General features: G+C 37.2%; 465 protein-coding genes, 16 tRNA genes, 3 rRNA genes, 1 other RNA gene, 5 pseudogenes, 2 riboswitches and 2 other annotated features (2 of these 494 only partly in view). Of the genes and pseudogenes, 353 read left to right on the plus strand and 137 right to left on the minus strand.

What is annotated here, in order from left to right; all coding sequences use genetic code 11:
• From fosB to LG329_RS13775, 16 genes are all read left to right on the plus strand, one after another.
• Positions 1–18: the end of a metallothiol transferase FosB gene (fosB, locus tag LG329_RS13700; RefSeq protein ID WP_404451380.1), read on the plus strand. It extends 405 nt beyond the left edge of the window; the window shows 18 of its 423 coding nt (coding positions 406–423); its start codon lies beyond the left edge, outside the window; its stop codon occupies positions 16–18.
• A gap of 27 nt (positions 19–45) precedes the next feature.
• On the plus strand, positions 46–465 hold the full coding sequence (locus LG329_RS13705; protein ID WP_404451382.1) for an NUDIX hydrolase: 420 nt from the start codon (positions 46–48) through the stop codon (positions 463–465).
• A 15-nt stretch (positions 466–480) separates the two neighbouring features.
• Positions 481–1044, plus strand: coding sequence for an AAA family ATPase (locus tag LG329_RS13710; protein ID WP_404451383.1), 564 nt, complete (start codon positions 481–483; stop codon positions 1042–1044).
• Positions 1004–1456: an NUDIX hydrolase gene (locus tag LG329_RS13715; protein WP_404451384.1), complete on the plus strand. Its 453-nt coding sequence runs from the start codon at positions 1004–1006 to the stop codon at positions 1454–1456. The genes LG329_RS13710 and LG329_RS13715 overlap by 41 nt, the downstream gene beginning before the upstream one ends.
• Complete coding sequence (locus LG329_RS13720) at positions 1453–1869, plus strand: GNAT family N-acetyltransferase (protein ID WP_404451385.1); 417 nt, start codon at positions 1453–1455, stop codon at positions 1867–1869. Before LG329_RS13715 ends, LG329_RS13720 begins: the two co-directional genes overlap by 4 nt.
• A gap of 12 nt (positions 1870–1881) precedes the next feature.
• Positions 1882–2373 (plus strand): tetratricopeptide repeat protein, encoded by a 492-nt coding sequence (locus LG329_RS13725; RefSeq protein ID WP_404451386.1) that lies wholly within the window; start codon positions 1882–1884, stop codon positions 2371–2373.
• A gap of 208 nt (positions 2374–2581) precedes the next feature.
• Positions 2582–3070 (plus strand): NUDIX hydrolase, encoded by a 489-nt coding sequence (locus tag LG329_RS13730; RefSeq protein ID WP_404451387.1) that lies wholly within the window; start codon positions 2582–2584, stop codon positions 3068–3070.
• A 4-nt stretch (positions 3071–3074) separates the two neighbouring features.
• Positions 3075–3929, plus strand: coding sequence for an alpha/beta fold hydrolase (locus LG329_RS13735; RefSeq protein WP_404451388.1), 855 nt, complete (start codon positions 3075–3077; stop codon positions 3927–3929).
• Complete coding sequence (locus LG329_RS13740; protein WP_404451389.1) at positions 3926–4771, plus strand: DUF2785 domain-containing protein; 846 nt, start codon at positions 3926–3928, stop codon at positions 4769–4771. The genes LG329_RS13735 and LG329_RS13740 overlap by 4 nt, the downstream gene beginning before the upstream one ends.
• A 270-nt stretch (positions 4772–5041) precedes the next feature.
• Positions 5042–5608, plus strand: coding sequence for a GNAT family N-acetyltransferase (locus LG329_RS13745; protein ID WP_404451390.1), 567 nt, complete (start codon positions 5042–5044; stop codon positions 5606–5608).
• 17 nt (positions 5609–5625) lie between these two features.
• Positions 5626–5856, plus strand: a complete 231-nt coding sequence (locus LG329_RS13750; protein ID WP_404451392.1) for an excisionase family DNA-binding protein — start codon at positions 5626–5628, stop codon at positions 5854–5856.
• A gap of 11 nt (positions 5857–5867) precedes the next feature.
• A complete protein-coding gene (locus tag LG329_RS13755; protein WP_404451393.1) occupies positions 5868–6758 on the plus strand; it encodes an RluA family pseudouridine synthase in 891 nt (296 codons plus the stop codon).
• Positions 6759–7049: 291 nt separating this feature from the next.
• Positions 7050–8981 (plus strand): ATP-dependent DNA helicase, encoded by a 1932-nt coding sequence (locus LG329_RS13760; RefSeq protein ID WP_404451394.1) that lies wholly within the window; start codon positions 7050–7052, stop codon positions 8979–8981.
• Positions 8982–9160: 179 nt separating this feature from the next.
• Positions 9161–10111, plus strand: coding sequence for an AAA family ATPase (locus LG329_RS13765; protein WP_404451395.1), 951 nt, complete (start codon positions 9161–9163; stop codon positions 10109–10111).
• On the plus strand, positions 10111–11328 hold the full coding sequence (locus LG329_RS13770) for a DUF58 domain-containing protein (protein WP_404451396.1): 1218 nt from the start codon (positions 10111–10113) through the stop codon (positions 11326–11328). Before LG329_RS13765 ends, LG329_RS13770 begins: the two co-directional genes overlap by 1 nt.
• Entirely contained in the window at positions 11315–12523 is a 1209-nt protein-coding gene (locus LG329_RS13775; protein WP_404451397.1) for a hypothetical protein, read from the plus strand. The genes LG329_RS13770 and LG329_RS13775 overlap by 14 nt, the downstream gene beginning before the upstream one ends.
• 372 nt (positions 12524–12895) lie before the next feature.
• Here LG329_RS13775 and LG329_RS13780 read toward each other — a convergent pair whose 3' ends face one another.
• The 3 genes from LG329_RS13780 to LG329_RS13790 all read right to left on the minus strand — a co-directional run bounded on the left by LG329_RS13780 (position 12896) and on the right by LG329_RS13790 (position 14916).
• A complete protein-coding gene (locus tag LG329_RS13780; protein WP_404451398.1) occupies positions 12896–13882 on the minus strand; it encodes a P1 family peptidase in 987 nt (328 codons plus the stop codon).
• A 356-nt stretch (positions 13883–14238) separates the two neighbouring features.
• Positions 14239–14562 carry a hypothetical protein gene (locus LG329_RS13785; protein WP_404451399.1) on the minus strand — a complete coding sequence of 108 codons (324 nt, stop codon included), beginning with the start codon at positions 14560–14562 and terminating at the stop codon, positions 14239–14241.
• Positions 14563–14583: 21 nt separating this feature from the next.
• Positions 14584–14916, minus strand: coding sequence for a hypothetical protein (locus LG329_RS13790; protein WP_404451400.1), 333 nt, complete (start codon positions 14914–14916; stop codon positions 14584–14586).
• 335 nt (positions 14917–15251) lie between these two features.
• Positions 15252–15403, plus strand: a riboswitch (FMN riboswitch).
• 274 nt (positions 15404–15677) lie between these two features.
• On the opposite strand from LG329_RS13790, the gene ribE (LG329_RS13795) reads away from it, so the two are divergent.
• The 5 genes and pseudogenes from ribE (LG329_RS13795) to LG329_RS13815 all read left to right on the plus strand — a co-directional run bounded on the left by ribE (LG329_RS13795) (position 15678) and on the right by LG329_RS13815 (position 19727).
• Entirely contained in the window at positions 15678–16325 is a 648-nt protein-coding gene (gene ribE, locus LG329_RS13795) for a riboflavin synthase (protein ID WP_404451401.1), read from the plus strand.
• A 12-nt stretch (positions 16326–16337) separates the two neighbouring features.
• Positions 16338–16934: pseudogene (gene ribB, locus LG329_RS13800) on the plus strand (3,4-dihydroxy-2-butanone-4-phosphate synthase); the annotation flags it as partial.
• 76 nt (positions 16935–17010) lie between these two features.
• Positions 17011–17475, plus strand: coding sequence for a 6,7-dimethyl-8-ribityllumazine synthase (gene ribE, locus LG329_RS13805; RefSeq protein ID WP_404451402.1), 465 nt, complete (start codon positions 17011–17013; stop codon positions 17473–17475).
• 79 nt (positions 17476–17554) lie between these two features.
• On the plus strand, positions 17555–17737 hold the full coding sequence (locus LG329_RS13810; protein WP_404451403.1) for a hypothetical protein: 183 nt from the start codon (positions 17555–17557) through the stop codon (positions 17735–17737).
• 109 nt (positions 17738–17846) lie between these two features.
• Positions 17847–19727 carry an ABC-F family ATP-binding cassette domain-containing protein gene (locus LG329_RS13815; RefSeq protein ID WP_404451404.1) on the plus strand — a complete coding sequence of 627 codons (1881 nt, stop codon included), beginning with the start codon at positions 17847–17849 and terminating at the stop codon, positions 19725–19727.
• A 99-nt stretch (positions 19728–19826) separates the two neighbouring features.
• On the opposite strand, the gene LG329_RS13820 is transcribed toward LG329_RS13815, so the two are convergent.
• The gene (locus LG329_RS13820) at positions 19827–21548 is read right to left on the minus strand and encodes a DNA-binding protein (protein WP_404451405.1); all 1722 of its coding nucleotides are present in this window, start codon (positions 21546–21548) and stop codon (positions 19827–19829) included.
• A 148-nt stretch (positions 21549–21696) separates the two neighbouring features.
• Between LG329_RS13820 and LG329_RS13825 the strand changes: the two genes are divergently transcribed.
• From LG329_RS13825 to LG329_RS13840, 4 genes are all read left to right on the plus strand, one after another.
• Complete coding sequence (locus tag LG329_RS13825) at positions 21697–22737, plus strand: C45 family autoproteolytic acyltransferase/hydolase (protein WP_404451406.1); 1041 nt, start codon at positions 21697–21699, stop codon at positions 22735–22737.
• Positions 22738–22752: 15 nt separating this feature from the next.
• Entirely contained in the window at positions 22753–23670 is a 918-nt protein-coding gene (locus LG329_RS13830; protein WP_404451407.1) for a DMT family transporter, read from the plus strand.
• Between the two features lie 106 nt (positions 23671–23776).
• On the plus strand, positions 23777–24442 hold the full coding sequence (locus LG329_RS13835; RefSeq protein WP_404456680.1) for a TerC family protein: 666 nt from the start codon (positions 23777–23779) through the stop codon (positions 24440–24442).
• Positions 24443–24606: 164 nt separating this feature from the next.
• Positions 24607–25278 (plus strand): hypothetical protein, encoded by a 672-nt coding sequence (locus LG329_RS13840; protein ID WP_404451408.1) that lies wholly within the window; start codon positions 24607–24609, stop codon positions 25276–25278.
• A gap of 561 nt (positions 25279–25839) precedes the next feature.
• Here LG329_RS13840 and LG329_RS13845 read toward each other — a convergent pair.
• The 5 genes from LG329_RS13845 to kynU form a co-directional block, all read right to left on the minus strand.
• Positions 25840–27174 (minus strand): CoA-disulfide reductase, encoded by a 1335-nt coding sequence (locus LG329_RS13845; protein WP_404451409.1) that lies wholly within the window; start codon positions 27172–27174, stop codon positions 25840–25842.
• Positions 27175–27274: 100 nt separating this feature from the next.
• Positions 27275–28618 (minus strand): sodium-dependent transporter, encoded by a 1344-nt coding sequence (locus tag LG329_RS13850; protein WP_404451410.1) that lies wholly within the window; start codon positions 28616–28618, stop codon positions 27275–27277.
• 74 nt (positions 28619–28692) lie between these two features.
• Entirely contained in the window at positions 28693–29472 is a 780-nt protein-coding gene (kynA, locus tag LG329_RS13855; protein WP_404456683.1) for a tryptophan 2,3-dioxygenase, read from the minus strand.
• A 104-nt stretch (positions 29473–29576) separates the two neighbouring features.
• Positions 29577–30218 (minus strand): arylformamidase, encoded by a 642-nt coding sequence (kynB, locus tag LG329_RS13860; protein ID WP_404456686.1) that lies wholly within the window; start codon positions 30216–30218, stop codon positions 29577–29579.
• A complete protein-coding gene (gene kynU, locus LG329_RS13865; RefSeq protein WP_404451411.1) occupies positions 30215–31486 on the minus strand; it encodes a kynureninase in 1272 nt (423 codons plus the stop codon). Before kynU ends, kynB begins: the two co-directional genes overlap by 4 nt.
• Before the next feature lie 225 nt (positions 31487–31711).
• Between kynU and LG329_RS13870 the strand changes: the two genes are divergently transcribed.
• The 7 genes from LG329_RS13870 (at position 31712) to LG329_RS13900 (ending at position 40290) form a co-directional block, all read left to right on the plus strand.
• Positions 31712–33292, plus strand: coding sequence for a Na+/H+ antiporter NhaC family protein (locus LG329_RS13870; RefSeq protein ID WP_404451412.1), 1581 nt, complete (start codon positions 31712–31714; stop codon positions 33290–33292).
• Positions 33293–33415: 123 nt separating this feature from the next.
• Positions 33416–34588, plus strand: a complete 1173-nt coding sequence (locus LG329_RS13875; protein WP_404451413.1) for an LL-diaminopimelate aminotransferase — start codon at positions 33416–33418, stop codon at positions 34586–34588.
• A gap of 96 nt (positions 34589–34684) precedes the next feature.
• Positions 34685–36346 (plus strand): thiamine pyrophosphate-binding protein, encoded by a 1662-nt coding sequence (locus LG329_RS13880; RefSeq protein ID WP_404451414.1) that lies wholly within the window; start codon positions 34685–34687, stop codon positions 36344–36346.
• A gap of 43 nt (positions 36347–36389) precedes the next feature.
• On the plus strand, positions 36390–37889 hold the full coding sequence (locus tag LG329_RS13885) for an aldehyde dehydrogenase family protein (RefSeq protein WP_404451415.1): 1500 nt from the start codon (positions 36390–36392) through the stop codon (positions 37887–37889).
• Between the two features lie 46 nt (positions 37890–37935).
• Positions 37936–39105 carry a saccharopine dehydrogenase family protein gene (locus tag LG329_RS13890; RefSeq protein ID WP_404451416.1) on the plus strand — a complete coding sequence of 390 codons (1170 nt, stop codon included), beginning with the start codon at positions 37936–37938 and terminating at the stop codon, positions 39103–39105.
• A gap of 87 nt (positions 39106–39192) precedes the next feature.
• Positions 39193–39957 (plus strand): IclR family transcriptional regulator, encoded by a 765-nt coding sequence (locus tag LG329_RS13895; RefSeq protein WP_404451417.1) that lies wholly within the window; start codon positions 39193–39195, stop codon positions 39955–39957.
• Positions 39958–39978: 21 nt separating this feature from the next.
• Positions 39979–40290, plus strand: coding sequence for a DUF3870 domain-containing protein (locus LG329_RS13900; RefSeq protein WP_404451418.1), 312 nt, complete (start codon positions 39979–39981; stop codon positions 40288–40290).
• 82 nt (positions 40291–40372) lie between these two features.
• On the opposite strand, the gene LG329_RS13905 is transcribed toward LG329_RS13900, so the two are convergent.
• The 4 genes from LG329_RS13905 to mreBH form a co-directional block, all read right to left on the minus strand.
• The gene (locus LG329_RS13905; RefSeq protein ID WP_404451419.1) at positions 40373–41818 is read right to left on the minus strand and encodes an NAD-dependent succinate-semialdehyde dehydrogenase; all 1446 of its coding nucleotides are present in this window, start codon (positions 41816–41818) and stop codon (positions 40373–40375) included.
• A 52-nt stretch (positions 41819–41870) separates the two neighbouring features.
• Positions 41871–43055: an acyl-CoA dehydrogenase family protein gene (locus tag LG329_RS13910; RefSeq protein ID WP_404451420.1), complete on the minus strand. Its 1185-nt coding sequence runs from the start codon at positions 43053–43055 to the stop codon at positions 41871–41873.
• 18 nt (positions 43056–43073) lie between these two features.
• Complete coding sequence (locus tag LG329_RS13915) at positions 43074–44219, minus strand: CaiB/BaiF CoA transferase family protein (RefSeq protein ID WP_404451421.1); 1146 nt, start codon at positions 44217–44219, stop codon at positions 43074–43076.
• Between the two features lie 803 nt (positions 44220–45022).
• Positions 45023–46030, minus strand: a complete 1008-nt coding sequence (mreBH, locus tag LG329_RS13920) for a rod-share determining protein MreBH (RefSeq protein WP_404451422.1) — start codon at positions 46028–46030, stop codon at positions 45023–45025.
• A gap of 474 nt (positions 46031–46504) precedes the next feature.
• Between mreBH and LG329_RS13925 the strand changes: the two genes are divergently transcribed.
• The 4 genes from LG329_RS13925 to LG329_RS13940 all read left to right on the plus strand — a co-directional run bounded on the left by LG329_RS13925 (position 46505) and on the right by LG329_RS13940 (position 50293).
• Positions 46505–47422 carry a CAP domain-containing protein gene (locus LG329_RS13925; RefSeq protein WP_404451423.1) on the plus strand — a complete coding sequence of 306 codons (918 nt, stop codon included), beginning with the start codon at positions 46505–46507 and terminating at the stop codon, positions 47420–47422.
• Between the two features lie 247 nt (positions 47423–47669).
• On the plus strand, positions 47670–48389 hold the full coding sequence (locus LG329_RS13930; protein WP_404451425.1) for a lysophospholipid acyltransferase family protein: 720 nt from the start codon (positions 47670–47672) through the stop codon (positions 48387–48389).
• 227 nt (positions 48390–48616) lie between these two features.
• Positions 48617–49612 carry a glutaminase gene (locus LG329_RS13935; protein ID WP_404451427.1) on the plus strand — a complete coding sequence of 332 codons (996 nt, stop codon included), beginning with the start codon at positions 48617–48619 and terminating at the stop codon, positions 49610–49612.
• 12 nt (positions 49613–49624) lie between these two features.
• Positions 49625–50293: an SOS response-associated peptidase gene (locus LG329_RS13940; protein WP_404451428.1), complete on the plus strand. Its 669-nt coding sequence runs from the start codon at positions 49625–49627 to the stop codon at positions 50291–50293.
• A 354-nt stretch (positions 50294–50647) separates the two neighbouring features.
• Here the strand turns inward: LG329_RS13940 and LG329_RS13945 are convergent, their stop codons facing one another.
• Entirely contained in the window at positions 50648–52006 is a 1359-nt protein-coding gene (locus LG329_RS13945) for an alanine/glycine:cation symporter family protein (RefSeq protein ID WP_404451429.1), read from the minus strand.
• Positions 52007–52259: 253 nt separating this feature from the next.
• On the opposite strand from LG329_RS13945, the gene LG329_RS13950 reads away from it, so the two are divergent.
• Both LG329_RS13950 and LG329_RS13955 read left to right on the plus strand, forming a co-directional pair.
• The gene (locus LG329_RS13950; protein ID WP_404451430.1) at positions 52260–52571 is read left to right on the plus strand and encodes a YtxH domain-containing protein; all 312 of its coding nucleotides are present in this window, start codon (positions 52260–52262) and stop codon (positions 52569–52571) included.
• Between the two features lie 27 nt (positions 52572–52598).
• The gene (locus tag LG329_RS13955) at positions 52599–53429 is read left to right on the plus strand and encodes a YihY/virulence factor BrkB family protein (RefSeq protein WP_404451431.1); all 831 of its coding nucleotides are present in this window, start codon (positions 52599–52601) and stop codon (positions 53427–53429) included.
• Positions 53430–53474: 45 nt separating this feature from the next.
• On the opposite strand, the gene LG329_RS13960 is transcribed toward LG329_RS13955, so the two are convergent.
• Complete coding sequence (locus tag LG329_RS13960; RefSeq protein ID WP_404451432.1) at positions 53475–55397, minus strand: heavy metal translocating P-type ATPase; 1923 nt, start codon at positions 55395–55397, stop codon at positions 53475–53477.
• A 240-nt stretch (positions 55398–55637) separates the two neighbouring features.
• Here LG329_RS13960 and LG329_RS13965 point away from each other — a divergent pair, with 240 nt between their 5' ends.
• Entirely contained in the window at positions 55638–56510 is an 873-nt protein-coding gene (locus tag LG329_RS13965) for a transporter substrate-binding domain-containing protein (RefSeq protein WP_404451433.1), read from the plus strand.
• A 1-nt stretch (position 56511) separates the two neighbouring features.
• On the plus strand, positions 56512–57204 hold the full coding sequence (locus tag LG329_RS13970; protein WP_404451434.1) for an amino acid ABC transporter permease: 693 nt from the start codon (positions 56512–56514) through the stop codon (positions 57202–57204).
• A gap of 181 nt (positions 57205–57385) precedes the next feature.
• Here LG329_RS13970 and LG329_RS13975 read toward each other — a convergent pair whose 3' ends face one another.
• Complete coding sequence (locus tag LG329_RS13975; protein WP_404451435.1) at positions 57386–58543, minus strand: MFS transporter; 1158 nt, start codon at positions 58541–58543, stop codon at positions 57386–57388.
• 171 nt (positions 58544–58714) lie between these two features.
• Between LG329_RS13975 and LG329_RS13980 the strand changes: the two genes are divergently transcribed.
• From LG329_RS13980 to pdaA, 4 genes are all read left to right on the plus strand, one after another.
• The gene (locus LG329_RS13980; RefSeq protein ID WP_404451436.1) at positions 58715–59107 is read left to right on the plus strand and encodes an OsmC family protein; all 393 of its coding nucleotides are present in this window, start codon (positions 58715–58717) and stop codon (positions 59105–59107) included.
• A 65-nt stretch (positions 59108–59172) separates the two neighbouring features.
• Positions 59173–59976, plus strand: a complete 804-nt coding sequence (locus tag LG329_RS13985; RefSeq protein WP_404451437.1) for a YfkD family protein — start codon at positions 59173–59175, stop codon at positions 59974–59976.
• A 186-nt stretch (positions 59977–60162) separates the two neighbouring features.
• A complete protein-coding gene (locus tag LG329_RS13990; protein WP_404451438.1) occupies positions 60163–61479 on the plus strand; it encodes a Na+/H+ antiporter family protein in 1317 nt (438 codons plus the stop codon).
• A 57-nt stretch (positions 61480–61536) separates the two neighbouring features.
• Positions 61537–62331, plus strand: a complete 795-nt coding sequence (pdaA, locus tag LG329_RS13995) for a delta-lactam-biosynthetic de-N-acetylase (RefSeq protein ID WP_404451439.1) — start codon at positions 61537–61539, stop codon at positions 62329–62331.
• 486 nt (positions 62332–62817) lie between these two features.
• On the opposite strand, the gene LG329_RS14000 is transcribed toward pdaA, so the two are convergent.
• Positions 62818–65817 carry an EAL domain-containing protein gene (locus LG329_RS14000; RefSeq protein WP_404451440.1) on the minus strand — a complete coding sequence of 1000 codons (3000 nt, stop codon included), beginning with the start codon at positions 65815–65817 and terminating at the stop codon, positions 62818–62820.
• Positions 65818–66026: 209 nt separating this feature from the next.
• Here LG329_RS14000 and mbcS point away from each other — a divergent pair, with 209 nt between their 5' ends.
• Positions 66027–67604 (plus strand): acyl-CoA synthetase MbcS, encoded by a 1578-nt coding sequence (gene mbcS / locus LG329_RS14005; protein WP_404451441.1) that lies wholly within the window; start codon positions 66027–66029, stop codon positions 67602–67604.
• A gap of 46 nt (positions 67605–67650) precedes the next feature.
• Here mbcS and LG329_RS14010 read toward each other — a convergent pair whose 3' ends face one another.
• Positions 67651–67884: a PepSY domain-containing protein gene (locus LG329_RS14010; RefSeq protein WP_404451442.1), complete on the minus strand. Its 234-nt coding sequence runs from the start codon at positions 67882–67884 to the stop codon at positions 67651–67653.
• Positions 67885–68068: 184 nt separating this feature from the next.
• On the opposite strand from LG329_RS14010, the gene LG329_RS14015 reads away from it, so the two are divergent.
• The 6 genes from LG329_RS14015 to LG329_RS14040 all read left to right on the plus strand — a co-directional run bounded on the left by LG329_RS14015 (position 68069) and on the right by LG329_RS14040 (position 73761).
• Positions 68069–68233, plus strand: a complete 165-nt coding sequence (locus tag LG329_RS14015) for a hypothetical protein (RefSeq protein ID WP_404451443.1) — start codon at positions 68069–68071, stop codon at positions 68231–68233.
• A 185-nt stretch (positions 68234–68418) separates the two neighbouring features.
• Entirely contained in the window at positions 68419–70554 is a 2136-nt protein-coding gene (locus LG329_RS14020; protein ID WP_404451444.1) for an AAA family ATPase, read from the plus strand.
• Positions 70555–70806: 252 nt separating this feature from the next.
• The gene (locus LG329_RS14025) at positions 70807–71679 is read left to right on the plus strand and encodes a ComEC/Rec2 family competence protein (protein ID WP_404451445.1); all 873 of its coding nucleotides are present in this window, start codon (positions 70807–70809) and stop codon (positions 71677–71679) included.
• Between the two features lie 144 nt (positions 71680–71823).
• Positions 71824–72201, plus strand: coding sequence for a GntR family transcriptional regulator (locus LG329_RS14030; RefSeq protein ID WP_404451446.1), 378 nt, complete (start codon positions 71824–71826; stop codon positions 72199–72201).
• Positions 72191–73048: an ABC transporter ATP-binding protein gene (locus tag LG329_RS14035; RefSeq protein ID WP_404456689.1), complete on the plus strand. Its 858-nt coding sequence runs from the start codon at positions 72191–72193 to the stop codon at positions 73046–73048. The genes LG329_RS14030 and LG329_RS14035 overlap by 11 nt, the downstream gene beginning before the upstream one ends.
• 2 nt (positions 73049–73050) lie before the next feature.
• Complete coding sequence (locus LG329_RS14040) at positions 73051–73761, plus strand: hypothetical protein (RefSeq protein ID WP_404451447.1); 711 nt, start codon at positions 73051–73053, stop codon at positions 73759–73761.
• Between the two features lie 29 nt (positions 73762–73790).
• Here the strand turns inward: LG329_RS14040 and LG329_RS14045 are convergent, their stop codons facing one another.
• The 6 genes from LG329_RS14045 to LG329_RS14070 form a co-directional block, all read right to left on the minus strand.
• Positions 73791–74567 (minus strand): ABC transporter permease, encoded by a 777-nt coding sequence (locus LG329_RS14045; RefSeq protein ID WP_404451449.1) that lies wholly within the window; start codon positions 74565–74567, stop codon positions 73791–73793.
• Complete coding sequence (locus LG329_RS14050) at positions 74567–75475, minus strand: ATP-binding cassette domain-containing protein (RefSeq protein ID WP_404451450.1); 909 nt, start codon at positions 75473–75475, stop codon at positions 74567–74569. The genes LG329_RS14045 and LG329_RS14050 overlap by 1 nt, the downstream gene beginning before the upstream one ends.
• Positions 75476–75679 carry a PLD nuclease N-terminal domain-containing protein gene (locus tag LG329_RS14055; protein ID WP_404451451.1) on the minus strand — a complete coding sequence of 68 codons (204 nt, stop codon included), beginning with the start codon at positions 75677–75679 and terminating at the stop codon, positions 75476–75478.
• Between the two features lie 306 nt (positions 75680–75985).
• Positions 75986–76123: a YfhE family protein gene (locus LG329_RS14060; protein WP_404451452.1), complete on the minus strand. Its 138-nt coding sequence runs from the start codon at positions 76121–76123 to the stop codon at positions 75986–75988.
• 57 nt (positions 76124–76180) lie between these two features.
• Positions 76181–76738: a GNAT family N-acetyltransferase gene (locus LG329_RS14065; protein ID WP_404451453.1), complete on the minus strand. Its 558-nt coding sequence runs from the start codon at positions 76736–76738 to the stop codon at positions 76181–76183.
• Positions 76739–76951: 213 nt separating this feature from the next.
• The gene (locus LG329_RS14070; RefSeq protein WP_404451454.1) at positions 76952–77875 is read right to left on the minus strand and encodes a TIGR01777 family oxidoreductase; all 924 of its coding nucleotides are present in this window, start codon (positions 77873–77875) and stop codon (positions 76952–76954) included.
• An 821-nt stretch (positions 77876–78696) separates the two neighbouring features.
• On the opposite strand from LG329_RS14070, the gene recX reads away from it, so the two are divergent.
• Entirely contained in the window at positions 78697–79512 is an 816-nt protein-coding gene (gene recX / locus LG329_RS14075) for a recombination regulator RecX (RefSeq protein ID WP_404451455.1), read from the plus strand.
• 85 nt (positions 79513–79597) lie between these two features.
• Here the strand turns inward: recX and LG329_RS14080 are convergent, their stop codons facing one another.
• Positions 79598–80257, minus strand: a complete 660-nt coding sequence (locus LG329_RS14080) for an SDR family NAD(P)-dependent oxidoreductase (RefSeq protein ID WP_404451456.1) — start codon at positions 80255–80257, stop codon at positions 79598–79600.
• A 102-nt stretch (positions 80258–80359) separates the two neighbouring features.
• Here LG329_RS14080 and LG329_RS14085 point away from each other — a divergent pair, with 102 nt between their 5' ends.
• The gene (locus LG329_RS14085; RefSeq protein WP_404451457.1) at positions 80360–80695 is read left to right on the plus strand and encodes a YfhH family protein; all 336 of its coding nucleotides are present in this window, start codon (positions 80360–80362) and stop codon (positions 80693–80695) included.
• Between the two features lie 33 nt (positions 80696–80728).
• Here LG329_RS14085 and LG329_RS14090 read toward each other — a convergent pair whose 3' ends face one another.
• The gene (locus LG329_RS14090) at positions 80729–81715 is read right to left on the minus strand and encodes a metal-dependent hydrolase (protein ID WP_404451458.1); all 987 of its coding nucleotides are present in this window, start codon (positions 81713–81715) and stop codon (positions 80729–80731) included.
• 81 nt (positions 81716–81796) lie between these two features.
• Here LG329_RS14090 and mutY point away from each other — a divergent pair, with 81 nt between their 5' ends.
• The 4 genes from mutY to LG329_RS14110 all read left to right on the plus strand — a co-directional run bounded on the left by mutY (position 81797) and on the right by LG329_RS14110 (position 85858).
• Complete coding sequence (gene mutY / locus LG329_RS14095; RefSeq protein WP_404451459.1) at positions 81797–82867, plus strand: A/G-specific adenine glycosylase; 1071 nt, start codon at positions 81797–81799, stop codon at positions 82865–82867.
• Positions 82868–83034: 167 nt separating this feature from the next.
• Positions 83035–83214 (plus strand): gamma-type small acid-soluble spore protein, encoded by a 180-nt coding sequence (locus LG329_RS14100; protein WP_404451460.1) that lies wholly within the window; start codon positions 83035–83037, stop codon positions 83212–83214.
• Positions 83215–83386: 172 nt separating this feature from the next.
• Entirely contained in the window at positions 83387–83914 is a 528-nt protein-coding gene (locus LG329_RS14105) for a DUF402 domain-containing protein (protein WP_404451461.1), read from the plus strand.
• A 177-nt stretch (positions 83915–84091) separates the two neighbouring features.
• Positions 84092–85858: an ABC transporter ATP-binding protein gene (locus LG329_RS14110; RefSeq protein WP_404451462.1), complete on the plus strand. Its 1767-nt coding sequence runs from the start codon at positions 84092–84094 to the stop codon at positions 85856–85858.
• 296 nt (positions 85859–86154) lie between these two features.
• On the opposite strand, the gene LG329_RS14115 is transcribed toward LG329_RS14110, so the two are convergent.
• The 5 genes from LG329_RS14115 to LG329_RS14135 form a co-directional block, all read right to left on the minus strand.
• A complete protein-coding gene (locus LG329_RS14115) occupies positions 86155–87450 on the minus strand; it encodes a glutamate-1-semialdehyde 2,1-aminomutase (RefSeq protein WP_404451463.1) in 1296 nt (431 codons plus the stop codon).
• A 33-nt stretch (positions 87451–87483) separates the two neighbouring features.
• Positions 87484–89400 carry an FtsX-like permease family protein gene (locus LG329_RS14120; RefSeq protein WP_404451464.1) on the minus strand — a complete coding sequence of 639 codons (1917 nt, stop codon included), beginning with the start codon at positions 89398–89400 and terminating at the stop codon, positions 87484–87486.
• Positions 89375–90151, minus strand: coding sequence for an ABC transporter ATP-binding protein (locus LG329_RS14125; RefSeq protein ID WP_404451465.1), 777 nt, complete (start codon positions 90149–90151; stop codon positions 89375–89377). Before LG329_RS14125 ends, LG329_RS14120 begins: the two co-directional genes overlap by 26 nt.
• 656 nt (positions 90152–90807) lie before the next feature.
• Positions 90808–91812, minus strand: a complete 1005-nt coding sequence (locus LG329_RS14130; protein WP_404451466.1) for a sensor histidine kinase — start codon at positions 91810–91812, stop codon at positions 90808–90810.
• Entirely contained in the window at positions 91809–92510 is a 702-nt protein-coding gene (locus tag LG329_RS14135) for a response regulator transcription factor (RefSeq protein WP_404451467.1), read from the minus strand. Before LG329_RS14135 ends, LG329_RS14130 begins: the two co-directional genes overlap by 4 nt.
• A 111-nt stretch (positions 92511–92621) precedes the next feature.
• On the opposite strand from LG329_RS14135, the gene LG329_RS14140 reads away from it, so the two are divergent.
• From LG329_RS14140 to perR, 6 genes are all read left to right on the plus strand, one after another.
• Positions 92622–93032: an ion channel gene (locus LG329_RS14140; RefSeq protein ID WP_404451468.1), complete on the plus strand. Its 411-nt coding sequence runs from the start codon at positions 92622–92624 to the stop codon at positions 93030–93032.
• A gap of 60 nt (positions 93033–93092) precedes the next feature.
• Positions 93093–93560 carry a thioredoxin-dependent thiol peroxidase gene (bcp, locus tag LG329_RS14145; RefSeq protein WP_404451469.1) on the plus strand — a complete coding sequence of 156 codons (468 nt, stop codon included), beginning with the start codon at positions 93093–93095 and terminating at the stop codon, positions 93558–93560.
• 70 nt (positions 93561–93630) lie between these two features.
• Positions 93631–94740, plus strand: coding sequence for an aminopeptidase (locus LG329_RS14150; RefSeq protein ID WP_404451470.1), 1110 nt, complete (start codon positions 93631–93633; stop codon positions 94738–94740).
• 22 nt (positions 94741–94762) lie between these two features.
• The gene (locus LG329_RS14155; RefSeq protein WP_404451471.1) at positions 94763–95713 is read left to right on the plus strand and encodes a D-2-hydroxyacid dehydrogenase; all 951 of its coding nucleotides are present in this window, start codon (positions 94763–94765) and stop codon (positions 95711–95713) included.
• Positions 95714–95715: 2 nt separating this feature from the next.
• Complete coding sequence (locus LG329_RS14160; RefSeq protein ID WP_404451472.1) at positions 95716–96273, plus strand: cob(I)yrinic acid a,c-diamide adenosyltransferase; 558 nt, start codon at positions 95716–95718, stop codon at positions 96271–96273.
• Positions 96274–96474: 201 nt separating this feature from the next.
• Positions 96475–96924: a peroxide-responsive transcriptional repressor PerR gene (gene perR, locus LG329_RS14165; RefSeq protein WP_404451473.1), complete on the plus strand. Its 450-nt coding sequence runs from the start codon at positions 96475–96477 to the stop codon at positions 96922–96924.
• Positions 96925–97457: 533 nt separating this feature from the next.
• Here perR and LG329_RS14170 read toward each other — a convergent pair.
• The 5 genes from LG329_RS14170 to LG329_RS14190 form a co-directional block, all read right to left on the minus strand.
• Entirely contained in the window at positions 97458–97724 is a 267-nt protein-coding gene (locus LG329_RS14170; RefSeq protein ID WP_404451474.1) for a hypothetical protein, read from the minus strand.
• 27 nt (positions 97725–97751) lie between these two features.
• Positions 97752–97886 carry a hypothetical protein gene (locus tag LG329_RS14175; protein ID WP_404451475.1) on the minus strand — a complete coding sequence of 45 codons (135 nt, stop codon included), beginning with the start codon at positions 97884–97886 and terminating at the stop codon, positions 97752–97754.
• A 100-nt stretch (positions 97887–97986) separates the two neighbouring features.
• Positions 97987–99744 carry an aminodeoxychorismate synthase component I gene (gene pabB / locus LG329_RS14180; RefSeq protein ID WP_404451476.1) on the minus strand — a complete coding sequence of 586 codons (1758 nt, stop codon included), beginning with the start codon at positions 99742–99744 and terminating at the stop codon, positions 97987–97989.
• Positions 99741–100325 carry an anthranilate synthase component II gene (locus tag LG329_RS14185; protein WP_404451477.1) on the minus strand — a complete coding sequence of 195 codons (585 nt, stop codon included), beginning with the start codon at positions 100323–100325 and terminating at the stop codon, positions 99741–99743. The genes pabB and LG329_RS14185 overlap by 4 nt, the downstream gene beginning before the upstream one ends.
• 98 nt (positions 100326–100423) lie before the next feature.
• On the minus strand, positions 100424–100816 hold the full coding sequence (locus LG329_RS14190) for a YgzB family protein (RefSeq protein WP_404451478.1): 393 nt from the start codon (positions 100814–100816) through the stop codon (positions 100424–100426).
• A 310-nt stretch (positions 100817–101126) separates the two neighbouring features.
• On the opposite strand from LG329_RS14190, the gene LG329_RS14195 reads away from it, so the two are divergent.
• The 21 genes from LG329_RS14195 (at position 101127) to LG329_RS14295 (ending at position 111960) form a co-directional block, all read left to right on the plus strand.
• On the plus strand, positions 101127–102002 hold the full coding sequence (locus LG329_RS14195) for a nucleotidyltransferase-like protein (RefSeq protein ID WP_404451479.1): 876 nt from the start codon (positions 101127–101129) through the stop codon (positions 102000–102002).
• 410 nt (positions 102003–102412) lie between these two features.
• Positions 102413–103978: ribosomal RNA gene (locus LG329_RS14200) — 16S ribosomal RNA — on the plus strand.
• A 227-nt stretch (positions 103979–104205) separates the two neighbouring features.
• Positions 104206–107126, plus strand: a 23S ribosomal RNA gene (locus LG329_RS14205).
• A gap of 119 nt (positions 107127–107245) precedes the next feature.
• Positions 107246–107361, plus strand: a 5S ribosomal RNA gene (gene rrf, locus LG329_RS14210).
• Together the 16S, 23S and 5S rRNA genes with 14 tRNA genes alongside form the textbook arrangement of a ribosomal RNA operon.
• A gap of 110 nt (positions 107362–107471) precedes the next feature.
• Positions 107472–107546 (plus strand) — tRNA-Asn (locus LG329_RS14215).
• Between the two features lies 1 nt (position 107547).
• A tRNA-Ser gene (locus tag LG329_RS14220) sits at positions 107548–107639 on the plus strand.
• A gap of 17 nt (positions 107640–107656) precedes the next feature.
• Positions 107657–107731: transfer RNA gene (locus LG329_RS14225), tRNA-Glu, on the plus strand.
• Positions 107732–107738: 7 nt separating this feature from the next.
• Positions 107739–107814 (plus strand) — tRNA-Val (locus LG329_RS14230).
• Between the two features lie 23 nt (positions 107815–107837).
• A tRNA-Met gene (locus LG329_RS14235) sits at positions 107838–107914 on the plus strand.
• Positions 107915–107944: 30 nt separating this feature from the next.
• A tRNA-Asp gene (locus tag LG329_RS14240) sits at positions 107945–108021 on the plus strand.
• Between the two features lie 35 nt (positions 108022–108056).
• Positions 108057–108132: transfer RNA gene (locus LG329_RS14245), tRNA-Phe, on the plus strand.
• Between the two features lie 29 nt (positions 108133–108161).
• Positions 108162–108246, plus strand: a tRNA-Tyr gene (locus LG329_RS14250).
• An 18-nt stretch (positions 108247–108264) separates the two neighbouring features.
• Positions 108265–108338 (plus strand) — tRNA-Trp (locus LG329_RS14255).
• An 11-nt stretch (positions 108339–108349) separates the two neighbouring features.
• Positions 108350–108422: transfer RNA gene (locus tag LG329_RS14260), tRNA-His, on the plus strand.
• Positions 108423–108449: 27 nt separating this feature from the next.
• Positions 108450–108524: transfer RNA gene (locus tag LG329_RS14265), tRNA-Gln, on the plus strand.
• Between the two features lie 4 nt (positions 108525–108528).
• Positions 108529–108603 (plus strand) — tRNA-Gly (locus LG329_RS14270).
• A gap of 13 nt (positions 108604–108616) precedes the next feature.
• Positions 108617–108690, plus strand: a tRNA-Cys gene (locus tag LG329_RS14275).
• A gap of 20 nt (positions 108691–108710) precedes the next feature.
• Positions 108711–108793: transfer RNA gene (locus LG329_RS14280), tRNA-Leu, on the plus strand.
• Between the two features lie 401 nt (positions 108794–109194).
• Entirely contained in the window at positions 109195–109833 is a 639-nt protein-coding gene (locus LG329_RS14285) for a YitT family protein (RefSeq protein WP_404451480.1), read from the plus strand.
• A gap of 225 nt (positions 109834–110058) precedes the next feature.
• The gene (locus LG329_RS14290) at positions 110059–111519 is read left to right on the plus strand and encodes a SulP family inorganic anion transporter (RefSeq protein WP_404451481.1); all 1461 of its coding nucleotides are present in this window, start codon (positions 110059–110061) and stop codon (positions 111517–111519) included.
• A 24-nt stretch (positions 111520–111543) separates the two neighbouring features.
• The gene (locus LG329_RS14295) at positions 111544–111960 is read left to right on the plus strand and encodes a universal stress protein (RefSeq protein WP_404451482.1); all 417 of its coding nucleotides are present in this window, start codon (positions 111544–111546) and stop codon (positions 111958–111960) included.
• A 35-nt stretch (positions 111961–111995) separates the two neighbouring features.
• On the opposite strand, the gene LG329_RS14300 is transcribed toward LG329_RS14295, so the two are convergent.
• Positions 111996–113111, minus strand: coding sequence for an NAD(P)/FAD-dependent oxidoreductase (locus LG329_RS14300; protein ID WP_404451483.1), 1116 nt, complete (start codon positions 113109–113111; stop codon positions 111996–111998).
• 88 nt (positions 113112–113199) lie between these two features.
• Between LG329_RS14300 and LG329_RS14305 the strand changes: the two genes are divergently transcribed.
• Positions 113200–113712 carry a hypothetical protein gene (locus tag LG329_RS14305; protein ID WP_404451484.1) on the plus strand — a complete coding sequence of 171 codons (513 nt, stop codon included), beginning with the start codon at positions 113200–113202 and terminating at the stop codon, positions 113710–113712.
• Positions 113713–113857: 145 nt separating this feature from the next.
• A complete protein-coding gene (locus LG329_RS14310) occupies positions 113858–114784 on the plus strand; it encodes a manganese-dependent inorganic pyrophosphatase (RefSeq protein ID WP_404451485.1) in 927 nt (308 codons plus the stop codon).
• Positions 114785–114935: 151 nt separating this feature from the next.
• Here LG329_RS14310 and LG329_RS14315 read toward each other — a convergent pair whose 3' ends face one another.
• The gene (locus LG329_RS14315) at positions 114936–115562 is read right to left on the minus strand and encodes a metal-dependent hydrolase (RefSeq protein WP_404451486.1); all 627 of its coding nucleotides are present in this window, start codon (positions 115560–115562) and stop codon (positions 114936–114938) included.
• A 217-nt stretch (positions 115563–115779) separates the two neighbouring features.
• Between LG329_RS14315 and LG329_RS14320 the strand changes: the two genes are divergently transcribed.
• Together LG329_RS14320 and clpP are read left to right on the plus strand one after the other, a co-directional pair.
• Positions 115780–116598 carry an RNA polymerase sigma factor gene (locus LG329_RS14320; protein WP_404451487.1) on the plus strand — a complete coding sequence of 273 codons (819 nt, stop codon included), beginning with the start codon at positions 115780–115782 and terminating at the stop codon, positions 116596–116598.
• 14 nt (positions 116599–116612) lie between these two features.
• The gene (gene clpP, locus LG329_RS14325; RefSeq protein WP_404451489.1) at positions 116613–117188 is read left to right on the plus strand and encodes an ATP-dependent Clp endopeptidase proteolytic subunit ClpP; all 576 of its coding nucleotides are present in this window, start codon (positions 116613–116615) and stop codon (positions 117186–117188) included.
• 125 nt (positions 117189–117313) lie between these two features.
• On the opposite strand, the gene LG329_RS14330 is transcribed toward clpP, so the two are convergent.
• Positions 117314–117841: a hypothetical protein gene (locus LG329_RS14330; protein WP_404451490.1), complete on the minus strand. Its 528-nt coding sequence runs from the start codon at positions 117839–117841 to the stop codon at positions 117314–117316.
• Positions 117842–118076: 235 nt separating this feature from the next.
• Here LG329_RS14330 and LG329_RS14335 point away from each other — a divergent pair, with 235 nt between their 5' ends.
• The 4 genes from LG329_RS14335 (at position 118077) to LG329_RS14350 (ending at position 121426) form a co-directional block, all read left to right on the plus strand.
• On the plus strand, positions 118077–118139 hold the full coding sequence (locus LG329_RS14335) for a hypothetical protein (protein WP_404456691.1): 63 nt from the start codon (positions 118077–118079) through the stop codon (positions 118137–118139).
• Between the two features lie 83 nt (positions 118140–118222).
• Positions 118223–118837 (plus strand): TetR/AcrR family transcriptional regulator, encoded by a 615-nt coding sequence (locus tag LG329_RS14340; protein ID WP_404451491.1) that lies wholly within the window; start codon positions 118223–118225, stop codon positions 118835–118837.
• A 64-nt stretch (positions 118838–118901) separates the two neighbouring features.
• Entirely contained in the window at positions 118902–119816 is a 915-nt protein-coding gene (locus LG329_RS14345) for an ATP-binding cassette domain-containing protein (protein WP_404451493.1), read from the plus strand.
• The gene (locus LG329_RS14350; RefSeq protein WP_404451494.1) at positions 119816–121426 is read left to right on the plus strand and encodes an ABC transporter permease; all 1611 of its coding nucleotides are present in this window, start codon (positions 119816–119818) and stop codon (positions 121424–121426) included. Before LG329_RS14345 ends, LG329_RS14350 begins: the two co-directional genes overlap by 1 nt.
• 356 nt (positions 121427–121782) lie before the next feature.
• On the opposite strand, the gene LG329_RS14355 is transcribed toward LG329_RS14350, so the two are convergent.
• Positions 121783–121983, minus strand: coding sequence for a cold-shock protein (locus LG329_RS14355; RefSeq protein WP_089533783.1), 201 nt, complete (start codon positions 121981–121983; stop codon positions 121783–121785).
• A 275-nt stretch (positions 121984–122258) separates the two neighbouring features.
• Here LG329_RS14355 and LG329_RS14360 point away from each other — a divergent pair, with 275 nt between their 5' ends.
• The 11 genes from LG329_RS14360 (at position 122259) to LG329_RS14410 (ending at position 129193) form a co-directional block, all read left to right on the plus strand.
• Positions 122259–122675 (plus strand): HIT family protein, encoded by a 417-nt coding sequence (locus LG329_RS14360; protein WP_404451495.1) that lies wholly within the window; start codon positions 122259–122261, stop codon positions 122673–122675.
• Between the two features lie 105 nt (positions 122676–122780).
• Positions 122781–123155 carry a rhodanese-like domain-containing protein gene (locus LG329_RS14365; RefSeq protein ID WP_404451496.1) on the plus strand — a complete coding sequence of 125 codons (375 nt, stop codon included), beginning with the start codon at positions 122781–122783 and terminating at the stop codon, positions 123153–123155.
• Positions 123156–123599 carry an SgcJ/EcaC family oxidoreductase gene (locus tag LG329_RS14370; protein ID WP_404451497.1) on the plus strand — a complete coding sequence of 148 codons (444 nt, stop codon included), beginning with the start codon at positions 123156–123158 and terminating at the stop codon, positions 123597–123599. It begins immediately after the preceding gene.
• Between the two features lie 57 nt (positions 123600–123656).
• Positions 123657–123767: riboswitch (TPP riboswitch) on the plus strand.
• Positions 123768–123968: 201 nt separating this feature from the next.
• On the plus strand, positions 123969–124970 hold the full coding sequence (locus LG329_RS14375) for an ABC transporter substrate-binding protein (protein WP_404451498.1): 1002 nt from the start codon (positions 123969–123971) through the stop codon (positions 124968–124970).
• Positions 124971–124972: 2 nt separating this feature from the next.
• Positions 124973–125263 carry an MTH1187 family thiamine-binding protein gene (locus tag LG329_RS14380; RefSeq protein WP_404451499.1) on the plus strand — a complete coding sequence of 97 codons (291 nt, stop codon included), beginning with the start codon at positions 124973–124975 and terminating at the stop codon, positions 125261–125263.
• Positions 125263–126021, plus strand: coding sequence for an ABC transporter permease (locus LG329_RS14385; protein WP_404451501.1), 759 nt, complete (start codon positions 125263–125265; stop codon positions 126019–126021). The genes LG329_RS14380 and LG329_RS14385 overlap by 1 nt, the downstream gene beginning before the upstream one ends.
• A 1-nt stretch (position 126022) precedes the next feature.
• Positions 126023–126757 carry an ABC transporter ATP-binding protein gene (locus LG329_RS14390; protein WP_404451502.1) on the plus strand — a complete coding sequence of 245 codons (735 nt, stop codon included), beginning with the start codon at positions 126023–126025 and terminating at the stop codon, positions 126755–126757.
• Between the two features lie 429 nt (positions 126758–127186).
• A complete protein-coding gene (locus tag LG329_RS14395; RefSeq protein WP_404451503.1) occupies positions 127187–127705 on the plus strand; it encodes a DUF6141 family protein in 519 nt (172 codons plus the stop codon).
• 30 nt (positions 127706–127735) lie between these two features.
• Positions 127736–128032 (plus strand): hypothetical protein, encoded by a 297-nt coding sequence (locus tag LG329_RS14400; RefSeq protein ID WP_404451504.1) that lies wholly within the window; start codon positions 127736–127738, stop codon positions 128030–128032.
• A 15-nt stretch (positions 128033–128047) separates the two neighbouring features.
• Positions 128048–128362: a hypothetical protein gene (locus LG329_RS14405; RefSeq protein WP_404451505.1), complete on the plus strand. Its 315-nt coding sequence runs from the start codon at positions 128048–128050 to the stop codon at positions 128360–128362.
• A 279-nt stretch (positions 128363–128641) separates the two neighbouring features.
• Positions 128642–129193, plus strand: a complete 552-nt coding sequence (locus LG329_RS14410) for an SLOG family protein (RefSeq protein WP_404451507.1) — start codon at positions 128642–128644, stop codon at positions 129191–129193.
• 6 nt (positions 129194–129199) lie between these two features.
• On the opposite strand, the gene LG329_RS14415 is transcribed toward LG329_RS14410, so the two are convergent.
• From LG329_RS14415 to LG329_RS14430, 4 genes are all read right to left on the minus strand, one after another.
• Positions 129200–129391 carry a type II toxin-antitoxin system death-on-curing family toxin gene (locus LG329_RS14415; protein WP_404451508.1) on the minus strand — a complete coding sequence of 64 codons (192 nt, stop codon included), beginning with the start codon at positions 129389–129391 and terminating at the stop codon, positions 129200–129202.
• Positions 129392–129405: 14 nt separating this feature from the next.
• Positions 129406–129609: a hypothetical protein gene (locus tag LG329_RS14420; RefSeq protein ID WP_404451509.1), complete on the minus strand. Its 204-nt coding sequence runs from the start codon at positions 129607–129609 to the stop codon at positions 129406–129408.
• On the minus strand, positions 129606–129857 hold the full coding sequence (locus tag LG329_RS14425) for an AbrB/MazE/SpoVT family DNA-binding domain-containing protein (RefSeq protein WP_404451510.1): 252 nt from the start codon (positions 129855–129857) through the stop codon (positions 129606–129608). Before LG329_RS14425 ends, LG329_RS14420 begins: the two co-directional genes overlap by 4 nt.
• Before the next feature lie 448 nt (positions 129858–130305).
• The gene (locus LG329_RS14430; RefSeq protein WP_404451512.1) at positions 130306–131121 is read right to left on the minus strand and encodes a glycoside hydrolase domain-containing protein; all 816 of its coding nucleotides are present in this window, start codon (positions 131119–131121) and stop codon (positions 130306–130308) included.
• Between the two features lie 194 nt (positions 131122–131315).
• On the opposite strand from LG329_RS14430, the gene LG329_RS14435 reads away from it, so the two are divergent.
• The 8 genes and pseudogenes from LG329_RS14435 (at position 131316) to LG329_RS14470 (ending at position 136470) form a co-directional block, all read left to right on the plus strand.
• A complete protein-coding gene (locus LG329_RS14435; RefSeq protein WP_404451513.1) occupies positions 131316–132107 on the plus strand; it encodes an ABC transporter ATP-binding protein in 792 nt (263 codons plus the stop codon).
• On the plus strand, positions 132104–133867 hold the full coding sequence (locus LG329_RS14440; RefSeq protein WP_404451514.1) for a hypothetical protein: 1764 nt from the start codon (positions 132104–132106) through the stop codon (positions 133865–133867). The genes LG329_RS14435 and LG329_RS14440 overlap by 4 nt, the downstream gene beginning before the upstream one ends.
• Positions 133868–133888: 21 nt before the next feature.
• Positions 133889–134059, plus strand: coding sequence for a hypothetical protein (locus LG329_RS14445; RefSeq protein WP_404451515.1), 171 nt, complete (start codon positions 133889–133891; stop codon positions 134057–134059).
• 51 nt (positions 134060–134110) lie between these two features.
• The gene (locus LG329_RS14450; protein WP_404451516.1) at positions 134111–134248 is read left to right on the plus strand and encodes an alpha/beta fold hydrolase; all 138 of its coding nucleotides are present in this window, start codon (positions 134111–134113) and stop codon (positions 134246–134248) included.
• A 60-nt stretch (positions 134249–134308) separates the two neighbouring features.
• A pseudogene (locus LG329_RS14455) lies at positions 134309–134842 on the plus strand (alpha/beta fold hydrolase); the annotation flags it as partial.
• Positions 134843–134871: 29 nt separating this feature from the next.
• Entirely contained in the window at positions 134872–135486 is a 615-nt protein-coding gene (locus LG329_RS14460; RefSeq protein ID WP_404451517.1) for a hypothetical protein, read from the plus strand.
• Between the two features lie 32 nt (positions 135487–135518).
• The gene (locus LG329_RS14465) at positions 135519–135866 is read left to right on the plus strand and encodes a DUF4260 domain-containing protein (protein ID WP_404451518.1); all 348 of its coding nucleotides are present in this window, start codon (positions 135519–135521) and stop codon (positions 135864–135866) included.
• Between the two features lie 10 nt (positions 135867–135876).
• Positions 135877–136470 (plus strand): diphthine--ammonia ligase, encoded by a 594-nt coding sequence (locus LG329_RS14470; RefSeq protein ID WP_404451519.1) that lies wholly within the window; start codon positions 135877–135879, stop codon positions 136468–136470.
• A gap of 47 nt (positions 136471–136517) precedes the next feature.
• Here the strand turns inward: LG329_RS14470 and LG329_RS14475 are convergent, their stop codons facing one another.
• The 3 genes from LG329_RS14475 to LG329_RS14485 form a co-directional block, all read right to left on the minus strand.
• Positions 136518–137252 (minus strand): DUF2935 domain-containing protein, encoded by a 735-nt coding sequence (locus LG329_RS14475; RefSeq protein WP_404451520.1) that lies wholly within the window; start codon positions 137250–137252, stop codon positions 136518–136520.
• Between the two features lie 216 nt (positions 137253–137468).
• Positions 137469–137906 carry a DUF6376 family protein gene (locus LG329_RS14480; protein ID WP_404451521.1) on the minus strand — a complete coding sequence of 146 codons (438 nt, stop codon included), beginning with the start codon at positions 137904–137906 and terminating at the stop codon, positions 137469–137471.
• Positions 137907–137974: 68 nt separating this feature from the next.
• A complete protein-coding gene (locus tag LG329_RS14485; RefSeq protein WP_404451522.1) occupies positions 137975–138814 on the minus strand; it encodes an aminoglycoside phosphotransferase family protein in 840 nt (279 codons plus the stop codon).
• A 182-nt stretch (positions 138815–138996) separates the two neighbouring features.
• Here LG329_RS14485 and LG329_RS14490 point away from each other — a divergent pair, with 182 nt between their 5' ends.
• From LG329_RS14490 to LG329_RS14515, 6 genes are all read left to right on the plus strand, one after another.
• Positions 138997–139401 carry a VOC family protein gene (locus LG329_RS14490; RefSeq protein WP_404451523.1) on the plus strand — a complete coding sequence of 135 codons (405 nt, stop codon included), beginning with the start codon at positions 138997–138999 and terminating at the stop codon, positions 139399–139401.
• 1 nt (position 139402) lies between these two features.
• A complete protein-coding gene (locus tag LG329_RS14495) occupies positions 139403–139861 on the plus strand; it encodes a GNAT family N-acetyltransferase (protein ID WP_404451524.1) in 459 nt (152 codons plus the stop codon).
• Between the two features lie 18 nt (positions 139862–139879).
• Positions 139880–140428, plus strand: a complete 549-nt coding sequence (locus LG329_RS14500) for a GNAT family N-acetyltransferase (RefSeq protein ID WP_404451525.1) — start codon at positions 139880–139882, stop codon at positions 140426–140428.
• Positions 140429–140990: 562 nt separating this feature from the next.
• Positions 140991–141230 (plus strand): hypothetical protein, encoded by a 240-nt coding sequence (locus LG329_RS14505; protein ID WP_404451526.1) that lies wholly within the window; start codon positions 140991–140993, stop codon positions 141228–141230.
• Positions 141231–141260: 30 nt separating this feature from the next.
• On the plus strand, positions 141261–141731 hold the full coding sequence (locus tag LG329_RS14510) for a GNAT family N-acetyltransferase (RefSeq protein WP_404451527.1): 471 nt from the start codon (positions 141261–141263) through the stop codon (positions 141729–141731).
• A 63-nt stretch (positions 141732–141794) separates the two neighbouring features.
• The gene (locus tag LG329_RS14515; protein ID WP_404451528.1) at positions 141795–142607 is read left to right on the plus strand and encodes a helix-turn-helix transcriptional regulator; all 813 of its coding nucleotides are present in this window, start codon (positions 141795–141797) and stop codon (positions 142605–142607) included.
• Here LG329_RS14515 and LG329_RS14520 read toward each other — a convergent pair.
• Positions 142542–143777: an MFS transporter gene (locus LG329_RS14520; protein WP_404451530.1), complete on the minus strand. Its 1236-nt coding sequence runs from the start codon at positions 143775–143777 to the stop codon at positions 142542–142544. The two genes, LG329_RS14515 and LG329_RS14520, sit on opposite strands and share 66 nt — an antisense overlap.
• Before the next feature lie 153 nt (positions 143778–143930).
• Here LG329_RS14520 and LG329_RS14525 point away from each other — a divergent pair, with 153 nt between their 5' ends.
• The 17 genes from LG329_RS14525 to LG329_RS14605 all read left to right on the plus strand — a co-directional run bounded on the left by LG329_RS14525 (position 143931) and on the right by LG329_RS14605 (position 158223).
• Positions 143931–145700 carry a LytS/YhcK type 5TM receptor domain-containing protein gene (locus LG329_RS14525; RefSeq protein WP_404451531.1) on the plus strand — a complete coding sequence of 590 codons (1770 nt, stop codon included), beginning with the start codon at positions 143931–143933 and terminating at the stop codon, positions 145698–145700.
• Positions 145690–146433 carry a LytR/AlgR family response regulator transcription factor gene (locus LG329_RS14530; protein ID WP_404451532.1) on the plus strand — a complete coding sequence of 248 codons (744 nt, stop codon included), beginning with the start codon at positions 145690–145692 and terminating at the stop codon, positions 146431–146433. The genes LG329_RS14525 and LG329_RS14530 overlap by 11 nt, the downstream gene beginning before the upstream one ends.
• Positions 146434–146572: 139 nt before the next feature.
• Positions 146573–148012 carry a carbon starvation protein A gene (locus LG329_RS14535; RefSeq protein ID WP_404451533.1) on the plus strand — a complete coding sequence of 480 codons (1440 nt, stop codon included), beginning with the start codon at positions 146573–146575 and terminating at the stop codon, positions 148010–148012.
• 507 nt (positions 148013–148519) lie between these two features.
• Positions 148520–149002 (plus strand): GNAT family N-acetyltransferase, encoded by a 483-nt coding sequence (locus LG329_RS14540; protein ID WP_404451534.1) that lies wholly within the window; start codon positions 148520–148522, stop codon positions 149000–149002.
• An 11-nt stretch (positions 149003–149013) separates the two neighbouring features.
• A complete protein-coding gene (locus LG329_RS14545) occupies positions 149014–149448 on the plus strand; it encodes an NUDIX domain-containing protein (RefSeq protein WP_404451535.1) in 435 nt (144 codons plus the stop codon).
• Positions 149445–149984: a DUF1697 domain-containing protein gene (locus LG329_RS14550; RefSeq protein WP_404451536.1), complete on the plus strand. Its 540-nt coding sequence runs from the start codon at positions 149445–149447 to the stop codon at positions 149982–149984. Before LG329_RS14545 ends, LG329_RS14550 begins: the two co-directional genes overlap by 4 nt.
• 3 nt (positions 149985–149987) lie before the next feature.
• Positions 149988–150449, plus strand: coding sequence for a hypothetical protein (locus tag LG329_RS14555; RefSeq protein WP_404451537.1), 462 nt, complete (start codon positions 149988–149990; stop codon positions 150447–150449).
• Positions 150450–150477: 28 nt separating this feature from the next.
• Positions 150478–150987 carry a DinB family protein gene (locus tag LG329_RS14560; RefSeq protein ID WP_404451538.1) on the plus strand — a complete coding sequence of 170 codons (510 nt, stop codon included), beginning with the start codon at positions 150478–150480 and terminating at the stop codon, positions 150985–150987.
• A 123-nt stretch (positions 150988–151110) separates the two neighbouring features.
• Positions 151111–151257, plus strand: coding sequence for a hypothetical protein (locus tag LG329_RS14565; RefSeq protein ID WP_404451539.1), 147 nt, complete (start codon positions 151111–151113; stop codon positions 151255–151257).
• Positions 151258–151536: 279 nt separating this feature from the next.
• Positions 151537–151971, plus strand: a complete 435-nt coding sequence (locus LG329_RS14570) for a DUF4064 domain-containing protein (protein ID WP_404451540.1) — start codon at positions 151537–151539, stop codon at positions 151969–151971.
• A 393-nt stretch (positions 151972–152364) separates the two neighbouring features.
• Complete coding sequence (gene putP, locus LG329_RS14575; RefSeq protein ID WP_404451541.1) at positions 152365–153834, plus strand: sodium/proline symporter PutP; 1470 nt, start codon at positions 152365–152367, stop codon at positions 153832–153834.
• Positions 153835–153965: 131 nt separating this feature from the next.
• Positions 153966–155093, plus strand: coding sequence for a DNA polymerase III subunit beta (gene dnaN, locus LG329_RS14580; protein ID WP_404451542.1), 1128 nt, complete (start codon positions 153966–153968; stop codon positions 155091–155093).
• Between the two features lie 19 nt (positions 155094–155112).
• Entirely contained in the window at positions 155113–155643 is a 531-nt protein-coding gene (locus LG329_RS14585) for a GNAT family N-acetyltransferase (protein ID WP_404451543.1), read from the plus strand.
• A gap of 768 nt (positions 155644–156411) precedes the next feature.
• Complete coding sequence (locus LG329_RS14590; RefSeq protein WP_404451544.1) at positions 156412–157158, plus strand: hypothetical protein; 747 nt, start codon at positions 156412–156414, stop codon at positions 157156–157158.
• Between the two features lie 139 nt (positions 157159–157297).
• Positions 157298–157552, plus strand: coding sequence for a DUF4190 domain-containing protein (locus LG329_RS14595; RefSeq protein WP_404451545.1), 255 nt, complete (start codon positions 157298–157300; stop codon positions 157550–157552).
• Between the two features lie 18 nt (positions 157553–157570).
• A complete protein-coding gene (locus tag LG329_RS14600) occupies positions 157571–157987 on the plus strand; it encodes a VOC family protein (RefSeq protein WP_404451546.1) in 417 nt (138 codons plus the stop codon).
• 23 nt (positions 157988–158010) lie between these two features.
• On the plus strand, positions 158011–158223 hold the full coding sequence (locus LG329_RS14605) for a hypothetical protein (RefSeq protein WP_404451547.1): 213 nt from the start codon (positions 158011–158013) through the stop codon (positions 158221–158223).
• A 27-nt stretch (positions 158224–158250) separates the two neighbouring features.
• On the opposite strand, the gene LG329_RS14610 is transcribed toward LG329_RS14605, so the two are convergent.
• Complete coding sequence (locus LG329_RS14610; RefSeq protein WP_404451548.1) at positions 158251–158706, minus strand: GNAT family N-acetyltransferase; 456 nt, start codon at positions 158704–158706, stop codon at positions 158251–158253.
• Positions 158707–158708: 2 nt separating this feature from the next.
• Positions 158709–159500: a methyltransferase domain-containing protein gene (locus LG329_RS14615; RefSeq protein WP_404451549.1), complete on the minus strand. Its 792-nt coding sequence runs from the start codon at positions 159498–159500 to the stop codon at positions 158709–158711.
• A gap of 154 nt (positions 159501–159654) precedes the next feature.
• Between LG329_RS14615 and LG329_RS14620 the strand changes: the two genes are divergently transcribed.
• The 17 genes from LG329_RS14620 to LG329_RS14700 all read left to right on the plus strand — a co-directional run bounded on the left by LG329_RS14620 (position 159655) and on the right by LG329_RS14700 (position 178611).
• Positions 159655–160398, plus strand: coding sequence for a class I SAM-dependent methyltransferase (locus LG329_RS14620; RefSeq protein WP_404451551.1), 744 nt, complete (start codon positions 159655–159657; stop codon positions 160396–160398).
• Between the two features lie 68 nt (positions 160399–160466).
• Positions 160467–160721: a binding site (T-box leader), on the plus strand.
• Positions 160722–160785: 64 nt separating this feature from the next.
• Entirely contained in the window at positions 160786–162006 is a 1221-nt protein-coding gene (locus LG329_RS14625; protein WP_404456694.1) for an MFS transporter, read from the plus strand.
• A 101-nt stretch (positions 162007–162107) separates the two neighbouring features.
• Entirely contained in the window at positions 162108–162668 is a 561-nt protein-coding gene (locus LG329_RS14630; protein ID WP_404451552.1) for a DUF6241 domain-containing protein, read from the plus strand.
• Between the two features lie 247 nt (positions 162669–162915).
• On the plus strand, positions 162916–163929 hold the full coding sequence (locus tag LG329_RS14635) for an NADP-dependent oxidoreductase (RefSeq protein ID WP_404451553.1): 1014 nt from the start codon (positions 162916–162918) through the stop codon (positions 163927–163929).
• A 183-nt stretch (positions 163930–164112) separates the two neighbouring features.
• A complete protein-coding gene (locus LG329_RS14640; protein WP_404451554.1) occupies positions 164113–165732 on the plus strand; it encodes an ATP-binding protein in 1620 nt (539 codons plus the stop codon).
• Complete coding sequence (locus LG329_RS14645) at positions 165729–166406, plus strand: response regulator (RefSeq protein WP_404451556.1); 678 nt, start codon at positions 165729–165731, stop codon at positions 166404–166406. The genes LG329_RS14640 and LG329_RS14645 overlap by 4 nt, the downstream gene beginning before the upstream one ends.
• Before the next feature lie 352 nt (positions 166407–166758).
• The gene (locus LG329_RS14650) at positions 166759–167739 is read left to right on the plus strand and encodes a tripartite tricarboxylate transporter substrate binding protein (RefSeq protein ID WP_404451557.1); all 981 of its coding nucleotides are present in this window, start codon (positions 166759–166761) and stop codon (positions 167737–167739) included.
• Between the two features lie 219 nt (positions 167740–167958).
• On the plus strand, positions 167959–168411 hold the full coding sequence (locus LG329_RS14655; protein ID WP_404451559.1) for a tripartite tricarboxylate transporter TctB family protein: 453 nt from the start codon (positions 167959–167961) through the stop codon (positions 168409–168411).
• Positions 168412–168426: 15 nt separating this feature from the next.
• On the plus strand, positions 168427–169917 hold the full coding sequence (locus LG329_RS14660) for a tripartite tricarboxylate transporter permease (protein WP_404451560.1): 1491 nt from the start codon (positions 168427–168429) through the stop codon (positions 169915–169917).
• Positions 169918–169947: 30 nt separating this feature from the next.
• Positions 169948–171330 (plus strand): SLC13 family permease, encoded by a 1383-nt coding sequence (locus LG329_RS14665; RefSeq protein WP_404451561.1) that lies wholly within the window; start codon positions 169948–169950, stop codon positions 171328–171330.
• Positions 171331–171374: 44 nt separating this feature from the next.
• Positions 171375–172811 carry a bifunctional 2-methylcitrate dehydratase/aconitate hydratase gene (locus LG329_RS14670; protein WP_404451562.1) on the plus strand — a complete coding sequence of 479 codons (1437 nt, stop codon included), beginning with the start codon at positions 171375–171377 and terminating at the stop codon, positions 172809–172811.
• Between the two features lie 45 nt (positions 172812–172856).
• Positions 172857–173780 carry a methylisocitrate lyase gene (prpB, locus tag LG329_RS14675; RefSeq protein ID WP_404451563.1) on the plus strand — a complete coding sequence of 308 codons (924 nt, stop codon included), beginning with the start codon at positions 172857–172859 and terminating at the stop codon, positions 173778–173780.
• Positions 173781–173938: 158 nt separating this feature from the next.
• Entirely contained in the window at positions 173939–175357 is a 1419-nt protein-coding gene (locus LG329_RS14680) for a DHA2 family efflux MFS transporter permease subunit (protein ID WP_404451564.1), read from the plus strand.
• A gap of 174 nt (positions 175358–175531) precedes the next feature.
• Positions 175532–176194 carry a DUF3889 domain-containing protein gene (locus LG329_RS14685; RefSeq protein ID WP_404451565.1) on the plus strand — a complete coding sequence of 221 codons (663 nt, stop codon included), beginning with the start codon at positions 175532–175534 and terminating at the stop codon, positions 176192–176194.
• 281 nt (positions 176195–176475) lie between these two features.
• Positions 176476–176922, plus strand: a complete 447-nt coding sequence (locus LG329_RS14690; RefSeq protein ID WP_404451566.1) for an RDD family protein — start codon at positions 176476–176478, stop codon at positions 176920–176922.
• A gap of 127 nt (positions 176923–177049) precedes the next feature.
• Entirely contained in the window at positions 177050–177988 is a 939-nt protein-coding gene (locus LG329_RS14695) for a DUF4349 domain-containing protein (RefSeq protein ID WP_404451567.1), read from the plus strand.
• 59 nt (positions 177989–178047) lie between these two features.
• Positions 178048–178611 (plus strand): GNAT family N-acetyltransferase, encoded by a 564-nt coding sequence (locus tag LG329_RS14700; protein WP_404451568.1) that lies wholly within the window; start codon positions 178048–178050, stop codon positions 178609–178611.
• 75 nt (positions 178612–178686) lie between these two features.
• Here the strand turns inward: LG329_RS14700 and LG329_RS14705 are convergent, their stop codons facing one another.
• Positions 178687–179655: a S8 family peptidase gene (locus LG329_RS14705; RefSeq protein WP_404451569.1), complete on the minus strand. Its 969-nt coding sequence runs from the start codon at positions 179653–179655 to the stop codon at positions 178687–178689.
• Between the two features lie 178 nt (positions 179656–179833).
• Here LG329_RS14705 and LG329_RS14710 point away from each other — a divergent pair, with 178 nt between their 5' ends.
• From LG329_RS14710 to ssrS, 6 genes are all read left to right on the plus strand, one after another.
• Positions 179834–180445, plus strand: coding sequence for a 3'-5' exonuclease (locus LG329_RS14710; protein WP_404451570.1), 612 nt, complete (start codon positions 179834–179836; stop codon positions 180443–180445).
• 126 nt (positions 180446–180571) lie between these two features.
• Positions 180572–181228: a TIGR02206 family membrane protein gene (locus tag LG329_RS14715; protein ID WP_404456697.1), complete on the plus strand. Its 657-nt coding sequence runs from the start codon at positions 180572–180574 to the stop codon at positions 181226–181228.
• Positions 181229–181521: 293 nt separating this feature from the next.
• Positions 181522–182364, plus strand: a complete 843-nt coding sequence (gene proC / locus LG329_RS14720) for a pyrroline-5-carboxylate reductase (RefSeq protein WP_404451571.1) — start codon at positions 181522–181524, stop codon at positions 182362–182364.
• Between the two features lie 138 nt (positions 182365–182502).
• Positions 182503–184113 carry an acyl-CoA synthetase gene (locus tag LG329_RS14725; protein WP_404451572.1) on the plus strand — a complete coding sequence of 537 codons (1611 nt, stop codon included), beginning with the start codon at positions 182503–182505 and terminating at the stop codon, positions 184111–184113.
• Between the two features lie 44 nt (positions 184114–184157).
• The gene (locus LG329_RS14730; RefSeq protein WP_404456700.1) at positions 184158–184307 is read left to right on the plus strand and encodes a small, acid-soluble spore protein L; all 150 of its coding nucleotides are present in this window, start codon (positions 184158–184160) and stop codon (positions 184305–184307) included.
• Positions 184308–184364: 57 nt separating this feature from the next.
• Positions 184365–184549: non-coding RNA, 6S RNA (gene ssrS / locus LG329_RS14735), on the plus strand.
• Positions 184550–184644: 95 nt separating this feature from the next.
• On the opposite strand, the gene LG329_RS14740 is transcribed toward ssrS, so the two are convergent.
• Positions 184645–184959 carry a DUF2628 domain-containing protein gene (locus LG329_RS14740; protein ID WP_404451573.1) on the minus strand — a complete coding sequence of 105 codons (315 nt, stop codon included), beginning with the start codon at positions 184957–184959 and terminating at the stop codon, positions 184645–184647.
• A 212-nt stretch (positions 184960–185171) separates the two neighbouring features.
• Here LG329_RS14740 and LG329_RS14745 point away from each other — a divergent pair, with 212 nt between their 5' ends.
• A complete protein-coding gene (locus LG329_RS14745; protein ID WP_404451574.1) occupies positions 185172–185543 on the plus strand; it encodes a VOC family protein in 372 nt (123 codons plus the stop codon).
• A gap of 188 nt (positions 185544–185731) precedes the next feature.
• On the opposite strand, the gene LG329_RS14750 is transcribed toward LG329_RS14745, so the two are convergent.
• Together LG329_RS14750 and LG329_RS14755 are read right to left on the minus strand one after the other, a co-directional pair.
• Positions 185732–186346 carry a PH domain-containing protein gene (locus tag LG329_RS14750; protein WP_404451575.1) on the minus strand — a complete coding sequence of 205 codons (615 nt, stop codon included), beginning with the start codon at positions 186344–186346 and terminating at the stop codon, positions 185732–185734.
• A gap of 103 nt (positions 186347–186449) precedes the next feature.
• Positions 186450–187013 (minus strand): nucleotidyltransferase family protein, encoded by a 564-nt coding sequence (locus LG329_RS14755; protein WP_404451577.1) that lies wholly within the window; start codon positions 187011–187013, stop codon positions 186450–186452.
• A gap of 158 nt (positions 187014–187171) precedes the next feature.
• On the opposite strand from LG329_RS14755, the gene LG329_RS14760 reads away from it, so the two are divergent.
• Positions 187172–188605: an MDR family MFS transporter gene (locus LG329_RS14760; RefSeq protein WP_404451578.1), complete on the plus strand. Its 1434-nt coding sequence runs from the start codon at positions 187172–187174 to the stop codon at positions 188603–188605.
• A 38-nt stretch (positions 188606–188643) separates the two neighbouring features.
• On the opposite strand, the gene LG329_RS14765 is transcribed toward LG329_RS14760, so the two are convergent.
• Positions 188644–189597, minus strand: coding sequence for a multidrug resistance efflux transporter family protein (locus tag LG329_RS14765; protein WP_404451579.1), 954 nt, complete (start codon positions 189595–189597; stop codon positions 188644–188646).
• Positions 189598–189729: 132 nt separating this feature from the next.
• On the opposite strand from LG329_RS14765, the gene LG329_RS14770 reads away from it, so the two are divergent.
• Positions 189730–189882 (plus strand): small acid-soluble spore protein P, encoded by a 153-nt coding sequence (locus LG329_RS14770; protein ID WP_404451580.1) that lies wholly within the window; start codon positions 189730–189732, stop codon positions 189880–189882.
• Positions 189883–190123: 241 nt separating this feature from the next.
• On the plus strand, positions 190124–190630 hold the full coding sequence (locus LG329_RS14775; RefSeq protein WP_404451581.1) for a DNA-deoxyinosine glycosylase: 507 nt from the start codon (positions 190124–190126) through the stop codon (positions 190628–190630).
• Here LG329_RS14775 and LG329_RS14780 read toward each other — a convergent pair.
• The 3 genes and pseudogenes from LG329_RS14780 to LG329_RS14790 all read right to left on the minus strand — a co-directional run bounded on the left by LG329_RS14780 (position 190618) and on the right by LG329_RS14790 (position 195756).
• Positions 190618–192687, minus strand: a complete 2070-nt coding sequence (locus tag LG329_RS14780) for an alkaline phosphatase D family protein (protein ID WP_404451582.1) — start codon at positions 192685–192687, stop codon at positions 190618–190620. The genes LG329_RS14775 and LG329_RS14780 overlap by 13 nt on opposite strands.
• 273 nt (positions 192688–192960) lie before the next feature.
• A pseudogene (locus tag LG329_RS14785) lies at positions 192961–193895 on the minus strand (NADP-dependent oxidoreductase).
• A 760-nt stretch (positions 193896–194655) separates the two neighbouring features.
• The gene (locus tag LG329_RS14790; protein ID WP_404451583.1) at positions 194656–195756 is read right to left on the minus strand and encodes an SDR family oxidoreductase; all 1101 of its coding nucleotides are present in this window, start codon (positions 195754–195756) and stop codon (positions 194656–194658) included.
• Between the two features lie 100 nt (positions 195757–195856).
• Here LG329_RS14790 and LG329_RS14795 point away from each other — a divergent pair, with 100 nt between their 5' ends.
• The 9 genes from LG329_RS14795 (at position 195857) to LG329_RS14835 (ending at position 204890) form a co-directional block, all read left to right on the plus strand.
• Positions 195857–196948: a sensor histidine kinase gene (locus LG329_RS14795; RefSeq protein ID WP_404451584.1), complete on the plus strand. Its 1092-nt coding sequence runs from the start codon at positions 195857–195859 to the stop codon at positions 196946–196948.
• 94 nt (positions 196949–197042) lie between these two features.
• Positions 197043–197693 (plus strand): SIMPL domain-containing protein, encoded by a 651-nt coding sequence (locus LG329_RS14800; protein WP_404451586.1) that lies wholly within the window; start codon positions 197043–197045, stop codon positions 197691–197693.
• A gap of 94 nt (positions 197694–197787) precedes the next feature.
• Positions 197788–198420 (plus strand): response regulator, encoded by a 633-nt coding sequence (locus LG329_RS14805; RefSeq protein WP_404451588.1) that lies wholly within the window; start codon positions 197788–197790, stop codon positions 198418–198420.
• A 231-nt stretch (positions 198421–198651) separates the two neighbouring features.
• Entirely contained in the window at positions 198652–199608 is a 957-nt protein-coding gene (locus tag LG329_RS14810; RefSeq protein WP_404451589.1) for a PstS family phosphate ABC transporter substrate-binding protein, read from the plus strand.
• A 299-nt stretch (positions 199609–199907) separates the two neighbouring features.
• Entirely contained in the window at positions 199908–200840 is a 933-nt protein-coding gene (locus LG329_RS14815; protein WP_404451590.1) for an ATP-binding cassette domain-containing protein, read from the plus strand.
• Positions 200841–200852: 12 nt separating this feature from the next.
• Positions 200853–202121 (plus strand): ABC transporter permease, encoded by a 1269-nt coding sequence (locus tag LG329_RS14820; protein ID WP_404451591.1) that lies wholly within the window; start codon positions 200853–200855, stop codon positions 202119–202121.
• Entirely contained in the window at positions 202118–203230 is a 1113-nt protein-coding gene (locus LG329_RS14825; RefSeq protein WP_404451592.1) for an ABC transporter permease, read from the plus strand. Before LG329_RS14820 ends, LG329_RS14825 begins: the two co-directional genes overlap by 4 nt.
• An 85-nt stretch (positions 203231–203315) precedes the next feature.
• Entirely contained in the window at positions 203316–203804 is a 489-nt protein-coding gene (locus LG329_RS14830) for a DinB family protein (protein ID WP_404451593.1), read from the plus strand.
• Positions 203805–203933: 129 nt separating this feature from the next.
• On the plus strand, positions 203934–204890 hold the full coding sequence (locus LG329_RS14835) for an alpha/beta hydrolase (RefSeq protein WP_404451595.1): 957 nt from the start codon (positions 203934–203936) through the stop codon (positions 204888–204890).
• Positions 204891–205075: 185 nt separating this feature from the next.
• On the opposite strand, the gene LG329_RS14840 is transcribed toward LG329_RS14835, so the two are convergent.
• The 3 genes from LG329_RS14840 to dat all read right to left on the minus strand — a co-directional run bounded on the left by LG329_RS14840 (position 205076) and on the right by dat (position 208649).
• A complete protein-coding gene (locus LG329_RS14840) occupies positions 205076–207076 on the minus strand; it encodes a S9 family peptidase (protein ID WP_404451596.1) in 2001 nt (666 codons plus the stop codon).
• 92 nt (positions 207077–207168) lie between these two features.
• Positions 207169–207672 (minus strand): DNA topology modulation protein, encoded by a 504-nt coding sequence (locus LG329_RS14845; protein ID WP_404451597.1) that lies wholly within the window; start codon positions 207670–207672, stop codon positions 207169–207171.
• Positions 207673–207773: 101 nt separating this feature from the next.
• Positions 207774–208649, minus strand: coding sequence for a D-amino-acid transaminase (gene dat / locus LG329_RS14850; protein WP_404451598.1), 876 nt, complete (start codon positions 208647–208649; stop codon positions 207774–207776).
• Between the two features lie 174 nt (positions 208650–208823).
• On the opposite strand from dat, the gene LG329_RS14855 reads away from it, so the two are divergent.
• The 12 genes from LG329_RS14855 (at position 208824) to LG329_RS14910 (ending at position 223305) form a co-directional block, all read left to right on the plus strand.
• Positions 208824–208897 (plus strand) — tRNA-Gly (locus LG329_RS14855).
• A gap of 135 nt (positions 208898–209032) precedes the next feature.
• The gene (locus LG329_RS14860) at positions 209033–210745 is read left to right on the plus strand and encodes an ABC-ATPase domain-containing protein (protein ID WP_404451599.1); all 1713 of its coding nucleotides are present in this window, start codon (positions 209033–209035) and stop codon (positions 210743–210745) included.
• A gap of 21 nt (positions 210746–210766) precedes the next feature.
• Positions 210767–211912, plus strand: coding sequence for a tRNA epoxyqueuosine(34) reductase QueG (gene queG / locus LG329_RS14865; protein WP_404451600.1), 1146 nt, complete (start codon positions 210767–210769; stop codon positions 211910–211912).
• A gap of 13 nt (positions 211913–211925) precedes the next feature.
• Positions 211926–212381: a methylated-DNA--[protein]-cysteine S-methyltransferase gene (locus LG329_RS14870; RefSeq protein WP_404451601.1), complete on the plus strand. Its 456-nt coding sequence runs from the start codon at positions 211926–211928 to the stop codon at positions 212379–212381.
• 132 nt (positions 212382–212513) lie between these two features.
• Complete coding sequence (locus LG329_RS14875) at positions 212514–212801, plus strand: DUF5316 family protein (RefSeq protein ID WP_404451602.1); 288 nt, start codon at positions 212514–212516, stop codon at positions 212799–212801.
• A 41-nt stretch (positions 212802–212842) separates the two neighbouring features.
• Positions 212843–213688, plus strand: coding sequence for an amidase domain-containing protein (locus LG329_RS14880; protein ID WP_404451603.1), 846 nt, complete (start codon positions 212843–212845; stop codon positions 213686–213688).
• A 42-nt stretch (positions 213689–213730) separates the two neighbouring features.
• Positions 213731–214204, plus strand: coding sequence for a tRNA (uridine(34)/cytosine(34)/5-carboxymethylaminomethyluridine(34)-2'-O)-methyltransferase TrmL (trmL, locus tag LG329_RS14885; protein ID WP_404451604.1), 474 nt, complete (start codon positions 213731–213733; stop codon positions 214202–214204).
• Between the two features lie 969 nt (positions 214205–215173).
• Complete coding sequence (locus LG329_RS14890; RefSeq protein ID WP_404451605.1) at positions 215174–218038, plus strand: 2-oxoglutarate dehydrogenase E1 component; 2865 nt, start codon at positions 215174–215176, stop codon at positions 218036–218038.
• Positions 218025–219293 carry a 2-oxoglutarate dehydrogenase complex dihydrolipoyllysine-residue succinyltransferase gene (gene odhB / locus LG329_RS14895; RefSeq protein ID WP_404451606.1) on the plus strand — a complete coding sequence of 423 codons (1269 nt, stop codon included), beginning with the start codon at positions 218025–218027 and terminating at the stop codon, positions 219291–219293. The genes LG329_RS14890 and odhB overlap by 14 nt, the downstream gene beginning before the upstream one ends.
• A gap of 399 nt (positions 219294–219692) precedes the next feature.
• Positions 219693–220982: an NCS2 family permease gene (locus LG329_RS14900; protein WP_404451607.1), complete on the plus strand. Its 1290-nt coding sequence runs from the start codon at positions 219693–219695 to the stop codon at positions 220980–220982.
• Between the two features lie 464 nt (positions 220983–221446).
• Positions 221447–222637, plus strand: coding sequence for a NupC/NupG family nucleoside CNT transporter (locus LG329_RS14905; protein WP_404451608.1), 1191 nt, complete (start codon positions 221447–221449; stop codon positions 222635–222637).
• A gap of 179 nt (positions 222638–222816) precedes the next feature.
• Positions 222817–223305: a hypothetical protein gene (locus LG329_RS14910; RefSeq protein WP_404451609.1), complete on the plus strand. Its 489-nt coding sequence runs from the start codon at positions 222817–222819 to the stop codon at positions 223303–223305.
• Positions 223306–223639: 334 nt separating this feature from the next.
• Here LG329_RS14910 and LG329_RS14915 read toward each other — a convergent pair whose 3' ends face one another.
• On the minus strand, positions 223640–224989 hold the full coding sequence (locus LG329_RS14915; RefSeq protein WP_404451610.1) for an MATE family efflux transporter: 1350 nt from the start codon (positions 224987–224989) through the stop codon (positions 223640–223642).
• A gap of 112 nt (positions 224990–225101) precedes the next feature.
• Here LG329_RS14915 and LG329_RS14920 point away from each other — a divergent pair, with 112 nt between their 5' ends.
• Complete coding sequence (locus LG329_RS14920) at positions 225102–226172, plus strand: undecaprenyldiphospho-muramoylpentapeptide beta-N-acetylglucosaminyltransferase (RefSeq protein WP_404451611.1); 1071 nt, start codon at positions 225102–225104, stop codon at positions 226170–226172.
• A gap of 150 nt (positions 226173–226322) precedes the next feature.
• Here LG329_RS14920 and LG329_RS14925 read toward each other — a convergent pair whose 3' ends face one another.
• Together LG329_RS14925 and LG329_RS14930 are read right to left on the minus strand one after the other, a co-directional pair.
• Entirely contained in the window at positions 226323–229469 is a 3147-nt protein-coding gene (locus tag LG329_RS14925) for an MMPL family transporter (protein WP_404451612.1), read from the minus strand.
• Between the two features lie 14 nt (positions 229470–229483).
• Positions 229484–229915, minus strand: coding sequence for a MarR family winged helix-turn-helix transcriptional regulator (locus LG329_RS14930; protein ID WP_404451613.1), 432 nt, complete (start codon positions 229913–229915; stop codon positions 229484–229486).
• 166 nt (positions 229916–230081) lie between these two features.
• Between LG329_RS14930 and LG329_RS14935 the strand changes: the two genes are divergently transcribed.
• Complete coding sequence (locus tag LG329_RS14935; protein ID WP_404451614.1) at positions 230082–230501, plus strand: Gmad2 immunoglobulin-like domain-containing protein; 420 nt, start codon at positions 230082–230084, stop codon at positions 230499–230501.
• Between the two features lie 18 nt (positions 230502–230519).
• Positions 230520–231344 carry an aldo/keto reductase gene (locus LG329_RS14940; protein WP_404451615.1) on the plus strand — a complete coding sequence of 275 codons (825 nt, stop codon included), beginning with the start codon at positions 230520–230522 and terminating at the stop codon, positions 231342–231344.
• A 35-nt stretch (positions 231345–231379) separates the two neighbouring features.
• On the opposite strand, the gene LG329_RS14945 is transcribed toward LG329_RS14940, so the two are convergent.
• The 4 genes from LG329_RS14945 to LG329_RS14960 form a co-directional block, all read right to left on the minus strand.
• Entirely contained in the window at positions 231380–232522 is a 1143-nt protein-coding gene (locus LG329_RS14945) for a Ger(x)C family spore germination protein (protein WP_404456703.1), read from the minus strand.
• Positions 232523–232524: 2 nt separating this feature from the next.
• Positions 232525–233634 (minus strand): GerAB/ArcD/ProY family transporter, encoded by a 1110-nt coding sequence (locus tag LG329_RS14950; protein WP_404451616.1) that lies wholly within the window; start codon positions 233632–233634, stop codon positions 232525–232527.
• 12 nt (positions 233635–233646) lie between these two features.
• Positions 233647–235149: a spore germination protein gene (locus LG329_RS14955; RefSeq protein ID WP_404451617.1), complete on the minus strand. Its 1503-nt coding sequence runs from the start codon at positions 235147–235149 to the stop codon at positions 233647–233649.
• A 112-nt stretch (positions 235150–235261) separates the two neighbouring features.
• The gene (locus LG329_RS14960; protein ID WP_404451618.1) at positions 235262–236320 is read right to left on the minus strand and encodes a hypothetical protein; all 1059 of its coding nucleotides are present in this window, start codon (positions 236318–236320) and stop codon (positions 235262–235264) included.
• A gap of 218 nt (positions 236321–236538) precedes the next feature.
• On the opposite strand from LG329_RS14960, the gene LG329_RS14965 reads away from it, so the two are divergent.
• Complete coding sequence (locus LG329_RS14965; protein ID WP_404451619.1) at positions 236539–236775, plus strand: hypothetical protein; 237 nt, start codon at positions 236539–236541, stop codon at positions 236773–236775.
• Positions 236776–236877: 102 nt separating this feature from the next.
• Here the strand turns inward: LG329_RS14965 and LG329_RS14970 are convergent, their stop codons facing one another.
• Complete coding sequence (locus LG329_RS14970; protein ID WP_404451620.1) at positions 236878–237843, minus strand: methyl-accepting chemotaxis protein; 966 nt, start codon at positions 237841–237843, stop codon at positions 236878–236880.
• Between the two features lie 457 nt (positions 237844–238300).
• Between LG329_RS14970 and LG329_RS14975 the strand changes: the two genes are divergently transcribed.
• The 6 genes from LG329_RS14975 to LG329_RS15000 all read left to right on the plus strand — a co-directional run bounded on the left by LG329_RS14975 (position 238301) and on the right by LG329_RS15000 (position 246037).
• Positions 238301–240049: an ABC transporter ATP-binding protein gene (locus LG329_RS14975; RefSeq protein ID WP_404451621.1), complete on the plus strand. Its 1749-nt coding sequence runs from the start codon at positions 238301–238303 to the stop codon at positions 240047–240049.
• On the plus strand, positions 240049–242079 hold the full coding sequence (locus LG329_RS14980) for an ABC transporter ATP-binding protein (RefSeq protein ID WP_404451622.1): 2031 nt from the start codon (positions 240049–240051) through the stop codon (positions 242077–242079). Before LG329_RS14975 ends, LG329_RS14980 begins: the two co-directional genes overlap by 1 nt.
• A gap of 158 nt (positions 242080–242237) precedes the next feature.
• On the plus strand, positions 242238–243062 hold the full coding sequence (locus LG329_RS14985) for a serine protease (protein ID WP_404451623.1): 825 nt from the start codon (positions 242238–242240) through the stop codon (positions 243060–243062).
• Positions 243063–243130: 68 nt separating this feature from the next.
• The gene (locus tag LG329_RS14990; protein ID WP_404451624.1) at positions 243131–243850 is read left to right on the plus strand and encodes a hypothetical protein; all 720 of its coding nucleotides are present in this window, start codon (positions 243131–243133) and stop codon (positions 243848–243850) included.
• Positions 243851–244166: 316 nt separating this feature from the next.
• Complete coding sequence (sigI, locus tag LG329_RS14995; protein ID WP_404451625.1) at positions 244167–244898, plus strand: RNA polymerase sigma factor SigI; 732 nt, start codon at positions 244167–244169, stop codon at positions 244896–244898.
• Positions 244895–246037, plus strand: coding sequence for an anti-sigma factor domain-containing protein (locus LG329_RS15000; protein ID WP_404451626.1), 1143 nt, complete (start codon positions 244895–244897; stop codon positions 246035–246037). Before sigI ends, LG329_RS15000 begins: the two co-directional genes overlap by 4 nt.
• A 47-nt stretch (positions 246038–246084) precedes the next feature.
• Here LG329_RS15000 and LG329_RS15005 read toward each other — a convergent pair whose 3' ends face one another.
• Entirely contained in the window at positions 246085–246321 is a 237-nt protein-coding gene (locus LG329_RS15005) for a YhdB family protein (protein ID WP_404451627.1), read from the minus strand.
• A gap of 171 nt (positions 246322–246492) precedes the next feature.
• Here LG329_RS15005 and LG329_RS15010 point away from each other — a divergent pair, with 171 nt between their 5' ends.
• The 14 genes from LG329_RS15010 (at position 246493) to LG329_RS15075 (ending at position 258748) form a co-directional block, all read left to right on the plus strand.
• On the plus strand, positions 246493–247161 hold the full coding sequence (locus tag LG329_RS15010; RefSeq protein ID WP_404451628.1) for a YhcN/YlaJ family sporulation lipoprotein: 669 nt from the start codon (positions 246493–246495) through the stop codon (positions 247159–247161).
• A gap of 175 nt (positions 247162–247336) precedes the next feature.
• Positions 247337–247975 carry a class I SAM-dependent DNA methyltransferase gene (locus tag LG329_RS15015; protein WP_404451629.1) on the plus strand — a complete coding sequence of 213 codons (639 nt, stop codon included), beginning with the start codon at positions 247337–247339 and terminating at the stop codon, positions 247973–247975.
• A 15-nt stretch (positions 247976–247990) separates the two neighbouring features.
• Positions 247991–248458: an S-ribosylhomocysteine lyase gene (locus LG329_RS15020; protein WP_404451630.1), complete on the plus strand. Its 468-nt coding sequence runs from the start codon at positions 247991–247993 to the stop codon at positions 248456–248458.
• A gap of 12 nt (positions 248459–248470) precedes the next feature.
• Positions 248471–249391: a PLP-dependent cysteine synthase family protein gene (locus tag LG329_RS15025; RefSeq protein WP_404451631.1), complete on the plus strand. Its 921-nt coding sequence runs from the start codon at positions 248471–248473 to the stop codon at positions 249389–249391.
• Positions 249392–249428: 37 nt separating this feature from the next.
• Positions 249429–250565, plus strand: a complete 1137-nt coding sequence (locus LG329_RS15030) for a bifunctional cystathionine gamma-lyase/homocysteine desulfhydrase (RefSeq protein WP_404451632.1) — start codon at positions 249429–249431, stop codon at positions 250563–250565.
• 571 nt (positions 250566–251136) lie between these two features.
• Positions 251137–252504 (plus strand): dipeptidase, encoded by a 1368-nt coding sequence (locus LG329_RS15035; RefSeq protein ID WP_404451633.1) that lies wholly within the window; start codon positions 251137–251139, stop codon positions 252502–252504.
• Between the two features lie 109 nt (positions 252505–252613).
• Positions 252614–253372: a (S)-benzoin forming benzil reductase gene (locus LG329_RS15040; RefSeq protein WP_404451634.1), complete on the plus strand. Its 759-nt coding sequence runs from the start codon at positions 252614–252616 to the stop codon at positions 253370–253372.
• A gap of 89 nt (positions 253373–253461) precedes the next feature.
• Complete coding sequence (locus LG329_RS15045) at positions 253462–253581, plus strand: YjcZ family sporulation protein (RefSeq protein WP_404451635.1); 120 nt, start codon at positions 253462–253464, stop codon at positions 253579–253581.
• A gap of 271 nt (positions 253582–253852) precedes the next feature.
• Positions 253853–255154 (plus strand): transposase, encoded by a 1302-nt coding sequence (locus LG329_RS15050; RefSeq protein WP_404451027.1) that lies wholly within the window; start codon positions 253853–253855, stop codon positions 255152–255154.
• 326 nt (positions 255155–255480) lie between these two features.
• Entirely contained in the window at positions 255481–256239 is a 759-nt protein-coding gene (map, locus tag LG329_RS15055; RefSeq protein WP_404451636.1) for a type I methionyl aminopeptidase, read from the plus strand.
• A 28-nt stretch (positions 256240–256267) separates the two neighbouring features.
• Entirely contained in the window at positions 256268–257053 is a 786-nt protein-coding gene (locus LG329_RS15060; protein ID WP_404451637.1) for a cobalamin-binding protein, read from the plus strand.
• Positions 257054–257200: 147 nt separating this feature from the next.
• Positions 257201–257881, plus strand: coding sequence for an AzlC family ABC transporter permease (locus LG329_RS15065; protein WP_404456706.1), 681 nt, complete (start codon positions 257201–257203; stop codon positions 257879–257881).
• The gene (locus LG329_RS15070; protein ID WP_404451638.1) at positions 257878–258171 is read left to right on the plus strand and encodes an AzlD domain-containing protein; all 294 of its coding nucleotides are present in this window, start codon (positions 257878–257880) and stop codon (positions 258169–258171) included. Before LG329_RS15065 ends, LG329_RS15070 begins: the two co-directional genes overlap by 4 nt.
• A gap of 34 nt (positions 258172–258205) precedes the next feature.
• Positions 258206–258748, plus strand: a complete 543-nt coding sequence (locus tag LG329_RS15075; RefSeq protein WP_404451639.1) for a GNAT family N-acetyltransferase — start codon at positions 258206–258208, stop codon at positions 258746–258748.
• A gap of 177 nt (positions 258749–258925) precedes the next feature.
• Here LG329_RS15075 and LG329_RS15080 read toward each other — a convergent pair whose 3' ends face one another.
• Positions 258926–259789 carry a cation diffusion facilitator family transporter gene (locus LG329_RS15080; RefSeq protein WP_404451640.1) on the minus strand — a complete coding sequence of 288 codons (864 nt, stop codon included), beginning with the start codon at positions 259787–259789 and terminating at the stop codon, positions 258926–258928.
• A 239-nt stretch (positions 259790–260028) separates the two neighbouring features.
• Between LG329_RS15080 and LG329_RS15085 the strand changes: the two genes are divergently transcribed.
• Positions 260029–260262: an IDEAL domain-containing protein gene (locus tag LG329_RS15085; RefSeq protein ID WP_404451641.1), complete on the plus strand. Its 234-nt coding sequence runs from the start codon at positions 260029–260031 to the stop codon at positions 260260–260262.
• A gap of 201 nt (positions 260263–260463) precedes the next feature.
• Entirely contained in the window at positions 260464–261735 is a 1272-nt protein-coding gene (locus tag LG329_RS15090) for an MFS transporter (protein WP_404451642.1), read from the plus strand.
• A 54-nt stretch (positions 261736–261789) separates the two neighbouring features.
• Here the strand turns inward: LG329_RS15090 and LG329_RS15095 are convergent, their stop codons facing one another.
• Complete coding sequence (locus LG329_RS15095) at positions 261790–262704, minus strand: zinc dependent phospholipase C family protein (RefSeq protein WP_404451643.1); 915 nt, start codon at positions 262702–262704, stop codon at positions 261790–261792.
• Between the two features lie 323 nt (positions 262705–263027).
• On the opposite strand from LG329_RS15095, the gene fumC reads away from it, so the two are divergent.
• Positions 263028–264413 carry a class II fumarate hydratase gene (gene fumC, locus LG329_RS15100; protein ID WP_404451644.1) on the plus strand — a complete coding sequence of 462 codons (1386 nt, stop codon included), beginning with the start codon at positions 263028–263030 and terminating at the stop codon, positions 264411–264413.
• A gap of 149 nt (positions 264414–264562) precedes the next feature.
• Entirely contained in the window at positions 264563–264766 is a 204-nt protein-coding gene (locus LG329_RS15105) for a small, acid-soluble spore protein, alpha/beta type (protein WP_404451645.1), read from the plus strand.
• A gap of 95 nt (positions 264767–264861) precedes the next feature.
• Here the strand turns inward: LG329_RS15105 and LG329_RS15110 are convergent, their stop codons facing one another.
• Positions 264862–265959 (minus strand): ABC transporter ATP-binding protein, encoded by a 1098-nt coding sequence (locus LG329_RS15110; protein ID WP_404451646.1) that lies wholly within the window; start codon positions 265957–265959, stop codon positions 264862–264864.
• A 105-nt stretch (positions 265960–266064) separates the two neighbouring features.
• A complete protein-coding gene (locus LG329_RS15115; protein WP_404451647.1) occupies positions 266065–266961 on the minus strand; it encodes a PucR family transcriptional regulator in 897 nt (298 codons plus the stop codon).
• 155 nt (positions 266962–267116) lie between these two features.
• Between LG329_RS15115 and LG329_RS15120 the strand changes: the two genes are divergently transcribed.
• The gene (locus tag LG329_RS15120; RefSeq protein WP_404451648.1) at positions 267117–267485 is read left to right on the plus strand and encodes a YlbF family regulator; all 369 of its coding nucleotides are present in this window, start codon (positions 267117–267119) and stop codon (positions 267483–267485) included.
• Positions 267486–267640: 155 nt separating this feature from the next.
• The gene (locus LG329_RS15125; RefSeq protein ID WP_404451649.1) at positions 267641–268411 is read left to right on the plus strand and encodes an enoyl-CoA hydratase-related protein; all 771 of its coding nucleotides are present in this window, start codon (positions 267641–267643) and stop codon (positions 268409–268411) included.
• Between the two features lie 717 nt (positions 268412–269128).
• On the opposite strand, the gene LG329_RS15130 is transcribed toward LG329_RS15125, so the two are convergent.
• Positions 269129–269314: a YhzD family protein gene (locus tag LG329_RS15130; RefSeq protein ID WP_404451650.1), complete on the minus strand. Its 186-nt coding sequence runs from the start codon at positions 269312–269314 to the stop codon at positions 269129–269131.
• Between the two features lie 242 nt (positions 269315–269556).
• Between LG329_RS15130 and LG329_RS15135 the strand changes: the two genes are divergently transcribed.
• From LG329_RS15135 to LG329_RS15175, 9 genes are all read left to right on the plus strand, one after another.
• The gene (locus LG329_RS15135) at positions 269557–269766 is read left to right on the plus strand and encodes a helix-turn-helix transcriptional regulator (protein WP_404451651.1); all 210 of its coding nucleotides are present in this window, start codon (positions 269557–269559) and stop codon (positions 269764–269766) included.
• Complete coding sequence (locus LG329_RS15140; RefSeq protein WP_404451652.1) at positions 269759–270082, plus strand: DUF3796 domain-containing protein; 324 nt, start codon at positions 269759–269761, stop codon at positions 270080–270082. The genes LG329_RS15135 and LG329_RS15140 overlap by 8 nt, the downstream gene beginning before the upstream one ends.
• A 49-nt stretch (positions 270083–270131) precedes the next feature.
• On the plus strand, positions 270132–271031 hold the full coding sequence (locus LG329_RS15145) for an ABC transporter ATP-binding protein (protein ID WP_404451653.1): 900 nt from the start codon (positions 270132–270134) through the stop codon (positions 271029–271031).
• Entirely contained in the window at positions 271024–272274 is a 1251-nt protein-coding gene (locus tag LG329_RS15150) for an ABC transporter permease (RefSeq protein WP_404451654.1), read from the plus strand. Before LG329_RS15145 ends, LG329_RS15150 begins: the two co-directional genes overlap by 8 nt.
• Before the next feature lie 130 nt (positions 272275–272404).
• Complete coding sequence (locus LG329_RS15155; protein ID WP_404451655.1) at positions 272405–273640, plus strand: exonuclease SbcCD subunit D; 1236 nt, start codon at positions 272405–272407, stop codon at positions 273638–273640.
• A gap of 1 nt (position 273641) precedes the next feature.
• On the plus strand, positions 273642–276602 hold the full coding sequence (locus tag LG329_RS15160; RefSeq protein WP_404451656.1) for an AAA family ATPase: 2961 nt from the start codon (positions 273642–273644) through the stop codon (positions 276600–276602).
• 135 nt (positions 276603–276737) lie between these two features.
• Positions 276738–277292 carry a GbsR/MarR family transcriptional regulator gene (locus LG329_RS15165; RefSeq protein WP_404451657.1) on the plus strand — a complete coding sequence of 185 codons (555 nt, stop codon included), beginning with the start codon at positions 276738–276740 and terminating at the stop codon, positions 277290–277292.
• Between the two features lie 36 nt (positions 277293–277328).
• Positions 277329–278276, plus strand: a complete 948-nt coding sequence (gene yhaM / locus LG329_RS15170) for a 3'-5' exoribonuclease YhaM (RefSeq protein WP_404451658.1) — start codon at positions 277329–277331, stop codon at positions 278274–278276.
• Positions 278277–278345: 69 nt separating this feature from the next.
• On the plus strand, positions 278346–278537 hold the full coding sequence (locus LG329_RS15175) for a sporulation YhaL family protein (RefSeq protein ID WP_404451659.1): 192 nt from the start codon (positions 278346–278348) through the stop codon (positions 278535–278537).
• A 128-nt stretch (positions 278538–278665) separates the two neighbouring features.
• On the opposite strand, the gene LG329_RS15180 is transcribed toward LG329_RS15175, so the two are convergent.
• Positions 278666–279571, minus strand: a complete 906-nt coding sequence (locus LG329_RS15180; protein WP_404451660.1) for a peptidylprolyl isomerase — start codon at positions 279569–279571, stop codon at positions 278666–278668.
• A 502-nt stretch (positions 279572–280073) separates the two neighbouring features.
• Positions 280074–280619: a DUF3267 domain-containing protein gene (locus LG329_RS15185; RefSeq protein ID WP_404451661.1), complete on the minus strand. Its 546-nt coding sequence runs from the start codon at positions 280617–280619 to the stop codon at positions 280074–280076.
• A gap of 245 nt (positions 280620–280864) precedes the next feature.
• Between LG329_RS15185 and LG329_RS15190 the strand changes: the two genes are divergently transcribed.
• Complete coding sequence (locus tag LG329_RS15190) at positions 280865–281230, plus strand: DUF1878 family protein (RefSeq protein WP_404451662.1); 366 nt, start codon at positions 280865–280867, stop codon at positions 281228–281230.
• 55 nt (positions 281231–281285) lie between these two features.
• Here the strand turns inward: LG329_RS15190 and LG329_RS15195 are convergent, their stop codons facing one another.
• A complete protein-coding gene (locus tag LG329_RS15195) occupies positions 281286–281759 on the minus strand; it encodes a GbsR/MarR family transcriptional regulator (RefSeq protein WP_404451663.1) in 474 nt (157 codons plus the stop codon).
• Positions 281760–282094: 335 nt separating this feature from the next.
• Here LG329_RS15195 and LG329_RS15200 point away from each other — a divergent pair, with 335 nt between their 5' ends.
• The 5 genes from LG329_RS15200 (at position 282095) to LG329_RS15220 (ending at position 287173) form a co-directional block, all read left to right on the plus strand.
• On the plus strand, positions 282095–283294 hold the full coding sequence (locus LG329_RS15200) for a glycine betaine/L-proline ABC transporter ATP-binding protein (RefSeq protein WP_404456709.1): 1200 nt from the start codon (positions 282095–282097) through the stop codon (positions 283292–283294).
• Positions 283287–284138 (plus strand): ABC transporter permease, encoded by an 852-nt coding sequence (locus LG329_RS15205; RefSeq protein WP_404451664.1) that lies wholly within the window; start codon positions 283287–283289, stop codon positions 284136–284138. The genes LG329_RS15200 and LG329_RS15205 overlap by 8 nt, the downstream gene beginning before the upstream one ends.
• A gap of 77 nt (positions 284139–284215) precedes the next feature.
• Positions 284216–285145 carry a glycine betaine ABC transporter substrate-binding protein gene (locus LG329_RS15210; protein WP_404451665.1) on the plus strand — a complete coding sequence of 310 codons (930 nt, stop codon included), beginning with the start codon at positions 284216–284218 and terminating at the stop codon, positions 285143–285145.
• 126 nt (positions 285146–285271) lie between these two features.
• Positions 285272–286177, plus strand: coding sequence for a glycine betaine ABC transporter substrate-binding protein (locus tag LG329_RS15215; protein ID WP_404451666.1), 906 nt, complete (start codon positions 285272–285274; stop codon positions 286175–286177).
• Positions 286178–286246: 69 nt separating this feature from the next.
• Positions 286247–287173: a glycine betaine ABC transporter substrate-binding protein gene (locus LG329_RS15220; protein ID WP_404451667.1), complete on the plus strand. Its 927-nt coding sequence runs from the start codon at positions 286247–286249 to the stop codon at positions 287171–287173.
• A 359-nt stretch (positions 287174–287532) separates the two neighbouring features.
• Here the strand turns inward: LG329_RS15220 and LG329_RS15225 are convergent, their stop codons facing one another.
• From LG329_RS15225 to LG329_RS15235, 3 genes are all read right to left on the minus strand, one after another.
• Positions 287533–287892, minus strand: coding sequence for a YtxH domain-containing protein (locus LG329_RS15225; RefSeq protein ID WP_404451668.1), 360 nt, complete (start codon positions 287890–287892; stop codon positions 287533–287535).
• Positions 287893–288039: 147 nt separating this feature from the next.
• Positions 288040–288558: a tryptophan transporter gene (locus tag LG329_RS15230; RefSeq protein ID WP_404451669.1), complete on the minus strand. Its 519-nt coding sequence runs from the start codon at positions 288556–288558 to the stop codon at positions 288040–288042.
• A 469-nt stretch (positions 288559–289027) separates the two neighbouring features.
• The gene (locus LG329_RS15235; protein WP_404451670.1) at positions 289028–289453 is read right to left on the minus strand and encodes an HIT family protein; all 426 of its coding nucleotides are present in this window, start codon (positions 289451–289453) and stop codon (positions 289028–289030) included.
• A 583-nt stretch (positions 289454–290036) separates the two neighbouring features.
• Between LG329_RS15235 and LG329_RS15240 the strand changes: the two genes are divergently transcribed.
• Both LG329_RS15240 and LG329_RS15245 read left to right on the plus strand, forming a co-directional pair.
• Positions 290037–290780, plus strand: coding sequence for an ABC transporter ATP-binding protein (locus LG329_RS15240; RefSeq protein WP_404451671.1), 744 nt, complete (start codon positions 290037–290039; stop codon positions 290778–290780).
• A complete protein-coding gene (locus LG329_RS15245; protein WP_404451672.1) occupies positions 290773–291984 on the plus strand; it encodes an ABC transporter permease in 1212 nt (403 codons plus the stop codon). The genes LG329_RS15240 and LG329_RS15245 overlap by 8 nt, the downstream gene beginning before the upstream one ends.
• A 130-nt stretch (positions 291985–292114) precedes the next feature.
• Here LG329_RS15245 and LG329_RS15250 read toward each other — a convergent pair whose 3' ends face one another.
• A complete protein-coding gene (locus tag LG329_RS15250) occupies positions 292115–293284 on the minus strand; it encodes a M20 family metallopeptidase (RefSeq protein ID WP_404451673.1) in 1170 nt (389 codons plus the stop codon).
• A gap of 90 nt (positions 293285–293374) precedes the next feature.
• Positions 293375–293806: a ferritin-like domain-containing protein gene (locus tag LG329_RS15255; protein WP_404451674.1), complete on the minus strand. Its 432-nt coding sequence runs from the start codon at positions 293804–293806 to the stop codon at positions 293375–293377.
• Between the two features lie 312 nt (positions 293807–294118).
• Here LG329_RS15255 and LG329_RS15260 point away from each other — a divergent pair, with 312 nt between their 5' ends.
• The 7 genes from LG329_RS15260 to LG329_RS15290 all read left to right on the plus strand — a co-directional run bounded on the left by LG329_RS15260 (position 294119) and on the right by LG329_RS15290 (position 299893).
• The gene (locus LG329_RS15260; protein ID WP_404451675.1) at positions 294119–294778 is read left to right on the plus strand and encodes a phosphatase PAP2 family protein; all 660 of its coding nucleotides are present in this window, start codon (positions 294119–294121) and stop codon (positions 294776–294778) included.
• A 376-nt stretch (positions 294779–295154) separates the two neighbouring features.
• A complete protein-coding gene (locus tag LG329_RS15265) occupies positions 295155–296417 on the plus strand; it encodes an MFS transporter (protein ID WP_404451676.1) in 1263 nt (420 codons plus the stop codon).
• Positions 296410–297189 carry a cell wall-active antibiotics response protein LiaF gene (gene liaF / locus LG329_RS15270; RefSeq protein ID WP_404451677.1) on the plus strand — a complete coding sequence of 260 codons (780 nt, stop codon included), beginning with the start codon at positions 296410–296412 and terminating at the stop codon, positions 297187–297189. Before LG329_RS15265 ends, liaF begins: the two co-directional genes overlap by 8 nt.
• 15 nt (positions 297190–297204) lie before the next feature.
• Complete coding sequence (locus LG329_RS15275) at positions 297205–298242, plus strand: histidine kinase (RefSeq protein WP_404451678.1); 1038 nt, start codon at positions 297205–297207, stop codon at positions 298240–298242.
• Positions 298243–298257: 15 nt separating this feature from the next.
• Positions 298258–298896: a response regulator gene (locus LG329_RS15280; protein WP_404451679.1), complete on the plus strand. Its 639-nt coding sequence runs from the start codon at positions 298258–298260 to the stop codon at positions 298894–298896.
• Between the two features lie 82 nt (positions 298897–298978).
• The gene (locus tag LG329_RS15285; protein ID WP_404451680.1) at positions 298979–299407 is read left to right on the plus strand and encodes a disulfide oxidoreductase; all 429 of its coding nucleotides are present in this window, start codon (positions 298979–298981) and stop codon (positions 299405–299407) included.
• A gap of 3 nt (positions 299408–299410) precedes the next feature.
• The gene (locus tag LG329_RS15290; protein WP_404451681.1) at positions 299411–299893 is read left to right on the plus strand and encodes a thioredoxin family protein; all 483 of its coding nucleotides are present in this window, start codon (positions 299411–299413) and stop codon (positions 299891–299893) included.
• Positions 299894–299943: 50 nt separating this feature from the next.
• Here the strand turns inward: LG329_RS15290 and LG329_RS15295 are convergent, their stop codons facing one another.
• On the minus strand, positions 299944–300444 hold the full coding sequence (locus LG329_RS15295) for an antibiotic biosynthesis monooxygenase family protein (RefSeq protein ID WP_404451682.1): 501 nt from the start codon (positions 300442–300444) through the stop codon (positions 299944–299946).
• Between the two features lie 175 nt (positions 300445–300619).
• On the opposite strand from LG329_RS15295, the gene LG329_RS15300 reads away from it, so the two are divergent.
• From LG329_RS15300 to hemY, 4 genes are all read left to right on the plus strand, one after another.
• Entirely contained in the window at positions 300620–302782 is a 2163-nt protein-coding gene (locus LG329_RS15300; protein ID WP_404451683.1) for a transglycosylase domain-containing protein, read from the plus strand.
• Positions 302783–302881: 99 nt separating this feature from the next.
• Positions 302882–303916 (plus strand): uroporphyrinogen decarboxylase, encoded by a 1035-nt coding sequence (gene hemE / locus LG329_RS15305; RefSeq protein WP_404451684.1) that lies wholly within the window; start codon positions 302882–302884, stop codon positions 303914–303916.
• Positions 303917–303941: 25 nt separating this feature from the next.
• On the plus strand, positions 303942–304880 hold the full coding sequence (gene hemH, locus LG329_RS15310; protein WP_404451685.1) for a ferrochelatase: 939 nt from the start codon (positions 303942–303944) through the stop codon (positions 304878–304880).
• A complete protein-coding gene (gene hemY, locus LG329_RS15315) occupies positions 304880–306286 on the plus strand; it encodes a protoporphyrinogen oxidase (RefSeq protein ID WP_404451686.1) in 1407 nt (468 codons plus the stop codon). The genes hemH and hemY overlap by 1 nt, the downstream gene beginning before the upstream one ends.
• Before the next feature lie 263 nt (positions 306287–306549).
• Here the strand turns inward: hemY and pepF (LG329_RS15320) are convergent, their stop codons facing one another.
• The 3 genes from pepF (LG329_RS15320) to yhfH form a co-directional block, all read right to left on the minus strand.
• Entirely contained in the window at positions 306550–308352 is a 1803-nt protein-coding gene (pepF, locus tag LG329_RS15320; RefSeq protein ID WP_404456712.1) for an oligoendopeptidase F, read from the minus strand.
• Between the two features lie 130 nt (positions 308353–308482).
• A complete protein-coding gene (locus LG329_RS15325; RefSeq protein WP_404451687.1) occupies positions 308483–308665 on the minus strand; it encodes a hypothetical protein in 183 nt (60 codons plus the stop codon).
• 260 nt (positions 308666–308925) lie between these two features.
• Complete coding sequence (yhfH, locus tag LG329_RS15330; protein ID WP_404451688.1) at positions 308926–309054, minus strand: protein YhfH; 129 nt, start codon at positions 309052–309054, stop codon at positions 308926–308928.
• A gap of 95 nt (positions 309055–309149) precedes the next feature.
• Between yhfH and LG329_RS15335 the strand changes: the two genes are divergently transcribed.
• The 5 genes from LG329_RS15335 (at position 309150) to LG329_RS15355 (ending at position 313601) form a co-directional block, all read left to right on the plus strand.
• Positions 309150–309890: an MBL fold metallo-hydrolase gene (locus LG329_RS15335; protein WP_404451689.1), complete on the plus strand. Its 741-nt coding sequence runs from the start codon at positions 309150–309152 to the stop codon at positions 309888–309890.
• Positions 309891–309959: 69 nt separating this feature from the next.
• Positions 309960–310955, plus strand: coding sequence for a lipoate--protein ligase (locus LG329_RS15340; protein ID WP_404451690.1), 996 nt, complete (start codon positions 309960–309962; stop codon positions 310953–310955).
• Positions 310956–311159: 204 nt separating this feature from the next.
• Complete coding sequence (locus LG329_RS15345) at positions 311160–312698, plus strand: fatty acid--CoA ligase family protein (protein ID WP_404451691.1); 1539 nt, start codon at positions 311160–311162, stop codon at positions 312696–312698.
• 130 nt (positions 312699–312828) lie between these two features.
• Complete coding sequence (locus LG329_RS15350; protein WP_404451692.1) at positions 312829–312972, plus strand: hypothetical protein; 144 nt, start codon at positions 312829–312831, stop codon at positions 312970–312972.
• A gap of 107 nt (positions 312973–313079) precedes the next feature.
• Positions 313080–313601: a competence protein ComK gene (locus LG329_RS15355; protein ID WP_404451693.1), complete on the plus strand. Its 522-nt coding sequence runs from the start codon at positions 313080–313082 to the stop codon at positions 313599–313601.
• Here LG329_RS15355 and LG329_RS15360 read toward each other — a convergent pair.
• Complete coding sequence (locus tag LG329_RS15360; protein WP_404451694.1) at positions 313549–313938, minus strand: hypothetical protein; 390 nt, start codon at positions 313936–313938, stop codon at positions 313549–313551. The genes LG329_RS15355 and LG329_RS15360 overlap by 53 nt on opposite strands.
• A gap of 222 nt (positions 313939–314160) precedes the next feature.
• On the opposite strand from LG329_RS15360, the gene LG329_RS15365 reads away from it, so the two are divergent.
• The 5 genes from LG329_RS15365 to LG329_RS15385 all read left to right on the plus strand — a co-directional run bounded on the left by LG329_RS15365 (position 314161) and on the right by LG329_RS15385 (position 324531).
• On the plus strand, positions 314161–314823 hold the full coding sequence (locus tag LG329_RS15365; RefSeq protein ID WP_404451695.1) for a TVP38/TMEM64 family protein: 663 nt from the start codon (positions 314161–314163) through the stop codon (positions 314821–314823).
• Positions 314824–314919: 96 nt separating this feature from the next.
• The gene (lepB, locus tag LG329_RS15370; RefSeq protein ID WP_404451696.1) at positions 314920–315471 is read left to right on the plus strand and encodes a signal peptidase I; all 552 of its coding nucleotides are present in this window, start codon (positions 314920–314922) and stop codon (positions 315469–315471) included.
• Positions 315472–315571: 100 nt separating this feature from the next.
• Positions 315572–319063 (plus strand): helicase-exonuclease AddAB subunit AddB, encoded by a 3492-nt coding sequence (addB, locus tag LG329_RS15375; RefSeq protein ID WP_404451697.1) that lies wholly within the window; start codon positions 315572–315574, stop codon positions 319061–319063.
• Positions 319064–319065: 2 nt separating this feature from the next.
• Positions 319066–322788, plus strand: coding sequence for a helicase-exonuclease AddAB subunit AddA (addA, locus tag LG329_RS15380; RefSeq protein ID WP_404451698.1), 3723 nt, complete (start codon positions 319066–319068; stop codon positions 322786–322788).
• A gap of 732 nt (positions 322789–323520) precedes the next feature.
• On the plus strand, positions 323521–324531 hold the full coding sequence (locus tag LG329_RS15385) for a C45 family autoproteolytic acyltransferase/hydolase (RefSeq protein WP_404451699.1): 1011 nt from the start codon (positions 323521–323523) through the stop codon (positions 324529–324531).
• A gap of 103 nt (positions 324532–324634) precedes the next feature.
• Here the strand turns inward: LG329_RS15385 and LG329_RS15390 are convergent, their stop codons facing one another.
• From LG329_RS15390 to LG329_RS15400, 3 genes are all read right to left on the minus strand, one after another.
• Positions 324635–326101: a M1 family metallopeptidase gene (locus LG329_RS15390; protein ID WP_404451700.1), complete on the minus strand. Its 1467-nt coding sequence runs from the start codon at positions 326099–326101 to the stop codon at positions 324635–324637.
• Positions 326102–326189: 88 nt separating this feature from the next.
• The gene (locus LG329_RS15395; RefSeq protein WP_404451701.1) at positions 326190–327440 is read right to left on the minus strand and encodes an MFS transporter; all 1251 of its coding nucleotides are present in this window, start codon (positions 327438–327440) and stop codon (positions 326190–326192) included.
• 12 nt (positions 327441–327452) lie between these two features.
• Positions 327453–328037 carry a TetR/AcrR family transcriptional regulator gene (locus tag LG329_RS15400; RefSeq protein WP_404451702.1) on the minus strand — a complete coding sequence of 195 codons (585 nt, stop codon included), beginning with the start codon at positions 328035–328037 and terminating at the stop codon, positions 327453–327455.
• Between the two features lie 149 nt (positions 328038–328186).
• Between LG329_RS15400 and LG329_RS15405 the strand changes: the two genes are divergently transcribed.
• On the plus strand, positions 328187–328363 hold the full coding sequence (locus LG329_RS15405) for a YjzC family protein (RefSeq protein ID WP_404451703.1): 177 nt from the start codon (positions 328187–328189) through the stop codon (positions 328361–328363).
• A 37-nt stretch (positions 328364–328400) separates the two neighbouring features.
• Here LG329_RS15405 and LG329_RS15410 read toward each other — a convergent pair whose 3' ends face one another.
• Together LG329_RS15410 and LG329_RS15415 are read right to left on the minus strand one after the other, a co-directional pair.
• Positions 328401–329573 (minus strand): MFS transporter, encoded by a 1173-nt coding sequence (locus tag LG329_RS15410; RefSeq protein ID WP_404451704.1) that lies wholly within the window; start codon positions 329571–329573, stop codon positions 328401–328403.
• Positions 329574–329739: 166 nt separating this feature from the next.
• Entirely contained in the window at positions 329740–330330 is a 591-nt protein-coding gene (locus tag LG329_RS15415) for a VanZ family protein (protein ID WP_404451705.1), read from the minus strand.
• 203 nt (positions 330331–330533) lie between these two features.
• Here LG329_RS15415 and LG329_RS15420 point away from each other — a divergent pair, with 203 nt between their 5' ends.
• Positions 330534–331724 carry a DUF418 domain-containing protein gene (locus LG329_RS15420; RefSeq protein WP_404451706.1) on the plus strand — a complete coding sequence of 397 codons (1191 nt, stop codon included), beginning with the start codon at positions 330534–330536 and terminating at the stop codon, positions 331722–331724.
• Complete coding sequence (locus LG329_RS15425) at positions 331721–331966, plus strand: DUF2157 domain-containing protein (protein WP_404451707.1); 246 nt, start codon at positions 331721–331723, stop codon at positions 331964–331966. Before LG329_RS15420 ends, LG329_RS15425 begins: the two co-directional genes overlap by 4 nt.
• A 24-nt stretch (positions 331967–331990) precedes the next feature.
• Here the strand turns inward: LG329_RS15425 and LG329_RS15430 are convergent, their stop codons facing one another.
• Complete coding sequence (locus tag LG329_RS15430; RefSeq protein WP_404451708.1) at positions 331991–333187, minus strand: ornithine--oxo-acid transaminase; 1197 nt, start codon at positions 333185–333187, stop codon at positions 331991–331993.
• A 159-nt stretch (positions 333188–333346) separates the two neighbouring features.
• Between LG329_RS15430 and LG329_RS15435 the strand changes: the two genes are divergently transcribed.
• Positions 333347–333703 (plus strand): YisL family protein, encoded by a 357-nt coding sequence (locus tag LG329_RS15435; protein ID WP_404451709.1) that lies wholly within the window; start codon positions 333347–333349, stop codon positions 333701–333703.
• Positions 333704–333970: 267 nt separating this feature from the next.
• Here LG329_RS15435 and LG329_RS15440 read toward each other — a convergent pair whose 3' ends face one another.
• Entirely contained in the window at positions 333971–334933 is a 963-nt protein-coding gene (locus LG329_RS15440; RefSeq protein ID WP_404451710.1) for an ABC transporter substrate-binding protein, read from the minus strand.
• Between the two features lie 226 nt (positions 334934–335159).
• On the opposite strand from LG329_RS15440, the gene LG329_RS15445 reads away from it, so the two are divergent.
• From LG329_RS15445 to LG329_RS15465, 5 genes are all read left to right on the plus strand, one after another.
• Positions 335160–336173: a FecCD family ABC transporter permease gene (locus tag LG329_RS15445; RefSeq protein ID WP_404451711.1), complete on the plus strand. Its 1014-nt coding sequence runs from the start codon at positions 335160–335162 to the stop codon at positions 336171–336173.
• Positions 336173–337195, plus strand: coding sequence for a FecCD family ABC transporter permease (locus LG329_RS15450; protein WP_404451712.1), 1023 nt, complete (start codon positions 336173–336175; stop codon positions 337193–337195). Before LG329_RS15445 ends, LG329_RS15450 begins: the two co-directional genes overlap by 1 nt.
• Before the next feature lie 16 nt (positions 337196–337211).
• Positions 337212–338219, plus strand: coding sequence for an NAD(P)/FAD-dependent oxidoreductase (locus LG329_RS15455; RefSeq protein WP_404451713.1), 1008 nt, complete (start codon positions 337212–337214; stop codon positions 338217–338219).
• Between the two features lie 98 nt (positions 338220–338317).
• Positions 338318–339808 (plus strand): alpha-amylase family glycosyl hydrolase, encoded by a 1491-nt coding sequence (locus LG329_RS15460; protein ID WP_404451714.1) that lies wholly within the window; start codon positions 338318–338320, stop codon positions 339806–339808.
• Between the two features lie 223 nt (positions 339809–340031).
• Positions 340032–340223, plus strand: coding sequence for a PspC domain-containing protein (locus LG329_RS15465; RefSeq protein ID WP_404451715.1), 192 nt, complete (start codon positions 340032–340034; stop codon positions 340221–340223).
• A gap of 463 nt (positions 340224–340686) precedes the next feature.
• On the opposite strand, the gene LG329_RS15470 is transcribed toward LG329_RS15465, so the two are convergent.
• Positions 340687–342876 carry a beta-propeller domain-containing protein gene (locus LG329_RS15470; protein ID WP_404451716.1) on the minus strand — a complete coding sequence of 730 codons (2190 nt, stop codon included), beginning with the start codon at positions 342874–342876 and terminating at the stop codon, positions 340687–340689.
• A gap of 168 nt (positions 342877–343044) precedes the next feature.
• Positions 343045–343905 carry a DegV family protein gene (locus tag LG329_RS15475; RefSeq protein ID WP_404451717.1) on the minus strand — a complete coding sequence of 287 codons (861 nt, stop codon included), beginning with the start codon at positions 343903–343905 and terminating at the stop codon, positions 343045–343047.
• A gap of 144 nt (positions 343906–344049) precedes the next feature.
• Here LG329_RS15475 and LG329_RS15480 point away from each other — a divergent pair, with 144 nt between their 5' ends.
• Together LG329_RS15480 and LG329_RS15485 are read left to right on the plus strand one after the other, a co-directional pair.
• Positions 344050–344895, plus strand: coding sequence for a YitT family protein (locus tag LG329_RS15480; protein WP_404451718.1), 846 nt, complete (start codon positions 344050–344052; stop codon positions 344893–344895).
• A gap of 150 nt (positions 344896–345045) precedes the next feature.
• On the plus strand, positions 345046–345396 hold the full coding sequence (locus LG329_RS15485; protein ID WP_404451719.1) for a hypothetical protein: 351 nt from the start codon (positions 345046–345048) through the stop codon (positions 345394–345396).
• Between the two features lie 301 nt (positions 345397–345697).
• On the opposite strand, the gene LG329_RS15490 is transcribed toward LG329_RS15485, so the two are convergent.
• From LG329_RS15490 to LG329_RS15505, 4 genes are all read right to left on the minus strand, one after another.
• Positions 345698–345961, minus strand: a complete 264-nt coding sequence (locus LG329_RS15490) for a NifU N-terminal domain-containing protein (protein ID WP_404451720.1) — start codon at positions 345959–345961, stop codon at positions 345698–345700.
• A 164-nt stretch (positions 345962–346125) separates the two neighbouring features.
• Entirely contained in the window at positions 346126–346320 is a 195-nt protein-coding gene (locus LG329_RS15495) for a DUF3813 family protein (protein ID WP_404451721.1), read from the minus strand.
• Positions 346321–346470, minus strand: coding sequence for a hypothetical protein (locus LG329_RS15500; RefSeq protein WP_168927239.1), 150 nt, complete (start codon positions 346468–346470; stop codon positions 346321–346323).
• 101 nt (positions 346471–346571) lie between these two features.
• Positions 346572–347405 carry a Cof-type HAD-IIB family hydrolase gene (locus LG329_RS15505; RefSeq protein WP_404451723.1) on the minus strand — a complete coding sequence of 278 codons (834 nt, stop codon included), beginning with the start codon at positions 347403–347405 and terminating at the stop codon, positions 346572–346574.
• 133 nt (positions 347406–347538) lie between these two features.
• Between LG329_RS15505 and yjfP the strand changes: the two genes are divergently transcribed.
• The 6 genes from yjfP to LG329_RS15535 all read left to right on the plus strand — a co-directional run bounded on the left by yjfP (position 347539) and on the right by LG329_RS15535 (position 350740).
• Positions 347539–348300 (plus strand): esterase, encoded by a 762-nt coding sequence (yjfP, locus tag LG329_RS15510; RefSeq protein WP_404451724.1) that lies wholly within the window; start codon positions 347539–347541, stop codon positions 348298–348300.
• A gap of 108 nt (positions 348301–348408) precedes the next feature.
• Complete coding sequence (locus LG329_RS15515; RefSeq protein WP_404451725.1) at positions 348409–348720, plus strand: metal-sulfur cluster assembly factor; 312 nt, start codon at positions 348409–348411, stop codon at positions 348718–348720.
• A gap of 386 nt (positions 348721–349106) precedes the next feature.
• On the plus strand, positions 349107–349604 hold the full coding sequence (mobB, locus tag LG329_RS15520; protein WP_404451726.1) for a molybdopterin-guanine dinucleotide biosynthesis protein B: 498 nt from the start codon (positions 349107–349109) through the stop codon (positions 349602–349604).
• Positions 349605–349614: 10 nt separating this feature from the next.
• A complete protein-coding gene (locus LG329_RS15525; RefSeq protein ID WP_404451727.1) occupies positions 349615–350088 on the plus strand; it encodes a molybdenum cofactor biosynthesis protein MoaE in 474 nt (157 codons plus the stop codon).
• On the plus strand, positions 350081–350314 hold the full coding sequence (gene moaD, locus LG329_RS15530) for a molybdopterin converting factor subunit 1 (protein ID WP_404451728.1): 234 nt from the start codon (positions 350081–350083) through the stop codon (positions 350312–350314). Before LG329_RS15525 ends, moaD begins: the two co-directional genes overlap by 8 nt.
• A gap of 114 nt (positions 350315–350428) precedes the next feature.
• Positions 350429–350740: a hypothetical protein gene (locus LG329_RS15535; RefSeq protein ID WP_404451729.1), complete on the plus strand. Its 312-nt coding sequence runs from the start codon at positions 350429–350431 to the stop codon at positions 350738–350740.
• Positions 350741–350813: 73 nt separating this feature from the next.
• Here the strand turns inward: LG329_RS15535 and LG329_RS15540 are convergent, their stop codons facing one another.
• A complete protein-coding gene (locus LG329_RS15540; protein ID WP_404451730.1) occupies positions 350814–350993 on the minus strand; it encodes a DUF2929 family protein in 180 nt (59 codons plus the stop codon).
• Positions 350994–351138: 145 nt separating this feature from the next.
• On the opposite strand from LG329_RS15540, the gene LG329_RS15545 reads away from it, so the two are divergent.
• The 6 genes from LG329_RS15545 to LG329_RS15570 all read left to right on the plus strand — a co-directional run bounded on the left by LG329_RS15545 (position 351139) and on the right by LG329_RS15570 (position 356414).
• Positions 351139–351747 (plus strand): hypothetical protein, encoded by a 609-nt coding sequence (locus LG329_RS15545; protein WP_404451731.1) that lies wholly within the window; start codon positions 351139–351141, stop codon positions 351745–351747.
• A gap of 98 nt (positions 351748–351845) precedes the next feature.
• Entirely contained in the window at positions 351846–352811 is a 966-nt protein-coding gene (locus LG329_RS15550; protein WP_404456715.1) for a BMP family ABC transporter substrate-binding protein, read from the plus strand.
• Positions 352812–352937: 126 nt separating this feature from the next.
• Positions 352938–353876, plus strand: a complete 939-nt coding sequence (locus LG329_RS15555) for a beta-ketoacyl-ACP synthase III (RefSeq protein WP_404451732.1) — start codon at positions 352938–352940, stop codon at positions 353874–353876.
• Positions 353877–353910: 34 nt separating this feature from the next.
• A complete protein-coding gene (gene fabF / locus LG329_RS15560; protein WP_404451733.1) occupies positions 353911–355146 on the plus strand; it encodes a beta-ketoacyl-ACP synthase II in 1236 nt (411 codons plus the stop codon).
• Between the two features lie 216 nt (positions 355147–355362).
• A complete protein-coding gene (locus tag LG329_RS15565; protein WP_404451735.1) occupies positions 355363–355563 on the plus strand; it encodes a hypothetical protein in 201 nt (66 codons plus the stop codon).
• Positions 355564–355652: 89 nt separating this feature from the next.
• The gene (locus LG329_RS15570) at positions 355653–356414 is read left to right on the plus strand and encodes a YjbA family protein (RefSeq protein WP_404451736.1); all 762 of its coding nucleotides are present in this window, start codon (positions 355653–355655) and stop codon (positions 356412–356414) included.
• A gap of 562 nt (positions 356415–356976) precedes the next feature.
• On the opposite strand, the gene trpS is transcribed toward LG329_RS15570, so the two are convergent.
• The gene (trpS, locus tag LG329_RS15575) at positions 356977–357966 is read right to left on the minus strand and encodes a tryptophan--tRNA ligase (RefSeq protein ID WP_404451737.1); all 990 of its coding nucleotides are present in this window, start codon (positions 357964–357966) and stop codon (positions 356977–356979) included.
• A 73-nt stretch (positions 357967–358039) separates the two neighbouring features.
• Positions 358040–358218 (minus strand) — a binding site (T-box leader).
• Positions 358219–358646: 428 nt separating this feature from the next.
• On the opposite strand from trpS, the gene LG329_RS15580 reads away from it, so the two are divergent.
• The 10 genes from LG329_RS15580 to pepF (LG329_RS15625) all read left to right on the plus strand — a co-directional run bounded on the left by LG329_RS15580 (position 358647) and on the right by pepF (LG329_RS15625) (position 371769).
• Entirely contained in the window at positions 358647–361028 is a 2382-nt protein-coding gene (locus tag LG329_RS15580; RefSeq protein WP_404451738.1) for a 7TM diverse intracellular signaling domain-containing protein, read from the plus strand.
• Complete coding sequence (locus LG329_RS15585; protein WP_404451739.1) at positions 361025–361726, plus strand: response regulator; 702 nt, start codon at positions 361025–361027, stop codon at positions 361724–361726. The genes LG329_RS15580 and LG329_RS15585 overlap by 4 nt, the downstream gene beginning before the upstream one ends.
• 100 nt (positions 361727–361826) lie before the next feature.
• Positions 361827–362012, plus strand: coding sequence for an anti-repressor SinI family protein (locus LG329_RS15590; RefSeq protein WP_404451740.1), 186 nt, complete (start codon positions 361827–361829; stop codon positions 362010–362012).
• Between the two features lie 817 nt (positions 362013–362829).
• Positions 362830–364023 (plus strand): 3D domain-containing protein, encoded by a 1194-nt coding sequence (locus LG329_RS15595; RefSeq protein ID WP_404451741.1) that lies wholly within the window; start codon positions 362830–362832, stop codon positions 364021–364023.
• 400 nt (positions 364024–364423) lie between these two features.
• Positions 364424–365641, plus strand: coding sequence for a putative glycoside hydrolase (locus LG329_RS15600; protein WP_404451743.1), 1218 nt, complete (start codon positions 364424–364426; stop codon positions 365639–365641).
• Between the two features lie 188 nt (positions 365642–365829).
• On the plus strand, positions 365830–366423 hold the full coding sequence (locus tag LG329_RS15605) for a GNAT family N-acetyltransferase (protein ID WP_404451744.1): 594 nt from the start codon (positions 365830–365832) through the stop codon (positions 366421–366423).
• A gap of 281 nt (positions 366424–366704) precedes the next feature.
• Complete coding sequence (gene spxA / locus LG329_RS15610) at positions 366705–367100, plus strand: transcriptional regulator SpxA (protein WP_404451745.1); 396 nt, start codon at positions 366705–366707, stop codon at positions 367098–367100.
• Positions 367101–367418: 318 nt separating this feature from the next.
• Positions 367419–368111: an adaptor protein MecA gene (gene mecA, locus LG329_RS15615; RefSeq protein ID WP_404451746.1), complete on the plus strand. Its 693-nt coding sequence runs from the start codon at positions 367419–367421 to the stop codon at positions 368109–368111.
• A 91-nt stretch (positions 368112–368202) separates the two neighbouring features.
• On the plus strand, positions 368203–369375 hold the full coding sequence (locus LG329_RS15620) for a competence protein CoiA (protein WP_404451747.1): 1173 nt from the start codon (positions 368203–368205) through the stop codon (positions 369373–369375).
• A gap of 579 nt (positions 369376–369954) precedes the next feature.
• On the plus strand, positions 369955–371769 hold the full coding sequence (pepF, locus tag LG329_RS15625; RefSeq protein WP_404451748.1) for an oligoendopeptidase F: 1815 nt from the start codon (positions 369955–369957) through the stop codon (positions 371767–371769).
• Between the two features lie 640 nt (positions 371770–372409).
• On the opposite strand, the gene LG329_RS15630 is transcribed toward pepF (LG329_RS15625), so the two are convergent.
• The 3 genes from LG329_RS15630 to LG329_RS15640 form a co-directional block, all read right to left on the minus strand.
• Positions 372410–373306 carry a ClpXP adapter SpxH family protein gene (locus LG329_RS15630; protein ID WP_404451749.1) on the minus strand — a complete coding sequence of 299 codons (897 nt, stop codon included), beginning with the start codon at positions 373304–373306 and terminating at the stop codon, positions 372410–372412.
• Positions 373307–373417: 111 nt separating this feature from the next.
• A complete protein-coding gene (locus LG329_RS15635; protein WP_404451750.1) occupies positions 373418–373798 on the minus strand; it encodes a globin in 381 nt (126 codons plus the stop codon).
• Between the two features lie 67 nt (positions 373799–373865).
• Positions 373866–374441 carry a CYTH domain-containing protein gene (locus LG329_RS15640; RefSeq protein WP_404451751.1) on the minus strand — a complete coding sequence of 192 codons (576 nt, stop codon included), beginning with the start codon at positions 374439–374441 and terminating at the stop codon, positions 373866–373868.
• A gap of 144 nt (positions 374442–374585) precedes the next feature.
• On the opposite strand from LG329_RS15640, the gene LG329_RS15645 reads away from it, so the two are divergent.
• From LG329_RS15645 to LG329_RS15655, 3 genes are all read left to right on the plus strand, one after another.
• On the plus strand, positions 374586–375194 hold the full coding sequence (locus LG329_RS15645; protein WP_404451752.1) for a GTP pyrophosphokinase family protein: 609 nt from the start codon (positions 374586–374588) through the stop codon (positions 375192–375194).
• Between the two features lie 72 nt (positions 375195–375266).
• Complete coding sequence (locus LG329_RS15650; RefSeq protein ID WP_404451753.1) at positions 375267–376076, plus strand: NAD kinase; 810 nt, start codon at positions 375267–375269, stop codon at positions 376074–376076.
• A gap of 15 nt (positions 376077–376091) precedes the next feature.
• Positions 376092–376973 (plus strand): RluA family pseudouridine synthase, encoded by an 882-nt coding sequence (locus LG329_RS15655; protein WP_404451754.1) that lies wholly within the window; start codon positions 376092–376094, stop codon positions 376971–376973.
• On the opposite strand, the gene prpE is transcribed toward LG329_RS15655, so the two are convergent.
• On the minus strand, positions 376960–377697 hold the full coding sequence (gene prpE, locus LG329_RS15660; RefSeq protein ID WP_404451755.1) for a bis(5'-nucleosyl)-tetraphosphatase PrpE: 738 nt from the start codon (positions 377695–377697) through the stop codon (positions 376960–376962). The genes LG329_RS15655 and prpE overlap by 14 nt on opposite strands.
• A gap of 543 nt (positions 377698–378240) precedes the next feature.
• Between prpE and LG329_RS15665 the strand changes: the two genes are divergently transcribed.
• The 3 genes from LG329_RS15665 to LG329_RS15675 all read left to right on the plus strand — a co-directional run bounded on the left by LG329_RS15665 (position 378241) and on the right by LG329_RS15675 (position 381716).
• Positions 378241–379422: an FtsW/RodA/SpoVE family cell cycle protein gene (locus tag LG329_RS15665; protein ID WP_404451756.1), complete on the plus strand. Its 1182-nt coding sequence runs from the start codon at positions 378241–378243 to the stop codon at positions 379420–379422.
• A gap of 109 nt (positions 379423–379531) precedes the next feature.
• On the plus strand, positions 379532–380890 hold the full coding sequence (gene mgtE / locus LG329_RS15670; RefSeq protein WP_404451757.1) for a magnesium transporter: 1359 nt from the start codon (positions 379532–379534) through the stop codon (positions 380888–380890).
• A 322-nt stretch (positions 380891–381212) separates the two neighbouring features.
• On the plus strand, positions 381213–381716 hold the full coding sequence (locus tag LG329_RS15675) for a CotO family spore coat protein (protein WP_404451758.1): 504 nt from the start codon (positions 381213–381215) through the stop codon (positions 381714–381716).
• 268 nt (positions 381717–381984) lie between these two features.
• Here the strand turns inward: LG329_RS15675 and LG329_RS15680 are convergent, their stop codons facing one another.
• Positions 381985–382446 (minus strand): CotY/CotZ family spore coat protein, encoded by a 462-nt coding sequence (locus tag LG329_RS15680; RefSeq protein ID WP_404451759.1) that lies wholly within the window; start codon positions 382444–382446, stop codon positions 381985–381987.
• A gap of 220 nt (positions 382447–382666) precedes the next feature.
• On the opposite strand from LG329_RS15680, the gene LG329_RS15685 reads away from it, so the two are divergent.
• From LG329_RS15685 to LG329_RS15695, 3 genes are all read left to right on the plus strand, one after another.
• Positions 382667–382930: a hypothetical protein gene (locus LG329_RS15685; RefSeq protein WP_404451760.1), complete on the plus strand. Its 264-nt coding sequence runs from the start codon at positions 382667–382669 to the stop codon at positions 382928–382930.
• A 221-nt stretch (positions 382931–383151) separates the two neighbouring features.
• On the plus strand, positions 383152–383427 hold the full coding sequence (locus tag LG329_RS15690) for a hypothetical protein (protein ID WP_404451761.1): 276 nt from the start codon (positions 383152–383154) through the stop codon (positions 383425–383427).
• Between the two features lie 115 nt (positions 383428–383542).
• Positions 383543–384448 (plus strand): MBL fold metallo-hydrolase, encoded by a 906-nt coding sequence (locus LG329_RS15695; RefSeq protein ID WP_404451762.1) that lies wholly within the window; start codon positions 383543–383545, stop codon positions 384446–384448.
• Positions 384449–384513: 65 nt separating this feature from the next.
• Here LG329_RS15695 and LG329_RS15700 read toward each other — a convergent pair whose 3' ends face one another.
• The 4 genes from LG329_RS15700 to LG329_RS15715 form a co-directional block, all read right to left on the minus strand.
• On the minus strand, positions 384514–385146 hold the full coding sequence (locus LG329_RS15700) for an NAD(P)-dependent oxidoreductase (protein ID WP_404451763.1): 633 nt from the start codon (positions 385144–385146) through the stop codon (positions 384514–384516).
• Between the two features lie 243 nt (positions 385147–385389).
• Positions 385390–385803, minus strand: coding sequence for a hypothetical protein (locus LG329_RS15705; RefSeq protein ID WP_404451764.1), 414 nt, complete (start codon positions 385801–385803; stop codon positions 385390–385392).
• A 183-nt stretch (positions 385804–385986) separates the two neighbouring features.
• Positions 385987–386214, minus strand: a complete 228-nt coding sequence (gene tlp / locus LG329_RS15710) for a small acid-soluble spore protein Tlp (RefSeq protein WP_404456718.1) — start codon at positions 386212–386214, stop codon at positions 385987–385989.
• A gap of 778 nt (positions 386215–386992) precedes the next feature.
• Positions 386993–387880 carry an Rpn family recombination-promoting nuclease/putative transposase gene (locus LG329_RS15715; RefSeq protein ID WP_404451765.1) on the minus strand — a complete coding sequence of 296 codons (888 nt, stop codon included), beginning with the start codon at positions 387878–387880 and terminating at the stop codon, positions 386993–386995.
• Between the two features lie 229 nt (positions 387881–388109).
• Here LG329_RS15715 and LG329_RS15720 point away from each other — a divergent pair, with 229 nt between their 5' ends.
• The 7 genes from LG329_RS15720 to LG329_RS15750 all read left to right on the plus strand — a co-directional run bounded on the left by LG329_RS15720 (position 388110) and on the right by LG329_RS15750 (position 396066).
• Entirely contained in the window at positions 388110–388490 is a 381-nt protein-coding gene (locus tag LG329_RS15720) for a hypothetical protein (RefSeq protein ID WP_404451766.1), read from the plus strand.
• 259 nt (positions 388491–388749) lie between these two features.
• Positions 388750–389016, plus strand: coding sequence for a CD3324 family protein (locus LG329_RS15725; RefSeq protein WP_404451767.1), 267 nt, complete (start codon positions 388750–388752; stop codon positions 389014–389016).
• 135 nt (positions 389017–389151) lie between these two features.
• Positions 389152–389694, plus strand: a complete 543-nt coding sequence (locus tag LG329_RS15730; protein ID WP_404451769.1) for a GNAT family N-acetyltransferase — start codon at positions 389152–389154, stop codon at positions 389692–389694.
• Positions 389695–390205: 511 nt separating this feature from the next.
• Positions 390206–390760 carry a glycerol-3-phosphate acyltransferase gene (locus LG329_RS15735; protein WP_404451770.1) on the plus strand — a complete coding sequence of 185 codons (555 nt, stop codon included), beginning with the start codon at positions 390206–390208 and terminating at the stop codon, positions 390758–390760.
• A 1-nt stretch (position 390761) separates the two neighbouring features.
• Positions 390762–392372, plus strand: coding sequence for an aminotransferase class V-fold PLP-dependent enzyme (locus tag LG329_RS15740; protein ID WP_404451771.1), 1611 nt, complete (start codon positions 390762–390764; stop codon positions 392370–392372).
• Entirely contained in the window at positions 392369–394201 is a 1833-nt protein-coding gene (locus LG329_RS15745; protein WP_404451772.1) for an LTA synthase family protein, read from the plus strand. Before LG329_RS15740 ends, LG329_RS15745 begins: the two co-directional genes overlap by 4 nt.
• Positions 394202–394473: 272 nt before the next feature.
• A complete protein-coding gene (locus LG329_RS15750) occupies positions 394474–396066 on the plus strand; it encodes a long-chain-fatty-acid--CoA ligase (protein ID WP_404451773.1) in 1593 nt (530 codons plus the stop codon).
• 239 nt (positions 396067–396305) lie between these two features.
• Here LG329_RS15750 and LG329_RS15755 read toward each other — a convergent pair whose 3' ends face one another.
• The 3 genes from LG329_RS15755 to LG329_RS15765 all read right to left on the minus strand — a co-directional run bounded on the left by LG329_RS15755 (position 396306) and on the right by LG329_RS15765 (position 398227).
• Positions 396306–396755 carry a YndM family protein gene (locus LG329_RS15755; RefSeq protein WP_404451774.1) on the minus strand — a complete coding sequence of 150 codons (450 nt, stop codon included), beginning with the start codon at positions 396753–396755 and terminating at the stop codon, positions 396306–396308.
• A 156-nt stretch (positions 396756–396911) separates the two neighbouring features.
• Complete coding sequence (locus LG329_RS15760; protein WP_404451775.1) at positions 396912–397610, minus strand: YetF domain-containing protein; 699 nt, start codon at positions 397608–397610, stop codon at positions 396912–396914.
• Between the two features lie 74 nt (positions 397611–397684).
• Positions 397685–398227, minus strand: a complete 543-nt coding sequence (locus LG329_RS15765; protein WP_404451776.1) for a CBO0543 family protein — start codon at positions 398225–398227, stop codon at positions 397685–397687.
• Between the two features lie 135 nt (positions 398228–398362).
• On the opposite strand from LG329_RS15765, the gene LG329_RS15770 reads away from it, so the two are divergent.
• The gene (locus LG329_RS15770; protein WP_404451777.1) at positions 398363–398653 is read left to right on the plus strand and encodes a hypothetical protein; all 291 of its coding nucleotides are present in this window, start codon (positions 398363–398365) and stop codon (positions 398651–398653) included.
• 399 nt (positions 398654–399052) lie between these two features.
• Here LG329_RS15770 and LG329_RS15775 read toward each other — a convergent pair whose 3' ends face one another.
• Complete coding sequence (locus LG329_RS15775) at positions 399053–400168, minus strand: IS110 family transposase (RefSeq protein WP_404450976.1); 1116 nt, start codon at positions 400166–400168, stop codon at positions 399053–399055.
• Between the two features lie 96 nt (positions 400169–400264).
• Here LG329_RS15775 and LG329_RS15780 point away from each other — a divergent pair, with 96 nt between their 5' ends.
• The 8 genes from LG329_RS15780 (at position 400265) to LG329_RS15815 (ending at position 407339) form a co-directional block, all read left to right on the plus strand.
• Positions 400265–400801 (plus strand): hypothetical protein, encoded by a 537-nt coding sequence (locus LG329_RS15780; RefSeq protein ID WP_404451778.1) that lies wholly within the window; start codon positions 400265–400267, stop codon positions 400799–400801.
• 19 nt (positions 400802–400820) lie between these two features.
• On the plus strand, positions 400821–401285 hold the full coding sequence (locus tag LG329_RS15785; protein ID WP_404456721.1) for a hypothetical protein: 465 nt from the start codon (positions 400821–400823) through the stop codon (positions 401283–401285).
• Between the two features lie 142 nt (positions 401286–401427).
• Positions 401428–403056 carry an aryl-sulfate sulfotransferase gene (locus LG329_RS15790; protein WP_404451779.1) on the plus strand — a complete coding sequence of 543 codons (1629 nt, stop codon included), beginning with the start codon at positions 401428–401430 and terminating at the stop codon, positions 403054–403056.
• Between the two features lie 783 nt (positions 403057–403839).
• Positions 403840–404703, plus strand: coding sequence for an alpha/beta hydrolase (locus LG329_RS15795; protein WP_404451780.1), 864 nt, complete (start codon positions 403840–403842; stop codon positions 404701–404703).
• Positions 404704–404825: 122 nt separating this feature from the next.
• A complete protein-coding gene (locus tag LG329_RS15800; protein ID WP_404451781.1) occupies positions 404826–405176 on the plus strand; it encodes a hypothetical protein in 351 nt (116 codons plus the stop codon).
• A gap of 19 nt (positions 405177–405195) precedes the next feature.
• Positions 405196–405507: a hypothetical protein gene (locus tag LG329_RS15805; RefSeq protein WP_404451782.1), complete on the plus strand. Its 312-nt coding sequence runs from the start codon at positions 405196–405198 to the stop codon at positions 405505–405507.
• Positions 405508–405880: 373 nt separating this feature from the next.
• On the plus strand, positions 405881–406354 hold the full coding sequence (locus tag LG329_RS15810; RefSeq protein ID WP_404451783.1) for a DinB family protein: 474 nt from the start codon (positions 405881–405883) through the stop codon (positions 406352–406354).
• 73 nt (positions 406355–406427) lie between these two features.
• Positions 406428–407339: an endonuclease I family protein gene (locus LG329_RS15815; protein WP_404451784.1), complete on the plus strand. Its 912-nt coding sequence runs from the start codon at positions 406428–406430 to the stop codon at positions 407337–407339.
• Between the two features lie 7 nt (positions 407340–407346).
• On the opposite strand, the gene LG329_RS15820 is transcribed toward LG329_RS15815, so the two are convergent.
• Complete coding sequence (locus tag LG329_RS15820) at positions 407347–408051, minus strand: DUF421 domain-containing protein (protein ID WP_404451785.1); 705 nt, start codon at positions 408049–408051, stop codon at positions 407347–407349.
• Positions 408052–408210: 159 nt separating this feature from the next.
• Between LG329_RS15820 and LG329_RS15825 the strand changes: the two genes are divergently transcribed.
• From LG329_RS15825 to LG329_RS15835, 3 genes are all read left to right on the plus strand, one after another.
• Positions 408211–408666: a MarR family winged helix-turn-helix transcriptional regulator gene (locus tag LG329_RS15825; protein WP_404451786.1), complete on the plus strand. Its 456-nt coding sequence runs from the start codon at positions 408211–408213 to the stop codon at positions 408664–408666.
• Positions 408667–408729: 63 nt separating this feature from the next.
• On the plus strand, positions 408730–409707 hold the full coding sequence (locus tag LG329_RS15830) for a ring-cleaving dioxygenase (protein ID WP_404451787.1): 978 nt from the start codon (positions 408730–408732) through the stop codon (positions 409705–409707).
• A 107-nt stretch (positions 409708–409814) separates the two neighbouring features.
• Positions 409815–410393, plus strand: coding sequence for an NADPH-dependent FMN reductase (locus LG329_RS15835; RefSeq protein WP_404451788.1), 579 nt, complete (start codon positions 409815–409817; stop codon positions 410391–410393).
• Between the two features lie 70 nt (positions 410394–410463).
• Here LG329_RS15835 and LG329_RS15840 read toward each other — a convergent pair whose 3' ends face one another.
• From LG329_RS15840 to LG329_RS15870, 7 genes are all read right to left on the minus strand, one after another.
• Positions 410464–411150 (minus strand): DUF421 domain-containing protein, encoded by a 687-nt coding sequence (locus LG329_RS15840; RefSeq protein WP_404451789.1) that lies wholly within the window; start codon positions 411148–411150, stop codon positions 410464–410466.
• Positions 411151–411263: 113 nt separating this feature from the next.
• A complete protein-coding gene (locus tag LG329_RS15845) occupies positions 411264–411686 on the minus strand; it encodes a GNAT family N-acetyltransferase (RefSeq protein WP_404451790.1) in 423 nt (140 codons plus the stop codon).
• A complete protein-coding gene (locus LG329_RS15850) occupies positions 411687–412202 on the minus strand; it encodes a YjcG family protein (protein ID WP_404451791.1) in 516 nt (171 codons plus the stop codon). It abuts the gene before it with no gap.
• 152 nt (positions 412203–412354) lie between these two features.
• Entirely contained in the window at positions 412355–413077 is a 723-nt protein-coding gene (locus LG329_RS15855) for an alpha/beta hydrolase (protein ID WP_404451792.1), read from the minus strand.
• Positions 413078–413373: 296 nt separating this feature from the next.
• The gene (locus LG329_RS15860; RefSeq protein WP_404451793.1) at positions 413374–415188 is read right to left on the minus strand and encodes an ABC transporter ATP-binding protein; all 1815 of its coding nucleotides are present in this window, start codon (positions 415186–415188) and stop codon (positions 413374–413376) included.
• A complete protein-coding gene (locus LG329_RS15865) occupies positions 415178–416908 on the minus strand; it encodes an ABC transporter ATP-binding protein (protein WP_404451794.1) in 1731 nt (576 codons plus the stop codon). The genes LG329_RS15860 and LG329_RS15865 overlap by 11 nt, the downstream gene beginning before the upstream one ends.
• Before the next feature lie 758 nt (positions 416909–417666).
• A complete protein-coding gene (locus LG329_RS15870) occupies positions 417667–417819 on the minus strand; it encodes a hypothetical protein (protein ID WP_404451795.1) in 153 nt (50 codons plus the stop codon).
• A 196-nt stretch (positions 417820–418015) separates the two neighbouring features.
• Between LG329_RS15870 and LG329_RS15875 the strand changes: the two genes are divergently transcribed.
• The gene (locus LG329_RS15875) at positions 418016–418420 is read left to right on the plus strand and encodes a hypothetical protein (protein WP_404451796.1); all 405 of its coding nucleotides are present in this window, start codon (positions 418016–418018) and stop codon (positions 418418–418420) included.
• A gap of 595 nt (positions 418421–419015) precedes the next feature.
• Here the strand turns inward: LG329_RS15875 and LG329_RS15880 are convergent.
• Positions 419016–419450, minus strand: coding sequence for a CBO0543 family protein (locus LG329_RS15880; RefSeq protein WP_404456724.1), 435 nt, complete (start codon positions 419448–419450; stop codon positions 419016–419018).
• Between the two features lie 365 nt (positions 419451–419815).
• Between LG329_RS15880 and LG329_RS15885 the strand changes: the two genes are divergently transcribed.
• From LG329_RS15885 to LG329_RS15915, 7 genes are all read left to right on the plus strand, one after another.
• On the plus strand, positions 419816–420319 hold the full coding sequence (locus LG329_RS15885) for a DinB family protein (protein ID WP_404451797.1): 504 nt from the start codon (positions 419816–419818) through the stop codon (positions 420317–420319).
• A 109-nt stretch (positions 420320–420428) separates the two neighbouring features.
• Entirely contained in the window at positions 420429–420968 is a 540-nt protein-coding gene (locus LG329_RS15890) for a 2'-5' RNA ligase family protein (RefSeq protein WP_404451799.1), read from the plus strand.
• A 262-nt stretch (positions 420969–421230) separates the two neighbouring features.
• Positions 421231–421674 (plus strand): hypothetical protein, encoded by a 444-nt coding sequence (locus tag LG329_RS15895; protein ID WP_404451801.1) that lies wholly within the window; start codon positions 421231–421233, stop codon positions 421672–421674.
• Between the two features lie 173 nt (positions 421675–421847).
• Complete coding sequence (locus LG329_RS15900; RefSeq protein ID WP_404451802.1) at positions 421848–422489, plus strand: hypothetical protein; 642 nt, start codon at positions 421848–421850, stop codon at positions 422487–422489.
• A gap of 29 nt (positions 422490–422518) precedes the next feature.
• Positions 422519–422833 (plus strand): hypothetical protein, encoded by a 315-nt coding sequence (locus tag LG329_RS15905; RefSeq protein WP_404451803.1) that lies wholly within the window; start codon positions 422519–422521, stop codon positions 422831–422833.
• A gap of 19 nt (positions 422834–422852) precedes the next feature.
• A complete protein-coding gene (locus tag LG329_RS15910; protein WP_404451804.1) occupies positions 422853–423047 on the plus strand; it encodes a DUF5412 family protein in 195 nt (64 codons plus the stop codon).
• 27 nt (positions 423048–423074) lie between these two features.
• On the plus strand, positions 423075–423650 hold the full coding sequence (locus LG329_RS15915) for a hypothetical protein (RefSeq protein ID WP_404451805.1): 576 nt from the start codon (positions 423075–423077) through the stop codon (positions 423648–423650).
• Positions 423651–423800: 150 nt separating this feature from the next.
• Here the strand turns inward: LG329_RS15915 and LG329_RS15920 are convergent, their stop codons facing one another.
• From LG329_RS15920 to LG329_RS15930, 3 genes are all read right to left on the minus strand, one after another.
• The gene (locus LG329_RS15920) at positions 423801–424496 is read right to left on the minus strand and encodes an ABC transporter permease (RefSeq protein WP_404451806.1); all 696 of its coding nucleotides are present in this window, start codon (positions 424494–424496) and stop codon (positions 423801–423803) included.
• On the minus strand, positions 424496–425344 hold the full coding sequence (locus tag LG329_RS15925; RefSeq protein ID WP_404451807.1) for an ABC transporter ATP-binding protein: 849 nt from the start codon (positions 425342–425344) through the stop codon (positions 424496–424498). The genes LG329_RS15920 and LG329_RS15925 overlap by 1 nt, the downstream gene beginning before the upstream one ends.
• Positions 425345–425445: 101 nt before the next feature.
• Entirely contained in the window at positions 425446–426396 is a 951-nt protein-coding gene (locus tag LG329_RS15930) for a LytTR family transcriptional regulator DNA-binding domain-containing protein (RefSeq protein WP_404451808.1), read from the minus strand.
• A 185-nt stretch (positions 426397–426581) separates the two neighbouring features.
• Here LG329_RS15930 and LG329_RS15935 point away from each other — a divergent pair, with 185 nt between their 5' ends.
• Together LG329_RS15935 and LG329_RS15940 are read left to right on the plus strand one after the other, a co-directional pair.
• The gene (locus LG329_RS15935) at positions 426582–426815 is read left to right on the plus strand and encodes a helix-turn-helix domain-containing protein (protein WP_404451809.1); all 234 of its coding nucleotides are present in this window, start codon (positions 426582–426584) and stop codon (positions 426813–426815) included.
• Positions 426812–427300 (plus strand): DUF4825 domain-containing protein, encoded by a 489-nt coding sequence (locus LG329_RS15940; RefSeq protein WP_404451810.1) that lies wholly within the window; start codon positions 426812–426814, stop codon positions 427298–427300. The genes LG329_RS15935 and LG329_RS15940 overlap by 4 nt, the downstream gene beginning before the upstream one ends.
• A gap of 157 nt (positions 427301–427457) precedes the next feature.
• Here LG329_RS15940 and LG329_RS15945 read toward each other — a convergent pair.
• A tRNA-Val gene (locus tag LG329_RS15945) sits at positions 427458–427530 on the minus strand.
• Between the two features lie 214 nt (positions 427531–427744).
• On the opposite strand from LG329_RS15945, the gene LG329_RS15950 reads away from it, so the two are divergent.
• The 5 genes and pseudogenes from LG329_RS15950 to LG329_RS15970 form a co-directional block, all read left to right on the plus strand.
• Positions 427745–428935 (plus strand): DUF4317 domain-containing protein, encoded by a 1191-nt coding sequence (locus tag LG329_RS15950; protein ID WP_404451811.1) that lies wholly within the window; start codon positions 427745–427747, stop codon positions 428933–428935.
• A gap of 601 nt (positions 428936–429536) precedes the next feature.
• Complete coding sequence (locus tag LG329_RS15955) at positions 429537–429983, plus strand: DUF4181 domain-containing protein (protein WP_404451812.1); 447 nt, start codon at positions 429537–429539, stop codon at positions 429981–429983.
• 65 nt (positions 429984–430048) lie between these two features.
• A complete protein-coding gene (locus LG329_RS15960) occupies positions 430049–430237 on the plus strand; it encodes a hypothetical protein (RefSeq protein ID WP_404451813.1) in 189 nt (62 codons plus the stop codon).
• A gap of 18 nt (positions 430238–430255) precedes the next feature.
• Positions 430256–430612: a cupin gene (locus LG329_RS15965; protein ID WP_404451814.1), complete on the plus strand. Its 357-nt coding sequence runs from the start codon at positions 430256–430258 to the stop codon at positions 430610–430612.
• 16 nt (positions 430613–430628) lie between these two features.
• Positions 430629–430763 (plus strand): annotated as a pseudogene (locus LG329_RS15970) (universal stress protein); the annotation flags it as partial.
• Between the two features lie 106 nt (positions 430764–430869).
• Here LG329_RS15970 and LG329_RS15975 read toward each other — a convergent pair.
• On the minus strand, positions 430870–431652 hold the full coding sequence (locus LG329_RS15975) for an alpha/beta fold hydrolase (RefSeq protein ID WP_404451815.1): 783 nt from the start codon (positions 431650–431652) through the stop codon (positions 430870–430872).
• Positions 431653–431848: 196 nt separating this feature from the next.
• Here LG329_RS15975 and LG329_RS15980 point away from each other — a divergent pair, with 196 nt between their 5' ends.
• The 8 genes from LG329_RS15980 (at position 431849) to LG329_RS16015 (ending at position 437875) form a co-directional block, all read left to right on the plus strand.
• Positions 431849–432229 (plus strand): DUF4440 domain-containing protein, encoded by a 381-nt coding sequence (locus tag LG329_RS15980; protein ID WP_404451816.1) that lies wholly within the window; start codon positions 431849–431851, stop codon positions 432227–432229.
• A gap of 83 nt (positions 432230–432312) precedes the next feature.
• Complete coding sequence (locus LG329_RS15985; RefSeq protein WP_404451817.1) at positions 432313–433779, plus strand: YdiU family protein; 1467 nt, start codon at positions 432313–432315, stop codon at positions 433777–433779.
• Between the two features lie 188 nt (positions 433780–433967).
• Complete coding sequence (locus LG329_RS15990) at positions 433968–434183, plus strand: hypothetical protein (RefSeq protein ID WP_404451818.1); 216 nt, start codon at positions 433968–433970, stop codon at positions 434181–434183.
• Between the two features lie 2 nt (positions 434184–434185).
• On the plus strand, positions 434186–434503 hold the full coding sequence (locus LG329_RS15995; protein WP_404451819.1) for a YolD-like family protein: 318 nt from the start codon (positions 434186–434188) through the stop codon (positions 434501–434503).
• A gap of 177 nt (positions 434504–434680) precedes the next feature.
• Positions 434681–435289 carry a class I SAM-dependent methyltransferase gene (locus LG329_RS16000; protein ID WP_404451820.1) on the plus strand — a complete coding sequence of 203 codons (609 nt, stop codon included), beginning with the start codon at positions 434681–434683 and terminating at the stop codon, positions 435287–435289.
• Between the two features lie 816 nt (positions 435290–436105).
• On the plus strand, positions 436106–436483 hold the full coding sequence (locus tag LG329_RS16005; protein WP_404451821.1) for a hotdog domain-containing protein: 378 nt from the start codon (positions 436106–436108) through the stop codon (positions 436481–436483).
• 58 nt (positions 436484–436541) lie between these two features.
• Positions 436542–437525, plus strand: a complete 984-nt coding sequence (locus LG329_RS16010) for an MBL fold metallo-hydrolase (protein WP_404451822.1) — start codon at positions 436542–436544, stop codon at positions 437523–437525.
• Between the two features lie 146 nt (positions 437526–437671).
• Positions 437672–437875, plus strand: coding sequence for a hypothetical protein (locus tag LG329_RS16015; RefSeq protein WP_404451823.1), 204 nt, complete (start codon positions 437672–437674; stop codon positions 437873–437875).
• A gap of 48 nt (positions 437876–437923) precedes the next feature.
• Here the strand turns inward: LG329_RS16015 and LG329_RS16020 are convergent, their stop codons facing one another.
• Complete coding sequence (locus tag LG329_RS16020) at positions 437924–438925, minus strand: DUF3231 family protein (RefSeq protein WP_404451824.1); 1002 nt, start codon at positions 438923–438925, stop codon at positions 437924–437926.
• 308 nt (positions 438926–439233) lie between these two features.
• On the opposite strand from LG329_RS16020, the gene LG329_RS16025 reads away from it, so the two are divergent.
• Both LG329_RS16025 and LG329_RS16030 read left to right on the plus strand, forming a co-directional pair.
• Entirely contained in the window at positions 439234–439488 is a 255-nt protein-coding gene (locus LG329_RS16025) for a hypothetical protein (RefSeq protein ID WP_404451825.1), read from the plus strand.
• 404 nt (positions 439489–439892) lie between these two features.
• Positions 439893–441080, plus strand: a complete 1188-nt coding sequence (locus tag LG329_RS16030) for an MFS transporter (protein WP_404451826.1) — start codon at positions 439893–439895, stop codon at positions 441078–441080.
• Between the two features lie 180 nt (positions 441081–441260).
• Here LG329_RS16030 and LG329_RS16035 read toward each other — a convergent pair whose 3' ends face one another.
• Positions 441261–441656, minus strand: a complete 396-nt coding sequence (locus LG329_RS16035; protein ID WP_404451827.1) for a hypothetical protein — start codon at positions 441654–441656, stop codon at positions 441261–441263.
• Positions 441646–442152 carry a helix-turn-helix domain-containing protein gene (locus LG329_RS16040; protein ID WP_404451828.1) on the minus strand — a complete coding sequence of 169 codons (507 nt, stop codon included), beginning with the start codon at positions 442150–442152 and terminating at the stop codon, positions 441646–441648. Before LG329_RS16040 ends, LG329_RS16035 begins: the two co-directional genes overlap by 11 nt.
• Before the next feature lie 203 nt (positions 442153–442355).
• Between LG329_RS16040 and LG329_RS16045 the strand changes: the two genes are divergently transcribed.
• The 4 genes from LG329_RS16045 (at position 442356) to dmpG (ending at position 445547) form a co-directional block, all read left to right on the plus strand.
• Entirely contained in the window at positions 442356–442718 is a 363-nt protein-coding gene (locus LG329_RS16045) for a DUF6508 domain-containing protein (RefSeq protein ID WP_404451829.1), read from the plus strand.
• Between the two features lie 246 nt (positions 442719–442964).
• Positions 442965–443645 carry a GntR family transcriptional regulator gene (locus LG329_RS16050; RefSeq protein WP_404451830.1) on the plus strand — a complete coding sequence of 227 codons (681 nt, stop codon included), beginning with the start codon at positions 442965–442967 and terminating at the stop codon, positions 443643–443645.
• The gene (locus LG329_RS16055; protein WP_404451831.1) at positions 443626–444528 is read left to right on the plus strand and encodes an acetaldehyde dehydrogenase (acetylating); all 903 of its coding nucleotides are present in this window, start codon (positions 443626–443628) and stop codon (positions 444526–444528) included. Before LG329_RS16050 ends, LG329_RS16055 begins: the two co-directional genes overlap by 20 nt.
• Positions 444525–445547 (plus strand): 4-hydroxy-2-oxovalerate aldolase, encoded by a 1023-nt coding sequence (dmpG, locus tag LG329_RS16060; protein WP_404451832.1) that lies wholly within the window; start codon positions 444525–444527, stop codon positions 445545–445547. Before LG329_RS16055 ends, dmpG begins: the two co-directional genes overlap by 4 nt.
• Positions 445548–445956: 409 nt before the next feature.
• On the opposite strand, the gene LG329_RS16065 is transcribed toward dmpG, so the two are convergent.
• Both LG329_RS16065 and LG329_RS16070 read right to left on the minus strand, forming a co-directional pair.
• Positions 445957–447090: a DUF4179 domain-containing protein gene (locus LG329_RS16065; protein WP_404451833.1), complete on the minus strand. Its 1134-nt coding sequence runs from the start codon at positions 447088–447090 to the stop codon at positions 445957–445959.
• An 11-nt stretch (positions 447091–447101) separates the two neighbouring features.
• Positions 447102–447611, minus strand: coding sequence for an RNA polymerase sigma factor (locus LG329_RS16070; RefSeq protein WP_404451834.1), 510 nt, complete (start codon positions 447609–447611; stop codon positions 447102–447104).
• 218 nt (positions 447612–447829) lie between these two features.
• Here LG329_RS16070 and LG329_RS16075 point away from each other — a divergent pair, with 218 nt between their 5' ends.
• From LG329_RS16075 to LG329_RS16090, 4 genes are all read left to right on the plus strand, one after another.
• Positions 447830–447967: a hypothetical protein gene (locus LG329_RS16075; protein ID WP_404451835.1), complete on the plus strand. Its 138-nt coding sequence runs from the start codon at positions 447830–447832 to the stop codon at positions 447965–447967.
• A 78-nt stretch (positions 447968–448045) separates the two neighbouring features.
• Positions 448046–448741 (plus strand): helix-turn-helix domain-containing protein, encoded by a 696-nt coding sequence (locus LG329_RS16080; RefSeq protein ID WP_404451836.1) that lies wholly within the window; start codon positions 448046–448048, stop codon positions 448739–448741.
• Positions 448725–448973, plus strand: a complete 249-nt coding sequence (locus tag LG329_RS16085; protein ID WP_404451837.1) for a hypothetical protein — start codon at positions 448725–448727, stop codon at positions 448971–448973. The genes LG329_RS16080 and LG329_RS16085 overlap by 17 nt, the downstream gene beginning before the upstream one ends.
• Positions 448966–449316 (plus strand): hypothetical protein, encoded by a 351-nt coding sequence (locus LG329_RS16090; protein ID WP_404451838.1) that lies wholly within the window; start codon positions 448966–448968, stop codon positions 449314–449316. The genes LG329_RS16085 and LG329_RS16090 overlap by 8 nt, the downstream gene beginning before the upstream one ends.
• Positions 449317–449419: 103 nt before the next feature.
• Here the strand turns inward: LG329_RS16090 and LG329_RS16095 are convergent, their stop codons facing one another.
• Positions 449420–450214: an IclR family transcriptional regulator gene (locus LG329_RS16095; protein WP_404451839.1), complete on the minus strand. Its 795-nt coding sequence runs from the start codon at positions 450212–450214 to the stop codon at positions 449420–449422.
• A 288-nt stretch (positions 450215–450502) separates the two neighbouring features.
• Between LG329_RS16095 and LG329_RS16100 the strand changes: the two genes are divergently transcribed.
• From LG329_RS16100 to LG329_RS16135, 8 genes and pseudogenes are all read left to right on the plus strand, one after another.
• The gene (locus tag LG329_RS16100) at positions 450503–451957 is read left to right on the plus strand and encodes an aldehyde dehydrogenase (RefSeq protein ID WP_404451840.1); all 1455 of its coding nucleotides are present in this window, start codon (positions 450503–450505) and stop codon (positions 451955–451957) included.
• Between the two features lie 10 nt (positions 451958–451967).
• Positions 451968–452768, plus strand: a complete 801-nt coding sequence (locus tag LG329_RS16105; RefSeq protein ID WP_404451841.1) for a 2-keto-4-pentenoate hydratase — start codon at positions 451968–451970, stop codon at positions 452766–452768.
• 21 nt (positions 452769–452789) lie between these two features.
• Complete coding sequence (locus LG329_RS16110; RefSeq protein ID WP_404451842.1) at positions 452790–453578, plus strand: 2-keto-4-pentenoate hydratase; 789 nt, start codon at positions 452790–452792, stop codon at positions 453576–453578.
• Between the two features lie 43 nt (positions 453579–453621).
• Entirely contained in the window at positions 453622–453813 is a 192-nt protein-coding gene (locus tag LG329_RS16115) for a 4-oxalocrotonate tautomerase (RefSeq protein WP_404451843.1), read from the plus strand.
• A 520-nt stretch (positions 453814–454333) separates the two neighbouring features.
• A pseudogene (locus LG329_RS16120) lies at positions 454334–455716 on the plus strand (serine hydrolase domain-containing protein).
• 216 nt (positions 455717–455932) lie between these two features.
• Positions 455933–456331 (plus strand): VOC family protein, encoded by a 399-nt coding sequence (locus tag LG329_RS16125; protein WP_404451844.1) that lies wholly within the window; start codon positions 455933–455935, stop codon positions 456329–456331.
• 173 nt (positions 456332–456504) lie between these two features.
• The gene (gene map, locus LG329_RS16130) at positions 456505–457245 is read left to right on the plus strand and encodes a type I methionyl aminopeptidase (RefSeq protein ID WP_404451845.1); all 741 of its coding nucleotides are present in this window, start codon (positions 456505–456507) and stop codon (positions 457243–457245) included.
• A gap of 300 nt (positions 457246–457545) precedes the next feature.
• Positions 457546–459123, plus strand: coding sequence for an FAD-dependent oxidoreductase (locus LG329_RS16135; RefSeq protein WP_404451846.1), 1578 nt, complete (start codon positions 457546–457548; stop codon positions 459121–459123).
• Between the two features lie 80 nt (positions 459124–459203).
• Here LG329_RS16135 and LG329_RS16140 read toward each other — a convergent pair whose 3' ends face one another.
• Complete coding sequence (locus tag LG329_RS16140; protein ID WP_404451848.1) at positions 459204–460043, minus strand: DUF2935 domain-containing protein; 840 nt, start codon at positions 460041–460043, stop codon at positions 459204–459206.
• A 282-nt stretch (positions 460044–460325) separates the two neighbouring features.
• Between LG329_RS16140 and LG329_RS16145 the strand changes: the two genes are divergently transcribed.
• Positions 460326–461373: the 5' portion of a catalase gene (locus LG329_RS16145; protein ID WP_404451849.1), read on the plus strand. Its footprint extends 602 nt past the window's final position; the window shows 1048 of its 1650 coding nt (coding positions 1–1048); its start codon is at positions 460326–460328; its stop codon lies off the right edge, out of view.

The following is a 461373-nucleotide window of genomic DNA, read 5'->3' on the forward strand; positions in this document are numbered from 1 at the left end:
ATGACGTTTTATCGTTAATTTTTTGTTGGGGAGATGAGAGGATTAATGAGTGTCCCAAAGCATATCGTTTCCGCTGCGACAATCGTGCTGAATGAGCAGGGGGAGTTACTTTTAATAAAAGGCCCCCGCAGAGGTTGGGAAATGCCCGGCGGACAGGTAGAGGAAGGCGAGGCTCTAACTGATGCTGCGATTAGAGAGACAAAAGAAGAAACTGGAATTGATATTGAAATAATTAAGTTTTGTGGGATATACCAAAGTGTTACCAGAAGTATTTGTAATACATTGTTCTTGGGTAAACCAATTGGAGGCAACCTAACCACTAGCAGTGAGAGTCTAGAAGTTGACTACTTTCCACTTGAAGAAGCTTTAGAAATGGTGACATGGAACAATTTCCGTGAAAGAATCACAAATTGCTTAGAGGAAGAGAAGCATCCATTTTTAGTAGAGTTTAAGAGTAAAGTTTAATAAAGTGGTGGTCATATGAAACCTGAAAAGATACATATTATTGGATCGGTCGGAAGCGGGAAAACAACCTTTTCGAGAAGGTTATCGAAAAGGTTGACCATAGCTTATTATGAATTGGACAATGTGGTTTGGAAAAGACGAGAAAATGTGGATGTTCACGATGTAAAACGGTCACCGCAAGAAAGAGATGAATACTTTTCTGGAATTTTGAACTCAAATGAGTGGATAGTAGAGGGTGTTCACAGCGGTGACTGGGTAATGCAAAGTATTCAAAAGGCTGATGTTATCGTTTTATTAGATACTAGTTATTTTGTTAGGATACATAGAATTATTCGCAGATTCTTTTTACAAAAACTCGGACGTGAAAAAGCAAACTATGTACCTTCCTTTAAAATCTTTTGGCGAATGTTCAAATGGAATCATCTTTTTGAAAAAGATAAATCAGAGATATTGAAAAAGATATACGCATATAACGAGAACTTGGTTATTTTATCTAATCACAAGGATTTGGAGAAATATTTAGAAGAGGGGCATGTTCATGGGCTACATAATGGACTTAAGGAAACAAATAGGCTCTAGACCAATTATCATAGCGGGTTCTAGTGTTCTATTATTAGATGAAAATAATAGATTATTATTGCAACTAAGAAAGGATAATAATTGTTGGGGACTAGCTGGTGGTTCCATGGAGCCGGGTGAAACATTAGAAGATGTTGCGAAAAGAGAACTGCAGGAGGAAACCGGACTTGTAGCGAATGATTTAACCTTTTTTAAGATATTTTCCGGTGAGGATTTTTATTATAAATATCCCCACGGTGATGAGGCTTATAATGTAATATCGGCTTATATATGTCGGAATTATCACGGTGAATTATCGGTAGACAAGAATGAAGTCCAGGAATTGCACTATTTTTCTTTAGACGAACTCCCTTCTAACATTAGCCCACCCGATTATAAGGTAATAAAAGCATTTATGGAGGAACTACTATGAATTTTATATTAAATAATGGAAAAGAAGTTAACGTTCGCGAATATATGGCTGGGGATTTTCAAGCAATTCTAGAGTTGAATTCTAAAGAAGGGTGGAATACATTGGTTGAGCGGGCAGAAGACATGAAAGAGGCTTTTGATAATTCAAATGTTACGTATATCGTTGAGATGGATAATAAGCTGGTGGGGTATTTGAGAGGAATGACAGACAGGCAAATTACCCTATTTATTTGTGAAGTAATCGTAGGAGAAAAACTTCGTGGATTAGGAATGGGGAAAAAGCTGCTGCAATACGTGCATAACCTTTATCCTACAACACGAATGGAATTACTGGGGTTAAGTACCTCTAAATCCTTTTATGAAAAGCTGGATTTTCGTAGTTTTTATGGCTTTCGCAAAACCATACAGGAATAAGGTGGTGGTAATATGAACAGTCAATTAGAATATGCATTAAAGCTGAGAGATGATGGTGAAGAGGAACAATCTAGACAATTGTTCATTGAACTAGTTAGAAAGGATCATAACAATGCCGAACTGAATTTCCATTGTGCTCAAACGCATGATGGCATGGGTTTAGAAGAGGAAGCTGTTGAATATTATGAAAGGGCTATTAGCATTGGCCTGCCTGAAGAACTTTTAAAAGATGCTTACGTTTGTTTAGGAAGCACTTTTAAAGTTATAGGGGAATATCAGAAATCACTTGATATTTTATCAAAAGGGGAAGAGGAATTTCCTTATTATGAACCAGTTCAAGTATTTAAGGCATTAACGCTTCATAGTATGAATGATCACTCTAAAGCATTAAAAACCGTTTTACATTCACTTCTAAAAACAACGAATGATAAAGGGATTCAAAATTATAGCAGAGCCTTACATTATTATGCGGAATTTTTGGATGAAGGGGTAAAAACTGATTGAGAAAGATGGGGGATCGGTAACTTAACGGTCGAAAACTTTTAGAGAATTTTATGATTAAGTAGTGGATACCATGAATCAATGGTCAGGGTCAGCAAATTCAAGGTTGACTCATATGTATCCTGAGGACTTTGACTTTATACGAAAGCATGTTAGGTATGATATGAGCTGATTATAGTTTTTTGAAAAAGAAAAAGGAGCTAGGACAATAATGGTTTCTCAGAAAAAATATCATCGAGCACTTGGTGTATATGGCATTTATGAAAAGAATAATCAACTATTAGTGATTAACAAAAATGGCGGGCCATATATAAATCGATTCGATCTTCCTGGAGGCAGTTTGGAAGATGGTGAAAGTCTGACGGATGCGATGCAAAGAGAATTTATAGAAGAAACGGGTGTAGAAATAGAAGTGGTCAGTAATATTGGAACGATTGACTTCATCCTACCTTGGGACTGGAAAGGGTTTACCCATGTGCATCACATCGCAATTTTTTATTCGGTGAAAAAGATTGGCGGGGAAATTTCTAAGCCAGATCAGTTTGAAGGGCAAGATTCAGATGGAGCACTTTGGGTATCAAAGAATGACATATCAGATGAAAACGCATCTCCCCTGGTTTTGAAAGCATTTGATTGGTTGGAAACCGGGCAATTAGGAATAAATCTAGTTAACTACAAGGATTGGCTGATCAAGGAGTGATGGTATGGGTACTTGGAAACAAGAACTACTGGTTACCAAACGCGGAACATTTGAGATATTCACAAAAGGCACAGGGACACCGCTATGTGTAACGCACCTTTATTCAGAGTTCAACGAAACGGGTGACTATTTTGCTGATTCCTTTACTGATGGTCACACAGTTTATTTGATTAATCTCAGGGAAGCAGGAAACTCTGAAAAGGCACACGAATCCTATCAACTTAGTATGCTGGAAACGATTTTTGATTTAGAGGCGATTCGTGAAGCGCTTGGATTAAGAAAGTGGAATTTTGCAGGTCATTCTACTGGTGGAATGCTGGGAATAATGTATGGAATTTATTTCTCAGACAGCATAGATGCACTAATAATAGTTGGCGCTGCCGCTAGAGAATATGCTACTTTTTCATCGAATTGTATTTATAATCCTGATCATCCACAATTCACTAGAATGCAAGAGATGATAGAAATACTTAAACTTTCCGATTTGGATGCAGTTAAAAGAAAAAATATTTCAGTTGAGCGGACAAAGCTTTCGCTCTATCAACCTAATCGTTATGATGAAATGTTTGATAAGGAAATACATAAGAAGATGTCAGCTACCCGAATGAATTTCTTCAACCGGGAGCTATCGTTATTTGATGTAACAAGAAAATTAGAATTAATAACAGCTCGGACATTAATCATCTGCGGTAAACATGATGTGCAATGTCCATTGGAGTATTCTATAGAAATGAATGAATTAATCCCTAATTCCAATCTGTTAATTTTTCATGAAAGTAATCATTATCCATTTTTAGAAGAAAAGGACTTATTCAGTATTGAAATTGATAAGTTTTTCAGGGAGGTACGAAACAAGTGAATACAACTGAATTAAAAGAAACATTAATGACCTATAGTGGTAATGATTTTCAAATGGATGAGTCCAATAATATATCAGAACTTACCACCGCAATGCTTAGAGAAATAGGGAATGTGGATCCAAAATTAAGGGATGAATTGATTTATAGTTCTTTTTGCCAGATGATACTACAAGACTTTTATTCGATCGAAGAACTTAAAGCAATCCTTGGAACTTGTTTGGACGATAAGCATTTATTATATAGAGTCGGTAAGGCTGGCGATGATTCTGTTTTTACAAGATCTTTTTCGACCTTGATCATTGCGGTGATTTTGCATGTTAATCTACAGAAAAACTTTTTAACAATTGACGATATAGATGAGGTCTATGAATCTTTATTGAAATATCTTGATCAGGAACAGGATGTTAGGGGCCTTGTACCTGAAAAAGGCTGGGCTCATAGCATTGCGCATGTAGCCGATGCTCTGGATGAGTTAGTCAAACAACCAAATCTCTTAAATGAGAAACTAGAAAGTGTTTTCACCGCCATTTTAAATAAAATGGCTTTCAACAAAGACCATTATCACTATGATGAAGATGAACGAATGGTCATTCCGGTAGTCGCTATGCTGGAAAGAGGTCTTAGTGAATCAATGGTTTGTGAAAAAATTGCTGCAACTGGAAATGATATAAAGCAAAACTTTTCAACAGGTGGTCAGTCGTATTTTATTTATCGAGCGAATGTGAAGCAATACTTAAGCAGTTTATATTTTCATTTAGAAGCAAAAGAACAGAACGTTGAGGTTCGGACTTCTATTAAACAAGCGATTAAAGAGATAAACCAGCCCTACTACCAAATGTAACAGTTCTCATATATACAATCGAAAGCATTCCTGGAAAAGGGGGCTTTTTTTGTATGTGAATTTAAGGTAAGTCCATATCCCTGATAAAAGTCATAGAATCCCGATAAAATACGAAATATCCTAATAAAAACCAAAAATTCCTGATAAAAGCCACAAAATCCTGATAAATGCTCAAAAGTCACTGATAAAACAAAAATCCGCCATTTGTTATTGCTTTTTCCACTATAATCGTATATATTCTTTAGAACTCTAAAAAAGGATATGACGCTTATGAATCCAATTTTACTAGACTTTCCTCATCAATTTGAAACGGAACGACTGCTTTTAAGAATGCCTATGCCTGGCGATGGAAAGGCTATTTATGATGCAATTGATGCCTCTATTAATGAGCTTAGACCATGGTTGGCTTTTGCGTATAATGGTCAAACTGAGGAAGAGACAGAGATTAATACCCGTGAATCACACATTAGCTTCCTAAAAAGAGAGAAATTGAGAATGCTAGTTTTCCTTAAAGAGACCAATCAGTTTGTTGGGTCATCAGGTCTGCACGATATCGATTGGGATGTTCGTAAATTTGAAATTGGATATTGGGCTGACACTAGATTTAGTGGGCATGGGTATATGACTGAAGCTGTTGCTGGCTTAACGGAATTCACCTTTAACGAACTCCAGGCAAATCGCGTTCAAATACAATGTGATACGCGTAACAGTAAAAGTTGTGCTATTCCTGAAAGATTGGGATTTGAATTGGAGGGTATCATTAGAAATGAAGATCTTTCTATCGATGGGAAAGGGCTCCGGGATACGTGTATGTATGCTAAAATAAGGACAGAGTAAAAAGGTGGAATACTATTATGTACTTAACGATAGAAGAAACTGCTGAACATTTGTCCATACCTGAATCTCAAATAAGAACACTTATCCAACAAAAACGAATACGTGCGATTCATGATGGTGAACAATTTTTGATTAATCAGGCCCAATTCTCTACTCATTTCGAACAAATTGAAAAGTATAAACAAATGATTCAAGACTATTTAAATGAACATATACCAGAAGACATTGATGTTAAGGACGAGGATTAGGAGAGTTTTTTATGAAAACAAATAAAGATTCAACGCATGAAACCTTTACAGTAAAAGAGCCAATGAGTTTATTGCCATTTCTATTAAAGGTAATGGAAAATCGCAGTCGAAATTCAGTTAAATCTATTCTTGCGCGAGGTCAGGTTTCCGTTGATGATGATGCAACAACTAAACACAATTATCCACTGAAACAAGGCCAAACCGTTACGATTCTTAAAAATAAGGTAGCGGCTAAGGTGAACAAAATGACTGGATTTTCCATCATACACGAGGATAAAGAAATCATTGTAATTAATAAGGATGCAGGATTACTTTCGATAGCGAATGCTAGAGAAAAGGACTTCACAGCTTACAGTCAATTGATGGACTATGTCAAAATTGAACATCCGAAAAACCGTGTTTTTATTGTTCACCGCTTGGACCGTGATACATCAGGTGTGATGGTTTTTGCGAAAACTGAAACCGTTAAACGAAAGCTCCAAGATAATTGGAAGGCGATTGTAAAAGAGCGTACTTATATGGCGCTTGTAGAAGAAACTGTTAAGAAACCAAAAGGAACAATCACTTCCTGGTTAAAAGAAAGCAGTACACTTGTTATGTATTCAAGCCCGAAAGAAGGGGATGGATTACGTGCTGTAACACACTATCAAACGATTCAATCGAATACCACTTTTTCATTGTTGAAAGTAAACCTTGAAACTGGGAGAAAAAACCAAATCCGCGTGCATATGAAGGATATCGGACATCCAATTGTTGGTGATAAAAAATATGGATCTAAAACGAATGCAATTGGTCGACTTGGGCTTCATGCAAGTGTTTTGGCTTTTGAGCATCCTAAAACAGGTAAGCTTTTGCAATTTGAAGCGGATGTACCAGATACTTTCATGCGGAAATCCAAGTAAAAAATGTACGTTATATGACGTGCATTTTTTTATTTTAGTAAAGAAGCTAGCGTGGCGAGGGTAGGATGTGATTTTCAATCGACCGATATATTTGTAGATCGGCAGTTATAGCTTTGAATTGGCGGATAAAGCACTTCAAGAAAGTTGTTGTATGCGATAGCCATTTTTTCCATACATTCCCGCATCCCCCAAAAACAATTCCTTTCATAGTGCTTGCACTTTTCATTTTAGAATTCCTTAAACTATGCTAGTATAATAGCTTACCCGAATGATGTTGAAGAGGAGTTTACGATGACTAGAAATAATTCACTTCCATTTACTGTAGCAAAGACAGAGAACTTTTTTGACCGATTAGGCGATTATGTTGGAGACGTCTTTTATGATATTTTGCCTGAAAAAGGTTACGAGCTACGTGATGAACAAATATATATGGCCTTTCAGTTAGAACAGGCCTTTAAAAATAAACGTACGATATTTGCCGAAGCTGGGGTTGGAACAGGGAAGACCTTTGTTTATTTATTGTACGCTATTTGCTATGCGCGTTATAAAGGAAAGCCAGCAATTATAACTTGTGCGGATGAGACGTTAATTGAGCAACTCGTTAAAAAAGGCGGAGATATCGAGAAGTTGGAGGAAGCATTAGCCCTCAACATCAACGTAAGATTAGCGAAATCACGGGAGCAGTATGTTTGTGTTAAGAAATTGGATCAACTTGCTAATCAAACAGATGATAAGAGCATTTTGCAGGTTCATGACCAAATTCCTGATTTTGTTTTTGATACGAGTGCTTCGATGAAATCCTTTGAACGTTATGGGGACCGAAAAGAATATCCATGGGTAACAAATGATACATGGGAAAAAATAGCCTGGGATCCATTGCAGCAATGTTCAACATGTGATTGGCGTCACCGCAGTGGGCAAACATTGAACAGGGACTACTATCGTCATGCATCAGATATTATTATTTGCTCCCACGATTTTTATATGGAACACGTTTGGACGAAGGAGTCACGAAAACGCGAGGGGCAATTACCATTGTTACCAGAGGCAAGCAGTGTTGTTTTCGATGAAGGACATTTACTAGAATTTGCTGCACAGAAGGGCTTAACCTACCGCTTTAACTATGAGGCGTTGAATAAGGTATTAACTGGATATATGGGGCAGGATGTGCGAGAGGAATCACTCTTCCTTATTGAAGATATTCTAATGTTGCATGAAGACTGGTTCAAAGTGCTTGAGGGTAATGCAGCTAAAGTTGAAGGTTCTAATCGCCTGGAAATTTCCCTGACGGAAAACATAAAGGAAATTGCTGAACGCTTATACAATCAGGTACAGCAATTGCTTGAACAGTTAGTGTTTGATGCGGAGCTTTTTACAATTGAAGAGTACCATATAAAAATAATCGAGGAATATCTAGAGTTTTTCTCTTATGGTTTGTCCATTCTACTGAAGGATGATGAAGGAATCTTTTGGCTTGAGGAAGATGACACGGCAAGTACACTGGTTATCATGCCAAGACTGGTAGAGGACGTGTTGGAAAAAGAGGTATTTTCTCAAGGACTTCCATTCGTCTTTTCATCAGCAACATTGTCACGAGGCAGGGACTTTTCATACCTAGCTGGTAGTCTAGGAATAGATTCATATGATTCTTGTTCAGTTGCTTCCCCATTTGACTATGAAAATCAAATGAAAATATATGGTCATATTGAATCAAGCTCACATGAAAAATGGCCTTACATTAGTAAGCAACTGCTAGACAATCAGGGGAAGGCTTTGGTACTGTTTTCATCGACTGAAGAAATGAATTCATTCCGAGAATGGGTGATGGATCAATCATGGCCATTTACAATGCTGTACGAAGGTGATCAGGAAATAAGTAAGACAGTAAAGGATTTCCAAACTGATCAGTCAGCAGTACTCTGCTCATACAATTTATGGGAGGGATTGGATGTACCTGGAGAAGCGCTAACTAAAGTGATTATTTCCGCGCTACCCTTTCCACCTAAAGATCCAGTATTCCAAGCAAAACGGAAGCACGCAGAAGAGCCTGAACAGGAAGTTGACATGCCATATATGGTCCTTAGGCTGAGGCAAGGAATCGGCCGCCTAATCCGCACAAATGAAGATTATGGAACGATTCATATTTGGATGACAGCGGAAGAAAGAAAGATGTATCAACAGACCATTGAGGGAGTATTGCCGGTTACAATGGAGCTGATATGAAAGCTAGTTCTATATAAATCGAAGTAATGAGTTTTATAAGCGTAAATATGCAAAGCCGGTCAATGTAACAATCATTGATCGGCTTTTTGTATTTTTTAAAGTATTAGAAAATTGGTAGTAATAAAAGTCTAATAGTATTATACTTTTAAGAGATAGAGATAAACTAGGGGGACTTATTCATGTCGTTAATAGAGAAAATAGATCAAGCAAAACAAGCGATCAATCAGGTTATCGTTGGTCAAGATGACGTGGTTGAATTGCTTTTTGTTGCTTTATTGGGGAAAGGGCACGTGATGCTAGAGAGTGTGCCAGGTTCGGGAAAAACAAAGTTAGCAAAAAGCTTTGCTAAAATAATCAATGGCAATTTTAGCAGAGTCCAATTTACGCCAGACGTATTGCCGTCAGATGTTACAGGCATTCAATTTCTTAACCCGAAAACCAATGAATTTGAGTTGCGTGTTGGGCCGATAAAGACAAATATCCTTTTGACTGATGAAATAAATCGTGCCACCCCACGTACGCAATCGAGTTTACTCGAGGTGATGGAAGAACAACAAACAACCATTGATGGGATTACTGTTTCCATACCTTCTCCATTTTTAGTTATTGCAACACAAAATCCAATAGAGTCTAATCATGGTACATTTCCACTACCAGAAGCACAGCTTGATCGGTTTTTGATGAAAGTAACCATGGATTACCCAACGCTAGAACAGGAAAAAGAGATATTAAATCTAAATCGGACTCAAGATCCAATTCATCAAATCAACTCAATTTTAACAACAGATGAAATTGTTGAATTGCAAAAAGAAGTGACGCAGGTTGATGTGTCTGACGTCGTTCAGGATTATTTATTGGCAGTGGTCAGGGAAACGCGTAACCATGCCGATATTGAACTGGGTGTTAGTTCGAGAGCAGCACTCGCTTTAATGCGTGCTGGACAGGCAAAAGCTTTCCTGAGAGGGAGGAACTATGTAACTCCTCAGGATATAAAGGAATTGGTTACCTATGTATTTGAACACCGAATTGTTTTAACAATGGAAGGGTCAATCAGAAAAACAAAAAGAGAAGTTGTTCGTGAAGTTGTCCAGGCGATTGATGTGCCAGTGGAACTGGAGACACGTGGATAATGTACTGGATTAGAGACACATATAAAACTGGTCGAGAACATGATTTACTGTTATTCCTTCTAATTATTTTTTCCATCATTGCTATCACAGCAAATCGACCTCTAATCTTACTTTTCGTGGGTTTTATTGGCGTATATATGTTTCTTATTCATCTTTATGATAAAGGAATCGGAAAAAAGCTGGTGTTGGAAAATAATAGACGTTCCATTCGTATGTTTGAAGGGGAAGAAATGGATTTGGAAATTGTGATGAAGAATCAATCTTTTCTTCCGTTATTCAATGGTTATTTAAGTTTTACCACGGATGAAAAAGTAAATAGTGAACGGTTTGTACGTTTTAACAGAAAACAAAAGAACCATTATCATGTGCCATTACTTTTAATGGGTAAAAGAGAGGCGCTTATTCCAATTTCATTAAAGGCAGTGGAACGTGGTGTGGTTCGGTTAAAGGACATTCAGTTTTACGTTCCGCATATTATGAATTTTGAACAGGTAATTCTGAGTTATAAAAAATTTTATCAAACTGAAATTTTGGTATATCCAAAACTAATCCCAGTAAGTGGAATTGAAGAGTTTCCGTACAATAATTTTGGAAATCAAGTAACACAATTTTCACCTTTTGAAGATTTATTAAGTCCAGTCGGTACAAGGGATTATGAGCCTACAGATCCATTTCATAGAATTCACTGGAAGGCCTCTGCGAAGAACCAAACATTGCAAACAAAGGTTTATGAAAGAAATCGCAATATCTCATGGACAATCATTGTTAACATTGCCGAATCCAGTCCGCTTGGTAATGTGTATTTAAGCCCGCAAGTGGAAAAGTACTTATCGCAAGCAGCATATATGTGTCAGGCTATTACGAAACAAGGCTACCCAATTGAATTATATGTCAATGCAACAAGAATAGGTAGTAGGCCTTTTTATTTGGAAAGCGAAAGCGGACGGGAACACTTGAAAAAAGCGTTGGAATTATTAACCAGAATTGAAAAGGATTGTAATGTAATGCCTGTTACAAGCCTCCTTCACCGGGTTGATAACATGATTGATGATTCCAATATTGTAGTAATTATTGGTGAGCTATCCGATGATAGTCTGCACTACACAAATAAATGGAGTAGACGTGGCAACAATGTGTTTCAGGTAATAGATTCCATAAATGGTGCGCGTTTGACAGAAGTTAAAAGTGAAAGGTTAGTTAATTATGACGCCAAATAGCACAATTATTAAATACTATCAGCTTATCTGTGAAGGGTTATTTTTTTATTTCTTATTAGTACCAATAATGGTTTTATATGAGTATCCGGTATCAGTCTTGGGTTATTTGTTTACGGTTAGCTTTACATTGCTGTTTCTTTCCATCGGGATGCGCTTTATTCCGAACTACAGTATTTATCTGCTAAGTTTTTTTATACTTGTTCCATTCGCAATCTATATCATTCAGTTCCCGCCTATTTCAAGTGTGGTACTGATTGCGTTTATGGTATGGCGCTTTATTGTACATGAGAATGAACCTGATTTATGTAACCAAATGCAACTGATTTTTTATATGAGTCTTGTGTTAATGGTGGATGTTATTTTCTTTTATGATACAGACCTAATTTGGATTGCACTAATAATGCTTGTGGTAATGGTAGGTGGCTATCAGTTAAGTCATATCATTGTAGAAGGATCAATAGGGGTTAAACAATCGCTTCCTTTTATAATCGTTTTTTTTGTAAGCATATTTACTGGCATTGTTTTGTTATTTTCTATTGTTAAAGTAGCAGGTAGTTTTATGCCTTATGTACTAAATGGGGTACTAAAAGCAGTTGGTACTGGTCTCTGGTGGGGTCTGGATTTAATCGGTTTTACAGGACTAAATATAGAAGCACTGCAGAATGCTATTGAAGGAATTGCTGTTCAAGGTAATACCAAAATAAATATGGGAGTGGATGGAAATCGCCTTCTCACTAAAGAACAAATGAATCAAGCCTATGAGCAACCGGATATAGTAAATTGGTGGACGATTGGAATCAGTATAGTCATTTTATTGATTATTGTTCTCTTTCTGTCACGTAAAAAGTTGCGGAATCAGGGAAAAGATAATGCATTGGAACGCATTTCATCTGAATCGATACAAGGGAAATCCTCCAAAAGGCAGAAATCAAAAGGATTTTTTGGTAAGTTTGCTGAGAAACCTACCAATGAAATACGCCTTAAAGTGTTTAAATTTGAGCGATTGACAGCCCAAAAGGGATTGGGCAGGAAACAGTCAGAGACCATCGAGGAATGGTTTATGCGTATTGGCATTGATGCTACCTATCTAGGTATGTATCAAAAAATAAGGTATGGTGATAGCGATTTAACCGAGGATGAAATTAACCTATTTAATCAACAATTAAAGGAAATTAAAACAACCTTGAATATATAACAAAGACACACTCCTAGTTATTATGGAGTGTGTCTTTGCCCATATAACACTTGAATAAAGGAATACCTAAAAATTACTTTCGCGGACATCAGGTACCTTATTTATAGAAAACAGGCAATATTAAGGTGTTAAACGGACACCAGGTGCCCTATTTGGAAGGAATGTCCCTATTTTATATTTGATATATGTTAAATAAGGTATTGTATGTCCGCATACCTCCTCAAAATCACTGTTTTAATAGAAATAGCGAACTGTATGGGCGCCAGTTCCAGCTAACGAATACAATAATACGGAAATAGTCTAGTTTGAACTGTGCTATTTTTTAAAATAGCACAAAGTACCGCATTTTGCGATAGGAAACGGAACCCGTTATTAAAAAGGGGCTTTATTTACGACTCTGCCTAATCGTCCAGTTGTTGTCTCAGCATGTTGTAGTGAATTTATCACAGATTCTTCCGTCGTTTCTATTACAGCTTGGAAAAGTTGATTCATTATAGGGTGGTCATCCCGTATAAATTCCATGGAAGCTAAGTGTTCCTTAGATTTATGCTCATAGGGGTTGGCAGTTGAAAAAGCTATTGCAATGTCACCACTGCCATTATCAATGTGACTACCGGTACGACCGAGCCCAGCTGCAGACCTTTTGGCCAGTCTTTTTAACTGACGATCATAAAGGGGAGCATCTGTCGCGATTATCATCATTATGGAACCATCAGGTGTCTCGACTTTTGTATTTTTCAAATCAGCAAATAACGCATCATCCGGTTTTCCGAAATTACTTAGTACTAAGCATCCGACTGTGAACTTTCCCTGATCAGTTATGACATCTCGTGATGCAGTTCCAATTCCACCTTTTTGACCGAAACACATCATACCTTTTCCAGCACCAACTGCACCTTGCTCGATAGGATTTCTGCTTGCTTTTTCAATTGCTTGAATCGCGTGTTCCGGTTTAATAGCTGGTATACGCATAGAATTTAAAAAACTATCATTACATTCACCTACAACGAGATTAATAGAGCTAGTAGAATCACCAATTTCTTTATTTTCTTCCAACATATAGTTTAAAGTCCCTTGCATTACAGCACCGACACTAAATGTGTTTGTAAGCATAATAGGAGATTCTAATAGTCCAAGCTCATCCATTTGAATTAGACCGTTTGTTTTACCATAACCATTTATTACGGAGTTTGCTGCACGAGTTTTTTTCATAAAAAGATTTCCTTCATGAGGTAGGATTGCAGAAACACCTGTGCATATGGTGTCTGTATCATTTATCTTTTCATATAATGTGACATGGCCTACTTTGACCCCTGGAACATCAGTGATGCAGTTTGATTTACCTTTTGATAAAGACATGGGTGACCCAACTCCTTTTTTAGCAGATAAGCAAGTATAAACTTTCCTAACTGCATAAGTGCAACTAAGGCTTTCGCCATTAAGGCTTGGCGATAAGCCAAGTTTTCTAATCTATTAGATATAATTTTACATGAAAAAAGACCATATTCAACTATGGCCTTTTGAAAGAATTATTTGTGGTGAAGTGCATGTGCTTGTTGTGGAACGGGGAGTGGAACACAAGAACCCTTTTTCTCTTCATGCATACAATTTAAAAAGGAGGATTCCGGCACTTTTTGATTAGTTGTGAAAGTAGTAGCAGAGAACAAACGCCTATTTATTCTCTGCAATCCAAAAGCGATTAACGAATTAACTTTCTAACGATTAAGCTCATTCATCATTTCCCTTAGAGCTTCTAAATCTAAAGGTGGTGGATTTCCTCCTGCATCATCCTGAAACTGGAGAAAAATAAACGCGATAACAACTACAATCGTAATATCATTGTGAACGTGTACAACAGGGTTTCCGATATTTTCAAAATTGCTTGTATCGGTGTCTACCTGAGCTTGATTCTGATCTTGGTCCTGATACTGTTTCTGTTTTTGGCGCTGTTTTTGAAGTTGCGCCAGAATATCTTCTAGTTGGACTTCTAAGTTCCGCATATTAGCTCCAGCGTTTTGTCTCTTGTAATAAGATCCCACTAAAAACTACTCCTTTACTTATTATTTTTGACCTTCTTGTAAATCCCTAAGCATGTTTACCATCTCTGATAATGATTCTGAATCAACAGCACTGCCATTTGCTTGTAACAATAGAATTACTACTACAACGACAATTGTAATATCATTGTGAACGTGTATTTCCGGATTTCCGATATTTTCAAAGTTACTTGTATCGATGTCTACCTGAGCTTGATTCTGATCTTGATCCTGATACTGTTTCTGTTTTTGTTGCTGTTTTTGAAGCTGCACCAGAATATCTTCCAGTTGGACTTCTATATTTCGCATATCAGGTGAATTAGATGAATTGTTTTGGTTTTTGTAATATCTTCCCATACTAAACTACTCCTTTCTTCGCTTGATACTTGTAATGTATGTAATGAATCTCTTCTTGTTAGGGTGTTTGTCTCTTTAAGCATCAAAAATAGATAATGTAACTATTAAATAATGCAGGTAACATAGCTTTTTATTTATTAAAGTGCTTTTAAATAGGTAGTTTTTGGACAATCATTAGAAGGAATTTATATACTGAAAAGCAGGATAATAGACTTTTGTAGCATCAATCAGCCTGATAGGTCATCCAGCTTTATTTTTTAAAATCAGTTTTCTAATACCTCACTTTTGCTTTCCACTAATACATACTGCTATAATAAAATTAATTAAATACAAATAAATTCCTTCGGGGTCGGGTGAAATTCCCAATCGGCGGTGATGAAGTATTGTCTTCTTAGTCCGTGACCCGTGCGGTTATTCGAATAACCAAGCGGTGGATCTGGTGTAACTCCAGAGCCGACAGTTAAAGTCTGGATGGGAGAAGGGATTTTTAGGTAGCAGTTCATTCGTGATACATTACACGCGTGATTCTTTGTGTTATGAATAAAAATGCTTATTAATGATACCTATAAATTCTACCATTACGCCCTTGAAGCTTATTTCAGGGGCTTTTTGTTTGTACTTAAAGGGATGTAAAATATTTCTGTCCGCTGTTAAAGGCTAGGCGAAAGTTTTTTCTACTATAAGGAAAGGATAACGTTAAAGATAGATGAGGATTAGATAGGATATAAAAATTATTTTTGAATCAAGAGAGGTGTTCTAACATGTTTACTGGAATTATTGAAGAACTTGGCCAGGTGAAAAAAATGCAACAACAATCAGCAAATTCAGTGCAGCTAACTATTCGCGCAAATACCATTATCTCAGATGTCAAAATTGGAGACAGTATTGCTGTGAATGGTATTTGTTTAACAGTTACAACATTTAGTGAAAATGAATTTAACTTAGATGTTATGCCAGAAACAATCAAAGCAACGTCATTAAATAGACTGAAACCAGGATCACAAGTCAATTTAGAACGGGCTATGCATGCGAATGGGAGATTCGGAGGACATTTTGTTTCAGGTCATATCGATGGTATTGGAAAAATAACCAGGAAAGAAAAGCAGGAGAATGCCATTTATTATGATATTGAAGTGCCAATAGAGCTCCGATCCTATTTATTAATAAAAGGATCAATTGCTGTTGATGGGATAAGTTTGACTGTATTTGATGTGAATGATCATACATTTACTATCTCTTTAATTCCACACACTGTTTCCGAAACAGTTTTAGGAGAGAAATCAGTAGGATCCATCGTTAATATTGAATGCGATATGTTAGCTAAATATGTAGAGCAAATGATAAAGCAAACGGACACTACTAATACTGGAATTAATCAAGCATTCTTATCAAATAACGGATACTTATAAGGAGATGCAGCTATGTTTCATACAATCGAAGAAGCAATAGAAGATTTACAGCAAGGGAAAATTGTTATTGTTGTTGATGATGAAAATCGTGAGAATGAAGGAGACTTTGTGGCACTGTCAGATAGGGCTACACCAGAAGTAATTAATTTTATGATTACACATGGAAAAGGTCTTGTTTGTACATCAATCACAGAAGAAATGTCAAACAAACTGAATTTATCGATGATGACAAATGAAAGCTCTGATCCATTAGGCACAGCCTTTACAGTAAGTGTAGATCATATGGAATCTACAACTGGAATTAGTGCTGCTGAACGATCAAAAACCATTCAGGCATTAGCAAAACCAGAAAGTCATGCAAAAGACTTTAAACGGCCTGGACACGTTTTTCCATTAGTAGCTAAGGATGGTGGTGTGTTATTGAGACAGGGCCATACTGAGGCATCAATTGATTTGGCTAAACTTAGCGGTGCGAATCCGTCAGGTGTGATTTGTGAAATTATCAAAGAAGATGGGACAATGGCTCGTGTTCCAGATTTAGTGAAAATGGCTGAGCGTTATGAGTTGAAACTAGTATCAATTGAAGACTTGGTAGCCTATCGTAAAAAAGCAATATATGTAAACAAAGTATAGTAAAATATGTCATTTAGTAAAGATGCATAACTAATAATAGGAGATGATTAATATGGGTCAAACATTCAAGGGGAATTTAGTTGCTACAGATTTAACGATAGGAATTGTTGTTGGTAGGTTTAACGAATTTATTACTAGTAAATTATTAGAGGGTGCAATTGATACATTAGAAAGACATGGAGTCGATGAGGGAAACATTGATGTAGCGTGGGTACCAGGTGCATTTGAACTTCCATTAGTTGCAAATAAAATGGCAATGAATGAAAAATATGATGCCGTTATTACACTAGGGACAGTAATTCGTGGTGCAACACCGCACTTTGATTATGTATGCGCGGAAGCGGCAAAAGGTGCGGCACAGGCATCTATCCAATCAGGAAAGCCTGTTATATTTGGTGTTTTAACAACAGAGACAATTGAACAAGCAATTGAACGTTCTGGAACTAAAGCTGGGAATAAAGGGTCAGAGGCAGCAGTTTCCGCAATCGAAACAGCAAACCTTATTAAAGATTTATAAATTAATCGATAGAAATTTTTATTAAAATAAGATACACTAATCCATAGAGATGTTCCATCATGTGGAGGGAAAGATATCAATGAAATTAGTGTTATATCAAATTCTTGGATTAGGATTTATTTGGATAGGAATGGCATTCTTCTTTAATACTATGCAACCAACAAGTAAAATTATTTTTTACTGTTTTACTTCATGGCTATTATTTTTAATTGTGATTTACATTAAACAACGTATTAAAGGCGTTAAAGATAAAGAACTTTAAAAGGCACGCGGGCGATCTATTGCTCGCGTGTTTGTTGTTTGCTTTCCACATACATATTATTCCCTTATACTAATAAATAGAGTGAAGTTCGAAATGAGGAATGTTTGAAATGCTTACAGTTGAAAATATCGTAAAATCATATGGGGAAAAAGTTTTATTTAATGAGGTTTCGTGTACCATTAAAGAAAATGATCGTATTGGACTTATTGGCGTTAATGGTACGGGGAAATCAACCTTTTTAAAAGTAATCGCTGGGATCGAACCACCTGAGAGTGGTCTTGTTAAACATGCAAAAGATTATCATATTGAATATCTGGCTCAGGATCCTGTACTAGATCCTGAGCTAACCGTAATTGAGCAAATTTATTATGGCGAATCAGTGATTATGAAAACAATGCGAGGCTATGAGCACGCACTTCTTGAACTATCGGAAAATCCAGACAGTAATGCCGTGCAGAGCCGTATGCTAAAGATGCAACAAAAAATGGATGAAAACAAAGCATGGGAAGCAAACACAACCGCAAAAACTGTTTTGACAAAGCTTGGGATTACTGATTTCAATAAAAAAGTAACCGATTTGTCTGGTGGCCAAAAGAAACGGGTCGCAATTGCTAAAGCATTAATTCAGCCTGCAGATTTAATCATATTGGATGAACCAACGAACCATTTGGATCACGCTACAATTGAATGGTTGGAAAAATTCTTAGCATCCTACCGTGGTGCAATGATTCTCGTTACACATGATCGTTATTTTTTAAATCGTGTAACGAATCATATTTATGAATTGAATAAAGGAAATCTTTATAAGTACACTGGGAACTATGAATTATTTCTTGAGAAAAAAGCAGAACGTGAAGAATTAGAAGAAAGTAGTCAACAAAAGCACGAAAATATTTTACGTCGTGAAATTGCGTGGTTAAAGCGTGGTGCAAAAGCGAGATCAACGAAGCAAAAGGCCCGAATTGATCGGGTGGAAGATATGAAGGAAAAGCGTTTTGATACAAATAAAAATCAGGTGGCTTTTCAAGCCGGCTCAAAACGATTGGGTAAAAAGGTCCTTGAATTGACGGATATTGAAAAAGTCTTTGGTGATAAGCAATTGTTTACTGACTTTGATTATTTAGTTGTACCTGGTGAACGGTTGGGAATTGTCGGTCCAAATGGTTCTGGAAAGACAACTTTATTAAACATCATGGCGAACCGGGTGGAGCCTGACAAGGGAACAATCAATGTTGGTGAAACAGTTAAAATTGGTTATTATACGCAGGAAAATGAAGAAATTGATGAGAGCCTAAGAGTCATTGAATATATAAAAGAAGTAGCTGAAGTCATTCATACAAAAGATGGTGAAGTAATAACTGCGGAACAAATGCTTGAGCGATTCTTGTTTCCGCGTTCAGAGCAGTGGAATTACATTCGAAAGCTTTCAGGTGGAGAAAAACGTCGATTATATTTATTGAAGATCTTGATGCTGGAGCCAAATGTATTATTTTTAGATGAACCTACGAATGATTTGGATACAGAAACGTTAAGCATTCTTGAAGATTATCTGGCTAATTTTCCAGGGGTAGTCATTACCATTTCACATGATCGCTACTTCCTGGATAGAGTGGTTGATCAGTTATTAGTACTATCTGAGACCCCCCGGGTTACGCGTTTTTATGGGAATTACAGTGAATATCTGGACGAGCAAATTACTGAAAAAGAAGCAACACAAACAAAAGAAAAGCCTTCAACTCCGGTTAAAAAAACAAAGAAGAAGCTTTCCTATAATGATCAAAAAGAATGGAATGGGATTGAGGATCAAATTACCGAGTTGGAAACTAAGATTGATGGCCTGAAAGAAGCAATTGCTGGAGCTGGAAGTGATCTTGAAAAAGTGCAGGATTTATTTAAGGAACAAGAAGAAGTGGAAAATCAATTAGAACAAAAAATGGAGCGTTGGGAAGAGCTTTCTATCCTAGTTGAAGAAATGGAAGCAGGGAAATGATTTAAATATATCCGCCAATCCACTCTCTCCGAAGTCAGGTTATAACAAACAAGAAGGATTGAACCCAAAATGGGGACAATCCTTCTTGTTTTTTTTACCTTATTCTGTTAATCCTTCAATAGATATAGACTCCACGATTCCAGTGCCATTATCGCGAATGTTTGCCTCTAACTGCACTTGATCACCAGCTTGCAGGAATAGTGCAAGGGGAGCCTTTCCAGCTGTTATGGTATAAATGGTTTTATCACCTTTTAATAAAAACTGGACAACCTGTGAATTCTTTTGCGTTGTGACGAGTACACGATTTATTTCACCAGAACGTTTCTGTAAAGGAGTATCACCTGTAGAAGAAACATTGCTTGGATCCTGCAGTAATTGCAGGCGGTATGCTTCTAGAGTTTCCCGTGCTGTATCGCCAAATACAACGAAGTCAGCGTCTGATGCTTTGATATAAGCATACTTTTTAAGGAGACCATTTGGATCCAGCACATTCACAACCCATGTAGGGTTCCCATCTATATTATACAAAACAGGCATGGAACCTTCCCATTCTTTCTCAGGAAATTCTTTATTCACAATTTCTTTAGCCCCAGTACTATCCATAATACCGGTATTTTTTTTGCCATTATAGAACGTAAGGTCACCAGTACGAGCATTAATTAATGTGTAACCAAGCGCGGAATCAATGTTCTCTTTTGGTGATGACATATCGGTAAAATAATACATTTCACCATCTTCATTAAAGATTGGTGTTACACTATTTTCTGTTCCGGATTCATTTGGGATCTTCACATCTTTTTTACCGAAAATAGAGTTTAGCCAACCATGAACATACTTACCAAAATATTCATTTACATCAGTAGCCATTTCAGAACTTACGGATCCATCCACAAACTCTGGTGCTTCACTTGACGCATAAAGTTTAACGTCACCTGTTTCCGGGTCAACAATCGCAACTTTTAGATTCTGTAAATCCGGCTTATTTGTAAGTCCAATTGGTTTGTACAGTGTTTGAACATACCATGGCTTACCATCCTCGTCTACTTCTAATTGTGCTTCACCACTTTGGATATAAGTTGGGTATGCCCCGTAAATAACGCGGTCAATATTTGAATTAAAATAACTGGAGTTTGTATATTTCATTTTACTATCGACGAATTCAGGTTGTGCGTTTACGTTGGTCGCAGAAATAGTAAAATAACCTGCTGTTTCTTTACCACGGAACCATTTCCAAAAACTAGTAAACTCAACAGGGCCAACAAACACGACGTCATCGCCAACCTTTTGTACTTGTAACTTACCTAAATCGTAAAATTGAGGATTAGGAACAACGCTCATCGATTTTTGGGTCTTATTTCGTGCGAATTCAGGAGATACTGTAATCGGTGTATCATCCTTGCTTAATGGTTTTGCCTCTTCTACTTTTTCTATGTTAATAGATTCATAGGAATTATCCAATGTGAAAATTCCTAATACGAAAATAGTAGGTAGTGCCAAGACTGCCACAATAACTAATAGACCCAATGTGGCCTCAAATGGACCGCTTCGTTTATTCTTTCCGGGTGTTTGGGTCATTCCATATAATAAAAAGATCCCAATAATTGCTACCACAAGGTTTGCAATAACCATGTAAGGGATGGTAATAGGTAGTAGAATAAAGTAGTTTACAATACTTGCAATGATGAATAAAGAAACAAAAATAATTGTTGCAGGTTTAATGGATATCTTTTTTATTTTTTTCTGGCTTCTAACAATGAGAGCAATTGCCAAAGCTGCATACAAAACTAATGATAATAATGCTGCTGATAAAATACCTGTCATGCTTGTCACTCCTAATTTGATTGATTTCTAAGTGTTTATACGTACAGAAATAAAAATAGTTTCAAAAAGGTAACATAAACAATTTCGTTTCTTTCTTATTAGACTTCCATTAAACTGGTAATAGCAAAAAGTAAACGGGGTAATTGTAATGAAAAAAATATTTAGCGATATCATGCAATTTCGTGGAAATCACTATGATTTTGGATATAAACAAGGTATGGAATTAAAAGATTCGCTCACAATTAAAAACAGAAAGAAACAATGGAAAACACGTAAAGCTCGATTTGTTATTAATGAAGCATCTGTAAGAGAAGCTCTATCACCATATGCACCAGCTATTTGGGATGAACTTGTTGGTCTCAGGGATGCTTTAGAATGGCCAATTGATGATGTGTTGAAAGAGTTCGGAGGATATCGTTTAGAATATGGGCGATCTGGATGTTCTATTTTTACAGGCACCGATTATATGATTCGTAATTACGATTATCATCCAAGGACATATGAAGGACGGTATATGATCTATCAGCCAACAGATGGCGGGTATGCTGTGATTGGCCCATCTCAACGTATTACAGGTCGTATGGACGGTATGAATGAAAAAGGATTAGTAATGGGCTACAATTTTATGCATCGCAAAAAGCCAGGTGACGGCTTTATTTGTAATATGATTGGCCGCATTATTTTGGAACGTTGTGCAAATGTTAATGAAGCAGTATCCATGTTAAAAAATATTCCACATCGTCATTCATTCAGTTATGTTTTATTGGATGAAAATGGAGATACTTTTGTCGTAGAGGCAACACCGCGTGGAGTAGATGTGCGTCAATCAAACGTTTGTACAAATCATTTTGAAGTGCTAAAACATGAAAATCGATATCACCTTGATGACTCCTATAAAAGGATGAATGCCATAAACGCACACAAAGATCAAGTGTCGAATGGATATCAGGCATTTCGTATGATGAATGATTTGCACAAAGGTGTATTCTCAAATGATTATCGAAATTGGTCTGGAACCATTCATACTTCCGGTTATTTTCCAAAAGAAAGAAAAGCATGGTTTGCGCTTGGTGGAAATCGGGAGCCTGTTGTATTTGATTTTAATAAATGGTTAAAAGGTGAAAAGATTTCTACCACCCGTATATTAGGGGAAGTTGATACTGATTTGCCATTTGCTCATATGGATTGAGGTTGAGGTGGTAAGATGAAGAATTATTTAAATACAAAATGGTCCGTTATCACGATAGCGATTTTCTGTTCCCTCCTATGGGGAAGTGCTTTTCCGGTATTAAAAGTAAGTTATTCCGAGTTGCAAATGGCTCCCGAGGATACAATTGCAAAAATTGTTTTTGCGGGTATACGTTTTTTATTAGCGGGAGTTATTTTGCTGTTTGGCCTGTTAGTGGTCAATCGAAAAGCGTTATTGGTCACGAGGAGACAGGTTCCATTTCTCGTTATCTTTGGAATTATTCAAACAGCAGTACAATACTACTTTTTCTACAATGGTCTTGCAAATGTTTCTGGCATGAAGGGGGCTATATTGGTATCTAGTGGTACATTTTTTACAGTGATTCTTGCCCACTTTTTTTACCGGAATGATCGTTTGAATGCACCCAAAACGGTCGGATTGATAGCAGGGTTTGCAGGGATTATCGTGGCAAATTGGGGCCAGTCCTTTCAATTAGGCTTTCGATTGGAAGGAGAAGGTTTTATGATTTTCGCTGCATTAACAGGTGCGGTGGGTACCATTATGGCCAAGGAAATGGCAACTGGAATTCATCCTTTCGCATTAACAGGATGGCAGCTTACAATTGGCTCGGTGCTAATGTTGGTATTTGGATTACCACAAATGAAAGAAGGAGCTATGACTTTCACCCCACTTGGGTGGGGCTTACTCCTATATGCTGCGTTATTGTCAGCTGTTGCGTTTGCACTTTGGTATTCTTTATTAAAATATAACAAGGCAGGAGAAATCAGTATATATAAGTTTGTAACACCAGTGGCAGGAACTATTCTCTCTGCATTTTTTATCCCGAACGAAAATTTGAATGGACTAATAGTCGGTGCGCTTGTATTAGTTGCAGTTGGTATAATTGCAATTAACTTAAGACATAATTCATAACCTTGTTTATCTTTCTACTAGAATATAAATAGTTACTTTACAATAAAATTAGAAATAGTATAATTAAATCGGTTCAAGTAGAAAGGTGGCAACAATCTTGTTAGGAATTGATTTTACACAAGAATCTTTACTAGCACTTTTACAAATTATTGCAATAGATATTGTACTATCTGGTGATAATGCTATCGTTATTGCTATGGCAACTAAAGGGTTGCCTAAGAAACAACAAAACAAAGCAATTATTATTGGTACTGGTGGGGCGGTTATATTACGGATTTTATTTGCAGCTATAATCGTTTACCTATTACAAATTCCATTGGTTCACTTGATTGGCGGACTACTATTGTTATGGATTGCATACCATGTACTGGTTGATGATGAACCAGATGCGAATATTAAATCGTCGGGTACGCTGTCAAAAGCAGTAGGTACCATTGTCATGGCGGATGCTGTTATGAGTCTTGATAATGTAGTTGCTATAGCGGGGGCTGCTCATGGTCACGTCGGCATGATCGCAATTGGTGTGTTAATCAGTATTCCAATCATGATTTTTGGATCCAAACTGATTGTTCGTGTGATGGACAAGTACACATGGATTGCTTATTTAGGCGCGGGGATATTAGCATGGACTGCTGGTCAGATGATAACAGGCGATGAAGTTATAATTGATTGGTTAAACCTTAATAATGGACCAGTAATGTATGCAATTGTCGCAGGTATTACAGCAGCTGTATTATTAATTGGTTATTTAAGAAATAATAAAACTGCATAAGAAAATAACAAAATGAGAAATTAGAATGTATTGGTTCTCAGTATTGTTACATAAATTAAAGGTTTTTCCTAATATATGTTTAACTAGTAGGGTATAATGGGAAAATGACAGATGATATAATTTTAAATTAAAGTTAGTATGATTTAACTTTAGGAGGCTATTAAATGAATCTTTTTCAAGTAAGGAAAGGACAATTTGTTTATTACAACAACGAATTGCATAAAGTTTATTCCGTCAAAGCAATGTTTAAAAAGTCTGTTCACTTGTATCGATTAAAAGATATGCAACAGGTATTATCTAAAGCTAGTGATATTCAATTATATAGACCTAAGCATTTAGATTCGTTTATTTTTTATGGGAAGAGGTATACCATCGATCAAAGTAAACGTCCAGAAGCTGGGGACTATATATTAATTGTAAAGCCTGCACCAGATTTTCTTGATCATTATTCATTAAATGAAATTGAAAAGGTTGATAATGTTGAAGATGGCAATGTTGTTACCACAAGAGACAACGGGGTAAAGCATAGCGAATATGTTCTTTTAGTTCCAGGTAAATCAGACGGTAGTCATGACATAGCATATTTAGATAAAAATCTAGTTTCAACTACACAAGAGGCAGATGATGAGGCATTAGGAAATATGCCAGCTTCTGAGACAGAAATGAAACCAGTCGTTGGTGATATATACATGGATATTCAAGGTAAAACCAAGGCAATGATTGTTGCAATGACAGAAAGTGAAGTATTGTTTGGTCATGGTTTAAAGGTTCATGTAACTGAACTTATAGACGAAGATAAGTTTACGTTGGTTTATCGTTTAGAAGAAGATCTATAGTAAGAAAAAAGTGCTCCTGAAATCTAATTCAGAAGCACTTTTTATAAAGCTCTTTTCGTACGCATTGTTGCTTTTAATTTTTATAATTGATATATATTGCGAAGTAACCTTAGGTTTATTTCCAAAGACATGTGCTATTGCTGCCGTCCAGGATCGCTCCGGGCGGATGCTTTCCGCGGGCACGGCCTCAGCCTCCTCGAGAAAACCACTCTGCGGGGTCTTCGGACTCGTGCTGTTCCCGCAGGAGTCACCGCCCTCCACTCACCTGGACTGTAAAGCTTAAGAATTCTTTGTCATTTCTTCTAATGAATTCTGTTATTAGCAAATATTATACCAGCAGCCCGTATACACGTAGACTCCTGCGGGAGGAAAGGCATCGGTGAGACTACGCAGTGCGTTAGCACAAGGAGGCTCACCAGCCGCCCGCGGAAAGCGAAGTGTATACGGGCTGCGGCTGCCTAAGTAACTTGTTTTAATATTAGTACTACAGATCTAACATAGGAAGTTACGTCGTAGTTTATATCTACTCTCTTAAGAAGCAATCTTTGGGAAAACAGTCTTTTATAATGACATTGCTTTATAACCGATAATATTAATTGGATCTTTTGGTGAAGAATATGGAGGAGAATAGGCGAGTTCTAACTCTGCTAATTCGGTAACACTCAGTCGCCCTTTAATAGCTATCGCTAATACTGCAAGTCGTTTATCTACACCATCTTCACCGATTACCTGGGCACCCAGAACTTCACCATTATTTTTATCAAATAAGACTTTGATGGAAACCTTTTCTGCGCCAGGATAATACCCCGCATGGGATAACGCTTCATGTGTTACTCCTTGATAATCGATACCAAGTTGATCTAGTGAGGCTGCATTATGACCAGTTACAGCTACACTCAAATCAAACACTTTAAATATTGCAGATCCAAGCGTTCCTTCATATGGAATCTTTTTTCCTTGGAGAAAGCTTGCAATAATAAATGCTTGTCGATGGGCTGGCCAAGCAAGCGCCACGTGTCGTGGGGTCTTGGTTAAATAATCAGGTGTCTCAACAGCATCTCCTAATGCGAAGATACTAGTATCATTCGTTTGCATATACTCATTTACAGCAATTGCACCTGTCTCACCAACTTGGAGATTTGCTTCACTTGCAAGTTTCGTATTTGGTTTAATTCCAACAGCCAAAATAGTCATGTCTGCCTGCACACTGTCACCACTGGATAGTTGTAATGTTTTTCCTGCATCCGTAAATGATTCAATCCCGTTGTTTAGAATCAGGTTTACACCCTTTTCCTTAAGATGTTCCTGAATCGTACCAGACATATCGGGATCAACAAGTTTCATTACCTGCTTAGACCGGTCAATCAAGGTACAATCTATCCCGAGCTCACGTAGATTTTCCACCATTTCAAGGCCAATAAAACCAGCTCCGACGATTGCACATGTTTTCGGTTTGTTTTGTGTAATAAATGAATGAATGGCATCCATATCAGGTATGGTATGTAGCGTGAATGTGACCTCTTCATTTAATCCATGTAAGTCTGGAACCAGTGCATGGGCACCCGGGGCGAGGATTAAGGTATCATAAGATTCCTGGTGATCGTGATTATTTGCTCGGTATGTAACTTCCTTTTTGTCTCTATTAATTTGCACGACCTCAGAATTAATTTTTAGGTTAACGTTGTATTTTTCAGCAAAGTCATTTGAATCACGGAGTAAATCGTCCCTTTCCTTGACAATACCACCGATGTAATAGGGCATTCCACAATTGGAGAAAGCAATATGCTCGCCTTTATCAAAAAGAATAATTTCAGATTCTGGGTCCATTCTTCTAATTTGAGCGGAAACTGTTGCTCCACCGCCAACTCCTCCAACAATTACAATTTTATTTTCCATACGACACGCTCCTTTTCACTTTCTCTTATAGTGTACCCGTTCGCACCTGAAAATAAGCAAATAAAAAGTGCTGAAAATCAGCACTTTTTATTGTAGAAAATTATATAATTCCTAGTGATCCAAGAAAAACAATAATGATTGTAATTGGCACAACCCAACGCATAAGTTGGAACCATAGTTGATACCATCCGCTTGATAGATGGCTACTATAAGAAAACTCTTGCATCATTAACTCTTTATTCATTTTGAATCCTATAAAGAGTGAAATTAATAAACACCCACCTGGTAACAATATATTACTTACTAGAAAATCACTTGCGTCAAAAACAGTTAAACCAAATAGATTAAAGTTTGCGAGCGTGCTTGATGATAATGCAGCAGGAATACCTGCAATGAAAATGATTGACCCCGCTATAGCTGCTACTTTCTTTCGTGATCGATCATTGTTCGCTGTAAAAGCAGAAGTTATAATTTCCAGCATACTAAATGATGAAGTAAGTACTGCGAATATAAAAAGCAACAAGAATAAGCTTAGGAATACTTCACCAAAAGGCATTTGCGCAAAGGCTTCAGGCAATACCATAAATAAGAGACCTGGTCCTTCTGTTGGTGCTAGTCCAAATGAGAAAACTACTGGAAATATAGCCAGTCCCGCCAACAATGAAACAATAATATTCATGATGGAAACGGAACCTGCGGCCATAGGTAAACTTACGTCTTTTCCTAAATAGGAACTATAAGTGACCATGACAGAAATCCCGACTGCAAGTGAGAAAAACGATTGTCCTAAAGCATATAAGACACTTTCTCCAGTGATTTTAGAAAAGTCCGGTTGTAGGAAAAACTGTAGACCTTCCATAGCACCTTCAAAAGTTAATGCCCTGAATACCAATACAATAAAAAAGACAAATAATAATGGCATTAATAGTTTACTTGCTTTTTCAATTCCATCCTTTATTCCAAACGAAACGACAATTATATTAATCAACATAAATACTGCGAGACCAATAATGGTTATTAATGGGTTCCCTGTAATTGAGGCAAATAGTTCCTCGTAATTTGCATTGTCTTTTATAATTAAACCTGGAATAGATAAAGCGGAATAGATAAGTACCCATCCACCAACAACACTATAATAGGACATAAGCAAGAAAGCTCCAATTACTCCCCAGCGACCAATGATGGACCAGCCACTTTTTGGTGCGAGTTCTTTATACGCACTTATTGCTTCCTTTTGTGCCCCACGCCCGATAACAAATTCCGCAATTAATAAGGGTAGGCCGATTAGGATGGTGAAGCCAATGAAAAGTAAAAAAAAGGCGCCGCCACCATTCATTCCTGTCATATATGGAAATTTCCATATGGCCCCGAGGCCAATTGCTGCTCCAGCAGATGCTAGAATAAATCCTAACTTTGATGACCACTGATCTTGTTTTTTACTCATTTCATGACCTCCTTTTTATATGTTACCTTGCTCTGAATCCAAGCGACCTGCAGATATACTTGTATTCGATTTTGTTAAATTTTTGTACGGATGTCCCATAGCTCCGGGAAGAAGTAGTGATCCAATACCTTTTTTAGATAGCCAACCCCAGATGAACCTCCAGTACCAACTTTGTGTCCTATAATCCGTTCAACTGTTTTCATATGACGGAAACGCCATTGTTGGAACCAGTCCTCGACATCAACGAGTTTTTCTGCAAGCTGGTATAGTTCCCAATTATCTTCAACATTTTTATAAACGTCAAGCCAAGCCTTTTCAACAGAATCATCTTTCGTATATGTTTCTGAAAAGTCACGATCTAATACTTCCTTGTTGATGTCAAATCCATGCCGTGCAAGTGCTTGAATGGCTACATCATACAGGCCTGGCGCATGGTATGCTTCTTTTAAAATTGCGTGTAGTTCAGGATTCTTTTTATAGATATCCAAAATAAAATGGGTTTTGTAGCCGAGTACAAATTCGACCAGACGATATTGATACGACTGGAAACCCGAAGCATTTCCAAGCTTATCACGAAATTCCATGTATTCTGCAGGTGTTAAGGTTGATAAAACATCCCATGCTTGGATGATTTGTGTTTGAATTTTTGATACACGAGAAAGCATTTTAGAAGATGCTTTAAGGTCGTCCTGTTTGATTGCTTCAATTGCCGCTTTTGTTTCATGAATTATTAACTTTAGCCATAGCTCACTTACCTGATGAATGATAATAAACAACATTTCATCATGGTGGTTGGATAAGCGTTTTTGGCTCGATAATAATGTATCTAATTGCAAATAATCACCATAAGTCATTTTTTCGATAAAATCAGTGTGAATGTCTTTTTCGTTTTTAAATGTGTCATTTTTGTGCGAGTCTGACAAAATAATATCCTCCTTATTTGGTTGGATTTAATACTTTATTCAGTCGTATCTACTCTTCTTACGACTGCGCGTACCGGACTGCCATCTGAACCTTCAATGGCTAGTGGTAAAGCAATTAATTCATAGTTTCCTTGTTCAATTTTATCCAGCACCAGGTTTTCTAAAATATTTATCCCATTGTCATAAAGTGCATGATGGGTAGGTAGTTCCTTGCTATCAAGTGCATCAACTGATGGCATATTAACACCAAGCAATTTGACGCCTTTCTCAGATAAGAAATCCGCTATTCTAGGATCCAGGGTTGGGATCTTTTCCGGAAAACGTTTAGGGTTACTTGGTAGGGAAGTCTTTAATAATATACGTTTAACTCCTTGAATTGAAAAGGCAGAAAGTGTCTCTACAGTAACTTCCTGTACATGACTAACATCCAGAACCATTGCATCACCAATATAAAGATTCACATCAAGCTGCTCGATCGTTTTACCTTCATCATCAAAATGAAAAGGTGCATCCACATGTGTGCCAGTGTGTACACTAGTTGCCATCTGACCAATATTTACCGAACCAGAATCTTGTTTCGCAACCGTTAGGGAGTAGGAAAAGGGTTCATCCTCTGGCCAGTGTGCCATATCATTTGTCAAGGGCTGTGAAATGTCTATCCAATCGTGTGCCATTATGCTATCACCCCTCGTTTGTTTTCAAATTTTTTATACCGCTCTTCTTTCATGATTTTTTTTAAAATCCTAACAGTTTCCCAAACTTCTTCAAATGTATTGTACAAAGCTACTGGGGCAAGCCGTATTCCATTTGGTGTTCGGAAATCTGGAATCACTTTATCGGCTTTTAATGCTTTACAAATACGAGCAGCCTCTTCGTGTTCCAGAAAAATATGGCCACCACGTGTCTCCTCATCTTTCGGATTTGCAATCGTAAAGTGATAATCATTCAATTCTGATTCGATCAGCTCCATCATACATTTTGTTAAATGTAATGACTTCTTTCGAACACGGTCAATGCCTGCTTCTTGAAAAACTTTCAATGAACCAAGTAGCGGTGCTGCACTTAACACGTGTGGAGTTCCAATTTGATATGCACCAGCATCTTCAGCAGGGGTAAGTGTGTGCGACATATCAAACTGCTTTTCTTTTGACGAACTAAACCATCCTGCTAAGCCTGGTTCATTACCGAAATGCTTCTTATTCACATATAAGCCTGCAACACATCCTGGTCCACCATTAAGGTGTTTGTAATTACACCAAAAGGCAAAGTCAACCTCCCAGTCCGATAGGTGGTGAGGAATGGATCCAATAGAATGGCATAAATCGAAACCAATCACGATGCCTCGTTTGTGTGCTTCTTTTGTTAATGTTTTCATATCCAGTATTTGTCCACTGCGATATAGGACCCCCGGAAGCATGATTAATGCCACATCGTCCGTCATAGCCTTGATAATATCATCTGTTTCAAGTGTGTTCCCATCTTTACTTTGCACTTGAACAAGATGTTCACTTGGGTCGTAGCCTTTTAATTTTAACTGACTCTTTAAGGCATAAATATCGGACGGAAAATTTAGTGCGTCCGCTAAAATTTTTGTTTTGTTGCCATGTGGTTTATAAAAAGTTGAAACTAGCTGGTGAAGATTTGTTGTTGTCGAACCTGTTACAACAACCTCTTCCGTTTTTGCACCTATTAGTGGGGCGCTCATTTTACCTAGTTTTTCAGAGAGATAGAACCATGGCTCTACACCTTCAGTCCAACCATCAATAGCATGCTTTTTCCATGAATCTAGTAACATACCTGACGAATTTTCTGCTTGTTTTGATGGTAATCCTAACGAGTTTCCATCGAAATAAATCGTACCATTTGGAATGAAAAATTCATCTCGGAATGATTTTAAATCATCTCGTTCATCTAAAAACTGTGCATACGTTTTTTCTGTATTCAAATCAAAGCACCTCATTTTCATAATAGTGAAGAGTAATAATAGTTATTTAAACTATATATTTTCACACATGAAGTGTCAAAAGGCGAAGTGGACATAATGATTTTTTCGTATAAAAGAGGAATTTCTAAATATGTATAGAATACTAAGAATAATCAAACATAGAGGGAGGGTAGCTGGAGTAGAGTTGAAGATTGAGGTTCATAAATAGAACTGAGGAGGACTACCATGGAGGATACGATTTGGTCATTAGTACCACCGTTATTAGCAATTATCATGGTGCTGCTTACAAAACGGGTATTGTTATCACTTGGTGTTGGAATAATTGCTGCAGCGCTCTTCATCGAAAGCTTTAATGTAATCGGGTCATTTGGATTAGTTTGGGAGGCGTTTAAAGGTGTATTTGTTTCTGATGGGGCATTGAATCAGTGGAACGTTTTTATCCTATTGTTTGTCCTTATGCTTGGTATATTAACAGCTTTCGTAAGTATGATGGGAGGCACAAGGGCGTTTGGTGAATGGATGATTACAAGGGTGAAAACACGGGCTGGAGCACAAATTATGACGGCAATACTTGGAATCCTTGTTTTTGTAGATGATTATTTTAACAGTTTGACTGTCGGACAAGTGGCTAGGCCTGTCACAGATAAGCATCGAGTATCACGTGCAAAACTTTCTTATATTGTAGACTCTACTTCAGCACCTGTATGTGTCATTGCGCCTGTCTCTAGTTGGGGGGCCTATATTATCGGCATAATTGGTACTGTATTTGCGACAAATAGTATTACAGAATACAGTGCATTTGGTGCATTTTTACAGATCATTCCGATGAATTTTTATGTCTGGGCAGCTTTGGGTGTAGTTTTTGTAGTTGCAATCAGGCAGTCAGATTTTGGACCAATGAAAAAGCATGAAGATTTAGCACTTGAAACAGGTCAGGTGATGAGTACGGAAAGTAAAGAAAAAATTGATTCCTCATCAAATCTGCCGACAAGTAAGATAGGAAAGATCAGTGATCTGGTCGCTCCAATTGTTGTCCTATTTTTCGCGACGCTAGGGTTTATTTATTGGACTGGGCTGAAGGCCGTTGAAGGAGAAGCAACATTTATTAATATTTTTGGGAGCGCAGATGTACCAAAATCACTTATGTTTGGTGGATTAACGGGGCTGTTGGTAACGTTTGTTTTGTTTATTCGTCATTTAAAAAGCGGTGATTTATCAGGTAAACATTTTGGTTTGGGATTATTGGAAGGTACGAAGTCAATGATACCTGGATTCTCTATTCTAATTTTTGCTTGGGCAATTGTCACTTTAATTGGAGGACTTGGCACTGGAACGTATTTAGCTGGAGTTGTGGAATCTTCTAATCTAAGTATCATGTTGTTACCATTAATTGTATTTATAATGGCAGGGTTCATTGCATTTGCAACAGGAACATCATGGGGATCGTTTGGAATATTATTACCGATTGCAGGCGAAATTGCAGCTTCTACAGATGTGACGCTAATTCTTCCAATGCTTGCAGCAGTTCTAGCTGGAGCCGTATTTGGGGATCATTGTTCACCGATTTCCGATACAACCATCCTGTCATCAACAGGTTCAAATTGTGATCATATGGATCATGTAACAACACAAATACCGTATGCACTTTTAGCAGCAGGTCTTGCAGGACTTGGGTATTTGGTATTAGGAATAGTAGGTAATGTTTGGGTAGGACTTGCGGTAGTTTTACTTGGATTAGTTGTTTTATTTTTCACGTTAAAAAAACCTGAAAAAATTTCTGAAGTTGAGGAAAGCATTGCTAAATAAGTATAAACACAGGTGATTTAAAATCTGTAATTTTTAAATAATTGCAAATCTTGAATCCCTGATTTATACTTACGTTATAAGCATGAAATGCCGTTTCATTTATTGAAATGAGGGGGAGAAATGATGACGTTTGTTTCTGACAAGATAAACACATTACCACCTTACCTGTTTTCGGAATTTCAAAAAAAGAAGAAAGAATTGGAGAAAAAAGGCGTAGATGTTATAGATCTTGGCATTGGTGCACCTGATCTACCTACCCCGGATTTTGTGATTGACAGATTAACGAAAGAGGCAAGAAATCCGTTAAATCATCGCTATTCAACCTATAGCGGAACGCAGGAATTTAAGCAGGCAGTCGCAGACTTTTATATGACCCACTACGGGGTGGAACTTGATCCAAACACAGAGGTTTTGGCATTAATTGGTTCTAAAGAAGGTATTGCAAATTTAGTGCAAGCGGTGATTAACCCGGGCGATACGGTATTAATACCAAATCCAGGATACCCAGTATACCGTACAGCAGTTCATTTAGCTGGTGGAAATAGCATCGATCTTCCACTAGATGCATCGAATGGTTACCAACCATTGCTTGATCAGGTTTCAAAAGAGGATTCTGAATCTGCGAAGCTTATGTTCTTAAATTATCCAAGTAATCCGACAGCAGCTACCGTTGACCTTAATGTATTTTTGAAAGCGGTTTCATATGCGGAAAGTAATAACATAATTGTTGCGAATGATGCGGCATATGATTTGGTAACGTTTAAAGACTACAAAGCACCAAGTATCTTACAGGTCCCAGATGCAAGGGAGTATGCAGTTGAATTCGGTTCATTATCGAAAAGTTTTAATATGACAGGTTGGCGCATAGGATATCTTGTTGGAAACAAAACGGTTATTAAAGCATTATCAACGTTGAAAAGTAATATTGATACATGTCAATTTCTCCCCATTCAATTGGCGGCAGCAACAGCGTTAAAAAGTGATTTAAAATCAGTTGAAACAAATAATCTTGTATACCTGGAACGAATGGAAAAACTACATGAAGCATTAAACCAAATAGGTCTACAAGCTGAAAAACCTAAAGGCACTATTTTTATATGGGCAAAAGTTCCAAAAGGATATACATCCGCATCGTTTGCAGGTCAAATGTTAGATAAAGCAGGTGTTATTGTTACGCCTGGTTCTGCATTTGGCTCGGTTGGTGAAGGCTATATCCGTATTGCTCTATCTGTTACAAGTGATCGATTAAACGAGGTAATTAAGCGATTCAAAAGCATGTCTTACACTTTAGGATAGTTATATTTTCATCGGAATAAAGTATAAAAAAGTCTAAGGCTTTCGCCAATTGTACTTGGTGTTAAGTCAAGATTTTCTAAGGTTGAGGTGAATGAAATGGCTTTGCAAAAGAAAGTGAAAATGACGGCAGCACAGGCGATTGTAGAATGTATGAAATTAGAAGAAATTAAGCATGCATTTTGTGTGCCCGGTGAAAGCTATTTGCCGCTACTCGATGCTTTGCATGATGCGGAATCGATTGAAGTTGTTTCTACAAGACATGAAGGTGGAGCCTCCTTTATAGCAGAAGGATATGCAAAGGCAACGCTTAAGCCAGGTGTTGTTATGGCTACTAGGGGTGTGGGTGCAGCTAATCTATCAATTGGAGTGCATACTGCTTATCAGGATTCGACTCCAATGGTTGTGTTTTTGGGCCAGGTACATAGTAAGTTTAGAGGTAGGGAAGGATTTCAGGAAGTAGATTTAGATCAATATTTCAAGCACATCGCAAAATGGTCTGTTGAAGTAAATGATCCAGAGCGTATGCCGGAACTTGTTCAACGAGCTTTTCGTATTGCTCAAACAGGCAGACCTGGCCCTGTGATTGTTTCATTACCAGAAAATGTGCTTCCAGCTCAAGCAGAAATGTCATTTGGCCCACCAACCATTAAACCAAAGCCTGCACCCTCTATTGAAGAAGTGAAGCGGATAGAGAACATGTTAAGCAAGGCAACAAACCCATTAATCATTGCCGGTGGTGGAGTGAAATCCTCGCAAGCGGAAGAGAGCTTGCTAGCATTTGCTGGAAAGTCTTCAATACCAGTACTTGCTGCCTTTAGACGACATGATGTTTTTCCAAATAATCATGCATTGTATTGCGGGCATTTAGGGTTAGGAACGAATAAAGAGGTCTTGCAAACCGTAAAGGATGCGGATGTCATTCTAGCTATTGGAACAAGGTTGTCAGAAGTTACAACACAAGATTATAAGATTATCACTTCAGATAAAAAATTGATTCATATCGATATAGACTATGAAACACTTGGAAAAGTTTATTCCCCAGATATCGGGATTGTAGCTGATAGTGGGGAAGCGTTGGAAAAATTAACGGAATTAACGTTTGCAGAATCATGGACAGCGTGGGCAAATGAAAGAAATGCTGCGTATCAACAGGTGAGTCAATTAAATGTAACTAGTGCAGATGTGATTAATAAACAAATCATAGCTTTATTGGAAAAAAAGTTACCAAAAGATGCGGTCTTAACAAATGACGCAGGTAACTTTGCGGGCTGGCTTCATTCTTTTTATCCATTCACAAAAGCCCGAACCTATGTAGGACCTACATCAGGTGCAATGGGCTACGGAATGCCAGCAGCATTAGGTGCAAAACTGGCATCACCTGACAAAACCGTTGTTTCCCTCTCAGGTGATGGTGGATTTATGATGACAGCCCAGGAACTCGAGACTGCTGTTAGATATCAGGTACCAGTAATAAGTCTTGTATTTAATAATAATATGTATGGAACCATTCGAATGCATCAGGAAATACATTATCCGGAAAAAGTAATAGCTACTAATTTAGGTGAAGTTTCATTTAGTAAACTAGCAAACAGTGTTGGTGCTGATGGCTACACCGTACAGACACTCATTGAATTTGAAAGTGCGCTAGATCAAGCGCTTCATAATGAAGGTCCATCTGTAATAGAAATAATAACAGATGGAGAAAATATCTCGGTCTCTTCAACGATCCAACAGCTGAGAGATCGATCAAAAAAGTAATCTATTAACCTATATAGATAATAATTTTTAGGAGGTATTCATCATGGTAGAAACACTATTACAAGTAAAAAAGCTAGCGAATTATATCGGTGGAGATTGGATTGAGGCAAAAGGGGAAACCACCCCAGTTATTAATCCGGCAACAGGTGAAACTGTAGTAGAGGTTCCACTTTCAGATGCATCAAGTGTAGACGATGCAGTAAAAGCTGCACAAAAAGCGCAAAAGGAATGGGCACTAGTTCCAGCTCCTATGCGTGCAGAAGTTCTTTATCGTGTCGGGAGCATCATGAGAGAACGCAAAGAGCGTCTTTCTCAATTATTAACAATGGAAAACGGAAAAGTAATCGAGGAGGCTCGCGGAGAAGTCCAAGAGGGAATCGATATGGCATTTTATATGGCGGGTGAAGGTCGTAGAATGTTTGGGCAAACTACACCGGCCGAGTTAAAGGATAAGTTTGCAATGAGTGTCCGGGCACCAATCGGTGTAGTTGGTTTGATTACGCCATGGAACTTCCCCATTGCAATTGCAACGTGGAAGTCATTCCCGGCAATTGTGGCAGGCAACGGGGTTGTGTGGAAACCAGCAACTGAAACCCCAATTATGGCTTTTGAGTTGGCGAAAATATTTGAAGAAGCGGGATTACCTAAAGGTGTAGTTAACGTAGTATTTGGTTCCGGTTCAAGTGTAGGAAACGGAATGGTTAACCACGATGGAATCCGAGTTATTTCCTTTACAGGGTCTAATGATACAGGGCGTAAAATTGCCGCACAATGCGGACAACAGTTGAAAAAAGTTTCCCTTGAAATGGGCGGGAAAAATGCAGTTATTGTAATGGATGATGCTGATTTAACTTTAGCTGTTGAAGGTATTCTATGGAGTGCTTTTGGCACAAGTGGTCAGCGTTGTACAGCATGCAGTCGTGTAATTGTCCATGAGAAGGTCAAGGTTGAACTGGAAAAACGGTTACTCGCTGAAATGAAAAAGTTAACAATAGGAAATGGATTGGATGAATCCATTAAAGTTGGTCCAATTATCAATCAAGCCGGTATAGATAAAATACAAAGTTATATGGACATTGGTAAAGATGAAGGTGCTAAATTACTTGCTGGTGGCTATGTAATGGATAATGGTGAGCATCAGAATGGTAATTATTTTGCACCAACATTATTTTCAGATGTAAAACCAGAAATGCGAATTGCATTAGAAGAAATTTTTGGTCCAGTAGTTTCGCTAATACCAGTTAAAAGTTTTGAAGAAGCGGTTGAGGTTAACAACAGTGTGGAATATGGATTATCGAGCTCAATTTTCACAAATGATGTAAATCAAGTGTTCAAAGCACAGCGCGATCTAGATACTGGAATTGTCTATGTAAATGCCGGAACTTCTGGTGCGGAGATCCATTTACCATTCGGTGGAACAAAAGGAACAGGAAATGGTCACCGTGATTCTGGTGTTCAAGCATTAGATGTATTTACTGAATGGAAAGCGGTTTACGTTGATTACAGCGGAAAATTGCAGCGCGCTCAAATCGACGTGGAATAGATAGATAGAATAATAATTTTCAAAATTTACTCGGGGAGTGATTTGGATGAAGATAGGTGTATTGGGTTCTGGTTTAATGGGAAAGGAAGCAGCTCGAGATCTAGCATTAAACGAAGAAGTTACAGCTGTTGGATTAGCAGATATTGATATTAATCGGGCACAACAAGTTTGTGATCAGCTAAATTCTCCAAAATTAACTGCTTACAAAGTGAATGCAGGTGATATAGGAGACCTTGCAAACTACATGAGCCAGTTTGATGTAATTATAAATGCATTGTTTTATTCATTCAATGAAATTGTTGCCAAAACTGCTATCCAAGTTGGTGTCAGCTCGGTTGACCTGGGTGGACATATCGGTCATATGACCGATAAGGTTCTCGCACTCCAGGAAAAAGCGAAGGCGGCTGGTGTTACATTAATTCCTGATTTAGGTGTTGCACCAGGAATGATCAATATTTTATCAGGCTATGGTGCAGGGAAACTCGACAAATTAAAATCTATCCAGATATTTGTTGGTGGAATTCCTGTACGGCCAGAGCCTCCATTTGAGTATAATCATGTATTTTCAATGGAAGGTGTGTTTGATCATTATACAGATCGGTCGCTGATTGTCCGGAATGGAATTAAGCAAGAAGTTAAATCACTAACCGAGGTAGAAACGGTTCACTTTGAAAAATTTGGGCCGCTCGAGGCATTCCATACATCTGGTGGCACTTCAACCTTATCACTATCATATCCAGACATCGATACACTAGAATACAAAACTATTCGTTACCCTGGTCACGCTGAGAAATTTAAACTCTTAGTTGATCTTAATCTTACCCGAATGGATTATGAGGTAGAAGTGAACGGGCAAAAAATCAACCCGCGAGAAGTTTTATTAAAAGTGCTTGATCCAATCGTTGATTTAAAAGATAAGGATGACGCTGTTCTGTTACGTGTAAAGGTTTCAGGTGAAAAAGACGGTGTACCCACAACGTTTGACTATGAAATGACAACTTTTAAAGATAGAGAAAACAATGTAACCGCGATGGCAAGAGCAACCGCAAACACGATTTCAGTAGTAGCGCAGATGATAGGAAATGGCACAATTACAAAGCCAGGTGTGTATCCACCAGAACAAGTCGTTCCAGGTGATGAATACATCAAACAAATGGCAAAACGCGGTGTCATGATCCATGAATCAAATAATTCAAAAGCACATGTGAATATATAAGAATGACGGTTGATTTCTGAGAAAACAGCCCTCTACCAGTAATGGGTAGGGGGTAATTTTCTTAAGACGCACGAAGGAGTAGTTATAATGAATCAAAGCGTAATCAAGGCATTAAAATTGCTTGATTTATTTAACGAGGACATACAGGAATTATCGCTGAGAGAAATTGCATGGAGGGCTAACCTACCAAAACCAACTGTTTATAGACTATTGGCATCATTAGTCGAAACAGGTTTTTTGCAAAAAATAAAAGAAACTGATCAAGATAGTAGCTACAGGCTTGGCTTGAAATTACTAGAGCTCGGACATTTGGTTTCAAATCAATTGGAGATTAGAGAAATTGCTCTACCATATATGGGAGATTTAGCTCAAGATATTAATGAGGTCATTCACATTGTAATTGCAAACCAAAACGAAGCTACATATATAGAAAAGGTTGATAGTACACGGGCGATTCGCCTTTATACAAGAATAGGAAAAAGCTCACCGCTTTATATAGGTTCTGGCCCTAAGCTATTACTAGCGTTTATGGGGAAAGAAAAGCAGGAGATAGTTCTTGGTGAAGCGAAATTATATGCAATCGATGATCATCGTGTTATTGATAAAAAGAAACTGCAAGAGGAATTAGAGACCATCCGCGCAGAGGGGTATGCCTACAGTATTGGTGAGCAAGACCTAGAAACTACAGGTATTTCCTATCCATTATATAATTATAGGGGACAAGTCATTGCTGCATTAACAGTAAGTGGATTATCTAGCCATTTCGAAGGGGAGAATTTACAAGTAATTAAAATGAAAACGCGGAAAACTGCGAAAAAAATATCTGAAAAGCTTGGACATAGCATTAGTTAATAAAGGAAGGAGTATGAAATAATGCATACAGTATTTATTGCGGGACATGCCAAACTTCCCTCAGGGATGGCAGCAAAGAGTATATATGATACCTTAACCATAACAGCCGAAGTGGATAAGAAATATGGTGTAATTGTAACTGCAAGCTGCACCTTGGCAACCCTTCATGGACGTGAGTATGTTCAGCAATTATTGCGTGGGCATAGCTTACAGGATGGAATTGAAAAGCCAGTCGAAGAAATACGGTTACATTATTTAGGGAAAGCAGGCAACGCACTGATATCAGCGTTAAAGGATTTATATAAGCAATATGAACAATATACACAAACATGAAAATGTCCTACCAAGCTATTTGGCAGGACATTTATATTGACTAGGGCCATAACACTCCGTACTCGACCCATAGGGCACCTTACTAATCTATTGATATCGAAACATATTTCATTTCCAAAAATTCCTGCATACCATGGTGTCCACCTTCTTTACCCACACCAGATTGCTTAATCCCACCAAACGGTGCTTCAGGAAGTGCTGGAAACACATCATTAACACCAACAATTCCATAATCAAGTCGTTCCGAAACACGAATCGCACGACTTGTTTTCTCCGTGAAAATATAAGCGGCCAATCCATAATCGGTATTGTTAGCCTTCTGAAGTACCAAGTCTTCATCCGTGAATGTCTGGATAGGGATAACAGGGCCAAATGTTTCTTCATTCATAATGATCATGTCATCCGTAACATCAGAGAGAATTGTAGGATGATAGAAATAACCTTCTAAATCACCATTCCATTTACATCCACCTGTTTCAATATTTGCACCTTTTTCAACAGCATCATCCAAATGTGATTGCACTTTTTTGGCTGCACTTTCATTAATCAATGGCCCAAGGTCTGTGTTATCTGTTAAACCATTACCAATTTTTAATTCGTTAACTTTATCTGCTAATGTATTTGTGAATTTTTCTTTTATTGATTCATGTACATATAAGCGGTTTGCGCAAATACAGGTTTGACCATTATTTCGGAATTTACTTCCTAGTGAAAGAGTTGCAGCTTTTTCAATATCTGCATCATCAAAAACTATTATTGGTGCATGCCCACCAAGCTCCAATGATAGCTTTTTCACATGATCAGCGCTTTCTCGCATTAAATGCTTGCCAACTTTAGTCGATCCGGTAAAAGTAATCAAACGAACTTGTTTGTCGGATAGCATCGTATCACCTATTGCCTGCGCATCACCTGTAACAAGATTCACGACTCCTTCTGGCAAACCTGCTTTTTCAAGTATCTTTACAATTTCAATTGCTGAAATCGGAGTTTCTGGTGAAGGCTTAAGTACGACTGTACATCCTGCAGCAAGTGCTGGACCTATTTTTCTTGTAATCATGGATGCTGGGAAATTCCATGGAGTAATAGCCCCAACAACACCAATAGGCTGAGGAATGACCATTAATCGCTTAGATTTGACCGAGGAAGGTATCAATTCGCCATATCCACGGCTTGCTTCTTCGGCATACCAAAGGAGAAAATTAGCTGCACCCTTAACTTCACCAATAGCTTCTTTAAGGGGTTTTCCTTGTTCGGTTGTCAAAATTTCCCCTAAGCGATCTGCTTCCTCAAGCATGATCTGTGATGCTTTGTATAAAATTCGTGATCGTTTACGACCGGTTGTTTGTCCCCATGTTTCAAATGCTTCAGAAGCAGCTTGAATTGCTTTTTCTGTTTCTGCTTTTCCTCCATAGGAGACTTCACTTATTGCCTCAAGTGTAGCTGGATTATAAATCGTTTCTGTTTCTTTTGAATCAGCACCTTGCCAATTACCATTTATAAAAATGCTATCGATATTTTTTTCAATCATTATTTTTCCTCCTATCTATTTGTACGCCGCTGACCAGTCGCCTCCGCTTTTCTTACTCCCATGCGGGTAACATTTTGTTTAGTTGTTTATCTTTTCGATATCCAAGTACATATTCTGCCTGCATAACCGTATGAATCTCACGTGTTCCTTCATAGATAACAGGTGCTTTGGAATTGCGTAAATAACGCTCGACAGGGTATTCATCGGAATAACCATAGGCACCGTGAACTTGCACGGCATCATCAGCTGCTTTGTTAGCAAAATCACAGGCTTGCCATTTTGCAAGTGAAGTCTCACGGGTGTTTCGTTTCCCTTGGTTTTTTAGTTCCCCAGCACGGTACACAAGTAAACGGCTCATTTGCAATCCGGCTTCCATTTTTGCAATCATTTGTTGTACCAGCTGATGGCGACCAATTTCTTTACCGAAAGTTTCACGTTCATGACAATAGTTAACACTAGCTTCGAGGCATGCCATGATTTGCCCACAGGCTCCAGCAGCCACTGTGAAACGTCCGTTATCTAGAGAAGCCATTGCAATTTTAAAGCCTTCTCCTTCTTGACCAAGAAGGTTTTCTTTTGGAACTTTTACATGATCGAAAAAAAGTTCACCTGTGTTACCAGCGCGAATACCGTGCTTACCTTTTGTTGCCTTTGAGGAAAAGCCTTCCCACGTACGCTCCACAATAAATGCGGAAATACCGTTATGTTTTTTGCTTTTATCCGTATAGGCAAAGACCAAGAAGTGATCGGCAGTATCACAAAGGGAAATCCATGTTTTTTGCCCATTCAAAATATAGAAATCTTCTTCTTTTGTTGCGGTTGTATTTAAAGCGGCTACATCTGAGCCAGCTCCAGGTTCGGTTAAGCCAAATGCACCGACTTTTTCACCTTTAGCCTGTGGTACGAGATATTTTTGTTTCTGATCTTCATTACCCCATTGGAGTAATGACATACTATTTAATCCAGTGTGTACGGAAACAGCAGTACGAAATGCGGTATCACCCCTTTCTAGTTCTTCACAAACAATTGCAAGTGAGTTATAGTCCATACCGCTCCCACCGTATTCTTCGGGGATACAAACGCCCATTAAACCAAGGTCAGAAAGTTTGTTCATCACTGCAGGATCAGCTTTTCCAGTACGGTCCCATTCGGAGATATACGGCATGATTTCCTTATCTACAAAGTTTCGAACCGTATTTCGTAGCATTTGTTGTTCTTCTGTGAATTCAAAATTCATATGATCATCTCCAATTTATTATTTTGTATAGCGAGCAAGTATTTCTTTTGTATGTTCACCAGCATCAGGTGGATGGTGCTTATATTGTACTGGTGTTCGTGATAGCTTTAGTGGGCTTCCAATCATTTTTACTTTTCCTGCGGTAGGATGCTCGCAATCAATGAACATTTCTCTAGCCTGTAGCTGTGGATCATTTGTAACTTCTTCAATATTTTGTATGGGTCCACATGGAATACCATTCTTCTGGCATTTTGTTTGCCAGGAGGCTGTAGGTTGCTTTTGGAAAACTTCTTGCAGCAACGGGATTAACACTTCTCGATTTTCCACCCGATCCGAATTTGTTCTAAATCGTTTATCCTCTGCAACTTCCGGTTGTTCCAAAATCGTACATAAAGCCTTAAATTGCTTATCATTACCAACCGCAATAACCATTTGCCCATCACTTGTTTGAAAGGTTTGATAGGGCACAATGTTAGCATGATGATTTCCAAGTGCTGTTGGAATTTTGCCTGACATCAAATAATTACTACCGATATTAACAAGGGAACTAACGGCAGAATCGTAAAGCGAGAGGTCAAGCTTCTGACCTTTGCCGGAAACTGTACGCTCGAGAAGTGCTCCTTGGATTCCAATACAAGCATAAAGCCCTGTTAAAATATCTGTTATAGCAACTCCAAGCTTCTGTGGACCTGATTGCATATCTCCAGTGATGCTCATTAACCCACTCATCGCCTGGATAATGAAGTCATAACCGGGCATTGCCTGATATGGACCTGTTTCACCAAACCCTGTAATCGAACAGTAGACGATTCCTGGATTTATTTTAGCTAGAGTTTGGTAATCGAGTCCAAACCTATCCATAGTTCCCGATTTAAAGTTATGGAGAATGACATCGCTTTCATTAACCAGTTTTTTAATGGTCTCTATACCGTCACGTGATTTTAGATCCACTGTTATACTTTTTTTGTTTCGATTCGCACATAAATAATAGGCGCTTACATCATTCTGAAAGGGAGGTCCCCATTTACGGGTATCATCACTGCCCCCAGGAGCTTCCACTTTAATAATTTCAGCACCAAGATCACCTAAAATCATGGTGCAGTAAGGGCCAGCAAGCACGCGCGACAAATCTAAAACCTTGATATGCTCCAATGCACCAGCCAAAACAACCACTCCTCTCCTTAAAATACATTAAAAAAAGCCAATTCAAACTGACTACAGTCGTGCTGTAAGTCAATTTGAACTGGCTCATGACTGTTGGAACATGCCTGGAATTGGCATGTAAACAGATTAGACAGTGTCTAGCTGCGGCTCTTTGAGATTCGCGATAGAAGTAATGAACACTTTACAGTTCCTCAATTATATCGCGAACCCCAGACCAGTCGCCTCCGCTTTTTCGTTTAGATAATAACGCTGATCATGTGAATGAAACGTTTGCGCATTTTTTACATGATTCTTTCTAACTTCTATTCTATTATATTCAGAATTATATGTAAATGTTTTCTTTTAGAAAACTTGGTTTATCGCCAAGCCTTAGTTGCACTTATGCAGTAAGAAAGGATTTATACTTTCTTAACTGCTAAAAAAAGCTGAATCTGTTTAGATTCAGCTTTGAGTAAATATTGTTCATTGCTAGGCGCTTCTGGAAAGGGGGAGTTCTGAATATCGGCCATTACAAAGATATATCCGCCATTATTTTGATATATCGGCCGTTTTGAAAATATAACCGCCGATATTTTTATATAACCGCCATTATGAAAATATAACTGCCAATTTCTTGATATATCGACCGATTTAATCCCAATGCGTTTCCCGCCAACAGTCGCCTCCGCTTTTCGTTCTGTCTAGCTGCGGCTCCTACAAGCTGCCGTCATAAGCAATGAACACTCCGAGCACAAAAACCATGTGCTCTACGGTCTCTTGACTATGCTTGTCGTCGCTGGGCGAGCTTAACGTAGCTTTTCTGTTTACTTAGCGGCTTTTTGTAGTTTTGCGATCATTTTTAATGCTCGGCCTGTTCCGATTGCGACTGATTCAAGTGGATTAGGAGCTATGTGAACAGGTACGATGATTTCTTTTGCTAGCCAATCTTTCATACCATTTAATAATGATCCACCACCAGTTAATACAATACCACGATCGACGATGTCACCACTAAGCTCTGGTGGACAGTTTTCTAGCGTTGCACGAATGGTTTCTAGAATTTGTTCTAGAGATTCCTTTAATGCATTATAGATTTCTGTTGAGGAGACAGTGATTGTTTTTGGTAAACCAGTAACCATATCCCGACCACGAACTTCCATTTTATCCTCTTTGTGATCTGGGTATGCGTAGCCAATTTCAATTTTAATGTTTTCTGCAGTTCGTTCACCAATTAAAATATTGTAATTCTTACGGATATATTGAATAATTTCTTCGTCCATTTTGTCTCCGCCGATACGTACGGAATTACAGGAAACAACACCACCAAATGAAATGATTCCAACTTCTGATGTTCCGCCTCCTATATCAACAATAACGTTCGCAATCGGTTCGTCGACAGGTAAGTCAGCACCAATTGCTGCTGCAACAGGTTCTTCTATTAAATGTACATGTTTTGCGCCATAGCTTGTTACAGCGTTATGGATTGCTCTTCTTTCCACAGATGTACTTCCAGAAGGTGTACACACAACAACTGTTGGTTTACGCATGGAAAGCCCCATTTTTTTGCTTACCTTTTTCAAAAATTCCTTTAACATTTGTGCGGTAACATCATAATCAGCTATTACCCCATCTTTTAGCGGACGAATAGGAACGATATTTTGTGGTGTCTTACCAACCATTTCTTTCGCTTCACTTCCAACCGCAACAACATTTTTCGTGTTAATATCAATAGCCACTACAGATGGCTCATTTAAAACAATACCCTTTGTTTTTGAATAAATAAGTATATTAGCAGTACCAAGGTCAATACCAATTTCTGCGTTAGATAACATTTTAGCTCCTCCAATGATGACAGTTTTCAATTATAGCATTTCTATACTATAACATTATTTTTGGGGGTAGTTAAGTACTTTACAGATATTGGATTCAACCATATTCAATGGATGAAAAAACCCCAAGAGCCCTTATATAATAAGGGTTCTTGGTTATTGATATGCATGATTATACAGGGTTTTGCGCTTGATTACGGTATTTATCATTTCTGTTACAAAAGACGCATGATTGTAATATTTTTCAGAAAACGGAAAGGTGTCAACCGTGATTTTTTAGTAGATTATTCCACTAGACTGAACATCTTCCAGTAAATGCTAGTTTATGTGGAGCCGGGAACCTTTATTTTAAAGGCTTTATACAATTCTAGTAAATAATCATTCTATCATGGAAGGCCTTTCCAATAATATTACAGAAAAACCATGCTATGATAATTTTGCAAGACAAAACGCGACTCAAAGGAGATGTTCGACACGATGTTTAAGAAATTAGGTATAGTAACTACAATGTCTACAGCATTACTACTTGGTGGTGCTTTTACAAATACTGTTGATGCAGCAGAAACTACTGATCAAAAACAAAATCAGACTCAACTGCAACAACAAGCATATAAAGTCTTCTATTCTATTAATGCGAAGAATGCTTCAAATTTAAATTTAGATGAAATCAAAGAGAAGGCTCTTTCAAATTTAGATGGTAATTTAAATGGATTAGTGCAAAACATCCTTTCAAACTACCAAGTGAATTTGAAAAATGATAAACAAGCAGAACCAGAAAAGAACAATGAAGAAAAAGAACAAGCTAAAGAGCAACCAACAAAGAAACAAGAAGCTCCTAAACAAGAAGAACCGAAGCAAGAAGCTTCAAAACAGGAAGCTCCTAAACAAGAAGAACCAAAACAAGAAGCTCCCGAACAAGCGGAGTCAAAACAAGAAGCGCCAGCTAAAGCTGAAGCACCTGCTCCACAACAGCCAGCTAAAAAGCAGGAGCAACAAGCACCAGCTCAATCAAGTCAGTTAAATGCATACGAGCAACAAGTAGTGGAATTAACGAATAATGAGCGTGTGGAACGTGGTTTGGAACCATTAAAAGTTGATGTTGAGTTAAGCAAAATGGCACGCGATAAATCACGTGATATGTCAGTAAACAACTACTTCTCTCATACAAGCCCAACACACGGTTCACCATTTGACATGATGGAAAGCTATGGCATCGATTACCAAAGTGCTGGTGAAAACATCGCAAGAGGACAACGTACACCAGAAGAAGTGGTAAATGGTTGGATGAATAGTGAAGGCCATCGCAAAAATATTTTGAGCCCTAAATTTACTCATATTGGTGTAGGTTATGTTGCAGATGGTAACTACTGGACACAAGAGTTTATCGGAAAATAATAGAATGTAAGACATGGAGATTAGCATTTGCTAGTCTCCTTTTTTTATATTAGCAAAGAAAGTATAAACGAAAGTCTGTCTAGCGCAAGCGCCCTAGCCCGCCTGAGGTTTTAAGTCAAATCTCTTTGTGATAAAAAACATCACTAAAAGATTCGTCTTAAACTTGTCGGGGCTGACTAAGGCGCTTGTGCTTTTCTTATATTAAAAATGTGATAAACATCGTATAATGGAAGAGGGAGGAATTTATATGATCCGAAGTCTATGGATATATTTTTGTGCAATTATATATGTTTTACGAAGTGGGCTGAAATTACATAAGGGCCGAAACCTATTTAAACAAGATACTAAACATGCTCAACAGGAACTATTTGAAACACCTAAATGGGTTTCACAAAAAGTAATAAAAAAGACAGGAACAGAAGTATATGTAAAAGGGCAAGAAAAGTTGCCAGAAGAAGCGGTATTGTTTGTAGCAAATCATCAAGGATTATTTGATATTCTAGCTTTAATTGGTTATGTAGGAAAGCCACTAGGGTTCATTGCAAAAAAAGAGGTAGAAAAGATTCCAATTGTAAGTTCATGGATGGGTCTCATGCGTGGTGTGTTTATTGACCGATCGGATAAAAGACAGTCAGTTCGGGCCATTAGTCAGGGCATTGAAAACTTAAAGAATGGGCATTCACTTGTTATTTTTCCAGAAGGTACAAGAAGTCGTGGAAGTAATCTAAATACATTTAAATCCGGAAGTCTGCGGTTGGCAACAAAGGCCAATGTTCCGATAGTACCAATTGCGATAAACGGGACCTATCAAATGTTAGAGGAAGACAATGGTAGGGTGAAAGGGTCAACCATATACATGGCAATTCAGGATCCAATTTATCCGAATGACTATAAAGAAAAGAAACATGGTGAGCTTGCCGAAATCATTCAGTCAAGTATAGAAAAATCACTTAAACAATTGACTTGATAAATAATGAATTAGTTTCTTAAAGTATAGTTGCAGCAAACACCCTCATTAATCTAAGGATTGATGGGGAGTTTTTTTTCTCAAAATATAATTCAAATCGTATTAGTTTTCTTTTTTTGTTGACACTCCTATTATAAAGAGTATTAATTCATTTATCGTGTGTATTTTGTTTAAATGTAAGTTTTATGGGGGAATCCATCATAATATAAATAGAAGAGGTGATACGTATGGTACAAGGTGCTGCTAACTGGAATACGGAATTAAGTCAAGAATGGTTACAAAATTATGTGGATGATTGGGTTTCCTTTTACCGAAAACATACTAGTGATGGGAAGGTTGCCTCATATATTCCGATTCTGGCTGAAGCCAATCAGGATCATTTAGGTATAACCATTCTGGGGAAAAATGGCATGACAATTCGTTCAGGAGACGTAGATATACCATTTACCTTACAAAGTATCTCAAAAATTATCAGTTTTATTGTTGGGTGTGTGGAGCGTGGTATCGCATATATGCTTGACCGTGTGGATGTCGAACCTGCTGGAGAAGCTTTTAATTCAATTATGCACCTGGAGATGCACCAACTAAAAAAACCGTTTAACCCATTAATAAATGCTGGAGCGATAACGGTTACGTCGATTCTTGAGGGGAAAACCCCGGATGAAAAAATTGCACCAATCCTAGACCTACTAGAAAAAATGATTGGTTATCGACCAAAAGTTAATAAAGAGGTGTACCTATCAGAAAAGAAGTCGTCTACTCGAAATAAAGCAATTGGTTACTATCTGCTTGAAACGGGCTTTCTTGAGTCTGATCTAGATGTAACATTGGATACTTATTTTCAACAATGCTCGATTGAGATTACAGTAGATGATCTTGCAAGAATTGGCTTGATTATTGCCAATGATGGAATCAATACGGATACGTGGGAAGAAATCATTCCAAGACAAGAAGCGAGAATTGCGAAGGCCCTTATGCTGACATGTGGGATGTACGATGCCTCAGGGAAATTTGCAACGTATGTTGGCATCCCGGCAAAAAGTGGTGTTTCTGGGGGAATTATTGCAGCTGCTCCAGCACGTGTACGCGATGAGGACTTGCCGTTTTTAGACGGTTGTGGAATTGGAGTTTATGGTCCTGCACTTGATGATAAGGGAAACAGTATCGCGGGAATCCGCTTGTTAAGGCATATTGCGAAACAGTGGGATTTGAGTATTTTTTAAAGGAGTGATTATATGTGTGGAAGGTATACATTACTACGTGAAGAAGTGGAAATCCTAAAGGAATTTGGGATTCAACACTCGATTGATTCCTTTCAGCCCAGTTATAATATTGCACCAGGTCAAAACATACTCGCAGTCATTCATAATGGGAAAGATAAGCGTGCAGGTTACTTAAAGTGGGGGCTTGTTCCTTCTTGGTCAAGTGATGAAAAGATTGGCTATAAAATGATTAATGCCAGAAGTGAAACCGTTCACCAAAAACCAAGTTTCAAGAAGTTGTTAAAGCGCAAAAGATGTTTAATAATTGCAGATAGTTTTTATGAATGGAAAAAGACCGACGAAGCAAAACAGCCTAAGCGAATCCAATTAGCTGATCGTAAACTGTTTGCGTTTGCGGGGTTATGGGATAAATGGGAAGATGACGATAGGAATCTTTTTACATGTACAATTTTAACAAAAGAGGCAAATGGTTTTATGCAGGATATTCATCATCGAATGCCAATCATTCTTCCAAAAGATAAAGAAGATGAATGGATATCACCAAATGAGATGGATGCAGGTTCGGCATATAACTTTTTACAGTCCATACAGGTAGATGATCTAAAAGCACATAATGTCTCAAGTCATGTAAATACTGCTAAAAATAATGGTCCATCATGTATTGAACCATTAGTAAATTAAAAGGAGCAAAACCCAATTTTGCAAATGGGTTTTGCTCCTTTTTTGTCTAATCCAGCTGCGGCTCCTAGAAGCTGTCGTCATAAGCAATGAACATTCCGAACGCTGCCCTACAGGATGTAGGGTAGTTCGATGTTGCCACAGGACGTGGCGATTTTAATCGAACTTCATTAATTTGCGTTCTGCAGTTCCTTGCTTATGCGTCCGCTTCTGAACAGTCGCCTCCGCCTTTTGTCTAGCTGCGGCTCCTAGCGACTAGCAAATAATTAGTCCTGATGAATGTACGTAAAGTTCAACGTACTTTCACATTCCTATTTATTTGTATGTCGCTAACCAGTCGCCTCCGCCTTTTGTTCTCTAAGCTGCTTTTGAGCGTTTTCGTTCTGCTTCTTCTTCTTTTGCTACTTTTATAAATTTCTTTGTTTCGTAAACTACTACACCTGAGAGACCTAGTAATCCGATTAAGTTCGGAATCGCCATTAGGGCATTCATGATATCCGCAATACCCCAAACGATACCTAACTTCTCAACCGCACCATAGAATACGACTAAAACAAACACTATACGGTAAATTGGAACTGCTTTGTCATTAAATAAGTAACTGAAACATTTCTCTCCATAGTACGACCAACCAACTAACGTTGAAAAGGCAAATAATACGATACCAATAGTGACAATATACCCACCAGTATCACCTAGGAAAAATGCAAATGATGCCGCTGTAAGATCTCCACCATTTAAAGTAGAACCAGCATACATGTCTGCCATGACAATCGTTATTCCAGTAATAGAACAAACGATAATTGTATCAATAAACACCTGTGTCATGGAAACAAGTGCTTGACGACCAGGATAGTCTGTCTTTGCCGCAGCTGCAGCAATAGGTGCTGATCCGAGCCCGGCTTCGTTTGAGAAAACACCACGGGCAACACCATATCGGATTACAGTACCTAAGATACCACCACCAATTGCACTACCGGTAAATGCATCATTAAAGATCAAGGCAATCGCGCTTGGTACAATATCCAGGTTCATAACAATAATAACTAAACCACCTAATACATAAAATAAAGCCATTACAGGAACAAAAAATGCTGTTACACGACCAATACTTTTTATTCCACCTAAGATAACTAAACCAGTTAATATTGTAAGTAATAGACCGGTAACCCAAGTTGGAACACTGAATGAGCGCTCTAATGCATCAGAAACTGAATTTGATTGAACCATATTTCCGATACCAAAAGCAGCTACAGATCCAAAAACAGCAAAGGTAACCCCAAGCCATTTTGCCTTTAAACCGCGCTCCAAGTAATACATTGGTCCACCAGACATTTCGCCGCGACTATTAACTACGCGGTATTTAACAGCTAGAAGTGCCTCTGCATATTTGGTCGCCATTCCAAATAATGCACTGATCCACATCCAAAAAACAGCCCCAGGACCACCGAGTACAACCGCTGTCGCAACCCCAACAATGTTTCCTGTTCCAATTGTGGCGGCCATCGCAGTAGTAAGTGCCTCATAGTGACTAATATCTCCCTTGGAGGCCTTATCCTGTCTTTTCGGACTAAACGCGAGTCTTAAAGCATAAGGAAGTGTACGAAACTGTAAGAAAGCTAATCTAAATGTTAGGTAAAGACCTGTACCAACAATTAAAATTAATGTTGGCGGCCCCCATACAAAACTACTAATATTGCTAATGATTTCATTCATGTAATTCCCCCTTTATCATTTTTGTATTATATTGCCTATAATAAATATTCCGAAAATTCTACAGAAAAGTCAAGACAAATTTATAACTTTTTTGTTTTTAATGTAAATTTATTTGTTTATTTCCCGGTTTTAAGGGAAAAAGTAAGGTAGAAATAAAATGGGTATGATAAAGTAGTAGGGGATTGCTAGACCTATATTGAATAGAGTCTATAAGACAAACACCTAGCATATAATTTTAAAGGAGAGATAAATGATGCAAAATAACAAATTAGTATTTGGAATAATAATCGGCGCATTAATTGGTGGATTATCTACTCTTTTTGACCAGGAAACACGCTCCAGAACGAAAGTACAATATTTAAGTGCTAAGAGGAAAACAAATTATTATATGAAGCATCCTTCAGAGGCGGTGCAGAATGCTCGTGTTGCTTGTAATCAATTCAATGAGACATTCAATACAAGCGCTGATAATGCAATTAACGCACTGGAGCAGGTAGAACAAACAATTGATAAAGTAACGAATAGGAAAGATGTTAGTCCACAAAAAATTGAATCAATCAAATAATTATGGATTTGCAAAGGGGGGCGGATAATGAAGAAGGCTGTAAAGTTTTCAAAACAACTTTTTGAGAAAGCTATGGAGGTCGATGTATTTGGCATGGCTGCCCAGCTTGCCTATTTTTTTCTGCTATCTTTATTTCCCTTTCTATTATTCCTAGTAACACTAATCGGGTATCTTCGTTTAGAAGAACAGAAGGTGATTTCTTTTATCGGTGCTTATGCACCAGGAGAGATTGTAACGCTAATTGAATCAAATATTAGTCAGCTTGTAAATGAACAAAATGGTGGTTTATTATCTATTGGTATTATTGGTACCATTTGGTCCGCCTCAGCCGGTATTAATGCCATTATGAAGGCTTTTAATGTGGCGTATGAAGTGGAAGAAGATCGTTCATTTATAGTGGCACGTCTCATTGCAATTGTGTTAACTATAGCAATGGTAGTTGTTATATGTATGGCGTTTTTACTTCCTATTTTCGGCAAAATGATAGGTGAATATCTATTTTCGTTTTTTGGATGGTCAAATAATTTCTTGCAAGTATGGAATACCTTACGATGGGTTGTTTCATCTGTCGTATTTTTCATCGTACTCCTTGCACTCTATAAATTAGCTCCTAATCTTAGAGTTATTTTTAAGGATGCAATTTGGGGGGCAATTTTTGCGACAATCGGGTGGCAACTAGTATCCCTGGCATTTTCCTACTATGTTAGTTCTATTGGTAATTATTCTGCTACATATGGAAGTCTAGGTACGGTAATCACATTAATGATCTGGTTTTACATATCAGGGATCATAATTGTTATTGGTGGTGTCATTAACGCTACTATTAAACAAAGGCGTGTTGGCAGGCTTGAAACATAAAAAAATGATTCATGGCGCTTACTTAATAAGCACCATGGATCATTTTTAATTTAGTAATCGTAAACCATTTAAAATAACTAGGATTGTACTTCCTTCATGTCCGATAACGCCGAGAGGTAAATCAAGTACTTGGAAAAAATTCGATACGATCAATAACCCAATAATAATCAAGGAAAATATAATGTTTTGTTTTACAACCTTATTCATTTGTTTAGATAACTCGAATGCATTCGCAATTTTAGGCAAATCATTCTTCATCAGAACAACATCAGCGGTTTCTAATGCAACATCGGTACCTTCTCCCATTGCAATTCCTACATTTGCTGTTGCTAGCGCAGGGGCGTCATTGATTCCATCTCCAACCATTGCAACGTGTTCGTACTTCTTACGTAAATTTTTCACATGGGTTACTTTTTCTTCGGGTAAGCATTCTGCAATATAATCATCTATACCGGCTTCTTCTGCAATAGCCTTGGCTGTTATATCATTATCCCCAGTAAGCATGACAGTAAATATATTGCGCTTCTTAAGTTGTTTAATAGCGCGTTGTGCGTCTTTTCGAATTGTATCCTTTAAAGCTAACAAGGCAACAATCTCATTATTTTTCTTTGCAAATACGATGGATTTACCCTCGGTAGCAAGTTTATTTGCTACGCCACTATGAAATTCATTAGCTTCTCTTTCCCCTACAAAACTTGTTTTTCCAATCAACCATTCATCATTATCAACTGTAGCAATTATTCCATTGCCGGTTATTGTTTTATGCTGTCTTACATCAAATGAAAATTTATCTATTTGAAGCTTTTGCTTACTATGATTTGATATTGCCTGTGCCAAAGGATGCAGCGATTCATTTTCAATTGCGCCGATTATTTCTAAGATATGTTTCTCATCTAATTTAGCATTAAAATAGGAGTCCGTTACTACAGGTTTACCATTTGTTAATGTTCCAGTTTTATCAAAAGCAATTGCGTTAATATGGCTTAAATTTTCAATATTTACGCCACCTTTAAAAAGTACACCGTTTTTAGCGCCTTTAGAAATTGCAGATAAAGTGGCCGGCATGATTGATGCGACAAGTGCACAAGGGGATGCAACTACAAGTAAAATCATTGCCCGATAAATACTTTCAGTTAATGTCCATCCAAATATAAGATGGGGGAGAAACATCATTGTTCCAACTGAGAGAAGGACCACCTTTACATATGTTCCTTCAAATTTTTCGATAAAAAGCTGCGATGGTGACTTTTCTTCCTGAGCTGATTGGACAAGATTAATTATTTTTTGAAATAATGTTTGATCAGTTGATTTTGTAATTTGAACATGAATTGAACCATCAACAGCAACTGTTCCTGCAAAAACTTCATGGCTGTTTTGTTTAGTTACAGGAATAGATTCCCCAGTTATCGCACTCTCGTTAATCGAAGTTTCACCTTTAGTAATGATGCCATCTGCCGGTATTCGTTCACCAGCCTTAACTAAAATTGTATCTCCAATTTTTAAATTCGAAGCAGCTACAACTTCCTCAATCCCGTTGGTTATAAGAAGGGCTGTTTCAGGTTGCAAATCCATTAGGGATGAAATTTCTTTCTTACTTTTATTCATCGTGTAGGTTTCAAGTGCTCCGGATAATGCAAAAATAAAAATGAGGATTGCACCTTCCGTCCAATATCCAATGGCAGCTGAGCCTATAGCAGCAAAAACCATCAGCATTTCAACATTCAGTTCTCTATTCGCAATCGTTTCTTCAATACCTTCTTTTGCCTTAGCATAACCACCTATTCCAAATGCAAAAAGATGTAGGATCACCCATGCAGGTTGATCTATATAATCAGCAATAAGCCAAGTAGTCAAAATAATTATCCCACTTAACAGTGCTGCTATTAATTCTATATGTTCATAAACTCTCCGAAGCTTGGGTGATTGAAATACATTATTCCTAGTTAATACTTCCGATTTGGCAGACATTTTGTATACCCCTCCTATAAATGATAATGATAGTTATTATTAATTAGAATTATTATAATTAAATACTTGTTATTATATTATCATTAGAAAAAATAATGTCAATAAAAACTTTTCAGGGTTAATTAATACAGTTATGAAAAGTAGTGTATACAGATTTTATTTTCTTTGTATAAACTAAATAAAACTGTTACAATCATTATGAATTTATGAGTATAACAATAGAAGGGATGCGTTTGTATAATGAAACATATTAGAGTATTAATCATATTAATTGCTATACTTCTTGCTTTAGTTGCATGTAGTGATTCATCGGAAAATGGATCGACCGCTAGTGATGATAAAGCAGAAGACGGTAAATGGGCAGAAATACAAGATGCCGGTGAGCTCGTTGTAGGTACTTCTGGGACGCTTTTTGCTGCGTCGTATTACCCTGAAGGATCAGACAGGATAACAGGCTATGATGCGGAAGTAATTCGTGAAATTGCAAAGCGATTAGACTTAGATGTGAAATTTAAAACGATGGGAATCGATGCTTTACTGCCTGCAGTTAATAGTAATCGAATTGATGTTGCAATTAACGACATTGAAATAACTGATGACCGCATGAAGCAATTTTCGTTTACAGATCCTTATAAATATTCATTTACTTCTCTAATAGTTCGATCAGAAGATTTATCTGGAATAAATACATTAGAGGATTTAAAAGGAAAGAAAGCTGGCGGTGGAGCTACAACAGTGTTTAGCGATATTGCACGCCACTTTGGAGCGGAAGTTGTAACATATAGTAATGTTTCGAATGATGTGTATCTTCAAGATGTTGATAATGGTCGTACAGATACTGTAATTAACGATTACTATTTACAAAAATTAGCCCTTAAAGCAATTACCAAATATGATATTAAAATCCATCCAGACCTTAAGTTTCATCCCACTGAACAGGGGATTGTGGTGCGTAAAGATGCATCAAAACTAGTAGATGAAATGAATAAAGCCTTACAGGAAATGCGTGAAGATGGTACATTAACTAAACTCGCAAAGAAATTCTATGGTGGGGAAGATGTATCGAAAAAGCCTGAAGGAGAAATTCGGGAAATTGAAGGCTTAGATATATAAGATGTTTCATGTTGAATTTAACGATGTGCAATTGGAAAAAGTTTTTGACGCGGAGTTAGCATGGAGGAATTTGCCTTTCTTATTAGAAGGTATTCCTTTGACATTGATGATTTCCATAATTGGAATGGCATTAGGTCTTGTAATCGGATTATTTTTAGCGTTGGCGAGGGGTTCGAAAGCAAAAATATGGCGTTATCCTGCACGTATGTATATTTCCTTCATGCGGGGAACACCGATTTTGGTATTTTTATTTATATTATACTTCGGGTTACCATACATGGGTGTTGAGCTATCGGCAGTACTTGCCGCAACAACAGGATTTGGCTTGAATAGTGCAGCATACATTGCAGAAATTAATCGGTCGGCATTAAATAGTATTGATCGAGGACAATGGGAATCAGCAAAGGCGTTAAATATTGGCTATTGGAAAACGATGCGCAAAATCATCTTACCACAGGCTACGCGTATAGCGATTCCACCTTTAACAAATGTATTCATGGATATTGTGAAAGCAACTTCCCTTGCGGCAGTAATTACTGTTCCTGAAATTTTTCAAAAGGCGCAAATCGTTGCAGGGCGATCATTTGACTCGATGACAATGTATATTACAATTGCGCTTATCTATTGGCCAATTTGTATGGTGATATCTTTTGTTCAGGACCGGATGGAAAACAAATTTAGTAAGTTCATATAAGAAAAGCGCAAGCGCCTTGGTCAGCCCCGACAAGTTTAAGACGAATCTCTTAGTGATGATTTTTATCACAAAGAGATTCGACTTAAAACCTCGAGGGGTTAGGCGCTGGAGCTAGACAGATTAACGCCAAAGTTTTATACTTTCTTTCCATATAAAAAAGACACTCATCGCGAGTGTCTTTTTACGTTACAACAAGATTCTTTTTGTATATTGTAGCGGCCAAGATGACAAGAAGCATACCTACAATCACATAGAAAAAGGATACACCTGATGTTATCTGAATAAATAAACCACCTAAATACGGCCCAGTAATGCTGCCAATACTAAAGGCTACACCAGTCATAATATTTCCAGTTGGAAGTAATGACCGGGGAAGAACGTCCGCTAAATAGGAAATGCTAAGTGAAAATAGTGAACCAACGAAAATTCCTGCAAGGGTAAATAGGATAAATAAAGCGAGTGCAGATGTTTCAAAAAAGGTTGCTAAAAAGAAACAAACACTGCCAGCGGATAATACCGTGATTAGAATACTTCGTCGACCGAACCGATCACTAAGAATCCCAAGTGGTAACTGAGATATAACGCTTCCTGCAGCAAAACAAGGTATGATTAAAGATAGAGTTTCTACATCATGTCCAATCCGCAATCCGTAAATAGGGAAGATTCCATGTAGGGTTGCCTCCAAAAATCCATAGCCAAACGCAGGAAGTAAGGCTACCCATCCAATTTTGCCTGTTTGTATAAATCGTTTAAAAGAGCTTGTCCCCTGCCCCGTATATACATCCTCTTCTGGCCATTTGTTTCGAACAAATGCAAGCATAGACCAAACAATCATACTAAATAGTGCAGAAAGGAGAAAAGGTAGTGCTTCATTAATTGATAATAGTCGTGTCATCAATGGACCTAGTGTGAATCCTATTCCGAAGAATAATCCATAAAAGGCAATATCACGGCCCCTTGATTCTTTACTGCTAGTAGTTGTGATCCAGGTTTGAGTCCCGAAATGAAGCATGTTATCGCCAATGCCAATTAGCATTCTAAGGATAAACCAAAACCAAAGAGCATCCCATAATGGAAAAAGTGCTAGAGATACAATTACAAGCAACCCTCCAAATACGATGATTGGCTTAAATCCAAATCTTCGCATTGGTTTTTCCATGAATGGCGAGGCGATTAATACCCCTATGTATAACCCAGTAGCGTGAAGTCCATTTACCGAAGACGAGACACCATTTTGTTCTAGGATTATTGCTAGAAGTGGTAAGATCATCCCTTGTGAAAACCCAGAAATAGCAACAAGAGAAATCAAAATCCAGAATCTGGATCGCGCTGAAGCCAAAATGAATCCCCCCAATCAATCAGAAAAACGTTTCCCTACTCAATCTAAATGTATTTCATCGAATGGTCAATCAAGATGTTTGCTCGAAATTTAAATAAAAGGTTATAATAAACCAAATTAAGGATAAACAGAACTAAAGTAACAAATAATTTCTTATGGGAGTGATTACAAGTGAAGTTTTATTTGAAAGAAAACGGAATGCGTATCGACTTAGACTACGGGGAATTATCGATTTCAGGAAATGAAGAATATGGTTACCGACCATTTCAATTAATGGTTGCTTCTATTGTTGGGTGCAGCGGATCTGTTTTTCGTAAAATTTTAGAAAAACAGCGTACGGAAATTGAGGACATGACAATCACAGCAGAAGTTGAACGAAACCCACGAGTAGCAAACCGTATAGAACGCATAAGCCTTCATTACAGTATAAAAGGATATCAACTGAATAAAGAAAAGCTATACAAAAACCTGGAACTATCAAGGAAAAATTGTTCAATGATACGGTCAGTTGAATCCAGCATTAAAATTGAAGAAACTCTTGATGCAATCGAACTTAATCGTTAATAAGATAAAAGGTATAATATTCGTGTGTCAGAAAAAACTAAGGAGAAATGAAAGGAATGTGACACATGAATAGAAAAGCCATAATTTGGACTGTGATTACAACAATTATTAGTGTGATGTTAATTTTTCCAACATCTAGCTCCGGTAAAGACAAAACACCTTCTCCAAATGACTTTGCTGTACCAAATCACGTGCTTACAATTACGAAAGAAAATACCTATAGCAATTCTTCAGAGGATCAGGAGATTGTTGAACCGAGTAAAGATACCAAAGCATTTATAGAAGAATTAGATATACCAGTTGAAAATCCTGATTTAATTAAAATGCTTAATGAAACAAGTGTAGATCCTACACCATTCTCTATTGGGTATCGGGGCATGATTTATCTTGGAAGATGGGCAATTAATTATAAATCCAAGGATACAACTGTTAATTGGGAATATCAAAAAGTGAATACAAATGAACAGAATAATCTTGGTGGGACCAATCCTCAAAAAATGCATTATGTACAGAAAGAGCAAAAAGGGGTAACAGGGGCATTGGTAAATAAAATAGCAAGTCCAGATGACGTTAAGAAAATGATCTTACTCGATGCTACTAAGGAAACGAACCTACCGCTTTCCTATCAAACCGTCATAGGGAAAGATACACAAAAGGATAATGATTACACCGTCCCAGTTAATAAATTTGGAACACTAACAGCTTATGTACCAGCAGTTATTGATAAAGGGCAAGTTACCTTTGGGGATGTCTATATCCAGCTTAAAGGAAGTAAAAAGTCGATAGAAATAAAAAATGTAACAAAACAGGGTATTGGAGCGTGGATTCCAATTCAGGATCATTTAGCATTTTCTTTTACACTAAACTAATTAAAAAGCCCTTGAAAGTGAGGGCTTTTTTTATTGGATAAAATCAAATACAGTGAAAATATAATCTGCGAACCACAAAAAACAATCCAATTCTGTCTGAAAAAATGGTTGATTTTTATACTTTAATGCTTTATCATGGTGAAGTATTAAAGAGAAAGATTTAATAGAGAGTGGGGGAATCACACCATGGAATGGGTAGTAGTAGTTTCCGTTTTAGTAATGACATTATTAAGCTTGTTACGTGTGAACGTAATTTTAGCAATTATTATAGCTGCACTTACTGCTGGTTTGATGGCAGGATTATCGTTAGTTGAATCAGTAGATATGCTCGTTGGGGGAATGGGAGGACAAGCGGAGACAGCTCTTAGCTATATCCTACTCGGTGCATTTGCGGTGGCAATTAGTTATACAGGTATTACTACAATATTAGTTAATTACTTAATAAAAAAGTTGACAGGAAAAAAAACAATGATGTTGTTAGCAATCGCTGGAGTGGCATGCATGTCACAGAATGTAATTCCAGTTCATATTGCATTTATTCCAATTTTAATTCCTCCGTTGTTAAAGCTGTTTGATGATATGAAGCTAGATCGTCGCGGAGTAGCTTCAGCGTTAACTTTTGGGCTAGTGACCCCATATATCATGATTCCTGCGGGATTTGGTTTGATTTTTCAGGGAATTATAGAAGATAGCATGGAATCTAATGGGGTAAGCATCACAATGGGTCAGGTAACTCTTTCTATGTTAATTCCTGGTCTTGGTATGATTGTTGGATTACTTTTTGCGGTTTTCATTACGTATCGAAAGAATCGTTTTTCTACAACCGATGTAGATGACAATGAAATGGAAGAAGTTTCTATGTCCGCACCAAAAGATGTGAAGTTTAATATAAAGCACTTATATACAGTGCTTGCTATTGTTGCAGCATTGGCGGTGCAATTAATTACAGGAAGTTTAATCATTGGTGCATTAACAGGTTTAGCCCTAATGTTTGTATTTATAGTTGTTCCATTCCGTAATGGTGATAAAGTCATGACAGATGGAATTGCTATGATGGGGACAATTGCATTCGTTATGTTAGTTGCTTCAGGTTACGGAAATATTTTAAAAGAAACAGGAGCTGTAAAAGCCCTTGTAGAGGTATCATCAGGTATCTTTGGCGAAAATAACCAAGCGCTTGTCGCTTTTATATTATTACTTGTGGGATTAGTCGTTACGATGGGGATTGGCTCATCATTTGGAACAATCCCAATCATTGCAGCGCTTTTCGTTCCAATTTGTGTTTCAGTCGGATTTTCACCAATTGCTACAGCAACTTTAATAGGAACTGCAGGTGCTCTCGGTGATGCTGGATCACCAGCATCTGATAGTACACTAGGTCCAACTTCCGGCTTAAATGCTGATGGTCGTCACCACCATATTTGGGATACTTGTGTTCCAACGTTTATGCATTACAATATTCCGTTATTTATTTTTGGGTGGGCAGGTGCAATGATATTTTAACAATGCATAAATCATGTTAGTAAAGGAAAAGTTAAGATAAAAAATAGGTGGGTAATAATGAAAAAAATAACCATTTTTATCTTGCTTCTCACAATGCCATTTCTTGTTGTGTTCTATAGTATTCCCGAAAATATTGCTGCAAGTGGCTATGGATGGGGATACAAGAAAAGTACAAATCATGAAATTCCAGAGATTGGTAAGTATAAGCGAATATTAGATAAGTTCGGTGCTTACTATGTTGATGATTCGGGTGAAAAGGTCGTCTATCTTACTTTTGATAATGGATATGAGCAAGGTTATACTGGAAAAATATTAGATACACTGAAAAAGGAAAACGTTCCAGCAACTTTTTTTGTTACTGGACATTATGTAGAGAGTAAGCCTGATCTCGTTAAGCGTATGGTAGATGAGGGACATATTGTTGGGAACCATTCTTATCACCATCCTGACTTTTCCATTGTTTCAAAGAAAACCATGAAAAAAGAATTAGAAACACTCGAGGATGCTGTTGCCGAGATCACAGATCAAAAGCAAATGAAATACCTGCGTCCGCCACGTGGAATATTTAATGAGCAGACGTTAAAATGGGCCAGTGAACTTGGATACATTCATATCTTTTGGTCGTTAGCTTTTTCCGATTGGAATACGGATAAGCAAAAAGGTGAAAATCATGCATATGAGCAAGTTATGAATCAACTTCACCCGGGTGCTGTTATCCTGTTACACACCGTTTCATCTGATAATGCAGAAGCCTTGCCACGTATTATTAATGATTTGAAGAAAAAAGGGTACACGTTTAAAAGTCTAGACGATTTAGTTCTAAAAGATATACTTCCGAAGTTAATTTATTAAGGCTGTATTCCCAAAGATTGTTGCTTTTTAAGAGAATAGATATAAACTGCGTCATAGCGTATCGCTCCGGAAATACACTACGCGCACCTTAGGGCTCGCGCTGAGCCTCCTCGCGAGCAGAAACCGCTCACTGCGGGGTCTCATCGTCTTCGCTGTTTCCGCAGGAGTCTTCGTGTATTTCCTCCGCTAACATGGTGTCTGGAAGCAGTGCTATATAGCTCCTTTCACTATTTTGGCAGTTGATTTTCGCTGCGGACAGTTGACTCCTGCGGGAACAGCACGAGTCTGAAGACCCCGCAGCGGTGGTCTTCCGCGAGGAGGCTGAAGCCGTGCCCGCGGAAAGCAACGGTCCTCAGCGGAAATCAACATAGCACTTACACTTACGTCGCAATATATATCAACTATGAAGATAAAAAGCAACAATGCGTATGAAAAGAGCCTTTATTAATGAAGAACACCAGCGCAAAACCTGGTGTTCTTCATTTCTTACATATGATTACGATATAAATAAGAATATGGATTTCCTTTAATAAACGGGGTATCAGGGATTTCTTGTTTTAATTTCACTAGTACTGACATTTGGTTGATCACTTTTGCTAGCCGAGTCTCGTCATGTTCATTAATTTCAAACTTAATTCCATAATAAAACGCCTCACCCTTAGCTTCGTTTTTCCAAACTAGATTAGCATTTAAATTAAACTTTTCTCCCATAAGCGTTACTCTGAATATAAATTTTATCGCAGCATTTACTGGAAGTTTTAATGTAGATAAAATCTTTAAACCACCTAACCCAATATCTTCTATAAGCACTTGGGCGGAACCTAGGTTTACTTTACGTTTATTTACCTCCATAATCGACATTTCGCCAATAACATGTGCTGGAAATTCCATTCTAAAATAATTTCTTCTTTCATCCTCAGGTTTCTGGATTACCTTGGTTTTCAGCGGTTTTAAATATCCAGTTTGTAGTATTTGTTCAAAACGATCAATAGGAACGGGCTTTGAATATAAATATCCTTGTATCTCATCACATTCTTTTTGTTTTAGAAAATCGAATTGAGCATACTCTTCGACACCTTCAGCAACAACCTTCATTTCTAATCCTTTAGCTAAGTGTAAAATGGAAGAGATAATGGTTGCGTCTTTTGTATTTTCATCTTCAATGTTGCGTATAAATAGTTGATCAATCTTTATTGTATTTGCATGAAATTCACGCAAATAACTTAATGATGCGTAACCTGTGCCAAAGTCATCAATTGCAATGCTAGCCCCTAAGTCACGTAAACCTGAAAGCGTATTTATTACCATCTTTTCATTTTTCAGCATCGAGCTTTCGGTAATTTCAAATTCCAGGTATTTTGCTGGGATTTGGTTTATATCTAATTGCTCTTTAACATATTCTACAAGACCACTACGTAAAAAACGAATTGGGGATATGTTGATGGAAATGGGCCTTATAGTTAAACCTTTTTCTTTCCATGTCCGCAATGATTCACACACATTTTTAATAACCCAATCACCTATCTGTATGATAAGATGGTTTTCTTCTGCTAATGGGATAAACTCTCCTGGTGAAACAAGACCCCATTCTTCATGATTCCATCTTACTAATGCCTCAGCGCCCTGAATGACCCCATTACTAGGTTTCACACGTGGTTGATAGTAAACTTCAAATTCTTCATTTTCGATAGCTTTTCGCATATCTTTTTCAAGAATATACTTTTTGTAAGAAGTAATGTCTCTGGAAAATGAATAGAGCTGGAAGTTGTTTTTACCCATTTGCTTTGCATGATACAAAGCAGCATGTGCATTTTCAATTAAGGTTAATTTACTGTCACCATCCTCAGGAAAAAAGCTTATACCAATACTAGTTGTAATATGAAGGTCATAGCCATCAACGATTAATGTTTTCTCGATTGCATGTATGAGTTTTTCGGAAAGCTTGAACACAGCTTCTTTATTAGGATAATCAGTAATCAATATAACAAAGTCATTGCTACTAATTCGCGTAAGGTAACTATTTTCATGAAGGGTAGCTTTCATCCTTTCTGATGTTTCTCGTAAGACCTTATCTCCGATGTGATAACCCAATGAATCGTTTATAATCTTGAATCGATCCAAATCTAAATAAAGAAGGGCAAACGGTGCATGCTGCTTTTCTGTGCAATATTGATCTAGTTTTTCATATAGACTTCGCTGGTTTGGTAATCCAGTCAAAGTATCATGGGTAGCAAAGTAGGCAAGCTGTTCATGCATTTCCATTTCAGTTGTAATGTCGATGATCATTCCAAAAAGTTGAACAAGATTTCCAGCCTCATCTAAGCTTGGAACTGTCTGATCAAAAACCCATTTCGTTGTTCCGTCACCACAAATGATGCGGTAACGTTGTAATACTGTTTTTCCTTCAGCTAAATCAATTTGTCGATTCATTACAGTTTCCAGGTCATCTGGATGAATAATCCTTTTCCAAATATCTTCTGGTTTATATAATTGCTCTAAAGGGTAGTTAAGAATGGTTTCTACACCTTTAGATACATAACTAAGGCGGTCCGTGGATACATCTTTTAGCCAAACACCTACACTTAAATTATCGATCATATACTTGAAATGCTTCTGGCTATCAAACATGCGCATTTCTAATTCTTTTTGTTCTGTATAGTCTTTAATGACACCAACAAGCTTATGCGGTTTATTGCCTCGCCATGTAGCTTCAGCTTGAATACTTAGGTAACGTATTTCTCCAGTTCTTCCATGATAGATGCGAAGATCATTCACATATCCTACGCCTTTTTGTATCGCTCGCTCTACTATTTTATATGACCGTTCATAGTCATCGGGATGGACCAATTCAAAAGGTGTCTCCATTGATGGTGTTGAATGTAATGGATCCATTCCAAATAAATCAAAAAATGTATCAGAACAATGTAGTTGGTCCTTTGTAATTTCATATTCCCAACTACCTATTTTTGCAATTTGTTGAGCATGTAGTAAATGTTTTTCACTTATTTCTAACTCTTGTTCCATTCGTATTCTATCTGTTTCGTCCTGTACGATAATGTATACACCGTCGACAACAACTTGAGTTTGTTTGATTGGAATAAAAATTACATTTACGAACATTTCTTCTTGAGTATTATTAATGACAGATATGTATTCCCGTGATGTCTTTCCCTTTAATGCATTGGTAAACGCAGTTGTTAATTTTTTTTGCCATTTATCTTCTACATATTTCATTAAACTAATATTTTCATCAGGGGGATATCCTAAAAATTCGTTAATGCTATTTCGATTGTGTGAAATGATTTCGCCATCTCGTGAAAGTGCAATAATCAGGTCTGGGTGATTATTTGTGAATTGCGTATAATAGTTTATTAATTCACTTGGATTTAAATGCGTTTCACTTGTTGTTAGGTCCTCATATTGATTGTGATGTTTCTTAAAAAGCTGACTTATGATGTTCTTTTTCTTCGTTGAATTAGCTACCATACAATCACGTCCCCAAGAGTAATTTAAAATAACAGAAAAATCAATAAACAATATAACTTATTATAATCTATTATCGGTTAATGTGAAAGAGTTTTTGATAGTACTGTCGAAAAATGTCAGTTATGAATGATTTACTTCAACTATTTATTTAAAATTTTCATAACCTTTGCTATACTAAATATATATTCTTGCATTGGAGATGAAAATAAATGAACAGAGAAGACTTACTAGCACCTAAAGATTATAACATCGTAATGGAAATGGAGCGTTATGCTACCGATCCGACTAGGAAGGCATTGATATGGCAAGATGAGGCTGGAAATAAGAAAGAAATTACGTATAGTCAGTTAATGAAAAATGTAAATAAAATTGGTAACGCTTTCTTAAATAATGGTTTAAAACAGGGCGATAAAGTACTGGTAATGATTCCTCGATTAATCGAAGCGTATGCGGTTTATCTTGCAGCATTAAAAACTGGTATAATCATTATTCCAAGCTCCGAAATATTAAAGACAAAAGATTTGCAGTATAGAATAACGCATGGTGAGGTCAGTGGGGTTGTAAGCTATTTCCCATTTGTAGATCAGTATAAACAAATAAAAGAGTATGATAACTTAAATCGTTTTGTAGTAGGAGAACCGGCAGAAGATTGGCTCCATTTGGATGCATTAATGGACGAATCATCTGATCAGTTAGATATAGCAAAAACAACAAGTGATAACATTGCATTTTTACCATATACGTCTGGTACTACTGGAAATCCAAAAGGCGTAGTTCATACACATGGATGGGGCTTTGCTCATCTAAAAACTGCATCTGAAAATTGGCTATGCATCAATGAAGGGGACAAAGTATGGGCAACGGCTGGACCGGGATGGCAAAAGTGGATTTGGAGTCCATTCTTATCTGTACTAGGTTCAGGAGCAACTGGCTTTGTGTATAATGGTAAATTCGATCCGAAAACCTACTTACAATTACTTAGTGATAATGATATCAATGTTCTATGCTGTACGCCGACCGAATATCGCATAATGGCAAAAGTTGACAACCTGGACGACTATCAATTACCAGCATTACACAGTGCTGTTTCAGCAGGGGAGCCATTGAACAGAGAGGTAATTGATACGTTTACTAACTATTTCGATGTAACGGTTCGTGATGGTTATGGTCAAACGGAAAATACGTTGTTACTTGGTGTGATGAAGGATATGGAAGTGAAACCTGGTTCAATGGGTAAGCCAACACCAGGGAATGAAGTGGACATTATTGATGAAGACGGTAATCCTGTCGCGACAAATGAGATTGGGGATATTGCTGTAAAACTAGACTGTCCTGCTTTATTTAAAGAGTATTATAAAGATAGTGAGCGAACAAAAATATCTCAGCGCGGAAATTACTATGTAACAGGCGACCAAGCATCTAAGGATAAGGATGGTTACTTCTGGTTCGAGGGCCGTAGTGATGACATAATCATTAGTTCTGGTTATACAATTGGGCCATTTGAAGTAGAGGATGCTTTGGTAAAACATCCATATGTACAAGAATGTGCAGTAGTCGCAAGTCCTGATGAAATCCGCGGCAATATTGTTAAAGCCTTCATCGTCTTGAAAGAAAGTGTGGACAAAGACAATCCAGATTTGATAAAAGAACTTCAAAATCATGTAAAAGAATTAACTGCTCCATATAAGTATCCACGTAAGATTGAATTTATCGATGATCTACCTAAGACAACATCAGGTAAAATTCGTCGTATCGAATTGCGCCAAAAAGAAAAACAAACAATATAACAGAAAAAACACTTGGATCGGTAGATAATCCAAGTGTTTTTCTTATTTAATCCGGTATTACACTTATTATTCCACCTGAATTAACATCAACTTCTACTTCGTATTCCATTCCTTGAGACGTAATAATATCAACTTCATAAATCCAAGCTCCATTTTTCGTATCTAATTCCACCTTCACAATTTGTCCCGGAACCTGTTCAGAAGCAATTTGTATCGCTTCTTCTATTGTTATTCTCCGGTTCCAATTTTGCCAGTGCTGGTGTGGGCGATTGTAATACATCAAAACCTCTCCTTTATGATAAATTTCCTGATTATTGTATTCATGGGTCAAAATGAAGTGTCTTGTTGAGTATTAAATCACTGAAATTTTTTGATTTAATTTCTTGAAAATGGACAAAATAATTTTGACAAAAAGGTTTTCTTCTATGCGAAGACTGAACCTAAATAAATGGGAGGGTCGATTAATGTCAGAGCAAAATAAGAATCGCAACAAAGATAAGAACAGACAGAACAACAAGAACAAACATGATAAGCTAGGAAATGACGTTGAGTTTGCGAGTGAAAACGAAAGTGAATTTCTTAATTTAGAGAACAAAAAGAACAAGAGAAAACGAGGTAAGAACAATTAACCACCATTAAACTGATGAAGAGGTTGTTCCAAAATAACATTTTGGGACAGCCTTTTTTTATGTTTATCAGGAAATTTGATCAAAACTCTTGAAAGTCAAAATTGGTCAGAGTATAATGAAGTCAAAGGTCAAATATAGTCAAAGTCAAATTTACCTTTTTAATATTCTATTAGGAGGAATTGCAAATGAAATGTCAACAATGTGGAGTTCGTCCGGCTGATATTAATGTAACCATGCAATTAAATAATGAGAAAATGCATTTGCATGTATGCAATGAATGCTTCCAAGAGATACAAGGAAAATTAATAAATTCAAATGGTTTCTTTTCTGGACCAGGATTTAACAAAAATCAACAAGACTCATTCCAAGAGAAGTTTGCTCAAGGAAATGGAGCATCAAATGTAGGAACTAAAACACAACAAAACCAAGGCAATGGTCTATTAGATAATTTAGGAAAGAACCTGTCACATGCAGCTCGTGCAGGATTAATTGATCCAGTTATTGGACGAGATAATGAAGTAAAACGAGTAATTGAAACATTAAATAGACGTAATAAAAATAATCCAGTTCTAATTGGTGAACCTGGAGTAGGTAAAACTGCAATTGCAGAAGGTTTAGCATTGAAGATAGTCGAAGGAAATGTTCCGACTAAGTTAATGAATAAAGAAATATATTTATTGGATGTTGCGTCTCTAGTAGCAAACACTAGTATGCGCGGGCAATTTGAGGAACGTATGAAACAACTCGTTCAAGAGTTGCAAACGAGAAAAAATGTCATCCTATTTGTAGATGAAATTCATTTATTAGTTGGAGCGGGTACTGCAGAAAGCTCACAAATGGATGCGGGAAATATTTTAAAACCTGCATTAGCACGTGGTGAGTTGCAATTAATTGGTGCAACAACTTTAAAAGAATACCGCAAAATTGAAAAAGATGCTGCATTAGAACGACGCTTCCAACCTATTATTGTGAAAGAACCTTCTGCAGAAGAAGCGATCCAGATACTAAATGGTATTAAGGATCGTTATGAGAAATTTCATGAAGTGAACTATTCTGATGAGGCTATACGCTCATTTGTAACATTGTCACAGCGTTATATTCAGGATCGGTTTTTACCTGATAAAGCAATTGATTTAATGGATGAAGTAGGTTCACGCTTAAACTTAGCAAACACAGAGAAAGATTCAGATGCACTGCAACAACGCTTGGATGAAATTGTTCAGGAAAAAGAAAAGGCTGCAGATGCGGAAAACTATGAACAAGCTGCAAATTTAAGATACCAGGAGATTCAATTACAAAAGCAGCTGGATAAGGCTAAAAATGAATCCCAGGTTACCGATGTTGGAGTAGAGGATATTCTGTTAATTGTAGAAGAAAAAACAGGGATTCCTGTGACTAAACTACAAAAAGACGAGCAAGAAAAAATGAAAAATATTGCTAATAACTTAAGCGAAAATGTTATCGGTCAAGAACAGGCGGTTGAGAAAGTTGCAAAAGCAATTCGACGCAGCCGTGCCGGGTTAAAATCAAAAACCCGTCCAATTGGTTCATTCCTATTCGTTGGACCAACAGGTGTTGGCAAAACGGAATTAACGAAAGCACTAGCAAATGAACTATTTGGTTCCCGTGATTCACTAATTCGACTAGATATGAGTGAATATATGGAGAAACATGCCGTGTCTAAAATAATCGGGTCACCTCCAGGCTATGTAGGTCATGAAGAAGCAGGGCAGTTAACAGAAAAAGTACGTCGCAATCCGTATTCCATCCTTCTGTTGGATGAAATTGAAAAGGCACATCCAGACGTGCAGAATATGTTCCTGCAAATCATGGAAGACGGTCATCTGACTGATTCACATGGTCGTACGGTTAGTTTTAAAGAAACCGTTATTATCATGACAAGTAATGCCGGAACTGGAGATAAGCAGATACAGGTTGGTTTTAACAAGGCTGAGCACGAAGCGGTGTCTACGTTGGATAATTTAAGTGCATACTTTAAACCGGAATTCTTGAATCGATTTGATTCCATCATCTCATTCAATGAGCTATCTGAAGATAACTTATTAAAAATTGTTGACTTGATGCTTGTTGACCTTGAACAAAATTTAGAAGAAAGTCAATTATCAATTGAAATTACTGATTCTGCAAAACGCGAACTGGTAAGGCTAGGTTATGATAAACGGTTTGGTGCACGTCCATTACGTCGTGTAATCCAAGATAAAATTGAAGATCAATTAACCGATTTAATACTGGAAGAAGAAACAGTAGAAAACGTTCATGTTGATATGGTAGAGGATCAAATAGTCGTTAAAACAGTATAATTCTTTGATAAGCTGTTGGCCAAATGTGGCTAACAGCTTTTTTAATTACTGGTAACAAGCCAACATTTTCTAATACTGGTACTCATAATTGAAAGATATCGGTGAAAACTAAGAAGAAAAGCGCAAGCGAATCCTGTAATGAAACCTTTTTATTTAAAAGACAGTCACGACCGTTAATCAAAGCTGTTTCATCAAAAAATAAATGCTCATACAGGAAAACGATAAAGTAATTACTTACGAAGGATGTTGTTCATGGGAAAATATAGATGGTATATCGTTATACTTCTTTTTTTCATATTTGTCACTGCGCCAGTTAATACCATTCATGGGGAACAACAGCCGACTATGCAAGTTCATTTTATTGATGTTGGTCAAGGTGACAGCATTTTAATACAGACACCCGAAGATAAGACAATATTGATTGATGGTGGAACACCTGAGTCTGGTAAAAAAATAGTGGAATACCTTGAAAATCAACAAATTGATAAAATTAATTTACTAATTGTTACCCATCCTGATATTGATCATATCGGAGGGCTCCCAAAGGTAATGAAGTCTACCAAGGTTGAACAAATTCTTGACTCTGGCAAGCTTTACACGACGAAAACATACCGTAAATATATCGGGCAAGTAGCAAAGCAAGGAATACCGGTTGAAATTGCTGAAAAAAATCAGTTAATAAATCTTGATCCTTCATTAAAAATACGTGTATTAAATACGTATGAGCCCTTTCGAAATAATAATGAGTCATCAATTGTATTGAAAGTAACATATAAAGAAATGGACTTTCTATTTTTGGGAGATATTGAAAAGGAACAGGAAAAAGAATTAATGAAAATAGAGGGCCTTCAATCGGAATTTATCAAAGTGGCACATCACGGTAGTCGCACGAGTAGTTCCTTAGACTTTTTGAAAAAGGTAAATCCAAAGGTAGCCATACTGACATATAGTAAACAAAATGATTATGGTCATCCAGTTGGGAGAGTCATTCAGAACCTCTATAGAGTGAATGCTTTGATCTTTTCCACAGCAGTTTTCGGAAACATCACAGTGACTACAAATGGGCATGATTATTATATTTGGACTGAAAAGGGACCAACAAGTGGTATAAGTGAGGAAGGATAATAGTTGCGAAGAGCTTGGTCAGTGTGCCCGAGCTCTTTTTTTTCAGCCCAACTTAATTAATTTTCAAAAAATTGTTGACAATCAATCCGTGTGGTTATATAGTTAGTTACACAAGTAACTAACCAATTAACCGAGGGGTTGAACATGAAAAATACACTTGATGAAAATAAACCTATATTTTTACAGATAAAAGAACAACTTGAGGACTCGATAATTAATGGTAACGTCAATGCAATGGAGCGTGTACCATCTACGAATGAGTTCGCCAGTTTTTATCAAATCAACCCTGCGACAGCAGCCAAAGGGATTAATGAACTGGTGAATGAAAATATTTTATTCAAACGAAGAGGTGTGGGGATGTTTGTAACCGAAAACGCAAGGGAGATTTTAATTGAGAAACGGCAGGAAACGTTTTATGAAAATTATATTTTACCGATTAAAAATGAAGCAAAAAAACTACGGATTAATAATGATGATTTAATTTCAATGATTAACAAGGAGGCAGATAGTGATGGAAATTAATGTGAAAAATCTTACTAAAAAATATAAAGAAAAACATGCACTTGATAGCATTTCGTTTTCTCTCCTTGAGCCGAAGATTTACGGTTTGCTTGGACGCAATGGCGCTGGTAAAACAACATTCATGGAAATTTTAGCTGGACACATTCTGTCTACTAGTGGAGAAATTACTATTGATAATGAAAATCCATTTGATAATCAGCATATTACAGAGTCGGTCTGTTTAATTAAAGAAGGAAATAACTTTAAAAAGGATTTATCGATTAAAAATGTACTCCGCATCTATTCTTTGTTTTACCCAACGTGGGATCAGGAATTAGCAGATGAGCTTGTTGAGGTATACGAACTAGATAAGAAAGCGAAAGTTAGGACGTTATCAAAAGGAATGGAATCAGCACTAGGCATTATAGTAGGACTGTCTTGTAAGGCGCCGATTACGATTTTTGATGAACCATATATCGGACTTGACGCAGCTGCACGACGGAAGTTTTATGAAATCCTTCTTGAAGAATATGAAAATGAGAAGCGAACTATTATTTTCTCGACACATTTAATTGATGAGGTAAGTCTGTTATTTGAAGAAGTTCTAATCATTCAAGACGGGAAATTGGTATTACGTGAAGATGCAGATACATTGAGAACAAATACATGTGCAATTACGGGTACGGTGCAACAGGTTGAAGAATTTAGTGCTGGTAAAACGGTGATCAATAAGAAACAGCTTGCAGGTATGATGACTGCATATGTATATTGCAATAAGGAAGAGGCTGTGAATGCAGGATTAAAGGCTGAAGGAATTCCGATACAAGAATTAATGATTCATTTAACAGAAGGTAATAAGGGGGCGTAATAATGAACAGACAAATCAAAGGCTTACTTTACTTTTTTACTGCAGATAGCAGAAGATCATTTTTAATCTTTTGGGGAATATTGCTTGGATCATTGGTTGGAACATTGCTTCTTACAACCGGGGCATACATTTTTTTAAACGGTGTTGAAGTAAATATGCGTTTTGCCCTATCATTTGCTATCTACATTTATTGTGCCATATTTGCATTTGTTACTGTAAAGGAAAGTATTCCATTCTCCATCAAAATGGGGGCAACCAGAAAGAACTTTTTTATTAGTTTAGGGATATTCTTTATTGGTTTATCGGTTTTAAAATCTATATTAGCCAACACCATTCATTCGATAGTTTTAACCATAACAAATCAATTATTATTATTTGAATTTGATTTTATACACCTTGCTCAATTAATTAATGATACGTGGTTAACTAGAGTAATAATCGATGCAACATGTATGTTTTTCATATTATCTGCTATGTTCGGAATCGGCTTGTTGTTTTATAAATACGGTTTGGCTGGTGGAGGAGGATTTATAGCACTTGTAATTGTCTTTTTACTTGTAGGTGTTGCTGCAGATTTTATTACGGAATTCTTCGTAAACATTGTGGAATCGTTTGATTTAATTTTCTTTTATCAATTAGCAGCTGTTGGTCTACTATTATATGGATTAACATGGTTATTGGTACGGAAAGTAACAATTGTAAAAAGTAGATAGTAAATGGATGGGGCTTAACCCCATCCATTTTAATTTGCCAATTCCTTGGACTTAAATGTAATAATTGATCCAATCAACAAAAGAGCAATCAAAATAATTGTTATCCCAGCGCTACCTAGAAGTTCAGCAGGAACACTTTTATTTACAAGCATTTGTTGGATGTGTTCTGAGATATTGGAGGGACTCCATTCTAAATAGTTTGCAAATATATTAGTAACTATGGACATAATCAGTAGGGACAATATGGTGAGAAACGCGACAAGTCCGGGTGTTCTGACCAATGCGTTATAAAAAACTGAAAAGCTTATTACCAATGATAACCAGAGTCCATAAAAAAGGGTTACTTTTAATAAACTAACGAATGATAAATCGCCGAATAATAGATTAACATAATACCAGTTGGCAAGCATGCCAACTGAAAAGGCTATCCAAACTAACAACATGAGCGACATCCATTTTGCCGTAATGTAATTTTTATAGGTAACGGGCTTTACCAGGATAAGTTCTAACACACCACTTTTTCTTTCACTTGCAATTGCACCCATAGACATTAATACAATCATCAAGACTCCCAAACTACTGAATTGGCCAAGACTCATCATAATAATATCACTAGGAAGAAATTCTGGAATATCAATTGCAGATCCATTTGGAAGTCCGCCGACCGCATCTATAATTTGTGGTAAATAATAGGTAGAAATAGGATCCATACACGCAATTAAAATCATGACAAGGGGAACCCATACCCATTTAAAGTTACGCCAATTTTCAAGAACTTCTTTCTGTAAAAGTGTTGTCCATTGCATTAGGAATTCACCGCCTTCATAAACATTTCTTCAAGCGTAGTTCTACTTATGGTAAACATGGACAATGGCCAATTTTCTTTTGAAGCCTCTGATAGAATTTCACTTCGGGCAGAGTTGATATCATCAGTGATGATATGAATACTTCCCTTTTCGATAGTACATTCTTGAACGGTTGGTAAAGCCTTGATAGCTTTTGTATAGTTGTCTACGTCATCGGAAAAAGATACTTCAATTTTAGATATTTGATACTTAGAACGTAGAAACTCCAACGACCCTTCTTCCACAATGTTTCCATTATGCAAAAGCAGTAATTCATCACTAACTTCATCAGCGTCACTTAAGATATGTGTTGAAAATAAAATTGTCATATCTTTTTTTAATTCATCCATCAAATTTAGAACCTCTCGTCTACCTATTGGATCAAGTGATGATACAGGCTCATCAAGCATTAGAAGCTTTGGTTTATGAATAATTGCTTGTGCAATTCCTAATCGTTGCTTCATGCCACCTGAGTATTTTCCAATACGTTGATTTTTAGCATCGTCCAGCCCAACTTGGGAAAGTAATGATTCAGCACGCTTAATCGCTTCATTTTTTCCGATATAAGCAAGTTGAGCAACGTAGACTAGAAATTCTTTGCCAGTCATCCAAGAGTGAAAGGAAGGGTATTGTGGAAGATACCCAATATACTTTCGAATGTCTTCCTTTGGTTCCATATCATGAAAGGTGATAGAACCTGTAGATGGTTTGAGTAAACCAGATAAAGTACGTAATATAGTTGTTTTACCCGCACCATTTGGTCCTATTAAGGCAATACATTTTTGTGCATCAAAAGCCAAGTCCACAGGTTTAACAGCAGTTTTTCCATCATAATTTTTGGAGAGATTTTTTAAGGTAAGTATGGCCATTTAATCTGTTCTCCTTCCAAAAACAAAATACAATATGGGACCAAGAATATTAACCAAAATAATAATAAAAACCCATAACAACTTTGGCCCATTTGTTTTATTAACTTTTACTAAATCAACTAACGCGACAATGAGTAAGATGGCTTGAATTACTAGAAATGGAGCAATGATTGCCCAATTAATTTCATTTAACAATTCTTGCATAAAAATCACTTCTTTCTCATTTGTATTTAGAAATCATAAGACTTTCTAATAATAACTGTTATATTTATAGTATAACAAACATCACATAAGGTCAATGTATTTTTTTGTGAAAATATAATCCACAAAGTTATTCACATTCAAGAAGACTTACTCACAATGTTCTGGGTATTTATCCACACTATTCACAGGGTGCATTAAAGTTGTGCACATTATGTTGTGTATAAATGCCCTTAATTCTTCAGTTGTTTCAGACGTTATCCACATACGCATGAAAGAGTGTGGATAAAAGTAAAAAAAGACAACCGATTATTTTAATCGGTTGCCTTTTTGGCTAAGCTGACCATAAATGCTGTCTGCTTTTTTAAACTCTTTTTGATATAGAACTTCTTGCGTCTTGGATAAATATCCAAGTGTACGATTTTCACCTTTCGATTTACCTTTCATAGAAATCCCTCTTTTCTATGATTAGCATGGTAAAGTAACAGTGAAAATATACATGTATTAGGAAACCTCTTCGCCACCTTCTGATACAGAGGGTGTGTGAAACTGATGATAGGACATATAATGATCCTTTGAAATCACAAATAATTCATATACGTCATTCTTTTGATTAATCGCTTGATATACATCTGGATAAAACGTATTTCCTAGAGCTACATAGGGAATCTTTAAAATTGCTTTTAACGAGCGTACATTTGATTTTTGGATCTTCATAAAAATGCCCTTAATATCATGTTGAAAAAATATTTCTTCAAAAAATAACTCTTTTGCTTCTTTATTATATCCTTTACCAAAGTAGGGCTGACCAACCCATGTTGCCAAGAATCCGTGTTGCTGCTGCATATCAAATAAATTAATGGTACCTATTGGTTGTTGAAATTCATCTAGAATAGTCCGGGATATTAATTCACCGTTTTCTTCCGCTTCCATTGTTTGTCTTGTGATGAAGTAAAATTCATCACTTGTCTCTGCTTTATGCCGTACAAATGGATAAACATCTGGGTGTTTTATCAATTCAAATAGTGCTGGTACCTCGTGTAAATCACGTTTTTTAAGCATAAAAATACCCTCCTTGTATTTAGGTGGGTATCTTGAAGAAGTCTGGTGTGCCCCACCCCTGAATTTTTGGTTAGCGATCAACAAAAATTCGGGGTGGGAATCGAACCCACTAGAACCAGTAATCACTGGTGGCGCACCATTTGCCTTCCCTATATCATTTATTTCTCAGTACTGTTATTTTACACAGATTTAATAAAATTGTGAATCATTTTTTTACACATTTTGCGACTTTTTTTGGGGCTTTTTGTGTAGGTTTATTGAACGCAATGCTTCTTCTAAATATGGATAAGAAAATTGATAATTTTGGTCGTCTAACTTCCCAGGTAATACATATTGACCTTTTGTCATGAGTTCACTCATTTCACCAATCGCAGTACGGATTAATGGGGATGGGGTAGTAAACCAATAAGGTCGTTTAAGAACCTTTGCTAATATTTTCGTAAAGTCTTTATTACGTTTTGGATTTGGTGCTGTAACGTTAACCGGTCCTTCTATTTTGTCATTTCGCATGCAAAAAATAATTGAATTTACCACATCTTCAACATGAACCCATGACATCCATTGTTCACCGTTTCCAATTTTACCACCAGCAAACATCTTAATCGGTAAGGTCATGTACGACAAAGCACCTTTTTCTCCCAATATGATTCCGAAACGTGTACAAACTGTTCGTATGTGCAATTCGTCTGCTGCTTGCATTGCGGTGGTTTCCCATGCGCCTGCTACACTAGCAAGAAAGTCATCGCCTTGATCTAATGTATTCTCCGTGTATATAAGATCCTCACTTGTACCATAAAATCCAATTGCTGATGCACTTATAAATACCTCAGGTTTCTTTTCCATTTGTTGCATCATTTGAACGAGATGTTGGGTAGTTTCTGTTCGACTCTTCATAATGTTAGTTTTTTTATCTGTACTCCAATAGCCAAATAATGTATCGCCAGCAAGGTTAATGACAGAATTAATTGCCGGTAGGTCACGTACATAGTAATCATAAGGAATATAAGTGATTAAATCTGTATTTTCATAGTTGTCAGGGGAGCGCGTTAGTATGTATACATGATGATTTTCACCTGTTAGTACGTTCGTTAATTGTGATCCTACAAATCCAGTACCACCCGAAATTAATATATTCAATACGAACACTCCAATCAATATAATTATTGTTCATTAGTTCTCAGTAAGGCTGCGTCCGCTTCTGAACAGTCGCCTCCGCTTTTCATGTCTAGCTACGGCTCCTTGGGGTTCGCGACATAAGCAATGAACACTACGAGTGCGAAGAGCATGCACTCTTCGGTTCCTTGCTTATGCGTGTCACCCCAGAACAGTTGCCTTCGCTTTTCTTATTATATGCAAGTTTATGATTCTTACTGTGGTGATTGGTAAAAAATTTCATGTTATTATTAACAAAGGTTGTTTTCTTAAGATTGTTGCTTCGAGAGAATAGATATTACGACATAACTTTAGGTTTATTTCTAAAGACATGTGCTATTGCTGCCGTCCAGGATCGCTTCGGGCGGATGCTTTCCGCGGGCACGGCCTTAGCCTCCTCGAGAAAACCACTCTGCGGGGTCTTCGGACACGTGCTGTTCCCGCAGGAGTCACCGCCCGGAACGATGCTGGACTGGTAAAGCTATTTACGTAAGAATTCTTGGTCATTTCTTTCAACTAATGAATGCTGTTATTGGCAACTATTATACCAGCAGCCCGTATACACGTAGACTCCTGCGGGAGGACAGGCATTGGTGAGACTACGCAGTGCGTTAGCACAAGGAGGCTCACCAGCCGCCCGCGGAAAGCGAAGTGTATACGGGCTGCGGTTGCCTAAGTAACTTGTTTCCATTATCAGTTCTACAGACCTAACTTAGATAGAAGTTACTTCACAGTTTATATCAACTATTAAGATGAAATAGCAACAATGCGTACGAAAAGATCCTTAACAAAAGGGGAGAGTAACAGTGAAAAAGATTACCCGTATCACCACACAGAAAAAACGTAAGAATCGTTATAACATCTTCTTGGACGATGGCCAGGGAGAAAAGTATGGCTTTAGTGTTGATGAAGCCCTTCTAATTGAATATAAGCTTCATAAAGATCTTGAATTGGATGATTCAATGGTCACAACGCTAATCGAAAAAGATGATGTACATAAATCTTATACCCTTACTATCAATTTTTTAAGCTACCGAATGCGAACAAAAAAAGAAATTCATGATTATTTGGTGAAAAAAGAAGTTGATGAAGAACATATCAAACAAATTATGGACCGATTGATGTCTGAGGGATTGCTTGATGATGCAGTGTTTGCAGATGCGTTTGTTCGAACAAGGATACAAACCTCTATAAAAGGCCCAGCGTTAGTAAGAAAAGAATTGATTGAAAAGGGTGTTTCGGCTGCTGTTGCCAGCAAGGCTATTGAGCATTACACGTTTGACATTCAAATGGAAAAAACGCAAAAGTGGATTCATAAAAAAATGAATAAACAAGGAAAAGATTCCTTTAAAAAACAACTTCAACAGCTCCAAATTACACTCATGCAAAAAGGGTTTGAACAGGATGTCATAAAGGAAGCGGTATCTGAGCTTGGGGAAGAAAAAGATGATGATGCAGAATGGATTGCCATTACAAAACACGGTGACAAGCTACTACGAAAACATAAACCGAAATTCACTGGTTATGAACTACGAAATAAAGTAAAAGAAGGATTGTATCGTAAAGGATTTGGGATTGATTTGATTAATAAATTTTTAGATGAAGCGGAGGATGAGGAGTAATTAATGCTGGAGTGGAACGGTTGGAATAAAAATTTTACGGCCAATACATCCCATTTCAATGGAATATATCAGCCGCACAATCAAACTATTTATCAATCACAATCTCATTTCGGCCGTTATCTTCACTGTAAATTTGTTCAGCAACAACTTCGGGACCTTTTAATCCTGAAGCATCCTTCACATGGGCTGATCCTTTCCAGAATGGTGTGTTCATGCCACCCATATAAACGGCAGTAATAGAAATGGATTCATTTTCCCATTCTTTTTGCAAGCTTTCGGTAAAGCCTTTAACGGCGAATTTACTTGCACAATAAATGGATTCATTTACTTTGCCGCGAAGTCCTGCGGTTGAGATGATTGTCAGAATTCGTCCGCTACTTTTTCTAATCAACGGCAATGCAGATTGAACCGTTAAAATAGTTCCCTTAACATTTGTGTTTAAAGTAGATTCAACATCCTCTACCGTATAATCGTCAACAGGACCAAAAATTCCGATACCAGCATTATTTATAAAAACATCTAATTCACCTATTTGTTGAAAGGCAATACTCACTGATGCAGGTTCACTCACATCACATAAAACAATCTCTGCTTTTCCACCATCCTGTAGAATTTCATTTTGCACCATATGTAGTTTTGTATCAGATCTTCCTAATAAAAAAACGTTGTATCCATTTTTTGCATACTTCAATGCAAGTGCTCGACCAAGTCCGCTTCCAGCACCTGTTATAGCTATATTTGGCATAACGATTTACCTCCCTGAAAATTTTCATTTTAAGCATTCATCATGTTCATTGTCCTAAAGTATTGGTAAAATGTAAAATGAAAGTAATAGGAGGCGAGTAATTTGGATTTTCGATATAGTGATTATTCAGTAGAACAATTACGCGAAGAAGTTGGTCGACTGAAAGAGAAAGCACTTAAAGCAGAGCAAGTAGGGAATATTAGCGAAGTTGCGATAAATGAACGAAAAATGCAGGTTGCGATGGCATATATGTTAAACCCAGAAGACTTTATGGCTGAAGATATTCACCAAATGAAAGGTGATCCTGGACATCGGTTTAAGATAAATTATATTAACGGCGTATTTGCATGGGGGCATCGGATTAATTTACTTGATGAAACCTATGAAAAAGAAGAAGCAATTCCGATTTCACTATTAGGTGATAGAGTAATTAAATAAACAGCGGAGCGACAATAATGTCGCCTCGCTGTTTTAAATTGGATTATCACCAAATAATAACTTGCTTTGAAGTTTTTGTTCAGAAAAAATCCAACCTGTATAGGAACTCATAATTCGCATATTATCATCAATTTGGACAACCGCAACAAAGGGATAATGTCCTTTAGAACGGTATCTTAAATCAATAAATCTGACTTCAGTAAAATCATCGTAATCGTTAATCTCCCATCGATAAACAGGCGAGAACGAAAGGAACGCGGAAATATTCTTATCTTCTTTTGCTAATCGGATAAGTTCTGTATCAGGCAATGGAACCTTTTTATATTCATCAACGATTTGAATGTGACCATGTTCCGCTTTTCCAACATAAAAATTATCTGTAGTCGTAATTGCTACTCTCCAGTAGTTTTGCTTCAATGTTGGTGAAGTAGCGATTTTTTCTACATCAGGGATAAAGTCATGAATTTTTTTAATGATTTCCCTTTTATCGAGATAGCGTTTAATATAATATAAGGCAATCACAGCATAGATTATCAACCAGGTATATCCTGGGTCCGCGCCAAGCATCCATGCAACAATTCCAGCAACATGCAAGGTGAAAATATACGGATCGAAGGTATTAATAAATCCATGGGCGACCCATTTGTTTGTAAATGGCCTATATGCTTGGGTGCCATATGCATTGAATATATCAACAAATACATGAATAACAACGGCTAAGAATGTCCATAGCCATAAATGTAAAAAGTTCACCTGGGGCACGAATAAGAAAATGATTCCTGCCAGCAATATACCCCATAATATGACTGCGGGGATTGAATGGGTTATACCACGGTGATGTCTTATATAAACTGCATTATTTCGTAATTTTAAAATTGTATCAAAGTCAGGTGCGTGCGAACCGATTATTGTTCCTACTAGTACTGCGCTAAATAGTGTAGGATCGTTATGCACAGCTGGGTCTAGAGTTGCAAGGCCTCCTAAAGCAACCCCCATTACCACATGAGTGCCAGTATCCATTCAAGGTCCTCCTTAGATGAGTATCTAGGTGTCAATGTCTATGTTTGTCGAAATTTATTGTAACATAAAGGTTGTGAATTAATGAAAAATAATACGTTAATACATATTGATATAATGCAATTTCAAGCTGATTTAATAACTTGGTATCAAGCGAATAAACGTGATCTGCCATGGCGCAAAGAGCAAAATCCATATAAAATTTGGGTATCTGAAATTATGCTACAGCAAACGAAGGTAGATACGGTTATTCCTTATTTTAACCAATTTGTCGAGAAGTTTCCCACTGTGCATGACTTAGCAAGTGCTGATGAACAGGACGTCCTAAAATCATGGGAGGGTTTAGGTTACTATTCCCGTGCTCGTAACTTACAAAACGCTATTAAGGAAGTCGTTACCTCTTATGGAGGGGAAATACCAGCTGATCCAGGTGATTTAGGATCTTTGAAAGGTGTTGGTCCCTATACAAAAGGGGCAATTCTTTCCATTGCATACGATCAACCTGAGCCTGCTGTTGACGGTAATGTTATGCGTGTCCTTTCACGAATTTTAAAAGTGGAAGAAGATATCGCAAAACCACGTACAAAAAAACTCTTTGAGAACTATGTTCGGGAAATGATATCACATGATGATCCGTCATCGTTTAATCAGGGAATGATGGAATTAGGTGCTATTGTTTGTACACCTAAAAATCCAACGTGTATGCTTTGTCCTGTTCAACAGCATTGTCAAGCATTTGCTGAAGGAATCGAGAAACAATTACCGATAAAGTCAAAAGCTAAAAAGCAGAAACGCATTCCATATGCTGCATTGTTAATAAAAAACAAACAGGGCGATTATTTAATTGAAAAAAGACCTGACAATGGATTATTAGCAAATCTGTGGCAATTTCCCATGATTTCTTTAAATGAAATGGGATTCAGCCAAATTCCAGAGTGGTTTGAAAAAGAATATGGCATTCATGTTACTTTAAAAAGAGAAGCTGGCAAGCTGAAACATGTTTTTACCCATCTAATCTGGGAATTGGAAGTACACGAAGCAGCATCAAACAGTACACAAACCAATAGGTCATACGCTAAATTCGTTAATCGCAAGGAAATGGAGGAATTTCCATTTCCGGTTTCTCATCAAAAAATGATGCAGTATTTAAAATAAGAAAGAAATACTTGTCTTCTCTATATTATATTTAGATAGTATGTGTATATTGACGGCTTCTATACCAGTTTGTAATTTTTTTCCAATGCATGATAAATTTAACTAAAGGGTATTTAGAATAACATCTCCCAAAATGGTTAAATTAATTATTGCGGAGGTGATATTAGATGGCTAAAAAACCACAACAACCTAACAAAACTGCTGCTGGTACAAACGTTCAACAAGTAAAGCAACAAAACCAAAAAGCAGCTCAAGGTCAAGGTAAATTTGGAACTGAATTTGCATCTGAAACAAACGCACAAGAAGTAAAAAAACAAAATCAAAAGTCTCAACAAAATAAGAAATAGTTTACCTACCCCGTTTTTTTCTGACTCAGAAAAGAGCTTTCTTCTCCCAAGAAAGCTCTTTTTTTATTGTTTTAAGAATGAAGGGAAATGTGAGCTTGTTCCTTTATCTTTAATACGCTTGCCATTATAATGTAAAAAAAGGACAAGGAAAGTATACAGAAAGGAAGATAAGATGGCTGGCCCCGAAACAGGTTCGAAAATTCAAATTCAGAGCTACAAGCATAATGGAAAACTACATCGTGTTTGGGAAAATTGCCTTGTCTTGAAGCGGACAGAAGATGAAGTGATTGGTGCAAATGACAAAACCAATGTGATCGAAAGTGATGGGAGAACATGGATCACAAGAGAGCCTGCTATTTGTTATTTTCATGCGAAGTATTGGTTTAATATCATAGGCATGTTACGTGATGATGGAATTCACTATTATTGCAACATAAGTTCGCCATTTGTCTATGACGATGAAGCGTTAAAATACATTGATTATGATTTAGATGTAAAAGTATTTCCAGACATGACTTATAATTTATTGGATGAAGATGAGTATGATGAACATAAAGAACAAATGGGTTATCCAATTGTATTAGATAAAATTTTGCACAGGCATATGGATTACCTGCTTCAATGGGTACATCAAAGAAAAGGGCCTTTCTCACCAGAGTTTGTCGATCAGTGGTATGAACGTTTTTTGACATACAGATAATAACGCAAAGCGTAGATGACATGTCTTGAAACGTCGTGATATATAAAAAGTTGAAACCTTGTTACACCTGTAGCAAGGGTTTTTCTTGGCAGATAAGAAAGTAAACCTACTTTCTTACTGCATAAGCCAATTTTTCTAAGCAACACTTTAGTACACAAATAGATGAGGTAGATATAAATGAGTAGCATTAAGCAATATATGCAGTTTGTTAAACCGTACCGTTGGAAAATAGTTTGGACAATTCTTATTGGAATCGTAAAATTTGCTATTCCTTTATTACTGCCATTAATTTTGAAATATATAATCGATGATATAATTAATGCGGAAAATATGAGTGACTCTGCCAAAACAAGCGAACTTCTATGGATTATGGGTGGAGCGTTTGTAATTTTTCTAATACTACGTCCGCCTGTTGAATACATTCGACAATATTTAGCTCAATGGGTAGGTAACAAAATCCTTTATGACATAAGGGATCGACTGTTTGATCATATACAAAAATTGAGTCTCAGATTTTACTCACAGACAAAAACCGGCGAAATTATTTCCCGGGTAATACATGATGTCGAACAAACAAAAAATTTCGTGCTAACAGGATTAATGAATATATGGTTAGACATAATAACCATTTTAATTGCAATTTGTATCATGCTGACAATGAATGTTGGATTAACTATTGTATCAATTATTTTATTTCCTTTATTCGGCTTTTCAATAAAATATTTCTATGGAAGATTACGCCGTTTAACACGTGATCGTTCACAAGCGTTAGCAGAAGTTCAGGGTCATCTTCATGAACGTGTTCAAGGTGTTCCAGTTACGAGAAGCTTTGCATTGGAGGAATATGAGCAGGGTCAATTTAATAAACGAAACGAACACTTTTTAGATAGTGCATTGAAACACACAAATTGGAATGCAAAGACATTTGCCGTTACCAACACAATTACTGATTTAGCACCGCTACTGGTTATCGCATATGCAGGTTATCATGTTATAAATGGTGGGCTATCAGTAGGTACAATGGTGGCCTTTGTCGCTTATATGGAACGTGTCTATAGCCCATTACGTCGATTAATTAATTCATCAACTGTTTTAACACAATCAATCGCGTCTATTGACCGTGTATTTGAATTCTTAAATGAAAAATACGATATTGTTGATAAAAAAGATGCTAAACCTATTACAGATGTAAAAGGTAATGTTGATATTGACAATGTCTCCTTCCGTTATGATGATGATGAACCTGACGTATTGAAAAACGTGTCCCTCCAAGTGAAAAAGGGTGAAACCATAGCATTGGTAGGGATGAGTGGTGGTGGGAAGTCTACGCTAATCAGTCTAATACCTCGTTTCTACGATGTTACAAAAGGTTCGATAAAAATAGATGGAACGGATATACGTGATGTGAAAGCTCGTTCACTTCGAGACAATATCGGGATGGTACTTCAAGACAATACGTTATTCAGTGAATCCATTTCAATGAATATTAGAATGGGTAATCCTGATGCAACCGACGCGGAGGTTATTACTGCTGCAAAGGCTGCAAATGCACACGACTTTATCACAGATTTGGTGCATGGTTATGACACATTAGTCGGTGAACGTGGCGTTAAATTGTCTGGTGGGCAAAAACAACGAATTGCGATTGCGCGTGTATTTCTAAAAAATCCACCATTATTAATCTTTGACGAAGCGACTTCAGCACTTGATTTAGAAAGTGAGCACACAATTCAGGAAGCATTAGAAAAGTTAGCTTCAGATCGTACAACATTCATTGTTGCACACAGGCTCGCAACCATCACACATGCAGATCGAATTGTTGTGATCGTCGGCGGGGAAATCCAAGAGAGTGGTTCTCATGACGAACTAATGAAGAAACAAGGGAGCTACTATAATTTATATCAAGTACAAAACCTGGATCAACCTGATTTAGTTAAAGGCTGATGCTATTGCTGATTTACAGTCACGGAGAGCAAGATGCACCGGCGAACCAAGTGGATACACTGGCGATGCGCAGTCCAAAATTATAACACTATTTAGAAAAGCGCAAGCGCCTTGGTCAGCCCCGACAAGTTTAAGACGAATCTCTTAGTGATGATTTTTATCACAAAGAGATTTGACTTATAACCTCAGGCGGGCTAGGGCGCTTGCGCTAGACAGATTAACGCCAAAGTTTTATACTTTCTTTCCTATCAAAAAAGGTTTCCCGCTTGTCTAAGCAGGAAACCTTTTTTTGCTATCTATTCAGCCATAACACGAAATGCGCGATCTACGGCTTCAATCGTTTCATCAATATCCTCCGCAGTATGTTCGGTTGTTAAGAACCATGCTTCATACTTAGAAGGAGCTAAATTCACACCTTGTTCCAACATTAATTTGAAGAATCGTGCAAAGGCTTCACCATCGCTAGCTTCTGCCTGATCATAATTCGTGATTGTACCTTCGCCAAAATAAACTGTAAGTGCGCCACATAAGCGGTTCACAGAAATCGAAGCACCGTGCTCGCTGGCTTTTTCCAAAATTCCTTTTTCAAGCTGAGCCCCAAGTTCATCTAATTTTTCATAGACACCGTCTTGTTGTAAAACTTCTAAACAGGCAATACCGGATGCCATTGATGCGGGGTTACCAGCCATAGTTCCTGCTTGGTACGCAGGCCCAAGTGGTGCGACCTGTTCCATAATATCGAGTTTGCCACCGTATGCTCCAATTGGAAGTCCACCCCCAATGATTTTACCCATAGCTGTCATGTCTGGTTCAACACCGTAGACTTGTTGTGCACTTCCATATGTAAAGCGAAATGCGGTGATAACTTCATCGTAAATGACCAAGGCACCAGCATTATGTGTAATATCGTTCACTGCCTGCAAAAAGCCTTCATGGGGTTCAACGATTCCAAAATTACCAACGATTGGCTCAACTAAAACTGCAGCAATTTCATCTCCCCAATGATTTATTGCTTCCTTAAAAGCATCAAGGTCATTGAATGGAACAGTGATGACATCCGCTGCTACAGCCTTAGGAATTCCAGCTGAATCTGGAGTTCCAAGTGTTGCAGGTCCAGACCCGGCCTGTACTAATACCGCATCAAAATGACCATGGTAGCAACCGGCAAACTTAATAACTTTCGTACGATTGGTATAGGCACGTGCTACGCGAATTGTCGTCATTACTGCTTCCGTTCCTGAATTGGTAAATCTAACTTTCTCAAGTGACGGAATTGCAGATTTAAGCATTTTTGCAAATGTATTTTCAAGTTTAGTAGGAGTGCCGTACAAGACACCATTTGATGCTGCATGTGAAATTGCCTTTGCAATATGAGGGTGTGCATGTCCTGTTATAATTGGTCCATATGCAGCTAGATAGTCAATGTACTTATTGCCATCGACATCCCAGAAATAAGCACCTTCTCCGCGCTCCATATACACTGGCGCACCGCCACCAACTGCTTTATATGCGCGAGATGGTGAATTTACACCTCCGACTATATGCTGTAAGGCTTCTTCATGTAATTCGTGTGATTTACTGTATGGTTTCAATTTGTAAATACCTCCTAAAATATGGAAAAAATATCACATTACTGTTCTTAGTTTGGCAGTATATATATTTCGAATGAAAATAAAGTTTACAACATGCACGATAAAGAAAATCGTTATAATAATAGCACTTGGTATAAATATTGAGGAAGCTAACATATTCTGCAATGCCTTAAATGCGAATCCAGCATGAACAACTGCTATTAAAAAGGGAATGAAAAATAGGTATGCCAACTGCTTTGTTGCTATTTTTTTCATTTCTGTATCGGTTAATCCAATACGATATAAGGAATGAAAATGATGTAAATCCTTGTCTATGTCTTGATACATCCGAAAATATAAAATGGATCCTGCCGCTAAAAAAAATAGAACACTAATAAATATACCAAAAAAGAAGAGATATGACATTGTTTGCTTCATGGTGACATAGGTATCTGCCTGTGACTCGGTAAATACATGTTCACTGTCCACTTGGTTCAAGATATCTGCAATGTCTTCTGCCCGTGTAGTCCAGTTGGGTATATTCATTAGATAGCTTTGAAAGATTTCTTCTTTTTTAGCATCTTGATAAAAATTATGATAGACATCATCAGGAACCACGGCAGAAAAAGATGTATAGATACTCCCATTTAGTGTTGTATCAGCAGTTTTAACATTAAACAATTCTTCTTTGTTAGTCGGTCTAAGAGAAAGTGTCTCAGGCGCCTTATTGTCATCCAGTAAAACAAAATCTTCTAGCAATACAACTACTTCATTGTCTTCTATTTTAAATGTGGCTTTTTTATTTTGGAGTGCCATCATCTTTTTATAATTTGAATAGGAATATAGTAATAAAGTTACATCGTTCCATTCTTTTTTGTCTGAATGAGCGTTTACCTTAGTAGATGGAACGATCGTTGATTCATAAGCAATTCCTTGTTTTTTAAATGCTTTCTCCACAAATGCAACTTCTTTTTCAAAAGCATCCACATTTTCAGAGGATCGGGCTACTATGGATACGTCTTGCGGTACAAAACGTTCTGACTCTACTTCAACACTTTGAAACAACCCATATAGAACACCTGATGATGTAAATGCTACAGCACTTAAAATTGTGACAAAAAATAATAAACGGGCATTGTCTTTCAGCTTAAATGTTAAATCAGATACAGTTAATAAGTTTAAGTTCCTAAAGTAATAGCTTTTCTTTTTTTTCAATATAGTTGCAACTGCTATACTGCATTGAGTGAATAGAAAATAAGTACCGGGAATGATTAACACCAGAATTGGTAACATACGAATTAAAATAGAAACTAAGCTGGCCGTATAAGCTAGATAATAAGCGCTGCCAATTGCAGTTAGTGAAATAAGAGATAATATCCACGAGAATTTGGGTGTTTTCTTAGGTGCCTTTGCCCCGCGAAACATCTCCATGATAGATTTCGTACGAATCGTCCAAACCACGGCAATTGAATTAATCTCAAACATAATAAAGAATAATATTACGGTTATACCGATGGCCTTTAGGGATAGGTAAAATGGTAGAATTTCGCCAAGGCCCAAAATTTGGGAAAATACCATGAGAAATAATTTGGTTAATAGCGCACCAAGCAAAAGACCGGAAACGATAGATGCAATCCCGATGATGGTATTTTCTAAAATCAGCATGCGACTAAGCTGAGATTTAGTGATACCTAATGTTGTTAATAACCCATATTCCTTCTTCCTTGATTTTATAAAAGAACCTGTAGAATAAAGGACAAATAAGAACGAAAATACATATATCATACCTTCTGTAACGAGGATTCCACGCTGGACAGTCTGGCCAAATTCAGTGCCATCGATAGCTGGGTGAAAAATGACTACCGCATACATAAAAAAAACTGTTACAGCAAACATACAACTTAAGAAATAACTCAAATACTGTCGTTTGTTTCGTCTGACATTATTAAACGCGAACTGTTTGAAGGTCATCAGTGTTTCCCCCTAAGAGAGATTGAACGTTTAATATATCCTGAAAAAATGCTTGGCGATTATCACCCCGATGAATCTCATTAAATAATTTACCGTCTTTAATAAAAATAATACGCTCACAAAAGCTTGCTGCAAATGGATCATGTGATACCATAATAGTTGTTGCTTTCTGTGATTCATGCAAATCTCTTAATGATTCCATAACCTGCAAGGATGATTTAGAATCCAAGTTTCCGGTTGGCTCATCCGCAAAAATAATAGTTGGGTCATGGATAATTGCACGTGCAATAGCTGCTCTTTGAAGTTGCCCACCGGAAACTTCAAAGGTGCGTTTGTGTATGATTGTATCTATCCCGAGCTGTTTAGCAACAATTACTAATTTATTTTCCATGACATTTACTTTTTCTCCCTGAAGTGTTAAAGGAAGTACAATATTTTCACCGATTGTGAGCGTATCCAGCAGATTGTAGTCTTGAAAAATAAACCCCATTTCTTTACGTCGGAATTTTGCCAGCTTGTTCTTAGATAGACTTGTCACTTTTTCATTGTTAATTTCAATTTTTCCAGATGTCGGTGTGTCAATTGTTGATAACAAGTTTAATAAGGTTGTTTTTCCGCTCCCCGACGGTCCCATGACTCCAAGGAATTCCGCTCGTTCAACCGATAGATTAAACTGATTTAATGCCTCAAACTGGACATTACGCTTACTACCATACATTTTCGATAAACTTTCAGCCACTAATACTGCCATAACGATACCTCCAGAAATTGTTCTCCTAATCTTAGAATATGGCTCTTTTCGAACGCATTGTTGCTTTCATCTTGATATACTGTGATGTAATGTGAAAAAAGTGCTTTTACACCGCTCTGGAAATACACTTCGCTTTCCGCGGGCTCGCGTTGAGCCTCCTCGCGAGCAAAAACCGCTCACTGCGGGGTCTCATCGTCTTCGCTGTTCCCGCAGGAGTCTACGTGTATTTCCTCCGCTGGGGGTGGTGTCAATAATGGAATGATAGTAACACTTTATTGATTAGAGTATGAAATTCCACTATATAACAGTTGATTTTCGCTGCGGACCGTTGACTCCTGCGGGAACAGCACGTGTCCGAAGACCCCGCAGAGTGGTAGATGATGAAGGCCGACTAAAACCGTCCTTTGCGGACAACGTCGGCATACCCCTTGCCGGGGCAAGGAGGCTGAGGCCGTGCCCGCGGAAAGCATCCGCCCGGAGCGATCCTGGACGGCAGCAATAGCACATGTCTTTGGAAATAAACCTAAAGTTATGTCGTATTTTATATCTATTCTCTTAAAAAGCAACAATCTTTGGGAATCCAGCCTAGTATATAGAAGGAAAAGTGTTGCACCTATCGCTTTTCCTTTCAGAACCTTTCATTGACTGTAAGGATCTTAAACCTTTGGCGACATAAACTTTATCGACACTGTAGTTCCTTCATCTTTTTCCGAATCGACAGTAATTTCATGGCCCAATTCTCTGCATATTTCCTTCGATAAATAAAGTCCCATTCCAGTTGATTCACGAAAATTCCGTCCGTTTAAACCAGTGAAAAAAGGATCAAAAACACGTGAAATATCCTGTTTTGGTATCCCATAACCATGATCTTCAATTTGTAAAATAACGGAGTGATCACTTTCTATTGCACGGAAGAAAACTTTATTAGATGATCCTTGTGAATATTTAATTGCATTTGATATTAGTTGATGCAATACAAATCGGAACCATTTAGAATCAGTAGCAACTACGATTGATCCGTCTATAGATTGTTCAGGAAAAACGTGGTTTCGAATAAAACTGGATTTAAAATCCTGGATAGATTCTTTTACTATCGTACGTAACGCAATCTTTTCCACATGGAAGTCCCGTTCGAATTTTTGAAGACGAGACTGATATAAGGCAAGGTTCAAGCCTTGTTGTAGACGTTCTATTTCTTCATACATGCTATAGGTGAATGTTTCAGGCAGATTTAATTTTTCCTTTTGCATGGTCAAATGCATAACGGACACGGGTGTTTTCATTTGATGAACCCATTGCTGAATGAAGTCAATTTCGAGCTGCTTCTGTTGTTCCAGTTTTTCAATTTTTTCATTGAATATGTCATATTGTTTGTCATGCTGATCCCTTACGCTTTTAAGCAAATAACTAGTAGGTTCTGGGAACCATGCATGATCACTATCATCTTTCACTAGTTTGTAAAAGTCACGTTGCCTATAGTACTGGAAAATTAGAAATACCAGGAAAAAGCATGTTGGTAATAAAAATAAATAAAAAATAATCCCACTGCTAAAAGACGCATCAGACAATGTTGCTGCAAGTGAGGCAATAATAATTATTAAGATCAATTGTGAATAAAAAAATAGGATATAGCCTAATTGATCCATTAAAAACTTTTTCATAACGTATTACCCCACGTGTTAACTAGCTTATACCCAGCACCTCGAACAGTTTGAATGCATTTCTTAATGCCGATGTCCTCAAGCTTTTTACGGATCCGGGTAATATTTACGGACAGTGTGTTATCATCGACAAAATGTTCATCGTCCCACAGAATCTCCAATAGATGAGTACGGGACAAGACTTGGCTTTCATGTTCGATAAATTCCTTTAACAAAATAAATTCATTCTTCGTTAGTGTAACAACAGAACCCTGAAATTCAATTTCCATCGATGTTAAATGTAATTGAAATTGATCGATTTCTATATAATCAACCTGCTTCGTAACCGAATACTCTCCATAAATACGTCGCATGATACTTTTGAGTTTAGCTTGTACAACATCAAAATCAAATGGCTTTGTAATATAATCATCTCCACCATTTTCCATTGCCATAACCTGATCCATCCCGGAATCCCGTGCTGATAGAAAAACGATTGGACAATTTGATTGACTTCTTATTTTTCTACACCAATAAAACCCATCATAACGCGGGAGATTTATATCGAGTAAAACTAAGTGTGGATCTAGTTCGTTGAATTCTTCCAGGATGTTATCGAACACGTCAACAATTGTAACGTTATATTCATACTTTTCCAGGTAATCCTTTAATAAATGTGCAATCTTTTGGTCATCTTCTACTAGAAATATTCGTTTCATTTGTACACCGCCATAACTATTATTAACCCTATAGTACCTTAAGTTTTACAAAAAATAAATGACATAGACCTATTGGACAAAGCGTATGGTTATAGTAAAGAAGGGGATAGTATGACGATTGTTTCTTGGATCTTTATTAGTATAGTAAGTGTAACGATGGTTGGCAGTATTGCCTATTTTATGAGACATAGTAAAAATCATGAACGAAGCTTTTCGATGGAAATATTTTATACACTCCTTGTCGTATATAGCATTGTTATTATAGGCTTTGCACTTATTTATTTTATTCTTTCTTTTCACAGGATATTGTTAGTAGAAGGTGAAGAACTTAGACAAGTAAGTGTACTAGGATCATTTATCCACTCTATGTACTTTAGTGGTGTTACCATGTTGACAATCGGATATGGTGACATAACTCCAATCGGTTATGGACGTTTGATTGCCTTGATTCAAGCATTAATCGGCTATATTTTACCTACAGCATTTGTGCTTCGTTTAGTGCAAAATAAGCAAGATGATTAGTCCGAACAAGAAACTATGCTATAGTAGAAATAATGTAAATACTTGTTTGGAGGGGTACAAATGACAGTAGAAACTGGAAAAGTAGCACCAACTTTCACACTACCAAATCAGGATGGAGAAAATGTAAGTTTATCTGATTTTAAGGGCAAGCATGTAGTTTTATATTTTTATCCAAAAGATATGACACCAGGCTGCACAACAGAGGCATGTGATTTTCGTGATCACCATGCAAGCTTTCAGGATCTTGACGCAGTAATTATTGGGGTAAGTCCAGATCCTGTTGATCGTCATCAAAAATTCATTGATAAACATGATCTACCATTTTTATTATTGGCTGACGCGGATCATAAAGTGGCAGATGAATATGGAGTATGGAAGCTAAAGAAAAACTTCGGCAAAGAATATTATGGTATCGAACGGTCAACGTTTATCATTGATAAAGAAGGCACACTTCAAAAAGAATATCGAAAAGTAAGTGTAAAAGGACATGTGGAAGACGCATTAACATTTATTCGTGAAAAAATATGAAGGAATGAAGACAGTCCCCGGGTTGATGGACTGTCTTCTTGATGTTTGAAAAACTAGGGGGAATTTAGAAATGCATGATCCAAGATTGACAAAACTAGCTCACCAATTACTAACACATTCACTTGCAATGAAAGAAAATGAAACCGTTTTAATTACTGGAAGTGTCAATTCCAAGCCGTTAATAAAAGAGTTAATTAAAGCGTCCCATGAGTTGAACATAATTCCGCATGTGGAATATACAGATGATGAGATATCAAGATTGCTTTTAACCAATGCTACAAAGGAACAGTTTACAGCAATCAATAAATGGAATTTATCTAAGTTTAAGGATATTGATGGTTTTGTACAAATTGTGGGAGAAGAAAATGATGCAGAAATGAGTGGGGTTCCACAAGAACAATTTCGACTGGCTGGCATGGAAATGAAGACATCAAATGATTTTTTAGTAGATGAAAGGAAATGGGTTTTACTTAATTATCCAACCAACGGGTTTGCCCAAAAAGCCAAGATGAGCTTTGACGATTTTTACAACTATTATATTGATGTAAGTACGATCGATTACAAGAAGATGGAACAAGCTCAGTGTTCATTGAAGGATTTGATGGACAAAACAGATAAGGTTCATATTGAGGCTTCAGGTACTGATTTAACATTTTCGATAAAAAATATTCCAGCGGTAATGTGCGCTGGGGAGTATAATATTCCTGACGGAGAAGTATATACAGCGCCAATAATAGATAGTGTCAACGGAACTATATCCTATAACACGCCATGCCCGTATCAAGGAAATGTTTTCCATAATGTGGTATTGACCTTTAAAGAGGGGAAAATAGTGGAAGCAACTGCGGATAAATCAGAAGAATTGAATGCAATATTAGATACCGATGATGGTGCGCGGTTTATAGGGGAATTCGCAATCGGTTTAAATCCGAAAATAACAGAACCGATGGGTGATATTTTGTTCGATGAAAAGATTGCAGGAAGCCTGCACTTCACTCCTGGCGCAGCCTATGATGACGCCGATAATGGAAATGATTCGGCGGTTCACTGGGATATGGTATTAATTCAACGGGATGAATACGGTGGGGGAAAAATATATTTTGACGACGTATTAATCCGTGAAAATGGTATATTTGTGGTTGAGGAATTAAAAGCTTTAAACCCAGAAAATTTATTATAAGGCACTATAGGAGGAATGGAAGTTGGATATTCTTTTTTCAGCGAAGGTTTCAGAGCGCCACCGAGACAAATTGAAACAGCAATTTTCTAAGCAATCATTCATTTTTTGTGACAACATGGTTGAGGCAGAACACCATTTAGCTTCTGCGGAAGTTCTTGTTACATATGGCGAAGACCTAACAGAGGTATTAATAGGCACGGCGGAGAGACTAAAATGGATTATGGTTCTATCTGCAGGAATGGATAGAATGCCATTCACTGCTATAAACAAAAAAGGTATTTTAGTAACAAATGCACGTGGAATTCACAAGGTTCCGATGGCGGAATTCGCTATTTCCAGCATTATGCAGGTTTCAAGACAAACGAAACAGCTTTTCAAAAATGAAGAAAACCATAAGTGGGATCGTTCGGTTAGAATGCAGGAAATAACCGGAAAGACAATGTTAGTTGCAGGTACAGGAGCGATAGGCCAAGAGGTTGCCCGGCTGGCAAAAGCATTTCGAATGAAAACATATGGTGTTTCTAGAAGCGGCAAGCAGCTCGAATTCTTCGATGAAAATGTGACACCAGATGAAATGAAAAGATTATTGCCGGAAATGGACTATGTTGTATCGGTATTGCCGAGTACACCAGAAACGAAAGACTTTTTTACGGAAGAGCACTTTAAGGTGTTACCGGATCATGCCATATTTCTTAATATGGGTCGGGGGAGCGCAGTCTCTAATGAGGTTTTATTCAATGCTATTCAATCAAATGAAATTGCACATGCAATCCTGGACGTAGTTGAAGAAGAACCACTTCCATTAGATCATCCGTTTTGGGACATGGAAAATGTAACTATCACACCACATTTGTCAGGAATTTCACCACATTATCAAACTCGTGCATTAGAAATTTTTGAACAAAACCTTCATATTTATATACAAAATGGAACAAACTTTATCAATAAGATTGATATTACCAGGGGGTATTAACCATGCGAATTTATACGAGATCAGGCGATAAGGGAAAAACATCATTAATATACGGTCAGCGCGTACCGAAAAATGACTTACGAGTCGAGGCATATGGAACATGTGATGAAACAAATTCGATGATAGGATTGGCTTTAAGCTTTTTGGAAAACGAGGAGTGGGGTGAAAAAGGCGATTTCCTGAAAACAATGCATCGTGTGCAAACAATTCTTTTCCATGTTGGGGCAGAACTAGCTACTCCAAGCGATAAAGAAGTGAGCTGGAAATTGAAAAAAGAATATATCCAAGAATTAGAAGATCAAATTGATGCGTGGGACAAAGACCTTTCACCATTGAAAAATTTCATATTGCCATCAGGCCATCGTGCGTCCAGTGCATTACATACAGCACGAACCGTTGCACGGAGAGCAGAGCGTACAGCTGTAGGTTTAGAAGATGAACTAGAAAACCCTTTAGTGGTTTCCTATTTGAATCGACTTTCTGATTTCTTGTTTGTTGCAGCCCGTTACGTGAATTACAGCCTAGGTGGAGAAGAAATTCCTTTGCAGGCAGATGTATAGATTTTAATTTTAGTGAAAATCGACTGAATAAGTGATAACCATGAACTTTTATTCATATACTTTTATTGACAGATAGGCATTATAGAAGGTACACTAAATTATAGTAATTATAATCTAATAATAGTAGTAGAATTGCACGTTGATAAATATAAACTATTATCGGAATAAAGTATAAAAAATCTATAAATGAAAGTGAGGTGCATGACGGTGTCTGAAAGAAAACTCAACGCAGCGATTGACACACTAAAAGAATCAGGCGTACGGATTACACCACAACGTCATGCGGTTCTTGAATTTCTTCTTAATTCCATGATACACCCAACAGCAGATGATATATATAAAGCACTTGAAGGGAAATTTCCTAATATGAGTGTTGCAACTGTATACAATAATCTTCGTGTCTTACGGGAAATCGGATTAGTTAGAGAACTGACCTATGGAGATGCGTCAAGCAGATTTGACTGCAATACATCAGATCATTATCACATAATTTGCGATTCCTGTGGAAAAATTGTTGATTTCCATTATCCGTCATTGGATGAAGTGGAATCTCTTGCTGAACAGGTAACTGGATTTGAAGTAAGTCATCACCGAATGGAAATTTATGGGAAATGTGAAGGCTGTCAAAAGGTCGAAACTAAAAAACACTAATAAATAATGAAAACCCAGCAACGTTCGGAAGTTGCTGGGTTTTTTGATGGGAAAGAAAGTATAAAACTTTGGCGTTAATCTGTCTAGCTCCAGCGCCTAGCCCGCCTGAGGTTTTAAGTCAAATCTCTTTGTGATAAAAATCATCACTAAGAGATTCGTCTTAAACTTGTCGGGGCTGACCAAGGCGCTTGCGCTTTTCTTGATAGTAAAGAATGTATAAAATATTAACATTGATTATTTTGGTCACCATGTAGGGCCACGTCCAGCTCCAGCGCCCAGTGACTAGTGGATTTCCTTTACCTTCTTACGATAAGTCAACATCGGTTGTTAGAAGGAAGGCCGACTAAAAGCGGGCTTTGCGCCCAACGTCGGTACACCCCTATGAAGGGGCGTGTTTCCTTTATCTCATACGGTTCAGTCCAATCCATACGTCACTAAACGGGCGCTTGCGCTTTTGCTCATGGTTTAGAATTAATAAAACCAAAAAAATAAATAAAGCGCTTGGTTGTTTGATTGTGTACACCAAGCGCTCTTTATCTTCTGTTTAAAGCGTCCCAGAGGTCCCCGACAGGGATTCCGCTTATATCGTCAAGCAATTTATCCATTTTGGTTTTACGACGGAGGGAACCCTGGAGAATTACTTCAACGGTTTGATCTTTATCTATGAGTACCGATTCAACCTGTAACGCATTCAATAGTAAAGCGGTGATAACTGCAACTTGTTGAGGAGAGAGATTATGTTTGTTAAACGCGTCCAATGATTTATCCTTTTGCTCGGATCTTTTGTTGTTGTCGCGCATACTATTCATCACCATCTTAGCATGTAATTAGACTAACGGAATAATCGTTGTACTGTCATCCTCTTCATTTCCTTTATGTTCCTTATTGTTACCTAGAACAAATGTAATGAATAGAACCGTTGATACAATTAATAAAACGTCATGCTGAATGCCATCTCCCATTTCATTCCATCCTCCGTTTCACGTGGCTTCTTAATTTATTATAGAAAAAGGATGTAAAAACGTGACTGAGTGGCTCGTTCTTGTTCTTCAGTAGGTTCGATTATTGTGATATAAGCTTAACAGATACCCATTCACGTACACTATTAACAAACCACACGCGTTCACAATTCTGCAATTCATCCACTAGAATACCTTGCTCAACCACTTCACCCGTATCAATTAATTTTTTTCGAAAAGTTCCAGCCAGAAGACCACTGTTGATTGGTGGGGTGAACAATTGACCATCAATCTGCGCCACAATATTTCCACCTGTAAATTCAGTCACTTCATTATTTTCGTTCCATAATAGAACATCATAAACGTTCAAGTGGCTGGCCTTTGCATTTTCATAAACAGTCCGGTTCGTTGTTTTGTGATAAAGAAAACTATCTTCACTGGAAATAGGTTCTTTAGCTAGTGCAACTTCAACTTCCACAATCGGGTTTTCTGAAATCTGTATGGCCTCACAATTGAACTGCCCATCTTTATGAACAAGTAAACGGATTTTCCACCTGCCCTGGCTATGACTAGCAGCAATGTCTGCTAAAGTTTCCCGTATTGCCCGCAAGTCAATTGGAAAATTGAAGTATCGTGCGGATTTTTCGAGTCGCTCTAGATGGTTTTGCAAAACTAAATAATCTCCCTCGACTAACCCGATTGATTCAAGCAACTGAAATTCCGGTTGTTTTCGCTTCAATAATGCAGATTTTGTTAAGATTTCATCGTATTCCCCATCACTAGTAGAATCCCATGTCACACCACCGCCGACTCCATAAGTAGCAGACCCATCTTCATGATCGATTGTCACAGTGCGGATTGGCACATTGAAAACTGCTTCATTTTGAGGCGTAATATATCCAATCGCGCCACAATAAACACCTCGAGGAGAGGATTCTAATTCTTGTATGATCCTCATTGTACTAATTTTAGGTGCCCCAGTAATTGATCCACATGGAAATATTGCTTTGAACATGTCTGTTATAGAAGTGTTTTCTTCAATATTGCCAGTTACGGTTGATGTCATTTGATAAACAGTTGGATATTTTTCAATTGAAAACAATTCAGGAACATGAACACTTCCTGGCTTCGCAATACTTCCAAGATCATTGCGCAATAAATCTACAATCATTACATTTTCTGCACGGTTTTTCTCAGATTGAGCCAGCCAGGTTGCATTTTCACAATCTTCCTCATAGGTCTTGCCACGCTTTACAGTTCCTTTCATCGGTCTTGTAGTAATTTTGTCATTACTTTTTTGAAAAAACAACTCTGGTGACGCCGATAAAATAGTATGATCAACTGTCTGGATAAATGCGCTATAATCGGCCGATTGTGCTTGGGCTAACTGTTGATAATAGGCTTTTGCGTCACCCGTGAATGAAGAATTCATACGAATCGTATAGTTTACTTGATATGTATCACCTTGTTCGATATATTTCTTAATTGCTTCAATATTTGTTTGGTAATCCGCTGCAGATTCCGAAGCCTTCCATTCATTAAGAGAAAAGGATTCTGTTCCCTGCAGCTGCTGTTTTTCATCTATTGGTTCCCGGAAAATACCAAACCAAAGAAGCGGCATTTTTCCGCCGTTGTTTACACGAAACTCTGGATCAAAAGCTGGGGCAGCTTCGTAAGTTACATAGCCAGCCGCATAATAACCATCGTCAACAAATTGCTGGACTTTTTCAAGGGAAGGGAGCACATCATCCTTATTCTTTGCACAAATAATATCAACTGGATCTTTGAAGGTCATGGGATTTTTAACCCCATGTGAGTCTTTAAAGTTAAAAAACAACTCAGGATTTTTTGTATGTCTCATTGAACTAATGCCTCCTTCTTCTTATGGAAAAAATTATTCAAAAGGGCAAGTCCATCTTCAGTTAGTATAGCTTCAGGATGTGCCTGAATCCCCTCTACAGGATAAATTTTATGACGTATCGCCATGATTTCTCCCTCATTTGTTGTAGCGGTTACCATTAAACATTCTGGTAACGTTGCAGCTTCAACAATCAATGAATGGTATCTAGTAACTGAAAGTGGACTTTGTAATCCTTGAAATAACCCTTGTCCATCATGGGTGATGGAAGAAACTTTTCCATGCATAGGCTTATTCGCCTTTATGATGTTTCCGCCAAAAGCTTGTGCAATTGTTTGATGACCAAGGCAAACCCCTAGGAGCGGAATTTTGGTATGAAGTTTATTAACAACATCTAGTGAAATTCCGGCCTCAGATGGATTTCCAGGTCCCGGCGAAATCAATATATGAGAAGGGTCCATATATTGAATTTCTTCTATTGTAAGTTTATCATTTCGAGCAACAACTACCTCTTGATCTAATTGCTTTATATATTGAACCAAATTATAGGTGAAGGAATCATAATTATCGATAACTAAAATCACTTTACATGTACCTCTTTTCAATAATGAAATATACGCTATTATTATAGCAAAATTTAAAAGAGCATGGAGCAAATAAAAAACCCGCCAAGGTGACGGGTTTAATCTTTTTTGCTTTTAACTTTTTTATTAAATTCACGGCGGTGTTTACCTGAGTTATATTTTTCATCAAACTCTTTACCCTCTAAATCTTTGTCTAGTGTGAGCGGTTGTTTACAGTGCATACACGCATCAACTTTGCCCAGCATCTTAGTTGGCTTTTCGCAGTTTGGACAAATAATAGCAATTGCCTTTGTCGATAACATGCCAATCCAAAAATAAACGACGGTGCTAAAGATAACACATAGGATACCAATTATGAAAAATATCGCCATCAGCCATCCAATATCCTTTGTAAAGATTCCAAGATACATAAACCCGAAACCTCCAAAGATTAAAAACAATGCGAAGGAGCGAATTTTATTAATTTTACTTGAATAGACCAACTGTGCCATGTCAATCCTCCTTAAATCTTTGTAGAACAACTCGTCATTCAACTTATCTAATAGTGATGACGAGTTTCTTCCTATACTGTTTCATTTGAAATTTTTATAATTACTTCAGTGCAGAAACAGTATAGCATATCTTCTTGTATGGATGGAGTATAAAAAACTATAAGGAACTCAGTAATAAGAACAGCGAAGGCTTTTGTCATTAGAACTTAGCGTTAAGTTAAGTTCTTCATGAATTTTTTGTGACTAAAGAGGAATTTTAATATGCCATATCGAATAGTAGAGTATAAACGAAATTGGAGGAGTTCATTCAATGGAGGATTTATTACGACCTATTTATCAAGAGCGAGCTAGTGACCTAGATACTTTAGGTATTCTATTAATAGAAAAAACGAGGCCTAACAGCCCACTAACGGATAATTTTGATGTTATCTTATTAATCATTGTAGATAATGAAGATCAGCCGTGGCATGTAAAACATTATGAGTTTGATGATAAAATCGCTGCCCTGCATGTGGTAAGGGAAGACTTATTAATGCAATGGATTGATACAAGTACATACCGCCGTGCAGTTGAGTGGGTTATATATGGAAAAGTTATATTTGATCGAAACGAGTATATTAGTAGCTTAAAGGAACAGCTAAGAAGTTTTCCATCTATTAAGCGCGATTTACGTAAAGCAATTGAATTTGGCAAATTAGTGAGAAGTTACAGTGAAGCGAAAGATTTGTATGAAACAATGCATTATAAGGATTCATATAGTAGGATGCTACATTCGCTACATTATTTAGCACGGCTAGCTGTCATTGAAAAAGGCTTTCATCCAGAGGTAACTGTTTGGAAGCAGGTACGACAAATTGATCCGGAAGTGTATAAGTTATATGAAGAATTAATTCAAAGCAGTGAGGAAATTGAAAAACGTGTTCAATTGATGATACTGGCAATTGATTTCGTAATTAGCAATCGTGCGAGATATTCCGCAAAACATTTGCTTGATATAATGAGTGAAAGAGAAGGAAGTTGGTCATATAGTGAATTGAAGACTCATCCATCGCTTGTACCGTATGGACTAGATCTTACAGCAATTGTTTCTTATTTATCCGAGAAAAATATTATTAAAACCGAACGTGTAGAAACAAAAGGTGTTGGTGTTTATCAAAGGAAATATATGGTAAACAGTGCTGAATAAATTCATAGTAGCCTACATCCAATACGTTTGGTGTGGGCTACTATGTAATAAAAGTAATAAATTGTAAATGATGTAAATCGTTAGTGTGTGGCTGTTTTACAGTGAGTTTGATTAGTGTGATTATGTAGAAATAACTTTTTCATTAAAAATAGGTTTGACTTCTTCATTTGAGCATGGTAAAGTTAATTCTGTTGCAAAAAAGCGTGATGAACACGGCAACAAAAAAATAAAGATTAACAAATTTCTTGTTGACATTATAACAATGATTATGGTAATCTATTAGAGTCGCTGTTTTGAAGCGGCGCGATAAATTTGCTCCTTGAAAACTGAACAAACAACCAAGTATGTCAAGTAACGAAACAAAGCTAAGACAATTGATAGAATCGATTGGTGTTGATTCTATTCAAACTTTTTTGGAGAGTTTGATCTTGGCTCAGGACGAACGCTGGCGGCGTGCCTAATACATGCAAGTCGAGCGCGGGAAACAAGCAATCGCCCTTCGGGGCGTGAGCTTGTGGAACGAGCGGCGGACGGGTGAGTAACACGTGGGCAACCTACCTGTAAGATTGGGATAACCCCGGGAAACCGGAGCTAATACCGAATAATACTTTTTATCACATGGTAGAAAGTTGAAAGGCGGCTTTTGCTGTCACTTACAGATGGGCCCGCGGCGCATTAGCTAGTTGGTGGGGTAATGGCCTACCAAGGCGACGATGCGTAGCCGACCTGAGAGGGTGATCGGCCACACTGGGACTGAGACACGGCCCAGACTCCTACGGGAGGCAGCAGTAGGGAATCTTCCGCAATGGACGAAAGTCTGACGGAGCAACGCCGCGTGAGTGATGAAGGTTTTCGGATCGTAAAACTCTGTTGTTAGGGAAGAACAAGTACCGTTCGAATAGGGCGGTGCCTTGACGGTACCTAACCAGAAAGCCCCGGCTAACTACGTGCCAGCAGCCGCGGTAATACGTAGGGGGCAAGCGTTGTCCGGAATTATTGGGCGTAAAGCGCTCGCAGGCGGTCTTTTAAGTCTGATGTGAAAGCCCACGGCTTAACCGTGGAGGGTCATTGGAAACTGGAGGACTTGAGTACAGAAGAGGAGAGTGGAATTCCACGTGTAGCGGTGAAATGCGTAGAGATGTGGAGGAACACCAGTGGCGAAGGCGACTCTCTGGTCTGTAACTGACGCTGAGGAGCGAAAGCGTGGGGAGCGAACAGGATTAGATACCCTGGTAGTCCACGCCGTAAACGATGAGTGCTAGGTGTTAGGGGGTTTCCGCCCCTTAGTGCTGAAGTTAACGCATTAAGCACTCCGCCTGGGGAGTACGGCCGCAAGGCTGAAACTCAAAAGAATTGACGGGGGCCCGCACAAGCGGTGGAGCATGTGGTTTAATTCGAAGCAACGCGAAGAACCTTACCAGGTCTTGACATCCTCTGATAGCGATAGAGATATCGTGTTCCCTTCGGGGACAGAGTGACAGGTGGTGCATGGTTGTCGTCAGCTCGTGTCGTGAGATGTTGGGTTAAGTCCCGCAACGAGCGCAACCCTTGATCTTAGTTGCCAGCATTTAGTTGGGCACTCTAAGGTGACTGCCGGTGACAAACCGGAGGAAGGTGGGGATGACGTCAAATCATCATGCCCCTTATGACCTGGGCTACACACGTGCTACAATGGATGGAACAAAGGGAAGCGAAGCCGCGAGGTGTAGCAAATCCCATAAAACCATTCTCAGTTCGGATTGTAGGCTGCAACTCGCCTACATGAAGCCGGAATCGCTAGTAATCGCGGATCAGCATGCCGCGGTGAATACGTTCCCGGGCCTTGTACACACCGCCCGTCACACCACGAGAGTTGGCAACACCCGAAGTCGGTGAGGTAACCTTTATGGAGCCAGCCGCCGAAGGTGGGGCCAATGATTGGGGTGAAGTCGTAACAAGGTAGCCGTATCGGAAGGTGCGGCTGGATCACCTCCTTTCTAAGGAAAAACAGAAAGCAGAAGCTATTCGTAGCTGAAGCCGTACTGTTTAACGGAAGATCGGTGACGCTTGTCGTCATCGATAAGACCTGCCATTGGTAGGCCTTGACATATAAGGTTGTTTGTTCAGTTTTGAGGGATGCGAATCTCTCTTTTTGTACCTTGAAAACTAAATAAGAGCAAGATAGACAACGACATCAAAAACGTAAGTTCTTAATCATAAAGATAGTTAAGTGAAGAAGGGCGCACGGTGGATGCCTTGGCACTAGGAGCCGACGAAGGACGGGACTAACACCGATATGCCTCGGGGAGTTGTAAGTAAACTTCGATCCGAGGATTTCCGAATGGGGAAACCCACTGTTCGTAATGGAGCAGTACGCATATCTGAATACATAGGGTATGTGAGGCAGACCCGGGGAACTGAAACATCTCAGTACCCGGAGGAAGAGAAAGCAAATGCGATTTCCTGAGTAGCGGCGAGCGAAACGGAATCAGCCCAAACCAGAAAGCTTGCTTTCTGGGGTTGTAGGACACTCCTTTGGAGTTACAAAGAAATTCTTTAGACGAATCGATCTGGAACGATCAGCCATAGCGGGTAAGAGCCCTGTAATCGAAAAAGAGTTTCCTCCGGAGTGTATCCTGAGTACGGCGGGACACGAGAAATCCCGTCGGAATCCGGGAGGACCATCTCCCAAGGCTAAATACTCCCTAGTGACCGATAGTGAACCAGTACCGTGAGGGAAAGGTGAAAAGCACCCCGGAAGGGGAGTGAAATAGATCCTGAAACCGTGCGCTTACAAGTAGTCGAAGCCCGTTAATGGGTGACGGCGTACCTTTTGTAGAATGGACCGGCGAGTTACGATCGTATGCGAGGTTAAGTGGAAGACACGGAGCCGCAGCGAAAGCGAGTCTGAATAGGGCGAAATAGTATGCGGTCGTAGACCCGAAACCGTGTGATCTACCCATGTCCAGGGTGAAGGTCAGGTAACACTGACTGGAGGCCCGAACCCACGTATGTTGAAAAATGCGGGGATGAGGTGTGGGTAGGGGTGAAATGCCAATCGAACACGGAGATAGCTGGTTCTCTCCGAAATAGCTTTAGGGCTAGCCTCAACATATGCGTACTGGAGGTAGAGCACTGATTGGACTAGGGGCCCTCACCGGGTTACCGAATTCAGTCAAACTCCGAATGCCAGCTACGTTAAGTTGGGAGTCAGACTATGGGTGATAAGGTTCATAGTCGAAAGGGAAACAGCCCAGACCGCCAGCTAAGGTCCCAAAGTATACGTTAAGTGGAAAAGGATGTGGAGTTGCCCAGACAACCAGGATGTTGGCTTAGAAGCAGCCACCATTTAAAGAGTGCGTAATAGCTCACTGGTCGAGTGACTCTGCGCCGAAAATGTACCGGGGCTAAACGTATCACCGAAGCTGCGGATTGTTCTTAGAACAATGGTAGGAGAGCGTTCGAAGTGCTGTGAAGTCAGACCGTGAGGACTGGTGGAGCGCTTCGAAGTGAGAATGCCGGTATGAGTAGCGAAAAAAGAGTGAGAATCTCTTTCACCGAAAGCCTAAGGTTTCCTGAGGAAGGCTCGTCCGCTCAGGGTTAGTCGGGACCTAAGCCGAGGCCGAAAGGCGTAGGCGATGGACAACAGGTAGATATTCCTGTACCACCTCATGAATGTTTGAGCGATGGGGGGACGCAGTAGGATAAGGAATGCGCACGATTGGAAATGTGCGCCCAAGCAGCAAGGGAGTTGGATTGGCAAATCCGTCCAACAATTCTGAGCTGTGATGGGGAGGGAACTATAGTACCGAAGTTCTGGATTTCACACTGCCAAGAAAAGCCTCTAGTGAGTTCATAGGTGCCCGTACCGCAAACCGACACAGGTAGGCGAGGAGAGTATCCTAAGGTGATCGGGAGAACTCTCGTTAAGGAACTCGGCAAAATGACCCCGTAACTTCGGGAGAAGGGGTGCTCCTTTTAAGGAGGAGCCGCAGTGAATAGGCCCAAGCGACTGTTTAGCAAAAACACAGGTCTCTGCGAAGCCGAAAGGCGAAGTATAGGGGCTGACACCTGCCCGGTGCTGGAAGGTTAAGGGGAAAGGTTAGCACCTTCGGGTGCGAAGCTTAGAACCGAAGCCCCAGTAAACGGCGGCCGTAACTATAACGGTCCTAAGGTAGCGAAATTCCTTGTCGGGTAAGTTCCGACCCGCACGAAAGGTGCAACGACTTGGGCACTGTCTCAACGAGAGACCCGGTGAAATTATACTATGCGTGAAGATGCGCATTACCCGCGACAGGACGGAAAGACCCCGTGGAGCTTTACTGTAGCCTGATATTGAATGTTGGTACAGCTTGTACAGGATAGGTGGGAGCCTTAGAAACCGGAGCGCTAGCTTCGGTGGAGGCATCCGTGGGATACCACCCTGGCTGTACGGACATTCTAACCCAGGACCGTAATCCGGTTCGGAGACAGTGTCAGGCGGGCAGTTTGACTGGGGCGGTCGCCTCCCAAAGAGTAACGGAGGCGCCCAAAGGTTCCCTCAGAATGGTTGGAAATCATTCGCAGAGTGTAAAGGCATAAGGGAGCTTGACTGCGAGACCTACAAGTCGAGCAGGGACGAAAGTCGGGCTTAGTGATCCGGTGGTTCCGCATGGAAGGGCCATCGCTCAACGGATAAAAGCTACCCCGGGGATAACAGGCTTATCTCCCCCAAGAGTTCACATCGACGGGGAGGTTTGGCACCTCGATGTCGGCTCATCGCATCCTGGGGCTGTAGTCGGTCCCAAGGGTTGGGCTGTTCGCCCATTAAAGCGGTACGCGAGCTGGGTTCAGAACGTCGTGAGACAGTTCGGTCCCTATCCGTCGTGGGCGTTGGAAGTTTGAGAGGAGCTGTCCTTAGTACGAGAGGACCGGGATGGACACACCGCTGGTGTACCAGTTGTTCCGCCAGGAGCATAGCTGGGTAGCTACGTGTGGAAAGGATAAGTGCTGAAAGCATCTAAGCATGAAGCCCCCCTCAAGATGAGACTTCCCATCACTTCGAGTGAGTAAGATCCCTCAGAGACGATGAGGTTGATAGGTTCGAGGTGGAAGCGTGGTGACACGTGGAGCTGACGAATACTAATCGATCGAGGACTTAACTAACAAATTATGATGTACGTGTCTATAGCGCTCTTATTTAGTTTTTAGGGTACAAAATAAAAAAAGTACTTGCATTTTGAAGCAAGAACACATATAATATATCTTGTCCTTATTAAAAAAGGTCTGGTAGTAATAGCGGAGAAGTCACACCTGTTCCCATGCCGAACACAGTAGTTAAGCTCTCCAGCGCCGATGGTAGTTGGGACTTTGTCCCTGCAAGAGTAGGACGCCGCCAGGCACAATCCATACCACAGTAGCTTGGCCGAACGAAATTAGTGAGGTCATGCAATGAACGGTGACGAGCAGATCGAATCGGATTATACTTAAATGATATTCACATCTGATTATTCCACAGTAGCTCAGTGGTAGAGCTATCGGCTGTTAACCGATCGGTCGTAGGTTCGAATCCTACCTGTGGAGCCATGGAGAGCTGTCCGAGTGGCCGAAGGAGCACGATTGGAAATCGTGTAGACCGCTAACGTGGTCTCGAGGGTTCGAATCCCTCGCTCTCCGCCACTATTTATATAATTTCTGGCCCGTTGGTCAAGTGGTTAAGACACCGCCCTTTCACGGCGGTATCACGGGTTCGAATCCCGTACGGGTCACCACTTACTTGGAGGATTAGCTCAGCTGGGAGAGCACCTGCCTTACAAGCAGGGGGTCGCAGGTTCGAGCCCTGCATCCTCCACCATTTAATTTAATACTTTCTCATATCGCGGGGTGGAGCAGTCTGGTAGCTCGTTGGGCTCATAACCCAGAGGTCGTAGGTTCAAATCCTGCCCCCGCAACCAATTAATTTTTAAAGTAAACTTACATAAGTTGGTCCGGTAGTTCAGTTGGTTAGAATGCCTGCCTGTCACGCAGGAGGTCGCGGGTTCGAGTCCCGTCCGGACCGCCATTTTCATAAAGTTTTTATACACTATTTTAAATGAAGGCTCAGTAGCTCAGTCGGTAGAGCAAAGGACTGAAAATCCTTGTGTCGGCGGTTCGATTCCGTCCTGAGCCACCATTTTTGCATTTAATGATTTACCTTTTAATGGAGGGGTAGCGAAGTGGCTAAACGCGGCGGACTGTAAATCCGCTCCCTCAGGGTTCGGCAGTTCGAATCTGCCCCCCTCCACCATTAATTTAATACCTATGTAGGGGTATAGTTCAACGGTAGAACTACGGTCTCCAAAACCGTCAATGTGGGTTCGAGTCCTGCTACCCCTGCCATTTTAATTATGGCGATCGTGGCGAAGTGGTTAACGCACCGGATTGTGGTTCCGGCACGCGTGGGTTCGATCCCCACCGGTCGCCCCTTTTTAATATATTTGATATTAATATTGGGCTATAGCCAAGCGGTAAGGCAGCAGGTTTTGATCCTGTCATTCCCAGGTTCGAATCCTGGTAGCCCAGCCATTTTGCGGAAGTAGTTCAGTGGTAGAACATCACCTTGCCAAGGTGGGGGTCGCGGGTTCGAATCCCGTCTTCCGCTCCATGACTTCTAATATGGCGGCATAGCCAAGTGGTAAGGCACAGGTCTGCAACACCTTTATCACCGGTTCAAATCCGGTTGCCGCCTCCAATATTATACTTTATAATTATGCCAGTGTGGCGGAATTGGCAGACGCGCATGACTCAAAATCATGTTCCTTCTGGGAGTGCCGGTTCGATCCCGGCCACTGGTATCGTAGAAATGAAAGTAAAACCTATAAAGTCAATGCTTTGTTACAATCAAAGCATTGACTTTTTTTGCAAGTAAAGAATGTATAAAATAGTAACATTGATTATTTTGGTCACCATGTAGGGCCACGTCCAGCTCCAGCGCCCAGCGACTATTGGATTTCCTTTACCTCCTTACGATAAGTCAACATCGGTTCGCTTACGCTTACCGTGTTTCCTTTATCTCATACGGTTCAGTCCAATCCATACGTCGCTTAACGGGCGCTTGCGCTTTTGTTCTTTTGTGGAGGTCCAAACCTTGAACGTAAAATTACCGAAATGAACTAGCCTAAAATAGTATTCCCACTTGCATATTTAAACAACATCCTGCAATATAAATGTATTGTGATTAGAAAGAAGGATGCATATGCATTATGTTTTACGTTGGGCGTTTTTTGTTATTGGATTAATGTTTTTCAGCCTTGGTATCTCAATAACAATTAATGTACAACATTTAGGTATTCATCCATGGGACGTACTCAATGTGGGCCTATTTGAAAAATATGGGTTTACTATTGGAACATGGAATATTGCATGTGGGATCTTTTTAGTGGTAGTATCCTACATTCTTGATAAGCGCTATATTAAGTTAGGTACATTTATAAATGCGTTACTTGTGGGTTTATTTGTCGATTTATTTCTATGGTTGGATTTTTTACCAAATGCATCACATACATGGATAGATATAGTAATACTTTTAACAGGTATAGTACTTATGGGATTTGGCGGGGGAACGTATAATGCGGCAGGTGTTGGTTCAGGGCCACGCGATGGCTTTATGCTGTCCATATCTGACAAAACTGGAGCTCCTATACGGCGAGTAAGGATTATCACTGAAACTAGTGTACTAGTTATTGGTTTACTATTAGGTGGACCTGTGTTTATTTTCACTTTTCTATTCACGTTTATTCAAAGCCCGTTATTCCAGTATTTCTATTTGAAAATAAGTACACTTATTAATTTCTTGGAAAAGCAGGATATAAAAAGTCAAAATCGATCTGCATAGAATAAGTAAATCTGAAAAATCCGGGATAGCTTTCTAGTAGCTATCCCGGATTTTTACATGGAGTAGAATAAGTCAGTATAATAGAGTAAATAGGAGTATATGATCAATTAATACGCTTACATGCTGTTTCCTTTACATGACTATATGTGGTATGATACATGGGTTGTTTGCGGATTAAGCTTTATAGAAAGCTTGAAAAAAATTAAAATAGAAAGAGGCATAGATTTGAATATAGAACAATTAAAGAAGGAATGGTTTGGGAACGTCAAAGGAGACATCCTTTCTGGTATGGTAGTTGCTATGGCACTCATTCCAGAAGCGATAGCATTCTCCATTATCGCTGGTGTTGACCCAATGGTAGGTTTATATGCTTCGTTTTGTATCGCGATTGTTATATCCATAGTAGGTGGTCGTCCTGCAATGATCTCGGCAGCCACCGGTGCAATGGCGTTATTGATGGTAACACTTATTGCGGAACACGGATTACAGTATTTATTGGCAGCTACGATTTTAACAGGTGTTATTCAAATATTGTTTGGTGTGTTTAAGTTAGCAAGGGTTATGAAATTCGTACCACGTTCGGTGATGGTAGGTTTCGTCAATGCATTAGCTATTTTGATTTTTATGGCACAACTACAACATTTTGTTGGAGAAACATGGGTTATGTATGCGCTCGTTGCGCTAACTCTAGTAATCATTTATTTGTTTCCTAGAATCACAAAAGCAGTTCCGTCAACACTAGTTGCAATAATTATTATTACGTTAATCACAGTATTTGGCGGATTAGATATTAAAACGGTAGGAGATTTAGGTAATCTATCATCACAATTACCAGTATTTCTACTTCCATCAATCCCGTTAACATTTGAAACGTTTATGATTATTTTTCCATATTCATTTGCACTTGCGATTGTAGGTTTACTAGAAACGCTTTTAACTTCAAGTATTGTTGACGATATGACAGATACTGAAGGGGATAAGAATAGAGAAAGTCGCGGTCAAGGGATTGCGAATGTTGTAGCGGGTTGCTTCGGAGGTATGGCTGGCTGTGCGATGATTGGTCAATCCGTCATTAATGTTAAGTCTGGTGGAAGAGGTAGGTTATCCACCTTTGTTGCTGGAGCATTTTTAATGTTTTTGATTATCGTATTGGGAAGTGTTGTTGTGCAAATTCCGATGGCAGTGTTAGTTGGGGTTATGTTTATGGTTTCAATCGGTACGTTTGATTGGTCATCACTTAGGAACTTGCATAAGTTGCCTAGAACAGATGCGGTAGTTATGGTGGCTACTGTAAGCATTGTATTATATACACATGACTTATCACAAGGTGTTCTTGCTGGCGTATTATTAAGTGCAATCTTTTTTGCAGCAAAAATTTCCAAGGTGAAAGTAACAGATGAATTAGTTTCTGATGGGGCAAAACGTATTTACTATGTGAATGGTCAATTATTTTTTGCATCAGTAACTGATTTTCCAAAGAAATTTAACTATCATGATATAGTAAAAGAAGTAGAAATTAATTTGACCCATGCGCATCTATGGGATGACTCCGCTATTGGGGCATTAGATAAAATTGAAATGAAATTCGAACAACAAGGAATTCACGTAACCTATTCAGGCTTAAATGAAGATAGTAAGCAACTCAAAAATCAAATTGGTGGTTTATCAAAGGCTTCTGGACACTAATATACTTTGGGAGAGGTGTAGCTTTTGTTTAAAAACATCTTACTGGCGACAGATGGTTCTGAACACGCTTTACGGTCAACGAATCATGCAATTGAACTTGCTCAAAAGTTTGAGGGTACGATTAAAGTGATATACGTTGTAGACGGGCAAACATCGAAATCAGATATACTACACCATGCTGATAAACATGAGATTGAAAAAAGTCGTAGAGAAAAAATCCATCCTGTAGAGGAATTACTTCATCGATCAGGAGTTGTATACGATGTTGAAGTGCTTCACGGTGAAGCAGGTCCTACTATCGTGGCATTCGCGAATGAAGGCGAATATGATTGTGTCGTGATTGGAAGTAGAGGACTTAATAATCTACAAACATTTATCTTGGGCAGTGTAAGCCATAAAGTAGCAAAACGTGTTAATTGTCCTGTATTAATTATAAAATAGATAAAACCCGAAATGGCAATGAGCCATTTCGGGTTTTATTTTAATGCTTGTGAAACGGAATAATCTTCTAAATTTATATCTGTTGATTGATTGAGGGCAATATTTGCAAGCTGTTTACCAATATACGGTCCCATTGTAAGTCCGGAGGCGCCTAACCCGTTACCAACAATCAGCCCTTTATAGCCTGGTATCGGTCCAAAAACAGGCAGGAACCCTGGTGTGAATGGTCGGAATCCAACTCGGGTTTCTAACAGTGTGCTTTGTGATAAAGCAGGTGTGATGTCAAGTGCTTTTGATAGAATCTCGTGAACACCACCTGCTGTTACTCGAGTATCGAACCCTGCATTATCTTCATGTGTCGCACCGAGAACAATCCGGTTATCTGCCAGTGTTAACATATATTGATTCGTTGGCGGCATAATGACCGGCCAATGGGATGAATTGATATGTGGTAGCTGCACATGCATCAGCTGTGCTTTTTGGCTTGTAACTTCCATATTAATTCCAATAGGCTTCAATAGTTCTGGCATCCAGACCCCGTTTGTGGCGATAAAGGTATCTGCAGTTATTTTTTCGCCAGCAACTTGTACCCCTGTAATTGTATTTCCATGTTGAATAATAGATGCGTCCCCTTGCAGAATAGTTGCTCCATGCTTTTTTGCGCCATTTATTAAAGCTTTACACAGTTTTCGTCCATCAACTCTAGCTGCACCACTAACATGAACAGCTTGATAATCATCATTCAAAAGTGGAAACAGTTCCTTAGCCTGACCATGGTCAAGTAATGTTATGTCACCAATTTCAGGAGCATCTATACGTCTTTTCAATGCTCTTTTTTCCATTGCTTCTAATTTTTCAGTGGATGTATGGATGCTTAATGCACCAACGCGATCGTAGCCTGTATCATTTTCACTATCCTTCTTCAAGGATTCAATCAATTCAGGATAGATTCCGGCACCGCCCTTTGCTAATTGGTACCACTTTTGATTTCTTCGTTGTGATAGCCAAGGGCAAATAATACCAGCAGCTGCCTCAGTAGCTTTTCCTGAATCCTTTCGATCAATCATTATAACTTCAGCACTACTTTTAGCTAGATGGTAAGCAGTAGATGCCCCTAATATTCCGCCACCAATTATGACTACTTTTTTCATAGTAAAAATTCCTTTTCTTGTTTATTCTAATATAACTATAACGTTTTTAGTTAATTGTGTCATAATAAAAACAAGGAGGCATGGTCATATGTATGAAAATATCATAGCAAAAATATTATTCATTATTGGAATTGCTCAGATCACTGTTGGTATATTGGGCGGAATCCTGTGTGCAATTCAAGTATCTGACTATGTAGATACATTTAGCTGGGGCATATTTTTTGCATGGTCAATTGGCGGCATAACGATAGGAATGCTGTTTATTGGCTTTGCAGAAAACATTCAATTATTGCAACGAATAAATTCGAAAATGAATGTGGAAGAATTAGATCAAGAAGAAGAGTTGGTGGAAGCAATACCTACTGATCCAAACGATTGGTTTTTACCAGGGGAAGACCGTGAGAAAATTGAACAGTACTATCAAAATGAAACAATCATTGATATTACACCATCAAATGAAGAGGGTTATTGTGTTGTGAAATTAGAATACGGATCAAATGAATTTGTTCGAGTTATCGATATTCATGGTTTTGGGGTACGTGAAGTTCAGGATGAAGAAATAAGAAGTTCCATTATTACATGGTATAACAACCAGCCCTGATCCTTGTAGAAAATTGTTATTGTCCAATTCCTTCTTTTATTCCGTTTTAAACAGCAGGGCAATTTTTCTTTTGCAATTCGTGTCGAAAATTGATATAAATAGGAAGGATATTAAATTTATTTATAATGGATAGGGGAGAGGTACGATGGCTAAAACATTTATTTTTGGACACAAAAATCCAGATACAGATACAATCACTGCAGCACTTGCAGCATCAAATTTGAAAAATAAACTTGGACAAGATACAGAAGCTGTTCGTCTTGGTGAGGTTAATAAAGAAACGCAATACGCATTGGACCATTTTAAAGTGGAACAACCACAATTAATTGAGCATGTTCCTTCAGATGTTGAAGACGTAATTTTAGTTGACCATAATGAATTCCAACAAAGTGTTGATAATATCAAGGATGTAAGAATCGTGGAAGTAATTGATCATCACAGAATTGCTAACTTCGAAACAATAGAGCCACTTTATTTTCGTGTAGAGCCTGTTGGATGTACAGCAACAATTTTAAAGAAAATGTACGAAGAAAATAATGTGGAAATCACAAAAGAAATCGCGGGATTATTGGTTTCAGCAATTATTTCTGATTCATTATTGTTGAAATCCCCGACATGCACACAGGAAGATGTAGATGCAGCGCATGCGTTAGCAGAAATTGCTGGCATTAATTTGGAAGAGTATGGGCTTGCAATGCTACAAGCTGGGGCAGACCTAAGTGATAAGTCAATCACAGATTTAATTACAATGGATGCAAAAGAATTCGAAATGAATGGATCTAAAGTTGAAATCGCGCAAGTAAATGCAGTTGACACTAGTAAAGTGTTAGAACTTCAAACGGAATTAGAAAATGAAATCAATGCTACCGTTGCAGATAAAAAGTTGGATCTATTCTTGTTTGTTGTGACTGATATACTAAACAACGATTCAGAAGTAATCGCACTCGGTCAAGCTAAAGCTAACGTGGAAAAAGCATTTGACGTAAAACTTGAAAATAATCGTGCAATATTAAAAGGTGTAGTTTCACGTAAGAAGCAAATCGTTACTAATTTGACAGACACATTTATGTAAGTTAAAAAGTTTTCTTGTATCAATTGAAAAAGGAAAATGACCATCAAATTTTTGTGTGAAAATTTGATGGTCATTTTTTTGATTAAAGAATTTTTGTGAATATATGATTCTAATGTAGAATGGCTACGGTAAACATAGCCATGTTGGTTTCTTATATTTCTTTTGATGATACTGGTAAAAATAGCTTAACTCCTCGTTTATTAAACGGCAGCAGTTTACTATCTGCAATCAAATGACTCATGTATCCAGCGAGGCAGGTGTAGTAAATGCCTTCTATCCCAAGAGACACTTCTAATTTGGAGGCGATGATTCCGAAGAAAATAACCCCTACTATCGAATGGGTGTAGCTGCGGTGAGAAACAAAAGATGCTATTAAAATATATATCCCGAGTAATATAAACCAGGTTTCTTGTAGGGAGAGACCTCCCGCTAATATACCGACTCCTGTGATGCTTAACATATGCTTTTGTTTAATCGACGACGATAGGACAATCATCCCCAATCCGATTCCTATACCAATGTATTTCTCGCTATTCGCTCCCTCATAAAAACTATAAAAGACCATCAGAATTCCAATCAACTGAGCAACTTTCTGAATCATTTTATGCGATAAGGTGATTTTCCCACGAAGCTCCCCATCAATATCGAGGTCGGGGATTAATCCTGAAACACTTCCTAATCCAACTAGAAATAGAGTCGTAGAAGGGGTGGTATGAAACGTGTTCGCAACGATAAACCCTGTTGCTGCTCCTATTGCCGCATGTGCTGTACCATTCACTTTTCATTTCACCTCTTTGTCCGTAATTTCAAAACCACACTCTATTCTACAACAAAATGTTGATGATAAAAATATGCAAGTGTATATAGATGAAAATGTTTTTTAATCATAATATAGTTAACGAAGGATATATAAAGTAAAACTTTTGGTATAACCGTATCTTTTATACATCGTTTTTCGTTTAGTTAAGTGAAGGTGAAAATAGAGGAGGGAAAACATGCGGCCGCTTGTTAAAAGCACTCCCATTGATATTGAAATGAATAAGGAATTTGAGAATCTTATTCAGCCTTATATGCATGATTTACGAAATTATTGCGCTTCGCTGTCAAAATCTACATGGGACGGCGATGATTTAATGCAAGAGACGCTGGAAAAGGCGTATAATGATTGGTTAAAAAAGCAGAAACCAATTGCCAAAGCTTTTTTGTTTCGCATTGCTTCTAATACGCGGATTGATGGCTACCGTAAACGAAAACTAGCAGAAGTAATGAATCCGGATTTATCTGATTTCAAGCAGGAAGAGAACGTATTGTCGGATGCAACAATTAAGGTGATGGAGGTTATGCTGCGTGAACTAACGCCAAAACAGCGAACTACAGTGATGCTTACTGAAGCGTTTGGTTACACCGCTAAAGAAATTTCGCTCATGATCGATTCCAGTGAAGGTGCTGTTAAAGCAGCACTCCATCGTGCAAGGAAAAGGTTGAGACCAATCACCTATGATAGTCCGATTTTCTATCCGGAAGAAGAGAAGACATTGACTTATGTGACTGCATTGCACAATGGAGATCCATCCACCATTGTTCGTCTGTATCAAAATGAAATGATTGAGCCGCGAATGGCGGGACTGCGTTCTCTAAGTTCTAATCCGTGTTCTGTGGTTCAGCCTATTGCTGGTAGTGGCTTGACCTATATTCTGGTCACGATTTCAATGAAAAAAGGACGAACATTGTTCATTCCTTTTTATCAGGTAGAAATAGCCACTTTGTTATCACGATTAGAAGAGCTTGAGAGCGATAGTTCCGTTGCGGCATAGGAAGGAGTATTATGATGTCTAATGTTATTCCGTATGTAGTGGAACAAACGAATCGAGGAGAACGTTCATATGATATTTATTCGCGGTTACTAAAGGATCGAGTTATTTTTCTTGGTTCAGAGATTAATGATGATGTGGCTAACAGCATTGTGGCGCAATTGCTATTTCTTGCAGCGGAAGATGCTGATAAGGATATTTCTTTATACATTAACAGTCCAGGTGGTTCGACCTCAGCGGGTTTTGCCATCTATGATACGATGCAGTTTATCAAACCTGATGTCCAAACAATTTGTACTGGAATGGCTGCTTCTTTCGGCGCGATGCTGCTTGTAGCAGGTGCGAAGGGAAAACGTCTCGCTTTACCAAATAGTGAAGTAATGATTCATCAGCCACTTGGCGGGGCAAAGGGTCAGGCGAGTGATCTTGAAATCAGCGCCCGGCGTATTATTCGGTTGCGTAGGCATCTGAATGAAATTATTTCTGAACGGACTGGGCAATCCTTAGAAAGCGTCGAGAAAGATACAGACCGGGATTATTTCATGTCAGCACAAGAAGCGAAGGATTATGGGATTATCGATAAAATTTTATAAGGTAACTTTGTCAAACTAATTCATAAATGGTAGATCCTTTTGGACGCAGATTATCTGATTCACTGTGGGTGGGAGTAGAATGATACTCTCCCCCCACGTATTGTGAATTTTATAAACAAACTACTTTACTTTAATTCCAGATAAGCGCCAGTGTGAGAGGCTTGTACAGTAACAATTTCTTCAGGTGTTCCTTCTGCAATAATTTCACCACCTGCGTCTCCACCTTCTGGTCCTAGGTCGATTATCCAATCCAATTCACGAGTCAAATCACTATTATATTCAACACCATTACAGTATTTTCCTGCCTCTACCAGTCTATTTAGAAGCAGGAGAAGCTGTTTTACATCCGTTGGGTGTAGCCCTGTTAATGGTTCGTCTAATAAGTAGAGTGTATGGTTTCCTTTTTGCTTGTACAGTTCCTTCGCTAGTTTCAGACGTTGTCCTTCACCACCGATAATGTTGTAACAGATTGTCCCCATTTTAAATAACCTAGACCAATCCCACATAAGAGATGAATAATAGGTGCTATTTTTTTTGATTTTGAAAAACTGACAAACTTTCATCAATGGCATATCGAGAATATAAGTGATGGATTTCCCTTTGTAAGTGATTTTCAAAATGTTTTCTTTAAATCTATTTCCGTGACAAACCATACATTGTACCTCCAAATCAGGTAAGAAATGCATGTTCAAGCCCCTGACAATTTTTCACATTGGCCTCCTGGTGTGTTAAAAGAAAAGTCCTTTGGTTTTAGGTTATTTTTTTGTGCCTCTGGCAGTCCGGCAATACATAATGAAAAGCGTAGAATCGAACAAGCGCATCACGTACTTGAACGCCTTTCCGCTCGAATAAAAGGAATGGTACACCATAGGGGAAATAGCAACAGAAATTGATGTCGCAAACTCAACGCTAAGACACTGGGAAAAAGTAAATAGCTATCAATTACAATAGTTATTTGACAACATATAGTAATTCAATTAAAGTGTGAATATATTCATAAATGAACCAATTCACTTTTACAGGAGTTGTTTTACATGTCCGGTTTACGCGAAAAGAAAAAGAAACAAAATCAAAAAAATATTATACAGTCAGCAAAAAGGATATTCGCGGAAAAAGGATTTCAGAATTCTTCTATGGCTGAAATTGCTAAGGACGCTGAAGTTGGAACAGGCACAATTTATAATTACTTTTCTTCTAAGGGAGCAATTCTTCTTACCATATTTTTTGATGATATCGAACAAATTCAAAACGATAATCAGCTAGAGATCGCTAATCACAGTGGCCAGTTAGTTGAGGAAATTATGCAACTGATGATGCCTTTAACGGAATTCTTTAATCATTATACGAAATCATTTTGGCGGGAGATTATGCATGTAATAACGGGGGAAGTTGAGGATAGCTTGCATCTGCGAAAGGGTATGTTTGGCCTTGACGCAGAAATGATTGGATGGATAAAACAAATAATCGAGAAACATTCCGATTGTTTTCTAGTTCCAACTAACCCTGAGGAGGCAGCGAACGCTATCTATGGAGTGGCAATGTTGCAATCTATGCTATTTATTTATGATGAAAAGATGACATATGAACAATTTTTAGATCAACTTACACGACAAATCCAATTTCTATTTTCCGGAAAAATAAAAAGGTAAACGGGAGTAAAACTGCATTGTTTATCGGGTATTGAATAAGTACCCAAAATAGAGGGGGAGAAAAATGAGTGTAATAAAGACAACGAACTTAACCAAAAGGTTTGGTAAATTCACTGCATTAGATGGTGTTAACATCGAAGTGAATAAAGGGGAAGTATACGGTTTCATTGGCCCTAACGGAGCTGGAAAGTCAACAACTATACGTGTACTGCTAGGTATTTTAAAGGCAACAGATGGTAAAGCAGAAATTTTCGGCAAGAATGTATGGACAGATGCTGTTAACATTCACAAGCGGATTGCATATGTACCTGGAGATGTAAACCTATGGCCGAACTTAACAGGCGGGGAAGTTATCGATCTATTTGTGAAATTGCGCGGTGGAAATAATAAAAGTCGGCGCGAAGAACTGATTAAGAAGTTTGAATTAGACCCGACAAAGAAATGCAGGACTTATTCAAAAGGAAACCGGCAAAAAGTCGCATTAGTTGCTGCATTTTGTTCGGATGCAGACCTTTATATTTTAGATGAGCCTACTTCAGGACTTGATCCATTAATGGAACAAGTATTCCAGGGATGTGTAATAGATGCGAAAAATGCTGGGAAAAGTGTTTTGCTTTCCAGTCATATATTATCTGAAGTTGAAAAATTATGCGACAGAGTAGGTATTATTCGCCAAGGTAAAATTATAGAAACAGGTTCTTTAAGTGAGTTGCGCCATTTAACACGTACAAATCTTGTTGTAGAAACGAAACAGCCGATAACCTCTTTTAGCAAATTAAAAGGTGTTCATAACGTTGAAGAAAAAGATCAGTTGCTTTCATTCCAGGTAGATATGGAAGAATTAGATGCTGTTATAAAACATGTCAGTCAATTTGGGATTGTGAAACTGGAAAGTGCGCCACCTACTTTAGAGGATCTATTTATGAGGCATTATCAAGTAACGGAGGACCCTGATTCTGGAGTGGGGGGTTCGGTGTAATGTATACTCATTTATTCAAAGGGACGGCCAAATTAACAAGGTTAATCTTTCGCCAACAACGATTCAAAATTCTGGTTTGGCTACTTGGACTGATAGTAGTAACTTTAGCAGCTGCTGCAGCATATCCAGGTATGTACAAAGACGAACAAGCGATACATGCATTTTCCGTTACTATGGATAATCCAGCTATGATAGCGATGGTTGGTCCGGGATATGTGGGAGAGGAATATTTAAATTCAATTGGTACCTTATTTGCTAATGAAATGTTACTTTTTACGGCAATTGCAGTGGCCATTATGAGTATTTTACTTGTCGCACAGAGTACTCGAGCGGATGAAGAAGATGGTCGCACTGAAATGGTTCGTGCGCTTCCTGTTGGCCGCTTATCTTATGTAAGTGCTACTATGATCGTTTTGATTGTTACAAATGTGCTCTTAGCTCTTTTAACAGGGATTGGATTAGTTGCATTAGGGATTGAAGGGGTGCATGTCGAAGGTTCGTTCTTGTACGGTTCTATCCTAGGGTCAACTGGTTTGGTATTCGCAGGCTTTACCGTTATAGTTGCTCAACTCGCAGAAACTTCAAGAGGTACCACAATGCTCTCCTTTGCAGTTTTAATTGTGGCTTACCTTGTTCGCGCAATTGGGGATGTTAGTAATGAGACACTTTCGTATCTATCGCCCCTTGGTTGGGCAGTCAGGACAGATGTATTTGCAGGGAATAGTTGGTGGACAGTTTTTCTACCATTAGCTCTTTGCTTAGTAAGTACAATCGTGGCTTTATATTTAAGTTCGATTCGTGATCTCGATGCAGGTTTTATACCAGTCAAAGGTGGGAGAATGCACGCCTCGCCTTTATTACAAACGCCATTTGGTCTAATTTTAAGACTGCAACGAATTACTATTATTGCATGGGCAATTGGTATGTTTGCATTAGCTGCCTCATTTGGTTCAATTTTAGGAGACTTGGAAACGTATTTTGCTGATATTGAGTTTATGCAAGCCTTTTTAACAGAAGAATCTGGCTACACGATGACTGAACAGTTTATCGTATTACTTATGGCAATTATGTCGTTGATTAGCACAATCCCAGCCGTGATGATTGTATTAAAATTAAAAGGTGAAGAGAATAAAAATCGTACGGAACATTTCTTTAGTCGTGCTGTATCACGTACACATCTTCTAGGTAGTTATTCCATCTTAGCGATTCTGGTTAGCTTTATCATGCAGTCACTTGTTGCTATTGGTTTATGGTCTGCTAGTGTTACAGTAATGGAGGATGCATTAACATTTGGTACAACATTCGGATCAGCTCTTGTTTATTTACCTGCTATGTGGATAGTAGTTGGTCTCGCTGTTTTACTGATTGGCCTAATTCCGAAATTAACGGGATTTGTCTGGCTCTACGTGGTCTACAGCTTTATCGTCGTTTATCTTGGCCGATTACTCGATTTCCCAAAATGGATGAATGGCCTTTCTGTCTTCGAACATGTGCCACAAATCCCTGTTGAAGATATGGATTTGATAAAGGTTACTGTGCTTACAATTATTGCGATTGTGATGACGTTCGCAGGCATTATTGGATATAATAAAAGGGATATAGCAGGTTAATGGGGACGTTTTTTGGAGGATTATTAAAATAAAGAACAAAAGCGCAAGCGCCCGTTTAGTGACGTATGGATTGTGCCCGCGCAACGTGGGTAGTTCGATGTTGCCACGCAAAGTGGCGGTTTTAATTGAACTTCTTTCTTTTGAGATAAAGGAAACACGGTGAGCCGTAAGCGAACCGATGTTGACTTATCGTAAGGAGGTAAAGGAAATCCAATAGTCACTGGGCGCTGGAGCTGGACGTGGCCCTACATGGTGACCAAAATAATCAATGTTAATATTTTATACATTCTTTCCTAAGCAAAAAAACACTTCTCACAAAATGAGAAGTGTTTTTATATAAGTTAGGGATCAGTTACTTACGCTTTGTTAACGTTAGTAGCTTGTGGTCCGCGGTTTCCTTCTTCAACTTCGAAAGTTACTGCTTGACCTTCTTCTAAAGTTTTGAATCCTTCGCCTTGGATTGCTGAGAAGTGTACGAATACGTCGTCTCCGCCTTCAACTTCGATGAAACCGAAACCTTTGTCTGCGTTAAACCATTTTACTGTACCGTTATTCATTAAAAATTCCTCCATGTGCACATTGCACGTTATTACTATTCTTGCTCTTCATCATAATTCAAGACGAGAATCACTATAAAGTTGGTTCTGCAATCCTTAATTTACTACCGAACAACAATAATTAACCTTAGTATAGCATGTTAATTTATAAAGGGCAACATTTTAAAGAAAAAAGTTTGATAAATACATTTGTTGAGCGTATTTTAATAGCTTGAAACCCAAACATGACAAGGGTTTTAGCTATTGTTATAATAAAAATAAATAAATAAGAAGAGGTGATTATTATTAATAGCGAGCAGGAATGCCCACTCTGCGGACCATTTTATGATGAAGAACAAGAAGTTATTTTTGAAAATGACTCTTGTTACTATATTCAAAAGCCAACGGAACAAAATGTTTTGGAAGGAAGCGGTTTGATCATACCCAAAAATCATACGCAAACAGTCTTTGATCTATCAGAACAAGAATGGAAAGATACACAAGAATTGATGCAAAGAGCAAAACAATTACTTGATGATACATATTCACCAGATGGATATAGTGTGGGTTGGAACACAGGTGAAGTTGGTGGTCAATCAATTCCGCATGCACATTTACACATCATTCCACGATTCAGCGATGAGCCATATGCGGGAAAAGGGATACGCCACTGGATTAAGCAAACGGAAAATAAACGGTCTAAATACGTATAGCTTTGTGATCATCAGACTTTGATAACTTGTCTAATGATTGACAAGCAACATCAATTGAGGTAATTTTCCTATTAGTGAACTATCTTAATGGGGAGTTGTTTTTAATTGGAAAACATTTTAGTTGTTATCCTAGCTTTAGCTTTTTATCTGTTGTTAAAAAGAATCATGCCAGTTGTTGGTGTGAGACATAAAACACCATCTGAATTACGTGATCAATTGAAAGTAAAAGATAAGCAATTTATAGATGTGCGTTCATCTGAAGCATACAATCGGGAACATATACGGGGATTTGAAAATATTCCACTTAGTGAGCTATCTGTAAATATTCAAAAACTAGAGAGAAGTAATGAAGTTATTCTAATCAGCGATAACAATAGACAAATGAAAAGGGCAAGTGCCAAACTGAAAAGAAGAGGTTTTAGATACGTTACAACTGTACGAGGCGGTCTCCAAGCTTGGAATGAGGGAGGAAGTAAATAAATGACTTCATCAGAATCAAATGAGGTATATGCACTTTATAAACGCCTGATAGAGGCATGGAACAATCGTGATGCAAGTGCAATGGCAGAGTTGTTCACTGAAGGTGGCGAGATGATTGGGTTTGATGGGAGCTTAGCGGCTGGAAATGAAGAGATATTTTCACACCTCAGTCCAATTTTCAACGAGCACCCTACACCACCTTTTGTATGGAAAGTTAAAAGTGAAAGAGAATTGTATACCAATACAAGAATTCTGCGGGCAATAGTTGGTATGGTTCCACCAGGGAAGAAGGAACTTGAACCTAGCCTTAACGCCCACCAGACACTTGTAGCTGTTAAACAAGAAGGTACTTGGCGCATCGGACTTTTTCAAAATACACCAGCACAATTTCAGGGTAGACCCGAATTAGTCGAACAAATGACTGATGAATTAAAAAATAGCTAATGGATAGGTGACAAGAACCATTCGATTCTGTTACGATATCCAAGGACAACTAAATAATTAAAGTTGTGGGGGGACCAGTGCATGCTGGTTGAGATTGTATCCGTTAGATACTGACCCTTGGAACCTGATCTGGTTGAGACCAGCGTAGGGAACATGTTCAAACGATAATGATAATATATTTTCGTATGCGCCCTAGGACTGTTCCTATGGCGCTTTTTCTTTTTTATCATACATAATCCCATACGCTTACGAACAATCCGATCATTCCTTAGAAAACTTGGCTTATCGCCAAGCCTTAGTTGCACTTACGCAGTAAGAAAGGATTTATGCTTTCTTAACTGCCAAAAAACAAAGTAGGGGGAATGGAACATGAAAAAAGTATTACTAGTACTGTGCTGTGTTGTTGTTCTTGCAGCATGCAGTAAGGAAAGTGAATCAAGTAACACCACAACCACTCAAGAATTACAGAAAGTATCGATTGTACTTGATTGGACGCCGAATACCAATCACACAGGTATTTATGTCGCACAGGAAAAAGGCTATTTTGCTAATCAAGGGTTGGATGTAGAGATTATTATGCCTGGTGAAGTTGGCGCAAACCAATTGGTCGCTTCAGGAAAAGCTGATTTCGGTGTGAGTTATCAGGAAGGGGTAACACAGGCTAGGGTACAGGATGTGCCTATTGTATCAATCGCAGCAGTTATTCAGCATAATACATCCGGATTCGCTTCCCCAAAAGAAAAGGGTATCGAATCATTAAAGGATTTTGAAGGCAAAACTTACGGAGGATATGGAGCACCTGTTGAGGAGGCTATTCTTTCTTCCTTGATGAAAAAAGAAGGCGCGGATATAGACAAGGTCGACATAGTCAATATGGGAAATACAGACTTTTTTACAGCGGTTAAACGCGATATTGATTTTGCTTGGATTTACTATGGATGGACAGGAATAGAGGCTGAGCTGCGTGATGTGGAATTAAACATGCAGTATCTAACAGATTACTCCAAGAAGCTGGATTACTATACACCTGTACTTGTAACGAATGAAAAAATGATAGAGGAAAGTCCAGAAACTGCTCGAAAATTCATGGCAGCTGTCTCAAAAGGATATGAATTTGCAATAGACCAACCAGATAAGGCCGCAGAAATATTGATTCATGCTGTTCCAGAAATTGATGCGGAATTAGTAAAAGCAAGTCAACAATGGTTATCACCAAAATACCAAGCAGACGCGGATCAATGGGGAGTGCAAAAGCTTGATGTATGGGAAAACTACGCAAGTTGGATGTACGAACACGATTTGTTAGAAAAAGAGTTAAATAGTAAGGCAGCATTTACAAATGAATTTTTACCTAAAAATGAGGAGGAGTAAGGATGAGCAATTCACTAGTTAGTATTCAAATAATACCGAAAACCAAAAACGGGGAAGATGTTATTCCATATGTAGATGCAGCGATTGAGGTAATTGAAGAGTCTGGCATTAAATATGAAGTGCATCCACTTGAAACCACGATGCAGGGAGATCTTCCCGAGCTTTTTGCAGTTATTGAAAAAATGAACGAAAAGATGGTTGAATTGGGAAGCGATAGTATAATTTCACAAGTTAAAGTGCTTTATAAACCTAGTGGTGCATCAATGGATGAGTTAACGGAGAAGTACCGCTAATGCGCACTATGATCCAAAAAGGTTGGAGGCCTGCTTTGGTTCTCCTCCTTTTATTTATCCTGTGGGAGCTTTCAAGTAAACTATTTGAAATACCTGCTTGGCTCCTCCCATCACCATCACAAATAGTACAGGTTGGGATAGAAGGATGGAGTAGCTATCAGCACCATTTAATTGCTACCATAATTTTAGCAATCGTTGGATACACAATAGGTTGTCTTATAGGAATCTTAGTTGCTAGTTGTCTACATTTACTTCCATTAGTAAGAGAAGCATGTTACCCATTAATTATTTTGTCGCAGAACATTCCAATTATCGTCCTAGCGCCGTTACTCGTCATCTGGTTTGGTTTTGGGATGCTTCCAAAAGTTATCATCATTACACTGGTTTGTTTCTTTCCAATTGTTGTATCGGCATTGGATGGATTTGCGCAAACAGATCGTGATATGAAGCATTATATGAAAATGGCTGGTGCAACAAGAAGCCAAATTTTTCGGAAACTTGAATGGCCACACGCTTTGCCGTCTGTTTTTTCTGGACTAAAAATTTCCGCAACCTATAGTGTAATGGGAGCCGTAATTGCTGAGTGGCTTGGGGCAAGTGAAGGTATAGGCGTTTATATGACCCTTGCCTCCTCATCATTCCGGACGGATCAAGTGTTTGTAGCGATATTTTTAATCATGGCAATAAGCTTGTTATTTTTTGCATGCATCAAGTTGTTGGAAAAAAAATTAGTCAAATGGAAGCCAGAGGGGAGTTAGCATGGGGAAACTTCAAATTAACAAGTTATCCAAATCATTTGGTAATAAAGCTGTGTTGGACAAGGTGACGTTTTCGGTGAACGAAGGGGAGTTTGTTTCCATATTAGGACCATCTGGAAGTGGAAAAAGTACTCTGTTTCATTTGATTGGTGGAATCAGTGTACCTGACGAGGGTGATATTTATTTAGACGGCGACCTAATCAATGGAAAAAGGGGAGCAATTAGTTATACCCCGCAGGCACCATCATTGTTACCGTGGAGAACAATACTACAAAATGTTTTACTTGGTGCGGAAATCAGTGGTAAGAAGAATGAGCAGGATGCATTAGATATGATTGAACGAGCAGGATTAGGAGGCTATGAGAAAGCTTATCCCCATGAACTATCGGGCGGAATGAAGCAACGTGCAGCATTTATCCGAAGCTTATTAAGCCCACAATCGCTAATTTGTTTGGATGAACCATTTTCTGCCCTGGATGAATTTACTCGGCTGGACATGCAAAAATGGTTATTGTCGATTTGGGAATCGTATAAGCGTTCCATCTTATTTGTCACTCACAATATTGAGGAAGCGATTTATTTATCAGACCGCATTATTGTGTTGGCAGCCAACCCTGCAACTGTCAAAAGAGAATTTACCATCCCTTTTGAGCGACCTAGAGATAAAAATCTATTATTAAAACAAGATTTTTTGCAATGGAAAAAGGCCATTATTAAAGAATTAAGTTGGGAATAATAAAAAATCACAAAAAAGTATTGCCTTTTTCAATTAGGGGCTTTAAACTATAAAATGTTGTAAATATTGATGGCATATTTTTGGCAAGGGGGGACCTGCAACATGAAGGGTAAAGGTAATGAAGTAAGAAGGGATTTCACAGATATGCTGTGGTATATTCCCCTCGTTGTTTTTGTAGTTGGAATCATTTTTGTGAATTTTAATTAATATATTTAATTGCTAGTCATATTAGGTCACGTCCTCTTTAGGGAAGTGGCCTTTTTTAGCAGTTAAGAAAGTATAAATCCTTTCTTACTGCATAAGTGCAACTAAGGCTTTCGCCATTAAGGCTTAGCGATAAGCCAATTTTTCTAATTAATACTGAAGGAACTTTTAACGGGTGTGTAACGTATTCAAAGAATAGACTTATTTAAAGGGGCTGTGATGGGAATGAGTGGGGAACAACCCAATGTTCTATATCGAGAAGTACAGCGTCCGCGTCATATGTGGCTTATTGGTCTTGTAGTGATTGTAATTGCAGCGGTTTTTTGGTGGGGGTTAATCCAACAAATTATATTAGGGACTCAATTTGGGGATAAGCCTGCACCAGATTGGATCTTAATAATTTTTTGGATCTTGTTTGGCATTGTGTTTCCATTAGGGACATTTAAGGTGAAGCAAATCACAGAAGTTCGTGAAGACGGAATATATATTCGCTTCATACCTTTTCATTTCCAATATCGAATCTTTCCTATACAAGACGTTCGACACTTTAGAAGCATTACGTACAGTTCAATAGGACGTTTTGGTGGATGGGGAATACGTATTAATCTCCAGGGCGAGCGTGCCTACAATATGGGTGGCAAACATGGGATCGAATTGAAGTTGTCCTCCGGAACCATTATAGTGATTGGTACACAAAAGCCAGATGAACTTGAAAAGGTACTTTATTCAATAAATCAATACTAATATTTCTAGGAGAGAGGTGACTACGATGGAATGTATAAAATAAATATGGGTTCTTTTATTGCGTCTATTGGATGTATTGTATTATTTCTTATAGTAGCTTCATCAGATAAATTGACTAATTTTCTAACAACCATAAGCGGGTTTCATCCATTGTACATAATTTTAATTATTTCACTTATTACCTTCCTATTCGGTGTGGTAGGATTTGGTGGAATGCATAATTGGATTTCGATGTTAAGGAGCTTGATGACCGTTTTACTTACTTTAGCTTTGGCTGCAATTATCATTTATATTTTAATCATAGCGAATTTGTTTCAGATTACATAGGGGGCTTACTTTAAATTGGAGAGAATTGATCTAGCGAAAATGAGAAAGAAGCAGTTAATTTTTTTGAATACAGCTATACTAGTAGCAATGTCTATTTATATGCTATTAATTAGTATAACGAAGCTATCAAATTCTGACATGAATTTACTGCTTGGAATCTTTATGTTGAGTCTCTCGATAGTTAGTTTTTCAAAGAAAGATCCAACGAAATCTTGGATTCCTATAGTAGAACAGGTAGCAAAATATGAAAAAAGTAAAATGGGAAGAGAATGGACCAGGCAGTATAGAATTGGATACATCTGTAATTTCCTTTTAGGTGTAATGTTTTAACCCAATCGTTTTTGATGCCTAATACCATTAGCATCAGACCAAAGGACTTTACCGGAATTATGCTTTTTATTATCATTTTTTTAACACTTTTTATTAATATTGTAATGTACTTTCATATTAGGAAAGTTGATAAAGCTGAAACAACGGCAGCACTTAGGGGTTATGCAGGCAAGTCATTATTAATGGGATTTGTAGGTGGGCTGATTATCGCAGTAGTCCTAATAGTATCGATCGTCTTTTATATATTAAACTTTGGATAGATGGAGGATGCATTTTCGTATGAAAGTTCTAACAGTAACTGGATATAAATCAATGGAATTAAGTATTTTTAAAGCGGATGATCCTAAAATAGCGTTCATCAAGGCCGCAATTAAAAAGCGGTTAATTTCATTTATTGAAGAGGGATTAGAATGGGTACTCATCTCGGGTCAAATGGGTGTTGAGTTGTGGACTGGTGAAGTGGTTTTGGAACTGCAGGAAATCTATGATATTAAAATTGGTATCATTCCCCCGTTTGAGAACCAGGAAAGTCGCTGGCCTGAACCGATCCAACATACATATCAAGAACTTGTTATGGCAGCTGACTTTCATCAACCTCTTTATCAAGGCGATTATAAAGGAGGTTTTCAATTTAAAGCGAAAAATGATTGGTTTGTAGAAAAGAGTGAAGGATGTCTAATTCTACTAGATGATGAACATCCGGGTAGTAATCGATTTTTTTATGAGAAGGCAAAACAAACTACTAATTATCCTATATATTTGATAACACCCGCTGATCTAGATGATGCAGTGGAAGAATATAGAATGGCGGATCCGGATTACTGGAATTAACATTTGTTAAATCTCAATAATATTCTCTTTAATCAACGAAACTATTTGTGTAAAGGTATAAACATGATTTACTATGTCTATTAAAAAGTATTGTTCCTCTTCCACATCCATTGTCCATTTATAGTTATTTAGTTTTAGAAAAATAATAAGTGAAGCAAGAGCTGTTCGTTTGTTAGCATAAAAAAAAGTATGGTTCATTGATAATGATTCTACTAACGCAGCTGCCTTTTCATAAATTGTTGGATATGCATCCCGCCAAGAACAGTTTGTTTAGGTCTGTTTAGCGCCGAATCTAACAAACCTGGTTCCTTTACACCAACTTGTTCTTTGGGGGAATAAATCCTAATTCGTAATGTATTAATTGCTATTACTTGATTGGTTGTTAAATAGATGCTTGATTCATTGGACTTTCTCATTTATCAACTAATCCTTTGAAAGCTACATCATGCACTTTTATTACATCATTTAATACATCCATGAAAGTACTATCGACACCTTCTGGGAGCATAACTTCTTCTTTTTTACGCAACACAATTTTGCCTTCTTTTAATTCCAAGCGAACATCGTCACCATAAGAAATTCCAGCTTCTTTTAAAAATTCCAACGGAAAAGTAATTCCATAACTGTTTCCAATTTTTGTGACTTTTCGTTCCAAGTTATCCACTAAATTCACCTCTTCACGTAATAACGTTATAACGATTATGACGTTACTTCAATTAAAAAACAATAAACATAATAATCATTTTAAAAGTTTCATGATTTCTCCTAGTTTAAAAGTGAGTTTTGCTTAAATTCACAAAGATGTGGCCAGTGTTCACAATTTATAGTAACCGAACCCAAAAACCTCACCACAGAACAAAAGCGAAAGCGCCCGTTTAGTGACGTATGGATTGTGCCCACGCAACGTGGGTAGTTCGATGTTGCCACGCAAAGTGGCGGTTTTAATCGAACCTCCTTCCACCAGGAGGTAAAGGAAATCCACTAGTCACTGGGCGCTGGAGCTGGACGTGGCCCTATACGGTGACCAAAATAATCAATGTTAATATTTTATACATTCTTTACTGATAAATAAAGACGGTGACATAGCCACCGCCTTTAAAATCACCATCAATCTACCACAAATAATCTAACATCTCATTTTGATATAAATCTGTGTCTATCACGCATTGTTCAGCTTCTATCGCATATTGCCAGCCATAAAGTAAAGATTCTTCTGGTCCATGAGGATTGTATTCTGGGGCGTTCGCTTTAGTGGTAATTTCATTTTGTGGAAAGGCGGTCCATACTACTGTATTATTTCGTGCTTCTTGGTCCATTGCATTATATGCCGTTAATATCGCACTGCCTTCGTCAAAAACACCATAAAACCCTGGTTCATAAGCGGAAGCGGATAACGTATCATACCAGCCTTGCATGAAGGCTGAATCTACTGGATAAGTTGGCTCTATATCACCAAATATAGCAACTCCATCTGGAGCACCAAGATCTTCGGCATATGCAATTGCTTCTTGTGCTTCTTCTACTCCATGATCATAGCCTGTTGCATCAGTGAAATGATTGTATATGAGTAAAATTCTTACATTGTTTTGGTGTAAGAAGTCTGCTTCATTTGCATCTAAACCTGCGGAAACTCCTTCTTTGTCGCCTAAATATCGTCCCCATACCTCTGGGTGACCGAAGTTTTCATTTACACATTGATACAACCCTTCGTCTGATGAACTCGCGGAATCAACTCCCCAGTAAATTTCCATATCATCTGGGTTTTGATCGGGATCTGTATTCGGGTTATCACCGTTATTATTTTCCTCTTCAGGTGGTGGATTATCCGGAGAACCTGTTTGTTCATCAAAAATAACTAAATTTAAAACGATTGGAATTGCGAATATAACTACCAACCCAATAATCAGGTAAATCGTGTATTTATTCATTAAAACCCTCCCTTCATACCTATAGCAGTATATTGAAGCGAAGGAAGGCTTGTGTAGGCAGTAGAAACTTCACATGGAAAAAAAGGCGAATCCCTTGATTTTTCGACAAATACCGACAGTATATGACTGGTGACAGTCACCACTAAAAGCGATACAATAAAGAATATATAGAAAATTTTGGGAGGGAAATGGTGATGAGTTTATCATCAATTAAATTAACAGAATTAACCAAGTCGTACGGTAAACAAGAAGCAGTACATAGTATAGATTTAAGTGTTAAAAAAGGAGAACTTTTTGGATTTCTCGGCCCTAATGGTGCTGGGAAAACTACTACAATTAAAATGATGACAGGGTTATTAGAGCCTACAAAGGGATCTGTTGAAATTAGTGGAAATGACATATGGAAGGAACCAATCAACGCGAAGAAAATGATTGCATATGTTCCAGATCAACCGAATCTTTATCCAAAACTAACGGGATGGGACTACCTCCACTTTGTAGCATCTGTTTTCAAATTGGATAAGAATGAGTACATGAACAAAGCGAAGGAATTACTACATATCTTCAACCTGACAGATCGTGCAGATGACTTAATAGAAAGCTATTCTCATGGGATGAAGCAAAAGATTGCTATATGCGGGGCGCTGGTACATAGTCCTGATGTCCTTTTTCTTGATGAACCTACAGTAGGGTTAGATCCTAAGAGTGCTCGTAACTTAAAAAAGCTACTACGAGAATTATGTGATAAAGGAATGACGGTTTTCATTACCACACATATCCTCGAAATAGCTGAGCAATTATGTGATCGAATTGGCATAATTTTAGATGGTTCGATTATAGCTCTTGGCACGATGGATGAATTGAAAAAACAAGAGGGAAGTGCTGATCGAAGCTTAGAAGACATATTTTTAGAATTAACTGGTGATGAGGATCAACAAGCGTTAATTTCCGAGATATCAAAGGCTGAGCAGGGTGATCCCAAATGATGAAGGTGTTATTGCGAAACCAGCTAAGCATATTTCTAAATACCATGAAAACACAGAGCACGAAAAATTATATTGGCTACGCGATATCCGCAATCATTCTAGGTGTAGTAATATATTTTATGTCAAAAGGGGTCTGGGATATAAGTGAAGCCATACCTGAACCAGTCCTAAAAGGGATTCTTTCATACGGATTTATAGCTGTAATTGGATTTATTTTATTAATCGGCTTACCACAAGTATTTAAGCATTTATATGCTGCAACAGATCTGCAAATGCTATTCACCATGCCAATACCTACACGAAGTATCTTCTGGGTGAAATATATTCAAAGCTTTATAGGAATTCCATTTGTTCTCTTTTTGGTATTCATTATTCCGTTAGTTGTTTATGGGATTGCGATTGGAGCAAATATACTTTTTTATCCCGTTTTAATTTTAGTTGTATTATCATTTGTTATCGTCGGACTTTCCATTGCCTATTTGCTTAACTTACTCCTAATACAACTAATACCTGGTAACCGTGCAAATGAATTCATGACAATAATGAGCGCATTGTCAGGATTAATTGTATACCTACTTTTCGTACTTCCAAACATCTTGAGCGATAAGTCGATGTCAGAAAGGTTAATGTCCGGATTACCGTTACTACCAGAATGGGTTCCGATGAGCTGGGGAAGTTCTGCCATACTTGAGGCAGCATCAGGATCAAATCAATTTTTACTGCCTTTTATTCTAGTATTCTTACTTGCAGGCATTAGTGTTGTAACGACAACTTCTCTTGTAGAAAAGGGATTCCGAACAGGCTGGATTCGATTAAGTGAGGGTAGTGGTAAAAAGTCAAAGAAACGAAGCAAGAACATAAAAACCAAATCGTCCGTCCACCATCCCGCAATTGCAATTGGGATTAAAGAATGGTTTTCAATAAAGCGGGATATGCGTGAGTGGCTAGTATTTATGCCTATTATATTCTTTATAATCTTTCCAATTATTGGTTTTCTAAATAGCGGTGCGAGTCTTAGTGACTTGCAAGGATTTAATGAAATTTCATGGCCAATCGCTCAAGGTGCTTTATTGTTTGTTTATGCAATTTTCAACGGGACAATGGCAGCGTCATCAGTCGCACGTGAAGGCTCGTCTATTTGGATTTTACGCACACTGCCACTTTCTGGACGAGACATTGCAATTGGTAAGCTGTGGATTAGTTGGTTATTACCATTTATTTTGCTTACTGTGATTGAATGTATTATTGGCGTATTTCTTGGATGGACCATTTTACAATTTGTAATCGGTATCGTGTTAAAAGCAATTATCACGGTTGGAATAAGCTCAGTCGGATTATGGCTTGGAACAATCGGAGCAAAATATAATCCTTCCAATCCGCAAGCTCGTCTAAAGATGGGAACAGGAATTATTTTAATGTTTTCATCGTATCTATATTTAATAGTAACAGCGATTCCATATGTATTTTTAATTGTTCCTACCGATGTTGTGGATGTGACTGCTGAAATGGGAAATACGAGTGGATTCTTAGGATTTCTTGCTGATGTTGCATTTACATTGCTGTCCTGGAAGGTAAGCTATCCAATCCTAACAGGAGTTATAGGTGTCATCGTGATGCTTCTTTTATCAATTGGACTCGCGATATTATTTATTCGCTTAAGTGCCAAACGATTTGATAATGGGATTAAAATTGAAATGGTTCGTGAAAGTAATTCAAAGTCGTTATTTAAGAAAAGAAGCTCAGGTAAAAGCTTGTATTAAAGATAGTTTGGAGGTGTTTAAATGGACATAGCATTTGCTATTGTTCCACTATTAATTTACTTAATGTTATTGGCGATAACAGTGTTTGTCTTATACCTAGTTATCCAAGCAGCAGTAAGGAATGGTATTAATACATCGATTGTTGGTAAGCGGATGTTGGAGAAGAAAGATGATAATCCAAAATTTAAGTAGATGAAATCGATGAAACATGAAGAGTACTAATAGACGCGAGGGGGTACTAATGTGATACTACATACAGAAATTTATGGGACAGGAGAGCCACTTGTCTTTCTTCATACAGGCTTACAAACTGGAACAACAGACTTCGAACAACAAACAGAGTACTTCAAACAAAACTACCAGGTAATTCTTCCTGATTAAAGAGGTCACGGTAAGTCAGTTTCTGATGATCTATCAAACTATTTTACGGATGCGGCGAAAGACCTTGCAGAAACACTTGATAGTATGGGGATTGATTCAGCACATTTTGCGGGGTGCTCATTGGGTGGATTAATTAGCATATTTTTTGTTAAAAAATATGCAAACAAAGTAAAAAGCTTAACAATATCAGGAGCAATACCGGAAAAGCCTGAAAAATGGGAACAGATGCATGAAACGGATGTGGCGCAACAAACACAACTTCTTCAAAATAAAGAAGCGATTGACTTATTCAATAGTATGCACGATGGTGATTGGAAACAGTTTCTCTATATGGTTCGTGAGCCAAATTGGTACCCGTTTGATGAAACGAATAATTTAGATACACTAGAAATGCCAATTTTGTTTATGGTAGGAGAAGAAAAAACTTATGAAGTGAAAGGGGTAACGATTTATCCTAAAACGAATAGACACATACATGTTTCCGTTATTCCGTTTGCTGGTCACTTAGTACATCTTGAGCAACCTGAGATCTACACAAAAGTCTTAGAAGGGTTTTTAAATAGAGTTGTAGAGGGGAAAGTCGATTCGAAGTAGAATTTTTCGGTCATTGAAGGGGTAATTTTATGATTCAAATTACAATAATCTTGGGATGGGTAGGAATTGCTTTGTTCATCACTTTGGCCGCTACATTTCAAGGGTTGGCTAAAAGAAATGAGTTCGGTTTCATCCATCTTATAATGGCGTTTATGTATGCGATGTGGCTACCATTGCCACTTGCATTAGGAGAAAGTCTAAATGAGGAATTTCTTATCGTTGGCACTATATTCGGTGAGGTTTATCTAATCATGATTATCATCACAATGACACTGCAAACAGGGCATCTAGTACATTCTGCAAAACAAGAAAATGATAAGGAATTGTGGGAAGAACGTGTGGACTGGATGATGGATACCTTAACTAGTCCATACGAGGTATTGGCAAATATCTTTAAATCTGTATGGGCAATTTTTCTCGCTGTAGCATTTTGGAATGAAAGCAATATGTTTATGGGGAGTTTAATGTCATTATTTAGTTTATTGATCGTTTACTTTTTTATTATTCTATTAAACTCGAGTCTTGTACATCCGATTAAATTCTTATCGAAAGTAAAACCAAACCCATTCATTTTTAATTTAGAAACGATTCTTTTCTTTTTATCACTTATGATATATATAACGTTCTACTTAGATTCACTATGAAAGGGTTAATGATTGCGTAATGGAGGGAGAAGATGACCAAATATTTATTACATATAGAGGGATTTGTGGTGCTCATGTTGGCACTATATTTTTACGCTCAAACAGAAATTGGTTGGGGGTGGTTTTTCTTGTTATTGTTAGCACCAGACTTATCTATGTTTGGCTATATGGTAAACAAGAAAATAGGTTCATATGTATATAATTTATTTCACACATACAGCCTGCCCCTACTCCTGATAATACTAACTTTCTCCATGCATCAGGAGCTGCTAGTGGCAATGGGAATAATCTGGGTGGCGCATATCGGTATGGATCGCATGTTTGGATATGGCTTAAAATACGCAACAGACTTTAAATCAACACATTTAAATAAAATTTGAGGTGAAATTAATGTCTAAACAAGTAGCATTATCATTCAGTGGAGGAAAAGATAGTTGCTTTTCCTTGTATAAACTACACCAACAAAATATTAAGGTATCTTGTTTGATCACAACAATTTGGGAACAAAGTCAGAAATCGGTTGCACATGATCAAAAACAGGAAGAAATAATAGAACAAGCCAAGAGTATAGGGATTCCAGTGCATTTCATGGAGTCAGATTTTGATACATATTCTGAGGACTTTGTTCACAAACTTAAAGAGTTAAAAAAACAATATGAAATTAGCGGAATCGCATTTGGTGATATATATTTAGACGGACACCGTGAATGGGGAGAACAAGTAGCTCAAAAAGCCGGGTTAGAACCCCTATATCCGATATGGACAAAAGAAGAAAATGTATCAGATTTGCTTCAGGAAGTTGTCGATATAGGATTTAAAGCAGCGGTTATTAAGGTTGATAAAACGAAGCTTCCGGAGGATTGGGTAGGGAGGATTCTAGATCAATCATTTATCAACGATATTCTTCAAAAAGATGTTTGTCCGATGGGTGAATCGGGGGAATATCATACCGCTGTTTATGAAGGGCCGATATTTAACAAATAAGTAAAAAAAAACCCCACTTTCTCAATATTGAAAAAGTGGGGTTTTTTTTACTTATTAGCTGAGAGACTCTCATCAAACATATCAATAATATGAAGGAACCTATCAGCTTCACGAAATACATGGTCTGCCAAGAGTGGATGAATAATACTTTTGATTTTACACTCTTCAATTAGGTCCCTTGCAGTTTTCTTGAACTCACGTAAAGAGACTACCGACACACGGTTTTGATCCAGGAATTGGTCTAATAGCGGTACTGTTTCTGATTGAGGTCGCATGGAATCCATATCCAAAGCCTGAAATACTAGTTGGTCAAAGTCATGACCAAACTCACGTGCTTGTTCAACTAACTTCCGTTCAGATGGGTCCAGTAGATGGCCAATAAATTTCGAATGGTCAGCCATGATTCGCAGGAAAAACACGTTTTCTTTAATAATTGCTTCTGGTAATGGCTGAAGCTTTCCATCATTTAAATCTTTTAATCTGTTAGCAAAATATGCGGCTTCTCGGCTTGTATGGTCAAGTAATAATGGATAGTTATTTGATCGAATTTCGCAACGTAAAGATAATCCAAGAACTTTTCGTTTGTAAGCCCAAATGGATACTGCCGCTTGATAAACTTCCATATTAAATTCCGCAACTACTTCCGGGTCCGAATTTGCGGAAAATCTACTTAACTTCTCTTCAATCCGTTCGAACAAATCGATAAACTGTTGTGCTTCTTTTATTAACCTTTCATCATTAAAATTAAATCCCAAACTTAAAAATAATGCGTGTTCCTTCATTATTCTCGACCAAAAACGAATCTCGTCAAGTGATTGAGACACGAATACACTAATAACAATCCCTCCTTCTTAGATGACAATAATTATTAAATCCCAATGTTAAATGTATTTTTTATTAATTTGTCCTATGCCTGGTAATAATTTTTATTTCATTTTTTAATTTTTGAACATTGTTTAACGCCAAAAAAAGCCGCTTCTAAAAGAAGCAGCTTTTTATCATAATCCTAATTGTTCAATTTGATCTAGTAGGCCTGTGATGTCATTAATGGTTTGATAGAGTTCAGATTGTCGCAACTGATCGACTGCGATTTCACCATTTTGTAAAGCTTTATTGACCGCGTCTTCAAGTTGTTGGTTTTTGGCCTTTAATTCTTGATGTATATCTTCAGCGAGTGCGGGTACCTCAATACCATTGTATTCTTGAATATTTTCTTGTAGAGATTTTAATCTCGATTCTAACTCAGCTTTGGCTTCCGAGTTATTAGCTGCTTCGTTAACGAGTGAAGATGTATCTTCTGCAAATTTAGTTAATTCATTTATATATTCTGTGGATTCATTGACATAGTTCAAGGAATTATTGGCCTCATCTAATAAAGAGCAACCACTAAGCGCCAATAGTGCAGTGATAAGTGTGATACTGATACGTTTTTTCATCAGATTTCTCCTTTCCTATTCTTGCTATAGCATATCACTAAAGAAGAAATAATACGTGATATAAGTACTTATGAAGAAATATTTTTCAATCTAAGAAACTTTGATAAAGCAGTCTTCCAATTTACATAATTACCCACTTGAACTGCATTTAATAATTCATGAAAAACAGGTTGTAAGCCATAGAATTGTTCAACTCTTTTGTATAACGCTTCTGAAGATTCCGTACCTGTATAATAGGACAAAACCTCTTTAGTAAATTCTGGACCGTAATCCCAATAAAAACCAGCAAAATCAAAAGCTGGATCTCCAATTTGAGCATCCGTAAAGTCAATTATTCCATTAATGTTCTTTGATTTTTCATCAAATATTATATTCGATGAGGAAAGGTCTCCATGAATGACAGTTTTTGGATAAGTAAGAGTCGAAAAATCACTAAGGAATTCGCCAAATGTTTCAGTGACTTCTTCTTGCTGATCTTCGTTTAAAAATGGATAAACTTCTTTTTTAACAGACTCATACAGTTTATTCCAAAATTCAAAAGTGTGATCAGTAATTAATTTTGGCGGATTTTCTAAACTATGTAACTTTGTTAAAAATTCCCCAAGCAATTTCGCATTTTCTGTTCTGTTCGGAATAAGCTTAAACTTACTTAATGAAACCCCTTCAATATATCGATAGTAGACACATTTTAAATATTTATTTTCATCGTATAATGAGCCGTATTTAGGAACATTCACTATTGGATGCTGCTTTAATATCGATTCTAACAAAGTAACCTCTTTTATAACCTTATTAGCAATCTCTGTGGTTTTTGGAAACCGAAAAACAATCTTCTGATTGATAACGATAATGTCGTTGTCCCAGCCACTATTGTTTGTTTTTATATGATCTATTTGTAAATTTGGCATTGAATCAATAATAAAATGAAGTCTTTCATTCTAACACTAATTATGTAAGATTTTATCATATAAATGCAGGATTTCCATTGCGAATAATAGAATATAATGCTATGGAAAGAGATGTAAGCAGATATAGGTGAAATTAATCAGGCTAGTGGATCCTACAAATAAAATGTGAAAGGAAGTTTAAAATGAAGTTTAACGATTTTTCGACTGCACAAATCAGAATAGCTAGACCAACAGATAAATTTGAAGAAGTAATCGATTTTTATGAGAAAGGTCTTGGTTTAACTCGTTTGACCGAATTTTCTGGTCATCGCGGGTATACAGGTGTTATCTATGGCTTACCGGGTTTATCTTATCATTTGGAATTTACAAAACATGTTGATGGCAGTCCGTGTCCTGCGCCATCAGAAGATAATTTGTTGGTTCTTTATATACCGGAAAAAAGTGAAATTGATCGTATATATAATCGTCTACAAGCTATGGGGTATGAAGGGGTTGAACCTGAGAATTCATATTGGGAGGAAAAAGGTATTACAATCGAAGACCCTGATGGCTGGAGAATCGTACTCATGAATACAAATGGTATATAACATGGTAATTCAAAAATTAGGCGTGCAAGACAACCCGCCTATGGACTTACTTTTATCAGCAGATCCTTCAAGAGAACTTATTGAGAAGTACTTACAAAAAGGACAATGCTTTATTGCAAAAATAGAGAGTGAAATTGTAGGAGTTTATGTTTTGCTCCCGATCAATTCAGCTACAGTTGAACTTATAAATATAGCAGTTGCTGAAGGAATACAGGGAAAAGGAATCGGAAAACAATTAACTCTACATGCAATTGAAAATGCAAATTCTCAAGGGTATAAGGCAATCGAAGTAGGGACTGGTAATTCTAGTATCGGACAACTGGCACTGTATCAAAAATGCGGGTTTCGCATTTTTGGGGTTGAACATGACTTTTTTGTGAAACATTATTCGGAAAAAATCATGGAAAATGGTATACATTGCAGGGATATGATTCGATTAAAAATCAACTTTGAAAATTAATGGAGGGGAGGCCTTCTTATGGAATTTCCGACACTTGAAACAAAACGACTCAAATTAATACATATTGATCATCAATATGATCAGGCATTTTTTGAAATTATGTCTAACGACACTGTAACAGAATTCTATGGCATGGATAGTTTGAAAAGTGTTGATCAAGCAATAAAAATCATTGATTCATTCGAGGATACATTTTCGAAAAAACAGGGTATGCGATGGGGGATTATTTGGAAAGAAACGAACGCCTTCATAGGAACGATTGGCTTAAACAACCTAAGCAATTGGAGTAAGCGAGCCGAAATTGGATATGAGCTGCACCCCGATCATTGGCGAAAAGGGATTACAACTGAAGCAATAGAAGCGGTACTAAATTACGCCTTCCATAATCTAGGGCTATTCCGAATGGGTGCAGTAACTTTTCCAGATAACGTTTCTTCCAATAACTTGTTAGAAAAGATTGGCTTTACAAAAGAAGGCATATTGCGTGGTTACCTTTATCAAGATAGTCAATCACATGATGCACTTGTTTTCTCCATACTACGCACAGAGTGGGTGGAAGATGTTTAATATTCGTTAAAAAAGGAAACATACAAGTATGATGAAATATTGTACAAGCTATGCCTTGTACTGGAGGAGATACCCATGAAAAAATTGATAAAAAGACTGATTAAATATGGCCCAATGATTTACCCACTTATAAAAAAGTTTCGTGATAAACGTAAAAATAGAACAGTTAATCATTAAAAAATTACCGCATTAGTTCAACATGAGCTAGTGCGGTATTTTTATTGATGAATTACAGGGATTCGCCGGTGATTGTTTGGAAATCGCCGTTGGATTCCAGAAAACCACCGGGGAATGCCCAAAAACCGCCGATGCTCCCGGGATATTCGCCGATGAAAGATCGAAAGTAGCCGGTGCCCCATCAGAATTTGAGCAAATAGATGCCACGGGAACAGGTTATTATATCTCAACAAAATTCTACCGCAAACTCTATTTTTTTTGATATGATAGACGAGGATTAATAATTCATAATTTTTCAATCACATAAGGAGAACGCTATACGAAAACAGATGCAATAAACCGGTCACAGTTTCTAAGGCCAGAACAATAGAATCTAAAGAGGTGCATGACAATTAAAAAGTATACAAAAGCTGGAAACGTAATTTTTTATTTTGGCTTACTCGTATTCATATTTGGACTGAGTATGAATGAAAATATTGGTTGGAAAAAGTATTGGCCAGAACACTTCACTTCCTATTCCTTGCCAATTATGATCTCAGGTGTAGTCATTATTATCCTGACAAACTTTTTCAGGAAAAAGAAAAGTGATAAATCTAATGAATCCAATAATGGTGAGGAAAAATAATTATTGGATGTAGGGGAATGAGGTAAAGTTATGCAGTTATTAAAAAGTAAAATGACCAAGGATTTAGCAGTAGATGCGCTTCAATGGAGGTATGAAAAGCCTTATGATTTATATAATAACGAATTAAACTCTGAAGCAATTGATGAAATGTTAGACAATTCATATTTTGGAATTGTTAATGAGGAAAATGAATTAATTGGTTATTATTGCACAGGGATATCTGCACGTGTTCCGGCAGGAAATAAAATAAATGCTTATGATGAAGAACGTATTGATATCGGAGTAGGATTGAAGCCAAATCTTACAGGGAAAGGTTTTGGCTCGACGTTTTTTTCATTTATTCTTGAAGACATTGTACGAACCCATCCGAATATCCCTATGCGTTTAACGGTAGCCACTTTCAATAAAAGAGCTATTCGTCTATACGAAAAGTTCGGGTTTGTAGAACAAAAAAAATTCGATTCAGAAGTTGCGGAGTTCATTACGATGACTCGGAAATAATTACTGTGATCCAGGTATATGGAGGGGAATGGTCTCGATGATATATAAAAGGGAGTTTTTGACATGATTCTAGATCATCAAAATGGTTTGCTTCTCATGCGAAATGACCACCTGGGGGAACGAAACTGGAGAAGTGATGATTGCTATAAGTTAATATATTCTTCTTTTGGGATAAGTTCATTCCAAACGAAGCAACATGACTTATCTATCCATTCAGGTGAATATTTAATTGTGAACCCACATGGTGAGCACAAACAATTACATATTACGAAGGAAAAATTTCTGGTAGAACTTGACCAATCCTTACTCAGAGAAGTAGCGGAGGGATTAAACATATATATAAGAGAACCGGAATTTGCCTTGTTATCCTTTAAACACCCACAAATCACAAAATGGGTTGGTTTTATGCGTGAATTTATGCTGTACAATGATGATGCTTCTCAAGAAATGAAAAAACTATTTGTCGAAAATTCCCTCACACAGTTAGCGATATTGATGCTCCAGTATGGCCCAGGCTCCCATCTACACGAATTGCCTGCGTTTCAGGCTAATGATGCACTGCAGAAAGTGATGAATGCGTTAAAAGATAGCTATGACAATGATTGGACGCTCGATGAGATGGCAGTACTATCGGGATTAAATAAATTTCAGTTTGTGCATCAATTTAAACAGACAACAGGACTATCACCATATTCATGGTTGCAAACCTATCGATTAATGAAAAGTCACTACCTTTTAATACAATCTACTACCACGATTCTTGATATAGCTTTACAAGTAGGGTTCAAAAGCGTTGGTGCTTATAACAATTTATTTAGGCGGGTTTACGGAAAAACTCCTACTGCTTTTCGAGCTTTTTATCAGAAAAATAAGTAGACCAATCAAGCTGACTACAATGATAAGTAAACCACTACCTATCATTATTTTTTGAATTGAAATAGTAACTGCCAACAAACCAAATATGGCCAAAGATATAGTATTAGACAAATATAACAAAACAGCATTCGAACTGAACGCTCTACCCAGCTTATCCTCTGGAACGAGTGATTGAATAAGATATACTCGTACTAGACTTGAAATTGGAAGGCCAATGCCGACTAACACAGCACCAATAAAAAAGTGCTTAATATCATAGAGAATCCCGTAATATAGTATGCCACTACCCCAAATTCCAGCGCCAACTAGATATATTTTTACATTCATTTTTTTAATAAAAAATGGAACACAAAGATTGGTCACAATTACGGTTACACCGAATGCGCCTTGCAGAATACTGTAGACTTCTTTGCTTTTGCTGGTCATATCGGTTAATGCTAGTAAGAGTCCCACTTCCCATACCCACGTGTTGAAAAATACAACCACGAACGTAAGCAGGAACAAATATTTTAGTGTTCCCTGCTCCTTTAACCATGCAAAGAATTCCGCTATAGCCAGAAAAACATGTTTAATAGACCTCTCGACTTGCTGCTTTTGCTCCGTAAAATGCACATTTGAAATACAAATTACACTTATTAAATAAGTTAATGCATCCAGTAAAAAGAAATAAATAACTCCATATGACAAAAGCCAAACAGATATAACAGGGCTAAGAACAGTCACGCCACGACTAACTGTATCATTTAAACTGTTTACAAGTGTTCTTTCCTCAAGTTTAGTTATCTGTGGCAAAACGGCTCGATGGGCTGGGTTGAAGAAACATCCAATACTTTGAATTAAAAAACTAACAACTAACAAATACATATAGCTCATCACATCAAAATGATAGAAAACTACTACTGAAAAAACTAGCGGAATGCGAAGACAATCAAGAACTATCAGTAACCTTTTTCTTGGGAGCCAATCAGCTATAACTCCCCCAACTAAACCAAAAAATAGGTAAGGCAAAGTCTCTGCAATAGCCATACCAGTTGTGTGCACAGCCGATCCTGTTAGATCATAGGCAAGAAATAAAAACGCCATTCCCGATAACACATCACCCAAGCGTGAGATTCCCCCTCCAATTAAATAGAATCGTATATTTTTATTTCTACCTATTGATTTATACATGATTTTCACCTCTGGAGTAACTATATACCTGAATGAGAAGAGAGTCTCTATAAATATTGCTGAAAAATAGCGCAATAATTGTATACAATGTTTTTCTAAAAAGAAGCTATCATCTATAATAGGTTAAGGATATATCTGGGGGTGAATGCTCAAGTGTGGGAATTACTATTGTTAATGCTCGAGAGAATTGGAATTATTGTTACAGTGGCTTTCCTGATGACAAGGATGCGTTATTTCAGGTCCGTTATTCATCAGCAAGATGTAACAGATAAACAACGCCTCCCGGTTATGATTATGTTCGGTTTATTTGGCATTCTGGGTACATATACAGGATTAGTAGTAAATACAGATTCATTGGGATTATCAAGTTGGGCGATGGATCTCGAGGAAGATGAAGCCATTGCTAATTCACGAGTAATTGGAATTGTAATAGCAGGTCTTATCGGCGGCTGGAAGATTGGATTAGGTGCGGGTGTAATTGCTGGCATACACCGTTTTTCACTGGGTGGATTTACTGCTGTTTCCTGTAGCATATCTGGAATAATTGCAGGAATATTGGCTGGTCTTATCCATAAACGTCTGCAAAGAAGTAGAAGGCATGTTCCACCATTAGTTGCATTACTTGTTGGAGGTCTGGCAGAGACTCTTCAAATGGGTCTAATCTTACTTATTTCAAAGCCGTTTGATCAGGCGCTTCAACTAGTGGAAGAAATAGGATTACCGATGATTGTGGCTAATGGAATAGGGACGGCTATATTCGTTTTAGTTATAAATAGTGTTTTTCAAGAAGAAGAAAAAATGGGCGCAACGCAGGCCCAGAAATCTTTGCGCCTTGCTGAAATGACGATTGCACATTTACGTCAGGGCCTATCCACAAAAACAGCTGCAGCAACGTGTGAAATATTGTTAAAAGAGGTCGAAGCGTCAGCTGTTGCAATAACGGATCGGGAAGTTATTCTTGCGCATATTGGTGTTGCCTCAGATCACCATAGGTCAAATCAAGTAATCCAAACAGAAGGAACGCAGCATGTTTTACATGAAGGAGAATTATTAATTGCTGATAAGGATGCTATTAACTGTCATAATCAAGGATGTCCTCTAGATAGAGCAGTTATTGCACCATTGAAACGAAAAACGGAAACGGTTGGAACGTTAAAGTTTTATTTTGAAGATAAAAAAGACATTTCTTCCGTTACAATTGAGTTCATAAAAGGACTTTCTTCACTATTAAGCCAACAGTTAGAAATTGCAGATGCAGAGCGATATTATCAATTAATGAAGGAAGCAGAAATAAAAGCATTACAAGCCCAGGTCAGTCCCCATTTTCTGTTCAATGCACTTAACACGATTGTTTCATTAGTTAGAATAGATCCGGATAAGGCTCGAAAGCTGTTAATTTCATTATCCCGTTACTTCAGAAAAAATTTAGAAAGCTCAACGAACCCAATGACGAAGCTTTCACGAGAGTTTGAACATGTAAATGCGTACTTATCCATTGAAAAGGAAAGATTTGTTGAAAAACTACAAGTTTCATATGATGTTGAAGATGAACAGTTAATGGATTATAGGATTCCCACGATGACGTTGCAGCCACTGGTCGAAAATGCATTAAAGCATGGAATGAAAGGGTCAACACGGAAGAACATTATTGTAATCTCCGTTCTACAAAAGGGAAAAGGCGTATTGGTAACCATAAAGGATAATGGGAAAGGTATTGGAAATGAACGTTTAAGTGAACTACTTCATAAACCAGTATCATCTGAAACAGGTACAGGAATTGGCCTTTATAACGTGAATCGTCGTTTGGAAATGATGTTCGGAAAAGATTCCAAGCTGAACATTCAATCAAAGGAAGGAAAAGGAACTTCTGTTGAGTTCTACTTGCCTCAAGAAGTGAAAGGGGACAGAAACGATGCCCAATAAAGAACTTAAGGCTATTATTGTCGATGATGAATTATACGCACGCGAGGAGTTGAAGCATTTATTATCAAGCCACCCTTCAATAAAGATTATTGCGGAAGCAGATTCTGGTGAAAAAGGGCTTGAGAAGGCAATGGTTCAAAAACCTGATATTTTATTTGTTGATATTGAGATGTCAGATATGTCGGGACTTGAAATGGTTGCAGCCCTTGAAAATATGAAGAATCCACCTAAAGTAGTTTTTGCAACTGCCTATTCTGACTACGCTGTTAAAGCTTTTCGGTACGGAGCTGTCGATTATTTATTAAAGCCATTTTCTGAAGATGAAGTCGGGGAAACTGTTCACAGACTAGAGAAGTTATTAATTGGTGAGGCAGAACAGGTGCTAGAAAACAAAGAGAAGCCTATTGGAAAACTTGCTGTTGAAAAAGAAGGTAACATTGTATACCTATCACCTGATGAAATAGTTTATTGTACACACCATGATCGAGAAACAGTTATTTATACAAAACAGCATACCTATCAATCCCGAATAACGTTAAAGGAATTAGAAATGAAGCTTAAAGATTATTCTTTTTATCGTACACACAAAAGCTTTCTTGTAAATTTAAAAGAAATCGAGCAATTGACCCCATGGTTTAATGGAGCTTTTGAAATAAAACTGAACAAGTTGGAAGAGAAAATTCCGGTTAGTCGAAATTATGTAAAGCCGCTACGCGAACTGCTTGAGCTTTAAGGTAACTTTCATGTACTATTTTTAACACGTTGGATACGAATTTCGACGTGTTATTCACTTTTTCACAATTAATTCACAAATCCGTTTATAATTGTTCCTACAATATGAAAGCGCATTCATAGAAAAGGGGGAATTATAAATGGTAACTTTTTTAGTATCAATTGCACTACTTGTTGTAGGGTATTTAACATATGGTAAATTTGTAGAAAAAGTGTTTGGAGCTAATACAAAACGAAAGACTCCTGCTTTTAGTATGGCGGATGATGTCGATTATGTTCCGATGAACACTAAAAAAAATTCATTGATTCAATTATTGAACATTGCAGGAGTAGGTCCAATATTTGGTCCAATCTTGGGAGCCTTATATGGCCCGGTGGCGTTTTTATGGATTGTTCTAGGTGCGATTTTTGCTGGGGCGGTACATGATTATTTAACAGGTATGATTTCAATCAGAAACCGTGGGGCTCACTTACCTGAACTAGCAGGAAAGTTTCTTGGGAAAAGCATGAAGCACGTTGTAAATGCTTTTTCAGTTCTATTATTATTATTAGTTGGAACAGTTTTTGTTTCTGCTCCAGCAACGCTTCTTCATAACTTAACTTCAAATTGGTTAGGGTTAGGACTAATAGTAGCTGCGATTTTTGTTTATTACATTGTAGCAACGATTTTACCTATTGATAAAATTATTGGTAAAGTTTATCCATTATTCGGCGCTTTATTATTACTTAGTGCTGCAGGTGTTGGGATTGGTCTGATTGTGACTGGCGCACCGATTCCTGAAATGAATTTTACGAACATGCATCCAGATAATCTTCCAATTTTCCCACTGTTATTTTTAACAATTTCATGTGGAGCTTTATCTGGATTCCATGCAACACAATCACCAATCATTTCTCGTACGACAGAGAATGAAAGTCAAGGTCGCAAAATTTTCTACGGTATGATGATTGCTGAAGCTATTATTGCTATGATTTGGGCAGCGGCAGCAATGAGTTTATTCAGTGGTAATGAATTAAGTGAAACATTGGCAGCTGGCGGTCCAGCAGCAGTTGTAAGTGAAGTATCTATTAGCATGCTTGGTGCAATAGGTGGAACACTAGCTATTCTAGGTGTTATCGTTTTACCGATTACGTCTGGTGATACATCTTTCCGAGGCTTACGAATGATTGTTGCGGATTATTTTAAAATTGGTCAAAAGAAAGTATTAAATCGCATTTGGGTAATCGTTCCATTTTTTGTTTTATCATTTGCTTTAACAAAAATCGATTTCACCCTTTTGTGGCGTTACTTTTCATGGGCAAATCAATCTACGGCAATGATTGCACTTTGGGTAGGAGCAATGTATTTAATCCTAGCTAAGAGAAATTATTGGATTGCATTCATCCCAGCTGTATTTATTACGATGGCATCTGTGACTTATATTTTATATGCAGAAATTGGTTTTGGATTACCAATTAATGTTGCCTATGTAGTTGCTGCAGTCATAACAGCTATCATTATCGGATTGTTTTACCGTTCAGCAAACAAACAAAAGCAAAAATCAATCGATCTAGATGATGGATTGGATAAAGTAGCATAAATTTTAAAATGAATTGAGTTTATCTCCTTAGGGGGATAAGCTCTTTTTTTTCCTTTAACAATGCCCTTATCCGTTTAAAGTATATAAAAAGATCGTATTTTGCAGGAATTTGTTGCGTAACAGTCGAAATTGTAAATGTAAAGCAACGTAATAAATTTTAATACGTAAAAGGGCTTCAAATGTATAACCTCAAGACTATCTCGAATAGATGAGGGTGAAGGCATGTCTGGCGTAGGAATTAAACCGGATGTTTATGTGCCGTGGACGCCGGAACATATTGTTGAAGATGTAGATTTAAAAGAGGCAATGAAACTATTAGGAACCAAGCTGGGAAGGTGATTTTTTGCAAACAACAAATGAGTTAATAAATGAATGTGAACAATTTACTGTTTGGGTTGAAAAGCTGGGAACATATCAAAGCGACCAATTTTTTATGGTCTGTTGCGGAAATCCTGTCTTATATTAAAGTTCACTATTGATTAATAAAACACGCTAGGAGGAAACATAATGACAGTTACACTAATTCCCATGACACAGGATGACTTTGCCCATTATACATCTAAAAGTATTCAGGGTTATGCGGAAGAAAAAGTAGAAGCGGGAACATGGACAAAAGAGGAAGCACCTGAAAATTCAGAGAAAGAATTCGAAAAGTTATTACCAGAAGGTTTGGAAAGCGAACACCAAAATTTATATGCAATCACAAAAATTGAAAGTGAAGAAAAGGTAGGTTGGCTATGGTATCACTATAATCCAGAAAATCTACAAAAGGAAGCGTTTATCTATGATTTTTTAATTTTTGACGACTTACAAGGACAGGGTTACGGTAAAGCAGCCTTGAAAGCGTTGGACGACCATGCACTGGCAAATGGAATTGAAAAGATATCATTGCATGTGTTTGCACATAATAAACGAGCAATTAGTTTATACGAAAAATTAGATTATGAAGCGAAGGATTTGATTATGTCCAAGTGGTTGAATAAAGGTTAGGGTGTGTAGGTATGGAGCCAATTAAAAAAGCTTATGGATATGTAACGAGAATGATAGATGAAAAACCTCAGGTGTTAGTATTTAAGCACTCAGTAAAAGAAGCTGGGATTCAAATACCTAAAGGGACAGTCGAAATAGGAGAATCCCCTTATGATGCCGTTATTCGGGAAATGAAGGAAGAAACAGGGTTAGTTGATCTTCATGTTGATGGGTTAATAGAACGTGATCGTTGGGAAAATAAAGGAAAAATATATGAACGGTATTTTTATAAAATAATTGTAGACGAAATTCGCGAGGAATGGGATCATAAACCAACTGGTGGGGGAAGTGAAAATGGATTAACTTTCTCCTTCTTTTGGGTTTCTTATCAAGAGCAAGTTAAGTTAGCCCCCGGACATGGTGATTATTTGTATCGGATTTTTTCTAATGAAGGGGTGAAGAAATGACCACTTATATCGCTTTATTGCGCGCTATAAATTTAGGTAAGCGCAACAAAATTAAGATGGCGGAATTGAGAGAATTACTTGTATCAATGGATTTAAAGAATGTCCAAACTTATATTCAAAGTGGTAATGTCATTTTTGATTCTGAAGTTAATGCAGAACATTTAACACAACAACTTGAACAAGAAATCCAATCAACATTTGGATTTCCTGTCCCTGTAATCTTAAGAACAGCAACTGAACTGGAACAGATTATCAGGAGTTGTCCTTATTCATTTGAAAATTTAACAGAAGGTGAAAGTATTCATGTATCCTTTTTAGCTGAATTACCTTCACAGGAAAAAATTGATCAATTAACCGATTTCAATAATGAAATAGATGAGTATCAAATAAATGCTAAAGAAGTGTACATGTATTTCGGTCAGAATTTACATAAATCCAAGCTGCCGAATCATCTTAAAAAGTTGGATGTGCCCGCAACTTTGCGCAATTGGAAGACTGTCATGAAGTTATCGGAAATGGTAGGGGCAAGAGAGTAGGTGTTGTCTATCCAAAAGTTGTTAGGTGCCACTTTAATTCTACTAATGCTGTGTGCATGTTCAAATGAGGAGAAGCCTTTAGAAATCAAGGATAAAAGTTTTGCAGAAACGCTTTTGATAAATAAAGTAGAAAACAATGTTTCAGGAGTGTCTGGAGATCCTATCGTTATAAAAGATAACAAGAAAATTATCAAGCTATTAACAATGGTTGAAGGCATGAAGGTTAAAAAAGGAGATTCTGATAAGTTCTTTGAAGAATTGAAGACACATGATTCCTACTCATTTTCCATTTCTGATAAAAAAAAGCTGAAAACCGGCACACATGTAGCCTATTCATTTTATGTTTTAGAAGATGGTACTTTCTTTTTCATGGAAAACGCTGGTTCAAGAAAATTTTATATAACAACTAAAACATATCCAGACGTTATCAATAAAATTAAGGAATTACTAGATATAAATTATTGATACAATGCAAAGTTAGGAGACAATACAAATGGAATTTAAAGTAAAAGAGTTAGAAGATTATTCACCGCAAATGGGACATCTAGTATCCATGATGAATTACGCTAGACTCACAACATTACAGGCGGTGCAAGGGTTAACCACCGAACAATTAGATTACTTACATAGTGAAAATAGTAATTCTATCGGCGCGCTTTTATTCCACATTGCTGCTGTAGAGTTTGGTTTTCAACTTGAAATATTTGATAAGAGAGAACCAAATGAACAGGAAACACTTGAATGGGGAGCGGGATATGACCTTGGGGATAAAGGGAGAAGCGAGATTAAAGGTAATTCATTAGAGTTTTATGTTGATAAATTAAAGACAGTTCGGGAAAGAACGTTAAAAGAGTTTCAGAAACGAGATGATAATTGGTTGTATTCTGATCGATTGTGGGGAGATAACCAATCGAATAACTATTTCATTTGGTTCCATTCGTTTGAAGATGAAATTAATCATCGGGGTCAGATTAGGATTCAAAGAAAAATGCTGCCCAGATAATTTGTGAGAAATGAACTTAAAGGAATGATTAGCTTATCCACGAATAAAATGTAACGTATCATCATAAAACTTGCTTGGTTTTTAGCGATGATAGTAGAAATTTTATTCAGGGGGTGGGTAGGTGTGAAATTTGAAAGGGGAGGCATAGCATTTGTGGGCTGTATGTCCCTTGGGATAGGACTTGGCTTGTTATTTGGTAATGCAGCAGTAGGTACGTTAATTGGGATGGGGGCTGGCCTATTAATAATGGTTTTTAGTAAAAGAACCTGATATATCCTAAAGGCAGGGAACTATCCTTTAAATGAAATTATTTTGTAGAATGTTTAAAGGTTGGACGATGCCGTTTGATAAACTGAACTATTATAGTAAATTCTTTGCTAGTACGGGTTCGTCCAACCCCAATACACTATTAAATCCTTCGTAATATTTCTTCATTCAAAATACCTCAGTCATTGAAATGAAAATTCAAAAGGAAATACAAAAAAATGAAACTTATTCGAAGTGAAAACGTATATTAATAGACAAGTTTATTGTAAGGAGGTTCGTAAATTGAAACGAACAGGAGAAATTGTTTTAAGTATTATTGGCGCATTCCTATATGCTCTTATGGCGGGTGTTGGGGTATTTATGATTTGGTTAGAAAATAACAGAGACCTTGTCCAAGGAACTCTTCAAGATGCGTCAGAGCAAAATCCGGATGCTCCGCCGATTAATATGGCTGATTTAAACAATGCTTTGGACTTTATGGGTAATAGTGGAACATATCTGACTATCATATCCATTATTGCAATTATAGTAGGAATTATTTCGATTTTATTGGTTAAGGGAAACAAAAAACCAAAAGTAGCTGGCATCATTTTAATCGTAACAGCACTTGCTATAGCAATATTCACGTTCGGCGGAGGTATTCTAGCTGGCATTTTTTACTTAATCGCAGGAATTATGTGTCTTGTTCGAAAACCGAAGAAAATAATATATGAGTAACATCTCTGAAAATATCCTTCATAAGAACGTCTTTATGAAGGATGTTTTATGTGAAAATTTAACTGAATTGTATTGAAAGAATGAACATAATCAAAAAAACCCCTACCTTTCCGCATTTCCCTTCAAAATACCCTGATAAATTATTCGTAATTTTACTTCTTTTACATTTTTTACAAGCGGTTACATTCCTATCATGTTAGTGTGTAAGCGCGGATTTTCACTATTTCCTCTAGGTTATCTTTGCTTGAATGTGCCTTGGTTGAATGATAAGTTGTATAACCGTTGGCGTTAATTTTTGCTTTTACTTATGTTTCTTGTATTTGGTCAACGCAGGATCAATAAGAAACATAAATTTATTATTAAAAGCAAACAATAACTAAAAGGAGAGATATTGTGGAAGTCGGAGTATTTATATCGCTGGGCATTTATATGGTCGGCATGTTATTAATAGGTTACTGGTCTTATAGAAAAACTAAGAACCTAAATGATTATATGTTAGGTGGACGGGATTTAGGCCCTGCAGTTACAGCATTATCAGCTGGTGCATCTGACATGAGTGGTTGGATGGTTATGGGATTACCGGGAGCAATGTATGTGACAGGGATCGCAAGTGCATGGCTTGCAATAGGTCTTACTGTGGGCGCTTATGTAAACTATCTAATATTGGCACCTAGACTAAGAACTTACACAGAAATTGCAAAAGATTCCATTACTATTCCAGACTATTTAGAAAATCGTTTTTTTGACTCATCTAATATATTACGTCTTGTTTCAGGCATATTCATACTAATCTTTTTTATCTTATATGCATGTGCCGGTATGGTTGCAGGTGGTACTTTATTTGAAAGTGCATTTGGAATGGATTATCATTTTGGGTTGTTTCTAACCGTTGGAGTTGTTGTCGCTTATACACTTTTCGGTGGATTCCTTGCGGTAAGTATGACAGACTTTGTTCAAGGTGTTATCATGTTCGTCGCATTAATATTGGTTCCTATCGTGGCAATAACGGAAGTTGGAGGAACACAGACTTTATTTGATGAACTCCAGCGCATTGACCCAACTTTAACAGACTTTTTCAAAGGTGCATCATTTGTAACGATAATATCTTTCTTGGCGTGGGGACTTGGGTACTTTGGACAACCTCACATAATTGTAAGATTTATGGCAATTAAGTCAGTCAAAGAATTAAAATCAGCACGTCGTATCGGAATCGGCTGGATGGCTATTTCCATTGTTGGTGCAATGTTAGTTGGTCTTGTTGGGGTTGTCTACTTTAATGGAACTGGTCAAATTCAGGATCCTGAGACTGTATTAATCATTTTTGCGGAGGTATTATTCAATCCGTATATAACAGGCTTCATTTTAGCAGCAATCCTGGCAGCAATTATGAGTACTGTTTCTTCACAGCTTCTTGTTACATCAAGTGCTGTTACGGAGGACTTCTATAGAACATTCTTTAGAAGAGACGCGTCTGACAAAGAACTCGTTATGGTCGGAAGATTAGCAGTATTAGTTGTAGCAATTATTGCCCTAGTACTTGCATATACACCAAATGATACAATCTTAGGACTTGTAGGAAATGCATGGGCAGGATTTGGTGCAGCATTTGGTCCAACAATTCTATTGAGCTTATACTGGAAACGTATGACAAAATGGGGAGCACTTGCTGGAATGGCTGTCGGTGGTTTGACTATCGTTTTCTGGTTAATGATACCAAGTTTAGCAAACTCCGCTTTATATGAGTTAATTCCTGGATTCTTCCTCAGTCTAATTGCTGTAATTGTTGTCAGCTTAATGACTAAAAATCCAGATAAACAGATACAAGATCAATTTGAACAAATGGAACAAAAAATGAAGGAGTAACATATACCTTAAATAAGCGTCACTGTCTGCACTTGCGGATGGTGGCGTTTTTTATATTGTTCAAAATGTGCAGGAATATACTGGATTATGTCGAATAAATATGTAAATAGATATAATTGAGGCGGTTTTTTATGGAATTTGTGATCAATAAAAATTATTTTAGCAATATAATTTCTAATGTGAGCCATGTAACAACTTCGAAATCCTCAATTCAGATGCTGTCCGGGATAAAGATAATTGCTGATCAATCCGGACTAAAATTAATTGGTAGTAATGCTGAAATTGTTATAGAAAAGTTTCTTCCCTTAAATGATGGTAATGAACATAAGTTGGAGATTCATAGTTATGGAAGTATTGTCGTGCCGGCAAAGTATTTGAGTGAGGTTGTAAAGAAGCTACCAAGTCGTATTCATTTCAAAGTAACAGAAAATAATTTAATTAAAATACAATCAGAAGATGTGATCACGAAGTTAAAAGGTTTAAATGCGGCAGAATATCCAAGTATTCCAGAAGTTAATCTACAAAATAGCATTTCCATTTCAGGTAAAGAATTTAACGAAACAATCAAACAAACTGTTTTTGCCGTAGCATCAAATGATTCAAGACCGGCTCTTACAGGAGTAAATATGGCATTCGATGAAAATAAACTTACATGTGTTGCTACGAATTCACATCGACTGGCACTTAAGGAGATTGAGATTGATTCTACTATTAAAGATTCTATCGTTGTTTCACAAACGACTTTAAAGGAGCTTATCAAACTAATTAATAGTGAGACCTCAACTATACATATTTCTTTTTCAGATAATTACGTTTTATTTATGGGAAACAACATGCGCCTTTTCTCTAGACTAATTGAAGGGAATTATCCTGAAATATCAAAACTAATCCCAAAAGACTCACGAACCGTTTTGACGCTGGATTCAAAGCGGTTTTCTCAAGGAATTGACCGAGCTTGTTTATTTGCAACTGAGTCAAGAAATAATAATGTCCGTTTAAAAATCAAAGATGGATCTAAACTAATCATTTCGTCAAATACTGCCGAAGTAGGAAGAATAGAAGAAACGCAAATGATAAATACAATTACCGGTAATAAAGAATTAACGTTATCTTTAGATGGTAAATTTTTAATGGATGCAATAAAGACTATAAAGGCAGATGAAATAAAAATTAGCATGGGTGGATCGATGAATCCAGTTCTAATCGAGCCGTTAGATGACTCGACATACGTTCATTTGATCTCGCCAGTGCGTACTTGAATTTTCAGGGGGAATAACATTGGAAGTAAGATTACTCACACCATCAGATGCAGAAAAGTATTGGAAATTAAGGCTTGAAGCATTAAGGCAAAACCCAGAAGCATTTGCTACAAGCTATGAAGAGGCAATAAAAAGAGAAAATCCAATTGAACAAGTTGCTACAAACATGGATGCGGATGGCAATTACACATTTGGTGCAATTGAAAATGATGAACTTATAGGCATGGTTACACTAATGGAGGAAAAACATTTAAAGTTACAACACCGTGCAAACATTTTTGCTATGTACGTAACTCCTGAAAAGCAGGGAAAGGGTGTAGGGAAATCATTGCTTTCAGAAGTTATTAACAAAGCAAAAGCCATAGATAAATTTGAAAAACTAAACCTAACAGTCGTTAAGACAAATGCGAAAGCAAAAGGACTGTATACAAAGTTAGGATTTCAATCATTTGGTTTGGAAGAGCAAGCATTAAAAATCGACGGCAAGTATTATGATGAGGAGTACATGGTTTTATTTTTAGGCTGTTTTCGTAAAGATAGTTGCTCTTAAAAGAATAGATATAAAATGTGGCGTAACTTCTAACTATATTAGGTCTGTAGTACTGATAATGGAAACAAGTTACTAAGGCAGCCGCAGCCCGTATACACTACGCTTTCCGCGGGCGGCTGCTGAGCCTCCTTGTGCTAACGCACTGCGTAGTCTCACCGATGCCTTTCCTCCCGCAGAAGTCTCCGTGTATACGGGCTGCTGGTATAATAGTTGCCAATAACAGCATTCATTAGTTGAAAGAAATGACAAAGAATTCTTACGTAAATAGCTTTACAAGTCCAGCATCGTTCCGGGCGGTGACTCCTGCGGGTACAGCACGTGTCCGAAGACCCCGCAGAGTGGTAGGTGATGAGGGCCGACTAAAAGCGTCCTTTGCGGACAACGTCGGCATACCCCTTGCCGGGGCAAGGAGGCTGAGGCCGTGCCCGCGGAAAGCATCCGCCCGGAGCGATCCTGGACGGCAGCAATAGTACATGACTTTGGAAATAAACCTAAAGTTATGTCGTAGTTTATATCAACTATGAAGATGAAAAGCAACAATGCGTACGAAAAGAGCCTATTTTTATAATGATCACCGGTTGAAAGCGCAAAAACGGGACAGAAAAAATTTTAGTCGGGAGTCACAATCTAAACTTGGTCCATAAGCACGTTCACTCGCAAGACATACCCTTATTGAAATTGTGTCATTTGTCCCCCCTTAAAGATAAAATGCATAGGATAATACAGTATATGCGGCAAAGGGGTTGAAAATAAAAAATGGGATTATATATGAACAATGAAAAACATGGGAATCTTTTTAAAAACGAAGGGAAGATTAAAGAGCCCAATCAAAGTTATTTTAAGAGGGATCATTTTGCAGAGCTTGTAAATGGACAACTAAAAGTCAATGAATCGATACAACATTCCATCCACGGGTTAAAAACTTTACACCAGCAACAAGAAAATTCACAAATGGCTAAATGGATGGAAATTAGTAAAAGGTTGAATGAACTTAAAGCTTTCAATCTTACACACGAGAAGGATAAAGGCTATGTTGTGGAACGTTTAAAGAATTTAGAAGAAGAAAATAAGAAACTGCAAGTGATAGTGGAAGATGAACGCTTGTCGGAAAGGGAAATGTTGAGTCAAATCAACAGTCTGTGTCAATCAAATCAGGAAATAGTGGATCAGCTGGAAGATTATAATTTGGGACAGCAGGAAGTTAAGACAAAAATGAGTGAGCAGTTCGATTTACAACAACAGATGTCAGATCAACTGTCTAAACAAGAGGAAAATCGGGACGAAGTATTAAGCAGGCTTGAAAACCAGGAGGCATTGACAGAGAAAATCACTAGGCAAATTGATTACTTCCGTTCCATTCTTTTTGAGCGAACCAATTATCTTGCAGAAAAAATTGAGAATGGTTACCAGCATACCTCCTCTTATATTAATAAATTAGTAACTGGATCTGAATTACCATCTTCAAAATTCATGACTAACCAAAATCAGGATGAAAAACAGAAAGTATCTAAATAAAGTATATTTGCGTGGGGGAGGAGATATCCTTTCCTACTTTTTATTGATTCAATCAGCAGGATAATTTTATCGGTGAATAGAATTAGTAAAAAGGTGGTAATTTCCTGCACAATAATAGGTTCAAGGGAGAATAAATAAAATGAATAAAAATAACAATGCGATTACATCGTTAGTATTAGGTATACTATCAATCGTGATACCTATTATTGGTTTGATTCTTGGTATATTTGGGATTATTTACGCAAACAACAGTTTAAATGGAACAGGTAATATAAATGAAGAAAACAAGAAGTATGCCGTAGCTGGCAAAGTTTGCAGTATAGTGGGGATTTGTATTCAGTCAGTGTCTATTATATTAGTAGTTTCAGGTTTTATGTTATTTTTTCAAATATAATAAGTGAAGGGTGATAGAATGAAAGGGAAATTACACCGGGTTGGTACAATTTACATTCCAGTATCAGATCCAGGAAAAGCGGCTGAATGGTACCGTGAAAAACTTGATGCGAAGGAAAACTTTCGAAATGATGAAAAGGCAATTATGGATTTTGCTAATCAGAGTTTCTTCTTAGTAAAAGCGAAAAGTAGTGAGAAATTAAATTTCACTGATGATAAAGACAACGAACATTTTACAGTCACATTTGAGGTTAACGGTTTAATGGAATTGGAAAAGTTACATAAAGCTTTCATGAAAAAAGGAATAAATGTTGGAGATATTGAAGACAGAGGGCATCCAGGAAGAAATTTTGTTTTCTATGATCTTGATAGAAACAAGTTCGACGTATGGAGTGAACTAAGTCCAGATTTCAAAGAGAGGTATCAGATTGATTAATACTGAGGTATGGAGGTTTTTTAATGTCAAACCACGATAATGAAAACGACTATAACCAACCAAATAAACCTTTTAATGATGCGATCGATCACTTGAATACTATAGAAGGTAATCCAATGAAAAGTGAAACAAAGATGAGTCAGCTTCCTAAAGGAATTAGATTAATAGGTTATGTCTTTATTGCATGTTTTATATTATTTATCGTAGCTGCTCTTATTGGAAATATGCTTTACTAAATCCAAATGGAGTGGAAAGAATGACTTTTACTGCATTTTCTTAAAAAAGTGTATTCTCTCATTCTCTTGAAAATCAACCTTAAATCCGTTTTTCTTGTAAAATGTGATGGCGCTATTCCAAAGTTGGTTTGTTTCTAAAACAATTTTCGAATAGCCCAATTGTTTCGCTTTTAGCTCCAGATGTTCAAGCATCAATTGGGCAATTCCATTTCTTCGGTACGCTTTTTTTACGGACATACGTTCAATTCTACCAGTAGTAGTACATTCTTTTGTTAATGCACCCGTGCAGATTAAGTTATTGTCTATGAATCCAATATAAAATGCATTTCCTCTCTTTGAATAATGCGCACAAAGAATATTCAGGTCAGGGTTAAGCGTATGGTCGATAAAACCAAAACGCTCTTTCATTCCCTCAAGAACTAAGCCCTTTGCTTCATCCTGGTAATCTGCTGTAATAGGTTTAATCATTACTTGATCAATCATTTTTAATTTTCCCCTTCGTGTTTTTTAACCGCTTTCCAAACAGTCCAGCGATCCTTTTCAATGATTTCTGTTTCTACTATCTTATCATCAAGAAATTCTATAAGCTGCTCTAGTTCCTGATCATTTAATTCATGCAAGATGGAACGGCCAGTTCGTAGTTGGATATCTCTCAATAAATCTTCTTTTGCAGGATAAAATTTTCTTGTTTCCCAAAATTTTATTTCTTCTAATTCCACAAATCCAGCCATACCTAATTCCCGCAAAAGATCAGCACTATTATGTCGTCTTTGAATTTCTAATTCTGCTAAACGTGGAAATTCAGAAAAAATATATCCCCTAATATGATTGCAAGTTCCTTCGAGCAAACAATCTGAAGGAGTACGGTCTTGAATTACCAAAGTTCCACCTGGCTTTAATACGCGAAAAGCTTCATTAAAACAAGCCGCTAGATCATTTAAATGATGAATTAAAGCACGCTCTATTACTAGATCAAAATTTTTATCAGGCAATTCAGTTTTAAATGCGTTTCCAACTTGGAAGTTTATCTGGTTATAGTTTCTACAGTTTTCTTTAGCCCCATCAATCATTGTTACTGAAAAATCTATTCCAGTAACTTCCTGGATCCCCATTTTAGCGAGCGCCTTGGAATAAATACCTCCACCACAGCCAATATCTAATGCATGTTCAACAGATTTAGTCCGGATGATTTTTTTCATCAACTCTATCCAACTAGCATCTGCATTTCGTGTTGTATAGCTTCGTTTATTCGTTTGATCATGAAAATTAATTGTCATGATATCATCTCCCAAAGTTAATTAACTAAAGTGTATACCAAAACATCCGATAAGAATAATACGGGATTTCAATCATTTACAATAATCTAAAACTATATATTCAGAATTATGTTATCATTATTATTACAATAACTAAAAAAATGGGGAAGACGTTATGGACTACACTAAAATTAATTCAAAAACATGGGATAAATGGTCACAGGAGAACTTTATCTGGACAGTACCTTTATCAAAAGAGCAATTTCAAAAAGCCAAAAAGGGTGATTGGGATATCTTTCTAACCCCTACAAAACCTGTACCAAAAGAATGGATGGGGTCACTTAAAAATAAAAAAGTATTGGGACTTGCCTCAGGAGGCGGTCAGCAAGGTCCAATTCTCACTTCTCAGGGGGCTGATGTAACAATACTAGACTATTCGAAAGCCCAGTTAGAGGCAGAAAAGTCTGTTGCAGAACGGGAAGGCTACGACATTGATTTAGTTCATGCCGATATGACTAAAATTTTGCCATTCGATGATGAGTCATTTGATTTGATTATCCATCCTGTTTCGAATTGTTACGTACAAGATATCTATCATGTTTGGAGAGAAGCTTACCGAGTTCTGAAAAAAGGCGGATCACTAATTTCAGGTTTCACGAATCCAATTTTATATGCTTTAGAAGAGGAAAACGGGAAAGCTTTTGTCAATCGCAGACTTCCGGTTGATCCACTGAAAGATTTAACAAAGGAAGAATTAGAGGAGTTGATGGGGAATGAAGGCGTTCAGTTTAGTCATTCCCTGGACTCGCAAATAGGTGGACAATGTTTAGCGGGCTTTAAAATTGAGGGATTGTATGAGGACAAAGGTAATGAACAAGATGAAATTCCTTTGTTTATATCGACAAAAGCAACTAAGTAAAAGTACTAAGTAAAAGCTTTCTTTACATTACTTGCCATATTTGATAGGCTATTTTTTAACTATAATAAGTAAACGCTATGAAGAGAAGAGTACATCCGGTAATTCTTCAAAGAGAGCTCCAGTTGGTGAAAAGGAGTAAGAATCATGGTTGGAAGCAAGCCTCCGAGCGGTACATTGGAACCTATATGGTGATGGTGTGACAGGAGCTCCTGTTATAGAGCTAGGGTATACGCATGATTTTCATGCCGTACCTGATAAGGATAATATGGTGATATATTATTAAACTGGGGTGGCACCACGGCGCGCAACAACTCGTCCTCAAGACTAATGTCTTGGAGGCGAGTTTTTTTCTTGTCCAAATATACTTTAGGAGGAATTACTGTGCGTATGAATAGGTTAGTAGAGCCCTGGAAGTACCCATTTATATTATTGTTTGGTATTGGCATATCGAATGTTGGAGGCTGGATATATTTAATAGCTTTGAATTTAATAGTGTTAGATATGACTGGCTCACCGCTTGCTGTTGCTGCTTTATATATTATTAAACCATTGGCGGCAGTTGTCACAAATAGTTGGTCCGGCAGTCTGATAGATCGTGTTAACAAGCGAAATCTAATGGTATACCTAGATATGTCCAGAGCAATCGTTATTGCTATCTTGCCATCACTGTCATCCCTTTGGACAATCTATGTTCTTGTTTTGTTTATCAATATGGGAAGTGCAATGTTTGAACCAACATCCATGACATATATCACGAAACTAATACCAGCCAAGCATCGCAAGCGTTTCAACTCATTACGAAGTTTAGTTGATTCAGGTGGTTTTCTTATAGGACCAGCTATCGCAGGAATCATGTTTATCATTGGGTCACCTAACTTCGCGATATATATGAATGCAATTGCTTTGTTTTTATCGGGGGTAGTAACTTTATTTATGCCTGATCTGGAAAAAAATCATGTTGCTGATTCAAACCAAGAGAAATTTTCTTTCGCTGTTTTGAAAAAAGACTGGAGTGTAGTTAAGGAGTTTAGTCAGAGGAACGTCTACATCATGGTCATTTATTTCTTGTTTAGTTGTGTGATGGTAATGACTGCGGCAATTGATTCATTAGAAGCGGCTTTTTCAAAAGAAGTACTATCACTTTCTGATGGGAAATATGGGTTTTTAGTGAGTATTGCAGGTGCTGGAATTGTGGTGGGAGCAATAGTTAATGCATGCTTTGTAAAAAAATTAGCAACATCCATGCTTATCGGGGGTGGATCCCTACTTCTGTCAGCAGGATACATCGTTTATGCATTTTCTCATGACTTTTTTGGTGCTGCATTTGGGTTCTTTATTCTTTCATTTGCTTTAGCATTTGCGAATACAGGATTTTACACATTTTATCAAAACAATATTCCTGCCGAAATGATGGGTCGGGTGGGAAGTATATATGGTCTAATTGAAGCGGTTTTAGTCATAATATCTACTATTATATTTGGCGCGGCTGCACAATTGATTTCCATTCAATTTATAGTAATCGTTGGCGCTTTAATCATGTTTTTGGTCACGATGCTATTATTTGTATACCTTTTTTCATCAAAGGCAAAATTTTACTCTACAATTTAAAGGGATTTTTACCTTTTGGTAGAAGTATAATAATAAGCTGAAACAAGTTACAGATACTTAAATATTCTTTTAATTAACTTGAATATAGTCAGGGGGATTAGATGAAAAATGCTTTAATCATCATAGGTTGTTCGGTAGTAGTACTTGGCTTAGTTGCTTGGGGAACATTCACGTGGTTATCCGCTGGAATTACGGAGAACACTTCAGGGGAAAAAGAAAAAGATGCGGTAGTAAAGGAACTTCACGAAAACAGAAAAAATATAGAAGGAACAATCACAGAAGAAGAGTTGACAACATTTAAAGAAAAAGAATTGAATCCATTTGGCGAAGAAACAAAGTTGGTTGAATTAAGCGACTATATGTATCAAGAATATATCCATGGAATGTCACATCAGAAGGTACAAGCCAGCAAAAAGTGGGGTTTCTATGAGATTCATCCAAGTCGCATTACATGGCTATTAGAAGGCTTGGAAAGTGTTAAGTTAAAACATGAAAACATTTATCGTGACATTTTGAAGAAGTGGAATAATGGTAACTTTTCAAGTGTGGATAATGACCATAATGCCGTTTGGAGGTTACAGGATGGAACGGTTGGAATAGCCACGGGAATTTTGAGTTCAGAAGAAGAACAGGCTTATGTAAATAGTAATTCAGATTCATGATTTTTTTAAGAGCAAGGAAAGTATAAACGAAAGTCTGTCTAGCTCCAGCGACTAGCCCCTCGAGGTTTTAAGTCAAATCTCTTTGTGATAAAAATCATCACTAAGAGATTCGTCTTAAACTTGTCAGGGCTGACCAAGGTGCTTGCGCTTTTCTATTTTTTAACTGTGGGTTAAATGAAAGGTGTTAAACTCAAACGTTGAACAGTAACTGCATTTACCTGTATATTTGATAGTGCACAAAGAAAGGATGAATATATTGCAGCAACAAATTAAACTCATGAAAAGACCATTAGGCACTCCAAAGCAGGAGGATTTTGAATTTACTCAGGCACCTATTGGCGAGCCTGCTGAAGGTGAAGTGCTTGTTCGTACAAATTATATATCAGTCGACCCATATTTAAGGGGACGAATGAATGATGTGAAATCATATGTACCGCCATTTAAGTTAGATTCAGTCATTTCGAGTGGTGTAGTTGCGCAAGTTGTTGAATCAAAATCTCCACATTTCCAGAAAAACGACATTGTTACAGGAATGCTGGGATGGCAGGAATACACGGTTGCTGAGGAGTCTGCGATTAGAAAAATTGATACTACTCTCGCACCAGCGTCTGCTTATTTAAGCGTGTTAGGAATGACAGGCTTGACCGCTTATTTCGGTCTGCTAGAAATTGGACAGCCTAAAAAAGGTGAAACGGTTGTTGTATCAGGGGCTGCTGGTGCAGTCGGCTCAGTGGTCGGCCAAATCGCAAAAATCAAAGGTGCTCAGGTAGTGGGAATTGCTGGCTCGGACGGGAAAATAAAGTACCTTATAGATGAATTAGGGTTTGATGCCGCGATTAATTATAAAACAGAGGACGTTAAAACAGCACTCCATAAAGCATGTCCCAACGGAATTGACGTTTACTTTGAAAATGTCGGTGGAGAAATTGGTGACGCTGTACTTCCACTATTGAATAAGTTTGCTCGTATCCCTGTTTGTGGGGCTATTTCGTCTTACAATAATGAGGAAGCTGATATTGGAACACGCGTACAGGGCTACTTGATCAAAACGAGTTCATTGATGAGGGGCTTCACAGTTGGTGATTATGCATCTCGTTTCAGAGAAGGTTCGGAAGCGTTGGCGGGATGGCTAAAAGAAGGCAAATTAAACTACGAAGAAACAGTTACAGATGGATTTGATCATACAATTGATGCTTTTCTTGACCTGTTTAAAGGCGCAAACTTAGGGAAAGCGATTGTTAAAGTATCAGAGATTGAATAATAATAATATACACGATTAAGAAGTAAAACCCCCGTGATCACTATGCACCTGTGAACACGGGGGTTTAAACTATTTAATAGGTGAACACATAGAAATGACCTTTTTTCATTTTTCCATAGCATTTTGAATATTCAAGGTTTACTATTATAATAGAAAAAAGTACATGACTTTTGAGGAGATAAAATGGAGAAGATCCTAAATGTGTCACTACAAACAAAAATATTGGGACTCATTATTTCATTAGTATTATTTGTCGTTATACTCTTAACTGGTATATTTGCTTATATTGAATATAAGGAGACGCAGGAGCAAACAAAACAATTGGCATTACAGACCGCAAAGACCGTTTCTTTTATGCCAACTATTAAAGAAGCGTTTCTATCTAAACAATCATCTGCTGATGTACAAAGGATAGCAGAACAGGTGCGGGTGCAAGTTGGGGCGGCTTCTGTGATTGTTTCGAATCGTAACGAAACCATGTATTCACACCCAAATCCAGAAGAAATTGGCAAAAAAATACTGGGTGATGATAACTACAAAGCGTTAGTATTTGGAGGCTATTATAACTCTGAATACTCTGGAAGATTAGGAGCTGTTATAAGAGGGAAAGCTCCGATTTTTATTGATAAAGGAAAATATAAGAAACTAGTTGGTGTTGTGACTGTTGGATTTTCCAAAGAGAAGATACAATCAATGCTACTAAAAAATCTATTACAAAGTGGTTTGTTCGCATTACTGGTTATAGTTTTAGGCATTACTGGTAGTGTGTTCCTTGCCAGAAATATTAAGAAAGATACGCTCGGTCTTGAACCTTATGAAATTGCTTCATTGTACAGAGAGCGTAATGCCACTCTGTTAGCAATAAAAGAGGGTGTGCTTGCCATAGATGATGCAGGGAATATTACTATGCTGAACAATTCTGCGAAAGAACTATTAGGGCTAACCGAACAGGCTATCCGCCAACCTATTGAAAAGTATCTACCAAATACAGGGATGTTAGAGGTTTTACAAACAGGTGTAAAAGAAAAAGACCGGGAAATGGTAATAAATGACAAAGCAATCATTGTTAACCGAACACCTGTCATTGAGAATGGTGGAATTGTCGGTGTAGTTTCCAGCTTTCGAAATAAAACAGAAATTCAAGATATGATTAATACGCTTTCTGAGGTAAGAATGTACTCAGAGGATTTAAGGGCGCAAACGCATGAATTCACGAATAAACTTTATGTATTGTCCGGATTGCTTCAATTAGGGAAATATGATGAGGCAATAGATATGATTCAGGAAGAATCAACTGTACACAAAGATCAGAATCGAATTCTATTTGACCAAATTCACGATTCCAATGTACAGGCCATATTGTTAGGTAAAATTAGTAAAGCCTCAGAGAAAAAGGTTAACTTTTCAATCGATGAAAACAGTTCACTACAAACTCTTCCTGAACATATGGGGATTTCCCAGTTAGCAACAATGATTGGTAATATTATTGACAATGCTTTTGAAGCGGTTGAATCATCAAACAAGAATAATGAAATGAACGTTTCTTTTTTTGCTATAGATATGGGACATGATGTTCTTTTTGAGGTAAGTGACAGTGGGGTTGGTATTACAGAGGATCAGATGGATCACCTTTTTAAAACAGGATTCTCCATGAAGGGAAATAAAAATAGGGGATATGGTTTAGCGAATGTACAAAAAGTTGTAGAAGATTTGAATGGTGACATTGAAATAACAAACCGTAATGAAGGAGGAACAATCTTCACCATATTTTTACCCAAAGAGGCGAAGGAGGGAGACCATTGATTAAAGTCCTGATTGCTGAAGATGATTTCCGTGTAGCATCTATTCATGAGGAATTTATATTAAAAATGAAAGATATCGAAATTGTTGGAAAGGCACTCAATGCAAAAGATACTATAAGGTTGCTAGAGAAATATGATGTTGATTTGCTTTTATTAGATATTTATATGCCTGATGAGCTTGGTACGGAATTGTTACCAAACATACGAAAAATCTTCCCAAAAGTGGATGTTATCATGATTACTGCTGCAACAGATAAAACATTGCTTGAAAAAGCGGTTCGTAACGGTGTCTATAATTATCTTATTAAACCTGTCACCCTGGATCGCTTTATAGAAACTATTGAAAGTTATAAAGCAAAGAAAAAGCTACTTGAAAGTCAAAGGGAAGTTAATCAGTCCTTAATTGATAATTTTTTTGGTAATGTAAAAAAGGAGTCAGTTGGAGAAAAAATATTACCAAAGGGAATTGACCCATTGACATTACAAAAAATAAAAAAAATATTATATACCTTGGAAGATGGAACAACAGCTGATGAAATGGGGCAAAAAATGGGAGCTTCGCGGACAACAGCAAGAAGGTATCTAGAATATTTGGTTTCAGATGAAGGAGCAAAAGCAGAACTTGAATATGGTGTAGTCGGACGTCCAGAGCGAAAATATTATCCTTTTGATTAGCCATCTTTGATACTTATCAAGGTGGCTTTTTTAGTTCAAGGAGAGTATAAACGAAAGTCTGTCTAGCTCCAGCGCCCAGCGCCTAGTGGACTTCCATCACCTCCGTACGATAAGTCAACATCGGTTCGCTTTAGCTCAACGTGTTTCCTTTATCTCCTTCGGTTCAGCCCAGTCCATACGTCGCTTAACGGGCGCTTGCGCTTTTCTTAGTTCATGTGAACAAAATGAACAAAATGTTTTTAAAATTATTAAAAAAGCTTATGGTGGAAACGGTTACATTTCGTGATTTCTGCTTTATTATTTGAATTGAACATTTAAACAAATCAAAATTCTTAATACAGGGGGATTAACATTGAAAAAATTATTATTCATGCTTGTATCGCTATCATTGGTATTTGTTGCTGCATGTTCTTCACAGAGTTCTGGGGAGGGAAAGGAATTTCCGACTAAAAATATTGAAATTGTTGCACCTGCAACCCCAGGTGGTGGTTGGGACACCACAGCCAGATCAATGAAAAAGGTTTTATCTGGTAATGAATTGGTTGAAAAACCAATTAGTGTTGTAAACAAACCTGGTGGGAGTGGTGAAGTTGGTTGGAAATACCTTAAAAGTAAAGATGGTCATAATTTAGCAATTGACTCTAGCCTGTTGATTACAAACAATTTGTTGGGCCAAAGTAAACTGACCCATGAAGATTTTACACCAATTGCGACTTTAACCACAGAATGGATGGCACTCGGTGTTCCAGCAGATTCTAAATTTAAAAGCGCATCAGAATTAATGGAGCAATTGAAGAAAGACCCAAGTTCACTGAAAATCGCAATTGCTCCAGGTCTTGGAAATGACGCACATTTATCCTTCGTTCAAGCTTGTATCTTGGCTGGTGTTGATGTATCTAAACTTGAATTCTTAATTTACGGAAGTGGTGGAGACCAAATCACAGCACTAGTAGGTGGACATGTTGACGCAGCAATGATGTCAGTCTCCGAACTTGAGCAACAATATAAAGCAGATAAAGTTGATATTTTAGCTGTAACTTCTGGTGAAAGGTTGGACAAACTGAAAGACGTTCCAACATGGAAAGAACAAGGTATCGACATGGTCTTCCCGCATTGGAGAGGTGTAATTGGCCCACCGGATATGTCAGAAGAAGCTATAGCTTATTGGGATAAAAAAATCGGCGAAATGGTGAAATCTGATGAGTGGAAAGAGGTTCTAAAGAATAATCAATGGGAATCGTTCTATAAAGATAGCGCTGAAACGAAAACATTTTTGAAAGAGGAATCTGAAAAGTACGGAAAACTGCTTAAAAGTGCTGGTTTAATAGAATAGAAAGATAAGTTTTGTTCTAACGTGTATAAATGGGTCTGGTGTGGCCCATTTATCGCGGTTTGACGGACATAAATCCCCCACTTCAAAAGTCAAGGAAATGGGGGGGAACTGTCTGTACAGCCCGGTGAGTGCAACTAATATTCATTGGAAAATAAAGCCTCCATTGAATGAAGTTTACTATATACACGAAGATTTTTTAATGAAGGTGATGATAAAAAAATGAAGTATACCCAATATATTATGCCTGTCTTTTTTATCTCAGTTAGCATTATATATTTTATCATGTCAATTAATTTGCCAGGTGCCAAATTGGGCAGTGACCCAAATACACCACGTTATTTTCCAATGGCTATTGGAGTATTTTTATTCATCGTAAGTGTTATCTATTTAGTTAATGTCTGGAGGAAAGGTGAAAAGGAGAACCCAGAAGTATCTGCTCTTTTCTCAAAAAGAACGTTGTTTTTGATCACTTCAACTTTAATCCTATCCATAATTTACTCTGTTTTATTCCTGAGAATAGGATTTCTGGCGTCTACATTGATCTTCTTCGGGGCGTTATTGTTTGTAGTCAATGGAAAGAAAAAATGGATTGCAAATATCGTAATTACGGTTCTTTTTACTTTTGGAACCTGGTATGCATTCAGTGAATTATTAAGTGTAAGTTTGCCTTAGTTTGGAGGAAGCAACATGGGAATTGATTTTCAAAGTATTATAGAAGGATTCATGACAGCATTACAACCTGAAAATTTATTATATGTGGTATTTGGCGGATTTTTAGGCACGATTGTTGGTATGCTACCAGGTCTAGGGCCCGCAACTGCTATCGCGGTATTAATCCCAATAACATATGGTATGGATCCAACAAGTGCAATTATCTTGATGGCTACTATTTATTATGGTGCTATGTACGGCGGATCACTAAGTTCGATTCTATTAAATACACCGGGGGATGGCTCAGCGATAGCCGCAACATTTGATGGCAACGTAATGGCCAAAAATGGACAAGCAGGCCAGGCTATCGCTATAAGCGCAATAGGATCTTTTATTGCCGGCATAATTGCAGTACTCGGATTCATGTTCTTAGCAAAGCCTTTAGCGAACTTAGCTTTACAATTTGGACCCGCAGAATACTTTTTACTTTATCTGTTTGCCCTTTCAATGGTTGTATCATTGTCCATTGGTAACATGACAAAGGGATTTATATCAATGGCTTTAGGTCTATTACTTAGCACAGTGGGGATTGATTTGCAGACTGGTGTTTATCGTTTTACATTTGGAAGCGCTCAACTCAGTGGGGGAATTGGTTTCCTGGTAATCATCATCGGTATTTATGCCGTTGGAGAGGTGTTGTACAATTACTTAACAATTGATAGGCCAAAAGATAAGAAAAGAAAATATGATCGGATATGGATTACAAAGGATCAATGGAAACGTTCAAAATGGCCGATTTTACGGAGTGCACCACTCGGATTTCTTGTCGGAATTTTACCTGGATCTGGTGGAACACTGGCCTCGATGCTCGGGTATTCGGCAGAGAAACAGCTTTCCAAAAACCCCGAAAAGTTTGGTAAGGGAGCAATTGAGGGGGTCGCAGCACCGGAAGCAGCAAATAACTCGGCTTCTATAGGTGCGATGGTTCCTTTGCTGACAATGGGGATTCCAGGCTCTGGAACAACCGCTGTCATGCTGGGTGTTATTATTAGTTTAGGTGTCCAGCCGGGACCGCTATTATTTCAAACTGACCCTGATTTAGTTTGGGGCTTGATCGACAGTATGTTTTTAGGTAACGTTTTCTTGTTTTTGATCAACATATTAATGGTAAGTTGGTTTGTGAAAATCTTGGACACACCAGCAAAGGTACTTTACCCAATGATTTTGGTGTTAGCCTTTATAGGAACATATACGATGAGTTATAACGTGATAGACTTTTATATTTTAATTATTTTCGGTGTTATAGGTTTGTTTATGAAACTATTTGATTTTCCGACAGCACCATTAATTTTAGCTTTGATAGTTGGAACAGGAATGGAGCAAAACTTTAGAAAAAGTCTTGTTAGTTCTGATGGTAGCTTAGGTATATTTTTTGATTCACCTATTGCAATTTGTTTAGTATTTCTAACGCTATTATCCTTGTTCTATCCATTAATGGTAAAAAGATTTCGAAATAGAAAACAATAAGAGTTCCAGTTATAAATGTGGGGAATCTGTATGCAAAAACGAAGCATTCTTTTATTAATTTCTTTATTCGTGTACTTGATTTTTGTTTCTCCAATATTGTTTGAATGGAACGATATTGTTCAAGCATGTGGTGTATTGATCATTGCACAAATATTGTGGGTTGGCGGGGTATTTCCATTTCCATTTTCTGCGTTAATCATCATGCTTATTGTGTCTTTTCACTTTTTTCGTTTTGAGGAAACATTAGGGTTTCTTGGATCTGATGTAGTTTGGTTGTTATTCTCCACCTACATCATTTCTGGCGCCTTTTTAGAATCAGGACTGGCATATAGAATATCTTTATATGCTTTAAGATTGTCAAAAGGGAGCGGAAAGCTCCTTTTATTTGTGCTCATGTTATTAATTTTGATTTTATCTGTTTTTATTCCTTCCAATATAGGAAGAGGAAATCTAATTGTTTCGGTTCTAAATAACATTGCAACGCACTTTACAAAAATGGGAAAAGCGAAAAATATATCGAAAGCATTATTTATTGCTGGAAGCCATGTAGTTACTATTGGTGGCGCTGCAGTTGTCACTGGTGCAAACTCTACAATATATGCTTTTAGTATGTTTAATGACACGTCTACTAGTGAAATTAGTTATTTAATGTGGATGTTATTATTTACGCCTCCTATGATTATTTTTATCGTTGTACTTTGGCTTGTTCTTTTGTTGATTTTCCCATTAGAAAGTGTGAACAGCAGGGAAATTATGAATTATATTGAGGGAAAGATTGTTCAAATAGGGTCAGTTAAACGCTCTGAGTTAAAAATGATTATTTTAATTAGTTTTATTGTATTGCTTTGGATTCTACAACCTTATCACGGTTACTCCATTTCAATGATTGCAATGCTTGGTGCAGTCCTAACAATGCTTCCATTGATTGGGATTTGGGAGTGGAAACAGGCAAAAGACAATGTTAATTGGGGGATGCTTTTGTTTTTCGCTTCAACATTAATAGTATCTCATTTGCTTATCCGTACAGAAACGCTAGACTTTTTTGCTAAAGCTTTTATTGAGTATGTTCCTTTTAATAATAGTTTTATGATCTTATTTATTCTTGTGGTTCTTACTGTACTGTTACGAAGTTTGTTTGTGAGTATTTTAGGATATATGACGTTAATGATTCCATTTGCAATTGTTATTGGCAAACATGTTGATGGCATACCTTCTCTTACAATAGCAATGGCAGTTTTTCTTGCAGGTGTACCGGCATTCTTTTTTGTGACACAATCACCTGTCCATATTATTTTTTATTCGTATGGCTATTTTACAAAGAAAGATTTATTTTACTCAGGAAGCATTGTCGTTTTTATTTGGATTGTAATTGTTTTATCCACGGTTTACTTTTATTGGTCTTATTTGTTGTGATAATCAACTAAAATTAGAGCTTAGTTAGAAGGGAAGGTAAAAAGATGTATACAGATAATACTATAAATCATACCGATCAATTACTTGTAAAAATTGCTGATTATGCGTTACATAAAGAAATTAAAGATGAAAAAGCATTTGAGGCTGCACGTCTCGTATTAATGGATTCACTTGGGTGTGGCATGCTTGCACTTCGGTATCCAGAATGTGTGAAACATTTAGGACCTATTGTTCCAGGGACAATTGTTCCGCACGGTTCTCGAGTTCCTGGAACGCAGTTTGAACTTGATCCAGTACATGCCGCGTTTAACATTAGTTGTATGATTCGGTGGCTTGATTTTAGTGACACATGGCTTGCCGCAGAATGGGGACATCCTTCAGATAATTTAGGCGGAATATTAGCTGTAGCTGACTACTCTAGTCGTAAAAGAATTTTAGAAGGAAAAGAACCAATTAAAATAAATCAAATACTTCAAGCGATTATCAAAGCACATGAAATTCAAGGAATGTTAGCCCTTGAAAATAGTTTAAATCGTGTAGGGTTGGACCATGTTTTATTTGTGAAGGTTGCTTCAACTGCTGTTGTAACAACTATGCTTGGAGGTACGAAAGATGAAGTTATTAACGCTATGTCCAATGCCTGGATAGATAATTCAAGCCTACGTACGTATCGTCATGCACCGAACACTGGTTCAAGGAAATCCTGGGCCGCAGGAGATGCTACAAGTCGAGCTGTTCGATTTGCTTTTATGGCGATTAACGGGGAAATGGGTTATAAAACAGCCCTTTCTGCACCAAATTGGGGCTTCCAAGATGTATTGTTTGGTGGAAAAGAACTGAAAATTTCACAAGAACTAGATTGCTATGTTATTAACAATATTTTATTCAAAATAGCGTATCCTGCAGAGTTCCACGCTCAAACAGCTCTTGAATGTGCATTGGAATTACACAATCAAGTTGCAAACCGTCTTGAAGAAATTGATACGATAACGATTAGTACACATGAATCTGCACTTAGAATTATTGACAAAACTGGTCCTTTATTCAATCCGGCAGATCGTGACCATTGTATTCAATATATTGCAGCAATAGGATTAATATTTGGTGAAATGACATCTGATCATTATGAAGAGGATATGGCACAGGATTCTCGTATTGATCGTTTAAGAGAGAAAATGATAGTTGTTGAAGATAGCCAGTACAGTAACGATTATCTTAATCCTCACAAGCGTTCAATTGCAAACGCCATCGAGGTTAGTTTTAAAGATGGGACAAAAACGGAAAAAGTGGAACAGGAATATCCAATTGGTCACCCACGCCGTCGAACGGAAGGGTTGCCATTATTACTTGAAAAATTCAAAAATAATTTACAGACCCGTTTTCCTGCTAAAAGGACAAAGGATATTTATGAATTATGCCAGGATAGTAAAGTATTGAATTCAACAAATGTAAATGACTTTATGGAAATGCTTATCATTTAACAAATCTACAAAGCTATTCATAACCAAATACGAGGAGGAATAATTATGTCTTGGATTGTGGAAGAAGGGTCTAGTCAGACAATTCTTGCTGAAAGGTTTCGGGAATTAATGAATGATAATGAGATTTTAAAAATACCTGGCGCCCACGACGGAATGTCTGCGCTTGTTGCAAAAGAAACAGGTTTTCAAGCAATCTATTTATCTGGTGCAGCCTACACAGCAAGCCGTGGATTGCCTGATCTCGGGATGATTACCTCAGAAGAAATGGCTACTAGAGCCAAGGATCTAGTAAGGGCAACCAATTTGCCCCTGTTAGTTGATATTGATACAGGTTTTGGTGGCGTACTTAATGTAGCACGCACAGCTAAAGAAATGGAGGAGGCAAAAGTTGCTGCTGTTCAAATTGAAGATCAAAATCTACCGAAAAAATGTGGTCATTTGAACGGTAAAACCTTAGTTTCACAAAAAGATATGATGCAAAAAATTAAAACAATCAAGGATGTTTCATCAAATTTGATTGTAATTGCCAGAACGGATGCAAAAGCTGTTGAAGGTTTTGATAAAGCAATTGAACGTGCAAAGCTTTATATTGAAGCTGGAGCTGATGCGATTTTTCCGGAAGCACTTAAATCAGAAGAGGAATTTAAAAAATTTAGCAATTCAATAGATGCACCTTTACTTGCGAACATGACGGAGTTTGGAAAGACACCTTATTATAAAGGAATGGAATTTCAAGACTTTGGATATAGCATGATCATTTATCCGGTTACTTCTCTGCGTGTTGCTGCTAAAGCTTACGAGAAAGTATTCGAGGGAATTTTGCATAATGATACACAAAAGGAAATGCTTAACGAGATGCAAACCCGTGAAGAACTTTATCGTACAATTGGTTATTATGCTTACGAGGATCTAGATGAAAATATTGCTAAAACTATATTGCCAAAACTTGATAAAAGTAAAAAAGAATAAGTTAATTTCAGCGAAAAACGGTAGGATACCAAAGAAAGTATCCTACCGTTTTTTAAGTTAAGATTTGCCAATCCTATTTCTTTTAGTCGCTCATTAGTTATGTTAAAATGTCTTCTTGTACATGCGACGAATTTTATAGTAAAGAAAGAAGGAAGAATATGGTTGAAAATCAAGCTCCTCCGCAATCAGGGGAACCAACTTTCAATAAATGGCCAATCATGATTGTATTAATATCAGGGGCTTTTGTTGCTATATTGAATCAAACACTTTTAGCTACTGCATTACCTCATATTATGGCTGATTTACATCTGGACGCAAACGTTGCCCAGTGGTTACAGTCTATTTTTATGCTCGTTAATGGTATCATGATCCCAATCACTGCATTTCTAATTGGACGTTTTACAACAAGAAGGTTGTTTCTTACGGCGATGTTTGTTTTTGCAATAGGTACTATTATTTGTGCTATTGCACCGAATTTCGCTATCTTAATGGCGGGGAGAGTCCTTCAAGCTGCTGGTGCAGGTATAATTATGCCGCTAATGCAAACGATTATGTTTCTCATCTTTCCTATTGAAAAAAGAGGAACAGCAATGGGGATGTTTGGATTAGTTATTGCTTTTGCTCCGGCGATAGGACCAACTTTATCCGGATGGTTAGTAGAACAATTTCCATGGAGAAGCTTATTTTATGTGATTTTACCGATCATTATAATTGATATTATTGTTGCTTACTTCATTCTTAAAAACGTTACGAAACAAACGTTTCCTAAGCTTGATATCCTTTCCATTATCTTATCTTCATTAGGTTTTGGTGGATTGTTATATGGATTTAGTACAGCTGGTGGTAGTGGATGGACTAGTGCGCAAGTCGGTATATCTATGATCATTGGTGCTGTTGCTCTTACTTGGTTTATATTAAGACAGTTGAAACTAGAAGAACCAATACTTGAATTTAGGGTATTTAGAAATAAAATTTTCACCTTAACAACGATTCTCGGTATGGTTGTATTCATAGCAATGATAGGAGCTTCGGTTGTTTTACCGTTACTCATGCAAAATATGTTAGGTTTTACTGCATTGGAATCAGGATTGATGCTACTGCCTGGTGCACTCTTAATGGGATTGATGAATCCTGTTACGGGAAGATTATTTGATAAATTTGGTGCTAGATGGCTGTCAATTATTGGATTAGCTATTATAACAGTAACAACATTCATGTTTACTAATCTTTCTGCTGAGACAACATTTATGTATTTAACAGTTGTTAACGCAGTGAGAATGTTTGGGGTTGCAATGGTTATGATGCCGGTAACGACAGCAGGATTGAACCAGCTTTCAAACGATTTAATACCACATGGAACTGCGATGAATAATACAATGCGTCAAGTAGCAGGTGCAGTTGGAACGGCCTTGCTTGTTACAGTTATGACAAATAATGCGCTCCCTGATCAAGGTGTTAACGGACTTGTTCACGGCGTTAATGTTTCATTTATCGTTGCTGGAATTTTTGCGATTATCGGTCTCGTGTTATCCTTCTTTATTAAAAACTCTCGCCCTGGTGTGGTGGATCCCAAATAATTGAAGCTATAGGATAGCAAACGAACTTTTATTAGATCACTAATGATTACAATAAAAAACGACTACAGTTGTGGTCGTTTTTTATTGTACCAGCTAATATAAATTCCTGTCACAGGTCAACCTTATTTAAGCATATGGTAACAAGAGAATATGTTTAAGACAGGAGGAGAAAATATGTATTCAAATTACTCTTTTAATCCAAATAGAAATCGATACGTAAATAGTCCTTATCAGCCTAACCCTTATGATAACTACAATAGTTTTTATCCTACGTATCCTTATTACTATTCAGAGCGTCAACAACCAGTTAGGGGTCAGGCTACATGGACAGAGGGGGGACAAGTTACACAATGTGGCATTCCTTGGTCCAGTAATGAATATATGACAGTAGCTGTCGGAGAAAATTCACCTTATCAGTGTGGCCAACAACTAAAGATAAGGAATGTTTCTACACCTGTTCCAAGGGAGATTTTGGTAACGGTAGTTGATCAAGTTCCTGGGTATCCAGCCAATAAAATTAACCTTCATAGGAGAGCCTTTGAAGCACTGGGAGCAAATCCAAGTGTGGGAGTAATAAATGTTGAAATTATTCCGTCGCCTGAATTAGAGCAAGAACAATGGGGGAAATATTTATTGGAAGTTACGCAAACGGCTTATCCGAGTTATAGCATAACGGAATATAACACGGTAGCAAAAACACAGTTGTCTCCTACACAAATACAGGAAACATATGAATTTACTTTACAATCGCCACAGGAAACAATTACGGTCCAAGGCAATATTATCTACAATCCGAACACAGATCGAGTTATTTCGTTCGATATAAAAGAAGTTTAAGATTGAAGAAATATTATGTTTCTAATGAAAATAGCATGTAGAATACACCTAAAAACACTTGGCTAATATTTAGTAACCAAGTGTTTTTTTGGCAGTTAAGAAAGTAAAAATCCTTTCTTACTGCATAAGTGCAACTAAGGCTTTCGCCATTAAGGCCTGGCGATAAGCCAAGTTTTCTAACAGGATTTCTAACCTATTTGTCGAATATTAACTAGGATAAAGTATGAAGATTAGTGGTGTTTAAATGGAAAAGTTCATACACTTTATATAAATAGTAAGGAGTGCTTCTATTGTATAATTATAAACCTGCTGGGTTTTGGATTCGGTTTTTAGCAAATTTAGTAGATGGTTTAATTATTTTTGTATTAACATTTATAGTTGCAACTATTTTTAACGATCAAGCATACTTCAATGGATACAACATGAATACGTATGATAATAATGCTCCATCTGAAAGTATTGTGAATATAACATATGCCATTATTTTTGTTGTTTTTTTCACGGCAAGCAAATATAAAGGATCGCCTGGAAAACTGGCGTGCAGAATTCAAGTATTAAATGAAGATAAAACTCAAATAAGTTTATTAAAATCGATAGGAAGATATTTATCTTATTTTATTTCAGCACTTCTTTTATTTATTGGATTTATGATGGCAGGCTGGAATGAAGAAAAGAAAGCACTACACGATATGATTTGTAATACAAGAGTTGTTTATCGTGATAAATAATATTCGTCAAAAAAAGGATGACTACCACACGTAACTTTTCCCAGTAACTTCCGTCTATACCTAAAAGAACTTCCATTGGAAATGTTTTCGCATTCTGTTGGAAGTTAACCTGGATGGGGTGTGCAATGTGAAAAAGATATTGTTCATAATGTTTATGCTAAGTTTTGGCATCTTTGCAGCTGCTTGTAGTAATGAGGGAAAAAGTAGTGATTCGGGGGATAAGGCTGCCTCTAGTACGGAAGAAAGTACAGCAGGGAAAGGCGAGTACGCTAATATTGGAACTGGAACAAACGATTCTGCAAATGAGCAACAAGATGGTAAGTCCCATTCGGAAGACGCTAATTCCAATGAAGAGGGAAATAGCCATGTAAACCGAAAAATAATTTATACTGCTAATCTTCGTATTCAAGTGAAAAACTTTCAGGAGGTTTTAAATGATATTCAGACGCAAGTGACAAATCGTGGTGGATATATTGTGGAATCGAATATGTATGGAGACAACGAAGAAGGATCCACCAGTGGTCAAATAACCGCACGAATTCCTCAGGATCAGTTTCGGGAATTTATTACGTTCGTGGAAAAAGGCAGTAGCAAAGTTTTGGAAAGTTCGATTACAGGCCAGGATGTGACAGAGGAATATATTGATCTTGAATCACGGTTGAAATCTAAACATGTTGTAGAGAAACGGTTACTTTCCTTTATGAAACAAGCAGAAAAAACGGAAGATCTGTTAACTATTTCTGAGGACCTAGCGAAAGTCCAGGGAGAAATTGAGGAAATAACAGGTCAAATGAAATACTTGCAAAACAAAGCTGACTTAGCAACTGTTACAATTCAAATTGAAGAAAATAATGTAAAGCTTTCAGGAATAAGTAAAGATGAATTAAATACGTGGGAAAAAACCAAGCAACAATTTTTGAAAAGTATCAACTTTCTTATCTCCGCTTTTTCCGGGCTATTTGTCTTCCTTATTGGCAACCTACCACTCTTTATATTGTTAGGATGCATCGGTCTAATTACATTTCTGATAGTCAAAAAGAGTAGGAAGGATAACCAAAGAGATTAATAGGTTCTGAAAAACAATCTTACATGTAACCTGATGCAGTTTAAAGGATGGTGACCACAATGATTAACTTAAAACCCATTGAAACCAGTATTGGCAAGGATGTAAATGCTTTAGCTGAAATATACTGTGGTGCTTTTATTGGAAACGACTATACTTCTGAGGATTTATACGAAGCTAAACAAACGTTTATAAAGCATGTAACTTATCCGGGTTTCAGAGGAATAAAATACATAAATGAATCAGAGGAAATCTTAGGTTTCGCTTATGGTTATACCTCTTTACCTGAACAATTCTACCGGAATAAGTTAGACGGACACTTAGACGAAATTGAAAAGAATAAATGGTTACAGGAATGTTTTGAATTTGTCGAGCTAGCAGTTGATGTTAAAAGTAGGCAAAGCGGCATCGGCAAACAGTTACACGACTATTTGTTGAATTACGTAAATCATGACACTTCAATTCTGACAACATCTATTGATAACTTCCCAGCTATTAATCTGTATAAAAGTAGGGAATGGCAAATTATTAAGAGAAATGTGGTTCTTATACCAGGCACAGAACCCCAAATTATCATGGGTAAGAAACTAGGGGCTACTATTGAAGAAATTCCACATACTTATTAATGAACAAATTTTCAAAACTAAAAATCCCTCATCCAACATAGTGGATGAGGGATTTGTCGTTCCAGTGGGAACCTATTACAAAGACTTCATTATTGACGATTTCAATTCTTGATCAAATATTTTGGTTAGATACTTTGGAGCTGTTAAATATAGGAGTCCATTTCCTTCGAGCATAGGTGAAAAGCCTAATGGAACGGTTCTTTTGATTAATTGTGCGTAGAGTTCAGGTTCTGAAAGATTTCTGGCAAAATAATCATTTGCCAAATTTTTTATTAATGCAAGAGCTCCTGAAACATGGGGAGCAGACATGGATGTTCCGCTCAATTTGGCATACTTACCATCTAAATAGGTAGATAATATATTTTCTCCAGGTGTAACTAAATCAATTTCGTTATTCGAATTCGAAAAATCAGAAGAGCGTCGTTTCAAATCAATTGCTCCAACACTGATAACCTCATTATAGCTTCCTGGGTAGGCAAATTCATCTGTTGAATGATCGCCATCACCCTCATTTCCTGCTGCACAAACTACAAGAATATTGTTGTTAACAGCTTTTTTGATTGCGTCATGCAGTTTGGCATTATCGTTTGGTCCACCGAGCGACATGGAAATGATATCTACTTTTTGTTCGATGGCAAAATTGATTCCGTTAATAATCCAGTCATACTGACCTGAACCGTTTTTGTTTAGTACCTTTACAATAAGTAAGTTAGCTTCGGGAGCAACTCCAGATACACCAGCATCGTTATTACTGGCAGCAATTGTACCTGCCACATGTGTGCCGTGACCCGCGTGGTCCTTAAATATATCTGGGTCACTATTATCATCATCTGTAAAATTTTTGCCATTTATTACGCGGTCTTTTAAGTCGGGGTGGTCTGCTTCACAACCTGTATCAAGAATTGCTACCGTAATATCTTTACCCTTTGTCTTACTCCAAATTTCTGGTGCCTGAATAAGCTCAACACCTTTTGGAACCTCATTCTCCACTTGGTCAATTTGTTTAATCACTTGATATGGAATTACTTGAGCATAGTCCTTCATTTCATTTCCTCCCAGCAAAGGATTAACTAAATGGTTATCAACATTCTAACATTTCAGATTGTTTTGCAACAGGTTCATAAGTAGTAGGAAGAAATACTATTTATACTTAGAAGTAGGGTGGTCTTTAATGATATAATAGAAAACAATTAGTTAGATTATCTAGTAAGGAGGCAGTTTTATGAACTTTGTTTCTATAGATTTCGAGACTGCAAATGAAAAACGTCATAGCCCATGCGCAATTGGAATTGTTGTTGCAAATGAAACAGGAATAGTTGATGAGTTTTATAGTTTAATAAATCCGCTTATGGCGTTCAGCTCTTTTAATACCCGGGTCCATGGTATTGTGGAAGCGGATGTGATAGATGCACCAACCTTCACAGAACTATGGCCGAAATTTGAATCCTATTTAACTGATAGTATTGTTATAGCCCATAATGCAAGTTTTGATATGAGTGTACTTCGGAAGACATTGGATCACTATAATCTTACATATCCCAACATGGAATATTTGTGTACAGTAGAAATCTCCAAAAACGTGTGGCCGGACTTAATGAATCACCGGTTAAATACAGTGGCCACGCATCATAATATTCTGTTTGAACATCATCATGCGTTAGAAGATGCACGTGTTGCTGCATTAATATTAATTGAAGCAATCAGAGAACATAATGCCGAACACCTGGATGGTTTTTTAGAAGTCCGCAGTATGAAAAAAGGTAGAGTTTATGAGCGTGGTTATGTAACACCAAAAATAAATGCCAGAAAGCGAAGGAAAAAAATGAACTTCTAATGTAATAGGTGTTGCATAAGAATTTAATTAAAAAATAAAAAGGGTCGTTTTAAATTGTTAAATAAATATTTCACTTATAACTATGAAGGTGATTATTTTACTTTATTCTCTTTTTCCCATATAGCGATGTTAATTATTACCATTTTGTGTACAATAGCTCTTTATTATTTGAGAAATAATAGTAGGGTTAACTATATAAAACATGTTATCCTCTTAGGTTTAATTTGTTCCGAATTAACATTAAATGTATGGTATTTGCTTAATGGAGCTTGGAGCATGGCGTATACTTTACCATTGCACTTATGTTCCATATCTTTATATTTAAGTATTTTTATGTTAATCACTGAGAAGTACGCTCTGTTTGAAATAAATTTCTTTATGGGTGTTGGAGGTGCTTTACAAGCCCTACTAACACCAGAGTTGTATTATAATTTTCCGCACTATCGTTATTTTCACTTTTTTATCGCCCATATATCTATTGTTTTAGCATCATTTTATATGGTTTCTGTGAAAAATTATAAACCAACTTTAAAGTCAGTATGGAAATCAATGATTTATTTAAATTTGATTGCTCTTTTTGTTTTCTTCATGAATATAGTTACTGGTGGAAATTATATGTTTTTATCAAGAAAACCCTCTAATCCCAGCCTACTCGATTATTTGGGAGACTACCCTTGGTACCTATTATCTTTAGAATTAGTAACGCTAATTATGTTTCTAATTTTATACTTACCATTTCCAGTACGTAACTATATGAAGAAAAGGACTAAGAAAATAAAGTGATTCCCTTTTGCACTTTAAAACAGGAAAGACTCATTCCGAGCCTTTCCTGTTTTTTATATTCCTGAAATATTGTGTTAATGAAGAATTTGATCCTCCAATTTTAGCGATTAATCGTGATTAAAAGCGATGAGGAATGATTAGGTAACCTTTAAATCCGAATGGAAGCGTTTTCCCTCACTAATTGATGCTTATACGTATCAATTCCTTTATACCCCTTGAAACTTAATACACAGATGTTACGATACAAAGGTTGGAAGAATGAACGGAAGACAAAACAAATGGAGATGATTCAGATGTTAAAAAATAAAACAGTTGCATTTTTAGGTGCCGGTAATATGGCAGAGGCTATGATTTCCGGGTTGATCCAAAATGAAAAAATCCCTACTAAGCAAATTATTGTAACAAATAAAAGCAACCAAGATCGTCTAAATCTGATTAAATATAAGTATGGAGTTAGAACAGTTCCGATTAAAGAATTACCATACGAGGAAATTGACTATTTTATTTTAGCAATGAAACCAAAAGGAGCAGAAAAAACGCTTTCTGAAATTAAAGATCGACTTACTAGTAATCAAGTAGTCACTTCAGTTTTAGCGGGAATATCTACTTCTTATATGGAAGAAAGGCTGAATGCTGGGCAAGAAGTAATCCGTGTTATGCCAAATACGTCAAGTATGATTCAAGAATCTGCTACAGCGATGTCATTGGGAACGCATACGAAGGAACAAAATGCTGAGGCAGTCAAGGAGCTTCTTGCGTGCATGGGAAAAGTATATGTCATTGATGAAGATCAAATGGATGTATTTACTGGTATAGCAGGGAGCGGTCCAGCTTATTTCTATTATTTGATGGAGCAGATGGAGAATATCGGGAAAGTTAACGGTATGGATAATAAAACAGCACGAAAAATTGCTGCACAGACGGTTTATGGCGCAGCAAAAATGATTATGGAAAAAGAAGAAACACCAGCTGAATTAATTGACAATATCGTATCACCGAATGGTACTACTGCAGCCGGATTGGAAGCTCTTAAAAAGAATAACGGTGGGGAAGCAATTACAGAAGCCGTTACTCATGCTGCAAAACGTTCAAAAGAAATTAGTAAAGAACTTGATAATGTTTTAGTTCCATCATAAAACAAATTAATAAATTTAGTAATGGATATAAGCTAACTGCTTATATCCATTTTTTTGATATTAAGAAAAGCTTGCTATAAATAGTTATCTGAAATAAAATAAAAGAGAGAAAATTCAATCTAAATGAGGAGTGGGATAATGAACTTGCAGACAAATAGACACGTATCACTTTCCAACATGTTAGAACGAGCAAGAAGGAATACGTTAGGAGATTTATTAGCACGGACAAGAGATCGGGAACCTGACAAGCCAGCGATTACGTATGACGAACATCGACTTACATATGCCGAACTGGATGACATAGTGAACCAAACTGCACACGCCTTTATAGAAAGGGGTATGCAGAAAGGACAAATGATTACAGTCATGTCCAAAAACAGCTTGGATTTTGTTGTGGTTAACTTTGCCTTAGCACGTATTGGTGCAGTCATGATACCGATTAATTACATGTTATCAGTAGAAGATGTGCAATATATTCTTGAACATGCGGAAGTTAGTGGATTTATTGCTTCGGAGGAATATGCTGAGGTTCTGGACAAATCTGCAGGAAAAGTTGAAATTAATCATCGCTATTTAATGGATGTTCCAGCAACATTTGAAAAGAAAAACGAACTAACAAGTTGGGAGTCGTTGTCTGTTCTCAGGAAAGGACAACCTATCGATTTTGTTGATGCAGAAATTGCTGATGATGATCTCGCTCATGTTTTATATACGAGTGGAACCGAATCAAGACCAAAAGGGGTTATGTTATCTCACAAGAGTTTGGTAAGTGAATATGTAAGCTGTATCGTTGATGGAAAAATGGAGGCGCGTGATATTGCGATTCATGCATTGCCACTGTATCATAGCGCACAGCTACATGTTTTTTTGGGACCTAGTGTGTACGTTGGATCAAGTGGAATAATTCTAGGGAAGGCAAGTCCTGAAATTATTTTGAAAACAATTGAAGAAGAAGGCGCAACGCAGCTATTTTGCCCGCCAACCGTTTGGATTGCGTTATTGCGTCATCCAGATTTTGATAAGCGGAATTTATCAACTTTGGAAAAATGTTATTATGGTGCAGCGATTATGCCACGAGAAATTTTAAAGGAATTATCGGAACGTCTACCAAATGCAAAGTTCTGGAATTTTTATGGACAAACTGAAGTGGCCCCACTTGCAACAGCATTGCAGCCCGAGGATCAACTCCGAAAACTAGGTTCAGCTGGCAAAGCGTCATTAAATGTACAAACGAAAATAGTAGATGATGAAGATAACGAAGTGTCAAGAAATGAAATTGGCGAGATTGTACACCGCACACCACACACAATGAAAGGGTATTTACACGACCCAGAAAAAACCGCCGAAGCTTTTCGAGGTGGCTGGTTCCATAGTGGTGATCTAGGAGTAATGGATGATGAAGGATATATTACAATTGTTGATCGGAAAAAAGATATGATTAATACTGGTGGTGTGAATGTTTCCAGTAGAGAAGTAGAGGAAACAATTTACCAGATAGATGGTGTATCAGAGGTAGCTGTTGTGAGTATTCCGGATGCTTACTGGATTGAGGCTGTTACGGCAATAATTGTACCGAAAGATGACGCTAGTATAACGAAAGAGGAAGTCATCCAGTTTTGTAAATCAAAGCTTTCTAAATTTAAAGTTCCCAAATATGTCGACTTTACTGATACGTTACCAAAAAATCCAAGTGGTAAAGTATTGAAGCGTGCTTTACGCGATAAGTATGAAGCACTTGGTGGAAAGTAGGTTCTGCATAATTGAATGTACTTTTTGAAACACTACTAATGGAGGTGTTTCAATTGAGTGAAAAGAATAATTTATACAATAAGAATAAGGTGAATTCAAGTGTGAATCCACAAGGTCAAACAGAGGATGTAGCGAATCAGCAGCCTAAATCAAAACAAGAACATAAGGCTAAAAAAACAAATACAAAAAGATGATTTTGATAATTGGGTAAATTTTCTATTGTAATTTCGAGCAGAACGTTGTAAGATATAAATAAGCTACATTGTACGTATTAATTTAAGTTTTAACCTCTAACATTATAATAGGGAGTTTTATATAAGGGCTGAAATGTCGTGCCTCCAACTGAGAGGAAGACAGGAAGGTTTTTGCAAACACCCACTTTGAGGAGTGGTGGTTTAAAACTTTTTATTTGATATACGGCAATTGTGGCTTCCATAACATTTAAAATGAATGTAGACCAGTTTCCTTTTGGGAACTGGTCTTTTTGTATGGGAATAGAGACTAGAAATTTATCTAGTCTCAACTCTTTAATTAAGCAGCTTTTACAGAAATCCCGCAGCTTGCTAATTTTCTTTTGGATTCTTCACTTGCTGGGAGGTATCCTTTTTCTAGCAATTCTTTTATGTATATCTTGTTATAAATAAATGCAAAAATTACAGAACCTATCCAAGTACCAATTCCTGCTGTCACAATTCCTAATGCTACCGCAATAATAAACATTATCGCAGCCCATTTTAGATCACCACGAAATAAAGCTGGGAAGAAACCAAAAAAGAAAGTAGTCCAACTAAATCCAACTTTAACTTCTTTTATTAAACCGATGCTATTCTCGAGTGTTACTTTCACTTTTCTCACATCCTTTCGCTAAATAGTAAAATATACTTAACTTTAATTAAGCATAGGAAAATTATACTATAATTTTGTCGAAGAGTTAATACTATTTTCAAATAAATGTATGTATAAGTAAAACCTTCCATTTTTGATATGAAAATTGTATTATCTTTTTTACAATATGAACGATATGATAAATTAAAGTTTACGTGGAGGGGATGTATGAAATGTCTTTTCATTTTGAAAAAATCGATCATGTTCAGTTAGCTGCACCAAAAGGCGGGGAAGAAAAAGCCAGAGAGTTTTTCGTAGAGTTGCTTGGATTTGATGAAATAGAGAAACCGGAGCCGCTAAAACAAAACGGTGGTGTATGGTTCGTTGCAGGATCAATACAACTCCATATCGGGATGGAAGAAAAATTCGTTCCAGCGAAAAAGGCACATCCAGCTTTTAGAGTGGCGAATGTTGAAGGTTTGAAGGAACATTTGAGCGAAAATAATGTATCGTTTAAAGTTGATGAAAGGCTTCCTGGAGCAAACAGGTTTTATTTAATCGATCCATTTGGTAATCGGTTGGAGTTTTTGGAGTGGATGGAATAAATTTTATTACTTGTAAATGGCTGGGAGGGAAAGGTAACAACTCGGGAGAGAATCTTCTTAACCCGGGAGACATTACCTAAAACTCGGGAGAGACCCACATGCCTCCAACAAAACATCTTTCAAAAAACTCGGGCAATAGCTTTCTATTGGATAGCGATTGGCCGAGTTTTTCTACTACTATTTAACTATTAATTGTTTATATAACGCTCAAAAATGTAACCGAAATCTTTAACACTGTACTTATCTTTATTCTCGACAAGCCAAGCAAAAGCGGCCTCATTAATTTCTTTGAACTCATCTGACAATTTGCTTTCATTACTTCTGCTGTTACTTAGAGTTGAGGAAGCAAAATCAAGACTTTGACGGGAATAATTTATATATGTTTCATTGTTCTTAGTTGTCTCCGCAATCATAATTAATGCTTTATATAAATCCTTTAAATCATCTAGGTGATCCTTATGAACATCAATGTTATGAACGTTTTGTCCCATTTTAAATTGGATCTCAACATCTCTATCTAACGTTCCGGCTGTTTCCAGTTCTACATCTGAGATCGTATTGTAACGGTAATCAAAACGACGCAATGTACGTTTTTTACTTGCCGCACTTGTTCCATCGACATGAATTAACGCTTTGTTTGTAAAACAGTATTCATCCGATTTTGATTTAATCAGGAAGAATATTTTTTCGTCATCTTCATGCATTACATAATCATCTGAGTCAACCTTATCGTAATCAACAGGTTGGATTACTTTTCCTACATCACTAATTCCAAGTACATCTGACGCGACTTTCCCAAACATTTTACCAATCCCCTCTATGAAATTATCACTACATACAAATTAATTGTAACATATAAATTCGGAACTAGAGTAAATAGTTTGTAAACTATAATAGGTCATTTTTCTAGTGAATCTTAACCATATACCACTTGTCTTCCCATTTCTTTTCCCTAAGGCGGTTGTGATATATTTTCATAAGATCATCGTTTTTCAAAAAATATGGGGTGGGGCGCACAGACATGTTCAGTATGTCATCGATTCCATGTGGTGTGGTTAATAATAGTTGATTGTTTTTATCCAGCGTTACCCCAATTGAGGTTACGGTTTCTGGGAACTTTGCAATGGCATCCTCTGCACTTGTATAGGGTGACGTATTATTACGGACATGCATTCTAGCTTCATTTTTCACTGACCAAGGTATATCTGGCCGAGCTTTATGAAGTCTTTTATCAAGACGTTTTTCTTCTGTTTCATCTATATTTGTCTGATCAAAATAAACAACATCAACATCCTGTGTAGCTTTTCTAACCCCGAATCCATGGATAACATCCCAAACTTTTGATCGTACAAATCCTGCACAGATCCACCAGTCGGGTAAGTTTAATGAACGCGCTGTTACTAAAACATCCATCATCCATTCATCATCATAAATGCTTTGAATTATGTCAGCTTTATTTTCAATTTTCATAGGGCTCTCCTTAATCAATGAAGTATTGCTAGTATAGCACTCAATATGGGAAAACCCTAAGTCGCTACCATTGACAGTGTGGTCTCAATTTCCATATAATGCTTATCATGCAGATAGATTTGTACGAACCAAAAAGCGCGCAATAAGGAGATGAAGAATTGAAAAATGACCAAACAGAAGATATTAAACACATGAATAAGTTTCCGATTGTTGCGGTGTTACTCACAGGCGCTTTTGTTGCTATTTTAAATCAATTATTATTAGCTACGGCAATTCCACATATAATGGAAGATTTGAATCTAACAGAGAATACGGCTCAATGGGTAACGACCATTTTTATGTTAGTGAATGGTATCATGATACCTATTACAGCATTCCTGGTCGAGACTTTCACAACACGAAAACTATTTTTAACGGCAATGATAATCTTTGCTGCGGGTACACTAGTTTGTGCACTCTCACCAAATTTCGCTGTGTTAATGATAGGAAGGATCATTCAAGCGGCAGGAGCGGGGATTATGCTGCCATTAATGATGACTATTTTCTTATTAATTTTTCCAATTGAAAAACGAGGATCTGCTATGGGGATGGTGGGCCTAATTATATCATTTGCACCTGCAATAGGGCCTACGTTATCTGGATGGGTTGTCCAGCATTATCCTTGGAGATATCTCTTTTATATTATTTTACCTGTAGCAATTATCGATATTATTATCGCTTATTTTGTTTTGAAAAATGTTACGACTAGAACATTTCCAAAAGTAGATTATTTATCTATAGTATTGTCTACACTTGGTTTCGGTGGTTTGTTATATGGGGTTAGTAGTGCAGGTAATTACGGATGGACAAGTATTTATGTGATTTTATCGCTTGTTATTGGTGTAATTTCACTTACTGCTTTTATAACAAGACAGTTTAAATTAAAGCAACCTATTTTAGAGTTCCGTGTATTTAAATATAAAATGTTTACCATTACAACAATGATTGGGATGATTGCATTTATTGGACTTATTGGCGCAGAGACAATGCTCCCAATCTATATGCAAAATATGGCTGGTTTTACAGCTATCGAATCCGGAATTATGATCATGCCTGGTGCATTGTTGATGGGATTCATGTCACCAATAACAGGGAGGATATTTGATAAAATTGGTGCTCGTTGGCTGGTCATTATTGGGTTGGCGATTTTAACAGTAACTACTTTCTTGTTTACCGATTTAACAGCTAATACGTCATTGACCTATCTAACAGTTGTATTTGCGATACGAATGTTTGGTATATCCATGGTGATGATGCCTGCAACTACAGCAGGACTTAATCAATTACCAAACAGGCTTATCCCGCATGGTACAGCGATGAATAACACTATGCGTCAAGTTGCTGCATCAATCGGAACGGCAGTTCTTATTACAGTTATGACAGCAACAGCATTAAACACTGGTGATCCTAATGGACTTATTCACGGGGTAAATGTTGCCTTTTATGTGGTAACTGCTATATCTCTTATTGGGCTAATCTTATCCTTCTTTATTAAAGGAACCACACCAGCACAAGAACGGGAAGCTATGGCTCGTGCAGAGGGGAATTCATAATAAAAAACTACTGTTATGTCAATTGGCATAACAGTTTTTTAATCACCAGAAACTTTCTTATGTACAAGCATTTTTTTTCGATTCCCTAAAGAGGATACCACACTGTGTAAAATCATTCCCGCAATGACTAGAGCCATACCTGCAAATGAAATAGCACTTGGCAATGGTGCGCTCAACAATAACAGCTCGCCAAATAAGACAAAAACAACCTCTACAGATTGGGTAGCTTCAATTGCTGCAAGTTTATGATTATCATGATTAACAAGTTCTGTGGCATAGAAAAATAAAACAGTAGCAATAATTCCGGATGAAACGGCAACTATAAATGTCTGTAACACTTGATTGGAGCTAGGTGCACCCTGGGTTGCGATTCCGTAAATTGATAAAAGAACCCAAAAGGGCATGCTTGCGATTGTCATACCTAATATGCGCTGGAATGTGTTTAATTGTCCGTTTACAACTTGCATCATTTTCCGATTTCCAAGTGGATAGGCAAATGCAGCAATAATTAATGGGATTACACACAATACGACGTTTAGGACTGGAACAGATGAGGCGTGTTCCAACTGCATGATAAAAACTCCACTTAGTATAATAAGTGAGATAAAAATACTTTGCATTGGAATTCGTTGTTTTTTACCCTTGCTTAAAAAGGGTACAAGCAGGGAGCCAGCTATTATGGTTATCTGGAAAGTTGCCGCGACTAACCAACCAGGTCCATAGATGGTTGCAAATGTAAGTGGTGCGTAGAAAAGTCCAAATCCAACCGTACTCCAAATAATCCAGGGGAGCGGTTGTTTTTTAATATGAGTAAACACAGGTCTGACATTTCGTTTATATCCTACAATAATGAGTAATAGGGGCAGCATGAAGAAAAAACGTAATGTAGCGCTCCATACCCAGCTTCCACCTTCAAGTTCCATTGCACGATTCAACACGAATGTTACAGAGAAAAATAATGCTGATAAGATTCCAATTATCGTTGCCTTCACTTTGCCACCTCAAATCATCACATTACATGTAATCATATCAATTTATGCTCGTTTGGGATAGATGCTTTCATGCATAAATCGTGAAGGATTTCCAAAAACTAATTAGATAAAAGGAAAGGAGAGACTGCAATTATGTCAGGAAAACCAAAAGGACCGAAGCAGCAAGAAGAACCGAATTTACCAAAAAGCCCAAAGCAGCCATACGGTGAACCATTGAGTGGTTCCCATAAAGTTAAAAACAAGAATCACTCAAGGGATAAAAATAACGCATCACATGATATGTAAAACATGGTAAAGGCAGTCATAAAGGCTGCCTTTTTTAGCAGGTAAGAAAGTATAAATCCTTTCTTACTGCATAAGTGCAACTAAGGCTTTCGCCATTAAGGCTTGGCGATAAGCCGAGTTTTCTAACACCTTGTTTAATTATAAGAGCCCTTATGAAAAAGGATTTTTAAAAAATAAGTCGAAATAGTTTATAGATAACCACCATTATTACTTAAAATTCTTTCCGTGAAGGGGATCTGTCATGTCGGCTAAGATCATTGGTCTTGCACCAATTATACCAACGAATCCAAAGATATTGATTGTCGGTTCCATGCCAAGTGTAATCTCGTTAAGAAATCAAGAATACTACGGTAATCCCCGAAATCATTTCTGGGATATTCTTTTTGAGTTATTTTCACAAAATCCTTTAACTGATTATCAAGCGAAAATAAATTTTATAAAACAAAACCATCTTGCTTTATGGGATGTAATTGGTTCATGTTATCGGCAAGGCAGTTTAGATGCTAAAATTACAGAAGAAGAGCCGAATGATATAGTTGGCTTGCTAGAGAAGCATCCAACTATTCGACTTATTGCGTGCAATGGTACAAAATCTTTTCAAACCTTAAGGAAAAACGTTGACCTGACAATGATGGCGGATATAGCAGTTATTAAGCTACCTTCAACAAGTCCAATTCCGGGCAGGTATACTAAATCGTTTCAAGGCAAAGTGAGTGAGTGGAGACAAGTCTTAGACTATTTGGATTGAACCCCTTTTTCAGTATAAAATATTTCATTTTTTCTTTGACCATTATATTGCAGTAATCTATTTGTAACGGAGGAAGAATCTATCGATAACAAGCCAATATTATTATTAGTCTCAATAATCGATCCGTTTGAATCGGTGAGATAGTGTATTTCTTCTCGCCATTTATGATCTCCTGAATTTGTTGCTTTCAAAATAAGGTTATCTTGCTGATCACACGACCGGCAAATAACCCGTTTTTTTCTTTTCAACGAATTAAACCAAATCGTACTTTTTATTAATTTTCCCCAAATTCCAGAAAAACTCATATTCTGAATAGGGCTACTTGTAAATTGTTGGATCGTGATTTTTTGATTGTCACTGAATGTTACATTCGATTTCACCGCACCAGCATAATGAACATCCCCTGATAAAATAATACATTGACTTGGATTCCATGCGGCAAGTTGCTGGATAAATCGATTGAATCCCTTCCCGTTATATTTCCATGCCTCAAAGTCAAAAGCGTAACGAAGAGGAAAACCAAGTATGCGAAGCGGATATACATATTTCTGTAAAAAGGACTCGATGACGCCAATGCCATACAATGGTGTAGGTGATACAATTGCTAATGCATCTCCTTTGTTCCAATCACTTTTTTCTAAAGTTGCAGCTATTACTTCCCATCCTTTTTCACCAATTAATTGAGGTGCATCTGTGTCTTCTTCTATCCTACTCCCAAATCGAATAGGTTCTGGAACAATATCGTATTCGCGCATTGTTCTTGTATCCAGGAAAAGCGTACGAGGAATAGTAGGAACAAAATGCCACGAACGGAAATTTAGTATTTCATTTCTCCATTCGTCACCGTTAAGTTTAGTGGCCTTCTTACGCTTATCATTGAATTTGACTGGATCGTTTCCCCAACCTTGAAAAAGCCTATATGCATATAATCCGTTTGTTACCACATATTTGCCGAGTGGTTCACACGCAACATTTTCCTTCCATTCCTGGGATATATTCCAGTCATCCGTTATATCATGGTCATCAAATATCATATATGTTGGTGTGTTGGCAAGGACACGTCTAACTTGCGGCAATGACTTTATAAATGGACGTAGTTTTTTAAGTTGATCATTGTATCTAAATTCGTGATTTTCATATTCATCTGCCCGTTTATTGTAATTCGCAGGTTTGTCTGGATACATAAAATAAAATTGATTTCCAGCCATCAACTGTTCAAATGAAGAGAATAAGGTGCCATCCAAATCATCCCCCCATAATTGAGGTCCAAAGGTCAACAAATACATGACTGCATATTCACTAAATCGCATCATATGGTTTGCAGCATTACTTGATGTGAATTTGCAAAAATGTTCCATTATAAATTGCCTTCCATGAATTTTTTCAACGGCTGAATGAAAAGGGTCTAACTTAAGCCTCTTATCGACTTCAGTGAGTTGCTCTAAGTCATTTCCCATCAATTTCATACTCCACATGGATATAACATGAAAAAGAGGATCTGCAACATCATCTGCATAAATTTGATCACCCATTAGAAATAGACTACTAGGTCTTTTTTTAACATCTGAATGATGGTCTTGTACGGTTATATCAGCAGAAATTAAAGCATTGTTACCTACAGAGTGCGGCTTTCGACAGGAACCATACAAATTATTACTTGGATTGTTTTGTTGAATATAAAATGTTGGAAAGGCTAGGTTTCCATAGACGATGGATTGGGGATTATTTGGTGTGAGGAGATTGAAACTGCCGAGATCAAGTTGTTCGTCTCTATTTGTAAATAAGATATTATATCCGATCAAGGTATCTGTTGGAAATATCTCAGCCTGGGGATTAACTTTTATTAAATGGATGTACATATTTTCTCCAGCATGTATGGTATTTGTTTCTGTGTAAATTTCAATAGCTTTGTAAGTTGGGGTATTCGCTGAACCACCGATGACTTGATACAACACCGCGTCTATTTGAAACGCCTCACTTGTAGCAATCCAAAGATAAACTGTTGTAGACTCCACCCTTCGAATAATAGGCCCCGACAAGATAGTTGGAATTTGCATTCTTAAACACTCCACTCAATTATTGATTCCATTATTTTATTCATGGAAATCGAGTGTGTGCCCAATATAGAAAGAGGGAGAATCTAAGTTTTGTCGGAGTTTTTATAATTGGAATGTTAAATTGGATCTTACAATAAGTATTTAGGGGAGGTGTTTATAGTAAATCTCATTCATGATATGAACAATAAAGCATATAATAACAAAAAAAATAAATTGAGTTCTAAATAAAAAAACGGTATTAGGAATAATACCTCATACCGTTTAACTAGTGACCTATTTTATCTTAATTACAATTTTTCCTTTTGCATGGTGTGATTCACTTAGCTTGTGTGCTTCTCTTAAACCTTCTTGATTAAAAGGAAATGTATGGCCAACATTTGTTTGCACTTGTTCTCTTTTAATTAGATTACCAAGTTCTGCAAGTTGTTTTCCATCCGGAACTAACCAATGAAAACCGGCTTTAACTCCATAAGACTCTGCAACATTTTCATCTGGTGGTTGAACAATGGATACTAATGTTCCACCTTTTTTTAATACATCAAAGCTTTTTTCCTGAATTTCACCGCCCATGGTATCGACGACGATGTCATAATCCTGAACGACTTCATTAAAATTTTCTTCTTTATAGTTAATAAATTCATCAACACCTAATTCTTTTAGGAATGCTTCATTTTTTCCACTAGCTGTTGATGCAACATATGCACCAAAGCTTTTTGCAATCTGAATCGCAAAAGTTCCAACACCACCTGAACCAGCATGAATTAACACTTTGTCACCAGATTTTATATTCGAAAAGTCAACAAGACACTGCCAGGCGGTAAGCCCTGCTAAAGGAACAGATGCTGCTTCTTCAAAAGACAAATTTTCAGGCACCTTTGCTAAAAGATCCTATCTACTGTTGTATATTCAGCGTACGTACCACCTGCTGAGGTTTCAGGTCTTGCAAACACCCAGTCACCAACTTGGAAGTTTGTAACGTTCTCACCAATTTCCTTAATTGTTCCTGCAACATCCCAACCTAAAATAATCGGAAATTCAAATGGGAGTTTTTCTTGCAAATAACCTTTTCGTAGTTTCCAATCAATTGGATTAATGGATGTTGCATGAAGTTCCACCAATACTTGCGTATCTTTTATAACAGGCATTGGAACTTCCTTTTCAATCAGCTGATCGGAGGAACCATATGCCTCAATAATAATTGCTTTCATTTGTGAAACCTTCTTTCTGTGTATAATTTTTGAAATAGGGAATGGTTTAGTAATTATCTTTTCAAGGAATGATAAACTAACACTTTATACTTTCCCAATGTTTTGTTTTCGTAATCGTTAGAATAATAATAATGCAAATTTTGTCGAATGTTAGTGAAGAATATGAATATTTACTGTATAATAAAGTAAAGTACACATTATTTGAGGGATTCCTGCTGTTAATTATCTTGATATCAAGATAATTAGGCCATTCAGATTATAATTTTAAAGTATTAAATTATTTAGTTGTTTTTTTCAAAAGAAAGAATAGAATAAAAAGGTGAGCCGCAAAAAGGGGTCGTAAGCTGCAACTTACGACCCAGACAGATATTTGCGAAGCACGACGACTTCGTTATGGGATTGAAAAAAGTAATTGTCCAGTTAACCCAGGGTGATTACTTTTTTTCACGGCTGTTCACAATCAACAACACAAGCGTCGAAAACATCATCATCAACTCAAGGGCCTTGTCAATTGGTATCACACGCTTCATCCCCCTTCCTTAAGGGGTGTTTAAGCCGCCGGTGTAAAAGACCTTATCCTCTTACCGCCTCTATCGAAGCTAGCCCGCATAATCTGTCCATTTCCATTATACAATATAGGAAATCGGAAATGTTGTAATTGTTAAAAAATGGTACAATGTTCACAGAAGTCTGAAAATAAACGGTTGCATATAGGCTTTTATAATTATAGATAAAGGTTTTCTGTCATGGCAGAAAACCTTTATTTGATTTCAATATGCTTACTATGGTCGTGTTTATATTTTCGGTAAAAATTAATCATTGGTGTAATTGTATCTTTCAAATCTGGGCATTTAATTCCGGACCCTTCTAAATCTGCAACTGCCTGAGTACTGTCGTAGGATGAATGAATGGTGAAGTAATCCATTGCCTCTTTTTCGACATGCAGCCATTTTCGGACAGGGCCAAGTAATAATGAACTTTTAGCAAGCGAAAGCGGAACTTGTCCCTTTGGTGTTTTCCCTAGAAGATGTTCTGAAAGCACTTTGTGCAATTCTCTCATCTTATATGGATTCGGATCTGTTAAGTGATACGTCTTTCCTTCTCCAATTGTTGCCATGGCAAGATAGCTAGTTGCTTGTAATACATAATCTGAAGGGACGAAATTTCCTTCTGGTTTACCTGCTCCTAAGTATGGAATAACAGGGAGGAAACTTAAATGTTCAAGAAAATTAAGCATGAAGTAAATACCATCAAATTTGATGGTTTCTCCAGTTTTAGAATTACCTTTCACTATGCCTGGACGAATAATGGTGGTTGGCACAGTTGATTTCAATTGATTAACCAATAACTCTGCATTGAATTTTGTTTGCTCATAATGATTTTTAAATTGCTGCCCTTTCTCTAGTTCTGTTTCTAAAATTCTACCCTCACGACGACCGGATACATATGCGGTACTGAAATATATGTAGCGCTTAAGCTTTTTAAGTGTCTTTACCCAGTCATTCACGTTATTAGTTCCATTAACATTTACATCAAAAGCAATATCCATAGGAACAGCAAGATCATAAATAGCAGCTAGGTGGAAAACATGTGTGACTGTTTCCAGTAGCCTTTGATTAGTTTCCATAGATATTTCGAGCATAGGTTTTATAATATCACCAGTAACAATAGATATAGAGTTTTCTTCTAATACGTTTTCCCTGATAAAGCTCCCTAATTCTAATTTGGCTTTTTGTTCCTGGCTGGGTAAAACAAGTAAGTAAATATGTTCGAGGTCTGTTTTATGATCATGGATGAGTTGACGGATCAAGCTAGAAGCGAGAAAACCAGGATAACCTGTAATAAAAAATGTATTTTTCATTTGAATGCCCCCTAATTGTGGAACCATTTGGTATTATTATAATTGAAAGAAAAGAAAGATAGTAGTAATACAATTTAGAAGTAGAAAGCGAGGCAATTTCGTGAAGGTTTTTTGGCTACGCTTTAGCATGTTTTGTTTACTTATTGCCGCCACAATTTTTACATCCGTAAACGAGGCATTCATACCTTACAGTATAATCTTTTTTACATGTGCGATTGCATTGTTTTTTCTTTTGTCGACTGGTAGAAGGACAGTAGGATTATATATTGGAATATCAATTATTATAGGGCTTCACCATATTGTTCTGGTGGGAACATACAGTATGTTTACTGTGTTCTTACTCATTTTCCTAACGATTACTGCTACATTTAAGCTAAACCAAGTTGCTTTGATTACATATTCAGGCATTAATATTATGCTTTCCGTTGTCATTACTTTTGGGAATGAAACAAGAATGATCGAAACTGTCATGATTAACATCTTTATTTATTTTCTGGTTCTATTGGTGAACCAAATGGTAATTGAACGGAATGAGCAAAAAGAAATTTACGATAAACTTAGTGGTGAATATCGGCAATTGAAAAGACTTAATTTACGAACAGAAGTAGCTGCCCGAATGGAAGAACGTACAAAAATTGCCCGGGATATCCATGATTCTGTTGGTCATCGTTTAACAGCTTTAATCATGAAATTGGAAATGCTGGGGATCCAAAATCCGGATACGAATTATGGTGACATAAAACAAATGGCCAATGAAAGCTTAGAAGAGACACGGAAAGCAGTCCAAGCATTACAAACAGAAGAGAATGAAGGAATTGCTACTGTTGTTCATTTAATTCGTAAATTAGAAGCAGAGAGCCATATACTTGTGCAATTTACAATTAAACAGGGTGTATTGTCTGTGAGTATGTCCAATGAAAAAAGTGTTGTACTTTATAGAGTTATTCAAGAAGCACTAACAAATGCAATGCGTCATGCCCAGGCGAGAGAAGTCCATATTGTTTTAGGGAAATCTGCACAAGAGGATATTTCATTTGAGGTTTCCAATCAACTATTTGAGGCAAAAACATATGAGTTTGGTTTTGGCCTAACGAACATGAAGGAAAGAATCGGTCAGGTAAACGGAACACTACATGTCTATCAAACGGAGAAACAGTTTATTGTTAGTGGAACGATTCCACAGACTTCTTAGAGGAAAACAGTATATATTAATTGTACGTAAACATAAATAATCCTTTCGCATAAGCTAGCAAGTGACCTACAAGCAATGAAAGGACGGAATGATTATGTATTATCCAAATATGAAACAATATAGACAGGATTTCTCTCGCGTTATGACTGTAACAGGGAATGCAAGTCTACCATTTGATCCAGATAAAGTTAGTATTCAGTTGGAAGTCGTAACGGAAAGCGAGCAACTTAGTCAAGCCCAACAGGAAAATGCACGTAAAATGAACCAGGTTATCCAATCACTTGTACAGCTGGGGATTCCCAAAGAAAATATCCAAACGACCGCATATAACATATTTCCCGTGTACGATTATATTGATGGGAAGCAACAATTCAAGGAATATAGAGTATCTAATACAATCACGATTCAGATTACAGATATTACCCAAGCAGGAACAATTATTGATGTTGCTGTTCAAAACGGTGTGAATCAGGTATCCAATATTCAGTTTTCTATTGAAGATAAACAAAATGCATACCATCAAGCACTTAGTGCTGCACTTAAAAATGCTATTGCTGAAGCACAAGTCATTGCCGAGACATTAAATATAAGTTTTGATCCTACACCTATTAAAATAGTTGAAGAAACAATTGAAACCCCACCATCCTTTAAAACCTATTCCACCGCGGAAGCTAGTGTATCTACACCAATTGAACCAGGTCAAATCATTGTCAGTGCAGCCGTTAAAACAAAATTCCAGTATTGAAAATAATTGCAGGATTTTCGTAAAAATAAATAGAATTAGTTTAGTAATAGAAAATATCGATAAAGAACGTTATATGCAAGTGAGGAGGTTTGAGATGTGGCGGGTATTATTAGTGGAAGATCAGGCAATTGTTAGACAAGGATTAAAAGTAATATTGGAGCAAGATGAGAACATTACAGTGACGCATGAAGCAGAAAACGGACAAGAAGCATTGGATATTCTGGAAAAATACATGATTGATTTTGTTATGATGGATGTACGGATGCCAGTTATGAATGGAATTGAAGCTACGAGAAAAATAAAGAAACAATGGCCTGATATTAAGGTTCTTATTCTAACAACATTTAACGATGATGAGTATGCATTAGAAGCATTGAAGGAAGGTGCTAACGGATTTCTATTGAAAACTTCGGAATCCGATAAACTAATTGACGCGGTACATAGTTGCATGAAAGGTGGACTAACCATTCATGATGAAGTTGCAGCCAAAGTAATGCCAAGGCTTTTACAGCAGACTAAATCACCCGTAATTAATTGTCAACTATCACCTCGAGAGCTTGCTATTACTAAACTGGTTGGGGAAGGTATGACAAATAAGGAAATTGCAGAAAAACTATATCTTTCCATAGGTACTGTGAAAAACCACCTCACACAAATTTTACAAAAAACAGCTTTACGTGATCGTACACAGCTGGCGATTTATGCTGTGAAACACGATATAGAATAGTAGGGTAAGGAGGGAAGAGCGCTGGAGGCTAATATTTTAATCAAAATTATACTATTCATTGTGATAAGTATAGGTATTATCTTTATAGGTTTTATAGGTATCATCTATACCGGACTCTTGGGGCTAATAAACTTTTATACGCCATTAATTGTTGTTCTTACAGTAGGGGTCCTTTTCTTTGCCTGCAGTGGAATGTTCAAGTTTTTGAAGCCTGTTACATTCAAAAGATGTATGATAAGTTTTTTTGCATTATGTTTGGTTGCAGTAATCATCCATGAGGGTATAAATCTTTATCATAATAGCTTTGAGACACTGGATGATCAAGAGGTGGATTTAAACGAATACCAGCCATTTAAAGAAGAGTCAAAAGTAGTTTTACTGAAAAATCCTTCAGCCTTGGAGTTAAAGGATGATTTGCCAATTTTAGACGGTGCTACAGCTCTTTATCCGCTTTATTCCGCTTTTGTTCGGGCGACTTATCCAGATAAACACTATGATTTGTACGACAGTGAAGTGATGGTAAATAAAACAACTGGTGCGTATATAAATTTAATTGAAGGCAAGGTTGATATCATATTTGCGGCTGGTCCCTCTAAAAATCAATTACAATATGCAAAACAGAGAGGGGTCGAACTCAAATTAACACCAATTGGACGAGAAGCATTCGTGTTTTTTGTAAACGCTCAAAATCCAGTTGAAGGACTTACATTGAAACAAATACAAGATATATATTCTGGCAAAGTGACAAATTGGAGTGATGTTGGTGGAAATGACAAGGAGATAAAGGCATTTCAACGTCCAGCTAATAGTGGTAGCCAAACAACCTTAGAAAAAGTAATGGGAGAGATTCCTTTGATGAAAGCACCTTCAAAAGATGTTGTTTCCGGAATGGGAGGTATAATTGAGCAAACATCTGACTATAGAAATTATAAAAACGCTATTGGTTATTCGTTCCGCTATTTCTCTATGGAAATGGTCCAAAATGATGCAATTCATCACTTGAAAATTGATGGAGTTTTTCCAAACAAAGACACAATTCGTAGTGACGAATATCCGTTAGCAGCTCAATTTTACGCTATAACTGCTGGTAGCAACAATCCTAATATTGAACCGTTTATCCAATGGATTTTGACGGACCAAGGACAAAGTCTCGTCGAGAAAACAGGATATGTACCAATCTTTGATTAAAAAAGTAGCTTAGAATTTTCTAGGCTATTTTTAATGACCAAGGAAAGTATAAACGAAACTCTGTCTAGCTCCAGCGCCTAGTGGACTTCCTTCACCTCCGTACGATAAGTCAACATCGGTTCGCTTTAGCTCACCGTGTTTCCTTTATCTCCTTCGGTTCAGTCCAGTCCATACGTCGCTTAACGGGCGCTTGCGCTTTTCTAATGACTTAAGTCACCTACATATAAAAAATGAAGTGACCTCAGACAGTATGCTTTTACAAAAAAACTTCGTAAAATAGAACCATTGGAGGCGAGAGAATGCTTGAATTAGTTGATATCTCAAAGAAATTCAAACAATTTTATGCGGTGAAAAATTTAAATATGTTTATTGAAAAAGGCGAAATTATCGGGTTGCTTGGTCCGAATGGTGCTGGTAAGTCGACGGCAATTTCGATGCTAACATCTTTGGTTGAACCAACAACTGGTGACGTCCGGTTTAATAACAGCAGCATGATTAAAAGACCTGGGCCAATTCGAAAAGTTATCGGAATGGTGCCACAAGAAATAGCAATTTATCCTGATTTAACTGCTGAGGAGAACCTACAATTTTTTGGCAGGATCTATCGTTTGTCAGGTACGGATCTGAAACGAAGAATAGATGAAGTTCTAGACCTTATTGGTTTAACGGATCGAAGAAAAGACGTTGCCAAAAAATTCTCTGGTGGTATGAAGCGCCGTTTAAATATTGGCGTTGCATTATTACACAACCCGGAGCTTCTTATTATGGATGAACCAACTGTCGGAATTGACCCTCAGTCAAGAAACTACATTTTAGAAACGGTAAAACGGCTTAATAAGGAAAAACAAATGACCATTTTGTACACCAGCCATTACATGGAAGAGGTGGAGTTTCTTTGTGATCGCATTTACATCATGGATAAAGGAGACTTGATTGCTTCAGGAACGAAGGAAGAAATAAAACGTATTCTTGCTTCTGAAAAAACAATTGTTATAAAAGCAGAACGATTAAACGAAGCTTTTGTGCAGTCTCTACATTCGGAGCCAACGATTAATCGTGTAACAACAAAGGAAAAAGAGGTTACCGTCATTGTACCTGCAGAAGTAAATATTTTCAGTACAATTCTAAAGCAGGCAGAAGACTCGGAAGTAAAATTACAATCGGTTGATATCCAAACACCTACCCTAGAAGACGTATTCCTTCATCTTACTGGGCGAGCACTGCGGAATTAGGGAGGGATTTACATGATAGGTCAAATTGTAAAGAAGCAGGCGCTTATCTTTTTACGTAACCCTCAGTTACTACTGTTATTGGTTGGTTTACCAATTATATTAATTACTATTTTAGGTGCTTCGCTTGGCGGTTTAATGAGTGGTGGAACTGTTTCGATCGATGCTAAGGTAGCGTTAATTGAGCATGGATCTGAAGAAGAACAAGTGGGAAGGTTCATCCGGGATGTTGAGAAAAGTATGCTACCTATTGAAGTGAAAACTGCAATAAAGGAGAATGCAGAACAATATAAATTGATTAAGACATTAAAAGAAGATGTGTTTGGAAATGATGGTCTTACGGAAATAATTACGTTGGAAACCATTGAACCATCTGAAAAAGATGAGGTAATCAATAATGACTCCTATGCGGCTGTTATTGAAGTTCCGGCAAATTTCACTTACAACACACTTCATAATAGCATTCTGTCCGATGGTGAACCTGGCGAATTACAGGTATATAAAAATGAAGGCAAACAGGTTGGATCAATGGTAGTAGGGAGCATATTGGAACAGTTCCAGGAGCAACTTGCATTGGTGAGTTTTGCAGGAAAAAACAATATATCTATGGATGCTATTGAGGTTGATTCTAAAGCAGTATCTGGTCAAACGACGTCCATCAATCAGAAACAGCCTGTTTCTGCACAAAAATACTATGCAGTAGGTATGGCTGTAATGAACGTATTATTTGTCGCTTCTATGATTGGGTCATTTGCCTTTCAGGAGAAAAAAATTCATGTATTTAATCGGATCATTCTAGCAAATGTATCAAGATGGGTATATTTCACGGGTATATTTTTATCTGGTGTGATCTTCGGTTTCTTGCACCTATTAATTGTATATGGGATTACCTGGTTATTCTTTGGAATTACATGGCCGAATTTGTTAGGATTCCTAGTCGTTACGTTTGGATTAGCCATAGAAGTAGGTGGGTTAGCAGTACTGTTAACGGCTATAAGTTACCGCATCAACTCGGAAGTCATTACGAACTACTTTTCATCTATTGTAGTTTCAATCATTGCTTTCTTAGGTGGCAGTTTCTTTCCTATTGGTGACTTTTCTAAAACGATACAGTTCATTGGAAACTTAACACCGAATGGAGCGGGGATGACGGCATATTTAACCCTTTTACGCGGGGATGGTATTTCAGCGATACTCGATCAATTCTTTTTCTTAGCTTTGTTTGCATTTCTTTTGGTCGTGATTGCTGGATTCAGTTTTCCAAAAAGGGGGTACACATTATGATTGGCATCTTATTAGCGAAGATTAGGTTATTTTTCCGAAGTCCATGGACATTTATCATGACAACTTTGATGTCAATTGGTTTTGCCTTTATTTTAGGAGGAACTACTTCTAATGTCATTAATGTTCCCGTATACGTAGCAAATGATAAGGTTCAAGACTCAATTGTTTGGGATATGCTTGAAGAATCTGAGGTATATAACTTTCAAACGTTGACAAAAGATGAAATGAAACAAAAGATAGCTAATGGAAAATCAGAATTTGGTTTAGCTTTATATGAGAGTAATTTCAAGGTTTTGGTTGGAATTGATTCACAAAACGTTAGTTTAGTTAGACAGACCGTGCAAGAGGCTTATATGAAGAAGGAACAATATGAACTAATATATGAGGATGCAAATGCTAATACAGTTCATGAAAAAACGAAATTAAGAGAAGACCTCCAAAACTCCCAGGAGAATCCGCCTTTTACTATTCAAGCGGAAAACTTTCGTGGATCAGATACGGTTATTGTAGATAACACATTTCATTCTTTGTTTGGATTTACGTTGTTTTTTGTAATCTACACAATTGCCTATAATGTATTTCATATTTTGGTGGAAAAAAAGGATGGTGTCTGGGATCGTATCATATTATCACCGGTGAAAAAGTGGGAAATGTATGTAGCCAATTTGATTTATAGTTTTATAACTGGATATTTACAAATTGCTATTGTTTTTCTTGTATTCCGTTATTTGGTCGGTGTTGATTTTAATGGGAACTTTGTAGAATCATTAATTCTCATCATTCCATACGTATTTGCCATCGTTGCAATGTCGATTTTAATTACTGGGTTAGTCAAAACCGTCCAACAGTTCAATGCGGTAATTCCCATTCTTGCAGTTAGTATGGCAATGATTGGTGGTGCATATTGGCCACTTGAAGTGGTTGGATCAAAATTCATGCTGGCCCTTTCAAAATTTGACCCAATCACATATGGTATGGAAGCCTTAAACGGTGTAGCTGTTTATGGATATTCACTGGGGGAGGTTCTTTATCCAATCAGTATTTTATTGTTAATGGGTGTAGTCATGACAGGCATTGGAATTCATTTGATGGAGAAGAGGCATGTTTAACGATTTCTCCAATGAGGTCTTTTATTTTATTACACTGGTCTTGATTGATAAAATGGAGGCAGCTCATTAATAAGGGGGAGATATTATGCAAATAAATGAAGAGGCACGTGCTGAATTATTTAACGAAGTAAATGGATTATCTGATGAAGCGTTTAATAAAAAACCTGCTGAAGGTCAATGGTCAGTCAAACAGGTTATGGAACATTTATTTTTAATGGAGGGTGCGATTACGAAAAGTATCATCGATCAATTGGAAAATGGTGAAGTGGTAAATGCTGAGCCAAAGCCGATTGAAGCTTCAACAAATCGTGCAACAAAGGTAACTGCTCCGGATTTTGCAATTCCAAATGATGATTTTGCAACATTGGATGAACTGAAATTGAAACTAACCGCTACACATCAAGGATTAGCGAAAGTGGCAGAAACTGCGGATGAAAAGCAATTGGAAGCAAAAGGTTTTCCGCATCCATTATTTGGTCAAATGAGCCTGAAGCAATGGATTCCTTTTGTTGCATACCATGAAAAACGACACACATTACAAATTAAAGAAGTGAAGGAAAAATTAGGATTATAAACTGAAGAGTGAACGGGCAACAGGATGTTGCTCGTTCTTAATGTGTAAAGAAATACCAGCTCTAAAAGGCAGAAATAAGCGTAAATTTACTGTATAATGGAAGTAACATCATAAAGAAGGGGGATCTTTGTGAAGAAAAAAAAGGGCCTGAAACTAGTAATAGGAATACTTAGTATTCTATTAATTATAGATATTGTTGCCAGTTTTTATTTTTATAATCTAGCAATTGAACGAAATACAAAAGACTTTTTGCAAGGAAATGATGATTTAGAAGTTTCAGCTGAAGCCATGGAAGTTTTCACCGAGGGTGACTGGCGGACGTGGGTAGATAAACAGGAATTCGAACGGTGGGAGATGACATCTTTCGATAATCTGCAGTTGAACGGATATTTTTTGCCTGCTAAGGAACCAACAAATAAAACTGTTATTCTAGCACATGGTTATTTAGGAAATGGTCTTGATATGGGGCTTTACGGCAAATATTATTATGAAAAGCTTGGCTATAATATATTGATGCCTGATGCGCGTGGCCACGGACAAAGTGAAGGCGATTATATAGGATTTGGTTGGCATGACCGGTTGGATTACGTAAAATGGGTCAATCTTGTAATGGAAAAGTTAGGCGAAGATTCTAAAGTCGTACTCCATGGTGTATCTATGGGCGCAGCAACTGTATTAATGTCGAGTGGGGAAGATCTACCTGACAATGTAGAAGCCATTATTGCAGATAGTGCGTATACTAGTGTTGAAGATTTATTTGCCTATCAAATGAATCGGATGTATCACTTGCCGAAGTTTCCATTTTTAACAAGTACTAGTGTTGTTACGGAAATGAAGGCTGGATACTCATTTGAAGAGGCATCTGCATTAAAGCAGGTTCAAAAGACAGATATTCCAATTCTGTATTATCATGGTAGTGCGGATACATTTGTGCCAACAGAAATGGTGCATGAATTATATGAAAATACAGCAAGTCCAGCTGAAATCATGACGATTGAAAATGCCGGTCATGGAGAAGGATTTGTGGTTGAGAAAGAAGCATATGTTAAAAAATTAAATGATTTCTTGGATAGATATGTGAAGTAAGCAGCCTTAGAATGGGTTGCTTATTTTTTTAGCAGTTATGAAAGTATAAATCCTTTCTTACTGCTTAAGTGCAACTAAGGCTTTCGCCATTCTAAAACTTAAAGAAGCTGACAAATGAAGTGCCAGCCATTTAAGTTTATTGCAGTTTGGCGGGCAATAATCCCCCACTGAATTGAGGTTTCAGTTTATAAGTATTTATCAAACCAACGGCAAATATGGTTCAATCGCTCGATTCGCATCAATGGATCTCCGTTTCGACTTAGGTCGTGGCTCGCATCAGGGAAACGAACAAATTCAACTTCTTTTTTCAATTGCTTAAGTGTGACGAATAATTGCTCACCCTGCTCAATTGGACAGCGTAAATCCTGTTCGCCATGGACGATTAGTAATGGCGTTTCAATTTGTTTCGCATACTTCAATGGTGAAAAGTCCCATAGTTTTGTAGGGTCATCTAATAGATTTTTTCCTAATTCCCATTCGGTGAAAAAGTATCCAATATCACTTACCCCATAAAAGCTAAGCCAGTTAGCAATCGATCGTTGCGTAACAGCTGCTTTAAAGCGATTGGTATGGCCAACAATCCAGTTGGTCATGAAGCCACCATAGCTTCCACCAGTTACACCAAGTCGGTCTTTATCGATAAAAGTGTAGTTTTCTAACGCATAATCGACTGCGATCATTAAATCGGTGTAATCTTTTCCGCCGTAATCCTCGCGACAGGCAGTAACGAACTCTTGCCCGTACCCATCGCTACCGCGTGGATTGGTATACAGAACGACATATCCCTTTGCAGCAAGTAGCTGCAGTTCATGGAAATACGTTTGCCCGTACATAGCGTGTGGACCACCGTGAATTTCAAGAACAAACGGGTATTTTTTATCTTCTTCAAATCCATATGGATGTAACAACCAACCTTGAATTTCCCAACCATCTTCCGCTTCAACGGTTATTGTTTCTGGTTGAGATAATGTTACCTTATCTAACAAATTGGCATTTGCATTTGTTAAACGAGATAGTTCACCATCATGTAACTGGTAAAAATTACATGGATTTGTTGGCGTACTAATCCCGACAATAAATTTATCTGTCTCGGTATGATAAGAAAATCCAAATACATGATTACTATCTTTATATAAAACGCTAATTTCACCATTTAAGTCTGCTTGATAAAGTCCGGTCGCACCATGATCACTCGCAATGAAATATAGTTTGTCGTCCTCCTTTGACCAAACAGGACCTGTTGTTGATTGTCCCATAAGGGTGTCACCAATCATGACATTATCAGGCTGCATGTCAATCGATTCACTAAGACATGTTCTTTCTTTAGTAGCGATATCAAACACATACAATTGATCTTGTGTAGCAGTTTTGTACGCATAATCATGGCCCAAACAAGCAATCTTCTCACCATTTTGTGAGAAGGAAGCACTGCCATAGGAACCTTTTCCGTCGGTTATTTTTATTATTTCATTTGTTGTTATGTCTAATGTATACAGGTCATCGGTTAAGCTGTAGTCTTCATCGTCATCAACGTTTGCTGAAAAAAGAATAAGGTTCCCATTAGGGGAGATGTCCATGAACGCGTAATCAGCATCGCCTTCCGTAAGTTGTGTAAACGATTCATCTCGCAAGTCATATCGAACAATTTGGGTTCGCTTTTCGTCGCGAAAACCAACGCCATCAGACTTATACTTCAAGCGATTGATCACAACTGCTTTTTTAGCTTTATTTTCTTTATCCTGTTTCCGCTCGTCTTTAGATTGTTCGCATTGATTAGCAACATCATCACCTTGTTCCAATTCAGCACTGAAAAGGATACAATTTCCATCCTTTGACCATTCTGGGTTTGAAGCTCCATTTTTAAAATTTGTAAGCTGGCGTGCCTCGCCGCCATCAGTGTTTGCTAACCATAGTTGGGTTAATCCGCTTCTGTTTGACTGAAATACAATCATACTTCCATCAGAAGAAAAACGTGGATTACTATTTTTTGAATCATCAAATGTCCACTGTCTTGGTTCGTTTTCAGTTAACTTTTGTACATATAATTGGGATTGATACTTGTTTTCCTTACTTATTGTTGTTGAAACAAATGTGTATGTATCACCGTTTGGTGTGTGTTGTGGATCACTGTAGGTTTCCAACCTTTTTATATCTTCCGCAGTTAATGCTCGTTTGTTAGTCGCCATGAAAAATTTCCCCCTATTTTAGTTCAATACTTTGGAAAGTTTCATTTAGTCTAAACTAGTTCGTATTGCGAATCAAATGGAATGGTAGAATTTTATGAAAATTTAACTAAAAATTGTTCTGTTTCTTTTGGGTTTTTAAAAGTGTGGATGGTTGTATTTTGTAGGTTATTTATTTTTTCACGAATAACTGGAGCCTTCTTTTTATTAAATTGATAGACCCATTGCAGAAACTCTGCATCTAATTTCTCAGGACAACCTTCTCCCATATCGGGTCGTGTTTTATTGTGGTATTGGATTCGGCGCTTGATGACTCCATACAAACACCGGGTCGTTTTATAATGAAGAAAAATAACAGTATCTGCTTCACGTAGGCGAATTTCCATCGAGGCACTATAATTCCCATCAATAATCCAGGATTCATTTTGTAAAATAGCCTTTTGTTCGTTAATTAGTTCTGACTTTTCTATTGACTTCCACCCAGGTTGCCAAAAGATAGAGTCTAAATGATAGACTGGTATGTTTAATAATGATCCCAATTTCTTTGCGAGTGTAGACTTTCCAGCGCCGCTCCCACCAAGAATAACAATTTTCTTCATAGTAACCTCCTTTTAGTAAGAAAGGTATTATAACACAATTTTCAGTTAGGTATGTAAATAAAAAATCCTCTTATCATGTGTAATAAGAGGATTTAATAATTTTATGTCGTTTGTTCTAGTTTATTGTGTATAATATTTGCATCCTTTTCATATGCGCTTTGCAGTTTCCGAGTTATTGGCCCAGGTTCACCGTTACCAATCTCTGTATCATCCACAGTAACAATTGGAAGTACTTCAGAGGTGCTGCTTGTTAAAAACATTTCATCAGCAATCGCAATGTCTTCAACTGAAAAACCGTCTTCATTAAATGAAATGTCCAAATCCTTGACAAACTTTTCAATTCGCATCCGTACGCAACCATGCAATATTCTTTTAGTTGTTGGATAAGTGTGAATCATACCATCTTTTACCAAGTAAACGTTAGAGGAACTGCACTCGGTAACAACTCCATCCTTATGCAAAATAGCTTCGTATGCGCCATGTTCACTTGCAGTTTGTTTTGCTAAAACATTTGGTAGCAAATTTAAACTTTTTATAGAGCAATACTCCCAGCGAATATCGCGTTGTGTAATTGTTTTTACACCGTTCTGTAATCCGGTGACATTACGGACTTGATCTTGAATATAGCCATATACATTGGCTTCAGTGTCAATTGGAAATACATGATCACGTGGAGCTGAGCCACGGGATACTTGTAAATAAAGTTTTGCATCGGTTGTGACAGAATTTTTTATTAGCAAATTTTTTAATAGATTGCTAAGTTCTTCTTTCGAAAATGGAAGTGTAATTTTCACCGCTTCCGCTGAACGAAATAATCGATCAATATGTTCATTGATTAAATAATAATTACCATTATAAATACGAACTACTTCATAAACACCGTCACCAAATTGCATGGCGCGTTCTTCAAAAGGATAATTCAAAGTATCCCGATGTGTAAATTTAGTCTGTGACAAAATGATTGGATATACAGACATTTCTTCGCCTCCCCGTCAAACATAAGTCTATCTTATCGCTAACATGTAGCATTGTAAATGATCAATATTTCGAGTAATTATGGTAATTATTTCATGATTTAAAATTTCCTCTTGATTGATCGAATCAAAATTGCTATAATAAAAAACGTGCTATTAAAAAAGCCGACAAATTTTGCGGGTATAGTTTAGTGGTAAAACCTCAGCCTTCCAAGCTGATGATGGGGGTTCGATTCCCCCTACCCGCTCCATACATATGTCTTAACGCAGTGTTTCGTAAGTCAACTTACGAAGCGTTGCGTTTTTTAATTTGCAAAAACCTCTATGTCTCAATACTTGAACTCAATTTTCTCACCAAGTATGCTAAACACAAAGGATGGTGTATCATGGAAAAATTATTTCAGAACCTTCGTTCAATCGATGGAAAAGGTTATAAAGCATATAAAAATATACAAGGACAATATAAATTTAATAACTTTGATTTATTTATAGATTATGTACAAGGTGATCCATTTGCTACTCCTTCAAAAATTCGTGTTGTAGTGCCGACTGGGGAACGCATGATAAACAAAGCTTGGCTATCAACGTATCACAGGAAAACAGCTACTGAAGATTGTATTGCCCGTGCAGTTGGGCAAGCAGTTTACCAGAATTCAGTTTTCATCAAAGGAACAGGTAAGAGTGGACTGGTTCAATTTGATACACCAAAACAAGAAGTTATAGAACGAAGCGCTGTTTCGCTATCCGCTAAATCCATTACAATTTGCCTATCCATTGGTTTGCCTGCAAATGGACGTCGCATAAATGGCAGGGAAGCGGAAAAGTTATTTAAACAAGCCATTCCGACCATTATTAATAAATCCATTTTCACGATATCTGATCAAGATATTGAACAAGCGACAATGCTAGCAGATCAGCAACAAGTTATTCGGGAAAAAATGCACGAAAATAATTGGATTGCATTTATAGCAAATAAAGCGATTTTACCTCGATCCAGTGGGGTTAGTGATCGTCCGCTTAACCAGGCAATTCCTTTTCAAAGCCCATCCCAAAATGAAGTCGAAATCCAGATTCCGCACCAAAAATCCCCTTTAAAAGGAATGGCAATTAAAAGAGGAATTACTTTGATTGTCGGTGGTGGTTACCACGGCAAAAGTACATTGTTAGAAGCAATGGAACGTGGTGTGTATAACCATACTAAGGATGATGGACGGGAATATGTATTAACTGACCCAAAAGCAGTGAAAATTCGTGCGGAGGATGGTCGTGGGATAACGGGAGTCAACATTTCACCATTCATCGCGAATCTGCCGCACAAACAGAGTACTGAATTTTTCACAACAGAAAATGCAAGTGGGAGCACCTCACAGGCTGCGAATGTGATGGAAGCGTTAGAGGTTGGAGCAACGACATTACTAATTGATGAAGATACAAGCGCAACCAATTTCATGATTCGTGATCATCGGATGCAGCAGCTTGTCAAAAGAGAGCAAGAGCCAATTACGCCATTTATTGATAAAGTGAAACAGCTGTATGATCAATTTACAGTATCGACGGTTATTGTAATGGGAGGTTCTGGTGACTATTTTGATGTTGCGGATGATGTTATAATGATGGAAGAATATATTCCAAAGAACGTCACTGACAAGGCTAATGAGATTGCTAGTCAATACCCGGCCGCGCGAACTGTAACGGATGATATGGACTTTGGGGAAATTGTACATCGTCAAATTGAGAACGCAAGCTTACAAACAACAAAAGGAAAACGCGCTAAGGTTCAAGCAAAAGGGTTAACGACTATTCTAATGGGAAAAACAGAAATAACATTTCCACAAACAGAACAATTAGTGGATTCTTCCCAAACACGTATGATTGCTGAAATTATTATGTATTTAGATAAAACGAACGAACTTAAGAAGCAACAAACATTGAACATGCTACTCGAAAAAATTAACGATCAAATACAACATAAAGGACTTGCATCATTCACAGCCCATTCAGACCAACATCCTGGTGATCTTGCACGTCCGCGTCCCTTTGAAATTGCAGCTGTATTAAACAGGATGCGAACTTTAAGGGTAAATCAACAACGAAACTAGTAAAAGTGAGGAGGCAACAATATGAATCATGAAAAATTAAAGCAGGAAATCATTGACTATAGTAAAAAGATTGGTATTGATAAAATCGGTTTTGCCTCTGCCGATGTTTTCAGTGAGCTAAAGGAACGTCTCAAACGGCAACAAGAGCTATCCTATTATTCTGGTTTTGAAAAGGGATCAGTTGAGGACCGAACAGAACCTGGGCGTTTGTTGCCAGAAGCGCAATCGATTATTTCCATCGCAATTGCTTACCCGTCACGAATGGAAAATGCACCAAAGAGCACGAAAGAAGAACGTCGAGGTATCTTTTGCCGGGCTTCCTGGGGAACAGATTACCATGTGATTTTACGTGATCGTTTAGAAAAATTAACTGAATTTATCAGGGAAAAGGTTCCTGAAGTAAAAGATAAGCTGATGGTAGATACAGGTGAATTATCTGACCGTGCCGTTGCAGAACGGGCAGGAATTGGCTTCAGCGGGAAAAATACATCCATTATCACACCGGAATTTGGATCGTTTGTTTATCTTGGCGAATTAATTACAAATATTCCATTTGTACCTGATTCACCTGTGGATGATAGTTGTGGGGAGTGTACGAAATGCTTGGATGCCTGCCCAACAGGTGCACTTATTCAGGGTGGTCAGCTAAATGCTCAACGGTGTATTGCGTTCCTTACGCAAACAAAGGATTACTTACCTGATGAATTTCGAACCAAAATCGGAAACCGTGTGTATGGCTGTGATACATGTCAGGTGGTTTGTCCCAAGAATAAAAAGATTGATTTTCATATTCATCCGGAAACTGAGCCTGAACCTGAAATTGCGAAGCCTAAGCTACAACCGATGCTTCGTATTTCAAATCGGGAATTTAAGGAAACGTTTGGTCACATTGCTGGATCATGGCGTGGGAAGAAGCCGCTACAGCGAAACGCATTAATTGGTCTTGCACACTACAAGGATGTGACGGCAGTAAGTGAAGTGGTCCAAGTGATGCAGAATGACCCGCGTCCTGTAATCAGAGGAACAGCGGCATGGTCACTTGGAAAAATCGGAACAGCTGAAGCTTTCGCTGCAATTGAACGTGCTATGGAAACAGAAAAAGATGAACAGGTTCGATATGAGATGCAAAAAGGGTTAGATTTTCAACAAGAGGTTTCCGCTAGATAGATGGGGGAGTAAAATGATGGAACGAGTACATCTATATTATGATGAAATGGATTCACCAGTTGGAACGCTTACGCTGTTAAGCAATGGGGAAAAACTTGTACGAATTGAATATGGTGGAATGGATAAAAGAAGTGATCAGATGAATAAGTGGATTGCTCGTTTTTTTGGGGATGTTACATTTGTTCATTCTCCTAAAAATGTTGCGATAGCCAAAAAGGAGCTGCAGGCATATTTTGATGAACAGAACCAAGCCTTTACTGTAGAGTTTGAATTTCATGGAACTCCCTTTCAGCAAAAGGTTTGGCAAGCATTGTTCGAAACGATTTCATATGGTGATACAAAATCATATAAAGATATCGCTGTTGCAATTGGTAAGCCAAAAGCAGTACGAGCGGTTGGTGGAGCTGTTAATAAAAACCCATTTTCCATCATAGTGCCATGCCACCGAGTTATTGGGGCGAGCGGGTAAATGGTCGGTTACAATGGTGGTCTGGATAAAAAGGAGTTTTTATTAGCGCATGAAAAGGGAGTAGTTGAAACTTTTTAAATAATTTCACGTATAATAATTACTATAGAAAAATTATTTGAGGGAGCTAATCAAATGAAAAAATCATTTGTTTACAGTTTCAGTTTTGCAGCAATCCTTTTTCTTGCAGGTTATTTTACCGAGTATACTCGTTTTATAGGATCGATCTCGCTTGGTATTGCTATTATTTTCTTAGTTATAGGAAGCTTGGTAAGTGGTGCGTTTGTTGATGGTGATCAAATGAGAGCAAATTTAGCTACCGAATCCAAGGAAGATCGACAAATGAGACATCGCGTTTTGTTCAATTCAGGAATCGCTGCGGTTCCACTTTTTATCGCTGGGGGAATTCTTTTATCAATTTAATCAAGCCCTATCCCATAAACTAATATGGGGAGGGGTTTTTTTTGGACAAATTGGTAGCGTATTGGGAGGATTTTTTTCAAACAGAACGTCATGAAGATAATTGGTGGACAAGAAAAAAATTGCTTTGTGAAAAAAGAAATGTATCTATTGTGCGGATCCAAGGTGAGGGACACCTTTATCAGGAGTTACGTCACGGAAATAAACAGCAAATCGGTTATGTCCTGCATCTAAAAATGTTAATGAAGCAAGCGGATAACTTTTACTTAGAAGAACAATATATTCCATATCAGTTTCAATTGGAGAACGGATCCATTAGAAATCATAAAGAAGTTAGGGTAGACTCAGAGCAAAATACAGCAAATGCTAAGGCTGAACTGGTTGAGCGGGACATGGATAATAGTCGATTTAGTTATGACCGTCTTACTGCAGTAAAGTATGCAAACAGGTGGTGGAACAGCTACAATCCTGCCTATCGAAAATTTGATGTGGACTGCACCAATTATGTATCGCAGTGTTTACGTGCAGGGGGAGCACCTATGACAGGAGCGCCTAATCGTGGCAATGGATGGTGGTATAGTGCGTCAAGCTGGAGTTTTAGTTGGGCTGTGGCTCATTCCCTTAGATGGCATTTAAGTGGTTCGACCTCTGGGCTTAAAGGTAAAGAAATGGAAGCGGCAACTGATCTTATTCCAGGAGATGTAATTTGCTATGACTTTGAAGGAGATGGCAAGTGGAATCATAACACGATTGTTGTGGCAATGGATGGAAACGGAGAACCGCTGGTAAATGCGCACACTTCTAACAGCAGGAATCGATATTGGTCTTACGAGGATTCTACTGCTTATACACCAAATATAGTATATAAGTTTTTCCGAATTGGTGAGTGATGGTATAATGATGTGGTTATTAATTTAGAAGGAGAATGAATTGTGAGTTTACATGTCGTATTATTTCAACCAGAAATTCCTGCAAATACAGGTAATATAGCCAGGACCTGCTTGGCAACAAACACAACCCTGCACTTAATCCATCCGCTTGGTTTTTCAACAGAAGACAAAATGTTGAAACGAGCAGGTCTGGACTATTGGAAGCACGTTGATATTCGTGAATATGAATCGATTGATGAATTTTATGATACATATCCAAATGGTGATTATTTTTATATCGAAAATTTTGGAACCAAGCATTACACCGATTTTGATTACAGTAATGTTGATGAAGAATTGTTTTTCGTGTTTGGTCGGGAGTCTAATGGTATTCCAAAGCATTTATTAGAAGGAAAAGAGGATCAATGCTTACGTATTCATATGACGGGTAAAGTCCGTTCGTTGAATTTAGCAAATACCGCTGCAATCATTATATATGAGGCACTTAGACAGCAAGGGTATCCGAGTCTGACGTAGTTCAGGTTGAAGTTATAACAATAATTCTATTCAGAACAAAAGCGCAAGCGCCCGGTTATTGCCGTATGGCCTGTGCCCACGCAACGTGGGTAGTTCGATGTTGCCACTCAAGTGGCGGTTTTAATCGAACATCCTTCTTCCTTGAGATAAAGGAAACACGAAGAGCGTAAGCGATTCGATGTTGACTTATCGTAAGGAGGTGCCGGAAGGGCACTAGGCAATGGGCGCTGGAGCTGGACGTGGCTGTTTATGCAAATCAGTTGTCCATGCCCTCTAAATCTATAGTTTCCTAAACTATAAAAAAGCCGTCATGTGAGTACATGACGGTAGTTTTATTGACCTTTTCTAGCTACTCCTGGTTTCGCATCATGTCCTGCAGTAAAGCAAGAAACGACAAATGTGATGGCAACTCCTAATAATAAGGCTAAGTCCATTGTCATACTTGTTGGCCTCCTTTAATTCTATATGTAAGCATTAAAATTTCATTTGAATGTCTTAATTATAGCTTATTAATTTTAAAATGTGAACCATTGATTATTATTTTAGCCGAATTGTCCCAAAGTATGCAATAGACGAAACAGGCACCTGCGCTTTTCTTGTCTAGCTGCGGCTCCTAGCGGTTAGCAAATAGTTAGTCCTGATAAATGTACGGAGAGTTCACCGTACCTTCACATTCCTATCTATTTGTACACCGCTGAACAGTCGCCTGCGCTTTTCTTGTCTAGCTTCGCGGGCTAGCGGTTCGTGACGTAAGCAAAAAGACACTCCGGGCACAAAGACCATGTGCTCTACGGTCTTTTGCTTACGCATTTCACCGCTGAGCAAGCCCGCTACGCTTTTCTTGTTGTTTATCGTCATGAAATAGGGTATATTAGTTGATGAAGTCGTATGACAGTTCTATAATGAATACTGATATATGAAAAGCCGTTTGTTAACGGAGAAAGTTAACTTCTAATGGGGGTATAAGACGTGGCACAGAATGAAGAATCTCATGAAAGATTCTGGGAAAAATTTTATGGTCCAAACATAGGGTATGTGGAAGAGCAATATGACTTGTTTAAAGAGGATCCAGAGTCAGTAGATCCATCTTTGAAAGAAGTTTTTGAACAGCATGGCGCCCCTAAATGGATGCATCCAGATAATGTTGAAGCTCAAGGAGTATCGACATCTACTTCCATAAATGATGTAAAGAAACTGACCTCAGCTATGAAACTTGTTGAGGCTATTCGTCGTTATGGGCATTTGGAAGCTGATATTTACCCAGTAGGACTTAAGAAAGAACGGGAAACCGACCTGGTTAATCCTGAAGCGTATGGATTAGATGAAAATGATTTAAAAAATATTCCTGCAAATTGGCTATGGGAGGATGCACCAAGTGGTGTTGAAAATGGCTATGATGTAGTTGCGAAACTGAAGAAATATTATTCAGGAACAATTACTTATGAATTTGACCATGTGAACAATGATGAAGAACGCAAATGGTTAATGGAACTAATTGAAGCGGGAAATGCTCGCATGTCGCTTTCTGACGAAGAGAAAACACAGCTGCTAGAGCGTCTTGCACATGTTGAAGGTTTCGAAGGATTTCTGCAAAAAACATTTGTTGGGCAAAAGCGCTTTTCAATTGAGGGTCTTGAGGCAATGGTCCCAATGCTCGATCGAATTGTTAAGTATGCGACAGCCGACAAAATTGAACATATAATGATGGGAATGGCTCACCGTGGTCGTTTAAGTGTGCTTGCACATGTACTAGGAAAACCTTATGATAAGATCTTTTCTGAATTCCATCACTCACCGGATAAAGAGTTGATTCCATCAGAGGGTTCAACAGGTATTAATTATGGGTGGACTGGTGATGTGAAATATCACTTCGGAGCAACGAAAGATGTTAAAGATGACGATGAAACAACAACACGAATTACTTTGGCACATAATCCATCCCATCTAGAATTTGTAAATCCTGTTGTGGAAGGATTTGCACGTGCTGCACAGGATGATCGTTCTGCATCTGGTTATCCGAAACAGGATATGAATAAAGCATTTCCTTTAGTTATTCATGGGGATGCAGCTTTTATTGGTGAAGGTGTAGTTGCCGAATCATTAAATCTTAGTGGTCTTTCAGGTTATAAAACTGGAGGCACGCTTCATATCATTGCAAACAACCTTGTTGGATATACAACTAATCAAGAGGATGGGCGCTCAACCCGTTATGCAAGTGATTTGGCGAAAGGCTATGAAATTCCTATCATCCATGTAAATGCTGATGATCCGATTGCGTGTGTTTCAGCAATCCAGATTGCCTATGATTATCGTCAAAAATTCCATAAAGATTTCCTAATTGACTTAGTTGGATATCGTCGTTATGGACATAACGAAATGGATGAGCCGAGAACAACCCAACCACTTCTTTATCAGGATATTGATAAACATCCAACAGCAGCAAATGTTTTTGCTAACGCATTGCAAGAAAAAGGTACGATTGATGAAGAAGGATTTAAGAAAATTACTGACAGGGTTCAGGATGGTTTGCGCAAAATTTACGACAGTATGAAAGAAAACGATACTGGTGAAGCTGTAGCGCAGGGTATGCCTCAAGAGTTAAAGAATGGTCTAGATCAATTTGAAACAGCGGTCCCATTAGATACATTGAAAGCACTGAATAAAGGTTTGTTAAATCGTCCAGAAGGATTTAACGGATTTAGAAAGCTTGAAAAAATCTTAAAGCGTCGTGAAAAAGTTTTAGAAGAAGGAAACAAGGCTGACTGGGGTGCCGGAGAGGCGTTGGCATATGCGTCAATATTGAATGATGGTATTCCAATTCGACTTGCTGGTCAAGATTCTGAGCGTGGTACTTTTGCACATCGTCATGTCGTTTTACATGACATTAAAACTAATGAAAAATATTGTTCGATGCATGGACTTGAAGGTGTAAATGCTTCGTTTGATATTCGTAATAGCCCATTGTCGGAGGCTGGAGTATTAGGTTTTGAGTATGGTTATAGTGTACATTCGCCAAACACCTTAGTACTTTGGGAAGCGCAATTTGGTGATTTCGCAAATGCTGGTCAGGTGATTTTTGATCAGTTTATTTCAGCGAGCCGTGCAAAATGGGGCGAAAAGTCCAATATGATTATGCTTCTCCCTCATGGCTATGAAGGTCAGGGTCCAGAACACTCAAGTGCACGTCTGGAACGTTTCCTACAGCTTGGAGCAGAGAATAACTGGATTGTTGCGAATGTGACATCATCTGCACAATTTTTCCATTTAATTCGTCGTCAAGCAGCAATGCGTGCTCGTGAAGAAGCTAGACCACTTATTTTAATGACACCAAAAAGCTTGTTACGTAATCAACGTGTTGCATCAGAGGCGAAGGAATTCTCGGAAGGTAAATTCCAACCTTTACGTCAACAGCCAAATTTAAAAGTTAGCAAGAAAAACGCTAAACGATTATTAATTGGTAGTGGTAAAGTAATGGTGGATATTGAAGAAGCCATTGAGAATTCGGAAGAAAAATTCGATTGGTTACACGCATTACGTCTAGAGCAGATTTATCCATTCCCTAAAAAGGAACTGGAAAAAGTAATAAAAGAATTACCAAGTTTAGAGGAAATTGTTTGGGTACAAGAAGAGCCGGAAAACATGGGTTGCTGGGACTTCGTTGATGATTATCTAAGAGATCTTCTCCAAGATGGTCAATCACTACGTTATATTGGTCGCCCGAGACGATCATCACCAGCAGTTGGTATACCTAACGTTCATAAAACAGAACAAAATCAACTTGTACAAAAAGCGATACAACCGTTAGAAGGAGGAGATTCCAGTGAAAGATATTAAAATTCCAGAGCTTGCAGAATCAATTACAGAAGGAACTATTGCCGAATGGTTAGTTAAAAAAGGCGATAAGATTGAAAAAGGCGACCCCGTTGTAGAACTTGAAACGGATAAAGTAAACGTGGAAGTCAACTCTGATCATGCAGGTGTCATTGTAGAAATCGTAAGTGAAGAGGGCGACGATGTTGAAGTTGGGGACGTAATCGCTAAAGTAGATGAAAATGGTGAAGCTGGTGGCGAATCTTCTGAGCAAGAAGCGCCAAAAGAAGAACCTAAAGAAGAGAAAAAAGTGGAACCTTCTAAAGAAGAACCAAAAGAATCTCCGAAAAAAGAAGAAAAATCAGAAGATAGCAAGCAAGACGTTATTGCATCTCCTGCAGCGAGAAAACGTGCACGTGAGCTTGGTATTGATTTAAGTGCAGTTAGCGCACGCGATCCGCTTGGCCGTATTCGTCCAGAAGATGTGGATGCTGCAGCGAAGGGTTCTTCTGATAAAAAAGAAGAAAAACCAGCTAAGAAGGAATCAGCGAAGAGTGCTGAGAAAACAGAATTTGATAAGCCAGTTGAACGAATTAAAATGTCCCGTCGTCGTCAAACAATTGCTAAACGTCTTGTTGAAGTACAACATGAGTCAGCAATGCTAACTACTTTTAATGAAGTGGATATGACATCAGTTATGAAACTTCGTAGCGAACGTAAAGATAACTTTGTGAAGAAACATGATGTAAAACTAGGATTTATGTCATTCTTCACCAAAGCAGTAGTTGCCGCATTGAAAGACTTCCCATTGATTAATGCAGAAATTCAAGGCAATGAATTAGTAATGAAAAAGTTCTATGATATTGGAATCGCCGTTTCAACAGATGATGGACTAGTAGTTCCAGTTGTTCGTGATGCAGATCGTTTAGATTTTGCAGGTGTAGAGCGCGAAATCAGTAACTTAGGTAAAAAGGCGAAGAACAAAGAGTTGCAAATGAATGACTTACAAGGCGGAACATTCACCATTACAAATGGTGGAACATTCGGTTCCATGCTATCTACACCAATCCTAAATGCACCACAGGTTGGTATTCTAGGTATGCATAACATCATTAAACGCGCAATGGTAATGCCAGATGATTCAATCGAAGTTCGCCCAATGATGTATCTCGCACTATCTTATGATCACCGTATTGTTGACGGAAAAGAAGCTGTACAATTCTTAGTACGAATCAAACAATTACTTGAAGATCCATATGACTTGTTGTTAGAAGGATAATAATTAAAACTAAAACTCGTTATGGTTTCCATACCATGACGAGTTTTTTTATTTACATTCGGTTTAATTTGCCCGTAGTGTAAGAGATAAAGTGGAAATCATATTGTGGGGGTTAATTAGTTTGCAAATCAATCGGGGAAAAGGGTCAATACTAGCGGTATTCCTCTAATAGTATAAATCTATCGTTTATCTTTCGTAGTTCAGTTAATACTAAAGCCATATCTCCCCCCATAATTGCCACCCTCCTTTTTGTTTTATTTTAGCATGTACTTAAATTTCTGTACGATTAATTTCATCATAATTTCACGAATAAATTCGACTAAATCTATTGCGTAAATAGCTAAAAACGAATATTATAGTATATGTTGATTAATTCATTCGGAAAGTAAGGTGTATATAATGAATAAACTCTTTAAACTCAAACAAAATAATACAGATATCCGAACAGAGGTTGTGGCAGGGTTTACTACTTTCCTCACAATGGTATACATAGTGGTAGTAAATCCAGCAATACTCTCGTCAACAGGAATACCTTTTGATCAGGTATTCATGGCGACTGTTATTTCTGCTGTTGTCGGAACGTTATTCATGGCATTTTTCTCGAACTATCCAATTGCGATTGCACCCGGAATGGGGATGAATGCATATTTTGCAAGTGTCGTTGCATCACAAGGTTACTCATATCAAGTCGTTTTAGGTACCGTATTTATCGCGGGTATTATTTTTATTTTATTAAGCTTAACACAGCTACGCGAAACATTAATTGAAGCAATACCACCTTCCTTAAAGTTCGGGATTACATCAGGAATTGGGTTGTTTATTGCTTTTCTAGGACTGAAAATGTCTGGAATTGTGGTGCCGAACGAAGCTACCATGGTTGCTTTTGGTGATTTACATCAACCAATGACATTGTTAACGTTAGCAGGATTGTTCATTACGCTGATATTAATGGCTAGAAACATAAAAGGTGCATTATTTATTGGAATGCTGATAACTGGTATTATCGGGTATTTTACTGGGCAACTCGATATTGTGGATTATGTGTCTGCACCACCAGCTCCAGTATTTTTTGACATGAATATTGGTGGAGTGTTTGCGAACAGTCTTTATACCGTTATTTTTGCATTTTTATTAGTTACTATTTTCGATACTACTGGGACCATGATTGGGGTAGCAGAGCAGGCAGGGTTTATGAAGGATGGAAAATTGCCACGAGCAAAATCAGCATTACTCGCCGATGCAACAGCTACAACGGTCGGTTCTATGTTTGGGACAAGCCCATCATCTGCATATATCGAGTCAACTGCAGGTGTAACAGAAGGTGGTCGTACCGGACTAACATCTCTTATTGTAGCAATATTATTTGCATTATCGATCTTTTTCTCACCAATAATTGGAGCCATAGCTGATTTACCAGCGATGACTGCACCTGTCCTAATCATTGTTGGGAGCTTTATGATGGAAGGTTTGGCGCGTATTAACTGGAGATCCTTCGATGAAGCATTTCCAGCATTTGCAATCATACTAACCATGCCACTAACATCAAGTATAGCAACGGGTATATCGATTGGATTTATCACCTATCCATTATTAAAATTAATCAGTGGAAAAGGGAAGGATGTCCACTGGATTCTGTATTTATTCGGAATTATTTTCGTCCTACAAATGATTTTCTTCCCAGCACATTAAAAGAAAAGCGAAGGCGACTGTTCAGAAGCGGACGCATAAGAAAGGAACCGTAGAATGCAAGGGTTTCGCATTCGAAGAGTTCATTACTTATGACAACAGCTTCTAGGAGCCGTAGCTAGACAAAGAAAAGCGAAGGCGACTGCTTAGGAGCGTACAAATAGATAGGAATGTGAAAGTGCGTCGAACTATACGCACATTCATCAGGACTACCTATTTGCAAGCCGCTAGGAGCCGCAGCAAGACAAATAAGCTATACAAAAAATAGACCTCGGCATTTATCCATTTGCTGAGGTCTATTTTTTGTATAATTAAAGTCGTGAAAAAAGGGTACTACTAAGTAAGGTGAAAAATTAGAAAAATCTATAACTTGCATGACGTCTGACAACCTGTTAAAATCACTAATGGAAAAACTTATTGTAAGCATTTACAATTCTATAGAAAATATATAAAGGGAGGCTACATCCGTGGATATTCTTCTCGGAATTTTAGCAATCATAGTTGTCCTCGGCCTAGCATTTTTGATGTCGAATGATAGGAAGATTATAAATTACCGAGGCATCGCTGTTATGTTAGCTGCACAAATTTTGATTACCTGGTTTATGTTTAACACTGAAATTGGACAAACCATCATAACCTCAATTTCAGCGGCATTTGAAAAGTTAATTGAATTTGGTACAGTGGGGATCAACTTTATTTTAGGTGGAGTAGCACGTGCGGAAGGTGGAACAATCTTCTTTTTTGATGTGTTATTACTTATTATCTTTTTCTCTACGATTTTATCAGTTCTAACGTATTTAAGAATCCTTCCACCAATCATTAAGTATATAGGTGGATTTATCTCAAAGATAACAGGTTTACCAAAGGTTGAATCCTTTAATGCGGTAAACAGTATCTTTTTCGGACAATCCGAAGCGCTACTCGCAATTAAGTCACAGTTTCACCATTTGGACAAAAATCGACTGTACATTGTAAGTGCGTCAGCAATGGGATCTGTATCAGCATCAATTGTAGGTGCATATTTACAGATTTTGCCTGAGCAGTATGTTCTAATAGCGTTACCGTTAAACATGTTTAGTGCACTAATGATTTCATCTGTAATTGCACCTGTTAAAGTACCGAAAGAAGAAGACCATGTCGATATTAAAGATGTTACGAATGACAAAAGTATCTTTGAAGCTATGGGTAATGGTGCACTTGATGGTGGTAAAATTGCACTAATTGTAGCTGCAATGCTTGTTGCGTTTATTGCGTCGCTCGAGCTTGTGAACTGGATTATACAATTTGCATTTTCCGGCCTTACATTACAAGAAATTCTTGGTTATATACTTGCTCCAATAGGTTTATTGATGGGTATTGCACCAAGTGAAGTAATCGAAGCGGGAGGAATAATGGGTACGAAAATTGTAACCAATGAGTTCGTTGCCATGCTTGAATTCCAACAAATCTTAGATCAAATGTCAGAAAAAACAATTGGTATTGTAACTGTATTCCTAACAAGCTTCGCGAACTTTTCCTCGATTGGAATTATCGCTGGTACAGTACAAGCTATTGATAACAAGAAAGCGATTCAAGTATCCGGTTTTGGTATGAAGTTACTTATTGGTGCGACACTTGCATCAATTTTATCAGCAACAGTAGTAGGGTTGTTTCTATAAAATAGAGAAGAAACCGTCTAATATATAGGCGGTTTTTTTCTGCTTTTGGTATAAGAAAGTAAATCCGCTATCTTTTTATGCGGTTAATTTAACTAGATTGGAATTTAATCACTTAAACTCTAATAGAATAGACTATGTTGGATATTCCGCATAAAAAACTATTTTGGAGTTGTTTTAGTATGGAATCTAGCAGGATTACTAATGAATTTAGTACGATTCTAAAGGAACCTGAAACTGAAGCATTTCTTTTAAGGTTTCAAAACTATGTTACAAAGACAACCAATGAAAACCAGAGTCCCAATAATAAGAATTACAGTTTGTCTTTCTATAGAGATTTGCCTTTACTGGATAGGGAATTAGGTAAATTAAATATGCTGGAAAAGAAGCTATTAATTGTTAAGGTTGACTCTCTTATTACTTATATAGACGACATCACCAAAATAAGCTTTCCATCACCTTTTATAATCGGCGTCTTTACTGCCGTGATTTCTTTAATCCTTGGTGTTGTGATTAGGGATCCTGCAGCTTTTCCAAAATGGACGATAGTGTTGGTAACAGTTTGCTTCTTTATATTTATTCCAGGGATATCATGGTTTACGCTAGAACAATCTGGGAAAAATGCAGAACTCAAAGAGATTTTAACAACTATCAAGGGAATTGTAAGTTAAAAAGTATGGTATCATGAGGAAAAAGATCTATGAGGTGTTTCTTGTGTTCGCGAAAAGTTGTAAAAATTGCAATAAACCGTTCTCATTTTATTATTTAATGAAAGAGGGTAGCTTTAATGATGTAGTCTGCCCAAATTGTAACGTTCATCTAAAGCCTACAAATGTTTCTAAAATAGCTTTTGCATTCGTTTGTATCATTCCTTTAATCGTGCTTCAAGATTCTTGGGCTCTCATTATAGGGTGGATTATTTCCTGTATTTTTTTATTACAGCCAATTGTATATCGGTATGAAAAGAAAAAGGAATAAATAAACTCATCCGCAAATAGGATGAGTTTATTGTGTTGTATATTTTTTTTGTAAATAAAGCAACCGCCATAACAAAGCAACAGCTCCACAGCTTAGTCCAATAATAATTCCAACCCAATAGCCGAACGGTTCAAGTGCAGTGTAATTCGCAAGTAGCCAACCACTTGGTAACCCGATTACCCAATAAGAGATAAACGAAGTGATCAACGTAAGATTCACATCTTTGTATCCTCGCAACGCACCTTGAATCGGAGCTCCAAACGCATCTGCGAGCTGGAAGAAGATTGCATAGTAAATGAATTGCTTGGTTAATTCCACAACCTCTGCATTATCTGTATAGAGGTTCGCTACCATGTCATTAAACACGTATAAAACGAGTCCGGCAAAAATCGCGATAAATAATCCTCCACTAATGCCAATGTAACCATAAGTCTTAGCCTCGGCAAAACGTTTACCACCAACTTCAAAGCCTATCGCGATTGTAAGTGCAATTCCTACACTCAATGGAATCATATATAATAAAGAAGCAAAGTTAATTGCAGCTTGGTGCGCAGCAATTGTATAGGTACTGTAAACGCTCATGAATAAAGTTACTGCTGAAAAAATACTCGTTTCGAAAAATATAGAAAAACCAATTGGAATACCAATCTTTAACTGCTCCCACCAATCAACTAAGGATGGTTTTATCCAATTAGAAAAAAGGTCGTATTCTTTAAACGGGTGCATTTTATAAAGAATTCCAAATGCAATAAAACAGACCAACCAATAGGTTAGTGCGGTAGCAATTCCAGATCCTATACCACCAAATGCAGGGACACCAAATTTACCAAAGATGAATATATAGTTAAAGAATATGTTTATAGGCAATGAGATTAAAATAATAATCATAGAGATACGCGTTTGACCGAGTGCATCAATAAAACAGCGTAAGGTATTAAAAATGAATAAAGGCACAATTCCGGTTACAAGCCAAATAATATAATATTTAGCAGTATGTCGTACTTCCGCTTCCAGGTCCATTACATGTAAAATAGGATTTAATGCAAATGCACCTACAATAACGACTAAAATTGCAAGCGCTGTTGCAAGGTAAACACCTTGTTGAACCTTTTTTGCTATTTCATGATTAGCTTTCGCACCAATTAAATGTGCAATAATCGGTGTAATGGCCAGCAGAACACCATTAATTCCAGTGAAAACTGGAACCCAAAGACTAGAGCCAATTGCCACACCAGCGAGGTCTTTTGCACCTGCCTGACCTGACATCACCGTATCAAAAAAGTTCATCAAATACATGCTGACTTGGGTAACTAGAATAGGTATTAATATGATTGTAAACAGCTTTAATTTTTCTTTTAACGTCGATGTTTCATACATAAATGTCTTCCTTTTTCTATAATTTTCTACTAATATAAGAAGTGATTGCAAAGAGTAATAAATGCAATTATACCGTTTTACTTCGTATTGCGAAAGAAGGGACCTACAATAAATGAATAAAAAAAGTATTCTGTTTACGGGTGGCGGCACAGCAGGTCATGTCATCGTAAATTTAGCAGTTATTCCTATCTTCCAGCGTGAGGGATGGGAAATCAATTATATAGGATCAAAGGATGGAATCGAACGAAAGCTGATAGAAGAATTAGATGGTGTAACATATCACCCAATTTCTACTGGAAAGCTACGCCGGTATTTGTCTAAAGAAAATGTGAAAGATCCATTTAAAGTGTTAAAAGGAACCATGCAGGCATGGCGAATTATTGGAAAAAGTAAACCATCGATTATTTTTTCAAAAGGTGGATTTGTATCCGTTCCAGTTGTGTTGGCTGCAAAAGTTCGACGCGTGCCAGCTGTCATCCATGAATCTGACTTCACACCTGGTCTTGCTAATAAAATCGCAATTCCTTTTGTTAAAAAAGTACTTGCAACATTTCCGGAAACCATGGAGTATCTGCCTGAACAAAAAGCCGAATATGTTGGTGCAGTTGTTCGCGATGAACTTTTCCAAGGTAGTAAAGAAAAGGGATTAGCATTTTGTGGTTTTACAAACAAAAAGCCAGTATTGCTTATTATGGGTGGAAGCGGTGGTTCGAAAAAAATTAATGACAGTGTGCGGGCTAGTTTAGATAAACTGTTAGACGAATTTCAAATTATCCATGTCTGCGGTATTGGTAAAACAGAACCTGAATTCAACAGACCCGGATATGTTCAATTTGAATATGTTAACGCCGAGTTAAAAGATCTTTTTGCTGCTACTGATTTTGTCTTATCACGAGCAGGATCAAATGCAATATTTGAATTTTTATCGTTGAAAATTCCGATGATACTTGTCCCATTATCAAAAGGATCGAGTAGGGGAGACCAAATTATTAATGCTAAATCCTTTGCAGAAAAAAGATATGCACGTGTGATGGAAGAAGAAACATTAACTGAAGAAACACTTGTTCAGGAGTTGCTTCAATTAAAAGAACACGAATTAATCATAAAGACCAATATGGACTCCTATCAAAGCGCGAAAGCAAAAGACCGAGTAATTGAAATCATAAAAATTAATAGTAAGTAAGAAAAATAACTCCTCATTACCAGTTACAATACTGGCTTTTGAGGAGTTTGATTTTGTTTTAATATTTCATATTATAATAGCATTAAACAATGCAGGCCAAAAAAAGTGAAACAGCAAAAGCTGTTCCACCAATATACTTTATTCTGTTTATTATCTTCTAAACGGCCACCAATTTACTTTACCGAAAATACGGACCATTACTGGTACGAATAAAGGTAGCATGACAAAGGCATAAAGGAATAATCCTGTTAGTACCACTGTTGCGATTTCCAAAAGTGATAATACGCCTGATGGAAGCATTGCTCCAAATGTCCCGCCCAAAATTAGCGCTGCTGAGATAATAACGGTTCCCATGTTTTTCATGGAGTTTATCAATGCATCTTTAATAGATATTTCCTTGTATTCTTTGAATCGGTCCATAAGGAATATACTATAGTCGATTCCTAAAGCCATTAACATAACAAAACCGAAGAACGGAATGGCCCATGATAATCCGTCATACCCTAGAATGTTTACAAAAATAACTTCTGTAACTCCTAGTGACGTGAAATAAGTTAAGATGAGCGAGCCGATTAAATAAATCGGAATGATTAATGATCGTAGCATGATTACCAGTACGATAAAGAGCCCAATAATCATTAACGTCACTGTTCTTGAGTAATCTGCATCCGAGATATTTTGAAGGTCGTTGTTGGTACTGCTAATTCCACCGAGCTTAGGATCACTGTCCGCAAATACAGTTCCGTCTTTTGCATCATTTATGGTGTTTTCGATTTTATCGACCATTTCAATCGCTTCAGAAGAGTATGGGTTATCCTTCAACACCACATCTAACTTCGTAATTGTTTTATCGTCTGAAATATAGGATTTGGTTCCTTCGATAAATGCTTCGCTTTCCAATGCCTGCTCTGGAATAACTACTGTAGGCTTACTTCCCTCAGCGTTGAAATCACCCAGATAACGTTCTACCTCAGATAGACCATCATAAATTTGTTGTAATCCGTCAGAACTTTTTCCTAGACCAGTTGACAATTGTCCAAGCTGATCTTGCATGTCAGTAAAGGCACTTTTTAATTCTTCTTGACCACCATAAATTTGTGATAATCCGTCCTGTAGACTTGGAATATTGTTAACGACTTGACCTTGACCGTCAGCTGCTTTGTTTAATCCCGATTGCAACTCGGAAATCCCATCAATCAATTTTCCAATTCCTTGTGAAAGCTGTTCTTGACCAACAATAGTCTTGCTAAATCCGGTATTCAGTTCTTTTAGTGGTGCAATTACTTTGTTTTGTACTTGTGCTTGTGCGTCGGAAAGCTTTTTAAGCTGTGTTTCTAATTTATTAATTCCATCGATTGCACCGTCGATTCGTGCAATCGATGACTTGTATTCTTGTATAAACTTTTTATTGTTTTCTAGCTCTTGATTTGATTCTATAGCAATCTTTTTTGCATTGGTAATGCTTGTTTTTGCCCCTTGTAAAGTACTTGTTAGTTTATCAAGTTGCTGTACATCTGTGCTTTGTGTACCAAATCCTGCCAATCCATCAGCAAGCTGTTGATAACCATCTAACAATTGACTGTTACTAGCAATTGTTTGATCTAAATTACTTTTAATCGTTTGCAAATTAGTTTTTATTTCAGCCGCACCTTGCGAGCCGGATTGGATACCATTCTGAATTTTAACAAGTGCATCACTAATATCACCGATACCATTATTTGCAGCTTGTGTGCCTTCCATCAGTTGATCGACACCGCTTTTTGCTTCTTCAAGCTTCGGTGTTGCACTTTTTAATTCTTCAGATGCTTTCGCAAGTCCTTCTTGTATTTCTTTTATACCATCCGTACTTTGACTAATACCGTCAGCTAATTTACCTGTTTGTTTATTCACTAAAAAGTCTTCGATAATTTCACCGGCTGGCCTCGTAGCACTTCTGACTTGTTCGACACCATCCATTTGTGCGATTTCTTGTGAAATTGTTGCGATATCCTGGTATTCCTCAACAGAATCAATTGGTTCATCCGTTTCAAGAACAACGGTTGTAGGCATCGTTTGACCAGGCCCGAAGCTATCAGCAATCCAATTAAATGCTTTTACAGACCCATATTCATCCCCAATTTCCTGCAGGGAGTTGTATGATTTATTCCCATCATAAGTCAGTAAAAATGGTACTGTAATTGCTGCTACAATAAGCAATGCAATCACAGGGCGTCCCCATGAAAATAATCCGGTAGACTTCCATAGCTTACTTTCCTTATGGGAGACATTTTTGTCAAAAGGCCAGAATAGTTTTTTGCCTAATACTACTAAGAAAAATGGTACTAATGTTGCTAAAGCTATTAACACTACTGCTACACCAACTGCGACCGCTACGGCAGATTGATAGAGTGAAAATGTTGACAATCCAATTGTTGAGAACCCAACTAAAACCGCCAATCCGGCAAAGAAGATTGTTTTTCCAGCTGATTTATAGGTGGTGACAACAGCCTCTTTTATGGAATCATGGTTCGCGAGTTCCTCTTTAAATCTACTGATTAATAGAATACAATAATCGGTGCCGATACCAAACATAACAGCAACCATGAAAATTTGCGTAAATGTGGATAATGGAAATCCTACAGTATCAGCAAGGATTGAAACTACCCCTTGAGCTGCAAGGTAACTAATCCCCACCGTCAATAATGGGATAAATGGTGCAACGAAAGATTTGAAAACGATAAACAGGATGATTAAAATCAACCCAACAGTGATGAATTCAGTTCGCTTTAAACCTTCCTCTGAGTTTTTTGTTATGTCTAATTGAATGTAATCTTCACCGGTTAAGTAGTGTTCAACTTCAATTTTATCAACTGTATGATAAATTTTTTCGCGTGACTCACCGATTTCCTGGTTAGATAGTGAAAGGTTAAACGGTACTAGAATAGTAGTACCATCATTAGAAACTGTTTGTTCCTCAATTGCAGGATCTTCCGTGAATGCCAATATATTAGAAAGGCCAAGATTATTTTTACTTTCCTTTAGTTTATCAATTGCTTTTGATACTTCTTGTTTTTCATATTTATCTATACCATTGTCATCGTGAAAAACAAGAACTGCACTAGTTGTATTTTCGCCATTATTTTCTGACATTTGGTCTAATAGCGCACTTGCTTCCTGTGATGGATAATCTTCTGGAACTGAAATTTGTCCCTTCTCCCGAACAAGTTCTTGAAGGTTCGGTGAAAAAATAAATAGCGAAACTGCTGCAGCTACCCATAAAATAGCAATCAACCAACGAAAACGAATAATTTGTTTCATGATGAATTCTCCTTTTAACGCTTATCCATAACGTTTGCCAATTTTTCAAGTGATTGGATAAACATGGTGATTTCTTCTTTATCAAAATGTGAAAGTTGTTCCCCAATTACTGCGTAAACCTCTTTTTCGGTAAATTCGACTAGTTCTAGACCTTTAGGCGTTACGTGTAAATAAACGTTTCGGCGATCAGATTGATCCCGGTTTCGTTCGATTAGGTCTTTATCAAATAACCGATTAATTTGTGCTGTAACAGCGCTTTTTCCGACACCAAAGGCATGAGCGATATCTGTACTGGTGCATTTTTCATTATTTCTAATGTATTGCAAGGTAGAAAATTGATCTGTCGTTATCTCAGAATGTATTTTTTCCTTCAAAATATTATTTACTCCACGGTAAATGGTGTTCATCGCGGTTTGATAACGGCTAATGAGCAAATATATATCCATTATTTTAAAACACCTCCAAAATTCATATAAAGGTTCAATTGATGAATAGTTTAACAAGTGAACTATTTTATGATAACAAGATTAATCCAGATAAGCAATCAGAAAATATGTATGATGCGATTATTTTTAAAATGGGAATATAATAGAAAAAAGGGAGGTTATTGCATTGAAAAAATTTCTATTATTAATGATAATTACCTTACTGTTTGCCGCTTTAGTAGCTTGTAGTAATGACAATGAGGAAGAAAATAAGAACAAAAACCAGGAAGAGCAACAAGAAAAAGAAGAACAAAAGGTCTATGAAAATGAGTCATTCAAGGATGTAACAGTAAATGAATCTGGAAATCAATTTGTTGTTACAGGTAAAGCGCGTGTGTTTGAAGGAGTATTTCAATATGCTATTATTAATAAAAGTGAAATTGTAAAACAAGATAACTATCATACAGAAGGTGCTCCAACGTGGGGAGAATTCGAAATTGCCTTTGATAAAGAACTTGCAACAACAATTGAATTATTCTTTTTTTCAGCGAAAGATGGTTCAAAAACAGACGTTTTAAAGATACCATTGGATATGGGTTTTAATTAATGATTAAAGGGTGTTTACATGAATATTTCTAGTTCAAAACAACTTTCAAACGGTATTTCAATCCCGAGATTAGGTCTTGGTGTATATAAAGTTCCAGATGATCAGGTATATGATACAGTATCTAATGCACTTGATTTAGGTTATCGACATATTGATACAGCTAGCTTCTACGGTAACGAAGAAGGTGTAGGGAAAGCTGTTCGAAACTCTGGAATTCCTCGGGAAGATATTTTTGTAACAAGTAAAGTCTGGAATGATGATCATGGTTACGAGAAAGCTTTAAAAGCGTTTGAGCAGAGTATGGAGAAATTAGGATTTGATTATTTAGATTTATTTTTGATTCACTGGCCGGTACCGGAAGTTTTTCCAGATACATGGAAGGCCTTGGAAGAGACTAATAAAAGTGAACATGTTCGAGCGATTGGTGTTAGTAATTTTCTTGATCATCATTTAGAAGAGCTGTCTAAAACAGCTAGTGAAATGCCGGTTATCGACCAAATTGAGTTACATCCAAAATTATTACAAACAAGTACGGTAGCATATTGTCGGGAACATAACATTGCTGTTGAATCATGGTCACCACTTGGCCGTGCAAAATATTTAGATGATCCTTTGTTGGTGAAAATGGCAATAAAATATAACAAATCAGTAGCACAACTAATCATTAGATGGCATCTGGAAAATGACTTTATTGTAATTCCAAAATCTACAAATGCATCACGTCAAAAGGAAAATGCTGATGTATTTGATTTTGAAATAGCAACGGAAGACATGAATTTTATGAATAAAATGAATGAAGATTTCAGAGTAGGTTCTCACCCTAATACTATTAAACGTTTTTAATTACAAAACGCGCCTCATAAACTGGGGCGCGTTTATTATTCGGTGATGCCATGGCGTAAAATTTTGGCATCTACTTGAAAATTCACTTTTATATTTGGAAATTTATCTCTCCAGACTTTATCTTTTAGTTTTCCGTTTTTCTTGTGACTTCGATAGATATTTCCATAACCGAACGGATCAGCATTTAGTTCTTTTACTTTTGCTAAAAGATCTTCATATTGTTGTTCCAAATTTTTCTCTATTTCCTTTTCTAATAATGCTTCAACTTTTGGATTTGTAAGCTTGATTTGTTTTGTTAGCTCAAGTAAACGTAAATCAACTTCTACATGTGTTTCGAATGTTAGATTTTTAAAATTGTCGATTTTTGTTTTTCCTTTACCGTTCAATACACTGAGTAAAACATTGAATGTTTTTTTATCATCCTTCTTATCCCCGGAATTTGCTAAATGTTTTTTAAACGGTTTTAGGGGAAGCTCTAATTCTAACATGGTGGACTCCACCGATTTTTCCAACATATTTAATAAAAATGCGTCGCTAGTAGATATTTTACCAACATATTTGTCATCTTTAAAAACCGCCATCGCATATAAGTATGGTTTTCCTTCCTGAATCTTTAACATAGGTAATATAGGATCTTTACCCACATCATAATAAACATGGATAAAATCCTGTAAGGTCGTTCGCGGAATAACATCATCCTTTATCGTTTGCTCAAGTAAACGGTATAAAAAATGGCCAATATTTTTTGAAAAGCCTTCTTGATCAGTGGTTAGTATACTTTTTGCAGTTGTATCACTTACTGCAAGGTACATGGTGTCCGCAGCTTTGGCATCACGGGCCAATGTATCTACGTATTGAATTAAACCCTTCTTGGCAGCTTCCATTCCATATAGCTCTAAGCGGATTTGGCCTGGTGTTAGTTCATAATTGGTTTTGAAATTGGCGTTTGCTCTTGCACCCTTTATTGTCTCTCCAACACCTTTCACAATTTCAGTAATGTCCTTTGTTTGAGAGTCAAATTGAAAATATATGATGGTTGTTTCCAATTTTCCTTCATCTGAAATATCGACACCTCTTGTATTGATAATTCCAAGGCTTTCAATTTCTTTGGACGGTAGACATCCATTTAGCATCGTAATGAAGATTAGAAGTAGTAGTATCAACAGTTTTTTATTCATCACTATATTTCACCCTTATTTTTACGCCATTTCTTTTTTATTAGTACCAGTAGCAGTAATAAAAATGGATAAACATAGACAACCCAAAAGCTTACCTGAGAAAGGCTAGAGGTGAATTTAATAATGGATTGACTGTCTTTAAGTATGTTGCACAAAACGAATATTACAGCTGAACAAATATAAAGTGTCTTTTTCTGTGAAACCTTATACAAACGTTTTACCCCATAAGTCATTCCCCACATTAGTAGGATCATATTGGGCAAAATAACCATCATCCAAACTGCAACAACGACATAGTCAAAGCGCTCAATGAAGGAAAAAGATACAACTTTAAACAGTTCAAGCACAGACCAATCTAATGTTACCAATTGTTTTGGACTGTAGTAACCAATTGCTATTACGGTTACAAGGAGCAGTGTAAAGGCTGTCCAAGTTACGCCAAGAAAAATTGGAAGTTTTACGTTTTTCTTATTTTGTATGAAAGGATATAACAAGAAAAGTATCTCAAATCCAAGAAAACTATAGGAGGTAGCTTTAGCCCCTTTTAGTAGATCCATGAAAGAGGTTTGAAATGTGGGCAAAAGGTGCGTCATATCAATCCGCAAAGCAGGTACGATTAGTAAAACCATTAAAAATTGAACTAGAATAAAGAAGATGAAAATTACCCCGACGATTACTCTTATACCTCCAAGTACACTGTATACGATTAAACATAAAAATATAAGTGCTAAAGTATAAGTGGGGAATGTTGGAAAGATAAATGTTTGGATTACTTCAATATAGGTGGAAAGGACAGAGAAAAGACTAGCAGCTAAATGTATAATGAATAGGCTTCCAAGCAATTTCCCGATCCAACCACCGAAAATATCGATTTGGATTCCAAAAATATCTGCATTTTCATATTGTTTTAAACTAATATGCATGGCCAATACAACTAAAAGCATATAAACAAATGCAATCAGTACTGCTAACCACGAATCACGACCAGCCTCAATAAATATATACTTTGGTGCACCCATAATTCCAGTACCCGTTTGAATAGAGGTTATGATGAAAAAGAGATAAAACGCACGTATCTCTAAATTATCTTTCATCTTTACATTTACATCCATTATTACACCAACCTATTCATCTATGTCTTTCTTCTTCTTTGACTCCTTTGTACTATACCGTGTAGCATCCTTTGTTCGTAATAAAGACGCCCGATGAGATTGCATGCTGAGAGGTAAACGAAATAGTACCTTATTAAAATCTTTCCACTTGAATGGATATAATGGTGTTAAATAAGGTCGGCCAAGTGAGGTGATGCGCAATAGATGAATAATTAAAAAGCAAATACCTAACATGATGCCAATAATTCCGAATAGACCAGCTAATATAATCATTGGAAAACGTATTACCCGAATGGTAGTCCCCATTAAATAACTAGGAGAGGTAAAGGAAGCCAGCGCACTAATTCCAATCACAATAATTAGGATGTTACTCGTTAAACCGGCTTCAACTGCTGCTTGCCCTATAACGATACCACCAACAATACCCATTGTTTGACCTACTTTTGTCGGGAGCCTTGCACCTGCTTCACGAAGTAATTCAATCATAAATTCCAAAATTAAGGCCTCTAGTAATGGGGGGAAAGGAACTGCTGCTCGTGATTGACCTAATGTAATTAACTCTGAAGTTGGAATTAATTCATAATGATACGTTACAGCGGCCACATATAAAGGTGTAAGTAATACAGATATAATCATGGCGAGAAAACGCAATAAACGTAAGAAAGAACCAGTATTCCAGCGCATATATATGTCTTCTGTTGATTCAAAGAAACTAAACAGTGTCGATGGTCCAATGAAACCATTAGGACTACCTTCCATCAACACACCCACTTTTCCACTTGCTACGACGTAACAAAAACGATCAGGTAATTCAGTTGAATAGAACTGTGGGAATACGGTAGTTTGTGAATCCTCAATATATTGCATTAATACATTGCTATCTGGGATAGTATCTACGTCTAGACTTTGTAACCGTTGACGCATTGTATTCACATCAGTTTCATTGGTAATCGATTTCAAATATACCAACCGTAATTCACGTGGGGCTAATTTTCCAACTTTTATCTCTTCAAATACCAAGTCAGTAGACCTTATTCCCCATCGAACAAGGTTTAAATTTGTCATTAGTGTCTCTGTGAATGCTACTTTTGGACCGAGAACAATGGATTCAGTTTCAGCTTTAGTCAATTGACGTTTTTCTTTTTTTGGTAGCAAATAGGAAACAGTTTCCTGTTCATCCTCAACATATACGAAGGCTTCACCGATTAATAGTTTTTGAAGTATATCTTCCAATTTATCTTTGGTTGTACCATTATCTAAAGGAATTTCATTTAATATTGATTCACTCGTCCATTCCTTTTTGTTATTTAATAAAGGTTGTAATAAAAAATTTTCCAGTTTATCGGTTTGAACTTGATAGGAAATAAAGAATACAGCTATTCTTTTATTTTGATGCTGGTAGATGGAAAAAATTAAATCCGGATTATTCTCAAACTTACTTTGTAATAAATCCTTAAGTTCACCCACTTTTATCGGGAAAATGGAGGATTTATTTTTATGTCGATTTTTCCGCATATGGACCTCCTGAAAAAAGCATGTAACGTTAGTATGCGAGAAACAATCGATTTTATTACATATAGAAAAGCACTACAGAAGAATTTCTGTAGTGCTTCATTTTAGAGCTGATTCAACTAGCTTCATACTGGGATAGATCACTTCTCTTTTCATGATTATGGTTTTCAATACGTGATTTAACAAAGATGCCAATTTGAATGATTAGTGCACTCAAGACTACCCAAGCCCAAAATGCCATAAAACTGTTTTGGAAATTAAAAAGCATTTCTGGTATTGGATAGTAGGGATTGAAATGCATGACTAATGAAAATGTATAGAACATGCCAAAGGTGAAATTCCTTGACCATTGACTAACATTGTATTCGAATAGTCCTTTATTCCAGCCATAATTTTTAATCCGTATTATCGCACGCAATACTTCTATAGCCTCAATAACGACCAGTAATAAGAATACGATCACCCAAAAAACAGCAACAAACGCTGGTGTGAAGGTATTTGATGTAACTATAGCTAAGCCCGTAATCGATAATGCACCATGAATAATACAGTTCGTATTTGACCAATCATTCGCTAAGGTCCAATTTTTTTGTTGCACATAGCGTTTACTTATCAATATGATTCCTGCAAAATAAAATATAAAACCAAGAATAATAATTGCTTTTGAAAAATAGGTCGGAAATTGAAAGAACACATTGTTTAAAAGCAAAATGATAGATTGCGTGCCAACCGTTGATAACAAAATAGCACCATGTACTGGGTACCTTTTATTTTCAAAAAAAAGTTTACGAAAGTTATAACAACAGGTCACTAAGAAAAATAACCATAAAAATGTATTTAAAATAGCCATTGCTTTTGTAATAAGGATGATTTCAGGGAAATATTTGATAAACACATTACATAAAACGGAGACACCAGCAATCCAAGTACCTATGGCAAAAGATTTGACTGGATGTTTAATAAATGGAATCAAAAAATCACGCTGGAAGAATTGAATAGATAATGATTTATATATAACAACCCAAGCAATCATAACTAGTATTGCTAGATATTTACCTAATTGAGAATCTAATACCGGAAAGGCATTTACTGTACCAATTAAAAAAATTCCACTTGCCATAATAATCGCACCAGATGCGGGTTCAATTTTTTTGTATTTGCTCTTGTGTTGCATATTTCCACTTCCATTCGTTCGTTCACTAAAAATTCACCTTAAGCATTATATCATTATTCTGGATAAAGGTGAACCGGTGCTAATTATCGCTAATAGATAATAAGTAATAGCCTGAACAGTGTAAAAAGAACTGTTTTTCAATATATAATATAAATTTTATTGTTAGATTTTAGCAAAAGTTGTATGCTTGTTAGTAACAAGGCATAAGGGGTGAGTATATGGGAGAAATTGTACGTGATTGTCGATTGTGTAAAAAGCCAATGGAATCTAGTCCGTTTACAATGTGCAATTCTTGCTTAATGGAAAGTAATCGAGTACAGAGTTTTGTCATAAAACATCCACATGTCTCAATCGAAAGAATTTCCCAAGAAACCGAAGTGCCGCATGACAAGGTTGAACTAATGGTAAAGCTTGGGTTAAGTGAAAAAGACACCACGAAATCTCAAGCACATTAAACAGGTAAGTTAAGACAAATACGGGTAAGCGTCTGATCGGTATGGAAGACGCAAACAAAAGAGAATCGTTCAATTATAACGATTCTCTTTTGCACTTTATATTTATTTAGTAGGTGAAATTCCTTGTATTCCTTCTACCCCCGACGCCAGTTGTTTATCAACAACCGTTGCATCCTCTATATGCTGCATAATCGCTTGTTTGATCGTTTCAAATGAGTCATTTGTTTCGTCAATGTAGCTTACCATTTCTACCGTTAATTCATTTTGACTGTTCATATTTTTTAATACATCCTGCGTATTGGATTTTACCGTTTGTACTATGGAAGCCATTTCCTTTAGCATATCAACTGTTTTATTATTAATTTCAGTAGATGCTTGTAAGGTCTTTTGGTTTTCATACGTATCTTGTTCGGCTTCCTGTATTTTATGTTGTATCGTAGTAGTTACCTCATCGATATGGTGCGTACTTTCAGCGGTATTTTCCGCAAGCTTTCGAACTTCGGCTGCCACTACAGCAAATCCTTTTCCATGTTCACCTGCACGTGCTGCCTCAATGGAAGCATTTAAGGCTAATAAATTTGTTTGGTTTGCTATTTCACTTATAACTTGTACAATTTTCTTAATTGTATTGGAATGTTCGCCAAGCTCTTTCATGCTACCAGCAGTTTTAGTCATTTGTGTTTCCAGACTGTCCATAAGATGCTTGTTTTTAGTCATTATTTCCTGGTAATCCTCAGATTGCTTTGATAATGAATCTGATGAATGAACGAGTCCATTTCCTTTTTCAAGTAAGTGATTGGAATGTTCACTTGAAGCTTGTCCAAGAGATTGAATCTCTTCAAACCGTTGTTTTATTTGAATGATTAAATCCTCTAAATCATGATGCTGTGAATTTACATGTTCATGTTGATCAATAGTATGTAATAAATCTTTTTCAAACCTAGCAAGAAAAGTTCTATTTTCTTTATAAATTTCATCTTTTTCATGATTTATTCTCACGATTTGTGCATTTGCGTGATCTAATTGTTGCTGTAAATTTTTGCGGCTATTATTTTTTTTGCCAAACAAGATAGTTCCCCCTCTACTTACCAGACATACCTAGTTTTTATTTGAAGTATGTATAGTATTACTTTCGGCATAATAGTCAAGATTTTAAAGAAAAATTAAGAATTTGAAAAATAAATAAAAAATGTATTGACTAATATTTTTCAAAATACTATAATTATTGAGAATCAAATCGAAAGGAGGTCATTAAAATGGAAAAAATCATTCAGTTAAACCAAACAAATTTCATAATTATTAGTGACCTTCAGAGCGGAAAACTATAGTATTACATATTGTTTTTTATACTCTTAAGAAGGTCACACCTAGCTGTGGCCTTCTTATATTGTATGGGTGATTTGCAGATCCCCCATACTTTTATGAAAACATGCGTCATTGTGACGTATGTTTTTTTGTGCTTTCAAGGTCATAGTGGCGATTTGAAAAAAATTATATGCAAAAAGAGAAAAAGAAGGTGAGTAACATGTTTCAGGTTTTTAAGAAATTAGATTGGTTTTTTAAACAGTATTGGAAAAGTTATGTGTTTGCAATTGTTGCTTTAATTATTGCCAGTGCGATCGGGTTGATCCCACCGAAATTGGTTGGTTTTGCAATTGATAAAATTCAATTTGAAACGTTGACAATGAAGCTTTTGATAACGCTTATTGCTGGTTATCTTGTATTAATTGTTGTGCATTATGCGATATCATTTTTATGGGATTATACATTATTTAGTGGAGCTGCAAAATTAGAGCGTTTGTCCAGAAGTAGGTTAATGGATCATTTCTTAAACATGACACCAACGTTTTTTGGGAAATTTAGAACAGGAGATTTGATGGCACGTAGTACAAATGATCTTAGATCCATTCAGTTAACAGCAGGGTTTGGTGTGTTAACTTTAGTCGACTCAAGCCTGTTTATGGTAATGATTATTGTTGTTATGGGATTTACAATAAGTTGGCCTTTAACACTAGCTGCTTTAATTCCATTGCCAATCATGGCGGTAGTTATGAATAAGTATGGTGGAACCATTCATAAGCGCTTTATGGAAGCTCAGAATGCATTTGGTGATATGAATAACGAGGTACTGGAATCCATTCGTGGAGTTCGGGTTATTCGTGCATTTGTCCAGGAAAGGCAAGACGCGAAACGGTTTGCCAAAATGACTGATGATGTATATCAAAAAAATATTGAGGTTGCTAAGATTGATGCCTTATTTGAACCTACGATGAAAATTCTTGTTGGTTTTTCATACACAATCGGCCTTGGGTACGGGGCATTACTTGTTTTTGAAAACGCAATTACACTAGGTGATCTTGTTACATTTAACGTTTATTTAGGGATGTTAATCTGGCCAATGTTTGCAGTTGGCGAATTGATCAATATCATGCAGCGCGGTAATGCTTCATTGGATCGTGTAAACGAAACACTAGATTACGAGGCAGATGTGAAAAATCCAGTGTCGCCGAAATTTGTAGAACAATTGGATACTATTGAGTATGACCACGTATCATTTACTTATCCTGAAACGGAAGTAAAACGATTAGACGATATTTACTTGCACGTAAAACGTGGTCAAACCATAGGGATTGTTGGGAAAACAGGTGCAGGGAAAACAACATTATTTAAATTGCTATTACGTCAATATCCTGGAGTACAAGGGAAAATAAAAATTTCTGGGATTGATTTAAATGACATCAATCTAGAACACATAAGGTCATGGATTGGTTATGTACCACAAGATCAAATGATGTTCTCAAAAAGCATTCGGGAAAATATTCAATTTGGAAAAGCGGATGCAACGGATAAAGAAATTTATCGTGTCATGGATCTCGCGTACTTTTTAAATGACATGAAGCAACTGCCACAAGGTTTAGACACACAGGTAGGTGAAAGTGGTGTCACATTATCAGGTGGACAAAAGCAACGTGTTGCGTTAGCGCGTGCATTTATTAAGGATCCGGAAATTTTGATATTAGATGATTCGTTATCAGCCGTTGATGGCAAAACGGAATCTAAAATTATTGAACACTTACGAAAAGAACGTCAAAGTAAAACAACTTTTATTGCAGCACATCGTTTGTCTGCCGTAACACACGCAGACCACATTATTGTTTTAGAAGAAGGAAAAATAATAGAACAAGGAACACATAATGAACTAGTTGCACGTGATGGCTGGTATAAAGAGCAATACAATCAACAGCAGCTAGAAGATGAGGAGGTGCGTTCCTAATGAAAAAAGCATCAACTGAAAAAAGATTATTTCTTTATGCATTACATTATAAAAGAAGTATTATTATCGGCTTGGTTTGCTTAATTATTGCTGTGGCATTGGAGCTGGCAGGTCCTTTAATAGCAAAACGAATTATAGATGAACATATTCTTGGAATTGAAGGAAACTGGCATCAGGTTGAAAATAATAATGACGAGTATACAGTGAAGCATGATGCTAATTATTATAAGCGATCGGATCGGCTAACAGATCAGGATCAATCGAAAGAACGTGTAACTATCTTTCAGGTAGAACGGGATTATTACCTTGTGGATGCTAACGTGCCGCTAAATGGTAAACGAAGTATAGAAGGAAATAAAATTATCATTAAAACGGATGAAGGAAAACGTACTTTTACAGGGGAAAAGCTATCTTTTTCTGAAATATATCCTTTTTTCCAACCTGAAAAAGGACCAATACTATTCCTTTTAGGACTTTATATGTTTTTGTTAGTAATTGCTGCTTTCTTTCAGTTTTTTAAAACGTTTTTATTACAAAAGGCGTCCAATCAAATTGTGAAGAGAATGCGGAATGACATATTTGAGCATACACAGAGAATTCCTATTAACTATTATGTCGATCAACCAGCAGGGAAAGTTGTTGCAAGAATTACGAATGATACAGAAGCGATAAGGGACTTGTATGAACGAGTTCTCTCCATAGTAGTGACGAGTGTCATTTACATGGCAGGGATTTTTATTGCACTTTTCATACTGGATGTAAAATTGGCCTTTATGTGTTTGCTGCTTATTCCATTGATTCTTGGATGGATGAAAGCATATAAACATTTTGGTACAAAATATAATACCGTTATTAGAACTACAATAAGTGATATAAATGGAAGTATTAATGAAGCAATTCAAGGGATGCCTATTATTCAAGCATTTCGACATGAAAAGAATACAAAAAAGGATTTTGAAAAGTTAAATGACCGTCATTACACATTTGAACGAAAGTTAGTGAAGCTTAGTGCGCTGACATCGTATAATTTGGTAACCGTAATACGAAATTTAGCATTTGTCGGATTTATTTGGTACTTTGGGTTTATCTCGTTCGATGCAACTGCTGTCATCTCAATTGGTATGTTATATGCATTTGTTGATTACCTCAACCGTTTATTCGAGCCTGTAACAGACATCGTTCACCAGCTGCCACTTATTGAGCAAGCAAGGGTAGCGGGAAATCGAGTATTTGAGCTAATGGATCAAGATGGAGAAGAGGTCGTTACAGATCATGTAGATAAGTATCGTGGGAAAGTAGAATTTGACAATGTATCTTTTGCCTACAATGACAAGGATTATGTATTAAATAATATATCCTTCCAAGTTGAGGCTGGGAAAACTGCAGCATTTGTAGGGCATACAGGATCAGGTAAAAGTTCGATTATGAATCTGTTGTTCCGCTTTTATGACCCACAAAAGGGAACCATTACGATTGATGGGAACTCTACAAAAGAATGGTCGCGTCAACAGGTTCGAAGCCATATGGGCATCGTTCTTCAGGATCCATTTCTATTCTCAGGCACCATCCTTTCCAATGTTACAATGGGTGATCCAACAATCACAAGGGAACAGGCCATTAATGCATTAAAAGCTGTTGGTGCGGATCGATTTATTGAAAAATTACCTAAAAAGTACGATGACCCAGTAACAGAAGGTGGCAGTACATTCTCTTTAGGGGAACGACAGTTATTGTCATTCGCCCGTGCTTTGGCATTTGACCCTGCTATACTAATTTTAGATGAAGCCACTGCTAATGTTGATACGGAGACAGAAGCTGTTATTCAACGGGCACTAGATATTCTAAAAAAAGGTCGTACTACTCTTGTAATTGCACATCGATTATCAACTATTCAGCAAGCTGACACAATTTTTGTTCTTGACCATGGTATGATAAAAGAACAAGGAAGCCATGCGCAACTGATACATGTCAAAGGAATGTATTATCAGATGTACCAGATGCAACAAGGTAATACTAGAAAAGCCGTATAATAATAGGCACTTGCGCTTTTCTTGTCTAGCTTCAGCGCCTAACGGCTAACAAATAGTTAGTCCTGATGAACGTACGTAAAGTTCAACGTACTTTTCACAGTCCTATCTATTTGTGCGCCGCTAACCAGGCGCTTACGCTTTTCTAATAGGGGTGACTTATGGATAAGAATAGTAAGCATAATCATGATGTAATAGATGAAGATTTATATGAAGAGATTGACGAAGAGGAACTTATTGAGTTAGTCGAAGCCGAACGCCAGAATGCCCTAAAACGGGCGCATGAAGATAGAGTGCAAAAAAAGCCAAAACGTCCATTTCCAAAATGGGCGTTTTGGCTAATTGCAATTATGATGTTAGGAAACGTTTTTGCCTTTTTCCCAAAAGTTATATCCGTACCTGCGGTTGAATTTTTAATTACTTCATCAAAGCTTTCTTTACAGGATGATATACGTACTTATAAAAAAGCGGTAGTTGTTATTGAAGCGGGTGATTCTAGAGGAACAGGATTTTCGATCAATGAAAATGGAACGATAATTACCAATCATCATGTGGTTAAGGAAGAAAAAAATGTGACAGTAGCATTTCCAGATAAAGGACTTCATAATGCAGAGGTTGTAGCGGCATACCCATCAGTGGATCTAGCTGTATTAGAAGCGGAAGGAGAAAACTTTCCATCTCTGGATTTAGCGAAGAACAAAACGTTTAATAAAGACGATCCGATATATTTCATCGGAAATCCACTACGTTTCCAAGGAATTGCCAATAAAGGTACAATCATCAAAGAAACCATGCTACCTGATTGGGAAAAACCAGTAGTCATGATAGATGCACCGGTTTATAATGGCAATAGTGGAAGTCCTGTAATTAACCAGGAAGGAAAAGTTATTGGGGTTGTTTTTGCAACCTTGGATAGCCAAGAGCACGGCAAAGTTGGTCTCTTCATACCGATTGAATACTTTTATACCTCCTACCCTATGAACTAAAGCTGCCAATTGTTTGATAACGCTAAAGTATGGGTATCTATTTAGAAGAGATAAAGGAGGTTTTATAAATGCTTTACTTAACATCAGCTTTAAAATCATACAACATCCATGCAACAGACGGTGAAATGGGCAAAGTAAAAGATTTTTATTTTGATGATCATAGTTGGGCAATTCGATATGTACAGGTGGACACGCATAAATGGTTACCAGCTAGAAATGTTTACCTATCGCCATCCTCTTTCACATCAGTGGACGTGGATGAAAAGCTTGTAGAAGTAGATCACACGAAAGATACAATTAAAAATAGTCCTACAATACCTGCTGATGCCGAAATATCAAAAACAAATGAGGCAAGTCTGACAGAATACTATGGTTGGAATCGTTATTGGAGAGGGGCGAATTTATGGGGGGCAGTTGATAGACCATTTGTACCAAAGGTCCCTGTCCAAGATGAAGAAAACTCCGCCAAACGCAATGAAATGGATATGAACGAAAATACGAATTATATATTATTAAATGAAGCAGATACGATCGGAATAAAAGTACACGGACATGATGGGAAATTGGGCGAGATTACAGATTTAATTTTTGATGACGACAATTGGAAAATTGATTATCTCGTTGTAAAGTTTGTGAAAGTCCCTGCTGAAAGATATTATCTAATTAAGTCTGAGCATATTACTTCTATTGAATGGCCAGAAAAAGATTTGTATGTCGATTTAAAAGCAGAGTATTTAGATCAACAAATTAGTTATGAAACAAAAGAAGATACATTAGCTAGTTTGTAAAAAAGAAAAGCGGATACCAGAGAAAAGCGTTTATGTCGAATTATTTCGGTATAAACGCTTTTTTGCAGAAAAGTGTCAGTAGTAATCGATTTTTAATAGAACTGTAAATAGCCTGAGATAGTAACTGCCGGCACGATAGGTTAAGATTAGTCATATTGAAATAGAAAATAATACCTAAAATAGTAAAGATGGTGATTTTCATCACGACATATAAATTATTGAAAACGACTAAAAAAGTGAAAATGAAATATAAAAAAACTACACCCAAAAAAGATGAGAAAATAACGAATTTTATAATGGCTGGAGGTGCTTTAGGTTGATTAGTAACCAGTCCTTAAAAGAAAGACCCCTTGAAGAAATGATTACCTCAGCCAAAGAAGGGGATCAAGACGTACAAAACTATCTTTTAAAGATGTATCAGCCTTATATCGCTAAATGTGTTTCAGAGGTTTGTAAACGTTATATTGATCCAAAGCGTGATGATGAATTTAGTGTTGGGCTTTTTGCGTTTAATGAGGCGATTCAGACTTATTCATCAGAAAAAGGTAGTTCCTTTCTGTCATTTGCAAAACTTGTCGTAAAGCGTAAAGTGATTGACTACATACGATTTGTGCAAAAAGCACCAAATACAGCATCATTAGACGAAACCTACGATGAGGAAAAAATGGAGAATCCAGCGGAAATTGTTGCTGTAAATGAAAAATACCAGGAAGAACAAGAAGCTTGGTATCGTAGAGAGGAAATCGCTGATTTTAAAGACAAGCTTTGGGATTACAAATTAACTTTAGCAGAACTAACAGAGGCTTCACCTAAACACAGGGATGCACGTGAGTCAGCCATTCGTACTGCAAAAATTTTGTATGATGATGTATCATTAAGAGAGTATGTACACCTTAAGAAAAAACTTCCAATTAAAGATTTGGTAAAAAGAGTGGATGTAAGCAAAAAAACGTTAGAACGAAATAGGAAATATATTCTAGCAATTTTTATTGTGTTAAGTGAAGATTATCTGTATCTCAAGGATTATCTTAAAGGGGTGGCTCAGTGAGTAAAGGTATCGTGATGGAAAAGCACCGGAAATTTACCATTGTTATGACACGGGATGGAAGTTTCCATAAAGTTAAGCCTGTGAAAGAAGCTGAAATTGGTGCTGAAGTTTCCTATGAGGTATTAGCTTCAAAAAAAAGCGGGTTGTTATTTTTTCAGCCCAGGAAAAGCAGTAGCTTGCCCGTAAAGTATATAGCGATTGCGTGTATGGTGCTCATGTTTGTTATGCCATTTTATTTTTTCGGTGGCCAAAACAAAACATATGCTTACGTTAATCTGGACATCAATCCTAGTGTCGAAATTGAAATAGACAAAGATTTAAGTGTAGTCTCTATTTCACCATTAAATAACGATGCAAGGAAATTGATAAAGAAATTACCAACGTATGAAGATAAAAAAATACAGCAGGTTATTGAAATCATTATGAATAAAAGTGATGCTCTTGGATTATCAAAGAACGGTAAAAACGTGTTAGTCGGGGTAAGTTACGTAAATAATAAAGACATTTCAGTTCTTAATACAGTTGATAATTACTTTTTAACCCATAATACATCGTGGGATGTAGTAACTTTTCATGTTCCAAAGGAAGTTCGGGATCGAGCTTTAAAAAAGAATATTTCGATGAATAAAGTGATGGCAGATACAATGAATGATGAGACTCTAAATCCAGAAAAGATGCTTCTTCAACCTCGTATTAATGATGATGAAAAAGAAATTATTCACTCATTTTATACTAATTCTAAATCAAATCATCAAAAACCGAGAGAAGAAGAAAAGGTTTCTGTAGATAAGAATGACACTAATCATTCAACAGTACCGCCACAAAAAGGTAAGAAAAAGACAGACCAGCATCCAAGTGAATTGAAAAAAAAGAATGGCTATATTCATTCAAATGGCAAGAACCAACATAATAAATCGAACAAGGCAGATAAGATAAAAGAAAAACATAAAGATAAACAAGAAATGAAACAAGCAAAAAGGGAAAAGAAGGAAGCAAAAAAAGAAGCTAAGCAAGAAAGGAAAGAAGCAAAAAAAGAAGCTAAGCAAGAAAGGAAAGAAGCAAAAAGAGAGGCCAAGCAAGAAAGAAAAGAAGCAAAAAGAGAAGCAAAGCAAGAAAAGAAAGAAGCAAAAAATAAATAATAAAACGGGTGGATTCTGATGCAGAATCCACCCGTTTTTTGCTTTTCCTATACTTCCATGACTTCTGTTGGAGTGTATTTCATGGCATGGTCAATATAATAAAGCAATTGATCATGGCTTTTTATTACATTATCTTGATCAGATGAATAATAGTAGGAGTGTAAAAAGAGTTGAATCCGCTTAGACAATAAATCATCGTTAGTTCGGACCATTAACACGAGCAAATCGTCCCATTGTCCCCAAAGCGTGTAATAAAGTGCTTTGTCATAATCTGGTATATCCACTGATTTCCCCTCCTTAAAATTAAAGGATTACATGTAGTTTGCCCTTATAATAAATATATTTTCGAAAACATAAATGGTGTTTTTTCCAAAAAAAGGTCCTCTATATAACCAGAATAAAATTATTTAATTGTTACATACTAAACGCAAATAAGTTAGGAGGTAATAAAACTAATGAAGATAAAAACTTTAGGAATTGCGCTATTGGCTTCTGCAGCGCTTGTAGGGTGTCAGAATCAAGATGAGAATAATGAGACGGCACCAAATGATACAAATGTTGAACAAACAAGATTTAATGCTGGCGATGGAAATAACATGAATGATCAAGAAAATCGCCAGGATTTCGATATGAATGAGGCCGGTAATGAGAATGGTGATAACAATAATAAATATGACCTTTCTGAAAAAGCTGCGGAAAAGATTACCCAACAGATAAAAGGAATTGAAAGCGCAAACGTAGTAACTACCGAAAATAATGCATATGTTGCGGCGGAACTTGATGCCAACGATAATGGTGCTAACATTAACAATACTGGTACAGGTAATGGAGACGACAATAAAAATGCAAATAATGGTAATGGAAACAAAAACAACAATGCTAATGGAAACAATAACAATTCAGAAAATGGCGATGAAATTACAGATGAAGTAAAACAAAAGATATCTGATATCGTAAAATCGGTGGACAAAGATGTCGATAATGTATATGTTTCTACAAATCCAGATTTTGGTGACTTAGTAACAAAGTATGCTGATCAAGCAGAGAATGGGGAACCAATTGAAGGTTTATTTGATCAGATGGGTAATATGATTGAACGTGTTTTCCCACAAGACAAAGAATAAATAATGATAAATCGTAAAGGAAGAGTGCCACAAGAAATGTGACACTCTTCCTTTTTTATTTTTGCAGAAATTTATAACTTTGAAACAATCCAAAACATATGATATTCTTAAACATATAATTCATACTATTCATAGTGAATTACTATGTTTTAATAAAAAAGTGGAGTTGAAATAGATGGGTAGAGAATTTATTGGATTATTTGAAGAGTGGGCAGACTCTTATGACGATAGTGTTACTGGAAAAGATCCACAATATGCTGCAGTATTTCTTCATTATGATAAAATATTAGACGAAGTTACAAAGTATTCATCAGGTAATGTATTAGAGTTTGGTGTGGGTACTGGTAATTTAACGCAGAAGTTAATGGAAAACAATCATAAGGTATTTGGTGTGGAGCCGTCAGAAGCTATGCGTAAAATTGCGGCAGAAAAGTTGCCAGAGTTACCTCTTTATGAAGGTGACTTTATAACATTTCCAAGTTTTGATGATTCGATCGATACAATCGTTAGCACTTATGCATTTCATCATTTAACTGATTCAGAAAAAGGAGAGGCAATTGCCAAGTTTGCCAATTTGCTTGCGGAAAAAGGTAAGGTAGTATTTGCTGATACCATGTTTGAATCATCCGTTGCGAAGGAAGATATAATAGGGGAAGCAGATAAAAAAGGGTACACAGATTTAATAGAAGATTTAAATCGTGAATACTATCCTCTAAATAATACGTTACAAGAACTTTTTGAAAAAAATCATTTCCATGTTACATTTAAAAAAATGAATGAATTTGTATGGCTAGTAATAGCTGAGAAAAAATAAGAGGAGTGGCATAATATGACTAAGAAAATGAATGTAGAAAGCTTTAATTTAGACCACACAAAAGTAATAGCACCATATATCCGACTAGTAGGCGTTACAACTGGTTCCAATGGTGACAATGTATACAAATATGATATTCGATTTAAGCAACCAAACAAGGAACACATGGATATGGCTGGATTACATTCCATTGAACACTTAATGGCTGAAAATATTCGTAATCATATGGATAATGTCCTGGATATCGGTCCTATGGGTTGCCAGACTGGATTTTATTTAGCAATTTTAAATAACGATAACTATGAAGAAGTACTTGATACACTTGAAAAAACATTACATGACGTATTAAATGCTACAGAAGTTCCTGCTTGTAATGAAGTGCAATGTGGATGGGCAGCAAATCACAGTTTAGAAGGTGCTAAAACAATAGCACGAGAAATGCTGGATAAACGTGATGAATGGCATCAAGTTTTTGAACAATAAGAGGAGATTAACATGACTATTTATAACTCAGTTAATGAACTTATTGGATGTACACCATTAGTGCAATTAACAAATTTCTCCATTCCAGATGGAGTTCGTTTGTATGCAAAGCTAGAGTATTATAACCCTGGTGGTAGTATTAAAGATCGTTTAGGTAAGAATCTAGTTGAAGAAGCATTGAAAAATGGCGACCTCAAAGACGGTGGTACGATTATTGAACCTACTGCAGGTAATACCGGAATAGGTTTAGCTTTAGCTGTTTTAAACAAGAATATTAAGGTGATGTTTTGCATACCGGAACATTTCAGCCAGGAAAAGCAAATGATTATGAAAGCTTTAGGGGCTGAAATCGTTCATACACCACGTGAAAAAGGAATGCTTGGAGCTATTGAAAAAACGAATAAATTGTTGAATACGATACCGAATAGCTTTTCGCCACAGCAATTTAAAAACCCAGCAAATCCACAGACTTATTATGAAACATTAGCACCAGATATCTGGAATGATTTAGATGGTGAGCTTGATGTATTTATAGCTGGAGCAGGATCTGGTGGAACATTTATGGGATCTGCTAATTATTTTAAGGAACAGAATGCATCGATTAAATCGGTAATTGTTGAGCCAGAGGGGTCTATCATCGCAGGTGGTGAACCAGGTCCACATGAGACAGAAGGTATTGGTATGGAATTTCTGCCTGACTATATGAACAGGGAATATATGGATGCTATTCATACTGTATCAGATAATGATGCATTCAGATTAGTTAAAGAGCTAGCTGCTAAAGAAGGGTTATTAGTTGGTAGTTCGTCAGGTGCTGCGATGTATGCTGCACTGGAAGAAGCAAAAATTGCAGAACCTGGATCAACAATAGTAACAATCTTTCCAGATGCTAGTGACCGATATTTGAGCAAAAACATCTATGGAAAACAGTAATAGAAGAAGAGAATGACTGACATGGAGGAGAATGAATATGCGAGCAAAAACAAAAATGATTCATGGTGGAATCACGGGCGATGAGCAAACTGGTGCAGTTTCCGTTCCGATTTATCAGGTTAGTACGTATAAACAGGATCAAGTTGGTAAACATCGCGGATATGAGTATTCACGAACAGGAAACCCGACGCGGCATGCACTTGAAACAGTTATTAGTGATTTAGAAAACGGTAAAGCAGGCTTTGCTTTCGGATCAGGAATGGCTGCTATTACATCGATTATGATGCTGTTTGATGCTGATGATCATGTGATTATGACTGACGACGTATATGGTGGGACATATCGCTTGATGACAAGTGTATTAAATCGTTTCAAATTAGATCACACATATGTCGACACAAGCTATCCTGAAAAAGTGGAAGCAGCAATAACAGATAAGACGAAAGCAATTTATGTGGAAACACCAACAAACCCGCTATTAAAAATTACAGATATTAAGGCGATGGCAGAAATAGCGAAGAAACATAACTTAAAATTAATTGTGGATAATACATTTGCTACACCATATTGGCAGCTGCCTATAGATTTTGGTGCAGATATTGTCTTGCACAGTGCAACAAAATACATTGGTGGCCACAGTGATGTTGTAGCTGGATTAGTTGTTGTTAATTCAGAACAACTTGCAGAGGATCTTCACTTTATCCAAAATTCAGCTGGTGGAGTATTAGGGCCACAGGATTCTTGGTTATTAATGCGTGGAATTAAAACATTGGCATTACGCATGGAAGCAATTGAATTGAATACGAAAAAAATCATTTCGTTTTTAGAAAACCATGATAAAGTATCAACGATTTATTACCCTGGAATCAAAAGCCATAAAGGACATGATGTTGCATCCAATCAAGCAACAGGCTATGGTGGCATGGTATCGTTTGATGTTGGAAATGGCGAACAAGCAGAGAAGGTATTAGAGAATGTTAAATACTTCACTTTAGCGGAAAGCCTTGGTGCAGTTGAGAGTTTAATTTCACTGCCAGCACAAATGACACATGCGTCCATCCCTCGCGAACGCCGTTTGGAACTTGGTATTACAGACGGATTAATTCGTATATCTGTAGGGATTGAAGATAGCGATGATTTAATTGAGGATTTGGAAAGAGCATTACAAAGCTAGATATGTAGAAGGTTCGAGAGTATCTCTCGGATCTTTTTTTAAATTGTAAAGAATGTATAAAATGTTGACATGAAATATTTTGGTGACCATGCAGGGCGACGTCCAGCTCCAACGCCCAACGACTATTGGATTTCCTTTACCTCCTTACGATAAGTCAACATCGGTTCGCTTACGCTTACCGTGTTTCCTTTATCTCAAAAGAAAGAAGGAAGTTCAATTAAAACCGCCACTTTGCGTGGCAACATCGAACTACCCACGTTGCGTGGGCACAATCCATACGTCGCTTAACGGGCACTTGCGCTTTTGTTCCTGTAGAAATTAAAAAAAGAATTGTTATTCAAACTTCGATTGGCGGATATAATCGAAAATTGGCTGATATATTTTGATTTCAGTGGTTAAATTTCAATATTGGCAGTTATTTTTTAAAAACGGCGGTTATATTAAAATATCGGCAGATAAACTCTCAGATCGGCGGAAATGAGTGTGAATCAGCGGAAAATCACCATGGCCGTCAACGAAATTCCCCCCAGTATGCTAAAATAAAAAGAAAACCCATTGGAGGAACAAATGTATGAGTGAAAAAGTATTATCCTATTTGAAAAATAATCGAGCAGAACTTTTGGATAGACTTAATCAATTTTTGTCTATTCCAAGCGTTAGCGCTGACAGCGTACATAAGAAAGATGTAAGTCAAGCAGCAGACTTTGTAGAAAAGTTTTTAAACGATCTACAATTTGAACAAGTAGAGCAGATGGATACTGGTGGGCATCCTTTAGTCTATGCAGAATATAATGGAGCAGGGCCAGATGCACCCACTGTCTTATTTTATGGGCATTATGATGTACAGCCGGTTGATCCAATAGACTTATGGGATAGTGACCCGTTTAAACCAGAAGTTCGTAATGGGCGATTATATGCTCGTGGATCAAGTGATGATAAAGGTCAAGTTTTCATGCACCTTGCAGTGTTTGAAGCGTATATGAAAACAGAAGGAAAGCTGCCAATCAATGTAAAGGTTTGCATTGAGGGCGAAGAAGAGGTCGGAAGTGAAAATTTGTATCGCATTCTGCATGAAAAAAGTGATAAATTTTCTGCAGATTTTGCAGTAATCTCTGACTCCGGAATGGTTGCCAAAAACCAACCAACTATTTTATACGGTTTAAAAGGTTTCACAGGCATTGAAATTAATGTTACTGGACCTGATCATGACTTACATTCGGGTATGTATGGCGGTGCTGTACGAAATCCAATTATGGCATTGAGTCATATTTTGGCATCTATGAAAAATGAGGATGAAGTAATTACAGTTGATGGGTTTTACGATGATGTAGAACCATTGACTGATGATGAACGGGAACTTATCGGTAAGGTACAGGGTGAAGATTATCAAGAGTCTGCAGGGATAAACGAAACAGCTTCTGAAAAGGGTTTTACAGCAAAAGAGCATACAATGGCACGTCCGACTTTTGAAATCAATGGAATGTATGGTGGTTATCAAGGGGAAGGGACAAAGACTATTATTCCGTCATCAGCAACTGCTAAAATCACCTGTCGGCTTGTTCCAGGTCAAGATCCTGAAAAAATTCAGGTATTACTAGAGGATCACGTGAAAAAAGTTACGCCGTCTGGTGTTACGGTAGAGGTAATAAAAGAAAAACTCTCTGCGAAGGCATATAAAGTTGAACCAAATAATCCATTAGTTCAAAAAGCTGCCAAAAGTTATACAAAAGCATTTGAAAAGGAAACAGTTTATGTGCGAATGGGCGGATCCATTCCAGTTGTGGAATGGATTGAAGCAATCTATAACATTCCAATTGTTCTTTTAGGTTTTGGAACTCCGGATGATCGTTTACATTCACCAAATGAAAGCTTTCCTTTAGATAGCTTTGATAAAGGTATGGAAACACTTGTCCATTATTGGGATGAAATACAAAAATAAACTTATTCAATACCCCGTGTATAGCCATGCACGGGGTAAGTTATCTCTGGTTTTCAGTTATCAAATACAGGGTAATAATAGTTAATATGACATCTGAGGGGGATAAAAGATGAAGTATGCAATCATTACAGGAATTTCAAGAGGACTTGGTGAATCTATTGCTAAATATTTACTTGAATCAGGAATTCATGTAATAGGTATTTCACGTACAGGTTCTACGACATTAAACGATCATGCAGAATCAAATAATGTAACGTTTACACATTTTTCATGTGATTTAAGTAATGTTGCCGAAATTGAAAGTAAGGTCAATCAGATTAAAAATGAAGTTTTCACTGATAAAACAACAACTATATATCTCGTTAATAATGCCGCTGTTTTAGACCCAATCGATCCATCTATGAATATTAAGAGCAATGATCTCGCTTATCATATGCAAGTGAACACCATAGCACCAATGGTATTAACGAATTTATTTCTGAAGGAGGCAACTGAGAAAGAAGTGTCCATGGTAGGTGTGACCATAACTTCTGGAGCAGCTGAACGACCAATTTATGGCTGGAGCGCATATTGCAGTTCAAAAGCAAGTATGAATCGATTCACCGAAACGGTTGCACTTGAACAAGCGGAATTAAAAACTGGACACAAAGTCATAGCCTTCAGTCCAGGCATTATGGATACTGGAATGCAGGAAAAGATTCGGGCTACATCACAACATTCATTTATGGATGTAGAAACATTTAAAGGGTACAAAAGGAATAATGATTTAAAGGATACGGACATTGTTGGGGGTATACTGGTTGATATACTTACCGATGAGGGCAGTATTGAAAATGGAAAAATTTATAATGTGAAGGATTATTTCTAGGTGAACGTGTAAAAATCGTGTGATTCGCCCTTCCCAATTTAGAACCTCCGCATAAATTATCATATGCTTAAAATAAGGAGGGAATTTTAATGGGTTATGAAGAAGGCGGCGGACACGGCATGAATTTCGCGTTACTAGTCGTATTGTTTATATTGTTAATAATCATTGGTACTGCTTATACAGGTGGCGGACACGGCTACGGATACTAAGTTATACCCAAAGGCATGTAGAGGGAGGTCTCCTTTTGCATGCCTTTTTTCATTAGGAAAGAAAGTATAAAACTTTGGCGTTAATCTGTCTAGCTCCAGCGCCTAGCCCGCCTGAGGTTTTAAGTCAACTCTCTTTGTGATAAAAATCATCACTAAGAGATTCGTCTTAAACTTGTCGGGGCTGACCAAGGCGCTTGCGCTTTTCTTGAAAGGAAAGAAAGTATAAAATTAACCCCTACTACAGTAAAGGTAACTGTGGTAGTTTCTATGTATGGAGAAAAATATTCTGAAACGAATCTTTTTTGATAACTACAATCATTGGGAAACATTCAAGAAGAAACACAGAGAAAAAATCCGCCCAGTCGTTCTGAAGGAGGTAGAAAAATTTCAAGGCTGTGGAGATATGAAAAATGGATTCAAACTCTTTGTTTGCGAGGGCTGTAACGACGTACATAAAGTAGCATTCCGGTGTAAAGGGCGTTTTTGCACGACCTGTTCTATTGGGGAAAGTGAAGAGTGGAGCCGATTATTAACGGAAGACGTTTTACAGGTAAATCATCGGCACATGATTTTTACAATCGATGAAGGGTTACGGGAAATATTTCTTTTACACCGTCATCTTTTGAAACCGCTAATGGATGAGGCAGCTAAATTAATTACAAACTTTTTTCAAAAGAAGGCAAAGGTGACACCAGGTATCATTTCCGGATTACACACATTTGGCTCCAGGGTAAATTTTAATCCCCATGTCCATATGTTGGTAACCATGGGAGGGATAACGAGAAAAGGAAAATGGAAGGACTATGATTATATCCCTTTCCAAATGCTTCGAAAGCAATGGCAAACGGTGGTATTAAAGTTAATCCGTAGGAACTTAACCAAACAGGAAAAGAGGCGTGTACAACCACGACTGCAAAAGGCTTTTTCCGAAAATGGGGAAGGCTTCTATGTGCATGCGCCGAAACAGAAGGGGAAAATAAAGGAACAACTTCGTTACATTGGCCGTTATATTCGTCGACCAGCGATTGGAGTCAATCGGATCGAGGCATATGATGGACAACAGGTGACTTTTAAATACATCGATAAAACAGATGGGAAAGAAAAGCATGAAACGCTGACGGTGGAAGCCTTTATCAGTCGTTTGATTCGTCATATACCAGATGACCAATTTAAAACAATACGCCACTATGGTATGTATTCAAGAAGAAGTAAACGTCTAAGTAAGAAGCTATTAAGTAAGTGGCAAGAAGGAAGGCGGCGTTGGATCATAAAAGTGTGGAAAACAATACGCCGTCAAACATGGAGAGAACGTGTTATCGCTGGTGGACAAAAAGATCCCCTAATATGCCCGCACTGCAATAATTATTATGTGTATCAGGGAGAGGTCTGTCTTGAGAATGGACAATTAGAAATAAAAGTAGCTTTAACCAAGGAAGCAAGAAAGTACTTAGAAAGGGTGATAGCTTATTACACACCAATCCAAAAACCGCAAAAAAGGGAAAAAGAAAAAGGGGAACGACCACTTAGCGAAAAAGAAAACGAAAATCAACTTTGTTTGTTTAACGTGTCATGAGGAAGAAAAAATACCTTATGATGTAGTTAGAGATTTTGATTTGATGGATGGCGGTGATCCAACGGATCCGCCTCAGTTTAGATGCGAACATTGTGGTGGAGAAATGTATCCAGAGTATTACAAGGGAATACATGGCCAGGAATACAAACTAACGGATGTTCTCTAGCACAGAAAAGGACCGGGCGGTCTATGCCCGGTTTTTCTTATTTATAAATAAACGAATACGCTCGATTTCTGTTGATTATATGATAAACTAGTGGGTGCATAAATTAATTGACAATGTTTTTCATATAATAGATATACTTATGATTGAAAGGAAGAATCTAATGATTACACGAAAAAGTAAACGAGAAATTGAAATGATGCAAGAGGCTGGTAAACTACTTGTCCAAACTCATAAAGAAATTGCTAAGATGATTAAACCTGGTATTACAACGATGGAAATCGATACATTTGTTGAAAAATTTCTAGCTAGTCATGGAGCAACTCCAGAGCAAAAAGGCTTTAGTGGCTATCCATACGCAATCTGTGCATCCATTAATGACGAGATTTGTCATGGCTTTCCAAGAGACACGAAGCTTGTTGATGGCGATATCGTGACAATTGATATGGTTGTTAATTTAAATGGAGGATTAGCTGACTCTGCATGGACTTACACAGTAGGGAATGTCGATCAGGTTGGTAAAAGATTGATGGATGTAACAAAAAAATCACTATATAAAGGTATTGAAAAAGCTCAGGCAGGAAGTCGTATTGGTGATATAGGACATGCGATACAGACCTACGCTGAAGGCGAAGGGTTTTCTGTCGTTCGTGATTTTACTGGTCACGGTATTGGACCAACCATACATGAAGAACCACATATTCCGCATTTTGGACTTCCAAACAAAGGCGTACGCTTAAAAGAAGGTATGGTTGTTACAATTGAACCAATGATCAATGAGGGTACATGGGAAAGTAAAATGGATTCTAATAACTGGACTGCACGTACTGTTGACGGCGGGCGATCTGCACAATATGAACATACCATTGTCATTACAAAAGATGGCCCTTTACTTATAACGGATCAAGGTGAAGAAAGATAAAACTAACTTAAACACGAGGAGGATCCCCATGCGAATTGTGTCTATTTGCCCAAGTAATACTGAGATTGTCGCTTACTTAGGAAAAACGGAATTACTAGTAGGAGTGGATAACTTTTCTGATTGGCCAAAAGAGATTAACCACCTGCCGCGTGTTGGGCCTGACTTGTCCATAGATATGGAAAAGGTCGCTGCTCTTAAGCCTGACCTTGTCTTAGCGTCCTTGAGTGTTCCGGGAATGGAAAAAAACATTGAGGCACTTGCTGAAAAAGGCCTGCCATATATAATTTTAAATCCAAACTCCCTGGATGAAATTGAATCTGATATTAGGGAAGTTGGAAATGCTCTAAAGTGTCCTGAATTAGGAATCCAAAAAGCGAAAAACTTTCGTGATGAAATAGAACAGTATCGATTGAAGGCAAAAAATAGAACAAATCAACCTACACTTTATTGGGAATGGTGGCCGAAGCCAGTTTTCACCCCTGGTGGTGTAAACTGGCTCACGGAAATAAGCACACTCGCAGGAGCGAAAAATATTTTTGAAGACGAACCCATTGCAAGCGTTCAAACAGATTGGGAAGCTGTTAAAGAGAAAAATCCAGACCATATATGCATGGTCTGGGTAGGGGTAAAGGAAGAAAAAATGCGCCCAGAGCTTGTCATGAAAAGACCTGGATGGGATCAGATGAAGGCGATAAAAGCAGGAAATATTCATGTGTTGGAAGAATCATTGTATTGTAGACCTTCACCTAGACTTCTAGAAGGCTTACGGAAACTGGAAAAGATTATAGATAAAGAAAGTATCAGCCAAAGATAAATCAGGCTGATTTTTTCTTTTTTATAATACGATTTTCTTTTTAAAAAAGAAATAATATTGTATACTTATCTAAATTTTCATTTTTGAGGGGGAAAAGTAGTGACAACAAATACAATCGGTAAAAAAGAAACATCTCCTCCCATACAAATGATCCAAAAAGGGATAGCTGTAGGTTTCCCAATCATGCTTGGTTACTTGCCCGTTGCCATTACATATGGGGTTCTAGCAAAACAGGCTGGTATGAGTTTAACCGAACTAACAAGCATGAGTATTCTTGTTTTTGCAGGCGCAAGCCAATTTATGGCAGTTAATATGATTGCGGCTAGCGCAGGAGTTATGGAAATTATTATTGCTACTTTTGTATTGAATTTCCGCCACTTTGTTATGAGTTTGTCCTTTATGAATCGATTAAGAGGTATTGGACTAAATTGGAAAGTTCCTTTATCATTGGGTTTAACTGATGAAACATTTGCAATGTCCTCCTTGCATCCTGATGAGGCAAAGAAGGAAAAAGGTGTACTATTTTATACGGCACTTATATTAACTGCATACTTTTCTTGGGTAGCAGGATCATTTTTAGGTGGGGTATTAGGTGAAATTATTCCAGCGCAATTAAGTCAAAGCATGGGAATAGCCTTATATGCAATGTTTGTTGGATTATTAATTCCCTCTGTAAAAAAAGAAAAGCGTATAGGATTAATAGCCATATTTGCGATGTTAATCAACGTTTTCTTTAACCAATTTACGAGTGAAGGTTGGGCAATTGTCGGTGGTACAGTAATTGGTGCTGCCAGTGGAATTTTCCTGCTAAAGGAGGATCCAAAATGATTTTTGCCATTATTATTGGAATGTCTTTAGTAACGATGATTCCCAGAATGATTCCGCCATATATTGTAGATCGCATCCATTTTCCGGACTGGTTGAATCGTTGGTTAAATGCTATTCCGTATGCTGCACTCGGGGCTTTAATTTTTCCAGGGATACTATCAGTCCGCCCTGAACATCCTCATATAGGTATTATTGGTGGATTGGTTGCAATTGTCCTAGCATATTTAGGATTAAATGTCATTTTGGTCGTCATTGGCTCGATAGCAGCTGTTTTTGTAATGAGTCTTTAATAATACAAAGAGAGAGTACGATGGGGGTTACATTATGTTTCACACGAGAAAAGCTGTTTATGAAGATGCTGAAGAGATAGCAAATATACATATTAACAGTTGGAAAAGTACCTATAAAAATTTACTGAATGAAAAAGATATTACAAATATAACGTATGAGAACCGTTTAGCTCTGTGGGAAACAGTTTTAAAAATGCAAAAGGAAGATCAATGTACCTATGTTATTCATAATGAAGAAAAGTTAGTAGGCTTCATAAATGGAGGACCAGAGCGAACAAAGCGGTTTAACTATGACAGCGAAATTTATACAATCTACTTACTAGATGAGTTTCAACGCTTAGGCTTAGGTGCAGATTTATTACGCGTTTTCGCTGATGATATGAAAACAAAAGGAAATCGGTCAATTCTTGTTTGGGTATTAAAGCAAAATCCATCAAGTAAATTTTATGAAAGATATAAAGCAGAACCCATTGGTGAAGAGGAAATAACTATAGGGGAAGGTACCTATCAGGAGACTGCTTATGGTTGGGAAAGTATTGATGATTTACTAGGTTTAATAAAGACCATTAAAAGCTAAAAGGCGAATTTATAGCCTTTTAGCTTTATTTAATATCAAGGAAAGTATAAACGAAAGTATGTCTAGCTCCAACGCCTAGCCCCTCGAGGTTTTAAGTCAAATCTCTTTGTGATAAAAATCATCACTAAGAGATTCGTCTTAAACTTGTCGGGGCTGACCAAGGCGCTTGCGCTTTTCTTAATATGGTTCAATATGAATATGTGCATAGTGTACATTATGCTTTTGTGCTAATAAATTTTCAATATGAACTGTTATATCATGGCCTTCTTTCACGTTTAAGTCAGGGTCAACCAGGATAACGATATCAATAAAAGATTGATTACCATGAATTCGTCCTTTTATATCTTTAATTTCCTTTACTCCATCCACTTTGGCAATGCTCTTTTTTATTTTAAGTAGAAATTTTTCATCAAAACCATCTGTAAGTGTATGTGTGGAGTCTTTAAATATATCCCATGCTGTTTTACATATGATGAAGCCCACAATAAGTCCTGCAATAGGATCAAGCCAATAAAGACCCAATTGAGCTCCAATAATACCAACGAATGCACCTAAACTGACAAAGGCATCTGATTTATTATCTTGTGCAGCAGCGTGTAAGGATGAGCTTTCCACTTTTTTTGCTAAATTTACGTTGTACCGATAGACACCGAACATAATAATAGCAGCCACAAGTGCAGTCCAGGCAGTTAACATATTAGGTTGTGTAATTTCTCCCATCCATAATTTACGGATTGTATCGTAAATTACTTGGATTCCAACAGACACCATAATGAATGCTGCAAATAAAGATGCAACTGTTTCCGCGCGATAATGACCATAATGATGATCGTTGTCAGCTGGTTTTCTGGATATTTTAAGCCCGACTAATACCGCTATGGATGCGATAACATCAGTAGAATTGTTTAAACCATCTGCTCGTAATGCCTCTGAATTACCGAAGTGAGCGACAACCAATTTACTTATAGATAGAATCAGATAAGCAAAGATACTAATCCAAGCACCTTTCTCACCCTTTTTTAAGTTCTCTGAATGTGTCAAGGAAGGATCCTCCATTTATGTTCATTACAATCGAATTAATAATAGCTATAACAGTCTATCAAAGCATTATACGGTGAGTCTAGAGAAACATTCAAGGATAAGGTTATATCTATTGCGATTGGCTAATTAAGTTTCGTGCAGCCAAAACGTATAAATTTTACAGCACAAATTATTATTTTTTGTTGCAATTATTCCAAAAATTTAGGATAATAGAAAAAAGGAACAAGGAGGCAGGTTCCATGAAAAAGCAAAAGATATTTTATCGTTATTATCGATATGATGGAAAACCATTAGAAGCGAAACGTGAAATTTCATTTGAATTTACACTTGCATCCAGGTTGTTACTTGATGAGCTATGTTTTCAATGGAATAAAGAAAAACTTGAAGATGCGATTAATAGCTCGTTAGATAAAGGAGAAAAAGAGAAGTTTCTCCGATTAAGTGAAGCTTATAAACATTTTATTTGGGAATAATTCAACTATGAGTTGCCTTGCCTCTAGTAGGCAGGGCATTTTTATGAGAAAAGTGTAGACGATAAATAGATAAGTGCAACGAATACGAGGGGGAAGGAATGGAAGATGGCAGTCGCTCAATGCTGGGTTTTTCCAAAAAGATGACCTAAACGTTCCATTTTTTGGTATGCTAGACCTAGAAAAGGGGTGTCCAAATAAAATATGAAAAAGAAGACTGTGCGTAGTTGGATGCTATATGATTTTGGAAATTCTGCTTTTTCGACGACAATCATGGCTGCGGTGTTACCAGTGTTTTACTATGATGTTGCTGCGGTTGGGCTTGACGAGTCGTTAGCAACAAGTTATTGGGGATATTCACAATCGATTGCCGTATTGATTGTTGCTATTCTAGCACCATTTCTGGGAGCTATAAGTGATTATTCAGCTGCAAAGAAAAAGTTTCTGCGCTTTTTTGCCTTTATGGGGATGATTGCAAGTGTGTTGCTTGGATTTGTAGGTGAAGGAGATTATATATTTGCATCACTATTACTTATAATTGGAACAATTGGATTTTCAAGTGCTAATATATTTTATGATGCATTTTTACCGGAGATTGCTGACGAGGATGACATCGATAAAGTTTCATCAAATGGATTTGCTTTTGGATACATAGGTGGTGGAATTCTACTAGCAATCAATCTCCTCATGATACTGAAATATCAATGGTTTGGAATTCCAAATGCTACTGTCGCAAGTCAGATATCCTTCGTTTCGGTAGGTATTTGGTGGTTTATTTTTTCTATACCACTTCTTAAAAATGTTAAGGAAGAAAAGAAAAAGCCAATTAAACGTGATAAATCCTATCTATCGATTGGGTTTACAAGGGTTACATCAACTTTTAAAGAAATTAAACAGTATAAGCAATTATTAATCTTTCTTTTAGCTTTTTGGATGTATAATGATGGCATTTCAACAATTATTAAAATGGCAACTATTTACGGACGTGATATCGGGATAGACAAAAATTCGTTAATCGCGGCCTTGTTAATAACACAGTTTGTTGGGATTCCGTTTACTTTCTTATTTGGCTGGATCGCTAAAAAAATTACAGCTAAGAAGGCACTATTAATAACACTTTATATCTATATCGGAATCGTTATATTAGGATACTTTATGACAACAGCGCTTCATTTTTATCTGTTAGCAGTTTGTGTCGGATTTGTTCAGGGTGGGGCACAATCATTGAGTAGATCAATATTTGGACGCATGGTTCCTGCAGATAAACATGGGGAATTCTTCGGATTTTATGGGATTTCATCTAAGTTTGCTGCCATTTTTGGACCATTCTTATTTGCATTAGTTGGCCAATTAACAGGTTCCAGTAGACTTGGAATAGTATCATTAGTTGTATTTTTTGTAATAGGTATCATTTTATTGCGTTTCGTAAATGTTGAAAAAGGTATGGCTGAAGCCAAAATCATGGAGAAGAAGTAGAAGTTAAACCAAGTAATGGAGAGATCAGCGTCACAAATGTGACGCTGATCTTTTTTAAACTATCGGATCACTGTATTTATTTTTTAGGTTTTGATCTAATGGCTTTCCGGTATCATATGAAATGTTTCCGATTAAGTCTTGTAGATGTTCACTTTTTTCCTGTGTCGGGTTAGTCCAATATGTCAATACTTCGCCAAGTATCTCAATTCCTTCAGCACGACCAATTTCATAAAGCTCAAGAAAACTTTGAGAAGAAGGCTCATTTGTTGCTGGATGATGCCAAGTTGTTTCACTTTCATTTAAATAGTCAGTATCATTCTTTATTGGCTGATGCGAAAATGAAGAAACGAGTGACTTAAATAAAACATTTTTCCAACCATAAGGGTCAGACAATATCCGCAATGCCAATTTCATATCACGATATGATTTTTGAATATATGATTCTGAATCATATGCGACATCAGGATAGTGTTTTTTAATTTTTGAATGTAGTAAATTAATAATATCTTTATCTAAGGAAAACCCTACATCTATTTCTTTATAAACATGGGCTTTCCATGTTTTCATATTATGGAATTTTTCCATCATGACAGTATCGATTAATACTTCTAATTTTTGGTGTTTATTCCCTTTATAACCCGCTCTGTAGTGAATGTATGGATGGGCGTTTCGATCTAAAATATGGTGTGTTACAAAACCGAATACATAAGCTTTGACGCATGAATCCATATGCTCAGCGGAAAGGATTAAGTCCATTAAAAAATATCCGCATTTTTTTGTATGTAGTGCCGTGCCAATATCACTTACCGATTCATCCTTATTCCATGGCCAAAAGTTATAATAAAAAAATGGGTCAGGGCCTTGTGCACCTAATTTCATATATGCTTCATGTTGAAAAAATGGCGTCGGATTGTTAATCGTATCCACAACCTCTTCACAAAAAAGCATATGTGTCCATATATTCGGCATGATGAAATCCTCCTTAATCTAACCGATAACAACATTATACTTGACTTCGAAGACCTCTTCATGAATAAAGTGTGACGTTATATTGAAGTATAACTCATTTGCCTTCCAAGATGAATTCTAATACGTGTTATTGTATTATTATAAAATAATTTGTACACAACATGAAGTAAAAACGATGATGAAATTGGTGTAACACCATACATGTACTTTTTTCGTAACAATTCTTTTACTATATTTCGAGTGATAAGATTATTTTATTATCGGCAAAATTTGTTACAATAGAAATGGAATTAAAGTAAGCATTTACATAGGAGGTAACAAAAATGGATTATCGTATAGAAAAAGATACACTTGGAGAAGTACAAGTACCTGCTGATAAATTCTGGGGAGCACAAACCGAGCGCAGTAAACAAAATTTTCCTATTGGAAATGAAAAAATGCCACAGGAAGTAATTAAGGCATTCGCAATATTGAAGAAAAGTGCTGCAAAAGCAAATACCGAGCTTGGCTTAATGGATAAGAAAAAGCTTGAAGCAATTGAATACGCTGCAGATCAAATCATAAATGATAAGCTGACTAATCATTTTCCACTTGTAGTATGGCAAACAGGAAGTGGTACTCAATCAAATATGAACGTAAATGAAGTAATTGCATATGTAGGAAATGAATGGTTGAACAAAGAGGGAAGTGATCTGAAATTACATCCAAATGATGATGTAAATAAATCACAAAGCTCAAATGATACATATCCTACTGGCATGCATATCGCGGCTGTTTTAAAACTTGAGGATTCGGTATTACCAGCAGTTCGCACATTAAAAGATTCCTTAAAAGTAAAAATGGATGCGTTTCAAGATATCGTTAAGATTGGACGTACCCATTTACAGGACGCAACACCGCTAACTCTTGGACAAGAAATCAGTGGATGGCACCGTATGCTTGAGAAATCAGAAACCATGATTAACGAAAGCTTGCACCACTTAAAAGAACTTGCAATTGGTGGCACGGCAGTTGGAACAGGGCTAAATGCTCACCCTGATTTTTCAGATAAAGTTTGCTCGGCAATTAATAACTATACAGGAAACAGCTTTATCTCAGCACAAAATAAATTCCATTCATTAACAAGTCATGATGAAACAGTTTATGCACATGGAGCGTTAAAAGGGCTGGCGGCAGATCTTATGAAGATAGCAAATGATGTTCGTTGGTTAGCAAGTGGACCACGCTGTGGAATCGGTGAAATCATTATCCCAGCTAATGAACCAGGAAGTTCAATAATGCCAGGAAAAGTTAATCCAACACAAAGTGAAGCTGTTACAATGGTTGCAGCACAAGTAATGGGAAATGATGCAACAATCGGATTTGCAGCTAGCCAAGGTAACTTTGAGCTTAATGTATTTAAACCAGTTATTGCATATAACTTCCTTCAATCCTGTCAGCTATTAGCGGACAGCATGCTTTCATTTGATGAGCGTTGTGTACAAGGAATTGAACCAAACCATGAACAAATTGAAAAGTATTTGAATGATTCATTGATGCTTGTTACAGCATTAAATCCTCATATCGGCTATGAAAATGCGGCGAAGATAGCTAAAACAGCATTCGCAGATAACGCAACTTTAAAAGAAACAGCAGTCAAATTAAACCTTTTAACAGAAGAAGAATTTGATAAAAATGTAAATCCAAAAGAAATGACACAGCCAAAATAAAGCTAGATACTGTAAGAAAGCCCATTACATCGCCTGTAATGGGCTTTCTCATGCAATTAAAAGTAAGGATTTCTTATCCACAATTTCCAACAATTATCAGTGATAAGATTAACTCGAATGTAAACAATATAATTACAGGAGGTGATATCATGGCTAATAACAATTCAAATCAATTAGTAGTACCTGGCGTACAACAAGCTCTTGATCAAATGAAGTATGAAATTGCTCAAGAATTCGGCGTAAGTTTAGGAGCTGACACAGCTTCACGTGCTAACGGTTCTGTTGGTGGTGAAATTACGAAGCGTCTAGTTCAAACTGCTCAACAACAACTTAACGGACAACAACCTAAATAACCATGGCCTTCCGCTGGAGTAGTCCTCCAGCTAAAACCAGATCAAAAAGAGGGACAGTCATTGCGACGTCCCTCTTTTTATTTGTGTTATAAAATCTATCTTATTCGTTGCTCATCTTCAGGATTGAAAAAATGTACTTTATTCATGTCAAAAGCAAGATCCAATTGTTCGCCACCATCAATGTCCGTACGTGAATCAATTCGGGCGATAAAGTCTTGTTCATTAATTTTTGAGTAGAGGTATGTTTCTGCCCCCATTAATTCGGCAACTTCAATCGCAGCATTAATTTTTGTCTCTGGTGTAGATTCGATAAATAATGGTTCATCATGAATATCCTCTGGGCGTATTCCAAGAATAATTTCTTTATCAATAAAGTTTTGTTCTCGAAGCGTTTTCATTTTACCTTCTGGAACTTTAACTTTCACATCTTCCATGACGAAGTGGCCATCTTTTAATGTTCCGTTCAAAAAGTTCATGGATGGAGAACCAATGAATCCACCTACAAATATATTTTCTGGTTTGTCATACACTTCTTTTGGTGCACCGACCTGTTGAATGATACCATCCTTCATAACTACAAGACGAGTTGCCATTGTCATTGCTTCTGTTTGGTCATGCGTTACATAAATAGTAGTTGTTTGTAAACGCTTGTGTAATTTTTGAATTTCAGCACGCATTTGCACACGTAATTTCGCATCAAGGTTGGATAATGGTTCATCCATTAGGAAAACCTTAGCATCTCGTACAATAGCTCGTCCCAACGCAACACGTTGACGTTGACCACCGGATAATGCCTTCGGTTTACGGTCTAAATAGGATTCAAGGCCTAAAATTTTTGCAGCATTTTGTACACGTTGATCAATTTCATCTTTCTTGAATTTACGAAGCTTTAACCCAAAAGCCATATTATCGTATACATTCATATGTGGGTATAGTGCGTAGTTTTGGAAAACCATTGCAATATCTCTATCTTTTGGAGCCACATCGTTCATTTTTTTCTCGTCAATAAGTAAATCTCCATCAGTAATTTCCTCTAATCCAGCAATCATGCGAAGTGTAGTGGACTTCCCACATCCGGATGGGCCAACAAAAACGATAAATTCTTTGTCTTTAATATGTAAATTAAAATCATCCACTGCTATCACTTTTTTATCATAGGACTTTTGAATATGTTCTAATTGTAATTCTGCCATGTTATTACCCCCAACATTTATTGATTATATTTAGTTTATAAAAAACTTGTACAGTTGTATACGTAAAACATGCACAAAGAATAATCACATCTTTGTGCATGTTTTCTAATTGTTTGAACTAGTAGAAATTAGAACAAAATAAACTGTTGCAGCTTGATGAAACTGACGTATATCAATCCCGGTTTTTTCAATAAACTTATCGATTCGATATTGTAAACTGTTGCGGTGCATGTAAAGTTCTTTAGCAGTAACGGTTATATTCAAATTACAAGCAAAAAAGGTTTCAATCGTGTGAATCAGTTCTGGATCATCCAGCACCTCTTTTAATAATAAATTTTTTGTCTTATGCCGAAATGAGTTATCTACTTGGTCTGCAAATAGATATGGTATCGCTTCCTCGTAAGAAATAACTTGTTTACCTGTGTATGTAAAAACCGTCGTTGCACCTTCAATAAGTTTTGAATAAAAATTTTTTGCATTTTCCAAAGTAGTCATAAATGGACCAATGAAGAAACGAATTTTCACATATAAGTCACTCATTAATATGTCAATAATCTCATTATATGCGATAGATTCTTCACCGACGTCCGTTTGTTCTTCAATTAAAATACCTTGATGGTTCGTTAACCATAATATTGGTATTGGTTTTGAAAAAATACTTTGAATAGCTTCTTTGAATAAGTTTGGTTCGACTTTATTTTGTTGGAAAGAAAAGTGAATAAAACGATAGGAGCCTAAGTAATCATTCTCCAATATAGTTTTTTCACCATGAAGAATGTCGTGCCAAAACTTTTCTTTTATTGTTAAAGGTGTTCCTGCATAAGTGTACGGCGACAAGAATGTCGACAATAATACTTCATCCTTAGTCGTAATTTCGTTTTTATCTATACCTAGTATTTCATCATTGTCTGTCACGTACCACTTGTATCCCACATGTGATTGGTCGAAATTTGAATCATATATAATTAACGATGGAAATATTTTTTTTAATTGATTTATCATCACTTGACCTCTTTCATGAATCTTTTATTCATTATAACAATAGTTTCAATTCTGAAAAAGCTTTGCAAGCTATTGTGTTGATTATTCGAAATGGTATACATGAATGTTCTTGTTTGTTATAGTTATTCTAGATTGATATTGAAGGAGGAAATACAGTGCCTAATATTTATGATAGTGCATATGATTTAGAGAAAGCAATTCGCGAAAGTGAAGAATTCACAAGTTTAAAAGGTGCATATGATGCAGTAATGAGCGATGAGTCTTCAAAACAAATGTTTGAAAACTTCCGTGATACACAAATGGCATTACAAGAAAAACAAATGCAAGGACAAGAAATTACTGAAGAAGAAGTAGAGAAAGCTCGTCAAGTTGTTGAGTTAGTTCAACAGCATGAAGATATCTCTAAATTAATGGAACAAGAACAACGTTTAAATATGGTGATTAATGATGTAAGTCGCATTATTACTAAACCATTAGAAGAATTATACGGCGAAGCAGATTCAGAATCAGAGTCAGCTGAGTAATTTTAAGTACAACCTGTAGGCAACCAGCTATAGGTTGTATTTTTTTTGCGAAAATACAGCCGCCTTTAGTTTTCTTCAATTAAAGAAGGATTTTCATAAAAGATAGAGAATTAATGAAAGAGGTAGAAATTTGTAATAAGTAGGAGTGTTCAAAGGTGAAAACTGTTTTATACGAAAGTATTGATCAAATTGGATATATTTATTTAAATCGACCTGAGCGGTACAACGCCTTAGATAAGGAAATGCTAAATGAGTTATTGGAGGTAGTAACACAGGTTGAAAAAAGTTCTGATCGTATCATTATTATTAGCGGTAAAGGTAAAGCATTTTGTGCAGGCGGTGACGTGGGCATGATGACTGACTTTGCTAACCAGGATTTTTATTATGAAGTAATGGATACAATTGAAAAAGTAATAATGAAATTATACTTAATGCCCAAAATCGTTATTTCCGCAATAAAAGGGTCTGCGGCAGGCCTAGGACTAAGTCTTGCCTTATCAGCAGATTTCGTTGTCGCGCAGAATGATGCTAAACTCGGTATGCTTTTCTTAGGAGTTGGTTTAGCACCTGATGGCGGGGGACACTTCTGGCTGAAGGAACGGTTAGGTGTCCATGGTGCGAAACAATTTACCTGGAGTATGAAACAAGTAGATGGAACTACTGCTTATTCCATGAATTTAGTTGATCAAGTTAGTGACGAATCCGTTATAAATCATGCAACATCTTTAGCAAAACAGGTATTATTACAACCGTTAACCTCCATGGTCAAAACTAAGCTTATGTATCACAACGAGAAAAAGGATACATTACAGCATTATCTAACAGAGGAAAAGAAAACACAGTGGGAATTAAGACAAACGAAAGATCATCAAGAAGGTGTAAATGCTTTTCTTGAAAAAAGAAAACCTGTCTTTATTGGTGAATAAGAAAAACGCATAGGCAGCAGGGTAAAAAAAGACGACTTCATTACTGCAAGTAGTTCAGTATTTGTGGAGGAAATCGTAAATAACAATGCAAATAGAGTGCTAAATCGCAATGGTTTTAGCACTCTATTTTTAGTTGAATATAAGGTGTCTTTTTGTTTTCTTTGGCTTTTTTCTAAAAGATTGTTGCTCTCAAATGCTGAATCTTATCTATTAGTTGAAATATATTGCGACGTAACCTACCGCTCCGGAAATACACTTCGCTAACATGGTGTCTGGAAGCAGTACTATATAGCTCTTTTCACTATTATGGCAGTTGATTTTCGCTGCGGACAGTTGACTCCTGCGGGAACAGCACGAGTCTGAAGACCCCGCAGAGTGGTTTTCTCGAGGAGGCTGAAGCCGTGCCCGCGGAAAGCAACGGTCCGCAGCGGAAATCAACCAGCAGTTATGTCAGGAGTTTATATCAATAGCAAAAAACTGTGTGAAAAGAGCTTTTTCTTAGAACGAAATAGCTATAAAATCGCATCCCTTTTAGCGAGGTGACGATAGTTATTGTCAGTGTGCTAGTTAGCTATGATATTTTGGTGTTTAAATTCATATAAACGCTATCATATGAAGGATAAACAGCATGCCGATTGGTATGCTGTTTATCATGCTATTTCTTATGTTTCTCCACGTCATCTGAACTACTTACCATTACTAGGTCGTCTTTTCTTATTACCTGTGGAATAGTACAAGCTTGGCTTCTGGTGATACACAACGATGTGTATGTTCAGAATATCCTTCTTCAGCTAAACGAGCATTTCCAACTTGTTTTGCTTCATTATCATTTTCAGCAGTAAATGATTCATCCAATAATTTTTCCCCAGTTTGTTTAAAAACAGTTAAAACATAGGTGCGCATAATGGTTCCTCCTCGAAGTTTACTTAAATCCATTATATACATTCTTAAACGATAACAAAAGGCTTAAACAAATGTAAGAAACGCTCTGGTTACTTAACCGAAGCGGTTCACTAAGATTTTTTTATGTCTTGGTGAACTATCCGCTTAAAATAATCAATATACTTGTAAAGTTTACTTGACATTGTGAATAGTAATAAGTATACTTCGTGTTAAGTTAACTTTACATTTTTGAAAGGAGAAAAATGAAAACCTTTATACATGAGCGACGTACAGAAATGAACATGACACAGGGAGAATTATCTCAAAAATTAAAGGTATCTAGACAAACGATTATTTCACTTGAAAAAGGCAAATATAAACCTTCCTTGGTTTTGGCCCATAAACTGGCTCAAACATTTGGGTGCAAAATTGATGATCTGTTTATTTTTGAGGGGGATGAAAACATTGAGTGAATCATTTTTAGAAAATCCGTATGTAATCCTGTTATTACTGGGAAACTTTGCCTTCATGATAGCGCTATATTTCTTTCAACGAAATATCGGAAAGAAAAGCCATCGTTATGATGAACGCTACAACAAAATGACTAATCGATCAAAAGCAAGATCATGGGATGCAATGCTTGTAATTCTCACGGTCGCCTGGCCAGTAGTAATCATTTTTGATGGAATATCGTTTAGTTTTTGGTTGTTAACCGTTATATATGTTCTTCATAGCGTAACATGGTTAATTACGAATATTTACGTTTCAAACCAAGAAAATAAAAATTGAAACTAAGATGTATGTTAATCGTACTACAGAAGGGGAAGGGGAGAGCGAAGTGACACTAGTATTAAAAGATGTAACAAAAAATTTCGGTAAGGATACGGCAGTTAACAACTTATCGTTGGAAATACCGGAAAAAGAAATGTTTGGGTTCCTTGGTGGAAATGGTGCTGGTAAAACAACTACATTCCGTATGATTCTGGGATTGCTTGATCAATCAGAAGGAGAGATTTCCTGGAATGGTGAATCCATTAGTTATGATAAAAGTCACCTTATAGGCTATTTACCAGAGGAACGTGGGTTGTATCCGAAATTAAAGGTAAGAGACCAAATTGTTTATCTAGGAAAATTACGCGGCATGAAAAAGGGTGAAATTATCACTGAACTTGAAGGATGGCTTGAACGTTTTAAAGTTCCGGAATATATCGATAAAAAAGTTGAGGAACTATCAAAAGGAAATCAACAAAAAATCCAATTTATATCAGCCGTGATACACAAACCAAAACTATTAATCATGGATGAACCATTCTCAGGGCTTGATCCAATTAATGTTGAAATGTTAAAAGAAGCGGTTGTTGATTTAAAGGAACAAGGGACATCAATCATTTTTTCATCTCATCAAATGGATCATGTTGAAGAGTTATGTGAGCATTTATGTATTTTGCAAAAAGGAAAGCAGATTGTTCATGGATCATTGCGGGATATAAAACGTTCTTATGGTAAGAAGAATTTAATTGTCCATGGAGATATGGACCTTGAATTTTTGAAAAGGTATCCTGGTGTAACAAAATATAAGCCAGTTACAGGTGGTTGTGAATTGCAAATTGAAAACGAGGATGTCTCTCAATCTATTTTTGGAAGCTTACAGGGACAAGGATTTATCCGGAAATTTGATCTGGAGGAACCAACGCTAAATGACATCTTTATTGAAAAGGTAGGTGCCTCATATGAATAAATTCTGGATTGTTATGTCCCATACTTATATGTCTAGATTTAAAACAAAGTCTTTTTTAATCAGTACAATCATAACGCTATTATTTGTTGTTGGTGTAGCAAATTATCAAGCAATTTTTGATGCTTTTTCAGATGATGGAAAGACGGAAATAGCTGTACTTGATGAATCCGGTGAATTTTTCAAACCATTAGAAAAAAGTGTGGAAAATGCGAATGAAGATATAGATATTGTTGCATATGACAAGTCGGAAGAAGCTGGTAAAAGTGCTGTTGAAGATGAAGAATTTGACGCTCTTATTACGTTGACCATGAATGCAAATCAACTTCCAGAAGCAACCTATTATGCTAGTAATATTGCAGATTCCAGTGAACAGAAGGTTATACAACAACAATTACAGCAATTGAAAGTAGCAGCAGCAACAAAGCAAGCAGGTGTTGACCAAGAAACTATCACTGCGATATATTCCCCTGTTACGTTCAATACGGTTGCACTTGACGAAAGTGCGAAATCATCAGAAGAACTTAATCAGGCACGAGGCATTGTTTATGTTATGTTGTTTGTTCTTTATCTATCGGTAATCACCTATGGTAATATGATTGCAACAGACGTGGCAACTGAGAAGTCATCACGTGTAATGGAGTTACTAGTTTCCAGTGTGTCACCAGTTACACAGATGTTTGCAAAAATTATCGGTATTGCGTTGTTAGGGCTAACACAGGTTGGTTTACTCCTGGGACTTGGTTATGCGCTAATCGTGTCAAAACAGGATGAGCTCACTGGCGGCGTTTTTCAATACTTTGGAATACAAGGTGCATCAGCCTCACTATTTATCTATGCATTTATCTTTTTTATTCTAGGGTACCTACTATATGCAACTTTGGCCGCGATGCTAGGTTCATTAGTTAGCAGAACAGAAGACGTGCAACAATTAATTATGCCAATGATCTTTCTTGTTATGATTGCATTTTTCATTGCGATGTATGGCTTGAGTAATCCAAGTTCAAGCATTGTAGTAATCTGTTCCTACATTCCATTTTTCACTCCAATGTTAATGTTCTTACGTGTTGGAATGTTGGATATACCATTTTGGGAAGTTGCACTTTCATTAGGAATATTAGTTGGATCGATTGTGTTAATGGCTGTTATCGGTGCTCGTGTTTATAAAGGCGGAGTATTGATGTATGGTAAATCTAGTTCATTAAAAGATATTAAAAAGGCAATTGCTCTTTCTAAAAAGGAATAAATAAAAAGTCCCCATGTATCAGACCAGGTAAATGGTTTACGATATGGGGACTTTTTAACGTAGAACGTGCATTCGCATGCAGATTTTGATAAACTAGTTTAAACAGAATCTGGTTAGGAGATAGGTGACTATGGCTGAAGAACTTTCATTTATACATGCGGCAGATTTGCATTTGGATAGCCCATTTCAAGGGTTGGCTAGTGTGCCGGAAGATATTTTTAAACAAATTCAAGCAAGCACATTTGACGCTTTGGATAATCTAGTCAAAACTGCTGTAGCAAAAAAAGTGGATTTTATTTTGTTAGTAGGTGACTTATTTGATAATGAACGGCAAAGTTTAAAGGCACAAATTAAACTTAAAAAGGCTTTTGAGGAATTAAAACACCATGATATATACGTATACTTATCTTATGGTAATCATGATTATGTAAACGGTAATCAGTATCCTGTCACATATCCTGACAACGTATATATCTTTAACGAAGAAATGGTAAGCCATTTTACATTTTATAATGGCGATCAAGCTGTAGCTAACATTTATGGATTCAGCTATGAAAATCGATCAATCACACAAAACAAAACCGCTGAATTTACTATCCGCGATCAGGAAGTTCCCTTTCATATTGCCATGCTTCATGGCAGTTTATATAGTAATACAGAACATGATACATATGCACCATTCCATTTAAATGAGCTATCGGAAAAAAGTTTTGACTACTGGGCTCTCGGGCATATTCATCAACGGGAAATTTTAAAACAAAATCCACCCATTGTTTATCCTGGAAACATACAAGGACGAAATCGAAAAGAATCCGGGAATAGAGGATGTTATCATGTTGTATTAAAGAAGGATAATACAGAAGTTTCTTTTATTCCGTTACAAGCTATTCAATTTAATACAATAGCAGTGGATGTTTCGGAATGCAGTGAACCTCATGCGATGGAAGAGGCGATACAACATACCATTCAGGAACAAAGCTATGATGTCCCGCAATTGCTGTCACTAGTATTAATGGGAACTAATCCTGCATTACGATTGTGGGAAAAGAACGGTTTGATTGAGGAAATCATAGACTTTTTAAATGATTCTATGGCTATAAAAGACCGCTGGGATTTCATTTATCGCTACAAGGTTAATGTACAGCAGGCATACGATGAAAACGAATTAATGAAAGGCAATCATTTTATTGGTGAATTACTCAGAAACAGTGAGAATGCCCCAGTACACACATTTACAGAAGAACTATATCGTCATAAACAAGCACGGAAATTTCTTGAACCAATGACCAAAGCGAGCGAAACCGATACTAGACAGCAGGCTAAACAATTTTTATTAAATGAATTGCTGAAGGGCGAGGATGATTAATATGAAGTTTATACGGGCTTCAATCTATGGATTTGCAAAATGGAATGATTTTCAAATAGATTTTCAACCTGATGAGCTAGAGGTTATTTATGGTGAGAATGAATCAGGGAAATCCAGTCTACAACAATTTATTTTATTTATGTTATTTGGACTGCCACCGAAAAAGCGTACTTTTTTTCGTTCGAGAACCAGTGGGAAAATGGGTGGAATGCTGACGATATATGAAGAGGAAATAGGGGAGTATAAGATTGAACGTGTGGATGAGGCTAGAAATGGTTCCGCTAAATGTTTACTGCCGAATGGGGAGGAAGCGGATGAGGAATGGCTGAAAAGTCGATTGAATGGCATGACCCGCCAGACATATCGATCGATATTTTCATTTGATGCGCTCGATTTAACAGCTTTGAAAACGATGAAAGAAGAAGATCTTGGGGAAATTCTGCTCGGAATTGGTTTGACAGGATCTACTGATATTTATGCAGTTGAGAAACGTCTTGATTCGAAAATAAATGAATTGTTTAAGCCGTTTGGTAAAAAGCCAGTAATCAATCAACAGCTTGATTACCTAGAAGACTTAAATAATAAAGTACAACTATTTAAAAGCCATGAAAAAACGTACGATGAAAAAATGGTTAAGCTTGTTGAAATAAATGCTGATTTAGAAAGACTTCAACAAGTAATTCAGATGGAGAAGAAAAATGTATCAGAAAGTGACAAAATTCGGCAAGCACTCCCTAACCTAATAAGGCTTAATAAATATGAAGATCAACTGGAAAGCTACCCAGAGGTTATTCCATTTCCAAAGGATGGTATGAATCGATGGCATGCAGTAAAAGAAAAGATCCTACCACTTCAAAGTGAACTCGCGGTTTTACATAATAATGCTACTTCATATAACAATAAACAGATAGAACTAAAGGAATCACTGATGGATTATGAAACGTACGATGAGGTAAAAAGACTCGTAGATACCCAAAAAGACTATAATGAACAGATAAAAGAAATGAAGAACCTGAAGTACGCTATAAAAGAGCAAGAGGCCGGTTTAAAAAATGAATTAAAAAATATTGATACGAAGCTTGAAATTAATGATTTGGATGACATATCATTAGCGTACCAAACGGAAAACAAGTGGATTCAATTGTATGAGGGAAGTCAGCAACTCCGTATTGAGAAAGAAAAGTTAACCCAGGAAAAAGCGGTTCAACGTAAACAGAAAAAGGAGTTAGAAATTAGTCTTGATTCCCTTAAGGATAATCAGTTGACTCCCAAACAAGTTGACGAGCTATCCAATCGAATTCAGGATTACAATAACTATCATTATCAGGAAAAAGAAAACAAACAACAAGCTAATTTTAAAGCGATCAAAAACCAAAAACAGAAAACTTCCTTTAATTTATTCGTTGGCAGTGCCTTGCTGGGAATCCTTTTTGGTCTAATTGGATTTTTGCAGGGATATTTGTGGGGTTATGGCGTCATGCTTGTATCTATTGGTGTTGGAATCGCTCAATGGATAATAAGTAAGCGGTCTGTACAAACGATGGAGCAATTGTTCACTAATAACGAAACAAATTTGGATGATATTCCAGTAACGTTGGAAGAAAAAGAGGAAGCAGAACAATTACTTGCTGACTATGATGAAAGTTTGCGGCAGGCAGAAACGATTGCGGATAAGCTCCATGCAAATAATATTGATCAGATTAAATGGCAAGAACGTCATGAATTAACGATGCAAACAGCAAACCGTATAGATGAAAAAATAAGGCACCAACGTAAACTTTACCCAATTTTGGAGACAATAGATGTAAGCAACTGGCCTTCCTTCTATCATACGTTCAAATCTTTATTACAGCAGAACTTGGATTGGAGAAAGAAAGGGCAGCAATTAAATGCTGTAATAATGAAGGAAACCCAACTTAGGGAAAATGTAATGAAGTTTTTCGCTGATAAAAATTGGGAATTGGACTATAAATCAATCGATGCATGCTTTGCATTTCTTCAAGAAAAAGTGGAAGAGCACGATAATAAGCTTCACCTGATAGAACAATATGTTACATGGATCGAAACAACTGATGAACAGATTGAAATAATGAAACAAAAGGTTCAAGTTTTTCAGACGGAATTAGCAAATCTGTTGAAAGCGGCAGAAGTGAATACGGAAGAGGAATTTTATCAGAAAAACACACTACTTGAAGATAAAAAGAAGATAGAAATTAAAAGAGAAGAAGTCATGGAACAACTTAGTATGATTTTTTCAGAGGAAAAAATAGGTGAGTTAATTTCGAACGATATGATGGATGTTACAAAAATACAAGAAAAACAAGAGGACTATCGCAATAAATTAGAACTAGCTGAACAAGAAATAGAAGAAAGGCGCAAACAATTGGCTGCGATTAATGCTGATTTAGCAAACATGGAAAGTTCAGACGAACACTCACAAACCATGCACCGCTTTCACCTGGAAAATGATGAGCTAAAGAAGCTTTCAGAGAAATGGGCGATTTTGAAAAGTGCAAAGGAAATGTTACTTGAAACGAAGAAAAGCTATCGTGAAAAGTACATGACACGGATGATGGAACAAACTTCGGCTTACTTTGCTATTTTGACTAACCATGCTTACACTAATGTTTATGCACCAACTGAAGAAAAGTTATTTCAGGTTGAATCCGTTGACCATCTTCGGTATACGGTAAATGAATTATCACAAGGTACAAAGGATCAATTATATATAGCTTTAAGATTAGCGATTAGTGAAGTGATGAGTGATGCACATCGAATGCCATTTATAATAGACGATGCATTTGTACACTTTGATGATATACGAGTAGAAAACATGATGCTCCTAATTGCTAGTATTGCAAAAAAGAGGCAAGTGCTTTTATTTACTTGTAGAAGGGCACTAATTAACAATGCTAACGGAGGTAAAATCACTGTGTTGTCAGAATCTGTTCGCAAAAGTTGATATTTAATGATAAAATCTGTTATAGAAAAACAAGTTTATAACAGTAGATAGGCGAAAGCGCCAATTTATGGTCTGATGGAATTGAGCTATGGTGCTGGACCAATTTAGATATTATGAGAGATGGAGGGACATCCATTGTCTGAAATTGATGAGACAAGCAATTGGGAGCAATATGAAGAAACAAAAGAAAAATTCATCCAAGTAATCGCCAAGAATATGAATCTGTATGGAATCACTTCTTCAGTTGGTCGATTGTATGGAGTCTTGTACTTCTCAAAAGAGCCGATGACGTTGGATGACATGCGTGATGCATTGGAAATGAGTAAAACAAGTATGTCCACTGGGGTACGGGCACTAACTGATATGAGAATGGTGGAGTCAACTTTTAAAAAAGGTATTCGTAAAGATTTATATAAATCGGAAGAGGATTGGTATAAATCGTTCACTTCTTTGTTTGGCAACCGTTGGCGTCAGCATACCGAAACTAATATTGAAGAAGCAGACGAAACAATTGAAGAGCTACTGGTTATTCAGGAGTCCACTAGTAATGAAGAATTACGTGAGCAAATCAATGGTGATATTGACCGACTTCGCTATGCTCAAAATTACTACAAATGGCTGATGAAATTTATTCAAGTGATTGAATCTGGAGAGATTTTTAATTTAATTCCAAAGAATTTAGATGATTAAATAGATAGTATTTGTACCTAGGGGAGGGAAGCAGATATGACAAAGGGATTAGGATACATAAATATAGGGGATTCTTTTGATGGATTTGTGCTTATTAAAGAAGCAAATAGAGGTGTAGCAAGTAATGGAAAACCATTTTTAACGCTTATTCTTCGTGATGCTACTGGAGAGATTGATGCTAAACTGTGGGATATTTCAAAAGAAGATGAGGCACTATTTGTTGGTGAACAAATCGTTAAACTAACAGGAGAGATTAATCAATTTCGTGGTAAAGCACAGTTAAAGATAATGTCCCTTAGACCATCACAACCAACGGATGATGTACACGTTACAGATTTTATTGAAAAAGCCCCTGTTGAAAAAGAGGAGCTAATGGAAAAACTCACTGAAGCCATTTTCGAGATGAAGAATCCAGCAATGCAACGAATTGTTCGTGCCTTTATCAAGAAGTATCAAGAAGCACTGTTAACCTATCCAGCTGCAACTAAAAATCACCATGAATATGTTTCTGGATTAGCACACCATATCGTAAGTATGGTAGCGCTGGCGAGGGAATTACATAAGCTATATCCTCAATTGAATAAAGACTTACTGTACGCAGGCGTTATTCTTCATGACTTGGGTAAGTTAAAAGAGCTGTCAGGCGTTATTACAACCTCTTATACAATAGAAGGAAAATTACTGGGTCATATTCCAATGATGGTAGAAGAAATTGGTCAGGTTGCACTTGAGTTGCAAATTGAAGGTGAAGAGATTCTTATTTTACAACATTTAGTCTTGTCCCATCATGGAAAGGCAGAATGGGGCAGTCCCAAACCGCCAATGGTACGAGAAGCTGAACTCTTGCACTTGATAGATTTAATTGATGCGAAGATGAATATGCTAAATCGATCTCTCGAAAAAGTAAAGCCTGGTGAATTTACCGAGCGAATTTTTGCGATGGATAATCGATCATTCTACAAACCATTATTTGAAGAGGAATAAATAGTAGTCATTTTTTCGTAGTTGCCCTCATATACTTGTAATAGAAAAGGTGGACAAGGGGGCAATATAATGATTATTGGTGTGCCTTGGTGGGTTCTTATGATGATTCTGTTTATTTTTCTAAGTGGATATATGGCCTATCGAGCAATACGGGCAGAACGTAGACTTGAGGAGCAATTCATTGAACGTGAAGGAAGAGTCTTTATTGACCGGATGGAAAAAGAACGAGAAACAAAGCACCAAAAAGAGTACTCCAGATAATAAAAATGCTGATCCGATATCGGATCAGCATTTTTTAGTAGTTAAGAAAGCATAAATCCTTTCTTACTGCATAAGAAAAAACTCGTCATTCGCTTGTCTTAAATAGCGAATGACGAGTTTCCTTAATATTATTTAGATTCTTCTTTCTTTGTTTCATCTTTCTTAGGTTCTTCTTTTTTGAATAGATCCTCATATTGATCAATTTTTACATCAATTTTAGCATCCTTTAATAACGTATCAATTTTAGCTTGTGCTTTTTTTGGATCAATTTTCTTACTTAATAGTGTACGACGAATATCTTCTTTTTCTTCTTCAAAAGAACCGAGATCTGTTTTAGCATCACGCTTGTCCGTCACTTTAATGATATGGTAACCAAATTGAGATTTAACTGGTTTACTGACTTCGCCAACTTCAAGTTTATAGGCAGCGTCTTCAAATTCTGGAACCATTTTACCTGCAGTAAAGTAACCTACGCTTCCACCTTTTTTTCCACTTGCTTTATCAGTTGAATATTCTTTAGCTAATTCACCAAAGTCCGCACCATTTTTAAGCTTTTTCTTAACTTCTTTTGCGGTTTTTTCGTCAGCAACTAAAATATGTGAAGCTTCAATTTCTGTTTTCATACGTTCGTATTGTGTTTTAATTTCTTCATCTTTAATTTTAATGTCTTCAGATACGGCAGCTTCTTTTAATAGACTAATCTTTATTACTTTACGGAATGCATCTTCATCTTTATAACCACTTTTTTGAAGAACCATTTCAAATTGATCGCCATACTGATCTTTTAGCTTTTTAATTTCTGCATCAATATCTTCTTTAGGTACATCATATTTGTCATCAAGCACTTCAACGGTTACCATTTCAGTCAATACTTGCTGACCGTGTTTTTCTTTTAGTTCATTATAAAATTCATCTTTTGTGATATTACCTGCTTCTGTTTCTACAACCGCTTCTTTATCTGCTTCACCTGAGTTACAAGCTGTCAAGCTTAGAACTCCTACTGTAATTGTTGCTGCCATTGCTAGTTTTTTCATTTATTGAACACTCCTAATCTAATGGTTTGCCTAAACTTTAAAAACTAATGATTAATATACCATAGTATGTTACAAAAAAAACAGTCTTATTTGCATTTTACATAGTTTTTACTAACTTTTACGTAATTACATTTAGAACTCGGACGTAAGAAGATACTAATAATACCATAATCATCAAGTTTATAGCTCTAAAGACAGTTGATTGTTTTTTTTGATTCATTTCCATTTTCAAGCAAAATTGATGCGTCAATGAGTTGAAAATTAATAGAACGAACAAAGCATACAATACATATAAAATACTCATAAAAAACCTCCTTAAATCCTGTTGGAGACGCATAATTATTTGATATACGAAAAGAATACGGAACTTTCGAAAACAGTACATTTCTTACTTTACCAAATTTTTAATCATATGAATAGTGTAGAAAGTAGTTTAGTAAAATAAAAATCACCTGAATTTAGTTTATCAGGTGATTTCTTCATAGTTTAGAGCTTTTGTTCTTTAATTATTTGCTTTGACTAATATGGCGAACCCCTCATTTTCACTTTCAATAAAAGCACGTTTAGGAGCTTTACTGATATGAAGGATATAGAGATAATCGGTAAATGATGCTCCGATATGGATTGCTGTATATAATAGAATATATACATAATAATCAACAAATACCAATGATGCGAAAATCCCAGGAATCGTAATAAATAGTGTCGGTGCAAATGCTACCAATAAAGATGTTGGTTTAGATAAAAATGTTCTCGCATGATACTTACATGTAGGAATCATGCTTTTTTTAAGGTTGAAATATATTTTAGTTCGTTTATTCATCATGATTAATGGTAAAATATGCATAAACGAATGAATGGTTGGCATTAAGATAACTAGCCCAAGGAAAGGTACTATACCAAATTCATTTACTTGTGTTGTACTGTGAATACTGGAAAATGGTACAAAAAGAAATACGAATGATAGTAGACCGATCAAAAATGAAAAAAAGTACAATCTGTTTACGCCGAATTCTTTGGTGAAATTTATGGATTTCCAACAGTTCATTTTTGACCCTCCTTCGTGTGATTCTAGTCGTATTAATCGCTGTAATCCTTAAAGAATAATAGTACGTTTCAAAAGAAAAAGCAATACTTTTTTTGATAATTTTTTCATGCTTAAAATGGGCCCTGCTTAAACGTTGATATAAAAGGGTTAACAGGATATTAGTATTCCAATATTTTTTGCGCGTAAGGAGTATGAAAGTTTTTAAAAAAATGCCAGTATAAGCAAAACTTAAGGTGGTGCTATGTATGAGTTGTAATAATGGAAAAGATACAATGTCCTTTCATGTTCAATTACTTTCTAAACTAATTGATGTAGACAAATACCCATTTGTTAAATTGGTCATTGAAAATAATATTACGGAAGAGGAATATACCGAGCTTTTTCAGTTACTACAAATGTTGGAGGACAATTATAAATCACAAAAGGAGGAAGGATTTCTAAACTTCACATCACTATTGATCCATTTTGCGGGAATGTTAAATGAAAAGTTGGAACCAAACGAGACAATTTATGCATTAGAACGAGAGGGATATTTCCCCCATCTATTGAAGGAATTTAACAATTTATTAGAACGTGGCATTGAATTCCCCACTATAAAAAAAGACTGGTGACCATACTTTTGCTAAAAGCAAAACATGGTCACCAGTCTTTTTTTTACAGTTCGTACTATTCCTGTTTCATGTCACGGAAAGAATCTTCTATATTTTTGTGGAAATCCATAATGCTTTTTAGACGATTATAGATATCCATAAGATCGCTATCAGATGATGTATCATCTAGATTCTTCTTAATTTCCTCTAAAGAGCTTTTTTGATGGTTAGTTGCATCAATCCATTTATTAATATAGGAATTCATAAAGGTTTTAAATAGTTGACCGTTAGCTTGATATAAGTCTTTACGTACACCTTTCTTCCATACACGCGTAACCAAATTTAAATCTAGTAAGCTCCTAACACTAGTACTCATTGATGTCTTGCTTTTCCCGATAGCTTCACTCATTTCATCTAGTGTCATCGGGTCTTCTATTAAATATAAATAGGCAAATAGTCGTGCCTCAAGTGGGGTTAAATCAAAAAGTTCAATAGTTTTGGCAAATTCAATAACAATTTTATTGGTAAGTTGATCTTTTGTTTCTTCCATCATTAAATCCTCCTAAAAGGCTTGCTATATAAAGGTTACAACAAATAGAATTTTATTGAAAATCACAAATTGGGTAGTAATATGGAGTATTTTGCAGTAAATAAAAGATATTCAGCTGTAAATTTCATACAGTTTAATCTGTACGAAAAATATATACAAAACTGATAGTATATAATGTTTGAAAAGTGTATGCTTTACGTTATATAGTAGATAAGTAGAAAAAAGCTGTTCGGAGCTAACGTCTTTTTATTTGCTTTAATTCTAATCATAAAGCATTACGACCATATACTTAGATGTTGGCGTAAATGGAACAAAGAAAAGTAGAGGTGAACGGAGTGCCGGTTATAGAAGTCAAAAACCTATCAAAGGTGTTCGGCAAAAACCCAAAGCAAGCACGTAAGATGCTGGATAAGGGGAAATCTAAGGACGAGATTTTAAAAGAAACTGGAAGTACAGTAGGAGTTAACCGTGCATCATTTTCAGTTGAAGCCGGAGAAATATTTGTCATCATGGGGTTATCAGGGAGCGGGAAATCAACACTTGTACGTTTATTAAACCGTCTTATTGAACCTTCAGAAGGAAACGTCCTGATTGACGGGGAAGATCTTTCTGTTATGAATAAAAGTGAATTACGAAACGTTCGCAGGGAAAAAATGAGTATGGTATTTCAACGCTTTGCTTTATTCCCACATCGTTCAATTCTGGAAAACGCTGAATATGGATTAGAAATTCAGAATGTGCCGAAAGAAGAAAGAAAGAAAAGGGCGCAGGAATCACTAGAAATGGTAGGACTTGGTGGCTATATTAATCAAAATCCGGGTCAATTATCTGGTGGTATGCAGCAACGTGTTGGTTTAGCACGCGCCTTAGCAAATAACCCAGAAGTATTGTTAATGGATGAAGCTTTTTCAGCATTAGATCCGTTAATTCGTAAAGACATGCAGGATGAATTAGTGGACCTGCAAGCTAGCATGCAGAAGACAATTATTTTTATAACGCATGATTTAGATGAGGCCTTACGATTAGGTGATCGAATTGCGTTAATGAAAGATGGATCAATCGTGCAAATTGGTACACCAGAAGAAATCCTAGTAAATCCAGCAAACGATTATGTAGAACGTTTTGTTGAAGATGTGGATCGTTCGAAAGTATTAACTGCACAACAGATCATGAAACGACCTGAAACAATCAATGTTGAGAAGCACGGGCCGCGTGTTGCGCTTGAAAGAATGCGAGAAGAAGGCTTATCTAGCATCATTGTTGTAGATGGTAAGCGTAATTTACAGGGTTATGTTACGGCAGATGATGCTTCAGAGGCTAGACAAAAAGATGTACGTGATATCAAGGAAATTTTACGTACGGATATACCTAAAGTCGAAAAAGAAACTGCATTAAATGATATTTTCAACATCATTCATGATTCACCTATTCCGGTAGCTGTGATGGATGGAGAAAAGCTGGTTGGAATTATCGTGCGTGGCGCCTTAATCGCAGCACTTGCGGGAGATGGCGAGGTGAATTTAGATCATGCTTGATAAAATGATAGATTTCATTCCAGAAATACCAATTGCAGAGAAGACAGCCTTATTTACAGAATGGTTGACAGAAACATTTTCATTTATTTTTGAACCTATTGAGGAATACTTTGATGTATTCATGGAATTTGTTTCTGAATCGTTATTTGCCGTACCGCCAGTAATTATAATGATTATCGTTGCTTTATTAGCTTTCTTTATTACTGGTAAAAAATTTGGTTTAGCAGCATTTTCGTTAGTAGGTCTTTGGTTGATTTATAATCAAGGATTGTGGGAACACTTGATTAATACGTTTACATTAGTCCTGATATCCAGTGTTTTATCGGTCATTATTGGGGTTCCGTTTGGTATATTAATGTCAAAAAGTAAAACGGCAGAAGCAATCATCACACCGATACTAGATTTTATGCAAACAATGCCCGCCTTTGTGTATTTGATACCGGCAGTAGCATTCTTCGGAATTGGTATGGTTCCAGGTGTCTTTGCATCATTAATTTTCGCGACACCACCAACTGTCCGCTTCACTAATCTAGGGATTAGACAGGTTTCAAAAGAACTTGTAGAGGCATCAGAAGCATTTGGTAGTACTGGTTCACAAAAGTTATTTAAGGTAGAATTACCAATGGCCAAAGCAACGATTATGGCTGGTATCAACCAAACAGTTATGCTTGCTCTTTCAATGGTAGTAATCGCATCAATGATTGGTGCACCAGGTCTAGGTAGAGAAGTTCTTTCTGCATTACAACGTGCAGAAGTTGGAACTGGATTTGTTGCAGGAATTGGGATTGTAATTTTAGCAATAATTATTGACCGATTCACGCAAAATGTGAATGGGAAGAAGTAACATTAACTTGTTGGTATCTTTTCGTGAAGAAAAGTTTTCCATATATAAAAAATTAGAAAAAGGGGAGAAAACTAGTTATGTTTAAATTTAACTGGAAAAAAGTCGGCATTGCTGCTGGACTTTCATTATCATTAGTAGCTGCAGGTTGTGGCTCAGACGAAGAATCATCAGAAGATACATCATCATCCAATGGTGGAGGAGATGTGAATTATAGTGAAGAAATGGATTACACAATCACAGGTATCGAACCTGGTGCTGGTGTTGTAAAGGCATCAGAAAATGCTGTTGAAAAGTATGAAAACTTGAAAGGCTGGACAGTACAAACTTCTTCAAGTGGTGCAATGGCAACAGCATTAGGAGAAGCAATTGAAGCTGAAGAACCAATTGTTGTAACAGGTTGGACTCCACATTGGAAATTCTCTAAATACGATCTTAAATATTTAAAAGATCCAAAGGGCGTATTTGGTGGAGAAGAAACAATTAATACGATGGTTCGTAAAGGTCTAGAAGAAGATATGCCTAACGCACATAAATTATTAGATCAATTTAGCTGGAATATAGCAGCAATGGAATCAATCATGTTAAATATTCAAGATGGAGCGGAACCTGCTGAAGCAGCATCTGCTTGGATTGAAGAAAATCAGGATATGGTTTCTGAATGGAAAAAAGGTGTAGAAGAAGTAGATGGCAAAGAAATTGAATTAGTATATGTGGAATGGGATTCTGCATTAGCATCAAATTATGTAGTTGGTCAAGTTCTTGAAAGCCTAGGATTTAAGGTAACATTAACACCGATTGATAATGCAATTATGTGGAAATCAGTTGCTAACGGCGAAGCAGATGCTATGCTTGCTGGATGGTTACCTCTAACACATGGTGATCTATACGAACAATATAAAGATCAGTTAGTGAACCTTGGTGAAAGCGTGTCTGGTGCTAAAATCGGATTAGTTGTTCCAAAATATATGGAAATTGACTCTATCGAAGATTTAAAACCAGCTGAGTAATACAATTATAAATAGGGAGACTGACACAGTAAAATGTGTCAGTCTTTTATTTGTAGCAAGAAAGTGCTGCTACTTTCTTACTACATAAGTGTAACTAAGGCTTTCTAATGAAAGGACGTTTTATGTATGATTAGACATCTTATGACAGGACTTATTTTAGTACTTATGGTAACGGGTTGTAGTTCGGATAAAGAAGATTCAAATGCAAATAAAGATAGCGAAAAAAGTTATAGTGCAGCGGTTGAGCATATCATTACGGGAATAGAACCTGGAGCAGGGATCACAGTCACTACTGAAGAAGCCATGAAAAAATATGACAGTTTAGAAGGTTGGACTCTCGAGCAGGCATCAACCCCAGCAATGATGACGCAACTTGATGAGGCAATTGAGAAGCAAGAACCGATCATTGTAACTGGTTGGAACCCACATTGGATGTTTGCGAAATATGAAGACCTAAAATATCTTAAAGATCCAAAGGGTGCCTATGGAGAAACAGAAGTAATTAAAACATTAGCAAGAAAAGGATTAAAAGAAGATAAACCTCAGGCATATAAAATACTGGATCAATTTCAATGGGAAGTAGAAGATATGGAAGGCATTATGTTAGATGCCCAACAAAGCGGAAAAGATATAGCCGTTGTTGCTAAGAAATGGGTTGAAGAACACCCAGATGTTGCTTCAGAATGGACGAAAGGTGTTAAGGACGTTGATGGTGTTGAAATAGAATTAGTTACCACTCAGTGGGGATCAGAACTTTCTGCTACAAATGCAGTAGCCAAGGTTATGACACAAAAGGGTTTTGATGTGACAATCACACCAGTTGATGTAGCTGTTATGTATAAGGCAGTAGCAGATGGAGATGCAGATGCTACAGTTGCTGTATGGATGCCTATTACAACGAAAGAATTTTATGATAAATATGAGGGCGATTTTGTTGATCTAGGTGCAAACCTAAAAGGTGCTAAAATCGGACTAGTTGTTCCAAAATATATGGAAATTGACTCCATTGAAGATTTAAAGCCAGCTGAGTAATAAAAGTATAGCTATCAGCTTGATTACAAAAGATAACTACAAATTCTCTAATGAAAGGATGTTTTGTGTATGAAAAAGAACTTTTATAAAAATGTTATTCTGATTTCAGGTTTAATGTTAGTTCTAATAATAGCGGGTTGTGGATCAGATGAAGAGGAGAAAACAACTGGAAATAATGGTAGTGAAAAGAGCTATAGTGAGGACGTTGAATACACAATTACAGGTATTGAACCTGGTGCAGGGATCACAGTCACAACTGAGAATGCAATTGAGGAATATGAAAGTTTAAAAGGCTGGTCTCTTGAACAATCTTCAACTGCAGCGATGATGACAAGACTTGAAGAAGCAATCCAAAAGAAAGAACCAATCGTTATAACTGGTTGGAATCCACATTGGATGTTCGCAAAATATAAAGATTTAAAGTATCTTAAAGATCCAAAAGGCGTTTATGGAGAAACAGAAATGATAAAAACACTTGCCCGAAAAGGGTTAAAAGAGGATAAGCCTAATGCATATAAGTTATTAGATCAATTTCACTGGGAAGTAGAAGATATGGAAGGTATCATGCTGGAATCTACGGAAACTGGCGATGAGATATCTACTGTTGCAAAAAAGTGGGTGGAAGACCACCAAGATGTTGTTTCAGAATGGACCAAGGGTGTTGAAGATGTAGAGGGAGTTGAGATTGAATTAGTATCCACTCCTTGGGATTCAGAACGTGCCTCTGCAAGTGTAGTTGCAGAAGTTTTAAGATCAAAAGGTTTTGAAGTGACGATTACACCTGTTGATGTCGCAGTTGTTTTTAAAGCTATTGCTGAGGGTGATGGAGATGCTACACTAGCTGCCTGGATGCCCGTCACACATAAAGAGTTTTATGAGAAGTTTGAAGGGCAATTTGAAGATTTAGGTGAAAATTTAAAGGGAGCTAAAATTGGTTTAGCTGTACCAAACTATATGGACATTGATTCTATAGAGGATTTAAAGCCAGCCGAGTAATAAAAAAATAAAAGGACTTCTTCAATTTAAATTGAGGAAGTCCTTTTTTTACCTGTTTGCGAGGAAGAATAGTATAAGTTTTGATCTAGATGCTATTATTTAAAATTGAATAACTAAAATTTAGGATGGGATTTCAATCGGCGGATATATTTACAAATCAGCCGATATATTTTGGTAATGGCGGTTATATTAAAATATTGGCAGATATAATTTTATAACAGCAGTTATATTTGAAAAACGGCAGTTATATAAGTGGATTGGAAGATATACATGCAAATCGGCGGATATATTATCTTCTGTGTGTATTTCTTGGCATAAAAATAACCGGGCAGTGTTTGCCCGGTCATTCTTATGAAGCCTTATTGATTTTTAATCTTTTCTTCAAGATCCTTAAGACTCGATTCGATTTGTTCTAGGTATTTATGAATGTTTTCCTGATGTGGTTCGACAGTTTGTTGCCAATCCTGAACAGACTTTTTCATTTCATGTGTCAGTTCTTTTATTAAGGCTGCACCTTCTTTAGATGTATCGGTGATTTGTTGTTTTAGACGCATTCCGTCAAATTTCAAGTTACTGATCATTTCTTTCCATTCTGTGCTTTGTTCTTTTGCTCGGAAACGCAAATCTCTTCCGGAGGATGGTGCACTTAGTAATGTTGCTGTTGCACTAACAACTCCACCAATAACAAAGCCGCATAATAATGATTTGCCTCTTACCATATGAAATTCGCTCCTTTCAAAACCTTACTATTTCTTTCCTTTTATTGTACTACAATTAAACCTGTTTCTCGAATATATGTATTTACTTTAGTTTAAAAATATCCCCCGACCTATTATGCCAGGGGATATATAGTAACCGTTTAATTATCAAACTGTTATTGGTTGAGATCGTTTCATTATTTTTTGTACAACAGGATAGACGACAATCATTACAATTGCGTTTACAGCCGCTGTAGGTAATACAATTGTTAGGAATAGTACTGTAAATACCCCATCCATTAAGCCAACTATATAGAGCGCTGACGATAGAAAAATGCTCCCACTTATTATTGTACCTATAGCTGTCATCACTGGAGCACTAATGTTTATATTTACTTTATTTCTGATCAATAGGAACAATCCAAAAAATAATAATGCTGTTATAGGTTTGTCAATAAGGTTCGCAATTTGTCCACCTGGTGCAAGTGTTGTTAATGCTGATAGTATACCAGTTACAATGGATAATAATACAACATACTTTAATTTAGGAAAAAGCATAATTCCTAAAAACATCATGGACAACAACATATCAGGTTTCATTCCGAACAAAATTGCTGGTACCACTGTGTGTAAAACTGCTCCTATCCCTACAAATAAGGATAAAATGATCAATACTCTAATATTCATTTTTAAACTCTCCTCGTCTCAGCTATGCTAAGCTAATGTATTCTAGTTCCTCAACTGTACACTCGTTGTCAGCTGCAGAAACTTATATAAAGTATAACAAAATTTCATTAAAATAAAAAGCAGGAATTTTTAATTAAGCTGTTTTCATAAAGATTGTTGCTCTTGAAAGAATAGATATAGACTGCGACGTAAATGCTATGTTGATTTCCGCTGCGGACCGTTGCGCACCTTAGGGCACGGCTTCAGCCTCCTCGAGAAAACCACTCTGCGGGGTCTTCAGACTCGTGCTGTTCCCGCAGGAGTCAACTGTCCGCAGCGAAAATCAACTGCCATAATAGTGAAAGGAGCTATATAGTACTGCTTCCAGACACCATGTTAGCGAAGTGTATTTCCGTAGCGGTACACTGTGACGCAGTTTATATCAACTCTGAATATGAAAAGCAACAATGCGTGCAAAAAGAGCCTTTAATTATAATGAATCACTGATTTCTTGTGCAATTATTTGTAGGTCATCCGCAGTATAATCGTCTGCGTGTACGGTCCAGTTTGATGAATAGCCATCATTTTCCCCGTATCGTGGTATGAGGTGGATATGTAAATGAAATACGGATTGATCAGCTGGCTTCTCGTTATTATTTAGTAAGTTCATACCAATTGGATTATAAGCAGCTTTGATAGCATTTGCTACCTTTGGAACCCGGGCAAAAAACTCACTAGCTATATTCTCAGGAGTTTCGTATATATTTTTCGTATGTGTTTTTGGGATAATTAGAGTATGACCTTTTGTAACCTGGCTAATATCCAAAAATGCGTAAACAAACTCATCTTCATAAACTTTAGCAGATGGAATCTCACCATCGATAATTTTACAGAAAATGCAACCTTCATGACTCATCCAACACCACTCCTTAACGTATTTTCTCTATTGTATAAAGGAATGGACATGAATACAAATAATAACAGGCATAGCCCGCAAGTACATCAATGTACTTTTGGACTAGCCTGCTTTAAGTAGCCTAAGGATGGTTGTTCATCTAAATTGGGGACTTTTGTAATTAGTTAGCATGATGGTCATTCAGGTTAACTAGGTTACAAAAACCGTTTTGTTTGTATTTCTGACCATGAACTACATATAACAAAATGGGTTTTCATTAGATGACCTTTCACAAACACCTCATTTAGTATTAGATTCGAATAAAAAAATGGGTTTACATCGAATGTGCGATCACAAACACCTCATTTTATATTTGATACGAATAACAAAATGGGTTTACAGTAAATTTTCGATCACATACACCTCATTTAGTATTAGATACGAAATTTTTTGTAGTGACCATCCTCATGGCTACAAAATATATTGTGGACATTTATAAGATTTTTATACACAAAAATATGTAGAATATTGTTGGAGAGTTTGTTTTGGTTTTAAAGGAGATAAATGGTAAAATTCATTATAAGAGAATCAAGGAGGAAATACAATGAACTCATTGTTACGTATTGATGATTTACATGGTGGATACACACATAAAAATGTACTTCATGGTATTTCGTTCAACGTTAATCCAAAAGAAATTGTAGGATTAATTGGATTGAACGGGGCGGGTAAAAGTACAACAATAAAACATATTATCGGATTAATGCATGGGAAGAAAGGCTCCGTGTCAATCAATGGGAAAACGTTCAATGATAGTCCTGAAACCTATCGAAAAAAAATGGCATATATTCCGGAGATGCCGATATTATATGATGAGCTTACACTTTATGAACATTTAAGGCTAACTGCAATGGCTTATGATATTCCAGAAGATGTTTTTGAAAAGAGATTACCGCCATTGTTGAAGGAATTTCGTATGGAGAAAAAGTTAAAATGGTTCCCTGTGCATTTTTCAAAAGGGATGCGTCAGAAAGTAATGATTATGTGCGCCTTTTTAATTGAGCCACCTTTATATATTGTGGACGAGCCATTTGTGGGACTAGATCCACTTGGAATTCAATCATATTTACAGTTAATGGACGAAATGAAATCAAATGGTTCAGGAGTGTTGATGTCTACACATATCCTGGCTACAGCTGAGCGTTATTGTGATCGTTTCGTTATTTTACATGATGGGAAGATTAAAGCAATCGGAACACTGGAGGAGTTACGTACGGATTTTAAAATGCCGAATGCTACACTTGATGATTTGTATGTGCAATTGACGAAGGAAGAAAGCCATGTTTGATTCAAATGCTTTCTTTAAGAATCGTTTTTCTGCGCATTTAAAAGAGACCAGTCGCTACCTGCACTACATCTTCAATGGTCATATGGCGGTTGCGATGCTTTTTTTCATATCAGCCATAGCGGTATACTACCAGCAATGGCTAGCAAACCTCCCAGAAGATTTCCCAACTGCATTAGTTGTGGGAATTGCCTTTGGACTGGTTGCAAGCTACAGTCCTGTACGAACGCTTTTAAAAGAACCTGATTTGGTTTTTCTGATTGCAGCTGAAAGTAAGATGAACGCCTATTTTCGGAATGCAATGATTTATAGCTTTGTCATCCAATTATATTTAGTTTTACTCGTTGCAGCAGCTTTAGGACCGTTGTATTCTGCTACTTACCCTGAACGAGGGGGGCAAGTTTATTTGCTGACTGTTTCAGTAATGCTTGTCTTTAAGGTATGGAATTTATTTGCTAATTGGTGGATGTTAAAAGTTAGAGCTCCAGGTATTCGTCAAACCGATTTGATTACAAGGACGCTATTATCAATCGCTGTGTTTTATTTTCTAATTAATGGTGACATGATTTTAACTGCGATTACGACAGCATTATATATCATTGTATTTTTATATGATTATAATGTATCCCGGAAGCAAGCAGGTATTCTGTGGGATTTATTAGTGCAAAAAGACCTTAACCGTATGCAGACATTTTATCGGATTGCGAATATGGCAACGGATGTTCCGCATTTAAAAAGTAAAGTGAAGCGACGAGGATGGCTAACATCAATCGTAAGTAATGTTCCATTTCAAAATAAGCACACGTTTAACTATCTTTATCGAATTACTTTTGTGCGAAGTGGCGATTATTTAGGCATGTATGTACGGCTGATCATCATTGGAGGATTATTTATTTATTTTGTTCCGCAACTGTGGATGAAGGTGCTTTTTGCGTTATTATTTATGTACATGAGTAGCTTTCAAATGATGACCTTGTATCATCATCACCGAACAAACATGTGGTTGGACTTATATCCTGTTGAGAATAAGTTGCGAAAGCAAGCGGTTCTAAAATGGTTATATCAGCTAGGAATTATTCAAACCGTACTATTTGCGGTTGTATTTTTGCCATTGCAACTATATGCAGGGGCTGGCATCACCTTAGTTGGGGGATTACTTTTTAATTACCTATTTGTTAATGGGTATGTGAAGCTGAAATTGGTTTAATAGAAAAGCATCCATACCGAGTCAATTCGGTATGGATGCTTTGTTTGTTAGTAGCAAGGAAAGTATCGAACTACCCACATTGCGTGGGCACAGTCCATACGCCACTTTACGGGCGCTTGCGCTTTTCTTATTACTTTTCCTGGTATGCAAAATATGCTTCTATTAATGTCTTGGCGGCGATAGGGAGTGCACGTTCATCTATATCGAATTTCGGGTGATGGTGCGGGAACTCATTTCCTGCTTTTTGAGCACCTGTGAAAAAGTAAGTCCCAGGCTTCTCAAGTAAATAATAACCAAAATCCTCTCCACCCATTACAGGTGGAACAATCTCCCGAGTAGTAATTTCTGAAACGTGTTCACTTGCTTTCAGTACAAGTTCAGCTTCTTCTGCATGGTTTACCAATGGAGGATAACCCTTTTCATAATTTAGGCTATAGGAAGCTCCATTTGCTACACAAACGCCATTGATGATCCGTTCCATTTCTTCGATAACTTGTTCTTGTACACGTATATCCAAATAGCGCATTGTACCGACTAATTTCGCTTTGTCAGCAATAATGTTAAAGGCATTTCCAGCTTCAAATATTCCAATAGTCAAAACCGCCGTACGAAGTGGGTCGATGCGTCTACTAATAATTTGTTGAAGCTGAACGATTAAGTCAGCACCAATGACAATCGCATCTTTGGTTTCATGTGGATATCCGCCATGGCCACCTTGACCTTGAATCGTTATTTCAAATCGGTCCGCACCTGCCATGAAAATGTCCTTAGAGGTCTGCATGACACCGACTGGAGTTGTTGCCCATAAATGTGTTCCGAATACAGCATCAACATGATCGAGTGCCCCTGATTCGATCATGGGCTTTGCGCCACCTGGAGCATATTCCTCAGCATGTTGATGAAGAAAAACAATCGTACCTGGTAACTCATCTTGAAACGGCTGGATGGCCTTTGCCAAGGACAATAGTGTTGCTGTGTGCCCGTCATGTCCACAAGCATGCATCACGCCATCAACTTTTGATTTATAAGGAACATCTTTTTCATCCTGAATCGGGAGTCCATCAAAATCCGCGCGTAACGCAACGGTTTTCCCAGGCTTTCCTCCTTTAAGTGTAGCGATTACACCATTTCCGCCTACCTTTGTTTGATAAGGAATGCCTAACTTCTCGTAAAAATCCGCAATGTACTGTGCTGTTTTTTCCTCTTTAAAAGAAAGCTCAGGATATTGATGCAGATACCTCCGTATATCGATCATTTCCTGGTGTAGCTGGTCGATCTGTTGATGAAGTTGTTCTCGCATTTAAAGACCCCCTCTACTTATTACATTTATTATATAGTCTATTTCGAAATAAAAAAAGATGACCCTTTATTAAGGCCATCTAATTTTATATTATAATCGTGGATCTTGTAATAAACGCTCGATTTCTTCTTTATGGTGTGTTTCATCTGCAATCATGTCTTCGATTTTAATCACAAGCTCGGTAAAGTTTAATTTTTCTGCTTGCTCTTTACGTTGTTCATAACGGTCAATCGTATCTTTTTCAGATTGTAACGATGCCTCCAGAAGATCTTTCACTTCAGTAGGCTGCGGTATTTCCGCCGATTTTGTAGTTGGGGTACCACCCAATGTTTTTATTTTTTCCGATAAGTATAGTGCATGTCCCATTTCATCGGTGATTTCTGCTTCGAAAAAAGGTTTCAATGCAGAACGGTATAATCCGGACACTACTGAGGCACTGTACGTGTATTGTATTGCAGCACCATATTCGTTCGCTAAATCTTCATTTAATCCATCAATTAAATCTTGTAGTTCTTTATCCATTATAAATCCCAGCCTTTCTTGTAAGTAAAGAATGTATAAAATGTTGACATTGAATATTTTGGTAGCCATGCAGGGCCACGTCCAGCTCCAGCGCCCAGCGACTATTGGATTTCCTTTACCTCCTTACGATAAGTCAACATCGGTTCGCTTACGCTTACCGTGTTTCCTTTATCTCATACGGTTCAGTCCAATCCATACGTCGCTAAACGGGCGCTTGCGCTTTTGTTCGCTATGCCTACATAACTATTTCCCGAATTAGGTATTTTTAAACCTTCATTTTGGTGTAATATGTAAAAAAGGGAGGTAGTTTTCATGAGAAATAAAAGCCAATACTTATATATTTTTCTATTATCATTTGTTTTATTCACTACTGCATTATGGATTTTGAAAATTACCAGAGGAAATATTCCATTTGTCGATCAATGGACAAAGGAATTTGTAGTAGCCTTAGATGATTCTTACATATACTTTATATTTAGATGGATTACAGAGTTAGGGTCTGGAACATTTTTAACCCCATTTACGATTATTATGGGAATCGTATTATGGATAATTTTCCGTGATTGGTTAGTAGGTGTAATGTTTGCCGGAGGAACATACTTAAGCAATCTGTTAAATGTAGGAATTAAACACATAGTTGAAAGAGAGCGTCCAAGAATACTAGAGGGTGTAGAAGCCCATGGTTCAAGCTTCCCATCCGGACATGCTATGATTTCATTGGCTTGTTATGGGTTACTTGTTTATTTTTTATCAAAAAAAATAAAGTCAGAAAAGGCTATAATTGCTTTACAAATAAGTGCGTCAATCCTAATATTTCTTATTGGATTTAGTCGTTATATCATACGTGTGCATTATCTTACAGACGTGTTAGCTGGATTTGCTTTTGGATTCATTTTTATTCTGTTATGGACCTTGTTGTATGAATTTATTGTAGAAAAGCGCAAGCGCCTTGGTCAGCCCCGACAAGTTTAAGACGAATCTCTTAGTGATGATTTTTATCACAAAGAGATTTGACTTAAAACCTCAGGCGGGCTAGGCGCTGGCCGATAAAAACGCCACGTCCTCGAAAAAGAAACCCACTTTTTCTTCGTGCGATGCTTTTCAGGGAGGTTTTCCTTGTCCTGTGGCTTTATCGGCACTAGTACGTCCTGTACGTCGGAGCTGGACGTGGCCCTGCATAGTGACCAAAATATTCAATGTCACATTTTATGATTTCTTTACACACAAGAAAAACGATTTCCTCGGTCTTAAGGATGAGAAAGAAACGTTCTGAAGGTCGTTACGGGAGATTGCTCCATCCGATAAGCTAGAGTTACAGATTAAACGAATATCGGAGGGGGCGTTACATATGAACGTCATGACAGATGCTAGCACGGAAATAAAGGAAGTTCCTGTATTAAAAAATCGCAATTTTATGTTTTTGTTTATCGCAGCGTTATTTTCTTCTCCAGGTTATTATGTATACTTAATAGGTGCGGAGTGGTTAATGTTAACCTTAAATGACAATCGATTTTATTTCGGAATGTTATTTTTAGCTGCTTCTATTCCTAGATTACTATTATTAACAGCTGGTGGTTTAATTGCAGATCGGTTTAATAAACGTACGGTTCTATTTCTGTCTGATGCAACAAGGGCGTTGTTAGTTCTCGTATTAATCTTTCTTGTGTTTACTGATACCGTAACGGCATTCCATCTCATTGGACTAGCGGCTTTGTTCGGTATTTCAGACGCATTTAGTTACCCTGCATTAAATGCATTAACACCAACGATTTTAGAAGATGATCAATTGCAACGAGGCAATTCATTAATTCAAATGACAACGCAAATCAGTCCGATCCTTGGACCGGCATTAGGTGGGGGAATGATTGCGCTACTAGGATTCGAGGGTGTGTTTTCGATAGCCTTTGGTATGCTTGTACTATCCTCATTGGCGGTCCTGTTCATTTCATTACCAAAGGATGAAACAGAGGTCGATCGACCAACCCCTTTGGAAGACTTAAAAGAAGGCTTTCGTTACGCAAAGAAAAATGAACTAGTTATTTCTATTGTAATTGTTGCACTCTTTATAAACTTTTTCTTAACAGGACCATTATCGATAGGACTACCAATCATCGTAAAGGATGTATTCGAAGGGAATGCCGTAAGTCTAGCAACTGTTGAAGCGTCCCTTGGTATTGGAGCATTACTTGGTGCTATTGTACTTGCAACATTTAATCTGAAAAAACCAGGAATGGCGTTAATTGGAAGTCTGATCATAATAGGTCTGCTTTATGCCGGAACAGGTTTATCCAATTATCTTTATCTAACAGCAGGGTTTGTTGGTGTAATGGGTTTTTTATTTCAATTAATCAATATCCCATTAATGACAATGCTCCAACAAACGACTGAGAAAAAGATGTTAGGCCGAATGATGAGCTTTTTGATGACGGTCTCAACAGGCTTAGTTCCAGTATCATATCTGATAACATCCCTAATACTTGCAGCAGGAGTTTCAATCCAAACAATAGTCATCGTTAGCGGCATAGTAGTTGCGTTTATCGGGGTTTATTGTCTTAAAAATAAAACCATTATGGGTTATCAACTAAACAGAAAGAGTGATGAAAATGAATAATATATTTATCCGTTCCTTAATCGCATTTATTATTATTTTAATAGGTATAGTATTAGTCTTACAGAACCTTGATGTAATCGATATGAATATGAATGGGATTTGGCCTTATACGTATTCTATCTTATTTATTATCTTTGGGTTAAAGTGGTTTATAGACGATTTACGGAATGATGGTGGGAGTTGGATTTTCGGATCATTTTTATTTGTCTTTGGTTCCCTATTAGTTCTGGGAGAGCTTCAAGTCATCATGTTTAACTTTGAGGACATCTTTAAATTATGGCCGTTATTAATTATTTACATCGGATTTAGTATTATTGGAAAACCAAAACGCAACAAAAATTTTAAGTTTGTGATTGATACTGATGACAAAAAAGATAATACAGTTGACTATAAAACGAAGAAAAAACATGGAAATCGTTTTTCTTTAGGGGACCATCAGTTTAACGAACCTAATTGGAAAGTAGAACCTATGGATTTATATAATGCTGCTGGAGATTACTATATTGATTTTTCCAAAGCGTTTATTCCGGAGAAAGAAACCCCAATCAGGATTAACAGTTGGGCTGGTGATATCCAAATTCTTATGCCGGAGAATGTTGCATGTCGCATTGATGCTTCTGTAAAAGCTGGTGAAGTTAATGTCATGGGGCAAACATCAGAAGGTGTAAATAGAAATGTATATTATGAATCAGAAGATTATCAGGAAGCAACACGTAAATTAACAATTACATTGAAATTAAAAGCAGGATCTGTGCGTGTAGATAAAGTATAATGGAGGTGGTCGATCATGCTTAAGCGACTCAATAGTATACGATTTAGTTATATTCGTTCACATCTTTATGGCTTGTTTTTGACTACCGTCATTTTACTATCTTTTTTACTGTCCATTTATGTTTTATTTGAACCCCTATGGTTAACCGCTGAAAGTATCTTTTTGTTTATCTCGGCATATGTTGTTCTAGCTTTATTACTCTCTATGTACGTAGGGTTTAAATCGAGTGGCGATATGAAGGAACGTCTAGATTATTTTTCCGTATTAATTACGCAGTTTGCAAATGGAAACTATCAATCACGCGTCTATTTTAATGAAGATGATGAAATTGCGAGAATTGGTAATGAACTAAATGAATTAGGTAATAAAATGCAAAATCAGGTAAAGTCATTACAACGGATGGCAGATGAGAAGGCAGACTTCGCTAAATCGGCACATAAAGCAGCGGTAATAGAAGAAAGGCAGCGTTTGGCTCGAGACCTTCACGATTCGGTAAGCCAGCAATTATTTGGTGTAACGATGATGGCTGAAGCCTCACTGAAGCAATTTGATAAAAATCCAGAGATAGCAAAATCACAGCTTGAAGATGTAGCGGCAAGTGCACTCCAGGCGCAAACTGAAATGCGTGCATTATTATTACATTTACGTCCTGTACATTTATCTGGTGACCCACTTCCGATTGGTCTTAAGAAATTAATCGGAGAACTTGAACAAAAGAGTGCACTCAATTTTAAATTGGAAATTGACGAAACTATTAAACTACCAGAAACTACTGAAGAACATGTGTTTCGGATTATCCAGGAGTCACTATCTAATATATTACGTCACGCTGAAGCAAATGAGGTAAATGTAAAGGTGTCCAACCGATCAAACGAGCTTTTCATACATATAGCAGATAATGGTCAAGGCTTTGATGTTGGAGAAGATTCCAATCGTAAAACTTCCTATGGTTTAAAAACGATGAAGGAACGCAGTGAGGAAATAGGTGGTACATTTACGATTCGCTCTATCCAGGGAGAGGGTACATATATTGATATACGAATTCCGTGTTAAAGAGGGGGAAAAGTGATGATACGAGTAGTTGTGGTTGATGATCATGATGTAGTTCGAAAAGGAATTGTATCGTATTTACAAACCGACGATACGATTGAGGTTATCGGCCAAGCTTCAAACGGAAACGATGGGGCGGCATTAGTTATAAAAGAAAAACCAGATGTTGTGCTAATGGATTTAATGATGGAAAATGGAAGCGGAATTGATGCAACCCGCGCTATAACAAATAATGGTGTCGACACAAAAATTATTATTCTGACGAGCTTTTACGACGATAAGCAGATTTTCCCAGCTATCGAAGCGGGGGCATTCAGTTATCTTTTAAAAACATCATCAGCAGATGAAATTGTAACAGCAATTAAAAAGGCAGCTAAAGGTGAAAATGTTATTGAGCCCAAAGTGGCAGGGAAAATGATGTCAACATTCCGTTCTGATTCCCATAAAGCACACGATGATTTAACCGAGCGAGAGTTAGAAGTGTTAATTTGTATCGGTAACGGAATGACAAACCAGGAAATTAGCGAAAAACTATATATTGGAATCAAAACAGTGAAAACGCATGTGAGTAATGTATTGGGAAAACTCGGTGTTCACGACCGTACACAAGCAGCAGTATATGTTCACAGAAATAACTTAATTACATTTGAGGATTAGCGGAATGCAGTCCTCTTTTTTGTTTTTTTTGTGCGTGAATTGTATAATACCTATGTATCTTTAAAAGAAGGAGTATACATATATGGATCAATCTAAAAAGGGCGAAACGCTCCTATTCATTATATGGGCTCAAAGCCTAATAGCATTACTGGGAAGCTTATTCTTTTCGGAAATAATAGGATATGTTCCATGTGAATTATGCTGGTACCAACGCATTTTGATGTATCCATTAGTTATTATTTACGGTGTAGCTATGGTTAAAAAGGATATGTCAATTGCTTTTCCAGGCATTATTTTAAGTGGAATAGGAATGTTTGTTTCTTTCTACCATTATTTAATTCAAAAGCTACCTGCATTTCATGAGGCTACAGGATCCTGTGGTATTATTCCTTGTAACACGCAGTATATTAATTATTTTGGGTTTATCACAATTCCGTTTTTAGCAGGCGTGGCTTTTATCGTGATTTTTGTATTACACATCATATTACTGAAACAACACAGGGGGAAATAGTCGATGAAAAAGAAGATGATCATTTTTACAGTAGTACTTGTAGTTTTATTCGCAGGTCTTTATTTTGTTGTTCAATATAAAAATAATCAAGCAATTGACGATAGCGAAAATCCTTATGGGAAAACGGATCTCCACCAAGCAACAATTGACCAGTTAGAAGACCCTAATTATCAAAATCAGATTTTACCTGATGAATTAAGTAAAAAACTGGATAACGGTGAATCATTAACGGTGTATTTTTATGACCCTACATGTCCACATTGTCGACGTACAACGCCAATCCTAGTTCCATTAGCAGAAGAGCTGGGAATTGATGTGAAAAAGCTGAATGTATTAGAGTTTCAAGATGCTTGGAATACGTATGCTATAGAAGGAACACCGACGCTCATTCATTTCGAAAATGGCAAAGAATCTGCTCGTATAAGTGGGGGGAAAACAGAAGAACAGCTACGAACGTTTTTTGAAGAAAATGGTTTAAGTAAATAAGTGAACAAAAGACGGAAGTGCCATATAAATAGGCGCTTCCGTCTTTTGTTCTAATCGAGTTCAACCATGTTATAGCTTGTTATATAAGGTTTATCAGCAAAATAGGCAGGAGGTTTCGTTTCGCCACCGCTATGTTGATGCTGTTTTTTAAAGGCATCAGAGTTTTTCCAGTTATCGTAGTCCTCGATAGAAGCCCATTGGGTTAACACAACATATTTGTTTCCGGTTTGTGGACGTAATAATCGAAACGCCTGAAATCCGGGTGAGGAGTCAAGTTTGGAACTACGCTGTTTAAAACGATCCTCAAACGCATCTCGACCGTCCTCTGTAACTGTAATATTGTTCATAACGACGAACCCTTTATTTTGAATTGCACCATCATTAAGTAGTACTTCATAAGCTCTTCCAGATTCAAAAATATTTTTTTGGTTGTTCTCATAGTAAGCAAGTGCATTACCGCCACTATTCATGAGGTGAAAATCAATTTTTGGGTGATCATCGATAATTTTTTTTATAAATTCTAATGTACCATTTGTCATATATGCTTCCATTTCGCTTAAATCTCCTTTCACAATTCCTTTATTTCATAATACCCGTTTCGTGTATTGTTAATCAAAAAATAAGGTAAATAGTATAAACAGTATTACTTTCCGATTGTTGAAAACTGTCGTATACTGTATGGTGTGATTGGTTATAACAATCATGTGCAGAGGTGAACAAGAAGTAATGGAACAGAGTGAAAAACAGAAAAAGAAACTTACCTTCAATATGAAACATATTGTTATTATTATTGCACTCATAGCATTTCTAGGAATTTCAGGGTATTTAGTAATTATCTTTGGTGGAAAACTAGTTGTAAATGAAGAAGACCTTATCTTGGATGCTACTACAACAATTGAAACAAAAGATGGCGAGGTAATTGCTGAATTATACAATGAGAATAGAACCCTCGTATCGATTGAACAGATTCCAAAGCACGTTCAAGAAGCGTTCATTGCTACTGAAGATCGTCGTTTTTATGAGCACGCTGGGGTAGACATTCAGTCAGTTGCCAGGGCGGTTTACCGTGATATTATCGCGTTTGCTAAGGTTGAAGGTGCCAGCACAATCACACAGCAATTAGCAAAGAATCTTTTTTTACACAATGATAAAACCTGGATGCGCAAAACAAAGGAAGTAATGGCTGCTATCTATTTAGAACGACAGTTTACAAAGAAACATATACTTGAAATGTACCTGAATGAAATTTATTTTGGTGTAGGTGTATATGGTGTCGAAGAGGCATCTCAATTATTTTTTTCCAAATCAGCTGAAGATTTAACGTTGACGGAAGGGGCGATGCTTGCAGGGCTTGCAAAAGCGCCGAATGGTTATTCGCCGATAAACCATCCCGAAAAAGCATTAGCTAGAAGAAACGTCGTGCTCCAAGCGATGGATAACGCTGGCAAGATTTCAACCGAAACGCGCATACAGGCACAGGGTAAAACACTTGGATTGAACTTGAACCAACAAGAACAAACTCCATGGGTGGATAGCTATGTTGATTTAGTTATGAAAGAGGCGGCGGAAGAATATGAGATTTCTGTCGATGAGTTACAGCGAGGTGGGTACCGGATCGTTGTAAGCATGGATCAAGATATCCAACGAATTGCTTACAAACAATTTAAAGATGATCAGTATTTCCCAGGCAATACGGATGGGACACAGGGTGCTTTCGTCATGATGAATCAGACAAGTGGTGATATAGTTGCCGCGATTGGAGGTCGTAATTACGAGCTTGGTAACTTAAACCGCGTGACTGTAAAACGACAACCCGGTTCGACAATAAAACCTATCGCGGTTTATGGTCCAGCAATGATGAGGGAAGAATATGGCCCATATTCCTTGATTCCTGATCAGAAAGCGAGTTACGACGGGTATACTGCCGAGAATGTACTTGGCAATTATGAAGGTACGGTATCCATTTATGAAGCCTTACGGGTTTCTAAGAACGCACCTGCAGTATGGTTACTCGATTCAATTGGGATTGATTATGCAAAATCATATCTTGAAAAAATGAATATTTCGATTGAAGATAATGGACTTGCTATTGCGCTTGGAGGTTTATCTAAGGGGATAACGCCAATTAAAATGATGGAAAGCTATCGTCCATTTATCCATGGCGGAAAGTTTATTGAGTCACACACCATTACACGCATTTACAATCGTGATAATGAAATGATAGTCGAAGGAAAACATAAAGAAATACAGGTTTTTAGTAGTCAGGTTGCATGGAACATGACCGAGATGTTAATTAATGTTGTCAAAAATGGTACTGGAGAAGCTGGTGACTACGAAAAAGCATTAGCAGGTAAAACAGGATCGACCCAACATCCTCTTGTAAAAGGTGAGTACAAAGATGCATGGTTTGTTGGATATACACCACAATATGTTAGTGCACTGTGGATGGGCTATGATCAATCTGGCAAGGATCATTTCCTAACGGATGGAAGCTCTTATCCTACCATGTTAACCAAGTCAATTTTAACGGAAGTGGACAAGCAGCAACCTTTAGCAGCAACTTTTGAACAACCAGAAAATGTAGAGGCTTTACCGGCTCCAATTGAACTTCCCAAGATTGAAAATTTAAAAGCAGGCTATACTTTTGGAGGCTTTTCATTAATGGATGGGAAATTAACATGGTCAAGCCCGGATGATGATCGTGTCGTCTATCATATTTACAAAAAGCAAAAAGGTATAGATCAACGAATTGGGGAAGTTAAAGGGAAGAATGAGTTTATTATTGATGACGTTCCACTTTTACAAACAACCCGATATTATGTTGTTCCATACAATCCGCTAACAAAGGTTGAAGGTGCGAGGTCAAATACAGTAGAATTGTCGCTGTAATCGACAAATTGATGACAATCTAAGAGGTTTGCTTACAGCCACAAAAAAAATCGGCTATAGTAGTTAGTAGAGTTTAAGCTGTCAAGAAGGGTGAAAAATATGTTAAAGCAAATGAATGATACGATAATAAAGGCCTATAATGGGGAAAAAACAGATCATGTTCCCGCATGGTTTATGCGACAAGCAGGACGTTCCCAAAAAGAGTACCGTGAAATTAAAAAAAAGTATTCCCTATTTGAAATTACCCATCAACCAGAATTATGTGCATACGTAACTCGTTTGCCAGTAGAGAATTATGGTGTCGATGCCGCAATTTTATATAAGGATATCATGTCACCATTACCTGCTCTAGGGGTGGACGTGGAAATAAAAAAGAATGTTGGACCAGTAATTCACAATCCAATTCAAACATATCAGGATGTAGAAAAACTTGGTACCATTAACCCAAAAGCGGATGTACCATATGTACTTGATACAATTCGATTACTTACAGAAGAACAATTAACTGTTCCTTTAATCGGATTTAGTGGTGCACCATTCACATTAGCGAGCTATATGATTGAAGGTGGACCTTCTAAAAATTATCATAAAACAAAAGCACTTATGTATCGTGAACCTGAAACATGGTTTGCATTAATGGATAAACTTGCAGATATGGTTATCACGTATGCAAAAGCACAGATTGATGCAGGTGCTCGGGCAATTCAGATATTTGATTCCTGGGTAGGAGCATTAAATGCTTCTGACTATCGAATTTTTATCAAACCAGCAATGCAACATATATTCCGTGAGCTACAAAAAGAAGATGTTCCATTGATTTTATTTGGCATTAATGCAAGACATTTACTAGTGGAATGGAACGACTTGCCTGTTGATGTAATTGGATTAGACTGGCGCACTTCGATTCAGGAAGCACGTCAAATGGGTGTCACAAAAGTTTTACAAGGTAATTTAGATCCTGCCATTTTACTTTCCGATTGGGACACGATTGAAGAGAGAACAAAAGCAATTCTGGACCAAGGCATGCAGGAGCAAGGATATGTATTTAATTTGGGACATGGTGTAACACCTGAAATCAAGCCCGCTACCCTAAAAAAGGTAACCGAATTAGTCCATAGCTATTCCAAACAATAAGAAACTGTTAAATGAGGTGTAAGAAATGGGAAAGAAAAAAATGGGGTTATTAGTGATGGCGTATGGCACGCCATATAAAGAAGAAGATATTGAAAGTTATTACACACATATTAGACATGGACGTCAGCCATCGCCTGAAATGTTACAGGACTTAACAGATCGTTATAAGGCTATTGGTGGAATTTCACCACTTGCAAAAATTACAAATGAGCAAGCAAAAGCATTGGAAACAAAGCTTAATGAGTTCCAGGAAAACTATGAATTCCACGTATATATTGGATTAAAACACATAGAACCATTTATTGAGGATGCTGTCCGTCAAATGGCGAAGGATGGAATAGAAGAAGCGGTGTCACTAGTATTGGCTCCACATTATTCCACATTCAGCGTGAAATCCTATAATAATCGAGCAAATGAAGAAGCTGAGAAACAAGGTAATTTAACAATTACATCAGTTGAAAGCTGGTATGATGCAACCGGATTTATCGATTACTGGGCAAATCAGATCAATGCTGTTTATGCAGAAATGTCAGCAGAAGAAAAGGACAAAGCTGTACTTGTTGTTTCCGCACATAGTTTACCAGAGAAAATTTTACAAAACGGTGACCCATATCCAGACCAACTAAAAGAAACGGCTCGATTAATTTCTGAAGCAACAGGAATTACAAATTATGAAATTGGTTGGCAAAGTGAAGGTAATACACCTGATCCATGGCTTGGACCTGATGTGCAGGATTTAACACGAGACCTGTTTGAGCAAAAAGGCTACCGATCATTTGTTTACGTACCAGTCGGATTTATCGCAGATCATTTAGAAGTTTTATATGATAATGATTATGAATGTAAAGTAGTTTGTGATGAACTGGGAGCAGCATATTATCGACCAGAAATGCCTAACGTACATCCAGATTTCATTGCTACTTTGGCAGACGTTGTGCAAAAAAGGGTAAAGCGTGATGCGTAATGGATAATACGAAGGAAATTGTAATTGTTGGCGGCGGGATAACGGGTTTATCCGCCGCCTATTATTTACAAAAAGAAATACGTGAACAAGGGTTACCATTTAAAGTGAAGCTGGTTGAAGCCAGTAGTCAATTAGGCGGCAAAATTAGCACATTGAAAAAAGATGGATTCACCATTGAACGTGGACCCGACTCGTTTTTGTCTAAAAAAACACCTGCAGTAAAACTCGCTGAAGAAGTTGGACTTGATGATCAACTTGTACGTAATGGGACTGGCCAAGCCTACATTTTAGTCAATAATAAACTACATAAGATACCGCGTGGTTCACACATGGGAATCCCAACGAAAGCGCGTCCGTTTCTATTTTCTAACCTGTTTTCATTCAAAGGGAAAATGCGGGCCGGTTTTGACTTTGTGTTACCAAAAGGTAAAAAGGTACAAGATCAGTCACTTGGAGGATTTTTTCGTCATCGGTTCGGTAATGAAGTAGTCGAAAATGTAATTGATCCACTGTTATCAGGAATTTATTCTGGCGACATTGATAATATGAGTTTAATGGCAACATATCCCAATTTTTATCGCATACAACAAGAGCATAAAAGTCTGATCAAAGGGTTGCAGAAGACTTTGCCGAAACGCTCTGGGTCTAAGAAAAAAAAGACTGGAGTGTTTTACGCTTTTCAAGACGGTTTTGAATCGTTGGTGAAGCATGTAGAAATGAAACTTGATAAGGATATGGTTGATTTAAATGTTGCGGTTGATCATGTAGAGAAAAAGGACCATGGCTATCACTTGTTATTGAGTAATGGCGAAGTTTACAAAGCAGATGCGGTTATTATGACAACACCACATTTCACACTGCCGAAAGTGTTTAGCCAATTCGACTTCTTTCAAGAATTCGCCGATGTTCCGGCTACATCTGTTGCAAATGTCGCAATGGCGTTTGATCAATCAGCAATAAAACGCGACATTGACGGAACAGGATTTGTTGTTTCCAGAAACAGTGATTACCGTATTACCGCTTGTACATGGACACATAAGAAATGGCCGCATACAACGCCAGAAGGAAGCGCCTTGCTTCGTTGTTATGTAGGACGTCCGAATGATCAGGAGGTAGTAGATCTATCTGATGAGGAAATACAAGAGATTGTATTGAATGATTTAAATAAAACGATGAATATTACAGAGGCTCCAAAGTTCAGTGTGATTACACGCTGGAAAAATGCGAGACCGCAATATACTGTGGGCCATAATGAACGAGTTGAAAAGGTTCGCGGTAAAATGGCCGATGTATTACCAGGAGTATATCTCGCGGGTAGCTCATTTGAAGGTGTCGGCGTTCCAGATTGTATTGAACAAGGTGAAAAAGCAGTTGGGTATGTGCTGGATTTTTTAAATGAAAAATAAGGAAGGTGCTCACTAGTTTGTGTGAGCACCTTTTTGGTTGCTACCAGATTGGAGGGATATCCGCCGTTCTGGACATATATCTGCCGTTTTTCAAATATAACTGCCAATTATCAAAAATAACCGCTGATTTTAAAATATAACCGCCAATTCTGAAATATAACAGCTAATCCGCGAATATAACCGCCATTACGAGGATTTATCCGCCAATCGCCAAAAATTGTGTGGCAACATGTACAATAGCACTTTCAAACTACCTCAATTCTTCACTCATATGTCATTTCCAGTTCATCAACTAACGATCCAATATAAGCAACCGCTGTTTTTATTGCATCTGGTTTTGACATATCAACACCAGCCATTTTAGCTAGGTCTTGTGGTGGCAATGTGCCTCCAGCTTTCAAAACAGATAACCATCGATCAACGGCTGGCTGGCCTTCTTCTTGAATCTTTTGTGCTACTGCAGTTGAAACAGTTAAACCTGCAGAATAAGTATACGGGTATAGTCCCATATAATAATGTGGTTGGCGCATCCACGTTAGCCCTGCGCCTTCGTCAAATACGACAGTATCACCCCAGAAGTTTTCTAATGCTTCACGCTTTTGTTTGATTAACACAGAAGCGGTTAGTGGCGTTCCTTCTTCTGCCAGCTTATACACACGGCGTTGAAATTCTCCCTCTAATAAATGGGTGACAAAGTTATGGTAATAGGTTCCAAGTAACTGAGTAATAACCCAACGTTTCATTCGTTTGTCATTTGTATTATTTTTAATGTGATCCGCTAGAAGCAATTCATTTAATGTTGACGGTGCTTCCACAAAGTAGGTAGAAGGGCGCGTGTTTACAAGAGACTGATTTTTTCCAGCTAAATAAAAATGGCCAGCATGACCAAGCTCATGCGCCAGAATAAATGCACCACGCATATTGTCTGTCCACGTAATTAAAATGTATGGGTGAACACCATATGGGCTAGAACAAAAAGCGCCAGTTGATTTCCCAACATTATCTGCTAAATCAACCCAACGATCGTTAACACCTTTTTGCATGATATCACTGTACTCATTACCCATGATTTGCAGTGCATCCAAAATAGTCGATGTTGCTTCCTCGTAAGTTGTTTCAGGGTTGAAATTTGGATCGAGTGGTGCTTTCAAGTCACAGAATCGTAATTCCTCTAAGCCAAGTTCTTTTTGTTTCAGTTTAGCAAATTTGCGCATGTGTGGTGCTAATTTTTCTTGAATAATATCTAATTGATTATGATACATATCCTCGGTAACCTGCTGTGAATGTAACAACATATCTGTAACGGAATCGTACGACCTTAGCCTGGACATCGTAACCTGTTTTGTTATTTCTGTTGCATATGTCGCTGCGTATGTATTCTTGTAGCGATTCAAACTCTTAATGAACGAATCATAAGCTTGTCTGCGAATAGTAGTATCAGCTGATAGCTCATAGCGATCTTCATAGAGTGCAGCCGACATAGGTAATTCTTCGCCGTTTTCCGTTGTTATTGAATCGAATTCCATATCAGATGATTTACTTCGTTGGTAGATCATGAACGGTGCTCCGTGCACTTCACCTAAAGTTGCAAGTGTTTCTTCTATTTCCGGTGATAAGGTGTATGGCTTTTTTTCAACGATATCATGTAGCATTTTTTTAAAGGGTTGTAGTTCCTCTTTTTCATCGAGATATTGCTGAATTGTATCCGTTGATAGCGTTAATAATTCCGATTCAATAAAAGATAGTTTTGCTCCAATTTGTGCTAATACAGATGATACCTTTGCAGCATTAGCTTGATTTTCCGGATCGGATCCATCAGCACTTGCTCGTAAGCTAGCATATGTGGCAACGTGAATGACCTTTTTTTCAAAACGTTCAAGTGCGGTTAAACAATCTACTAAAACAGTAGCACTTGATCCTAATTGTCCTTTGTATTGTGTAACATTAATAATATCGTGTTGAACTTCTTTGAGAGCAATTTCCCATTCCTCCTGTGAAACAAAGAGATCAGTTAAATTCCAAGTGTTTTTTTCAGGTACTTCATGTCGTTGCATTCTTTTTGTCATAGTCGTCATCAAATAAACCTCCCAAAATTAGTTCGGAACTCAAAATAATTATAAATCATACGCAAAAAGAATGATATGACTTTTCAGATATTTATATCAAAAAAATAAACAGCCACATGAGCTGTTATGTTCATAGTTCGCCACCACCGCCACCACGAATGTTTTCACCCATAGAGTGATGTGCCCTATGATCAGTGTTGCTTCCATTTGGCTTATACGCATCATGATTTGTATTTATACGCTTCTTTTTCCGATAATCCACAATAAATCCAAACAAAAATAAGGGGATCAAAAGTAGTAGAAACCAAATCATAGTATACCCTCCTAATTAACTTATTTTTATCTTACTAGCAATTTTCAAAAAAATAAACAGCTAACTAGGTAGCTGTTTTAGGTGGTAATGACTAATATGTTATAGTACAGGTTAGAAATAGTGCTAGGTTTGTATTGTCTAGCTACGGCTCCTAGCGACTAGCAAATAGTTAGTCCTGATGAAATGTACGTACAGTTCAACGTACTTTTCACATGCCTATCTATTTGTACGTCACTGACCAGTCGCCTTCGCTTTTCTAATTATCTCGCCGGATGATCACATTCGTCACATAAATTACCGTAGCAATCTGCTTGCTCATTCATGTCATTTCCACAATGCTGGCATTTCTTCTTCGGTAATGATCTGAAAAATTCAAGGACGTTTTTCATGTGTATCCCCCTTTAATTTAGTATTTACATTGTATTATAACAGTATGCATAAAGTCAATAGTGTGTTACAACAAATTTTAAAAAGAGGTGTTTGTATGAAATGTACAGTAATAGGTTTTTGGGGCGGGTTTCCTGCTGAGGGAGGAGCGACATCTTCCTATTTATTTGAAAAAGATAATTTTTCGCTTTTGATTGATGTAGGTAGTGGGGCTTTATCGACGGTTCAGAAGTATAAACATGTGATGGACATTGATGCTGTTGTATTATCGCATTATCATCACGATCATATTGCAGATATCGGTGTTCTTCAGTATGCATGGCTTGTTCATTCGTACATTCGCGAAGAAAAAGAAATTTTACCGATTTATGGTCATAAAGAAAATAAGGAAAAATTTGAGGCGTTGTCACATGAATGTACTGAAGGAATTGCCTATGACCCGAACAGTGAGCTTAAGGTTGGACCATTTTCCATAAGCTTTTTAAAGACCAATCACCCTGTTCCGTGTTATGGAATGCGTATTTCTGATGGGGAAGATGTCATTGTTTATACTGCAGACACTACCTATAAAGAGGAATGGATTGATTTTGCAAAAGATGCTGATCTATTAATCACGGACTGTAATTTTTATGAAAAGCAAGATGGATCAGCAGCTGGGCATATGACCAGTAAAGAAGGTGCAACTATCGCCAGCAATGCGAATGTTGGTGAACTGTTGTTAAGTCATCTCCCGCAATATGGTGATACAAATGATTTAGTTTTAGAAGCTGAGAAATATTTTTCTGGGAAGATACAACTAGCAAAAACCGGATTGGTATGGGAAAAAGATAGTATCTAACTTTTGATTGAAAGGGACTTTTCCATTACAATTAGCCGTGTAGAGAAACTAACGGGAGGTCATTTCGACATGAAATTTATCGATAATAAAGGTATTACAGATCCAAGTATTAATCTTGCGCTTGAGGAGTATGTTTTACAGAACTTTGGTGAAAATGATACATATTTATTATTTTACATTAATAGACCATCAATAATTATAGGACGAAACCAGAACTCTGTCGAAGAAATCAACACAGAGTACGTTGATAACAATGGTATAAAAGTTGTTCGTCGTCTTTCTGGTGGGGGCGCTGTGTACCATGATGAAGGAAATCTAAACTTTAGCTTTATCACAAAAGATGATGGGGAGAGCTTCCACAATTTCGCGAAGTTCACGAAACCAGTTGTTGAAGCATTAAACAAGCTAGGTGTTCCGGCGGAATTAAAAGGGAGAAATGACCTTGTTGCGGATGGCCGCAAAATTTCAGGTAACGCACAGTTCTCAACAAAAGGACGAATGTTTAGCCATGGTACATTAATGTTTGATTCAGAAATTGAACATGTTGTTTCAGCCCTGAATGTGAAGAAGGAAAAAATTGAATCGAAAGGAATTAAGTCTATTCGCAGTCGTGTAGCGAATATTTCTGAATTCCTTGAAGAAAAAGTGACAATGGATGAATTCAAGGATATCATTTTACGCTATATTTTCGATGTAGAGGATGTAAAAGATGTTCCACGTTATGAATTAACAGAACAGGATTGGGAAAATGTACATCAAATTTCCAAAGAACGATACCAGAATTGGGATTGGAACTTTGGTAAATCACCGAAATTCAACACCAAAGCATCACACAAGTTTGATTCAGGACTTGTCGACGTTCGTTTGGAAGTGAATAAGGGCATAATTGAAAACTGCAAAATCTATGGAGACTTTTTTGGAATTGGAAATGTGGCGGACGTTGAAGAAAAGCTAATTGGTGTGCGTCATGAACGAAAAGCGATAGATGAAGCACTGGAAAATGTAGATATTCCACATTATCTAGGAAAAATTTCAAAAGACGATTTTATTAACTTGATTTATTAATTCTTGAGGCTAAATGGACATACGATGTTCATTTAGCCTTTTACATTAGGATTTCAACCATCAGTATTTCCATCCACAATGTTTAAATCTACCAACTTTTAATTTTTAACACTTGAAAAGAATTTGTCTGTATTTTATAATTAATATGAATTTTAACATATAAATGAATGATTATTCATTCATGATATTTGGGGAGGCATAAAGGTGGATTTAAGTAATCAGTTAACGCACATGGCTCAAAAATCACCAAATAAACCAGCGTATGTTTTTCAAGAAAAAGCGACTACATACATGGAGTTAGAGGGAGCAGTAACAAAGTTCGCATCACGGTTACGTGAATTAGGGTACAAAAAAGGGGATCACATTGCATTAGTTGTTGGAAATAGCCCGTATTATGTAATTGGTTTATATGGGGCGTTGCGCTTAGGGGCAGTAGTAATTCCGATTAACCCGCTCTACACGGCACATGAAATGACGTATATCCTGAAAAATGGGGATGTTAAAGCAGTTATCACAATGGATGTATTAATGGAAAAGTTTGAAGCAATTGCTGAACAACTACCAGGTGTTGAGCATTATATTTCCTGTGAGTCTGGTAAGGAAGTGGCCTTTGACGAATTTTCCGTCTTGCCAAAATTGAAATCGTTTTCAAAGTTAGTAGCAGAGGGTAGTCTGGATTTTGATGCGCCACCTTTGGATGAGCAAGAGACTGCGATCATTTTGTATACGTCTGGTACAACAGGCCAGCCAAAAGGTGCTATGTTGACACATAAAAACCTTTATTCTAATGCAAAAGATGTAGCTGACTATTTGACTATTAATGGTGATGATCGGGTAATTGCAGCATTACCAATGTTCCACGTATTTTGTCTGACGGTTTCTTTGAATGCACCATTAATGAACGGTGGTACAATCCTGATTGTTCCAACCTTTTCACCACAGGAAGTATTTCGAATTGCTAAGGAACAAGACGCAACGGTGTTTGCCGGTGTACCAACTATGTACAACTATCTCCTGCAAAGTATTGCCGGAAACGAGGACAATTTTTCCGGTATACGATTGTGCATCAGTGGTGGATCATCTATGCCAGTAGCATTGTTAAAGCAGTTCGAACAGGCATTCCATGTGAAAGTGTCTGAAGGATACGGTCTTTCTGAGGCATCACCAGTCACATGCTTCAATCCATTAGATCGCCCAAGAAAGCCTGGATCAATTGGTACAAACATTTTAAACGTTGAAAATAAAGTTGTCGATGAGTTTGGCGTGGAAGTACCGGTTGGCGAAGTGGGTGAATTGATTGTTCAAGGTCCAAATGTGATGAAGGGTTATTATAAAATGCCAGAGGAAACAGCACATGCGCTTAAAGATGGCTGGCTTTACACTGGTGACATGGCACGTATGGATGATGAAGGCTATTTTTATATCGTTGATCGTAAAAAAGATATGATTATCGTAGGTGGATACAATGTTTATCCAAGAGAAGTTGAAGAGATACTTTACGCACATCCAAGTGTTTCTGAAGCTGCCGTAATCGGTACACCTAACGCTAATACTGGTGAAGCAGTTATTGGTTTTGTCGTAACACAAGATCCATCCTTAAAGGAGGATGTATTACTCGAATTCTGTAAAGGTCATTTAGCAAAATATAAAGTTCCAAAAGAAATTGAGTTCCTTGATGAATTGCCAAAAAACACGACTGGAAAAATTTTGCGAAAAAACCTTCGTCCAAACGTGAAAAATTAAAAGTAGGGAATTGGAGTCATGCAGAAAATGTTCTGCATGACTTGTTATTTCATGTAATAGTTTTTCTAATAATGATGTATGAATCACCTTTATTTACGCCAAACTAGGTAGTAAAAAGGAGGGTTCAGGTATGAAGAAAAAGAGAGAAGAAATACCAACGTTTACAATCTTAAACCCAGATTTTCACGGACCTGAAAATGTGGTAATGGATTCGGGAGTTAACCAGGAAATAGATGAAGAAGTAGTTTCCCAGGATGAAAATTATCAGGGATAAGCAAAATAAATCACGTTTTTTCAAAAAATTTGTATTCTTTTGTCTAAAAGTTTGGTAAATTAATTATAAGCTTCTTTCTTTTCGTTTTACAACGAAAGGATGACAAAATGGTTAAGAACTATTATTCTCCATCATATGAAATTACTCCATTTACAATGGCTGTTTTAGCTGACTTTGGGAAAACCGAGGAATACACTACGTGTGTTTTGGAAACGCAGGAAGAATTTTTTGTAGAGCCTTCTCCTACTAAGCTGGTTGACTTTGCGTGTAAATCCTTTGGTGCAAGTCTAAAAGGCAGACAAGAAGGAACTCGCGATATATGCAATATCACACATAAAGCACCTATCGCTATCGATCCAAGTAGCGGCATGTATTTCTTCCCCACAATTTCACCAATAAACACTAAATGCTCCTGGATAGCACATACTCACATTGATCAGCTTAAGATGACCGACAATCATTGCACTGAGATACTTTTTAAGAATGGTAAGTCCGTTACCATCGATGTTTCCTACGGCTCGATGCTGAACCAAATTCAGCGTACAGCACAATTTCGCTACCTGTTGGACAACCGAATCAAGTATTTGCGGAGACAGGGCGCTGATATGGTGGCAGAGCCTTATGCATAAGTTCCTGAAGAATGACTTCCACCTTTTTCCGGATAGCCGGATTAAAGTAATTCCGCTTTTCCTCTCGACTTTGGCAAAGAAATAGAAAAGATGAAAATGAATCATTTTTATTTAGCGTGACCACTTTTATATTTTTCTTCTGCATGGTTTGACGTAATTGTCTACGTTCATTGGTTGCTTCTGAAATCATTTTTTCTAAAAGCTGAGTATAGGGTTCTTTAATTTTAAAAGCTCCTTTTTGGACATGTTGAACATCTTGTTGAATCACAACTATTGCCATCGAAAGAAACAGAAAGCGTGATGCTACCTGTAATTCTTCCTCATTAAGATAGCGCATAAGTATATCTCCTCTCCAAAACGAACATTTGTTCTTATTTTATTATATGACAAATCCATCAAAAAATACACTATAAAATTATGGAATTTGTAAAATGAAAAGACTGAAGCTGATTTTTATTTTTCCATATGCAGAAAGATTAGTTTACTTTACAATAAAAATAGTTAAACTAGGTTATACAAGTATAAGAGTATTCGTTTTAGGATGAGGGGATCAATCTACATGCAATTTTCGGACTTTAGTATAGCGAACATTAAACTATTGGTGGAGCAAGACAGATTAGATGAATTTATTCGAGGATTATTAAGTGATTATGAAAGCCTGGGTCCATTGCCGGGTCTATTATTCCCATTTCTTGAGGCATTCTTACCCTTTCTGCCGTTAGTAGTATTTGTATTTGCGAACTCTGCAGCATATGGATTATTGGAAGGTTTCCTATTATCATGGGCAGGATCTAGTGTAGGTGCCGTATTTGTATTTTTACTTATACGTAGATTGGGAGATAAACGGATATTTAAGGCGATACGTAGAAACAAGCAAGTACAAAAGGTAACTGCTTGGCTCGAACGGCATGGATTTGGACCATTATTTCTATTATTGTGTTTTCCATTTTCACCATCAGCCATCATTAATGTAGTGGCAGGATTGTCTAAAATCAGTATTCAACAATTTGTACTAGCTGTTTTGCTGGGTAAATCGGTGATGATTTTTACGATGGCATATGTGGGTGCAAGTATAGCGTCATTTGCGCAAAATCCAACAAAGTCAATTGTTGTAGCGGCATGTATAATAGCGTTTTGGTTAATTGGAAAATATGTAGAGAAACGTATACAAAAGAAGACGCTTGAGAAAGAAGCCCGTGAGCGGGAAGAAAACGAGGGTTAAGCGTGAAACATTCCGGGTAAACTAATAAAGAAAAGCGGATGCGCATCATTACTAGCGCAGTAGCTAGATAGGATTAGAACCTTGGAGTGAAGAACTATGCAAAAAATAAATTATCGACGTTTACTACCGGTTGTATTCGTTGCGATTGTATTAGCATTGGTTTTCAAGAACTTTATATTTACAAGTTATGTAGTTGATGGAGAGTCAATGGAACCAACGCTTTATGATGGAAACTTGATGATGGTGAACAAAGTTGTCTATGATTTACAGGATGTAGATCGAATGGATGTCATTGTTTTTCATGCAAATAAAAAAGAAGATTACGTAAAGCGGGTAATTGGTTTACCTGGAGATGAAATCACATATAAAGATGACAAGTTATATATAAATGGTGAATATGTAAAAGAGGATTTTCTGGATTCGTTAAAAAAGAAAAGTAATGAGAAACCATTTACGGAAGATTTTACACTAGAGGATGTTACAGAAAAAACAACTGTACCAGAAGGGAAATTATTTGTAATGGGTGATAACAGGCCTGATAGCTTAGATAGTAGGTCATTTGGATTTATCTCTGAAGAACAGCTAGTTGGGAAGGTTGGCATTAAATATTGGCCATTAGCACAAACAGAAATGGGCTTCCGCAAATAAGTTTTCTGTACTGGTACTTCTTTTAAGTATAATAATAGCTTTGCCTTTGATAAAATAAAGGCAAAGCTATTATTTTTTCTACAAAGTCGAGGGGGTTATTATGGGGATACGTTTCATATTAGGGCGTTCGGGCACTGGTAAAAGTGGCAGGTCGCTAGATGAAATAAAGGAAAAATTGATGGATGACCCACAAGGGCCACCCATATTTTATATTGTTCCAGATCAAATGACCTTTCAACAGGAATATGAATTATTTAAACAAGAAGGAATTCATGGAAGTATCCGTGCCCAGGTAGCCAGTTTTTCACGTCTTGCATGGCGTGTCCTGCAGGAAACTGGTGGCGGTACACGCCAATTTATCAGTTCGCTTGGCATTCAAATGATGCTTCGTAAAATTATAGAGGAAAAGGAAGCGGACTGGAATATTTTTCAGAAAGCGTTGGAGAAACAAGGATTCCTTGAACAATTAGAGAAAATGATTACCGAGTTCAAGCGATACCAGGTTACTCCTGAAGTCTTACAGATGCAGATTGATCAATTGAATCAGTTCGTACATAAGGAACAGGGAGAGGAAGCGCTAAAAAAGAAACTTCAGGATTTATCCTATATATATGAAGAGCTCACTTTTGCGCTACAAGGTAAGTATGTAGATAGTGAGGATCAACTACAATTACTTGCTGAAAAAATAAAAGAAGCATCTTTTCTGGAAAATGCTGAAATTTATTTAGACGGATTCCATCGGTTCACACCAAAAGAGTTGCAAGTGTTGGAAGCATTAATGAAAAAGTGTGCGAATGTGACGATTACATTAACTGCTGATGTAGTAGAGGACAGGGAACTTTCGGAACTGGATTTATTTTATCAGACAACGGAAACCTATCAAGTTATCACGGCACTTGCAAATGAAAATTATATTGCAATCGAGGAGCCAGTAATTCTGGATCCTGCTGAAGGGAAGTTTAAGGAACGGCCTTATTTTGCACATTTGGAAAGTAACTTTGAAGTACGACCAGCACCAGTTTACAGAGGTGAAGTTCCGTTAACCATTGCAGAGGCGGTGCACCCACGCGCAGAGGTGGAAGGCGCTGCCCAGGAAATTGTACGGTTAGTTCGGGAGGAAGGCTATCGCTTCAACGATTTAGCGGTTTATATTAGACAAACCGATGTATACCATGATTTAATTGCTACCATTTTTGGTGATTATGATATCCCGGTTTTTATTGATGAAAAACGGACGATGCTGAATCATTCACTGATTGAATTTATTCGTTCAGCGCTAGAAATCGTTGATGGAAATTGGCGCTATGATGCCATTTTTCGTATGCTGAAAACTGGGTTTATTCCAGCAACTGATCAGGAATTTCCGCTAACGAATGATGCAATTGATGAATTGGAAAATTACGTATTAGAATATGGGATAAGATCTCGCGAGCGTTGGTTCGGTGAAAAAGAATGGATTTTTCAGCGTTTTCGTGGATTTGAACATGCAGCACAAACAGATAAAGAGAAAGAATTGCAAACGCGAATTAATGCCTATCGAAATCAAGTTGTCCAAGCAATTAAAGAATTTGATGAACAGATACGAACATGCGAGACAATCCGTGATCGTTGTTCGGTGGTTTTTACATGGTTAGAAGAACTTCAGGTACCGAAAAAGCTAGAAGACATGCGTACACAATTTGATGAAAATGGACAAATTGAAAAAGGCCGCGAGCAGGAACAAGTATGGAATGCAGTTATCCAATTGTTCGATGAAATGGTTGAAATAGCAGGCGAAGAGACTATCACATTACCAATATTCCGCTCCACATTGGATGCAGGTTTCGACTCATTAAAATTTGCCCATGTTCCGCCTAGTATGGATCATGTTACAGTTGGTACCATTGATCGATCTAGAATTAGCGGGATCAAATGTACATTTTTATTAGGTGTAAACGATGGGATCTGGCCGATGAAGCCACCATCTGATGGCATGATTAACGAGCAGGAACGTGAGATGTTGGCTGGACAGGGACTTCAATTGGCTGAAAGTAGTAAACGAAAGCTGCTGGATGACTGGTTTTACATGTATATAGCCTTTACATCATCAACTGATCGGCTTTGGATTAGTTATCCATTAAGCGATGAAGAAGGCAAAGCGAAAATGCCTTCCCAATTGATTAAACGGGTTGAAGATTTGTTCCCTTACTGCGTTACACATGTGTTATTGCAGGATCCGGATGAATTACTGCATGCAGAGCGATTTATCACAACGGAAACGAAAACACGTGCAGCATTAACTGCACAACTGGCACGAAATCGAAAAGGATATCCGCTAATGCCGATATGGTGGCATGTGCTCAATTGGTATATTAAAAATCATGCGAAACACAGTACGAGCTATACAACCTTACAAAGCCTGTATTACCAAAATAAACCGACAAACCTTTCCAACGATACGGTCAATGAACTATATCCAAAGCAAGTAAAAGCGAGTGTTTCGAGACTTGAAATGTATTATCGTTGTTCGTATCAGCATTTTGCAAAATATAGTCTTGGACTTGACGAACGAAAAACGTATAAATTAGACGCACCAGATATAGGAAACCTTTTCCACGAGGCACTGAAGAAGATTACCGAATGGGTACAGGCTGAAGGCAGGAATTTTGCAGAGTTGAATAAAATTGATACAGATGGCTATGCCCAAAAAGCTGTGACAAATCTGGCGCCAATCTTGCAGCATCAAATTCTGCATAGTTCGAACCGGTATAAATATATTCAACAAAAACTACAGGAAGTCATTGCACGCGCAGCATTTATCTTAAGTGAACAAGCACGGCAAAGTGATTTTTCTCCAATAGGACTGGAACTTGGATTTGGTCCAGATCAAACATTATCACCGATCACCTTACCACTTGAAAATGGTTTTGAATTAATGCTTCGGGGTCGAATTGATCGTGTGGATCAGGCATTAAATCAAGAGGATTTATTTTTACGAATCATTGACTATAAATCAAGTGCTAGAGGATTGAATTTAGTCGAAGTATATTACGGATTAGCCTTACAGATGCTGACATACTTGGATGTTGTGCTCACGCAATCAGAACAATGGTTAGGGAAGAAAGCAACCCCCGCGGGAGTACTTTATTTCCATGTCCATAACCCAATGATTTCAGGAAAACAAAAAATGCTGGACGATGAAATTGAGAAAGAAATTTTGAAAAAGTATAAAATGCAGGGACTACTGTTATCGAGCGAAGAAATTGTCAAGCTAATGGACCATTCACTAGATTCAGGTTCCAGTCAGATTGTACCAGCTGGGGTTAAAAAGAATGGTGGGTTCCACAAATATTCTAAAATCGCCGATAATGAAACGTTTGCCGGATTACAGGAGCATGTCCATCGTCTGATGGGACAAGCGGGTATCGATATGACAAACGGTGGTGTGCACTTGAATCCATATCAGCATAATCAAAAAGTGCCATGCACATTTTGCTCGTTTCGATCGGTTTGTCAATTTGATCCTATTTTAGAGGAAAATAATTATCGTAAACTACCAGATATGAAGGACGAAGACATATTAGAAAGACTTCGCAAAGGGGAGGGGAATTAATCATGGTTAATTGGACGAAAGAACAAGAACAAGCGATATATACAGCGGGTAGCGACATGCTTGTAGCGGCAGCGGCCGGTTCAGGGAAAACGGCTGTCCTTGTCGAACGCATTATCCAAAAGCTAATTAACAAAGAAAGTCCAGTTGATATCGATACCCTCCTAGTTGTGACGTTTACCAATGCAGCTGCACAGGAAATGCGAAATCGTGTAGGTTTGGCACTGGAAAAAGCCCTTGCAGATGACCCAGCCTCCAATCATTTGAAGAAACAGTTATCCTTATTACAGCGTGCGTCGATTTCGACACTCCATTCATTTTGCTTAGACGTGGTGAGGCAATACGCTTACTTATTGGATATCGACCCAGCTTTTCGAATTGCTAATGATATGGAAGTTGACTTAATCAAACAGGATGTCATTGCTGATTTATTTGAAGAATGGTATGGGAAAGAGGGAGAAGAGCAGGCACGTTTTTTTGATGTAGTTGATCGTTTTTCAAGTGACCGCAGTGATGTGGAAGTTGAGAATCTAGTGCTTGATTTATACACGTTTGCCATGCAAAATCCATGGCCAGTAAAATGGCTTGATCAATTGGCGGATGTATATGAAATTCCAGACATGTTTGAAGAAGAAGACCTGACTTGGCTGTCCATCATTAAAAGAGATGTGAAAAGTCAACTTACGGCAATTGAACTTGAAGCTAATGCAGCACTCGAACTTATCAATGATCCTGAAGGCCCATACCATTATAGTGAAGCGGTTGAGGCTGATCTTGCGATGATTCAGGAGGCGATTGCGAACAGTGACACCTGGGATCAGCTGCAAGCCTACATGGTGGGCAGTTCATTTAAGACACTGTCCAGGAAAAAAATGGAGTGTTCGGAAGAGATAAAGGACAAGGTCAAAAGTCTTCGCGATAGCTATAAGAAGCGTTGGAAAGATATGAAAGATGGCTGGTTTACTCGAAACCTTGCTAGTCATATAGATGATATGCGTGAGCTTGCTCCAGTAATTAAGCAGTTAACTGAAATTGTAAAAGAGTTCAAGGATCGTTTTGCTGAACAAAAAAAAGAAAAGGCAATCGTGGACTTTTCTGATTTAGAGCATCATTGTTTGGCACTATTAGTGGACGAGTCGTCAACTTCTGAAAACCCTGCACCTTCAAATGTGGCGCTACATTTTCAAGAGAAATTCACCGAAGTGCTGGTTGATGAGTATCAGGATACGAACTTAGTACAAGAAACAATTTTGCGGTTAATAAGTGACCGTAGTGGCAATGGAAACATGTTTATGGTTGGCGATGTGAAGCAAAGTATTTACAGATTCCGTCACGCTGAACCGTCTTTGTTTATTCAGAAATATAAGCAATTTCACGATACGGAAGATCCTGGTCAACGGATAGACTTATCAAGTAATTTTAGGAGTCGAGAACAGGTCTTAATCGGCGCGAACTATCTTTTCAAACAAATATTGGATGAAAATTTAGGCGAAATTAATTATGACGAAGATGCTGAATTGATTTATGCGAACAAATCCTATGATTCTTTTCCATATGAATCTCCTGAACCGGAGCTTTTGATAATTGACCGGGAGACAGAAGAGGATAAAGAAGAGGAAGCAGAGGATGAAAATTTTCAAGACCTTGAAAAAGCGCAACTAGAGGCACGAGCATACGCACAGAAAATTAAGGAATGGACAGGTCAAGATGGCAATAGACCTCTTCAAGTTTTTGATAAAACAACTGGTACGCAGCGTGATTTTAACTATCGCGATGTTGTAATCCTAATGCGTTCCATGACATGGACACCTACCATTGTTGATGAGCTTAAGAAACAAGGAATTCCTGTCTATGCAGAGTTATCGACTGGATATTTTGAAGCAATTGAAATTAAAATTATGCTCAGCTTTTTGAAGGTCATCGATAATCCAAGACAGGATATTCCGCTTGCTTCCGTTTTACACTCTCCGATTATTGCTTTAAATGAAGAAGAGTTAGCAAGTATCCGTTTAGCAGACAAAAAACATGGCTATTATGACGCATTAATCGCATATAGTAAGCAACATACGAACGAATTAGCAGATAAAGCAATAAAATTTCTAAACCAATTAGAGAAGTTTCGGATTGCTTCACGACAAGGAGCATTGTCTGAATTAATCTGGCAGATATACCGGGAAACGGGTTATTACGATTTTGTCGGTGGGATGCCAGGAGGAAGACAGCGTCAAGCCAATTTACGCGCCCTTTATGACCGGGCACGAGGCTATGAAACAACTTCATTTAGAGGGTTATTCCGGTTCTTAAGGTTTATTGAACGCATGGAAGAGCGCGGGGAAGACCTTGGTGCAGCGCGTGCACTGAGTGAACAAGAAGATGTTATACGGATTATGACTATTCATAAAAGTAAAGGACTAGAATTTCCTGTTGTTATTCTAGGTGGAATGGATAAACAGTTTAACATGCAGGATTTGAAGCAGCGTTATTTACTGCATAAAGATTTAGGACTCGCAAGTAAATATATTGATCCGGTGAAGCGGATTACGTATCCTACATTGTTGTACTATGCATTTCAAAAAGAGAAGCAACGAGAATTACTTGCGGAAGAAATGCGTGTTCTATATGTAGCGTTAACCCGGGCCAAGGAGAAGCTAGTCATGATTGGTAATGTGGCATCTTTTGAGAAAAAACAAAAGAAATGGGAAAAAATGCTCGATCATCGTGAATGGGTAATGCCTACACATTTTCGAATCGAAGCAAAATCATACCTCGATTGGGTAGGACCAGCATTAATACGTCACCAATCCAGCGAAGTTTTACGGGCTGAGGATGTAAATGAAGTTGCGAACAATGAAATTAAAATGGATCCATCCAAATGGGATATATCTGTCCTGCATGGTAGTGAATTAGTTAACCTTGAGGATGTTGTAACCGAAGAAGATATTAACTTAAAGGAAAACATCCAAAAGTGGGAACCATTGGAGCTTAGAAACCAAGATCTCGATGAACAAATTGATGAAAAACTTTCCTATGTGTATCCATTTACACAAGCAGCAACATCACGCGCGAAACAAACCGTGACGGAAATTAAACGTCAACGCGAGCTGAAGGATGAATACAGTGCAGATCAATTGGTACAAACATCAAGAGCGCCAATTGTAAAACGGCCGCTGTTTATGCAAAAAGGGAAGACCATTTCAGCAGCCGAAAAAGGTACTGCCATGCATACCGTAATGCAGCATATACCGTTAACAAAAGAATGGAAAGCATCAGAGGTAGAATCATTTGTTGAAAGATTGGTAGATAAAGAAATTTTAACAACAGACGAAGCAGAAATCATTGATGGAAAAGTCATCGAGGAATTTTTCAGGACCGAAATTGGAAAACGGATGCTTCAGGCATCAAATGTCCATCGGGAGGTACCTTTCAGTCTTTCATTATCAGCAAAAGAGGTATATGCCTCCTGGTCAAGTGACGTGGATGAACAAGTGCTTGTTCAGGGTGTGATTGACTGTGTAATTCCAGTTGAGGATGGTTTGATGATCCTTGACTACAAGACAGATGCGATTGAAAAAGAAGTGACAGATAAGGTTAAGGAACAGTTAACAACTAGATATAAAACACAAATGGAGCTTTATCGCCTGGCAATTGAACGAATTTGGAAGAAGCCAGTTACAACTGTTTATTTGTATTACTTTTCGAAAGAATTGTTGGTGGAGATTCCGGAATAACTAGTGACATATCTCAAGGGGGACCTCATTGTAGGTCCTCCATTATTTTATATATAGGCTGTATTCCCAAAGACATGTGCTATTGCTCCGTCCAGGATCGCTCCGGGCGGATGCTTTCCGCGGGCACGGCCTTAGCCTCCTCGAGAAAATCACAAGGCTGCTGAAAAAGTTAAATATAGTACTAAATATGTGGATCCACCATCGCATATTCGAATATACTTCGCTTTCCGCGGGCGAGTGTCAAGCCTCCTCGGACTGCCGTCCTGCGGGGTCTCGCCGATCTCTTGCTTCCCGCAGGAGTCTCCGTATATTCGAAATGCTAAGTTAAGGTGTAAAGTTAAATTTTTAAAATCCACCACTTTTTCAGTGTCCTTGCCTTTCCCCCCGCAGGAGTCGACTACCCGCAGCTCCAATCACTGAAGTTATGAGCTGACCCTAGCGAAGGAAAAACACGGAGACTCCTGCGGGAAAGCGAAGTGATTTTTCCGTAGCGGTCGAAGGGCACTGAACATGATTTTTGTTACGTCGCAGTTTAAATCAACTATGAAGATGAAAAGCAACAATGCGTACGAAAAGAGCCTATATATAAGGCTAATATCCATAATTGCACGTGGCAATTAAATTAAGACTCAGAGACTCACTTCATACATATCAATACCTAGCACAAAATGACAGGATTACATGATAAATCCTTGTTAGTATTAGGAAAATAAATTGTATAGGAATGATTTAATGGAACCAATTGAAGTGTCAGTCGAACAATACAGGGATACTGCCTATAATATTGGATGGTTACAAGGTCAGAGGATTGATAACTCACTAATTGCAAATATTTCCAAACTGGAGAGTGCTAGTTTTGATCCCGACAAAGCAAAAGAAGTTTTTATTCAATATGCACCACATTTGCTGGATGAAATTGAAGGATTAGCGGATGCGTTGGAAATTAGTTATAAGGAAGCGGCATCGTTATTCAGTGGTTATGATATTCCCAAGCTCAAAGGAATGGGTTGTTCATCAGTTGTAAACCAGGAATTTGCCGTACGAAACTATGATTTCACTCCTGAAATTTATGATCATCGGCTAGTTTTTGTTCAACCAAAAGAATGCTTTGCAAGTGTAGGGCATAGTCTTCATGTTTTGGGAAGGCATGAAGGGGTAAATGAAAAAGGGCTTTTCCTAGCTTTTCATTTTGTGAATAATGACCAAACAGCAAAAGGACTAACCGCTTCCACAATTGTAAGAATTGTTTTAGACACATGTAAAAGTACAGAAGAGGCAATAGAATTATTGAAACAGTTACCCCACTCCTGGAGTTACAACTTTTCAATCGGGGACAGCTTAGGGAGAAGGGCAATTGTGGAAATAACTCCTTTTGAAGTTAAAATTAGAAGTGGTGTTGATACTCTATTGTGTACCAATCACTTTCAGCACCAGGATATGGTGAACAAGAATAGGGTTGATCATACAAATAGTCATAAACGTATAACGCACATGGATAATAAAAATCTTGATAATTTAAGTGGTAAAGAGGTTTTTGAATGGTTTAGGAATCCTAACTCTGGCATGTTTTATAAAGATTATTATGGTTTATTCGGTACCCTACATACGTTTGCCTACCTTTTTAGTAATGACATTGTACTGACTACTCTACCTTATGGAAAAACTCTAATCATTGATTGGAAGAGCTGGCTTGAAGGTAATGATGTGAAACAACGTTCTTTGAGGGGGAACTTAGATTATTGATATGCTACAAAAACTAATAGATAAGTTAGTGTAGGGATCACCATAAAGAAATAAGAGAGCACACATTGTTTGTATGCAATGGGCACTCTCATAATTTTCTCTCTTATCTTGTATCGTCCAGGTAAACTCGATGGTCTTTAAAAAATTTTGAAAGGTCCTCACCTGAAGATTGTTCCATAATCCGTATGAAATCTGCAGTCGTTGCCACCTTGAATTTCATTTCTTCAAAATAGGCCTGCATGCCTTTATAGAAAGCATCATCTCCAAGTTTTTTCCGTAATTCATTCAGCGCTTTTGCTCCATAATCATAAATGACATCACCATACATCGCTAATCCATCATCCTCTTTATGTTTCAAAAATGTTGATGCAGGAGAGGTAAGGTGATAATATTTTTTTCCAATTGCACGTACCCACTTAAAGTTCGGTTTTTTATCATGAAGTGCGATATAACTTGCAAACGAGGCAAAGGATTCATCTAACCATGGTTCATCATATTGATTGTTACCAACTGCACCATAAAACCATTGATGGGCAATTTCGTGTTCAGTGGTATGGTAAATAGCATACTTTTCTTTTTCTTCATCAGATTTAAGACTGATCATAACAAGCTGGGGATATTCCATTCCTAAGCCTACGTTTATTGGCATTCCGATAATATCCAGCTCGGGCCAGGGATACTTGCCGAATAACTTCCCGTATAAGGATAATGAATAACGAGCAGTATCCATCATGTATTTAGCGTATTCCTTATTCTCTTCTTCGTAAAAGACATTGATTTTTATGCCGTTCTCATTAAAGGTGCTTTGATTAAAAGCTGAATTCATTACAATCGCAAAATCCCGAACATTTTTTGCCTTAAAGTGATGGATAGCTAAGCCATCTTCCATCGTTACCTTACCAAGTGATTGCCCGGTAGTTGCTATCATTTGTCCTTTGTTGGTCTTTAAAGTGACGTCAAAATCACTTGTTAAGGAATAAAAGGATTCCCCGCCCGCGAAATAAGTATCAAGATTCCAACCTTCATTATCGTAGACTGCGAGAATCGGAAACCAGTTCCCCAAAGAAACATTGGTATCGTACCAGCCAAAACGGTTCTTCATTTCCGGTATAGTGACTGTAAAATCCATTTTGATTGTTGCTTCTTCGTCAGTTTTCAGTGAAAGTCCTGAAACGTTAAGCTTGGTTTTCTTAACATCAAATTTGACAGGTTTATTGTTGAATTGGACGTTGTCTACCTGAACTCCACCACTTTTAAATTCTTTAGCATTTGGCCATAGGTTGAAGTAAATGTGCTCTAACGTTTTATCAAGATTATTGACAAAACTAACATGCATGGTTCCGCTGATTTGATGTTTCTTGTCGTCATAAGTTACATCTATTTTGTATATAGGACCAGCTGGACCATAAATAATGTTTTCTGTCTTCAGATGGGATTCCATTTGTGCAGTTTTCTCAGACTTTACTTGTTCTACTTGGTCTTTTTCAGTAGGAGATGAATTTGAATTATCTGTACATCCAGTTATTAGTATCAAGGTGAAACACAGAATCACTGTAAACCATGTTCGCATGAGAGCATTCCTTTCAATGGAGATCTATTAATTTTCTTACTGTTTATACGAACCATCAGTGGAAAGGTTTCACAGTTAAAGTAATTGATCAATCAATCATTTTAGCGCGTGATTCTTTTCTGCTTTGCAGTTTCATAACCCGAGTCATCATATAAATACCTATCATTCCCAGAATTAAAAAGCTTCCACTTATCACACTGGCGGGGACAAGTCCACCAATAGTAATAGCAGCACCAGCTAAAATCATCGTTCCCTGTCCAATAAAGCTATTTAAAGCTAGATATGAGCTTCGATAAGATTTGTCAGCTAATTCAGCAAGCAAACTTTGGCGAACGGGAATATACATTAGTTCCCCAAGTGAAATAAATACCATCAGTCCAATCAACAACCAGGGGGAGGAGGTATAACTTAGGAGCGCGTAGCCACATACATAGAAACCCATTCCCACAGATAGCCTCCAATAGTCAGATGTTTTATTAACCATCCAAGCTACGAACCCTACAGTTAGTACTACTAGCAATGTGTTTTCTGCATGCAATAGTCCAACCATATTTAATCCATCAATCGTAAATGATCCAAACAAAGAGGTTTCATTCATTGTTTTTTCTAAATGGACGGCGATATAATTGGTTAAATGGCTTTCAAGGGAGAGAACGAGTAATGTCCCTATTAGGAAAATAATAAATATGCGGTCACTCAATACCCGACGGTAACTTGACCATATCGATGACGGTGCCGCAGTCTGACCAGTTACTTCTTTTTTAACAAAAGTTTCCCCGATGTAAAGATAAGTAATCAATGAAGACAGTAGTGTAATTATAGCTACAGATATAAATAAATAGAAAAGATAATCCTCAAATAAAAATGCTCCCGTAATGCTGCCAAGCGCACTGGATAGATTCGCCACCCAGTATATAGCTGTAAATACAAAGTTCCGCTCATCTTTTTTTACTAAATCATAAATCATTGCATACGACACAGGCATATATATGCCGTTGCAAAACATGTTCACCATAAAAAGTGCAAAGCTCATATATGGTAAGACGGCCCATGGAGAATTAACGAAAGCAATAGCTAAAAATGAAATACCTATACCTAATTCCGAGAGTATAAGTAATTTCCTGCGACCTATTTGATCTGACCAATAACCCCCAATGAGACCGCCAACAATTCCTGAACAAATAACTAGAATAATAAGAACCCCTGTAATTGTCGCCCCAACCAATTGACTAAAATAAATCGCTATAAAAGGTATAATCATCGTACTCGCCAGATTTGTGGCAAACTGTAAATACATACGAATTTTTATTGAGCTATGCAAATTACGATAAGCGGTCATTGTTATGCCCTCCTATTTACCTATTCCAAATAAACGCAAAGCCTGGTTTTTAAAGGCATTGGTTAACTGCACGTTTGCATGATCGGTAAAGATTAGACGGATTCCACTAAGGTAAGCAAGATAACCATATCCAACCTCCTGTGGATCACTTTCAGGTAAGAAGCCTTTTTTCATTCCAATTTTCACGATATCCTGGATAAATAGGAAGAACGCATCAGCAAATTGGTCCAATTCCTCGATTTCGGAAAAACGGTGTGGCTGACCGATAACATATTGAATGATACGTAGCTCCTGCTCCATTTCCAAAAATAAATCAACATGGTTGCCAATAAGTTCTTTTAGTTTAGGAAGGGTTAAATTATCTAGACCTTCATAGACTTCAAGCATGTGTTCCTTAAAATAAGCTAACGGTTCAATTACACAGGCACGAAATAGGTTTTCCTTTGTTTCAAAATAGGTAAAAACAGTACCAAAGCTAACGCCAGCCTCTTTAGCTATCTCCTTAATAGTTGTTTTGGAATAGCCATTTTGAGCAAAAAGTTTTAACCCAGCCTGAAAAATTTCTTCACGCTTTTGATCTGAACGTGGTTTAGCCATATTACCCCTCCAATAAATGATTGATTAATTAATCAATCATAATTATAGATTAAGTTTAAATTGATTGCAACCTTTTGAATAAATAAGTCAAAATAGAAGAAAATAACTAGCAGGAATACTAGATAGAATAAGGATTAGGAGTGATAACAATGGGTGAATACAGCCATTTTCGTTTTGGACAAAAAGCACCGAATAACGGTGTATATATGGAAATAGGGGAAACAGGTAGTATGGTAAATGATCCAAAGATAATCAAGCTTAAGGCTGGAGAAAAATTTCCACAAAACTCGAACTTTGATCGAGTGTGGACACGGGATAAAAACTAAATGATAACCTGAATTTGCTTTGCCAAAAGACACGAGCTCACACCCGTGTCTTTTTGTATTTATGGGAATCGGAATGTTTTTCATGCATGGAAAACAAAGCCGTACCAAGGGAAATAATGACTAGCAATCCACCGATAGTTGCGGTCTGTTCAATTGACGCTTGTTCAATGACAACACCGCCGATTAATGAACCGATAGCAATACCAAGATGTAAAGCAGAGTTATTTAAGCTTTGCTGAATGTCTGATGTTTCAGGGGAAGCTTCAATTAGATAGCTTTGCATTGCAGGTGATATAGCCCAACTCATCATACCCCAAACAATCATTACACCAAGAAATAACGGCAGGAAAAAAGTTGTGTATGGAATGGCAAAGATTGCAATTCCAAAAGCAATAATAGCTATTAGAATCGTACGTTTTGTACCCATTAAATCTGCTAACGTACCACCAAAGCCACCACCGCTTACCGCTGCTATCCCGAAAATTAGATAGATAATACTTATCCAAGCCCCTTCAATTCCCATGGTTTCTTTTACAAAGGGGGTCAAATAAGCATACAATGTTGTGTGCCCAGCTAAAAATAGAAATGTCGTGCTTTGTGCAAAAAATATTTTCCGATTTTTTAATGTTGCCAGCTGTTTTCCAATCGGAATTGATGGTTTTGGCTCAACTTTGTCCATATATAAATAAATGGCGATGATGGAAAGCACGGTTAAAAAACTAATCAATACAAAGGGAGCACGCCAGCTAAAAGCATTACCAAGCATTAAGCCGATCGGTATACCTAATACGAGTGAGGCACTTACACCCATAGAAACAATACCGATTGCCCGTCCCCGATATTTTGGATCGACAATACTCGGAGCCATTGTTAAACATAATATAATCAGTAAGGAGCCACTTGTTGCCGAAATGATCCGCCCAATAACTAGTAAGCTATAAGAGTGGCTGAAAACTGTTACGATATTTCCAAGTAAAAATATGATTAATGAAATTAATGTTAATTGTTTACGTTCCACCTTGGAGGTTAAAATCAATAAAATAGGTGCTGCAATTGCAAAAATCAATGAAAAAATAGTAATCAAGAAGCCTGCTTGTCCAAGGCTGACATGCAGATCTGTTGCGATTAAATCCAGTATTCCACCGATGATTAATTCGACCATCCCAACAACAAATGAGATAATCATTAGTAAATAAACACGCTTGTCCATATAAATCTATGCTTCCTCTCTCTTTTCGTACCATTACAATAATAATGATTTATCCTATGAAAAACAAGATTAAAAGCATAGTTACTTTTGTGAAAGTTAAATGCTATAATTAGTAAAATTGAAAATAATGCAACTTTTGTACGGAGGGACAGTAAATGAAGTTTTATTAATCCTTCATCACAAACACCTTTTGAAAAACTGGATATATTACATACCCAATCGAAACACCTAAGACATTTAATAGAAGATCATCCACATCTAAACTTCCTCGACGAGTAATAAATTGAAAACCTTCTATCATGCATATCAGAACAATCGTGATTAGTAGCATCCGGATAAAAGAAGGCTTTTGACTGATATACCGATAATACAATCCAAATGGGATAAATAAGCCGATATTTGCACCTAAATTATAAAAGGATATCAATAACTGGACTTCACCAGATAGGTAAAAAATGATGGTGTCAAAAGGAATGAGATTGAAGGTATCGTATTTTTGGGTGTTTGGTCTGAAAAATAATAGGATAAGTAATGCCATGCTATAAAACAATGTCGTAAAGTGAAAAACCCAAGCTGATATTCGAATTTCTTCTTTTGTCACCCAACAAACAATGAATAAAGCAATGAAAGAAAAGCCAAACCAAACGACCCCTATGACAAGAGGGTGAAGGTAATTGGTTAATTGCATCCATAATGGTAAAAGGATAAAAAATATAGCTTGTGAAAGTAAAAGACCATACATTATAGTTTTTTTCATATTTCCTCCATACTAAACCCGTTATTATGGTGATACAAGACGATCAAGAAAACTTTATTTTGAAAAAGCTTATCAATATTTTAACATCAATCCGCTGCGTTTATGGGTAGACTTTATTTTTTCACGAAAAAAAGGAGGTTATTAGATCTTTATCGAATACTATAGATAGTAGAATTGTATTGGGAAGGGAAGTTGAACACTAAATGAGCGCAGAGCCAATTAGAGAGAGCAAGCGATTACTTTGGATAGATGCAGCAAGAGGATTTGCGATTTTTGGTATATTTATGGTCAATGTTGGTGCTTTTTCAGCACCATATTTCATGCATGGTGGTGAAGCAGGAGCTTGGCCTGGAACAGTCGATCATTTTGTACAAAGCTTCATTGATGTATTTTTTCAAGCCAGCTTTTATACATTATTTTCTTTATTATTTGGTTTTGGATTTCAACTAATGATCGATCGGTTAGTTGAAAAAGGTGAACATGTATACGGGATATTATTCCGCAGACTCCTCCTATTAATAGGGTTTGGCGTCGTACATGCCTTTGCGATATGGTATGGCGATATTTTATTGTCATATGGAATTATTGGGTTGTTACTATTACTGTTTGTGAAAGTGAAAAATAAAACTTTGTTAATATGGGCGTTTTTATTGATGGGGATAAGTGTTACATACTATACAACGTTTTTATATGATGTCCGCGAGTACCTCGGTTTTGTTGATCATGGGGCAATTAAACAAGCCATTGTAAATTATCAAAGTAATAGTTTAAGTGACATTTGGTCCCAGAATTATGTGGATTGGGAGTATGCAAACGGCGGAATCTCGTATTTATTTTTAACAAGTACACTATTACCGTTGTTTTTAGTGGGTATGTTTATCGCACGGAAAAGATGGCTTCATGATATAGAGCGTTTCCAAAAGGTATTGAAATGGGGATGGTTGATTAGTCTTGTAATTTTCCTGGTCTTAAAGTTAGGTCCATATGCGTATGGAAATCCTATCTGGTTTTCCTTTATCCAGGATAATCTAGGTGGTTCCGCATCAGCGTTATTTTACATTTTCTCCATAGGTTTATTGGCGAAAACTGACCTTGGAATGAAGTTAATTAGACCATTTGTCCATGTCGGCCGCATGTCATTGACCAACTATATTTCTCAATCCGTTATCATGTTTATCTTATTTTATGGCATAGGTTTCGCTTTGTATGGAACAATTAGCCCGTTGGAAGGCGTCATTATTGTAGTGATTATCTATACATTACAGGTATTTGCAAGCAGATGGTGGTTTAGACACTATCAATTCGGACCATTGGAATGGATTTGGAGGGTTCTCACATATAATAAGAAGCAGGCCTTTCGAAAAAATAATGTAAATCGAGGAGAATCTTCTTGAATAGATCAAAGCTAAAGAGTGAAGGACAGAAGTGGGTCAAGGATGACATTATTTCGGAGCAACAACTCGATCAAATACTTGCCAGTTATAAAACCAAAGATCCAAATACAATCATTCTATTATTCGCAGTTCTGTTATCAGGATTAGGTTTTTTAACGTTTATCACTTCCGATTGGGCGCGTGTTCCACACTTCTCTAGGATTGCAATAATCATCGCTTTTAAAAAATGCGAACCTCTTTAAGTGGAGGTTCGCATTTTTGGTTCATTAACCTTGTAAAACTTCTTTAATGTGGCCGATTGCCCAATCTAAATCATCTTTTTCAATGATTAATGGAGGTGCGAATCGAATAACATTTTCATGTGTTTCTTTACATAGTAAACCTTTTTCTTTAAGTTCTACACAATAGGAACGTGCTGGTTCTGTCAGTTCTACACCAATAAATAGCCCTTTACCACGAACTTCTTTGACAACTGGATTGTCTATTTTTCTAAGTTCATCCATCATGTAATTACCAAGTTCAAGTGAACGGTCAGCCAGATTTTCTTCTTCCAAAACATCAAGTGATGCGATTGAAACAGCACACGCTAGTGGGTTTCCACCGAACGTTGAACCGTGTGATCCTGGGTTAAATACGCCAAGGATATCTTTATTAGCTACGATACATGAAATTGGGAAAACTCCGCCGCCAAGCGCTTTTCCTAAAATTAGAATGTCTGGTGTTACATCTTCCCAGTCACAAGCGAACATTTTACCGCTACGGCCAAGTCCAGCTTGAATTTCATCTGCAATATACAACACATTGTTTTCTTTACAAACATCTAATGCTTCCTTTAAAAATCCTTCAGGTGGCATATTAATTCCAGCTTCACCTTGGATTGGTTCAAATAAGAAACCAGCTGTGTTTTCGTTGATTGCTGCTTTAAGTGCCTCAATATCACCATATGGAATTAATTTAATTCCAGGAAGCAATGGCCCAAACCCACGTTGATTTTCAGGTTCCGATGATAAAGAAACTGCTGTCATTGTACGGCCATGGAAATTGTCTTCACAGGCAATGATTTCTGCTTTGTTTTCTGCAACACCTTTTACGTCATAAGCCCAGCGTCTAGCTGTTTTAATAGCTGTTTCAACAGCTTCAGCACCAGTGTTCATTGGCAATACTGCTTCTTTGTTTGTTAGTTTACAAATCTTTTCATACCATGGACCAAGTTGATCATTATGGAATGCGCGTGATGTTAATGTAACCGCATCCGCTTGTTTTTTTAATGCATCAATGATTTTTGGATGACGATGCCCTTGGTTAACAGCAGAATATGCACTTAACATATCCATGTAACGGTTACCTTCAGGATCATCTACCCAAACACCCTCAGCTTTGGATATAACAACAGGAAGGGGATGATAGTTTTTTGCACCATATTCCTGTGTTTGATCGATAATGTGTTGACTAGAATGTGACATATTATCCCTCCATTAAAAAAATACAATACTTTTTCAGTATAACAGTTTTTTCTAAAAATTACTGCATGATAAATGTTCAAATATAATTCACATGAATTTCCCTTTTTTACGTGATATGATAGGTTTGTGAAGTATAGGAAGTAGAAAGGATGAAAATACATGACTACACATTTACATGTAACAGCGTGGGCGCTTGCATTTATTCTGTTTATCGTTGTTGTGATTTTGAATAAATCAGGTAAAGAAAAAGGCGCGAAAATCGTACATATGATTCTAAGACTAGATTACTTATTGATATTGTTTTCCGGAGGTTCACTACTCTCTGCATACTTCGGTGGAAGCTCAATGATGGGCGAGGCAATCTTTAAAGGATTGGCTGGAATTTGGGCTGTTTTTGCAATGGAAATGATTGCTGTGAAAATGGCAAGACATGAAGCAACAAAAAGCTTTTGGATTCAACTAGTAATCGCAGTAGTGATTACCTTGATTTTAGGATTTGGACGTTTACCATTATAATTTGCAGGTTAAAATTAGTAAGGCCGTGTATCTGAGGATGCGCGGCCTTATTTTTATTCTGTGCGCTATAGTTATAACCGCCAATTTAGGCTTTTATCAGCCGATATATTAGGATAACCGCTGATTTATTAATATATCCGCCGTTACGGAAATATAACTGCCAATTTGAAAATATATCTGCCATTCGCATTTTTCGCTCGCGTTTTCAACCTCGCAATAAAAAACCCGAGCAAAGCCATCAAGCCTCGTCCGGGTTCTACAAAAAGATTATTTAACTAACGTTTCTACCAATGCATCTATTGTTTTTTCGGATGCGATCAAACCATTATTTGTCCAGAAGCTTGGATCGTTCATGATATAAACTTGATCGTTTTTAGCTGCTGGAATACTTTGCCATACATCACTTTTCTCTAATGTTTCAAGTCCCTGTTCTCCTTCTAGGCCTAAAAGGAAGATATGATCTGCTTTTAGTTCCGAAAGCTTTTCCATGGAGATTGGATTCCACGCGGTTTTCGATTCACCTAAGCTTTCAACGAATGGCGGTACTTTAATACCAAGCTCGGAGTATGCAACTTCAGCGCTGTGACGATCTTTTTCAAATAAAAAGAATTCCCCTCCGACTACCCACATCATTGCAACTGATTCTTCGCCAATTGAATTAGCTAATTTTTCTTTCGCATCCGCAACCTTCTTATCATATGCTGCTAACACTTCATCTGCTTTTTCTTCTTTTCCAAGAATTTTACCGAAAACTTCAATTTGTTTACGCCAGTTAGTTGTAACATCCTCAGGCATAACATAGGTTGTAGCAATTTTTTGGTAATCCTCATAAGAACCTTCGTAACTTGCGAGGTTGCTTTCTAAGATGATTAAGTCCGGGCTATGTTCTAGAACTTGTTCCTGTGGAAGGTTCCATTCGATGCGTGGCAAGTCCTTTAGCTGTGGTTCCAAGTATTGCTGTACAGTTTTGCCGATTGCCCATTTTGCAACAGGAGTCACACCAAGTGCTAGTAACGAATCTTCATGGAATGGAGCGACAATTCGTTCTACGTCGGCTGGAATGGTTACTTCACCTTTTTTACTATCTACCGTTACTTCAGAACTCTTTGATCCTTCTGATGAATCCTTTGATATTGTATCACTGCTATCATTGCCACAAGCTGAAACTACCACCAACAAAAAGGCTAGTGAACAAACCATGAGCATTTGTTTTTTAGAAAAAATTCGCATATGTATAATTCTCCCTCTGAATTAATTTACTTTCCTAATGGAAATGATAATCATTTTCATTTATAATGTCAATATACTGTTTGTGTGAAAAAAAATAGATAATCAAACATTGCAGAGAACAGGAATAATGTCTATACTTTCACTGGAAGAAAATATAGGAATTTGCTGTTAAAGTAGATGTTTAATCGAACGAAACTAATTATACATATAAAGTCAGGGGACCATCATGATCGCTACAATTACGCATTCACGTTTATTAAAAACGATAATAAATATAGTTGCCATAGTTGCTTTGATTTTTTCTATCGGGATTTCTGTATCGTATGGCGCAGTTGATATTAAACTATCAACTGTCTGGGAAGCGGTTTTTCAATTTAATCCTAGTTTAACCTCTCATCAGGTTATCCAGGAATTGCGATTACCTCGTGCATTTGGGGCAGCTTTAGTCGGCGCATTCTTAGCCATTTCTGGTGCGATTATGCAAGGGATGACGCGAAACCCATTAGCATCACCATCGATTATGGGAGTAACAAATGGTGCCGCATTCACACTTGTGATTATGCTGGCCTTTTTCCCCGGTGTATCCAATATTGGCTTAACACTAGCTTCATATGCAGGGGCAGGTATCGCGGTTGTCCTTGTATTTATGGTTGGCTCTTATTCAAAAAGTGGCTTAACACCTGTTAAGCTTGCGCTGGCGGGTGTTGCGATTGGGACGTTACTCAGCTCAATCTCATCTATAATTTCGCTTCATTTTCAACTGGAAAAACAAATGAGTTTTTGGTTTGCAGGTGGACTTGCCGGAACGAACTGGACGTCGATTCAAATCCTTCTGATCTCAGGGGGGATTGGGTTAGTTCTAGCAATCTCAATTGCAAAATCGATAACTATACTTAGCTTAGGTGAAGATATTGCGTCAGGGCTGGGCCAAAATAATATTCTAATAAAAATTATCGGCATTATTGCTGTGCTAGTCTTAACGGGTGCAGCTGTGTCCATCGCTGGTACAGTCGGATTTATTGGGCTTATTATTCCACATATTACCCGATTTATTATGGGGACGGATTACCGATGGATTATCCCGTCATCGGCGATTTTTGGCGCACTTTTATTAGTGTTGGCTGATGTTGTAGCGCGATTAGTAAATGCACCATTTGAAACGCCTGTAGGGGCTATTACCTCTTTAATTGGTGTCCCGTTCTTCCTTTACTTAGCGCGTGGTAGTGGAGGTGGAAAATAATGACACCAGAACAAAGGATTAAACGTAAAAAGTTTCTTGCAATCATAGTCGGACTGATTGTATTAATAATTGGCATGTTTTTTGTAAGCCTAAGTACTGGGGTTATTCAACTGACACCAAGTGAAGTTATCAAAACGTTGTTTGGTCAGGGAACAGATAAGCAGGAGTTAGTACTGTTTGATTTCCGATTACCTGGTATTGTGCTTGCATTGTTAATCGGTGCAGGTCTTGCGGTCTCAGGTGCAATTCTGCAAGGTGTTACACAAAATGACCTTGCCGATCCGGGGATTCTTGGCATCAACACTGGTGCGGGTCTGGCAGTTGTTTTATTTATCTTTTTCTTTCAAGATACTATTAACATATCAAGTACCGTTTCGGCCTTTATTATGCCAGTCTTTGCACTTATCGGAGCGGTTTTTGCAGCATTCCTGATTTACTTTTTAGCATGGAAAGATGGGGTCAATCCTATTCGGTTAATTTTAGTCGGGATTGGTGTGAATGCAGGATTCAGTGCAGCATTAATCATATTTCAATTAAAGATGGATCCGCAAGACTTTCGACAAGCTACGGTTTGGCTGGCAGGTGACATTTGGAGTGCAAACTGGAGTTTTGTATGGGCTTTATTACCATGGATTTTCATCCTGATTCCATTTACCTTACATAAGGCTAATAGCTTAAACGTATTAAATTTAGGCGATGATATTGCGGCAGGATTGGGAACAAGTGTGGAGCGTGAACGTCGTTTACTCCTCTTGTTGGCTGTTGCATTAGCTGGAGCTTGTGTTGCGGCAGGTGGCGGAATTGCGTTCTTAGGGTTAGTCGTACCACACATAGCGCGAAGAATTGTTGGCCCGACACATCAACGGATTATTCCGGTTTCAACCTTGATTGGGGCCTTATTGTTAATGCTATCGGACACAATTGGAAAAACTATTTTGGCACCTACAGAGATTCCGGTAGGGATTATTGTTGCTATTTTAAGTACACCATATTTCATCTATTTATTAATGAAAACAAAGTAAAGGCAGGGGAATCACAGTGGAGAAAGAGTTAGAGTTATTTGATGTTACCATAATTGGTGGGGGACCAGCGGGGTTATTTTCAGCTTTTTATAGTGGTATGCGAGAAATGAAAACAAAAATTATCGAGCATTTACCATTTTTAGGAGGGAAGGTAGCTTACTACTACCCGGATAAAGTTATTCGCGACATTGGCGGAATACATACGGTGACAGGGGCTAAGCTAACCGAGCAGCTTATCGAACAAGGGAAAACATTTGATCCAACAATCACCTTAGAAGCTCGAGTTACTGAAATGGAGAAATTGGAAGATGGGAATTTTCTTTTAACTGATCACAATGGAACTCAACATTATACGAAAACAGTAATTCTTGCAGCAGGGTTTGGGCCATTACAATCCGTGGAGCTTGATTTGCCAGATGCACCACAGTATAAGAATCATAATTTACATTACCATGTACGGGAAATGGGAACATTTAGAGACAAGAATGTGGTGATTTCAGGTGGTGGAAATTCCGCGATTGATTGGGCAAATGAACTAGAACCGATTGCCAAAAGTGTAACACTTTTATATCGTCGGGACCAATTTACCGGGCATGAAAGCAACATTACGAAGATGAAAAATTCCTCGGTAACACTCCTTACATCTTGTGTGATCAATCAATTAAACGGGGATGGGCATCGTCTGTCATCTGTAACTGTTCACAACACAGAAACTGGTGTTTTTCATGATATTGAATTGGATGATCTCGTTGTTAATCACGGTTTTATTGTAGATTTAGGTGAAATTGGTAATTGGGGAATGGAAATGAAAGACGGCACCATAAAGGTAGATGGTGATATGCAGACAAGTGTTCCAGGGATTTTTGCAGTAGGGGACCTTGCTAATTTTACTACAAAACTTCCTTTAATCGCAGGAGGATTCAATGAAGGTCCAATCGCAGTAAATAGTGCGAAAAAGCACATTGCTCCTACCAAAGAATTGGAAAAGTTATATTCCACCCATATAGATGCATTTAAAAAATAAATTATGAAGTATTTTTAACAATCCTTGCAACTCCATTGACTATTGGGCAAAAAGCGTAATAATTAACAGTGGTAAATAAATAGCTGGAGGACGTTTGTATGAAAAAAGCAATACTATCTTCTTTATTAATCCTATTTTTCATTGTAGGAACAATCCCTGTAAATGCAGCGGAAAAACCTATTAAAGAAGAGATTATATATTCAATCGTGGTAGATCGTTATAATAACGGAAATCAAGCCAATGAAGAACAAGTCAATCTGGAGGATCCTTCTGCCTATCACGGTGGGGATATTGAAGGAATAATTAAAAAGTTAGATACAATTAAATCACATGGGTATACAACAATCTCATTGTCGCCAATTATGGCTAACGCCCCAAATGGATATCATGGTTATTGGATAGAGGACTTCTTTAAAGTGGAAGAACAGTTCGGTACATTAGATGATTTGAAAAAATTAGTTAAAGAAGCACATGATCGAAATATGAAAGTTGTACTAGAGTTTGTGACGAACTTTGTTGCTCCTACTCATCCTCTAGTAGATGATCCAGCAAAAGCTGATTGGACGAAGCAAACTACAGTAAAAGATACCCTTTGGTTAGACGATACGACTACGCTTAACCAATCTAATCCGGAAGTGAAAGATATGCTTTTTGAAGCAGCTACCTTCTGGATAGAAGAAGCAAATATTGATGGATATAAACTTCATGCTATCGATCAATCATCACCAGCTTTTTTAACGGATTTTGTTAATCATGTTAAATCAGTAAAACCCGATGCCTATTTGCTTGGCGGTGTTTTAAATGAAGATAAAGTAAATGAAGAATATTTGGATTTAGGTATACCGTTAATTGAAAACGCACCAGTTCAGGAATCTATCGTAAACGTTTTTACGAATGTTGGAACTCCATTAACGAATATTTATGAAACGTGGGAAGAAACTGGTGAACGTGCAGGACTGGTTTATGTGGATAATGCTTACACAGAACGATTCACACGTAAAATTGTGGAAGGAAATCTAAATCCTCAAACCACATGGAAACTAGCTTTGGCATACTTGTATACAAGCCCTGGTGTTCCGCTCGTTTTTCAAGGAACGGAAATTCCGATGGATGGAGATACGACAAAAGAAGTACTTCAAATGGTTCAATTTAATAGTGGGGACACCAAAGTTAGAGACTTTTTGGAAAAAATCTCATCAATTCGCTCTCAATTTCCAGTTCTTTCACATGGTGATTTCAATCTAGTCGACACGAATGGTGCTTTGAGTGTATTTAAACGTACTTATAAAGATGAAACTATGTTTATTGCCTTTAACAATGATAACGAAACCAAAAGGGTTACGGTTAAAGATGTACCAGAAGGCATGCAATTAAGTGGTTTACTTGGAGACAATATTGTACGTGAAAATGAACAAGACGAATATATACTTACATTGGATCGTGAAACAGTTGAAATTTACACCTTAGAAGAAAATAAGGGACTAAACTGGTTGTTTATTGGAATGGTAATTAGTATATTTGCGATATTTGTTGCTGCGATTATGACCTTAAGTTATAAGCAACGAAAAAGAGAGAGAAAGAGTATGTAGTGCTTCCTGGTTCCATGGGACAAACAATATTATATCTTAGTACAGTAATTCGGAATGAGTTTACTGTGCTATTTTTTTTGCATTTTTCATGATCCACTAAAATCGTTATTCTTATCAAGATTCAAACCAAATAATTTGAATTTTGTGTTAAAATAAACATAGGTTTTGGTGAGGGAAACTATACAACATGGGAAAAATAAGATTTAAAAAGGGGAAAAGGAGATTGAAAAATAAATTAAGAAGATCATCCGGAGAAAAGTCATTACTTGGAGTTTGTGGGGGGATTGCTGAGTTTTTTGGTATTTCTTCTTCTTTTAGTATAAGACTAATATTTATTTTGACAATGCCTGCTTCCTTGATTATATACATAATTCTCGCTAACTCAATCGATGAAAGTCCCCCGTCTTTACATTAGGTATACCCAAAGATTGTTACTTTATAAGAGAATAGATATAAACTGTGTCATAGCGTACCGCTCCGGAAATACACTACGCTTTCCGCGGGCTCGCGCTGAGCCTCCTCGCGAGCAAAAACCGCTCACTGCGGGGTCTCATCGTCTTCGCTGTTTCCGCAGGAGTCTTCGTGTATTTCCTCCGCTAACATGGTGTCTGGAAGCAGAACTATATAGCCCCTTTCACTAGGACAGTTGAATCCTGCGGGAACAGCACGTGTCCGAAGACCCCGCAGAGTGGTTTTCTCGAGGAGGCTGAGGCCGTGCCCGCGGAAAGCAACTGTCCGCAGTGGAAATCAACATAGCACTTACTTCGCAGTCATATCAACTATGAGATGAAAAAGCAACAATGTGTACGAAAAGAGCCTTAATATACAATCTTATCACATAAAAAACGAGCATATTATGCTCGTTTTTTATGTGAAACTTACTTTTCTAACGATGGAAGATTAATCGTTTTTATTACTTCTTCAGCGTTTATATCATACACTTTCATGTAATTAAAAGATAACGTATATAGATAATCTCCAACAGACACCATTCGTTTGGTCTCAGATTCCCAGTTTGGATGAGTTGGAGAGCCTTCCTGATGAGTGATTGTGTCTTTTAATTCAATTCCCTTTTCTGGTGAGATATGATAAAGAAATGCACCTTCGTATACAAATGACTGTTCCTGGTATACAGCATCACCTTTTTGAACAGTTTTTGATTCGTAAAGGTTAGCAGGAAATCCAAACAAGTTTTTTGTAGGATGCTGGTATAAAGCATGATGGTTTCGATTGACCGCAGAATAGGAGCCTGTATCTCCTATAATTTCACTATCGACCTCAACTGGATGTGCTAAGTCGCTAACATCAAATAAAGAAATCTTTAAACCTTTTTGGCGTACTCGTGGTTCGTCAGTAAGTTTTGATTCGACTAACTCAGTTTCCTGCCCAAATCCAATCACGTAGTCATCATTCAGTGGATGCAAATAATTACTGAATCCAGGCACTTTCAATTTCCCTAAGACAGCAGGCTTTTTAGGGTTTTTAAGATCAATTACAAACAATGGATCAACCTGTTTAAAGGTAACCATATAGGCGATTGTATCCATAAAACGAACACTATAAATTCGTTCACCCTCTGCTAAATTTTCTAATGAACCGAGTGGTTGAAGTGACAGGTTAAATGTGTAGAGATTATTTGTAGTAGGCTCTTTTTGCCGAGGGCTCCTACTGGTTGTTGCAACACGAAACGTATCTTCATATTCATCCATTGAAAATTGGTTCAGGAGCGTACCTTTAACTTCCGTCGATGCATGATAGGTAATGCTTCCATTTTTAATGCGGAATTGAAAAATTTCCGTACTCATTTCTCCTATAGGCATAGGCAATGTTTTTTTTGATGAATTATTCTTTGGTTGATTGTTCTCTTTCATCTTATTCACAGCAAGATACATATTTTTTTCAGACATATACAGATGATTTGAGGCTCCAAGATATGCCTCAACCTTAGCTGCTTCATTCATTTTTCCCAAATCGATAGAGGCAGTAATAAGAAAACTGCTTTTATAAGAATCCGGGAAAAAATACATATCCTTGTATTCAATCGGTTGGTATTCACTGCTGACAGCTGTATCTTTTACAGTAGGTCTAAGATCTTCTTTCGTTTTCCGTTTTTCACTGAAAAGATGGACTGGCGGATAACTGTTTGCGATTAAATATATATGTTCCTTCGTTTTTCGTGAAGCAGATAAGGAACCATTTAACGCAACCTCTCGCAGCTTCTTGGGCTTTTCTATGTTAGAAATGTCATAGATATAAACAGTTGTTTGACTTTCAGGCATAAGATGTATCTCAGCAGCTTGAACAGGATCTTGTTCCGTTGCAGTTGGTGTTTTTAGCTGACGAAAACTATTGCCAATAGTAACAAGTAAATCATCTTGAATATATAACTCGGTAGGCCGAAAATCCTTAACATGAATAACGCTTTTTACAGTGCTATTTTTTTGATCGGCAGAGGCAATTACAACATCATTATTCCTAGCAAAAAATATATGTTCACCATTCGTTTTAACAATGTCGCCTTCGTTTATGCCTTTTTCTTGAACGTTTGTCGTAGAGGCCTTTTTATCTGTAGTTGCTAGTTCCATCGATTTGTTTTTACTTTGTGAAGAAAATCGAAGTCTGTTATTCGTCCGTTCTTTTAGTAACGTGGTTAATTGCTTCTTGTCAGTAATAGAAGGTAGTTCGCCAACTGCATGGAAATCATATGTAAATGCTGATGCAAGTTCATCCCCAGCAGCAGATGTCACTGTGTTAGCGATCGATAGCTGATAATCCTTATTGATCGTATATCCATTATCGGGCGCATTTACTGTCAGGATGGTATGTTTATCATTCCACTGCAACGAAACGGGAATAGCGTTTTGATTACTATCCTCGAGATGGACTGTTTTTTTCGTAAATGAATCTGGATCCATTTCTTCAGAAAAATGAACGGAGAGGTTTGTAGATGCAGCTACATAACTCGAAGCAGATGGAATTTCTGCTGTCACCTTGTTTGATAGCAACATGTAGACACAAATCGCAACCGCTAATCCGATTCCACTTATAAACCAAAATGTTTTTTTCACCGTAACACACCTCATTGTCCTTAAATTATTTGTCTAGCTCCATCGCCTATAACTTCCGCTTTTCTAACGTAGACGACTTAAACAGGATTAGGTTACAGGGTTTTGTGGAATATTGGTTATATACTTAGTAAAGAAGCTGGACCACCACATGTGACCCAGCTTCTAACCTTATTTATTTTCGCTATTTAAAAAGAATAGTGCGAGCGTTCCGGGTCCAGCGTGTGAGCCTACTGCCGAACCTACCATTTCAATCTGAATTTCTTTTGGATTAAACTTTTCTTTTATCAATTCAGCAAGTTTTTCAGCAGTTTTCAAATCATCACCATGGCTTATCCCTATCGCTTGATTGGAAAGGTCCTTACCACGTTCTTCCATGATCTCGAGGATTCGATTTAACAGCTTTTTGGAACCACGAATTTTCTCTAAAGGAACCAATTTGCCGTTATCTACATGTAAGATTGGTTTAATTTTCAATAAAGTACCAACAAAGGCAGCGGTTTTACTAACTCGTCCACCTCGGTATAAGTATTCCAAATCGTCAACGGTAAAGATATGTTCCATATGCTCAGCATGGTACGCAGCCATTTCAAGAATTTCGTCAACAGATTCACCATTTTGTGCAAGCTGAGCGGCACGAATCACAACTAGTCCAAGGGCGAGTGATACACATCTTGTATCAATCACATGAATGGGGGCGTCAGGATAATCTTCTTTAATTTCCTGTTCTACGATTTTCGCAGCTTGAAATGTGCCTGAAAGCTCTGATGATAGGGCTAAATAAATTAAAGGTTGATTTGCTTCGGCATAAGATGTAAAAATAGTTTTAAATGCTTGTTGTGAAACCTGTGATGTTTTGGGACTTTTGCCATCTCGCATGGCATCATAAATCGTTTTTGGAGTAATGTTGATTCCATCTTCATATTCTTTTTCATCTAATTGAACAGTTAATGGTACCATTTCAATATCAAATTCGTTATAATGAGATTTTGACAAATCGCATGCTGTATCTGCTAGTATTTTTACATTCACTTGATTCACCTTCATTCCTGTAGACTTGTATTTCTTTTAGTTTAAGGCTAGAGCGAAGGATAGTCAAAGTATATTCACGAAATATTTCTAATACTATCTATGTAAATTTATATAGTTCAACTGCAACTGCAAAAGGAGGTAACCATGTTTTTATTCGAAGCAAAACGTATATTTATTGTCATATTCGGTGCGTTACTAAATGCCATTTCATTAAATTTCTTTCTAATTGGGGCTAATGTATATGCAAGCGGATTTACGGGTGCGGCCCAACTTATTTCAAGTGTATTCAATGATTTCCTCGGAATTGGGATTAGTACTGGTATACTCTTATTCATTCTTAATATTCCGGTCGCAATTTTAGGTTGGTTTAAGGTAGGGAAGGGGTTCACTGTTTATAGTGCGATTTCTGTTGCTTTTACCACTTTATTTCTAACAGTATTACCGGTTATTGAATTATCACAGGACATTATATTGAACGCCGTGTTCGGTGGTGTTATTGGTGGTACAGGTGTAGGTATTACATTAAAGCTAGGTGCATCCACAGGTGGTATGGATATCGTAGCGATGGTGTTATCCCGAATGAAGGATAAACCAATTGGATCTTATTTTTTAATACTAAACGCAATAATTATTGCTATGGCTGGTGTCTTGTATAAGCCTGAAAACGCATTGTACACCCTGCTGACATTGTATGTAACAACTCGTGTAATCGATGCACTTCATACGCGTCACGAAAAAATTACTGCAATGATTATTACGCACAAAGCAGATGAATTACAAAGAGCCATTCATAATAAAATGGTGCGCGGAATTACGATCATTCCTGCAAAAGGTGCTTATACAAAAGAAGACAAAAATATGATGTATCTTGTAATCACAAGATATGAGTTGTACGATTTAGAAAGAATCATTGGTGAAATTGATCCAAACGCGTTTACCAATATTGTTCAAACAACAGGCATATTCGGTTTCTTTAGACGAGATCATTAACTATATAGAAAAACACATGGCTTTTTCTGAATGAAATGTCATGTGTTTTTTGCGTTAGAGGGCAATTTTTGTGAAAAAATTTCATTCCCAGAAATCAGCATTTGTACATATAATTTATTGTATGTACTTTTCAGGGAGGGAATCTTGTTCATGTATTATTCATATCACCCTAATTACTATCCCGTCTTTTATTGGCCAGTTCGCCAGTATCCAGATGTGGATCCTAATCTTTTGTATCAATCAGCGAATGAATCAAAAAAACTCATGAAAGAAGCCAGCATGGTTCTTGATAAATTATCTGAGTCAAAGGAATTTGACGCTGAATTAATGTACGCTGCACAAACTTCAGATATCGATGAGGTAAAACGCTTGATTCATTCTATCGGGGTTACTTCAGAAGTGGATATTAATTATAATCCGGATGGCTTAAGGCTAGAATTTACATCACAAGTAGCCGATATGGATTGCTGCCGGTTATACATTTCATTACGCTGGCGTTAGTAAATAAACTACTGTGCAATTCTGTAAAATGAATTGCGCTTTTTTTCGTAAATATAGAACAAAAGCGTAAGCGCCCGTATAGTGACGTATGGATTGGACTGAACCGTATGAGATAAAGGAAACACGGTAAGTGTCAGCGAACCGATGTTGACTTATCGTAAGGAGGTAAAGGAAATCCACTAGTCGCTGGGCGCTGGAGCTGGACGTGGCCCTACATGGTGACCAAAATAATTAATGTTAATATTTTATACTTTCTTTCCTAATAAAAAAGACAGCAATCTAATGCTGTCCATCCTATGTATTAATAACCGTATTGTTCAAATATTTCCTGAACGCGAGGGGAAAGATTGTCCCATTCTGCGTCAAACTGTTTATTCACTGTGATGAAATTTTGATAACCAAATACATTATCAACACCGTCAAGTTTCATTAAATCATTTAATATTTCATGTTCACTTGTGTTCCCAGGCATTACAGAAATACTGCTGTCACCTTCAAAAATTAGTTTATCTGTTGTGAATTTCAGTGCATTCGGATTTGGTGTCGCTTCTGCCCTTACTCCCATTGATAATCCCTCCTATATATCTTTACTTATGTCTATATTAGCATAAAAACCTCCACCCGGAAAAGGTGGAGGCACGTTTGCATTAATTTCCGAAATAATATAATCAATTAATGAGAAATCGTATACAACCGTTAAACGGATTGGATTTCAAAAAATCCTGGTGATTAGCTTGATTGGTTCTTCGTTTTCAGCTGCTGTTCTAATTGTTGCAATTGTTGTTTTTCTTCTGGTGAACAATCAGCATATGCAGACTGAACAGCATTGTGTGCTGCTTGTTTTTCTTGTTGACTAGCTTGACCTTGCATGTTGGCTAAGCTTGAGACGGCATTTTTAGCTTGTTGAAAAAGATTGTTTGGCATCTAAAACCCTCCTACTGTGTGGTCGTCCGCTTCCTCTTTTTTACGTTCTGCATCACTAAACCGTGATTTATAAGGAAAACGTTCGGCGTGCTGTTTGACGGAAGTTGCACCCTGGTGAGTAAAACGTTTTGATTTGCTTTGTTTGCTCAAAGTAAATCCTCCCAACAAAATAAGAAAGTGAACGCTTGATGCGCTCACCTATAGTATGGTCGGTTATTCTTTTTATATTGATGGAAAATTACAGAAAAAAATTAAGTTGTTTTAACTTCAAGATTTAAATATTCCTCAAGAAAAATGCCAATCCCATCTTCTTCGTTGGTTTTAGTAACATGTTTAGCAACAGCTTTTAATTCATCAATTGCATTACCCATTGCTACACCAACACCTGCATAATCAATCATTTCCAAATCATTATCTTCATCCCCAAAAGCAATAATCCGGTCTTGAGGGATATCAAAATAATAAGCAACTTTGTCTAGGCCAACTGCTTTGTTCATGCCTTTTTTTACAATTTCAATGATATTCCAAGGAGCACCCCATTTACGATGCTCGATTAATTCAGCATGGTAATCATTTAGATGGTTGCGAATCCCTTTTATATTCTCTTCTTTCGGATGGATAAGCAATGATGTAGGATCTTCTTTTAATTCATTTTTTAAGCTACCAATTGTAAATGGTGGGTCATTTTGTGTGGATTGAAAAATACTGATGATCTTTTCATCGTACTGATCAAGATACACTTCATCTTTTACTTCGGCCAAAATGTTATGTACATTAAGGTCATAACAAGCTTCAATAATTTTATGTGCAGTTCGAATTGGCATAGGATTATGTAAAGCATCCCATTTGTCATCGGTTGGATGATGGATTAGCGCACCATTAAAGTTAACCATTGGTGTATCAAGTCCCAGGCTATGGTAGTAAGTAATACTTGCGCGATGTGGCCTGCCTGTTGCAATTACAACAATATGTCCAGCATCAATTGCTTTAAGAACTGTTTGTTTCGTCCGTTCACTTATTTCTTTATTGTCTGTTAATAGCGTTCCATCTAAATCTAATGCTATTAAATGTCGTTTATTTTCCATAAGCTTCACCTCGTATTACACTTAGTTTATAAGGGAAAGTAGGTAATGTAAAGGATAATATTGTCTGATACTTGCAAATTATACTAAATCAGGATTATGATGAAATAAATATATTAATAAGGAGAATTGTTCGATGATTGGGGTAAGTAACAGAAAATTCAATAAAATTCCAGCATTAGTAATTGTAGAAGCGAGCAAGGAAAACGAATCATTACCTGTCGTCTTATACCATCATGGTTTTACAAGTGCAAAAGAACATAATTTACCACTTGCATACTTATTAGCTGAAAAAGGATTCCGTGTCGTATTACCGGACAGTGAATATCATGGAGAACGTGAAATTGAGATATCAGCTATTAAAAAACAAATATCGTTTTGGGATATTGTTATGCAGAATGTTCATGAAACAAAAGAAATTTACGACGTTTTACAAAATGAAAAATTATTATTGGATGACCGCTTCGGCATTGCTGGAACAAGTATGGGTGGAATAACAACATCAGCGACCCTTACACAATATCCTTGGATAAAGGTAGCTGCAGTTCTCATGGGATCTCCAAAAATTACAACTTATGCTAAGACATTAGTCAGTAGTTTTAAACGGATGGGTGATTTGCCTGTTACTGATGAAATGATCAATTATTTATTCGAGTCATTGAAACAATATGATTTGTCCGAGCAAATGGATAAATTAAATAATCGTCCACTGTTATTTTGGCATGGTGAAGATGATTCAGTTGTTCCGTTCGATCATTCGTTTACATTTCATGAAAAAGCGCGAGAACTATATCAAAACAAAGATGACATTCAATTTTTGAACCAACCCAATCAAGGGCATAAAGTTAGTCGTTATGCTATTCTGGAGACGGTGAAATGGTTTGACAAGCATCTGTAAAGTCTTGAACATTTCCGACAAATTTAGGAGCTAGACGAGGCTAATCATTTAAAAAAACGTAAAAATATGTTTAAATAATAAATAGGAATAATGAGGGAGGTTTGAGTCATGGAAGAGGCGTTAAAAGACAATTTGATTGGTGCACTAGAGAACGTAATTGACCCAGAGCTTGGTATTGACATTGTCAATCTTGGCCTAATATATAATGTGGATTTGGACGATGATGGGCTTTGTACTGTTACAATGACACTAACAGCAATGGGATGTCCACTTGCTGCTCATATTGAACAGGATGTAAAACATGCAGTATCCGACATTCCGGAAGTAAAAGAAGTCAAAGTTGATATTGTATGGAGTCCGCCATGGGGTAAAGATAAAATGTCCCGTTATGCAAAAATCGCATTAGGAATTCCAGATTGAGAAACAAAAGCGTAAGCGCCCGTTCATTGACGTATGCCCTGGACGGCTCCGTATGAGATTAGATGAACTAGACTTATCGCCAGTAATGGCGAAAGTCAAAGTGAATCTTATGCTGTGAAAAAGTGAAAAGGAAACACGGTGAGCGTAAGCGAACCGATGTTGACTTATCGCAAGGAGGTGCCGGAAGGGCACTAGGCAATGGGCGCTGAAGCTGGACGTGGCTGATTATGTACATCAGTACAGTGAAAACGGGTTGGTTCATATTAAATGGATCGGCCCTTTTTTTAATTCACAATATTAGTCGGTTTTTAGGATTTAAATATCAATAGGTGGATATATTATCTCGTTGATTTGTCTTACATAGAGGGGAAAATGAGGGAATACATATGACAAAGATAATCCAAATAGTTGGATATAAAAATTCAGGAAAGACCACATTAATGAACCACCTTATTCGGCAATTTTCAGAACAGAAGCTGAAGGTTGGAGCATTAAAGCATCATGGTCATGGTGGGGATATCCCTTTATATAAAGATACTGATAGCTTTTCCCATTTCGAATCAGGTTCATTAATTAGCGGAGTACAAGGGGAGTCAATAACGCAGCTTACCTTACATAATCTGCCGTTGGATGAACTAATTGATATGTACACGTCACTTTCAATTGAACTTTTATTAATTGAGGGCTATAAACATGCGAACTATCCTAAAATTGTTTTATTAAAAAATCTTGAGGATATATCGCTTTTAGACGAGCTTTCCAATATAATTGCAGTAGGTTCATTGGACAGTTCGTTACTGGGAGATATAAGATATCCGACGTTTGATTTAACAAAGGTGAGCGAGCACATCACCCAATTTGCCACATACATAATAAACAATTGAAGGTGTTAGAATGGATAAACAATTTTGGATTACAGATCAGGCTATAGATTTAAATGATTGTGTAACAAAGGTGACGCACGCAGAAGCGGGGGCTATTAATACATTTATCGGAACTGTTCGTGAGTTTACAAAAGGTAAACGGACTTTGTATTTGGAATATCAGGCCTATGTGTCAATGGCCGAAAAAAAGCTTGCCCAAATTGGTGAAGAAATCGCTACTAACTGGGAAAATACCGAAACATCAATTGTTCACAGAGTAGGACGATTAGACATATCTGATATTGCAGTAGTTATCGCTGTATCAACCCCACATCGAAATGATGCATTTGAAGCAAGTCGATATGCGATTGAACGGATTAAGGAAATCGTTCCTATTTGGAAAAAAGAACACTGGGAGAATGGCACGCTTTGGATTGGTGATCAAAAGGAAAACACTTCCTATAAAGAGAACATTCCCACAGAGGAGGATATGCGCAATGATTAATGTGCTATTTTTTGCAGAGCTACAGGAAGCGGTCGGTAAGGAAAAAATCGTAATTGAGGCAGATGGGATAACAGTTAAGGAACTAAAAGCGAACTATCTTAACGAATACAACTTAGATAACATTGATCATGCCATGGCCGCAATCAACGAAGAATATGCTGAAGAAGATACTGTCATTAAAAGTGGAGATGTTGTCGCTTTTATCCCACCAGTTAGTGGGGGTTAATGGATAAAAAAATTTCTAGCTGTCATCGCTAGAAATTTTTTTATCCATTTTTTATTAGACTTCTATCACGCCCACGTAACGAACTGAATAGTCTAGTTGGTGAGGAGGATGAATATGAATAGGAATAACAATCACCATCATATACATGATTTATGTAAAAAACATATGCATGCTTATGTGCTTGCTGAAACGAGTGATGGAAGAAAGATCGATGGTATTATAACTGGGTTAGATGATGAGTATGTTTATTTTGCAGTACCCATCGAACAGGGGGATAATCAGCCGTTTCGTGAAGACCGCCAATTTGGATATGGATACGGTTATCCCGATTACGGACATTATGGTTATCGACCTAGAAGAAGATTCAACAGACTTATTCTACCGCTTGCAGCCCTGACAGCATTAAGTATTTTACCTTGGTATTAAAGTATGAAAAAACAAAACCCTTGCCAATTCTATGAAGGCAAGGGTTTAAAATTACGTTTGATAAACTTATCGCTTATGCTTCCTTGTCTTCCCTAAGTACTCCTTCAGACAATGTGAATACTGCTATTGTAAGGATAATGGAAAGCACTAGTGTATGCATAAAGTTAAACGGAGTTCCACCCATACTTGTTAAGATATAGGAAAGAACACTACTAAGAAGTAAAGACCAAATAAATGTCCAGATGAACCGCATAGATAACACCTCATTTTTTTCTACATTCCTTAAATAGTTTATCAAATACTTGATGAAATGAAAAGCGTTTTTAATTGGATTTTAAGCAGGTATAAAGTCAAATCGGTAAAAGGTATAAAAATACACGTTAAGAAGGTTGGTATATATGACGATATGTGTAACGAATTGTTTGCATTGGATTGGGTTTCATATTGTTAATCGATTAATAGAAAATGATTATCAAGTAGATGGAGTAGCAGATATATCTTCAGAGAGTGAAGAAGAATTATCCTTAATGCTAGGCAGAAATAGTTCATTTACATTATATAGTAATGAGAATGCAATCAAGGATACGAAATACTCCGATGCAGTTTTATTTCATGAAAGTAAGCAACCTATTCAGGCATTAAAAACATTTAATTTTGGAAAAGATATAGATAAGCCTAACTCCATCAATATTGAATTACCATTACTATTCGGTGAATGGATGCCAATGGACGAAAAAGGCGTGTATGTTAATAAACAGTATATTGAATTCTATTCTACTCGATTTCAAGAAGAGGCAATATATATTAATGACTTTGTGGATTGCTTCATGCAATGGTTGAAGGTTCCGGATTTGCCTAACAATATCTCGTTAACAAAAAACAAAAACTTGCAAATAAAAGAAGATACACTTGAAAAACAACTTTACATTAGGGGAAATAGACCTATAGATGATCAGATAGAAAACCTAATTAAGCATTATAAAAAAATTAAAAATTATAAAATGTAACATAAACGTAAAAATAGATTTCGTTTACTGCTACGCGTTAAAACGGTACAATTAGTATAAGTGTAAGCTTTTGAAGCAATGATTTATACGGATTGGAAGTGCAAACATTGAAGAAACTATTCGCTATATTCCTTATCATATCAGGCTTTCTAATCATAACGGGTTGTAACAATTACGTTGGTACCGGACAAATTCAAAATGTGGGTATGTTAGTGGAAGGTTCGATTGATGACCAAGCATGGGGGCAAAAAGGCTATAAAGGCTTGCAGGAAATAGAGAAAAAATTTGATGTCAATGTCTTTTATAAAGAGGGTATTAAGACCCAACAAGAAGTAACAGAAGCTGTAGATGAATTTGTAAATAATGGCGTAAATTTAATCTTTGGACATAGTAGTATTTATGGAAAATACTTTATAAACATTTCGAAATCTTTTCCCGATGTACAGTTTGTTTATTTTAATGGTGGTTATCATGCAGAAAATGTAACCAGCTTAAATTTTAATTCCCATGCCATGGGTTTCTTTGGTGGGATGGTAGCAGGGAAAATGTCAGATACAAATCATATTGGAATTATCGCTGCGTATGAATGGCAGCCTGAAATAGAGGGTTTTTATGAAGGCGTAATGTATGAGAATCCAGAGGCTCAGGTACATATTGATTACGTCAAGGATTGGAGCGATCAGGACACTGCATTAAAGATGTATGAAAGAATGGAAGACCAGGACGTTGATGTTTTTTATCCAACAGGCGACTCGTACAGTGGTAATGTTATTAAACGGGCACGTAAGGATGGCTTGTATGCGATTGGTTACGTATCAGATCAATCTTATATCGATAAAGAAACAGTGCTAACTAGTACTGTTCAACATGTGGACAAGCTGTATACATTAGCGGCGGAAAAGTTTAATGAGGACGAGCTTGAGGGGGATATCTTAGTTTTTGATTTTCAAGACGATGTGATTTCTCTTGGTGAATTTAGTCCTGTTGTACCAGAGGACTATCAAGAGAAAATAGAAGACATAATAAAAGAATATAAGAAAACTGCACTATTGCCGAATGAATAAGAAACCTGTAAACAATCGCCACTTGGGAACTTGGGTTTTACAAGCTTGCAAGTATGGTTGGAATGCATTAAAATTAGTACCAAGTCATAATAATTGATAATAAAACATTTTTAAGGGGATGGAAAGATGAATGTTGGCATATTAGGTACAGGTCATTATGTTCCAACCAATGTAGTTACCAATAAAGATATGGAAAAAATAGTTGATACAAGTGATGAATGGATCAGAACAAGAACAGGAATTGAAGAAAGAAGAATTGCTGGGGACGACATAGATACTTCTGATATGGCTTATTTTGCAGCGCAACAAGCCATTGAAGAGGCGGGCATTACTCCGGACGAAATCGATCTTATCGTCGTCGCGACTGTAACTCCAGATACACCTTTTCCTTCTGTAGCGAATTGTTTGCAGGATAGACTAGAAGTAGGTACAGCAGCTTCAATGGATATTGGTGCAGCGTGCTCTGGGTTTATGTATGGATTAATAACTGCAAAACAATTTATCGAAACGAAGACATACAAAACTGCATTAGTAGTTGGTGTAGAGAAGCTATCCAAAATAACAAATTGGGATGACCGAAATACATGTGTGTTATTCGGTGATGGTGCTGGGGCAACAATTGTTAGAGAGGTTTCAGAAGATAAAGGGATTTTGTCGTTTGAATTAGGATCTGACGGATCTGGTGGGAAACATTTATATCAAGATGAAAATAAACACCTTATTATGAACGGCCGTGAAGTATTCAAGTTTGCTGTAAGACAGATGCCTCAGTCTTCCGTAAATGTGATAGAAAAGATTGGATACAATAAAGAGGACGTTGATTACCTTATTCCACATCAGGCGAATATTCGTATTATGAATGCTGCCCGAGAACGATTAGGTATTCCGGAAGATAAAATGGCTACATCCATTAAGAAATATGGTAATACATCCTCAGCTTCAATACCGATTGCGTTATCTGAAGAAGTTAAAAGTGGCAAAATTAAAGATAATGATTTAATCGTAATGGTTGGATTCGGTGGCGGATTAACTTGGGGTGCAGTTGCCTTACGGTGGGGAAAATAACATAATATGTACGTGTAATAGGAGGAGTAAGTAAATGGAAGCAAGAAGAGTTGTAATAACTGGATTAGGTGCAGTTAGCCCGGTTGGTAATGATGTATCTAGTATGTGGGATAATATTGTTTCAGGTAATTCAGGAATTGATACGGTAACAAGAGTGAATAAAGACGATTTCCCAGCAACTGTAGCCGCGGAATTAAAGGACTTTGATCCAACTTTATATATGGAGAAAAAAGATGCGCGTAAGATGGATCGTTTCACACAATATGCTGTTGCTGCAGCTAAAATGGCTGTTGAGGATGCGAGGCTTGATATAAACGACTCAAATGCTGACCGAGTTGGTGTTTGGATAGGTTCTGGTATTGGTGGAATGGACACGTATGAAGAACAGCATAACAAATTTTTAGAGCGCGGTTACAAGCGTGTTAGCCCATTTTTTGTACCGATGTTAATCCCTGATATGGCTGCTGGTCAAGTTTCAATTCAACTAGGGGCAAAAGGAATTAATTCTTGCTCAGTCACTGCTTGTGCATCAGGTGCTAGCTCCATTGGAGATTCGTTCAAGGTAATTCAACGTGGTGACGCCGATTATATTATCACAGGTGGAGCAGAAGCGCCGATTACAAATATGGCGTTTGCAGGATTTTCTTCTGCAAAAGCGTTATCAACAAATCCAGATCCAAAAACAGCTAGCAGACCTTTTGATGAACATCGTGATGGATTTGTCATGGGTGAAGGATCTGGCATACTAGTTCTTGAATCGTTAGAATCAGCACTAGAGCGTGGAGCTCATATCTACGCGGAAATTGTTGGGTATGGTTCTACTGGTGATGCACATCACATCACCGCACCGGCGCCAGGTGGAGAAGGTGCGGCTCGCGCCATGCAGCAGGCAATTAATGATGCTGGTATAGAGCCATCAGAAGTAGATTATATTAATGCACACGGAACTAGTACGGAATTAAACGATAAATTTGAAACAATGGCGATTAAGCAAGTGCTTGGTGACCATGCAAATAAAGTTGCGATTTCATCGACTAAGTCTATGACAGGACACCTACTAGGAGCGGCAGGTGGAATAGAATCTGTCATATCCGTTAAATCAATTACGGATGGCGTGGTTCCGCCAACCACAAATTATGAGACGCCAGATGAAGATTGTGATTTGGATTATGTTCCGAATGAAGCAAGAAAACAAGATGTTAATGTCGTGCTGAGTAATTCTCTTGGGTTCGGCGGACACAATGTCGCATTACTATTTAAAAAATATTAGAAAAAGCTTTAGAGGCCGACCTTAATTGGTTGGCCTTTTTTGGTAGTTAAGAAAGTTTCTTACTGCATAAGTGCAACTAAGGCTTGGCGATAAGCCAAGTTTTCTAATTTGTGCAGAGACTCGGGGTACTTCTATTAATTCTATCTTGTATCAATCATTTTTTTTAATAGTTTCGCATACATTATAAAAAATTGGACAAGTATGGGTGGGAAAAAGATGTTATCAATCTTTTTATTTTTATTGGGGTTTGGACTAGCTGTTGCTGGAGGGGTAGTACTCATAACATATATGAATTTTATTCCGGCAGGACTAGCATGGGCAGAGTTCTTTACTTACATTTTCACTCGGCCTGAGTGTTATTTTTTACCAATTGGTTTTATTTTAATGATAATTGCTTTATATCGCTATCCTAATTAATAGGAAAAATCTAGATATCAATCGAATATTTTCTAAGCAACCTGGTCATAATGTATCTTAAAAGGTGGCATACAAAGTGAGGGTTTTCAATGTTATATTTACATGATGTTTGGGTTAATTGGTTCGAAGGCGAAGAAAATGGTTATAGTGTTTGTTTCTTCCACGAATGGCGTAAAGAAGACGGAATTGAATTGCTTGATCAAGTCCCATTACTATACATAAACACAGATCTGTATCGCTACATCGAGAATAATATGCATGACCTACCTAAAGCTTTATTAGACCTTATTTGTAAACGTGCATATATTCGAAAAGGACAGGAACGTATCGTATTGGACTATGCTTGCATTGTAACAGATGGTAAAGACATCATCGCCTTTGATACAATTGGTTATCAGATCCCTATTAGAAAAAGTAGATTAATCCCGAGACAAGAGCAGCAAGTGTTTGACATGATTGCGGGTGTAAAACCGCAAAGCTTTAAACTCGATGAAAAAATGAAAGAAAAAGAATACCACATTCTATCTATGGAACCTGAATTGATTTATGGATTGACACGTAGAGAAAGACAGCTTAAACAGTTACTCATGATGGCTCTAGACCAATTACGTACGACGAATAATCATGAAGAGTTACGCTATTGGCTCACAGAATGGGATCCAAAAAAATATGGATATATCCGCTTTATGGATCCAGGTAAAATATGGCAGGTTTTGTATGATGGACTGAGACAAGGTTGGAGTGCAGAGCATGAGAATCTGTGCAAAAAGTTAATCAAAGGCCAGCCGTTTTTGGAAAAACTCTGGGAACTCGAGCAGGTACAAGAAGGAAAACCATCGAAACAGAATTAGGATGAGGGCTGATGCCCGATATCTCCGTTTTAATTAACGGCCAAACTGAAATTAAAAAACAAGACAGTAAGGAAAGCAAAATTCCTTACTGTCTTGTTTTTATTTTTGGCTGTTTTCGTAAAGATTGTTGCTTTTGAGAGAATAGATATAAACTACGACGTAACTGCTGGTTGATTTCCGCTGCGGACCGTTGCTTTCCGCGGGCACGGCTTCAGCCTCCTCGCGGAAGACCACCGCTGCGGGGTCTTCAGACTCGTGCTGTTCCCGCAGGAGTCAACTGTCCTCCGCTCCAATCAACTGCCATAATAGTGAAAGGAGCTATATGGTACTGCTTTCAGACACCATATTAGCGAAGGAAAAACACGGAGACTCCTGCGGGAAAGCGAAGTGATGAGACCCCGCAGTGAGCGTTCTTTGCGATCGAGGAGGCTCAGCGCAAGCCCGCGGAAAGCGTAGTGATTTTTCCGTAGCGGTCGCAGAGCACTGAACATGATTTTTGGTTACTTCGCAGTTTAATATCAACTATGGAAATGAAAAAGCAACAATGCGTATGAAAAGGGCCTTATTTTTTAACTCGGCCTAGTCCCACTGCCTTTTTAGCTTTTGCAAGATTTTTATTGGCAACCGTTGCCGCTCGATTCGCTCCATCATCAAGAATATCATCTAGTTTATCGGAGTTAATCAAGTCGTTATAGCGTTCCTGGATAGGTGCTAATACGTTAATAACTGCCTCAGCAACACCTGCTTTAAAATCGCCATAACCTTTATCCACGTATTCAGCCTCAATATCCTTGATGGACTTATCTGTACAACTCGCAAGTATAGTCATCAGGTTTGAAACACCAGGTTTGTTTTCTTTGTCGAACTTAACAATACCTTCTGAGTCTGTCACAGCACTTTTAATCTTTTTCTCGATTTTTTTCGGTTCATCCAGCATTGAAATGAATGATTTTTCATTTTCATCAGATTTACTCATTTTCTTTGTTGGCTCTTGTAAGGACATAATACGTGCACCGACTTCTGGCATGCTAATATCAGGAATTGTGAAAATATCATTGAATCGGTTATTAAATCGCTGTGCTAAGTTCCGGCTAAGCTCGAGATGTTGTTTTTGATCATCCCCAACAGGAACAATGTCCGTATTATATAGTAAAATATCCGCAGCCATTAATGGTGGGTATGTCAAAAGTGCTGCTGATACAGCCTCTTTTCCCTTTGATTTATCCTTGAATTGCGTCATTCTTTCCAACTCGCCAGTATAGCTAATTGATTGTAAGATCCAACCTAGCTGCGTGTGTGCTGGTACCTCTGATTGAATAAATAATGTTGCTTTTTCGTGATCAATGCCTGCAGCGAGATACAACGAAGCTAGCGAACGAATATTGTTACGAAGCTTAAGGCGATCCTGTGGTACCGTGATCGCATGCTCATCAACAATACAGAAATAACAATTGTGCTCATTCTGTAATTGAACAAAATGCTTCATTGCCCCAATGTAATTACCAATTGTAAGTGTTCCACTCGGTTGAATGCCTGAAAAAATTGTGTTCATCTTGTTTTCCTCCATCAATATAGAATAGTAAAGGAATATTTTGGCATCAAAAAAAGCCCATCAATCCCCTTAAGCAAGGGACGAATGAACCGCGGTGCCACCCTTATTATCTTACCATTATTGGCAAGATCACTTCATCAATTATATAGCTCTTAAGTCCAATTCCAATTTACCATGGTGCTTGTTTTCACCAACCACAAGCTCTCTAAAATCCAGAGGGAAATTGTACTGCGCCTTATTCATCACTATAGATACTAATTTTGTATAATTATATATTATATCACCTGCTAAAATCAAGCACAAAAGGTATTGTTCCGAACTCAATTGCATATTTATAGAAAGGGAAATTTTTATATTAGAATGTTTTTAAAACTTGTAGAGTTGTTTGGCAAGTATAATAAGTGGCATTTAGCAGTGAATATGAAAATAATTTTCTATTCCAACCTCGATAACTTCAATTAATGTATCTAATTTACAAAAATCCGAAAGTTGTGTTAATTTTGAATACCTAGTATGATAGTCTTATAGAAAAGTACATAGAGGTGGTGGACAACATACGTGCTCTTACAGTGGGGACTGTAGTTTTTTTCGTATTGTTCTTATTTCCCTTTTATAGTGTGAAGGCCTCCGCAGTTATACAATTAGAACAAGGGCAGGAAAGTTATCCTTTAGGCACTTTTATGGAACTGCTGGAGGACAAGGATAGCACATGGGATATTAAGGATGTTGTGAGTGGTTCGCTAGACGATCAATTTTTCCGATATGATGGCAATGTTCCAAGCTATGGCTATAAGTCATCAACTTACTGGATTCGTATGACCTTCGATAACAGATCTTCCATCGATGAATGGCTGTTGGAAGTAGCTTATCCTCCCCATGATTTGGTAAGTCTTTATACACCGACACAAGATGGTGGGTTTCGTTTAAGTAAAACGGGAGATTTATTACCGTTCTCGTCAAGAGAAATTCATCATCGTAATTTTATCTATAAGCTGGAGGCTCCCCCAGGAGAGGTGAAAACTTACTTTTTAAAAGTTAAAAGTGATGGATCGATGCAATTACCGGTAACACTTTGGTCAGGGGAGGAATTTTATCAAAAAAGTTTACTAGAGTATATTCTTCTCGGTCTATATTTTGGATTCGGACTTATTATGATTATTTATAATCTCTTTTTGTATGGTTCACTTCGAGTATCAAGCTATCTATGGTATGTCCTATTTATCTTGTCCATTATGCTTGTTCACTTTACGTTAAATGGACTATCCTATCAATATATATGGCCGGAAATGCCCTGGTGGAATAATCGTGCTATTTTATTTTTTATGGCAGGCGCGAATATCAGTGCATTAATATTTACCAAATCATTTCTTAATACAAAAGTATATACACCAAAATTACATAAACTGATAAATTGGTATGTTCTCTTACAACCGATTTTAATCGGTATTTTATTGGTTGATTATGAGACGGCACTAAATTTAATTATGGTAGCAACGATTGGTGTAATTGGTATTGTGACCTCTGCGGCAGTATTGTGTTGGAAAAAAGGATATCAACCATCAAAATACTTCTTTTTCGGATGGATAACCTTTTTGATTGGTGTTGCGGTTAGTTCTTTTGCCGATATGGGGCTGATACCAATTACATTTGTCACGAAATATGCATCACAATTGGGGTCAGGAGCGGAAATTATTTTATTTTCCCTCGCACTGGCGGAGAAAATTAAACGCTTACGTCTGGAAAAAGAATCTGCCGAACAAAATGCACGAAAGAGCCAGGAACTTTCTGTCAAACATTTAAAACAAGCCAATCAAATTAAGGACGAATTTCTAGCAAATACCTCCCATGAATTTAGAACGCCACTGCATGGTATAATCGGAATTGCCGAATCATTACGGGACACGGAAGAAGTGGATGAACGGATAAAACATAATCTTTCTTTAATTATTTCCAGTGGGAGCAGACTGACACATTTAATTAATGATCTCCTGGATGCTTCGAAGCTGAAATATCATGAGATGGATTTGGAAATTGATTCGGTCAAATTAAAAGATTTAGCTGAAGTTACGATTGCAGTCTCTTCAGCCTCAGTTAATAAACCGATTACGATTAAAAATCTGATTCCAGATACAGTCCCACCTGTAGCTGCTGATAAAAATCGGCTTCAGCAAATTATGTATAATTTAATAGGAAACGCAATGAAGTATACGGATATGGGAGATGTTGTTCTGTCTGCAGAGGCAGAAGAAAAGAAAATAACGGTATCTATTAAAGACTCTGGGATAGGTATTTCAGAAGTTGATATGGAAAACATTTTTGATAGCTTTAAAAGAGGAACTAACCTATTAGATAGAGCGTCCGTTGGTACTGGTTTGGGGCTTAGCATTACGAAACAGCTAGTAGAATTGCATGGCGGAGAGATAACGATTCAATCCATACTGGGAGAAGGAACAACAGTGTCATTTTCCATTCCAATATACGAAGGGAGGAAACATTTGACCCAGCAAATTATTAGAAACCCATTGGAAAATCTGCTGTCGGGAGAAAGTAACTATGACATTGCAGTACATACCAATGGCGAGGTATCCCCTGGAAAAATTTTGATCGCAGATGATGAATCGGTAAATGTTCATGTGCTGTTAAGCCATTTGTCTATTGCTGGATATGAACTGGAAGTCACAAATAATGCAATTCGATACACGAAGAAGTTTGGTTTAATTGCCATTGATATAAAGAGAACCAAAGTACTGCCAGAACTTCTGTTTAATGAAATATTATCATTCTCGCAAACTGAGGAGGTTTCCTTTTTACAGGTAAGTATAAGTGATAGTGGTAAGGGGATATCTGTTGATTCGATTTCACATATTTTTGAGCGTTTTTACCGGGAAGAAAAGGCACGTACAGGGCAGGATACAAATACAGGTTTAGGTCTTTCCATTACAAAGGAAATAATAGAATGCCACCAAGGTCATATATGGGTCGAAAGTAAAATCGGCGAAGGAAGTATATTTCATTTTATTCTTCCGCTTAATCCGGAAGATCAGAAGGGGGAGCGGTCTTGAGGAATGAAAAAATATTAATTGTTGAGGATGATGCTGAAATCCGGCATTTAATTCAGCTTTATTTAGAAAAAGAATACCAAGTAATCATGAAGGATAATGGAAAAAAAGCACTCGAAGCCTTCAAACTAGATTCACCTGATCTTATTCTTCTGGATATTCTCCTGCCTGGAAAAGACGGACTTAAAGTTTGCAGGGAAATCCGGACGTTTAACGTGGATGTTCCGATTATATTTTTGAGTTCAAGAAGGGAATATGAAGATAGGATTTTTGGACTGGAAGCAGGTGCTGATGATTATATTACAAAGCCTTTTGACCCGGGTGAGATTCTTGCTAGGGTAAGGGCGCATTTAAGAAGGAAGGAGATAGCAGCAAGACGTTTTGATGCGAATCAGACCATTCGACGATTTGGTGATTTGGAAATTAATATGGATAATTATACGGTTCATCGGAGTGGTGAACCCATCCAGTTGTATACAAAAGAAATGCAACTCCTTTTATTCTTGGTTAAAAACTCAAATCAAGTATTTTCAATTGACCAACTCTATGATCAAATTTGGGGCGAGGATAAATTAGGTGATTATAAAACAGTAAAAGTTCATATTAGTAACCTCCGAAGGAAAATTGAAAAATTACCGGAAAATCCGTCATTTATTCAGACAATTAGAGGTTTTGGGTATAAGTTTAGTCCGAAAAATTAAAAAATTGTAATATTTAAACCTATTTTTAACCTTTCCCTTATAAAATGAAATCAGACATAAATTTATGAATGTTTTAAGGGGAAGGAGCTAGATAATAGCTGTGAATTCGCAACGATTGGATAATAAACTTGTTAAGGAACTTAATTCTGAATGGTTACAGTTGATGTTAGAAGCTAAAAAGGAAGGGATGTCAGTTGCAGAGGTACGTGCTTTTTTGCAACAGAGGATCAATCCGGGTTTTATTCTTTATAAACAACTGGAAGAAATGGAGAAATCAGATTTCTAAGGTGTCAGTTTTTTTTGGAAATTAACTCCGCAAGGATTCAAGGTAATGTCGGCAAATCACTCTGAATGTTAGGTGAAGATGCTGTATCTGCATGGTTACTGTCTCCTCTTGCAGGCCAATGGAGCAAATATAACATTAGTGCGAATCTGATTGCACCTGCTATTTGGACTTTGATGTATGACAAAACAAGGCAAGAATGTCGTTAGATCAATTAGCCAAGCATGCTGAAATGATGAAAGTGGCGGTTCCACTATGAGAAAAGTTTGAGAAATGTGGGAAAAAACTTCTCTCCAATCATGACCTTCTAGTGTAATGCAAGGATGCCCATTACATGACTGTTTCAAGTTTTCTTATCTATGAAATTTAAAAAGGTATGTCAATGGATAGTGGGTAAATATTTTATCCTTTTATTTCCTTAATTAATGTAGAAATATCAATACGTGCCCCCTCATATATTATCTAGATTATCCTAAGTTAACTACAAAACGCAGGTTTTTTAAATCCCCTGCGTTTTATTTATTGGATTATAATATCGAGTAGATAGTTATGATTTTTTTTATTATCTGCTACATATTGTAAGTTCCAAAATAATGTACTCCATACAATCTTCTTTTATTAAAAAGTTGTGTGGTTTTATGACATATGCCCGCGGTGCCCCCCTTATTATCTTACCAATATTGGCAAGGTTACTTCATCGATTATATAGCTCTATGAAATATAGTTGTAACATTATCTTAACTTCAGTGTAAATTTTAGGTGATATACTTTGGAATAAAATGTTGGATTTTTTAATAGAAATAGGAAGCGGGGGAAAATCTTGACAAGAAGATTAACTGCAATTACCTTAGCAACTACAATTGTTTTAAGCTTATCTTTTGGTATTAACAGCTATGCAGAAACAAAAGAAGACTTAGAAAACATTCAGGAACAACGCAAGAATGTTAAAGAAGATTTATCAGAAGCGGATGAACAGGTTACTAACTTTATGTACGAAATAGAAGAATTGAATAAAGAAATTGAACGTGTAAATCTATCATTAAAAGAAAAGCAAGATATGATAGAGAAAACGAAACAAAACATTACAAGTACAATAGAAGAAATTAGAATCATTCAAGATGAGGTCAAGGAATTAGAGACAGATATTGAAAAACGCCAAGAACTACTAAAGAATCGAATTGCCTCTTATCAAAAGGCGGGTGGTTCGGTAAGTTATTTAGAAGTTATATTTGGTTCGCAAAGTTTTGGTGATTTTATAAGCCGTGTTACCATGGTTAACAAAATTACTGAGTCCGATGCGTCCTTGTTAGAAAACCTGGAAAGTGACATACATAAAGTAGCCGAAAAGCAAAAGCTTGCATTAGAGAAGCTCGACGAGTTAAACACAATGAAAGTCGAACAAGAGAAATCGTTGGCGAAAATTAATGAAGAAAAGATACAAAATGAAAAACGGAGAAAGTTATTAGAAAAGAAACAGCAAGAGTTTATTGTATTAATAGATAAATTGCAAAGCGAAGACAAAGAGCTTGCTTCGCTTGAAGCAGACGTAAAACAAAATATTGCAGAGGCAGCAGCAAGAAAAGCTTCACAAGCTGAACAATTGAAAGAAAATAAATCAAAAACTGTTGCGAAGGAAGAAAATGAAAATAAAGCAAAAGCTGTTAAGGAGAAAGAAGTTGCAGAAAAAGTAGATGAAACAGAAAAGAAACCACAAGACAATACGGACAAAGAAACATTCACCGTTACTGCAACGGCTTATACAATTGAAAGTGCTGGAGGCTCAGGAGTGACCTACACCGGAATCGATCTTAGGGAAAATCCTAATGCAAAAGTAATTGCAGTCGATCCAAGCTTTATTCCCTTAGGTTCAGTCGTTCATGTAGAAGGATATGGTTATGCAATAGCAGGCGATATTGGCAGTGCAATTAATGGTAACAAAATTGATGTTTATGTCCCGACCCAACAAGCTGCAATAGAATGGGGTGTACGTACTGTTGAAGTGACAATTCAGTGAATATGAAAGGATCTGTTTTCATAACTGGTTCTGATTAAAACACAAGTTTGTTAATATAATTGTGAAAGTAAACAAGAACACGTGGAAGTCATGAGTGTTCTTGTTTACTTTTTTCATATTCTAATTGTCTGGTTCATCATCTAAATACGAAATAACGTTTTAACTGTTTTATAATTTCCACGATCCAAATTAGGATTAATCCTACACACTACCAACAAGTATTTTACGATATTTTATATAAATTTTAGTTGGATTATTATACATGCTTAATTATAAAAAGACAACAGTAATCCCGAATAAAAACAAGCCTTTTTTCGACATTAATTACACAATTTGCGTTCATTTTTTTGTTTTTATCCTATATAATAGAAACAAACGAAGATTAGGAGATTGATATTTTATGGGGAAAAAACAGCTTGGATTTTTGACACTTATAGGAATTCTCCTGTTAAGTATGGGTTTGCCGATGAATGCATTTGCAAGCGATGAAAAAGTAATACATACCGTTCAAAATCACACGAAAAAACAAACAAGCCTGAAGCCAATAGATATAGGTGAAAAAATGCAACGTTTTACATTTGATGCTGGACTTGATTTTGAATATCCAGATGCCGTCCGTGGGATTTATGTTACTGGTCCGTCAGTAGGTGTGAAGCGTTTTGATAAGTTGGTAAACTTGGTTGATACAACCGATTTGAATGCGATGGTAATTGACATAAAAGAAGATCACGGCAATTTAACATTTAAACCAAAAAAAGGTTCTCCATATGAAGATATCGCTATAAATTACATAAACGATCCACGCAAAATGCTGGAATCACTTGAAGAAAAAGGGATATATCCAATTGCACGAATCGTGGTATTTAAAGATTCTGTTCTTGCAAAAAAACACCCAGAATGGTCATTCAAGAAAAATGGAAAGGTATGGACGAATGGAAAGGGAGAAGCATTTGTAAGTCCATTTCAAAAAGAAGTTTGGAAATACAATGTAGAAATTGCAAAAATGGCTGCTGAGCTTGGGTTCCAAGAGATTCAGTTCGACTATGTTCGTTTTCCAGAAGGCTTCGAGGATTATGATGACATTCTTGACTACAGTTTAGGCGATTATAAAGATTCAAGTATCAAAAATGTACAACGACGTGTTAATGCTGTAACTGACTTTGTTTCTTATGCGAAAGAAGAGTTAGAATACTATGGAGTAGATGTTTCCGTAGACATTTTTGGTTATGCTGCCACTATTCCTGAGGCACCTGGAATTGGGCAAAACTTTACGAAAATCTCCAAGAATGTAGATGTCATTTCATCTATGATTTACCCGAGTCATTGGACGTCATATTTTGGAATTGAAAAACCAGATACCCAGCCATATAAATTGGTTAGTGAGTATGCGAAAGTGGAAAATGAGGTATTAGGAAAATTGGAGGATCCACCAACATCAAGGCCATGGATTCAAGATTTTGAAGCTCCTTGGTTATACAGTGGTGCAACGAAACAATATGGCAAGGCGGAAGTGGAAGCGCAAATTAAAGCATTGAAAGAACATGGAATAGAAGAATTCTTAATCTGGAATGCTAGTAATGATTACACGAACAATGTGGACTATACACCACTTGACTAAATAGAAAAAACAGATCTCAAGTGGGATCTGTTTTTTCTATTTCAGATTAAAAAGTGGGAATTGGGGTAAACAAATAATAGTGCCTGTTTATATGTTATTTAACAAAATACAAAATCTTCGTTATAATAGAGATGACTACTTAAGAAATACGGATGCGGCTACACAAAAAAACTCAAAGGAGTAGATCAATGAACTGGTATGAAAAGTTAAACAAATATTTCCCTGTAGAGGAAATGAAATCTAAGGAACATATGGACATGCTACTCAAAGAAAAAGGGGACATTTATTACAAAGATGAAAGCCCTAATCATGTTTTAATGTTCGCTGAATTCGACAGTTTTATTTTTATTGACTATGTTTGGGTATCTACAGAAACAAGAGGACAGGGGACTGGCCATAAAATAATGGAGAAACTTAAAGAAAAAGGGAAACCAATTATTTTGGAAGTAGAGCCTGTTGATTATGATGATACAGATACAGAAAAGCGCCTCCGTTTTTACCAAAGAGAGGGATTCACCCACGCACAATCCATTGGATATAATCGCCGATCACTTGCTACAAATGAAGAGACTCCTATGGAAATATTATATTGGTCTCCTAATGATGATTCCGAAGAAGTAATTTATGAGAAGATGAAGCATATGTATGATCAAATTCATACGTATAAAGATGAAGAAATTTACGGGCAATCGTATCAGCCAGTTGATGAAGTGCTGAGCTATGATACGGATCGTGATTCTGAAGATATTTTACAAAGTTTAAAAAGTACTGAGAAGGCATAAGAAATAAGCAGCCTCATTATTTCTTGGGGGCTGCTATATTATAATTTGAAAATTATTTTCAGCTAATGGGTTTAATTGAAAATGATTCGGGGTATGTTATATATAATTGTAAACATTTCATGAACATGAGTGAAAAAACCTAACTTTTTTATCATATACTCTACCTTCAGCTTGACAAATGTAGTATACTTTACATATAGGTTATTTAAACTTATTTTAATCTAATAAGTCATACAAATTTCATGAAATAACCATCACATTAGAATGAGGAGTGAAGTTTTATGGTAACACTTTATACCTCACCAAGTTGTACTTCGTGCAGAAAAGCAAAAGCATGGTTAGAAGAACACGATATACCGTTCACTGAACGAAATATATTTTCCGAACCATTGTCATTAGACGAAATCAAGGAAATTTTACGTATGACAGAGGATGGAACTGACGAGATAATTTCAACTCGTTCTAAGGTTTTCCAGAAGTTAGACGTAAATATAGATCAATTGCCTTTGAAAGATTTATTTCACTTGATTCAACAAAATCCAGGGCTATTACGACGACCAATTATACTTGATGAAAAACGTCTACAGGTTGGTTATAATGAAGATGAAATAAGACGATTTTTACCTAGAACGGTACGTACATTTCAACTACGCGAGGCTCAACGTATGGTAAACTAATTTTTTGCGAAATTAGTTGGAAAACGATAAAAGTAAAAACGCAGACCTGAAGTAAGGAGGTTCTGCGTTTTTGTATGTACCACCTAAAAAAAGCACGTGACAAATTAGCATTTATCATCTAAAATATAATACTAAATTATCTATATATAGGCATTTTAATTTTCAAAAGGTATCATTGTAGCATACAATGACAATATAGAAACCAATACAACCAATGAATGGGTTAAAAAAGTCGGTAATCGGGTATTTAAATAGTAAAGAAGTATGGGTGAGATGGTCTCTTCCACCTAACTATTTAATAGAAGGGAGAGAAATACCATGGAAATAGAAAGAATCAATGATAATACCGTAAAGTTTTATATATCCTACGTTGACATTGAGGATCGAGGATTTGAACGCGAGGAAATTTGGTACAATCGCGAACGTAGTGAACAATTATTCTGGCAAATGATGGATGAAGTAAATTATAAAGAAGATTTTAATGTAGATGGACCTCTTTGGATACAGGTGCAAGCATTAGATAAAGGACTAGAAATTATTGTAACGAAGGCTCAAGTTTCCAAGAACGGTGAGAATATTGAGTTGTCCACTGAGAATGGAAAAACCATAGATTTATCTGTAGATGAGGATATTGAGAATATGTTAGAAAATAAATTTGGTAAATCAACTGACAAAGATGCGGAAGAAAATGAAGTCGAAGAAGAGGGCAATTTATCACTTGTCCTAAGATTTAATGACTTTGAAGATGTAATACAGCTGAGCCATTATTTCCAGGATGAGACGGATTCATTCCAGGATAGCCTATTCTACTTTAATAATAACTATTACTTTTATCTCGAATTTATTGATGAATCGTTGGATGACGACAAACAAGAGGATGTTATTAGTAAGATTTTCGAGTTTGGTAAGGACACCGATGTAACCATTCATTATCTAGAAGAATATGGGAAAAAAATATTCACAGACGACACATTTGAACAAGTGAGGAACTATTTTCCTGCACAACTATAAGGCATCCAATTGTGGGTGTCTTTTTTTGTTGAATTCTTGCAGGAACTTTTTCATCTCTGTTGAATTAATAATAACGGAGGTGATACCATACATGCTTCAAGCAAAATTAAAAAATGGTAAGCTGATCACTCTTGTAAGTCTGACAAGGCAGGAAATCCTAAAGGCGAAACAAGATGAATTTTTTTGCCCTATCTGTAATGAACTTGTTTTGGTGAAAGCCGGTCAAAAAACGGTTCCACATTTTGCGCATCGTTCAAAACTGGAATGTGCGTCACATGATTATGGGGAGGGCCCGTATCACGAGCAAGGAAAGCTTTTATTGTATAATTGGTTAAAGAATCAAGGTGCTGACGTCGAGCTTGAAAAATATATTGCGGAGATTAATCAACGTCCAGATCTTTATGTGACAGTTAAAGGTCGGAAAATTGCCATTGAATATCAATGTGCACGGATTCCAGTAGAAGTTTTAAACCAGCGGAACATAGGTTACATGAAGGCAGGAATTACCCCAATTTGGATTCTTGGGGCCAAACATTTTCAGCGATTACGACAACACCATTTTAAAGCAGATCAACTTATTCTTTCGTTTCTCCACCGATTTTCACCTGACTTTCCCTTAACACTTTATTTCTTTTGTCCACAAACCCTTCAATTTATCTTCATTCAACACATTCATTTATTATCTTCACGTCAGGCTATTGGATTATTTAAGTTTACTTCATTAAAAAATATGACTTTTTCTAGTTTATTTTCCCAGCAAAAATTGCACGATAAGTGGCTATTTGGATTGTGGGGGAACGAAAAGAAAAATTTTCGATTACGGCAAAGCAATCGGTTGTATGGTTCAGAGTTAGCATGGCATAAATGGTTATATGAAAAGGGAACACATAAAGAAAATCTTCCATCCATCGTACATCTACCAGTTGCTGCACAATATCGAATGGGAACACCTCTTCATAATTGGCAAAGTAGATTGTGCCTGGATTTGTTACACCCGATGCCAATAGGAAGTACTTTTTCGCTTGAAAGATGTCAACGGATACTCCGATATCACCCTCATCAACATTTTTTCCTAATCAAAGGTGTGGATAACCCTATCTACGAATATTTGGCGTTATTAAAGAAACTTCAAATAATCGAGGAAATTAATGCTCGGCTCTTTAAAAAAGTTAAAGAGATACACTTCCACAAAAACATTGAAGAATCCCTTGCAGCAGATGCGCGTTTAATGAATCAGATAATCCATTGTAGTACAATGGATTAGTGCATGATTATAGAAAAAATTAACATACTAAGGAAGTCTTTATATTTGGCTGTTTACCCAAAGATTGTTGCTTTTTAAGAGAATAGATATAAACGACGTAAGTGCTATGTTGATTTCCGTTCCGGACAGTCGCTTTCCGCGGGCAACGCTTCAGCCTCCTCGGAAGAAAACCACTTCCTGCGGGGTCTTCAGCTGTTGCTTTTCCCGCAGGAGTCGACTGTCCGTAACTCCAATCAACAATCATAAAGTAATGTGAATAGTTATTACTAGCATTTAATCAAGAAAAATGAATGTTATAAAGTTGTTAAGCACAATCCCAGCGGAGGAAATACACGAAGACTCCTGCGGGAACAGCGAAGACGATGAGACCCCGCAGTGAGCGGTCTTTGCTCGCGAGGAGGCTCAGCGCGAGCCCGCGGAAAGCGAAGTGTATTTCCGTAGCGGTAAGTTACGCCGCAGTTTACATCAACTATAAAGATGAAAAGCAACAATGCGTACGAAAATAGTCTTTATTTTTTACAGGAATTTAGTAAATTTTACCGAATATGTATAGAGGGGTTAAAAAAGGAGGATGTTTAAGTGGCAAAAGGAACAAAGGAATTACCAAAAAGAAGTGAATTACCTAAAGAACTAAAATGGGATTTAGAAGATATTTTCGCAACTGACGAAGAATGGGAACAAGAATTAAAAAGTTTAAAGCAGGATATCCCGGAGATTGAAGCATATGATGGCAAATTATCTGATTCGGCACAAGTATTATACGATGTGTTAAAGCTACAGGATGATCTTTCACAACGTTTAGGAAAGCTTTATACATATGCACATATGCGGAATGATCAAGATACAACCAATTCATTTTACCAGGAATTGAATGCAAAGGCTGAAAACGTCATCACCATTGCATCTAGTTCAATGAGTTATATTGTGCCTGAAATTTTAAGCATTGACGAATCGAAGCTTAAGCAATTTCAATCCGAAAAAGAAGAATTAGCATTATATAAACAAACATTGGATGAAATTGCGCGTCAACGTGCACATGTTTTAAGTCAAAAAGAAGAAGCGTTGCTTGCGGAAGCTTCTGACCCGATGGAAAACGCATCTCAAACATTTGGTTTGTTAAATAATGCGGATCTAACTTTCCCAACTATTAAAAATGAAGACGGAGAAGAGATAGATTTAACACATGGGCGTTATATCAACTTTTTAGAATCAAAAGACCGTAGAGTACGCGAAGATGCATTCAAGGCGATGTATGGCACGTATGGTAGTTTTAAAAACACATTTTCTTCTACCTTAACAGGAACCATTAAAAAGGATAACTTTTACGCGAAAATTCGTAATTACGATTCAGCAAGGCATGCGGCCTTGGATGGAAATAATATTCCAGAACAGGTTTATGAAAATTTAGTCGAAGCGGTGAATGATAAAATTCATTTACTACACCGTTATTCTGCATTGCGCAAGAAAGTATTAGAGCTGGATGAATTGCATATGTATGACATGTATACACCGCTTGTGCAAAATGTTGAAATGAAAATTCCGTATGAAAAAGCACAGGAATATGTTGTGGAAAGCCTTGCACCACTTGGGGAAGAGTATGTCGACATTATCAAGGAAGGTTATCAAAATCGCTGGATTGATGTGGAAGAGAATAAAGGAAAGCGTAGTGGAGCATATTCATCAGGTGCTTATGGTACAAATCCATATATTTTGTTAAATTGGCAGGATAATGTGAACGATTTATTCACCTTAGCCCACGAACTAGGACATTCCGTTCATAGCTATTACACTCGAAAATCGCAGCCGTTCCGCTATGGAAACTATTCCATTTTTGTGGCTGAAGTTGCGTCAACTTGTAATGAGGCATTATTGAACGAGTATATGCTGAACAATCTGGAAGATGAAAAAGAAAAGCTATTCTTGCTTAATCATTTCCTAGAAGGCTTCCGTGGAACCGTATTCCGTCAAACTATGTTTGCGGAGTTCGAGCATGATATTCATAAGCGGATGCAGGAAGGCGAGGCACTAACAGCTGACAAACTGACGGAAATTTATTATGCATTAAATAAGAAATACTTCGGTGATGAAGTTGTATCAGATGAGGAAATCGGACTGGAATGGTCGCGTATCCCACATTTTTATTACAACTATTATGTATTCCAATATGCAACAGGGTATTCAGCAGCAACCTCTTTAGCAAAAGGAATTTTAACTGATCAGGATGGAGAAGCTGTCGAGAGATATCTAAACTTCTTGAAAGCAGGAAGCAGTGACTTTCCAATTGAAGTATTGAAAAAGGCTGGTGTCGACATGACCTCCAAACAACCAATACTTGAAGCGCTGGATGTTTTTGAAGAAAAGTTAGGAGAAATGGAAAAAATGTTGTTGAAATAGATTACGATGAAAGAGGATGTTCCTTTGGGGGAACATCCTCTTTCTATTTTGGGAGGGGATATTAGTTTGGAGTGCTACGCTGCGGGATACCGACTTATATCAACCGGGATTCCCCCGTGCTACCGTAACCTTCGAAATACACGTTTGTGTGTGAAGGAATATATGGTCAAATATATGGAAATAAAGAGCAACGGTAATGTGATAAAAAGAGGGATTATTTGCATAAACCCCAGTATATTCAAAAAGAAGGCGAAGACCGTTAAAACTAAAAATAAATATGGCATAAGATCCTGCACGATAATTTCCCCCTTAAAAATCTTTAGTTAATTATATGAATTCTTGAGGGAAAATAGAAGTATGACATTTTTGTGAAAGGATGCACATACATATTGAACACTAACTAAGAAATTGGTATATTTAATTTGCAAGATAAAAACAAACAAACCCCTTTGTTTGAATTTAAACTTTTCTCCCATCCCCTTTGTTTGATATACAAAGATAAAAAAGACCAGAAGGATATACGCTGCCCCGTATATCCTTCTTAATTTTGACGGAAAAACCTAGTTGTCCGTACTTATACCGCAATTATGCCTCAATCAAGTCACAAAAAAACAGCTACCCTCAGGCAGCCGCACTAAAATCAATCTTTAATATATTTCCAAAAGGATCCGTATTTAACGGGGATCTTTTCAACTTTTTGTTTTAACTGTAATTTTTTCATTTCTTTATCTGTTTGTGCAAGTGTCCAGTCGTAGACAACGGATATTTCTTTGTTGCCAACCACACCATAGAAAGCCATAAATTCTTCTAGTTCAGGCTTGTTGCCAGGTGATGGGTCTTTTTGTAGCATTTGCTTCAGAACTTTTACATAAATATCGTATGGATAAAGGCCAGAAATTTTAATTCCTTGCTCTTCTACAACTTGATTGAAGAAGACAATAGTTGGAATATAATCGACTTCCATTTCCTGTGTCAGCTTTAAATCACATTGAAATGCCTTTTTTGCTGAAGCGGAATATAAGTCATTTTTGAATTCCTGCAAATCGAGATTCACTTCGTTTGCAATAGTAAATAATACTTCTTCGTCTGATATATTTCGTTTCTGTAAAAATAAATTTTCCTGTACTTTGCGTAAAAATAGTTTACCGGCTTTTTTGCCCTGTAGTTCAGCTGCTTTGATTGCAAGGGACGCGATCCAGGGAGATGATACTGGATTATCGATCCATAAATCTCCATCACAGCTCATTCCTGTTCGTTTTGCTGTTTTATCCCAAATGTCTTTGAGTCTTTTTGGTTTATCGAATTTATCTTTGTTTAATGTATTTAAATGTCCGCTAATAATAGGTCGAATGGTAAAAAAGCGTCCAAATTCGATGGAAAGCTTTTTGATATAGGGCTCTAAAGACCAACACTCAGGACAAAGAGGATCTACAAAAACGTAAATTTCTACTGGTTTTTGTACAAAATCACTAAAGCCGGATTTCGCCGATGTGTTTGTTTGATTCAAGCTTGGAAGCTCAGCATTTTGCCAGCTCACATCGATTCTCCTTTCTATTAACGTCCAGCTCAAGCGCTAGCCGACTAGTGGAATTATTCTCTCTGTAATTCTGATAAGTCGAGTCAGCTAATCGGGCGCTTCTGCTTTTGTTTACTCCGCTGTGTTCATCATATGATTTGCCGTCATGGAGAGTTTCTCGAATATTGCAGTGCGATACGGTTCATCTATTTCTGCTTCGATAAGCGCTTCGTTCATGCATTCCAGCCATGCTTCTTTTCTTGTTGGTGTAATTTCAAAGGGTAGATGTCGACGCCTAAGCATCGGGTTACCGCGTTCTTCTGAATAAATCATTGGGCCACCAAAGAATTGTGTCAGAAACAGACGCTGTTTTCTAGCTGTTTCAGTTAAGTCATCTGGGAAAATTGGAGTAAGCTTTGGATGCTCTCCAACACGCTTATAGAAAGCTGTTACTAATTTATCTATGGAATCGAAGCCACCAATCGCTTCGAACATTGTGCCAGGTCGTGTCATTGATTTCTCTCCTAATGTGTTTGTTTATATTGTAGCAACGTAACATTCCTTGGGCAAATCATCTGACTTAGTCAACCGTCAATGATGTGAAAAATCGTTTAATTTTATTTGGTGTATCTTTTTCAGTAATTCCATAAATATCGATAATGGAATGAAGCATGTTTAACCCATCTTCTTTCGTTTGTGCTTCAATTTCCAGTTCATAATCAGACCTTCCATTATAAGTACTATAATCTAACACCAATAGTGTTCCCTGATAATTTGTTTCGTATCGTTTCGTTTCTAACTTTCCATAATAAACCAAGTCGTGCAAGCGGATCCCAAGCAAATGAAGTTGTTTACCTACCTGACTTTTTTCAATAGGGTCGCCGTTAATCCAGCGTGACGCCTCACCCTCTGTTAAACGATCATGAGATTCCAATAATCCATCTGTATGTGGTTCCTTTAATGTTAATACATACTTCCCAGCTTTTTCCCGAATCCGGAGAGCGGCACCTTTTGCTTTCAATGAAAAATCTTTCGTTTCAAAGTAATAATTGGTTTGCCATGTACCAGATTCTGGGAAAGTAAAATGGTTTAATAGTTGCTTAAACTCTTCCTCAGTTAATAAATTTTTATACTCAATTTCAATTTCTTGTGCCATTTGTTTAACCCCCATATAATAGGATGGATTATTACTGATTATCGCCAATTATCAATGTTAATGCAAAGATTTTCCACTCAATTGTGTTATGATAGGGTGGAAAAGGTCATTTTTATATCTAGTTACTAAAGGTGGTACATAAGTATGAATTGGAAAGCATTGCTCGCCCCCTATTCACAGGTGGTTGAGGAGTTAAAAGTAAAACTTAAAGGAATGCGATCGCAATTTGAATATGAATCAAGACATTCACCAATTGAATTTATTACAGGACGGGTAAAACCTGTTACAAGTATTTTGGATAAAGCGGAGACAAGGAATATTTCGCTTGAAAGCATAGAACAAGAAATGCAGGATATCGCTGGAGTCCGTGTTGTATGTCAGTTTGTTGATGATATTTATAAGATTGTAAACATGCTTCGTTCAAGAAAAGATTTTACAATTATTGAGGAAAAAGATTATATATCAGAAAAAAAGGATAGTGGGTATCGTTCCTACCACATTATTATTGAATATCCGGTTGAAACCATTCACGGTGAGAAAAAAATAATCGCTGAAATACAAATTCGCACACTTGCCATGAACTTTTGGGCAACAAATGAACATTCCCTTAACTATAAATACAAGGGAAGTATACCAAGTGAAATTAAAAGCAGATTACAACGGGCTGCAGAGGCTGCGTTTAAATTAGATGAGGAAATGTCTAAAATAAAAAGTGAAGTCCAGGAAGCACAACGTATCTTTCACCGAAAATGAAACAAGATATATGAGAACAATGACAGGCACATCCAGTTTTGCCGAAAACATGTAATAAGGAGATGACTACTAATGAAATTTGCAATTGTATCAAAAGGCGATGATAGGTCGAACAATATTATGGCAACCATGAGACAATATTTAACTGAGTTTGACTTAGAGTATGATAAAGAAAATCCTGAACTTGTCATCTCCGTTGGTGGAGATGGAACACTACTCGAAGCATTTCATCGTTATCTTCATTGCCTAAATGAAACGGCGTTTATTGGGGTGCATACCGGACATCTTGGTTTCTATGCGGATTGGGTACCTGAAGAAGTAGAAAAGTTGATTATAGAAATTGCAAAAACACCATTTCAGGTTGTGGAATATCCGCTACTAGAGGTGAACATACGCTCAAAGACTGGAGGAAGCGAGGATACATTCCTAGCCTTAAATGAAGCAACAATTAAAACAACAGATGGATCTGTGGTTTTTGATGTAGAAATAAAAGGGGAGCACTTTGAAACATTCCGTGGAGATGGATTGTGTTTATCAACGCCTTCAGGTAGTACGGCATATAACAAGGCACTTGGTGGTGGGATTTTACACCCGTCTCTTGAAGCGTTTCAGCTTACCGAAATGGCATCAATCAACAATCGGGTTTTCCGTACAATTGGTTCACCACTAATTTTGCCAAAGCATCACACATGCTTGCTTAAGCCGATTGTTGACCGTAGCTTTTTGATAACGATTGATCATTTTACAGAGACCTATACAAATGTAAAATCCATTCAATGCAGGGTTGCTAAAGAAAGAGTACGATTTGCGCGGTTTAGACCATTTCCATTTTGGAATCGAGTAAGAGACTCATTTGTTACAGAGGGTGAGAAAAGAGTTTAGAGAAGGTGAAAGTCAATGAAATGGATTGTTACAGAGGAACAGGAAGGCATGTCAATTCGTGATTACCTTCGTACTGTTCAAGCCTTCTCAAGACGATTAGTAATAAGTGTGAAAGATAGTAATGGGCAAATTCGTGTTAATGGGGTTAGCCAAACAGTTAGGTATTCCTTATCAGCTGCCGATGAGCTTGAGGTTATTTTTCCACCTGAAAATATCGGATTAGGATTGGAACCTGAAGATCATGTCCTATCTATTGTTTATGAGGATGATGCTGTATTGGTACTAAATAAACCAGCTGGAATGGCAACAATTCCTTCATTCAAACATCCAAACGGAACAATCGCAAACGCGGTTCTTGGACATTACCGGAAGTATCAAATTCCATATACGGTGCATGTTGTGACAAGGCTAGACCGTGATACATCAGGTCTAATGTTAATTGCTAAGCATAGATATAGCCATTCCTTGTTATCGAACGATCAGAAAGCAGGAGACGTGAATCGTAAATATTGTGCTGTAGTGGAGGGGAACTTTTCACAATTGGAAGGCACGATTGAAGCGAACATTGGACGTAAAGAAAGTTCTATCATCGAACGAGCAGTTATGGAGTCAGGCAAAAAAGCAATTACACATTATCAGGTAGAAGAACAGTCAAGCAACTATTCGTTGGTTGACATTAAGCTTGAAACAGGAAGAACCCATCAGATTAGGGTTCATTTTGCACATATTGGTCATAGTCTAGCTGGTGACGATTTATATGGTGGCTCAACCAAAGATATAGATCGTCAGGCATTACATTGTAAGGAATTATCTTTTTTTCATCCTTTCACAAAAAAAGTGATGCATTTTACGTCTGCACCACCGCTTGAACTGTTAGATTTAATTAAAAGGTCGTAAATTTTTCCTCTATAAATGGCTGCCTCGATTGTACAGAAAAAGTTTCCTTTTCTGGCATTCGAAAGGCAGTTAATTTATTGCCAAAAACACAGCCTGTGTCGATATTGATTGTATGATTGATCATGCGCGGTTCTAATACTGGAGTATGCCCATATACGATCCAGGTATCACCATGATAATCCTGCGCCCAATCGCCACGTATTGGTCGACCGTCTTCGTGGGTGGCACCTGAGATGTCCCCATATAGCACAAACGTTCGAACTTTTTTATCTGTACGGCCAATGTAATCTTCTCTAATCCCGGCATGCGCTATAATCGTATTTACTTCGGGTAGTTCTAAATATAATGGTGCTTCATCATACAAGGTCATAAACTGATGCCGGATTGTCTTTTGACCTCGTTGATTGCGCGCAAGGTATTCGTCAACCGTTGTTTCAAGTCCATACTTGATTTGAATGTTATTCCCTAAAAAATAACGGTAAAGCTTATTACAATGATTGCCTGGTACATACCGTGCTACACGATGTTTTACCACCATGTTGTACACAAGTTCTACAACCCCAAGTGAATTTGGTCCACGATCCGTAATATCTCCAACAAAAACTGGAACATGACCACCAGGATGAACGAAAATATCCGCCTTCTTTTGATAACCTAACAGATGAAAGAGCTCAACCAATTCATCTATACAACCATGAACATCACCTATTACATCTATTTTCATAGCTTTTTACCACCTTGCTCATATAATGTTTTCCAATATTTAAAGATGCCAACTTTATAGGCAATTTAAATATGGAAGGTCAAAATAATTTGTGGTAAGATTGTTTAGTGATAACTAAGTTACATACACCACTATTATTTGATAGATAATCTGACACTTTCGACAAACCATGTCGTTGTTATATATATGTTTTTTCAATAAATCATGGCTGTTTTCGTAAAGATTGTTGCCTTTGAGAGAATAGATATAAACTGCGTCACAGTGTACCGCTCCGGAAATACACTACGCGCACCTTAGGGCTCGCGCTGAGCCTCCTTGCGAGCAAAATCCGCTCACTGCGGGGGCTCATCGTCTTCGCTGTTTCCGCAGCGGAAATCAACATAGCACTTACGTCGCAGTTTATGTCAACTACGAAGATGAGAAAGCAACAATGCGTACGAAAAGAGCCTAAATCATACACTACTTAGTTTAGTCTTATTCTCAAAATTATTCAGCTATTAGTATGAGAAATTATAAACGACCAAAGGACAAAGGTGATTTTTAATGGAGAAAGAAAACACAGGGGGCGTACAATTCGATCTAATCATTATTTTCCTCCTGTTTATGGCTACTAGTTTAGTTGCCCTATATAATTTGCAAGAATTACTTCCAGGAGACGAAGCAGACTTTTTGTTAAAACAATTTATTTGGTACTCTGTTGGAGCAGTCGCTATTTTCTTTATTAGAATGCTCGACTTAAATCAACTATACCAATTAAGTTTTTACGCATACATTTTTGGCATTATTGTTCTGGCTGTATTATTGGTTAGTCCAGAGAGCATTGCAAATAGAATAAATGGTGCTAAAAGTTGGTTTACATTACCTGGAATTGGAACGTTACAGCCTGCAGAGTTCACGAAAGTTACCACCATATTAGGTTTGGCTGTTGCAATTTCCAAGCATAAAGAAAAATATATAAACAAAGACTTCAAAAGCGACTTTATCCTTTTGTGTAAAATGATTGTTATTGTAGCAATACCTGTATTTCTAATACTTTTGCAGCCTGACTTTGGTACATCGATGGTGTATCTTGTTATCTTAAGTTTTATGGTCCTATTATCAGGAGTTAATTGGAAACTGATTTTCACAATCGTTGCTTCATCAGCAATTATAGCTGCAGGTGCTTTAGCGTTAATCGTAAAATACCCTGATTTATCAGAGGATTTATTGCATATAGACCCCTATCAAATTGAAAGAATTGAAACATGGTTTGGCCCTGAAGAAGAGGTTGATGCCGGAAGCTACCAAGTCAATAAATCATTTTTAGCGATTGGCTCGGGTCAATTATTTGGAAAAGGAATTGGAGAACTTCAGGTACCTGTACCATACGCGGAAACAGATTTTATATTTTCAGTTATAGCAGAAAGCTTTGGGTTTGTCGGTAGTAGTTTTGTCGTGTTCCTCTATTTCTTTTTGATCTATAAATTAGTAAGTATTGGTTTAAAAATATATAGCACCAGTATTTTCGGTTCAATGTTTTGTTTTGGTTATATGGCGATGATAGCGATTCATACGTTTCAGAATATCGGTATGACAATTGGTATTATGCCAATAACCGGAATACCTTTGCTATTAGTGAGCTATGGCGGAAGTTCAGTTCTGTCCACTTTAATTGGTTTCGGAGTCGTTTATATAATTAGCGAAGAAAATACGAACTCGGAAGGATTTATGTTTAAGAAATCATAATGACATCATTTAAACCCTGTAGCTTCTTCACGGAAATGCTGCGGGGTTTTCTGAAATTGACACGGTGTTTTATAATAGGAAGAGTGGGTTTTGAAAGGAAGTGTTCCATATGGAAAATACAATTGATAACGAACGCCAATGGGATATGTTACACGTTCTATTAAAAAAAGAGGATATAACTAATTTCCGAACAGAATTTTTGGATATGCACCCTTATGATCAATCACAATTTTTCCTGGAGCAGGAAGAAGATGCTCGGCTGTTAATCTACAGTTATTTGTCTCCTGAAGAAATTGCTGAAATCATGGAAAATGTTGAAATTGAAGATATAGAACCATTTTTCACGGAAATGGATCCGCGTTTTGCTGCAATGGTTTTTTCAGAAATGTCTACAGATGATGCCGTTGATATTTTAAATGAGTTAAGTAAGGATAAGGTTGCAAGCTTCCTGACAATCATGGAAAATGATGCTTCTGATGAGATTAAACAATTGCTCCATTACGAGGAGAAAACTGCCGGAAGTATTATGACGACGGAATTCATTGCTATTTTTAAAACACAAACAGTTAGAGAAACTATGGCACAATTGAAAAAAGAAGGGCCAGATGCAGAGACGATTTATTATTTGTACGTCGTTGACGAGGATAAGCGTCTTGTCGGTGTGCTTTCGTTGAGAGACTTAATCATTTCTGAAGAGGATACATTGATTGATGACATTTTGAGTGAAAAGGTTGTTTCTGTGTCAGTTGCGGAGGATCAAGAGGATGTCGCAAAAATGATGCGAGATTATGATTTTTTGGCTGTACCAGTTGTAGACTTTCAAGATCATTTACTCGGGATAATTACAGTTGATGATATTCTGGATGTAATGGAGGAAGAAGCAAGCGATGACTACTCCAAGTTTGCAGCAATCACCGATAATGAGCGACCAAATGAGAATGCTTTTATTTCGGCAAAAAAGCGCCTTCCATGGCTTATCATCTTATTGTTTCTAGGTATGTTAACGGCAAGCTTAATTGGGCGTTTTGAAGATACACTTGATAAAGTAGCGGTGTTGGCAATCTTTATTCCACTAATTGCGGGGATGGCCGGGAACACCGGGACACAGGCTTTGGCAGTAGCTGTCCGTGGATTGGCAACTGGCGATTATGGCCAACAAGGAAAAACGAAGCTGATCCTGCGTGAGGCGGCGACCGGGTTAATCACGGGAACTGTTTGCGGGATTGCGATTACAGTGGTTATTTATTTATGGCAGGGCGATATTTTCCTCGGACTGCTCGTTGGAATTTCAATCATGGCAACATTAATCGTTGCAACGTTAGCAGGTTCACTCGTTCCACTCATTATGGACCGATTCAACATTGACCCAGCCGTTGCTTCCGGACCGTTTATCACAACAATAAATGACATAATTTCTATATTAATTTACTTCGGAATGGCCACAGCGTTCATGGGATTTTTGATTTGAAAAGGTGGAGGGAGAACTCAATTGAGATTGGGTTCTTTTTTTGTTGAGGTGGTTTGGGGTTGGGCTTTGTGTCTGGAGTGGGAGGATGAGAAGAGAGGATATACATTCATTTAATCATAACAACCGTTCAGGCAAAAACTTATCCGCCGATTTACCGGTTTATCTGCCGTTCTACAGGTTTATCCGCCAATCTGAAAATATAACCACCAATCCAAACGACCTTCACCACAACGCGACACTTAAAAACTAGGCGAAGGTCACGTTTTTTATCCGTATTCATATAATGTGGTGACTATGGCAAACGAAAGGAGACCAGCAGTACATGGATAAACAAAAGAAGTTTGCTAAATCCCCACTTTTATATATACATCAACCAGAAGTTTCGAACCCAAAAGCACCGATGCAATCCAATTACTCGACACCCAAAAATAAAAAAGAAGCAGAAACTCCGAAAGCTCAAAAAGTGAATACTCGACCAATACAACGGGATTATATTGCGCAAAAAACGAATAGTGGGGCGGGAGAGGATGAGGGTTCATCAACTGACCTTATTGACTCATCAAAAGAAGAGGTTGAAGAACAACCAAAAGCCCAATCCAATAAAAAATTCAACAACATGACGATTCAAGAAAAAATTGATTATTTTCTCAGCAAGCCTACGCATATACCAAGGATGAAATGTGAAGTGAAAACGGAAGAAAAATCTTTTCGTGGCACTATTCAAGACGTAGAAGAGGATCAAGTTTTGATGCGTGTGGGTAGACGAACTAGCATGACCAAAATTGCTATTGAATCAATCCAGGATATTCGATTACTAGGATTTTAATAAAATCTTTTGGTGAAGTGTGAACTTGAGCCATTCCCTAATTTAAGGGCACTATTAATTAAATTACAACATTTACTCAAAAAAAGGCACAGAAGCGGGTATGGAATCCCGACCTTCTGTGCTTTTTTGGCAATAAGAAAGTATAAATCCTTTCTTACTGCATAATAAGCCAAGTTTTCTAATACGAAATGTATAAGAAAAACTTCGCCATTCGCTATTATTAACGAGGCGAATGCCGAGTTTTTCTAATCATTGTTAATTAACTGAATTAGTTAACTGCATTAATTGCTGGTAAGCAAGTTACATGACAGAAGCAGTCTAAATCAACTGTTATGCAGATTCCTGTAGCGCGTAATGGCTTGGTTTCTTGCTCTACTGGATTATCAGGATTATCACACTCATCACCTGGATCACGCAATAGTTCTAAAATTGCACAGCAATCGTCATCTACACGCTTAACCCTGAAGTAAAAGCTAGCTTCAACGTTACCAATGTTTTCTGGATGCGCACCGAAGCCTTTGAATGGTTTACAGTTGCCTTTACAGTATAAAAGAACTGGAACTGTATCTAATCCATTTCCGTTATCTGTTTCTCCTAACAGATCGCTTATAGAGCGTTCACAGCTAGAATCACAACAATTTTCTACGACGTCATTTTGTGCATCAGCAATTTCATTTAAAATATCGCAAACACAGTTACCTGTATCGAAATCTTTTCCACAACAACCCATGAATGAATCCCCTTCCTAAAATTTATTGACTAAGTGTCTATACTAGAATATGTACAATCGACTAGTTGGTGTGGGCGCCAATACGTATTTGAAAATTAATTAAAAGAGGGGGAAAAACGGGCGAATGACTATACCCAAATGAAACTTTATACATAGTCTAATAACGATAAAGTATACAAAAGGAGTGAAAGTAATGTCTGAAAGAAAACGAGTTTTTCATGTGAAGGACCTCGTAATCAAGGCGGACAATGTCTTTGTAGAACGCGACGACGATCATCACCATCGCCGTGACCCGTTTTTCGGGAGTAGACATGATCGCGATGAGGTGGAAGGCGAACGTGACGACGATCATCGCCGTGACCGAAGGAAGCATGATCGTGATGAGGTGGAAGACGAACGCGATGAGGAAAGAGAGCACCATCATGAAGAAAAAGACGAAAAACGAGAAAATAGAAGAAGGCGCAGAGGACCTTTTTGGTTTTAATTGATCCTTTATCATATTGAGGCAGCAAATATTGCTGTCTTTTTACATAGGTGAGGCATATTTCCCGCTGGAATAGGGTAATAGTATAGTAGAGATTAATTCGGGACGTCACAAAGATGAGTTATCATTCGTATCTATATTATTAATAGCGAAAGCCTTAGTTGCACTTATGCAGTAAGAAAGGAATGCTTTCTTAACTGCTAAAAAAGGAGGCCATTAAAATGGGATATATACTTCCAATCACACATTTCCAGTATCAAGATTATCAAAATCGTGTTACAAAAAAAGATCAGGACCCATATTACATTGAACATCCGTACAAAGTTATTCTGGATACAAAATCACGCGAAATGGAAGCCGAAGAAGAAACCCGGAACAATGGTAAACCTTTCAAACCCAATTATTATTACAAACCAATGCACACAGAAGATCCAATGAACGAAAAAATGTATTCTAAATTAACAGGAAAAGGCCTACACTTTAGCGAAACTATATAGGTAGAAAAGCAGAGGCGACTGGTCAGCGGCTAGCAAATAGATAGGAATGTGAAACTCTATTTGCTAGCCGCTAGAAGCCGAAGCTAGGTAGAAAAGCAAAAGGAGTCGGTCTGAATTGAACTTCACAACATTAAATGCGACATGCTATTATTTTGACGCGGTAGTGAACATTGGCTATGTACGTCACGAGGATAAAGGAATGTTAATTGACGCTGGAATCGATGACTCGGTCATGCGTAAGGTTTTAAAAGAACTAAGAGCAAATGAATTACCTATTACACATCTGTTCATTACCCATGCTCATGCCGATCATTATGGCGGGGCACAATTTTTGCAAAAAAGACATGACATCACCACGATTGCACCGAAATTTGAAGCAGCTATTCTACAGAATCCAACCCTAGAACCGCTTTATTTATTCCAAGGAAATGATCCGCTCCAAGAGCTACATAATAAATTTCTCGAAGGTAAACCGATCCAAGTAAATCAGGAAATTGAGGCCGGAGAGCATAACATTGATGGATTTTCATTTATCACACATTTATTGCCAGGTCATAGTTACCATCAATTAGCGATGGAAATCAACGGCATCCTATTCGCAGGCGATAGTTATTTTAGTGAAGAACAATTAGACAAGCATAAAATTCCCTATATCACAGATGCCGATTTAACATTGGAAAGCTTACATAAATTGAAGGAGATTACATGTGATGGCGCCGTACCAGGCCATGGAGTTTTTGAACAGGATTTTACCCAAACGGTGGAAAAAAATATCGAATGCCACGAAACGCTATTGAATTGGTTAGAGAATTTTATAAGTGAAGCGGAGGAGGGAATATCACATGAAACGGTTGTGTCGGAAATGTGTGAGCACTTTGCCGTCAAGAACTCCATGCTATCTTCCTGGTTATTATACCGTACGGCGGTCACGGCTTATTTAATTGGTCTGATCAAGCGAGAGAAAATTGAACATTATATGGAAAGAAATAGGTGGAAGTTTAAAAAAGTACAGTCCGAGTGATTTTTTTTAAAAACTACCATGACCCAACTATTCTGGATCATGGTAGTTTTTTCTACTTATTCTTTTTAGTCACCTACAACCGTAAACCTGCTATTAAGGTAACGAGGATGTTCAATTTCATCTACTACAGCTAACGCATAATCTGCATAGCTAATGTAACTATTCCCATTTGAATTAACTAGTAGGTTGTCTTTTCCTACCTGATAAGTACCTGTTTTAAGTCCTTCAGAATCGAAAATAGCTGATGGACTAATGAATGTCCAAGTTATATTCTGTGACTGTTGTAGGTCTTCCAGATTTCGACCTTGCCCTTTTGCAGTTGGTTTAACAACATCAGGGAAGTCTGGAGTATCAATAACCTGAGTAGTTTGATTTTCATCAACGTAAAGACTACCTGCTCCACCAACGATAATAGCTCTTGTGTTTGTGCCTTTTAATGCGTTAATTAACGCCTGTCCAGCTGTAACGTGTGCTTCTTCTTCACCTATAGGTGCACCAAAAGCATTAACGACTACTTCGTAAGGACTGAGGTCTTCTGATGAAAGCTCGTGGATGTCTTTCTGTACCACTTCCACATTTTCATTCGTCATTTTCGAAGCATTTCTCACAATTGCGGTTACATTATGTCCGCGGGCAACTGCTTCATTTAATATATGATTTCCTGCTTTACCACTTGCTCCAATAATACCTATTTTCATTTTTAATTCCTCCTCAAAAACTTATTGTAACAAAAAAATTTTTCTAGTGGTTATGAAAAGACTCTACCGCTCTTTACCAATTTCTGTGTTCGGGAAAGTTACAGTTAAAATGGGAGTATGTCTTATTGTTATGAAAAATTCAGGTGAACGCATTATTTTTGAGAAAGACAATCTTTTTAAATAGAAGAAGGATAAGATTCTTCTTCGAGTGTGTGACTCAAAATAGGATCTCATCCTTGGAAACTACATCCGAACAATTACTGCGCCACCACCGCCACCTTGGATACATTTTGTTTCTTCCTGATCATGCATTGATTGCAACAATTGATTGTTTTGGGCAATCAGTTGATTAAGCCGATCAATGTTATTTTCGAGATTGTTCATCATTTGCATCATATACCGCATATCTGGAGATGCACCTTGATACGAATTGGCTGGAAATGACGAATGATGCTGACCGTTTCTTTGCCCTTGGGTAGGATTAGAGTACTCTGGAAAATTCCCAGGATTGTGGGTGTCGTCCTGTGCTTGTATTCCTGTTCTTGATTCCTTTGTTTCGGTTCGTCCATAGCCTTGATAGCCATACTCTTCTCCGTTTCCCCATTCGTTTTGACGGTAAGGTTGCCTGTTAGGTTGGTATGGATTGTAAGAAGACATCCGAAAACCTCCTTTCATCATACAACCAATCTATTCGATTTTTTCCTGTCCGGGTACAAACATCCATAAATTGATTGATTTGCCCATGAATTTTAGAATACTTTTCTTAAAGTTTAATAAATAATTGCGTGCAAAAATAAACAGGCATGGTGATTTTCCATGCCTGTTTTCCCATGCTATTTTTTATTGTTTTTGTTGTTCATTTATTTCATCTTTAATTTCTTCACGCATGCCGTGAATACTTTCTTCACGACGTTGGTTCTTTTCTTTAATTTGTTGTTTTTCTTCTTCGCTTATTTCACCTGAGTGTGCTTTTACATAGTCTCTTGCTTCATTCATATTTTGCATTGTATGACCGATGGTATTTTCAATTCTTTCAGGGTTGTTGGAGCGGTCATCCGGTTTTGGCATCATTTATACCTCCTTTGCATTTTGGGTTTAGTATGTGCTTTTTGTGTGGAGGTATGTACAAAAACAAGAAATGAACCCTCAAATAATCATTGATTATAACAAGGTTAAGCCTATTAATAATTGAAAACGTGTACTTCTAAAAAACTTTAGAAGAGGGCTTATATTAACAAAAATTAATTTTAATTGGATGTGAAGATGGTATTCTGTATCTATTGTATAATAAGAGGAAGTAAATGAACTTGAAAAGCTTCCTTTCCCGGATTCTACAAATAAAATTGTCACAGCGGTCTATTGCTGGTTGCTGGCATTGGTTTAAACCTAAAATTCGTCTGCAAATTGGCATATATAAAAGAAAGACTTTGAATAAAGGAATAATTACTTTCGCGGACCTCAGATACTTTATTTATAGATAACAACCAATTTAAAGGTGTTAAACGGACACCAGGTTCCCTATTTGGAAGGACTACCCCTATTTTACTTTAATATATGTTAAATAGGGGATCGTATGTCCGCATAACTCCTCAAATCACTGTTTTAATAGAAATAGCGAATCCTATGTCCGCCAGTTCCAGCTGACGGGGTGTTTTGAATAAGCATTAAAATAATACGGAAACAGCTAGTTCATATTGAGCTGGGCTATTTTTTAAGATAACAAAAAGCACCGCATTTTGCGATGCAGTTAGATATACATTTTCACTATCTTTTTTAGGTGTAAATTAGGTTTTGCGATAAATAACGGAACCCGTGCCTCTACTAAACATCTTTTCTTTGTAGGATTTTAAAGTTTTCGTCTTAATTCTTTTATTTCATCTTTACTTAAATGTGTAATTTTTGAATTTAGTTTAATTGATAATCCTTCCTTTAACATTTCTAGTGCGTCTTCTTTTTTTCCTTCCTCCTTACCTTCTTCTTTACCTTTTTCCCACAACGACTTAGGTAGTTTCCTTATTTGTTCTGACTCATCTTGGGATAAGCGATTAATCTGCTCCATTAATTCATCCTCCTCCGTATTGGATAATGGTAGATATGTTTCAAAAAAATTGTATATTAAAGCTGACTTTGCGGGTTCTATTTCCATTTTCACTAGCATTCTTAAAAATTCTTTTTTAACTTGGACTTTTTCTTTCTTAGTATACCCCATTTTGCTAAGCAAAGCTAAAGCTGCCGGATTAGTTGAGCCGATGTAATGGCGCCAATTCATTTTTCGTAACTCTAACTTTAAAAAGTTAAACGTCAATACATGGAAAAAAGGGAAGTCTATTGAAAATTCATTCGATTCAGTCCGATTTTCATCATAACTAAAAATCGAAATTGGTAAAATTGGTTTTCGGTATTTGTTGTAAAGCAAACTAAAATAATGATACATTCGTTCGTTAAAATTAGGCTGGTTGTAGCTTTGTGGTTCCACATGGATAATCATTAGAGTATCTCGACCCTTTAGCTTTGTTTCAATAACTATATCTGCTCTTCGACTTTCTCCCTCATATAAGTCCGTAAACATTTCCTCGGATAACGGTTTTATACATGAGAAATCAATGTGTTTGTGTACTTCTGGAAAAAATATTTCAAGAAATTCATCAAAAAATGTGTGGATTAGTTGTTTAAATAGTTGATCGTGAGGGATATATTCGTTGCGGTCTTCACGTACTAACGTTGCTATTGACATAGTACCACATCTTTCTAGATAAAATGAGGAATGACTGGGGAGCTTTTCTGTTTATAGTATATCAGGAAAAAGCAACGCAAACAAGCGTTCTCCTTTAGGGCGATGAAATCGAAAAGGAATTAGAAAATTATGATGACAAAGTTCATTAGCAATTATATACTAGGAAAAAATGTAGTGATTTGCCTGATTTTAATTTTGTTATTAACTTTAAGTTGAGGTGGTAAGCATGATGGAGTCATTGTTAAAGAAAGTGGAACATTTTCATCAGTTGCAAAATAACGGTAGAGCCGCAGAAATGAATCAGCTTGTTTCGGATGATTTCTTTGCGAGTTTTTCTTTAGGTCATGACAGCTCATTTCATACATATAACGCTAATGAATATCGATCAGGTAATCTTCAAGCTGAAAAAATCTACGAAGGTAAGCGGCCACGTTGGGAATATTGTATTTTAGGTTCGGGTATTCGTTCCGATAACGAATTTGTTGTGTCAGCGCATATCGATTTTTATTTAGATCATGAATTGATCAAAAGGGCGTTCTGCACAGAGGTTTACCGTAAAGAACAGGAAAAATGGAAACTCCTCCGACAATATATGGAGAAATATGACTGATTCAAAGGGTATACCTACTTGAAAAAATTTAACCACGGCTAGTAAGGTCTTAATAGTAAGGAGCTGAAAACAATGAAAAGTATTAGTTCATATTCAAAATCGGCAACATCTCATGCAAAGCCTGTTACTGGAGGCGATACTTTGCATGAGGTGGTATCCATTTAAAATAATATCGCCTTAGTGAACGAAATCATTTCTGGTTAAACTGGCTTTGCACCTTATAAATATTCGTTAAATATAAATAAGGGGGCTGGCTGAAATGAGTTATGTAAAAGCAAATAATATATTACCTGAAAAATTGATTATAGAAATTCAAAAATATGTTCAAGGAGAAACAATATACATTCCTAAAACCGAAAGTAATTATCAAAAATGGGGCACCTGTTCAGGTGGAAGAAAGGCGATTGATGAAAGAAATGCTTGTATTAGGAACGACTTTAAAAATGGTAAAAGCATTAGTCAATTAGCTGATAACTATTTCCTTTCACCTGAAACTGTTAAAAAAATTGTATACTCCAGAAATTAGACTCAAAGCACTGGTCATTATTATCACACAATGAACAGTGCTTTTTATGGCAAATTTGATTAGTAATTATTTTCACTATTTATAAAAAACATACAAACGAATAGAGTGTTTGATATAGAATGGAGTTGAAGAGAAATGATTAAGTTCCTAACGGGAAAAAGAGTTTACCTAAGACCAATAGAAAATGAGGATTTAAATTTATTTTACGCCAAAGCCCTTTGGGATAAAGAAGGTAGGAGACTAACAGGGACACAGGCAGTATTTAGTCGTTCGGGTGTTCAAAATTGGTTTGATAAAAATTCTATGGACAATAGTAGAGTCGATTTATTAATCTGTTTACAGGAAAACGATCAGCCAATTGGAGATATAGCTATGTTAGATATCAATCACCAAAATCAAAATGCTATTGTTAGGATTTCCATATTTGATAAGGAATTCTGGGGAGATGGATATGGCACGGAAGCAATGTCGTTATTGTTGGAATTTGGGTTTGATATTTTGAATTTGCACAGAATCGGGCTAGATGTTTTCGCATTCAATGATAGAGCCATCAAGTCCTATAAGAAGCTAGGATTTAAGCAAGAAGGAATAATTAGAGATGAACTTTTTTATGATGGGAAATTTCACGACTCCATATTGATGGGAGTATTGAGAAAAGAATATAGGAAGGTGGACTAATTCACATATGGCTGTTAAAGCGTGAAGTTTATTATGGATGAGAAGATATGACCCTGGTGTGACCTTTCATTCATCCGTGTACTCAAACCATGACATAAAGCCTGTCGTAACATCGAAGAAGGAATCCGCTTCACTTGATATTATGAAGGCTAATGAAAAATTATTTTATTTTAGTAAATGTGGTGCCCCTTTTTTAATAGAAGAGGGGTTATTTACATTTTTTTACATAGAGATTAGAGTATCATTAGGGTTAGTAAGAGGTTAGAAGGAGGAATTATATGATTGCTTTTGTTAGAAAACAAGATATTCTTGGTGAACTATATTTTTAGCATAACATATTAAATGATATATACTTTATATTATTTTGTATTTAGTTCAATTTCTTTAAACAATTCTAGTGCGTTTTCTCTTATCACTAGGGTCATACCAAACCTCATTTAATAGTTTCAGGGTTAATGTTATAATTATTGGAATAATATTGAAGTAAAAATTATACTTATTAATATAAGGGGTGAAGTCTCTGTTTGAATTTGCTTTAGTATTCATAGCATACCTATTCGGCTGTTTGAATGGAGCTTATTATGTAGGGAAGAAAGCGTCAAATCAGGATATTAGAGACTTAGGAAGTTCAAATGCTGGAGCCAGAAATGCAGGTAGGGTGTTTGGGCGTTCTGCATTTATTTATACCGTTATTATTGATGCTCTAAAAACAATTATTCCTTTGATAATTGCTTTATTTTTGTTTGATGTTAGTGAACTATTAATAGGGTGTATAGCACTAGCCATTTTGAATGGTCATATTTGGCCTGTACAGCTTCAATTCCGCGGTGGTAAAGGTGTTGTTGTTTATTTGGCTGTTGCTTTAGTGCTTGCTCCTTTAACACTTATTGTGGTTGGATTAACGCTGCTAGTTGGATTGAGGATTAAGAGGAGTTTTACAATAGTTGGCTTAATCGCTCTAAGCACTATTCCAGTTATCCTAATATTCCTATCAAACCTGATGTTAGCAGGACTGTTTTTAATTATGCTATTGGTTGTTATAATCGTGCATAGAAAAGAGGATTAAAATGAGCCATTCTACACCAATTTTGTACAAAATAGCAGAACATGTTAATGAAATGGAACAAATATATCGTTTAAACTATGAAACATTTGTAGAAGAAATTCCGCAACATGAATCAAATGATACAAGAAAATTAATCGATCGTTTTAACGAAGAAAATACATATATAATTGCGAAAAGAAAAGATGAAGTGGTTGGAATGATTTCGGTCAAAGGGAATCGACCATTTTCACTTGACCAGAAACTTGAGAATCTTGATACTCACTTACCGGAAAAAGCTGTGCCATGTGAAATAAGATTGCTATCGATAAAAGAAGCATACCGTGGTGGACGTATTTTTTATGGTTTGTGTGAACAGTTGGTTTCTTATTGCTTAGATAAGGGATATTCAATGGCCTTAATTTCTGGAACAATACGACAGACCAAGTTATATAAGCATCTCGGCTTTCAACCATTTGGCCCACTTGTCGGTACGGAAGAGGCACCATACCAACCAATGTACTTAACAAAGAAGAACTTTGAATTATCGTCAAAAGTTTTCCAAAGGCTGATAGAGAGGAAAGAGAAAACTTTTTATCATAACTTTCTTCCAGGTCCTGTTGAGGTAACGAAGGAAGTGAAGAAAGCATGGCAAGAGCCAGCAATTTCACACCGTTCTACACCATTTCAAAATGTAATGGACGAAATACAAATGAAATTATGTGATCTTACTAATGCAAATCATGTAGAAGTAGTGGTCGGGACAGGCACCCTTGCTAATGATATGGTCGCAGCGCAATTGTCAGTGCTCCCAAATACAGGGTTGATTTTAGCTAATGGTGAGTTCGGCGAGCGATTGATGGATCATGGGAGAAGATGGGGTCTCTCTTTTGAAAAAATACAAAAAGCCTGGAACAATCCCATCACCTTACAGGAAATAGATCGTGTTTTAACAGATAATCCAGCCATTCAGTGGCTTTGGACTGTGCATTGCGAAACATCTACTGGATATGTTTATCCTTTACAACAACTGAAGGAAATTTGTGGAAAACATCATGTGAATCTCTGTGTGGATGCTTGCAGTTCTGTTGGCTTGATCCCTGTAGATTTAACAGATGTTTATTTAGCGAGCACGGTTAGTGGTAAAGGGATAGCCTCGTATCCTGGCCTTGCAATGGTTTTTCATCAAGTGGATATTTTACCAAATGAAATGATTCCGAACTACTTAGACTTAGGAAAATATCAAGCGAATCAAAGTGTTCCATATACACACTCTTCAAATGGATTAATGGCTCTGCACGCTGCCTTAAACAATCCACAATCTCAAAAAGATGAGCTCGCTCAAAAGGTATGTGAGAGTTTCACTTCGTCAGGTATGAACGTATTGAGAAGAGAAGACTACTCACCGGGAATTATTACGGTTCGTTTACCCAATGAAATGTCGTCAAAAGATCTTGGTGATTGTTTAAAATCATATGGTATACAAACAAGCTATGAAAGTGGTTATTTACTTAAACGAAATTGGTTCCAGGTTGCCTTAATGGGAGACCAGAAACAGCCAGATGTCATGAAAGCTATTCAAATGGTTTGTGATCAGTTTGAACATCTGACGAATGAGAAGGTCTTGAACAGATGAAGCGGATGATTCATTATATATCCAAACATATCGTAGCTACCGCGGTCATCTTACTATGGCTGAAAACGGTACTTGTAACACTATTTGGATTTGACCTAACAACTGCTTCCTGGTTAGATCTTGTATTACTCATCCTTGCCCCAATCGGAACGTTAATGTTATTTATCGGGTGTAGTTTCTTTTTTAGTAACCGAGTTCGCCCAATAAGTTTACTGGTCGTTTATGTATTGATAACAGGCCTTTTATTTGCTAATCTACTTTATTATCGTTTCTATATCGACTTTGTAACGGTTTCTGTATTACTTCAAATAAGTAATGTTGGAGGCCTTGGTGCAAGTACAGTCGAATTGCTTTCTCCATTTGATGTGTTCCTATTTATTGATATTTTTATTTTATGCTGGATTATCTTTTCTAAAGAAAAGAATCAGATAAAAATGCCGATGAAAAAGAAATACACAATAGCCAGTATCGGATTAATTGCTTTTACCATTAGCCTGGGTGTCATACAAAGTCCACATTTACTTAGTGGGTATAATAGAGATCAGCTTGTAAAAACATTAGGCATTTACAATTATCAGGCGATTAATATGATCCATGGAGTCAAAGCACCGATTGAAAAGGCATTATCCGATGCATCAGATGCTAAAAGTGTAAGCCAGTACATAAAAGAAAAGCCTCATGAACGAACAGATTTATTTGGTATCGCAAAAGGGAAAAATATTGTACTTATAAGCCTTGAATCCACACAGGATTTTGTTATCAATGAAACAGTTCGAGGGGAAGAGATTACTCCTTTTCTCAATAACCTAATTAAAGATAGCTTTTACTTTTCCAATATTTATGATCAGACCGCTCAAGGGAAGACGTCTGATGCAGAGTTTATGATTGATACGGGGTTGTATCCACTGCCAAGTGGATCTGTTTTCGTGCGTCGTCCTGAAAATACGTTTGAATCACTCCCATATTTATTAAAAGAAAATGGAGACTATACGGCAGCTACCTTTCATGGCAATACCGCAGAATTCTGGAACCGGGATCAAATGTACCGTAACCTTGGTTATGACCACTATTTTTCAAAGAAGTATTATGATGTAACTGAAGAAAACTCCATTAACTATGGAATTAAAGATATTCCTTTTTTTGAACAATCAATGGAAAACCTAACGCAACTACCTGAGCCTTATATGGCGAAGTTTATTACATTAACCAACCATTTCCCCTTCTTATTAGATAAGAAGGATCAAATGATTGAACCAGCCAATACGGAAGTAGGTGTTGTAAATCGGTATGTTACAACAGTCAGGTATGAAGATGCGGCACTTAAACGTTTTTTTCAGTTGTTAAAAAAGCAGGATATGTATAAAGATACACTATTTGTTATATATGGTGACCACTATGGGATTTCCAAAAAATATGAAGCGGGTGTCCATGAACTGCTCAATCAAAAAGCAACACCACTTAACCATTTGGAATTACAGCAGGTTCCATTAATTATTCATATTCCGGGACAGGAAGGAAGAATAATAGAAACAATTGGTGGTGAAATAGACATTCGGGCAACGTTGCTGCATCTATTAGGAATTTCTACTGAAAATCAAATGTCTTTCGGTCATAGCTTGTTTACGAGAGATGGTAATCATCCAGTCATTTTTAGAGATGGAAGTATGATTACAAGTGATTATGCTTATGTAAATAATGTGTGTTATGACAGAAGTTCGGAAAAGGTAGTAAACACCAAAAGTTGTTCGCCTTACCTGGAGGTTGTTCGGAATCAATTGGAGCTTTCGGATAATATCATACTAGGGGATTTATTGCGTTTTATTGAATGAGGTACTGAAGGTACTACTTATATTTTCTAAGAAAATGCCACCAAGCTTATCTATTTAGACGATAGTAATACTATAATCGAACAATAGAATAAATTGGTGGCTAGTATTTTTTATGCTTCTTTTTTTATTTAACTAACAATTATAAAAATTAGTGCCTTTTTACTTGAAACTAAAGTAAGTATACTATATTGTAGAATAATATTTACTAAATATTTAGATTTATTTGTGACTTTAATCAAATCCAGCCATCTTGAAAAAGGAGTTGTGATTATATGTTTTCCGCATTAACCCCATTGGATTGGAAACGTAGGGCAGTGAAGTACTATCCGCAAAAAGTAGCTGTTATCGATGAAGAAAAACAATTTACTTTCAAGGAGTTTGGTGAGCGTACAGACAAGCTTTCTGTTGCCTTACATCATGCTGGTATTGAAAAAGGTGATCATGTTGCAGTGATGTTGCCTAACACGCATTATATGCTGGAAAGTTTTTATGGGATTTGTCAGCTTGGTGCGACAATGGTACCGCTCAATTATCGCTTAACAGCGGGTGACTTGGAGTACATCATCAATCATAGTGATGCGAAGATGTTAATTGTTGATGAAGAATTCAGTGGACCGATTGAGGATATCGCTTCAAATCTTTCATTGGAACAAATCGTAATAGTATCAGTACCTGGACATAAGACTTCTTTAAAAGGAGTGGACTATGAGGTATTTCTTCAACATATTCCAGAAAATGAGGCGTTGCCAGAGGTTGAAATAGATGAAAATCAGCTGCTAACATTGAATTATACAAGCGGTACAACATCAAAACCAAAAGGCGTGATGTTGACACATCGCAGTAATTATCTCAATGCGGCAAATTTTATGTATCACCTCGGCGTTAACCATGATGATGTTTATCTTCATACACTACCGATGTTCCATGCAAATGGCTGGGGTGGCGTTTGGGCCATTACCGCGGCTGGTGGTACGCATGTTTGTTTGAGAAAGGTCGATCCTCCCCTTATTCTCGACTTGTTTGAAAGTAAGAATATTACCTTGTTATGTGGTGCGCCGACGGTAATTAATATGCTTGTGAATCATCCAAAGGCAAAGGAAACAAATATTAAGACCCGCCCACGCATGGCAACAGCGGGAGCTCCACCAGCGGCAGCCCTCATTAATAAAGCGCAAGAAATCCTTGGATTGAATATGATACATGTTTATGGACTGACGGAAACATCACCATTCATTCTTTATTGTGAATGGAAGAAAGAATTTGATTCGAAATCAGCAGAGGAACAAGCAATAATTAAGGCACGACAAGGGATAGAGCTTGCTTTTAATGGCGAAACAAAGGTCATTCATCCGGATGGAGAAGAAGTCAGATGGAACGGCGAGGAATTAGGAGAAATTATTACTCGTGGTAATGTCGTAATGGAGGGATACTACAAGGATCCAGAAAAGACAGCTGCTGCAATCAAGGACGGATGGTTCTATACCGGAGATTTAGCGGTGACCTATCCAGACGGATTTATTGAAATACGTGATCGTGCCAAGGATTTGATTATTTCCGGTGGAGAAAATATTTCGTCTACAGAGGTAGAAGGTATATTGTATAAACATCCAGACGTTATGGAGGTTGCTGTTATTGCCATACCTGATGAGAAATGGGGAGAGGTACCTAAAGCAATTATTGTGCTGCACCCAAATGTAGGTATTACAGCTGAAGAGATTATTAATTATTGCCGGTCTGAAATGGCTCACTTTAAAGCGCCGAAAGCAGTTGAGTTCGTCGAAGCATTACCAAAAACAGCGACGGGTAAACTGCAAAAGTTTCGCTTAAGAGAAATGAATTGGGAAGGGCCGAAGAAGGTAAATTAATCGAAGGTGTAGAATAGATTAAGAAATCATTATCTATTATTATTACGCACCTTTTTAATCTTGATTTGCTCTATCCATTCATCGATTTGCTTTCTTGTCCATCCAGCTTTGTCTCCAATCATAACTGTCGGAGTGGGCAATAAATCCCTGCTTTTGTTGAATAGGTCAACATAAAGTAATTAAGAAGAGCTTGGAATAACTTCCAAGCTCTTCTTAATTGAATAGACCCCAACAATAAGTTACTCTTGGTCCTTTTTATTATTCTTCTTGGTATCAGGTTCCAGTTCGTCACTAAATTCCGTCTGAAGCTCCCGGTCATAATATCCGGGCATTGTTGCCTCTCCAGTTATAAATTGCTTCTTCATATACCAGTGAACAAGAAGCTCACCAATTGCAATGCCGACAGCTGATAGAAGCGAAGCAGTACCCAGTGGAATAGGTTCTGCATATAGTATGGAACCGATTGCCCAGACTCCAGCAAGCGCAAGTACAAGGTCGACCATTGATGCCCCTATATTCCCAATCTTAGGTAATACATACAAATCGCCTATAATAAACGATGCACCTGTTAAAACCAGACTAGTGATTAAGATGTTTGCAAAGGAAACCTCGAACTGTACCCCTAGAATAAACCAAAGCACAGCTGTAATTAAAACAAATTTGATTAATAAAGCCGTTATATATTTCAATGGTTTTTAAACCCCTTTCAAGGTAGACAAAAAATTACTATGTGCATTTATTATTCCTTTACAACTAGGTGGTATACGAAAAAGTTTTTGAGTTGCCCTTCACATCAATTATAATAAATCCTTGTTGCCGCCAAAGTTGAACACAGGTTTTAGCTTCTAATGTAGAAAGTCATTCTCTTGATCAATATACAAAGAACCATCTTTTTGAACTTCAGCATAAAAGATGTCGGAAACGGCGTTAACACCGGCTAGTTGTAACTGTTCATCCAGCCATTGAGTATCCAGATTTAACTTTTTTAAATTCTCTTTATTAACTCTACCGCCAGAAATTACTGTTGTAGAAATAGGAAGAAAATCGCTATTAATCTGTTGAATGTTCATGTCACTCTTGGTTACTGGTTGATTTGCTTCCATTTTCATTACTGAGAGCTTACCGCTTGTTTCAAAAATAGCGTAGTCCACCTCAGATGTAGAAAAAACATTCTTTTGCCTTAATAAAGCATTCAAGGTGTCAACATTTAGACGAGCTTTACGAAGTGCACCCTCCATAATTTTCCCTTGTTTGATAAGAATTATCGGTTGACCTTCGACTGCGACTTGTACCTTTTTGGATTTTATATCTACTAGTCCGAGGATTATTGTAAATGCACTCCAACCGACTAACGCGAGGAAACCGTTGCGAATACTCAAAGTAGAATCAATCGCAAGTGAAGCGCCGATAGTTCCGATTGCAATCCCTGATATAAAATTAAAAAAGGTGATTTGAGATATTTCTTTTCTACCCATCAGCCTTGTCAAAACTAACAAGGTAACAAAAGCAATAGCAAGTCTAAGGGCTAAAGTGGAAATTGACATATCTAAACCCTCCCTTTAATCGTTATGTTATCCATATTGATGGCTTTCATTCTTAATAAGGCTTTGGTATAGGGTTATGCGGATCTTTCATCTATCTTATCAACCAACCATTTCACGAAAACCCCAATTAGAATATAAAAGGGAGTAGAATACCAATGTTCCCACTGTAGTAACCGGTATATATCCAGTTTGACAAAAATCGGCTCAGCCACAAAAGTAGCAAAAATGCTTAACAAAATGAGTTTAACGAAATAAGATTTCCACGTTCTAGAATACTGATATAACAACATATAGAAAACCGGTATGATGGCAAGATCAACGGTAAATAGTTGACCTGTGAAGTAAAGGAGTTGATAAGGATATGCCCATAAATTCAGGGTAAGACCTATACCATCCAGAATAACGGCTAACAGGCTTGTGGTCATTCCAACGAGAAAAATGTTTTTCATACGACTTTTATCTACTAATAATCCCCATATTATCCAAACAACAAAAGTGATGAATAAAAGTATCCACCACTGGTAAGAAAAAATAACATTCTCGAAAAAGTTAACCCTTTTAAGTTGGCCGTACTTTTCATTAGCTTCAATGATTTCATTTATGATTGCAAGACTCATTCCGGCCATCCACCTTTATTCGAAGTGTGTTACCATATGATTTGTTTTCCCTGAATATATATACATTGCTAACTTGTGAAGAATAAACGACCATTTTCGGGAAAAGATATTTTGAGATAGTAAGGAGTTTTTTAAGTGGACAACTACACGAATAACAACAATACTGCGAGGCGTTACACAGCACATGTCAGTGTTCTTGGTACAACACAAATTCATTTGAGAAGCCCATATACTGTTGCTTGGTGGAGTGCGGCATTTCCTGGATTCGGCCATCTTCTTTTATCTAAATATCTTCTTGGATTTGTACTGTTTATTTGGGAGGTCGTCGTTAACCTTCAAGCTAATATTAATTTAGGCATCATTTATTCGTTCCAGGGTAATATTGATATGAACGAAACTGTCAAGTCACCCCACACACTTATTTAAATATAGTTTTTTGGACAACCTTAATTTAAGAGTCTTTTTTAGGCTCCTTTTTTGAGTTATATTCTATAAGCTGCCATTTGCTACAATAATTCCTTTCTTTTAGCTTGCTAATAATAAGCCAAGAATAATGATTTACCCCTTTCTTATTTTATAAAGGAGATAAATACACGGCACGAAGGCAAAAGTCTCTACTCCGATGAGCATACTGATATCCGTGGGTTCTCACATTTTATCTCTCCGTCTAAGGATCTTACACGAACTCCTGCCGTGCGTTCACCAATTTATGGCTAGCACAAGTCTACGTCGTGCGTTCTCCCTTACGGTTTTCACCTTTGCCTCCGAGCCCTATACTCATTCCCTTTTCAAATGAATGTTCATCCTTTTTTAGCTTATTGGAGTTTAATTTGTTTTAGCTTCACAATTAGATTCGTGGGAAATTGCCCAAATGAATCCTGCCAGTTCTCTTGCTACTGCCGTAATTGCTTTCCCACTCTCTTTTCCACGTCCTAATAGACAAAAATATTTTTTGTGCAAGCGGTTTTGAGCCTTCCATGAAATTCCTAAGATATTCGACGGCTGTCCCTTTTGTCGTTTCTTCAGCTTTCCTTTGACTGCGGGTTTATATCTATAGCCCCACGCGGCCTCTATCAACAATCTTCGAACATGTTGATTCCCTGTTTTGGTTATGCTACCTAATCTACGTAATTCACCGCTGGAACTTTCACTTGGTACCAGTCCAGTGTATGCCATAAATTGTTTTGGTGTCTGAAATCGCTTGAATGATCCAATTTCCGCAACCAAACTAGTTGCTGTAATAATTGCTACTCCTCGTAATGTCATAAGGGTTTGGATCATTGGTGCGTGGACACCTTCTTTGGCTTGGTCTTCAATTTCCTCTTCCAATACTTTTAATCGTTGCTGAAATTCTTTTAGTTGCTGCAAATATTCTTGGAATGCCACCCGGGATGCAGACCGTTCAAATGTCATTTTATCCAGCCAATCCCAATATTTCACTGTCCATTTTTTGGTTCCTTTAGGCGGTTTGATTTCATTTCTTAGAAGAAATTTTGTTAGTCTATGTTTAGCTCTTAATTCATCTTCCTTTACATCCTCGCGTGCTCGAACCAAATCACGTAGTGCCTCATCATCTTCTGTTGGTACATAGATAGGTGTTAATTCCCCAGCACGATAAAGTTTTGCGAGATTAATGGCATCACGTTTATCAGTCTTTACACGTTCGCCAGGTTTCTTTGGTATTAACGATGGTGCAATTACTTCACATTCAATATCCATACTGTTAAGAAGTCGATAGAGTCCGTATCCAGTTGGTCCGGCTTCATAACAAACTTGAAGCTGTTTCGGCTCTCCTAGTTTTTTCATTATCTTTCTAATTGCTTCTACCGTATAGTCAATCATACCAACATATCTCGGTTTAGAACGTCCCTCATCTGCAACCGCTACTGCAATCTTTTCTTTTGATACGTCTAAACCGACGTATTTTGTGGTATTATTCATATTACTAGCTCCTTTCGTATTATAGCTCTGATTTGGTTTGTACTACTCTATACCCAAATTAACCTACGTTATTACGACAAGGGGCTAGTTTCGTTCATGATAACTGATATGGCTATTAACGTCTTGGATACCAGATGGCTTTTATTATATATGCCAGTTTACCTGTTTGGAATTTGGGATAGCTATCGAACGACAATTGACATGAACAAAGTTTTTATACTTGCAGAGCGTGAAGAGCATCGTTTTAATTCATTCAGTTTAGGAGCAGTGGAAATTAATTACTTAGATAAAAGAAATCCCGTATTAGCGTTAATGTGGTCTTTATTTTTACCTGGTATTGGACAACTCTATATTCACCGAATTATTCCTGCTTTTTTTGTTATAATTTGGACTGTTATATCATTTTATTATTCCCATGCACCTGAGGCGACCACGCTTTTGGTTTTGGGAAAAATCCAACAGGCTACTTCGGTTCTAAACCCTGAATGGCTTCTATATTTACCTTCCTTATATGGTTTTTCCATGTATGATTCTTATATGAATACAGTGGAAAATAATAAGCTTTTTGAAAAAGAGCAGCGAAGGTTTTTAAAGGACAATTACCAAAAACCAGGATTCGATTTAATTAAATGAAAAAAGTGAAGTGAAAAAAATGCAGTTATTCTCAACTTTTGATAATAATATTTTCTTAGAACTGGCTATTTCAACCTTAGAAAAAAGGGGAATTAGTAAAGAAAATATATATGCGATTCCGCTTGATAATCGAACGGAAGAACGAAAACTATTTGATAGCATTCATAAGTCAGATGGTACATCATTAATAGATATTGGGATGGCACTTGCGACAGCTTTTTCTGTTATCGGAACCAGCATCGGCTTCGAATTGGCTTGGGGTCCTGTCTATTGGGGATTAATTAGTGCCTTCATTGGATTTGTCCTAGGATTCGCCATTAGATTATTTATTGAATTAGTCGTTAAAAAAAGAAAAAGATATTTGAAAGGAAAACAATCTGAGGTCATTTTAATTATAAATTGTGAACAGGCAAAAGGGGCGCTAGTAGAAGATATTCTTTGGGAGCATTTTGCAATTGGAGTAGCAAAAATAAATAAAAGTTGATGAATTTGTGCCAAGATTCCGGCACTTTTTTTATGTCTGCAATCATTAGAATGCTAGCCGAACCTATGCTAACCTGAATATATATGCAAATAAATCTACTACGATATGCATGCAATACGAGATAATAGGCGGGGGAAATCTTATGAAAAAAATAGTGATTGGAGCACTATGTGGCGCCGTTGTAATAGGGGCCATTTTATTTTTTACTATGAAGGAAGAAGATCAGCAAGAAAACCAGCAAGAAGCTGAAGGGAAACGGACGGTTTCAGCAGATATGGAGATGATAAAGGAACAAGCATCACTCGAAAAAGTAATTAGTACTACATATAAGCAGAGGGATTATAACTTGCAAGATCCATTGGTTATCCCTGACCCGTATGGAGTTGCTCCATTAACAGCACTCCTCAAATTTGAAACAGAAAAGGCGATTGAAATAACTGTTACAGTCAAGGGGAAAGATGCGACAGCTGATATCACGAAGACGTTTTCTGGCTATGAAACGAGTCATGAAATTCCTGTGCTTGGTTTATATCCCGATTACGCAAATACCGTCATTATTAAAGGGGAAAGCGAAGATGGTACGGTTTCGGAAAAGAAACTAACGATAAATACAGAGCCACTTCCAGATGATTTTCTTACAACAGAATTGATTGAATCTAACCCGAAAAAAATGGAGAATGGATTGACGTTTCTTATTCCGAGCAGTGAATCCCCGTATGGCGTGGATAGTAATGGGGACGTTCGCTGGTATTCGACCTTACCTAACAGTCACATAATGAAGCGAATGGAGAACAATAACCTTCTGTATCTTACAGAAAAGACGGACAAGTATAATCAGATTCTCGAGATGGATATGTTAGGTCAAGTATTTCATTCTTACGTAGTTACTGTCAGCAATTACGAGGGGTGGGGAATCATCCATCATGATGCGATTGCGCTCCCTAATGGAAATATCCTGGCTACTGCGCATGATGGGACAGAGTATATTGAAGACGAAATGATTGAAATCGACCGGGAATCTGGGGAATTGGTTGATCAGCTTAATTTGCGAAAAATTTTGCCAGAGGATTTTTATCAGGAATATGACGGGCCTTCTGCAGATGATGGGGATTGGTTCCACCAAAATGCGATTTGGTATGATGAGTCGGAAGGGGATATTCTGATTTCCAGTCGACACCAGAGCTTAATTATGGAAATGAGTTATCCTGAAGGTGAAATAGATTATATCTTAGCTGCCCACGAAGGTTGGCCAGAAGATTACCAAAAATATTTACTGGAACCAATCGGAGAAGACTTCAAATTTCCGGGTGGCCCTCATTCTGTGATGGTATTACCTGATCAGGATAGTAATGAAGCTACAAAGGATATTCTTTTGTTTGATAACAATATTGCGGTTACACGAGGGGACGAAAGCGTAAGCGAGGAGTACAGTCGTGGTGTCCAATACCGCATTAATACAGAAGAAATGACAGTCAAAGAAATTTGGGCTTATGGAAAAGAACGAGGTGAATCCTTCTTTTCTAAATATGTCAGTGATGTCAATCATTTGAGTGAAACAGGAAACCGTCTGCTTACTTCGGGCTATACGCAAACTGAGGATGGTAAAATGAGGAGCATTGTTGTAGAAGTAACGGGCGATGAAGCTAATGAAGTCGTGTATGAACTAAAAGTGACTGGTTTTAAAGAAGGCGATCACAGACAAATCTATCGCGGAGTACGTATGCCGCTTTATCCCGAAAAGTGGAATTTTAATTTAAAACAAACTGATTGATTTCATTTGAAAACAGACAAGCATTTTTCTTGATTTTACAACAAATTCAGAATAGTTATGTTAAAATAAGTTCAATAAACAGTTAAGCTTTATTTGTGAAATGGAAGGGAATTTTTGAGTAACTAAAATTATCATCCTATAGCCTCCTGTTATTATTAATAGGAGGTTATAGGAATAATATTGACCAACTAACAAGTGCGTTTCTACAATAAGTGGAGACGCTTTTTTACTAAACAAAGCAGTTTAAGTGAATAAGGAACTTTTCAATTTAACTTTGAATTTGATTCTTTTCGTACGCATTGTTGCTTTTCATATTCATAGTTGATATAAACTGCGACGTAATGTGAAAAAAGTGCTTTTACACCGCTCTGGAAATACACTTCGCTTTCCGCGGGCTCGCGCTGAGCCTCCTCGCGAGCAAAAAACGCTCACTGCGGGGTCTCATCGTCTTCGCTGTTCCCGCAGGAGTCTACGTGTATTTCCTCCGCTGAGGTGGTGTCCAATAATGGAATGATAGTAATCACTGTATTGATTAGAGCATGAATTTCCACAATCATGGCAGTTGATTGGAGTGGAGGACAGTTGACTCCTGCGGGAACAGCACGAGTCTGAAGACCCCGCAGCGGTGGTCTTCCGCGAGGAGGCTGAAGCCGTGCCCGCGGAAAGCAACTGTCCGTAGCGGAAATCAACACAGCACTTACTTCACACTTTATATCTACTCTCTTAAAAAGTAACAATCGTTGGAAAACAGCCTTGAATTTTTTAGTAAGGATGTGTTTATTTATGGTGAAATTTCATTCCGTTGTCGTTGGCAATGGTAAACCTTTAATTTTTCTTCCAGCAGTAGGATTTTCGGGAATTGAAGGATTAAACATAGCAGAAGCATTGGCTGAAAACTATGAATGCCACTTATTAGATATGCCTGGAATGGGTAAAAGTGCAGGAATAAAAGGTAAAGTATCAAAGCAAAAAATCGCATCCTGGGTTAAGGAGTATATTGACCAACATGAGATGAAGGAAGTTACTCTTATCGGACATTCGATGGGAGGAGGAATTGCAATGTGCTTTGCATCTGTTTATCCAGCGTACGTAACTAAATTAATTTTGCTGGACCAAGGCCATTTAAAAATACCTAGATTTCCAATCAAAGATTTTGGTCCTCTCGGCTACATAATGCCAATAATGAGTACACTGGAAAGAATATTTGGCGATAAATTTATAAGAAAGATGGAGGGGCTTTTCACATCGGGGGATAACACTAAGCCAACAAATGATAAACTTGAAAAACAAGTAAAAGAGTTTTGTGAAAGGTTTAAAATAGAAGAATCTGATTACATAAAGAAAGCTTTAATGGAAGAAGTGAAATTCACTGGGGAGGGTTTACGTCTTATGTTCGGGTATTATCGTTTAGATTTACCTAAAATACTCAAAGGTTTAACTACCCCTAGTTTGTTAATTTACGCATCTTTCAAAGATATTGACGATAACAGGGCGAGCATGACCGAAAAAGCAGTTAAGAAAATTAATCACGCAAGAAATGTATCATTATCTAAAATAGATAGTCATCACTATGTACATTGGTCTGATGAAAAATGTTTAATTGAAATAAAAAATTTTTTAGGATGTGCTGAAAAAGCAATATCATAAATATTTTGCTTGCTTCCTGTTAAAAAGGGATTCCACTCCTTGTTCCACTGACGAAGCACAACAAGGAATTGTTGTAATGTAATCCTTGTTCTACGTAAAACATAGGTTATTTAAAAAGGAGGATGATGAAAATTAGAAAAACGGGAATATTCTTTGGAGTGATAGCGGGTTTCTCCAGTATTTTCTTATGGATTGTATTTATTTTTTATAATCCTTATTCTAATCCAACTACTGAACCTACGGTAAACACATTTATTACGTTATTTCTTCCTGCTTGTTTAGCAATCATTGCTTCTTTATCCTCTAAAAAAATTTTAATGTTAATCGCGTTTTTGTGGTCATTACCAATTAGTTTATATTTAATCGGTACACCTGGGGTTTTTGCTTTGTTTGGAGTAACCAGTATTTCTTATTTAATTAGTTTTCTTTTTATGCTGTTTGCTAAGAAAAGAAGTGAATTAAAACACATTTAATATAAAGAGGGAGTCTAAAATGATAATTAATTTAATTATTTTTATAACATCCGTAAAAGAAAAGAATATAACAGAAGTTATGATGAAAACATTTGAGTCTAATATTCGTCCTGTTAAAGGAGACATAATAGATGATCCAGGATTCCATTCGGGATTTCATAATGGATATGAAGTTGTAAAAGTCACGATCAATTATGCTTCAAATGAATGCTTTGTTTCTCTACATCCACTTGCGTTAGAAATTGAGGAAATTAAGATAGAAACCTATATGGAGAAACTTGTAGAACACGATTGGCAAGTGGTCTCAAAAGAAAAATTAACAAATATGTAATTGTTTTTGGTTACGTCCTTTTAGACATTTTAAAAAGATAACAGTTCTTCAGGGAGTTTTTGCTTAAGTTCACAAATAGAAAGAAGCCTTCACCACATTTTTTTATCGGAATTAGGCAAACTAATTTCAAAGGAGGGTGTTAGATGAGAGGTAAGACACAGTCGAAAAATAAACGTAAAAAAGATCCAGAAGCTATGAAAAGTGGACCACAAAAAGGTGACAAAAAGTTAAATGGGCCAAACCGTCCTTCCACATAGAGGTTGGCTATACGAAAAAGGATTTGCATGTTGCAGGTCCTTTTTTTCATTGGATAAATATAGTAAACTGATGATGTATAATAACTTTTGAAATGTTCTAAAAGGGAGAGTGGCACATGAAGAAGCGACATGAAGTTTTGTTCAATCAGCTGGAGGAATACCGAAGCTATCTTTTGGCAATCGTTGAGACTGTAACGGAAGAGGAAGCGGAAATAGTTCCAAATGGGTTCAACAATAATATCCGTTGGAATCTGGGACATGTATATTTAGATCAATATGATTGGATTAATGCAGTTACAGGCGAAAGTGACGGTCCAGAAAACTTTAGTACTTGGTTCGGATATGGCACCTCACCAAAGAATTTTACCGAACATACCCCTGCATTGGAAGAGTTGAAAAGGTTACTTAGCGCGCAAATAAATGATATTAAAGAAAAATACGGCGAGAAGCTTGAAACGGAATATCCGCCGACTGAAATGGAGATGCAGACGATTGAACAGGTGTTAACACGAACTATCTTTCATGAAGGCATGCATATGCAAACGATTCTTGATATAAAAAAATTAATAAATGCGCATAGCCATGTGTAAAAATATTTATTGAGGGTAGTAGAAATAAATAAGTAGTGTTATGTTTCGCAAACGAATTCAAGGAGGAATGAAAATGACCTTAACCACCCAGCAAAAGGAAAGGTTTCTTCCGGTAACAACAGATCCTCAGCGTCTCAACACCATTATTTCTAAGCTTTCGGAAACAAAGAGAAAACTAGAGAAAGACGATAAAGTTTATTATGATGATGAAAAAGATAAGCAAACAATCGAGCAATATTATCGTAGCATTGATTTTGAAAAGTTAAATGATGATGACTTAACACAGCTTCTCAAAGAAACGCATACGAACAAATTAAGGTATGATCCAAGTGAGTATGTTTATCCTTGGGTTGATTTACGGCCAGACGGAAATCTGGTCAGTATTTATTCTGGGCAAAAACGTGAAGCGGAAGATGTTATTAAAGAAGACCATGAAACTTCTTTAAAACGAGAACAAGAGGCCGAGAAGGCAGTGGATGCAGATAAAGATCAAGATCAAGTAAATGACCAGCTTGCGCAAATTGAAAATGATTTCAAATATAACTGCGAACATTCTGTGCCACAATCCTGGTTCAATGAACAAGAGCCGATGCGCGGCGATCTACATCACTTATTTACGTGTGATCCTGTTTGTAATTCAATTAGAAGCAATTATCCTTACCATGACTTTACCAATTATGCCCCGGAAAAGCTAAAAGTCAATCGGATTGAAGAGGCTTGTGGCAAAGCGGACGAGGAACTATTTGAACCTGAATATGGTAAGGGAACTGTCGCCAGGGCCATGTTGTATTTTTTAGTAAGGTATCCTGACCAAATTGAACAGACTTATAAGGAAGAAATCGACACAAAGCTTTTACTAAATTGGCATCATAGTTTTCCGCCAAACATTTATGAAAAGCACCGTAATCAAGCTATCTTTGAAATTCAGGGAAACCGAAACCCGTTCATTGATTTCCCTGAGAAAGTGAACCTTTTGCCTAAATAAATAAACACTACTTATACAAAAACAATTGTATTTTTTCATTATTATCAATGGTTGCGAGCAATACTTCGTTTACCATTACGTTATTGGTTGTTTTTAGTTTGTTTTCCAACCATTGTTCATCTTTTCCCAGCTTGCTTAACTCGTTGTAATTAATTTTTCGTTCTTTAATGATTGTCTTCGGAAAATTAAAAGGCTGTATGGTGGAAGTTAAATTTGAATGGGTGATTGGCTGATGGTGAGGATATAAGAAAATTGATATCGTTCCTCCAGGCTCCCATAGTGCAAGTGCAACCTTTTGTATATCTTCCGTTTTTTCCTTTCGTAATTCAGATAAAAGAAAATCAATTGAAATTCTTGCTTTCGTTAAATTTTTGTAATCAATTTTCCCATTCTCTATAAGGGGAATGGGAGGAGGATTAAATATTTTTCTAAGTGTGTCCCACCGTAAGCTCAAAAATACTCCGGTTATGTATAAGATAACTAATACGCTCATGGTAATCATCGAACCTTTTAGTCCTAATCCCTCATCTGACAAGGGGTGGGCAATAATGTTTCCTAATAGTAATGCAATGACAAAATCAAGAAATCTTAATTGTGATATCGAACGCTGTCCCATGATTTTAGCCGCTAATACTAAAAAAAAGAAACCGACAATCGCTCTCAGTATCCACTGTATAACGCTAAGAGATTCTTGGCCAATAAAGAAATCCATGAAATTCACGTCCTAGTCTTTATAAAAGTATCTACAATCACTACTTTTGAGCATTTTTATTGTGTCCCTAAACGAATATAGATATGCTATTGACAACAAGTAGGAAAAAGAGTTATAATTATCTCGAATTCGAGATAATGAAAGTAAGGATTGATAAAAATGGATTCAACAAAAAATTTCAATGATGAAAGTGATTTGTCCTTAAAATTATTTGTTGTTTTATCGCGTGCATTACAAGCGATTGAAAAACAGTCTGTCGCAAATATAAAGAGTCATGGGCTTAATCTTACAGAGTTTGCCGTTCTTGAGTTGTTATTTAATAAAGGTGAGCAACCCATCCAAAAAATCCGTCATAAAGTATTGCTTGCTAGTAGCAGTATTACTTATGTGGTTGATAAGCTGGAAGAGAGAAAGTATATCGAAAGAAAAGCATGTCCAACAGATCGTCGTGTCACATTTGCTGCCCTGACGCCTAAAGGAAAAGAACTAATGGACGAAATTTTTCCTCAACACAGGGAAGCATTGAATGAGATATTAGGTGGCCTTGATTCTGATGAAAAGAAAGCAACGATTGAACAGTTAAAAAAATTAGGCCTTTACGCACAAAGGTTATAATTTTTTATATAATATCTCGAATTAATAATATATGAATTGGAACTATAATTAGGAGGAATTAAAATGGAGTTAAAAGGAATTCACCATGTTTCTGCTATTACAGCAAATGCGAAAGAGAACTATCACTTTTATACAGAAATATTAGGAATGCGCTTGGTTAAGAAATCAATAAATCAAGATGATACATCTGTCTATCACTTATTTTATGCAGACGAAGTTGGGAATCCTGGTACCGATCTAACTTTTTTTGAAATACCGAATGCTGGAACAACTTATCAAGGAACCAGCAGTATTTCAGGAACTTCATTACGTGTTCCAAACGATGCTGCATTAGCATATTGGCAAGACCGGTTAAATGAATACAAGGTTGATCATGACGGAGTTACTAAACAGGGGGAACGAAATGTGATTTATTTTCGCGATCCTGAAGGGCAACGATTAACGCTAATTTCAGATGAAACCAATACGGGTGTTAAAGGCGGGAAAGTTTGGGAGCGCAGTAGTGTTCCAGTGGATAAGGGTATTGTTGGACTTGGACCTGTTAAATTAACCGTCCAGAACGCAGCACCAACGATTACCATTTTAACAAAAGTTCTAACATTTAAGCAGGTAGGCAGCTATCCATCTCCAGTAAACGGTCAAGAGGATATCCTTGTTTTTGCTACTGGTGAAGGTGGCACAGGAGCAGAGGTTCATGTGGAAGTAAGGACTGATTTACCAAGAGAAAGACCTGGACGGGGAAGTGTACATCATGTTTCATTCCGTGTGGATAACCTGGAGGAATTAGAACAATGGAGAGACCGTTTGGAAGAATTCCGGTTACCTAATTCAGGGCTTGTTGAACGTTTTTACTTTAAAGCACTTTATTTTAGAGAACCAAATGGAATATTGTTCGAGCTTTCAACAGATGGACCTGGATTCGCAACAGACGAAGATATTGAATTTCTAGGAGAATCCTTGGCGCTACCACCATTTTTTGAAGATCAACGTGAACAAATTGAAGCAAGGTTGAAACCCTTAAATACAGAGACATCACACTAAATAAAGGTTAATTACTTTTAGGGGGTGGTTGGGGGAAATACGAAATGTGAACTAGTCATGTTCAACCATATAAATTAATAATAAAAAATAGGAAAGAGGAATTTATTATGTTAAAAATAGGAATTGTTTTAGGTAGTGTACGTCAAGGTCGTAATGGAGAAGCAGTCGCTAAGTGGACATACGATTTCGCAACAAATCGTAATGATGCTGATGTAGAATATGAAATTGTGGATCTTGCTGACTACAGCCTACCAATGCTAGGTGCAGAAGTACCAGAAGCACAACAAGAAGAAGCAGTAGCAGCTATCAAAGCTTGGTCAGAAAAAATAGCTTCTTTTGACGGCTATATCTTTTTAGCACCAGAATATAACCATGCAGTAGGCGGAGCATTTAAAAATGCGCTTGACTACTTAAATCCAGAGGTAAACAACAAGGCTGCTGGATTTGTAGGTTATGGTAGTCTAGGTGGAACTCGTGCACATGAAAATCTACGCCTAATCTTAGGTGAGCTTCAAGTTGCAGACGTGCGTACAGCAGTTAACTTCTCGTTAATGACTGATTTTGTAAACATGAGCGAATTCAAACCAGCTGAATACCATGCAGCTAATGCTAACGAAATGCTTGATCAAGTTATCGCATGGAGCGGTGCATTAAAAACAGTAAGAGTAGAAAAAGCTACCGTATAAATATAGTAAAAAAATCCTCCAACCACGTGTGTGGTTGGGGGATTTAGCTTTTTAAGGGTCCAAATGTTCACTACCTCTTTACAAAGGGCAGCACAAACAAGTCATGTCCTTCAATCCATTCAGCATAAAACACATCACGCACTGTTTTTATCTCATGCTTCGTTAATTCATGCTTAAGCCATTCTTCTGTTAGGTTGGCACTTTTTAGATTATCCCAGATAACTTCACCGTCATTAATTAGTGTGATAGCAAGGCGGATGGCTTCTGGCTGCAGGTTCAAATCATTCCTAGTGGGCGTTTGAAAAGCAGATTTTTTCAAAACAGAAACAGTACCATCTGTTTCTAATATTGCATATTGAACCTCTTGAATTGAAAAGGCATCCTTTGAGCGAAGCATATGCTGAAGTTGGTTAATGTCCAAATTGCTTTTCTTCATCTCTTCTCGTATTAGTTTTCCTTGGTGAATGATAATCGATGGTTGGCCTTCTAATAACCCGCGTGTACCTTTAAATTTTTGAGTGATAATCTCAGTTAGATAAAGGATTAAACCCCAAAGAACAATTGCGAAACCGATTTCAAGTATTCCCTTCTCATCGTCAAAAAGTGCGTTACCAACAAGCTCTCCAAGGACTAGGGCTGCGATAAAGTCAAACGGTGTAAGTTGTGTTATTTGGGTTTTACCCAATACCTTGGTAAGTAAAAATAAAGCAACAAAACCAAACAATGATTCAAGGAAAATTGGCATTAGATGATCCATGTAAGACAACCCCTTTTTTGCACATATCTTAGATTAGGATGTCCATAAATCAAAATTTAATTACATAGAAAAATGCCAGCTTGTGGACCGTGAAGTCCAGCAAACTGGCATTATTATAAATCCTTTATCATTGTCACATGTGGTATACCAGCGTCCATAAATTCACCAGATACAGTTTCATATCCTAGGCGCTGATAAAATTCTTCCGCATGTGTTTGTGCATTTAATTTGGCTTTTTCAAAACCGTTATTCTTTATTTCGAATTCCATTCGCTGTATGATCATTTTCCCATAGGATTTACCCCGTTCGGTATCTAATACACAGATACGCTCCAGTTTTCCATAGGAATCGACGAACCTCAGTCGACTCGCAGCGATAGGAACTTCATTTACATATCCAACAAAATGATTAGCTTCTTTGTCGTATTCGTCGAGTTCCTCTTCAGGAGGGACTTTTTGTTCTTCTACAAACACAACGGTACGAACATGGTAAGCTTGTTCAAGTTCTCCGTTTGTTTCTACTTGCTTAATATCCATTTATTCATCTTTTCCAAACACAAAAGATTCATAAACGGTCCATGAACCATTTTCAAGCTGATACATCAGTTGGAAACGATCAATTTGATCTTCTAACTGGGTATCTTTCATTTGCAGGCTACCATAGACATCTGCATACTCCTGGTCAGATAGCTTTTGTGCGATTGTAATATGAGGAACAAATGCGTATTCCTTATTATCCGGGAATTTACCTGACTGCAGCTTTTCAAATAAATGCACGATTTCCTGTGATGCTTCTACCTTCATGTAGATTGTGTTTGTTACAGGTGCAAATGTGCTGACTTTGTTAACATTTATTGTAAGTGGAGAAGTTTCTTTCGCGATTGCTCTTAAATCAGGAATGAGCTTATGAATCGTTTCATCATCTGCTTCAAATGCTTCTTTTATTGTGATATGCGGTGGAATTAATGAGTAATGCGGGTCATACCGCTTCCTTAATGCGTTTGCTTTATCTTGAACAGGTTTTGATGGAAATATTACAATACCATATTTCATAGTTAAACCTCCTAGTTATATTTTTGCGTATATTACTATAATGATGTGAATCTGCTAGATCATAGTTGTGGTAGATTTGTATAAGATTTACTCTTTATTATAACAAATATAGAAGAAAAATGGTGAAAAAATTGTTACATTTTTCTAAAAAGTTAATTAAACATGGATGTCAACGCACGTTTTAGATCTTTTTGCCATGCCTTCCATGTATGTTCACCCTCTAGCTCATGGTAAATATAGCTAACACCTGTTTCTTCCAAAAGTTGATTTAGCGCACGATTAGGTGCGAGGAAGTCTTCTTTCGTACCAGCTGTCGTGTCAACTTCGGTTTCATCAAGACCAATCGTATGGTAAATATCGATGGAATGAATATCTTTCGCATTTCTAACCGCATCCATCACTTTTTCATCCACATATGGTGACTGCATAATAACTTTTCCAAATGTATATGGATAGCGTAGAGCCGTCATCAATGCGAGCGTACCTGCAAGTGAATCACCCATTAATGAACGGGATTGCCCCATATGGTAGGTAGGGAGTAAATCATCGAGAAGCGGCACAACCTCATATACTAAAAACTTGATATAGGCATCCTGTTTCTCGCCACTTGGATGATATTTTTCCTTACGATCATATTTGTCATTATAGTGAATCCCTACGAAAACGGTATTCTCGATTTCTTCATTCGCATGCAGGCGGTCACTAAGCGTTGCTGCTCTTCCAAGCTGATAATAATCATTCCCATCCTGCATAATGCAAATATGATATTTATAAAGTGGGGAAAATGATTCTGGCTGATATATTTTTAAAGTCATTACTTCGTCTAAGTATTTACTATCGATTTTTTCTTCGACCATTGTTCCTTTTCTTCCCATGGTGTACACCTCGTTTGTCTTTTTTTTGGGTGCCTGTCACTTCCCGAATTTTGTCGAATTGCTGATGTTTCCTGGGTTTCATAAAGTAGTTCATGTATATCTTATCATGGAGGGCTGGAATTTTCTATATAAATAGTTTAGCCACGTCCAGCTACAGCGCCTAGCGACTAGTGGACTTCCTTCCCAGTCACTTCGATAAGTCAAGCACAAAAGAAATACACTTTTGGCTATCCTTTATCTCGAACAGGTCAGTCTAGTCCATACGTCGCTAAACAGGCGCCTCCGCTTTTGCAACGTTAAATTTCTGTTAACTGCCCCTGAAACAGATTGTAGTAGTGACTTTTGTTCTGAATCAATTCACTGTGGCTGCCTTTTTCAATAATCTTCCCATGCTCCAGCATGATAATCTTATCTGCTTCTTGAATCGTGTTTAATCGATGGGCAATTACGAAGCTTGTTCTACCATGCATCAAACGTTTCAGCGCATCTTGAATCGTAACCTCGGTAATCGTATCAATGTTACTTGTCGCTTCATCTAAAATTAGGATGGAAGGGTCAGCTAACAATGCGCGTGCGATGGTCAACAGCTGTTTCTGTCCCTGACTAATACCGCTTCCTTCCTGATCTAAGACAGTTCGATACTTATTAGGCAAACGCTCTATAAAGTCATGGGCATTCGCATTTTTTGCGGCCTCAATTACTTCCGCATCTGTTGCATCCAATCGTCCGTAACGAATGTTTTCCATAATGGTTCCTTTAAATAGGAAGGAATCCTGTAAAACAAACCCCATATGCTGACGCAGGCTGGACCGTTTAATGTCTTTAATATCGACGTTATCGAGTGTGATTTTTCCCGCATCATAATTGTAAAAACGTGCGATTAAATTAATGATCGTCGTTTTTCCTGCACCCGTATGACCTACAAACGCAACAGTTTCGCCGGGGCTTGCTTCGAAGGTGATATGATTCAAAATGGGTGTGTCTTCATAACCAAATGACACATCGTTGAACATCACATGGCCCGTTGTTTCTGGCAAAACTTCCGCAGCTTGTTCATCTGTTTCTTCTTGATTCTCATCCATTACATTAAAAACCCGTTCGGCACCAGCAACAGCGGATAATAAGATATTAAACTGGTTGGAGAGCTCATTCAATGGACGGGTAAACTGTCGCGCGTATTCAGTGAAAATAACAATGACACCAACTGTGATGATATTTTCAACAGCAAGAATGCCCCCAACTAAGGCAATCAAGGCAAAACTAAGGAAGTTCAACATGTTCATGACTTTTGGAATGAAGCCGGAAATCGTCATTGCCCAAAATCCGGTATGGCGAAGCTTTTTATTTCGTTCTTCAAATTCACCAATCACACGATCTTCCTGGGAAAAAGTTTTAACAACATGCTGCCCAGAAACAGTTTCCTCTACATAGCCGTTCAATTCCCCTAAATCGCGTTGCTGCAACTTATACAATGGTCCAGTACGCTTGGTAATCCACTTCATTCCAATGTACATGAGCGGAACAATTGTCATGGTAACCGCAGTAAGCAGGGGACTTAAGATTAGCATCACAACAACGGTACCAACGAGTGTCAGGATACTTGAAAAAATTTGGATCACCGATTGGTTCAACGTGTTATTAATATTATCAATATCATTTGTAATCCGACTCATCAATTCCCCATGCTGCCGTTTGTCAAAGTAAGATATCGGCAAACGATGAAATTGCTTAAACAAATTCTCCCGTAAAGAATAAACCGTATTCTGGGCAATCCCGACCATCCAATAATTTTGCAGGAAGATCGAGAGGGAGTGGAACAGGTATATAAATACCAGCCATACCAAAAGCATGACAAGTCCAGCATTATTTTGCGTGACAATGTAATCATCAATTGCCATCCCAACTAAATAAGTACCTAGCAGGGCAAGACCAGAGCTCATCACCACAGCAAGAATCACAAGGCTTAGCGTGATTTTATCACGGAAAAGATAGGACCAAATGCGTTTAATCGTCCCAGCAGTATTTCGGGCTTTACTTGATTTTTTACTTGCTATGTTATCGATTGGAATGCGTTCGTGTTGAAAAGGTTCTATTAGTTGTTTAATTGGCATGTATATACTCCTTTCCAAACTGCGATTCCACGATTTTACGGTAAAGCGCTGATTCTCCCAGTAATTCTTGATGTGTTCCATTCGCAAGGATCTGTCCGTGATCCATCAATAAAATCCGGTCAGCGTCCATGGCAGTTGTGACCTTTTGGGTAATCATTAGATTGGTGCACTGGTACGTTTCGATTGCAGCAAGTAGCTTAGATTCTGTCTCCAAATCAAGTGCACTCGTACAATCATCCAGCATTAAAATTTTCGGATGACGAATAAGTGCACGGGCAATTGACAGTCGCTGCTTTTGTCCACCTGAAAGATTGACACCCTTTTGCCCGATTTTGGTTTCGTATCCTTCAGGCAACTCCGTAATTGTAGCGTGAATTTGTGCATCAGTTGCGGCCTGGATCACTTCTTCTTTTGTCGCCTGTTCTTTACCCCAGGCAATATTGTCAAAAACAGATCCACTGAAAAGTAATGGATTCTGCGGAACGTAACCAATTGCTCGACGCAAATGATCGAGTGTATAGGAAGTAATCGGTTTATCATCGATTGAAATTTCACCATTGTTCACATCATAAAGGCGGGGGAGAAGTTGAAACAACGATGTTTTCCCAGCACCAGTCGCACCAATTATTGCGACTGATTCTCCAGCATTTACGGAAAAAGATATATCACGTAACACTTTCTCGTCCTGTGTGCTATAGAAAAAATCAACATCTTCAACGTCAATTTTTCCATGACGTACAATCGCATCAGCTTCCGCATCCTCCGATTCATGTAAGTCAATGTTAACATCCAATACTTCACTAAGACGTGAAGCGGACGCTTTTGCCCGTGAAAAAGCTAACGTAATAAACGTGAACATGGAAATCGCCATCGAAACACGTAACGCATAATTGACGATCGCCACAATGTCACCAACAGATGATTCACCAGCAAGTACCTGATTATTCCCAAACCAAATAATCGAGATCAAGCTCAGATTCATCACAAATAAAAGTACCGGCATCGAAGCCTCGACGAAGCGGAATGTATAGCGCGTTTCCGAAGCTAAATCTTTATTCGCTTTCATGAAACGGCTTTCCTCATGATTCCGACGCAAGAATGCCTTGATCAACCGCATCCCAGCTAAATTCTCCTGCATCACGCGATTCACATTGTCCACACGTTGCTGCACACTTCGAAATAAGCGGCTTGCACGCTTCAGCACCCATAGTAAAAAGAAAATTAACAAAGGAACCGTAATTAAAAAGATCAGTGCAAGCTTGGCGTTCACAATAAACGCCATCACCACACCACCAAGTACAATTAAAGGAGCTTTCACCATAATGCGAAGTCCCATATGAATGGTATTCTGCATCTGACGCACATCATTGGTAAATCGCGTCATTAAGACAGACGTCGGGTATTGATTCAAGTTCACAAACGAAAAATCCTGCACCTTTTTAAACAGTTTTTCGCGAATGTCATACCCAAACCCATAGCTCGTGTGTGACGCATAAAACGAATTAATAATTCCGGCAAAAAACGCAGCAAACGCAAGCCCAATCATAATGCTGCCCCACATCACAATATTGTCGATATCCTTGTTGATCACGCCCTGATTAATCATCATCCCCAGGAAGAAGGGAAGAAGTAGCTCTGTCGCAAGTTCAATTAACGTTAATGTATATGCAATCCCGATCGGGAGTTTATATGGTTTCAAAAAAGAAAGTACTCTTTTCACAGTGAACCTCCAAATATGTAATGATTCTATTATATAAGGAAAAGAGCGGATTATCTATTGTGGAGGATTGAAGGAGACGAGGACAAAATAAGTCAATGGATTCCATTACCTGTCACAAAATCCTGATTTACACCTAAAAAAGATAGTGAAGTATATCTAATTGCATAACAAATGCGGTGCTTTTTGTTATCTTAAACTAAAATAACCCAGCTCATATGAACTAGGCTGTTTCCTAATAATTGCTTATTCAAAACACGTCGTTTGCTAGAACTGGTGGACATACGGTTCGCTATTTCTATTAAAACAGTGATTTTGAGTAGGTATGCGGACATACGATCACCTATTTAACATATATCAAAGTAATATAGGGGTATTACTCCCAAATAAGGAACCTGGTGTCCGTTTAACACCTTACTATTGTTTGTTATCTATAAATAACGTATCTGATGTCCGCGAAAGTAAGGTATTCCTTCAGTTATTCAAGGTCTTTCTTTTATGTAAGCCAATTTGAATTCGAACTTGTAGGTCTAAATGTAGACTTACACTAGCTATTGTAACCTAAAAAATTGAGGTACAACGACACTACAAATTTATTGGAAATATAACCGAAAATGATACTATACCAACAAAAGATGACCATCATTAGCATGCAAGTGATGGTCATTTTACAGTACATTTTTAATGTTTGTGATAAGTAACGGAAACCGTTAATAAGGCAATGGGATTTTAACGGTTATATCGACACTCTGTAGCAGGCTTTAATACTCAATTTCTTCAAAATCCTGTGGTTGAGGAGTTGGTTGCTTTTGTTTTAACTTATCGTTTTCAGAAATTTCTTCGTTAATCTCCTGATAAGCCTTTACTTTGGCCTGTTTATTTGTACGTTTGTTGTTTAGCTTATCGTGGGTCATTTTGATCCATCCTTTCTGTTTTATTTCATCTTATTTTGACCTGAATGAGAAGGTCTATGTATGGACTCTAACTTGGTGAAATATAGAGGTAACTAGTATATTTTTTAATTGTGTATACATTGTAAACACAATGTATTGACAATAAATTTTATATAACTTACAATTAACGTATTCTTTATAAGGGAGGATAAGTTAATTGGATACGAATTTGCACATACGTATATCAAAGGAACTAAAAGAGAGTTTTCAACAGGTTGCTAAGGAAAATAATAAAGATACCTCGTCCCTAATGCGTGATTGGATTTCAACCTATGTAGCTGAACATCAGAAATCTGATGAAGATTTAGCTGCTGAACTATATCTGGCAGGGTACCAATTACAACAAGCGCTTGGAGGGAGGGAAAATGTTAGCAAGGAATTTGCGAAACAATTACAGGAATACTCTTTGACGGACCAGAAAGAATTCACACAACTAATACTAACCACCTACTTAGACCTTGAACTAACAATACCTTCAAGTATCTCTAAAACGTATAAAGGGTTCGCTTTTTCTCAGATGTTTTTGCTGGGCTTAATTGGGGATAAACCTAAGGGGAAATGATAGGCAACAAGCCGCCTCATCTTTTTCAATAGGTTTTTATATAAAGACTGTATTGGTAAAGATTGTTGCTTTTAAGAGAATAGATATAAACGACGTAACTGCTATGTTGATTTCCGCTGCGGACAGTTGCTTTCCGCGGGCACGGCTTCAGCCTCCTCGCGGAAGACCACCGCTGCGGGGTCTTCAGACTCGTGCTGTTCCCGCAGGAGTCAACTGTCCTTCGCTCCAATCAACTGCCATAATAGTGAAAGAAGCTACAAAGTACTGCTTCCAGACACCATGTTAGCGTAGGAAATACACGTAGACTCCTGCGGAAACGAAGACGATGAGACCCCGCAGTGGGCGGTCTTTGCTCGCGAGGAGGCTCAGCGCGAGCCCGCGGAAAGCGAAGTGTATTTCCGAAGCGGTATGCTATGTCGCAGTATAAATCAACTATGAAGATGTAAAAGCAACAATGCGTACGAAAAGAGCCTATATAAAAAAACGTAAACAGGAATTCGATGGTTAAAGTATTCAACAAAGCGAAAGGCATAGAGGAAATTCTCTATGCCTTATATCATGTGAATTATACTTTTAATTATTTGAAAACGCGTTTTCACGTTTTTCTGATTAGCAATTTCATCAAAAAACGGACGAAAAACATGAGCAAAAAGACACCGATAAACGTGTGAATCCATGTCCATGTATTGTATTCAAGCAAATCTGTATATTTTTCAAAAATCACCTCAATGATTGTTAAAGCAGAGGTATATATTAAACATTGTAAAAAAATGCCTTTATAACCTGAGTGATAAGTAGTTTGATAAAAGTAAACACAAACAACCGGGAGTATAAGATATTCATAAAGTATATGACTATCGAAATGTTCATGAGGAAACAACTTTATAGGATAGTCAAGCATGTTTTCTTCTACCACAATAACACCAAAAAACGTTGAAAAATACGAGGTCAGTAAAAATATTAGTATCCAATCCTTCATCGGTGGCTTTCTTAAACTGATAACCAATAGTGCAATCCCGATGATTAACATTACCCACAAAATGATTTTTTCTAAGATAAGCTATAGCCCCTTTTTAAATGGTTTACCATTTAAGTATAACCAATATAAACCGGCTTTATCTCATAACCCAGGGTTTGATGCATTAAGGAAAATTGTCGGTTGCACCAAAAATGATCTTCGGGGATTATTTAAAGTAGTAGTCGATAAAATCCTAGGTGCCAGTCTGTTTGGTTCTGAATCACCAGAAGTGATTAATCTGGTAAAACTAGCAATGGGTTTGGGGAATTTAAAGCTACATTAATGGAAGAAGTTAATTTGAATTATGGGAACGTATGTTTTATAATTTACTTTAAGAAATAAATCTTTCTATTGAAAATGATTCGGGAGGGGCTCAGATGTATATTACAATTTCAGATTATATTAAAGAATGGAATAAAGAGGCTATATTAACTCAAAAAACTTTGGAGAGCTTGACGGATGACTCATTATTACAACAAGTTTATCCTGAAGGTCGTACATTAGGAGGAATTGCGTGGCATTTTACAACAAACATCCCAGATTATTTAGCCGAATTTGGATTCAGGATAGATAGAATAGAAAATGCAGAAAACGTTCCATCTTCTGCAAAGGAAATTGCTGAAATCTTTCAAAATATAAGTTCTCAAGCTGCCAAAGTTATTGAACAGCAATGGACAGACAAATCTCTAGAACAAATACAAGAAGCCTTTGGAAGACAGGAATCAAATGCTACAATCCTGATGGGACTAATCAAGCACATTGTTCATCATCGAGGGCAAATTACAGTTCTTATGCGTCAAGCAGGAATAAAACCTTCTGGAGTTTATGGGCCACCAAAAGAAGATTGGGTTCATTTAGGTGTGGAAGATCCACCATTATAATAGTGTGCTAAATGGACGCTTATTTTCAATAAGAGGGCAGGGGGTTCAATAAGGTATCATAATTTAAATAAATAATAACGTTACAAATTATTTTTGGGAGTGATAGTAATTGCAATTTTTTATCGGAATAGTGCCTCCAGATGAATACAAAATGAAACTAATAGATTTTCAGTATAAATGGAGAGGTAATCGGATTACAGACGTTGTAGAACCACATATAACGCTTAAGGCACAAGGTGGATTAACCACAGATGAAAAGTGGCAAAGTAAAGTTAAAGGAGTCTGTGATAACTTTCCATCCTTTCAACTTACACTTGATAAACCAATGTTCTTTGGTGATGATATTCTTTATTTAAGTGCTACTTCAAATGAACTATATAAACTACATAAAAGTATAGTCCGAGAAATTTCTCCTTCCAACGATTTAATTAAAAAGTATTTTGAACTTGACGACTTTGTACCACATATGACTTTGGGAAAAACAAATTATGGTTTATCAAAAAAGGAACTTAGAGAGATGGAAAAATTGGCAGAAAAAGAACTTAGTCCTTTTCCAACCTTTGAGGTTAGATTTTTAAGGGTATATCAAGAAATTGAAACAAATAAATATATAAAGTATATAGATATTCCTTTAAATAATAGAAGATAAAATAATTCAGGAATACTGAAAACCAAGATGAAGAAATAACTTTTAATGGAGCAGTAGTAAGTGGAACTCCAAAGGAATTAGAAAGGTTTCAGGATTTGGAATTTGTTAGGGCTTCTGTGTTAGGCGTAACGATTGATAAACATTAAAGAATGAAAGCTTTATTTTTTAATTCATAAGTTCCTTCTTTCGGGAAATTCTAAGTGTAAAGTTTTTAATTGGAAGGGGGATTATTTGCCCCTGTAGAAGTTAAGGGGTTGCAATAATGAAAAAGTACAGAACTTTCATTGTGATGTGTGTATTAACTTGTTTATTCGTCGTTATGTCTGCTTGTGGGAATACAGGCAATCAATCAAAAACGAATAACGCATCCGAAATCACGATTGATTCCTCCGAAGCAAATAACGAGTTTGCAATATCAACAAACAGCAGTAATGATAATGATCGACATAAAGGAAACAATTCGGATTCTAATGGTAACAAATATTTTTTTAGTGGAACTTGTGCTATAGAATACTTAAAACATCAATTAGAAATGGAAAACAATGATGATATCGTATTTGATGATTTGGGTGGAAATCTAGAGACAGATAAAGCAGGTTCATATTATACAATAAAACTGACATCCAAATCTCTTAAGAAACAGGGTGGGACTGGAACAGTGGGTTTATATAAAGTATATCAAGATGGTACCTATAAGTTAAACTAGCAATTGAAGTATTCAAAATAAATGTAGCAAATGGCTCTAGTTCACTTAGAACTGGGCCATTTTTTTATCCGAGTATAAAATATAATGGAATTTATGTTAAAATTAAGAAAATAAATAAAAAGAAAAAAATGGGAGTAATTGTACCACAAACGAAAGTGAGGGGGATATGGTACATGAGCAAGAAAACCCTTATAACTATCATAGTAGCTCTTCTTTTCCTTGTTGCTATAAATTTCTATACTAATGGACAGGATGACAAACAATATAAGGAATTAGAAATAGAAAACTTGAAACAGGAAAATGCAAAATTGCAACAGAATATTGATAATTTAATTGCAGATCTACAAAAGTTAGAAACAACTAGAGCAGTTGATGTGGCTAAGGAATTTAAGAAGAAGCAATTAACTGTTAATTACGATGAAAATTACGGTTCTCGAAGGTTTAGTGCTCTAGAGGAAATTAAAAAAGTACAAGAAAACTTCGGTGATTATACGACAAAAGAGGAAATGGAGTATCTTCGCTTATATAGAATCCTGAGTTACATAAACCGGTTATCTCAGGAAACGAAAAGTAATTTATCCGTGAAAAATATCTCTGTTGATGTTACTGGTGTTGAAACCGAAAAAATTACGCTTGACTATGATATTGAAATTGAATTTGATCCTCTTGAACAAAAAGGTGAAAAGAAAAGCATATCAAACTTTGGGCAGATGCGTCTCATAAAAACAGAAGGAAGCTGGAAAGTAGATGCTGATTTGCAACGGATGAAGAGTATTAATGAGGTAAAAGGGCTATTAAATAAACAAGGTAGTTAGACCTTCCATGACAGTAAAGGAGGCACATTATGCCAAGACAATACAACCTATGGTCATTCTATCTATGCTTATTTTGTATCATAATTTCTTCCTATGCGTTGTACTCAACTATTCGCCAAACCTGGATTATTGCGCCCCCAAATTACGTTCTTTTGTTGTTTACCATAATAGCTCTCATTTTAGGGATTATCGGTTTCAAAGATAAAACGAATTGGCTTGCAAAATTAAGAAGTTGGCTGACGGTGCTGCTTTCATTATTACTCATTATCATCCTATTTTTCTCTGTCTTGTTTACATCATTCTTTTCGATGGGCAAGGTACTAATCAAAACAACACTCTCTTGACCATAATTATACAATCGAGTTGTACCGGACCAATGGAGGAGCAGCCACCTCATTCGGAGTAGTAGGTGAATTGAAAGGACCGCTTTGGTTTAAGAAAAGAGTTTATTCTGATTACCGAATGGACCATGCTGACGTTCGATGGAAAAACAATCATACTGTCTCTATCAACAATCATAAAATAAATCTAGGCGAAGGGGAGACTTATTCGGATTGATCTCAATAAATTCCTAGGGGGGCTTTAATGAGACTTATATCAGGTATTATCATTATTCTGATACTGGTATCAGGATGTTCCAGTAAGCCATCATTAGAACTCATAAGTTCATCTGCTGAAATTAGAGATGATAGGTCAGGTGGAATTGGTATTACTTCTGGAGAGAGGGAAGGACAAATAATAAAACCGATTTCACTGAGTTACAATTTTGTTATAAAGAATACCGGGAAGGATACGATTGGAGGAACAGAAGAATTAAATAGCCTGACATTCGAATATGAAGATGGCATTAAACTATCTATTGAACCAAATGAAAAGTTAAAAGCAGTTACGAAAGAGGTAGTAGGATTTAAAATTTACAAAGAAGGAGGGAGACAACAAGCTAATCTAGGTGTTGGGAAAACAAGCATTCCAGTTTTACAACCAAACCAAGATGGAGAGTATACGATAGATTTTGTTTTAGGTGCATTAGAAGAAAATCCTGAGATAAGACTTGCTCCTTCACAAGCACAATTGGATAAGTTAGAAAAAAATGCTATGGAAGCAACATTAGTTATTTATTCTGGGGATAAAGAAATAGCACGTATTGACCTTCATAATTAGGTAGGGGTACATTTCAATGCAATTATTAGAAAACTTGGCTTATCGCCAAGCCTTAATGGCGAAAGCCTTAGTTGCACTTATGCAGTAAGAAAGGATTTATACTCTTAACTGCTAAAATGAGAGAGGGACAAGACGCATGTCCCTCTAATCCTATCTATCCTTTGTTACTTTAACAAAACAAAAATAAGCGAATACCCCTGCAGCAATTACCCATAGTGCAACAACGCCTAATGGTAGCCAGGAACCTGTTTCGTGCATCGTAATTAATTGTAAAATGGGAAACGTGTCTGCTATTTTTATTGCGAGACTGTTTTCGCCAAGCTGTAAAAATTGGATCATAGGCGTGAATCCAAATAAAAACATGACAGGCATTAAATATGCAGACGTTGAAGCAACAGATTTAACAAAAAGACCAATACCAATTCCGAGAAATAGAAAGAATAAAAATAAAAGAAATAAGCCGATGACTGCTTGAATTGACAAGAAAGGATCAATGCCAATAATGAGTAGGGATAGGATCAATGTGATCAATGTTACCAACCCCGTAACCAAGCTTTTACCAACAATGATGTCTAAAAAAGACGCAGGTGACAAAATCAGTCCACGTAACGTTTTCTTCTCATTTTCTTCAGCCATCATCGTCATCATGCAGCTCGAAGTGACGGATGAAAAGGTTACACCAACAATAAGATATACCATTTCTAGCGGTATCGCTTCGTCTCCGCCTAACCGGCTATATAATATTGCTAGGATAACAGGTATAATCGGCATCATTAACAACATCATATTTTTCATGAAATCTTTCATATCTTTTTCAAAAATCGCGCTAATGCGTTGCATGTTCATTATACTAACTCCTTTCCAGTAACTTTCAAAAAGACTTCCCCGAGCGTTGGATTGTCGGTATGCATAGCCTTTACACTGCCACTTGCAATCAGGTCTTTAATTTTATCCGCATTCTCAGATTCATTTTCGAGTATAAGTTTTTCACCAGAAATCGTTTCCACATGAAATGCATGATTGGAATGTTTGTAGCGTAAAGCATCTGGATTATCCAATTCTTGAATTTTACCGTTATCCAAAAAAGCTACACGGTCGCACAATGCGGTTGCTTCCTCCATGTTATGCGTAGTTAAAAAGATCGTTGTCCCTTCAGCATTTAACTTCTTTAATCCTCGGTGGATCTGTGCCATATTTGCAGGATCTAACGCTGATGTCGGTTCGTCTAAAAATACAAGCTTCGGCTTATGGATAAGTGCCTTTGCAAGAAGAATGCGTTGTTTCATCCCTTTTGACAACTTTGAAACTACTTTCGTCCGTTCACCTTCCAAATTAACCTCACGTAGCATGAAATCAATTCGATCCAGTGGCGCATTGTATAACTTACAAAACAGCTTTAAATTATCATAAACAGTCTGCCGTTCATACAACGAGCTATTATCGGATAAAATCCCAATTTGTGATTTGAAATTGGCAGTTCTGAACAAATTAGATTGATTACCCAGTACTTTCACGTCACCATATGTTCGCTCAAGCTCTCCAGTCAAAATTTTAATTGTGGTCGTTTTACCAGATCCACTTGGCCCAAGTAAGCCAAAAATCTCTCCTTGTTTCACATCGAAACTTACGTCATCAATCGCAGCATTTTTATCAAAAATTCTTCGTAATCCTGTTATTTCAATCGCATTTTCCAATTAAATAGCCTCCCCTAATGTTCTATACAAACAATACATTGTTTACTTGATAAATGCAGTTATATCAAGGTGAAATGTAACTAAAGGAGGCTAAAGTGTACCTATTTTAAGTTGAATATTTCTTGAATATCTTGTATTTTTGTTCGGGACAAAGGGATAGTCGATTGGCTTTTGTTATCAATTCTAAGGGAGTATGTATTTTTCGACCACGTTATGATTTCACGTACCTTTTGCAAATTAACAATATAAGATCGATGGCAACGATAAAAACCGTAAAACTCCAATTTCTTCTCAATTTCAGAAAGCGTTGAATCCATAGCAAATGATTCATCATTAATGACTATATTGGATTTCCCATCCTGGCTTTCAATGTAATCAATTTCTGGGGGGTCGAATAAAATAACCTTATCGTCAATCTTCGCAGGGATTTTAAATAAATTTGCTATTGAAGGTGAAGTAGATGGTTCAGTTTTCGTGGCATCTAACTCTTCTGATTCAATTTCAATTTTATGTAATCCTTTTTCCTCCAGCCTGTATGCAACATCACCAAGAAGTAGCGCGTGTTCCATGTTCGATACTAAAACAAGCACAGGTACACCGTCCTCCATTAGCGCTTTTAGCATTTCAATGAATGTATGGATTGTTAAAATATCAACACCATGAATCGGTTCCTGAAATACACAAGGTCTAGCTCCCACCATATAATCTTTTGCATAATATACACGCGCTATTTCAGATGATGAGCTCTTGGAGAGCCTAGTATCTGCACATTTTTGTAGCTTAAACATAACAAGAATCTCGGGTATTGGTGTTTGGCAGCCGAACCATTTATGGTAAAAAGCAATATTTTCTTTAATTGTTAATCGTTCATACAGCCCGGCCTGGCGATCAAAGACAGTAATGTCACCATCTTGCTGAATTACCTTAATCAGCTCCGCTTGTATATCGGCATCACTATACAAAGCAGTGGTATTTGAATCATTTACTGTAATGGAAAAGGCCGGGAGAATATTGCTTTTCGCAACATCATTATCAATCTTGTAATCTGTCATATGAAAAACTCCTATTGAAAATTAGTAAAGAGGGACGTGGCTCAGATTCTCATCCCGCAAACCATAAAAGCGTTATAGTACATATAGAAACATCATAAACCATACATGCTAATCCTGTCATTTTTCGAAACAATTATAAAGTGACAGGGATACGACTGGACCTTTTTTTTGCTTTCGATAATAACATGGCTATTATAATCAATATTGATGTGATGCTAGCTAAGCGAAAAATGAGTGTAACAGAACTGTCAGAGAGAGTTGGAATAACGATGGCTAATCTTTCTATACTGAAAAATGGAAAGGCAAAAGCCATTAGATTATCAACTTTAGAGGCAATATGTAAGGCATTAGATTGTCAACCCGGTGATCTTCTGGAATATACAGGTGATATTGTGACGCAAGAGGGGGGACCTAAATGAGGGTAATGCTAAAATATATATTTTTTTCGTTGCTACTATTACTACTCATCACCGGATGCAATTCAAGTAGCAATGTAAATGAAGATTTATTTAAATTCAAAGATTCATATGTAGGTGATAATAGTGTAGTAGAGAACATTGTAAGGCAATTACCAAATGGTGAATATGTTGAAGGATTTGAGCTTGAAACAAAAGAAGCCCCTTATGGAATGATTCTGGAGTACGGTGATATAGAAGCTACAATGATAGATGATGCTATTAAAGAAACAGCAATATACAATGCTACATTTATTTTTGCATTGGTAAAAAATGCAGAATGGATTACGTTTGAGTTTGGCAAACAAACACACACAGTAACAAAAAAGAAATTACAAGGTTGGTATGGTAAGGAATTAAGCGAATTTACAAATGAAGATAATCTAAGAAACCTTATCGAGGAGTACTTGGAAAACGAAAATAAAGTCAATCAGTTCTTTGAAAAGTAGATCCACCGAGGTCACATTGCAAGAACTTCTTTAGCAGCGGTTAAGCATAAGGGAAAACGATGAGTCTCCATCTTTAGCGTGATGGCTACCGGGATTAGTTAATAAACCTTAAAGCCCTGAATCTTTTTACAAAGGTTCAGGGCTTTATTGAATAGAGTGATTCCGATTGGGCTCGAACCAACGACTTCCACCCTGTCAAGGTGGCGCTCTCCCAGCTGAGCTACGGAATCGTATGAGGTTATTAATATATTTACTATATAGTACCTTTAAATACTGTGTCAATAGTTTTCCGCTTTTCTATTAGAATGATATCATTCTAGTTAATTAACTTACTAACTCTTCTATCATTTCCCATTGCAGGAAAAACAATTGGTATCTATGATAAAATGAGAGAATGTGTTTAGAAAAATACACACTGATTACCAACTTAGGAGTGGAACAAGATTGGACAAAAAAGACATAGCAAATATTCGTAAACAATTCAAAGTAGATAATGACCTATTGAAAATACAAGAAATTTTTAATGTGTATATCATGAAAGAATCGAGTGATATTTACCACCATCAGAGTATGCCATTTGAAATGCTGGAACAGGAACAAAAAGAGTTATTTATGGAAAATTTTAAAAAAGTACTAGCTGGTCAGCTGGACGAAAAGTTATTTGAATTGAAGTTCCAGCGTGATGTGGAAAATAACAGTCAGCTCATTCTCCACCAAGGCCTATTAAGTAATGATACAGAAGAATGGAAGGGCCAAATGCTTAAGCTCGTAGAAAAAATGCTGAAGGATAAGCAATATGAGATGGATATTGTCGTAACCTTTATTCGGGGAGAATATATGAAGCCGATGAAGCGGCAGAGTGATGAATCGGAAGAAAGTGTACGTGATACCGTTTATTCAAATCCCTTTATTTTGTGCAGTATGAATAAAACGCAGGATCCTAAGAAAGAATTACTGTTTGATTATGTTGAAAAAGAGTTCAAGTATAATATAGTTGTAGATCCAATTATCAATCTGAAAGCTCCAATATCAGGATTTCTTTTCCCTACAATTACGGATAATTTTGCGGATGTCAATCACGTGCTTTACTCGTCAGGAAAGAAGAATGAACTGAATTATCATTTTATCGAAGAAGTATTAAATGCAGAAGAGATAATGACTGCTTCAGAAGATAAAATTGTTTTTGAGGAAATTGTGAAAAACGTAGCCGGTGATCAAAAAATCAATACGTCCACACTTTCAAATGTATACGAAGAGATTCATCGTGTCGTCGAAGAGAATGAAGAGGAAAATATACCGAAATTAGACTACAAAGATGTAGAAAAAGTTTTAACAAGCAGTGGAATACAAGATGTAAACACGGAAAAGGTAGAGTCCGCTTTTAAAACGGTGATTGATGATGAAAGTTATGAGTTTAAAGCAAATAACATTGTACCAAAATATACTTCAAAATCTATCAAAATAGAGACGAAAATAGCGAATATCTCCATTAGTCCACAAGACTTAAGATATGTACGTCAAGTCCATTTCAATGGGAAGAGTTTTTTAATGATGGAAGTGGAAGAAAATACGGTGATTGAAGGCTTCGAAATGATTCCAGAAGCTTTGTATAATAAAGCAGAAGAGAATGAATGATTCGCTAAAAGTAGAGACAGGAACCAAGTAAATAATGGGAAATAATAAGCAAAACCTTTAATCTATCTTTAGATTGAAGGTTCTTTTTTTAAATACTCGTAGTTAGAGGGCTGCTGTGTGTGTATCATAAGTGCTTTTTCTTTTATCCAACTATCCGAAAAATTACACTATGTAATCAGATTATATGAAATTTTATGTTAATATAATTTATATATGTTTACTCATAAATCCGTGCTTATGGGGTGAATGGTATTGAGAAAGGAAGAAGGAACGAAAAAAGCGATAAAAATAGTGACATTTTAGAACTAATTTCCTTTTGGATACCTGAATTGATTCTATTTGGGTTTAAAATAATTCTTTGGATGTTTAAAGGTATAGGAAGGTTTATAGGAGGCGTATTTGATAGAGTTTAAGTTTAATGTGATATATCGGAAAAGATAAAACGAATTTAAATACGTTTGAAATACTTATTATAGTTTAAGAAAGTTTGAGATTGGCTATCACGTTATTATTTTTTACTTGTACTTTAATTAATTGCTGGTAGTTGCTTACTTGGAATATAAAAACTGACCAGATTATGTAAAAGGGGGAAGAATTATCAGTGTATAGCTATGGTCTTGAACCAATATTCTGGCTGAAGTTAGTTTTGATTCTAGCTATTATTCTAGTATTGTTAGTTTCATTCAATGAAGTTATGAGTAAATGGCTAAAAGTTGAGAAGAAGAAACTTTTTTCATTTTTTTCATATAACCATGTAAATGAGAAACATAAGAAAGTAGATTGGACGATACGGATAACTTTTATAGTTATTATAATTCTTGGGTATTTCATTAATAGCATGAGCAACCCAATGGAGAGCAACTGGTTTTTTGAACCATGGTTTTTGCTGTTTATTTTAATTGTTGTATCTGAAACGGCTCGAGCTATTATGGAATGGAAATATGCTGCAAATCGAAATGCCTATATTTTAACGATTAGTCAATTAGTATTTATCATTATATTATTAACATCAATGTTTACGACTAACTTTTTCGGTTGGTTTGGATAACATAAAAGGGTAGTCATAGTTTAGTTTTTTATACTCCTTTTACTAAGGGATAGGAGGAATTTAATATGTTTTTGTCAACGGCAGTTGGTGGGTTCCATGTAGGAGATATGATCTTTCAGTTATTTTCATTCTTAATTGTAATAACTATAGTTGTCGGGATTGTTTCATTGATTGTTATGTCAAACAAAAGAAATAAGCGATTAAATAGAGTAGAGGAAAAGCTAGATAAGTTGCAATCGGAAAAAGAGAAGTAAAACTTTTGGAGGTGCTTTATGGAGTTTTATAATTTCAGTAAAGACAGTGGCAAAAAGATTTCAAAATTTAATTCAGATTTTGTTATGTCTCGTATTATTCAAACTGTAAAGGAAACTAATATTGGGTGTATGTACATAGAAGAAAACGGTATTATTGGTTTTCATAAAGCAGGAGTACCTCAACTTCTTTTAATTATGAATGGTGAAGGTTATGTGAGAGGTGAAAAAGAACAATATTTTCAGGTGCAGGCTGGGGATGCTGTCTTTTGGAATAAAGATGAATGGCACGAAACAAAAACAAGTATTGGTTTAACTGCGATTGTCATTGAAAGTGAAGGGTTAGATCCATCTTCGTTTATGGCTCGTGAGAAATAGATGGTGGTAACACTATTTAATTATCTGTGGTGCTACAGGGGTTAGTGCTGTTCAACGTTTCTTAATGGGTTCCTTATCTGAAGCAATCGTACGTTCAGCAAAATGTGATGTTTTAGTTATCCGTACACCTGTTTTACATGCTGTTAAATGATAACATCAAAGAGCGTGTATGATTTTTTATCATACACGCTCTTTGTCTGCTATTGATATTACTATTTTTCAATTCATTCAGCGTTTTTTTAAAATGAAAAGGGTGATCAACCAATAAATTGCATGATAAGCTGATTAAACTTATCACGTTCTTCCCAAAAGGGACCATGACCGCTGAACTGAAACGGGACAAGCTTTGAATTTCTTATTTTTTGATTCAGTTCCTGAGCTTGCGCAAATGGAATAACTTTGTCGTGAACGCCGTGAATTAGTAAAGTAGGGACAACTATTTTTTGCAGGTCAGGATCAAGCCTTTCATCTCTTAAAGTAGTTATAATTGCCGCTGTTGACCAACCTGCTGCTTCTAACCCCAATCCAATAAACCAGTCTGAGAATGGGACTGTTATATATTGAAAGAAAAAAGTTTCTGTTACTCCCCGCATCATTTTAGGTCGGTCATTTAATGTTTCGGCAAGAAGGGTATTAGCAGTTTCTGTAGAAAATCCTGTGGGCGCTGCAGCGTCTATAAGGACAAGATTAGATACTCCGTAACCACTGTATCGGGCCATATAACGAATGGCGATAGATCCTCCCGTGGAGTGCCCTGCCAGTGTGAAATTGTTTAATTGAAGTGCATCAACTACGGCGCGAATATCATCTGCCAATTGGTCAAAATTATAGCCGCTAATTGGTTTATCCGACTTACCGAATCCTCTCCAGTCAATACCAATACAGCGGTAACCCATTTTGGGAAGAACATCAAATTGATACTCGAACTGTTTATGATTTAACGGCCAACCATGTAAAAAAACGATCGTCTTGCTGCCCCCAGGATTTAAATCTTCCACATACAATTTTACGTCAGATTCTACACGAACAAAGTATCCCACACCGATTCCCCCGTATAATTAAAATAGGTTCAACAATAAGCTATTCAACTAGGCAAAATTAGGTGAATGCCTATTCCTTGTTCCGTGCAATTTATATAGTCTGAAACTTTTAATCAAAATTTAAAATATTGCCCGAATTAGTGCATTTAAAAATGTATAATAGTGGTAATATTTTATATAGAGGGGTTGTTTTAAAATGCATGAAATTGAAAATGTAATTGAATCCTATTTTGAAAGTTGGAATCAAGGATTTAAGACTAAGGACGATTCAGAAATAAGAAGCTATTTGTCTTCCGATTTTATGGGTTATTGGTCTCAAGCAGGAATGCGTGAGCCATATTCTTACGGAAGAGAAATTGATCTAGCTGCTTCTCTAAAGGAAATGGGTAATGGAATAAAAGAATATCAACATTTTCATTTATCGGAAAGGGACGGCGGTAATGAGGTAGTCACCATCGGTATTGAAACAAATATTATTAATAACGAAACACATAAAGCCCAAAGTATGTTTGTATGGCGAAAAGAATCTAATCAGTGGAAACTATTAAGAGAATATATTGAAATAGAGGGAAATTAAAATTGAGGGTGTCTATAATTATTTGTTTTTTGTAGAAGAATATACGTGGATAGAAATATGACAAAACATTCAAAGGAGATATGATGACACAGAATAATGAAATGGGATGGAACTTTGATAACAGTTATGCCCGTCTGCCGGAATTATTTTTTGAAAGCACCGAGCCAACCCCTGTACGTTCACCGGAATTGGTCATTTTCAATAAGTCTTTGGCAAATTCTTTAGGACTGGATGCTCAGAAGCTACAGAGAGAAGAAGGTGTAGAAGTTTTGGCTGGCAACCAGATTCCTGAAGCGGCTTTGCCGATTTCCCAGGCTTATGCGGGCCATCAGTTCGGGAACTTTACCATGTTAGGGGACGGTCGGGCTGTGCTGCTGGGCGAGCAGACCACCTCTTCAGGTGAACGGTTTGACATTCAGCTCAAGGGTTCAGGCCGAACACCATTCTCCCGCGGAGGCGATGGACGAGCGACATTAGGACCGATGCTACGTGAATATATTATCAGTGAAGCCATGCATGCGCTTCGTATTCCGACCAACCGTAGCCTTTCTGTTGTAACTACTGGGGAGCCTGTTATTCGCGAAACCGAGCTGCCTGGTGCCGTTCTGACTCGTGTGGCTGCAAGTCATTTGCGCATCGGTACCTTTGAATACGTGGCAAATTGGGGCACTAGGGAGGAACTTCGGATTCTTGCTGACTATGCAATAAAGCGTCATTTTCCGGACATTGAAGACAATGAGGATCGATACCTTTCGCTGTTTGAAGAATTGGTCAAGCGTCAGGCAGAATTGATTGTGAAATGGCAACTCGTAGGCTTTATCCATGGAGTGATGAACACCGACAATATGACCATCAGCGGAGAAACCATCGATTATGGGCCATGCGCCTTTATGGATGAATATGACCCGGCAACGGTATTCAGTTCCATTGATGTTCAAGGCCGCTATGCCTATCAGAATCAGCCGGCAATTGGCCAGTGGAATCTCGCGCGCTTTGCTGAAACACTTTTACCGCTGTTTCATGAAAATCAGGATCATGCGGTCGAACTAGCCCAGGAGGCTCTTGCCAAATTCAAGGAGTTGTATCATCGTCATTGGCTTGAGGGAATGAGGGAAAAACTAGGAATTCAGAACGAAGAGGACCAGGATGAATCGTTGATTGAAAACCTTCTAAATATAATGGAGGATCACCGTGCAGACTTTACCAATACATTTCGTGCCTTAACGTTAGATAAGCCGGAGGACACGGCCATGAATGGGACACTAGAATTTACCGAGTGGTATAACCAATGGCAGGCTAGACTGGCAAGACAAGAGAAATCAAAAACGTCTGCCTATCAATTGATGAAGAACTCGAACCCCGCAGTTATCCCTCGCAATCACCGGGTAGAAGAGGCGCTTGAAGCTGCAGTTGAAAAAGGAGACTATAGCGTGATGGAGCGGCTTATGGATGTTCTTGCAAATCCTTATGCGTATTCTCCTGAGCAGGAAGAATATACGAAATTGCCTGAGCCATCAAACCAGCCTTACCGAACTTTTTGCGGTACCTGATTTAAAATGTTAAGTGCCTGACCCCAAACACGCTAAACGCCAGCGTACCTGAGGTTGGGCGCTTTTTTTGTATATTTATTTCTGCACATGTCCCTCGAGTAAACATTTTCCATAGAGAGAAAGTATATTTTCATTCCAATTTATTATGTTATAATGGGAACAAATGTTCCTAAAGTGGAGGTTGTGTCATGAAAAACATGATAATGAGGTCAATCCAAAATAAGGAAAAGATTGAAATGATTTATCTTTCAGAGGATAACCAGGCAACCCAAAGAATTATCCGGGTACTTAAAATCAATAATGAAATGATAATAGCCTATTGCTATACCAGAAGAACGATTAGAACATTCAAACTGGAAAATATACTATCGATTGGATCAGTTAGAAAAAGGATGGGTGCTTAGTAATGAGTATGAACGATAGAGGTACGAAAAAATGGACGGCAATGATGCTACCAGAGCACATTGAATTGTTAAAGAAGATGTGGGAAGAAACCGATTATAAAGAAAAGCCTATTCTTGATGAGCAACAAATTGCTGAAATGGAATTGAAACTCCAATGTGCTTTGCATAATAATCTAACGGTTGAAATCAAATATTATGATAAACCTCATTATTCCGTAGCAAGAGGTAAGCTACTTATGATAAATGCAGGTACTGGTATTTTACGATTGGGAGAGAAAGAAATTGATCTAGAGAATGTACTTGATGTTTATATTGATTAGGTTCTTGGTTTGATTATTATATTTGGAAAATTGAAACTATCGCATCCCACAATCGTATACCTATTATAGTGGAGAGGTAGTGTGCAACATGAAAAAATAATCTTATGTACGTTGTAAAGCTCCAAATGAAGAAAATACTTATTTCAAGTCTAAGTCAATCTTTCAGGGAGTGAGCAAATGAAAAAAGAAAAGCTAATTAAAAAGTATGATAAACAGGTAAAAATGTATGAAAATAATCGTGCTAATCAAAAGCTTGCTGGATGGAGAAATCAAATAATAAGAAACGCATACGGAAAAATCTTAGAGGTCGGAGTTGGAGCTGGAGCGAACTTTCCTTACTATGATAGGAATAATGTTGAGGTAACAGGAGTTGATTTTAGTTCAGAGATGATTAAGAGTGCCAAAGGAGCAGCATCAAATTTTCAAGTGAAAGCAGAATTTATACAAGAAGATATTGATGAGTTAATTTTAGAACACAACTCTTTTGATTGCATCGTATCAACCCTTTCACTTTGCAGTTATCCTGACCCAATTGTAACATTAAGTAAATTTAACAGTTGGTGCCGTAAGGATGGGATCATATTGTTAATGGAACATGGTCTGAGTTCTAATCCAATACTGTCCTTTACCCAAAAAATGATTGACCCACTATATACTAAAATATCTGGATGTCATTGTAACAGAAATATCAATAAGATAATCGAAAAATCTAATCTTCAGGTTGATCATATCGAACGTTATTGGTCGGATATCCTCTATTTAATACGGGCAAAACCTTCTAAGTAACAGTTCGATTCTTACTAAGCTAAAAGGTGCGTTTCTGTAATTTAAAACTCATCTATTTTACAATAGCGAAGACACTAAATGATAATAAGTACGGATAATTAACATCAGAAGAACGAGGAGGGTTTCTTAAATGAAGCTCTCTTTTTTTGTGGGAAAGTGTTAGAATTGAATAAAATATTTTAAATCTTTCAAGAGCAATATTAAGCGAAGGCTGTTTTCGTAAAGAATGTTGCTTTCGAGAGAATAGATATAAACTGCATCACAGTGTACCGCTCCGGAAATACACTACGCTTTCCGCGGGCTCGCGATGAGCCTCCTCGCGAGCAAAAACCGCTCACTGCGGGGTCTCATCGTCTTCGCTGTTTCCGCAGGAGTCTTCGTGTTTTTCCTCCGCTAACATGGTGTCTAGAAGCAGTGATATATAGCTCCTTTCATTATTATGGCAGTTGATTGGAGCGGAGGACCGTTGACTCCTGCGGGAACAGCACGAGTCTGAAGACCCCGCAGCGGTGGTCTTCCGCGAGGAGGCTGAAGCCGTGCCCGCGGAAAGCAACGGTCCGTAGCGGAAATCAACATAGCACTTACGTCGCAATATATATCAACTATGAAGATGAAAGGCAACAATCCGTACGGAAGGAGCCTAAGCGAAAAAGACGAGACCTTGTACAGCGAATTACTCTTATCCCTTACGGATAGCCTTATTCAAACTGATTTTTCTACAGACTAAAAAAAGATTACACGTTAACAGGTTAATAAAAGGGATTAGTCTACATAATCAGATAAGAAAATGGATTTGAAATAGAGGGAGGAATAAAATTGTCTTTAAAAGTAGGCGATATTATTGCATTTGAACGGACTTTCAAGACAGAAGATGTTGAGTTATTTACTAGAATTTCAGGTGATGAAGGCTCTCATCATCTTACGCCCGATGAACAAGGAAGATTGGTGGTTCAGGGATTGCTGACTGCTACATTACCAACAAAGGTTGGTGGTGATCACAACGTACTGGCTCGTAATATGAATTTTGAGTTTTTAAGGCCTGTTTTTACGGAGGATACAATAATTTGTGAAGTTAAAATTGAAAAATACGAGAGACAAGAAAATAATAGAACAGCTATTATAGCATCCTTCATATGTAAAAATCAAAATGAAAAAGAAGTATTAAAAGGGGATTTTTCAGGTGTAATTCTTTAAAATCCTGATTTCGTTGAAACATAATTGTTTAGTAATTGAATCTGAGGAGGAAACGCTTATGAAAAAATCCGGTTTTATTTTCTTTGAAAGAAAATTTCCAAGTGCAAACATGATCCTTGTTAAGGGTCAGCTCCCGATCCTTATTGATACTGGCTTTGGGAGTGATGCGAAAGATACTGAGCAATTAATTAAAGAAGCAGGCGTTTCACCAGAAGAATTACACCTTATAGTGAACACGCACTATCATAGTGATCATGTAGGAGGAAATTTTCATCTTCAAAATAATTATGGTGTTACGATTGCTGCTCATAAATGGGAAGCTGATTTAATTAATTCTTGTGACCCTGAAGCCTGTAGTGCAGAATGGTTAGACCAGCCTGTAGAACCTTATCGAGTCGATACAAAGCTAGAAGATTGCGATGAGATTAATACAGGAAATAGAACATTGAAAGTCTTGTGCACACCGGGACATACGTTAGGGCATATTTCTTTATATGATCCGGAAGGAGAGATATTAATTTGCGGGGATCTCTTTCACAAAAATGATATCGGATGGTTAAATATCTTTCGAGAAGGTGTTACATCTATCCAACGATCTATGGAAAGTTTGGATCGGTTGTCCAAGCTCCAGATCAGACAGGCATATTCAGGACATGGCCCTCAAATAGATAATCCTAGGGTTTCCATTGATGCAGCAAGAAAACGATTTGGTAAGTGGATCAAAATGCCAGAAAAGGTTTCATGGCATGCTTGTAAGAGAATTTTTTCATTCACATTAATCATTAAAAACGGATTAGCAAAAGAAGAAATCAATAACTACTTATTAAACTGTGGTTGGTTCCAGGATTTTGCACGCTACTCTTTCCAGCTTCAGCCAGAAGAATTTATTCAAATCCTGCTCGATGAAATGATTCGTTCGGGAGCAGCAACCTGGCACAATAATCATTTAATCGCTGCCACTCCATACCAAGCACCACAAAAGAAATGGATGTATAAGAACATGAAGCCGAAAGATTGGAAACCTCAAGATGTTCTCACTTAACAAAAGAAGGGTAATTGAATGGAAAACTGTTGTATCCCGCCTGAAAGTAATAGGGATATCGCGTTTTTTTGCCGTGACCGCTTAAGCAGTTATGTTTAACAAGAAAATTTTGAGTTTAATGGTGAATTTTATAGGAGAGTGATTTAATGAAAACAAACAGTGGAGGAATAAAGATTCCACTCTATTTTTTGATTTTGGCAATAGTATCTATATTATCAGGTTTAGTTAACACAAGGTATTTGATAGATCCAGATGGGACTTTTGATATTATACTCGGAATCATTGGAGTGGGAGCTATTATCGGTTCAATAATTCTCTTTAAAGAATATAAACGCTTAAGGCCTGATTAAAGGCAAAAAGAAGGAATTTTAATAAGGCCTCTGTACATCTAATTTACCTTATTGCTTAAATAATTCACCTCGGTCAGGTGTTTGAGGTGGTTCTTCCACCCAATTATTACTTATCATAATTTCTAGTCCATCCTTAGCGTATAATGCAATTTCTATTGATAACCTTTGATAATTTAATACTAAATCATATCTCATACTAGCTGTTGAGGCAGTAGCATAGTTTCCTTGACCACTTGCACTTAATATACTTATTAAAAACATCATCAGCTTGTCTGAGAAAACCCGGGTCGTAGAGTCAGTTACACAGTTATCCCATGACATTGGTGAACTAAGATCCGATTGGGATAGGGTTTCTGAGAATATTTTTTTGTGTTTTTGAGAAATTTCTTTACCTCGTCGCATAAAGGCCATAACTTCTTTAGAATTGGTTGTTTGGGCAAATCCTGTACTAATGCTGTCACCAACGCCATTCGTTTTTAAATTTTGGAAAAGATGTAGGACTTCGATGTGATTTAATGACCTTTTGTTAAAAGGTTTAAGTCCACTTGATAGATATCCTTTTCCTTCAATATATTCAACCTCATCCGGCTTTGTAATGTAGGGGGATCTAATATATGTCCCTTTCGATAAAGCCGTGTCAACTGTTAAATTAAATAGCTCAGAATTCTCAGCAAGCAACGTTGTAAAGAGTGATCGAATATCATTACGAGTGGAGGTTCCTTGTGAAATACTCCAAGCCAACATTCCTGCTGTACCCAAATTTTCAATAAAGGATAACATGAAACCATCTGAAAATAATCTTGGTGATTTTAAGTCTACATCCTTCTCAGAAAAACCATCTGGTAAAGGAATTTCCTCAAGTTGAAATATTTGTCCAATATCATTAACGGCCCTTTCAGCAATTTCTAGTGCTCGCTCAACTACAGGGCGAATATCGTTGTCTTCTACTGTTTCTCGGAAATATTTTAGGATCTGGGTAGACATACTATTTTGATTATATTGCGTCCAAAGCATTGCCATTTCTGACGAAGTAATTTGGGGTTTCTCCATAGGGATACCTTCTCCTTTTATACATTATCTTGTTAGTAAGTGTTCCCAACTAATTTTCTAATATTTATCAATTAAATAGAAAATACATTAACAGACATTCAATAGGTAACAAATGCAAGAGTTGAAGAAGCTAGTTTACTTATTGTACTAACGAAGCATAAAGTTGAACAAAGGCGTTATGAAACCCAGTTCTTTCAACCGATCCATTTGCTTTTGCTATAGGTAACGGAACCCGTTAAACTTCTTACTAATCTTCTTTTCAAAACCAACAATCGCAGATATAATAAGTTTAATTGGAGGTGAAAATAATGGAACAATCAGGAATAAAGGAAATATTACATGCATTGGAACTTCATTCGGGACAAATTGATAAAAAGTTGCAAAGTCATTTTAAGCAAACCGAAAAGCTGTTGAAAGTTCACTTTGAACAAACTGAAAAACAGTTGAACCATCATTTTGAACGAACCAATAAGATGTTTGAACGCTTTGAAAAACGGATGGATAATCGATTTGACCGACTTGAGAAAAAGTTTGATATTGAGAGAAACACAAGAAACAGTTGATTTTCTATCCAGTAAGTATTTACATCAGGAGAAGAAAATCCGCAATATCTAACATTGAAGCAGTGTAATTCCTCAAATACCTCTTTTGCAAAGTTGAACCACGTACATTGGCTCCAAATAAAAATATAATCATCGTAAGAGTTCATTCAGCGTATTTTTACTGAGCTGATTAAAGTGCGTAATCCCTAAAACGCGGGTTAGGCGCTTTTTATTTTTCAATCAATTCTGTATAATTGTTCTTACATATTAAAGAGGAGGAAATTAACATGCAAAAAAACTTAACATTTTTTTCAAACCAACAGGTAGGGGTGAAAAAAATAGGGTAGGTTGGTAACAATATTCCAAAATGATTCACTCCTGCTTGTTTATTACATTCAATAAACATCATGCAGGAGGATAAAAAATTGAAAAAAGGTACATTAGCTTTTCAAAATGTTCGTGTTTTATTTTGGGCAGAATTATTCGGGAGTGTTCGATTTATACAGCCCGTACTGGCTTTATTTTATTTCGCTCGTGGACTGGATGAAGCATCCATTCTTTGGGTATTGCTCTTCTGGAGTACTGGTGTATTGATTGGGGAAGTCCCGACAGGTATGTTTGCTGATCGTTATGGTGCAAAGCTATCATTTATGATTGGTGCTATATTAAGTATGGCTAGTCACGGAATGTTGATCTGGGCGTATGAGCCTTGGATTTTCTTCGCGAGTAGTCTTTTGAGTGGATTTGCCGTAACATTTTTCAGTGGTGCTGATGAAGCATTAATCTATGAATCTTTAAAAGAATCCAATGAAGAGAATTTGATGGATAAGGCCCTTGGAATTATCCAGTCTGCTCAATTTGTTGTCATGGTTTTTGTACTGATTATAGGTGCCATTATTGCAAAAGATTTAACCAATGATCAGTTTATTTTGCTCATTTTGTTAGGACTTGTTTTCCAGTCCATTCAGATTGTTCTTTTATTCTTTGTTAAAAATCCAACGAACGTCGGCAACTACCGTGAAAAGCCTTTTAAACAAGTTAAAGAAGGAATGCTTGCAATAAAAAGAGCTCCACAAGTATTTTGGATGTTCTTAAATATCACGCTCGTATTCATTCCAACGGCAGCTATATTTAATGTCTTTAATGACAAATTACTCAGTGATGCAGAGTTACCCGTTTATTTAATTGGTTTTGTCTTTGCGTGCTTAGCAATACTAAGCTTTTTTGTTTCCCGTTCGATTGGATGGATAACATCTCGGATATCACGGATAACGGTTTTATATGTTACTGGGGCAATGGGGGTAATGGGATTATTAATCGTTGCCTATTATCGGGAAACACTTTGGATCTTACTTATCGTAATGGTCATCCTTCGTTTTGTGCAAACGGTGCGCTATCCAGTTTACGCTCAATTAGCCAACGATATCATTCCATCACACGTAAGAGCTACAACGATTTCGTTGTTATCTATTATTGATTCTGTTTGTGACCTGATTATTTTCGGCAGTGTGGCGGGTATCGCAGTATATGGATTTGAAAAAATATTTTTGGTAAGTGCAGCTATTGCATTAGTCGGGGTCTTATTGCCAATACGGCCAGTGAATAAAAAATAAAAATCTTTAAAAACATACAGCAGGGTGACTAGCCTTGCTGTTTTTTTAATAATTTGGAAGAAGAAAAGAGTGATAGTTTAACCATAGGTTCTTTTTTGGATTGTGTAGTGGGATAGGGTCCTGTTCCCTTGCAATCGGTGTGTATTATAAGAACCAATAATGTGATAAACAAACTACTTCCTACCTAATTTTTCGCCAGCTGCCCTGATTAGAACTTTTCAAACGCTCCACCGCGATATAAAATATGCTATGTTGTTCGTCTGAAGTTCTGGTTTCTTTTGCGTTTCTCCATCCAACAGCTAAAATATAAATATTCTTATAATCTCTATCATAGTAATAGATGAATCTCATATCTGGTTTATCTTTTGGGGAGGATTCCTTGACTGAAAAGAATTTATATTCAAGCCATTCCCTTAGATCATAACGCAATTCCCACCCTGGTCGGAATGGCTCTTGTTTAGCTTTATTTATAGAATCAGTGAAGGAATCATAAAAGACATCAAAGTCTTGTATTTGCTCAGCAATTTTAGTTAAATCGAAGTTAATAACCTCTTCATGCCAAAGTTCATTCCCCATGTTCATTTTTCTGCCTTTTGAAATCCCGTTTAATATCATCATGGTTTAGTGATTCTTTTACATCTTTTGGTAGAACAACATTACCAGAATCAAAATCTGTATTAGGTATATCTTCAGTCTCTTCTTTTCTTCTTTGACTAAATGTCGGATCTACTTCATTCATTTCATTTTCTGTTTGGAATTGGCTTTTCGGAATTTGGTAACCTTTTCGTTGTGTTTTGCCAGGACTATTATCTTCTTTGTATTCAATTTTCTCTTCTGCAATCCATTTATAAACAGTTTGCTTATTAACATCAAATAGTTCTGCGACATCTTTAACTGAATAATACCCCTGATCCCTTTTTTCATCGAGAGCATTGAAATCAGCAAAACGAGCTACAGCATTTAATTCATAGATTAGTTTTTGTGTACTTGGATCATTTAGATTAATGTCATCTTCGGCTTTTTGAGCCAATTCAATAATAATGTCGTGTGCTTCCTTGTTCGGATTCACCATATTCATCACCTCATTCTTAGTATAACATATTATTAAACTTATTAAACTTTTTATATTTATTAATTACGGGAAGTATAAATAATCATAAATGGTAAGGCAGTCTTATAAGTGTAATATAAAGATATATATTAGATGAAATTATCAGCAATTGAAAAGCTAAAACCGTAGGATAAACGTATTACCAAAGAACGGAGGTGACAACATTGACGAACTATCAAAAGTTGTATTCGTATTTGCCGGGAGGTGAAAAACCCTTTGTATGCGAACAAAATCTCTTATATACCGAGTATGCCCAGGAGATGGGGGAGTTCGCTGAATGTTTTTATGAAGCGGGATTTGTTGATAAAGCTTATACGGATACATTAGAAGAATACGGTATAACAGATTTTAATGAAATAGATCGTAAAATTTCAACTGCAGATGAACGACTAATTAAAGCCATTTTAACAAAAATGATTAGGGATGAGAGATTTACTTCAGGAGCATGGATTTCCTATGCGAAAAAGGGTTTGTTTGAAAAAGTGCTTCGGCGAATTGGAGAACTTTATGGGATTGCTGATGATTAAAAACAAATCAACTATCCGTTATTCTGAAACTGATGCAAACAATTAATCTACAATATTTTGAGCTATACATGATCATCATGTATGGCTTTTCAGATTTATAGATTGGGAGAAATCCCCCTGTTCTTGTGAATACGTTTTCAGAAACTTTACTCAAAGGGTTGACTTTAACAAATAGACTGCATTATACTTTTACGTAATAAATGTTTACTGTTAACTTTTCAGAAAACTTAAAAAGAGGTAATTTCCATGAAAATTGAAAAGCAGAATATGAGCAATCAAGTGCTCGAATATTTGCGCAAACAAATTATTTTAGGCCAATTCAAAGAGGGTGATTATCTAGTAGAAGCTACGTTATCCAAGCAACTTGAAGTTAGTCGTGGACCGATAAGAGAAGCCATTTCAAAGCTTGCGGCAGAGAATTTGGTTGAAAAACATTCGAACGGTAGGACAGTAGTGAAAGGTTTTGATATTAAAGATATTAAAAACCTTTACGACAGTAGAATCCTTTTAGAAACGCATGCTCTAACACAGATTGATCCTGCCGTATTAGAAAAAAATAAGCATTATCTTTATTTGTTTATTGATCAAATGTGGGAGTCTTATGAGAAGGGTAATAGGGATATCGAATCTGACTTTACGTTCCATGGTTTTTTAGTGAAGCTATCTGAAAATAATACGCTCATTCAGCTGTGGACATCGTTAAGAGAGGTTTTCCGAACATTGATTGATATTACGAGTGAGGTAACAGAGTCAAAACAGCAGGAGATCATTGATGAACATGTGAAAATAGTTGATGCAATGGTTGCTGGTAATATCGAGGAAGCGCAGAAGTTCCTGACGAATCATTTACTGGAAGCTTGTGAATATTGCTGTGAAGGCAAGAGATTATATGTAGGGAGAGATGAAAATGTCCAATCAGAAAATTAAGTGCGCAATCATTGGCTCGGGGAATATAGGTACAGATTTAATGTATAAAATACTTAGAAGTGACAAGCTGGAACTGACCACAATGATTGGAATTGATCGTAACTCTAAAGGATTAGCATTAGCTAAAGAATATGGGGTTAAACCTATTTATAACGGGATTGATGGTTTTCTAGAAGAACCAGAATTGGCTGATATTGTTTTTGAAGCCACCTCCGCAAAGGCACATGCACATAATGCACCTCTTTTAAAAGAGTTGGGTAAAAAGGCGATTGATCTGACACCAGCTGCGGTAGGTCCGTTTTTAGTTCCTTCTGTTAATCTCTTTGAAGACGAAGTAGCTCATTTAGATAATGTGAATATGGTTACTTGTGGTGGTCAAGCAACGATTCCTATTGTCAAGGCGATTTCGGATGTGGTAAAGGTTAACTATGCAGAAATTGTAGCCTCTATTTCGAGCAAAAGTGCTGGACCTGGTACTCGTCAAAATATCGACGAGTTTACGGTGACGACAGCGAATGCTTTGCGTGAGGTTGGGGGAGCAGAAGAGTCAAAAGCAATCATCACCTTAAACCCAGCAGAGCCACCTATTTTAATGAGGAATACGATTCATGTTCAAACGGCACAACCTGCGGAACCATTAAAGGAAGATATCTTAGATTCATTGGATTCTATTTTAAAGACAGTGCAAAGCTACGTAAAAGGCTATCGATTTAAAGCAGATCCAGTGATTAAAGACAACGTGGTAACTGTATCTGTGGAAGTAGAAGGAAACGGAGATTTTCTTCCTAACTATGCTGGAAACTTAGATATTATTACGTCAGCTTCTGTGCGAACAGGTGAAGTTATGGCGGACTATTTAGTGAAGGGGGAAGCTGTGAAATGAGTCGTGATAAAAAAGTGATTTTTAATGATGTAACGTTAAGAGACGGGATGCACGCTATTTCCCACCAATATTCGACTGAACAAATAGCTGAACTTACTAGATTAATAGATGAATCCGGTGTTGATATTATTGAAGCTACGCATGGAGACGGGTTAGGTGGAAGTTCGATTCAGTTTGGTTTTTCAAAAGAAACAGAGAAAGATATTATTACAACTGCTGTGAAGCATGCAAAAAATGCAAAGGTTGGGGTTCTGCTCCTACCCGGAATTGGTACAATCGATCACTTGAAGCGCGCGAGAGAATGGGGAGCTTCCGTTGTTCGAATCGCTACCCATTGTAGTGAGGCGGATGTGTCGGAACAGCATATAAAAACGGCAGTAGAAATGGGCATGGATACGGTAGGATTTTTGATGATGTCGCATCGATCCTCACCAGAAGATTTATTAGAACAAGCTAAGAAAATGGAGTCCTACGGGGCAGGAACCATTTACGTAGTAGATTCTGCAGGAGCATTGACGATGGATGATACACGACGCAGACTCTCCTTATTTAAGGAAAATTTAAGTACCCAGGTTGGCTTTCATGGGCATAATAACTTATCATTAGGAGTCGCCAATTCAATTGTTGCGATAGAAGAAGGCGCAGACCGTGTAGATACAAGCTTAGCTGGCATGGGGGCTGGAGCTGGGAATACAGCAACTGAACAGCTTGTTGCTGTGATGAACAAATTAAATCTCCCTCATTCGGTAGACTTATATAAATCAATGGATGCAGCTGAAAATGTTGTGAAGCCAATGATGAATAGGCCTGTTCAAATTGATCGCCTTAGCTTGACTTTGGGATATACAGGTGTTTATTCTAGCTTTCTACTTTTCGCGGAGAGAGCCGGCAAAGAATATGGCGTGGACCCGCGTGATATTCTAACAAAGATTAGTGAAATGGGTGCAGTCGGAGGACAGGAAGACTGGATTATCGGTGTTGCCCAGGATCTAGCAAAAGAACAAAAGGTACACGTGTAAAAATAGAAATATCCAAGTACGGTTAGGCAATTCCGTACTTGGATATTTTTTCGGTTGAGGATAATTCCAAAACGAACCAACCACCCTTTGTTAGCTTTGGCGAGCAATTAGGGTAGTTATTTTATCTCTAAACAGTGAGCCGCCCCTTTGAAGGCTATTGCACTCAGGCTGAATGGTGTTAGTCGCACCGTTCAGTCTTTATTAATGTATGAACTTCTATTTATAGTATACCTGGCCGTGCCCTAAGGTGCGCAACGGTCCGTAGCGGAAATCAACCAGCAGTTACGTCGCAGTTATATCAACTATGAAGATGAAAGGCAACAATGCGTACGAAAAGAGCCAAAAATAAAAAACATTGTACACAAGTATAAAATGCTGGAGTTAAGACAGTTATGATCCACTTTTGTCCTTACTTAGTCAACGGAATCTTAATATCTTCACCAACTTCAAGAATGGTATCTTGGCGATCCTTAACTGGAGCGAAAATCATGATGTACTCATCAGGAGCACCTTCTACTTCACCTTTACTAAAAATCGGAACAATTCTTTCACCAGCTGATTCTAAAAATACACCGGATTTACTTTCATCAACGATATAGCCGAATTCCTTATCATTTTTTCTAGCATGAAGAAATTGATGTTCCAGTTTACTCAGTACATGGTACCTGTTTCCATCCGGGCCAATGTGGGGTTTAATGTCAGAACCGGAAACCACAACTCTTGTTTCTAATCCTGAAAACTCTACCTTATTAACCGTATAAGTTTCATCCTTAAAGGTAAATTCTTTATTTACTTCTACTGTTTTTCTGTCCGAAGTAGCGGATTTATTAAGCGTGAACTCAATTGGCCAGGTTGTTTGTACACTACCTCTACCTTCATCCCATATGGTTAAGTTTTTAATCTCTAGCCGAATGTTTTGTCCTTCATATTCTTTTATGGATTCAAAGGATAATGCTTCTGCTTTTTTGTTTTCTTCACTATCGTAATATTCACTGCCCCAACCTACATTATCCAGTGTCTGCCTTTGTCCATTTTCCGTAATCAATTCTATCGAACTGACACCTTCGAAAAGGTCGATATAATAGTTCTTTAAATCTGTTGAATCACTTTGATAGGTTAATAAAAGTTTTGTCTCCTTATCATCCGTCATTACACTCTCAAAATGTACAGTTATGTCATGTTTTTTATCGTAATAGGTTTGATCAATTGGTTGACCTAGACCTTCATAAATAGCAGTCCTCACACCAGCGTCATCAATATGCTCGCTTGAAAATATTTTGTCATATAACCCTTGAAGAGACGCTAGTACAGGGGTATACATTACTGTCATAATACAAATTAAGCAAGCTGCTGCGACTAGTGATAATCGTTTGTAAAGTGTTCTTTTTTTAGTTAGAGTGCTGACATTACTAGGCTTAACAACCTTGTCACGATATCCTGACTTTTCCGCTTTATGTATCTTATTCTCAATTTCATCAAAAACATCTGGTACTTGTTTTTCTACAGCATCGTCCAAATGCTTCCGAATTTGATCTTTATTCATCAGAATTCCTCCTATTCCAGAGCTTTTCTCAGTTTATTTAATGCCACACGATATTTCCAAAGTACTGTCCCCAAGGGCATTTCAACTATTTTAGCGATTTCTCTGTGCTTCATTCCTGAGATATCCTTTAGGATGACAATCTGTCTCTCCTCGCCATCAAGCAATTCCAGGTATTTTGCCAACACCATTTTATCTACAGGATCCTCCGTCAGATATTCCATGCGTTCAAAATAATCATTGTCAAATCCTGTTAATTCACGTTTTTTCTTTCGATACAGATCTAATGCTGTATTTCTCGATACTGAAACTAGCCATGCTTTAACATTTGAAATCTCATTATGTTTCCTGTACTGGAAGAGTTTGATATACACTTCCTGTAACACATCTTCAGCTAATTCAAAGTCTCTTAGTATGGATAGCGCCATCGCAAACACGTCTTTCTTATGTTCACGGAATAATTGTTTGAATTCTGTTATGTCGTGCATGGATTTATCTGATTGCTGGAAACTCATTTCGTTCATTTTGCGCCTCCTTTCACATAGTAGACGTTTTGGGGTTCTGTTTTATTGGTAAAAATAAATTTTTATTTGTGACTCCTCGTCTCAGGAATATATTGAAATTCATCTGTCGTATATGTTTGTGACACCTATTCCATTGGACTGCGATTGTATATAAAAGAGGGGCTACTTCTACTATCGTTTTTATTTGGAAAGAAGTGTCATATGGGGGGAGAAAATAATTGGTAAGGGCGTTCTGGATTGGTGCAGAAGAAGATTGGGCAAATGTATTTATTTGTGAGTATATCTTTTATCATGAATATGGTCTACAAGTCAGTCAAATTATAGGGAATCCACTGTTGTATTTTGTCGTTTTGTAATAATTTTTGTTAATTTTGTTGCGTTTGTTGATTACTTTGAATAGGGTGGGGTATAATATGTGTAGGAGGTGAGATGCCATGACACACATTGTAGACCATGAACAAGATAAAATATGGGAAAGTATCCAAACGTTAGCTAAGATTGATGTAGATCAAGCAAGATCGGTCTTCATAGCGGCTCTTGAACGTTCATTACAGCAATTTGGTTTACCAACCTCTGCAATTTCTACGATGCATTTATCGCTACCAAGTACAGATGATCTAGTTCAACTTCAAAGCATCGAAAAAAGTATGCGGAAAGCTTTTTCTAATCAAGACGAAGAAAAAACTTACGAATTGTTGGTGGACTATATTGAGTACCTAAGTCTGGTGGTAGACAATGATTCTCGAACCACTCGGAAAAAACTGTTAACTTCTTTGCTATTAGAAAGACATACTAGTAAAAAGGAGCGACCTAAAATGTATCGTTTATCTCCAGTAAAATCAGCGGTTGTTTCACAAACTCTATCAGCAAATCCAACTGTTCAAATAGAAACTAATTACTTCACACCTAGTGAAGTAGCCAAAAAATTAGGATTAAGTGGTCAGACTATTCGAAGACTGTGTGATAAGGGGAAATTTGAAGGTGCCTATAAAACAGATGGTGGCCATTGGAAAATTCCCCAAGATGCCTTTATTACAACAAATGAACAAGATCAAAAAGCAGAATCTGTATTAAGAAGAATTGATGAAAAAAATCAGGAAGCGGGGGAAGTTGATGAATTTGATCTATGAAGCCCCGAATCCGCAAAAGGTGTTCATTGACACAACTGTACTTTGTGGGGCCTTGCGGGTCAATGGTGCCAATCGAACAATTCTTAAAGCAGCCCGATTTCCCAAAATCTTTCAACCTGTTATATCACGAATTTGTTTGTTTGTATTCGTTCGAAATGCCTCAGAAGGTCTTGGGAAAGGAGAAAAGATGGTGATTTATACCCAAGAAGAAATTGAAGCATTTTTTGGATGAATTTTTAACACCTATTTTCGATTATTACTTACATCTTCCGGTTAATAGTTTAATAGGAAGATACAGTGTAGAAACTATTATTCGAGAGCATCGCCCTATTGGAGAAGTATTAGTTGAATTGAGCGGTTGTAATCATGAAGTTGCTCAAGAAATTGCATCGACGCAAGAAATGTCTGAGCCACTCGGACGTTTTGATCAAGACGACTTTCACGTTTGGATTACAGCCGTAAAAGAAGAATGTGATTACATATTAACAACCAATCATCGCCGTTTTCCATCACTAATCGGAAATATCCAACGTATTCATCCGAGTGACTTTTATGAACATTTATCAAATCCTTAATCGTTAAGTTTCGTACAAGTTACTGTCCATGAAGAAATGTCCATAGACAGACCTTGTACGATTTGTAATTTGAGTTGAACCTCGATTGTATCCCCACATCCTTCTAAAACCGCCTGAAATATTTTTCGTCATATCCCAATCGTGCGGATGCTTCCTTACCAGCTTCGGTCACTTTTTTTGCTATATCAGATATTTTATAGTCTTTCATGCGTTGGATGGGACCAACAACAGTAATAGCACTAACAACTTTTCCTGTATAATCCCTGATTGGTGCGGCAACTGATTTTGTTCCTTCTGTTAACTCCTCTGTACTGACTGCATATCGTTGTTCGCGAATTAATTTTAGTTCTTTTCGAAGTGCATCAGGATCGGTAATACTATTTTTTGTATGGGCAACTAACCCTTTATTAATGACATCTTCCACTACATGATCCTCACTAAAGGCAAGCAGTACTTTGCCCGAACTTGTGCAGTAAGACGGGTTCCTCCTACCGACGTGCGTTAAGATACGAACTGGATGATGACATTCCTCTTTATGAATATAAATTGTATCCAGTCCATCCATGATAGCTAAGTGTGCAGTTTCACCAGTATCATTTACTAGTTTATACAGGACAGGGGCAGCTTCTTTGTGGATTTCTAAATTGTTTGTAACAATTCCTCCCAGCGTAAGCACGGATATTCCTAGTCGATACGCATTGGTTTCCTGATCCTTGATGACAAATCCTTCACTGGCAAGCGTTGACAGTAATCGACTGACTGTACTTTTTGCTAAGCCTAATGATTCGGCTAGTTCACTAACCTTTTTTGTCGGTTCAAAGGTAGAAAAACTTTTTAGGATACGTAATGCATTTTTAACGGAAGAAAGAACTTGTGGATTGCCTTTCTTATTTGTCATGTATTTCACCTCATTTAAATTATGTTCTGTATAAAAGAACATATTAACTTAACGTCTGATTCGTATTAATGTACCAAGTATATAAGATTGTTAAGGTTTTCTAAACAGTATTTAGAAAATTATTTTAAATATTTTTTGTTTTGTTGCGTATAGAGGAACAATGCTCTTTTTTAATTTTTTAATCGTATTTATAATGAAAATATGCTGATAAGGAAGAAACGTTTTCAGCATAAATGAACTTACTAATAGGGTTAAATAGCGGTGAAAAAATAAAAGGAGGCATTTTATATGCAAACTACTAAAACAGAAGTAATTGATTGTTCTCATTTCATTAATGGCAGCTATGTACAGTCAAACAATGGAAAAACGTTCGAAAATGTTAACCCAGCAACGGAAGAGGTATTAGGAACAGTTGCAGAAGGTGGGAAAGAAGAAGTTGATGAAGCGGTAAGTGTTGCAAGACAGGCGCTTAATGGTGAATGGAAGAACATGCCTTTACGAAAACGATCCAACATCATTCGTAAAATTGGTGACTTGATTCTGGAGAGACATGATGAATTAGCAAAACTTGAATCCTATGATACTGGTAAACCATTATGGTTGTCTAAAAATGTTGATATTGATCGAGCAGCGAATAATTTCTATTTCTTTGCCGACTATATGACGTCACTAGGAACTGAAGCTTACCAACAAGACGATAAAGCGATTCATTATGCTATTCGTCGTCCAGTTGGTGTTGTGGGGCTAATTAATCCATGGAATCTACCATTATTTCTCATGACTTGGAAACTGGCTCCAGCTCTTGCAGCGGGAAATACAGTTGTGATGAAACCATCTGAAGTGACACCGATGACAGCAACCGTACTGGCTCAAATTTGTAAAGATGCAGGTGTGCCGGATGGAGTGGTGAATATGGTTCATGGTTTCGGTGAAACAGGAGCTGCTCTTTCTTCCCATGATGATGTGGATGCTATTGCTTTTACTGGTGAAACGATAACAGGAACAGCAATTATGAAGTCGGCAGCACCTACATTAAAGAAATTATCCTTTGAACTTGGTGGCAAAAATCCGAATGTTATTTTCGCAGATGCTGACATGGAAGATGTGATCGAAACGACCATTCGCTCTAGTTTCATTAATCAAGGTGAGGTTTGTCTATGTGGGTCAAGAATTTATGTGGAGCGTTCGGTTTATGATGAGTTTCTAGAGCGATTTGCAGAGAGAACAAAAGAACTTATCGTTGGTGATCCCTTCGATTCATTTACAAACGTTGGCGCATTGGTAAGTGAAGAACATTATAACAAAGTTCTCAGTTACCTGGATATTGCAAAAGAAGAAGGTGGAACATTCTTGACAGGTGGTAAGGCTGCTGAAGGATTTGACAAAGGATTCTTCGTGGAACCAACAATTATTACAGGTTTAGGGAACGATGCAAGATGTGTACGCGAAGAAATCTTTGGACCGGTTGTAACCGTTGTTCCTTTTGATACAGAAGAAGAGGTACTTGAACAAGTCAATGATACACACTACGGTTTAAGTGCAAGTTTATGGACCAGTGATATTAAACGTGCGACTCGCTTCAGTGCGCAAATCGAAACGGGTATGGTTTGGATTAACACATGGTTCTTACGTGACTTACGCACACCATTTGGAGGAATGAAACATAGTGGTCTTGGTCGCGAAGGTGGAGCACATAGTTTTGACTTTTACTCCGAATTAACGAATATTACGATCAAACTCTAGGAGGATCTTAATGTCAATAAAAACGGAAAACACAACGAAAACAGAAAGCCATGCTAAACACTTAGCCGAAGCTTGGAATAAAGGAGAAGGGGTTCAGGCAATTACAGAGCTTGACCCTGAGCTCTCCGTTGATGAAGCCTATCAGGTACAGTTATATACGATAGAACAAAACGTGAAAAATGGGCAACGAATCGTAGGGAAAAAAATTGGCCTAACATCCAAAGCAATGCAAGAAGCGTTAGGTGTTGGCGAACCGGATTATGGACATTTATTAGATCAGATGAAATGTGAAAACGGTGGAACGATTTCATCCAAGCTTGTCCTGCAGCCAAAGGTAGAGGGAGAAATAGCCTTTATTTTAAAAGATGATTTAGTTGGACCAAATGTCACAACATTAGATGTATTAAAAGCGACTGATGCAGTTGTTCCTGCACTTGAAATTGTAGACAGCCGTATTAAAGATTGGAAAATTACATTAGCTGATACCGTTGCAGATAATGCATCATCTGGCATGTATGTACTTGGTAATAATCCAAAGAAATTAACAGACGTAGACCTCAAGCAAATGGGGATGGCGCTCTATAAAAATGATGTTTTACAAAATACAGGCGTTGGTGCAGCGGCTTTAGGAGACCCAGCAAAATGTGTTGCATGGCTTGCTAATAAACTAGCAACCTATGGAATTACGTTAAAAGCTGGTGAAGTCATTCTATCTGGAGCATTATCGGCTGCAATGGAAGCGGAACCTGGGGATCATTTTCATGCGAAATTTGCGGAACTAGGGGAAGTACACGTTTCATTCACGGATTAAGTAGAGAACTGGAGGAAGATCATGGATAAAAATAAAATTAATGAACTTGCCAATTATGTACACAATGCACAAAAAGAGAAACAGGAAATAACAAAAATTACTGCGGATTTATACCCGGAACTTTCTATTGATGAGGCGTATCTCATACAAGAAGAATTGATCCGTCAAAAACTAGAAGAAGGTCATACAATTTCGGGTCCGAAAATGGGCATTACCAGTGAGGCCAAAATGAAACAAATGGATGTCGATGATCCGATATATGGCTATGTATTCGACAATATGGTTGTCGAAGAAGGGGAATCTATTTCAATCTCTGATTACATTCATCCAAAAGTAGAACCTGAAATTGGATTTATTTTGGGAAGGGATTTGGAAGGTCCAGGTATTACCACGCTTGATGTATTACGAGCTACAGAATATGTTTTTCCAGCTCTTGAGATTATTGATAGCCGATATGAAAATTTCAATTTTACGTTGCCAGATGTTATTGCGGATAATACTTCTGCAGCAGGGGCTGTGTTTGGAACCTATTTGAGAAAGCCTGAAGAATTGGAACTGGATGTCGTAGGCGTAACATTATCCGTCAACGGTGAAATTAAATCATTGGGAGCTGGAGCTTCTGTACTCGGACATCCAGCCAAGTCGGTTGCAAGACTGGCTAACATGATAAGTAAAAAGGGAGAAAAAGTAAAAGCAGGACAGCCGATTTTAACAGGTGGCATCACTGCGGCTGTTCGACTATCTCCTGGTGATTTTGTCAATGTAAAGTACGGCGGTTTAGGTGATGTATCATTTTTTGTAAAAGAGTAATAGAAATTTCTGCTATAACCAGTTTATAGAGGAGGTGAAGGACTTGCCACTTATAAATATACAAATTATGGAGGGCAGATCTCCTGATAAAATTGAAGCGGTGATGAAAAATGTCACCGATACCGTTAGTGAATCACTCGATGCACCAAAAGAAAATGTGCGTGTTATTGTTACTGAAGTACCAAAAACGCATTGGTCAATTGGTGGTACATCAGCAAATAAGTTAGGGAAATAGGGAAGCGTGGAACTTTCGGTTTCCGTTACTTTCAAAAACGTTAAAAAATCTAATATAAGACGACCATCAATTTTGGATGCTAAATTTGGTGGTCGTTTTTTGTTTGTTATAATAGTATCTTCGGTTTAATATCTATTAAAATTGTTGTAATTTGTAATCCGATTTGATAGGTTGTTTAGTAATTTATTTTTATGGGTGGCAAAAGTGCAATTTGCTGAAATAGGGCTCTGGGCTTAGCTATTAATAGGGCTCTAGGAGGTTAAACTAATACAAATAATTTTGTATGATTACTTTTGTACTTTCATTAATTTAATACGAATCATTCAGGATAAGTCACCTAGTAACCAGTGTGTATAAGGTATGTATTTTTAAAATGCTAGATAATACTATTCTCTTAAAAAGCAACAATCTTTGGGAATACAGCCTAAAAATAAATAAAGTTTAAACGGAGGAAAAATGATTGAAAACAGTAAAAAGTAAGAAGAAAATATGTGTCATTCTATTATTCATAGCTATTTTAATGCCCGTATTTAACTTTCCTTTATCAGCTCAAGCTGCTGAACCGCTTAAAACGGAAGATGTTGATGAATTTGTTACAAAGTATCTCGAACGAAACGGACTGCCTGGCGCTTCGATTGTAATCGTAAAGGACGGGGAGGTAGTATATGAAAATGGTTATGGACATGATTCTGAAGGGAAACCGATAACAGAAGACTCACTCATGAGAATCGCCTCTGTATCCAAATCATTTACGGCATTTGCCGTTTTGCAATTAGTTAATGAAGAAAAAATCCAATTGGATGACCCAGTAGTTAAACATCTATCAGAAGTTAAACTTGATGATTCTAGATGGAAAGAGGTTACAATACGTCAACTATTGAGTCACACATCCGGAATTCCGAATCCAATTATTGTGTCTCCTTCAAACACCTTAAAAGAAGGTGTGGACCGCTTACATGACTGGAAACTTCAGTCGAATCCGGGGGAGAAATACTACTATAGCAATCCGAATTACTGGATCTTAGCTTTTTTAGTAGAAAAAGTGAGTGGTATCGAGTTTCCTGAGTATCTTAAGCAAAAGGTATTCTCTCCACTGGGAATGAATGACTCGCTAACCGCTGTGAACTCTGGAGATCCTGTACAAGGGCTATCAAAAGGATATGTAACAGCTTATGGAACTGCAATTCCATGGACAGAGCTTGAGCAAATGTGAGGAGTGGTCACAACAGCATCTGATATGGGAAAATGGCTCTCTATGTACACGAACGAAGGGAAAAGTGAATCAGGCAAACAATTATTATCAGAAGAATTGTTAAAAGAATCCTACTCTCCTCAACCTGGTAGTGAAAAAAACGGACTTGGCTGGTCGTTAAGCTCTCCAAACGTCAAACCCGCTCGCATTTCACATAGTGGTGTGTCATCTACTTATCAAGCCCAACAAGACATCGTCCCAAGTAGTGGATACGCAGTAGCTGTATTACTCAATAGCTTTACCCCTACTTTCGAACATGCTTATGAGATCAGTTCAGGGATCATTCAATTGACTGAGGGACATGAACCCGAAATGAAAGCTCCTGTACCTACAATAATCGATTTATCACTTGGTCTCATTACATTGATATACCTGGTTTTAGGGATCAGAGGAATGATCCGAAGTGAAAAATGGTCGAATAAACGTAAACAACATCCTGCTTGGAGATTTTATCTGCGGTTAATCCCGCAATTGGTGCCAGTCGTGGGTATTGGATGGTTATTCTTTGTTGTCCCTACCCTACAAAATAACAGCTCTACAATTAAAGACGCATTTGGTCTTTTTCCAGCTGCGATGGTTTTATTAGCTATTATTTTCATTGTTGGATTTGTTGTTACAATTAGGAGAGTCTATTATCGAATAGTACGATAGTTATTGAACAGAGCTGTCCTTTAGACAGCTTTTTCTTTTATAAACGTTTGTCTATTTTGTTTACCTTTACAAACATAAGTTTTATAATTTAGTTGTAAACAAAGCAATAGGAGGTGTTCACCCAAGAAGGATTCGCTCTTATGCTTTAGGGGCTTAAACAGTTAGTTGGAACAGGGAAAAAACAATAAAATTTATGTAAAGAAAGGGAAGTTAAATATGAAGAACGTAACACCATTTTTAATGTTTCAAGGCGGTATTGCAGAAGAAGCTATGAAATATTACACATCACTCATCGAGGATTCAGAAATTAAAAGCATTACTCGATATGGGGCTGAAGGACCTGGTGAAGAAGGTACAGTTATGCAAGCTGTATTCTCGTTAAAGGGGCAGGAGTTCATGTGTATCGACAGCCATGTTGATCATGAGTTTACGTTTACCCCGTCTTTTTCTATCTTTCTTACGTGTGATACCGAAGAGGAAATCGATAGCCTTTATAATAAAATGATGCAAAATAGCACAGCACTCATGCCTATAGATAACTATGGGTTCAGCAAAAAATTCGGATGGCTGAATGATCAGTTTGGCATATCCTGGCAGTTGAACTTACCAGAGTAATCTGGTTGCAAATGGAGTGTGAAGTATTTCACCATCGGGCGCTAATCTGGAATAAAGATCAGCGCTCTTTTTTCATTTAGAGGCCCATTTTGTTGAAGAAAAAGCCGTTCCGTTTATGCTAGAATCTAAATGGAATACTAATCATAAAATACTTTAAAAAGTGAGGATATACGATGATTGCAAAGACCGAAGAGGATTTTAATGGATTAAAAGAAATTGGTGAAATTTGTGGAGCGATTCGAGATGAATTAGTCCGTTGTACCAAACCTGGAATTACTACAAAAAAACTCGATAAAATTGCGGGAGAACTTTTTGAAAAAGCAGGAGCTCAATCTGCACCAAAAGGAGAATACGATTTTCCTGGATATACGTGCATTAGCATAAATGAAGAAGTAGCGCACGGGATACCGGGGGAGCGGACCATTCAAGAAGGGGACCTTGTAAATATTGATGTTTCCGGTTCGAAAAACGGGTATTTCGCAGATACCGGAATTTCCTTTGTAGTTGGGAAGGGAGAGATAATTTTACAAAAAATATGTGACGTTGCTAAAGAAGCATTCGACGCTGGACTTGAGAAGGCAAAACCAGGTTCAAAAAAAAGCGCGCTCGGAAAATCTGTACACAATGTAGCGAAACAGCATGGCTTAACAGTCATAAGAAATCTTACTGGACACGGTGTTGGGCGCTCGATTCATGAAGCACCAGAACATATTTTCAATTACTTCTCTCGCTGGGATGACGAAATTTTAAAAGAAGGTATGGTAATTGCCTTTGAGCCTTTTATCTCAACATTTGAAGAGGAAGTTTTCCAATCCGAAGATGGATGGACATTCCTTACCGATGAAAGCTTTGTGGCTCAATACGAACATACGATTATTCTTACGAAAGAAGGACCGATTATTACCACATTGTAAGAGCACTAATATCACAATGCAATTGGGCGCTTCCCTGGAATAAAGATCAGCGCTCTTTTTTCATTTAATGGCCCATTTTGCGGAATAAACTTCATAGTCACTAATAAGTGATATCTTCTTATAAAGCATTTACTCCTAGAGGTAATTCCCTAAGCACTGATCATTCAAATCGAAACTTTGCACGGGAAAAGGATTACAGCTATGTTTGACAAGTTAACCCCGCCTATTTAATGGATTGAGTATAGTCCACTGGTATATGGCAATCCTAATGTTACCAAAGTACCGAATGGAGGATTTATTATGACCGATAAAGATGATATTGCGGGGAAGTTGTCAGAGTTTCCTGCATCGTATTGGAGAGATTCTACCGTTTTGCCGGAGTTCCCTCAATTGGATAAAGACATTCAAGTTGATGTTGTTATTGTGGGAGGCGGGATTACCGGAATAACATCCGCCTACCTGTTAGCAAATGAAGGATTGAAAGTTGCCGTTCTGGAAGCTGATAGATTACTGAACGGAACGACAGGACATACCACCGCAAAAATTACAGCCCAGCATGATTTAATATACGACGAGCTTATTACTAATATGGGGAAAAGTAAGGCAAAATTATATTATGAAGCCAATACAGAAGCAATAAACTTTATTAAAAAAACAGTCGAACAGCAACAGATTGATTGTGATCTTAGTACACAAGACGCATACATGTACGCAACCACGGAAGAATATGAAGGAAAAATTCAAAAAGAAGCAAAGGCCTACGAGAAACTTGGCATTGATGGCGGATTAGTTGATAAAATCCCCTTGGATATAACGATAAAAAACGCACTTATAATGAGAAATCAAGCACAGTTTCATCCACTTAAATACTTAAGCCATCTTGTTCAAAACATTTCGGAAAAAGACGGACTGATTTTTGAGAATACAACAGCGGTAAATGTTGAAGCTAAAAAGCAGCCAGTAGTTCTTACCCGTGATGGAAATCGCGTTACAGCCGACCATGTACTGGCATGTTCACATTTTCCTTTTTATGAGGGATTAGGACTTTATTCCACAAGAATGTATGCTGATCGTTCGTATGTCCTTGCAGCCAAAACCAAAAAAAGCTTCCCGGGTGGAATTTTCATTAGTGCTGATAAGCCAACGCGTTCCCTTCGATCCGTAACTATTAACGGGGAGGAAATGGTGCTTATTGTTGGTGAAAGTCATAAAACCGGCCAAGGAATAGACACAATGAAACACTACAAAGCTTTAGAATCATTTGGCGAACAGGTTTTAGGACTAGAAACCATTCCCTACCACTGGTCTGCACAGGATTTGACTACACTAGATAAGGTCCCTTATATCGGGGAAATATCAGCTGGTCAACCAAATGTATTAATTGCTACTGGGTATAGAAAATGGGGGATGTCCAATGGGACTGTTGCTGCACTTTTATTTCGTGACATGGTCCTAGGCAAAAAGAATGCATATCAAAGTTTGTTTACACCATCAAGGTTTTACGCAAATCCCAGTTTAAAAAACTTCTTGGTTCAGAATGCAGATGTTGCTTCCCATTTAATTCAGGGAAAACTGGAAATGTCCAATATTGACCCTGATACATTAGCCAACGATGAAGGTGCTATCATTAGCGTCAAAGGGGAAAGAAAGGGTGCCTATAAGGATACAGAAGGAAAGCTACACATTGTAGATACAACTTGTACCCACATAGGATGTGAAGTCGAATGGAACGATGGTGAAAGGACCTGGGATTGCCCATGCCATGGTTCTAGGTTTTCATATACCGGAGAAGTAATGGAGGGTCCAGCAGAAAAGCCTTTACAGCAATATGATTATAAGATGATTGAAAACCTTACATCAGAGGACTCAGGTTATTAGAGCTGCAGTAGAATTACTGCAGCTTTTTGCTATTTATCTTGAGATAGCTGGGGGAGTAATGGGTTTGCTATATTCACTTCCTATCTTACAACTCCTTCCTCCAGGTTTCTCCATAAGTGGTGGGCTTCCCTAGCAATATGTTCTAACAAATCCGGCGGGGAGGTTGTAACAGCTGCGCATTTTTTGATTAAATCATCTAATTCTAATTTAAATGCTTCTAGGCTCTTGGCTTCTTTAATAATCATTTCCTTGAATTGTGTTAAAACTGGTAACGTTTCATTCCGTGGGGTGCGTACCATTGTACTGAGTGCTGTTGCCTGCATAAGCAGCCGCTCAAACTTTTGCATCATACCTGTTATCGTAAAGTTCAAGTCATAATTAGATACATCCAAATAATGGCGTATGTAGCCTAGATGATCGGCCATTTGCCTTAACCAAAAGACGCTTTCGTGAATGATTGCATCTGCCGGTGAAACTTGGACACCGTCTTCAATTAACTGAAATACCCTCTGTGATTCCTCCGCCTCTCGTATCATGTGGTCAAGAAGTGATGCTGGTGTTGAGATGATGACTTCACAGTGCATCGATTTATCCAACGTATAGGCAAGTAAACTGTGAAACTCATGTGTTACATGTTTAGCCTCCTGAATCAGTGTTCCGATATCCCCCTTCTTTGACTCTGCCTTTTGCCACACCCCACCTAAAATCTGAATCATATTCTGGTTTGCGCGTGCCAGTTCCATTTCATAGTGACTTATTTCCCTGTCAAAAAATCGACCATGTTCATAATCGTTCCGTAACCAAAAAGCAATTGTCCCATAGACGTCTCTTTCATAGTTATCCGTATACGGCATAAAATCCAACCCTCTCTTGTTTGTAATTACCCCATCCGTATAATCGCCCTTAATAAATTGCCACATCTAACCTTTTCCTTTTGTTATTAAGGCCTATTCAAGAGCTTCATCTAGCAAACAAAGTCCAACCGAATATAGTATATTCGTCCTTATATTTGTCCTATGCATCATCTACATGATAATTATATATTTTAAAGATAAGAAAAGAGGAGTTAAGTCTATTGATACTAGTGATTTTATAATTAATAAAATCACTCTAAACAGCATGAACTCTTGAACTCTTATTATTGTATAACTTTTCTAATATGAGGAAATATAGAAGGAGCTAATTTTGAGGAGGTTTTCATTATGGCAGAGAAAAAAGGTATGGATGTTTCAAACGGAAAAGACGTGGAGCGTGAGACATTAACAACGCGTCAGGGACGCCCGGTGACAGATAACCAAAACATCCGTACAATTGGTGATCGTGGTCCTGCTACACTTGAGAATTACGATTTCATTGAAAAGATTTCCCATTTTGATCGGGAAGAGGTACCCGAGCGTATAGTTCATGCACGTGGTTCTGGAGCATTTGGATATTTTGAAACGTACGGAAAAGTTGGGGATGATCCAGTAGAGAAGTTTACTCGTGCAAAAGTATTTTCAGGTGCTGGGAAAAGAACACCGTTGATGGTTCGTTTCTCAACAGTGGCAGGATCAAAAGATTCGCCGGAAACAGAAAGAGACCCACGCGGGTTCGCAATAAAAATGTATACGGAAGATGGCAACTGGGATCTGGTTGGGAATAATCTAAAAATTTTCTTTATCCGTGATGCGATGAAGTTCCCTGATATGATTCATGCGTTTAAAGCTGATCCGGTTTCGAACGTTCCAAATCCTCAGCGGATGTTTGACTTTGTTTCCCGTTCCCCTGAGGCTACACATATGATTACATTTGTATTTTCTCCGTGGGGAATTCCAGCAACATACCGCCACATGCAGGGTTCTGGTGTAAACACCTATAAATGGGTAGATGAAAAAGGGGAGGCTGTGTTAGTAAAGTATCACTGGGAGCCGAAGTCAGGCATCCGTAACTTAACACAAGAAGAAGCAAGTGCCATTCAAGCGAAAAACGTCGGTCATGCGACACAAGATTTATATGAAGCGATAGAGCGCGGAGATTATCCTGAATGGGAGCTTTTTGTGCAGATTATGGAGGATGGTTATCACCCGGAACTTGATTTTGATCCGCTTGATGATACGAAACTGTGGCCAGAGGATAAGTTCCCTTGGTTGCCTGTGGGTCGTATGGTCCTTGATCGCAATCCAGTGAATTTCCATGCGGAGATTGAACAGGCTGCATTCGGTACAGGGGTCCTTGTCGATGGAATGGATTTCTCAGACGATAAAATGCTGC

It is taken from the genome of Virgibacillus necropolis (genome assembly GCF_044793635.1).
GTDB lineage: Bacteria > Bacillota > Bacilli > Bacillales > Amphibacillaceae > Virgibacillus_F > Virgibacillus_F necropolis_A.

What these genes read in the sequence shown, in the direction of transcription:
- LG329_RS13705 (WP_404451382.1), top strand. Translation starts at nt 46, where the DNA reads ATGAGTGTCCCAAAGCATATCGTTTCCGCTGCGACAATCGTGCTGAAT.
- LG329_RS13710 (WP_404451383.1), top strand. Translation starts at nt 481, where the DNA reads ATGAAACCTGAAAAGATACATATTATTGGATCGGTCGGAAGCGGGAAA.
- LG329_RS13715 (WP_404451384.1), top strand. Translation starts at nt 1,004, where the DNA reads ATGGGCTACATAATGGACTTAAGGAAACAAATAGGCTCTAGACCAATT.
- LG329_RS13720 (WP_404451385.1), top strand. Translation starts at nt 1,453, where the DNA reads ATGAATTTTATATTAAATAATGGAAAAGAAGTTAACGTTCGCGAATAT.
- LG329_RS13725 (WP_404451386.1), top strand. Translation starts at nt 1,882, where the DNA reads ATGAACAGTCAATTAGAATATGCATTAAAGCTGAGAGATGATGGTGAA.
- LG329_RS13730 (WP_404451387.1), top strand. Translation starts at nt 2,582, where the DNA reads ATGGTTTCTCAGAAAAAATATCATCGAGCACTTGGTGTATATGGCATT.
- LG329_RS13735 (WP_404451388.1), top strand. Translation starts at nt 3,075, where the DNA reads ATGGGTACTTGGAAACAAGAACTACTGGTTACCAAACGCGGAACATTT.
- LG329_RS13745 (WP_404451390.1), top strand. Translation starts at nt 5,042, where the DNA reads ATGAATCCAATTTTACTAGACTTTCCTCATCAATTTGAAACGGAACGA.
- LG329_RS13750 (WP_404451392.1), top strand. Translation starts at nt 5,626, where the DNA reads ATGTACTTAACGATAGAAGAAACTGCTGAACATTTGTCCATACCTGAA.
- LG329_RS13755 (WP_404451393.1), top strand. Translation starts at nt 5,868, where the DNA reads ATGAAAACAAATAAAGATTCAACGCATGAAACCTTTACAGTAAAAGAG.
- LG329_RS13760 (WP_404451394.1), top strand. Translation starts at nt 7,050, where the DNA reads ATGACTAGAAATAATTCACTTCCATTTACTGTAGCAAAGACAGAGAAC.
- LG329_RS13765 (WP_404451395.1), top strand. Translation starts at nt 9,161, where the DNA reads ATGTCGTTAATAGAGAAAATAGATCAAGCAAAACAAGCGATCAATCAG.
- LG329_RS13770 (WP_404451396.1), top strand. Translation starts at nt 10,111, where the DNA reads ATGTACTGGATTAGAGACACATATAAAACTGGTCGAGAACATGATTTA.
- LG329_RS13775 (WP_404451397.1), top strand. Translation starts at nt 11,315, where the DNA reads ATGACGCCAAATAGCACAATTATTAAATACTATCAGCTTATCTGTGAA.
- LG329_RS13780 (WP_404451398.1), bottom strand. Translation starts at nt 13,882, where the DNA reads ATGTCTTTATCAAAAGGTAAATCAAACTGCATCACTGATGTTCCAGGG.
- LG329_RS13790 (WP_404451400.1), bottom strand. Translation starts at nt 14,916, where the DNA reads ATGGGAAGATATTACAAAAACCAAAACAATTCATCTAATTCACCTGAT.
- ribE (WP_404451401.1), top strand. Translation starts at nt 15,678, where the DNA reads ATGTTTACTGGAATTATTGAAGAACTTGGCCAGGTGAAAAAAATGCAA.
- ribE (WP_404451402.1), top strand. Translation starts at nt 17,011, where the DNA reads ATGGGTCAAACATTCAAGGGGAATTTAGTTGCTACAGATTTAACGATA.
- LG329_RS13810 (WP_404451403.1), top strand. Translation starts at nt 17,555, where the DNA reads ATGAAATTAGTGTTATATCAAATTCTTGGATTAGGATTTATTTGGATA.
- LG329_RS13815 (WP_404451404.1), top strand. Translation starts at nt 17,847, where the DNA reads ATGCTTACAGTTGAAAATATCGTAAAATCATATGGGGAAAAAGTTTTA.
- LG329_RS13820 (WP_404451405.1), bottom strand. Translation starts at nt 21,548, where the DNA reads ATGACAGGTATTTTATCAGCAGCATTATTATCATTAGTTTTGTATGCA.
- LG329_RS13825 (WP_404451406.1), top strand. Translation starts at nt 21,697, where the DNA reads ATGAAAAAAATATTTAGCGATATCATGCAATTTCGTGGAAATCACTAT.
- LG329_RS13830 (WP_404451407.1), top strand. Translation starts at nt 22,753, where the DNA reads ATGAAGAATTATTTAAATACAAAATGGTCCGTTATCACGATAGCGATT.
- LG329_RS13840 (WP_404451408.1), top strand. Translation starts at nt 24,607, where the DNA reads ATGAATCTTTTTCAAGTAAGGAAAGGACAATTTGTTTATTACAACAAC.
- LG329_RS13845 (WP_404451409.1), bottom strand. Translation starts at nt 27,174, where the DNA reads ATGGAAAATAAAATTGTAATTGTTGGAGGAGTTGGCGGTGGAGCAACA.
- LG329_RS13850 (WP_404451410.1), bottom strand. Translation starts at nt 28,618, where the DNA reads ATGAGTAAAAAACAAGATCAGTGGTCATCAAAGTTAGGATTTATTCTA.
- kynA (WP_404456683.1), bottom strand. Translation starts at nt 29,472, where the DNA reads ATGACTTATGGTGATTATTTGCAATTAGATACATTATTATCGAGCCAA.
- LG329_RS13870 (WP_404451412.1), top strand. Translation starts at nt 31,712, where the DNA reads ATGGAGGATACGATTTGGTCATTAGTACCACCGTTATTAGCAATTATC.
- LG329_RS13875 (WP_404451413.1), top strand. Translation starts at nt 33,416, where the DNA reads ATGACGTTTGTTTCTGACAAGATAAACACATTACCACCTTACCTGTTT.
- LG329_RS13880 (WP_404451414.1), top strand. Translation starts at nt 34,685, where the DNA reads ATGGCTTTGCAAAAGAAAGTGAAAATGACGGCAGCACAGGCGATTGTA.
- LG329_RS13885 (WP_404451415.1), top strand. Translation starts at nt 36,390, where the DNA reads ATGGTAGAAACACTATTACAAGTAAAAAAGCTAGCGAATTATATCGGT.
- LG329_RS13890 (WP_404451416.1), top strand. Translation starts at nt 37,936, where the DNA reads ATGAAGATAGGTGTATTGGGTTCTGGTTTAATGGGAAAGGAAGCAGCT.
- LG329_RS13895 (WP_404451417.1), top strand. Translation starts at nt 39,193, where the DNA reads ATGAATCAAAGCGTAATCAAGGCATTAAAATTGCTTGATTTATTTAAC.
- LG329_RS13900 (WP_404451418.1), top strand. Translation starts at nt 39,979, where the DNA reads ATGCATACAGTATTTATTGCGGGACATGCCAAACTTCCCTCAGGGATG.
- LG329_RS13905 (WP_404451419.1), bottom strand. Translation starts at nt 41,818, where the DNA reads ATGATTGAAAAAAATATCGATAGCATTTTTATAAATGGTAATTGGCAA.
- LG329_RS13910 (WP_404451420.1), bottom strand. Translation starts at nt 43,055, where the DNA reads ATGAATTTTGAATTCACAGAAGAACAACAAATGCTACGAAATACGGTT.
- mreBH (WP_404451422.1), bottom strand. Translation starts at nt 46,030, where the DNA reads ATGTTATCTAACGCAGAAATTGGTATTGACCTTGGTACTGCTAATATA.
- LG329_RS13925 (WP_404451423.1), top strand. Translation starts at nt 46,505, where the DNA reads ATGTTTAAGAAATTAGGTATAGTAACTACAATGTCTACAGCATTACTA.
- LG329_RS13930 (WP_404451425.1), top strand. Translation starts at nt 47,670, where the DNA reads ATGATCCGAAGTCTATGGATATATTTTTGTGCAATTATATATGTTTTA.
- LG329_RS13935 (WP_404451427.1), top strand. Translation starts at nt 48,617, where the DNA reads ATGGTACAAGGTGCTGCTAACTGGAATACGGAATTAAGTCAAGAATGG.
- LG329_RS13940 (WP_404451428.1), top strand. Translation starts at nt 49,625, where the DNA reads ATGTGTGGAAGGTATACATTACTACGTGAAGAAGTGGAAATCCTAAAG.
- LG329_RS13945 (WP_404451429.1), bottom strand. Translation starts at nt 52,006, where the DNA reads ATGAATGAAATCATTAGCAATATTAGTAGTTTTGTATGGGGGCCGCCA.
- LG329_RS13950 (WP_404451430.1), top strand. Translation starts at nt 52,260, where the DNA reads ATGCAAAATAACAAATTAGTATTTGGAATAATAATCGGCGCATTAATT.
- LG329_RS13955 (WP_404451431.1), top strand. Translation starts at nt 52,599, where the DNA reads ATGAAGAAGGCTGTAAAGTTTTCAAAACAACTTTTTGAGAAAGCTATG.
- LG329_RS13960 (WP_404451432.1), bottom strand. Translation starts at nt 55,397, where the DNA reads ATGTCTGCCAAATCGGAAGTATTAACTAGGAATAATGTATTTCAATCA.
- LG329_RS13965 (WP_404451433.1), top strand. Translation starts at nt 55,638, where the DNA reads ATGAAACATATTAGAGTATTAATCATATTAATTGCTATACTTCTTGCT.
- LG329_RS13970 (WP_404451434.1), top strand. Translation starts at nt 56,512, where the DNA reads ATGTTTCATGTTGAATTTAACGATGTGCAATTGGAAAAAGTTTTTGAC.
- LG329_RS13985 (WP_404451437.1), top strand. Translation starts at nt 59,173, where the DNA reads ATGAATAGAAAAGCCATAATTTGGACTGTGATTACAACAATTATTAGT.
- LG329_RS13990 (WP_404451438.1), top strand. Translation starts at nt 60,163, where the DNA reads ATGGAATGGGTAGTAGTAGTTTCCGTTTTAGTAATGACATTATTAAGC.
- pdaA (WP_404451439.1), top strand. Translation starts at nt 61,537, where the DNA reads ATGAAAAAAATAACCATTTTTATCTTGCTTCTCACAATGCCATTTCTT.
- LG329_RS14000 (WP_404451440.1), bottom strand. Translation starts at nt 65,817, where the DNA reads ATGGTAGCTAATTCAACGAAGAAAAAGAACATCATAAGTCAGCTTTTT.
- mbcS (WP_404451441.1), top strand. Translation starts at nt 66,027, where the DNA reads ATGAACAGAGAAGACTTACTAGCACCTAAAGATTATAACATCGTAATG.
- LG329_RS14010 (WP_404451442.1), bottom strand. Translation starts at nt 67,884, where the DNA reads ATGTATTACAATCGCCCACACCAGCACTGGCAAAATTGGAACCGGAGA.
- LG329_RS14015 (WP_404451443.1), top strand. Translation starts at nt 68,069, where the DNA reads ATGTCAGAGCAAAATAAGAATCGCAACAAAGATAAGAACAGACAGAAC.
- LG329_RS14020 (WP_404451444.1), top strand. Translation starts at nt 68,419, where the DNA reads ATGAAATGTCAACAATGTGGAGTTCGTCCGGCTGATATTAATGTAACC.
- LG329_RS14025 (WP_404451445.1), top strand. Translation starts at nt 70,807, where the DNA reads ATGGGAAAATATAGATGGTATATCGTTATACTTCTTTTTTTCATATTT.
- LG329_RS14030 (WP_404451446.1), top strand. Translation starts at nt 71,824, where the DNA reads ATGAAAAATACACTTGATGAAAATAAACCTATATTTTTACAGATAAAA.
- LG329_RS14035 (WP_404456689.1), top strand. Translation starts at nt 72,191, where the DNA reads ATGGAAATTAATGTGAAAAATCTTACTAAAAAATATAAAGAAAAACAT.
- LG329_RS14040 (WP_404451447.1), top strand. Translation starts at nt 73,051, where the DNA reads ATGAACAGACAAATCAAAGGCTTACTTTACTTTTTTACTGCAGATAGC.
- LG329_RS14045 (WP_404451449.1), bottom strand. Translation starts at nt 74,567, where the DNA reads ATGCAATGGACAACACTTTTACAGAAAGAAGTTCTTGAAAATTGGCGT.
- LG329_RS14050 (WP_404451450.1), bottom strand. Translation starts at nt 75,475, where the DNA reads ATGGCCATACTTACCTTAAAAAATCTCTCCAAAAATTATGATGGAAAA.
- LG329_RS14055 (WP_404451451.1), bottom strand. Translation starts at nt 75,679, where the DNA reads ATGCAAGAATTGTTAAATGAAATTAATTGGGCAATCATTGCTCCATTT.
- LG329_RS14060 (WP_404451452.1), bottom strand. Translation starts at nt 76,123, where the DNA reads ATGAAAGGTAAATCGAAAGGTGAAAATCGTACACTTGGATATTTATCC.
- LG329_RS14065 (WP_404451453.1), bottom strand. Translation starts at nt 76,738, where the DNA reads ATGCTTAAAAAACGTGATTTACACGAGGTACCAGCACTATTTGAATTG.
- LG329_RS14080 (WP_404451456.1), bottom strand. Translation starts at nt 80,257, where the DNA reads ATGCCAAATATAGCTATAACAGGTGCTGGAAGCGGACTTGGTCGAGCA.
- LG329_RS14090 (WP_404451458.1), bottom strand. Translation starts at nt 81,715, where the DNA reads ATGGATACTGGCACTCATGTGGTAATGGGGGTTGCTTTAGGAGGCCTT.
- mutY (WP_404451459.1), top strand. Translation starts at nt 81,797, where the DNA reads ATGAAAAATAATACGTTAATACATATTGATATAATGCAATTTCAAGCT.
- LG329_RS14100 (WP_404451460.1), top strand. Translation starts at nt 83,035, where the DNA reads ATGGCTAAAAAACCACAACAACCTAACAAAACTGCTGCTGGTACAAAC.
- LG329_RS14105 (WP_404451461.1), top strand. Translation starts at nt 83,387, where the DNA reads ATGGCTGGCCCCGAAACAGGTTCGAAAATTCAAATTCAGAGCTACAAG.
- LG329_RS14110 (WP_404451462.1), top strand. Translation starts at nt 84,092, where the DNA reads ATGAGTAGCATTAAGCAATATATGCAGTTTGTTAAACCGTACCGTTGG.
- LG329_RS14120 (WP_404451464.1), bottom strand. Translation starts at nt 89,400, where the DNA reads ATGACCTTCAAACAGTTCGCGTTTAATAATGTCAGACGAAACAAACGA.
- LG329_RS14125 (WP_404451465.1), bottom strand. Translation starts at nt 90,151, where the DNA reads ATGGCAGTATTAGTGGCTGAAAGTTTATCGAAAATGTATGGTAGTAAG.
- LG329_RS14130 (WP_404451466.1), bottom strand. Translation starts at nt 91,812, where the DNA reads ATGAAAAAGTTTTTAATGGATCAATTAGGCTATATCCTATTTTTTTAT.
- LG329_RS14135 (WP_404451467.1), bottom strand. Translation starts at nt 92,510, where the DNA reads ATGAAACGAATATTTCTAGTAGAAGATGACCAAAAGATTGCACATTTA.
- LG329_RS14140 (WP_404451468.1), top strand. Translation starts at nt 92,622, where the DNA reads ATGACGATTGTTTCTTGGATCTTTATTAGTATAGTAAGTGTAACGATG.
- bcp (WP_404451469.1), top strand. Translation starts at nt 93,093, where the DNA reads ATGACAGTAGAAACTGGAAAAGTAGCACCAACTTTCACACTACCAAAT.
- LG329_RS14150 (WP_404451470.1), top strand. Translation starts at nt 93,631, where the DNA reads ATGCATGATCCAAGATTGACAAAACTAGCTCACCAATTACTAACACAT.
- LG329_RS14160 (WP_404451472.1), top strand. Translation starts at nt 95,716, where the DNA reads ATGCGAATTTATACGAGATCAGGCGATAAGGGAAAAACATCATTAATA.
- perR (WP_404451473.1), top strand. Translation starts at nt 96,475, where the DNA reads ATGACGGTGTCTGAAAGAAAACTCAACGCAGCGATTGACACACTAAAA.
- LG329_RS14170 (WP_404451474.1), bottom strand. Translation starts at nt 97,724, where the DNA reads ATGCGCGACAACAACAAAAGATCCGAGCAAAAGGATAAATCATTGGAC.
- LG329_RS14175 (WP_404451475.1), bottom strand. Translation starts at nt 97,886, where the DNA reads ATGGGAGATGGCATTCAGCATGACGTTTTATTAATTGTATCAACGGTT.
- pabB (WP_404451476.1), bottom strand. Translation starts at nt 99,744, where the DNA reads ATGAGACATACAAAAAATCCTGAGTTGTTTTTTAACTTTAAAGACTCA.
- LG329_RS14190 (WP_404451478.1), bottom strand. Translation starts at nt 100,816, where the DNA reads ATGGCACAGTTGGTCTATTCAAGTAAAATTAATAAAATTCGCTCCTTC.
- LG329_RS14195 (WP_404451479.1), top strand. Translation starts at nt 101,127, where the DNA reads ATGGAGGATTTATTACGACCTATTTATCAAGAGCGAGCTAGTGACCTA.
- LG329_RS14285 (WP_404451480.1), top strand. Translation starts at nt 109,195, where the DNA reads ATGCATTATGTTTTACGTTGGGCGTTTTTTGTTATTGGATTAATGTTT.
- LG329_RS14300 (WP_404451483.1), bottom strand. Translation starts at nt 113,111, where the DNA reads ATGAAAAAAGTAGTCATAATTGGTGGCGGAATATTAGGGGCATCTACT.
- LG329_RS14305 (WP_404451484.1), top strand. Translation starts at nt 113,200, where the DNA reads ATGTATGAAAATATCATAGCAAAAATATTATTCATTATTGGAATTGCT.
- LG329_RS14310 (WP_404451485.1), top strand. Translation starts at nt 113,858, where the DNA reads ATGGCTAAAACATTTATTTTTGGACACAAAAATCCAGATACAGATACA.
- LG329_RS14320 (WP_404451487.1), top strand. Translation starts at nt 115,780, where the DNA reads ATGCGGCCGCTTGTTAAAAGCACTCCCATTGATATTGAAATGAATAAG.
- clpP (WP_404451489.1), top strand. Translation starts at nt 116,613, where the DNA reads ATGTCTAATGTTATTCCGTATGTAGTGGAACAAACGAATCGAGGAGAA.
- LG329_RS14330 (WP_404451490.1), bottom strand. Translation starts at nt 117,841, where the DNA reads ATGGTTTGTCACGGAAATAGATTTAAAGAAAACATTTTGAAAATCACT.
- LG329_RS14340 (WP_404451491.1), top strand. Translation starts at nt 118,223, where the DNA reads ATGTCCGGTTTACGCGAAAAGAAAAAGAAACAAAATCAAAAAAATATT.
- LG329_RS14345 (WP_404451493.1), top strand. Translation starts at nt 118,902, where the DNA reads ATGAGTGTAATAAAGACAACGAACTTAACCAAAAGGTTTGGTAAATTC.
- LG329_RS14350 (WP_404451494.1), top strand. Translation starts at nt 119,816, where the DNA reads ATGTATACTCATTTATTCAAAGGGACGGCCAAATTAACAAGGTTAATC.
- LG329_RS14355 (WP_089533783.1), bottom strand. Translation starts at nt 121,983, where the DNA reads ATGAATAACGGTACAGTAAAATGGTTTAACGCAGACAAAGGTTTCGGT.
- LG329_RS14370 (WP_404451497.1), top strand. Translation starts at nt 123,156, where the DNA reads ATGACTTCATCAGAATCAAATGAGGTATATGCACTTTATAAACGCCTG.
- LG329_RS14375 (WP_404451498.1), top strand. Translation starts at nt 123,969, where the DNA reads ATGAAAAAAGTATTACTAGTACTGTGCTGTGTTGTTGTTCTTGCAGCA.
- LG329_RS14380 (WP_404451499.1), top strand. Translation starts at nt 124,973, where the DNA reads ATGAGCAATTCACTAGTTAGTATTCAAATAATACCGAAAACCAAAAAC.
- LG329_RS14385 (WP_404451501.1), top strand. Translation starts at nt 125,263, where the DNA reads ATGCGCACTATGATCCAAAAAGGTTGGAGGCCTGCTTTGGTTCTCCTC.
- LG329_RS14390 (WP_404451502.1), top strand. Translation starts at nt 126,023, where the DNA reads ATGGGGAAACTTCAAATTAACAAGTTATCCAAATCATTTGGTAATAAA.
- LG329_RS14395 (WP_404451503.1), top strand. Translation starts at nt 127,187, where the DNA reads ATGAGTGGGGAACAACCCAATGTTCTATATCGAGAAGTACAGCGTCCG.
- LG329_RS14400 (WP_404451504.1), top strand. Translation starts at nt 127,736, where the DNA reads ATGTATAAAATAAATATGGGTTCTTTTATTGCGTCTATTGGATGTATT.
- LG329_RS14410 (WP_404451507.1), top strand. Translation starts at nt 128,642, where the DNA reads ATGAAAGTTCTAACAGTAACTGGATATAAATCAATGGAATTAAGTATT.
- LG329_RS14415 (WP_404451508.1), bottom strand. Translation starts at nt 129,391, where the DNA reads ATGAACCATACTTTTTTTTATGCTAACAAACGAACAGCTCTTGCTTCA.
- LG329_RS14420 (WP_404451509.1), bottom strand. Translation starts at nt 129,609, where the DNA reads ATGAGAAAGTCCAATGAATCAAGCATCTATTTAACAACCAATCAAGTA.
- LG329_RS14430 (WP_404451512.1), bottom strand. Translation starts at nt 131,121, where the DNA reads ATGAATAAATACACGATTTACCTGATTATTGGGTTGGTAGTTATATTC.
- LG329_RS14435 (WP_404451513.1), top strand. Translation starts at nt 131,316, where the DNA reads ATGAGTTTATCATCAATTAAATTAACAGAATTAACCAAGTCGTACGGT.
- LG329_RS14440 (WP_404451514.1), top strand. Translation starts at nt 132,104, where the DNA reads ATGATGAAGGTGTTATTGCGAAACCAGCTAAGCATATTTCTAAATACC.
- LG329_RS14445 (WP_404451515.1), top strand. Translation starts at nt 133,889, where the DNA reads ATGGACATAGCATTTGCTATTGTTCCACTATTAATTTACTTAATGTTA.
- LG329_RS14460 (WP_404451517.1), top strand. Translation starts at nt 134,872, where the DNA reads ATGATTCAAATTACAATAATCTTGGGATGGGTAGGAATTGCTTTGTTC.
- LG329_RS14465 (WP_404451518.1), top strand. Translation starts at nt 135,519, where the DNA reads ATGACCAAATATTTATTACATATAGAGGGATTTGTGGTGCTCATGTTG.
- LG329_RS14470 (WP_404451519.1), top strand. Translation starts at nt 135,877, where the DNA reads ATGTCTAAACAAGTAGCATTATCATTCAGTGGAGGAAAAGATAGTTGC.
- LG329_RS14475 (WP_404451520.1), bottom strand. Translation starts at nt 137,252, where the DNA reads ATGAAGGAACACGCATTATTTTTAAGTTTGGGATTTAATTTTAATGAT.
- LG329_RS14480 (WP_404451521.1), bottom strand. Translation starts at nt 137,906, where the DNA reads ATGAAAAAACGTATCAGTATCACACTTATCACTGCACTATTGGCGCTT.
- LG329_RS14485 (WP_404451522.1), bottom strand. Translation starts at nt 138,814, where the DNA reads ATGCCAAATTTACAAATAGATCATATAAAAACAAACAATAGTGGCTGG.
- LG329_RS14490 (WP_404451523.1), top strand. Translation starts at nt 138,997, where the DNA reads ATGAAGTTTAACGATTTTTCGACTGCACAAATCAGAATAGCTAGACCA.
- LG329_RS14495 (WP_404451524.1), top strand. Translation starts at nt 139,403, where the DNA reads ATGGTAATTCAAAAATTAGGCGTGCAAGACAACCCGCCTATGGACTTA.
- LG329_RS14500 (WP_404451525.1), top strand. Translation starts at nt 139,880, where the DNA reads ATGGAATTTCCGACACTTGAAACAAAACGACTCAAATTAATACATATT.
- LG329_RS14505 (WP_404451526.1), top strand. Translation starts at nt 140,991, where the DNA reads ATGACAATTAAAAAGTATACAAAAGCTGGAAACGTAATTTTTTATTTT.
- LG329_RS14510 (WP_404451527.1), top strand. Translation starts at nt 141,261, where the DNA reads ATGCAGTTATTAAAAAGTAAAATGACCAAGGATTTAGCAGTAGATGCG.
- LG329_RS14515 (WP_404451528.1), top strand. Translation starts at nt 141,795, where the DNA reads ATGATTCTAGATCATCAAAATGGTTTGCTTCTCATGCGAAATGACCAC.
- LG329_RS14520 (WP_404451530.1), bottom strand. Translation starts at nt 143,777, where the DNA reads ATGTATAAATCAATAGGTAGAAATAAAAATATACGATTCTATTTAATT.
- LG329_RS14530 (WP_404451532.1), top strand. Translation starts at nt 145,690, where the DNA reads ATGCCCAATAAAGAACTTAAGGCTATTATTGTCGATGATGAATTATAC.
- LG329_RS14535 (WP_404451533.1), top strand. Translation starts at nt 146,573, where the DNA reads ATGGTAACTTTTTTAGTATCAATTGCACTACTTGTTGTAGGGTATTTA.
- LG329_RS14540 (WP_404451534.1), top strand. Translation starts at nt 148,520, where the DNA reads ATGACAGTTACACTAATTCCCATGACACAGGATGACTTTGCCCATTAT.
- LG329_RS14545 (WP_404451535.1), top strand. Translation starts at nt 149,014, where the DNA reads ATGGAGCCAATTAAAAAAGCTTATGGATATGTAACGAGAATGATAGAT.
- LG329_RS14550 (WP_404451536.1), top strand. Translation starts at nt 149,445, where the DNA reads ATGACCACTTATATCGCTTTATTGCGCGCTATAAATTTAGGTAAGCGC.
- LG329_RS14560 (WP_404451538.1), top strand. Translation starts at nt 150,478, where the DNA reads ATGGAATTTAAAGTAAAAGAGTTAGAAGATTATTCACCGCAAATGGGA.
- dnaN (WP_404451542.1), top strand. Translation starts at nt 153,966, where the DNA reads ATGGAATTTGTGATCAATAAAAATTATTTTAGCAATATAATTTCTAAT.
- LG329_RS14590 (WP_404451544.1), top strand. Translation starts at nt 156,412, where the DNA reads ATGAACAATGAAAAACATGGGAATCTTTTTAAAAACGAAGGGAAGATT.
- LG329_RS14595 (WP_404451545.1), top strand. Translation starts at nt 157,298, where the DNA reads ATGAATAAAAATAACAATGCGATTACATCGTTAGTATTAGGTATACTA.
- LG329_RS14600 (WP_404451546.1), top strand. Translation starts at nt 157,571, where the DNA reads ATGAAAGGGAAATTACACCGGGTTGGTACAATTTACATTCCAGTATCA.
- LG329_RS14605 (WP_404451547.1), top strand. Translation starts at nt 158,011, where the DNA reads ATGTCAAACCACGATAATGAAAACGACTATAACCAACCAAATAAACCT.
- LG329_RS14610 (WP_404451548.1), bottom strand. Translation starts at nt 158,706, where the DNA reads ATGATTGATCAAGTAATGATTAAACCTATTACAGCAGATTACCAGGAT.
- LG329_RS14615 (WP_404451549.1), bottom strand. Translation starts at nt 159,500, where the DNA reads ATGACAATTAATTTTCATGATCAAACGAATAAACGAAGCTATACAACA.
- LG329_RS14620 (WP_404451551.1), top strand. Translation starts at nt 159,655, where the DNA reads ATGGACTACACTAAAATTAATTCAAAAACATGGGATAAATGGTCACAG.
- LG329_RS14625 (WP_404456694.1), top strand. Translation starts at nt 160,786, where the DNA reads ATGAATAGGTTAGTAGAGCCCTGGAAGTACCCATTTATATTATTGTTT.
- LG329_RS14630 (WP_404451552.1), top strand. Translation starts at nt 162,108, where the DNA reads ATGAAAAATGCTTTAATCATCATAGGTTGTTCGGTAGTAGTACTTGGC.
- LG329_RS14635 (WP_404451553.1), top strand. Translation starts at nt 162,916, where the DNA reads ATGAATATATTGCAGCAACAAATTAAACTCATGAAAAGACCATTAGGC.
- LG329_RS14640 (WP_404451554.1), top strand. Translation starts at nt 164,113, where the DNA reads ATGGAGAAGATCCTAAATGTGTCACTACAAACAAAAATATTGGGACTC.
- LG329_RS14655 (WP_404451559.1), top strand. Translation starts at nt 167,959, where the DNA reads ATGAAGTATACCCAATATATTATGCCTGTCTTTTTTATCTCAGTTAGC.
- LG329_RS14660 (WP_404451560.1), top strand. Translation starts at nt 168,427, where the DNA reads ATGGGAATTGATTTTCAAAGTATTATAGAAGGATTCATGACAGCATTA.
- LG329_RS14665 (WP_404451561.1), top strand. Translation starts at nt 169,948, where the DNA reads ATGCAAAAACGAAGCATTCTTTTATTAATTTCTTTATTCGTGTACTTG.
- LG329_RS14670 (WP_404451562.1), top strand. Translation starts at nt 171,375, where the DNA reads ATGTATACAGATAATACTATAAATCATACCGATCAATTACTTGTAAAA.
- prpB (WP_404451563.1), top strand. Translation starts at nt 172,857, where the DNA reads ATGTCTTGGATTGTGGAAGAAGGGTCTAGTCAGACAATTCTTGCTGAA.
- LG329_RS14680 (WP_404451564.1), top strand. Translation starts at nt 173,939, where the DNA reads ATGGTTGAAAATCAAGCTCCTCCGCAATCAGGGGAACCAACTTTCAAT.
- LG329_RS14685 (WP_404451565.1), top strand. Translation starts at nt 175,532, where the DNA reads ATGTATTCAAATTACTCTTTTAATCCAAATAGAAATCGATACGTAAAT.
- LG329_RS14700 (WP_404451568.1), top strand. Translation starts at nt 178,048, where the DNA reads ATGATTAACTTAAAACCCATTGAAACCAGTATTGGCAAGGATGTAAAT.
- LG329_RS14705 (WP_404451569.1), bottom strand. Translation starts at nt 179,655, where the DNA reads ATGAAGGACTATGCTCAAGTAATTCCATATCAAGTGATTAAACAAATT.
- LG329_RS14710 (WP_404451570.1), top strand. Translation starts at nt 179,834, where the DNA reads ATGAACTTTGTTTCTATAGATTTCGAGACTGCAAATGAAAAACGTCAT.
- LG329_RS14715 (WP_404456697.1), top strand. Translation starts at nt 180,572, where the DNA reads ATGTTAATTATTACCATTTTGTGTACAATAGCTCTTTATTATTTGAGA.
- proC (WP_404451571.1), top strand. Translation starts at nt 181,522, where the DNA reads ATGTTAAAAAATAAAACAGTTGCATTTTTAGGTGCCGGTAATATGGCA.
- LG329_RS14725 (WP_404451572.1), top strand. Translation starts at nt 182,503, where the DNA reads ATGAACTTGCAGACAAATAGACACGTATCACTTTCCAACATGTTAGAA.
- LG329_RS14745 (WP_404451574.1), top strand. Translation starts at nt 185,172, where the DNA reads ATGTCTTTTCATTTTGAAAAAATCGATCATGTTCAGTTAGCTGCACCA.
- LG329_RS14750 (WP_404451575.1), bottom strand. Translation starts at nt 186,346, where the DNA reads ATGTTTGGGAAAGTCGCGTCAGATGTACTTGGAATTAGTGATGTAGGA.
- LG329_RS14755 (WP_404451577.1), bottom strand. Translation starts at nt 187,013, where the DNA reads ATGAAAATTGAAAATAAAGCTGACATAATTCAAAGCATTTATGATGAT.
- LG329_RS14770 (WP_404451580.1), top strand. Translation starts at nt 189,730, where the DNA reads ATGTCAGGAAAACCAAAAGGACCGAAGCAGCAAGAAGAACCGAATTTA.
- LG329_RS14775 (WP_404451581.1), top strand. Translation starts at nt 190,124, where the DNA reads ATGTCGGCTAAGATCATTGGTCTTGCACCAATTATACCAACGAATCCA.
- LG329_RS14780 (WP_404451582.1), bottom strand. Translation starts at nt 192,687, where the DNA reads ATGCAAATTCCAACTATCTTGTCGGGGCCTATTATTCGAAGGGTGGAG.
- LG329_RS14790 (WP_404451583.1), bottom strand. Translation starts at nt 195,756, where the DNA reads ATGAAAAATACATTTTTTATTACAGGTTATCCTGGTTTTCTCGCTTCT.
- LG329_RS14800 (WP_404451586.1), top strand. Translation starts at nt 197,043, where the DNA reads ATGTATTATCCAAATATGAAACAATATAGACAGGATTTCTCTCGCGTT.
- LG329_RS14805 (WP_404451588.1), top strand. Translation starts at nt 197,788, where the DNA reads ATGTGGCGGGTATTATTAGTGGAAGATCAGGCAATTGTTAGACAAGGA.
- LG329_RS14810 (WP_404451589.1), top strand. Translation starts at nt 198,652, where the DNA reads ATGATAAGTTTTTTTGCATTATGTTTGGTTGCAGTAATCATCCATGAG.
- LG329_RS14815 (WP_404451590.1), top strand. Translation starts at nt 199,908, where the DNA reads ATGCTTGAATTAGTTGATATCTCAAAGAAATTCAAACAATTTTATGCG.
- LG329_RS14820 (WP_404451591.1), top strand. Translation starts at nt 200,853, where the DNA reads ATGATAGGTCAAATTGTAAAGAAGCAGGCGCTTATCTTTTTACGTAAC.
- LG329_RS14825 (WP_404451592.1), top strand. Translation starts at nt 202,118, where the DNA reads ATGATTGGCATCTTATTAGCGAAGATTAGGTTATTTTTCCGAAGTCCA.
- LG329_RS14830 (WP_404451593.1), top strand. Translation starts at nt 203,316, where the DNA reads ATGCAAATAAATGAAGAGGCACGTGCTGAATTATTTAACGAAGTAAAT.
- LG329_RS14840 (WP_404451596.1), bottom strand. Translation starts at nt 207,076, where the DNA reads ATGGCGACTAACAAACGAGCATTAACTGCGGAAGATATAAAAAGGTTG.
- LG329_RS14845 (WP_404451597.1), bottom strand. Translation starts at nt 207,672, where the DNA reads ATGAAGAAAATTGTTATTCTTGGTGGGAGCGGCGCTGGAAAGTCTACA.
- dat (WP_404451598.1), bottom strand. Translation starts at nt 208,649, where the DNA reads ATGTCTGTATATCCAATCATTTTGTCACAGACTAAATTTACACATCGG.
- LG329_RS14860 (WP_404451599.1), top strand. Translation starts at nt 209,033, where the DNA reads ATGGAAAAATTATTTCAGAACCTTCGTTCAATCGATGGAAAAGGTTAT.
- queG (WP_404451600.1), top strand. Translation starts at nt 210,767, where the DNA reads ATGAATCATGAAAAATTAAAGCAGGAAATCATTGACTATAGTAAAAAG.
- LG329_RS14870 (WP_404451601.1), top strand. Translation starts at nt 211,926, where the DNA reads ATGATGGAACGAGTACATCTATATTATGATGAAATGGATTCACCAGTT.
- LG329_RS14875 (WP_404451602.1), top strand. Translation starts at nt 212,514, where the DNA reads ATGAAAAAATCATTTGTTTACAGTTTCAGTTTTGCAGCAATCCTTTTT.
- LG329_RS14900 (WP_404451607.1), top strand. Translation starts at nt 219,693, where the DNA reads ATGAATAAACTCTTTAAACTCAAACAAAATAATACAGATATCCGAACA.
- LG329_RS14910 (WP_404451609.1), top strand. Translation starts at nt 222,817, where the DNA reads ATGGAATCTAGCAGGATTACTAATGAATTTAGTACGATTCTAAAGGAA.
- LG329_RS14915 (WP_404451610.1), bottom strand. Translation starts at nt 224,989, where the DNA reads ATGTATGAAACATCGACGTTAAAAGAAAAATTAAAGCTGTTTACAATC.
- LG329_RS14920 (WP_404451611.1), top strand. Translation starts at nt 225,102, where the DNA reads ATGAATAAAAAAAGTATTCTGTTTACGGGTGGCGGCACAGCAGGTCAT.
- LG329_RS14925 (WP_404451612.1), bottom strand. Translation starts at nt 229,469, where the DNA reads ATGAAACAAATTATTCGTTTTCGTTGGTTGATTGCTATTTTATGGGTA.
- LG329_RS14930 (WP_404451613.1), bottom strand. Translation starts at nt 229,915, where the DNA reads ATGGATATATATTTGCTCATTAGCCGTTATCAAACCGCGATGAACACC.
- LG329_RS14940 (WP_404451615.1), top strand. Translation starts at nt 230,520, where the DNA reads ATGAATATTTCTAGTTCAAAACAACTTTCAAACGGTATTTCAATCCCG.
- LG329_RS14945 (WP_404456703.1), bottom strand. Translation starts at nt 232,522, where the DNA reads ATGAATAAAAAACTGTTGATACTACTACTTCTAATCTTCATTACGATG.
- LG329_RS14950 (WP_404451616.1), bottom strand. Translation starts at nt 233,634, where the DNA reads ATGGATGTAAATGTAAAGATGAAAGATAATTTAGAGATACGTGCGTTT.
- LG329_RS14955 (WP_404451617.1), bottom strand. Translation starts at nt 235,149, where the DNA reads ATGCGGAAAAATCGACATAAAAATAAATCCTCCATTTTCCCGATAAAA.
- LG329_RS14960 (WP_404451618.1), bottom strand. Translation starts at nt 236,320, where the DNA reads ATGCAACACAAGAGCAAATACAAAAAAATTGAACCCGCATCTGGTGCG.
- LG329_RS14965 (WP_404451619.1), top strand. Translation starts at nt 236,539, where the DNA reads ATGGGAGAAATTGTACGTGATTGTCGATTGTGTAAAAAGCCAATGGAA.
- LG329_RS14975 (WP_404451621.1), top strand. Translation starts at nt 238,301, where the DNA reads ATGTTTCAGGTTTTTAAGAAATTAGATTGGTTTTTTAAACAGTATTGG.
- LG329_RS14980 (WP_404451622.1), top strand. Translation starts at nt 240,049, where the DNA reads ATGAAAAAAGCATCAACTGAAAAAAGATTATTTCTTTATGCATTACAT.
- LG329_RS14985 (WP_404451623.1), top strand. Translation starts at nt 242,238, where the DNA reads ATGGATAAGAATAGTAAGCATAATCATGATGTAATAGATGAAGATTTA.
- LG329_RS14990 (WP_404451624.1), top strand. Translation starts at nt 243,131, where the DNA reads ATGCTTTACTTAACATCAGCTTTAAAATCATACAACATCCATGCAACA.
- LG329_RS15010 (WP_404451628.1), top strand. Translation starts at nt 246,493, where the DNA reads ATGAAGATAAAAACTTTAGGAATTGCGCTATTGGCTTCTGCAGCGCTT.
- LG329_RS15015 (WP_404451629.1), top strand. Translation starts at nt 247,337, where the DNA reads ATGGGTAGAGAATTTATTGGATTATTTGAAGAGTGGGCAGACTCTTAT.
- LG329_RS15020 (WP_404451630.1), top strand. Translation starts at nt 247,991, where the DNA reads ATGACTAAGAAAATGAATGTAGAAAGCTTTAATTTAGACCACACAAAA.
- LG329_RS15025 (WP_404451631.1), top strand. Translation starts at nt 248,471, where the DNA reads ATGACTATTTATAACTCAGTTAATGAACTTATTGGATGTACACCATTA.
- LG329_RS15030 (WP_404451632.1), top strand. Translation starts at nt 249,429, where the DNA reads ATGCGAGCAAAAACAAAAATGATTCATGGTGGAATCACGGGCGATGAG.
- LG329_RS15035 (WP_404451633.1), top strand. Translation starts at nt 251,137, where the DNA reads ATGAGTGAAAAAGTATTATCCTATTTGAAAAATAATCGAGCAGAACTT.
- LG329_RS15040 (WP_404451634.1), top strand. Translation starts at nt 252,614, where the DNA reads ATGAAGTATGCAATCATTACAGGAATTTCAAGAGGACTTGGTGAATCT.
- LG329_RS15045 (WP_404451635.1), top strand. Translation starts at nt 253,462, where the DNA reads ATGGGTTATGAAGAAGGCGGCGGACACGGCATGAATTTCGCGTTACTA.
- LG329_RS15050 (WP_404451027.1), top strand. Translation starts at nt 253,853, where the DNA reads ATGGAGAAAAATATTCTGAAACGAATCTTTTTTGATAACTACAATCAT.
- map (WP_404451636.1), top strand. Translation starts at nt 255,481, where the DNA reads ATGATTACACGAAAAAGTAAACGAGAAATTGAAATGATGCAAGAGGCT.
- LG329_RS15060 (WP_404451637.1), top strand. Translation starts at nt 256,268, where the DNA reads ATGCGAATTGTGTCTATTTGCCCAAGTAATACTGAGATTGTCGCTTAC.
- LG329_RS15065 (WP_404456706.1), top strand. Translation starts at nt 257,201, where the DNA reads ATGATCCAAAAAGGGATAGCTGTAGGTTTCCCAATCATGCTTGGTTAC.
- LG329_RS15070 (WP_404451638.1), top strand. Translation starts at nt 257,878, where the DNA reads ATGATTTTTGCCATTATTATTGGAATGTCTTTAGTAACGATGATTCCC.
- LG329_RS15075 (WP_404451639.1), top strand. Translation starts at nt 258,206, where the DNA reads ATGTTTCACACGAGAAAAGCTGTTTATGAAGATGCTGAAGAGATAGCA.
- LG329_RS15085 (WP_404451641.1), top strand. Translation starts at nt 260,029, where the DNA reads ATGAAAAAGCAAAAGATATTTTATCGTTATTATCGATATGATGGAAAA.
- LG329_RS15090 (WP_404451642.1), top strand. Translation starts at nt 260,464, where the DNA reads ATGAAAAAGAAGACTGTGCGTAGTTGGATGCTATATGATTTTGGAAAT.
- LG329_RS15095 (WP_404451643.1), bottom strand. Translation starts at nt 262,704, where the DNA reads ATGCCGAATATATGGACACATATGCTTTTTTGTGAAGAGGTTGTGGAT.
- fumC (WP_404451644.1), top strand. Translation starts at nt 263,028, where the DNA reads ATGGATTATCGTATAGAAAAAGATACACTTGGAGAAGTACAAGTACCT.
- LG329_RS15105 (WP_404451645.1), top strand. Translation starts at nt 264,563, where the DNA reads ATGGCTAATAACAATTCAAATCAATTAGTAGTACCTGGCGTACAACAA.
- LG329_RS15110 (WP_404451646.1), bottom strand. Translation starts at nt 265,959, where the DNA reads ATGGCAGAATTACAATTAGAACATATTCAAAAGTCCTATGATAAAAAA.
- LG329_RS15115 (WP_404451647.1), bottom strand. Translation starts at nt 266,961, where the DNA reads ATGATAAATCAATTAAAAAAAATATTTCCATCGTTAATTATATATGAT.
- LG329_RS15130 (WP_404451650.1), bottom strand. Translation starts at nt 269,314, where the DNA reads ATGCGCACCTATGTTTTAACTGTTTTTAAACAAACTGGGGAAAAATTA.
- LG329_RS15135 (WP_404451651.1), top strand. Translation starts at nt 269,557, where the DNA reads ATGAAAACCTTTATACATGAGCGACGTACAGAAATGAACATGACACAG.
- LG329_RS15150 (WP_404451654.1), top strand. Translation starts at nt 271,024, where the DNA reads ATGAATAAATTCTGGATTGTTATGTCCCATACTTATATGTCTAGATTT.
- LG329_RS15155 (WP_404451655.1), top strand. Translation starts at nt 272,405, where the DNA reads ATGGCTGAAGAACTTTCATTTATACATGCGGCAGATTTGCATTTGGAT.
- LG329_RS15160 (WP_404451656.1), top strand. Translation starts at nt 273,642, where the DNA reads ATGAAGTTTATACGGGCTTCAATCTATGGATTTGCAAAATGGAATGAT.
- yhaM (WP_404451658.1), top strand. Translation starts at nt 277,329, where the DNA reads ATGACAAAGGGATTAGGATACATAAATATAGGGGATTCTTTTGATGGA.
- LG329_RS15175 (WP_404451659.1), top strand. Translation starts at nt 278,346, where the DNA reads ATGATTATTGGTGTGCCTTGGTGGGTTCTTATGATGATTCTGTTTATT.
- LG329_RS15180 (WP_404451660.1), bottom strand. Translation starts at nt 279,571, where the DNA reads ATGAAAAAACTAGCAATGGCAGCAACAATTACAGTAGGAGTTCTAAGC.
- LG329_RS15185 (WP_404451661.1), bottom strand. Translation starts at nt 280,619, where the DNA reads ATGAACTGTTGGAAATCCATAAATTTCACCAAAGAATTCGGCGTAAAC.
- LG329_RS15190 (WP_404451662.1), top strand. Translation starts at nt 280,865, where the DNA reads ATGAGTTGTAATAATGGAAAAGATACAATGTCCTTTCATGTTCAATTA.
- LG329_RS15195 (WP_404451663.1), bottom strand. Translation starts at nt 281,759, where the DNA reads ATGGAAGAAACAAAAGATCAACTTACCAATAAAATTGTTATTGAATTT.
- LG329_RS15205 (WP_404451664.1), top strand. Translation starts at nt 283,287, where the DNA reads ATGCTTGATAAAATGATAGATTTCATTCCAGAAATACCAATTGCAGAG.
- LG329_RS15210 (WP_404451665.1), top strand. Translation starts at nt 284,216, where the DNA reads ATGTTTAAATTTAACTGGAAAAAAGTCGGCATTGCTGCTGGACTTTCA.
- LG329_RS15215 (WP_404451666.1), top strand. Translation starts at nt 285,272, where the DNA reads ATGATTAGACATCTTATGACAGGACTTATTTTAGTACTTATGGTAACG.
- LG329_RS15220 (WP_404451667.1), top strand. Translation starts at nt 286,247, where the DNA reads ATGAAAAAGAACTTTTATAAAAATGTTATTCTGATTTCAGGTTTAATG.
- LG329_RS15225 (WP_404451668.1), bottom strand. Translation starts at nt 287,892, where the DNA reads ATGGTAAGAGGCAAATCATTATTATGCGGCTTTGTTATTGGTGGAGTT.
- LG329_RS15230 (WP_404451669.1), bottom strand. Translation starts at nt 288,558, where the DNA reads ATGAATATTAGAGTATTGATCATTTTATCCTTATTTGTAGGGATAGGA.
- LG329_RS15235 (WP_404451670.1), bottom strand. Translation starts at nt 289,453, where the DNA reads ATGAGTCATGAAGGTTGCATTTTCTGTAAAATTATCGATGGTGAGATT.
- LG329_RS15240 (WP_404451671.1), top strand. Translation starts at nt 290,037, where the DNA reads ATGAACTCATTGTTACGTATTGATGATTTACATGGTGGATACACACAT.
- LG329_RS15245 (WP_404451672.1), top strand. Translation starts at nt 290,773, where the DNA reads ATGTTTGATTCAAATGCTTTCTTTAAGAATCGTTTTTCTGCGCATTTA.
- LG329_RS15250 (WP_404451673.1), bottom strand. Translation starts at nt 293,284, where the DNA reads ATGCGAGAACAACTTCATCAACAGATCGACCAGCTACACCAGGAAATG.
- LG329_RS15255 (WP_404451674.1), bottom strand. Translation starts at nt 293,806, where the DNA reads ATGGATAAAGAACTACAAGATTTAATTGATGGATTAAATGAAGATTTA.
- LG329_RS15260 (WP_404451675.1), top strand. Translation starts at nt 294,119, where the DNA reads ATGAGAAATAAAAGCCAATACTTATATATTTTTCTATTATCATTTGTT.
- LG329_RS15265 (WP_404451676.1), top strand. Translation starts at nt 295,155, where the DNA reads ATGAACGTCATGACAGATGCTAGCACGGAAATAAAGGAAGTTCCTGTA.
- liaF (WP_404451677.1), top strand. Translation starts at nt 296,410, where the DNA reads ATGAATAATATATTTATCCGTTCCTTAATCGCATTTATTATTATTTTA.
- LG329_RS15275 (WP_404451678.1), top strand. Translation starts at nt 297,205, where the DNA reads ATGCTTAAGCGACTCAATAGTATACGATTTAGTTATATTCGTTCACAT.
- LG329_RS15280 (WP_404451679.1), top strand. Translation starts at nt 298,258, where the DNA reads ATGATACGAGTAGTTGTGGTTGATGATCATGATGTAGTTCGAAAAGGA.
- LG329_RS15285 (WP_404451680.1), top strand. Translation starts at nt 298,979, where the DNA reads ATGGATCAATCTAAAAAGGGCGAAACGCTCCTATTCATTATATGGGCT.
- LG329_RS15290 (WP_404451681.1), top strand. Translation starts at nt 299,411, where the DNA reads ATGAAAAAGAAGATGATCATTTTTACAGTAGTACTTGTAGTTTTATTC.
- LG329_RS15295 (WP_404451682.1), bottom strand. Translation starts at nt 300,444, where the DNA reads ATGGAAGCATATATGACAAATGGTACATTAGAATTTATAAAAAAAATT.
- LG329_RS15300 (WP_404451683.1), top strand. Translation starts at nt 300,620, where the DNA reads ATGGAACAGAGTGAAAAACAGAAAAAGAAACTTACCTTCAATATGAAA.
- hemE (WP_404451684.1), top strand. Translation starts at nt 302,882, where the DNA reads ATGTTAAAGCAAATGAATGATACGATAATAAAGGCCTATAATGGGGAA.
- hemH (WP_404451685.1), top strand. Translation starts at nt 303,942, where the DNA reads ATGGGAAAGAAAAAAATGGGGTTATTAGTGATGGCGTATGGCACGCCA.
- hemY (WP_404451686.1), top strand. Translation starts at nt 304,880, where the DNA reads ATGGATAATACGAAGGAAATTGTAATTGTTGGCGGCGGGATAACGGGT.
- pepF (WP_404456712.1), bottom strand. Translation starts at nt 308,352, where the DNA reads ATGACAAAAAGAATGCAACGACATGAAGTACCTGAAAAAAACACTTGG.
- LG329_RS15325 (WP_404451687.1), bottom strand. Translation starts at nt 308,665, where the DNA reads ATGATTTGGTTTCTACTACTTTTGATCCCCTTATTTTTGTTTGGATTT.
- yhfH (WP_404451688.1), bottom strand. Translation starts at nt 309,054, where the DNA reads ATGAAAAACGTCCTTGAATTTTTCAGATCATTACCGAAGAAGAAATGC.
- LG329_RS15335 (WP_404451689.1), top strand. Translation starts at nt 309,150, where the DNA reads ATGAAATGTACAGTAATAGGTTTTTGGGGCGGGTTTCCTGCTGAGGGA.
- LG329_RS15340 (WP_404451690.1), top strand. Translation starts at nt 309,960, where the DNA reads ATGAAATTTATCGATAATAAAGGTATTACAGATCCAAGTATTAATCTT.
- LG329_RS15350 (WP_404451692.1), top strand. Translation starts at nt 312,829, where the DNA reads ATGAAGAAAAAGAGAGAAGAAATACCAACGTTTACAATCTTAAACCCA.
- LG329_RS15355 (WP_404451693.1), top strand. Translation starts at nt 313,080, where the DNA reads ATGGTTAAGAACTATTATTCTCCATCATATGAAATTACTCCATTTACA.
- LG329_RS15360 (WP_404451694.1), bottom strand. Translation starts at nt 313,938, where the DNA reads ATGCGCTATCTTAATGAGGAAGAATTACAGGTAGCATCACGCTTTCTG.
- LG329_RS15365 (WP_404451695.1), top strand. Translation starts at nt 314,161, where the DNA reads ATGCAATTTTCGGACTTTAGTATAGCGAACATTAAACTATTGGTGGAG.
- lepB (WP_404451696.1), top strand. Translation starts at nt 314,920, where the DNA reads ATGCAAAAAATAAATTATCGACGTTTACTACCGGTTGTATTCGTTGCG.
- addB (WP_404451697.1), top strand. Translation starts at nt 315,572, where the DNA reads ATGGGGATACGTTTCATATTAGGGCGTTCGGGCACTGGTAAAAGTGGC.
- addA (WP_404451698.1), top strand. Translation starts at nt 319,066, where the DNA reads ATGGTTAATTGGACGAAAGAACAAGAACAAGCGATATATACAGCGGGT.
- LG329_RS15385 (WP_404451699.1), top strand. Translation starts at nt 323,521, where the DNA reads ATGGAACCAATTGAAGTGTCAGTCGAACAATACAGGGATACTGCCTAT.
- LG329_RS15390 (WP_404451700.1), bottom strand. Translation starts at nt 326,101, where the DNA reads ATGCGAACATGGTTTACAGTGATTCTGTGTTTCACCTTGATACTAATA.
- LG329_RS15395 (WP_404451701.1), bottom strand. Translation starts at nt 327,440, where the DNA reads ATGACCGCTTATCGTAATTTGCATAGCTCAATAAAAATTCGTATGTAT.
- LG329_RS15400 (WP_404451702.1), bottom strand. Translation starts at nt 328,037, where the DNA reads ATGGCTAAACCACGTTCAGATCAAAAGCGTGAAGAAATTTTTCAGGCT.
- LG329_RS15405 (WP_404451703.1), top strand. Translation starts at nt 328,187, where the DNA reads ATGGGTGAATACAGCCATTTTCGTTTTGGACAAAAAGCACCGAATAAC.
- LG329_RS15410 (WP_404451704.1), bottom strand. Translation starts at nt 329,573, where the DNA reads ATGGACAAGCGTGTTTATTTACTAATGATTATCTCATTTGTTGTTGGG.
- LG329_RS15415 (WP_404451705.1), bottom strand. Translation starts at nt 330,330, where the DNA reads ATGAAAAAAACTATAATGTATGGTCTTTTACTTTCACAAGCTATATTT.
- LG329_RS15420 (WP_404451706.1), top strand. Translation starts at nt 330,534, where the DNA reads ATGAGCGCAGAGCCAATTAGAGAGAGCAAGCGATTACTTTGGATAGAT.
- LG329_RS15430 (WP_404451708.1), bottom strand. Translation starts at nt 333,187, where the DNA reads ATGTCACATTCTAGTCAACACATTATCGATCAAACACAGGAATATGGT.
- LG329_RS15435 (WP_404451709.1), top strand. Translation starts at nt 333,347, where the DNA reads ATGACTACACATTTACATGTAACAGCGTGGGCGCTTGCATTTATTCTG.
- LG329_RS15440 (WP_404451710.1), bottom strand. Translation starts at nt 334,933, where the DNA reads ATGCGAATTTTTTCTAAAAAACAAATGCTCATGGTTTGTTCACTAGCC.
- LG329_RS15445 (WP_404451711.1), top strand. Translation starts at nt 335,160, where the DNA reads ATGATCGCTACAATTACGCATTCACGTTTATTAAAAACGATAATAAAT.
- LG329_RS15450 (WP_404451712.1), top strand. Translation starts at nt 336,173, where the DNA reads ATGACACCAGAACAAAGGATTAAACGTAAAAAGTTTCTTGCAATCATA.
- LG329_RS15460 (WP_404451714.1), top strand. Translation starts at nt 338,318, where the DNA reads ATGAAAAAAGCAATACTATCTTCTTTATTAATCCTATTTTTCATTGTA.
- LG329_RS15480 (WP_404451718.1), top strand. Translation starts at nt 344,050, where the DNA reads ATGTTTTTATTCGAAGCAAAACGTATATTTATTGTCATATTCGGTGCG.
- LG329_RS15485 (WP_404451719.1), top strand. Translation starts at nt 345,046, where the DNA reads ATGTATTATTCATATCACCCTAATTACTATCCCGTCTTTTATTGGCCA.
- LG329_RS15490 (WP_404451720.1), bottom strand. Translation starts at nt 345,961, where the DNA reads ATGGGAGTAAGGGCAGAAGCGACACCAAATCCGAATGCACTGAAATTC.
- LG329_RS15495 (WP_404451721.1), bottom strand. Translation starts at nt 346,320, where the DNA reads ATGCCAAACAATCTTTTTCAACAAGCTAAAAATGCCGTCTCAAGCTTA.
- LG329_RS15505 (WP_404451723.1), bottom strand. Translation starts at nt 347,405, where the DNA reads ATGGAAAATAAACGACATTTAATAGCATTAGATTTAGATGGAACGCTA.
- yjfP (WP_404451724.1), top strand. Translation starts at nt 347,539, where the DNA reads ATGATTGGGGTAAGTAACAGAAAATTCAATAAAATTCCAGCATTAGTA.
- LG329_RS15515 (WP_404451725.1), top strand. Translation starts at nt 348,409, where the DNA reads ATGGAAGAGGCGTTAAAAGACAATTTGATTGGTGCACTAGAGAACGTA.
- mobB (WP_404451726.1), top strand. Translation starts at nt 349,107, where the DNA reads ATGACAAAGATAATCCAAATAGTTGGATATAAAAATTCAGGAAAGACC.
- LG329_RS15525 (WP_404451727.1), top strand. Translation starts at nt 349,615, where the DNA reads ATGGATAAACAATTTTGGATTACAGATCAGGCTATAGATTTAAATGAT.
- moaD (WP_404451728.1), top strand. Translation starts at nt 350,081, where the DNA reads ATGATTAATGTGCTATTTTTTGCAGAGCTACAGGAAGCGGTCGGTAAG.
- LG329_RS15535 (WP_404451729.1), top strand. Translation starts at nt 350,429, where the DNA reads ATGAATAGGAATAACAATCACCATCATATACATGATTTATGTAAAAAA.
- LG329_RS15540 (WP_404451730.1), bottom strand. Translation starts at nt 350,993, where the DNA reads ATGCGGTTCATCTGGACATTTATTTGGTCTTTACTTCTTAGTAGTGTT.
- LG329_RS15545 (WP_404451731.1), top strand. Translation starts at nt 351,139, where the DNA reads ATGACGATATGTGTAACGAATTGTTTGCATTGGATTGGGTTTCATATT.
- LG329_RS15555 (WP_404451732.1), top strand. Translation starts at nt 352,938, where the DNA reads ATGAATGTTGGCATATTAGGTACAGGTCATTATGTTCCAACCAATGTA.
- fabF (WP_404451733.1), top strand. Translation starts at nt 353,911, where the DNA reads ATGGAAGCAAGAAGAGTTGTAATAACTGGATTAGGTGCAGTTAGCCCG.
- LG329_RS15565 (WP_404451735.1), top strand. Translation starts at nt 355,363, where the DNA reads ATGTTATCAATCTTTTTATTTTTATTGGGGTTTGGACTAGCTGTTGCT.
- LG329_RS15570 (WP_404451736.1), top strand. Translation starts at nt 355,653, where the DNA reads ATGTTATATTTACATGATGTTTGGGTTAATTGGTTCGAAGGCGAAGAA.
- trpS (WP_404451737.1), bottom strand. Translation starts at nt 357,966, where the DNA reads ATGAACACAATTTTTTCAGGCATTCAACCGAGTGGAACACTTACAATT.
- LG329_RS15580 (WP_404451738.1), top strand. Translation starts at nt 358,647, where the DNA reads ATGGAACTGCTGGAGGACAAGGATAGCACATGGGATATTAAGGATGTT.
- LG329_RS15600 (WP_404451743.1), top strand. Translation starts at nt 364,424, where the DNA reads ATGGGGAAAAAACAGCTTGGATTTTTGACACTTATAGGAATTCTCCTG.
- LG329_RS15605 (WP_404451744.1), top strand. Translation starts at nt 365,830, where the DNA reads ATGAACTGGTATGAAAAGTTAAACAAATATTTCCCTGTAGAGGAAATG.
- spxA (WP_404451745.1), top strand. Translation starts at nt 366,705, where the DNA reads ATGGTAACACTTTATACCTCACCAAGTTGTACTTCGTGCAGAAAAGCA.
- mecA (WP_404451746.1), top strand. Translation starts at nt 367,419, where the DNA reads ATGGAAATAGAAAGAATCAATGATAATACCGTAAAGTTTTATATATCC.
- LG329_RS15620 (WP_404451747.1), top strand. Translation starts at nt 368,203, where the DNA reads ATGCTTCAAGCAAAATTAAAAAATGGTAAGCTGATCACTCTTGTAAGT.
- LG329_RS15635 (WP_404451750.1), bottom strand. Translation starts at nt 373,798, where the DNA reads ATGACACGACCTGGCACAATGTTCGAAGCGATTGGTGGCTTCGATTCC.
- LG329_RS15640 (WP_404451751.1), bottom strand. Translation starts at nt 374,441, where the DNA reads ATGGCACAAGAAATTGAAATTGAGTATAAAAATTTATTAACTGAGGAA.
- LG329_RS15645 (WP_404451752.1), top strand. Translation starts at nt 374,586, where the DNA reads ATGAATTGGAAAGCATTGCTCGCCCCCTATTCACAGGTGGTTGAGGAG.
- LG329_RS15650 (WP_404451753.1), top strand. Translation starts at nt 375,267, where the DNA reads ATGAAATTTGCAATTGTATCAAAAGGCGATGATAGGTCGAACAATATT.
- LG329_RS15655 (WP_404451754.1), top strand. Translation starts at nt 376,092, where the DNA reads ATGAAATGGATTGTTACAGAGGAACAGGAAGGCATGTCAATTCGTGAT.
- prpE (WP_404451755.1), bottom strand. Translation starts at nt 377,697, where the DNA reads ATGAAAATAGATGTAATAGGTGATGTTCATGGTTGTATAGATGAATTG.
- LG329_RS15665 (WP_404451756.1), top strand. Translation starts at nt 378,241, where the DNA reads ATGGAGAAAGAAAACACAGGGGGCGTACAATTCGATCTAATCATTATT.
- mgtE (WP_404451757.1), top strand. Translation starts at nt 379,532, where the DNA reads ATGGAAAATACAATTGATAACGAACGCCAATGGGATATGTTACACGTT.
- LG329_RS15675 (WP_404451758.1), top strand. Translation starts at nt 381,213, where the DNA reads ATGGATAAACAAAAGAAGTTTGCTAAATCCCCACTTTTATATATACAT.
- LG329_RS15680 (WP_404451759.1), bottom strand. Translation starts at nt 382,446, where the DNA reads ATGGGTTGTTGTGGAAAAGATTTCGATACAGGTAACTGTGTTTGCGAT.
- LG329_RS15690 (WP_404451761.1), top strand. Translation starts at nt 383,152, where the DNA reads ATGGGATATATACTTCCAATCACACATTTCCAGTATCAAGATTATCAA.
- LG329_RS15700 (WP_404451763.1), bottom strand. Translation starts at nt 385,146, where the DNA reads ATGAAAATAGGTATTATTGGAGCAAGTGGTAAAGCAGGAAATCATATA.
- LG329_RS15705 (WP_404451764.1), bottom strand. Translation starts at nt 385,803, where the DNA reads ATGTCTTCTTACAATCCATACCAACCTAACAGGCAACCTTACCGTCAA.
- tlp (WP_404456718.1), bottom strand. Translation starts at nt 386,214, where the DNA reads ATGCCAAAACCGGATGACCGCTCCAACAACCCTGAAAGAATTGAAAAT.
- LG329_RS15715 (WP_404451765.1), bottom strand. Translation starts at nt 387,880, where the DNA reads ATGTCAATAGCAACGTTAGTACGTGAAGACCGCAACGAATATATCCCT.
- LG329_RS15720 (WP_404451766.1), top strand. Translation starts at nt 388,110, where the DNA reads ATGGAGTCATTGTTAAAGAAAGTGGAACATTTTCATCAGTTGCAAAAT.
- LG329_RS15725 (WP_404451767.1), top strand. Translation starts at nt 388,750, where the DNA reads ATGAGTTATGTAAAAGCAAATAATATATTACCTGAAAAATTGATTATA.
- LG329_RS15730 (WP_404451769.1), top strand. Translation starts at nt 389,152, where the DNA reads ATGATTAAGTTCCTAACGGGAAAAAGAGTTTACCTAAGACCAATAGAA.
- LG329_RS15740 (WP_404451771.1), top strand. Translation starts at nt 390,762, where the DNA reads ATGAGCCATTCTACACCAATTTTGTACAAAATAGCAGAACATGTTAAT.
- LG329_RS15745 (WP_404451772.1), top strand. Translation starts at nt 392,369, where the DNA reads ATGAAGCGGATGATTCATTATATATCCAAACATATCGTAGCTACCGCG.
- LG329_RS15750 (WP_404451773.1), top strand. Translation starts at nt 394,474, where the DNA reads ATGTTTTCCGCATTAACCCCATTGGATTGGAAACGTAGGGCAGTGAAG.
- LG329_RS15760 (WP_404451775.1), bottom strand. Translation starts at nt 397,610, where the DNA reads ATGTCAATTTCCACTTTAGCCCTTAGACTTGCTATTGCTTTTGTTACC.
- LG329_RS15765 (WP_404451776.1), bottom strand. Translation starts at nt 398,227, where the DNA reads ATGAGTCTTGCAATCATAAATGAAATCATTGAAGCTAATGAAAAGTAC.
- LG329_RS15775 (WP_404450976.1), bottom strand. Translation starts at nt 400,168, where the DNA reads ATGAATAATACCACAAAATACGTCGGTTTAGACGTATCAAAAGAAAAG.
- LG329_RS15780 (WP_404451778.1), top strand. Translation starts at nt 400,265, where the DNA reads ATGATAACTGATATGGCTATTAACGTCTTGGATACCAGATGGCTTTTA.
- LG329_RS15785 (WP_404456721.1), top strand. Translation starts at nt 400,821, where the DNA reads ATGCAGTTATTCTCAACTTTTGATAATAATATTTTCTTAGAACTGGCT.
- LG329_RS15790 (WP_404451779.1), top strand. Translation starts at nt 401,428, where the DNA reads ATGAAAAAAATAGTGATTGGAGCACTATGTGGCGCCGTTGTAATAGGG.
- LG329_RS15795 (WP_404451780.1), top strand. Translation starts at nt 403,840, where the DNA reads ATGGTGAAATTTCATTCCGTTGTCGTTGGCAATGGTAAACCTTTAATT.
- LG329_RS15800 (WP_404451781.1), top strand. Translation starts at nt 404,826, where the DNA reads ATGATGAAAATTAGAAAAACGGGAATATTCTTTGGAGTGATAGCGGGT.
- LG329_RS15805 (WP_404451782.1), top strand. Translation starts at nt 405,196, where the DNA reads ATGATAATTAATTTAATTATTTTTATAACATCCGTAAAAGAAAAGAAT.
- LG329_RS15810 (WP_404451783.1), top strand. Translation starts at nt 405,881, where the DNA reads ATGAAGAAGCGACATGAAGTTTTGTTCAATCAGCTGGAGGAATACCGA.
- LG329_RS15815 (WP_404451784.1), top strand. Translation starts at nt 406,428, where the DNA reads ATGACCTTAACCACCCAGCAAAAGGAAAGGTTTCTTCCGGTAACAACA.
- LG329_RS15820 (WP_404451785.1), bottom strand. Translation starts at nt 408,051, where the DNA reads ATGGATTTCTTTATTGGCCAAGAATCTCTTAGCGTTATACAGTGGATA.
- LG329_RS15825 (WP_404451786.1), top strand. Translation starts at nt 408,211, where the DNA reads ATGGATTCAACAAAAAATTTCAATGATGAAAGTGATTTGTCCTTAAAA.
- LG329_RS15830 (WP_404451787.1), top strand. Translation starts at nt 408,730, where the DNA reads ATGGAGTTAAAAGGAATTCACCATGTTTCTGCTATTACAGCAAATGCG.
- LG329_RS15835 (WP_404451788.1), top strand. Translation starts at nt 409,815, where the DNA reads ATGTTAAAAATAGGAATTGTTTTAGGTAGTGTACGTCAAGGTCGTAAT.
- LG329_RS15840 (WP_404451789.1), bottom strand. Translation starts at nt 411,150, where the DNA reads ATGGATCATCTAATGCCAATTTTCCTTGAATCATTGTTTGGTTTTGTT.
- LG329_RS15845 (WP_404451790.1), bottom strand. Translation starts at nt 411,686, where the DNA reads ATGGATATTAAGCAAGTAGAAACAAACGGAGAACTTGAACAAGCTTAC.
- LG329_RS15850 (WP_404451791.1), bottom strand. Translation starts at nt 412,202, where the DNA reads ATGAAATATGGTATTGTAATATTTCCATCAAAACCTGTTCAAGATAAA.
- LG329_RS15855 (WP_404451792.1), bottom strand. Translation starts at nt 413,077, where the DNA reads ATGGGAAGAAAAGGAACAATGGTCGAAGAAAAAATCGATAGTAAATAC.
- LG329_RS15860 (WP_404451793.1), bottom strand. Translation starts at nt 415,188, where the DNA reads ATGCCAATTAAACAACTAATAGAACCTTTTCAACACGAACGCATTCCA.
- LG329_RS15870 (WP_404451795.1), bottom strand. Translation starts at nt 417,819, where the DNA reads ATGACCCACGATAAGCTAAACAACAAACGTACAAATAAACAGGCCAAA.
- LG329_RS15880 (WP_404456724.1), bottom strand. Translation starts at nt 419,450, where the DNA reads ATGTTAATCATCGGGATTGCACTATTGGTTATCAGTTTAAGAAAGCCA.
- LG329_RS15885 (WP_404451797.1), top strand. Translation starts at nt 419,816, where the DNA reads ATGTATATTACAATTTCAGATTATATTAAAGAATGGAATAAAGAGGCT.
- LG329_RS15895 (WP_404451801.1), top strand. Translation starts at nt 421,231, where the DNA reads ATGAAAAAGTACAGAACTTTCATTGTGATGTGTGTATTAACTTGTTTA.
- LG329_RS15900 (WP_404451802.1), top strand. Translation starts at nt 421,848, where the DNA reads ATGAGCAAGAAAACCCTTATAACTATCATAGTAGCTCTTCTTTTCCTT.
- LG329_RS15905 (WP_404451803.1), top strand. Translation starts at nt 422,519, where the DNA reads ATGCCAAGACAATACAACCTATGGTCATTCTATCTATGCTTATTTTGT.
- LG329_RS15915 (WP_404451805.1), top strand. Translation starts at nt 423,075, where the DNA reads ATGAGACTTATATCAGGTATTATCATTATTCTGATACTGGTATCAGGA.
- LG329_RS15920 (WP_404451806.1), bottom strand. Translation starts at nt 424,496, where the DNA reads ATGAACATGCAACGCATTAGCGCGATTTTTGAAAAAGATATGAAAGAT.
- LG329_RS15930 (WP_404451808.1), bottom strand. Translation starts at nt 426,396, where the DNA reads ATGACAGATTACAAGATTGATAATGATGTTGCGAAAAGCAATATTCTC.
- LG329_RS15935 (WP_404451809.1), top strand. Translation starts at nt 426,582, where the DNA reads ATGGCTATTATAATCAATATTGATGTGATGCTAGCTAAGCGAAAAATG.
- LG329_RS15940 (WP_404451810.1), top strand. Translation starts at nt 426,812, where the DNA reads ATGAGGGTAATGCTAAAATATATATTTTTTTCGTTGCTACTATTACTA.
- LG329_RS15960 (WP_404451813.1), top strand. Translation starts at nt 430,049, where the DNA reads ATGTTTTTGTCAACGGCAGTTGGTGGGTTCCATGTAGGAGATATGATC.
- LG329_RS15965 (WP_404451814.1), top strand. Translation starts at nt 430,256, where the DNA reads ATGGAGTTTTATAATTTCAGTAAAGACAGTGGCAAAAAGATTTCAAAA.
- LG329_RS15980 (WP_404451816.1), top strand. Translation starts at nt 431,849, where the DNA reads ATGCATGAAATTGAAAATGTAATTGAATCCTATTTTGAAAGTTGGAAT.
- LG329_RS15985 (WP_404451817.1), top strand. Translation starts at nt 432,313, where the DNA reads ATGACACAGAATAATGAAATGGGATGGAACTTTGATAACAGTTATGCC.
- LG329_RS15990 (WP_404451818.1), top strand. Translation starts at nt 433,968, where the DNA reads ATGAAAAACATGATAATGAGGTCAATCCAAAATAAGGAAAAGATTGAA.
- LG329_RS15995 (WP_404451819.1), top strand. Translation starts at nt 434,186, where the DNA reads ATGAGTATGAACGATAGAGGTACGAAAAAATGGACGGCAATGATGCTA.
- LG329_RS16000 (WP_404451820.1), top strand. Translation starts at nt 434,681, where the DNA reads ATGAAAAAAGAAAAGCTAATTAAAAAGTATGATAAACAGGTAAAAATG.
- LG329_RS16010 (WP_404451822.1), top strand. Translation starts at nt 436,542, where the DNA reads ATGAAAAAATCCGGTTTTATTTTCTTTGAAAGAAAATTTCCAAGTGCA.
- LG329_RS16015 (WP_404451823.1), top strand. Translation starts at nt 437,672, where the DNA reads ATGAAAACAAACAGTGGAGGAATAAAGATTCCACTCTATTTTTTGATT.
- LG329_RS16020 (WP_404451824.1), bottom strand. Translation starts at nt 438,925, where the DNA reads ATGGAGAAACCCCAAATTACTTCGTCAGAAATGGCAATGCTTTGGACG.
- LG329_RS16025 (WP_404451825.1), top strand. Translation starts at nt 439,234, where the DNA reads ATGGAACAATCAGGAATAAAGGAAATATTACATGCATTGGAACTTCAT.
- LG329_RS16035 (WP_404451827.1), bottom strand. Translation starts at nt 441,656, where the DNA reads ATGGGGAATGAACTTTGGCATGAAGAGGTTATTAACTTCGATTTAACT.
- LG329_RS16040 (WP_404451828.1), bottom strand. Translation starts at nt 442,152, where the DNA reads ATGGTGAATCCGAACAAGGAAGCACACGACATTATTATTGAATTGGCT.
- LG329_RS16050 (WP_404451830.1), top strand. Translation starts at nt 442,965, where the DNA reads ATGAAAATTGAAAAGCAGAATATGAGCAATCAAGTGCTCGAATATTTG.
- LG329_RS16055 (WP_404451831.1), top strand. Translation starts at nt 443,626, where the DNA reads ATGTCCAATCAGAAAATTAAGTGCGCAATCATTGGCTCGGGGAATATA.
- dmpG (WP_404451832.1), top strand. Translation starts at nt 444,525, where the DNA reads ATGAGTCGTGATAAAAAAGTGATTTTTAATGATGTAACGTTAAGAGAC.
- LG329_RS16065 (WP_404451833.1), bottom strand. Translation starts at nt 447,090, where the DNA reads ATGAATAAAGATCAAATTCGGAAGCATTTGGACGATGCTGTAGAAAAA.
- LG329_RS16070 (WP_404451834.1), bottom strand. Translation starts at nt 447,611, where the DNA reads ATGAACGAAATGAGTTTCCAGCAATCAGATAAATCCATGCACGACATA.
- LG329_RS16080 (WP_404451836.1), top strand. Translation starts at nt 448,046, where the DNA reads ATGACACACATTGTAGACCATGAACAAGATAAAATATGGGAAAGTATC.
- LG329_RS16085 (WP_404451837.1), top strand. Translation starts at nt 448,725, where the DNA reads ATGAATTTGATCTATGAAGCCCCGAATCCGCAAAAGGTGTTCATTGAC.
- LG329_RS16095 (WP_404451839.1), bottom strand. Translation starts at nt 450,214, where the DNA reads ATGACAAATAAGAAAGGCAATCCACAAGTTCTTTCTTCCGTTAAAAAT.
- LG329_RS16100 (WP_404451840.1), top strand. Translation starts at nt 450,503, where the DNA reads ATGCAAACTACTAAAACAGAAGTAATTGATTGTTCTCATTTCATTAAT.
- LG329_RS16105 (WP_404451841.1), top strand. Translation starts at nt 451,968, where the DNA reads ATGTCAATAAAAACGGAAAACACAACGAAAACAGAAAGCCATGCTAAA.
- LG329_RS16110 (WP_404451842.1), top strand. Translation starts at nt 452,790, where the DNA reads ATGGATAAAAATAAAATTAATGAACTTGCCAATTATGTACACAATGCA.
- LG329_RS16125 (WP_404451844.1), top strand. Translation starts at nt 455,933, where the DNA reads ATGAAGAACGTAACACCATTTTTAATGTTTCAAGGCGGTATTGCAGAA.
- map (WP_404451845.1), top strand. Translation starts at nt 456,505, where the DNA reads ATGATTGCAAAGACCGAAGAGGATTTTAATGGATTAAAAGAAATTGGT.
- LG329_RS16135 (WP_404451846.1), top strand. Translation starts at nt 457,546, where the DNA reads ATGACCGATAAAGATGATATTGCGGGGAAGTTGTCAGAGTTTCCTGCA.
- LG329_RS16140 (WP_404451848.1), bottom strand. Translation starts at nt 460,043, where the DNA reads ATGTGGCAATTTATTAAGGGCGATTATACGGATGGGGTAATTACAAAC.